General features: G+C 72.6%; 394 protein-coding genes, 4 tRNA genes, 3 rRNA genes and 4 pseudogenes (2 of these 405 only partly in view). 188 read left to right on the forward strand and 217 right to left on the reverse strand.

Annotated features, from left to right (window positions below; genetic code table 11):
- Both ACQP10_RS31720 and ACQP10_RS31725 read left to right on the forward strand, forming a co-directional pair.
- Positions 1-89: the 3' portion of a transglycosylase SLT domain-containing protein gene (locus ACQP10_RS31720; RefSeq protein ID WP_390001318.1), read on the forward strand. Its footprint begins 1,030 nt before the window's first position; only the last 89 of its 1,119 coding nucleotides appear in the window; its start codon lies off the left edge, out of view; the stop codon is at positions 87-89.
- A gap of 125 nt (positions 90-214) precedes the next feature.
- A complete protein-coding gene (locus ACQP10_RS31725) occupies positions 215-856 on the forward strand; it encodes an MBL fold metallo-hydrolase (protein ID WP_346019183.1) in 642 nt (213 codons plus the stop codon).
- 95 nt (positions 857-951) lie between these two features.
- On the opposite strand, the gene mnmA is transcribed toward ACQP10_RS31725, so the two are convergent.
- Positions 952-2,022, reverse strand: coding sequence for a tRNA 2-thiouridine(34) synthase MnmA (gene mnmA, locus ACQP10_RS31730; RefSeq protein ID WP_179824979.1), 1,071 nt, complete (start codon positions 2,020-2,022; stop codon positions 952-954).
- A gap of 172 nt (positions 2,023-2,194) precedes the next feature.
- On the reverse strand, positions 2,195-3,358 hold the full coding sequence (locus tag ACQP10_RS31735) for a cysteine desulfurase family protein (RefSeq protein ID WP_433540243.1): 1,164 nt from the start codon (positions 3,356-3,358) through the stop codon (positions 2,195-2,197).
- Positions 3,359-3,543: 185 nt separating this feature from the next.
- Between ACQP10_RS31735 and ACQP10_RS31740 the strand changes: the two genes are divergently transcribed.
- From ACQP10_RS31740 to ACQP10_RS31755, 4 genes are all read left to right on the forward strand, one after another.
- Entirely contained in the window at positions 3,544-4,050 is a 507-nt protein-coding gene (locus tag ACQP10_RS31740) for a TetR/AcrR family transcriptional regulator (RefSeq protein WP_179824983.1), read from the forward strand.
- A 136-nt stretch (positions 4,051-4,186) separates the two neighbouring features.
- Positions 4,187-5,383 carry an MFS transporter gene (locus ACQP10_RS31745; RefSeq protein WP_390001314.1) on the forward strand — a complete coding sequence of 399 codons (1,197 nt, stop codon included), beginning with the start codon at positions 4,187-4,189 and terminating at the stop codon, positions 5,381-5,383.
- 138 nt (positions 5,384-5,521) lie between these two features.
- The gene (locus tag ACQP10_RS31750; RefSeq protein WP_390001312.1) at positions 5,522-5,893 is read left to right on the forward strand and encodes a type II toxin-antitoxin system RelE/ParE family toxin; all 372 of its coding nucleotides are present in this window, start codon (positions 5,522-5,524) and stop codon (positions 5,891-5,893) included.
- Entirely contained in the window at positions 5,890-6,219 is a 330-nt protein-coding gene (locus tag ACQP10_RS31755) for a helix-turn-helix domain-containing protein (protein WP_346019179.1), read from the forward strand. The genes ACQP10_RS31750 and ACQP10_RS31755 overlap by 4 nt, the downstream gene beginning before the upstream one ends.
- An 84-nt stretch (positions 6,220-6,303) precedes the next feature.
- Here ACQP10_RS31755 and ACQP10_RS31760 read toward each other — a convergent pair whose 3' ends face one another.
- The 11 genes from ACQP10_RS31760 to ACQP10_RS31810 form a co-directional block, all read right to left on the reverse strand.
- A complete protein-coding gene (locus ACQP10_RS31760; RefSeq protein WP_346019178.1) occupies positions 6,304-7,257 on the reverse strand; it encodes an electron transfer flavoprotein subunit alpha/FixB family protein in 954 nt (317 codons plus the stop codon).
- 18 nt (positions 7,258-7,275) lie between these two features.
- Entirely contained in the window at positions 7,276-8,055 is a 780-nt protein-coding gene (locus tag ACQP10_RS31765; RefSeq protein WP_179824991.1) for an electron transfer flavoprotein subunit beta/FixA family protein, read from the reverse strand.
- A 298-nt stretch (positions 8,056-8,353) separates the two neighbouring features.
- The gene (locus tag ACQP10_RS31770) at positions 8,354-9,787 is read right to left on the reverse strand and encodes a protein kinase domain-containing protein (RefSeq protein ID WP_433540244.1); all 1,434 of its coding nucleotides are present in this window, start codon (positions 9,785-9,787) and stop codon (positions 8,354-8,356) included.
- 51 nt (positions 9,788-9,838) lie between these two features.
- Positions 9,839-11,779: a serine/threonine-protein kinase gene (locus ACQP10_RS31775; RefSeq protein ID WP_433540245.1), complete on the reverse strand. Its 1,941-nt coding sequence runs from the start codon at positions 11,777-11,779 to the stop codon at positions 9,839-9,841.
- The gene (locus tag ACQP10_RS31780; protein WP_433540246.1) at positions 11,776-14,217 is read right to left on the reverse strand and encodes a protein kinase domain-containing protein; all 2,442 of its coding nucleotides are present in this window, start codon (positions 14,215-14,217) and stop codon (positions 11,776-11,778) included. Before ACQP10_RS31780 ends, ACQP10_RS31775 begins: the two co-directional genes overlap by 4 nt.
- A gap of 319 nt (positions 14,218-14,536) precedes the next feature.
- Entirely contained in the window at positions 14,537-15,058 is a 522-nt protein-coding gene (locus ACQP10_RS31785) for a YbaK/EbsC family protein (protein WP_390001302.1), read from the reverse strand.
- A 152-nt stretch (positions 15,059-15,210) separates the two neighbouring features.
- On the reverse strand, positions 15,211-16,770 hold the full coding sequence (locus ACQP10_RS31790) for a flavin monoamine oxidase family protein (protein ID WP_433540247.1): 1,560 nt from the start codon (positions 16,768-16,770) through the stop codon (positions 15,211-15,213).
- Positions 16,771-16,935: 165 nt separating this feature from the next.
- Positions 16,936-17,790 carry a M55 family metallopeptidase gene (locus ACQP10_RS31795; protein ID WP_346019172.1) on the reverse strand — a complete coding sequence of 285 codons (855 nt, stop codon included), beginning with the start codon at positions 17,788-17,790 and terminating at the stop codon, positions 16,936-16,938.
- The gene (locus ACQP10_RS31800) at positions 17,775-18,998 is read right to left on the reverse strand and encodes a DUF6395 domain-containing protein (RefSeq protein WP_346019171.1); all 1,224 of its coding nucleotides are present in this window, start codon (positions 18,996-18,998) and stop codon (positions 17,775-17,777) included. The genes ACQP10_RS31795 and ACQP10_RS31800 overlap by 16 nt, the downstream gene beginning before the upstream one ends.
- A complete protein-coding gene (locus tag ACQP10_RS31805; RefSeq protein WP_346019170.1) occupies positions 18,995-19,450 on the reverse strand; it encodes a hypothetical protein in 456 nt (151 codons plus the stop codon). Before ACQP10_RS31805 ends, ACQP10_RS31800 begins: the two co-directional genes overlap by 4 nt.
- Before the next feature lie 181 nt (positions 19,451-19,631).
- A complete protein-coding gene (locus ACQP10_RS31810) occupies positions 19,632-20,228 on the reverse strand; it encodes a TetR/AcrR family transcriptional regulator (RefSeq protein WP_346019169.1) in 597 nt (198 codons plus the stop codon).
- Positions 20,229-20,323: 95 nt separating this feature from the next.
- Here ACQP10_RS31810 and ACQP10_RS31815 point away from each other — a divergent pair, with 95 nt between their 5' ends.
- Positions 20,324-21,700 carry an MFS transporter gene (locus ACQP10_RS31815; protein ID WP_346019168.1) on the forward strand — a complete coding sequence of 459 codons (1,377 nt, stop codon included), beginning with the start codon at positions 20,324-20,326 and terminating at the stop codon, positions 21,698-21,700.
- 109 nt (positions 21,701-21,809) lie between these two features.
- Here ACQP10_RS31815 and ACQP10_RS31820 read toward each other — a convergent pair whose 3' ends face one another.
- Positions 21,810-22,583 (reverse strand): enoyl-CoA hydratase/isomerase family protein, encoded by a 774-nt coding sequence (locus ACQP10_RS31820; protein ID WP_346019167.1) that lies wholly within the window; start codon positions 22,581-22,583, stop codon positions 21,810-21,812.
- 214 nt (positions 22,584-22,797) lie between these two features.
- On the opposite strand from ACQP10_RS31820, the gene ACQP10_RS31825 reads away from it, so the two are divergent.
- Positions 22,798-23,454 (forward strand): HNH endonuclease family protein, encoded by a 657-nt coding sequence (locus tag ACQP10_RS31825; RefSeq protein ID WP_346019166.1) that lies wholly within the window; start codon positions 22,798-22,800, stop codon positions 23,452-23,454.
- A gap of 282 nt (positions 23,455-23,736) precedes the next feature.
- Entirely contained in the window at positions 23,737-24,135 is a 399-nt protein-coding gene (locus ACQP10_RS31830) for a peptidase inhibitor family I36 protein (RefSeq protein WP_346019165.1), read from the forward strand.
- Positions 24,136-24,308: 173 nt separating this feature from the next.
- On the opposite strand, the gene ACQP10_RS31835 is transcribed toward ACQP10_RS31830, so the two are convergent.
- Positions 24,309-25,424, reverse strand: coding sequence for a glycosyltransferase family 4 protein (locus tag ACQP10_RS31835; RefSeq protein ID WP_346019164.1), 1,116 nt, complete (start codon positions 25,422-25,424; stop codon positions 24,309-24,311).
- The gene (locus tag ACQP10_RS31840) at positions 25,414-27,624 is read right to left on the reverse strand and encodes an amylo-alpha-1,6-glucosidase (RefSeq protein ID WP_433540248.1); all 2,211 of its coding nucleotides are present in this window, start codon (positions 27,622-27,624) and stop codon (positions 25,414-25,416) included. The genes ACQP10_RS31835 and ACQP10_RS31840 overlap by 11 nt, the downstream gene beginning before the upstream one ends.
- A 327-nt stretch (positions 27,625-27,951) precedes the next feature.
- On the opposite strand from ACQP10_RS31840, the gene ACQP10_RS31845 reads away from it, so the two are divergent.
- Entirely contained in the window at positions 27,952-29,886 is a 1,935-nt protein-coding gene (locus ACQP10_RS31845; protein ID WP_346019162.1) for an N-acetylmuramoyl-L-alanine amidase, read from the forward strand.
- A 186-nt stretch (positions 29,887-30,072) separates the two neighbouring features.
- On the opposite strand, the gene glgP is transcribed toward ACQP10_RS31845, so the two are convergent.
- The gene (glgP, locus tag ACQP10_RS31850; protein ID WP_346019161.1) at positions 30,073-32,655 is read right to left on the reverse strand and encodes an alpha-glucan family phosphorylase; all 2,583 of its coding nucleotides are present in this window, start codon (positions 32,653-32,655) and stop codon (positions 30,073-30,075) included.
- A 356-nt stretch (positions 32,656-33,011) separates the two neighbouring features.
- Between glgP and ACQP10_RS31855 the strand changes: the two genes are divergently transcribed.
- Genes ACQP10_RS31855 through ACQP10_RS31865 form a run of 3 tightly spaced genes read left to right on the forward strand, consistent with a single transcriptional unit; the run spans position 33,012 to position 38,201 of the window.
- Positions 33,012-35,132 (forward strand): alpha-1,4-glucan--maltose-1-phosphate maltosyltransferase, encoded by a 2,121-nt coding sequence (locus tag ACQP10_RS31855; RefSeq protein WP_433540249.1) that lies wholly within the window; start codon positions 33,012-33,014, stop codon positions 35,130-35,132.
- 47 nt (positions 35,133-35,179) lie between these two features.
- Positions 35,180-36,883 (forward strand): maltose alpha-D-glucosyltransferase, encoded by a 1,704-nt coding sequence (gene treS / locus ACQP10_RS31860; protein WP_179825021.1) that lies wholly within the window; start codon positions 35,180-35,182, stop codon positions 36,881-36,883.
- 4 nt (positions 36,884-36,887) lie between these two features.
- Positions 36,888-38,201, forward strand: coding sequence for a maltokinase N-terminal cap-like domain-containing protein (locus tag ACQP10_RS31865; RefSeq protein ID WP_179825023.1), 1,314 nt, complete (start codon positions 36,888-36,890; stop codon positions 38,199-38,201).
- Between the two features lie 113 nt (positions 38,202-38,314).
- Here the strand turns inward: ACQP10_RS31865 and ACQP10_RS31870 are convergent, their stop codons facing one another.
- Positions 38,315-39,220, reverse strand: coding sequence for a MerR family transcriptional regulator (locus tag ACQP10_RS31870; RefSeq protein WP_346019159.1), 906 nt, complete (start codon positions 39,218-39,220; stop codon positions 38,315-38,317).
- A gap of 368 nt (positions 39,221-39,588) precedes the next feature.
- Between ACQP10_RS31870 and ACQP10_RS31875 the strand changes: the two genes are divergently transcribed.
- Together ACQP10_RS31875 and ACQP10_RS31880 are read left to right on the forward strand one after the other, a co-directional pair.
- Entirely contained in the window at positions 39,589-40,527 is a 939-nt protein-coding gene (locus ACQP10_RS31875) for a hypothetical protein (RefSeq protein ID WP_433540250.1), read from the forward strand.
- 136 nt (positions 40,528-40,663) lie between these two features.
- On the forward strand, positions 40,664-42,202 hold the full coding sequence (locus ACQP10_RS31880) for a hypothetical protein (RefSeq protein WP_346019157.1): 1,539 nt from the start codon (positions 40,664-40,666) through the stop codon (positions 42,200-42,202).
- 195 nt (positions 42,203-42,397) lie between these two features.
- On the opposite strand, the gene ACQP10_RS31885 is transcribed toward ACQP10_RS31880, so the two are convergent.
- The gene (locus ACQP10_RS31885) at positions 42,398-42,637 is read right to left on the reverse strand and encodes a hypothetical protein (RefSeq protein ID WP_386151401.1); all 240 of its coding nucleotides are present in this window, start codon (positions 42,635-42,637) and stop codon (positions 42,398-42,400) included.
- Positions 42,638-42,722: 85 nt separating this feature from the next.
- Here ACQP10_RS31885 and ACQP10_RS31890 point away from each other — a divergent pair, with 85 nt between their 5' ends.
- From ACQP10_RS31890 to ACQP10_RS31910, 5 genes are read left to right on the forward strand one after another with little or no spacing between them, the layout of a single operon-like run.
- On the forward strand, positions 42,723-42,971 hold the full coding sequence (locus ACQP10_RS31890; protein WP_346019156.1) for a hypothetical protein: 249 nt from the start codon (positions 42,723-42,725) through the stop codon (positions 42,969-42,971).
- Between the two features lie 11 nt (positions 42,972-42,982).
- On the forward strand, positions 42,983-43,837 hold the full coding sequence (locus ACQP10_RS31895) for a hypothetical protein (protein WP_399500256.1): 855 nt from the start codon (positions 42,983-42,985) through the stop codon (positions 43,835-43,837).
- On the forward strand, positions 43,834-44,232 hold the full coding sequence (locus ACQP10_RS31900; RefSeq protein WP_399500257.1) for a YbaB/EbfC family nucleoid-associated protein: 399 nt from the start codon (positions 43,834-43,836) through the stop codon (positions 44,230-44,232). The genes ACQP10_RS31895 and ACQP10_RS31900 overlap by 4 nt, the downstream gene beginning before the upstream one ends.
- A gap of 3 nt (positions 44,233-44,235) precedes the next feature.
- On the forward strand, positions 44,236-44,550 hold the full coding sequence (locus tag ACQP10_RS31905) for a YbaB/EbfC family nucleoid-associated protein (protein ID WP_346019153.1): 315 nt from the start codon (positions 44,236-44,238) through the stop codon (positions 44,548-44,550).
- A 55-nt stretch (positions 44,551-44,605) separates the two neighbouring features.
- The gene (locus tag ACQP10_RS31910) at positions 44,606-45,733 is read left to right on the forward strand and encodes a hypothetical protein (RefSeq protein WP_399500258.1); all 1,128 of its coding nucleotides are present in this window, start codon (positions 44,606-44,608) and stop codon (positions 45,731-45,733) included.
- 134 nt (positions 45,734-45,867) lie between these two features.
- Here the strand turns inward: ACQP10_RS31910 and ACQP10_RS31915 are convergent, their stop codons facing one another.
- From ACQP10_RS31915 to ACQP10_RS31930, 4 genes are all read right to left on the reverse strand, one after another.
- Positions 45,868-47,001, reverse strand: coding sequence for a serine hydrolase domain-containing protein (locus ACQP10_RS31915; RefSeq protein ID WP_433540251.1), 1,134 nt, complete (start codon positions 46,999-47,001; stop codon positions 45,868-45,870).
- A 224-nt stretch (positions 47,002-47,225) separates the two neighbouring features.
- Positions 47,226-49,676, reverse strand: coding sequence for a M14 family zinc carboxypeptidase (locus ACQP10_RS31920; RefSeq protein ID WP_433540252.1), 2,451 nt, complete (start codon positions 49,674-49,676; stop codon positions 47,226-47,228).
- A 286-nt stretch (positions 49,677-49,962) separates the two neighbouring features.
- Positions 49,963-50,841, reverse strand: a complete 879-nt coding sequence (locus ACQP10_RS31925; protein WP_433540253.1) for a hypothetical protein — start codon at positions 50,839-50,841, stop codon at positions 49,963-49,965.
- Positions 50,842-51,061: 220 nt separating this feature from the next.
- Positions 51,062-51,793 (reverse strand): methyltransferase domain-containing protein, encoded by a 732-nt coding sequence (locus ACQP10_RS31930; RefSeq protein ID WP_346019149.1) that lies wholly within the window; start codon positions 51,791-51,793, stop codon positions 51,062-51,064.
- 371 nt (positions 51,794-52,164) lie between these two features.
- Here ACQP10_RS31930 and ACQP10_RS31935 point away from each other — a divergent pair, with 371 nt between their 5' ends.
- Positions 52,165-52,845: a hypothetical protein gene (locus ACQP10_RS31935; protein WP_433540254.1), complete on the forward strand. Its 681-nt coding sequence runs from the start codon at positions 52,165-52,167 to the stop codon at positions 52,843-52,845.
- Positions 52,846-52,976: 131 nt separating this feature from the next.
- Complete coding sequence (locus ACQP10_RS31940) at positions 52,977-54,131, forward strand: copper amine oxidase (protein ID WP_346019147.1); 1,155 nt, start codon at positions 52,977-52,979, stop codon at positions 54,129-54,131.
- Between the two features lie 18 nt (positions 54,132-54,149).
- Here ACQP10_RS31940 and ACQP10_RS31945 read toward each other — a convergent pair whose 3' ends face one another.
- From ACQP10_RS31945 to ACQP10_RS31960, 4 genes are all read right to left on the reverse strand, one after another.
- A complete protein-coding gene (locus ACQP10_RS31945; protein WP_433540255.1) occupies positions 54,150-55,139 on the reverse strand; it encodes a pirin family protein in 990 nt (329 codons plus the stop codon).
- A 1-nt stretch (position 55,140) separates the two neighbouring features.
- The gene (locus ACQP10_RS31950; protein WP_346019145.1) at positions 55,141-55,497 is read right to left on the reverse strand and encodes a GNAT family N-acetyltransferase; all 357 of its coding nucleotides are present in this window, start codon (positions 55,495-55,497) and stop codon (positions 55,141-55,143) included.
- A 188-nt stretch (positions 55,498-55,685) separates the two neighbouring features.
- On the reverse strand, positions 55,686-56,453 hold the full coding sequence (locus tag ACQP10_RS31955) for a pirin family protein (protein WP_433540256.1): 768 nt from the start codon (positions 56,451-56,453) through the stop codon (positions 55,686-55,688).
- 76 nt (positions 56,454-56,529) lie between these two features.
- The gene (locus ACQP10_RS31960) at positions 56,530-57,090 is read right to left on the reverse strand and encodes a YceI family protein (RefSeq protein WP_179825056.1); all 561 of its coding nucleotides are present in this window, start codon (positions 57,088-57,090) and stop codon (positions 56,530-56,532) included.
- 126 nt (positions 57,091-57,216) lie between these two features.
- Here ACQP10_RS31960 and ACQP10_RS31965 point away from each other — a divergent pair, with 126 nt between their 5' ends.
- The 3 genes and pseudogenes from ACQP10_RS31965 (at position 57,217) to ACQP10_RS31975 (ending at position 62,451) form a co-directional block, all read left to right on the forward strand.
- On the forward strand, positions 57,217-57,699 hold the full coding sequence (locus ACQP10_RS31965; RefSeq protein ID WP_433540257.1) for a MarR family winged helix-turn-helix transcriptional regulator: 483 nt from the start codon (positions 57,217-57,219) through the stop codon (positions 57,697-57,699).
- Between the two features lie 352 nt (positions 57,700-58,051).
- A pseudogene (gene glgB, locus ACQP10_RS31970) lies at positions 58,052-60,187 on the forward strand (1,4-alpha-glucan branching protein GlgB); the annotation flags it as partial.
- 662 nt (positions 60,188-60,849) lie between these two features.
- Complete coding sequence (locus tag ACQP10_RS31975) at positions 60,850-62,451, forward strand: glycosyl hydrolase family 18 protein (protein ID WP_346019142.1); 1,602 nt, start codon at positions 60,850-60,852, stop codon at positions 62,449-62,451.
- A 94-nt stretch (positions 62,452-62,545) separates the two neighbouring features.
- Here the strand turns inward: ACQP10_RS31975 and ACQP10_RS31980 are convergent, their stop codons facing one another.
- Together ACQP10_RS31980 and ACQP10_RS31985 are read right to left on the reverse strand one after the other, a co-directional pair.
- Entirely contained in the window at positions 62,546-62,956 is a 411-nt protein-coding gene (locus ACQP10_RS31980; RefSeq protein ID WP_433540258.1) for a hypothetical protein, read from the reverse strand.
- Positions 62,946-63,509 (reverse strand): MarR family winged helix-turn-helix transcriptional regulator, encoded by a 564-nt coding sequence (locus ACQP10_RS31985; protein ID WP_433540259.1) that lies wholly within the window; start codon positions 63,507-63,509, stop codon positions 62,946-62,948. The genes ACQP10_RS31980 and ACQP10_RS31985 overlap by 11 nt, the downstream gene beginning before the upstream one ends.
- Positions 63,510-63,804: 295 nt before the next feature.
- Between ACQP10_RS31985 and ACQP10_RS31990 the strand changes: the two genes are divergently transcribed.
- A complete protein-coding gene (locus tag ACQP10_RS31990) occupies positions 63,805-65,916 on the forward strand; it encodes a S8 family peptidase (protein ID WP_433540260.1) in 2,112 nt (703 codons plus the stop codon).
- A 30-nt stretch (positions 65,917-65,946) separates the two neighbouring features.
- A complete protein-coding gene (sppA, locus tag ACQP10_RS31995; protein WP_346019138.1) occupies positions 65,947-67,647 on the forward strand; it encodes a signal peptide peptidase SppA in 1,701 nt (566 codons plus the stop codon).
- 18 nt (positions 67,648-67,665) lie between these two features.
- On the opposite strand, the gene ACQP10_RS32000 is transcribed toward sppA, so the two are convergent.
- Genes ACQP10_RS32000 through ACQP10_RS32020 form a run of 5 tightly spaced genes read right to left on the reverse strand, consistent with a single transcriptional unit; the run spans position 67,666 to position 71,695 of the window.
- Positions 67,666-68,160 (reverse strand): flavin reductase family protein, encoded by a 495-nt coding sequence (locus ACQP10_RS32000; protein WP_179825068.1) that lies wholly within the window; start codon positions 68,158-68,160, stop codon positions 67,666-67,668.
- Positions 68,161-68,220: 60 nt separating this feature from the next.
- Positions 68,221-69,150 (reverse strand): ABC transporter substrate-binding protein, encoded by a 930-nt coding sequence (locus ACQP10_RS32005; protein WP_346019137.1) that lies wholly within the window; start codon positions 69,148-69,150, stop codon positions 68,221-68,223.
- A 37-nt stretch (positions 69,151-69,187) separates the two neighbouring features.
- Positions 69,188-69,859, reverse strand: coding sequence for an ABC transporter permease (locus ACQP10_RS32010; RefSeq protein ID WP_179825072.1), 672 nt, complete (start codon positions 69,857-69,859; stop codon positions 69,188-69,190).
- Positions 69,856-70,530: an ABC transporter permease gene (locus ACQP10_RS32015; protein WP_179825074.1), complete on the reverse strand. Its 675-nt coding sequence runs from the start codon at positions 70,528-70,530 to the stop codon at positions 69,856-69,858. The genes ACQP10_RS32010 and ACQP10_RS32015 overlap by 4 nt, the downstream gene beginning before the upstream one ends.
- Entirely contained in the window at positions 70,520-71,695 is a 1,176-nt protein-coding gene (locus ACQP10_RS32020; protein ID WP_390001236.1) for an ABC transporter ATP-binding protein, read from the reverse strand. Before ACQP10_RS32020 ends, ACQP10_RS32015 begins: the two co-directional genes overlap by 11 nt.
- Before the next feature lie 331 nt (positions 71,696-72,026).
- Between ACQP10_RS32020 and ACQP10_RS32025 the strand changes: the two genes are divergently transcribed.
- Positions 72,027-74,162 carry a hypothetical protein gene (locus tag ACQP10_RS32025; RefSeq protein WP_346019135.1) on the forward strand — a complete coding sequence of 712 codons (2,136 nt, stop codon included), beginning with the start codon at positions 72,027-72,029 and terminating at the stop codon, positions 74,160-74,162.
- Between the two features lie 79 nt (positions 74,163-74,241).
- Here ACQP10_RS32025 and ACQP10_RS32030 read toward each other — a convergent pair whose 3' ends face one another.
- The 5 genes from ACQP10_RS32030 to ACQP10_RS32050 are packed head-to-tail and all read right to left on the reverse strand — an operon-like array spanning position 74,242 to position 79,129.
- Complete coding sequence (locus ACQP10_RS32030) at positions 74,242-75,414, reverse strand: lipid-transfer protein (RefSeq protein ID WP_386151390.1); 1,173 nt, start codon at positions 75,412-75,414, stop codon at positions 74,242-74,244.
- A 22-nt stretch (positions 75,415-75,436) separates the two neighbouring features.
- Positions 75,437-75,847 (reverse strand): MaoC/PaaZ C-terminal domain-containing protein, encoded by a 411-nt coding sequence (locus tag ACQP10_RS32035; protein WP_346019134.1) that lies wholly within the window; start codon positions 75,845-75,847, stop codon positions 75,437-75,439.
- Entirely contained in the window at positions 75,847-76,833 is a 987-nt protein-coding gene (locus ACQP10_RS32040) for an OB-fold domain-containing protein (protein ID WP_399500270.1), read from the reverse strand. Before ACQP10_RS32040 ends, ACQP10_RS32035 begins: the two co-directional genes overlap by 1 nt.
- On the reverse strand, positions 76,830-77,984 hold the full coding sequence (locus tag ACQP10_RS32045) for an acyl-CoA dehydrogenase family protein (protein WP_346019132.1): 1,155 nt from the start codon (positions 77,982-77,984) through the stop codon (positions 76,830-76,832). Before ACQP10_RS32045 ends, ACQP10_RS32040 begins: the two co-directional genes overlap by 4 nt.
- Positions 77,981-79,129 carry an acyl-CoA dehydrogenase family protein gene (locus ACQP10_RS32050; RefSeq protein ID WP_346019131.1) on the reverse strand — a complete coding sequence of 383 codons (1,149 nt, stop codon included), beginning with the start codon at positions 79,127-79,129 and terminating at the stop codon, positions 77,981-77,983. The genes ACQP10_RS32045 and ACQP10_RS32050 overlap by 4 nt, the downstream gene beginning before the upstream one ends.
- A gap of 434 nt (positions 79,130-79,563) precedes the next feature.
- Between ACQP10_RS32050 and ACQP10_RS32055 the strand changes: the two genes are divergently transcribed.
- Both ACQP10_RS32055 and ACQP10_RS32060 read left to right on the forward strand, forming a co-directional pair.
- Positions 79,564-80,103, forward strand: coding sequence for a TetR family transcriptional regulator (locus tag ACQP10_RS32055; protein WP_179826366.1), 540 nt, complete (start codon positions 79,564-79,566; stop codon positions 80,101-80,103).
- Positions 80,104-80,306: 203 nt separating this feature from the next.
- Positions 80,307-81,464, forward strand: a complete 1,158-nt coding sequence (locus ACQP10_RS32060) for a steroid 3-ketoacyl-CoA thiolase (RefSeq protein WP_433540261.1) — start codon at positions 80,307-80,309, stop codon at positions 81,462-81,464.
- Between the two features lie 167 nt (positions 81,465-81,631).
- On the opposite strand, the gene ACQP10_RS32065 is transcribed toward ACQP10_RS32060, so the two are convergent.
- The 3 genes from ACQP10_RS32065 to ACQP10_RS32075 form a co-directional block, all read right to left on the reverse strand.
- Positions 81,632-83,128, reverse strand: coding sequence for a vanadium-dependent haloperoxidase (locus ACQP10_RS32065; RefSeq protein ID WP_433540262.1), 1,497 nt, complete (start codon positions 83,126-83,128; stop codon positions 81,632-81,634).
- Positions 83,129-83,396: 268 nt separating this feature from the next.
- Positions 83,397-84,062 carry a response regulator transcription factor gene (locus ACQP10_RS32070; RefSeq protein WP_346019128.1) on the reverse strand — a complete coding sequence of 222 codons (666 nt, stop codon included), beginning with the start codon at positions 84,060-84,062 and terminating at the stop codon, positions 83,397-83,399.
- 9 nt (positions 84,063-84,071) lie between these two features.
- Entirely contained in the window at positions 84,072-85,337 is a 1,266-nt protein-coding gene (locus tag ACQP10_RS32075) for a sensor histidine kinase (protein WP_346019127.1), read from the reverse strand.
- Positions 85,338-85,512: 175 nt separating this feature from the next.
- On the opposite strand from ACQP10_RS32075, the gene ACQP10_RS32080 reads away from it, so the two are divergent.
- Both ACQP10_RS32080 and ACQP10_RS32085 read left to right on the forward strand, forming a co-directional pair.
- On the forward strand, positions 85,513-86,547 hold the full coding sequence (locus tag ACQP10_RS32080) for an Lrp/AsnC family transcriptional regulator (protein WP_179825098.1): 1,035 nt from the start codon (positions 85,513-85,515) through the stop codon (positions 86,545-86,547).
- Between the two features lie 163 nt (positions 86,548-86,710).
- On the forward strand, positions 86,711-87,913 hold the full coding sequence (locus ACQP10_RS32085) for a cytochrome P450 (protein WP_346019126.1): 1,203 nt from the start codon (positions 86,711-86,713) through the stop codon (positions 87,911-87,913).
- Between the two features lie 57 nt (positions 87,914-87,970).
- Here ACQP10_RS32085 and ACQP10_RS32090 read toward each other — a convergent pair whose 3' ends face one another.
- Both ACQP10_RS32090 and ACQP10_RS32095 read right to left on the reverse strand, forming a co-directional pair.
- Entirely contained in the window at positions 87,971-88,960 is a 990-nt protein-coding gene (locus ACQP10_RS32090; RefSeq protein ID WP_433540263.1) for a polyprenyl synthetase family protein, read from the reverse strand.
- An 86-nt stretch (positions 88,961-89,046) separates the two neighbouring features.
- A complete protein-coding gene (locus tag ACQP10_RS32095) occupies positions 89,047-89,928 on the reverse strand; it encodes an NAD(P)-dependent oxidoreductase (RefSeq protein WP_346019124.1) in 882 nt (293 codons plus the stop codon).
- A gap of 87 nt (positions 89,929-90,015) precedes the next feature.
- On the opposite strand from ACQP10_RS32095, the gene ACQP10_RS32100 reads away from it, so the two are divergent.
- On the forward strand, positions 90,016-90,645 hold the full coding sequence (locus tag ACQP10_RS32100; protein ID WP_346019123.1) for a TetR/AcrR family transcriptional regulator: 630 nt from the start codon (positions 90,016-90,018) through the stop codon (positions 90,643-90,645).
- A gap of 131 nt (positions 90,646-90,776) precedes the next feature.
- Here ACQP10_RS32100 and ACQP10_RS32105 read toward each other — a convergent pair whose 3' ends face one another.
- Positions 90,777-91,805, reverse strand: a complete 1,029-nt coding sequence (locus ACQP10_RS32105; RefSeq protein WP_346019122.1) for a GDP-mannose 4,6-dehydratase — start codon at positions 91,803-91,805, stop codon at positions 90,777-90,779.
- Between the two features lie 289 nt (positions 91,806-92,094).
- On the opposite strand from ACQP10_RS32105, the gene ACQP10_RS32110 reads away from it, so the two are divergent.
- The 6 genes from ACQP10_RS32110 (at position 92,095) to ACQP10_RS32135 (ending at position 98,925) form a co-directional block, all read left to right on the forward strand.
- Complete coding sequence (locus tag ACQP10_RS32110; RefSeq protein WP_399500273.1) at positions 92,095-93,339, forward strand: glycosyltransferase family 4 protein; 1,245 nt, start codon at positions 92,095-92,097, stop codon at positions 93,337-93,339.
- 132 nt (positions 93,340-93,471) lie between these two features.
- Positions 93,472-94,185, forward strand: a complete 714-nt coding sequence (locus ACQP10_RS32115) for a class I SAM-dependent methyltransferase (protein ID WP_179825110.1) — start codon at positions 93,472-93,474, stop codon at positions 94,183-94,185.
- Positions 94,186-94,247: 62 nt separating this feature from the next.
- Positions 94,248-95,288: a prenyltransferase gene (locus ACQP10_RS32120; RefSeq protein WP_346019728.1), complete on the forward strand. Its 1,041-nt coding sequence runs from the start codon at positions 94,248-94,250 to the stop codon at positions 95,286-95,288.
- Positions 95,289-95,381: 93 nt separating this feature from the next.
- Positions 95,382-96,818: a DUF1702 family protein gene (locus ACQP10_RS32125; RefSeq protein ID WP_399500274.1), complete on the forward strand. Its 1,437-nt coding sequence runs from the start codon at positions 95,382-95,384 to the stop codon at positions 96,816-96,818.
- Entirely contained in the window at positions 96,815-97,897 is a 1,083-nt protein-coding gene (locus ACQP10_RS32130; RefSeq protein WP_433540264.1) for an enediyne biosynthesis protein UnbU, read from the forward strand. Before ACQP10_RS32125 ends, ACQP10_RS32130 begins: the two co-directional genes overlap by 4 nt.
- Entirely contained in the window at positions 97,894-98,925 is a 1,032-nt protein-coding gene (locus ACQP10_RS32135) for a polyketide synthase dehydratase domain-containing protein (RefSeq protein WP_346019118.1), read from the forward strand. The genes ACQP10_RS32130 and ACQP10_RS32135 overlap by 4 nt, the downstream gene beginning before the upstream one ends.
- On the opposite strand, the gene ACQP10_RS32140 is transcribed toward ACQP10_RS32135, so the two are convergent.
- Positions 98,832-99,479: a class I SAM-dependent methyltransferase gene (locus ACQP10_RS32140; RefSeq protein ID WP_346019117.1), complete on the reverse strand. Its 648-nt coding sequence runs from the start codon at positions 99,477-99,479 to the stop codon at positions 98,832-98,834. The genes ACQP10_RS32135 and ACQP10_RS32140 overlap by 94 nt on opposite strands.
- A gap of 127 nt (positions 99,480-99,606) precedes the next feature.
- On the opposite strand from ACQP10_RS32140, the gene ACQP10_RS32145 reads away from it, so the two are divergent.
- From ACQP10_RS32145 to ACQP10_RS32155, 3 genes are read left to right on the forward strand one after another with little or no spacing between them, the layout of a single operon-like run.
- Positions 99,607-100,071 carry a pyridoxamine 5'-phosphate oxidase family protein gene (locus ACQP10_RS32145; protein ID WP_179825119.1) on the forward strand — a complete coding sequence of 155 codons (465 nt, stop codon included), beginning with the start codon at positions 99,607-99,609 and terminating at the stop codon, positions 100,069-100,071.
- 10 nt (positions 100,072-100,081) lie between these two features.
- The gene (locus ACQP10_RS32150) at positions 100,082-100,276 is read left to right on the forward strand and encodes a ferredoxin (RefSeq protein ID WP_179825122.1); all 195 of its coding nucleotides are present in this window, start codon (positions 100,082-100,084) and stop codon (positions 100,274-100,276) included.
- A gap of 11 nt (positions 100,277-100,287) precedes the next feature.
- Positions 100,288-101,373, forward strand: coding sequence for a Zn-dependent alcohol dehydrogenase (locus ACQP10_RS32155; RefSeq protein ID WP_346019116.1), 1,086 nt, complete (start codon positions 100,288-100,290; stop codon positions 101,371-101,373).
- Between the two features lie 18 nt (positions 101,374-101,391).
- Here ACQP10_RS32155 and ACQP10_RS32160 read toward each other — a convergent pair whose 3' ends face one another.
- Entirely contained in the window at positions 101,392-102,774 is a 1,383-nt protein-coding gene (locus ACQP10_RS32160) for an MFS transporter (RefSeq protein WP_433540265.1), read from the reverse strand.
- Positions 102,775-102,898: 124 nt separating this feature from the next.
- On the opposite strand from ACQP10_RS32160, the gene ACQP10_RS32165 reads away from it, so the two are divergent.
- The gene (locus ACQP10_RS32165) at positions 102,899-103,786 is read left to right on the forward strand and encodes a helix-turn-helix transcriptional regulator (RefSeq protein WP_346019114.1); all 888 of its coding nucleotides are present in this window, start codon (positions 102,899-102,901) and stop codon (positions 103,784-103,786) included.
- A gap of 195 nt (positions 103,787-103,981) precedes the next feature.
- Here the strand turns inward: ACQP10_RS32165 and ACQP10_RS32170 are convergent, their stop codons facing one another.
- From ACQP10_RS32170 to ACQP10_RS32195, 6 genes are all read right to left on the reverse strand, one after another.
- A complete protein-coding gene (locus ACQP10_RS32170) occupies positions 103,982-104,989 on the reverse strand; it encodes a sugar phosphate isomerase/epimerase family protein (RefSeq protein WP_433540266.1) in 1,008 nt (335 codons plus the stop codon).
- Positions 104,986-106,230, reverse strand: coding sequence for a Gfo/Idh/MocA family protein (locus ACQP10_RS32175; protein WP_433540267.1), 1,245 nt, complete (start codon positions 106,228-106,230; stop codon positions 104,986-104,988). The genes ACQP10_RS32170 and ACQP10_RS32175 overlap by 4 nt, the downstream gene beginning before the upstream one ends.
- On the reverse strand, positions 106,230-107,288 hold the full coding sequence (locus ACQP10_RS32180) for an ABC transporter substrate-binding protein (RefSeq protein ID WP_179825133.1): 1,059 nt from the start codon (positions 107,286-107,288) through the stop codon (positions 106,230-106,232). Before ACQP10_RS32180 ends, ACQP10_RS32175 begins: the two co-directional genes overlap by 1 nt.
- Positions 107,289-107,405: 117 nt before the next feature.
- Entirely contained in the window at positions 107,406-108,476 is a 1,071-nt protein-coding gene (locus ACQP10_RS32185) for an ABC transporter permease (RefSeq protein WP_179825135.1), read from the reverse strand.
- A complete protein-coding gene (locus ACQP10_RS32190; protein WP_433540268.1) occupies positions 108,473-109,987 on the reverse strand; it encodes a sugar ABC transporter ATP-binding protein in 1,515 nt (504 codons plus the stop codon). Before ACQP10_RS32190 ends, ACQP10_RS32185 begins: the two co-directional genes overlap by 4 nt.
- 240 nt (positions 109,988-110,227) lie before the next feature.
- Entirely contained in the window at positions 110,228-111,124 is an 897-nt protein-coding gene (locus ACQP10_RS32195) for an SDR family oxidoreductase (protein WP_433540269.1), read from the reverse strand.
- Positions 111,125-111,462: 338 nt separating this feature from the next.
- On the opposite strand from ACQP10_RS32195, the gene ACQP10_RS32200 reads away from it, so the two are divergent.
- Positions 111,463-112,524, forward strand: a complete 1,062-nt coding sequence (locus tag ACQP10_RS32200; RefSeq protein ID WP_346019109.1) for an NAD(P)H-dependent amine dehydrogenase family protein — start codon at positions 111,463-111,465, stop codon at positions 112,522-112,524.
- A 302-nt stretch (positions 112,525-112,826) separates the two neighbouring features.
- On the opposite strand, the gene ACQP10_RS32205 is transcribed toward ACQP10_RS32200, so the two are convergent.
- The 3 genes from ACQP10_RS32205 to ACQP10_RS32215 all read right to left on the reverse strand — a co-directional run bounded on the left by ACQP10_RS32205 (position 112,827) and on the right by ACQP10_RS32215 (position 115,825).
- A complete protein-coding gene (locus ACQP10_RS32205; protein ID WP_433540270.1) occupies positions 112,827-113,834 on the reverse strand; it encodes a hypothetical protein in 1,008 nt (335 codons plus the stop codon).
- Between the two features lie 190 nt (positions 113,835-114,024).
- Positions 114,025-114,531, reverse strand: a complete 507-nt coding sequence (locus ACQP10_RS32210) for a flavin reductase family protein (RefSeq protein ID WP_346019107.1) — start codon at positions 114,529-114,531, stop codon at positions 114,025-114,027.
- A 250-nt stretch (positions 114,532-114,781) separates the two neighbouring features.
- A complete protein-coding gene (locus ACQP10_RS32215) occupies positions 114,782-115,825 on the reverse strand; it encodes an MBL fold metallo-hydrolase (protein WP_433540271.1) in 1,044 nt (347 codons plus the stop codon).
- Between the two features lie 117 nt (positions 115,826-115,942).
- Between ACQP10_RS32215 and ACQP10_RS32220 the strand changes: the two genes are divergently transcribed.
- From ACQP10_RS32220 to ACQP10_RS32250, 7 genes are all read left to right on the forward strand, one after another.
- Complete coding sequence (locus tag ACQP10_RS32220; protein WP_346019106.1) at positions 115,943-116,836, forward strand: glutathione S-transferase family protein; 894 nt, start codon at positions 115,943-115,945, stop codon at positions 116,834-116,836.
- A 303-nt stretch (positions 116,837-117,139) separates the two neighbouring features.
- Complete coding sequence (locus ACQP10_RS32225; protein ID WP_433540272.1) at positions 117,140-119,677, forward strand: glycoside hydrolase family 9 protein; 2,538 nt, start codon at positions 117,140-117,142, stop codon at positions 119,675-119,677.
- Positions 119,678-119,701: 24 nt separating this feature from the next.
- Positions 119,702-119,881 (forward strand): hypothetical protein, encoded by a 180-nt coding sequence (locus tag ACQP10_RS32230; protein ID WP_433540273.1) that lies wholly within the window; start codon positions 119,702-119,704, stop codon positions 119,879-119,881.
- A gap of 179 nt (positions 119,882-120,060) precedes the next feature.
- Positions 120,061-123,747 carry a multifunctional oxoglutarate decarboxylase/oxoglutarate dehydrogenase thiamine pyrophosphate-binding subunit/dihydrolipoyllysine-residue succinyltransferase subunit gene (locus ACQP10_RS32235; protein ID WP_399500283.1) on the forward strand — a complete coding sequence of 1,229 codons (3,687 nt, stop codon included), beginning with the start codon at positions 120,061-120,063 and terminating at the stop codon, positions 123,745-123,747.
- 158 nt (positions 123,748-123,905) lie between these two features.
- Positions 123,906-124,082, forward strand: coding sequence for a DUF6104 family protein (locus ACQP10_RS32240; RefSeq protein ID WP_179825154.1), 177 nt, complete (start codon positions 123,906-123,908; stop codon positions 124,080-124,082).
- 183 nt (positions 124,083-124,265) lie between these two features.
- Positions 124,266-125,063 carry a DUF4097 family beta strand repeat-containing protein gene (locus tag ACQP10_RS32245; protein WP_179825155.1) on the forward strand — a complete coding sequence of 266 codons (798 nt, stop codon included), beginning with the start codon at positions 124,266-124,268 and terminating at the stop codon, positions 125,061-125,063.
- Positions 125,060-125,848 carry a helix-turn-helix transcriptional regulator gene (locus tag ACQP10_RS32250; protein ID WP_346019102.1) on the forward strand — a complete coding sequence of 263 codons (789 nt, stop codon included), beginning with the start codon at positions 125,060-125,062 and terminating at the stop codon, positions 125,846-125,848. The genes ACQP10_RS32245 and ACQP10_RS32250 overlap by 4 nt, the downstream gene beginning before the upstream one ends.
- 42 nt (positions 125,849-125,890) lie before the next feature.
- On the opposite strand, the gene ACQP10_RS32255 is transcribed toward ACQP10_RS32250, so the two are convergent.
- A complete protein-coding gene (locus tag ACQP10_RS32255) occupies positions 125,891-126,853 on the reverse strand; it encodes a zinc-binding dehydrogenase (RefSeq protein ID WP_179825159.1) in 963 nt (320 codons plus the stop codon).
- Between the two features lie 386 nt (positions 126,854-127,239).
- Here ACQP10_RS32255 and ACQP10_RS32260 point away from each other — a divergent pair, with 386 nt between their 5' ends.
- Positions 127,240-128,361 carry a trypsin-like serine peptidase gene (locus ACQP10_RS32260; RefSeq protein ID WP_346019101.1) on the forward strand — a complete coding sequence of 374 codons (1,122 nt, stop codon included), beginning with the start codon at positions 127,240-127,242 and terminating at the stop codon, positions 128,359-128,361.
- 276 nt (positions 128,362-128,637) lie between these two features.
- On the opposite strand, the gene ACQP10_RS32265 is transcribed toward ACQP10_RS32260, so the two are convergent.
- Entirely contained in the window at positions 128,638-129,393 is a 756-nt protein-coding gene (locus ACQP10_RS32265; protein ID WP_346019100.1) for an SSI family serine proteinase inhibitor, read from the reverse strand.
- Positions 129,394-129,809: 416 nt separating this feature from the next.
- Here ACQP10_RS32265 and ACQP10_RS32270 point away from each other — a divergent pair, with 416 nt between their 5' ends.
- The 4 genes from ACQP10_RS32270 to ACQP10_RS32285 all read left to right on the forward strand — a co-directional run bounded on the left by ACQP10_RS32270 (position 129,810) and on the right by ACQP10_RS32285 (position 136,238).
- Positions 129,810-131,369, forward strand: a complete 1,560-nt coding sequence (locus ACQP10_RS32270) for a hypothetical protein (protein WP_346019099.1) — start codon at positions 129,810-129,812, stop codon at positions 131,367-131,369.
- 220 nt (positions 131,370-131,589) lie between these two features.
- Positions 131,590-132,801 (forward strand): trypsin-like serine peptidase, encoded by a 1,212-nt coding sequence (locus ACQP10_RS32275; protein WP_346019098.1) that lies wholly within the window; start codon positions 131,590-131,592, stop codon positions 132,799-132,801.
- Positions 132,802-132,924: 123 nt separating this feature from the next.
- Entirely contained in the window at positions 132,925-134,085 is a 1,161-nt protein-coding gene (locus ACQP10_RS32280; RefSeq protein WP_433540274.1) for a trypsin-like serine peptidase, read from the forward strand.
- 623 nt (positions 134,086-134,708) lie between these two features.
- On the forward strand, positions 134,709-136,238 hold the full coding sequence (locus ACQP10_RS32285) for a trypsin-like serine peptidase (protein WP_346019096.1): 1,530 nt from the start codon (positions 134,709-134,711) through the stop codon (positions 136,236-136,238).
- 90 nt (positions 136,239-136,328) lie between these two features.
- Here the strand turns inward: ACQP10_RS32285 and ACQP10_RS32290 are convergent, their stop codons facing one another.
- Together ACQP10_RS32290 and ACQP10_RS32295 are read right to left on the reverse strand one after the other, a co-directional pair.
- Entirely contained in the window at positions 136,329-137,501 is a 1,173-nt protein-coding gene (locus ACQP10_RS32290) for a hypothetical protein (protein ID WP_346019095.1), read from the reverse strand.
- 414 nt (positions 137,502-137,915) lie between these two features.
- Positions 137,916-139,115, reverse strand: a complete 1,200-nt coding sequence (locus ACQP10_RS32295) for an NAD(P)-dependent malic enzyme (RefSeq protein WP_433540275.1) — start codon at positions 139,113-139,115, stop codon at positions 137,916-137,918.
- 267 nt (positions 139,116-139,382) lie between these two features.
- Here ACQP10_RS32295 and ACQP10_RS32300 point away from each other — a divergent pair, with 267 nt between their 5' ends.
- Complete coding sequence (locus ACQP10_RS32300; RefSeq protein WP_179825175.1) at positions 139,383-139,916, forward strand: CGNR zinc finger domain-containing protein; 534 nt, start codon at positions 139,383-139,385, stop codon at positions 139,914-139,916.
- On the opposite strand, the gene ACQP10_RS32305 is transcribed toward ACQP10_RS32300, so the two are convergent.
- Positions 139,883-140,191 (reverse strand): S24/S26 family peptidase, encoded by a 309-nt coding sequence (locus ACQP10_RS32305; protein ID WP_346019093.1) that lies wholly within the window; start codon positions 140,189-140,191, stop codon positions 139,883-139,885. The two genes, ACQP10_RS32300 and ACQP10_RS32305, sit on opposite strands and share 34 nt — an antisense overlap.
- Before the next feature lie 91 nt (positions 140,192-140,282).
- On the opposite strand from ACQP10_RS32305, the gene sodN reads away from it, so the two are divergent.
- From sodN to ACQP10_RS32320, 3 genes are all read left to right on the forward strand, one after another.
- On the forward strand, positions 140,283-140,684 hold the full coding sequence (gene sodN / locus ACQP10_RS32310; protein WP_179825179.1) for a superoxide dismutase, Ni: 402 nt from the start codon (positions 140,283-140,285) through the stop codon (positions 140,682-140,684).
- A 190-nt stretch (positions 140,685-140,874) separates the two neighbouring features.
- Positions 140,875-141,300, forward strand: coding sequence for an anti-sigma factor (locus ACQP10_RS32315; protein ID WP_376770520.1), 426 nt, complete (start codon positions 140,875-140,877; stop codon positions 141,298-141,300).
- 17 nt (positions 141,301-141,317) lie between these two features.
- Positions 141,318-142,097 carry an RNA polymerase sigma factor SigF gene (locus tag ACQP10_RS32320; RefSeq protein WP_218912380.1) on the forward strand — a complete coding sequence of 260 codons (780 nt, stop codon included), beginning with the start codon at positions 141,318-141,320 and terminating at the stop codon, positions 142,095-142,097.
- Between the two features lie 20 nt (positions 142,098-142,117).
- Here ACQP10_RS32320 and ACQP10_RS32325 read toward each other — a convergent pair whose 3' ends face one another.
- Positions 142,118-142,507 carry a hypothetical protein gene (locus tag ACQP10_RS32325; protein ID WP_346019092.1) on the reverse strand — a complete coding sequence of 130 codons (390 nt, stop codon included), beginning with the start codon at positions 142,505-142,507 and terminating at the stop codon, positions 142,118-142,120.
- Positions 142,508-142,584: 77 nt separating this feature from the next.
- Here ACQP10_RS32325 and ACQP10_RS32330 point away from each other — a divergent pair, with 77 nt between their 5' ends.
- Positions 142,585-143,550 (forward strand): diacylglycerol/lipid kinase family protein, encoded by a 966-nt coding sequence (locus tag ACQP10_RS32330; RefSeq protein ID WP_346019091.1) that lies wholly within the window; start codon positions 142,585-142,587, stop codon positions 143,548-143,550.
- Between the two features lie 281 nt (positions 143,551-143,831).
- Positions 143,832-144,086 carry a WhiB family transcriptional regulator gene (locus ACQP10_RS32335; protein ID WP_179825187.1) on the forward strand — a complete coding sequence of 85 codons (255 nt, stop codon included), beginning with the start codon at positions 143,832-143,834 and terminating at the stop codon, positions 144,084-144,086.
- A 114-nt stretch (positions 144,087-144,200) separates the two neighbouring features.
- On the opposite strand, the gene ACQP10_RS32340 is transcribed toward ACQP10_RS32335, so the two are convergent.
- Positions 144,201-145,664 (reverse strand): PAS domain-containing sensor histidine kinase, encoded by a 1,464-nt coding sequence (locus tag ACQP10_RS32340; protein ID WP_179825188.1) that lies wholly within the window; start codon positions 145,662-145,664, stop codon positions 144,201-144,203.
- 67 nt (positions 145,665-145,731) lie between these two features.
- Here ACQP10_RS32340 and ACQP10_RS32345 point away from each other — a divergent pair, with 67 nt between their 5' ends.
- The 5 genes from ACQP10_RS32345 (at position 145,732) to ACQP10_RS32365 (ending at position 152,740) form a co-directional block, all read left to right on the forward strand.
- Complete coding sequence (locus ACQP10_RS32345; RefSeq protein WP_179825190.1) at positions 145,732-146,904, forward strand: 8-amino-7-oxononanoate synthase; 1,173 nt, start codon at positions 145,732-145,734, stop codon at positions 146,902-146,904.
- Between the two features lie 76 nt (positions 146,905-146,980).
- Positions 146,981-147,700 (forward strand): GntR family transcriptional regulator, encoded by a 720-nt coding sequence (locus tag ACQP10_RS32350; RefSeq protein WP_179825192.1) that lies wholly within the window; start codon positions 146,981-146,983, stop codon positions 147,698-147,700.
- A gap of 129 nt (positions 147,701-147,829) precedes the next feature.
- On the forward strand, positions 147,830-148,552 hold the full coding sequence (gene bioD / locus ACQP10_RS32355; protein WP_390001167.1) for a dethiobiotin synthase: 723 nt from the start codon (positions 147,830-147,832) through the stop codon (positions 148,550-148,552).
- Positions 148,553-148,689: 137 nt separating this feature from the next.
- Positions 148,690-150,897: a transglycosylase domain-containing protein gene (locus ACQP10_RS32360; protein ID WP_433540276.1), complete on the forward strand. Its 2,208-nt coding sequence runs from the start codon at positions 148,690-148,692 to the stop codon at positions 150,895-150,897.
- A 190-nt stretch (positions 150,898-151,087) separates the two neighbouring features.
- The gene (locus ACQP10_RS32365) at positions 151,088-152,740 is read left to right on the forward strand and encodes an acetolactate synthase (protein ID WP_179825196.1); all 1,653 of its coding nucleotides are present in this window, start codon (positions 151,088-151,090) and stop codon (positions 152,738-152,740) included.
- Between the two features lie 90 nt (positions 152,741-152,830).
- Here ACQP10_RS32365 and ACQP10_RS32370 read toward each other — a convergent pair whose 3' ends face one another.
- Positions 152,831-153,073 (reverse strand): PASTA domain-containing protein, encoded by a 243-nt coding sequence (locus ACQP10_RS32370; RefSeq protein WP_433540277.1) that lies wholly within the window; start codon positions 153,071-153,073, stop codon positions 152,831-152,833.
- Complete coding sequence (locus tag ACQP10_RS32375) at positions 153,010-154,527, reverse strand: serine/threonine-protein kinase (protein ID WP_433540278.1); 1,518 nt, start codon at positions 154,525-154,527, stop codon at positions 153,010-153,012. Before ACQP10_RS32375 ends, ACQP10_RS32370 begins: the two co-directional genes overlap by 64 nt.
- Positions 154,528-154,791: 264 nt before the next feature.
- On the opposite strand from ACQP10_RS32375, the gene ACQP10_RS32380 reads away from it, so the two are divergent.
- Positions 154,792-155,175, forward strand: a complete 384-nt coding sequence (locus tag ACQP10_RS32380) for a thioesterase family protein (protein WP_433540279.1) — start codon at positions 154,792-154,794, stop codon at positions 155,173-155,175.
- A gap of 99 nt (positions 155,176-155,274) precedes the next feature.
- On the opposite strand, the gene ACQP10_RS32385 is transcribed toward ACQP10_RS32380, so the two are convergent.
- The 7 genes from ACQP10_RS32385 to ACQP10_RS32415 all read right to left on the reverse strand — a co-directional run bounded on the left by ACQP10_RS32385 (position 155,275) and on the right by ACQP10_RS32415 (position 161,924).
- The gene (locus ACQP10_RS32385; protein WP_179825202.1) at positions 155,275-155,487 is read right to left on the reverse strand and encodes a biotin/lipoyl-binding carrier protein; all 213 of its coding nucleotides are present in this window, start codon (positions 155,485-155,487) and stop codon (positions 155,275-155,277) included.
- Between the two features lie 48 nt (positions 155,488-155,535).
- A complete protein-coding gene (locus ACQP10_RS32390) occupies positions 155,536-156,867 on the reverse strand; it encodes an acetyl-CoA carboxylase biotin carboxylase subunit (RefSeq protein WP_179825204.1) in 1,332 nt (443 codons plus the stop codon).
- 110 nt (positions 156,868-156,977) lie between these two features.
- On the reverse strand, positions 156,978-158,231 hold the full coding sequence (locus tag ACQP10_RS32395) for an HD-GYP domain-containing protein (RefSeq protein ID WP_218912556.1): 1,254 nt from the start codon (positions 158,229-158,231) through the stop codon (positions 156,978-156,980).
- A 166-nt stretch (positions 158,232-158,397) separates the two neighbouring features.
- Positions 158,398-159,747 carry an HD-GYP domain-containing protein gene (locus ACQP10_RS32400; protein WP_179825205.1) on the reverse strand — a complete coding sequence of 450 codons (1,350 nt, stop codon included), beginning with the start codon at positions 159,745-159,747 and terminating at the stop codon, positions 158,398-158,400.
- 208 nt (positions 159,748-159,955) lie between these two features.
- Positions 159,956-160,900, reverse strand: a complete 945-nt coding sequence (locus tag ACQP10_RS32405) for an NAD-dependent epimerase/dehydratase family protein (RefSeq protein WP_179825207.1) — start codon at positions 160,898-160,900, stop codon at positions 159,956-159,958.
- A gap of 49 nt (positions 160,901-160,949) precedes the next feature.
- Positions 160,950-161,216 carry a mycothiol system anti-sigma-R factor gene (gene rsrA / locus ACQP10_RS32410; protein ID WP_179825209.1) on the reverse strand — a complete coding sequence of 89 codons (267 nt, stop codon included), beginning with the start codon at positions 161,214-161,216 and terminating at the stop codon, positions 160,950-160,952.
- Positions 161,217-161,318: 102 nt separating this feature from the next.
- Positions 161,319-161,924 carry a sigma-70 family RNA polymerase sigma factor gene (locus ACQP10_RS32415; RefSeq protein WP_179825211.1) on the reverse strand — a complete coding sequence of 202 codons (606 nt, stop codon included), beginning with the start codon at positions 161,922-161,924 and terminating at the stop codon, positions 161,319-161,321.
- 279 nt (positions 161,925-162,203) lie between these two features.
- Between ACQP10_RS32415 and ACQP10_RS32420 the strand changes: the two genes are divergently transcribed.
- On the forward strand, positions 162,204-162,944 hold the full coding sequence (locus ACQP10_RS32420) for a methyltransferase domain-containing protein (RefSeq protein ID WP_179825213.1): 741 nt from the start codon (positions 162,204-162,206) through the stop codon (positions 162,942-162,944).
- Positions 162,945-163,023: 79 nt separating this feature from the next.
- On the opposite strand, the gene ACQP10_RS32425 is transcribed toward ACQP10_RS32420, so the two are convergent.
- Both ACQP10_RS32425 and ACQP10_RS32430 read right to left on the reverse strand, forming a co-directional pair.
- Positions 163,024-163,356 carry a TraR/DksA family transcriptional regulator gene (locus ACQP10_RS32425; protein WP_179825214.1) on the reverse strand — a complete coding sequence of 111 codons (333 nt, stop codon included), beginning with the start codon at positions 163,354-163,356 and terminating at the stop codon, positions 163,024-163,026.
- A gap of 211 nt (positions 163,357-163,567) precedes the next feature.
- Positions 163,568-164,329 (reverse strand): SOS response-associated peptidase, encoded by a 762-nt coding sequence (locus ACQP10_RS32430; RefSeq protein ID WP_179825216.1) that lies wholly within the window; start codon positions 164,327-164,329, stop codon positions 163,568-163,570.
- 59 nt (positions 164,330-164,388) lie between these two features.
- Here ACQP10_RS32430 and aroA point away from each other — a divergent pair, with 59 nt between their 5' ends.
- The 4 genes from aroA (at position 164,389) to ACQP10_RS32450 (ending at position 169,085) form a co-directional block, all read left to right on the forward strand.
- A complete protein-coding gene (gene aroA / locus ACQP10_RS32435) occupies positions 164,389-165,669 on the forward strand; it encodes a 3-phosphoshikimate 1-carboxyvinyltransferase (RefSeq protein ID WP_390001150.1) in 1,281 nt (426 codons plus the stop codon).
- Positions 165,670-165,751: 82 nt separating this feature from the next.
- Positions 165,752-166,813: a ribosome small subunit-dependent GTPase A gene (gene rsgA, locus ACQP10_RS32440; protein ID WP_433541958.1), complete on the forward strand. Its 1,062-nt coding sequence runs from the start codon at positions 165,752-165,754 to the stop codon at positions 166,811-166,813.
- A 195-nt stretch (positions 166,814-167,008) separates the two neighbouring features.
- Positions 167,009-168,127 (forward strand): alkaline phosphatase PhoX, encoded by a 1,119-nt coding sequence (locus ACQP10_RS32445; protein ID WP_179825220.1) that lies wholly within the window; start codon positions 167,009-167,011, stop codon positions 168,125-168,127.
- A gap of 100 nt (positions 168,128-168,227) precedes the next feature.
- A complete protein-coding gene (locus tag ACQP10_RS32450) occupies positions 168,228-169,085 on the forward strand; it encodes an SGNH/GDSL hydrolase family protein (protein WP_433540280.1) in 858 nt (285 codons plus the stop codon).
- On the opposite strand, the gene ACQP10_RS32455 is transcribed toward ACQP10_RS32450, so the two are convergent.
- Both ACQP10_RS32455 and ACQP10_RS32460 read right to left on the reverse strand, forming a co-directional pair.
- The gene (locus ACQP10_RS32455; protein WP_218912382.1) at positions 169,072-170,271 is read right to left on the reverse strand and encodes a PucR family transcriptional regulator; all 1,200 of its coding nucleotides are present in this window, start codon (positions 170,269-170,271) and stop codon (positions 169,072-169,074) included. The two genes, ACQP10_RS32450 and ACQP10_RS32455, sit on opposite strands and share 14 nt — an antisense overlap.
- 202 nt (positions 170,272-170,473) lie before the next feature.
- Positions 170,474-170,917, reverse strand: a complete 444-nt coding sequence (locus ACQP10_RS32460; RefSeq protein ID WP_346019085.1) for a DUF4442 domain-containing protein — start codon at positions 170,915-170,917, stop codon at positions 170,474-170,476.
- 142 nt (positions 170,918-171,059) lie between these two features.
- On the opposite strand from ACQP10_RS32460, the gene hisN reads away from it, so the two are divergent.
- The 6 genes from hisN (at position 171,060) to ACQP10_RS32490 (ending at position 176,636) form a co-directional block, all read left to right on the forward strand.
- Complete coding sequence (hisN, locus tag ACQP10_RS32465) at positions 171,060-171,863, forward strand: histidinol-phosphatase (RefSeq protein ID WP_390001453.1); 804 nt, start codon at positions 171,060-171,062, stop codon at positions 171,861-171,863.
- 198 nt (positions 171,864-172,061) lie between these two features.
- Complete coding sequence (pstS, locus tag ACQP10_RS32470) at positions 172,062-173,171, forward strand: phosphate ABC transporter substrate-binding protein PstS (protein WP_346019084.1); 1,110 nt, start codon at positions 172,062-172,064, stop codon at positions 173,169-173,171.
- A 4-nt stretch (positions 173,172-173,175) separates the two neighbouring features.
- Complete coding sequence (gene pstC / locus ACQP10_RS32475) at positions 173,176-174,156, forward strand: phosphate ABC transporter permease subunit PstC (protein WP_346019083.1); 981 nt, start codon at positions 173,176-173,178, stop codon at positions 174,154-174,156.
- Entirely contained in the window at positions 174,153-175,034 is an 882-nt protein-coding gene (pstA, locus tag ACQP10_RS32480) for a phosphate ABC transporter permease PstA (RefSeq protein WP_399500293.1), read from the forward strand. The genes pstC and pstA overlap by 4 nt, the downstream gene beginning before the upstream one ends.
- 14 nt (positions 175,035-175,048) lie before the next feature.
- On the forward strand, positions 175,049-175,825 hold the full coding sequence (pstB, locus tag ACQP10_RS32485; protein ID WP_346019081.1) for a phosphate ABC transporter ATP-binding protein PstB: 777 nt from the start codon (positions 175,049-175,051) through the stop codon (positions 175,823-175,825).
- Positions 175,826-175,892: 67 nt separating this feature from the next.
- Positions 175,893-176,636: a response regulator transcription factor gene (locus tag ACQP10_RS32490; protein ID WP_433540281.1), complete on the forward strand. Its 744-nt coding sequence runs from the start codon at positions 175,893-175,895 to the stop codon at positions 176,634-176,636.
- Between the two features lie 160 nt (positions 176,637-176,796).
- Here ACQP10_RS32490 and ACQP10_RS32495 read toward each other — a convergent pair whose 3' ends face one another.
- Positions 176,797-177,684 carry a phenylalanine 4-monooxygenase gene (locus tag ACQP10_RS32495; protein WP_346019079.1) on the reverse strand — a complete coding sequence of 296 codons (888 nt, stop codon included), beginning with the start codon at positions 177,682-177,684 and terminating at the stop codon, positions 176,797-176,799.
- Positions 177,685-177,803: 119 nt separating this feature from the next.
- Here ACQP10_RS32495 and ACQP10_RS32500 point away from each other — a divergent pair, with 119 nt between their 5' ends.
- The gene (locus ACQP10_RS32500) at positions 177,804-178,292 is read left to right on the forward strand and encodes an Lrp/AsnC family transcriptional regulator (RefSeq protein WP_179825235.1); all 489 of its coding nucleotides are present in this window, start codon (positions 177,804-177,806) and stop codon (positions 178,290-178,292) included.
- A 102-nt stretch (positions 178,293-178,394) separates the two neighbouring features.
- Here ACQP10_RS32500 and rrf read toward each other — a convergent pair.
- From rrf to ACQP10_RS32515, 3 genes are all read right to left on the reverse strand, one after another.
- Positions 178,395-178,511: ribosomal RNA gene (gene rrf, locus ACQP10_RS32505) — 5S ribosomal RNA — on the reverse strand.
- A gap of 108 nt (positions 178,512-178,619) precedes the next feature.
- Positions 178,620-181,745: ribosomal RNA gene (locus ACQP10_RS32510) — 23S ribosomal RNA — on the reverse strand.
- 423 nt (positions 181,746-182,168) lie between these two features.
- A 16S ribosomal RNA gene (locus tag ACQP10_RS32515) occupies positions 182,169-183,686 on the reverse strand.
- The 16S, 23S and 5S rRNA genes sit together here, the layout of an rRNA operon.
- 646 nt (positions 183,687-184,332) lie before the next feature.
- On the opposite strand from ACQP10_RS32515, the gene ACQP10_RS32520 reads away from it, so the two are divergent.
- A complete protein-coding gene (locus ACQP10_RS32520; protein WP_346019078.1) occupies positions 184,333-184,737 on the forward strand; it encodes a hypothetical protein in 405 nt (134 codons plus the stop codon).
- Between the two features lie 38 nt (positions 184,738-184,775).
- Here ACQP10_RS32520 and ACQP10_RS32525 read toward each other — a convergent pair whose 3' ends face one another.
- From ACQP10_RS32525 to ACQP10_RS32560, 8 genes are all read right to left on the reverse strand, one after another.
- Entirely contained in the window at positions 184,776-185,195 is a 420-nt protein-coding gene (locus ACQP10_RS32525; RefSeq protein WP_179826395.1) for a PH domain-containing protein, read from the reverse strand.
- A gap of 26 nt (positions 185,196-185,221) precedes the next feature.
- The gene (locus ACQP10_RS32530; RefSeq protein WP_346019077.1) at positions 185,222-186,004 is read right to left on the reverse strand and encodes a group II truncated hemoglobin; all 783 of its coding nucleotides are present in this window, start codon (positions 186,002-186,004) and stop codon (positions 185,222-185,224) included.
- 102 nt (positions 186,005-186,106) lie between these two features.
- A tRNA-Met gene (locus tag ACQP10_RS32535) sits at positions 186,107-186,183 on the reverse strand.
- Between the two features lie 144 nt (positions 186,184-186,327).
- Positions 186,328-186,404, reverse strand: a tRNA-Met gene (locus ACQP10_RS32540).
- Positions 186,405-186,476: 72 nt separating this feature from the next.
- Positions 186,477-189,398 (reverse strand): UPF0182 family membrane protein, encoded by a 2,922-nt coding sequence (locus tag ACQP10_RS32545; RefSeq protein ID WP_433540282.1) that lies wholly within the window; start codon positions 189,396-189,398, stop codon positions 186,477-186,479.
- A gap of 351 nt (positions 189,399-189,749) precedes the next feature.
- A complete protein-coding gene (locus tag ACQP10_RS32550; RefSeq protein WP_346019075.1) occupies positions 189,750-190,793 on the reverse strand; it encodes a YlbL family protein in 1,044 nt (347 codons plus the stop codon).
- Positions 190,794-190,878: 85 nt separating this feature from the next.
- Positions 190,879-191,304 carry a molybdenum cofactor biosynthesis protein MoaE gene (locus tag ACQP10_RS32555; protein ID WP_179825244.1) on the reverse strand — a complete coding sequence of 142 codons (426 nt, stop codon included), beginning with the start codon at positions 191,302-191,304 and terminating at the stop codon, positions 190,879-190,881.
- 152 nt (positions 191,305-191,456) lie between these two features.
- Positions 191,457-192,530: an NAD-dependent epimerase/dehydratase family protein gene (locus ACQP10_RS32560; protein WP_179825246.1), complete on the reverse strand. Its 1,074-nt coding sequence runs from the start codon at positions 192,528-192,530 to the stop codon at positions 191,457-191,459.
- A 79-nt stretch (positions 192,531-192,609) separates the two neighbouring features.
- Between ACQP10_RS32560 and ACQP10_RS32565 the strand changes: the two genes are divergently transcribed.
- The 3 genes from ACQP10_RS32565 (at position 192,610) to ACQP10_RS32575 (ending at position 195,706) form a co-directional block, all read left to right on the forward strand.
- A complete protein-coding gene (locus ACQP10_RS32565; RefSeq protein WP_390003383.1) occupies positions 192,610-193,977 on the forward strand; it encodes a zinc-dependent metalloprotease in 1,368 nt (455 codons plus the stop codon).
- 77 nt (positions 193,978-194,054) lie between these two features.
- Complete coding sequence (locus ACQP10_RS32570; RefSeq protein ID WP_346019723.1) at positions 194,055-194,624, forward strand: NUDIX hydrolase; 570 nt, start codon at positions 194,055-194,057, stop codon at positions 194,622-194,624.
- Between the two features lie 77 nt (positions 194,625-194,701).
- Positions 194,702-195,706 (forward strand): endonuclease/exonuclease/phosphatase family protein, encoded by a 1,005-nt coding sequence (locus tag ACQP10_RS32575; protein ID WP_390003381.1) that lies wholly within the window; start codon positions 194,702-194,704, stop codon positions 195,704-195,706.
- A gap of 19 nt (positions 195,707-195,725) precedes the next feature.
- Here the strand turns inward: ACQP10_RS32575 and ACQP10_RS32580 are convergent, their stop codons facing one another.
- From ACQP10_RS32580 to ACQP10_RS32590, 3 genes are all read right to left on the reverse strand, one after another.
- Positions 195,726-196,472, reverse strand: a complete 747-nt coding sequence (locus ACQP10_RS32580; protein WP_433540283.1) for a DUF2064 domain-containing protein — start codon at positions 196,470-196,472, stop codon at positions 195,726-195,728.
- Entirely contained in the window at positions 196,469-196,984 is a 516-nt protein-coding gene (locus tag ACQP10_RS32585) for a M48 metallopeptidase family protein (RefSeq protein ID WP_179825250.1), read from the reverse strand. Before ACQP10_RS32585 ends, ACQP10_RS32580 begins: the two co-directional genes overlap by 4 nt.
- Positions 196,985-197,125: 141 nt before the next feature.
- Positions 197,126-197,911, reverse strand: a complete 786-nt coding sequence (locus ACQP10_RS32590) for an enoyl-CoA hydratase/isomerase family protein (RefSeq protein ID WP_179825252.1) — start codon at positions 197,909-197,911, stop codon at positions 197,126-197,128.
- Positions 197,912-198,362: 451 nt separating this feature from the next.
- Between ACQP10_RS32590 and ACQP10_RS32595 the strand changes: the two genes are divergently transcribed.
- Together ACQP10_RS32595 and ACQP10_RS32600 are read left to right on the forward strand one after the other, a co-directional pair.
- Complete coding sequence (locus ACQP10_RS32595; RefSeq protein WP_433540284.1) at positions 198,363-199,463, forward strand: ThiF family adenylyltransferase; 1,101 nt, start codon at positions 198,363-198,365, stop codon at positions 199,461-199,463.
- Between the two features lie 63 nt (positions 199,464-199,526).
- On the forward strand, positions 199,527-200,861 hold the full coding sequence (locus ACQP10_RS32600) for an ABC1 kinase family protein (RefSeq protein WP_346019071.1): 1,335 nt from the start codon (positions 199,527-199,529) through the stop codon (positions 200,859-200,861).
- A gap of 355 nt (positions 200,862-201,216) precedes the next feature.
- Here ACQP10_RS32600 and ACQP10_RS32605 read toward each other — a convergent pair whose 3' ends face one another.
- From ACQP10_RS32605 to ACQP10_RS32625, 5 genes are all read right to left on the reverse strand, one after another.
- A complete protein-coding gene (locus tag ACQP10_RS32605) occupies positions 201,217-201,411 on the reverse strand; it encodes a hypothetical protein (protein WP_189249808.1) in 195 nt (64 codons plus the stop codon).
- A 126-nt stretch (positions 201,412-201,537) separates the two neighbouring features.
- Positions 201,538-201,807 carry a WhiB family transcriptional regulator gene (locus tag ACQP10_RS32610; RefSeq protein ID WP_179826406.1) on the reverse strand — a complete coding sequence of 90 codons (270 nt, stop codon included), beginning with the start codon at positions 201,805-201,807 and terminating at the stop codon, positions 201,538-201,540.
- Between the two features lie 128 nt (positions 201,808-201,935).
- Positions 201,936-202,268 (reverse strand): hypothetical protein, encoded by a 333-nt coding sequence (locus ACQP10_RS32615; RefSeq protein WP_399501715.1) that lies wholly within the window; start codon positions 202,266-202,268, stop codon positions 201,936-201,938.
- A gap of 115 nt (positions 202,269-202,383) precedes the next feature.
- Positions 202,384-203,250, reverse strand: a complete 867-nt coding sequence (locus ACQP10_RS32620) for an acyl-CoA thioesterase (RefSeq protein WP_179825262.1) — start codon at positions 203,248-203,250, stop codon at positions 202,384-202,386.
- Positions 203,247-205,355 carry an ATP-dependent DNA helicase UvrD2 gene (locus ACQP10_RS32625; protein ID WP_399501720.1) on the reverse strand — a complete coding sequence of 703 codons (2,109 nt, stop codon included), beginning with the start codon at positions 205,353-205,355 and terminating at the stop codon, positions 203,247-203,249. The genes ACQP10_RS32620 and ACQP10_RS32625 overlap by 4 nt, the downstream gene beginning before the upstream one ends.
- A gap of 188 nt (positions 205,356-205,543) precedes the next feature.
- On the opposite strand from ACQP10_RS32625, the gene ACQP10_RS32630 reads away from it, so the two are divergent.
- On the forward strand, positions 205,544-206,563 hold the full coding sequence (locus ACQP10_RS32630; RefSeq protein ID WP_346019068.1) for an alpha/beta hydrolase: 1,020 nt from the start codon (positions 205,544-205,546) through the stop codon (positions 206,561-206,563).
- Positions 206,564-206,713: 150 nt separating this feature from the next.
- Positions 206,714-206,968 (forward strand): mycoredoxin, encoded by a 255-nt coding sequence (locus ACQP10_RS32635; RefSeq protein WP_179825264.1) that lies wholly within the window; start codon positions 206,714-206,716, stop codon positions 206,966-206,968.
- Between the two features lie 113 nt (positions 206,969-207,081).
- Here ACQP10_RS32635 and nudC read toward each other — a convergent pair whose 3' ends face one another.
- A complete protein-coding gene (gene nudC, locus ACQP10_RS32640) occupies positions 207,082-208,059 on the reverse strand; it encodes an NAD(+) diphosphatase (RefSeq protein ID WP_346019721.1) in 978 nt (325 codons plus the stop codon).
- 216 nt (positions 208,060-208,275) lie between these two features.
- Here nudC and ACQP10_RS32645 point away from each other — a divergent pair, with 216 nt between their 5' ends.
- From ACQP10_RS32645 to ACQP10_RS32660, 4 genes are all read left to right on the forward strand, one after another.
- A complete protein-coding gene (locus ACQP10_RS32645; protein WP_399501714.1) occupies positions 208,276-209,544 on the forward strand; it encodes a siderophore biosynthesis protein in 1,269 nt (422 codons plus the stop codon).
- Between the two features lie 113 nt (positions 209,545-209,657).
- Positions 209,658-211,463 (forward strand): IucA/IucC family protein, encoded by a 1,806-nt coding sequence (locus ACQP10_RS32650; RefSeq protein WP_433540285.1) that lies wholly within the window; start codon positions 209,658-209,660, stop codon positions 211,461-211,463.
- Positions 211,460-213,034 (forward strand): IucA/IucC family protein, encoded by a 1,575-nt coding sequence (locus ACQP10_RS32655; RefSeq protein ID WP_346019719.1) that lies wholly within the window; start codon positions 211,460-211,462, stop codon positions 213,032-213,034. The genes ACQP10_RS32650 and ACQP10_RS32655 overlap by 4 nt, the downstream gene beginning before the upstream one ends.
- Positions 213,031-214,191, forward strand: coding sequence for an alanine racemase (locus ACQP10_RS32660; protein WP_433540286.1), 1,161 nt, complete (start codon positions 213,031-213,033; stop codon positions 214,189-214,191). Before ACQP10_RS32655 ends, ACQP10_RS32660 begins: the two co-directional genes overlap by 4 nt.
- Here ACQP10_RS32660 and ACQP10_RS32665 read toward each other — a convergent pair.
- Positions 214,167-216,335 (reverse strand): HelD family protein, encoded by a 2,169-nt coding sequence (locus ACQP10_RS32665; protein WP_433540287.1) that lies wholly within the window; start codon positions 216,333-216,335, stop codon positions 214,167-214,169. The two genes, ACQP10_RS32660 and ACQP10_RS32665, sit on opposite strands and share 25 nt — an antisense overlap.
- A 64-nt stretch (positions 216,336-216,399) precedes the next feature.
- Between ACQP10_RS32665 and ACQP10_RS32670 the strand changes: the two genes are divergently transcribed.
- A complete protein-coding gene (locus ACQP10_RS32670; RefSeq protein ID WP_346019064.1) occupies positions 216,400-217,110 on the forward strand; it encodes a TetR family transcriptional regulator in 711 nt (236 codons plus the stop codon).
- Between the two features lie 206 nt (positions 217,111-217,316).
- Positions 217,317-218,519: an erythromycin esterase family protein gene (locus ACQP10_RS32675; protein WP_433540288.1), complete on the forward strand. Its 1,203-nt coding sequence runs from the start codon at positions 217,317-217,319 to the stop codon at positions 218,517-218,519.
- 42 nt (positions 218,520-218,561) lie between these two features.
- Here the strand turns inward: ACQP10_RS32675 and ACQP10_RS32680 are convergent, their stop codons facing one another.
- The 11 genes and pseudogenes from ACQP10_RS32680 to ACQP10_RS32730 all read right to left on the reverse strand — a co-directional run bounded on the left by ACQP10_RS32680 (position 218,562) and on the right by ACQP10_RS32730 (position 236,698).
- A complete protein-coding gene (locus ACQP10_RS32680; RefSeq protein ID WP_433540289.1) occupies positions 218,562-222,185 on the reverse strand; it encodes an ATP-dependent helicase in 3,624 nt (1,207 codons plus the stop codon).
- Positions 222,186-222,288: 103 nt separating this feature from the next.
- A pseudogene (locus ACQP10_RS32685) lies at positions 222,289-225,710 on the reverse strand (ATP-dependent helicase).
- Between the two features lie 260 nt (positions 225,711-225,970).
- Positions 225,971-228,877 carry a CDP-glycerol glycerophosphotransferase family protein gene (locus ACQP10_RS32690; RefSeq protein ID WP_346019060.1) on the reverse strand — a complete coding sequence of 969 codons (2,907 nt, stop codon included), beginning with the start codon at positions 228,875-228,877 and terminating at the stop codon, positions 225,971-225,973.
- A 68-nt stretch (positions 228,878-228,945) separates the two neighbouring features.
- Positions 228,946-229,266, reverse strand: a complete 321-nt coding sequence (locus ACQP10_RS32695) for an MGMT family protein (RefSeq protein WP_179825273.1) — start codon at positions 229,264-229,266, stop codon at positions 228,946-228,948.
- Entirely contained in the window at positions 229,254-229,622 is a 369-nt protein-coding gene (locus ACQP10_RS32700; protein WP_179825274.1) for a hypothetical protein, read from the reverse strand. The genes ACQP10_RS32695 and ACQP10_RS32700 overlap by 13 nt, the downstream gene beginning before the upstream one ends.
- Before the next feature lie 131 nt (positions 229,623-229,753).
- Positions 229,754-231,040: a S8 family peptidase gene (locus tag ACQP10_RS32705; RefSeq protein ID WP_433540290.1), complete on the reverse strand. Its 1,287-nt coding sequence runs from the start codon at positions 231,038-231,040 to the stop codon at positions 229,754-229,756.
- A complete protein-coding gene (locus ACQP10_RS32710) occupies positions 231,034-231,978 on the reverse strand; it encodes a hypothetical protein (protein ID WP_399501707.1) in 945 nt (314 codons plus the stop codon). The genes ACQP10_RS32705 and ACQP10_RS32710 overlap by 7 nt, the downstream gene beginning before the upstream one ends.
- A gap of 32 nt (positions 231,979-232,010) precedes the next feature.
- On the reverse strand, positions 232,011-233,426 hold the full coding sequence (locus ACQP10_RS32715) for a S8 family serine peptidase (protein WP_433540291.1): 1,416 nt from the start codon (positions 233,424-233,426) through the stop codon (positions 232,011-232,013).
- A 64-nt stretch (positions 233,427-233,490) separates the two neighbouring features.
- A complete protein-coding gene (locus ACQP10_RS32720) occupies positions 233,491-234,225 on the reverse strand; it encodes a hypothetical protein (protein WP_433540292.1) in 735 nt (244 codons plus the stop codon).
- Between the two features lie 259 nt (positions 234,226-234,484).
- A complete protein-coding gene (moeZ, locus tag ACQP10_RS32725; protein ID WP_346019056.1) occupies positions 234,485-235,666 on the reverse strand; it encodes an adenylyltransferase/sulfurtransferase MoeZ in 1,182 nt (393 codons plus the stop codon).
- A gap of 90 nt (positions 235,667-235,756) precedes the next feature.
- The gene (locus ACQP10_RS32730) at positions 235,757-236,698 is read right to left on the reverse strand and encodes an alpha/beta fold hydrolase (RefSeq protein ID WP_399501705.1); all 942 of its coding nucleotides are present in this window, start codon (positions 236,696-236,698) and stop codon (positions 235,757-235,759) included.
- Between the two features lie 300 nt (positions 236,699-236,998).
- Here ACQP10_RS32730 and ACQP10_RS32735 point away from each other — a divergent pair, with 300 nt between their 5' ends.
- On the forward strand, positions 236,999-237,361 hold the full coding sequence (locus tag ACQP10_RS32735) for a hypothetical protein (protein WP_179825280.1): 363 nt from the start codon (positions 236,999-237,001) through the stop codon (positions 237,359-237,361).
- Positions 237,362-237,738: 377 nt separating this feature from the next.
- On the forward strand, positions 237,739-238,125 hold the full coding sequence (locus ACQP10_RS32740; RefSeq protein ID WP_179825281.1) for a hypothetical protein: 387 nt from the start codon (positions 237,739-237,741) through the stop codon (positions 238,123-238,125).
- Positions 238,126-238,300: 175 nt separating this feature from the next.
- Here the strand turns inward: ACQP10_RS32740 and ACQP10_RS32745 are convergent, their stop codons facing one another.
- Positions 238,301-239,236 carry a Ku protein gene (locus tag ACQP10_RS32745; protein WP_346019054.1) on the reverse strand — a complete coding sequence of 312 codons (936 nt, stop codon included), beginning with the start codon at positions 239,234-239,236 and terminating at the stop codon, positions 238,301-238,303.
- Between the two features lie 206 nt (positions 239,237-239,442).
- Between ACQP10_RS32745 and ACQP10_RS32750 the strand changes: the two genes are divergently transcribed.
- The 3 genes from ACQP10_RS32750 to ACQP10_RS32760 all read left to right on the forward strand — a co-directional run bounded on the left by ACQP10_RS32750 (position 239,443) and on the right by ACQP10_RS32760 (position 240,806).
- On the forward strand, positions 239,443-239,763 hold the full coding sequence (locus ACQP10_RS32750; RefSeq protein WP_218912387.1) for a hypothetical protein: 321 nt from the start codon (positions 239,443-239,445) through the stop codon (positions 239,761-239,763).
- 59 nt (positions 239,764-239,822) lie between these two features.
- Entirely contained in the window at positions 239,823-240,452 is a 630-nt protein-coding gene (locus ACQP10_RS32755; RefSeq protein ID WP_179825285.1) for a TetR/AcrR family transcriptional regulator, read from the forward strand.
- A 123-nt stretch (positions 240,453-240,575) separates the two neighbouring features.
- On the forward strand, positions 240,576-240,806 hold the full coding sequence (locus ACQP10_RS32760) for a DUF3107 domain-containing protein (RefSeq protein ID WP_346019053.1): 231 nt from the start codon (positions 240,576-240,578) through the stop codon (positions 240,804-240,806).
- Positions 240,807-241,357: 551 nt separating this feature from the next.
- Here the strand turns inward: ACQP10_RS32760 and ACQP10_RS32765 are convergent.
- Positions 241,358-242,008, reverse strand: coding sequence for a ferritin-like fold-containing protein (locus tag ACQP10_RS32765; RefSeq protein ID WP_179825287.1), 651 nt, complete (start codon positions 242,006-242,008; stop codon positions 241,358-241,360).
- A gap of 370 nt (positions 242,009-242,378) precedes the next feature.
- On the opposite strand from ACQP10_RS32765, the gene ACQP10_RS32770 reads away from it, so the two are divergent.
- Positions 242,379-244,358, forward strand: a complete 1,980-nt coding sequence (locus ACQP10_RS32770) for a DEAD/DEAH box helicase (RefSeq protein WP_433540293.1) — start codon at positions 242,379-242,381, stop codon at positions 244,356-244,358.
- Positions 244,359-244,535: 177 nt separating this feature from the next.
- Positions 244,536-245,408, forward strand: coding sequence for an alpha/beta fold hydrolase (locus ACQP10_RS32775; RefSeq protein WP_346019051.1), 873 nt, complete (start codon positions 244,536-244,538; stop codon positions 245,406-245,408).
- 31 nt (positions 245,409-245,439) lie between these two features.
- Here ACQP10_RS32775 and ACQP10_RS32780 read toward each other — a convergent pair whose 3' ends face one another.
- From ACQP10_RS32780 to ACQP10_RS32790, 3 genes are read right to left on the reverse strand one after another with little or no spacing between them, the layout of a single operon-like run.
- Positions 245,440-246,348, reverse strand: a complete 909-nt coding sequence (locus ACQP10_RS32780) for a RecB family exonuclease (RefSeq protein WP_433540294.1) — start codon at positions 246,346-246,348, stop codon at positions 245,440-245,442.
- Between the two features lie 4 nt (positions 246,349-246,352).
- The gene (locus ACQP10_RS32785; protein WP_346019049.1) at positions 246,353-247,075 is read right to left on the reverse strand and encodes an MBL fold metallo-hydrolase; all 723 of its coding nucleotides are present in this window, start codon (positions 247,073-247,075) and stop codon (positions 246,353-246,355) included.
- A gap of 59 nt (positions 247,076-247,134) precedes the next feature.
- A complete protein-coding gene (locus tag ACQP10_RS32790) occupies positions 247,135-247,797 on the reverse strand; it encodes a DUF6758 family protein (protein WP_346019048.1) in 663 nt (220 codons plus the stop codon).
- 74 nt (positions 247,798-247,871) lie between these two features.
- Between ACQP10_RS32790 and ACQP10_RS32795 the strand changes: the two genes are divergently transcribed.
- Complete coding sequence (locus ACQP10_RS32795; RefSeq protein ID WP_346019047.1) at positions 247,872-248,270, forward strand: NUDIX hydrolase; 399 nt, start codon at positions 247,872-247,874, stop codon at positions 248,268-248,270.
- 91 nt (positions 248,271-248,361) lie between these two features.
- Here ACQP10_RS32795 and ACQP10_RS32800 read toward each other — a convergent pair whose 3' ends face one another.
- Together ACQP10_RS32800 and ACQP10_RS32805 are read right to left on the reverse strand one after the other, a co-directional pair.
- Complete coding sequence (locus tag ACQP10_RS32800; RefSeq protein WP_433540295.1) at positions 248,362-250,656, reverse strand: hypothetical protein; 2,295 nt, start codon at positions 250,654-250,656, stop codon at positions 248,362-248,364.
- A 1,120-nt stretch (positions 250,657-251,776) separates the two neighbouring features.
- Positions 251,777-252,718 (reverse strand): HpcH/HpaI aldolase/citrate lyase family protein, encoded by a 942-nt coding sequence (locus ACQP10_RS32805; RefSeq protein ID WP_433540296.1) that lies wholly within the window; start codon positions 252,716-252,718, stop codon positions 251,777-251,779.
- A gap of 161 nt (positions 252,719-252,879) precedes the next feature.
- On the opposite strand from ACQP10_RS32805, the gene ACQP10_RS32810 reads away from it, so the two are divergent.
- Positions 252,880-253,449: a biotin transporter BioY gene (locus tag ACQP10_RS32810; protein WP_346019044.1), complete on the forward strand. Its 570-nt coding sequence runs from the start codon at positions 252,880-252,882 to the stop codon at positions 253,447-253,449.
- A gap of 37 nt (positions 253,450-253,486) precedes the next feature.
- Positions 253,487-253,852, forward strand: a complete 366-nt coding sequence (locus tag ACQP10_RS32815) for a hypothetical protein (RefSeq protein WP_346019043.1) — start codon at positions 253,487-253,489, stop codon at positions 253,850-253,852.
- A 90-nt stretch (positions 253,853-253,942) separates the two neighbouring features.
- Here ACQP10_RS32815 and ACQP10_RS32820 read toward each other — a convergent pair whose 3' ends face one another.
- Entirely contained in the window at positions 253,943-254,887 is a 945-nt protein-coding gene (locus ACQP10_RS32820) for an EamA family transporter (RefSeq protein WP_433540297.1), read from the reverse strand.
- Between the two features lie 131 nt (positions 254,888-255,018).
- Here ACQP10_RS32820 and ACQP10_RS32825 point away from each other — a divergent pair, with 131 nt between their 5' ends.
- Complete coding sequence (locus ACQP10_RS32825; protein WP_346019041.1) at positions 255,019-256,263, forward strand: magnesium transporter MgtE N-terminal domain-containing protein; 1,245 nt, start codon at positions 255,019-255,021, stop codon at positions 256,261-256,263.
- On the forward strand, positions 256,256-256,717 hold the full coding sequence (locus tag ACQP10_RS32830; RefSeq protein ID WP_346019040.1) for a DUF1003 domain-containing protein: 462 nt from the start codon (positions 256,256-256,258) through the stop codon (positions 256,715-256,717). The genes ACQP10_RS32825 and ACQP10_RS32830 overlap by 8 nt, the downstream gene beginning before the upstream one ends.
- A gap of 39 nt (positions 256,718-256,756) precedes the next feature.
- Here ACQP10_RS32830 and ACQP10_RS32835 read toward each other — a convergent pair whose 3' ends face one another.
- A complete protein-coding gene (locus ACQP10_RS32835) occupies positions 256,757-257,170 on the reverse strand; it encodes a MarR family winged helix-turn-helix transcriptional regulator (protein ID WP_179825306.1) in 414 nt (137 codons plus the stop codon).
- Positions 257,171-257,538: 368 nt separating this feature from the next.
- Here ACQP10_RS32835 and ACQP10_RS32840 point away from each other — a divergent pair, with 368 nt between their 5' ends.
- The gene (locus ACQP10_RS32840; protein WP_179825307.1) at positions 257,539-258,681 is read left to right on the forward strand and encodes an Mrp/NBP35 family ATP-binding protein; all 1,143 of its coding nucleotides are present in this window, start codon (positions 257,539-257,541) and stop codon (positions 258,679-258,681) included.
- 135 nt (positions 258,682-258,816) lie between these two features.
- Here ACQP10_RS32840 and ACQP10_RS32845 read toward each other — a convergent pair whose 3' ends face one another.
- From ACQP10_RS32845 to sigE, 4 genes are all read right to left on the reverse strand, one after another.
- Entirely contained in the window at positions 258,817-259,191 is a 375-nt protein-coding gene (locus ACQP10_RS32845) for a sec-independent translocase (RefSeq protein ID WP_179825308.1), read from the reverse strand.
- Positions 259,192-259,296: 105 nt separating this feature from the next.
- Positions 259,297-260,991 carry a S1C family serine protease gene (locus ACQP10_RS32850; protein ID WP_433540298.1) on the reverse strand — a complete coding sequence of 565 codons (1,695 nt, stop codon included), beginning with the start codon at positions 260,989-260,991 and terminating at the stop codon, positions 259,297-259,299.
- A 455-nt stretch (positions 260,992-261,446) separates the two neighbouring features.
- Positions 261,447-261,977 carry an anti-sigma factor family protein gene (locus ACQP10_RS32855; protein ID WP_346019038.1) on the reverse strand — a complete coding sequence of 177 codons (531 nt, stop codon included), beginning with the start codon at positions 261,975-261,977 and terminating at the stop codon, positions 261,447-261,449.
- Between the two features lie 52 nt (positions 261,978-262,029).
- A complete protein-coding gene (sigE, locus tag ACQP10_RS32860; protein ID WP_179825311.1) occupies positions 262,030-262,662 on the reverse strand; it encodes an RNA polymerase sigma factor SigE in 633 nt (210 codons plus the stop codon).
- A gap of 192 nt (positions 262,663-262,854) precedes the next feature.
- Between sigE and ACQP10_RS32865 the strand changes: the two genes are divergently transcribed.
- Positions 262,855-263,505: an O-methyltransferase gene (locus tag ACQP10_RS32865; RefSeq protein WP_346019037.1), complete on the forward strand. Its 651-nt coding sequence runs from the start codon at positions 262,855-262,857 to the stop codon at positions 263,503-263,505.
- 101 nt (positions 263,506-263,606) lie between these two features.
- Here ACQP10_RS32865 and ACQP10_RS32870 read toward each other — a convergent pair whose 3' ends face one another.
- Together ACQP10_RS32870 and ACQP10_RS32875 are read right to left on the reverse strand one after the other, a co-directional pair.
- The gene (locus ACQP10_RS32870) at positions 263,607-265,091 is read right to left on the reverse strand and encodes a leucyl aminopeptidase family protein (RefSeq protein WP_399501696.1); all 1,485 of its coding nucleotides are present in this window, start codon (positions 265,089-265,091) and stop codon (positions 263,607-263,609) included.
- A gap of 189 nt (positions 265,092-265,280) precedes the next feature.
- On the reverse strand, positions 265,281-265,448 hold the full coding sequence (locus ACQP10_RS32875) for a DUF3117 domain-containing protein (RefSeq protein WP_179825316.1): 168 nt from the start codon (positions 265,446-265,448) through the stop codon (positions 265,281-265,283).
- A gap of 190 nt (positions 265,449-265,638) precedes the next feature.
- Between ACQP10_RS32875 and ACQP10_RS32880 the strand changes: the two genes are divergently transcribed.
- From ACQP10_RS32880 to ACQP10_RS32895, 4 genes are all read left to right on the forward strand, one after another.
- Positions 265,639-266,451 carry a PaaX family transcriptional regulator gene (locus ACQP10_RS32880; RefSeq protein WP_346019035.1) on the forward strand — a complete coding sequence of 271 codons (813 nt, stop codon included), beginning with the start codon at positions 265,639-265,641 and terminating at the stop codon, positions 266,449-266,451.
- 5 nt (positions 266,452-266,456) lie between these two features.
- Positions 266,457-267,239 (forward strand): enoyl-CoA hydratase, encoded by a 783-nt coding sequence (locus ACQP10_RS32885; protein WP_346019718.1) that lies wholly within the window; start codon positions 266,457-266,459, stop codon positions 267,237-267,239.
- 90 nt (positions 267,240-267,329) lie between these two features.
- Positions 267,330-268,778, forward strand: a complete 1,449-nt coding sequence (locus ACQP10_RS32890; RefSeq protein ID WP_346019034.1) for an MFS transporter — start codon at positions 267,330-267,332, stop codon at positions 268,776-268,778.
- A 52-nt stretch (positions 268,779-268,830) separates the two neighbouring features.
- Complete coding sequence (locus ACQP10_RS32895; RefSeq protein ID WP_346019033.1) at positions 268,831-269,310, forward strand: PPOX class F420-dependent oxidoreductase; 480 nt, start codon at positions 268,831-268,833, stop codon at positions 269,308-269,310.
- A 70-nt stretch (positions 269,311-269,380) separates the two neighbouring features.
- Here ACQP10_RS32895 and ACQP10_RS32900 read toward each other — a convergent pair whose 3' ends face one another.
- Together ACQP10_RS32900 and ACQP10_RS32905 are read right to left on the reverse strand one after the other, a co-directional pair.
- Positions 269,381-269,929 carry a DNA-3-methyladenine glycosylase I gene (locus ACQP10_RS32900; protein ID WP_433540299.1) on the reverse strand — a complete coding sequence of 183 codons (549 nt, stop codon included), beginning with the start codon at positions 269,927-269,929 and terminating at the stop codon, positions 269,381-269,383.
- Positions 269,926-270,813, reverse strand: coding sequence for a hypothetical protein (locus ACQP10_RS32905; protein WP_433540300.1), 888 nt, complete (start codon positions 270,811-270,813; stop codon positions 269,926-269,928). The genes ACQP10_RS32900 and ACQP10_RS32905 overlap by 4 nt, the downstream gene beginning before the upstream one ends.
- Positions 270,814-270,855: 42 nt before the next feature.
- Between ACQP10_RS32905 and ACQP10_RS32910 the strand changes: the two genes are divergently transcribed.
- On the forward strand, positions 270,856-271,176 hold the full coding sequence (locus ACQP10_RS32910) for a hypothetical protein (protein WP_433540301.1): 321 nt from the start codon (positions 270,856-270,858) through the stop codon (positions 271,174-271,176).
- A gap of 25 nt (positions 271,177-271,201) precedes the next feature.
- Here ACQP10_RS32910 and ACQP10_RS32915 read toward each other — a convergent pair whose 3' ends face one another.
- The 3 genes from ACQP10_RS32915 to dapE all read right to left on the reverse strand — a co-directional run bounded on the left by ACQP10_RS32915 (position 271,202) and on the right by dapE (position 273,885).
- Positions 271,202-271,786 carry a TIGR00730 family Rossman fold protein gene (locus tag ACQP10_RS32915; protein ID WP_346019029.1) on the reverse strand — a complete coding sequence of 195 codons (585 nt, stop codon included), beginning with the start codon at positions 271,784-271,786 and terminating at the stop codon, positions 271,202-271,204.
- 22 nt (positions 271,787-271,808) lie between these two features.
- Positions 271,809-272,603, reverse strand: a complete 795-nt coding sequence (locus ACQP10_RS32920; protein ID WP_346019028.1) for a TIGR00730 family Rossman fold protein — start codon at positions 272,601-272,603, stop codon at positions 271,809-271,811.
- Between the two features lie 220 nt (positions 272,604-272,823).
- Positions 272,824-273,885, reverse strand: coding sequence for a succinyl-diaminopimelate desuccinylase (dapE, locus tag ACQP10_RS32925; RefSeq protein WP_346019027.1), 1,062 nt, complete (start codon positions 273,883-273,885; stop codon positions 272,824-272,826).
- A 180-nt stretch (positions 273,886-274,065) separates the two neighbouring features.
- Here dapE and ACQP10_RS32930 point away from each other — a divergent pair, with 180 nt between their 5' ends.
- Positions 274,066-274,932: a hypothetical protein gene (locus ACQP10_RS32930; protein ID WP_346019026.1), complete on the forward strand. Its 867-nt coding sequence runs from the start codon at positions 274,066-274,068 to the stop codon at positions 274,930-274,932.
- Positions 274,933-275,103: 171 nt separating this feature from the next.
- Here ACQP10_RS32930 and ACQP10_RS32935 read toward each other — a convergent pair whose 3' ends face one another.
- The 3 genes from ACQP10_RS32935 to fdxA form a co-directional block, all read right to left on the reverse strand.
- On the reverse strand, positions 275,104-275,517 hold the full coding sequence (locus ACQP10_RS32935) for a DUF4178 domain-containing protein (protein ID WP_433540302.1): 414 nt from the start codon (positions 275,515-275,517) through the stop codon (positions 275,104-275,106).
- 283 nt (positions 275,518-275,800) lie between these two features.
- Positions 275,801-276,880, reverse strand: a complete 1,080-nt coding sequence (gene dapC / locus ACQP10_RS32940; protein WP_179825353.1) for a succinyldiaminopimelate transaminase — start codon at positions 276,878-276,880, stop codon at positions 275,801-275,803.
- A 172-nt stretch (positions 276,881-277,052) separates the two neighbouring features.
- The gene (gene fdxA, locus ACQP10_RS32945; protein ID WP_179825355.1) at positions 277,053-277,379 is read right to left on the reverse strand and encodes a ferredoxin; all 327 of its coding nucleotides are present in this window, start codon (positions 277,377-277,379) and stop codon (positions 277,053-277,055) included.
- A 161-nt stretch (positions 277,380-277,540) separates the two neighbouring features.
- Here fdxA and ACQP10_RS32950 point away from each other — a divergent pair, with 161 nt between their 5' ends.
- From ACQP10_RS32950 to ACQP10_RS32990, 9 genes are all read left to right on the forward strand, one after another.
- Positions 277,541-277,717, forward strand: a complete 177-nt coding sequence (locus ACQP10_RS32950; protein WP_346019024.1) for a putative acetyltransferase — start codon at positions 277,541-277,543, stop codon at positions 277,715-277,717.
- Positions 277,718-277,829: 112 nt separating this feature from the next.
- On the forward strand, positions 277,830-278,906 hold the full coding sequence (locus ACQP10_RS32955; protein WP_346019023.1) for an ABC transporter substrate-binding protein: 1,077 nt from the start codon (positions 277,830-277,832) through the stop codon (positions 278,904-278,906).
- Between the two features lie 152 nt (positions 278,907-279,058).
- Positions 279,059-279,814, forward strand: coding sequence for a class I SAM-dependent methyltransferase (locus tag ACQP10_RS32960; protein WP_346019022.1), 756 nt, complete (start codon positions 279,059-279,061; stop codon positions 279,812-279,814).
- A 111-nt stretch (positions 279,815-279,925) separates the two neighbouring features.
- On the forward strand, positions 279,926-282,301 hold the full coding sequence (locus tag ACQP10_RS32965) for a hypothetical protein (protein ID WP_433540303.1): 2,376 nt from the start codon (positions 279,926-279,928) through the stop codon (positions 282,299-282,301).
- Between the two features lie 3 nt (positions 282,302-282,304).
- The gene (locus ACQP10_RS32970; protein WP_433540304.1) at positions 282,305-282,988 is read left to right on the forward strand and encodes a hypothetical protein; all 684 of its coding nucleotides are present in this window, start codon (positions 282,305-282,307) and stop codon (positions 282,986-282,988) included.
- Entirely contained in the window at positions 282,880-284,361 is a 1,482-nt protein-coding gene (locus tag ACQP10_RS32975; RefSeq protein ID WP_433541959.1) for a UvrD-helicase domain-containing protein, read from the forward strand. The genes ACQP10_RS32970 and ACQP10_RS32975 overlap by 109 nt, the downstream gene beginning before the upstream one ends.
- 50 nt (positions 284,362-284,411) lie before the next feature.
- On the forward strand, positions 284,412-286,265 hold the full coding sequence (locus ACQP10_RS32980; protein ID WP_346019019.1) for a sigma factor-like helix-turn-helix DNA-binding protein: 1,854 nt from the start codon (positions 284,412-284,414) through the stop codon (positions 286,263-286,265).
- A gap of 92 nt (positions 286,266-286,357) precedes the next feature.
- Positions 286,358-287,737 (forward strand): cysteine--tRNA ligase, encoded by a 1,380-nt coding sequence (gene cysS / locus ACQP10_RS32985; RefSeq protein WP_346019018.1) that lies wholly within the window; start codon positions 286,358-286,360, stop codon positions 287,735-287,737.
- Between the two features lie 271 nt (positions 287,738-288,008).
- Positions 288,009-290,636 (forward strand): penicillin acylase family protein, encoded by a 2,628-nt coding sequence (locus ACQP10_RS32990; RefSeq protein WP_346019717.1) that lies wholly within the window; start codon positions 288,009-288,011, stop codon positions 290,634-290,636.
- 36 nt (positions 290,637-290,672) lie between these two features.
- Here ACQP10_RS32990 and ACQP10_RS32995 read toward each other — a convergent pair whose 3' ends face one another.
- From ACQP10_RS32995 to mshB, 3 genes are read right to left on the reverse strand one after another with little or no spacing between them, the layout of a single operon-like run.
- Positions 290,673-291,146: a hypothetical protein gene (locus tag ACQP10_RS32995; RefSeq protein WP_433540305.1), complete on the reverse strand. Its 474-nt coding sequence runs from the start codon at positions 291,144-291,146 to the stop codon at positions 290,673-290,675.
- A 51-nt stretch (positions 291,147-291,197) separates the two neighbouring features.
- Positions 291,198-291,677, reverse strand: coding sequence for a DUF6113 family protein (locus ACQP10_RS33000; RefSeq protein WP_346019016.1), 480 nt, complete (start codon positions 291,675-291,677; stop codon positions 291,198-291,200).
- 11 nt (positions 291,678-291,688) lie between these two features.
- Entirely contained in the window at positions 291,689-292,591 is a 903-nt protein-coding gene (gene mshB / locus ACQP10_RS33005) for an N-acetyl-1-D-myo-inositol-2-amino-2-deoxy-alpha-D-glucopyranoside deacetylase (protein ID WP_346019015.1), read from the reverse strand.
- 99 nt (positions 292,592-292,690) lie between these two features.
- Here mshB and ACQP10_RS33010 point away from each other — a divergent pair, with 99 nt between their 5' ends.
- Positions 292,691-294,751 carry a prolyl oligopeptidase family serine peptidase gene (locus ACQP10_RS33010; protein WP_433540306.1) on the forward strand — a complete coding sequence of 687 codons (2,061 nt, stop codon included), beginning with the start codon at positions 292,691-292,693 and terminating at the stop codon, positions 294,749-294,751.
- Between the two features lie 57 nt (positions 294,752-294,808).
- On the opposite strand, the gene ACQP10_RS33015 is transcribed toward ACQP10_RS33010, so the two are convergent.
- Complete coding sequence (locus ACQP10_RS33015) at positions 294,809-296,557, reverse strand: ABC transporter ATP-binding protein (RefSeq protein WP_346019013.1); 1,749 nt, start codon at positions 296,555-296,557, stop codon at positions 294,809-294,811.
- Positions 296,554-298,242 (reverse strand): ABC transporter ATP-binding protein, encoded by a 1,689-nt coding sequence (locus ACQP10_RS33020; protein ID WP_433540307.1) that lies wholly within the window; start codon positions 298,240-298,242, stop codon positions 296,554-296,556. Before ACQP10_RS33020 ends, ACQP10_RS33015 begins: the two co-directional genes overlap by 4 nt.
- Before the next feature lie 110 nt (positions 298,243-298,352).
- Between ACQP10_RS33020 and ACQP10_RS33025 the strand changes: the two genes are divergently transcribed.
- Together ACQP10_RS33025 and ACQP10_RS33030 are read left to right on the forward strand one after the other, a co-directional pair.
- Positions 298,353-298,586, forward strand: coding sequence for an RNA polymerase subunit sigma-70 (locus ACQP10_RS33025; protein ID WP_068927066.1), 234 nt, complete (start codon positions 298,353-298,355; stop codon positions 298,584-298,586).
- The gene (locus tag ACQP10_RS33030) at positions 298,587-299,132 is read left to right on the forward strand and encodes a Clp protease N-terminal domain-containing protein (protein ID WP_346019011.1); all 546 of its coding nucleotides are present in this window, start codon (positions 298,587-298,589) and stop codon (positions 299,130-299,132) included.
- Between the two features lie 190 nt (positions 299,133-299,322).
- Here ACQP10_RS33030 and ACQP10_RS33035 read toward each other — a convergent pair whose 3' ends face one another.
- From ACQP10_RS33035 to ACQP10_RS33045, 3 genes are all read right to left on the reverse strand, one after another.
- Complete coding sequence (locus tag ACQP10_RS33035; protein WP_179825386.1) at positions 299,323-300,060, reverse strand: succinate dehydrogenase/fumarate reductase iron-sulfur subunit; 738 nt, start codon at positions 300,058-300,060, stop codon at positions 299,323-299,325.
- Between the two features lie 76 nt (positions 300,061-300,136).
- Positions 300,137-302,065 (reverse strand): fumarate reductase/succinate dehydrogenase flavoprotein subunit, encoded by a 1,929-nt coding sequence (locus ACQP10_RS33040; RefSeq protein ID WP_179825388.1) that lies wholly within the window; start codon positions 302,063-302,065, stop codon positions 300,137-300,139.
- 78 nt (positions 302,066-302,143) lie between these two features.
- Positions 302,144-302,908 (reverse strand): succinate dehydrogenase cytochrome b subunit, encoded by a 765-nt coding sequence (locus tag ACQP10_RS33045; protein ID WP_346019010.1) that lies wholly within the window; start codon positions 302,906-302,908, stop codon positions 302,144-302,146.
- 196 nt (positions 302,909-303,104) lie between these two features.
- Between ACQP10_RS33045 and ACQP10_RS33050 the strand changes: the two genes are divergently transcribed.
- The 7 genes from ACQP10_RS33050 (at position 303,105) to ACQP10_RS33080 (ending at position 311,538) form a co-directional block, all read left to right on the forward strand.
- Entirely contained in the window at positions 303,105-304,037 is a 933-nt protein-coding gene (locus ACQP10_RS33050) for a LysR family transcriptional regulator (RefSeq protein WP_179825392.1), read from the forward strand.
- A 289-nt stretch (positions 304,038-304,326) separates the two neighbouring features.
- On the forward strand, positions 304,327-305,523 hold the full coding sequence (locus ACQP10_RS33055; protein WP_433540308.1) for a PP2C family protein-serine/threonine phosphatase: 1,197 nt from the start codon (positions 304,327-304,329) through the stop codon (positions 305,521-305,523).
- Entirely contained in the window at positions 305,523-307,106 is a 1,584-nt protein-coding gene (locus tag ACQP10_RS33060; protein WP_433540309.1) for a sensor histidine kinase, read from the forward strand. The genes ACQP10_RS33055 and ACQP10_RS33060 overlap by 1 nt, the downstream gene beginning before the upstream one ends.
- The gene (locus ACQP10_RS33065) at positions 307,099-307,548 is read left to right on the forward strand and encodes a response regulator (protein ID WP_179825394.1); all 450 of its coding nucleotides are present in this window, start codon (positions 307,099-307,101) and stop codon (positions 307,546-307,548) included. Before ACQP10_RS33060 ends, ACQP10_RS33065 begins: the two co-directional genes overlap by 8 nt.
- A 538-nt stretch (positions 307,549-308,086) precedes the next feature.
- Complete coding sequence (locus ACQP10_RS33070; protein ID WP_179825395.1) at positions 308,087-308,875, forward strand: hypothetical protein; 789 nt, start codon at positions 308,087-308,089, stop codon at positions 308,873-308,875.
- A 9-nt stretch (positions 308,876-308,884) separates the two neighbouring features.
- The gene (locus ACQP10_RS33075) at positions 308,885-310,774 is read left to right on the forward strand and encodes a fumarate reductase/succinate dehydrogenase flavoprotein subunit (protein ID WP_346019006.1); all 1,890 of its coding nucleotides are present in this window, start codon (positions 308,885-308,887) and stop codon (positions 310,772-310,774) included.
- A gap of 2 nt (positions 310,775-310,776) precedes the next feature.
- Positions 310,777-311,538, forward strand: a complete 762-nt coding sequence (locus ACQP10_RS33080; RefSeq protein ID WP_179825397.1) for a succinate dehydrogenase/fumarate reductase iron-sulfur subunit — start codon at positions 310,777-310,779, stop codon at positions 311,536-311,538.
- A 270-nt stretch (positions 311,539-311,808) separates the two neighbouring features.
- Here the strand turns inward: ACQP10_RS33080 and ACQP10_RS33085 are convergent, their stop codons facing one another.
- The 11 genes from ACQP10_RS33085 to ACQP10_RS33135 form a co-directional block, all read right to left on the reverse strand.
- On the reverse strand, positions 311,809-313,440 hold the full coding sequence (locus tag ACQP10_RS33085) for a hypothetical protein (protein WP_386148703.1): 1,632 nt from the start codon (positions 313,438-313,440) through the stop codon (positions 311,809-311,811).
- A 120-nt stretch (positions 313,441-313,560) separates the two neighbouring features.
- Positions 313,561-315,924, reverse strand: a complete 2,364-nt coding sequence (locus ACQP10_RS33090) for a hypothetical protein (RefSeq protein WP_433540310.1) — start codon at positions 315,922-315,924, stop codon at positions 313,561-313,563.
- A 77-nt stretch (positions 315,925-316,001) separates the two neighbouring features.
- Complete coding sequence (locus ACQP10_RS33095; protein ID WP_179825400.1) at positions 316,002-316,394, reverse strand: (deoxy)nucleoside triphosphate pyrophosphohydrolase; 393 nt, start codon at positions 316,392-316,394, stop codon at positions 316,002-316,004.
- Between the two features lie 11 nt (positions 316,395-316,405).
- Positions 316,406-317,494 carry a bifunctional lytic transglycosylase/C40 family peptidase gene (locus ACQP10_RS33100; protein ID WP_179825401.1) on the reverse strand — a complete coding sequence of 363 codons (1,089 nt, stop codon included), beginning with the start codon at positions 317,492-317,494 and terminating at the stop codon, positions 316,406-316,408.
- A gap of 13 nt (positions 317,495-317,507) precedes the next feature.
- Positions 317,508-318,173 carry a hypothetical protein gene (locus tag ACQP10_RS33105; RefSeq protein WP_390003235.1) on the reverse strand — a complete coding sequence of 222 codons (666 nt, stop codon included), beginning with the start codon at positions 318,171-318,173 and terminating at the stop codon, positions 317,508-317,510.
- 2 nt (positions 318,174-318,175) lie between these two features.
- Complete coding sequence (locus ACQP10_RS33110) at positions 318,176-320,620, reverse strand: type IV secretion system protein (RefSeq protein ID WP_433540311.1); 2,445 nt, start codon at positions 320,618-320,620, stop codon at positions 318,176-318,178.
- The gene (locus ACQP10_RS33115; protein ID WP_346019000.1) at positions 320,617-323,109 is read right to left on the reverse strand and encodes an ATP-binding protein; all 2,493 of its coding nucleotides are present in this window, start codon (positions 323,107-323,109) and stop codon (positions 320,617-320,619) included. Before ACQP10_RS33115 ends, ACQP10_RS33110 begins: the two co-directional genes overlap by 4 nt.
- A gap of 129 nt (positions 323,110-323,238) precedes the next feature.
- Positions 323,239-325,563, reverse strand: a complete 2,325-nt coding sequence (locus ACQP10_RS33120; protein ID WP_433540312.1) for a TcpE family conjugal transfer membrane protein — start codon at positions 325,561-325,563, stop codon at positions 323,239-323,241.
- Between the two features lie 46 nt (positions 325,564-325,609).
- A complete protein-coding gene (locus ACQP10_RS33125) occupies positions 325,610-325,900 on the reverse strand; it encodes a hypothetical protein (RefSeq protein WP_179825409.1) in 291 nt (96 codons plus the stop codon).
- A 129-nt stretch (positions 325,901-326,029) separates the two neighbouring features.
- Positions 326,030-327,067: a conjugal transfer protein gene (locus ACQP10_RS33130; RefSeq protein WP_399501688.1), complete on the reverse strand. Its 1,038-nt coding sequence runs from the start codon at positions 327,065-327,067 to the stop codon at positions 326,030-326,032.
- A gap of 504 nt (positions 327,068-327,571) precedes the next feature.
- On the reverse strand, positions 327,572-328,375 hold the full coding sequence (locus tag ACQP10_RS33135; protein WP_346018997.1) for an SDR family NAD(P)-dependent oxidoreductase: 804 nt from the start codon (positions 328,373-328,375) through the stop codon (positions 327,572-327,574).
- A 100-nt stretch (positions 328,376-328,475) separates the two neighbouring features.
- Between ACQP10_RS33135 and ACQP10_RS33140 the strand changes: the two genes are divergently transcribed.
- The gene (locus tag ACQP10_RS33140; RefSeq protein ID WP_346018996.1) at positions 328,476-329,066 is read left to right on the forward strand and encodes a TetR/AcrR family transcriptional regulator; all 591 of its coding nucleotides are present in this window, start codon (positions 328,476-328,478) and stop codon (positions 329,064-329,066) included.
- Between the two features lie 95 nt (positions 329,067-329,161).
- Here ACQP10_RS33140 and ACQP10_RS33145 read toward each other — a convergent pair whose 3' ends face one another.
- The 3 genes from ACQP10_RS33145 to ACQP10_RS33155 all read right to left on the reverse strand — a co-directional run bounded on the left by ACQP10_RS33145 (position 329,162) and on the right by ACQP10_RS33155 (position 331,065).
- The gene (locus tag ACQP10_RS33145; RefSeq protein WP_346018995.1) at positions 329,162-329,764 is read right to left on the reverse strand and encodes a DUF3159 domain-containing protein; all 603 of its coding nucleotides are present in this window, start codon (positions 329,762-329,764) and stop codon (positions 329,162-329,164) included.
- Entirely contained in the window at positions 329,761-329,964 is a 204-nt protein-coding gene (locus tag ACQP10_RS33150) for a hypothetical protein (protein ID WP_399501687.1), read from the reverse strand. The genes ACQP10_RS33145 and ACQP10_RS33150 overlap by 4 nt, the downstream gene beginning before the upstream one ends.
- A gap of 99 nt (positions 329,965-330,063) precedes the next feature.
- Positions 330,064-331,065: a GlxA family transcriptional regulator gene (locus tag ACQP10_RS33155; protein ID WP_390003217.1), complete on the reverse strand. Its 1,002-nt coding sequence runs from the start codon at positions 331,063-331,065 to the stop codon at positions 330,064-330,066.
- A gap of 207 nt (positions 331,066-331,272) precedes the next feature.
- Between ACQP10_RS33155 and ACQP10_RS33160 the strand changes: the two genes are divergently transcribed.
- From ACQP10_RS33160 to ACQP10_RS33170, 3 genes are read left to right on the forward strand one after another with little or no spacing between them, the layout of a single operon-like run.
- Complete coding sequence (locus ACQP10_RS33160) at positions 331,273-331,962, forward strand: DJ-1/PfpI family protein (RefSeq protein WP_399501686.1); 690 nt, start codon at positions 331,273-331,275, stop codon at positions 331,960-331,962.
- A 43-nt stretch (positions 331,963-332,005) separates the two neighbouring features.
- Positions 332,006-332,485, forward strand: a complete 480-nt coding sequence (locus tag ACQP10_RS33165; RefSeq protein ID WP_346018991.1) for a hypothetical protein — start codon at positions 332,006-332,008, stop codon at positions 332,483-332,485.
- 2 nt (positions 332,486-332,487) lie between these two features.
- Entirely contained in the window at positions 332,488-332,784 is a 297-nt protein-coding gene (locus tag ACQP10_RS33170; RefSeq protein WP_433540313.1) for a hypothetical protein, read from the forward strand.
- 359 nt (positions 332,785-333,143) lie between these two features.
- Here ACQP10_RS33170 and ychF read toward each other — a convergent pair whose 3' ends face one another.
- Entirely contained in the window at positions 333,144-334,232 is a 1,089-nt protein-coding gene (ychF, locus tag ACQP10_RS33175) for a redox-regulated ATPase YchF (protein ID WP_179825421.1), read from the reverse strand.
- Between the two features lie 11 nt (positions 334,233-334,243).
- On the reverse strand, positions 334,244-335,128 hold the full coding sequence (locus tag ACQP10_RS33180; protein WP_433540314.1) for a hypothetical protein: 885 nt from the start codon (positions 335,126-335,128) through the stop codon (positions 334,244-334,246).
- Between the two features lie 129 nt (positions 335,129-335,257).
- On the opposite strand from ACQP10_RS33180, the gene ACQP10_RS33185 reads away from it, so the two are divergent.
- Positions 335,258-336,589 (forward strand): DNA recombination protein RmuC, encoded by a 1,332-nt coding sequence (locus ACQP10_RS33185; protein WP_433540315.1) that lies wholly within the window; start codon positions 335,258-335,260, stop codon positions 336,587-336,589.
- Positions 336,590-336,710: 121 nt separating this feature from the next.
- A complete protein-coding gene (locus ACQP10_RS33190) occupies positions 336,711-337,235 on the forward strand; it encodes a DUF6542 domain-containing protein (protein ID WP_346018987.1) in 525 nt (174 codons plus the stop codon).
- 196 nt (positions 337,236-337,431) lie between these two features.
- Here the strand turns inward: ACQP10_RS33190 and ACQP10_RS33195 are convergent, their stop codons facing one another.
- Positions 337,432-338,400: a 4-hydroxy-3-methylbut-2-enyl diphosphate reductase gene (locus ACQP10_RS33195; protein WP_346018986.1), complete on the reverse strand. Its 969-nt coding sequence runs from the start codon at positions 338,398-338,400 to the stop codon at positions 337,432-337,434.
- A gap of 109 nt (positions 338,401-338,509) precedes the next feature.
- Here ACQP10_RS33195 and ACQP10_RS33200 point away from each other — a divergent pair, with 109 nt between their 5' ends.
- The 3 genes from ACQP10_RS33200 to ACQP10_RS33210 all read left to right on the forward strand — a co-directional run bounded on the left by ACQP10_RS33200 (position 338,510) and on the right by ACQP10_RS33210 (position 341,311).
- Complete coding sequence (locus ACQP10_RS33200; RefSeq protein ID WP_433540316.1) at positions 338,510-339,649, forward strand: hypothetical protein; 1,140 nt, start codon at positions 338,510-338,512, stop codon at positions 339,647-339,649.
- Between the two features lie 26 nt (positions 339,650-339,675).
- Positions 339,676-340,890: an exodeoxyribonuclease VII large subunit gene (gene xseA, locus ACQP10_RS33205; RefSeq protein ID WP_179825430.1), complete on the forward strand. Its 1,215-nt coding sequence runs from the start codon at positions 339,676-339,678 to the stop codon at positions 340,888-340,890.
- A gap of 190 nt (positions 340,891-341,080) precedes the next feature.
- Positions 341,081-341,311: an exodeoxyribonuclease VII small subunit gene (locus ACQP10_RS33210; RefSeq protein WP_179825432.1), complete on the forward strand. Its 231-nt coding sequence runs from the start codon at positions 341,081-341,083 to the stop codon at positions 341,309-341,311.
- A gap of 173 nt (positions 341,312-341,484) precedes the next feature.
- On the opposite strand, the gene ACQP10_RS33215 is transcribed toward ACQP10_RS33210, so the two are convergent.
- Together ACQP10_RS33215 and ACQP10_RS33220 are read right to left on the reverse strand one after the other, a co-directional pair.
- On the reverse strand, positions 341,485-342,018 hold the full coding sequence (locus tag ACQP10_RS33215; protein ID WP_179825434.1) for a DUF4245 domain-containing protein: 534 nt from the start codon (positions 342,016-342,018) through the stop codon (positions 341,485-341,487).
- A 152-nt stretch (positions 342,019-342,170) separates the two neighbouring features.
- Entirely contained in the window at positions 342,171-342,788 is a 618-nt protein-coding gene (locus ACQP10_RS33220; RefSeq protein ID WP_346018983.1) for a TetR/AcrR family transcriptional regulator, read from the reverse strand.
- A 131-nt stretch (positions 342,789-342,919) separates the two neighbouring features.
- Here ACQP10_RS33220 and glpX point away from each other — a divergent pair, with 131 nt between their 5' ends.
- Entirely contained in the window at positions 342,920-343,954 is a 1,035-nt protein-coding gene (gene glpX, locus ACQP10_RS33225) for a class II fructose-bisphosphatase (RefSeq protein WP_179825438.1), read from the forward strand.
- A 260-nt stretch (positions 343,955-344,214) separates the two neighbouring features.
- Here the strand turns inward: glpX and ACQP10_RS33230 are convergent, their stop codons facing one another.
- From ACQP10_RS33230 to ACQP10_RS33250, 5 genes are all read right to left on the reverse strand, one after another.
- The gene (locus tag ACQP10_RS33230) at positions 344,215-344,817 is read right to left on the reverse strand and encodes a DUF1707 SHOCT-like domain-containing protein (RefSeq protein WP_346018982.1); all 603 of its coding nucleotides are present in this window, start codon (positions 344,815-344,817) and stop codon (positions 344,215-344,217) included.
- 184 nt (positions 344,818-345,001) lie between these two features.
- Positions 345,002-345,820 carry a 5-deoxy-glucuronate isomerase gene (gene iolB / locus ACQP10_RS33235; RefSeq protein ID WP_433540317.1) on the reverse strand — a complete coding sequence of 273 codons (819 nt, stop codon included), beginning with the start codon at positions 345,818-345,820 and terminating at the stop codon, positions 345,002-345,004.
- Positions 345,817-346,794, reverse strand: coding sequence for a class I fructose-bisphosphate aldolase (locus tag ACQP10_RS33240; RefSeq protein ID WP_433541960.1), 978 nt, complete (start codon positions 346,792-346,794; stop codon positions 345,817-345,819). Before ACQP10_RS33240 ends, iolB begins: the two co-directional genes overlap by 4 nt.
- 38 nt (positions 346,795-346,832) lie before the next feature.
- On the reverse strand, positions 346,833-347,846 hold the full coding sequence (locus ACQP10_RS33245; protein ID WP_433540318.1) for a TIM barrel protein: 1,014 nt from the start codon (positions 347,844-347,846) through the stop codon (positions 346,833-346,835).
- Positions 347,847-348,178: 332 nt separating this feature from the next.
- Entirely contained in the window at positions 348,179-349,633 is a 1,455-nt protein-coding gene (locus ACQP10_RS33250) for a PLP-dependent aminotransferase family protein (protein WP_433540319.1), read from the reverse strand.
- A 67-nt stretch (positions 349,634-349,700) separates the two neighbouring features.
- On the opposite strand from ACQP10_RS33250, the gene ACQP10_RS33255 reads away from it, so the two are divergent.
- The 14 genes from ACQP10_RS33255 to ACQP10_RS33320 all read left to right on the forward strand — a co-directional run bounded on the left by ACQP10_RS33255 (position 349,701) and on the right by ACQP10_RS33320 (position 365,912).
- Positions 349,701-350,864, forward strand: a complete 1,164-nt coding sequence (locus ACQP10_RS33255) for a DMT family transporter (protein WP_433540320.1) — start codon at positions 349,701-349,703, stop codon at positions 350,862-350,864.
- Between the two features lie 317 nt (positions 350,865-351,181).
- Positions 351,182-352,834, forward strand: a complete 1,653-nt coding sequence (locus tag ACQP10_RS33260) for a fumarate hydratase (RefSeq protein WP_346018977.1) — start codon at positions 351,182-351,184, stop codon at positions 352,832-352,834.
- 28 nt (positions 352,835-352,862) lie between these two features.
- On the forward strand, positions 352,863-353,291 hold the full coding sequence (locus tag ACQP10_RS33265; RefSeq protein WP_433540321.1) for a TIGR03668 family PPOX class F420-dependent oxidoreductase: 429 nt from the start codon (positions 352,863-352,865) through the stop codon (positions 353,289-353,291).
- A 223-nt stretch (positions 353,292-353,514) separates the two neighbouring features.
- A complete protein-coding gene (locus ACQP10_RS33270; RefSeq protein ID WP_346018975.1) occupies positions 353,515-354,675 on the forward strand; it encodes a serine/threonine-protein kinase in 1,161 nt (386 codons plus the stop codon).
- A 35-nt stretch (positions 354,676-354,710) separates the two neighbouring features.
- A complete protein-coding gene (locus ACQP10_RS33275) occupies positions 354,711-356,063 on the forward strand; it encodes a protein kinase domain-containing protein (protein WP_433540322.1) in 1,353 nt (450 codons plus the stop codon).
- The gene (locus ACQP10_RS33280; protein ID WP_433540323.1) at positions 356,060-356,356 is read left to right on the forward strand and encodes a hypothetical protein; all 297 of its coding nucleotides are present in this window, start codon (positions 356,060-356,062) and stop codon (positions 356,354-356,356) included. Before ACQP10_RS33275 ends, ACQP10_RS33280 begins: the two co-directional genes overlap by 4 nt.
- Positions 356,357-356,449: 93 nt before the next feature.
- On the forward strand, positions 356,450-356,866 hold the full coding sequence (locus ACQP10_RS33285) for a VOC family protein (protein WP_179825454.1): 417 nt from the start codon (positions 356,450-356,452) through the stop codon (positions 356,864-356,866).
- Between the two features lie 121 nt (positions 356,867-356,987).
- Positions 356,988-358,379: a class II fumarate hydratase gene (locus ACQP10_RS33290; protein WP_346018973.1), complete on the forward strand. Its 1,392-nt coding sequence runs from the start codon at positions 356,988-356,990 to the stop codon at positions 358,377-358,379.
- A 100-nt stretch (positions 358,380-358,479) separates the two neighbouring features.
- Positions 358,480-358,866 carry a tautomerase family protein gene (locus ACQP10_RS33295; RefSeq protein ID WP_189246511.1) on the forward strand — a complete coding sequence of 129 codons (387 nt, stop codon included), beginning with the start codon at positions 358,480-358,482 and terminating at the stop codon, positions 358,864-358,866.
- 112 nt (positions 358,867-358,978) lie between these two features.
- Positions 358,979-359,722 carry a 3-hydroxybutyrate dehydrogenase gene (locus ACQP10_RS33300; RefSeq protein ID WP_386151265.1) on the forward strand — a complete coding sequence of 248 codons (744 nt, stop codon included), beginning with the start codon at positions 358,979-358,981 and terminating at the stop codon, positions 359,720-359,722.
- A 142-nt stretch (positions 359,723-359,864) separates the two neighbouring features.
- A complete protein-coding gene (locus tag ACQP10_RS33305) occupies positions 359,865-361,802 on the forward strand; it encodes a helix-turn-helix domain-containing protein (RefSeq protein WP_346018971.1) in 1,938 nt (645 codons plus the stop codon).
- A gap of 346 nt (positions 361,803-362,148) precedes the next feature.
- Complete coding sequence (locus tag ACQP10_RS33310; protein ID WP_179825464.1) at positions 362,149-363,483, forward strand: MFS transporter; 1,335 nt, start codon at positions 362,149-362,151, stop codon at positions 363,481-363,483.
- A gap of 21 nt (positions 363,484-363,504) precedes the next feature.
- Complete coding sequence (locus ACQP10_RS33315; protein WP_433540324.1) at positions 363,505-364,524, forward strand: alpha/beta fold hydrolase; 1,020 nt, start codon at positions 363,505-363,507, stop codon at positions 364,522-364,524.
- A gap of 5 nt (positions 364,525-364,529) precedes the next feature.
- Positions 364,530-365,912, forward strand: coding sequence for a tannase/feruloyl esterase family alpha/beta hydrolase (locus ACQP10_RS33320; protein ID WP_433540325.1), 1,383 nt, complete (start codon positions 364,530-364,532; stop codon positions 365,910-365,912).
- On the opposite strand, the gene ACQP10_RS33325 is transcribed toward ACQP10_RS33320, so the two are convergent.
- Both ACQP10_RS33325 and ACQP10_RS33330 read right to left on the reverse strand, forming a co-directional pair.
- The gene (locus ACQP10_RS33325) at positions 365,897-367,873 is read right to left on the reverse strand and encodes a glycosyltransferase family 2 protein (RefSeq protein WP_433540326.1); all 1,977 of its coding nucleotides are present in this window, start codon (positions 367,871-367,873) and stop codon (positions 365,897-365,899) included. The two genes, ACQP10_RS33320 and ACQP10_RS33325, sit on opposite strands and share 16 nt — an antisense overlap.
- A 60-nt stretch (positions 367,874-367,933) precedes the next feature.
- Positions 367,934-368,695, reverse strand: a complete 762-nt coding sequence (locus ACQP10_RS33330; protein ID WP_346018967.1) for a lytic transglycosylase domain-containing protein — start codon at positions 368,693-368,695, stop codon at positions 367,934-367,936.
- A gap of 299 nt (positions 368,696-368,994) precedes the next feature.
- Here ACQP10_RS33330 and ACQP10_RS33335 point away from each other — a divergent pair, with 299 nt between their 5' ends.
- From ACQP10_RS33335 to ACQP10_RS33345, 3 genes are read left to right on the forward strand one after another with little or no spacing between them, the layout of a single operon-like run.
- Positions 368,995-369,669, forward strand: a complete 675-nt coding sequence (locus ACQP10_RS33335) for a response regulator transcription factor (RefSeq protein ID WP_179825471.1) — start codon at positions 368,995-368,997, stop codon at positions 369,667-369,669.
- Between the two features lie 5 nt (positions 369,670-369,674).
- Positions 369,675-371,069 (forward strand): ATP-binding protein, encoded by a 1,395-nt coding sequence (locus tag ACQP10_RS33340; protein WP_399501768.1) that lies wholly within the window; start codon positions 369,675-369,677, stop codon positions 371,067-371,069.
- On the forward strand, positions 371,066-371,692 hold the full coding sequence (locus ACQP10_RS33345) for a hypothetical protein (RefSeq protein WP_433540327.1): 627 nt from the start codon (positions 371,066-371,068) through the stop codon (positions 371,690-371,692). Before ACQP10_RS33340 ends, ACQP10_RS33345 begins: the two co-directional genes overlap by 4 nt.
- A 57-nt stretch (positions 371,693-371,749) precedes the next feature.
- On the opposite strand, the gene ACQP10_RS33350 is transcribed toward ACQP10_RS33345, so the two are convergent.
- The 11 genes from ACQP10_RS33350 to ACQP10_RS33400 form a co-directional block, all read right to left on the reverse strand.
- Positions 371,750-373,099: a PhoH family protein gene (locus ACQP10_RS33350; RefSeq protein ID WP_189246502.1), complete on the reverse strand. Its 1,350-nt coding sequence runs from the start codon at positions 373,097-373,099 to the stop codon at positions 371,750-371,752.
- 221 nt (positions 373,100-373,320) lie between these two features.
- The gene (locus tag ACQP10_RS33355) at positions 373,321-374,088 is read right to left on the reverse strand and encodes an isoprenyl transferase (protein WP_179825482.1); all 768 of its coding nucleotides are present in this window, start codon (positions 374,086-374,088) and stop codon (positions 373,321-373,323) included.
- 79 nt (positions 374,089-374,167) lie between these two features.
- Complete coding sequence (locus tag ACQP10_RS33360; RefSeq protein WP_179825484.1) at positions 374,168-374,701, reverse strand: hypothetical protein; 534 nt, start codon at positions 374,699-374,701, stop codon at positions 374,168-374,170.
- 1 nt (position 374,702) lies between these two features.
- On the reverse strand, positions 374,703-375,116 hold the full coding sequence (locus tag ACQP10_RS33365; RefSeq protein ID WP_346018965.1) for a hypothetical protein: 414 nt from the start codon (positions 375,114-375,116) through the stop codon (positions 374,703-374,705).
- Positions 375,117-375,192: 76 nt separating this feature from the next.
- Positions 375,193-376,047: a DUF692 domain-containing protein gene (locus ACQP10_RS33370; protein WP_346018964.1), complete on the reverse strand. Its 855-nt coding sequence runs from the start codon at positions 376,045-376,047 to the stop codon at positions 375,193-375,195.
- Positions 376,037-377,032, reverse strand: coding sequence for a TIGR04222 domain-containing membrane protein (locus ACQP10_RS33375; protein ID WP_399501731.1), 996 nt, complete (start codon positions 377,030-377,032; stop codon positions 376,037-376,039). Before ACQP10_RS33375 ends, ACQP10_RS33370 begins: the two co-directional genes overlap by 11 nt.
- A 135-nt stretch (positions 377,033-377,167) precedes the next feature.
- On the reverse strand, positions 377,168-378,970 hold the full coding sequence (locus ACQP10_RS33380; protein WP_346018962.1) for a phosphoenolpyruvate carboxykinase (GTP): 1,803 nt from the start codon (positions 378,968-378,970) through the stop codon (positions 377,168-377,170).
- Positions 378,971-379,260: 290 nt separating this feature from the next.
- Positions 379,261-379,788, reverse strand: a complete 528-nt coding sequence (locus tag ACQP10_RS33385; RefSeq protein WP_346018961.1) for a hypothetical protein — start codon at positions 379,786-379,788, stop codon at positions 379,261-379,263.
- A 221-nt stretch (positions 379,789-380,009) separates the two neighbouring features.
- Positions 380,010-381,302 (reverse strand): C40 family peptidase, encoded by a 1,293-nt coding sequence (locus ACQP10_RS33390; RefSeq protein ID WP_433540328.1) that lies wholly within the window; start codon positions 381,300-381,302, stop codon positions 380,010-380,012.
- A 256-nt stretch (positions 381,303-381,558) separates the two neighbouring features.
- The gene (gene greA / locus ACQP10_RS33395; protein WP_179825493.1) at positions 381,559-382,059 is read right to left on the reverse strand and encodes a transcription elongation factor GreA; all 501 of its coding nucleotides are present in this window, start codon (positions 382,057-382,059) and stop codon (positions 381,559-381,561) included.
- Between the two features lie 126 nt (positions 382,060-382,185).
- Entirely contained in the window at positions 382,186-382,614 is a 429-nt protein-coding gene (locus ACQP10_RS33400; protein ID WP_189246492.1) for a DUF4307 domain-containing protein, read from the reverse strand.
- Positions 382,615-382,840: 226 nt separating this feature from the next.
- Between ACQP10_RS33400 and mca the strand changes: the two genes are divergently transcribed.
- A complete protein-coding gene (gene mca / locus ACQP10_RS33405; protein WP_346018958.1) occupies positions 382,841-383,731 on the forward strand; it encodes a mycothiol conjugate amidase Mca in 891 nt (296 codons plus the stop codon).
- Positions 383,732-383,765: 34 nt separating this feature from the next.
- On the forward strand, positions 383,766-383,948 hold the full coding sequence (locus ACQP10_RS33410) for a hypothetical protein (protein WP_346018957.1): 183 nt from the start codon (positions 383,766-383,768) through the stop codon (positions 383,946-383,948).
- A gap of 45 nt (positions 383,949-383,993) precedes the next feature.
- Here ACQP10_RS33410 and ACQP10_RS33415 read toward each other — a convergent pair whose 3' ends face one another.
- Positions 383,994-385,142: a hypothetical protein gene (locus ACQP10_RS33415; RefSeq protein WP_346018956.1), complete on the reverse strand. Its 1,149-nt coding sequence runs from the start codon at positions 385,140-385,142 to the stop codon at positions 383,994-383,996.
- 249 nt (positions 385,143-385,391) lie between these two features.
- Here ACQP10_RS33415 and ACQP10_RS33420 point away from each other — a divergent pair, with 249 nt between their 5' ends.
- Positions 385,392-387,395, forward strand: a complete 2,004-nt coding sequence (locus ACQP10_RS33420; RefSeq protein WP_433540329.1) for a thioredoxin domain-containing protein — start codon at positions 385,392-385,394, stop codon at positions 387,393-387,395.
- A 110-nt stretch (positions 387,396-387,505) separates the two neighbouring features.
- Here ACQP10_RS33420 and ACQP10_RS33425 read toward each other — a convergent pair whose 3' ends face one another.
- Positions 387,506-389,701: a transglycosylase domain-containing protein gene (locus ACQP10_RS33425; protein ID WP_433540330.1), complete on the reverse strand. Its 2,196-nt coding sequence runs from the start codon at positions 389,699-389,701 to the stop codon at positions 387,506-387,508.
- Between the two features lie 104 nt (positions 389,702-389,805).
- Entirely contained in the window at positions 389,806-390,285 is a 480-nt protein-coding gene (locus ACQP10_RS33430; RefSeq protein ID WP_346018953.1) for an Lrp/AsnC family transcriptional regulator, read from the reverse strand.
- A gap of 102 nt (positions 390,286-390,387) precedes the next feature.
- On the opposite strand from ACQP10_RS33430, the gene hppD reads away from it, so the two are divergent.
- Both hppD and ACQP10_RS33440 read left to right on the forward strand, forming a co-directional pair.
- Positions 390,388-391,497 (forward strand): 4-hydroxyphenylpyruvate dioxygenase, encoded by a 1,110-nt coding sequence (hppD, locus tag ACQP10_RS33435; protein WP_346018952.1) that lies wholly within the window; start codon positions 390,388-390,390, stop codon positions 391,495-391,497.
- A 293-nt stretch (positions 391,498-391,790) separates the two neighbouring features.
- Positions 391,791-393,266, forward strand: coding sequence for a M1 family metallopeptidase (locus ACQP10_RS33440; protein ID WP_390001064.1), 1,476 nt, complete (start codon positions 391,791-391,793; stop codon positions 393,264-393,266).
- Between the two features lie 134 nt (positions 393,267-393,400).
- Here ACQP10_RS33440 and ACQP10_RS33445 read toward each other — a convergent pair.
- Together ACQP10_RS33445 and ACQP10_RS33450 are read right to left on the reverse strand one after the other, a co-directional pair.
- Positions 393,401-394,491 (reverse strand): annotated as a pseudogene (locus ACQP10_RS33445) (ROK family protein).
- A 9-nt stretch (positions 394,492-394,500) separates the two neighbouring features.
- Complete coding sequence (locus ACQP10_RS33450; RefSeq protein ID WP_346018949.1) at positions 394,501-395,691, reverse strand: FIST signal transduction protein; 1,191 nt, start codon at positions 395,689-395,691, stop codon at positions 394,501-394,503.
- Positions 395,692-395,843: 152 nt separating this feature from the next.
- On the opposite strand from ACQP10_RS33450, the gene ACQP10_RS33455 reads away from it, so the two are divergent.
- Positions 395,844-397,241 (forward strand): sigma 54-interacting transcriptional regulator, encoded by a 1,398-nt coding sequence (locus tag ACQP10_RS33455; RefSeq protein WP_179825550.1) that lies wholly within the window; start codon positions 395,844-395,846, stop codon positions 397,239-397,241.
- 50 nt (positions 397,242-397,291) lie between these two features.
- Positions 397,292-399,241, forward strand: a complete 1,950-nt coding sequence (locus tag ACQP10_RS33460) for a vWA domain-containing protein (RefSeq protein ID WP_433540331.1) — start codon at positions 397,292-397,294, stop codon at positions 399,239-399,241.
- Positions 399,242-399,312: 71 nt separating this feature from the next.
- Here ACQP10_RS33460 and ACQP10_RS33465 read toward each other — a convergent pair whose 3' ends face one another.
- Positions 399,313-399,735, reverse strand: a complete 423-nt coding sequence (locus ACQP10_RS33465; protein WP_179825554.1) for a DUF6292 family protein — start codon at positions 399,733-399,735, stop codon at positions 399,313-399,315.
- 377 nt (positions 399,736-400,112) lie between these two features.
- On the opposite strand from ACQP10_RS33465, the gene ACQP10_RS33470 reads away from it, so the two are divergent.
- Positions 400,113-400,556, forward strand: coding sequence for a hypothetical protein (locus ACQP10_RS33470; protein ID WP_346018947.1), 444 nt, complete (start codon positions 400,113-400,115; stop codon positions 400,554-400,556).
- A gap of 151 nt (positions 400,557-400,707) precedes the next feature.
- On the opposite strand, the gene ACQP10_RS33475 is transcribed toward ACQP10_RS33470, so the two are convergent.
- Both ACQP10_RS33475 and ACQP10_RS33480 read right to left on the reverse strand, forming a co-directional pair.
- Positions 400,708-401,847, reverse strand: coding sequence for a cystathionine gamma-synthase (locus ACQP10_RS33475; RefSeq protein WP_179825557.1), 1,140 nt, complete (start codon positions 401,845-401,847; stop codon positions 400,708-400,710).
- Between the two features lie 130 nt (positions 401,848-401,977).
- The gene (locus ACQP10_RS33480; RefSeq protein ID WP_433540332.1) at positions 401,978-402,223 is read right to left on the reverse strand and encodes a hypothetical protein; all 246 of its coding nucleotides are present in this window, start codon (positions 402,221-402,223) and stop codon (positions 401,978-401,980) included.
- Positions 402,224-402,359: 136 nt separating this feature from the next.
- Between ACQP10_RS33480 and ACQP10_RS33485 the strand changes: the two genes are divergently transcribed.
- Entirely contained in the window at positions 402,360-403,556 is a 1,197-nt protein-coding gene (locus ACQP10_RS33485; RefSeq protein ID WP_346018945.1) for a sensor histidine kinase, read from the forward strand.
- A gap of 199 nt (positions 403,557-403,755) precedes the next feature.
- Here the strand turns inward: ACQP10_RS33485 and ACQP10_RS33490 are convergent, their stop codons facing one another.
- Positions 403,756-405,126 (reverse strand): cystathionine beta-synthase, encoded by a 1,371-nt coding sequence (locus tag ACQP10_RS33490; protein ID WP_346019714.1) that lies wholly within the window; start codon positions 405,124-405,126, stop codon positions 403,756-403,758.
- Positions 405,127-405,264: 138 nt separating this feature from the next.
- Between ACQP10_RS33490 and ACQP10_RS33495 the strand changes: the two genes are divergently transcribed.
- The 3 genes from ACQP10_RS33495 (at position 405,265) to ACQP10_RS33505 (ending at position 409,012) form a co-directional block, all read left to right on the forward strand.
- Positions 405,265-406,239, forward strand: coding sequence for an SGNH/GDSL hydrolase family protein (locus tag ACQP10_RS33495; protein WP_346018944.1), 975 nt, complete (start codon positions 405,265-405,267; stop codon positions 406,237-406,239).
- A 53-nt stretch (positions 406,240-406,292) separates the two neighbouring features.
- Entirely contained in the window at positions 406,293-407,663 is a 1,371-nt protein-coding gene (locus tag ACQP10_RS33500; protein ID WP_390001053.1) for a PQQ-binding-like beta-propeller repeat protein, read from the forward strand.
- 128 nt (positions 407,664-407,791) lie between these two features.
- Entirely contained in the window at positions 407,792-409,012 is a 1,221-nt protein-coding gene (locus ACQP10_RS33505) for an acetyl-CoA C-acetyltransferase (RefSeq protein ID WP_179825563.1), read from the forward strand.
- Between the two features lie 171 nt (positions 409,013-409,183).
- Here the strand turns inward: ACQP10_RS33505 and ACQP10_RS33510 are convergent, their stop codons facing one another.
- From ACQP10_RS33510 to mfd, 14 genes are all read right to left on the reverse strand, one after another.
- Positions 409,184-409,594, reverse strand: coding sequence for a PPOX class F420-dependent oxidoreductase (locus ACQP10_RS33510; protein ID WP_179825564.1), 411 nt, complete (start codon positions 409,592-409,594; stop codon positions 409,184-409,186).
- A 69-nt stretch (positions 409,595-409,663) separates the two neighbouring features.
- Entirely contained in the window at positions 409,664-409,891 is a 228-nt protein-coding gene (locus ACQP10_RS33515; RefSeq protein ID WP_179826446.1) for a DUF4287 domain-containing protein, read from the reverse strand.
- A 259-nt stretch (positions 409,892-410,150) separates the two neighbouring features.
- Positions 410,151-410,933: a Bax inhibitor-1/YccA family protein gene (locus ACQP10_RS33520; protein ID WP_346018942.1), complete on the reverse strand. Its 783-nt coding sequence runs from the start codon at positions 410,931-410,933 to the stop codon at positions 410,151-410,153.
- 264 nt (positions 410,934-411,197) lie between these two features.
- Positions 411,198-411,270, reverse strand: a tRNA-Leu gene (locus ACQP10_RS33525).
- A 168-nt stretch (positions 411,271-411,438) separates the two neighbouring features.
- On the reverse strand, positions 411,439-412,755 hold the full coding sequence (locus ACQP10_RS33530; RefSeq protein WP_179825568.1) for an FAD-dependent oxidoreductase: 1,317 nt from the start codon (positions 412,753-412,755) through the stop codon (positions 411,439-411,441).
- 169 nt (positions 412,756-412,924) lie between these two features.
- Positions 412,925-413,722 (reverse strand): uracil-DNA glycosylase, encoded by a 798-nt coding sequence (locus ACQP10_RS33535; protein WP_346018941.1) that lies wholly within the window; start codon positions 413,720-413,722, stop codon positions 412,925-412,927.
- Positions 413,723-413,906: 184 nt separating this feature from the next.
- The gene (locus ACQP10_RS33540) at positions 413,907-415,295 is read right to left on the reverse strand and encodes a hypothetical protein (protein ID WP_399501739.1); all 1,389 of its coding nucleotides are present in this window, start codon (positions 415,293-415,295) and stop codon (positions 413,907-413,909) included.
- Positions 415,296-415,464: 169 nt separating this feature from the next.
- On the reverse strand, positions 415,465-416,424 hold the full coding sequence (locus ACQP10_RS33545; protein WP_179825574.1) for a Ppx/GppA phosphatase family protein: 960 nt from the start codon (positions 416,422-416,424) through the stop codon (positions 415,465-415,467).
- On the reverse strand, positions 416,421-416,972 hold the full coding sequence (locus tag ACQP10_RS33550) for a DUF501 domain-containing protein (protein ID WP_179825576.1): 552 nt from the start codon (positions 416,970-416,972) through the stop codon (positions 416,421-416,423). The genes ACQP10_RS33545 and ACQP10_RS33550 overlap by 4 nt, the downstream gene beginning before the upstream one ends.
- Positions 416,973-417,013: 41 nt before the next feature.
- A complete protein-coding gene (locus tag ACQP10_RS33555) occupies positions 417,014-417,436 on the reverse strand; it encodes an FtsB family cell division protein (RefSeq protein WP_312873521.1) in 423 nt (140 codons plus the stop codon).
- A gap of 122 nt (positions 417,437-417,558) precedes the next feature.
- Complete coding sequence (gene eno, locus ACQP10_RS33560; RefSeq protein ID WP_179825578.1) at positions 417,559-418,836, reverse strand: phosphopyruvate hydratase; 1,278 nt, start codon at positions 418,834-418,836, stop codon at positions 417,559-417,561.
- A gap of 77 nt (positions 418,837-418,913) precedes the next feature.
- The gene (locus tag ACQP10_RS33565; protein WP_433540333.1) at positions 418,914-419,891 is read right to left on the reverse strand and encodes a MazG family protein; all 978 of its coding nucleotides are present in this window, start codon (positions 419,889-419,891) and stop codon (positions 418,914-418,916) included.
- 10 nt (positions 419,892-419,901) lie between these two features.
- Positions 419,902-420,516 carry a SurA N-terminal domain-containing protein gene (locus ACQP10_RS33570; RefSeq protein WP_179825581.1) on the reverse strand — a complete coding sequence of 205 codons (615 nt, stop codon included), beginning with the start codon at positions 420,514-420,516 and terminating at the stop codon, positions 419,902-419,904.
- A gap of 126 nt (positions 420,517-420,642) precedes the next feature.
- A complete protein-coding gene (gene mfd / locus ACQP10_RS33575; protein WP_433540334.1) occupies positions 420,643-424,212 on the reverse strand; it encodes a transcription-repair coupling factor in 3,570 nt (1,189 codons plus the stop codon).
- A 152-nt stretch (positions 424,213-424,364) separates the two neighbouring features.
- On the opposite strand from mfd, the gene ACQP10_RS33580 reads away from it, so the two are divergent.
- From ACQP10_RS33580 to ACQP10_RS33590, 3 genes are all read left to right on the forward strand, one after another.
- Complete coding sequence (locus tag ACQP10_RS33580) at positions 424,365-425,093, forward strand: class I SAM-dependent methyltransferase (RefSeq protein ID WP_179825585.1); 729 nt, start codon at positions 424,365-424,367, stop codon at positions 425,091-425,093.
- A 115-nt stretch (positions 425,094-425,208) separates the two neighbouring features.
- Complete coding sequence (gene cysC / locus ACQP10_RS33585) at positions 425,209-426,450, forward strand: adenylyl-sulfate kinase (protein ID WP_179825586.1); 1,242 nt, start codon at positions 425,209-425,211, stop codon at positions 426,448-426,450.
- A 30-nt stretch (positions 426,451-426,480) separates the two neighbouring features.
- Positions 426,481-427,434, forward strand: coding sequence for a sulfite exporter TauE/SafE family protein (locus ACQP10_RS33590; RefSeq protein ID WP_399501741.1), 954 nt, complete (start codon positions 426,481-426,483; stop codon positions 427,432-427,434).
- Here ACQP10_RS33590 and ACQP10_RS33595 read toward each other — a convergent pair.
- Positions 427,318-428,388 carry a hypothetical protein gene (locus ACQP10_RS33595; protein WP_433540335.1) on the reverse strand — a complete coding sequence of 357 codons (1,071 nt, stop codon included), beginning with the start codon at positions 428,386-428,388 and terminating at the stop codon, positions 427,318-427,320. The two genes, ACQP10_RS33590 and ACQP10_RS33595, sit on opposite strands and share 117 nt — an antisense overlap.
- Before the next feature lie 833 nt (positions 428,389-429,221).
- On the opposite strand from ACQP10_RS33595, the gene ACQP10_RS33600 reads away from it, so the two are divergent.
- The 8 genes from ACQP10_RS33600 (at position 429,222) to ACQP10_RS33635 (ending at position 439,648) form a co-directional block, all read left to right on the forward strand.
- Positions 429,222-430,109, forward strand: a complete 888-nt coding sequence (locus ACQP10_RS33600; protein ID WP_179825590.1) for a Wzz/FepE/Etk N-terminal domain-containing protein — start codon at positions 429,222-429,224, stop codon at positions 430,107-430,109.
- Complete coding sequence (locus ACQP10_RS33605; protein ID WP_433540336.1) at positions 430,106-431,440, forward strand: hypothetical protein; 1,335 nt, start codon at positions 430,106-430,108, stop codon at positions 431,438-431,440. Before ACQP10_RS33600 ends, ACQP10_RS33605 begins: the two co-directional genes overlap by 4 nt.
- Entirely contained in the window at positions 431,437-432,438 is a 1,002-nt protein-coding gene (locus ACQP10_RS33610) for a hypothetical protein (RefSeq protein WP_433540337.1), read from the forward strand. Before ACQP10_RS33605 ends, ACQP10_RS33610 begins: the two co-directional genes overlap by 4 nt.
- Before the next feature lie 129 nt (positions 432,439-432,567).
- A complete protein-coding gene (locus ACQP10_RS33615) occupies positions 432,568-433,380 on the forward strand; it encodes a sulfotransferase family protein (RefSeq protein ID WP_312873523.1) in 813 nt (270 codons plus the stop codon).
- Positions 433,381-433,472: 92 nt separating this feature from the next.
- Entirely contained in the window at positions 433,473-435,047 is a 1,575-nt protein-coding gene (locus ACQP10_RS33620) for a lipopolysaccharide biosynthesis protein (RefSeq protein ID WP_433540338.1), read from the forward strand.
- A complete protein-coding gene (locus ACQP10_RS33625) occupies positions 435,044-435,949 on the forward strand; it encodes a sulfotransferase (RefSeq protein WP_179825596.1) in 906 nt (301 codons plus the stop codon). The genes ACQP10_RS33620 and ACQP10_RS33625 overlap by 4 nt, the downstream gene beginning before the upstream one ends.
- A 285-nt stretch (positions 435,950-436,234) precedes the next feature.
- Positions 436,235-437,980: a ricin-type beta-trefoil lectin domain protein gene (locus tag ACQP10_RS33630; RefSeq protein ID WP_433540339.1), complete on the forward strand. Its 1,746-nt coding sequence runs from the start codon at positions 436,235-436,237 to the stop codon at positions 437,978-437,980.
- Entirely contained in the window at positions 437,981-439,648 is a 1,668-nt protein-coding gene (locus ACQP10_RS33635) for a sigma-70 family RNA polymerase sigma factor (RefSeq protein WP_433540340.1), read from the forward strand.
- A 47-nt stretch (positions 439,649-439,695) separates the two neighbouring features.
- Here the strand turns inward: ACQP10_RS33635 and ACQP10_RS33640 are convergent, their stop codons facing one another.
- From ACQP10_RS33640 to ACQP10_RS33700, 13 genes and pseudogenes are all read right to left on the reverse strand, one after another.
- Entirely contained in the window at positions 439,696-440,346 is a 651-nt protein-coding gene (locus ACQP10_RS33640) for a TetR/AcrR family transcriptional regulator (protein WP_433540341.1), read from the reverse strand.
- 117 nt (positions 440,347-440,463) lie between these two features.
- Positions 440,464-441,183: a WecB/TagA/CpsF family glycosyltransferase gene (locus ACQP10_RS33645; RefSeq protein WP_392572233.1), complete on the reverse strand. Its 720-nt coding sequence runs from the start codon at positions 441,181-441,183 to the stop codon at positions 440,464-440,466.
- Between the two features lie 251 nt (positions 441,184-441,434).
- Positions 441,435-442,373, reverse strand: coding sequence for a glycosyltransferase family 2 protein (locus ACQP10_RS33650; protein ID WP_346018929.1), 939 nt, complete (start codon positions 442,371-442,373; stop codon positions 441,435-441,437).
- Complete coding sequence (locus ACQP10_RS33655; protein WP_433540342.1) at positions 442,370-443,437, reverse strand: sulfotransferase; 1,068 nt, start codon at positions 443,435-443,437, stop codon at positions 442,370-442,372. The genes ACQP10_RS33650 and ACQP10_RS33655 overlap by 4 nt, the downstream gene beginning before the upstream one ends.
- A gap of 229 nt (positions 443,438-443,666) precedes the next feature.
- Positions 443,667-444,929: a sulfate adenylyltransferase subunit CysN gene (gene cysN / locus ACQP10_RS33660; RefSeq protein ID WP_179825609.1), complete on the reverse strand. Its 1,263-nt coding sequence runs from the start codon at positions 444,927-444,929 to the stop codon at positions 443,667-443,669.
- Between the two features lie 97 nt (positions 444,930-445,026).
- Positions 445,027-445,941 (reverse strand): sulfate adenylyltransferase subunit CysD, encoded by a 915-nt coding sequence (gene cysD, locus ACQP10_RS33665; RefSeq protein WP_346018927.1) that lies wholly within the window; start codon positions 445,939-445,941, stop codon positions 445,027-445,029.
- A gap of 19 nt (positions 445,942-445,960) precedes the next feature.
- A pseudogene (locus ACQP10_RS33670) lies at positions 445,961-446,727 on the reverse strand (3'(2'),5'-bisphosphate nucleotidase CysQ).
- A gap of 1 nt (position 446,728) precedes the next feature.
- Complete coding sequence (locus ACQP10_RS33675) at positions 446,729-448,174, reverse strand: exopolysaccharide biosynthesis polyprenyl glycosylphosphotransferase (RefSeq protein WP_346018925.1); 1,446 nt, start codon at positions 448,172-448,174, stop codon at positions 446,729-446,731.
- A gap of 176 nt (positions 448,175-448,350) precedes the next feature.
- Positions 448,351-448,947, reverse strand: a complete 597-nt coding sequence (gene pth, locus ACQP10_RS33680) for an aminoacyl-tRNA hydrolase (protein ID WP_218912399.1) — start codon at positions 448,945-448,947, stop codon at positions 448,351-448,353.
- Positions 448,948-449,021: 74 nt separating this feature from the next.
- The gene (locus ACQP10_RS33685) at positions 449,022-449,639 is read right to left on the reverse strand and encodes a 50S ribosomal protein L25/general stress protein Ctc (RefSeq protein ID WP_179825616.1); all 618 of its coding nucleotides are present in this window, start codon (positions 449,637-449,639) and stop codon (positions 449,022-449,024) included.
- 198 nt (positions 449,640-449,837) lie between these two features.
- Positions 449,838-450,815 (reverse strand): ribose-phosphate diphosphokinase, encoded by a 978-nt coding sequence (locus tag ACQP10_RS33690; RefSeq protein WP_346018924.1) that lies wholly within the window; start codon positions 450,813-450,815, stop codon positions 449,838-449,840.
- 76 nt (positions 450,816-450,891) lie between these two features.
- On the reverse strand, positions 450,892-452,343 hold the full coding sequence (gene glmU / locus ACQP10_RS33695; RefSeq protein WP_189246435.1) for a bifunctional UDP-N-acetylglucosamine diphosphorylase/glucosamine-1-phosphate N-acetyltransferase GlmU: 1,452 nt from the start codon (positions 452,341-452,343) through the stop codon (positions 450,892-450,894).
- Positions 452,344-452,512: 169 nt separating this feature from the next.
- Positions 452,513-452,584, reverse strand: a tRNA-Gln gene (locus ACQP10_RS33700).
- A 324-nt stretch (positions 452,585-452,908) separates the two neighbouring features.
- On the opposite strand from ACQP10_RS33700, the gene ACQP10_RS33705 reads away from it, so the two are divergent.
- The 4 genes from ACQP10_RS33705 to ACQP10_RS33720 all read left to right on the forward strand — a co-directional run bounded on the left by ACQP10_RS33705 (position 452,909) and on the right by ACQP10_RS33720 (position 458,127).
- Entirely contained in the window at positions 452,909-453,850 is a 942-nt protein-coding gene (locus tag ACQP10_RS33705; RefSeq protein ID WP_179825622.1) for an acyl-CoA desaturase, read from the forward strand.
- 301 nt (positions 453,851-454,151) lie between these two features.
- Positions 454,152-455,108 (forward strand): TetR family transcriptional regulator, encoded by a 957-nt coding sequence (locus ACQP10_RS33710; protein ID WP_346018923.1) that lies wholly within the window; start codon positions 454,152-454,154, stop codon positions 455,106-455,108.
- A gap of 75 nt (positions 455,109-455,183) precedes the next feature.
- A complete protein-coding gene (locus tag ACQP10_RS33715; protein WP_433540343.1) occupies positions 455,184-457,247 on the forward strand; it encodes an RNA degradosome polyphosphate kinase in 2,064 nt (687 codons plus the stop codon).
- The gene (locus ACQP10_RS33720; RefSeq protein WP_433540344.1) at positions 457,240-458,127 is read left to right on the forward strand and encodes an NUDIX hydrolase; all 888 of its coding nucleotides are present in this window, start codon (positions 457,240-457,242) and stop codon (positions 458,125-458,127) included. The genes ACQP10_RS33715 and ACQP10_RS33720 overlap by 8 nt, the downstream gene beginning before the upstream one ends.
- 91 nt (positions 458,128-458,218) lie before the next feature.
- Here ACQP10_RS33720 and ACQP10_RS33725 read toward each other — a convergent pair whose 3' ends face one another.
- A complete protein-coding gene (locus ACQP10_RS33725; protein ID WP_433541961.1) occupies positions 458,219-459,715 on the reverse strand; it encodes a CHAD domain-containing protein in 1,497 nt (498 codons plus the stop codon).
- Between the two features lie 164 nt (positions 459,716-459,879).
- Positions 459,880-460,647 (reverse strand): trans-aconitate 2-methyltransferase, encoded by a 768-nt coding sequence (locus ACQP10_RS33730; protein ID WP_433540345.1) that lies wholly within the window; start codon positions 460,645-460,647, stop codon positions 459,880-459,882.
- 56 nt (positions 460,648-460,703) lie between these two features.
- Here ACQP10_RS33730 and ACQP10_RS33735 point away from each other — a divergent pair, with 56 nt between their 5' ends.
- Positions 460,704-461,267, forward strand: coding sequence for a MarR family winged helix-turn-helix transcriptional regulator (locus ACQP10_RS33735; protein ID WP_346018919.1), 564 nt, complete (start codon positions 460,704-460,706; stop codon positions 461,265-461,267).
- 49 nt (positions 461,268-461,316) lie between these two features.
- Here ACQP10_RS33735 and ACQP10_RS33740 read toward each other — a convergent pair whose 3' ends face one another.
- Positions 461,317-461,373, reverse strand: the 3' end of a protein-coding gene (locus ACQP10_RS33740; RefSeq protein WP_433540346.1) for an ABC-F family ATP-binding cassette domain-containing protein. Its footprint extends 1,758 nt past the window's final position; only the last 57 of its 1,815 coding nucleotides appear in the window; the start codon falls outside the window, past its right edge; the stop codon is at positions 461,317-461,319.

A 461,373-nucleotide genomic window follows, 5' to 3' on the forward strand; every position in this document is an offset into this window, starting at 1 on the left:
TCCGCTACGCCATCAGCCGGTACGGTTCGGTCTCCAACGTGCCCGGCGTGGTCGGCAGCAAGACCGGCAGCGGCTACGTCGGCTACTGACCCCGCCGCCTCCGGCGCGCCCGGACCGGCGCCCCGCCCGGCCGTCGGCACCCGGCGCGGACCCGGGAGCCGGTGGCCGCCGGGCGGGCCGGTCGTGTCCCGAACCCCGTGGCTAGGCTGTGACGATGAAGCTGACGAAATTCGGGCACGCGTGCGTCCGCCTGGAGAAGGACGGCTCGGTCCTGGTGATCGACCCGGGCGCCTTCAGCGAGGAGTCCGCGCTGGAGGGCGCGCGCACCGTGCTCATCACCCACGAGCACTTCGACCACGTCGACGTCGAACGGCTGCGCCGGGCCGCCGAGGCCGACCCGTCGCTGGAGATCTGGACGAACGAGGCGGTGGCCGCCACGCTGACCGGCCTCCCCGCCGAGATCCGGACCGTACGGCACGGCGACACGTTCGACACGGCCGGTTTCGGGGTGAAGGTGGTCGGTGAGTGGCACGCCCCCAACCACCCCGACATCCCGGCCGTGCGGAACACCGGGTTCCTGGTGGACGAGGAGGTCTTCTACCCGGGTGACGCGTTCACCCCGCCCGGGACGGAGGTCCCCACCCTCCTGGTGCCGACCAACGCGCCCTGGATGAAGATGGCGGAGATGGTGGAGTACCTGCGCCGGGTCCGCCCGGCCCGCGCCTTCTCCACCCACGACGGACTGCTCAACGACGCCGGGCTCGGCCTGATCGACGTCTGGCTCGAGCGGGAGGGCGAGCAGCAGAAGGCCGACATCCGCCGCCTCAAGCCGGGCGAGTCCGTCGACCTGCCGTAGACGCGGGTCCGTCGCGCCGCCGGGCGCGGCCCCGCCTCGGGCGGCAGGGGCCGGCCGGACACGGCTGACCGCCCAGGCGGCTGACCGGCGGACGGCTAGGCGGCGGTGACGATGGTGGCCGAGCCGATCACGGTGTCGTCCAGGTAGAGCACCGCGGCCTGGCCCGCCGCGACCCCGGTGGCCGGGGCGTCGAGCGTGATGTGCACCTCGTCGCCGGAGAGCTGGGCGCGGCAGCCGTACACCTCGCCGTGCGCGCGGAGCTGGACGGTGCAGGCCAGCGGCTCGCGCGGCTCGGCCACCGGGCCGTTCCACACCGGCCGGGCGGCCACGATGGTGGTGACCTCCAGGGCGGAGCGGGGGCCGACCGTGACGGTGTTGGAGACCGGCTCGATGGACAGCACGTAGCGCGGCCGGCCGTCGGGGGCCGGACGGTCGACGCGCAGGCCCTTGCGCTGGCCGACGGTGAAGCCGTACGCCCCCTCGTGGGTGCCGACGACCTCGCCGGAGACGTCGACGATCGGGCCGGGGGCCGCGCCGAGACGGTCGGCGAGGAAGCGCCGGGTGTCGCCGTCGGCGATGAAGCAGATGTCGTGGCTGTCGGGCTTGTCGGCCACGGTGAGCCCGCGCCGGGCGGCCTCCTCGCGGACCTGCGCCTTGGTGGAGTCGCCCAGCGGGAAGATCGCGTGCCCGAGCTGCTCCCTGGTGAGCACCCCGAGGACGTAGGACTGGTCCTTGGCCGCGTCGGGGCTGCGGCTCAGCACGCCGTCGACGAGCCGGGCGTGGTGGCCGGTGGCCACCGCGTCGAAGCCGAGGGCGAGGGCCCGGGTGAGGACCGCCTCGAACTTGATCTTCTCGTTGCACCGCAGGCACGGGTTGGGCGTGCGGCCGGCGGCGTACTCGCTGACGAAGTCCTCCACCACGTCGCGGTGGAAGCGTTCGGCCATGTCCCAGATGTAGAAGGGGATGCCGATGACGTCCGCGGCCCGGCGGGCGTCGCGGGAGTCCTCGATCGTGCAGCAGCCGCGGGCGCCGGTCCGGTAGGACTGCGGGTTGGCCGAGAGCGCCAGATGCACGCCGGTGACGTCATGGCCGGCCTCGGCGATGCGGGCGGCGGCCACGGCGGAGTCGACGCCGCCGGACATGGCGGCAAGCACGCGAAGTGTCATAACCCCTTGAGCGTACCCGCGCGGCGGGGCGCGCCGTCAGCCCGGGCCGCGCCGTTCCCCGGCACACGGGTCCCTGGCACACGGGCGACCGCCGTCCGGCCGCGCGGCACTCCGCCCCCGGTACGGCAGGCGGCGCGGATCGGCTGAGGCCGGCCCCGGCGGGCGGCGCGGATCAGCTGAGGCCGGCCCGGCGGGCGCGTTCGACGACCGTGCCGATGACGGCCGCCACCCGGTCCACGTCGTCCCGGGTCGAGGTGTGACCCAGGGAGAAACGGAGCGAGCCGCGCGCCCGGACCGCGTCGGCGCCCATGGCGAGCAGGACGTGGGAGGGCTGCGCCACCCCGGCCGAGCACGCCGAGCCGGTCGAGCACTCCACGCCCTTGGCGTCCAGGAGCATCAGCAGCGCGTCGCCCTCGCACCCGGGGAAGGAGAAGTGCGCGTTGCCGGGCAGCCGGTTCACCGGGTCGCCGTTGAGGATCACGTCGGGGACGGCCTCGCGGACCCGGCCGATCAGGTCGTCGCGGAGCGCGGTCAGCCGGGCCGCGGTCTCGGCCTGACGGTCCACCGCGGTCCGCACGGCCGCGGCGAACCCGGCGATCGCCGGGGCGTCGAGCGTGCCGGAGCGCACGTCGCGCTCCTGGCCGCCGCCGTGCAGCACCGGCACCAGGTCGACGCCGCGGGCCAGCAGCAGCGCGCCGGCGCCGATCGGGCCGCCCACCTTGTGGCCGGAGACGGTCATGGCGTCCACGCCGGAGGCGGCGAACGCGACCGGGAGCTGGCCGACGGCCTGCACCGCGTCGGTGTGGAAGGGGATGCCGTGGTCGTGGGCGATGGCGGCGAGCACGCGGACCGGCTGGACGGTGCCGACCTCGTTGTTGGCCCACATCACGCTCACCAGGGCCACGCTCTCCGGGTCACGCTCGACGGCGTCGCGGAGGGTCTGCGGGTGCACCCGGCCGAGCTCGTCCACCTCCAGCAGCTCCACCTTCGCGTCCTGGTGGTCGCCCAGCCAGTGCGCGGGGTCGAGGGCGGCGTGGTGCTCGGCCGCGCTCATCAGGATCCGGGTCGCGCCCCTGGCGCGGCGAGCCCAGTAGAGGCCCTTGACGGCCAGGTTGTCGGCCTCGGTGCCACCGGAGGTGAAGACCACCTCGCTCGGCCGGGCGTCCAGCGCGTCCGCGATGTTCTCCCGCGCCTCCTCCACGACCCGGCGGGCCCGGCGGCCCGCGGCGTGCAGTGACGAGGCGTTGCCGACCACACCGAGCTGGGCGGTCATCGCCTCGATCGCCTCGGGCAGCATCGGCGTGGTCGCCGCATGATCGAGATAGGCAGACTCCACGACCGCTCCCTTCCCCGGCCCCTTTTCTCCGGCCCTCCCAAGCGTATCCGCGCCCGGACGGGCGCCGTCGCCGCGGTCCCCGCCGCCCCGGCGGCCACCGTGGTCACCATGGCCGCCACGAATGTCACGCGCGTCACAGCCGTCACGTTTGCCGACTGAACCGTCCGGACGGTACAGTAGGTGTCATGCGACGGGAAGAGCTACTGGACGCGGCGGAGGACCTCCTCGGCGACCAGGGCGCCGGGGCCCTGACCCTGGCCGCCGTCGCGGAGCGGGCCGGATGCAGCAAGGGCGGCCTGCTCTACCACTTCAACTCCAAAGAAGCCCTGATCAAAGGCATGGTCGAGCGCCTCATCGAGGACTTCGACCAGCTCGTCGCCGCCCAGGGCCACGACACCTACACCAAGAACTACCTGGCCGCCACGTTCGAGGCCGTCCGGACCGGCAGGCTGCGGCGCTGGGCCGTGGTCACCGGCGCGTCCGGCAACCTCCTCCTCCTCGCCCCGTTGCGCGAGGCGATGGCCAGATGGCACCGCGAAGGGCTGGACGACGAGCCCGACCCGGTCGCCGCGCAGATCGTACGGCTCGCCTGCGAGGGGCTGTGGGACGTGGTCAGCCACGACCCGGCCCTGTACGACGACGAGCGCTACGACGAGCTGAAACGGCGCCTGCTGGCGCTGCTGCCCGCCTGAGCGACCCGCTCCCGCGGCCCCTGCGCACACCCCCCACACACCGATCGCGCCCGCGGTCGTCTCCGCCCGCGCGGAGGCGGCCCGCCCGCGCGTGCCGATCGACGACGTTCAACGACATTCATGTAAGGAGCCCGTGATGACCCGCGCCCTGAGGACGGCCCGTACCGGTGCCGTTCTCACCTTCGTGCTCGCCGGACTGATGTGCGGATCGATGACCGTGCGCATCCCCGCGCTGTCCGACAAACTCGGCCTGTCCGAGGCGTCGGTCGGCGTGACGCTGCTGGTGTGGGGGCTGGGCGCCCTCGTCACCATGCAGTCCATGCGCCGGGTGATGACCCGCTTCGGCAGCCGGAGCGTGCTGCGGATCGGCGCTCCCCTCTGCGCGGCGACCCTCGCCCTGCTGGCGTTCGCGCCGACGTACCCCCTGCTGCTGGTGACCGCCGGGCTCTTCGGCATGGCGTTCGGCTCCGTGGACGTCGCGATGAACGCGCAGGGCTCGGCCGTCGAGCGCGCCTACGGCCGTCCGCTGATGAACGGCATGCACGCCGGCTGGTGCGTGGGGGCGATCTCCGCGGGCCTGCTCGGCACCGCGGCCATCGCCGCGGGACTGTCGTCCACGGCGCACCTGGCCCTCATCGCCCTGCTCTCGCTGCCCCTGCTGGTCGTCATCAGCCGCACCTACCTGCCCGACCCGGTCACCGCCGAGGACGGCCAGGCCGGGACGCGTCACCGGATGCCGCCGGTGGTCTACCTGCTCGGCGCGATCGCGTTCTGCGCCTTCATGGTGGAGGGCACGGTCGCCGACTGGAACGGCCTGTACCTGCGCGACGTGGTCGGCGCCCCCGAGGCGCTCGCCGCGCTGGGCTACCCCGTGCTGGAGGCCGGCATGCTGCTCGGCCGCCTGGGCGGCGACCGGGTCCGGGCCCGCTTCGGCGCCCGCGGCATGATCATGGCCTCCGGGCTGGTGACCGCCGCGATGTTCGCCGTCGTCCTCACCGCCTCGACGGCCGTGGTCGCCATCGCCACCATGTTCCTCGTGGGCATCGGCGTGGCGACGATCTCCCCGGTGGCCCTGTCCCTGGCGGGCGGCGCCGTCGCCAACCCCGGCCCGGCCATCGCCCAGACCGGCGCGATGGGGTACGCGGGGCTGCTGCTCGGCCCGGTCGTCATCGGCTTCATCTCCGATGTCGCCACGCTGCGGACCGCGCTCGGCATCGCCGTGGTGCTGGGCCTGCTGATCGCCGTGGCCGCGCGGTTCCTGCCGCGCGCCGGCACGCGGATCCCCGCCGCCCCGGTCGAGACCCCCGACCGCGAACTCTCCATGGCCGCCTGACCCGGCCACCGCGCCGACCGCCGTCCCGCACGCCTCGCCGTACGGGACGGCGGCCCCAACCCTCAGGAAAGTCAGACAGGGCCCTTCCATATCGCCGAGGCTTCGGACAAGATATGAGTTAAGAGTTATATTTCTGGCATGACCTGGGAGATCGTCCTACTGGAACCGGTGGAGTCGTGGTTCCTTAAGTTGTGTGAGAGCGATCCGGACTCGGCAGCCCTCGTCGAGAAGGCGATCGACCGGTTGGCAGAGATCGGCCCCACCCTCGGGCGGCCTTTGGTGGACACGTTGGTGGATGACGATCTGAACAACCTCAAGGAGCTTCGCCCAGGCTCACGAGAGCGGTCGGAGATTAGAATCATCTTCATCTTCGATCCCGACAGGAAGGCGATCTTCCTTGTCGCCGGGGACAAGGCGGGCAGGTGGTCGCGGTGGCACGACGAAGCGATCCCCCTGGCCAAGTCCCGGTATGTGGAGTACCGCGCGGAGAAGAGGGAGGAGACGCCATGAGCCCCGCACGCCGCTGGCAGGAGGTCAAGGCCGAGGCTCACCGGCTGCACCCCGAGCTGGCCGATCCGGAACGGCAGGCGACCGCCGAAGCCGCGCTGAACGCGTACGTGGCCGGTCATCACCTGAAGGAGCTGCGCAAGGCGCTGGGCAAGACCCAGGTCGAGGTCGCCGCCGCCCTCGGCATCTCCCAGTCGCGGGTATCCCAGATCGAGAACGGCGACATCGACACCATGGAGCTGGAGACCCTCCGGGCCTACGCGGCCGCGCTGGGCGGGCATGTCGACGTGACGATCAGCGTCGGCCCGCACACCGTCAGAGTCGCCTGAGGACGCGGCCCCGGGGACGCGAGAAGGCGCCGCACATGCGTGCGGCGCCTTCTCGGGTTCCGTGCCCGCCTCGCGGGCCGCGCGTCACTTGCGCTTGGCGATCTCCTCGGTCAGCTGCGGGACGACCTGGTGCAGGTCGCCCACGACACCGAAGTCGGCCAGCTCGAAGATCGGCGCCTCGGGGTCCTTGTTGATCGCGACGATCGTCTTGGCGGTCTGCATGCCGGCCCGGTGCTGGATGGCGCCGGAGATGCCCGCGGCGATGTAGAGCTGCGGCGAGACGGTCTTGCCGGTCTGGCCGACCTGGAACTGGTGGGGGTACCAGCCGGCGTCGGTGGCGGCGCGGGAGGCGCCGACCGCCGCGCCGAGGGAGTCGGCGAGCTTCTCGATGATCGAGAAGTTCTCGGCCGAGCCCACGCCGCGCCCGCCGGAGACCACGATCGCGGCCTCGGTGAGCTCCGGACGGGCCCCCTTCTCCTCCTTGACGCGCTCGACGACCCGGACGGCCTTGGCGGCGTCGGAGACGGCCACCGAGACCCGCTCCTCGGCGCCCGCGCCCGCGGCGGCCTCGACCGGCGTGGAGTTGGGGCGGACGGCGATGATCGGGAGGCCCTTGGTCACCCGGGCCCGGACGTTGACGCCGCCACCGAAGATCGAGTGCTCGGCGACCATGCCGTCCTGGATCCCGACGACATCGGTGAGGATGCCGGCGTCGAGCTTGATCGCCAGGCGGGCCGCGATCTCCTTGGCCTCGGCCGTGGCGGCGACGAGCACCGCGGCGGCGGACCTCTCCGTGGCGAGCTGGGCCAGCAGCTCGGCCTTGGGCGCGACGACGTGGTCGGCGATGTCGGCCGAGTCGGCGACGTAGATCTTCTCGGCGCCGTGCTCGGCCAGCCGGGCCTGGGCCTCGGCGGTGTATCCGGGGCCGGCCCAGACGGCCGACGGCGCGCCCAGCTTGCGGGCGAGCGTCAGCAGTTCGAGCGTGACCTTCTTGACCTGGCCCTCGACGTGCTCGACGAGAACGAGAATCTCAGACATTTCGGTTGACCCCCGTCCTCAGACGAACTTCTTCGACGCGAGGAAGTCGGCGGTCTTCACGCCGCCGTCGCCCTCGTCCTTGACGATGGTGCCGGCCGCGCGGGGCGGGGCGGCGGCGAAGTCGACGACCTCGCTCCAGGAGTTGGCCAGGCCCACCTGGGAGGCGTCGATCTCCGCGTCGGCGATGCCGAACGTGGTGACCGGCTTCTTCTTGGCGGCCATGATGCCCTTGAAAGAGGGGTAGCGCGGCTCGTTGATCTTCTCGACCACGGAGACGACGGCGGGCAGCGAGGCCTCGACCCGGTCGTAGCCGTAGTCGGTGACGCGCTGGGCGGTGATGGTCTCGCCGCTCACCTCGACCTTGTTGGAGAAGGTGAGCTGCGGCACGCCGAGGCGCTCGGCCAGCATGGCGGCGAGGACGCCGGTGCGGGCGTCGGTCGACTCCGAGCCGAGCACGACCAGGTCGAAGCCGATCTTCTTGAGGGTCTGCGCCAGGGCGTAGGAGGTGCCCAGCGCGTCGGAGCCGTGCAGCGCGTCGTCCACCAGGTGGACCGCCTTGTCGGCGCCCATGGCCAGGGCCTTGCGGATGGTGTCGGTGGCCTTGCCGGGACCCATGGTGAGGACCGTCACCTCACCGCCGTGGGCCTCCTTCAGGCGCAGCGCCTCCTCGACCGCGTATTCACACAGCTCGTTGATGACGCCGTCGGCGGCGTCGCGGTCGAGCGTCTTGTCATCGGACCTCAGCTTGCGCTCGGTCGCCGTGTCGGGGACCTGCTTCACGCAGACGACGATGTTCATGGCCGGTGGCCGACCTCCCGTGTTCGCGTACGCCACCGCGTCCTTGCGGTTGGCGCCGGATGTGCGGTACGCACACGCGGGGCACGTGCACGTGATGCCAAGACTGCCAGGTGCCCGAGGGCGGTGTGACAGTGGGATGTCCGGTCCGGCGCGCGCCCGCCGGCTCCCGACATCATGTTACCCATCGGTAGCTTAGATGCAAACCGCCAGGCAGTGTGCTGTTCACCCGACGATCGACCTTCCTTCCGACCGGTTTCCCACCACCCTAACCGAACTATGTTCCGCCGACGCGGGAGCCTCACCCGGGATTCGCCCGCGGCGAAAAGCTCCCCGGGCTCCGGGGTGTCAGGAGCCCAGGAGGATCGCCCCCACGACGAGGACGACGGTGCCCAGGGCCAGCGCGAGGGTCAGGGTGCTGAAGAACGCGCCGAGCACGGCCCACAGCGCGAGGGTCCCGGCGATGCCGCCCAGGTCGAGGATCGCGCGCCCGCGGTTCTTCCGGGCGAACATCGCGACCCCCGCGTCGACGGTCACCGCCAGCGTGTACGCCGACAGCAGCAGCAGCGACACCTCGGGCAGCGGGTTCCGCGCCGTCGCCGCGGCCAGCGCGACCAGCAGCCCGGTGCCGATCACCCAGCGGCGGTGCAGTACGGCGCGGCGGCGCTCGCGCAGCTCCTCCGGCGAGGGCCGGCCGGGCGGCCGTCTCCGCCCGGGACGCCACTCGCGGGTGACCAGGCCGTGCAGCCCGCCCCCGGCCGCGCCGCCCCCGGCTCGCGGAAGGCGGCGTCGGCGACGCCGGTCTCCGCCCCCGCGCCCCGGTGGCCTGCGCCTCCGCCGCCTCCGCCGCCTGTGCCTCGGCGGCCCCGGCGGCGGCGAGCACGGGGCGGACCCGCCGGGCGGGCGGTGCGGGCGGTGCGGGCGGTACGGACAGTGCGGCCACCCGCGGCTCGGCCTCCAGGGCGGCCAGCAGCTCGGGCGCCGAAGGCCGGGCGGACGGGTCGCGCCGCAGGCACCCGGCGAGCAGCGGTGCGAGCCAGCCGGGCACGCCCTCCAGGTCGGGATCGTGGTGGACGACGCGGTAGCCGACCGCCGAGGGCGGGCCGACGCCGTACGGCGGGCGGCCGGTGGCGGCGTGGGCCAGCGTCGCGCCGAGCGAGAAAAGGTCGGCCGCGGGACCGGCGTCGGTGCCCTCCAGCACCTCGGGCGCGAGGTAGCCGGGCGTGCCCAGGACCGCGCCGGACGCCGTGACCGAGACGGAGTCGAGCGCGCAGGCGATACCGAAGTCGATCACCACCGGCTCGCCGTCGGTCAGGATCACGTTGGCGGGCTTGAGGTCGCGGTGGACGACGTCGGCGGCGTGGATCGCCACCAGCGCCTCGGCCAGGCCGTACGCCAGGCGCGCCAGGCCGTCCCCCTCGACGGCTCCGGCCGCGATGACCGCGCTGAGCGGGCGGCCCTGCACGTAACGGGTGACGAGGTAGGGGCGGGGGCCCGTCATGGAGGCGTCGAGCACCTCGGCGATGTGCGGCCCCTGGACGCGCCGCATGGTCTCGACCTCGCGGGCCAGCCGGGCCAGGGCCGTCGTGTCGGCCGCGACGTGCGGGTGCAGGATCTTGACGGCGACCGTGCGCCCCTCGGGGTCCAGCGCGAGGTGGACCTCCCCGAAGCCGCCCGCGCCGAGCGTGGACAGCAGGCGGTAGGGGCCCAGGCCCTCGCCGTCCGGTGTTCCCATGCGAACTCCCTCCGGCCCTCGCGTCCCCCCCATCGTGCCGCAGGGGGACGATCACTTCCAGAAGGTGATGAAACCCAGCCCCAGACTGCTCAGCAGGTCGTCGACGAGACCGCCGACCAGGTCGAGCACGCCCATCTTCCCGCGGTTCACCTGGTTCTGCCATTCCAGGGTGAGCTGGTCGATGACCTGGGTCGGCGGCTGCCAGGGCGCGAAGGACGGGTGCACGGTGAACGCGGCCATCACCGCGAAGAACGCCAGCGTGCCCAGGATGATCGTGGTCACCATCGCCGCCCCGGGGCTGCGGATGGAGGCGGTGAGCGTGCGGGCGACGGCCCGGCGCGGCTTGCCCCCGCCGGGCAGCACGAACAGCCCGGCCACGAACCCGCCGGCCGCGTAGGCGGCGGCCGTGTTGGGTCCCAGGTGCGCGCCGAACCGCAGCGCGCCCCACACGCACATGCCGAACATCGCGGCCAGCGGGGCGGTGATCACGGTGGCGAGTACCGCCTTGACCAGCGCCCACGGCGTGCCCAGCACCGCCAGCAGCGGGTCGGCCGCGCTGCCGCCGCGCACCGAGCGGCGCTCGGCGAGGTCCCCGAAGAGGTACTCGCCCACCCGCAGGCACAGCACCGCGACCAGCGCGACGGCGCTCACCATGACCGGGCGCACGCAGGCCAGCCCGACGAGGATCGTCAGCAGCAGTGCCGCGGCCAGCGGATGCCCGGTGCGGTACGGAGCGCGCTCCTGCGGCCGGGGCCGGGCGTCCGGTGGGGTGTGCGGCCGGGCCTGGGTCGGCGGGGCGTACGGCCGGGGCTGCCCGGTCGGCGGGGGCGGCGGGTAGCCGGCGACCCGCTGGTCGGGGTAGGGAGGCGGCGGGTGCCCGCCCCGCCGCGTCGGAGCCGTGGCGTAAGGAGGCGGCGTGGCCGGAACGTACGGGGCGATCCCCTCCGGGGTCAGGCTCGGCTCGGGGCGGGGCGGCCGGCTCCGCCGTTCGGGCCTGGAGTACTCCACCGGCGGCAGCAGGTCGGCGTAGTCGTCGCCGCGCGGCAGCGTGCGGGTGCCGTTCGGCGGGGACCCCGGCCCGCCGCCGGGCAGGGTCGAGGCGCCGTCGGCGTCCAGGGCCCGGGTGCCGTCGGCGTCGAGGACGCGGGTGCCGCCGTCGGGCGGCGGCGTCTCGTGCAGGACCGTGGCCGTGGGGTCGAGCTCGCGGGCCATCCGGAGCAGCTCCTGGGCGCTCGGCCTGGCGTCGGGGTCGACGGCCAGCGCCCGGCGGAGCCAGCCGCGCAACCAGACGGGGGCCTGGTCGATGTTGGCCCGGCCCTCCATGATGTTGAAGCAGACGACCTCGAAGCTGCCGGTGCCGAACGGCGGCTTGCCGGTCGCGGCGAAGAACACCGTCGAGGCCAGCGCGTGCACGTCGGCCGCCTGGGTGATCTCGGAGTCACGGATGATCTCCGGGGCGAGATAGCCGGGCGTGCCGACGAACATGCCGGTCTGGGTCAGCCGGGTGGCGTTGACCAGGTGCGCGATGCCGAAGTCGATGACCAGCGGCTCGCCGTCGACGATCATCACGTTGGCGGGCTTGAGGTCGCGGTGGACCACGTCGGCGGCGTGGATCGCCACCAGCGCCGCGCACAGGCCCCGGGCGAGCCTGATCACCCCGTCCGCGTCGAGCGACCCGTCGGTGAGGACGATGTCCTCCAGCGTGCGGCCCGGCGCGAAGCGGGTGACGATGTAGGGCTGCCTGCCGGTCAGCTCGGCGTCGACGACCTCGGCGACCTGCGGGCTGCGCACCCGCCGCATGGTCTCGACCTCGCGGGTGAGGCGGTCGCGGGCCTTGAGGTCGGCGGCCACGTGTGGGTGGAGCACCTTGACCGCCACCTCGCGGCCGTCCTCGTCCAGCCCCAGGTGGACGACCCCCATCCCGCCCTCGCCGATCTGCCTGAGCAGCCGGTAAGGACCCAGCCGCTCGGGCGCCTGCGTCTCCCCCGTCATCGCCTCGCCCTCTCCCGTAGCTCGTCCAGTCTGCTCACCACCGTCTTGACACCGACCGGCGTCCACCTCGCCTCCCGTGCCCCGTCGCGCACGGTGCCGGCCGCCATGATGACCGCCAGCACCGCCGCCGCCCCCACCGCCGCGGCCGTGATCATGGCCGCGCCGCGCGAAGGCAGCAATGATGCCAGCGTACGTCGCATCTGGCGGCTGGGGCCCTCAACCCCCGGTCCCGCGCAGATCGCCCACAGCGCCACCGCCGCCCCCCAGCTCAGCGCGTTCACGGTCGGCATCCCGGTGACCAGCACGGTCAGCAGGAGCGTCACCGGCAGGCCGAGGATCAACGCGTACGGCAGGAGCGCGATCGTGACGCCCACCGCCTTCAGCAGCGCGGCGGGGTTGCCGAGCACCCGCAGGACGTCGGCCGCCGCCGCGCCGGCCGGGCGGCGGGCGGCGAGACCGGGCTGGGCGATGTCGGCCGCGCGCAGCAGGATCACGACGGGCACGGCCACGACGGCGGCGAGGACCGGCACCAGGACGGCCACCGCCGCGACGGCGACCAGCGCCATCGTCCCGGCGACGCCGTGCGCCCGGGAACGCTGCAGCAGGTGGCCCGCCTGCGCCCCGGGCGGCCGGGGATGCGGGTAGGGGTAGGGCGGCGGCGCCGACGACCGGTCGGGCCGCAGGTGCGGCGTGTGCTCGAACGGGTCCGCGGGCGCGGGCCACCGGTCGCGTGGCCCCTCGGAGGGCACCGGCGGCGGGTACGGCGCAGCCGGGCGGACGGCCCCGGGGCCGGAGCCGGGCCTGGCGGAGTGGTCGCGGGCGTACTCCTGCAGCTCCTGGGGACGCACCCGCTGCGTCGGGATGTCGCCGTCCGGCACCCGCGGCGTGGGCCGCGACCGGTCGGAGACGCCGGGCCGGGCGCCGTCGCCGGACGGGCCGGACGTCTCCGGGCCGGTCCACGCGCCCGGGCCGGTCCACGGAGCCGGACCGGACCTGCCTGGACCGGAGGCACCCGGCCCCGATGCGCCCGGTCCGGACATTCCCGGTCGGGACCTTCCCGGCCCGGACGCTCCCGGGACGCTGGACGGGCCGGTGGGCACGCGCCCGGTGGGGAGGTCCTCCGGCCCGAGCGCGCCGGTGGGCAGGTCGTGGGCGTCCTCGGCGGCGGCGCGGCGCAGCTCCTCGGGCGTCACCCTGCGGGTGGGCCAGGGGTCGGACCGGTCGGCCGAACGCTCGGCCGGCCGCCCGGCGGGCCACTGCCCGCCGGCCCGCTCCGCGGACCACTGTTCACCGGACCGCTCACCGGGCCGCCGCTCACCGGACCGCTGCTCGCCGAGCAGCGAGACGTACTCCTGCGCCGGGGAAGCGGAAGAGACCGGGGACGGCTGAGTCGGCTGGGCCGGCGGCCACGGCCCCACTCCCGGGCGGGGTGTCGCCGGGGTCGGCACGTCGCCGAGGTCGCCCGGCCGGCCCGGAAACCCGTGACCGCCGGGGACTCCCCGGTCGCCGGAGCCGTCCGGCCTGCCGGGAAGGCTCCCGCCCGCCGGGCCCGTGACGCCGGAGCCGCCCGCGCCGGGACCGCCGGGTCCCGCGTCGCCGAAGCGCGGGACCGTGACGATCTCCTCGTACGCCTGGGGCCGGCCGCTCCCGGCCATCAGACGCCCCACCTGCCCGGCCAGCTCGGCCGCCGCGGGACGCCTGGCCGGGTCGCGCTGGAGCGCGGCCCGCAGCAGCGGCCGCAGCGGCTCGGGGACGGAGTCGACGTCGGCCTTGCCCGCGGTGATGTTGTAGAAGATCATCTCCAGCGTGCCCTTGCCGAAGGGCGGGCGGCCGGTGGCCGCGAAGACCAGCGTGCCGCCCCAGGCGTGCACGTCCACCTCGGGCCCGGCCTCGTGCCCCTCGATGATCTCGGGGGCGAGGTAGCCGGGCGTGCCGATGAACATGCCGGTCTGGGTGAGCCTGGTGGCGTCCACGGCCTGCGCGATGCCGAAGTCGATGAGGACGGGGCGGCCGTCCAGGATGAGGACGTTGCCCGGCTTGAGGTCGCGGTGGATCACCCCGACGGAGTGCACGGCGGCCAGCGCCACCGCCACCCCGTGGGCGACCTGGAGGAGGGCGGGCAGCTCCAGCGGGCCGTCCTGCTTGACCAGCTCCTCCAGCGACCGGCCGGGGACGTATCGCGTCACGATGTAGGGGCGGTGGCCGGTCACGTCGGCGTCGACGACCTCGGCGATGTACTCGCTGCGCACCCGGCGCATGGTCTCGACCTCGCGGGAGAGCCTGCGGCGCGCCACGTCGTCTCCGGCGACCTCGCCGCGCAGGACCTTCACCGCCACCTGCTGACCGCGGGGATCGGTGGCGAGATGGACCACGCCCATGCCGCCCTCGCCGAGCCGCCTGAGCAGCCGGTAAGGACCCAATCGGTCGTCCTGATTCATGGCATGTAGCACCATATCCGGTTAAACACCGCCCATGAGCTGAACCATCAGGCCATACTCCCCGAACAAGTAACGTCCGCGAGACTTCAACGGTTTCCCAAAGGCAGACAACACTCAATCTCTTTTCGGCGACGGTTCGCCCATTTTCCCCGGGTCCTCACCGGGCGTTCGGTTCACCGGCCGGAGCACCCCGGCATCCCGGTCCGGCTTCGACTCCCCGGCCGAGCGCCTCGGCGTTCCCGGCCCGGCCCCGGTCCCGGTTCCACGGCCCGGTCCCGGGTTCCACTGCCCGGCCTCCCCCGGCGCCTCCGGTCCGGCCTCAGCTCGCCAGCCGGAGCACCTCCGCGTTCTCCAACCCGGCCAGCAGCGAGCCGGCCACCGCCAGCTTGGAGCGGCGGACGCCGCTGCCGATCACGACCTCCGGGTGCGCCGCCACGGCCTCGTCCACCAGCACCGGCCACCCCGCGGGCAGCCCCAGCGGGGTGATCCCGCCGTACTCCATCCCGGTCAGCCCGACCGCGTCGTCCTGCGGAGCGAACGAGATCTTCCGGGCCTCCAGGTGCCGCCGGACCACGCCGTTGACGTCCGCCCGCGTGGTGGCGAGCACCAGGCAGGCCGCGTAGCGGACCTCCCCGGCGCGCTTGGCCGCCACGATCACGCAGTTGGCCGACTCCGACAGGGTGACGCCGTACCGCTCGCAGAACGCCGCCGTGTCGGCCAGCTCCGGGTCGATCGGGGCCACGAGCACCCCGTCGAGCCCCGCCGCCGCCCGCGCCACGGGCTCCGCGAGCAGGTCGGGCCGCTCGCCGGCCTTGACCCATTCCAGCGTTCCGATCGCCATCGCCGTTCTTCCCCTCCGTCACGCGCCCCGTCGTCCCCGGGACCGCTCACCGTTTTCCGGGACCGCTCGCGGTCCCCGGGACTCCTCGTGCCGCCGCCCCCTGAGACTGTACGGCCGTGCCCGGCACGCCGGGACGGCGCCGCTCGACGTGCTCAGGACGTGCTCAGCACCCGCTCATGGATCGCGGTGACCGCCTTCCTGGCCGACTCCATGGCCCCGGCCTGCCAGGCGATCAGGTGGGTGAGCCAGTCGCCGGCGAAGTAGACCCGCCCGGCCGGGCGCTGCAGGAGGGTGAAGGCCCCCTGGTAGGAGGGCCAGCGGACCCAGCCTCCCTCGATGTGCGGCTGGCGGTGCCAGGCGATCGAGACGCTGGAGCGCAGCTCGGCGCGGTACTTCTCGCCGTGGATCTTCTTGCCCTGGGTGAGCGCCCGGCTGCGGCGCTCGGCCGGGGAGAGCCGGCCGTACAGCTCGGCCTCCTTCTCGGTGTTGTAGTAGCCGACGAGCAGGCCGCTTTGGGCGTGGTAGCCGTAGGAGGGGTACCAGATGTGGGTGATGTCCAGGTCGGTCTCGGTGACGCCGCCGTAGATGCGGTCCTCGGTCTCCCACCAGCGCCTGCCGTACTCCAGGCCGATCTTGCCGGCGGCGACCGGCACGGGGGTGCGGAGCGCGGCGGTGACCTGGGCGCCGAGGTTGTGCGGCAGCCGGGCGAGCAGGTGCGGCGGCAGCGCGGCCACGCAGTAGTCGGCGCGGACCGCGCCGCCCGGGTGGGTCACCTCGACGCCGTCGGGCAGGTTCCTGATCCCGGTCACGGGCGTCCCCGTCCTGATCCGGTCGTGGCCGACCGCCCTGACCAGCGCGGTCACGATCGCGTCCATCCCGCCCACCGGCTGGAACATCGGCGCCGCCTGCTCGAAGCCGAAGTCCATGGTGATCGCCCGGCCGGTGCCCGCGGAGAGCACCTCGGCCAGCGAGGCGGGCGGGTCGAGCGGCACGCCGTCGCCGATCGCCGGGTAGGTCGCGAACCCGCGCCGGCCGGAGCCGCGGTAGGACAGGTCGGGCCCGAGGTCGCCGAACCGGCGCAGGAACTCCGAGAGCCGCTCGCGGTCCTCCGCGGTGAGGCGGCGGTTCAGCGCGCCCGCGTGGGAGGCCTTGGCCAGCAGTTCCGCGACGTAGCCGTACAGGTCGGCGCGGGCCGTGCGGGCCCGGACCGGGGCCTTCATGCCGCGCGTGTAGACGTACGCCGAGGCGTTGTTGTTGACGAACACCTCAAGGGGAACGCCCAGCTCGCGGCAGTAGTCCATGGCGATCATCCACTGCGCGATCCGCCCGGGACCGGCGTTGAAGTAGACGCCCTCGCCGAACCCGGCCGTCTGGTCCGGCCCGTCCTTCTCGGGCAGCCGGTCGCCGCCGCGCAGCGTGAGGTTGCGCCCGCCGACCCGGTCGGCCGCCTCCAGGACGGTGCAGTCGTAGCCCGCCTTGCCCAGCTCATAGGCGCAGGTCAGCCCGGCGACACCGGCCCCGATGATCACGACCTTGGCCGCGCCCTTCCCCTTGAGGGAGAAGTCGGAGGGCTGCGGCGGGACGTAGTCGGAGGGCTGGGAGTCGGGGGCCAGGCCCAATGCCCCCATGGCCGCGAACATGGCTCCGGCGCCGCCGGCCGCGCCCACGCCCACCAGCAGCGCCCTGCGCGTCATCGTCCTGCGTTCGGTCACTGTCTTCTCGGGTCTTCCGGGCTCGCGGGGGCGAGCCGCCTGCGGGCCGGCCGCCGGGAGCGGGGCCGGGCCGGAGCGGTTCGCGGGGGTCGTCGGTGGTTCGGGGGTCGTCGGGGTGGCGAGGGTCGCCGGTGGTTCGGGGGCCGGCGGCGGTCGTCGGCGGGGTCAGCCGTACACGCCGCTGTCGCAGGCGATCTGGCCGCCGATGGTGGCCAGCAGGCCCATCATCCCCATGATCTGGGCGAAGTCGTCGGTGGTGAACTCGGTGTGCCGGGGCCCGACCGAGCGCACCCCGGGAATGATGGCGCACCCGGCGGCGATGGCGGTGGAGTTCCACTCGATGCCGAGGGTGAACGGCGGCTCCGCGGCGTAGGGGCGGAAGTCCGCGAGCCGGCCAAGCGCGCGGACGGTGGCCTCGCGGATACGGGCCTGGGTCACCGAGGGCGGCAGCAGCTCGGCGGAGAACTTGTTGATGCCCTTCTTGACCGCGACGGTCTCGACGTCGCCGAGCAGCTCCCTGGCCTCCTCGCAGACCGCCTCGTCCCCGGTGACCAGGGCCACCGGGACGCCGAGCGACCCGGCGAACGACGCCACCAGGCGGGTCTCGCCGCAGACCTCGCCGTTGAGGTAGAGGTTCTGGATCTCCTTGCCCATCCAGGTGTGGTTGAGCACGCCGTGCTCGACCCCGGCCCGCGCGTGGTAGCCGACGAAGCAGGCGGCCCGGTGGCCCGGGTCGAGGCCCTGGCCCATCCGCAGCGGCTTGCCCGGCCCCCTGATCAGGGTGGCGCGCGGGTCGAGCAGGTCGATCCTGAGGTTCTTCGTCGAGCTGTGGGCGTCGTTGACGCACACCGCCTCGGCCCCGGCGTCGAAGGCGCCCTGGACGGCGGCGTTGGCGTCGGCGGTCATCAGCTCGCAGCCGCGCTCGTAGCCGCGGCCCCCCGCCCGCATCTCCTCGGGGTCGGTCAGGCCGGTGACGCCCTCCATGTCCACCGAGACGTACACCCTCACGACAGCCCCCATGTCTCGACGCGGCGCGCCTCGTCGTCGTTCATGAACCCGATCTCGGCCGCGACGAAGTCGCGGACCGCCGCCCGCCACGGCTCGGGGATCTCCTCGATCGCGGGAGGGTAGCAGCGGTCCAGCCAGGCGGTCGAGGACTCGGTCGCGCCGAGGAACGCCGCGGCCTTGGCGAAGACCGTGTCCTCGATGCCGGGGATCCGGGCGCAGCCGTACTCGATCATCTCCTGCCCGCCGTACGGCGGGGGCTCCTGCCACTTGCGGGCTACCGGCCGGTCCGGGCCGATGGCGGTGCGCAGCGGGCGGCGCTCGACGGCGGCCTGGATGAGCTCCTTGTACAGGCACTTGCCGCAGGTGCCGCAGGGGCCGTCCTCGCCGCGCAGGCACCAGCGGACGTACTCCTTCAGCGGGGAGGAAAGGGCCAGCCGCATGGTGACGGCCTCGCTCACCCCGCCGACGGGCAGCACGATGTGCACGCCCGCCGCGGCGAAGGCGCGGCCCCAGGCGCCGTGCGGGGCCCACATCGGGTTGTCGGGGGTGTAGCGCAGCAGGTAGCGGTCGCCGCCCAGCCAGCGCGAGCCCAGCTCGTAGCCGAACGCCAGGCCGCCGAGGTCCAGTTCGTCGGCCATCAGCAGCGCCCCGGCGGCCACCGCGTGGTGCTCGGGGTAGCCGGGCCGGGGCTCGGCGAGCGTGAACTCCAGGTCGGAGCGGACGACGGTCAGCTCGCGGCCGGTGCGCGCGGCCAGCTTCGCCAGCACGTCGGCGCGGTAGTGGGTCCAGCGGTTGGGCACGCGCGGGTGGGACACCCGCTGGAAGTGGACGAACGGCGCGTCGGGCAGCATGGCCGCCGCGGCCACCGAGTCGGCGCCGCCGCTGTAGGAGATCGCCAGCCGGCGGCCGGAGCGCGGCGACGCGCCCACCGGGCCCGCCTCGATCCCCCAGCCGTCGTGGATCGCCCCGGCCAGCTCGGCGGAGATCGGCCGGTCGAAGGTGACCGCGCGGCGGGTCCACGGGGCGACGACGGTCCAGGCCGCCAGGGCCGCGAGGTCGGGGTGGATCTCGCGCGGCTCGCGCGGCAACTCGACCCGGCAGGAGTTCGTGGCCATCTTCAGTGGCTCGCCGTCGGCGCAGTGCCCGGTGATGCCGTCCTCGGGGTCCAGCCGGAAGGTCAGGTGCCGGACGGCGTCGTCGGAGGTCCAGGAGACCCTCATCCGGCGCTCCCGGCGGCGCGGTCCAGGGCCGTCCCGGCGGTCCCAGCGCTGTGGCCCTCCCCCGCGGGGCGGTCCGTCTCGGCGGTCTCAGGGGTACGGCCGGCGGCGGCGCGGTCCACGGCCTGCCAGAGCAGCACCTCGTTCTGCAGCACCCGCTCCATCGCGGCGGCCGTCTCGGTGGCCAGCCGGTGGGCGTCGTCCCAGCGCCGCGCCCGCGTCTCGTCCACGGTCCGCCCGGCGGGGGCGGCGGGGGCCTTGGCCGTGCGCGCCTGGAGCCTCTCGACCTCGGCGCGCAGCGTGGTGACCTCCCGGCGCAGCACCTGGACCTCCCACAGCGCGTCCTTGATGTCCTGGCGGTGCTCGGCCAGGGAGATGTACCGGGAGTCGAACCAGCCGCGCACCGCACTCCGCAGCCGGGCGGGCACCAGAGCCCGCTTCGCCAATCGCGCCATAGCCCGGCACGATACCGGCAAAGACCGAGATGTCCGGACGGTCTCAGGAATCGGCACAGCCCGGTGCGACCCTCGCATTCCGGCGCGGCCGATCACCCGGCTCGGCCCGCCGCCGATCCCGCCCCTCCCGGTTCCGGCCCCTCCTGGTTCCGGCCTCCCGGCCGGGGGTCCCGGCGTCCGGTCATCCCCGCTCCGGCGTCCCGCCCGGTTTCGCCGTTCCGCCCGGCCCGAGAATCGTCTCGGCCATCGCCCGAGCCGCCAGCGCGGGGTGCGCGCCGGGGCGGGTGACGGCGTGGGCCAGCACCCCGTCGACGAGCACCAGGATCTGGTCGGCGCCGAACTCCGGGTCCGGGTGGCCGTGCCGGGTCAGCTCGGCGGCGAAGATCCGGTGCAGCTCCCCCTTGTGGGCGCGGACCTCCGCGTGCGCCGGGTGATCCGGGTCGGAGAGGGCGAGCTCGGCGGCGGTGTAGCGGCAGCCGCGGAACGCGGGCCGCGTGGTGACCCGCTCCAGCTCGTCGAAGACGGCCAGGACGCGCTCGCGGGGGTCGTCGCCGGCCGCGTCCATGGTCTCCCGGTAGCGGTCGGTGGTGGCCTGGGTGCGCAGCATCTCGGCGATGAGCCCGTCCTTGCCGCCGAAGTGCTGGTAGAGCGAACGGCGGGCGACGTCGGCCCGGCCGAGGATGGCGTCCACGCCGACGTGAACGCCATGGGTGTAGGTGAGCTCGCGGGCGGCTTCCAGCAGCCGCTCGCGCGGTCCCGGTCTCGTGGTCGTGGTCACGGCTCCGAATCCTCGCACGCGGTTGACAGTAGACCAACCATTCTATCTAATGAGGCGCCGTATACCGATCGTTCTATCTATCCTTTGGAGCGGCCATGCCACGCCGGGGCACCCTGCCCACCGTCCTGACCGGTGTCTTCATCACGATGCTCGACTTCTTCATCGTCAACGTGGCCATCCCCACCACCCAGCGCGACCTGCACGCCGGGGCCGCGGCCGTCGAGTGGGTGGTCGCCGGATACGGCCTGGCCTACGGCTCCGGACTGGTCCTCGGCGGCCGGCTCGGTGACCTCTTCGGCCGCCGCCGCATGTTCGCCGTCGGGCTGACCCTCTTCACGCTGGCCTCGGTCGTCTGCGGCCTGGCCCCGGACGTCGGCACGCTGATCGCCGCCCGCGTCGCGCAGGGCGCGTCGGCCGCGCTGCTCTCCCCTCAGGTGCTGGCCGTCCTGCGCACCGCCTACCACGGGACGGCCCAGGCCAGGGCGCTCAGTGCCTACGCGTTGACCATGGGCCTGGCGGCGGTTTTCGGCCAGATCATCGGGGGCGTGCTCATCCAGGCCGACCTGTTCGGCCTCGGCTGGCGGGCCTGCTTCCTGATCAATCTGCCGATCGGCGTCGCCGCCCTGGTGATGACCGGCCGCGTGGTGCCCGAGAGCCGATCCGCCGACACCGTACGGCTCGACGTCGGCGGGGCCGCACTCGTCACGCTCGGTCTGGTCGCCACACTGCTGCCGCTGATCGAAGGCCGTGAGCAGGGCTGGCCGCTGTGGACCTGGCTGTCCTTCGCCGTCGCCGCCGCCCTCCTCATCGCGTACGGCCGGCGGCGGCACGAGTCACCGCTGATCGACCTCACCCTGTTCCGCGAGCGGGCCTTCACCGCGGGGCTGCTCACCCAGCTCGCCTTCACCATGGGCATGGCCGCCTACTTCCTGATCTTCGCCCTGTACGTCCAGGAGGGCCGGGGCCTGGACGCGCTCCAGGCCGGCCTGATCTTCACCCCGATCGGCGCGGGCTACCTCGCGGCCTCGCTGCTCGCGCCCCGGCTGACGGCCCGCCTCGGCCGCCAGACGATCGCCCTGGGCGGGCTGACAAGGGCGGCCGGCCTGACCGCCCTGCTCGTCGCGGTCGCCTGGGACGCGCCGATCGGCTGGCTGGTGCCGATGCTGGTCGCCGACGGGGTCGGCATGGGCCTGGCGCTCGCCCCCATCATGGGCACCGTCCTGGCCAGGGTCGCCCCGCGGCACGCCGGCGCCGCCGCCGGGATCCTCACCACGGCCCAGCAGGTCGGCTCGGCCATCGGCGTCGGCATCGTCGGCATCGTGTTCTACGGCGATCCGTCGGCCGGGGTCGCGGGGGCGTTCCGGCACGGGCTGGTCTACCTGATCGTGGTCACCCTGGCCGTCGCGGCGCTGGTCCAGATCCTGCCGCGCACCGCCGCCCCGGCCCGGACCCCGGCCCCGGCCGCCGCCTGACCGGCCCGGCACGGGCCGCATCCGGGACGCGGCCCTCCCGGGCGGCGCCGTACGGCGCGAGCAGGCCGCCGCCCCGGCCGCGCGGCCGGGCCGGCGGCCGGTGGGCCGGTCAGCGGCCGGTGAAGGTGGCCTTGGTCTTCTCGGCGAAGGCCCGCATGCCGTCGCGGGCGTCCTCGGTGGCGAACAGGCCGGAGAACTGCAGGCGCTCGATCTCCAGGCCGGTGGCCAGGTCGGTCTCCAGGCCGCGGTCCACGGCCTGCTTGGCCGCCCGCACGGCCAGCGCGGGACCGCCCTTGAACTGCGCGGCGTAGGCCAGCGCCTCGGTGTGGACGTCGGCGTCCGGGACGACCCGGTCGACCAGCCCGATCTGCAGGGCCTCGGCGGCGGAGACGTGGCGGCCGGTGAAGATGAGGTCCTTGGCCCGCGCCGGGCCGACCAGCCGCGGCAGGCGCTGGGTGCCCCCGGCGCCGGGGATGATGCCGAGCAGGATCTCCGGCTGGCCCAGCTTGGCCGACTCGCCCGCGATCCGGATGTCCGCGCACAGCGCCAGCTCGCAGCCGCCGCCCAGGGCGTAGCCGGTCACCGCCGCGATGACCGGCTTGCCGATCTCGGCGACCGCGGTGAAGCAGTCCTGCAGGGTCGCGGAGTGGACGGCCATGTCGGCGTACGACATGTCGGCCATCTCCTTGACGTCGGCGCCCGCCGCGAAGACCTTCTCCCCGCCGTAGAGCACCACCGCGTACACCTCGGGGTCGGCGTCCACCTGGCGGGCGCAGTCGCGGATCTCCTCCTGGACCTGCCGGTTGAGCGCGTTCATCTTCGGCCGGTCGAGCCGGATCGTCGCGATCCCGTCGGCCGTCTCCACCCGCACGAACTCACCCATGGCCGTCCTCTCCTTCGAGCAACCCGTCACCCGCACCCTAGAGGAGCGTCACGCGAAAGGACGATCGACGTTCCATGACACCCCCGTACGGCAGCGAGGCGGCGGGGTCTGGAGGAGCCGGCCCATGCGGGCGGGGAGCACCGCGGAGGATCGACCGTCGAGATGAGTCCCCGCCGGCCGTCGCAGCGGGATCTCGTTGGGTATGGGGGAGACCATGATTTTCCTGAGGCGGGCATCCCTCGTCGCCGTACTGACTCTCGCGGTCGTCCCCATCACCCCCTTCGCCACCCCGCAGGCGGCGGCGGAACCACGCAAGCAATCACAGGCCGCGAGCGCGGCCCTCGCCCGGCACATGCTGGCCCGGCTCAAGGTCGCCAGGCCCTTGTCCATCCGCGGCTACAGCCGCGAGCGGTTCCAGCCCCGATGGGGGCACCGCAAGGGCAGGTGCGACACGCGGGAGATGGTGCTGGCCCGCGACGGGCGGGGCGTACGCCGTAACGCGGCCTGCCACCCGGTCAAGGGGCTCTGGTACAGCCCGTACGACGGCAAACGGCTCAGGAGCGAGAAGCAGGTGGACGTCGATCACGTGGTGCCGCTCGCCTACGCCTGGCGCTCGGGCGCCAAACGATGGACCCAGGCCAAGCGGCGCGCGTTCGCCAACGACCTCACCCGTCCCGAACTGCTCACCGTCAGCCACTCCGCCAACATCGCCAAAGGCGGGCAGGGCCCACAGAACTGGCGTCCGCAACGCCGCGCTTACTGGTGCCGGTACGCGACCTCGTGGATCACCGTGAAGCACCACTACCGGCTCTTCGTGACCCGCGCGGAGAAGGTGGCCTTGCTCAACATGCTCCGCACCTGCGGACGCTAGCCTTCCCGGCCGGCCGCGACGGACACGCCTCCGGCCGTGACCGGCCCAGGACCCTTTGACCGGCCCCACGCGCCCCGATTCCCGCTCCGTCCCGACCGGCCTCACCCCCGGGCCACGGCAGGTCATCGGGGCCGTGGCGCCCGCCGTACGGCGGGAGGCGCCGGCCGGGTTTCGGATGGCCGGAAAATGACCCCTTCCTCTACAAGATCGCAACAGGTATGGTCGAGCCGGTCATCGAAAGAAAGTTTCACCAATGGAGGAACATTGGGCAAGAAGCTTCAGATGCTGGCACTCCCCGTCGCGGCCGTCGCGCTGACCGCACTGGCGGGCGCCCCCGCCCAGGCCGCCACCGGCTACGACCGCTGCCATGCCGGGTCCTACTGCATGTTCTCCGGCCTCGACGGCACGGGCGACATGATCGAGATCAAGAGCGACACCCCGGACCTCGCCGCGCTCGGCATGGCGGGCCGGGCCAAGTCCGACTGGAACCGTACGGCCTCCTACGTCCACCTGTACTCCGAGTCCGGCTACGGCGGCTGCTCCGCCGTGACCTCCCCCTGGGGGAAGGGCAACTTCTACACCCCGTTCCGCGACTTCTTCCACTCGGTCCGCTTCAACGGCGCCAACGGCCCGTCCTGCCTCACCACCTTCACCGGCTCCCCGGCCGACTCGCACGGCTGATCCGACTCCGGCGGGCCCGTTCCCGCCCGGCCGGGCGTCGCGCGGAAAGCCGCAGGCGGCGCCCGGCCGTCCCGCCCCGTGACGCCACGGCGGGCCGGCCCCACCGAACAGGCCGGCACGGCGGCGCGAACCCGGCGGCGCGACGCCAGCTCAACGGTGCCGGTTCAGGGGCGTCAGTTCAGCGGCATCAGGCCCCGGGTCCCGCCGGCGGGCTCGGCCCGCGCGGCGGCCTCGGCGATCACCTTTCGGTAGACGCGCTCGTAGCCCGCGGCCATCGCCTCGACGCCGAAGTGGTCCGCCACGTGGGACCGGCAGGCGTGCGGGTCGAGCTTCCCGGCCGCCTCGATCGCCTCCGGCAGCTCCTCGGGCCGGTCCAGGACGAAACCGGTCACCCCGTCGGCGACGACCTCGGGCACCGCTCCCCTGCCGAACGCCACCACCGGCGTGCCGCAGGCCATCGCCTCGATCATCACCATGCCGAACGGCTCCTCCCACAGGATCGGGAAGAGCAGGCAGTGGGCCGCCGCGAGCAGCTCGCGCTTGCCGACGGCGTCGGCCTCGCCGACGTACTCGGCGTCGGCGCCGAGCCTGGGCGCGACGTGCTCGGCGAAGTAGTCGCGCTCCACCGGCTCGGTGAGCTTGCCGGCCAGCATGATCCGCCGCCCGGCCGCGCGGGCGGCGTCGATGGCCAGGTGCGCGCCCTTGTCCTCGTTGAACCGGCCGAGCCACAGCACCCAGTCCTCCTTGTCCTCGCGGAAGGGGAAGGAGGCGATGTCCACGGCGTTGTGGACGACCCCGGCCCAGGGCAGCTCCGGGGCACTGCGCCGCTGCGCCCGGGAGATGCCGACCATCACCACGCCGGTGCCGAGCGAGCGGTAGTAGTCGCCGAACTCACCGTCCATCGTGAGGTGGCAGGTGATCACCGTCGGGACGGCCCGGCACCCGGCGTGCAGCGGCCCGGCCAGCGAGTGGTCGTGGACGATGTCCGTCTCCAGGCCGGAGAGCATGCCGTGCGCCCTGGCCGCGTGCAGCACCTCCGGCATCGCCTCGCCGATCCGCTCCGACGGCGGCACGGCGTAGGTCGCCAGGAAGCGGGCCGACGTGCCGGGCTTGCCCGCGCCGATCAGGGTGACCTCGTGCCCGCGCCGCGACAGCCCCGCGACGAGGTCGGCCACCATCGACTCGATGCCGCCGTACGCCGCGGGCGGTACGTCGTACCAGGGGGGAGCGATCATCACGACGCGCAGCCCCCCGCCGCGCCACCCGGCCGGCTCCTCTTCAGCGATCATCCCCGCCCCCGCTCCCGGCCCCGCGGCCTGTCGATGTCCTTTCCCGGGCCCCCGAGTCCCGGACCTGCCCGTCACCGCGCCTTCTCCGGCCCCGGACGCTGAAGGCGCCACCCGGGGCCGACATCGGCGGGCGCGGCTCGTCGTGCAGGATCATCCCCTCGGGCAGCCCGGCGACGGAGACCTTCCCGTCGCTGACCTCGATCGTCAGCCGGGACCCGGCGAGCGGCATCCCTTCGACCCGGATGTCCTCCATCGGCACGGGGTCCAGCCACACCTGCCCGTAGGGCACCCAGGGGTCGAGGCGGAGCATGTTGCGCAGCAGGTGGATGGGCGACGCGGCGGCCCACGCCTGCGGGGTGCAGGAGGTGGGGTAGGGCACCGGCGGGGAGAACTCGCCCCGGTCGAAGCCGCAGAACAGCTCGGGCAGCCGCCAGCCGAACGCCTCCGCCGCCTCCATCAGGCCGGAGGCGATCCGCCGTGCCTCCTCGGCGAAGCCGTACCGGATCAGCCCGGCCACGATGATGGAGTTGTCGTGCGGCCAGACCGAGCCGTTGTGGTAGCTCATCGGGTTGTAGGCGCCCATGTCGGAGGCCAGGGTGCGCACGCCGTACCCGGTGAACATGCGCGGCGAGAGCAGGTGCCCGGCGACGGACGCGGCGCGGTCCTCGTCGACGATGCCGGTCCACAGGCAGTGACCGGGGTTGGAGGCGACGGAGTCGATGCGGCGTCCCTCGCCGTCGAGACCGATCGCGTAGTAGCCGCGCTCGGGCATCCAGAACCGGTCGTTGAACGCCTCCCGCAGGCGCGCCGCCCGCCCCTTCCACTCCTCCTCCACGGCGATGTCGCCGGCCTCGTGGGCGAAGTGGGCGCGCGCGTTGTAGGCGGCGTAGACGTAGCCCTGCACCTCGGCCAGCGCGATGGGCGGCCGCGCCAGGGTGCCGTCGGCGAAGGTGATGCCGTCGAAGGAGTCCTTCCAGCCCTGGTGGACCAGGCCGTGGTCGGTCTTGCGGCGGTAGGACAGGAACGGGTCGGCCGACCTGGTGATCCAGCCGAGCGCCTCGTCGGCGTACGGCAGGAGCCCCTCCACCTCCGTGCGGAGCAGGCCCCACCGGCGCAGCTCTCCCAGCAGCATCACGAACAGCGGGGTGGCGTCCACCGAGCCGTAGTAGGCGAGACCGCCGGACTGGGCTCCGAAGCGCAGCTCGTGCAGGATCTTGCCCGGCTCCTCCTCGGTGAGCGGATCGCAGGTCTTGCCCTGCAACCTGGCCAGGCGGCGCAGCGTGCCGAGCGCCAGCGACTGGTCCATCGGCAGCGCCATCCAGGAGGTCAGCAGCGAGTCGCGGCCGAACAGCGTCATGAACCACGGCGCGCCCGCGGCGATCGTCGGCGGCTCCTCGGGCCGGTCGGGGTCGAACAGCCGCAGCGCCCCCAGGTCCTCCCGGGAGCGGCGCAGCACCTGGGTGAGGGTGCGGTCGGAGGTGACGACGGCCGGGCTGAGCCGGTCCCAGTCGGCCCGCCGCCGGGCGGGCTCGGCGTGCTCCAGCGGGTGGTGGGTGGAGAACCGGGTGGGCAGCTCCTCGCCGTCGAGGATCGGGTTGACCTGGACGGTGGCGGTCCACTCCCCCCGGGCGGGCACGACGATCCGGAAGGCGAGGATCCCGGGCATGGAGATCGGCTGCGGCTCGGCCACCACCCGGGTCCCCCGGCACCGGCTGGTGGAGAAGATCATCAGACCCGTCCGGTCGGGCGTCGTCTCCACGTCCAGCACGTGCCGGACCCGCCCCGCCTTGACCTCGAACAGGTCGGCCAGGTCACCGGCCAGGTGGATGTCGACCAGGCATCCGGCCGGCTCGTCGGACAGGTTGCGCAGCGTCAGGTCCTCGCGCAGACCGCCGCCGACGTAGCGGTCCCTGACCACCAGCAGGGTGCTCTCCGCGCGCCCCGGCCGCGGTGCCGCCCGGCCGACGAACGTCGCGTGGTACGGCTCGGTCACGAACACGTTGAGCGGTTCCACCCCGACGTCGTCGATCCGCAACTCCCAGCGCGACAGCAGCCGGGTGTCGGCGGTGTAGACCCCCTGCGCCCCGCCCGGCACGATGTCGCCGCCGCGCCCGGACACGCAGAAGGAACCGCTCTCCACCAGGGTCACCGCGCTGTCGCCCAGTGCGCCGGGCTGGCCCTCGAAAGTCCACCCGTTCACGTCTTCTCTCCAGTGCGTACGGCTCGCGGGCCTTCGCCTCCAACCCGTTGCCCTTCCCGCCCCGCACGGGAGGGGAACCGCCCGCAGGATCCCCATGCGCAGGTTTTACCTGATCAGCGCCGTATCCTCCGCCCGCTCGACCCGACCGCCGCATCGTGAGCGGATCGATCCGTTCGGGTCACGGAAGCGGCCGAGGCCGGGAGCCGCCGGGCTGACAGGGTGAAGAAATTCTTCGCTACGTGTCGGCAAAGTGAAGAATGTTATTGACATCGCGGGCCCGGCTTCGCAGGCTGTCTCGCATCGGATCCCCCCAGCCGAGGAGCGTTCGTGCGACGATCGTCCCCCCTCCGCCTGGCGGCCGCGGCCATCGTGGTCGCAGGCGGCCTCTCCCTAGCACAACCGGCCTCCGCCACGCAGACGGCCGTTCCCGACAGCCGGCAGGCGGCCTTCACCGAGGCCGCCAAGGCGTACGGCGTGCCCGAGAGCGTCCTGCTCGGCGTGTCCTACCTGGAGTCCCGCTGGGACGCCAACGCGGGCAAGCCGAGCAGTTCCGCCGGGTACGGCCCGATGCACCTCACCGACGCGGCCGAGCTGAGCGGCGGGAACCACCACGCCGAGGGCACCGAGGACGCCCGGGGTGACGAGAGCCGCCCGCTGCCGGCCCCCCAGGCGGCGCCGGCGCCCGCCGAGGTCCCCGCCTCGCTCAGGACGCTGGAGAAGGCGGCCGAGCTCACCGGCGCGAGCCGCGAGGAACTGCGCGGTGACCCGGCCGCCAACATCCGCGGCGGCGCGGCCCTGCTGGCCGACTACCAGAAGACGCTCGGCGCGCCGCTCAGCGACGACCCCGGCCAGTGGTACGGCGCGGTGGCCCGCTACTCCGGCGCCGAGGAGGCCGAGGCGGCGAAGTTCTTCGCCGACGAGGTCTACGCCACGATCGAGTCCGGCGCCGGGCGCGTCACCGACGACGGCCAGAAGGTCGAACTGCGGGCCGCCCCCGGCGTGCGGAAGATGGACGGCTGGCTGGACAAGCTGGGCCTGCGCCGGCCCGTCCGCGGCGAGGCCGAGTGCCCGCCCACCGTCTCGTGCGAGTGGATCCCCGCGCCCTACCAGGCGCTGCCCGATGACGACTACGGCAACCACGACAAGTCGAACCGGCCGGCCAACCAGCAGATCGAGTACATCGTCATCCACGACATGGAGGGCTACTTCGACCCCTCCGTGCGGCTGGTGCAGGACCCCGCGCGCCCGGCGAGCTGGCACTACTCGGTGCGTTCCGTGGACGGGCACATCGCCCAGCACGTGAAGACCAAGGACGTCGCCTGGCAGGCGGGCAACTGGTACGTCAACGCCAAGTCGATCGGCATCGAGCACGAGGGATTCCTCGCCGAGGGCGCCTACTGGTACACCGAGGCGATGTACCGCAGCTCGGCCCGGCTGGTGCGCTACCTCGCCCAGCGCTACCAGGTCCCGCTCGACCGGGCGCACATCATCGGCCACGACAACGTGCCCGGGACGATCGCCTCCACGGTGCGGGGCATGCACGAGGACCCGGGCCCCTTCTGGGACTGGGCGCGCTACTTCCAGCTCCTCGGCCGCCCGCTGCACGGCACCGGCGGCCCGCAGACCGGGTCGGTGATGATCCTCCCCGACTACGACAAGAACCAGCCGTACTACTACGGCTGCGACCGCAAGAACCCCGACGCCGACTGCGCCCCGCACGGCTCGGCGTCGGTCTGGCTGCGCACCGAGCCGCGTGAGGACGCCCCGCTGGTCAAGGACATCGGCAAGCACCCGACCGGTGACTCGCTCTACAGCGTCTACGACCACAGCGCCCGCGCCACCACCGGCCAGCGCTACGCCGTCGCCGACCGCCAGGGCGACTGGACCGCGATCTGGTACCTCGGCCAGAAGGCGTGGTTCCACAACCCCGCGTCCCAGCCCACCGCGGTTCCGTCCAAGGGCCTGGTGGTGACGCCCAAGCCGGGCCTGGCGAGCGTGCCGGTGTACGGCAGGGCGTACCCGGAGGCGGAGGCGTACCCGGCGGGCGTGCCGTACCAGGCGATCAGCCCGCTGCAGTACACCCTCGCCGCGGGCCAGCGCTACACCGTCGGCCTGACCGCGGTCGGCGAGTACTACCGGGCGGTGACCTTCGACCCGTCGAACCACCAGGTGGTCCGCGGGAAGCAGAAGTACTACCAGATCCAGTTCGGCCACCGCGTGATGTTCGTCAAGGCCGAGGACGTGGTGGTGTCCGCCACCTGACCCCCGGGACACCGGAGGACGCCTGACCCTCGGTGCGCCGGAGGACGTCCGGTCACCGATGCGCCGGAGGGCACGGAGAGGACATGAAAGGAGGAGGGGAGCCGGGCGTGTGCCCCGGCTCCCCTCCTCCTTCTCTCCGTCCCGGCCGCCGGGGTCGGCTTCTCCGTCCCCGCCCGGCCGCCGGGGTCAGCGCAGGGTGCCGTTGGTCATCCCCGCCGGCTCCTCCGGCACGGTGACCAGCCCCAGCTCGGCGGGCGTGTCCATGAGCGGGTGGTCGGGGACGACCCGGACGCTGTAGCCGAACGAGCCGGTGCGGTCCAGCGGGACGGTCCCGGCGAAGACGGCCCTGCCGTCGTCGCCGTCGAACTCCAGGGCCAGGGTCGTGTACGCGGGCCGTACCAGCTCGTCGTGGAGCCCGACCGGGCCGTAGGCGGCCTGGACGCGGACGTCCTCCGGGCGCAGCTCGCCCAGCGCGATGGTGGCGCGCACCTCCAGCGCCGCGCCCACCTCGGGGGTGTCGCCGAGGTTGGAGGTCTCCACGTGCTCCACCCGCACCCCGGGCCACGCCTGGGCGAGGCGGAGCTTCCAGGCGGCGAAGCCCCTGGCCGGCTCGTAGCCGTCCTTGAGCAGCGCGCGGCCCGACTTGGCGGCCGGAGTGTAGAGGTCCACGACGTAGTCGCGGAGCATCCGCCCGGCCAGGACCTTGGGCCCGAGGGAGGTCAGCGTGTGGCGGACCATCTCCAGCCAGCGCAGCGGCAGGCCGTCGGCCGCCCGGTCGTAGAAGCGGTCGGCCACCTCGTGCTCGACCAGGTCGTACAGCGCCCCGGCCTCCAGCTCGTCGCGGCGGTCGGGGTCACCCACGCCGTCGGCGGTGGGGATGGCCCAGCCGTTGGTGCCGTCGTACCACTCGTCCCACCAGCCGTCGCGGATGGACAGGTTGAGCCCGCCGTTCAGGGCGGCCTTCATCCCGGAGGTGCCGCACGCCTCCAGCGGGCGCAGCGGGTTGTTCATCCACACGTCGGCGCCCTGGACCATGAGCTGGCCGAGCGCCATGTCGTAGTCGGGCAGGAAGACGATGCGGTGCCGCACGTCCTCGGCGTCGGCGAACTTCACGATCTGCTGGATGAGCTTCTTGCCGCCCTCGTCGGCCGGGTGCGCCTTGCCGGCGATCACGATCTGGACCGGCTTGTCCGGGTCGAGGAGGAGCTGGCGGAGCCGGTCGGGGTCCTTCAGCATCAGGGTGAGCCGCTTGTAGGAGGGCACCCGGCGGGCGAAGCCGATGGTCAGCACGTCCGGGTCGAGGGCGTCGTCGATCCAGCCCAGCTCGGCGCGGGAGGCGCCCCGGGCGAGCCAGGAACGGCGCAGCCGCTCGCGGGCCCCCTCGACCAGCCGGGCGCGCAGCCGCCCGCGGATGGCCCAGACGTCGGCGTCGGAGATCTTGTTGACGCCCTCCCAGCCCTGGGCCCGCTCGACGAGCGCGGGCAGCTCCCGGCCGGCCAGCTCCATGATCTCCCGGCCGACCCAGGTGGGCGCGTGCACGCCGTTGGTGATCGACCCGATCGGTACGTCGGAGGCGTCGAAGCCCGGCCACAGGTCCTGGAACATCTCCCGGCTGACCTCGCCGTGCAGCTCGGACACGCCGTTGACCCGCTGGGCCAGCCGCATGCCCATCGCGGCCATGTTGAACTTGCCGGGCTCCTTCTCCGCGCCGAGCGCGAGGATGCGGTCCACCGGGACGGTGGGCCAGGCGTTGTCGCCGCCGAACTGGCGGGCGATCATCTCGGCCGGGAAGCGGTCGATGCCGGCGGGGACGGGCGTGTGGGTGGTGAAGACCGTGCCGGCGCGGACCGCCTCCAGCGCCTCGTCGAAGGAGAGCCTGCTCTCGGTCAGCTCGCGGATGCGCTCCAGGCCGAGGAAGCCCGCGTGGCCCTCGTTGGTGTGGAACACCTCCGGCTCGGGGTGGCCGGTGACCCGGCAGTAGGCGCGGATGGCGCGGACGCCGCCGACGCCGAGCAGCAGCTCCTGCATCAGGCGGTGGTCGGTGCCGCCGCCGTAGAGACGGTCGGTGACGTCGCGGGCGGCGACGTCGTTCTCGGCCACGTCGGAGTCGAGCAGCAGCAGCGGGACCCGGCCCACCTGGGCGATCCAGATCTGGGCGTGCAGGGTGCGGCCCTCGGGCAGGCCGATCGCGGTCCGCACCGGCGTGCCGTCCTCCTCCCGCAGCAGGGTCAGCGGCAGGCCGCCCGGGTCGAGGGAGGGGTAGTGCTCCAACTGCCAGCCCTCCGGCGACAGCGACTGGGTGAAGTAGCCGTGCCGGTACAGCAGGCCGACCGCCAGGATCGGCACGCCCAGGTCGCTGGCGGCCTTGAGGTGGTCGCCGGCCAGGATGCCCAGGCCGCCGGAGTACTGCGGCAGCGCGGCGGCGATGCCGTACTCGGGGGAGAAGTAGGCGATGGCCCGGGGGGCGTCGGGGACCGTCTGGTACCAGCCGGGCGCGGTCTTGTACTCGTGGAGGTCGTCCGCGGCGTCGGCGACCCGCCGCAGGAAGCGGCGGTCGGCGGCGAGCTCGCGCAGCCGCGCCGGATCGACGGCGCCGAGCAGGGCGACCGGGTCGTGGCCGACCCTCTCCCACACCTCCGGATCGACCTCGGCGAAGAGGTCGAGCGTCTCGGGGTGCCATGACCAGCGCAGATTGCGCACAAGCTCGCCCAGCGAGGCCAGCTCCGGAGGAAGAACGGTGCGGACGGTGAACCTGCGGATTGCTCTCACGCTGCCAGACCCTAGTTACTCAGCGCCACGGATGGCGACCTCGACACTCACGCGTCTCCCCCTCACCGCTATCAATCGCCCCCAAACACATCAAAGAAGGGTCGATCGCGGGGCGGCCGTTCACCGGCCCAACTCGCCCGGGAAAGCGAGGGTTCCCCGGTCTTTCCCTCACAGGTATGAAGATGGACTATTGGGGCAGGCATCTAGGGGCCGACCGCTCCACCCCTCGGGAACCGGTCCCCCGTGAGCGTGGTCACGCCCCCGGGTGCCGGTCACGGGGTTGTTTGAAAAAACGAAGATCTTTCCTTGCCGACTTCTCCGGCGGTACCGGTGTGCCGTCGCTACCTTGAGACGCGATGATCGGACGAATTCCCATCCTTGACGTGCACCCGACGGTCGAGTGCGGGCGTTACCCCGCCAAGGCCGCCGCGGGCGAGACCTTCGAGATCTCCGCCACCGTGTTCCGCGAGGGACACGACGCGGTGGCGGCCGGCGTGGTGCTCACCGCTCCCGACGGCACCCGCGGCCGGTTGCTGCCCATGGCCGAGCCGGCCCCGGGCACCGACCGGTGGGGGGTGGAGGTGACCCTGCCCGACGAGGGCGAGTGGCACTTCCGCGTCGAGGCGTGGAGCGACCCGATCGCGACCTGGTTGCACGACGCGGGCATCAAGATCCCGCGCGACATGGACACCGAGCTGATGTGCGAGGAGGGCGCCCGGCTCTTCGAGCGCGCCGCCCGTGCCGTACGGTCCGCCGACTGCCCCTCCGTCCCCGCCCCCTCCGCGGCGAAGGGCGCGAAGGGCGCCCGGAACGCGAAGACCGCCGGCCGTACGGCGGGACGGCCCTCCTCCGGTGCGGCGGCCTGCGGGCACCGCGCCGCGCTGCTGGAGGTCGCCGCCCGGCTGCGCGACCAGGCGGTGGACCCGCGGGCCCGGTTCGCGGCGGCCCAGTCGGCGGAGACGGCCGCGCTGCTGCGCGCGCACCCGCTGCGCGACCTGGTGACCCGGACCGGCAAGCGGGTGGTCAGGGTCGAGCGGCGCCGGGCGCTGTTCGGGTCGTGGTACGAGTTCTTCCCGCGGTCGGAGGGCGCGATCGTCCAGGAGGGCGTCGCGCCCAAGTCCGGGACGTTCAAGACGGCGGCCCTGCGGCTGCCGGCCGTCGCCAAGATGGGCTTCGACGTCGTCTACCTGCCGCCGATCCATCCGATCGGGCACAGCTTCCGCAAGGGCCGCAACAACACGCTGACGCCGGAGCCGTACGACCCGGGCTCGCCGTGGGCGATCGGCTCGGAGGAGGGCGGCCACGACGCGATCCACCCCGACCTCGGCACGTTCGAGGACTTCGACGAGTTCGTGGCCAAGGCCCGCGAGCTGGGCATGGAGGTCGCGCTCGACCTGGCCCTGCAGTGCTCGCCGGACCACCCGTGGGTCAGGGAGCACCCGGAGTGGTTCAACGTCCGCGCCGACGGCACCATCGCCTACGCCGAGAACCCGCCGAAGAAGTACCAGGACATCTACCCGCTGAACTTCGACAACGACCCCGAGGGGATCTACGCCGAGGTGAAGCGGGTGGTGCGGCTGTGGATGGACCACGGGGTACGGATCTTCCGGGTGGACAACCCGCACACCAAGCCGGTGTCGTTCTGGGAGCGGCTGATCGCCGACGTCAACTCCACCGACCCGGACGTGCTGTTCCTGGCCGAGGCGTTCACCCGGCCGGCGATGATGCGCGCACTGGGCAAGGTGGGCTTCCAGCAGTCCTACACCTACTTCACGTGGCGCAACTCGCGGGAGGAGGTCGAGAGCTACCTCACCGAGCTGTCCCACGAGACGTCGCACTACATGCGGCCCAACATCTTCGTCAACACTCCGGACATCCTTCACGAATACCTTCAGCACGGGGGTGTCCCGGCATTCCGCATCAGAGCGATCCTCGCGGCGATGTCGATGCCGACCTGGGGCGTCTACTCCGGTTACGAGCTTGCGGAGAACGTCCCGGTTCGTCCAGGCAGTGAGGAATACCTCGATAGCGAGAAATATCAGTACAGACCTCGCGACTGGGCCGAGGCTGAGCGCGAGGGCCGTAGCCTCGCCCCACTGATCACGCAACTCAATTTGTTGCGAAGAGCTCACCCGGCGCTCCAGGAACTGCGTAACCTACGGTTCCACAGCGTCGACCATCCGGACCTGGTCTGCTTCTCCAAGCGACTGCCCGGTGCCTACGACACGGCCACACGACGGCACGGCCTGGGCGACGTGGTGCTGACGGTTGTGAATCTCGACCCGTACCACACCCATGAGGCCACGGTGTCGCTGGACATGCCGGCCCTCGGTCTCGGCTGGAACGACGAACTCGTCGTCGACGACGAACTGTCGGGCGAGTCGTACCACTGGCGGCAGAACAACTACGTGCGTCTCGACCCTCATGTCCGACCAGCACACATCTTCACTCTGCGCGCCCCGGCGAACCAGCGGTGAGCAGGCCGGAGCACGCGGTACCGGTTGAAGAAGCGGGGAGTCCACTGGTGAGTCAGCCATCCGAGCCGATCCCGAACACCTTCGACGAGGAGAAGCCTCGAGACCCGTACTGGTTCAAACGCGCGGTCTTCTACGAGGTGCTCATCCGGGGCTTCGCCGACTCCAACGGCGACGGCACCGGAGACATCCGCGGCCTGATCGAGAAACTGGACTACCTCCAGTGGCTCGGCGTCGACTGCCTGTGGCTGCTGCCGCTGTACGAGTCGCCGCTGCGCGACGGCGGATACGACATCGCGGACTTCATGAAGATCCTGCCGGAGTTCGGCGACCTCGGTGACTTCGTGAAGCTGGTGGACGAGGCCCACAAGCGCGGCATGCGGGTCATCGCCGACCTGGTGATGAACCACACCAGCGACCAGCACCCGTGGTTCCAGGCGTCCCGCCACGACCCCAACGGCCCGTTCGGCGACTTCTACGTCTGGAGCGACACCGACGAGCGCTACCAGGACGCCCGGATCATCTTCATCGACACCGAGGCGTCCAACTGGACCTACGACCCGGTGCGCGGCCAGTACTACTGGCACCGCTTCTTCTCCCACCAGCCCGACCTGAACTACGAGAACCCCGACGTCCAGGAGGCCATGCTGGAGGTGCTGCGGTTCTGGCTGGACCTCGGCATCGACGGGTTCCGGATGGACGCGATCCCCTACCTGTTCGAGCAGGAGGGCACCAACTGCGAGAACCTGCCGAGGACGCACGCCTACCTCAAGCGGATCCGCGCCGAGGTGGACCGCCTCTACCCCGACCGGGTGCTGCTGGCCGAGGCCAACCAGTGGCCGGCCGACGTGGTGGAGTACTTCGGCGACCCGGCCACCGGCGGCGACGAGTGCCACATGGCGTTCCATTTCCCGCTGATGCCGCGCATCTTCATGGCCGTGCGGCGGGAGTCGCGCTACCCCATCTCGGAGATCATGGCCCAGACGCCGAAGATCCCCGAGCACTGCCAGTGGGGCATCTTCCTGCGCAACCACGACGAGCTGACGCTGGAGATGGTCGCCGACGACGAGCGCGACTACATGTACTCCGAGTACGCCAAGGACCCCCGGATGCGGGCCAACGTCGGCATCCGGCGGCGCCTGGCGCCGCTGCTGGAGAACGACCGCAACCAGATCGAGCTGTTCACCGCGCTGCTGCTGTCGCTGCCCGGCTCTCCCGTCCTGTACTACGGCGACGAGATCGGCATGGGCGACAACATCTGGCTCGGCGACCGCGACGGCGTCCGCACCCCGATGCAGTGGAGCCCCGACCGCAACGCCGGGTTCTCCAACTGCGACCCGGGCCGGCTGTACCTCCCGGTCATCATGGACCCGATCTACGGCTTCCAGGCGATCAACGTCGAGGCGCAGCAGAAGAGCGCCGGTTCGCTGCTGCACTGGACCAAACGCATGATCGACATCCGCAAGCGGCACCCGGTGTTCGGTCTCGGCGACTACACCGAGCTGAACTCCTCCAACCCCAGCGTCCTGGCCTACGTGCGGGAGCTGGGCGACGACCGGATGCTGTGCGTCAACAACCTCTCGCGGTTCCCGCAGCCGGTGGAGCTCGACCTGCGCCGGTTCGAGGGGTCGGTGCCCGTGGAGACGATGGGCGGAGTTCCTTTCCCTCCGATCGGCGAACTTCCGTATCTTTTGACGCTTCCTGGGCATGGGTTCTACTGGTTCACCCTGCCGCCCGCACCCCAGGAGGCGTAAGGCCGTGTTGACGGAGCTCCTTGCCGGATGGATAGCGCATCAGCGATGGTTCGCCGGTAAGGGGCGGCCGATAGACGAGCTCGACATCGAGTCCGACGTCGAGCTCGTCCCCCGCCTCCGTCACCTCATCCTCCGCGTCCGCCAGGGCGACGACCTCGACCGCTACCAGCTCCTGCTCGGCACCGGCGGCGACACCTCCGGCCGGTTCAGCCACGTCCGGATCGGCGAGGGTTACTACGACGCCGCCCACGACGCCGACCTCACCTGCGTCCTGCTGGACGGGATGGCCGAGGACCGCGACACCGGCCCGCTGCGCATGCGCCACATGCCGGGCGCCGACATCGACACCTCGCTGCGCAGCCTGGTGCTGGGCGCCGAGCAGTCCAACACCTCCCTGGTGTACGGCGAGACCTACATCTGCAAGCTGTTCCGCCGGCTGATCCCCGGCGTCAACCCCGAGCTGGAGATCGTCCGCGCCCTGGCCGCCCGCGACGCCCAGCACATCGCGCGGCCGTACGGCTGGATCGAGACCGACCTGGACGGCGTGCCGACCACGCTGGCGATCACGCAGGAGTTCCTGTCGACCGCCAACGACGGCTGGGCCCTGGCGCTGGCCAGCGTCCGCGACCTCTACGCCAGCCTCACCCCCTCGGCCTCGGAGGCGGGCGGCGACTTCAGCTCCGAGTCCTACCGCCTCGGCGTGGCCACCGCCGAGATCCACAGCGAATTGGCCGCGACCTTCCCGACCTCGGTGATGGAGGCCCACGAGGTCAAGCAGCTCATCGAGGACCAGCGCCGCCGCCTGATCCAGATGGTCGAGGAGGTGCCCGAGCTGGGCCGCCACGCCCACGTGGTCCAGGAGGCCTACCAGCGGGTCGCCGACACCGCCTACGAGATCCCGGTCCAGCGGGTCCACGGCGACTACCACCTGGGCCAGGTGATGCGCACCCCGACCGACTGGATCGTCCTCGACTTCGAGGGCGAGCCCGGCCAGCCCCTGGAGGAGCGCCGGGCCCTGTCCTCGCCGCTGCGGGACGTGGCGGGCATGCTGCGCTCGTTCGACTACGCCGCCCGCCACCTGCTGGCCGGGCACCCGCGGGCGGAGGAGCTCTACCCGCGGGCCGTGGAGTGGGCCGAGCTGAACCGCTCGTCGTTCCTCGCCGGGTACTCCGCGGGCGGCGGGCGCCTCCAGGCCCAGGACGCGGTCCTGCTGCGGGCGCTGGAGATGATGAAGGCGGTCTACGAGGTCGGCTACGAGGCGCGCAACCGCCCCACCTGGCTGCCCATCCCCATGGCCGCCTTCCAGGCCGAACGGTAGCGGAACCGCCTCGGCCCGGTACGGCGGTCCGCTCCGGCCGGCCGTGCGCGCGACGGGCATGGGCGCCCGCTCCGGCCGGCCGTACGCGCGACGGGCGTGAACGCCCGCTCCGGTCAGGCGTGGGCGCGGAGCGCCGCGGCGAACCACTCGAACGCCGCGACCTTGGGCGGGAACGGCGGACGATCGTTGAGGACGCCCATCAGCTCCCAGTACCGCTCCACCCGCCGGTCGCTGAACAGCTCCACCGTCTCGGCCATCCGGACCCGCTCCGCCGCGGGCACGTCCGCGCCGACGATCCGCTCCAGCACGGCCCGGCCCTCGGCCGAGGCGGGGTCCACCCCCACCTCCACCGCGGCGCCCGCGTGCTCCGTCACCAGCGCGAAGTCGTAGGGCGGGGGCTGGTCGGCCGCCGCACCCGCCGTGGCCATCTCGCGGACGCGGCGCTGGAACGACTCGTCACCGACGAGTTCGGCGAGCTCCACCCAGGCGTCCACCTGCTCGTCGGTCGGATCGTCCGGCAGCTCCGCCGGCAACCGCCGCATCCCCTGCGCGATGCCCGCCCCCGGCGCGTCGGCGGGGATGCCGTCGAAGGCGCGGTCGACGAATTCGTCGATGACCCGCTGCCGTTCCCCGGCTGACAGGCGTGCCATGTCATGCATGAGTCTCATCTCCTCGATCGTGCTTCCTCTGCGTGCGACCGACCGCAGCACAGCGCGCCGCACGCGCAGGATGCGGATCTCCGCGTCCAGCGCCTCCGCGTGCTCCCTGGCGACGTCGGCCACGCCGCCCTGCCGGGCCAGCACCGACCGGACCCTCTCCAGGTCCAGCCCCAGCTCGCGGAGCGTCCGCACCAGGTCCAGCCGGGCCATCGCCTCGACGTCGTAGAGCCGGTATCCCCCGGCCGAGCGGCCGGTCGGCGGCACGACGTCGATGTCGGACCAGAACCGGATGGTGCGCACCGGCAGGCCGGTACGGCGGGCGAGCTGCCCGATGGTGAACAGCTCCTCGTGGTCGTCCACGGAATCAGCCTGAACCTTCCACCCACTGGAGACTCAAAGGGTTTTCATCGGATATTCCTCCATCGGGGGCCCGCCTGATCGCCGCCCCCGGCGGACGATTGTCGTCCACGGCGCCGGCCGTACGGCGCCGGAGCGCACAGGCGCCGCCCGCGGACCGACAAAGTACATAAGCGAAAAATCATCGCTATCTCGACTGATATCCAAAAACGGCTTCCTCTTTCACGAACATTCGTCACACTCTGGATGTCATCGCATACGGAGCGCTTCCGCTCTCCTGCCCGGCTTCCGCCGTACCCGGGAGCAGCGGGCCGCCCGCGCGGTGGCCACCGAGTCGTTCTTCGCCGCGCAGGCGGCACGAAGGAGGAGACATGTCCCCCCAGACAGGCACCGCGCCGGGCCGTACCCGCCGAACACCCCTGGTGGCAGGCGTCCTGCTGGCCCTGCTGGCCGCCGGCGTCCTGACCGGCCCGCGGACCGCGGCGGCCGCCGTCTCCGCCACGACCACCATCGGGGAGCCGGGACACATCACGCTCACCGCCCCGAAGACGGTCGACGCCGGTGCCGAGGCCCTGCTGGACGTCAACTACGCCAACACCTCCGGCCGCCCGGTCGCCTCGGCCACGGTGACCGTCACCTTCGCCCCCGAGGCCGACGGCAGCCTCAGCGCGGACAGGTTCTCCTGGTGGTCGCCCGACCCCGAACACCACACGGACACGGTCGTCGGCGATGCCGCGAACCGCACGATCACCGTCACCCTGCGCGACCTCGCGCCCGGCGCCGCGAACCGCACCGTGGTCTACGTCCCGTTCAAGGGCACGGCGTCCGGCCGGGCGCCCCTGAGCGCCGCTCTCGTCGAGACCTTCGCGGACGGGCCCGTCGCCACCGACCTCGGCGACCTGACGATCGACGCCGTCTCCGCCACGAACCTCGCCGTCTCGCTGGACGCCTCCCCCAAGGGTCTGGGCGTCTCCCACGCCACCTTCACCGCGACCGTCACCAACCGGGGACCCGCCGCCACGACCTCGGCGCGGCTGCGCCTCACCTATCCCTCGGCGTTCACCGGGCCGAGCGCCCCGGGCTGCGCCGTGGACGGCGCGGCGCGCACCGTCACCTGCGACCTCGGCGTCATCCCCGCGGGCGGCTCGGTGACCAGGTCCCTGGGCCTCTACACCCGGCTCCTCGTCATCAGCGGCCGCCTCACCGTCACCGCCTCCCGCCTCGACAGCGCCCCCGCCGACCCCCAGCCGTCCGACGACACGGCGTCGGCCACCTGCACCGCCATCACCGGCCTCCTCGTCCGCTGCTGATCCCGTCCCGGCCCGTCACTCCTTCGGCGCGCCCGCGGCATCCGGCGGGCGCGCCGTACCGACCCCCCGCTCACATGGGGAAACATGGCCGTCACATTACGCAACCGATCGCGAAGATCATGATTGGCTGGCCGCCATGATATTGACCAAGGGTCTTGCCGCGATCGGAGTGGCGGTCGCGGTCGCCGGAGCACCGGCGTGGACGGGCGTGCAGGCCGCCGACGACGGACAGGACACGATCGCGCGGGTCGAGGCGTACCTCGACAGCGTCCGCCACGAGCCCGGCCGGCTCGGGGAGTTCGTCGCCGACCTGCCCAAGGGCGCCGACCTGCACACCCACCTGTCCGGCGCCGTGCCCACCGGGTATCTGCTCAGCTCCGCCATGCGCGACGGCCTGTGCTTCGACACCGCCTCCCTCGCCGCGTCGGCGCCGCCGTGCGGCGACGGGCGGCGACCGGTGCGCGACGCGGCCACCGACCCGCGCCTCGCCGACGACATCGTGCGGGCCTGGTCCATGCGGGGCTTCACCCCCGGCAAGGAGTCGGGCCACGACCACTTCTTCTCGGCGTTCGGCAGGTTCGGGGCGGCGACCTCCCACAAGGGGGAGATGCTGGCGATCCTCGCCTCCCGGGCCGCCGCCCAGCGGGAGTTCACGCTGGAGGTCATGCTGTCCCGCCAGTCGGGGGCCGTCCAGGAGCTCGTCAAGAAGGTCGGCGGCGACGCCTCCGACCTGGCGGGACTGCGCGACCGGCTGCTCGCCGACGGCGCGATGGCGGGCATCGTCAAGGCCGCCCGCGCCGACGCCGACACCGACATCGCCCAGATGCGCAAGGAGTTGCGCTGCGACGGCGAAGACGCCGACCCCGGCTGCACGCTGCCGCTGCGCTTCCTCCTCCAGGTCACCCGCACCGCCCCGCCCGAGGTGGTCTTCGCCCAGATGCTGCTGGGCTTCGAGCTGGCCAAGGCCGACGAGCGCTACGTCGGCGTCAACCTCGTCGCCCCCGAGGACGACCCGGTCGCGCTGCGCGACTACCGGCTGCACATGCGCATGCTCGACCACCTGCGCGGCCTCTACCCGGAGGCGCACATCAGCCTGCACGCCGGCGAGCTGACCCCCGGCCTGGCACCGGACGCGGACCTGAAGTTCCACGTCCGCGAGGCCGTGAAGACCGGCCACGCCGAACGCGTCGGGCACGGCGCCGGCATCCGCGGCGAGGACGACCCGGCCGGGCTCATGGCCGACATGGCCCGCGAGCACGTCCTCGTCGAGATCGCCCTCACCAGCAACTGCCAGATCCTCCAGGTCTGCGGGGACGGCCATCCGTTCATGGAGTACCGCCGGGCGGGCGTGCCCGTCGCCCTCGTCACCGACGACGCCGGCATCGAGCACACCGACCTGGCCGGCGAGTACCTCCGGGCGATCACCCAGTACGGCCTGCGCTACGCCGACCTGAAGACCCTGGCCCGCACCGCCCTCGACCACAGCTTCCTGCAGGGCGGCAGCCTCTGGCGGGCGCCGGACGACCACACCCCGGTGCCGGAGTGCGCGGGCTCCCCGCTCGGCGGGGACCCGGCTCCGTCCTGCATGGCCGTACTGGAGAAGAGCCCCAAGGCCGCGGCCGAGTGGCGGCAGGAGGCCGCCTTCACCGCCTTCGAGGACCGCTACGACGGCTGACATCCGGCCGCCGTAGCGGTTCACCACCCGTCGTTCACCGTTCACCGGCGGCTCCCGGACGCCCTCGCGGCGCCGGGAGCCGCCCTTCTCGCGGCCCCGCGTATGACGCGGGCGTGAAGTCCGGCTGAACATTCGTGGCTCACCTGCGGCGACGGGCCCGAACGGCGGCCGCGTGGCGCGGCGATGGTAAAAAGATCACATGCCGACCGATGAACCGTTCTCCACGGTCAGTCCGCCGCCCGCGAGCGCTTCGCCGACCGTCTCTCCGGACCCGACCGTGACGGCGCGGCCACCGGCGACACGACCGTCGGCATCCCCGGCAACGCCCAAGGTGTCCGGTTCCTCGCCGTCGCTGGTGAGCCCGTGCCCGCACGTTCCCGCGTGTCCGCCGCCCTCCTGCCTCCCGGAGGGGCTGAGGCAGGGCTCATCGGCCAAGCCCGTGCCACCGTCGAAGGACTCTGACGGCCCCCGGGAGGGTTATGAGGCCTCCGCGGGACACATACGGAGGTTCGCCGGCGTCATGAGTGACTCGGCCACCGGCGTGGACGCCGTCAGGCAGTGGACTCCCCGCTTCGAGGGCTGGCATCTGGCCCCCGTCGCCGGTGTGCCCGTGGTCGGGCTGCTGTTCGTCGACCGCTTGAACGCCGTGGCCGACACCTGGCGGGACAGCGCGGGCATCCTCTCCGACGTACTGCACAAAGACAACGGCAGGCTCTTCAGAACCGCCGACAACTACGTGGTCGCCGAGCAGGCCAGCACCGTCACGTAAGGAAACCCGCGATGTCGACCCCATCCGGCGAGCCGCCGAAGTTGGTCATGCCGGGCGCGAACGCCCCCACGACCGACCGGCAGCTGCACATCACCAACGCCAACGGCACCGTGCAGCGAACCGTCACGGTCTCTCCCAGCCCCACGGCGGTTCCCCAGCCGCGCACCGACCCCGGCTTCTACCGGCGGTTGATCGCGGAGCTGAATCCGCTGCGCCAGACCACCAGGAGCGCGATGGCGATTTCGGGGCTCGGCCTCGCCGCGCTCGCCATAGACGTGGTGGCCACCCTCAACCTGGGCAACCCGTTCCTGTTCTACGATCGGCGCGAGCAGTGGAAGGACATGTCCGGGCTGCTGGAGGGCCACCGGACCAATCTGTGGCGTTCCTTCTTCGACGACATCGCCCCCAACTGGTCGGGCCGGGCGGTGGAAACGCTCCAGCAGTACATCCGCTTCAACGTCAACGGCCTGTACGGCCAGCTCGGCAAGATCTCCGATGAGATGAGCGGTGTCATGCACGGCCAATACAAGGAGGTGCTGGAGTACGACCTGTCGGTGTTCGGCCTCTACGCCACCTCCGCCCCCATGCTCCGCACCGTCGCCACCATGAGCGCCCACCCGGTCGGGAGGGTCGCCCTGATGACGCAGGTCGGCCTGTTCATGAGCGCGGCCGGAAACCTGGTCAAGCAGTTCGCCGACGTGTACAACTCCTACGAGAGCGACCTCAACAAGCTGGAGCTCAAGCTCAACGACCTGAAGGGCGCCTTCTACAAGTCCGGCGACCCGGCACTGGGGGCCCGTGACCTCCACCTCACCTCCAAGATCGAGGATCCCGCCCGGCTGGGCGACTACTGGGTCGCCAAATGAGCAACATCAGGGCGTTCGCCGAAGGCCGGCGGAACGATGCCGGCGGGTTGCTGCGGGAGGCGGACGGCTGGGCCCGTGCCATGGCCGGGGCGCTGGGCGAACTGGAGGAGGAGCGGCTGGCGGGCACCGACCCGTCCGAGGTCGTCCGCGCCGAGGTGTCCGGCACCGGGCGCCTGCGCGGATTGTCCATCGATCCGCGCCGTCTGCGCGACCTGGACGGTGACCAGCTCGCCCGGGCCGTCCTGGAGGCGATCGACGCGGCCCACCTGGCGATGGAGGAGCGACTGGCGCAGACCGTCCAGGACGTGACGGGCCAGGCGCCGGGCGTCGCGGACGCGGAAGGCGCCGCCGACCCGCTCGACGGCCACATTCGCGACGTGCTGCGGGGAGGGTGAGCGATGGATGACCTGGAGGAGGCGCGGGCTCGGCTGGAGGCGTTGATCGCCGCCGCCGAGCGGGCGGAGGCGGAGGCGGAGGAGTGGAGCGCCGCCGAGTTCGTCGGCCGGGCCGACGAGGGCGGGATCGTGGCCGTCACCGACGCGCTCGGTGTCATCACGCGGTTGGAGATCTCCCCGCGGAGCAGGAGGCGACTGGACGCGACGGGCCTGGCCGACGCCATCCTCGCGGCGGTCACGACGGCCGAGGAGGCCGCGGCGTCCTCCAGGGACGCACTGTTCGCGGACCTGGGGACCGCTTGGAGAACGGGCGCGTAGCCGCCCCCGAAGACACCGGCCGGGCCTCGCCCGGAGACCCTGAGGAGATCCCCCCATGGAAGCGATCCTGCGCGCGGCGAGCGAGGCGGCGGGTGTCGAGCTGTCCGAGCCGGTCGATCTGGGCGGCAATCCCCGCAGCACCGTGCTGCGCTGCCGTACCGCCGACGGAGACAGCGTGGTCGTCAAGGCGTACGCCGCCGAGCCCGACGCGCTGCGCGGCTTCACCGCGGAGGCCGCCGCGCTCTCGCTGGGCCTGGCCGGCCCCGGGCTGCTGGGTGTGGACCCCGCCGTCCCGCTGCTGGTGATGACCGACCTCGGGACCGCGCCGACCCTGGCCGACGTGCTCCTCGGGGACGACCCGGAGGCCGCCGTGGACGGGCTGCTGGCCTGGGCGGGCGGGCTCGGCCGGCTGGCCGCCGCGTCGATGCCCCGGCGGGCCGACTTCGCGGAGCTGCGGGCCCGGTACGGCCGGCACCCGGCGGACCCGATCCGGGATGGCGAGCTCCCGGCGGGCCAGGCCCGGCACGGCACGCTCCCGGCGGAGGACGAGTCGTGGATCTCGGGACTCGCCCCCGGGCTGTCGGGGCTGCTCGACGAGATCGGCGTCGCCGCGCCGCCGGGGCTGGCGGAGGACATGGCACTGGTCTCGACGGTGGACCACGACGAGTACCCCGCCTTCACCCCGGGCGACACCTGCCCCGACAACAACCTGCTCACCCCGGACGGCCTGCGGCTGATCGACTTCGAGTCGGCGGCCTACGAGTCGGTCTTCCTGACCGCCGCGTACTGCCGGATGCCCTTCTCCTCCTGCTGGTGCGTCTTCACCCTGCCGGACGGCATGGCCGAGAAGATCGAGGAGGTGTACCGGGCGGAGGTCGTCACGATCTACCCGGCGCTGGCCGACGACGCGGTGTGGCACGCCGGGGTCCGCCGGGCCGTCGCCGCCTGGACGACGCACATGACGGTGCTCCTGCTGTCCCGGGTGATGGAGGAGGACAGGTTCATGCACCGGACGCGGCGGCCGGTGTCGACGATGCGGCAGGTGCTCCGGCACCGCTGGGAGATGGCGAGCGCGCTGACGGAGTTCCCGGCGTTCGCCGAGACGATGCGCCTGCTGCTGCGCGAGGTGGCCGGCCCGTGGAAGGTGACCCCGCTGCCGGGCTACCCGGCGTTCGGCGGCTGAACGAGCCCTCCGGGGGGCGACGGCTTCCCGCCCCCGGCACGGTCGGGCACGGTCGCCGCGGCCGATGCCGTCCCGGTCGCACCGGACGCGACCCGGCCGGTGCGACCGGGACGGGGCGGGTCGCCGCCGCGGCGTCAGCGGGTCCTCGCCACCTCGGCGGCGACCGCGCGGAACGCCGTCAGGGTCTCGCCCTGGTCCGCCGGGCCGGACAGCCCGCCGTCCCCGTCGCCCCGGGAGCCGGAGACGGACGACTTGACGATGACGACCCGCTTCCCGGGCGAGACGTAGATGTACTGCCCGCCGAGGCCCGCAGCCATGAAGTCGCCCTCGCCGCCCTCTCCGAGCCACCAGTGCAGGCCGTAGGCGGGGTTGAAGGGGGCGGAGGGCCTGGTCGACTCCCTGACCCAGGAGGCCGGCACCACCTGGCGTCCGTGCGCCCTGCCGTTGTTCATGTAGAGCAGGCCGAACCGGGCGAAGTCGCGGTCGGTCGCGTGGTAGCAGCAGTAACCGAGGCCCTCCCCGTCGCCGTCATGGGTGATACGGGCCGTGGACGCCATACCCGCGGGCTTCCAGATCCTCTTCTCGACATAGCGGTGGTACGGCACGCCCGTCGCCCGGCTCACCAGCCAGGCGAGCACGAAGGAGTTCATGCTGGTGTACTCGAACCTGGTGCCGGGTTTCCAGCCGTTCACCCGGCGCGCCGCCATTTCCCCGACCGACCGGCCGCGCAGGGCCGCCAGGTGCGTCCTCAGCACGTCGGTCCTCTCGTCCCACTCGATCCCCGACGACATCCGCAGGAGATCGCGGATGGACACGCCGTCGTAGCCCGAGCCCCTCAGCTCGGGCAGATACCTGGTCACCGGGTCGCCGATCGAGTGGATGCGTCCCTCCCCCAGTGCGATGCCGACCGCGGTCGAGGTGAAGGACTTCCCGACCGACCACGACTGGAAGCGCGTGTCGCGGCCGGCGCCGTCGTAACGCTCGTACACGATCTTCTGGTCGTCGAGCACGACGAAGCCGTTGGTCCTCGTGCGGGCGAGGAAGTCGTCGAGGGTGTGCGTCTTCCCGCCGAAGGTGTAGCGCACGGAGAGCGGCCGGGGCGCGCTCCGCAGCGTGACCGGGTTCCCCGACGGCCGCACGAGGTCGGACGAGGCCGGCTCGGCGGGGGCGTACCGGACGGACGCCGGAGGAGCCGCCGCGGTGGTCGCCGGGAAGGCGAACGTCACGGCGGTCGCGGCGATGCAGGCGGCGAGGAGTCCTTTGGGCATCGAACGGCTCCGCGGAAACGATCGAGTCGGGGTACGGGGACGGGCGGGATCGGGCTCGGAACACTCGGCTCCGGCAGAGATGACGGCCGGTTTTCATGGTAGATCTCCGGTGAGCCCCGCGGGCGGGGATCTCCCCCGGATCCGGCCGGGTCCTCCCCGCGGACGGGAACAGCCGCCGGTCGGTGGACCGGCGGCTGTTCGAGGCTCTCGGAAGCCGGCGGGGGTCAGCGGGTCCCGCGGACCTCCACCTTCTCCTTGCGGTAATTGTTGCCGTTGCCCTCCGGCTTGTAGTTCTTCTCGACGTTGCCGGCGATGTCCACGGCGAACCAGCGCACCTCGGTGGTCTTCTCGACCGTGATCCGCTGGGCTCCCTCACGCATCCCCGCGGCGGCGAGCTTGGGCGAGTTCAGGGTCGGCCGGCTGCCGTCCAGCGTGTAGTACACGTTGGCGGGCTCGTCGACCTCGAATGTGAACGTGGTCGAGGTGCCGGTCCGGTCGGTCACCTTGAGGTCCGACCCGGGGCGCTCCCTGTCGTCGGCGAAGGCCTTGGCGACCTCCAGGATGGCGATCTGGCCGCTGGCGAACTCCATCGCCTCCTGGTGCCCCTCGGCGAACTCCGGCTGGAAGCCGACCGCCTGGAACCGCTTGGTCGCCGGGTCGTAGACGTCCGCGCCGACCTCGAAGTCCCAGCCGATGATGCCCCGGTTGAACCAGTGCTCGTCGGCGCTGTTGCCGGCCGCGGAGTACAGCACGTCCGGCACCGGACCGGTACGGCCCGGCCAGATCCCCGTGCCGCGCCAGGACTGGACCGCGGAGAGGATGTGGTCGGAGGCGCTCCAGAAGAAGTTCTCCGTACCGAAGTCGACCCGCGGCAGCAGTTCGCGTCCGGCGGTCTTGTACGCGCCCGGAGGCCACATGAAGTACCCGCCGTAGGAGTGCGTGTTCATCGCGAACTTGATGTTCGGGTACCGCTGGGTGAGCCAGACCTCGTTCTTCGCCTCGGGCTCGGACAGTTCGGCCGGGCCCGCGAAGGTGTCGCTGGTGCAGGTCGTCGAGGCGCCGCTGTACCCGTCGAACACCGAACCGACCGAGAAGTTGCGGTTCAGGTCCACGCCCCAGGAGTTGCGCCGCGCCGGGTCGGCCGCGTTGGCCGCGCAGTGGTTGGTCATGTTCCGGCGCTGGAAGTTGTAGTCGTACATCGAGTAGTGCGCGCCGTCGGGGTTGACCGTCGGCACGATGAAGATGTCGAGGCCGTCGACCAGCTTCCTCGTCCGCTCGTCGCGGGCGTAGTTGCGCAGGAGCCGCTCGGCGGTCTCCACGCAGACCAGCGGGGTCACCCATTCGCGGGCGTGCTCCTGGCAGTAGAGGAACACCCCGGTCTTCGACCCGTCCCGGGTCTTGCCGATGCGCAGCGCCTTCATCTGGAACGGGTCGCGCGAGACGCTCGGCGGAGCCTTCAGGTCGTCGGTCAGCCTGGTCGCCGGCGCCGCGGCGACCACGCCGCCGCCGGCGTCGCCCCGGTAGGTCGCGGCGGTCAGCAGCGCCGACGCCGCGGCGTCGCCGTTGAGCGCGTCCACGACCTGGCGGGCGGTGCTGCTGACGGCGGCGGACCCGTCCGTGGCCAGGTTGACCACGACGTTCTTGCCGGTGACCGACACGCTGACGGGGCTGGACGCCGTGTCGGGCTTCACCAGCGCCACGCTGACGTCGTTGCCGCCCTCGTGCCCGTACGCCCTGGACGACACGTAGAACGTGTTCGCCGCGGCGGTGCCGAACTGCGCCTGCGCCGCCCGGCGGTAGCCGTTCGTCTTGTACGGCAGGTCGACGATCTCCGCGACCTTCGGGAACTCCCTGGCCAGCGTGGTGATCCGGTCGGCCGTCTCGGTCGGGTCCATGTAGTGGTCGACGAAGTCCGCGACGTAGTGCTTGCCGGGGGCCTTGCGCTTCTCGCCCAGCCACTTGGTCACCGGGACCGTGACCGAGCCGCCCCGGCTGCTCGTGACCGTGACCCTGGTGGGGATCTCTGTGACGGTCAGCGGGGTGTTGAACCGGTGGTACATGTACTGGCCGGCGTCGGTGAAACGCGACATCGTCGCGGTGCCGCCGGAGTCGGGAGCCGTGCCCTTGCCGCCGTCCCAGGTGACGGTGAGCACCGTCTGCGCGTCGGTGGCGCTCGACTTCACCTCCACCGAGAGGAAGCGCTGGTCGTCGAGGCTGGTGAACCACTCGGCGCGTAGCGGGGTCAGCGTGTCGGCCTCCGCCGCCGCCGCCTTCTCCGCGGACGTGATCGCCGCCCGTCGTTCGGCCGCGTTCTCGGCGAAGTCCGCCTGGTCCGAGATGGCGCCACGCACGTCGAACCCGAGGCCGCGCAGCTCCTCGGCCTCCTGCGGGCTCAGTACGGCGTGCACCTCGATGCCGTCGTCGAGGGGCTTCTTGTACTCCGCGAGGTCGACGCCCATGGAGTTGAGCCGGTCCACACCGGCCTGGTCGGGGACGATGACGCGCAGCAGCGCCACGCCGTTCTGCTCGGTGCCGGACCGCCGGTCGGGTGCGACCTCGCCGGCCGTGGGAGACGGTTCGGCGAGAACGGGGACCGCGGTGAAGCCGAGGACGAGGGGCAGGGCGAATGCGACCGCGACGCGACCGGCTCTCCTGCCGCCGAGAGAGCTCCTCATCAGAGATTCCTCCAATTGGCACGCTTCCCCGGGTGGGGGGTCACCCCGGCATGAAGCGTGCAATTGGCAAGAATCTTCACCAGAAGGTGGATTCTCGTCAAGAACAAAAATCTGCCCACGCGGCGGTCGCGCCGCCGCGCGTGAGCCTTCGCGGCAGAGCCCGGAGGTCACCGCCCACGGCCGCGCGTGAGCCTTGACGGGAGAGCGCGGAGGTCACCGTCCACGGCCGCGGGTGACGGTGCGGCCGGGCCGTGCGACGGTGCGGCGCCGTACGGGGCTGGTGAGGTCAGTCGCCGGTGGAGCCGTTGATCGCGTAGTTGAGAGCGACGTCGCCGGGCGTCGTCACCTTCTCCTCCGGAGGGGACACGATGCGGGCCTGGGTGCCCCAGTCGGTCAGGCGGGTGTCGCTGATGTGAACGACGTCACCGGTGACGCCCTTGTACCGGGGCTCGGTCCAGGAGCTCCACGCGCGGCGCACGAGCTGGTCCTGCCCGAGCCAGAGCCGCCACGAGAGCTTGGCCTTCAGGCGCGCGGCGTCGAGGGGCGCGCCGGACGCGAGGCGCAGGCCGGGGAACGCCTTGCGCAGCCCGGCGAAGGTGATCTTCCCCTGGTAGAGGGTGGTGCGGATGCCGTCGTGGGTCCCGCCGGAGCGCTTGGACGCGGCGGTGGCGAGCAGAGCCTTGATCACGGCCGGGTCGTCGAGCGCGAGGCTGCCGGACGTGAGGTCGGGACGGGCCGCGTCCTCGGAGACGACCCAGTCCTTGCCCGCGGGCAGGGTCGGGAAGAGCGCCCCGGTGCCGTAGGCGCGGTCGGCGAAGGAGATCCACCGCGTGGTGCCGTCCGTCGAGTCGGTGGCGACGACCCTCCCGTCGCCGAACTGGGCGACGCCCTCGGTCCGCGAGACGGTCCTGCGGCCGCGCTGCGACCCGGAGACGACCGTGTCGGTGATGGTCTCGGCGAACTCCACGCCGCGGCTGCCGCCGAGCTGACGCTTGAGCGCGTCGGCCGCACCGGAGGCGGTGGAAGCGGCGGAAACGGTGGGAGCGGTTGCGGCGGATCCGGTGGCGGCCTGGGCGTTCGCGACGCCACCGAGTCCGATGGCAACCGGGGCCGTCAGCGCGGCGGCCAGCACGGCGAGCCGCCGTCCCCTCGAAGTGGCCTTCATCGAAAGCGCCCTTTCCTGTCGTCACATGCCGCCGTCCGGCGGAAACCGGCGTTTGATCTTCGCAATTGAAGATCACAATACGGTCACGACAGGTTTAACCTTTCCATCACGTGACATCCCGCCCAAGCCCCTTCACGCCCCTCGGCTTCGAACGGACCCGCGCCATCACTCCGGAACGCTTGAGTCGCTCCCGGGCCGACCGTGTGACCGCATGGCGGATTCAGGTCCGGCGGGCGATGGTGACGATCACTTGGCTGGTGTCGGTGACGGGACCGCGGAACCAGTCGCCGTACTGCCCCTCGACGGCGAAGCCGGCCTCGGCCAGGAAGGCGTTCAGGGCGGGCACGTCCAGGAAGCGCAGGGTGGTCCGGTCGACGTACAGGACGGCACCGCCCGGCTCGGCGGTCGTCTCGGTGAACGTCACGACGTCGCCCACGACCGACTCGACCTCGTGCCACACGCGCAGGGCCCGGCCGGAGGCGTCCACGACGTCGTCGGGGTCGCCGGGGTTCCAGCCCTCCCACGCCCGCGCCTGCGGATGACGCGTCTCGAACGAGAACCGGCCGCCGTCGCGCAGCGCCGTACGGATCGCGGCCAGTGACGCGCGCAGCTCGTCGTCGCCCACGAGGCACTGGAACGCGTTGCTCGCCATCGTCGCGAGGTCGAACTCCCGGTCCCAGGAGACGTCGGCGGCGGTGCCCTCGTACCACTCGATGTCGGTCCGGCGGCGGGCCCGCTCCAGCGCGGCCCGGTTCGGGTCGATCCCGGCGAGCCGCCCGGAGTGCCCGCGCTCCCGGGCGTGGTGCAGCATCGAGCCCGTGCCGCAGCCGACGTCCAGTACGGCGTCGGCGGCCATCACGAGGTCGTGGTGGAAGGCGTCGGAGGGATACCGGGCGACGTCCCAGGGATACATCAGGTCGTACAGGGCGGCGGCGTCAGCGTCGGAGAACACCCGGGCAGTATTCACCGGCCACGGTCCGCCGCCAACCGGTTATCCGCCCACGGGGCCCGCCACCGATCCCCCGTGACCCGTTCCTTCGTGGCCCGTTTTCCTTCGCGGCCCGTTCCTCCGGTGTTCGGCAGGGCGGGAGACGGGAGACGTAACGCGTCCGGTCATGGTCGCCGGGCGGGAAGCGGCGGACCATACGGAAGAGACCGGTGGGCGAAAGAGACCGGGGGCGAAAGAGCACCGGGACAAAAGCCGCCGAACGTGCGAAACCAGCAATAGCGATCAACAGGACAATGCGCCGTCCGGCCCGACCGGAAGCGCCGAATCGGTTACCCTCCGCAGTTACAGGTCAACAATCTGCAAAGAAGGCACTCATGGGACGACGACGGACCACCGTGGCGGTCGCCGCCGCGGGGGTGGTGTCCGCCGCGGTGGCGGCGGTGCTGTTCCTGCCCGGCGAGCAGGGGTCGCAGGCCGCGCGGACGGCGGTGCGGACACCCGCCCCCGGAGACCCGCTGACCAGCCAGGAGGTCACGCTGGCGAGCGCGGTGGCGTCAGCCGGCTCGCGGGCGCACATGGCCGCCGGCCGGGTCGATCTGCTCTACGTCGAACGCGACGACGACAAGGACGCCGAGGAGCGACGCCAGGCCGACGCCTACCTGTACGACTACGGCTCCGACCGGCTCATCGTGCGGAAGGTGGACCTCGGCCTGCAGAAGGTCGTGGAGGAGACGGTGAAGCAGGGCGTGCAGCCGCCTCCCTCCAAGGTCGAGGAGTCACGGGCCGTCGGGCTGCTGCTGGCCGACCCCCGGTACGGCCCGGCCGTACGGCGGTCCTTCACCCGGGCGGGCGGCCGTGAGCTGCGGTCGCCGTCCGACCTGGGGGTGCGGGGGCTGATCTTCACCCCGGCTCAGGAGGAGGCCGGCGGGGCCGCGCAGTGCGGAACGCATCGGTGCGTGCGGCTGTTCGTCCGGCTTCCCGACGGCACCTGGCTGGACACCAGCCGGATCGTCGTCGACCTGTCCGCCAAGAAGATCTACACCCTGGAATGGTGATCGTGCCCCTCCCCCCGGCCCTCCCCCGTGTCCTCACCCGTTCGGCACCCCGGCTTCTCACCCGCGCGGCGACCCGGTCACCACTCCGGTGGAAGCCGCGGGTCCCGTCCCGGCGGGCGTTCCGGTCCGGCGTGCTCGGGGCGCTCCTGCTCCCCCTCGCGCTGCTTCCCGGCACCGGATGGCGGACCGGCGCACAGGCGGCGGCCGCCCCGCAGGCGCCGGCCGCGCCGTGCGGCACGCCGTACCGGATCGACCAGGCCATGCCGAACGGCGCGCGCTGGCAGATGTGCTGGGAGATGCGCAACGTCGAGGGGCTGACGCTGACCAAGGTCGCCTACACCCCCAGGGGCAGCCGGGCGGTCAGCGTGCTGCGCACCGCCGCGCTGGCCCAGATCCACGTGCCCTACGACAGCGGCACCCCGCGCTACCACGACATCGGCGCCCTCGGCGCCACCGCCATCCCGTTGCAGGCCGTCGACTGCCCCGGCGGTGCGCGGCGCGGGCAGTTCGTCTGCGTGACGACCCGGCCGCGTGGCCACGCCTACCTGAAGGGCGGCGACGGAGAGCCGGCCAGGACGGCCCAGGGGCGCGAGCTGGTGGTGTTCTCCGCCTTCCAGGTCGGCTGGTACACCTACCTCGTCGAGTGGGGCTTCTCCGACGACGGCGCGATCACCCCCCGGGTGGGCGCGACCGGCTCGCTGTCGGGGTTCACCACCACCCCCGAGCACGGCTGGCCCATCGGGGTGGGCCGCGCGACGTTCGAGGAGAGCCACAGCCACAACATCTTCTGGCGCCTCGACTTCGACATCCAGGGCAAGCAGGACGACGTCGTCGAGCAGTACGACTTCTCCGGGTCCGGCACGGCCAAGCGGAAGATCTCCCACACCACGTTCACCCGGGAGGGCAAGGCCGTCAACAGCCCGATGCGCTGGTGGCGCGTGGTCGATCCCCGGGTCCGCAACGCCGACGGGCACCCCGTCTCCTGGGAGATCAACAACTCCGAGAGCTCCCAGTACCGCGGCCCGGCGAACGAGAAGTTCACCCAGGCCGACATCTACGTGACCCAGTACCGCGCCTGCGAACGACTGGCGACCACCAACCCCTCGCCCGGCTGCGCCACGTCCGTGGACCGCTACGTCAACGGAGAGCGGATCACCGACCCGGTGGTCTGGGTCAACGTCGACTTCCACCACGTCGCCCGTGACGAGGACGGCGACACCATGCCGACCCACTGGCAGGGGTTCCGCATCACACCCCGTGACGTGACGGCCAAGAACCCCTACTGAACCCCATGGCCCGGGACGTCAGCCGACGGTGCGGCCGTGGCGGTCTCGGGCCTTGAGCCGGACGGTGGGCATCACGGGCGCCGGGAGCGGGGCTTCGTCGCAGCCGTCCACCGTGCCGAAGCGGCGGTCGCCCCGCATCCACTCGTCGCGGGCCCGGACGATCTCCTCGTGGGTGCGTCCCACGAAGTTCCACCACATCACCAGCGGCTCCTCGAACGGCTCGCCGCCGAGCAGGAACAGCCTGGTCTCCCCCGCGGCCTCGGCCGCCTCGATGGAGACCTCGGAGCGGCCCCGCCCGAGATAGAGCAGCGAGCCGGGCTCCAGGGCCGTGCCGGCGACGGTCGCGGCGCCGGACATGACCAGGACGGCGTTCTCAAACGCCGGGTCTAGCGGGAGCCGGTGCCGTCCGCCGGTGGGCAGCAGCACCTCCGCGCCGACCAGCGGGCTGTGCACCCGCGCGGGTGACCGTACACCGCCCAGTTCGCCCGCCACGACGGTGACGGTCGCGTCTCCGTCGCGCAGCGTCGGCAGGGCGGGGTGGTGCTCGAAGCGGGCCTCGCCGTGGCGGGCGTCCTCCGGCAGCGCGATCCACAGCTGAAGCCCGTGCATGACCGGCGGGTGGTCCGGCGGCGACTGCTCGGAGTGGGCGATGCCGTGACCCGCCGTCATCAGGTTGAGCTGTCCCGGTGTGATCGGCTGGGCGCTGCCGAGGCTGTCGCGGTGCATGATCTCGCCCTCGACCAGCCAGGTGACGGTCTGCAGGCCGGTGTGCGGGTGCGGCGCGATCTGCATGCCGGGCCGGCCGGCGACGTCGTCCGGGCCGAAGTGGTCGACGAAGCACCAGGCGCCCACCATGCGGCGCGGACGCTGCGGCAGCAGCCGCCGCACCGTGGTGTAGCGGCCCAGCGGCACATCGTGCCCGGGGAGGAGAACGCTCTCCGGCTCGGGCACCTCGGCGACCGAGCAGCCGTACACCGCCTGGTCCGCGTCTCGACCGGGATCGCTCATCTCAGGCTCCGGTTCTTCCGGCTGTGGGGTCGGATTCGCCGGTGGGGAGGCCGAAGCGGGCCCGCTGGTTTCCGGGCACGAGATCCAGGTAGTCCGGGTGGCGCTCGATGTAGCGGCGGACGAAGGGGCAGAACGGCAGCACCGACAGCCCGGCGGCGCGGGTGGCGTCGAGGGCGCCGCGCACCAGGATCGAGCCCAGACCGCGCCCTTCGAAGCGCGGGTCCACCTCCGTGTGGGTGAAGGACCGCCTGTCCCCGGCCCGCCGGTACTCGGCGAACCCGGCGACCTCCCCGTCCACGACGACCTCGAAGCGGCTCGCCTCGGGGTTGTCGACGACGCGTGGCTCTGTCTGCTCCATGTTCACGATGTTCACGGCTCTCCTGCTCGGTGTTCGCTCATCATCTCGCTCCGTCCCGCGCGCCGCGATCCGGGGCCGGCCGGATCGGGGCCGGCGGCCCCGGGTCCGGTCGTTCCGGCGGCTCAGGCACCCGGCGACTCAGGGCACCAGGCGGCTCAGGTGCCCGGCGGCTCGGGCACCCAGGCGGCTCAGGCGGCGAGGGCCGCGTGCATCTCCCACACCAGGATCTCCGCGGGCTCCACGGCCGTGACCCGCTGCCCGCCGGTCGCGGTGAAGCGGACGGCGTCGCCCTCGCCGAGGGTGCCGGCGCCCTCAAGGGTGACCGTGCCCCTGGGCACGAACAGGTGCAGGAACGGCGCCTCGGGGAGCTCCACGCTCCGGCCGGGCTCCAGGCGGGCGGCGTGCAGGGCGGCGTAGCGGTTCTTGATGCGGATGGCCGAGGCGCCGTCGTGCTCGGGCATGCCCGAGGCGACCGGCACCAGGCCGCCGGCCAGCAGCTCGCTCTCGATCTCCAGCTGCTCGTAGCCGGGGACGATGCCGGGCTCGTCGGGCACCACCCACATCTGCACGAAGTGCACCGGCTCGTCGTGGACGTCACCGGAGATCCGCCAGGAGTCGTTCTTCTCCGAGTGCAGGATGCCGGTGCCCGCGCTCATCCGCTGGGCCAGCCCCGGGTAGATGACGCCGTTGTGCCCCTCGGAGTCCTGGTGGACGAGGGAGCCGCGCAGCACCCAGGTGACGATCTCCATGTCGCGGTGCGGGTGGGTGTCGAACCCGGTGCCCGGGCGCACGATGTCGTCGTTGTTGACCAGCAGCACCCCGTGGTGGGTGTTGGCGTCGTCGTAGTGGCCGCCGAAGGAGAACGAGTGCTTGGAGTCCAGCCAGCTGATCTTGGTGGCGAACCGCTCATCGGCGCGGCGGACGTCCACGGCCGGGGTGGGCAGGGTGGTGGTCATGGTTTCCCCTTTCCGGGACGGAGTGTGCTGCTGATCTCGGACGATTCGATGGGATACGGCGGGCGCCGTACGGTTGTCAGGCGTTCTTGATCGCGGAGACCTCGAACTCCAGGACGATCTTCTCGCCGACCAGCACGCCGCCGGTCTCCAGGGCGGCGTTCCAGGTGACGCCGTAGTCCTTGCGGTTGATCGTCACGGAGCCCTCGAAGCCGACGCGCAGGTTGCCGAACGGGTCGGCCGCCGTGCCCTCGTAGGTGAAGGGGATCGTCACCTGGTTGGTGACGCCCTTGATGGTGAGGTCGCCGGTCAGGTCGAACTCGGTCTCGCCGGTCTGGCGGACGGCGGTGGAGACGAAGGTGATCTCCGGGTGGTCGTCCATGGCCAGGAAGTCGTTGCCGCGCAGGTGCTCGTCGCGCTGGGCGTTGCGGGTGTCGATGCTGGCGGCCTTGATGACGACCCTGGCGGACGAGGCGGCCGGGTCGTCGCCGTTGATGACGGCGGTGCCCTCGAACTCGTTGAACGCGCCGCGGACCTTCGTCACCATCGCGTGCCGGGCGACGAACCCGATGCGGGTGTGGGCCGGGTCGATGGTGTAGGTGCCGGTGAGCTTGGCGAACTCGGTGGCGGTGACGGTCATGACGCTCTCCTTCGTGATCTGCCATCCGGTTGGATGACGTGTCATTCACACGCCCACAACGTACATGACACGTCATCCATTCCGCAATTCCGATGACGTGTCATCCACTTGGGTAGGGTGGGAGGCATGGAAAGCCCCAGATGGCTCCGCGAGGAGGAGCAGCGCGCCTGGCGGGCGTACATACGGATGCACGGGCAGCTGACCGCCCTGCTCAACCGGCAGCTGCAGGCCGACTCCGGCCTCTCCCTGGCCGACTATGGAGTGCTCGTCGAGCTCACCGACACCCCGGACGGACGGCTGCGCCCCTTCGAGCTCCAGCGCGAGCTGCAGTGGGAGCAGAGCCGCCTGTCGCACCACCTGACCCGGATGCAGCGCCGCGGCCTGATCAGCCGCGAGGAGTGCCCCGAGGACGGCCGGGGGGCGTTCGTCGTGCTCACCGACGCCGGCCGCGAGGCCATCACCGCCGCGGCCCCCGGGCACGTCGAGGCGGTCCGGAGCCTGTTCTTCGAGGGGCTCACCCCCGAGCAGGTCGCCGCGCTCGAACGGCTGTCGACCCAGGTGACGGCCCGGATCGAGACCGCGGCCGGCGACTGCGCCGACTCCGCCTGAGGGTGCCGGCCGTACCTCCCGGCGGCGCCGGCCGCACCTCGGCGGCGTTGCCGGCCGTACCTCGGCGGCGGTCGTACCTCGACGTCGCCGAGGTACGGCCGACATGGCGAAGTGCGCGGCGGAAAACCGGGAAGTACGCGGTGGACGTCGGGAAGGGCGCGGCGGGTTTTGCAGGTGGTGTCCGCCGGGTGGGACGCTACGACCAGGCAGTGGGCAGCCGGCAACGGACGAACGGATTTCCCCGCCTGCGTCTCCTACGTTTTCATGGCACGCATGGTGATAGCGGACACGGGCATGGGTTGAGGTGCCCGGGGAGGGCAGGGTAGGGGACACCGAGTTACGGGAGTGATCCATGAACGCGCACCTGGACCTGAACCGCCTGGCGGGAGGGGCACACCACGACCCGCATTCGATCCTCGGGGCGCATCCCGGGCCGAAAGGCGTGACGGTCCGGGCACTGCGTCCCCTGGCGCAGAAGGTCCAGCTCGTGCTGGACGACCAGGTCCACGACATGGAGCACGTGGCGTACGGGGTCTTCGAGGTGATGGTCCCCGGGCTGGACAAGGTCCCGGACTACCGGTTCCGGGTCTCCTACGCCGGGGCCGAGCCGTACGAGATGTCCGATCCCTACCGGCACTGGCCCACGCTGGGCGAGGTGGATCTGCACCTGATCGGCGAGGGGCGCCACGAACGGCTGTGGGAGGTGCTCGGCGCCCGGGTGATGCGGCACGAGGACACCGACGGCGTGGCCTTCGCCGTGTGGGCGCCGAACGCGCGGGGCGTCCGGGTGATCGGCGACTTCAACCACTGGGACGGCTCGGGCCACCCGATGCGGTCGCTGGGCTCCTCGGGGGTGTGGGAGCTGTTCGTCCCGGGGCTGGAGGAGGGCGAGCGGTACAAGTTCTCCGTCCTGGGCGCCGACAGCGTCTGGCGGGCCAAGGCCGACCCGATGGCCCGGCGCACGGAGGTGCCGCCCGCGACGGCCTCGGTGGTCGACGCCTCGTACCACGAGTGGCAGGACGCCGAGTGGATGCGCCGCCGGGCCGAGCGCGTCGCGGTGAAGGAGCCGATGAGCGTCTACGAGGTGCACCTCGGGTCGTGGCGGCCGGGCCTGTCCTACCGGGAGCTGGCCACCGAGCTGGTCGAGTACGTGGTGGACATGGGGTTCACGCACGTGGAGTTCATGCCGGTGGCCGAGCACCCGTTCGGCGGCTCGTGGGGCTACCAGGTGACGTCCTACTACGCGCCGACCTCCCGGTTCGGCACGCCCGACGAGTTCCGCCACCTGGTCGACAGCCTGCACCGGGCGGGCATCGGGGTCCTGGTCGACTGGGTGCCCGCGCACTTCCCGAAGGACGAGTGGGCGCTGGCGCGGTTCGACGGGACGCCGCTGTACGAGCACGGCGATCCGCGCAGGGGCGAGCACCCCGACTGGGGCACCTACGTCTTCGACTTCGGCCGCCGGGAGGTGCGCAACTTCCTGGTCGCCAACGCGCTGTACTGGCTGCGCGAGTTCCACATCGACGGGCTGCGGGTGGACGCGGTCGCCTCCATGCTCTACCTCGACTACTCGCGGCGCGAGGGCGAGTGGACGCCCAACCAGTACGGCGGGCGGGAGAACCTCGACGCGGTCGAGTTCCTCAAGGAGATGAACGCGGTCGTCTACCGTGACCAGCCGGGGATCGTCACCGTCGCCGAGGAGTCGACGGCGTGGCCCGGCGTCTCGCGGCCGGTGCACCTGGGCGGCCTCGGGTTCGGGTTCAAGTGGAACATGGGCTGGATGCACGACAGCCTCGCCTACCTGGCGCACGAGCCGGTCTTCCGGCAGTACCACCACCACCAGATGACGTTCTCCCTGATGTACGCCTACTCGGAGAACTTCGTGCTGCCGCTGTCGCACGACGAGGTGGTCCACGGCAAGGGGTCGCTGCTCGGCAAGATGCCCGGCGACGAGTGGCAGCGGTTCGCCAACCTGCGCGCGCTGTTCGCCTACATGTGGGCCCACCCCGGCAAGCAGCTGCTGTTCATGGGCGGGGAGTTCGGCCAGGGCTCGGAGTGGTCGGAGACGCGCGGGCTCGACTGGTGGGTGCTCGACTTCGACCTGCACCGGGGCGTGCAGCGGCTGGTGCGCGACCTGAACCGCGTCTACCGGGAGACCCCGGCGCTGTGGACGCAGGACATCTCCCCGGACGGCTTCCGCTGGATCGACGCCGACGACGCGCAGGGCAACGTGCTGTCGTTCCTGCGCCTGGCGCCCGACGGATCGGCCGTCGCCTGCGTGGTCAACTTCTCCGGCGCGCCGCACGAGGACTACCGCCTCGGCCTGCCGTGGGGAGGCGCGTGGGAGGAGGTGCTCAACACCGACGCCTACGACTACGCGGGCAGCGGCGTGGGGAACTTCGGCGCGGTGGAGGCGGTCGAGGAGTCCTGGCACGGCCAGCCGTACTCCGCCCGGCTGCGCGTCCCGCCGCTGGGCGCCGTCTGGCTCCGGCACGCCGGGGAGCGCGTCGAGGACCCGGCCACCGAGGCCGCGGCCGCGCTGACCGCGGCGGCGGCCGTGGTGGAGGAGGCGGCCGAGGAGGTCCTGGCCGAGGAGGGCGCCGGCGACGTCCCGCCCCCGGACGCGGAGCCGATGGTGACGGAGACCGTCGTGGAACCGGCGGCGCCGGAGACCGTGGCGGTCACCGGGGGCGGCGAGGGCATGGCCACCGAGCCCGTGGCCGACGTCCCGGGTGTGATCGCGGAGCCCGCGCCGGGAACCCCGGACACGGCCGCGGAACCCGCCGCCGGAGCCCCGGGCGTGGCCGTGAAGCCGGTTGTCGGGGCCTCGGGTGAGACCGCCGAGCCGTCGGAAGGGGTCCCGGGCTCGGGCGGCTCCGCCCGTTCCGACAGCGGCCGGTAAGTTTTTCCGACTGTCTTTTCACCGCCCTCTGGCGGCCCCGGCCGCCGCGCCGCGCCGCGAACGGGCCGGTCACACGCGTTGTGGCCGGCCCGTTCGCCGTTTCCGGGCCATCCTCGGCGGGCCGCAGTCGGCCACACGGCCGCGAACAAGGCATTGACCCCGGGACAACGGGAACCTACGCTCGGTTAATCAATAGGAAACTTTCCTATATGTACGGGGGCTAGGAACTCTCTGACCTGGAGTGACCCTTGCGAAGAATCACCATCGGCTCCTTCATCGCTGCGGCAGCGCTGTTAGTCCCCGTCGGGATCGGCACCGCGACGGCCGCCACGCCGGCCACCGCCACCTACGTGACCGCCTCGGACTGGGGCACCGGTTTCGAGGGCAAGGTCACCGTCAAGGCGGGTACGAGCCCCCTGACGAGCTGGAAGGTCGAGTTCGACCTGCCGGCCGCCAACTCGGTCTCCTCGGCGTGGGACGCCGACATGACCAAGAGCGGCAACCACTACACCTTCGCCAACAAGCCGTGGAACGGCGCCCTGGCCGCGGGCGCCTCGGTGAGCTTCGGCTTCAACGGCGCGCCGGGCGGGCTGTCCGGCGTGCTGAACTGCAAGCTCAACGGCGCCCCCTGCGGCGGCGGCCCCACGGACCCCTCCCCCACGCCGACCGTGACCCCCACGATCACTCCCACCCCGACCCCCACGGTCACCCCGACCGACGACCCCGGCACCCCGGGCGGCAAGAAGCTCGTCGGCTACTTCACCGAATGGGGCGTCTACGGCCGCAACTACCACGTGAAGAACCTCGCCACCAGCGGCACCGCGGCGAAGCTGACCCACATCCTGTACGCCTTTGGCAACACCACGGGCGGCCGGTGCTCGATCGGCGACTCCTACGCCGACTACGACAAGGCCTACACCGCCGACCAGAGCGTGGACGGCGTCGCCGACACCTGGGACCAGCCGCTGCGCGGCAACTTCAACCAACTCCGTAAGCTCAAGAAGGCCTACCCGAACCTCAAGGTGCTGTGGTCGTTCGGCGGCTGGACCTGGTCCGGCGGGTTCACCCAGGCCGCGGCCAACCCCGCGGCGTTCGCCGAGTCCTGCTACAACCTGGTGAAGGACCCGCGCTGGGCCGACGTCTTCGACGGCATCGACATCGACTGGGAGTACCCCAACGCCTGCGGCCTGACCTGTGACACCAGCGGCCCGAACGCCTTCAAGAACGTGGTCTCCGCGGTGCGCGCCAAGTTCGGCTCCAGCGCGCTGGTCACCGCGGCGATCACCGCCGACGGTTCCTCCGGCGGCAAGCTCGACGTCACCGACTACGCGGGCGCGGCGGCGAGCCTGAACTGGCTGATGCCGATGACCTACGACTTCTTCGGCGCCTGGGACGCCAAGGGCCCGACCGCCCCGCACTCGCCCCTCACCTCCTACACCGGCATCCCGAAGGAGGGCTTCAACTCCGACGCCGCGATCCAGAAGCTGAAGGCCAAGGGCGTCCCGGCGTCCAAGCTCCTGCTCGGCGTCGGCTTCTACGGCCGCGGCTGGACCGGTGTGACGCAGGCCGCGCCCGGCGGCACCGCCACCGGGGCCGCCCCCGGCACCTACGAGGCGGGCATCGAGGACTACAAGGTCATCAAGACCAAGTGCCCGGTCACCGGCACCGTCGCCGGCACCGCCTACGGCTTCTGCGGCGGCCAGTGGTGGAGCTACGACACCCCGGCCACCATCGCCGGCAAGATGACCTACGCCAAGAACCAGGGTCTGGGCGGCGCTTTCTTCTGGGAGACCAGCGGCGACACCGCCAACGGTGAGCTCGTCAGCGCCATGGCAGGCGGACTCCGGTAAAGTTTCGCTCGCTCGGCCCTCCGTGCGCTCAAGGCCGCGGGGGGTCGAGCCATGTCCGGGCCCGTTCCGTCGTACGCGGCGCGGCGGTGTCCCGTCAGGGCTCTATCCACTCCCTCATCGACTGCCAGGGCGCGGTGTCGAACACCAGCGTGATCGAGGTGATCACACCGCCATCGAGGTGGAAGTGCTCTGCCGTGCGCTGGGTGCCGGCCGGCGTCGCGGTGTGCACGTCGTACACGAGCGTCGCCTCCGCCTCGCCGTACAGCTCGCTGATCAGGTCGACCCCCGTCACGATCGACACGAACCCCGGCAGCGTGGCCAGGTGTCCCGTGCGGTCGTCGGAGGTGATGAACGGGCTCTGGAAACGGAACGGCTCGCCGAGGTACGCCGCGGTCGCGTCGCCGCGGAAGCGCGCCTCGTGGTAGCCCCGCACGGCGTGACGGGTCCGCTCCGGGGTGTCGGTGGTCATTGCGCCGTCCGTTCCGGCCGGAGTGTCAGTGGTCATCGCGCTGTCCGTTCTGGCGGAGGTGGGCGGAGAGCCGGATCTGGTTGTCGGCCAGCCGCAGGCAGAGGTCGCGGAAGACGACCAGCTCCTCGGGCGTGAATCCGCGGAACATCGCCCGCATGGCCGCCTGCGTGGGCTTACGGAAGGCGTCCAGCCAGGCCCGTCCGGCGGGCGTGATCTCGGCGAGGACCGAACGCCGGTCCGCCTCGTCGGGGACCCGGCGGACCAGGCCGTCGCGTTCCAGCGTGTCCACCAGCCCGGTGACGTTGCGCGAGCTGACCCCGGCGGCTCGGGCGAGCTCGCCGATGCTGAGTCCTCGCTCCTCGCCGTCCAGGCGGATCAGCACGTCGAGCGCGCCCGCGCTGAGCCCCCGGCCCTCGGAGCCGTGGGAGCGCATGCGCTCGACGGCGCGGTGGGCGGTGCGGACGGCCGCGGCCGCCTCGAAGGCGAGCGGATCACCGCCGTCGGTGACGAACCGGGCCATGGTGGCCCTGACCCGGGGGTCGTAGTGGAAACCGGCTGTATCGACCTCGAAATTATGTACGTCGTTCATAATGAGAAAGAAGATTAGTACATGCTTCCATAAATGATCAACCGGACGTCCCGGCTCCCGCGCCGTCCCTCGCCCCGGCCCGCGCGCCGTCCCACACTCAGGGCTCCCACGCCGTCTCACACTCGGGAATCCCGAGCCGTTCCCAACACGGGCCTCCTCCCACGCCGCCCCACGCCCGGGACCGCCCGGCCCTGAACGCGACCTGGGAAGATCCGGAAATCCGTCGCGAAGGTATTCACCGGAGGCGAGACGCTCCCTAGACTCCGAATCGCCCGTTTCATCCCCCGGAGGACGTGTGCGACTTCGCGCTCTCGTGGCCATGGCGATCATGCTCACCATCACCCCGGCCGCGCCCGCGCTCGCCGCCGACTCCCCGCCCGCCCCGCCTCCGGCCGCCGTCACGGCCCCGGTCACGGACACCGCCGGTACGGTCCCGGCTCCGGCCGCCACCGGTACGGCCCCGCCCGAGGGGACGCCTGCCGCACAGGATCCGCCGGTCGCGCAGAACCCGCCCGCCGTACAGGAGACGCCACCGGCGGAGCGGCCGAAGCTGGAGGCCGGGCTCGGCGGCGAGGACGGCGAAAACGGCGGCGGGGACGGTGGCCGGGTCATCGTCGAGGTGACCGCGCCCGCCGAGGCCGCGCCGGTGGCCGGCGAGGCGCGGACGCTGCCCGGCACCGAGGTCCTGCTGCAGCCGCCGGACACCTCCTTCCTGGTGGTCGAGGGCACGGGCGAGTCCCTGGAGGCGCTGGCCGCCGACCCCCGGGTGGTGTCGGTCCGGCGTGACCGCGCCTATTCCGCCGCCTCGTTGTCCTCCGGGCTGGCGCTGATCGGGGCCGACCGGGCCGTCGCCGAGGGCGCGACCGGCGAGGGCCGGACGATCGCGGTGGTGGACACCGGGATCGACGCCGGCCACCCAGCGCTGAACGGGAAGGTCGTGGACGAGGCGTGCTTCTCGGCGGCCGACGGCGGCGCGAAGTCCCTGTGCCCCAACGGGCAGGGCACACAGACCGGCCCGGGCTCGGCCGACGCGAAGACGGCGGCGTGCGTGAGCGGCGCGGTCAACCTGTGCGACCACGGCACCCATGTCGCGGGCATCGCGCACGCCGTCGCGCCGGGCGCCGACGTCGTGGCGGTCCAGGTCTTCAGCCGGTTCGACGGCGTCGAGGAGTGCGTGACCGAGGACGCGTGCGTGGGCGCCTACGAGTCCACGATCCTGCTCGCCCTCGACCACCTCATCAGGCTGAAGGACACCTCCCGGCCGGGCCTGATCGCGGTGAACCTCAGCCTCGGCGGCGGCTTCTACTCGGGGTCGTGTGACGGTGAGCCGGAGATCGGCCCGCTGAAGCAGCGGATCGACGCGCTGCGCGCCCGGGGCGTCGTCACCGTCGCCGCCGCCGGGAACGAGGGCGTGGCGGGCGGCGGCGCACCCGCGTGCGTCTCCAGCGCGGTGACCGTGGGCGCGGTGGGCGACGACGACCGGGTGCCCTCCTGGTCCAACCACGGCCCGACACTGGACCTCTTCGCGCCGGGCCTTGAGATCGACTCCGCGGTGCCCGGCGGCGGCACCGCGGTCTACAGCGGAACCTCGATGGCGACCCCGCACGTCACCGGCGCGCTGGCGGCGCTGGCGCAGAAGTCCGCCGACGCCTCCCCCGACGCGCTCGTCGGCAGGCTGACCGCGGCGGGCCGCCCGATCGTCTACGACGGGGTCACCACCCCGCGCCTCGACGTGTACGGCGCGCTGACCGGCCGGGCGCCCGGCCCGCCGGCCACCCAGGAGCCCGGCGACGGCTCCGGGGACGGTGCGGGGGACGGCCCGGACGACGCCCCCGTCCCGGACCCCAGCTCCGGCCCGGCCCCGAACCCGGAGGACACCCCGGCGCCCGCCGAGCCGGAGCCCGTCCCGCTGCCGACGGTGACGGTCACCGTCACGGTAACCGCCGCGCCTCCCGGTCCCCCGGCGCCCGCGCCCGTCGTCTGCACCCGGGGCAGGGGAGGAAAGCGCCTGACCGCGGCGCAGTGGGCCGTCGAGATGACCCGGGGCAAGGGCGTGCTGAGCGACGGGACGCTCGGCTGCTACCTGCGGCTCGTCTCCAAGGCGAGCGCGGTCTTCCCCGAGGTCACCCGCGCCTCCACGCTCGGCACTGCCTACCGGGTGCTGCGCCCGGCCAAGCGGACGGCGCGGGCCGCGCTGGACGGCGAGCTGCTGGCCGCCTGGCTGAACTGGGCGCACGGCGCGGCCGGCCTCACCGCGAAGGCCGGCCGTACGGGATCCGCGGGGAGCGCGAAGGCCACGGTCGGGAGCGTCATCGCCACGGCGGAGAAGCGGCGGCTCACCGGCGCCTCGCTCACCTCGTCCACCTCGATGCTACGGAAAGGGGTGAATGTCCTCCGTATCGCATAAGTAGCTTTTTGGTCGCCTAGGGTGTTAGCCATGGACGCGACCAAGGTGATCATCGATTCCGTCGACCGGTTCCGGCAGCGGCGCACCGCCCCGCTGGTCCTTGAGCTCGACCTCACCGAGGGCCTGCTCGACGGCCCCCCGGCCGACCCGCTGAACGCGGTGCTGTCCATGCGCAGGCCGCGGCTGAGCGACGTGCTGTCCGGCCTCAAGCGCGCCCGGACGGACACGCGGGTCAAGGCCCTGGTCGTCAAGATCGGCACCCGCCCGCTGGGACTGGCGATGGTGCAGGAGCTGCGCCAAGCCGTGGCCCGGCTGCGCGAGGCGGGCAAGCTGACGGTCGCGTTCGCCGAGTCGTTCGGCGAGTTCGGCGCGGGCACCGTCCCCTACTACCTGGCCACCGCCTTCGAGCGGGTCTACCTGCAGCCGTCGGGCGACGTGGGACTCACCGGCGTCGCGATCGAGCAGCGCTTCCTGAAGGGCGCGCTCGGCAAGCTCGGCGTGGACTACCAGATCGGCCAGCGGCACGAGTACAAGACCGCGGCCAACACCTACACCCAGGACCACATGACCGAGGCGCATCGCGAGTCGATGGGCCGGATCACCGAGTCGATCACCGAGCAGGTCGTCGCGGGCATCGCCGAGGGCCGCGGGATGGAGCCCGCCAAGGTCCGCGAGCTGGTGGATCAGGGGCCGTTCATCGGCGCCGAGGCCGTCGAGGCGGGCCTGGTGGACCGGATGGCCTACCGCGACGAGGTCTACGACGAGGTCAAGAAGGCCGCCGGTGAGGACTCCCGGCTCCTCTACGTCGCCCGCTACGCCCGCGGCCCGATCGCGAAGAAACTGCCCCGCCCCGGCGAGGACGTCGTCGCGCTGGTCCACGGCAACGGCGCGGTACGGCTCGGCCGCAGCGGCCGCAGCCCGCTGGGCGGCGGCGGGGCGATGGGCTCCGACACCGTCTGCGCGGCCCTGCGCGCGGCCCGCGAAGACGACCACGTCAAGGCCGTCGTGTTCCGGGTGGACAGCCCCGGCGGCTCCTACGTCGCCTCCGACGCCATCTGGCGCGAGGTGGTGCTGACCCGTAAGGCGGGCAAGCCGGTCGTGGTCTCGATGGGCGACCTCGCGGCCTCCGGCGGCTACATGGTCTCGATGGCCGCCGACGCGATCGTGGCCCAGCCGGGCACGCTCACCGGCTCCATCGGCGTGTTCGGCGGCAAGGCCGTCATCGGCGGGCTGCTGGAGAAGATCGGCATCTCCTCCGAGACGGTCGGCGAGGGCGCCAACGCCGGGATGTTCTCCCCGACGAACGCCTTCTCCGAGGCCCAGTGGGCTCGGGTCAACGCCTGGCTGGACCGGGTCTACGACGACTTCGTGGCCAAGGCCGCCGAGGGCCGTGACCTGCCGCGCGAGCGCGTCCACGAGCTGGCCAGGGGCCGGGTCTGGACCGGCGCGGACGCCCACGCGCACGGGCTCGTCGACGAGCTCGGCGGCCTGGAGGACGCCCTCGCCCTGGCGCGGAAGAAGGCGGGCGTCGCCGCCGACGCCCCGGTGCGGGTCTACCCCAGGCTGAGCCCGCTGGAGCGGCTGCGCCCGGCGGAGTCGAGCGAGGACAAGGCCGCCGCGCTGTCCCGGGTCCGGCTGGAGTCGTGGGGTTCGATCTCCCACCTCGCCGCCGAGCTGGGCCTGCCGTCGTACGGCCCGCTCATGCTCCCCGGCTCCTGGACGATCCGCTAGCCGTCGGGTCCCGGCGCGTCAGCGGGTGTCCGGGCCGCCGGCGGGGCGGTAGCGGCCGCGGAGCCGTACGAGCGGGGCGAGCGACGGCTCGACGTAGCTCACGCCCAGCACCCGGGCGATGTAGAGCGTGTGGTCGCCGGCCGGGACGACGTGCGTCGTCTCGGCCTCCAGCGCGGCCACGCCGCCCTCCACGACGAGCGCCCCGCTCAGCTCACCCCGGTGGTGCGGCGTCCCGGCGAGCAGCAGCCGCGCGCCGGGACGGCCCGGGGTGGCGAAGCGGCTGGCGATCGCCTTCTGCCCGGCCGACAGCACACTGGCCGCCCAGCGGTCGCGGCGCAGCAGCAGCTCGTTGAGGTATCCGGTGTTCGCGAGGCTCACCATCACCAGCTCGGGGTCGAGCGAGACGGACGTGAAGGTGCCGACCGTGCCGCCCACGTCGTCGCGTTCGTCGTTGACGGTGACCACCGTCACCGCGGTCGCCACCCCCGCCATGGCCTCGGTGAACTCGCTCATACCGCAATCATCCCGGACCTCCGGGCCCGGTGCCGCCACGCGACCGGGCCCGGATGGAGGTCAGGAGGCCAGGCCGTTCTTGGTCAGCCAGTCCTTGGCGACCACGGCGGCGTCGTCCTTGTCCACCGCGACGCGCTTCATCATGTCGACGAGGGTCTGGGTGTCGAGCTTGGCGGAGATCGCGTTCAGCGTGGTCCGCACCGTGTCGTTCGCGGCCGCCTTGTTGACCAGCGGGGTGACGTTCTGGGCGCTGAAGACGTTCTTGGGGTCCTCCAGCGGGACCAGGTCGTTGAGCACGATCTTCGGGTCGGTCGTGAAGACGTTGCCGGTCAGGACCGTGCCGCTCTTGACGGCGTCGGCGGTGGTCGCGCCGGTCGGCTTCCACTCCTTGAACTCCAGGCCGTAGACGTCCTTGAACTGGGCCTCGCGCCGCTTCTTGAACTCGGGCGGGCCGCCGACGGCGTTCTGCTTGGAGACCTTGGCGAGGTCCTCGATCGTGGTGAGCTTGTACTTGGTCGCGCTCTCCTTGGTGACCGTGAGGGAGTCCTTGTCCTCGGCGGCGGCCGAGTCGAGGATCTCCACCTCGGCCGGGAGCTTGGCCTTCAGCTCGTCGTTGACCTCTTCCTTGGACGCGGCCGTGGTCTTCGGGTCGATGAACGCCAGCAGCGCCCCGTTGTACTCGGGGAGCACGGTCAGGCCGCCGCTCTTGACCTGGTCGTAGACGATCTCACGGCTGCCGATGTTGGGCTTCTCCTCGACCGTGACGCCCTTGGCCTCCAGCGCCTGGGCGTAGATGGAGGCGAGCAGGACGCTCTCGGGGAAGTCGAAGGAGCCGACGACGGCCTTGCCGCCCCCGGAACCCGATCCCGAGCCGGAACCGGTGGTGGCCGGGCTCGCGGAGGCGCTGGTCAGGGGGTCTCCCCCGCCGCACGCGGTAAGTGTGAGCGCCGCGGACAGGATTACCGCCGCGGTGCCGAACAGACGCTTCATCGTGCATTTCCCTTTCAAACGGGGGGTTATTAGTAGATTAGCGGACGCGCTGTCTCCGGCTCACCCCCGGTGACACCGCCGTCCGCTGTGCCAACGTGAACAGCAGCTGTACGGCGAGCGCGAACAGCACCACCAGCACGGCGCCGCCCGCGACGCTCGCGTAGTCCTTCGTCGCCAGGCCGTCGATGATGAAACGGCCCAGCCCGCCGAGCCCGGCGTAGGCCGCCACGGTCGTGGTCGCCACCACCTGGACGGCCGAGAGCCGCAGCCCGAGCAGGATCAGCGGCAGCGCCACCGGCACCAGCACCCTGCCCAGGACCTGGCCGCCGCGCAGGCCCATGCCGTACGCGGCGTCCCGCAGGTCGGGGTCCACGCCCCGGACGCCCTCGTAGGTGTTGACCAGGATGGGCGGCGCCGCCAGCGCCACCAGCGGGATGAGCACCGGCCAGACCGTGGTGGTGCCGAGCAGCAGCACGAACAGCACGAGCAGGCCGAGGGTGGGTATCGCGCGGGCGACGTTGACCGTCGCCACGATGAAGTAGGCGCCCCGGCCGGTGTGGCCGATCCACAGCCCCAGCGGCAGCGCGATCAGCGCGGCCAGCAGCAGCGCCGCCGCGGAGAACGCCAGGTGCTCCAGCAGCCGGGCCGGGATGCCGTCGGGCCCCGACCAGTGGGCCGGGTCGCCGAAGAAGTCGGTCAGCCAGTTCACGCGCTCCCCCTCGCCCGCTGCCAGGGGGTGAGCAGCCGCTGCGCGGCGAGCAGGAGGCCGTCCACCAGCAGGGCCAGCGCCACGATGAGCACGATGCCCACGACCGCCGGGGTGGGGAAGTCCCGCTTGAACGCGTCGGTGAACAGGTTGCCCAGCCCGCCCTGGCCGATGAGCGCGCCCACGCTGACCAGGCTGATGCTGGAGACCGCGACCACGCGCAGGCCCGCCAGCACCACCGGGACGGCGATCGGCAGCTCGACCCGGAGCAGCCGGCGCAGCGGGGTGAAGCCCATCGCGACCGCCGACTGCCGCACGTGGTCGGGGACAGAGGCGATGCCGTCCACCACGGCGGGGATCAGCACGGCCACGCCGTAGAAGCTCAGCGGGATGATCACGGTCGCCGGTCCGAGGCCGGTCGCCGGGAGCAGGAGCATGAAGACCGGCAGGGACGGCAGCGCGTAGACGACGTTCATCAGCCCGGCCGTCGGCTGGTACAGCCAGCGCCAGCGCACGCAGGCCAGCCCGATCGGCAGCGCGACGACCAGCCCGAGCACGACCGGCAGCAGCGCCATCACCACGTGCTGCTGGAGCAGGGAGTCGATGCTGCCGGCCCGGCCGGTGCTCCAGTTGCGCCAGATCCAGTCCCAGCGGACCAGGGGCTCACCGTCCATCCGCGGCCTCCCGGGCTCCGCCGGCCTCCCCGGGTCCTTCGCCGGCCCGGGTCTCCCCCGCCACGCGGGACGCCTCCCGGGCGGCCAGGACCAGCGCCTCGTCCAGGACCTCGCGGGTGACCACGCCCTCGGCCCGCCCGGAGTCGTCCACCGCGATCGCGTTCCCCGAGGGGGACAGCAGCGCCGCGTCCAGCGCCGCGCGGAGCGAGTCCCGGCCCCTGACGAACGTCCCGTACGGCGCGAGCGGCACCGCCTCGAACGTCCCGCTCTTCGGAAGACCGGAGGTGGCGGCCCAGCCCAGGGGTCCGCCGTCCGGGCCGACCACGGCCAGCCAGGGCTCCGCCGTACCGCGGGCCGAGGCGACGTCGGCGGAGACCGGCACGGTCAGATCGTCGCGCAGCCGCAGGCCCTCGCCGGGGACGAACGACAACCGCCGGATTCCCCGGTCGCGGCCGAGGAACTCCCGGACGAACCCGTCTGCGGGCCTGGCCAGCAGCGTCGCGGGGTCGTCGAGCTGCGCCAGGTGCCCGCCCACCTGCAGCACGGCGACCCGATCGCCGAGCTTGACGGCCTCGTCGATGTCGTGGGTGACGAACACGATCGTCTTGTGCAGCTCGGCCTGGAGCCGCAGCAGCTCGTCCTGCAGGCTCGCGCGCACGATCGGGTCCACCGCGCTGAACGGCTCGTCCATCAGCAGCACCGGCGGGTCGGCCGCGAGCGCGCGGGCCACGCCGACGCGCTGCTGCTGGCCGCCGGAGAGCTGGAAGGGATAGCGGTTCGCGAGGCCGGTGTCCAGGCCCACCCGCTCCAGCAGCTCCATAGCGCGGTCCCGGGCCTTCCGCCGGTCCCACCCGAGGAGCTGGGGCACGGTCGCGACGTTGTCCACGATCTTCCGGTGCGGGAAGAGACCGGCCTGCTGGATCACGTAGCCGATGCCCCGCCGCAGCGTGGGCGGATCGACGGTGGTGACGTCCACGCCGTCGAGGAGGACGCGGCCCTCGCTCGGGTCGATCATCCTGTTGATCATCCGGAGGGACGTCGTCTTGCCGCATCCGGAGGGGCCGACGAACACGGTTATCCCGCCCGTGGGGACTTCGAGGCTGAGGTCGTCCACGGCGACGGTTCCGTCTGGATATCGCTTGGTGACACGGTCGAATGTGATCATGCGTAACCTTTTGCTCGCCGGCGGGGCGTGGGACCCCCTGCCCACAACCGCCCCATGGTCTAACGCGGGACCGACAAAGGTGAGGTATCCAACTCAACCCTCCCATGGCCCCCACCAGGGGGCCGCTCAGGCTAGCAAGCCCTCCGGGGAAAGGGCAGTCAATAGTGCGATTGGGCCCGCCGACCCGGCATGATTACCCATATCGTGGGGAGTGACTCATCTGACACACATGCATCAACAGCCACTTAGGCACCGTACGTATTCCGCTCGCCCGGGTTCATCGTCAGATGCCCCCGCCTGAACCATCCGAACCACCAGAGGAACCGGTCCCGTGACCCAACCGCTCCTCGGTCGGCGCTCGCGTGGTGACCTCGTCGCCGAGCTCTACGACCGTCACGCCGCCGGACTGTTCGCGTACTGTCACGACCAGCTCGGTGATCCCGGCGCCGCAGCCGCCGCGTTGACGGCCGTCTTCGCCGCCGTGGAGACCGCCGGGCCGCCGCGCGCCGCCCTCTACGCGCTGGCCCGCCGCGAGATCCAGCACCGCGACGTCGTCTACGCGCCGCCGGTCGCCGGAGCCGACCTGGTGGCCGCCTTCGTCGGGCGGGTGCTGCGCGACCTGCGACCCCACCAGCGCGAGGTGCTGTACCTGTCCGGCGTGTGCGAGATGGACGCCTTCGAGCTCTCCTGGGTGCTCGACGTGGCCGCCGACACCGCCGACGAGCTGACCGTGAGCGCCTGCCGGCGCTTCGCCCAGGCGCTGCGCCCGGCCCTGGCCTCGATGAGGGTTCCGGACCGCATGGCCGAGGTGTTCGGCGCCCTGGACGCCGCGCCCATCCGCGACGTCCTCGCCCGCGCCCCCTGGGCCGTCCCACCGCCGGGCCTGCGCGCCACCGTGCTGGGAGTCCGGCCGGGTACGGCTTCCGCTCCGCCGGGGGTCCGGCCGGGTGCGGCTCCCGCCACGCCGGGCATCCGGCCCGGTACGGCTTCCGCATCGCGCCCCTCCGGTCCCCCGCTGAGGAGGCTGTGGCCCGCGCCCCCGGTGTGGCCGCTCCCGCCCTCCGAGACCGACGCGCTGACCAGCACCACCGTGTTCCCGCTGCCGATCGGACCGGCGGGCGGACCGCGCGACGGCTCGCCCGGTTCTCCTGGCCTCTCGGGCTCCCCGGCCTTCCCCGGCTCCCCCGGATCGTCCGAACCCTCGGGTCCCACCGGCTCCCGCGGATCTTCGGGCCACCCCGGCTCCTCCGCGCGGGACCGTGCGTCCGACCTCCTCTCGCCGCCGAACCCGGATGTGGTCTCCGCGCACGAGGCCACCACCGAGCCGATACCCCGGCTCAAGGACGCGGTCCTGACCTCGCTCGACGACATGTCGCCCCGCGCCCGGCGGGCGAGGCTGCGCCGGCCCTCGCCGCGCGGCTCGGCGCCCCTGTCCGCCCCGGTCCCCGGGGACGTGCTCGAACCCGAGGCGTCGCCGTCGCCGCCGTCACCGTCGTCGTCATCGCCGTCACCGTCATCACCGCCGTCGCCGGACGGGTTCCCCTCCGTGGGGAACCTGTTCCAGCCCCTCACCCGCGAGGCGCGGGCGGCCCTGATCCGGACCGACAGGCTGGTGGCCGCCGCGCCGCGCGAGGAGCGCGACCGCGACAGGCGGCGCACCGACCGCGGGCGGCACGAGCGGCGCGAAGAGCCCGATCAGCGGGGGGATCGCGGGCGGCGCGAGGAAGCCGGCCGGCGGGGGGAGCACGAGCGGCCACTGCCCGGCTGGCCGCTGCGGGCCGACGAGCTGGAGGATCTGACCGTCCCTGGCTCCACGACGTCCCCGGTCCAGGGTCAGACGTCCCCGACGTCCCCGGTCCAGGACCGGACGGCGCGTACGGACGCCGTGGCGAACCCGTACGGGGACGCCGGGAGGACCCCTCTCGCGGACACAGGGGGCGTGCCGCACGCGGACGCCGGCCCGGCGACGGGCGACGGGCGGGCGGAGGCCGTACGGGCTCCGCACGACGAGTGGCCGATCGTCGACTGGACCGCGCCGGAACGACCCGTCCGCGTACACGGGATGGAACGGCCCGCCGACACCGGGTGGTCCCTGAACGGGCAGGAGCCCGAGGCCACCGCGGAGACGCGGGACCCCCGGACGGCCACCGCGGCGACGACCGACTTCCAGGAGGTCGCCGCCTGGCGGGCCGGGATGCTGGCGAACGCCGGGAACCTCGGGGACGCCGAGGCCGGGGCCACGGCCGTGACCGGGGCCGTGACCGGGGTCCGGGCCGATGTCCCGGAGACGAGCGTCCGGGCGTCCCGTACGGCACGGTCCGGCGGGCGGTCGCACCGCAGGCCCAGGCGCCGGCCGGGCAGGCACGCCGAGCGTCACCACGACTGGGTCTGGGAGTTCGTGGGCTTCCTCATCTGCGTGGCGATCGCGGTGATCGTCTTCCTCGCCGTGCCCGCCCTGGCGCCGTGACGCCGTGAGCGGTCCGGCGTCTGCCGTGGCGCCGTGAGCGGTCCGGCGTCTGCTGTGACGCCGTGAGCGGTCCGGCGGCTCAGCCCGCCGACAGGACCAGCCCGCTGGTCGGCACGCCGGTGCCGGCGGTGACCAGGACGTTGCGGACGTCAGCCACCTGGTTGGCCGCGGTGCCCCGGACCTGCCGGACGGCCTCGGCGATGCCGTTCATGCCGTGGATGTACGCCTCGCCGAGCTGCCCGCCGTGCGGGTTGACCGGCAGCCGGCCGTCGATCTCGATGCCGCCGTCCGCCACTAGGTGGCGCGCCTCGCCCCGCCCGCAGAACCCCAGCTCCTCCAGCTGGACGAGTACGAACGGCGTGAAGTGGTCGTACAGGACGGCCGTCTGCACGTCCTCGGGGCCGAACCCCGCCTGCTCCCACAGCCGGCGGCCGACCACCCCCATCTCCGGCAGGCCGGTCATGTCGTCGCGGTAGTAGCTGGTCATCATCATCTGGCCGGCCCCCGACCCCTGGGCCGCGGCGGTGATCAGGGCCGGGGTCCGCCGCAGGTCGCGGGCGCGCTCGGCCGAGGTGACCACCAGCGCCACCGCGCCGTCGCTCTCCTGGCAGCAGTCGAGCAGGTGCAGCGGCTCGACGATCCACCGCGACGCCTGGTGCTCGGCGAGGGTGATCGGCCGGTCGTGGAACCACGCGGCGGGGTTGGTGGCCGCGTGCCGCCGCATGGCGACCGCCACCCTGCCGAAGTCCTCGGACGTCGCGCCGTGGACGTGCATGTACCGGCGGGCGAACATGGCGACCCACGCCGCCGGGGTCATCAGCCCGTGCGGCACGTGCCAGCTCATCTCCAGGCCCAGGGACGACGGCGCGCCGCCGAGCCCGGGGTCGGGCCGACCGTACCTGCGGCCGGAGCGCTCGTTGAACGCCCGGTAGCAGACGACGGTCTCGGCGACGCCGGTCGCGACGGCCATCGCCGCGTGCATCACCGTGCCGCACGCCGCGCCGCCGCCGTAGTGGACCCGGGAGAAGAAGGTCAGGTCGCCGATGCCCACCTCGCGGGCCACGGCGATCTCGTCGTTGGCGTCCTGGGTGTAGGTCACCAGGCCGTCCACGTCCGACGGGTCGAGGCCGGCGTCGTCCAGCGCCGCGAACACCGCCTCGGCGGCGAGCCGGAGCTCCGATCTGCCCGACTGCTTGGAGAACTCGGTCGCGCCGATGCCGGCGACGGCCGTACTCCCCGAAAAGGAGACCACGATGGGGGGCCTTTCTGGTGGGTCAGCGGTCGGGGAGGGCGACGCGGACGGTGCCCGAGGCGTGGTCACCCAGGCTGACCCTGCCCCGCACCTCGACGGTGAACTCGCCGTTCTCCCGCCCGACGACGGTGCCGGTGAAGGTCAGCCGGTCGCCGGCGTAGGCCGGGACGCCCAGCTTGACGTTGATGCCGCGGATCAGCGCCTCGGGGCCCGCCCAGTCGGTGACGTAACGCTCGACGAGGCCCATCGTGGTCAGGATGTTGAGGAAGACGTCCTTCGATCCCTGTGCCCTGGCGCTCGCCGGGTCGTGGTGGACGGGGGTGAAGTCCATCGTGGCCAGTGCCGTCGAGACGACCGTAGTGGGGGTCAGGTCGATCGCGAGCTCGGGGAGCGCCACTCCGACCTGGACCTCGTCTTCGGTAAGCGTCCGCATCACGTCTCCCGGGGGACCCAGAGGGGCAGTATGAGGTTGTCGTCCTTCTGGCGATACGTCACACGCAACGGCATACCGATACCCACTTCCGCGGGAGCGCAGTCCACGACGGCGCCCACGATCCGCACGCCCTCGGGCAGCTGGACCACCGCCACCGCGAACGGCGTCTCCCATCCCGGGATCGGCGGGTTGTGGTGCACCACGTAGCTGTAGACCTCGCCCTCGCCGCTCGCCACGACGTACGTCCGGCCGACCGAGCGGCACGAGGGGCAGACCGGACCGGGGGGATGCCGGAGCTCGCCGCAGTCGGCGCATCTCTGGATCCGCAACTCGCCTCGGGCCACACCCTCCCAGAAGAAGGCGGTGTCGTCGTTGATCGCCGGTCCCAACGGGTACGGCTGCCGGGTATCGGGAGTGGTTTTGCGCTCCCCGGGATGAAATTTCAGCACCCGGAACAGCATCTCGGCCACCCGCTCGCCCTCCGAGTACCAGGTGACGTTCCAGGTGACGAAGTAGCCCTCGCCGAGGGCCGTCCGCTTCGGCCCGGACAGCCCGGTGAGCCGGGTGGCCGGGACCGGCCGCTCGCCGAGCCTCAGGTAGCGGTCGTAGGTCTGCTCGCAGTTCGTCGCGACCACCCCGGTGTAGCCGGCGGCGTCGAGGGCCGAGAGCACGTCGTCGATCGGGCTTCCCGCGCTCTCGGGCCGCCCGGCCGGTCCGGCGAGGCCCGGCATGGTCCAGACCTGGATCATCGCCGGAGGAGCCACGATCTCCCCGTGGACGCCCGCGGCGGCGGCCTCCGCGTCGGTGTGGAGGGGGTTGGCGTCGCCCATGGCGGCGGCCCAGTGCCGGATCATCGGGAGGTTGACCGGGTCGGCCGCGGCCTCCCCGTACACCTCGCCCGCCGCCATCCGCTTCTCGGCCAGCGCGGTGAGCCGTTCGTGGAAGTCCGGGTCCGGGACTCCGGCGGGAGGGTTCGCGGCGGTCATCGGGGCGGCCTCGGCAGGTTCAGGCCCAGCATGGCGATGAGCTCGCGCTGGATCTCGTTGACGCCGCCGCCGAAGGTCAGCACGATCGCACCCTTGACGCCGCGGTCGAGGCGCTCGGTGAAGTCGGCCGTCTCCTCGTCGTCCGGGTCGCCGAACCGTGCCAGGACGTCCCCGACGATCCGGCCGACCTCCTGCATGCGCTCCGAGCCGTAGATCTTGGTGGCCGAGGCGTCGGGGGCTCCCAGCCAGCCCAGGTCCATACCCGCCGCGACCTGCCAGTTCAGCAGCTCGTTGGTCCGCAGGCAGGCGTACACCCTGGCCAGCGCGCGCCGTACGGCGGGCTCGGCGATCAGGCCGGTGGCGCGCGCCCACCTCAGGAAGCGGTCGTGGACGTGCGCGATGTTGCCCGCCGGGCCGAGCGTGACCCGCTCGTGGTTGAGCTGCTCGACGATCAGGTCCCAGCCCCGGTTCTCCTCCCCCACCACCATGTCCACCGGCACCCGCACATCGGTGTAGTAGGTGGAGTTGGTGTGGTGGCGGCCGTCCATGGTCGTGATCGGGGTCCACGAGAAGCCCGGGTCGGCGCAGTCGACGATCAGCATCGTGATGCCCCGGTGCTTCGCCGCGGCCGGGTCGGTGCGGGCGGCCAGCCAGATGTGGTCGGCGCGGTGGGCTCCCGAGGTGAAGATCTTCTGCCCGTTGACGACGTAGTGGTCGCCGTCGCGGACCGCGGTGGTGCGCAGGGCCGCGAGGTCGGTGCCCGCCTCGGGCTCGCTGTAGCCGATGGCGAAGTGGCACTCCCCGGCCAGGATGCGCGGCAGGAAGAACTCCTTCTGCGCGGCCGTGCCGTACCGCATGATGGTCGGGCCGACGGTCTGCACGGTGATGATCGGGTAGGGCACCTCGGCGCGGGCGATCTCGTTGGCGAAGATCTGCTGCTCCATCGGGCCGTACCCGCCGCCGCCGTACTTCTCCGGCCAGCCCAGGCCGAGCTTGCCGTCGCGGCCGAGCCTGCGGCAGTGCCGCATGTAGGCCGGGCCGAACGGGTCGGCGGCGATCTCCCGGCGTTCCTCGGCGGACAGGCAGACGGTGAAGTACTCGTGCAGCTCGTGGCGGAGCCGCCGCTGCTCGGGGGTCAGGTCGATCATCATCGAAGGAGGGCTCCGATCGCGTCGAGCCGGGCTTCCACGCCGCCCAGCAGGTGGGCGTGGTGCTTGCCCCAGGCGAAGTGGCGGTGCAGCGGGTAGGCCACGTCCAGGCCGATCCCGCCGTGCAGGTGCTGGCAGGTGTGCAGCGCGGCGAGCGCCGCGTCCGTGACGGTGAGGGCCGCGACGGACAGGTCGGTGTCGGCCTCGGCGTCCATGCCCTCGGCCAGCCGCCACACCCCGGACCACATGGCGACGTCCAGGGTGCGGGCGGCGATGTAGACGTCGGCGATCTGCACGGTGACCGCCTGGAACTCGGCCAGCGCCCGGCCGAACTGCCTGCGGTTCCTGACGTGCTCGGTGGTCAGCGCGAGCGCCCCGGCCAGCACGCCGGAGGCGACGGCGACGATCCCGGCGAGCGCCAGCAGGCGCAGGCCCTCCGCTGCCCGGCCGTCCGGCGCGCCCACCGGCTCGCCCGGGGAGTCGCGGAGGGTGAGCGTGGCGGTGGGCTCGCCGGTGGAGACGCGCACCGGCCGCAGGTCCGCCGTCTCGGGGGCTGTCAGGAACAGGCCGACGCCGTCGCCGACGGTCGCGGGGACGAGGACCGCCGACGCCTGGGCGGCGTAGGGGACGGCGCCGGCCCGCCCGGTCAGCACCCACCCGTCGCCGCCGGGGCGGGCGGTCACGGCGGGGGCGGCGCCGGGGTCCCCTGCGGGATCGGGCTCGCCCGCGAGGCGGGCCGTCACGGTGGGGGCGGCGCCGAGGTCGCGGCCGGGGCCGCGCAGTGCGGCGGTCAGCACCACCCGCCCCTCGGCCAGCGGGGTCAGCGCCGCGCGCTGCTCCGGGGAGCCGTGCCGGGCGACGGTCAGTGCGGCGACCAGGCTCGTCAGGAGCGGCGCCGGGGCCACGTGCGCCCCGGCCTCCCGCAGCAGGACGGCCATCTCCACCGGTCCGAGCCCCGCGCCGCCCGCCTCCTCGGGAAGGCAGGCGCCCAGCAGCCCGGCCTGGGCGAGGGAGCGCCACAGCCCCACGTCGTACGGCGCGCCGCCCGCCTCGTGGGCCTCGATCCGTTCGGTGGCCGCCTCGCGGCCGAGGAGGTCTGCGGCGAGGGCGCGCAGCTCGCTCTGCGTCTCGTCAAGGGTGAAGTCCACGGGCGCTCCAGGGGGCTAAAACGCTCAAGCCAACCGATCCGGAAACTAGAACAGATTTCAATCCCCGTCCAGGGGGCACCGGCGCGGACAGGCGGCGCCGTACGGCGGGCGGGCGTCTTCCGTGGAAGGGCCGATGCCCCTCGCAACCGGCGGGTAACTCACCGGGACGACCGGAGATCAGATAACGTGTTCTCATGCGTGTCCCGCGTACGACCATCGGAGCATCCGCGGCCACCCGCGCCCCGCACGCTTCGGCCCCCGGGTCCTCCCGGCCGGGCGCGGCCAAGGGGTCCTCGGGTGCGGCCAAGAGGTCCTCAGGCGTGGCCAAGGGCGCCTCGGGCGCACAGAGTTCGCAGGGCTCACAGGGTTCACAGGGCGAGCCGGCGGCGTCCGGCGGCGCCCGCTCCAGGAGCCAGCTCCAGCGCCGCAAGCGCATCGTCCAGGCCGCCGCCGCGCTCGCCTCCCGTGGCGGTGTCGAGGCCATGCAGATGCGCACGGTCGCCGAGCGCGCCGGGGTCGCCCTCGGCACCCTCTACCGCTACTTCCCGTCGAAGATGGACCTGGTCGTCGCGGTCGTCAGCGAGGAGCTCGACCTGCTCGAAGGCAGCATCGAGCGGCGTCCGCCGAGCGCCGCCACCGCCGCCGGCCGCGCCGTGGACGTGCTGATGCGCGCCACCCGCGGTCTGATGCGCGAGCCCGAGCTGGCCGACGCGCTCATCCGCTCGCTGATCATGGCCGAGGTCGACACCCCGTTCGGCGACCGGATGACCGGCCTGCTGCTGCGTGCCGCCGGAGACCGGCCGGGGGAACGGCTGACGCCGGAGACCGCCACCGAGGAGCAGGCCATCCTGGCCGGTTCGCTGGGCAGCGTCTGGGTGCAGGAGCTGCTGGAGATGCTCCGCGGTCGTCGCACGCACGAGCAGGTGCAGCGCCGCGTCGAGATCGCGGCAGACCGGCTGCTCGCCGGCTTCTGACCGCCCATCCCGCTTCCCGCCCCGCCCTCGACCTTCCTCCGGGCACCTTCCACCCCCGCCCTCCATCCCCTTCCGAAGACCTTCTTCCGGAGACCACCCGTCCCGCCCTCCGCCCCCCCTCCGGAGACCTCCCTCCTTCGCCTTCCGCCGGAAACTAGAACGGGTTACAGTCACAGGCGGATGCGGTCGGGCTGGGAGGTCGGATGGGCGCGGTGATCGTCGAGGCTGTCAGGACCCCGATCGGCAGGCGCGGCGGTGTACTCGCGGGCCTGAAGCCGCAGGCGCTGCTCGCCGCGGCGCTGAACGGCCTGGTCGGCAGGTCCGGGATCGACCCGGCGGCCGTGGACCAGGTCTTCGCCGGGTGCGTCACCCAGGCGGGTGAGCAGGGCGGGCATGTGGGCCGGTACGCCTGGCTCTACGCCGGCCTGCCGTACGGGACGGGGGTGACCACGGTCGACGCGCAGTGCGGCTCCTCCCAGCAGGCCGTGCACCTGGTCGCCGCCCTCATCGAGGCGGGCGTCATCGAGGTCGGGGTGGCCTGCGGCGTCGAGGTGATGAGCCGGGCCCCGCTGGGCAGCAACGTGCTCCCGGCCGACCCCCGGCCCGACGACTGGGCCATCGACCTGCCCGACCAGTTCACCGCCGCCGAGCGGATCGCGCGGCGCCGCGGGCTGACCCGCGAGCGGCTCGACGCCTTCGGCGTACGGTCCCAGCGCCTGGCCGCCCAGGCGTGGGCCGGGGACCGCTTCGGCCGGGAGGTCGTCCCGGTGACGGCCCCGGTCCTGGGCGAGGACGGACGGCCGACCGGGGAGAGCCGCGTCGTGACCATCGACCAGGGGCTCCGCGAGACCACGGCCGAGGGGCTGGCGCGGCTGCGGCCGGTGATGGGAGAGGACGGCCTGCACACCGCCGGGACCTCGTCGCAGATCTCCGACGGCGCGGCGGCGGTGCTGCTGACGAGCGAGGAGGCCGCCGCCCGGTACGGCCTGCGTCCCCGCGCCCGGATCCGCGCCCAGGCGCTCGTCGGCGCCGAGCCGTACTACCACCTGGACGGGCCGGTGGAGGCGACCGCCAGGGTGCTGTCCGCGGCGGGCATGCGGGTGGCGGACATCGACCTGTTCGAGGTGAACGAGGCGTTCGCCTCGGTCGTGCTGTCCTGGGCGTCGGTTCACCGGCCGGACATGGACCGGGTCAACGTCTGCGGTGGGGCCATCGCGCTCGGTCACCCGGTCGGCGCGACCGGCGCCCGGCTGGTCACCACCGCCCTGCACGAGCTGGAGCGGTCGGATTCCTCGACCGCGCTGGTGACGATGTGCGCGGGCGGCGCGCTGGCCACCGCGACCGTCCTCGAACGGCTGTGACCCGCCCGCGGACGGCAGACGGGGGCGGCGCGCGGCCGACGCGTCCGCGGACGACCGGACGCGGGGCCGGCGGGAGGTCGCGATCACGTCGTCCGTGACCGCGGCCTCCCGCGCCCCCGTCCCCGCGCCCCGTCCCGCGTGCCGGTCCGGATCCCGGGAGCGCCGGTTCAGTCCCGGCGGGCGGCGCCCTTGACCGCCGGGATGGACGTCAGTTTGTGGGCGTAGACGTCGGCGGCGACCTTCTTGCCGACCGCCATGCCGTCCACCGCGTCCCAGGGGTAGTGCACGCCCAGGTAGACGCGGCTGTCGGCGTTCTCCTGGGCCGCCTGGCCGAAGCTGGTGAAGGTCTTGGACCGCACCGGGGCGCTCGGGTCGCCGGTGGTGACGGTGAAGGTGAAGTCGCCCCCGAAGTAGCTCCGCATCGTCTCGGCCCAGGCCGCGGCGAAGGTGGCGTGGCCCGAGAACCAGGAGGGGAAGCACGGTGAGAAGTGGACCCCGTTGAGGTCGGCCGACAGCGGTCGCCAGTCCGGGTCCAGCCCTCCATCGCGGATCGCCGACTCCGGCCGCCACAGGTCGATCGGCGTCCGGTACTTGGCGTCCCACGACGCGATGGAGGCGTCGGCCAGCGACAGCGACACCAGGGTGAACAGGCGGGCGTTCTCGTACTTGCCGGTGACCCCGCGCTGCTGGGCGATCAGGCGGGTGTGGTCGAGCAGCTGCCCCACGGGCTTGTAGGTGCCGTCCACGTCGTTGGCCCAGAACAGGGCGATCGCGGTCTGCTCGGCGGTGCGCTGGTTGGGCGTCGCCGCGGTGGAGGCGGCGCCGCCCAGCCGGCGCACCGCCGCGACCTGGTTCTTGTACTCCTGGGTGGCCAGCAGTTCCTGGTAGGTGGAGCGCGACTGCGGTGTCGGGGGCCGGTAGGCGTCGCCGGAGGCGATCGCGAACGGCTTGACCGCCCCCCACTCGGGCCCCACCGCCTTGGCCGCCTCGTTGCAGGCGCCTCCGGTGGGCCGCCAGGCGCCGGGGACGTTCTGCAGGGTGTAGACCGAGGTGTCGTCGGAGCCGTCGTCGGCCCGGAACGCCCGCATCCGGGAGACGACCGGCTGGACGACCGTCGTGTCCAGGATGTCGAACCCCGTGGGCTCGGATCCGAACCGGCTCCGGAAACGCTGGTCGAGATAGCTGGTCTGGTCGGGGCTGTTCGGGTTGGTGTTCGGGCCGAAGAGATCGCGGAGCACGTTGTACGCGGTGCGGCCGATCACCCGCTCCTCCTCGTTCGGACCTTCGAGGATCGCGGGGTAGCTTCCCGCCCCCAGGTAGGGCTGGTAGCGCCGGACGCCCCACCTGTCCTGGTACATGGTCTCCGCGTCGAAGATCGACGCGTTCATCATGGCGGCGGCCCTGGCCAGCTTGCCCGGCGCCGCGTCCGGCCCCCTGAGCTGCTTGAAGATCTCGATCAGCGTGGTGTTCCAGTACTGCGTCGGGTCTCCCGTGAAGTTCGGCGCCGCGGCCGCCGCGGGCTGCGGCACCACGGTCACCGAACCGGCGGCCGTCAGCAGTGCGGCGGTCGCCGCCACCGCCCGCCGGCGGATCCTCCCGCGCGTCCGGCCCGGACCGGCGGGGTCGTCCGCGGAAGCCCGCCGGGGGTCGTTCATGGTCGTCATCTGCTCTCCTCAACATGTGACCGTCACCGTGACCGCCCGTACACGGCACCTCACATATCGATGAAACCGGGGCAAGAAGGGCGAATGCCGCCAGAAAAACACGCGGAGATCATGCCGGTCGTCCCGCGCGGAGTTGAATCCGGCGTGACTTCCGCGGTAGCCCGGCGCGCCGTCCTGCAACCACCGCGGTACGGCGGGCACGGCGGCCCGGCCGTACGCCCGGTGGAGCACGGTGACCCGGCCGTACGCCGCGGTGGAGGGCGGCGGCTCAGCCGTACGCCGCGGTGGAGCGCGGCTTGACCAGGCCGCAGTCGTAGGCGAGGACGACCGCCTGCGCGCGGCTGGAGAGGCCGAGCTTCGCCATCAGGCGGTTGAGGTGCGTCTTGACCGTGGCCTCGCTGACCGACAGGTGGTCGGCGATCTGCCGGTTGGACAGCGCGCGCCCGACCATCTGGAGGACCTCGGTCTCGCGCGCGGTGAGCGCGGGCAGCTGCGGGGGCGTGGCGGGCGGCGTGGCGAACGCCTCGACCAGCCGCCTGGTGGTCGCCGGGGCCAGCAGGACGGCGCCGGTGGCGACGGTGTGGATCGCGGCGAGCAGGCGCTCGGGAGGGGTGTCCTTGAGCAGGAACCCGCAGGCGCCGAGGCGCAGCGCGTTGTAGACGTACTCGTCGAGGTCGAAGGTGGTCAGGATCAGCACCTTGGGCGCCTGCTCGCCCCCGGCGGCCAGGATCCGCTCGGTGGCGGTGATCCCGCTGATCCCGGGCAGCCTGATGTCCATCAGGACCACGTCGGGGCGGGTGTCCGCGGCCAGCCGTACGGCCTCCTCGCCGGTGGCCGCCTCACCCACCACCTCCAGGCCGGGGGCCGCGCGGATCAGCGCCGCCAGCCCGGCGCGGATCAGGATCTGGTCGTCGACCACGAGCACCTTGAGCATTCGCCTGCCTCACCGATCGGCGCCCGGGAGCCGGTCTCCCTCCGCGGCGAGCCCGCCCTCCTCCGGGGAGGAGGGCAGCGGGAAGGTGACCACCACTTCGAATCCCCCGGACGGCCTGGGACCCGCGATGATCGTTCCTTGGTAGAGCCTGACACGTTCGGTCATGCCCATCAACCCGTGTCCGCCGGAGTCCGGCGGCTCCCCCGTGGGCCCCCCGTCGTCGGTGACGCGGATGGTCAGCTCGGCACGGCCGTAGGTCAGGGTGACCTCGGTCCGCGCCGCGCCCGCGTGCTTGAGCACGTTGGTGAAGCACTCCTGGACGACCCGGTAGGCGCACAGGTCCACCCCGGGCGGCAGCGGCCGGGCCTCCCCCTCGATCCGCACCTCCACCGGCATCCCGGCCGCCCGCATCCGGTCGGCCAGCGGCCGCAGACGGCCGAGTCCGGGCGTGGTGGTGTAGAGCTCCTCGTCCTCGTCGTGCCCGCCGCCGTCCTCGTCGGCCTCGGCGGCCTCGGCGCGCAGGATCGACAGCAGCCGCCGCATCTCCGCCAGCGCCTCACGGCTGGTGTCGGCGACGACCCCCAGCGTCTCGTGGGCGGTGGCCGGATCGGAGAACACAACGTAGCGGCCCAGCCCGGCCTGCACGGAGATCACCGACATGTGGTGCGCCACGACGTCGTGCAGCTCGCGGGCGATGCGCACCCGCTCCTGGGTGACGGCGCGACGCGCGGCGGCGCCCTGCTCGCGGCGCAGCTGCGCGGCCACGTCGGCCAGCTCCCTCGTGCGTTCGGCCAGCAGCCGCATGGACAGGCCCATGAACACGACGCAGGCCGACACCATCAGGGACTGCCCGAGCGCCGACCACACCGCGACACCGGGGTGCAGCGCCCCGGCGTGGGTCCACTCCGCCACGGTCAGCGCCGTGCCCGCAGCGCACAGGGCCGCGGACCGCCTGGCGGCGACGGTGTAGAGCGCCAGCAGCGGAGCCATGCTGTTCAGCCCGTAGTTGTACCCCAGCGCGTGGTAGACCACCGCGGCCGCGCAGGTGCCCACCAGGACCGTGAACGGTGCGCGCCTGCGCAGCGCCATCGGCAGGTTCGCCGCCGCGGTCAGCGCGAGGGGCAGCACGCCGTCGACCGGCCGGTAGGCCCGCCCCGGCTCGTAGACGGCCCAGAACCAGCTCCCGACGGTCATCAGCAGGCCGGTCGCGCCGTCGAGGAGGAGCGGGTTGAGGGAGAACAGCCGCCGGATGAGAGCCGCGGCTCTGAGGTGCATCAGCGCATGGTAGCCACGCCGTGTCACCGGCCGCATTCAACCGTGGGTGGAGGCGCCTACCGCGGAAGTCGCACCCGGTCCCCCTATCGCGGACGTTCTCCCCGTGTTCCCCCGCCGGGGATGATCACGAAGCCGTACGCTTGCGGCGACCGGTTCCCGTCATGAGGATGACGCCATGCAGCCACTCGGTGAAGCCGACCTGCGGGTGGTCGCCGCCCTGCAGGTGAACGGGCGGGCCACCTGGGACCGCATCGGGCGCGTGCTGGGCGAGCCCACGCGCAACGTCGCCAGGAGGGCGGCCCGGCTGATCGAGTCGGGCGTGCTCTCGGTGGTCGGGCTGGTCGACGACCGGCGGCTGGGGTCGGCAGTGCTGCGGCTGCGCTGCCGTCCGGGGACGGTGATCGACGCGGGCGAGGCGCTCGCCGAGCTGCCCGAGACCCGGTTCGCCGCGCTGGTCTCCGGCTCGATCGACTGCACGGCCGAGCTGTCCGTGGCCGACGACGCCATGATCGACCTGCTGTTCCGGGGCATCCCGTCGATCGACGGGGTCGTGGAGAGCGTCGCCTATCCGGCGCTGCGCTACTTCAAGACCCCCCAGGAGTGGCATCTCGACGTGCTGACCCCGCAGGAGGTGGAGGGGTTGCGCGAGCAGTGGGCCCCGCTGCCGGGCCGCCTCCAGCGCCCTCGCGAGGCGCCGCCGGCCGAGGACGCGCGGATCATCGCGGCGGTCGTCACCGACGGCCGCGCCACCCACGCGGAGGTCGCGTCCGCCGCCGGGATCAGCGAGTCCACGGCCCGCCGCCGCCTGGACTCCCTGCTGCGCCGGGGGATCCTGCGCATCCGCGCCGAGATCGAGCCCGCCTACCTCGGGCTGCCGGTCGAGGCGGTGCTCTGGCTGCGGGTGGCCGAGTGCGAGGTGGAGGCCGCCGGGCACGCGCTGGCCGCGCTTCCGGAGGTGCGGTACCTGGTGGCGGTGGCCGGTGACCACCAGCTCGTGGCGCACGTGGTCGTGCCGGGGCGGCCCGAGCTGTACGAGTTCCTGCGGGGCATCGGCGGCCTGCCCGGCATGCGGGCGATCGAGACCACGGTGGTGCTCCGGCCGCTCAAGCGCGGTTTCATGATCAAGCGTGACGGCCGGGTGGAGCGCTGGGTCGGCCCGATCGAGGCGTACCACGGAACACCGGGAAGAGACGCGGAAGCCGTACCTTGACGCGTCCGGAGGTACATAATAGAACGCGTTACAGCAGTTGCCCCACCAAGCGCTTGATCGGTTAGGCGGCGGACCGGGCGGGCACGCCCGTCACCCGCGGCGCGGCGTACGCCGGCAGCACGACGCCCGCGAGGACGCGCGGGCGGTTCCCCCGGGGAGGGCCATGGACATCAACCTCGTCGACCAGGATCTCTACGCGCGCGAAGGCGCGCCCCACGACCAGTTCGCCTGGCTGCGGGCCAACGATCCGGTCCACCGGCACCACGGCGGTGACCTCGGCTGGCCGGACTTCTGGGCGGTCACCAGGCACGCCGACGTCGTGCAGGTCTCCCGCCGCCCCGACCTGTTCTCCTCCAGCAGGAAGCTCGCGCTCTTCGAGGAGATGCCGGAGGAGCAGCGCGAGTTCCAGCGGATGATGATGCTCAACCAGGACCCGCCGGAGCACACCCGGCGCCGCTCGCTGGTCAACCGGGGCTTCACCCCGCGCGTCATCGGCGCCCTGGAGCAGCACATCCGCGACATCTGCCACGACCTCGTGGACGAGGCCAGGGGCCGCTCCTCCGTCGACTTCGTCCGGGACATCGCCGCCCCGCTGCCGCTGTACGTGATCTGCGAGCTGCTCGGCGCCCCCGTCGAGGACCGCGACAAGCTCTTCACCTGGTCCAACCAGATGATCGGCGCTGAGGACCCCGACTACGCGGCCGACCCCACCGAGGGGCGCGACGCCGCCGCGGAGGTCTACGCCTACGCCAACCGGCTCGCCGCCGAGCGCCGCGAGGAGCCCCGCGACGACATCATCACCAGGCTCCTGCGTCCCGACGACAACGGCGAGGTCCTCGACGAGAACGAGTTCGACCTGTTCGTGCTGCTGCTGGTGGTGGCGGGCAACGAGACGACCCGCAACGCGGCCTCCGGCGGCATGCTCGGGCTCTTCGAGCATCCCGAGCAGTGGCGGCGCCTGGTCGCCGACCGCGCGCTGGCCGGCACCGCCGCCGACGAGATCGTCCGCTGGGTCTCCCCGGTCAACCTCTTCCGCCGTACGGCGACCGCCGACACGGTGATCGGCGAGCAGGAGGTCAGGGAGGGCGACAAGGTCGTGGTGTTCTACACCTCCGCCAACCGCGACGAGGACGTCTTCGCCGACCCCGGGGTGTTCGACATCGGCCGCACCCCCAACCCCCACATCGGCTTCGGCGGCGGCGGCGCCCACTTCTGCCTCGGCAACCACCTGGCCAAGCTGGAGCTGCGGGTGCTCTTCGAGGTGCTGGCCGAGCGGCTGCCGAACCTCGCCCAGGCGGGCCCGGCCCGGCGGCTCCGCTCCAACTTCATCAACGGCATCAAGGAGCTCCCGGTCACGGTCTCCTGAACCCCGGCTCCGCCGTTCCCGCCCGCCGGCCCCCGGATCGGCGGGCGGGTCCCGCCCTCACCGCGCCAGCAGGGACTCCGCCCGGTCGATGTAGGCACCGGGCAGCGCGTACAGGGCGGCGGCGACCTCCGGGTCGGCGACGGCGGGCAGCGCGGGCAGCGCGGCCAGGGCGTCGGCGGCCAGGCCCCGGCAGTACTCCAGCGTGTCGCCGACCATGCGTCCCTCGCGCAGGCGGGTGAGCAGGAACGCGATCTCCTCCTCCGTCAACCGCCTGCCGAGGAGGGATCGCAGCTCCCCGCGGTCGTGGCGGAGCGCCAGCAGCAACGGCAGGGTGTAGACGCCCTGCCGCAGGTCGTTGCCGACCGGCTTGCCCAGCCGGTCGGCGGTGGAGGCCAGGTCGAGCAGGTCGTCCAGGATCTGGAAGATGACGCCGAACCGCTCGCCGTACGCCGCCATGGTCCGCCCGGCCGGGTGGGCCACCACGCAGCTCGCCCGGAACAGGGAGGCGGTCTTGCCGGTGATGGACCGCAGGGCCGCCTCGGGGGTGCGGGCGGGGTCGAACAGCTCGGCCGTCTCCTGGAACTGCCCCTCGGCGAGCTCGACGACCACGGCGGCGAGCGTCCCGGCCACGTGCTTGGAGGTCGAGGTCAGCGCGGCGAGCCCGGCCCGGGCGAGCATGAAGTCGCCGACGACCAACGCCCTGGCGTCGCCCAGCTCGGCGTTGAGGGTTCGTACTCCCCGGCGCTGCGCGGCGCCGTCCATGAGGTCGTCGTGGACCAGTGACCCGGCGTGGATCAGCTCGACGCAGGCCGCCGCGGTGACCGTCCGGCCGTCGATCCGCCCGCCCAGGGCGAGCGCGGTCGCCAGCGTCAGCGCGGCGCGCAGCCGCTTGCCGCCCGCGCCGGTGATGTGACCGGCCGCCCGGTTGACGAGCGGCAGCCGGGAGGAGGCGCTCAGCCGCCGGATGCGCCTCTCCACCCGCGCCAGCCCCGCGGAGACGGCGGGAACGGCGAGGATCTCCTCCGGCCGCACGGCGTGGACGGGCATGGCGCCTCCTCGTGGCTCATCTCATCGACCGCCTCCACGGTGCCGGACGATCGCTGAGGCGACGCTGAGCGCCGCTGAGACCGCTCTCAGCCCACGTGCTCCGGGACCTTCCGCATCACCTCGAACAGGCTGGTGAAGCTGGAGCCGGCGTGCCCGGCCGCCGCGCCCCGCCGGAAGATCTCCAGGACCGCGCCCGGCAGCGCGACGTCGACGCCGGCCGCGTGGACGGTGTGCGTGACGTGCTCGACGCTGGCCACCCCCATGGCCAGCCGGTCCACGTCACCGGGGTGCTGCCCGGCGTCGATCCGCGGCGTGTAGAACTCCATGAACCCCGGGACCGACGCCGCGGTCCGCGCGGCGTACGGCAGGAACTCCGCGGCCGTGATGCCGTTGGCGTCGGCCGTCGCGAGCGCGTGCAGCCAGCTGAGCATCGAGGTCCAGAAGATGTCCATCTGGAGCTGGTAGTACAGCGCCGCCAGCCCCGGGTCCTCTCCCCGGTAGTCGGCGCCGGTCAGCACCTCCAGGGTCGGCCGGTGCCGCTCGAACACCTCCCGGGGGCCGCTGTAGAAGGTGGAGGAGGCCGGGTCCCCGATGCCGGACGGCGGCACCTGCACGCCGCCGGTCAGCTGCCGGGCGCCGTGCCCGGCCAGCCACTCCGCTCCCTCCCTGGCCCGGTCCGGGGTGTCGGAGCTCAGGTTGACGATCACCTTTCCGGACAGGCGCGCCGCGGCCGGCCCGAGGATCGCGTACATCGCGTCGTAGTCGGTCAGGCTGAGGACGGCCACCTCGCCGGCGGCCAGCGCGTCACCGGCCGTGGCGGCCCGGATCGCGCCCCTGGCCACCAGTTCGTCCGCCTTCTCCGGGGTCCTGTTCCACACGGTGACCTCGTAGCCCCGGTCGAGGAACGCCTCCGCCATCGCCCGGCCCATCGGCCCGAGTCCGATGACCGTCACTGCCCGCACGCTCATCGCGCATCCCTTCTAGAACGAACGCTCTATCCAGTGGGGACCGTAGCACACCTCTGTAACGAACGTTCTATTCGGTAGACTCGCCGGATGAAGACCAGCGCACGACAGCGTGGGGCGGCCGGCCCGCACGGTGCCCTCGGCACCCGCGACCGGATCGTCCGTACCGCCTCACGGCTGATGCAGCGGCAGGGCTACGACGGCACCGGGATCAAGCAGATCTCCCAGGAGGCCGAGGCCACGCTCGGCTCGGTCTACCACTTCTTCCCGGGCGGGAAGCAGGAGCTGGCCGTCGCCGCGATCCGGCACGGCGAGAAGGAGTTCGCCGACGAGCTGCGGGAGATCCTCGACGGCGAGGGCGACCCGGCCGAGGCCGTCGTCGCCTGCACCCGCAGGCTCGCCGAGGGCCTGCGCGCCTCCGACTGGGTGGACGGCTGCCCGGTCACGGCCACCGCGCTGGGTACGGCGGGCCGGGTGCCCGACGTGCAGCGGGCCGCCGCCGAGGCCTTCGCCCACTGGCGGCGGCTGGTCTTCGAGCGGCTCCGCCGGGCGGGCCTCGCCGAGGACGACGCCCACGACCTGGCCCACACGGTGATCAGCACGCTGGAGGGCGCCGAGCTGGCCGCCCAGGTGTCGCAGGACGACCGGCCGCTGCACGCCGCCGGCCGGCACCTGGCCCGGCTGATCGACCTCCATCGGCCCGGCGCCGCGCGCTCCTGACCGTCCGGCGACCGCGCCGGGCCGCCGGACGGCATGACGGCCCACCGGGCGGGCCGGTCCCGGACCCGCGCTGGAGCCCCGGGCCGATCCCGGGCCCGCGCCGGGCCCCGGGCGTCCCGGTCTCCGCCGGGTCAGGGCCAGGAGGAGTCCTGGCCGGGGTCGCCGCCCTCGGACAGGAGCCTGATGTCGGACTCGACCATCATCGCGACGAGCTCCTCGAAGGAGACCGTGGGCTCCCAGCCGAGCTGGACGCGGGCCTTCTTCGGGTCGGCGCAGAGCAGGTCCACCTCGGCGGGGCGGTGCAGGGCCGCGTCGCACACCACGTACCGCTCCCAGTCGAGGCCGGCGGCGGCGAAGGCGGCGACCACCAGGTCGCGCACGGTCTGGGTGCGGCCGGTGCCGATGACGTAGTCCTCGGGCGTGTCCGCCCGGAGCATCAGGTGCATGGCGCGGACGTAGTCGCCGGCGTAGCCCCAGTCGCGGCGGGCCTCCATGTTGCCCAGGCGCAGCTCGTCGGCCAGGCCGAGCTTGATCCTGGCCACGCCCAGGCTCACCTTGCGGGTGACGAACTCCGCGCCCCGGCGCGGGGACTCGTGGTTGAACAGGATCCCCGACACCGCGTACATGCCGTAGGACTCGCGGTAGTTCTGGGTGAGGAAGTGGCCGTACGCCTTGGCGACGCCGTACGGCGAGCGGGGGTGGAACGGGGTGGTCTCCGTCTGCGGGGTCTCGCGGACCTGGCCGAACATCTCCGAGGACGACGCCTGGTAGAAGCGGATCTGGCCGGAGCCGGCCGCCGAGCGGGAGGAGGAGACGCCGGAGCAGACCCGGATGGCCTCCAGCATGCGCAGCACGCCCATGCCGGTGACCTCGGCGGTCAGCTCGGCCTGCTCCCATGACATGGGGACGAACGAGATGGCGCCCAGGTTGTAGACCTCGTCGGGCTGGACCTTCTCCACGGCGGAGATCAGCGACCCCTGGTCGAGGAGGTCGCCCCGGACGAGGTGGACGTCCCGCAGCAGGCTGCGGACCCGCGAGACGCGCGGGTTGGCCTGGCCCCGTACCAGGCCCCAGACCTCGTAACCCTCGCCCAGCAGGTGCTCGGCCAGGTATGAACCGTCCTGCCCGGTGATGCCGGTGATCAGTGCGCGCCTGGCCAACGCGTCCTCCTTGCTGATGGATGAGACTTTCGCCCCTCATATGGCGTGTGACGGCGAATGTACCGTCCTGTCGTTGGCATGGACATCATGCCGCCGCCGCCACAGCTAGAACGCGTTGCATAGAATAATGCTCTGTCGCCCTGATGTCGCAGTTGGGGCCGGGTACGGCGGGCTGTGGGAACGATTACACCTCGGGTCGGCGATACCTACTGAATGGTAGGGTCCGGAGGGAAAGGTCATCTTTCACGGTACCTGTCCCCTTCTGGACAGGGATGAGGAAGGGGTCGCCGTGCCAGGGGCGGATTCGCTGCGCGTCGCGCTGCTGTCCTACCGCAGCAAGCCGACATGCGGTGGCCAGGGCGTCTACCTGCGCCATCTCAGCAGGGAGCTGGTCGCCCTCGGGCACCACGTCGAGGTCTTCTCGGGCCAGCCCTACCCCGAGCTCGACGAGGGCGTCATCCTCAACAAGGTCCCCAGCCTGGACCTGTACCGCGACGAGGACCCCTTCCGCACCCCCGAGTTGCACGAGTACCGCGACTGGATCGACCTCCTGGAGGTCGGCACCATGTGGACCGCGGGCTTCCCCGAGCCGCTGACCTTCACCCTGCGGGCCCACCGCGAGCTGAAGAAGCGCGTCGGCGACTTCGACGTGGTGCAGGACAACCAGACGCTCGGCTACGGCCTGCTCGGCATCCAGAAGCTCTTCCCGGTGGTCGGCACCATCCACCACCCGATCAGCGTGGACCGGCGGATCGAGCTGAAGGCCGCTTCGGGGCGCAAGCGGCTGTCGCTGCGACGGTGGTACGGCTTCGTCCGGATGCAGGCCAAGGTCGCCCCCCGGCTGAAGCCCATCCTGACCGTCAGCGAGTCGTCCCTGGCCGACATCCACCGCGACTTCAACGTGCCCCAGGCCAACATGCGGCTCATCCCGCTCGGCGTGGACACCCGCTACTTCCACCCCCGCCCGGACATGCCGAAGCGGCCCGGCTCGATCGTCGCGGTGGCCAGCGCCGACTCCCCCATGAAGGGCGTCGCGACGCTGCTGCGCGCGGTGGCGAAGCTGGCGACCGAGCGCGACGTGAACCTCACCGTGGTCAGCAGGCCGACCCCGGGCGGGCCGACCGAGAAACTGGTCGCCGAGCTGTCCCTGCGGGACCGGGTGCGGTTCGTGCACGGCATCTCCGACACCGAGCTGGGCGAGCTGATCGCCACCTCGGAGATCTCGGTCGTCCCCTCCCTCTACGAGGGCTTCTCGCTGCCCGCCGTCGAGCACATGGCCTGTGGCACCCCGCTGATCGCCAGCCGTACCGGCGCGCTGCCCGAGGTGGTGGGCGACGCGGCCGTCCAGGTGACGCCCGGCGACCCCGAGGAGCTGGCCGCCGCGCTGCGCCGCCTGCACGACTCCCCCGAGGAGCGGGCGGCGATCGGCAGGAAGGGCTACGACCGGGTCATGGAGCGCTACACCTGGAACGTCGTCGCCCAGCGGACCGTGGACGCCTACCGCGAGGCCATCCGGGCACGCCGCGGCCGGTGACGGCCACCCGGCCTCTTCCCGGACCCCCGGGCCCCGGCCATCCCCACCCTCGGAACCCCCGAACCCACCCGAACCGGAGCCTTCGGGCCCTGATCACCCCTCCACCCCCGACCATCTGAAGAGGAGCGGCGAGTGCTGACTGTCGACTTCGGCCGGCTGCCCGTCGGGCCCGGAACCCGGGTCCTGGACCTGGGCTGCGGCGCCGGGCGGCACGCCTTCGAGGTGCTGCGCCGGGGCGCCGACGTGGTGGCCTTCGACATGGACGCCAAGGAGCTCGAAGGCGTCGCCACCATGTTCACCGCCATGGACAAGGCCGGAGAGGTGCCCCCCGGCGCGACGGCCCGGACCGTGACCGGCGACGCGCTCGACATGCCGTTCGAGGACGCGAGCTTCGACCGGGTGATCGCCGCCGAGGTGCTGGAGCACATCCCCGACGACATGGCCGCGATGCGGGAGATCCTCCGCGTGCTCAAGCCGGGCGGCCGGGCGGCCGTCACGGTGCCGAGCTTCCTGCCGGAGCGGATCTGCTGGGCCCTCGACGAGGCGTACCACACGGCCCCCGGCGGGCACGTCCGCATCTACACGCTGGCCGAGCTGAGCGCCAAGCTCAAGTCCGTCGGCTTCGAGGTCGGCCCCCACCACCACGCCCACGGCCTGCACGCGCCGTACTGGTGGATCAAGTGCGCGGTCGGCGTGAACAACGACGACCACCCGCTGGCCAAGGCGTACCACGAGATCCTCGTCTGGGACATCATGAAGCGCCCGGCCGTCACCCGGATCGCGGAGGCCGTGCTCAACCCCCTCATCGGCAAGAGCGTGGTGCTCTACGTCCGCAAGCCCGCATGAGCGACCCGACGGAACAGGAGTCGCCGCCGGAGTGGGAGCGGACCCGGCGCGGTGAGCGATCGATGAGATGGGAGCAGGTCGTCCAGACCGCCCGGAGCATCGCGGCCCTGCAGGAGCCCGACGGCGGCGTGCCGTGGCCCGAGGGGCACGTGGACGCCTGGAACCACGTCGAGTGCCTGATGGCGATGAGCGTGGCGGGCCTCACCGAGCCGGTGCGCCGCGGCTACGACTGGCTGGCCCGCACCCAGCGGGCCGACGGTTCCTGGCCGATGAAGCTGGTCGGGGGCCGCGCCGCCGAGCACGGCGGCGAGTCCAACCACGCCGCCTACGTCGCGGTCGGCGTCTGGCACGAGCTGCTGGTCACCGGTGACGAGGACTTCGCCCGCGGGATGTGGCCGGTCGTCCGCGCCGCGCTGGACTTCGTCGTCGGCCTGCAGACCACCCGGGGCGAGATCGTCTGGGAGCGTACGGCGAGCGGCGAGCCCGCCGGGTACGCCCTGCTGACCGGATGCGCCTCCATCCACCAGGGCCTGCGCTGCGGCGTGCTGCTGGGCGAGCGCCTGGGCGACCCGCAGCCCGACTGGGAGCTCGCGGCCGACCGGCTCGGCCACGTCCTCTCCGCCCACCCCGAGGCGTTCGCCGACAAGAGCCGCTTCTCGATGGACTGGTACTACCCGATCCTCGGCGGCGCCGTACGCGGCGAGGCCGCCCGGGCGCGGCTGGCCGAGGAGTGGGACACGTTCGTCGAGCCCGGCCTCGGCATCCGCTGCGTCTCCGACCAGCCGTGGGTGACCGGCGCCGAGTCGTGCGAGCTGGTGCTCACCCTGGACGCCGTGGGCGAGCGGGAGCGGGCGCTGCGGCTGTTCGCCGACATGCAGCACCTGCGGCACGAGGACGGCTCCTACTGGACCGGCTGGCAGTTCGTGAACGGCAGGCACTTCCCGCACGAGCGCTCCGCCTACACCGCCGCGGCCGTCGTGCTCGCCGCCGACGCGCTGGACGGTCACACACCCGCCGGGGGCGTCTTCCGGGACGCGGGCGGGTACGCGACGGACCGCCCCACGGCGGGCTGCGGGTGCAGCCACGCGGGCTCCCGGGCCTGACCCGTTTCCGACCCCCCGGCCTGGCGTTTTCTTTGCCAGGCACCCGAAACGCGGTACTTGAAGGCCCGGATGCGTGTTACTACGTTCGGGCCTGTGAGCGATGCGGAGGGTACCCGGATAGCGACTCAGAGCGACAGGGTCGGCATGTCCCGGGCGGAGACGTTCCCTGACGCGAAGAAGATCCCCGCGGACCCCGCCCCCGGGACGGGACGCGTCCCGGTCCCGCGCACGACCCCCGGCCGGCACCGGGGGCCTCTTTCGAGGAAGGAGCGGGAGGCGGCGGCGGAGGCGGACACCGGCGCCATCCCGATCCTCGACCTCTTCGATGACGCCGACGACGACCCGCCCTCCGACGGCCGCCCGCCCTCCGGCTCCCGTCCGGACCGCGACCCCGCCCCGCTCCCCGGCTTCCGTCCGGACCGCGACCCCGGACCCCAGGCCGGACCCCCGGCCGACGTCCGTACGGCGCAGGCGTCCGTCGCCGAGCGGGTCCACGCCTTCCTGCCGGAGTCGCTCGGCCCGGACACGTGGGATTCCACCGCACCGCCGACCGGCCTCGCCGCTTCGGCCGATCCCGCCGCGCCGGCACCGGCCAGGCCGCGGAGCCCGGCCGGGCTGCTGCTGTGGCAGGACCCCGCCCAGGCGGACTTCGGGCCGCGCAGGTTCCGGCTGGGACCGGCCCGCGAGCGTCTGGAGACCGTCGTGCGGGCGGTCCTGACCGGGTTCGACGCGGTGGTCGCGGGCGAGCCGGAGCGGATCGACGACCTTCCCGAGGAGCTGCGCGGCTTCGGCCACGAGGGCGCGGGCATGGCCTGCACCACCCTCGACCTGCTCACGCTCAGCGGCGGGCGGCGGCTGCGCGGCCTGCTCCGCGGGCCGGGGGCACGCCACCCGCACCTGGTCCACCTGGGCGCCGGATGGGCCTACGCCCGGCTGCGCCTGCGGCCCATGTGGGGCGTCCGCTCGGCGCACCCGCTGCTGCGCTGGCTGGCGTTCGACGGTTTCGGTTTCCACGAGGGTTTCTTCGCCGCCGACCGGACGATCGGGCGGCAGCGTACGGCGGGGCTGCTGGACCGCACCCGCCGGGCGATCTTCGACCAGGGCGTGGGCCGGATGATCTGGTTCCACGAGTGCGCGGACGCCGACGGCGTCGTCTCGCGCGTCGCCGAGTTCCCGCCGGGCCGCCGTGCCGACCTGTGGAGCGGCGTGGGCATGGCCGCCGCCCACGTCGGCGGCGCGGACGCCTCGGGGCTGGCGCGGCTGGACGCCGCCTCGGCCGGCGACGGCTTCCGCGCCCACCTCGCCCAGGGCGGCGCCCTGGCCTGCGCGATCCGCCTGCTCTCGGGAAGCGTCCCCGACCACACCGCCGCCGCCGCGCCCGTGCTGTGCGGGGTGGACGTGGACGAGGCGGCGAGCTGGACCGACGCGGCGCTCCTCGCCCTCGGCGACGGCGCGCACGGCGGTGACCACTACCAGGCGTGGCGGGCGGGCGTCCGGAAGTCCTGGACGCGGCGGAACCGGGACTCATGACCGCCTCCGGTAACGAGCGCGACGCCATCCGCGTCCACGGCGCCGGAGCCACCGGAACCACCGAAGTCGCCGGAGCCGCCGGACTCACGCCCGCCCGGGCGCGGCGGACGGCGCTGCGCTGCCTCGCCGGCTCGCTCACCCTGGTGACCGTGCTCGGGCACCTCGTCCCCGGCTTCGAGCAGCCCTGTCTCGCGCCGGTCGCGGGCGCGGCCACCGGGGTCGCCGCCGAAGTCGTGCTGGAGAGCCTGGACGCGTGGGCGTACCTGCGCCGGCCCCGCTACCTGAGCCCCCGGAGCGGGCGGACCGGCGGGACGCTCGACTTCTTCCTGCCGTCGTACGTCACCGGCCTGGTCTGCGCGATGTTCCTGTACGGCGGCGGCCGCCTGTCCCCCGTGGTGCTGGCCACGCTGGTCGGTGTCAGCGGCAGGTACGTCTTCCGGTTCCGCGGGACGGGCGGGCCCGTCCTGAACCCCGCGGCCCTCGGCACGGCCACGGTGCTGCTGCTGTCGTGGACCGGTGGGGCGTCGCCGTACCGGTTCACCGCGGGGGTGCCGGAGCCGTTCGACGTGGTGGCGCCGCCGGTCGTGCTGGGCCTGGGGGTGGCGCTGCACGCGGGGCTGACCGGCAGGCTGCCGGTGCTGGCGGGCTGGGCCGGCGGGTTCGCCGCGCAGGCCGTCGTGCGGGGCCTGCTGTCCGGCGTCTCGGTGATGGACGCCCTGCTGCCGGTGACCGGCGCGGCCTTCGCGCTCTACACCGTCTACGTGGTCGCCGACCCCGAAACGACCCCCGCCGGCCGGCGCGCCCAGGTCGTGTTCGGCGCGGCCACCGCCGCGGTCCACGGCCTGCTGGTCGTGCTGGGCGTCGCCCACGGGCTGTTCCTCGCCCTCGTGGCCGTCTGCGCCTGCCGCGGCGCGGCCCTGGCCGTGCGGGCGCGGGGGAGGCGCCGCGCGGCCAGGGCCCTCACCGCCTCCTCCGCGGCCCGCTCGGCGGTCTCCCCCGGGACCGCTCCCGCGGCTCCCACGGCTACGGCGGCTACGGCGGCTACGGCGGCTACGGCGGCTACGGCGGACCCACGATGAGCCACGGGACCACCGGGACGGACGGGGACGGCCGGGGGCGGTTCCTGGCCGGGGCGCGCACCCACGTGCCCGGGGTGGAGCTCGTCGCCGACAGCCGCCTGTCCCTCGCCGACGATCCCTACCTGGACGACTACCGCGTCGACGGCCGCGCGACGCTCCCCGCCGTGGTGGCTCTGGAGGCCATGGCGCAGGCCGCGGGCGCGCTGGCCGGGCGGCCGCCGGACGAGATCACGCGGATGGCGTTCGACCGGCCGGTGGTCGTGCCCGACGACGGCGGCACCCTGATCCGGGTGCGCGCCCTGCGGTGCGGGCCGCTGATCGAGACGGTGCTCTGCTGCGGGGAGACGGCCTTCCACGTCGACCACTTCCGCGCCGCCTTCCCGGCGGAGCCGACCGATGGGACGCTGGAGGTCCCCCGGCTCGGCCCGGACGGCCCCCCGCTGGAGGCCGCCGACCTGTACGGCGCGGCCGGTTCCCCCGACGGCCCGGCGCGCTTCCCCACCGGCCGGTTCCGCCGGGTCGTCCGGCTCACCCTCGCCGGGCCGCGGGGCTGCCGGGGCGAGCTGCGGGGCGACGACTCCCTGGGCTGGTTCGGCCCCGGGTACGGCAGGCCGGTGCTGGGCAGTCCCGGGCTGAACGACGCGGTGATCCACGCGTTGCAGGCGTGCGTGCCGCACCGCCGGCTGATGCCCTCGGGCGGCGAGCGGCTGCTGGTGCGGCCCTCGCAGGGGGACGTGCGGCTGCACGCCGTCGGGCGCGACCGCCGAGGGGACGAGCACGTCTGGGACGTCACCGCGACCGACGTGCGGGGCCGGCTGGTGGTGGCGTGGACCGGCCTGCGGCTGCGGGAGGCGGACCCGGCGGGGTGGACGCCACCGGAGACGGCCGCGGAACCGGCGGAGCGGGATGACGCCGCCGAGGCGGAGGGGGACCGTCAGCCGATGCCGGGGCCGACCCTCTCCAGCACCCGCAGCGAACCGGTGTGCCGGACCTCCTTGAACGCCCCGGAGGCGAGTACCCGTTGGTAGACCCGGTACGGCGCCTGCCCGCCGTCGGCGGGGTCGGGGTAGATGTCGTGGAAGACGAGCGCGCCGCCCGGCGTGACGTGCGGGGCCCATCCCTCGTAGTCCTTGGTCACCGGCTCCTCGGAGTGCCCGCCGTCGATGAAGAGCATCCCCAGCGGGGTGTTCCACAGCGCCGCGACCCGGTCGGAGGCGCCGACGACCGCGATGACCTCCTCCTCCAGGCCGGCCGCGGCGATCGTCTGACGGAAGGCCGGCAGCGAGTCCATCTTGCCGAAGCGGTGGTCCATCAGCGAGGGGTCGTGGTACGGCCAGCCGGGCTGGATCTCCTCCGAGCCGCGGTGGTGGTCGACGGTGACGACGACGGAGCCCGCCTGCCGCGCCCCCGCGCCGAGGTAGATCGCGGACTTGCCGCAGTAGGTGCCGATCTCGCAGATCGGACCGCGCACGCCGTACTCGGCGGCGGTCTCGAAGAGGGCGAGGCCCTCGTCGTCGGGCATGAAACCCTTGGCGCGCCGGGCCGCGTTCCGCAGCTCGGCCGGCATGGTCGGGATGCTCATCGGGGCAGCCTACCCAGAAGCGGCATCACCCCGGCGAAAACCCCGTCACACCGCGACGACCCCGGAAACCGAACAAGATTCCAAACAACCCTTGCCCGCCCCTGTGCCCCATGTTCTACTTTCCAGCGTGAACCAGCGCGCCCGCATCGCGATGGCGGAGGACGAGGTCACGGCCTTCGTCGCCGCGTCGCGGAAACTCCAGCTCGGCACGATCAACCCGGACGGGACGCCGCACCTGGTGACCATGTTCTACGGGCTGACCGGCGGCAGGATCTCCTTCTGGACGTACGGCAAGGCCCAGAAGGCGCGCAACATCGAGCGGGACGCGCGGGTGACCTGCCTCATCGAGGCCGGCGAGGACTACTTCGACCTGCGCGGCGTCCTGCTGTACGGCACCGCCCGGCGGATCGGCGATCCCGAGGGCGTCCTCGGCGTCGGCATGGACGTGACCCGGCGGATGGCCGGGATGCCCTCCGACGAGGAGGCCCTGCGGGGGTACGTCGCGGAGACCGGCCGCAAGAGGGTCGCCTTCGTCGTCGAGCCCGTCCGGGTGGTTTCCTGGGATCACCGTAAGCTCGCCTCACCGGCATAGGAGGCCCCCCGTGAGAATCACCGTCGACTACCTGGTCTGCGAGGCCAACGCCGTCTGCACCGGCCTCGCCCCCGAGGTCTTCGAGCTCGACGACGACGACCAGTTGCACGTGCTGCTGCCCGAGCCGCCCGCGGAGCTGTCGGACCGGGTCCGGCACGCCGCGCGGTCCTGTCCCAAAGCCGCCATCTCCTTGAAGGAGAGCTAGGAGGATCCCCCATGCGTGGTGCGCTTCTGCACGCCGTCGGCGACGACAAGCTGGACATCCGCGACGACTTCACCCTCACCCCGGTGGGCCCGACGGACGTCCGGATCAAGATCAGGGCGACCGGCGTGTGTCACTCCGACCTCTCGGTGATCAGCGGCGTGCTGCCCATGCCACTCCCGATCATCCCGGGGCACGAGGGCGCCGGAGAGGTGGTGGAGATCGGCGACCACGTGACCTCGGTCCAGCCGGGTGACCGCGTCATCGTCAACTGGACCCCGGCCTGCGGCCACTGCGCCAACTGCCTGGTCGGCCAGCCGTACCTGTGCATGACCTACATGATGGAGAGCTTCGTCAACGCCCGGTTCCGCTACGGCGGCGACACCCCGGCGTTCGGGATGGCCGGGTGCGGCACCTGGTGCGAGGAGATCGTCGTGCCCTGGCAGGGGGCGGTCAAGGTCGATCCGGAGATCCCCTACGAGATCGCGGCACTGATCGGCTGCGGCGTCACGACCGGCGTCGGCGCGGCGCTCAACACCGCCAAGGTACGGCCCGGCTCGACGGTCGCGGTGGTCGGCGCCGGCGGCATCGGCCTGTCGATCATCCAGGGGGCGCGGATCTCCGGCGCGGCCACCATCCTGGCGATCGACCCGCTCGAGTCCAAGCACGAGCTGGCGAAGAAGGTCGGCGCCACGCACGCCATCACCCCCGACCAGCTCCAGGACGCGGTCGCCACGCTGACCGGCGGCCACGGGTTCGACCACGGCTTCGAGGCGGTCGGCAAGTCCGCCGCCATCATGACCGCCTGGCAGGCGACCCGGCGCGGCGGCGACATGATCGTGGTGGGCGCGGGCGCCGTCGACGACATGGTGCCGCTGAGCGCCTTCAACCTCCTGTTCGAGGGCAAGAACATCCTCAGCTCGATGTACGGCGAGTCCGACGTCCGGCACGACTTCCCCTTCTTCGCCAAGCTGTACAAGGCAGGCAAGCTCGACCTGGAGAGCATGATCAGCTCCCGGATCAGGCTCGCCGACCTCAACGACGCCGTGGCCGCCCTGCGCGGCGGCGAGGTCCTGCGCCAAGTGGTCGTCCTGGACTGACGCCCTGGACTGACCGCCTCACCGGGACACCGGCAGCATGAGGGCCGCGGCCGTGGTGGCCACCAGCATCACGGCCGCGACGCACAGGGCGACCCGCAGATCCACGACGAACCCGCCCCGGTCCGCGACCGAGGTTCCGAGGACGGCCACGGCGAGCGCGCCGCCCGTCTGCCGGAAGGAGTTCAGGATCCCGGCGGCCGTTCCGGCCCGGTCCGCGGCGATGTCGTTCAGCAGGACGGCCGTCAGGGAAGGCACGACGAGACCCATGCCGAGGCCGATCGGGACGAGCATCACCGCGACCACCGCCCCGCCGGTCCCCTCGTCCATCCAGAGCAGTCCGAAGATCGCCAGCACGACGACCGCCTGTCCCAGGGCGATCGGCGTCCGCGGCCCGAAGCGTGCCGCGGCCCTGGCCGAGGCCAGGTTGGCTCCGGCGATCACGGCCGTCATCGGCAGGAACATCAGCCCCGCGCTCATGGCGGACAGGTTCAGGACGTCCTGGAAGAACAGGCTCAGCACGAACACCAGCCCGTAGAACACGGCGTTGACGACGAAGCCGATCACGACCGAGACCGTCACCGTGCGCGAACGGAAGAGGCCGAGCGGGACCATCGGCGCGGCGGTGCGCGCCTCGATCACGACGAACGCGGCCGCCGCCACCGCGGCGAGTCCCAGGCAGCCCAGCGCCACGGGCTCGCCGAACCCGTTCTCCCCTCCGTCGATCACCCCGAAGGTGAGCGCCGCGAGCGCGATGACCGCCGTGAGTTGACCGTACGGATCGAGCGGTGCCGACCCGCGCGGCGAGCGCTCCACGCGGGTCAGCACCGCGAGGGTGGCGACGCCGACGGGCAGATTGACGGCGAAGATCGCCCGCCAGCCCAGGGTGCCGGACAGCACCCCGCCGATCACCGGGCCGGCGGCGACCGCGACGGCTCCGCCGACGGTCCACAGCGCGATGGCCCGCACCCGCTCGGCCGCGTCCGGGAACGCCTGCCGGACGAGGGCCAGCGAGGAGGGAAGCATGATCGCCGCGGCGCTCCCCTGGAGCAGGCGGGCGGCGATCAGCTCTCCCAGCCCCGGCGCCAGTCCGCAGGCCGCCGAGGCGACCGTGAAGACCGCGACGCCGACGCCGAACGCGCGGCTCGCCCCGACGCGGTCGGAGAGCGTGCCCGCGGAGAGCAGCAGCGCGGCGAACATCAGCGTGTAGGCGTCCACGATCCACTGCAGTCCCGCCGTGCCGCCGCCGAGGGCCCGGCCGATCCCGGGCAGCGCCACGTTCATCGCCATGGCGTCGAGGTTGAGCAGAAAGATGCCCATGAACGTGGTCGCCAGGATCAGCTTCGGAGCGGCCGTGCGTCGCCGGGCGCCCTGTGACGCGCGGGCCGGTGCGAGAGGGGTCATCCGTCCAGGCTGGTGCGGCTCGCGGAGGTGAGGCAGACCGCGGCCTTCCGGGGTGCGCCAGAGGGGGTGTGACAGGGCCTGGCTCCGGGCCGGTCCCGTGACCGTCCGCTGCCAAAATGATGACATGACCGAGTTCGGGAGGTTCCTGCTGGCTCGCCGTGGCGGCATACGCCCGGAAGACGTCGGACTGCCCGCCGGAACCGGCACACGCCGTACGCCGGGTCTGCGCCGGGAGGAGCTGGCGGCGCTGGCCGGTGTGAGCATCGACTACTATGTACGCCTGGAACGCGGCAAGGAGACCCGTCCGAGCCCCTCCGTGGTCGAGGCGCTGGCCGACGCGCTCCGCCTCAACGAGGAGGAGCGCGGCTTCCTGCGCGAGCTGGCGGCGCGGGCGGCGCGGCGCGCACCCGAGCCCCGCGCCCTGCCGTCGCGGCGGGTCCGCCCGACCGTCATGCGGCTTCTGGAGACGCTCCGGCCCAACCCGGCGTTCGTCGTGAGCCGCACCAACGATCTGCTGGCGGCCACCCCCGGGGGCCTCCGGCTGCTCCACGGCATCGCCGACTGGCCGGAGCGGCAGCGGAACACCATCCGGTACACCTTCCTGCACCCGGCCGCCCGGGACCTGTGGGTGGACTGGGAGCAGAAGGCCAAGGGGTGCGTCGCCCAGTTGCGGGCGCTCGCCGGCACCGACCCGGACGCCCCGGATCTTGCCTCACTCGTGGGTGAGCTGATCGTCAAGAGCCCCGACTTCAACCGGCTCTGGGAGCGGTACGAGGTGCGCACGATCGGCGACGGCACCAAGACGCTCCGGCACCCGGAGGTCGGCACGATGACGCTCTCGCACGAGGGGCTGTCCCTGAACCGCGCGCAGGGTCAGCGCCTCATCGTCTACATGGCGCCGCCCGGCAGCCCGGACCACGACGCGATGACGCTTCTCGACCTCGCCGCCTCCGGTTCGTCCGGCGGTCCCGGCGGGACGGCGTCCGTCTCACCCTCCCGGGGACGGGGCTAGCCGCCGTTTCCGGGTCGTCACTCCGGCCGCGCCCGTCTCACCCTCCCGGGGACGGGGCTGACCGGAACCGCCGAACCGGCGCCCGCAGCTCGCCGAAACCCGCGATCGTCGTCTTCGGCGCGGAGACGGGTGGCGCGGGCCGTACCGGGTGGCCGCCGCCGTACGGTGTGGCGGCGGCCGTCTCCCGCGCGGTCGCTACTCCGTCGCGAAGGCGGCGTCGAAGGCCGCGGCCGGCGGGGTGATCGCGTTGAGCGCCCGGATGAAGGCCAGCGCGTCGGGCGCGCCGGCCAGCCGGTCCATGCCCGCGTCCTCCCACTCGATGGAGATCGGCCCGTCGTAGCCGATCGTGTTCAGCGCGCGGAAGCAGTCCTCCCAGGGCACGTCGCCGCGGCCGGTGGAGACGAAGTCCCAGCCGCGGCGCAGGTCGGCCCAGGCCAGGTGCGAGGCCAGCCGGCCGCGCCGGCCGTCCCCGGTGCGGACCTTGGCGTCCTTGCAGTCGACGTGGTAGATCCGGTCGGCGAAGTCCAGGATGAACCCGACCGGGTCGATCTCCTGCCAGACCATGTGGGAGGGGTCCCAGTTCAGCCCGAAGGCCGGGCGGCGGCCGATCGCCTCCAGCGTCCGCACGGTGGTGTGGTAGTCGTAGGCGATCTCGCTGGGGTGCACCTCGTGGGCGAAGCGCACCCCTGCCTCGTCGAAGACGTCCAGGATCGGGTTCCACCGGGCGGCGAAGTCGGCGTAGCCGTCCTCGATCATCGACGGCGGCACCGGCGGGAACATCGCCACGGTGTGCCAGATGGACGAGCCGGTGAACCCGACCACCGTGTCCACGCCCAGCTTCGCGGCGGCGCGGGCGGTGTCCTTCATCTCCTCGGCGGCGCGCCGCCGCACGCCCTCGGGTTCGCCGTCGCCCCAGATCCGCGCGGGCAGGATGCCCCGGTGCCGCTCGTCGATGGGACTGTCGCAGACGGCCTGGCCGACCAGGTGGTTGGAGATCGTCCACACCTTCAGGTCGTACTTGGCCAGCGTCTCCTTCTTACGCTCGACGTAGGAGTCGTCGGCCAGGGCCTTGTCCACCTCGAAGTGGTCACCCCAGCAGGCGATCTCCAGACCGTCGTAGCCCCACTGGGCGGCCAGCCGGCACACCTCCTCGAAGGGCAGGTCGGCCCACTGCCCGGTGAACAGCGTGACGGGTCGGGTCATGATTCCTCCTCGGGGGTCTGGGGGACGGCGTCCGGTACGGCGGCGCCCGCGCGCGGGACGTCCTCCACCGCGGTGAACCGGCTGCCGTCCGCCGCGCTCGCCTCGACCGCGGCCAGCACCCGCTGCACCCGCAGGCCGTCGGCGAACGACGGCGACGGCGCCCGGCCGGCGGCGACCGCCTCGACGAAGTCCTTCACCTCGTGGGTGAAGGTGTGCTCGTAGCCGAGGCCGTGGCCGGGCGGCCACCACGCCCCCGCGTAGGGGTGGTCGGCCTCGGTCACGATGACCCGGCGGAAGCCCGCCTCGGCCGCGGGCAGCGTGTGGTCGTGGAACCACAGCTCGTTCATGGCCTCGAAGTCGAAGGCCAGGCTGCCGGCCGAGCCGTTGATCTCCAGGCGCAGCGCGTTCTTGCGGCCGGCGGCGAACCGGGTCGCCTCGAACGACCCCAGCGCCCCGCCCTCGAAACGGCCGATGAACAGCGCGGCGTCGTCCACGGTGACCTCGCCGGTCTCCCGCGCGGCGCCGCCCGCGGACAGCCCGGCGGAGCCCTCGGCCAGCGGGCGGTGCTTGACGAACGTCTCGGTCAGCGCCGACACGCCGGTCAGGCGGCGGCCGGTGACGAACTGGGCCGTGTCGATGATGTGCGCGCCGATGTCACCCAGCGCGCCGGACCCGGCCCTGTCCCGCTGGAGCCGCCACACCAGCGGGAAGTCCGGGTCGACGATCCAGTCCTGGAGGTACTGGGCCCGCACGTGGCGCAGCTCCCCCAGGCGGCCCTCGGCCACCCACCGGCGGGCCAGCGCGACGGCCGGGACCCTGCGGTAGTTGAAGGCGACCATGGCGTGCACGCCGCGGGCCGCGGCGCGCTTCGCCGCCTCGGCCATCGCCTCGGCCTCCGCCACCGTGTTGGCCAGCGGTTTCTCACAGATGACGTGCTTGCCGGCCTCCAGGGCGGCGATCGCGATCTCGGCGTGCGAGTCGCCCGGGGTGCAGATGTCCACCACCTGCACGTCGTCGCGGGCGACGAGGTCCCGCCAGTCGGTCTCGGCCGCCGCCCAGCCCAGGTCGTGGGCGGCGGCGGCCACGGACTCCTTCGACCTGCCGGCCAGCGCCGCCATCACGGGCCTGGCCGGCAGGTCGAAGAACGCGCCCGCGCTGCGCCACGCCTGGGAGTGGGCCCGTCCCATGAACGCGTACCCGACCATGCCGATCCCCAGCGTCGGCCTGTTGTCGGCGGCCATCAGGACTCGAACCCCAGCGGCAGGTACTTGTCGACGTTGTCCTTGGTGACGGTCTCCGACGCCAGCGTGATCGACTGCGGCACCCCGTTCTCCACCAGGTCGCTCATCCCCTTGCCCTGCGCGATCAGGCGGGCCAGCTTGATCGCGGAGGACGCCATCGTGGGGCTGTAGGTCACCGTCGCCTGCAGCACGCCGGAGCCGGACTGGATCTCGCGCATCGCGTTGGCCGATCCGGCGCCGCCCACCATGAAGAACTCGTTCCGCCCGGCCTCCTTGATCGCGGCCAGCACCCCCACCCCCTGGTCGTCGTCGTGGTTCCAGATCGCGTCGACCTTCTTGTGGGCCTGCAGCAGGTTGCTCGCGACCTTCGTGCCGGACTCCACCGTGAACTGCGCGTCCTGCTTGGCCGTCACGGAGAAGCCGTACGTCTTCAGCGCGTCCTCGAAGCCCTTGCTGCGGTCCTGGGTCAGCGGCAGCGTCGCGATGCCCTGGATCTCCAGGATCACCGGGTTCGACACGCCCTTGTCCTTGAGCGTCTTGCCGATGTAGTGGCCGGCCGCGACGCCCATGCCGTAGTTGTCGCCGCCGATCCAGGTCCGGTACGACAGCTTGTCGGGGAACACCCGGTCCAGGTTGATCACCGGGATGCCGGCGTCGGCGGCCTGCCGGGCGACCTGGTTGAGCTGCTGGCCGTCGTTGGGCAGGATCACCAGCGCGTTCACCTTCGCCGCGATCAGCGACTCCACCGCCGAGATCTGCGCGTTGATGTCGTTGGTCGGCTCGACCGGCTTGAACTCCACGTCGGAGTACTGCTTGGCGGCGCTCTCGGCGTTCTTGGCGATCGCGGCGATCCAGCCGTGGTCGGCGGCCGGCGCGGAGAAGCCGATCACGACCTTCTCGCCGGGCTTGTCGTTGTCACCGGCGGGCGCGGGCGCCGCCGGCGGCGAGGTGGCCGCCGTGCCGGCCGGGGTGTTGCCGGTGCAGGCCGTGACCAGCGCCCCGGCGCCGATCGCCGCGCCGCCGAAGAGGATCCCCCGGCGGCCGACTGGTGTGGACATGGTTGTTCTCCTTGCTCCCCTGAGGGGTGGGGGGTGTCGCGGACGGGGGACGGCACGGCGGGCCGTGCGGCGTCGCGGGCCGGATGGTGCCGCGGGCCGTACGGCCGGCGGCGCCGGTCAGGTCGGTGAGCGCAGGCTGCGCCGCTGCAGCAGCACGGCCACCACGATGATCAGTCCCTTGGCGATGAGCTGGTCGCTCGTGTTGAGGCCGTTGAGGATGAACAGGTTGGTGATCACCGTGAAGATCAGCAGGCCGAGGATCGAGCCGACGATCGAGCCCCGGCCGCCGGTCAGCAGCGTGCCGCCGATGATCACCGCGGCGATCGCGTCCAGCTCGTACAGGTCGCCGTGGGTGGAGGAGCCGGTGGTGGTCCGCGCCATGATCAGCACGGCGGCGATGCCGCAGCACAGCCCGGACAGCGCGTACAGCCACATCGTGTGGCGGCGCACGTCGATGCCGGCCAGCCGGGCGGCCTCGGGGTTGCCGCCGACCGCGTAGGTGCGGCGGCCGAACGTGGTGCGGTTCAGCAGGACCCAGCCCGCCGCCACCACGACCGCGAAGATGTAGACCAGCACCGGGACGCCGAGCACCCGTGTGGTCGACAGGTCCACGATGGCCTGGTTGCCCTGCTGGACGAGCTGGGTCCTGCGGTCCGACATCCGCTGGGCCAGGCCGCGGGCGGCCACCAGCATGGCGAGCGTCGCGATGAACGGCACCAGCCGCCCGTAGGCGATCAGCAGGCCGTTGACCAGCCCGGCGCCGGCGCCGACCAGCACCGCGCACACGATCATGATCAGTGGGCCGTAGGACTGGGTGGCCAGCGTGGTCGCCCACACCGACGCCAGCGCCATGACGGCCCCCACCGACAGGTCGATCCCGCCGCCGATGATGACGAACGTCGCGCCGACCGTGATCACGCCGATCGTCGCCGCCAGCGACAGGATGCCGACCAGGTTGGAGGCGCTGGCGAAGGTGTCGGGGACGGTGACCAGGCCCACCACGGCGAGCAGCGCCAGGGCGGCGACCAGTCCCAGGTGCGGCACCTCCCCCAGCCGGGACAGCCGGGTCGCCGGTGGGGGCGCGGGCCGGGGGGCGGCGGCGCCGGGGGCGTCCGGTCCGGCCGGTGACCCGGCGACGTCCACGGGACTCGCGGGGCTCGCGGGGGCCCGGCCCTGCGGCTCGGTCAAAGCGCACCGCCTTCCATGATCATGTCCAGCACTCGATGTTCGTCCAGGTCGCGGGCGTCACCCTGGTGGATGACCGTTCCCTCTCGGATGACCAGCACCCGGTCGGCCAGGCCCAGCACCTCGGGCACCTCGCTGGAGACCAGCAGCACCCCGATGCCGGAGTCGGCCAGCTCCCGGATGACGGCGTACAGCTCGGCCCGCGCGCCCACGTCCACGCCCCGGGTGGGCTCGTCCAGCAGGAGCAGCCTGCGTTCGTTGAGCAGCCAGCGGGCCAGCACGACCTTCTGCTGGTTGCCGCCGGACAGCGTCTTGACCGGCCGGTCCGGGTCGCCCGGCCGGACGTCCAGCCGTTCGACGAGGGAACGGGCGTCGGCGGCCTCGCGGCGCCGGTCGAGCCAGCCGAGCCGGGAGTAGCGGCCCAGGCCGGCCAGCGAGATGTTGCGGGTCACGCTCTGGTCCAGCAGCAGCGCCTGGGACTTGCGCTCCTCGGGGGCGAGGCCCATGCCGAGCCGTACGGTGCGCCCGGTGCCGCCCCGGCCCACCGGCCGCCCCTCCAGCAGGACGTTCCCGGTGAAGCGGCGCGCGCCGTAGACGGCCTCGATGATCTCCGAGCGGCCGGAGCCGACCAGTCCGGCCAAGCCGACGATCTCCCCGGCCCGCACCGAGAAGGAGACGCCGGAGAGGACGCCGGGGACGGCGAGGTCCTCGACGCGCAGCACCTCCGGACGGCCCTCGTGGCTCCCGGGGGCCGGCCGGGGCGGGAAGACGTGCTCCACGGACCGGCCGGTCATCAGCGAGACGATCTCGCCGGTCGGGGTGGTCTTGGCGGGCAGGCCGACGGCCACCGTGCGGCCGTCCTTGAGCACCGTCACCCGGTCGCCGATCTCGCGGATCTCCTCCAGCCGGTGGGAGATGTAGATCACCGCGACCCCCTGGGCGGTCAGCTCCCGGATGATCCGGAACAGGTTCGCCACCTCGTCGTGGGCCAGCGCCGCCGACGGCTCGTCCATGACGATCAGGCGGGTGTCGCGGGACAGCGCCCGCGCCATGCTCACCACCTGTTTGGCCGCCGGGGACAGCCGGCCGGCCTCGGTGCCGGGGCGGATCTCGCCGTGTCCCAGCCGGGTCAGCAGCCCGCGCGTGGCGCGGCCCGCCTCGGACCGCCCGACGAATCCCAGGCGGGACGGCTCGTGGCCGAGGAAGACGTTCTGCGCCACGGTCAGCCCGTCGACCAGGTCGAGCTCCTGGTAGATCGTGGAGATGCCCAGCCGGATCGCGTCGATCGGGCTCGCCGGGCGCACCTCCTCGCCGCCGAGGGTGACGACGCCCTCGTCGGGCCGGTGCGCGCCGGCCAGGACCTTGATCAGGGTGGACTTCCCGGCGCCGTTCTGGCCGAGCAGGCAGTGCACCTCGCCGGGCAGGACCTCCAGGTCGACGCCGTCGAGCGCGCGCACGCCGGGGAACCGCTTGACGATGCCCTTCATCTGCAGCAGGGGGGTGACGGCGGACATGGAACCTCGCTGGGGGTCGGGGGTCTGACCGCATCCGGAGCCGGTGCAGCAGAAGGTAACTCCCTTCTTCCCGGCTTGTGAAGACCTTTCGCCGAAAGTCACCGAACTTTTGCAGAAATCCGCAAAAGTCCGCCGGGCCGTACGGCAGGCACCGCGGGCGGGGTCACACGAGCCCCCGGAAACCACCCCAGAACAGCGAAAAGGGCGCCCCGATGGGGGCGCCCTCCCGGCGGACGGACGTCAGAGCATGGCCCGCAGCGACGCTCCGGCCTGCTCGCCGAGGGTGGTCGGGGTGAGGTACGGCTGCTCGGCCATGATCGACTGCCAGTTGTCCCGGATGTCCTCGACGGTGTGGTCCTCCTGCCGCCAGCCGGGCCCCTCGGCCACGAACACCCGGGCGATCCGGCCCGCGCCGACGCTGAAGACCTCGCCGCTGGTCTCGCAGGACTCGTGCGCCAGGTAGGCGACCAGGGCGCTGACCCGGCCCGGCGTGAACCTCTCCTCGAACTCGGCCGGCAGCAGCGACTCGGTCATCCGGGTCCAGGCGATGGGCGCGATCGCGTTGGCCCTGATCCCCGCCCTGGCGCCCTCGATGCCGAGTGTCTTGGTGAGGCCGACCAGCCCCATCTTGGCGGTGGAGTAGTTGGCCTGGCCGAAGTTGCCGAACAGCCCGGCCGGCGAGGAGGTGTTGACGATCCGCCCGTAGCCCTGCTCCTTGAGGTGAGGGAAGGCGGCCCGGGTGACCAGGAACGAGCCGCGCACGTGGACGGCGAGGACCTGGTCGAACTCCTCGACGCTCATCTTGCCGAAGGACTTGTCACGCAGGATGCCCGCGTTGTTGACGACGATGTCCACCCTCCCGAAGGCGTCGATCGCGGTCTGCACGATCGCGGCGGCGCCCTCCGGGGTCGCGACGTCGTGGGTGCTGACGACGGCCTCCCCGCCGTTCTTGGCGATCAGCTCGGCCACCTCGGCAGCCGGACCGGCGGATGAGCCGGTGCCGTCCAGCGTGCCGCCGAGGTCGTTGACGACCACCTTCGCGCCGCGCTCGGCCAGCGTCAGCGCGTGCGAGCGGCCGAGACCGTGCCCGGCACCGGTGATGATCGCCACCCTGTCGTCGAACCGCAGCTCCGTCATCCGGACTCCCTGGAGAATATAGTTCTGTTTTTCGCACAATATCTGTCAAAGCCGTCGAATGCCATCTTTCACTCGCCGGATCACATCTCCGGAAGCCCGTCCGGCGCCTCTCCCGCACGATCCTCCGGCCCTCTCCCGCACGATCCTCCGGCCCTCTCCCGGCACCCGGAGAAGACCCCGCCGGGTGCCCGGAAAACGCGCCCGAAGTTAAACCATCGTGGATAGTGAGCGGACATGTGAATTTCTGCTAAAGTTTCTGCCCCCGCACAGGGCGAGGGTCATTGATGGCGCTCCTCCGAACCGCACCCCCGCCCAGAGAACCGGGCTGGAGGCATGGCATGGCCACACAGCCGCCCCTCCGCGTGGTCCAGTGGGCCACCGGCGCCGTCGGCCGCTACTCACTGCGCAGTCTGATCACCCGCCCCGAGTTCGAGCTGGCCGGGGTGCTCGTCTACGACCCCGACAAGGCCGGCCAGGACGCCGGGACGCTCGTCGGCCTCTCCGAGACCGGCGTCATCTGCACCGACGACGTCGACCGCGTCCTCGCCCTGGACGCCGACTGCGTGCTGCACATGCCGCTGCCCGCCGCCTTCTTCGGCGAGGGGAGCGCCATCGACGACGTCGAGACGATCTGCGCCCTCCTCGCCTCGGGCAAGAACGTCATCACCACCACCGGCTTCGTCTACCCCGCCTGCCACGGCCGCGGCCTGGTCGACCGCCTGGAGGCCGCCTGCCGCCGGGGCGGCGCCTCGCTGCACGGCACCGGCATCAACCCGGGCTTCATGAGCGACATGCTGCCCCTGGCGCTGAGCGGCCTGTCCAGCCGGATCGACCACATCTACGTCCGCGAGTCGTCCGACTTCCGGGGCCACCCGTCCCGTCAGATCGTGGTGGACCTGTACGGCTTCACCCGCTCGGCCAAGGACTACGCCGTGGCGGTGCGCCCGTTCCGCGTCCTGCAGCGCTCGCTGTTCGCCGAGAGCGTCCAGCTCGTCGCGGGCCACCTCGGCGTGACCCTCGACGAGGTGGAGGAGAGCGACGAGTTCGAACTCGCCACCGAGGAGTTCGAGATCGCCGCGGGCCCGGTACGGGCCGGCACGGTGTGCGCGTCCCGCTGGACCTTCAGCGGGCTGGTCCGCGGCCGTCCCTTCATGACCGTGGAGTGCGTCTACAAGGCCGACTCCACCAGGGTGAGCCGCTGGTCCGACCCGGGGTTCACCGTGCACATCGAGGGCGTCCCGCAGATGACGCTCGCCGTGCAGGAGATGTCCCACGGCCTGGCCGGGGCCGCGGCGCACGCCGTCAACGCGGTGGCCGCGGTCTGCGCGGCCCCGCCGGGCATCCGCACCATCCTGGACCTGCCCCTCACCACCGGCCGGGGCACCGTACGGCTCGCCTGACGGCACCGTACGGTCCGCCCGACGGGTTTGCGCGGCCCGCTCGCGGAACACGCGGCGGAAGCCGTTCCCACACCGTCCATAAATGAAATGAAATAGGCGATATTTGGGGATAATCACCTTTTATCGACAGACCGATGGCGAAACGGTCGCACCCGCGGCGTGCCGGCCCGGTACGGCGGTCGTCCAATTCCGGAACCGGCGCGCTTATCCCCGGGGAGCCGCTCCCGCCGCGTTCGGTTCCCGCCGCCGATGTCATTTCCGGCGTCCGTTCTCCGCCCCGGGGACGCGACCCGGGGCGGGGCTCAGAACAGCCAGTCGAGCAGGCCGCCGTGCCGTCCCCTCTCGGGCGGCGGGTTCTGGGCCGGCACGGTGGTCTCGGCCGGTCCGGAGGGCTGCGCGGGCTGGGAGGTCTGCTCGGGCGCGGTGCTCTGCCGGGAGTCGGGCGTCTCGGCCGACGGGGCGGAGGTGACACGCGGCCGGTGGTCGATGTCGCGCTGTTCCTCGCGTTCCCGGGTGGGCTTCGGGGTGTGCCGCGCCGTCGGCGTGGCGCGCGCCGGTTCCGGGCGGGGAGCCCTGGTCCGGGGCGCGACGGGGCGGGAGGTCTCCGGCGCGGCGGTGGCCCGCTCCTCGGCGGGGGACGGCGTGGTCTCCGCGGGCCGCGCCCGCTCCTTCGCCGCCTTCGTCGGCGCGTCGGCGGGTGCCCCGGGCAGCTCGGCCTTCACGCACCGGCCGTTCGCGGAGCACCCGGCCTCGGGCATCGAGTCGCCCACGGACGACAGGAACCAGCCCCCGGCGAGACCCACCGCCACGACACCCGTGACGGCCGCCAGCAGGAGCCTGCCCCGGCGCCGGGGTCCGCCGTCGCCGTCGGGGCCCCACATCGCGACGGCCACGTCACGGTCGGAGTCCCGGTCCGCCGTGGCCGCCGCGTCGCGGCCGGGCGTCCACCCGGCCGTGGACGATCTGTCCGTTCCGGCCGCTCCGGCCACCCCGACGGCATCGGGCTCCGCGAGCCCGTCACGCCGGTCGTCGTCATCGGGCATCGGATCCGGGGAACCGGTGCGACGGGCCGCCTCGGGCCCCGTGGGCGCCATGGGCTCCGTGGGCTTCGTGGGCGCCATGGGCTCCGTGGATCCGCCCCGGCCGCCGTCCACGCCGTCCGCTCCCTGCTCCTCCACCAGGACCCATCCGTCCGACAGCACGTCCCCCGCCGGGGGCGCCGCCTCCTGCGGCCGCGCGACCGGTTCGATGGGACCGGTCCGCTCGCTGGCGTCCTCGCCGTACGGCTCCTGATCGGGGTGGTGCCGCATGACATACGGTCTGGATAGGTTCTCCGGTGCCACAACGTCCCTCTCCGGGATGAATTTCGGTCCTGGGATTTCCTAGCAGACTTCACAGGGATCTGTCCGAAAAATCCACCCGTATAGGTGATCGCTGCCGATGGCGCCGCGTCATCGCCGGGAGACGTCGCGTCCCGGTCCGGGGACGCCCGCCCGCGGCTCAGGAATGCGGGACGAAGTGGCCGAAGCGGCCGCGATGGTAGAGGAGGGGCAGTCCCCCGGGATCGATGTGGGCCTCGGCGACCAGGCCCACGACCAGCACGTGGTCACCGATGTCCACGGTCGAGTGGAGCGCGCACACCAGGTGGGCCGACACCCCGGCCAGCAGCGGCACCCCCGGCGGGGCGAGTTCCCAGACGGTGGGGGCGGCGAAGCGGTCGACGCCCCGGCTCGCGAAGCGGGCGGCCAGCTCCGCCTGGTCGCCGGCCAGGACGTTCACCGCGAAGCAGCCCGCCTCGCGGAGCCTGGGCCAGGTCTTCGACTCCCGGCCGACGTAGAAGGAGACCAGCGGCGGCTCAAGGCTGACCGAGGAGAACGAGGTGGCCGTCAGCCCGACGGGGCCCTCCTCGCACTGCGCGGTGATCACGACGACCCCCGCCGCGTGCAGGGCCAGCGCCCGCCGGAACCGCTGGGCGTCGATCGCCCGGCCTGAGATGGCCTCGGTCACCGTTCCTCCTCGTCTTCTCCGACGTCACGCCCGCCCGCCCATAACCCGGTACCAGCGCCATATCTTCCCGAAGTGCCGTAAATCTCCCCCGAATCGGATGTCCGAGAGTGGACCCGGAACCGGCCACTCCGGGCATCGGCGGTGCGGGCGGGCGGCCGTCACCCGGGCGGGGACCGCACCGGGAAGGCCGTCACCACACCGCGCCCCGGACTCGGGCGCCGCCCGGCCGGGGACGGCGTCCGGCGGGGACTCAGGCGGGGAACCAGAGATCGGGCTCGCCGGCGACCCGGCGCAGCCGCCCGGCGACCTCCAGCCACACCAGGTGCGCCAGCGTCTCGTTGTTGGCCCCCCGCCGCATGTACGACGGGATGCTCTCCCACGGCCGCGACCACGTCAGCCGGGTCGCCGTCTCCCAGCAGGAGATCCCGTCCGCCGCGCCGACCACCGTCTCGATCTCGGCCAGCCGCTCGTGGTGGTGGGCGATCACGTCGCCGACCCGGCCGGCCAGCTCCAGGAAGCGGTACTCGTGCGCGGGCAGCACCTCCTCCACGTCGAGCCGGCCCACCGCCGCCAGCGCCTCCAGGTAGTCGGCGAGCGGGTTGGGCCCGGACTGCGGGTGGACGGCGACGATCGGCGTGATCCGGGGCAGCACGTGGTCGCCGGAGAACAGCAGCCGCCGCTCCGGCTCGGCGAAGCACAGGTGGCCCGGCGAGTGGCCGGGCGTCCACACCGCCCGCAGGTCCCAGCCGGGCAGGTCGAGGCGTTCGCCGTCCTCGATCAGCCGGTCGGGCTTGGCCATGCTCACGAAGCGCCGGATCATCATGGAGGCCCCGGCCAGCTCGTCCAGGGACGGCTCCGGCACCCCGGACCGCGCCAGCAGGCCGCGCTCGCGCCGTACGAGGTCGCCGACCATGCTCTCGTCGTAGCGGCCGGCCAGCAGCCGGGCGTCCGCCGGGTGCAGGCCGATCCACGCGCCCGACGCCTCGCGGACCCGCCCCGCCAGCCCGTAGTGGTCGGGGTGCATGTGGGTCACCAGGACCGCCCGGACGTCGGTGATCTCGTATCCGGCGACCCCCAGCCCGGCGACCAGCGCGCCGTACGCCTCGTCGGTGTCCCACCCGGCGTCCACGATCGCCACCCCGCCGGGGAGTTCGAGGGCGTAGACCAGCACGTAGCGCAGGGGGTTGATCGGGATCGGCACCGGGATCGACCACACCCCCGGCCGCACCCGCTCCACCTCGGGGAAACCCCCGCTCCGCCACGCCTCGCGCTGGGCCTCGCTCGCCGGAGTCACCGTCTCTCTCCTCATGTCCCGCCGCATCTCCCGCCTCTCCCTTCGTCACCCCGCCTCTCCCGTGATTCTGCCGGGTTACCGAACGATGTTCTACTGCGGTGCCGTACGGTCGGAAGCATGGACCTGGCACGCGAGACCTCCGACACCGGGCGCTTCGTCCGGCAGCCGAACCGGTTCACCACGCGGATCGAGGAGGGCGGGGAGCACCCGCCCGAGCCCGGCCGCTACCGGATCTACGCCTCCTACGCCTGCCCGTGGGCGCACCGCTCGCTCATCGTGCGCGAGCTGCTCGGCCTCCAGGACGTCGTCGGCGTGACGATCGTCGACCCGATCCGCGACGAGCGGGGCTGGCGGATCCCCGGCGGCGACCCCGTCACCGGCGCGGAGTTCCTCTCCGAGCTCTACCTCGCGACCGACCCCGGCTTCGAGGGCCGCTACACCGTGCCCTGCGTCTGGGACACCAAGGCCGGGGTCCTGGTCACCAACGACTACCCGCAGATCACGCTGACCCTGGAGACCGCCTTCGCGCCCTGGCACGCCGAGGGCGCCCCCGACCTGTACCCGGTCGCGCTGCGCGCGGAGATCGACGAGCTGAACGACCGGATCTTCCACGGCCTCAACAACGGCGTCTACCGCGCCGGGTTCGCCACCTCACAGGAGGCGTACGAGGAGGCGGTCACCGACGTGTTCGACACGCTCGGCGCGCTGGAGCGGCGGCTCGCCGACCGCCCCTATCTGCACGGCGACGCCCTCACCGAGAGCGACGTACGGCTCTACCCGACGCTCGCCCGGTTCGACGCGGTCTACCACTCGCACTTCAAGTGCTCGGTGCGGCGGCTGACCGACCATCCGGCGCTGTGGGCCTACGCCCGCCGCCTGTACGCGATCCCGGCCTTCCGCGACACGACGGACTTCGACCACATCAAGCGGCACTACTTCGTGACGCAGCGGAACATCAACCCCACCGGCATCGTCCCCCGGGGCCCCGAGATCGACTGGACGGCGCCCTGACCGCCGGACCGGCCCGCACCCGCCGCCGCGCGGGCGGACCCTGATCGCCCGGCCGGTCCACTGACCGCCGGGCCGGGCGGTCCCCCTCGGCCGGTCGCCGCCCGGCCGGGCTCCGCGTGAAAGTTTCACCGGGCGGGCCGCCGTCGGGCCGGTCAGCGGGCGCGCCGGGGCCGGGCCGTTGACGCCCCGGGAAACACGCTGGAACCATCGGCGCGTCCCATCCGTGGGAACGCTCCCACCACCCTCTCGGATCGTCCCCGGTTCCCGAGCACCCGCTGACCGCGCGCCCCCGAAGGACACCACGTGATCAGACCCCCCGCCTGGCTCGCCCTCGCCGTGGCCGCCGCCGCGGTGACCCTCTCCGCGGTGCCCGCCACCGCCGCCGCCGAGGAGGGTCCGGAGCAGATCCCCAACGGCACCTTCGACACCGGCTCGGCCCCCTGGTGGAGCACCGCCAACACCGCGCTGAAGGTCGAGGGCGGCCGGCTCTGCGCGGACGTCCCCGGCGGCACCGTCAACCCCTGGGACGTCATCGTCGGGATCAACGACATCCCGCTGGTCAAGGACGAGACCTACGCGTTCTCGTTCTTCGCCGCCGCCGACCCCGGGCACGTCGCCAAGGCCATCGTCCAGATGCCCTCCGACCCCTACACCGCCTACCTGTCGGCCAACCCCGAGCTGAGCGTGTCGGGCAACGGCTACGCCTACACCTTCACCTCCCCCGTCGACCAGCCGAAGGCCCAGGTGGTCTTCCAGCTCGGCGGCGGCGCCACGCCCTGGCGCTTCTGCCTGGACGACGTCTCCCTCAAGGGCGGCGCCGAGCCCGACGTCTACAAGCCCGACACCGGCCCGCGGGTCCGGGTGAACCTGGTCGGCTACCTCCCCTCCGGGCCGAAGAACGCCACCCTGGTCACCGAGCGGACCGAGCCGGTGACCTGGCGCCTGAGGAAGGGCGACGAGGTCGTCGCGACCGGCGAGACCACCCCGCGCGGGACGGACGCCACTTCCGGCCAGAACGTCCACTCCGTCGACTTCGGCTCCTTCACCGCCGCCGGGACCGGCTACACGCTGGAGGCCGACGGCGAGACCAGCCGCCCCTTCGACATCGGCCGCGACCTCTACGACCGGCTGCGCGACGACGCGCTGAAGTTCTACTACCCCCAGCGCAGCGGCGTCGAGATCCGCGACGACCTCCGCCCCGGGTACGGCAGGCCCGCCGGCCACCTGGGCGTCGCGCCGAACCAGGGCGACGTGAAGGTGCCCTGCCAGCCGGGCGTCTGCGACTACTCCCTCGACGTCAGCGGCGGCTGGTACGACGCCGGCGACCACGGCAAGTACGTCGTCAACGGCGGCATCTCGGTCCACCAGCTCATGTCGGCCTTCGAGCGGGCCGCGGCGACGGGCGTCTTCGCCGACGGGCAGCTGGACATCCCCGAGAGCGGCAACGGGGTGCCCGACATCCTCGACGAGGCCCGCTGGGAGCAGGAGTTCCTGCTCAGCATGCAGGTCCCGGACGGAAAGCCGCACGCCGGGATGGCCCACCACAAGATCCACGACGCCAACTGGACCGGTCTGCCGCTGCTCCCGCACCGCGACCCGCAGAAGCGCGAGCTGCACCCGCCGTCCACCGCCGCCACCCTCAACCTGGCCGCCACCGCCGCCCAGGCCGCCCGGCTGTTCGCGCCGTACGACGCCGCGTTCGCCGAGCGCAACCTCAGGGCCGCCCGCAGGGCGTGGGCCGCGGCCAAGGCCGAGCCCGACCGCTACGCCAGCCCCTCCGACGGCGTGGGCGGCGGCGCCTACGAGGACGCCGACGTGACCGACGAGTTCTACTGGGCGGCGGCCGAGCTGTACATCACCACCGGCGAGAAGGAGTTCGCCGACCACGTCCTCGCCTCCCCGCTGCACAAGGCCGACATATTCCATCCCGAGGGCTTCAACTGGGGTAGCGTCGCCCAGCTCGGCCGCCTGGACCTGGCCACCGTGCCGAACGGCCTGCCGGGCCGCGACGCCGTCCGGGCGTCGGTCCTGGCGGGCGCGGACAAGTACCTCGCCATCCAGAAGGCGCAGCCGTACGGCATGCCGTACGGCCCGGCGCGCTTCGAGTGGGGCTCCAACAGCCAGGTGCTGAACAACGCGGTCGTGCTGGCCGTCGCCCACGACCTGAGCGGCGAGGCGAAGTACCGCGACGGGGCGGTGGAGACGATGGACTACATCCTCGGCCGCAACGCGCTCAACCAGTCGTACGTCACCGGCTACGGCGAGGTCTCCTCGCACAACCAGCACAGCCGCTGGTACTCCCACCAGCTCGACCCGTCCCTGCCCGAGCCGCCGCGCGGCACCCTGGCCGGCGGCCCGAACTCCGGCCTCCAGGACCCGGTGGCCCAGGCCAAACTGCGCGGCTGCGCCCCGCAGTTCTGCTACATCGACGACATCGAGTCCTGGTCGACCAACGAGCTGACCATCAACTGGAACGCCCCGCTGGCCTGGGTGGCGTCCTTCGTCGCCGACGACGCCCCCGCGGCCTCGTGCGAGGTCGCCTACACCCGGCACGGCGCCTGGCCCGACGGCTTCACCGCCCAGGTCACCCTCCGCAACACCGGCGCGAAGGCGATCGAGGGCTGGACGCTGAAGTGGTCCTTCCTCGGCGGCCGGAAGATCACCGGCGCCTGGAGCGCGGCGGTCGACCAGAAGGGCTCGGCGGTCACCGCGCGGAACCTCGACTGGAACAGGAAGATCGCTCCTGGCGCGTCGGTCACCTTCGGGTTCAACGGCAGGTCCGCCCCGGGCGCCGACCCGGCCCCCGAGCGGTTCCTCCTCAACGGCGCGCCCTGCCGCTGAGCGTCCCCTCCCGGCCCCTCCCCGGTGCGCCCGCCGGGGAGGGACGAGGAGACGACCGACGCGCTGTTCCTGCTGGAGCGGCTCGAACCCATGACGATCGGGGAGCCGACCGCCGCCGGCGAGGAGCCGGCCGGGCTCCTGCGGGCCGTCAGCCCCGGCGCGCGCGTCGAGACGAGGATCATCGGACCCGCCGACGGCGAGTGACGAGGATCGCATCTCCCTGACAACGCCCTCCAGCGTGACCGTTTTCGACTACCCTGGGAAGATCGGACGGCGACCTGCCGTCGGAATGGCGCAGGTCCGGGTCCAGGCGAGTAGCCTTGGACCGGTTCTCCATCCTCAACATCATCAACGCCGATCTGCGGAAGAGGGCGATTTCCGCCGTGTCGTCTGAGTCGTCGCGGACAAACCCGCTGGCAGCCTTTGGTCAGAACGAATGGCTGGTCGACGAGCTGTACCAGAAGTACCTCCAGGATCCCGAGTCCGTCGACCGGGCCTGGTGGAACTTCTTCGCCGACTACACCCCAGACTCCGGGGCCGGCCGTGCCGCGCCCCAGGGCACGGCACCCGCCGCGCCCACCACCCCCACCCCGGCTGCGGCCCCGGCGACCCCGGCCCCCGCACCGGCAGCCCCCGCGCCGAAGGCGGCGGCCCCCGCGGCCGCCACGACCACCCCGGCGGCCAAGACCAAGCAGGAGACGAGCGTGCCCGCCGCCGGCGCCGAGGAAGTCCGACTCCGAGGGGCCGCCGCCCGTACGGCGGCCAACATGGAGGCCAGCCTCCATGTGCCCACGGCGACCAGCGTCCGCGCGGTCCCGGCGAAGCTGCTCATCGACAACCGCATCGTGATCAACAACCATCTGTCGCGCGGTCGCGGCGGCAAGGTGTCGTTCACGCACCTGATCGGCTTCGCGGTCGTCAAGGCCCTCGCGGCCCTGCCGGAGATGAACCAGTCCTACTCCGAGGTCGACGGCAAGCCGGTGCTGGTCAAGCCCGAGCACGTCAACCTCGGCCTGGCGATCGACATCCAGAAGGGTGACACCCGCCAGCTCCTCGTGCCGTCCATCAAGGGCGCCGAGACCATGGACTTCCGCCAGTTCTGGGTCGCCTACGAGGAGATCGTCCGCAAGGCCCGCGGCGGCAAGCTCGCCGTCGAGGACTTCGCGGGCACCACGATCTCCCTGACCAACCCGGGCACGATCGGCACCGTCCACTCGGTGCCGCGCCTGATGCCGGGCCAGGGCACCATCATCGGCGTCGGCGCGATGGAGTACCCCGCCGAGTACCAGGGCGCCTCCCCCGAGACGCTCTCCCGGCTCGCGGTGAGCAAGGTCATGACGCTCACCAGCACCTACGACCACCGGATCATCCAGGGCGCCCAGTCGGGTGACTTCCTGCGCCAGATCCACCGCCTGCTCCTGGGTGAGGAGGGCTTCTACGACGAGATCTTCGAGGCCCTGCGCATCCCCTATGAGCCGGTCCGCTGGGTCCAGGACATCTCGACCACCCACGACGACGACGTGGCCAAGTCCGCCCGGGTCCTGGAGCTGATCCACGCCTTCCGGGTCCGCGGCCACCTCATGGCCGACACCGACCCGCTGGAGTACAAGCAGCGCAAGCACCCCGACCTCGACATCAAGTCGCACGGGCTGACCCTGTGGGACCTTGAGCGCGAGTTCGCCACCGGCGGTTTCGGCGGCCGCCCGCTGATGCGGCTGCGCGAGATCCTCGGCGTGCTGCGCGACTCCTACTGCCGCACCATCGGCGTGGAGTACATGCACATCCAGAACCCCGAGGAGCGGGCCTGGATCCAGGCCCAGGTGGAGCGCCCGCACGCCAAGCCCGACCGGGCCGAGCAGCTGCGCGTCCTGGAGCGCCTGAACACCGCCGAGGCGTTCGAGACGTTCCTGCAGACCAAGTACGTCGGCCAGAAGCGGTTCTCGCTGGAGGGCGGCGAGTCGCTGATCCCGCTGCTCGACTCGGTGCTGAGCGCCGCCGCCGACGACAGGCTCGACGAGGCCGTCATCGGCATGGCCCACCGCGGCCGCCTGAACGTCCTGGCCAACATCGTGGGCAAGTCCTACGGCCAGATCTTCGGCGAGTTCGAGGGCAACATCGACCCGCGCACCGCCCACGGCTCCGGCGACGTGAAGTACCACCTGGGCGCCACCGGCGACTTCGTCTCGGCCGACGGCTCCAAGCTGAAGACCTCGGTCGTGGCCAACCCCTCCCACCTGGAGACGGTCGACCCGGTCCTGGAGGGCGTGGTCCGCGCCAAGCAGGACCTGCTGGAGCGCGGCGAGGAGGGCTTCACCGTCCTGCCGGTGCTGGTCCACGGCGACGCGGCCTTCGCCGGCCAGGGCGTGGTGGCCGAGACGCTGAACCTGTCGCAGCTGCGCGGCTACCGCACCGGCGGCACCGTGCACATCGTGGTCAACAACCAGGTCGGCTTCACCACCTCCCCGGCCTCGTCCCGGTCGTCGGTCTACGCCACCGACGTCGCCCGGATGGTCCAGGCGCCGATCTTCCACGTCAACGGCGACGACCCCGAGGCCGTGGTCCGGGTCGGGCGGCTGGCGTTCGAGTACCGCCAGGCGTTCCGCAAGGACGTCGTCATCGACCTGATCTGCTACCGCCGCCGCGGCCACAACGAGAGCGACAACCCGAGCTTCACCCAGCCGCTGATGTACGACCTGATCGACGCCAAGCGGTCGGTGCGCAAGCTCTACACCGAGGCGCTGATCGGCCGGGGCGACATCACGGTGGAGGAGGCCGAGGGCGCGCTGCGCGACTACCAGGCCAAGCTGGAGAACGCCTTCGCCGAGACCCGCTCCGCCGGCGAGACCACGGGCGAGTTCACCCGCCCGGTCGACGTCGACGGCGCCATCGAGTGGTCCCACGACGACGTCCCGACGGCCGTCACCGAGGAGACCGTCAAGCGGATCGTCGACACCCAGCTCAACCTCCCCGAGGGCTTCACCATCCATCCGCGCCTGCTGCCGGTCATCCAGCGCCGCGGCCAGATGGTCGCCGAGGACCGCATCGACTGGGGCATGGGCGAGACCCTGGCCTTCGGCTCGCTGCTGATCGACGGCCACCCGGTCCGCCTGGTCGGCCAGGACTCCCGGCGCGGCACCTTCGTCCAGCGGCACGCCGTGCTGGTCGACCGCCTCACCGGCGAGGAGCACACCCCGCTCAAGACGTTCAACAACGGCACGACGAAGTTCTACGTCTACGACTCGCTGCTCAGCGAGTACGCCGCCCTCGGCTTCGAGTACGGCTACAGCGTGGAGCGCCCCGACGCGCTGGTGTGCTGGGAGGCCCAGTTCGGTGACTTCGTCAACGGCGCGCAGTCCGTCATCGACGAGTACATCACCGCGGGTGAGCAGAAGTGGGGCCAGCGTTCCGGCGTGACCCTGCTGCTGCCGCACGGCTACGAGGGCCAGGGTCCCGACCACTCGTCGGCCCGCATCGAGCGCTTCCTGCAGATGTGCGCCTACGACAACATGACCGTGGCCCAGCCGACCCTGCCGGCCAACTACTTCCACCTGCTGCGCTGGCAGGCGAAGTCGAACCGGCACCGCCCGCTGGTGGTGTTCACGCCCAAGTCGCTGCTGCGGCACAAGGCCGCGACCTCGGCGGTCTCCGACTTCACCTCCGGGTCGTTCCGGCCGGTGGTGGGCGACGCCACGGTGCAGCCGGGCGACGTCCGCAAGGTCGTGCTCTGCTCCGGCAAGATCTACTACGACCTGGCGGCGGAGCGCGACTCGAAGGGCCGTACCGACGTGGCGATCGTCCGTCTGGAGCGGCTCTACCCGTTCCCGTCGAATCCGCTCGCGGCGGAGCTGGCGCGCTACGGCGACGGTGTCGAGCTGATCTGGGCGCAGGACGAGCCGCTCAACATGGGGCCGTGGCCGTTCCTGACGCTGAAGATGGCGGAGAAGCCCGACGTGTTCGGCGGGCGCCCGGTCAAGCGGGTCTCCCGCAGGGCCAACTCCTCCCCGGCGACCGGCTCGCACTCGGCGCACGAGCGGGAGCTGCGGCAGATCCTGGCGCAGGTCTTCGACTGATCGCCGTCCCGGCACAGGCCACAGGTCGGCCGTCTCCCGCTCCCGCCGGATGTTCGGGGGACGGGGCCGGACCTGGGCACAGCTTCCCGGAAGTCCCCCGCATGTTCCGTGCGGGGGACTTCCCCGTTACCGCGCCCCTTTCACATCCGAGGAGAACGATGTACTTCACCGATCGCGGCATCGAGGAGCTCGCCGACCGCCGTGGCGAGGAGGAGGTCAGCCTCGCCTGGCTGGCCGACCGGCTGCGCGAGTTCGTCGACCTGAACCCGGAGTTCGAGACCCCGGTGGAGCGGCTGGCCACCTGGCTCGCCCGCCTGGACGACGAGGACGACTGACCCGGCCGGCCGACCGGCCGTGACCCGGGCGGACGCCGAGCACGACTGCGGCGGACGGCGGGCCCGCCCCGGCGGATGATGGACGTGCCGGGCGCGGACGGCGGGAATGACCGGTTTCAACGCGACATATCTTGACCTTCACCAAGAACGCGACATATCGTGTTCCTCAAGGAGGTCACCGACATGCGGCAGTGGACCATCGAGAAACCCGGACAGCTCACCTTCGACGCGGTCAGCGGGCTCAACGTCCGGATCGTCGCGGGCAGGCTGGCGGTACTGGCCAGTGACGGCCCCGCCACCCTGGATGTCACCGACATCGACAGCCCGCCGTTGGTCGTCACCCACGACGACGACGGCACGCTCACCGTCACCTACCGCGACCTTACCTGGGAGAGCCTGCTGAGCCGGCTGTGGTCCAGGCGCCCGGAGGCCACGCTGACGCTGACCGTGCCCAGGGAGTGCCCGGTCGCCGTGGGAGTCGTCTCCGCCTCCGCGGTCGTCACCGGCTTCGAGAAGCGCACCTCGGTCAGGAGCGTCTCCGGGGAGATCGTGCTCGACGGCGTGAGCGGCGAGACCCACGCCGACACCGTCTCCGGCTCCGTCGAGAGCCGCGGCCTGGTCGGCGACCTGTCGGTCAAGAGCGTCTCCGGCGAACTGACCGTGGCCAAGGGCACGCCCCGCCGGCTACGCGCCAACACCGTCTCCGGCCGGATCACCGCCGACCTGGAGCTCCCGCCGACCGGCCACGTGACGCTGCACAGCGTCTCCGGCGACATCGTGCTCCGCCTGCCGCACGACGTCGCGGCCGACGTCACGATCCGTTCCACCTCCGGCAGGCTGGCCAGCGCCTTCACCGAGCTCGCCCAGTCCGGCCAGCCCGGGATCAGGACGCTCGGCGGCAGGCTCGGCGGCGGCATGGCGTCCCTGTCGGCGGCCACCGTCACCGCGGACGTCACGCTTCTGAAGGGAGAACAGGCATGAGCCCGGTCTTCGGCCACGGACGGCTCCGGCTGTACCTGCTGAAACTGCTCCAGGAGAGCCCCCGCCACGGTTACGAGGTGATCCGGCTGCTGCAGGACCGCTTCCTCGGCGTGTACTCCCCCTCCCCCGGCACGATCTACCCGCGCCTGGCCCGGCTGGAGGAGGAGGGCCTGGTCACCCACGAGGTGGTGAACGGCAAGAAGATCTTCACGATCACCGACCGGGGCCGCGAGGAACTGGACGCCCGGATGGACGAGCTCGCCGACCTGGAGCAGGAGATCTCCGACTCCGTCCGCGACATCGCCCGCGAGGTCAAGGAGGACGTGCGCGACACGGTCCGGTCGCTGCGCGAGGAGCTCACCCAGATGGCGCGCGACATGCGGCAGGGCACCGGGCAGCAGGGCGGCGCCCGCCGGGAGGACCGCGACGACCGCGACGACCGGCGCAACCAGCGCGAGGCCTGGCGGGAGCAGAAGGCCGAGTGGCAGCGCCAGAAGCAGGAATGGCAGCGTCAGAAGCAGGAGTGGCAACGGCAGAAGCAGGAGTGGCAGCAGCACGTCGGTGAGCTGAAGCAGGAATGGAAGCAGGAGTGGAAGCGCCTGTGGGCCGAGGGCTTCGCCGGTCATGAGCCGTCCGGTGACCCCCGGCTCGGGCAGATGCTGGCCGAGTTCGTCGAGGAGGTCCGCGCCGACGCGGCCGGCCGCCGGGTGACCGAGGAGACCCTGGCCACCGCGCAGGACGCGCTCTACGACGCCGCCCGCCGCATCCGCGACGCCCTGCGCTGACCTGCCGGTACGGCCGGCCGTCGCCGGCCGTACCGGAGCGGCTCAGCCCCCGGCGGTGAAGACGACCTTCCCGAAGAGGTCGCCCTTCTCCATGGCCGCGAACCCCTCGCGGGCCTCGGCCAGCGGGAGCGTCCGGTCGATCATCGGGCGTGCGCCGGTCTGCTCCAGGAACCGGGCGAGCCTGGCGAGCTGGTCGCGGGTGCCCATGGTCGAGCCGACCACGGACAGCTGGAGGAAGAACACCCGGTTCAGGTCGGCCGGCGGCACCGCGCCGCTGGTCGCTCCGGAGACCACGATCCGCCCGCCGGGCCGCAGCGACTTCAGCGAGTGGGCCCAGGTGGCCTGGCCGACGGTCTCCATCACCGCGTCCACCCGCTCGGGCAGCCGGGCTCCGCTCTCGAAGACCTGGTCGGCGCCCAGGTCGAGGGCGCGCGCCCGCTTCTCCTCCGAGCGGCTGGTGGCCCAGACCCGGTAGCCGCCCGCGCGGCCCAGCGCGATCAGCGCGGTCGCCACGCCGCCGCCCGCGCCCTGGACGAGCACGGTGGAGCCGGGCTCCAGACCGGCCTTGTCGAACAGCATCCGGTAGGCGGTCAGCCACGCGGTCGGCAGGCAGGCCGCCTCCTCGAACCCGAGGGCGGCGGGTTTGGGAACCAGGTTGCGCCGCGGTACGGCCACCCGCTCGGCGAAGGTGCCGTCGTACGTCTCCGACAGCAGCGACCGCCTCGGGTCGAGCGTCTCGTCGGGGCCGTCTCCGATCACCGCGTGGACGATGACCTCGTTGCCGTCCTCGTCGACTCCGGCGGCGTCGCAGCCCAGGACGATCGGCAGCCGATCCTGGCGGATGCCCACGCCCCGCAACGTCCACAGGTCGTGGTGGTTGAGCGCGGCGGCCCGGACCGTGACGGTGGTCCAGCCGTCGGGAACCTCGGGTTCGGGTCGCTCGCCGAGCGTCAGCCCGGCGAGGGGGTTGTCGGGGTCGGTCTGTGTGGCGGTTACGGCGAACATGGCCGCACCCTACGCCCCCGGACCGCGTCTCCCGCCGCACCCCGCCCGGCGGGTCCGGCGAGTTCGGTGGACCGGCCATGCCCGGAACCGCGTCACCCGAACGGTCTCACGTGTTCCCGGTTACCCGGGAAACGAATTCGGGCCAATGGTGAAGGTGGTGCGGCGGATATTTCAATCCAGCCCGGACAGGTGCCCCCACCAGGGGAAATACCTTTTCGCTAAACCATAACCAGTCGCTATTCAAATAACGTCTTCGCATCGGATGGAACCGTTCCAAACTTTTTCGCGTCATTTCATCGCCGAAGCCTTGATCAATTCAGTAGCGTTCCGAGCGTTTTCCTGGCGAGCGGAAGTCCCGACCCTCGCCGAGAACGAAAGGAGCTCCATTGAATTCCCGAGCACGGCGCCTCACGATCCCCCTCACCGGTGCACTCCTGGTCACCGGCGTGATCGGCGCCACCTCCGGCGCGCAGGCAAGCGCGTCATCCCCCGGCGACGTGGTGAGTTCCTCCGCCTCGGAGACCCCCGTCGAGGCCACCTCGTTCTGGTCACCGGAGCGGATGCGCCGGGCCACCGACGCCTCCCGCGACCTCGACCTGAGCGTCAAGGGCGGCACGGCCTCCAAGGCCGCCGGCCGGCCCGACGGCAAGGCCGGATCGGTCCCGCCGATCGGGCAGGAGGGCGGCAAGACCGCCAAGAGCAAGAGCGTCAACCTGCCCAACACCGTCGGCCGGGTCTTCTTCACCCTGCCCGGCGCCAACCCGGCGGACCCCAAGAGCTGGAAGTACTGCTCCGGCAGCTCGATCCAGGGCAAGTACCACAACCTGGTCGCCACCTCGGCGCACTGCGTCTACGACGTGAAGACCGACAAGTTCTACGACAACTGGGTCTTCATCCCCTCCTACTGGGACGGGGACCAGGCGTGGAACGGCAAGAACCCGTACGGCATCTACGCCGCCAAGTGGTTCAACGCGCACGACGACTTCGTGGTCAAGGAGGACTACGACTTCGACTACGCGTTCGTCAACGTCAGCTCCGGCTACAAGGTCGACTGGGAGAAGGGCTCCGACGGCAAGTGGAAGCCGACCATCAAGAACGTCGGCCGGCTCGGTGACAACGTCGGCGGCCAGGGCTTCGCCTGGAACCAGAAGGTGAAGAACGACATCTTCTCCTTCGGCTACCCGGCCGGCCTGCACCCCGACGGCGACAAGCCCTTCAGCGGGCGCACCATGAAGTGGTGCTACGGCACCGCGGCCGCCATGCCCGCCGCCCCGCAGTACAACATCCAGGAGCACGTCGGCTTCAAGTGCGCCTTCACCGCGGGCGCCAGCGGCGGTCCCTGGCTGCTGAAGTACAAGAACTCCACGCGAACCGGCTACATCAACGGCGTCAACAGCGTCGCGTGGGACACCGACAAGAACGACCGCTACGACAGGATCTCCTCGCCGTACTTCAACACCGACACCTACAAGGTCTACAAGGCCGCGGCCAACCGCTGGACCAAGTGACGCGAAACCCCGCCGGGCGGCCGCAAGGCCATTCGGCCGCCCGCCGTGACGAGGGGCCCGGTCTCCGTGGAGACCGGGCCCCTTCGCGGTCCGGGGGCCCGCGGCTTCGGGATTCCGCGGCCCTCACCCGGGGCTTGCGGTGCGCTGCGGCACCGGGGGTTCACGACGCCCTCGGGCATCGGCGCCTCGCGGCGCGGGGCGCCGCGAGGACACTCACGGGAACGGGACCCCCTTCTCCGGGGCCCGTACTCCCTCAGGTTCCGGTCGGGACGACTCCTAGAAGGCGAAGACCGAACCGGTGGTGGACCGCATCACGCAGGAGTTGCCGAAGGTGTGCTGGTACCTGATGGTGCGGCCGTCCCAGATGCCGCTCGCGGTCACGGTGACGGGGTCGTACTGCATCGTGCACGCCACCCCCGGTAGCGGCCGGAGCGCGGTGAACTCACCGTTGACCACGCTGAGCTGCCCGCACGCCTGAGCCCCCTGCGGGTGCGAGCCACGCGTCGGGTCGCAGACGAGCAGGGCGGACCGCGACGCGGCGGCCGAGAACCGCTCCCCCGGCGTGGCGGTCAGCACGAGCACCCGCATGTTCTCCGGTGACAGCAGGGGTGCCGGTCGGCGCGGGTCGGCCATGGACTGCGGGGCGACGGCGGGCCGCTGCTGCGCCACGGGAGCGGCGGGCGGCCGCTGGTCGGTGGCCGTTGGCCGGTGGTCGGTGGCCGGCGGTCGCTGCCGGCTCGCGGGTGGCCGCTGGTCGGTGGCGGGCGGCCGCTGGTCGGCGGCGCTGGGCGCGGCCGGTTCGATGCGGATGGTCTTCCAGGGGCGCCTGCGCCGGGGCGGTGCGGCGTTGCGCTGCCGCGTCCGCTGGACCCGCGGCGGAACGGGTTTCAGCGAGGCGGCTTCGGGTGTCCTGGAGACCCCGGTCTCCCGGGGCCCGGCGGTGGCGGTGGCGGCGGTCGCCGTCGCGGTGGTGAGCGCGGCGCTGGAGAGCAGGACGAGACCGGCGGCGGCCAGGCAGCGAACACGTGACATGGAACCCCCCGATGGACGGCGTTGCGTGGGCGGGCCGGAACGAGGTGACCGGCCTGACCGGGGGGATGGATCAAGGCTCTGAACTGCGGGAATGCTATAACGCCCGGCCGCTTCCTGTCTCGCGGCGACGCACCTTCCGGGAAAAGATCGTGGATCGTTCCCGCCTCGCGGCGGCGGCGTGACACCCCAGCTCAGCACGGTGTACGGCGGCCGCCGAGACAGTCGATCAAGACGAAGCAGATCAGACGCCGGTTCGCGACTTTCGGTTCCCCAGTTTTGGTAACGACCCTGTAACGGTCCCCCTTGACTGTCCGGTTTCTGTCTCTTTAAACCAACTTTGCCGAGTACGGTCTCCTCTTGTCTCTTTACGCATGCGTGAGTCAACCCGAGCGACTCATGACAAAGAAGGAGCTACTTTGAACTCCCGAGCCAAGCGCCTCGCCCTCCCCGCCGGTGGCGCCCTCGTCGCCGCCGCCGTGATCGCCGTGCCCCTCGCGGGCACCGCCCAGGCCGCGCCGAAGCCGGACGTCAAGTCGGCCGCGCTCACCCCGTCCGGTAACGCGAAGGCCATCGCGGCGTACTGGACCTCCTCCAAGCTGAAGTCGGCGAAGACCTTCACCGCCGACTCCACCATCTCCGCCAAGCTGACGAAGACCGGCGCCGCCAAGGCCGCCGCCGACGGCAAGGCCGGCCTGGTGGCCCCGACCGGCCCGGGCGGTAGCAAGTCCGCCGGCAGCTCGAAGAACGTGAACCTGCCCATCACCGTCGGCAAGGTCTTCTTCGTCGACGACAAGGGCCAGGAGCGCTGGTGCTCCGGCACCTCGATCCAGTCGAAGTTCCGCAACCTGGTGGCCACCGCCGGCCACTGCGTGTACGACACCGACACCAACAAGCCGTACGACAACTTCGTCTTCATCCCCGGCTACTACCAGGGCAAGGCCCCCTGGGGCATCTACGTCGGCGCCAAGGTCAACACCCACGACGACTTCACGATCTTCGAGGACTACGACTACGACTACGCCTTCGTCAACGTCTACAACGGCATCAAGCAGCAGCCCGAAAAGGAGGTCGACTACAAGACCTACAAGGCGCACGTCGACAAGGGCGGCGCGGGCCGCGAGGACGCCAGGACCGTCGACCGCCAGACCTACGAGGAGTGGACCAAGAAGGGCGGCCTCGGCAAGGTCGACGGAGTCGACAAGGAAGACCAGGTCGGCCCGCAGTACAAGGGCGCCATCGGCGTCGCGGTCGAGACCGACAAGGCCACCTGGGGCAAGGCCGCCAGCCGGGTCTTCGGCCTGCACGACGGCAAGGTGACCCTGCACGGCCAGGAGCTGGACCAGGACAAGTGGCCCAAGACCGGCGCCCGCCTGGAGCCTCGCGTCGAGCAGCTCACCAAGAACGAGTACGAGGCGTACAAGGGCCCGGGCGTCAAGCAGATCGACCGGCGGGGCAACTACACGGTCACCCACTACTACGTGATCAAGTACATCGCGAAGACCTCGTCCGCGAAGTACACCATCTTCCGGTACTACACCACGTACGTGACCGACGCCGGCCGCCTGGGTGACAACGTCGGCGGCCAGGGCGTGGCCTGGAACCAGAAGCTGGGCAAGAAGGTCTTCACCTTCGGCTACCCGACCCAGGGCCACCCCGACGGCAGCCGCCCCTACAGCGGCCAGACCATGAAGTGGTGCTACGGCACGACCGTCGCCGCCCCCGTGGTGTCGAAGTACAAGGCCCAGGAGCAGCAGGCCATCAAGTGCGCCTTCACCCCCGGCGCCAGCGGCGGCCCCTTCCTGCTGCAGTACAAGAACAGCAAGCGGACCGGCTACCTCAACGGCGTCGTGAGCCTGACGGTCGACAGCGACAACAACGACCGCTACGACCGGACGACCACGCCGTACTTCAACGGTGAGACCGCCGCCATCTACAAGCACGCCGCCAACCTCTGGACCGGGAAGCTCCCGTCCTAGTCCTCGCGGTGTGGAGCAGCGGAAGGGCCGGGTGCGCACACCCCGGCCCTTCCGGGTCTTGACGGGGCGCTTATGCGCCCGGCGGCAGGCTGGCAGGACGGCGGGCCAGAGCGAATCGGTCGGCCGACCTGCCCAAAACTGAATTGATCTGGAAAAATAGTTTTTTACAGCCTCCCCCGCCCCTCCGTCCCCAGCTCCGTCCCCCGAAAGGAAGCCCCTCATGTCCTCCCGCGTCCGGCGGCTCACGGCCACGCTCGGCGCGCTGTTCGCCGCCTGCGTGACGCTGGTGTCCGCGTTCGCCGGGAGCGCCGGGGCGGACGCGGTGGCCGCCCCCTGGTCGGGCACTCCCAGCGGCATCACCTCCGTCACGCTGACCAAGACCGACGCGGACATGAAGCGGATCGTGGAGTACTGGAGCCCGGCCCGGCTCAAGGCGGCCCAGAACAACACGCCCGCCGCCCCCGAGGTCAAGCCCAGCGGCGGCGCCACCTCCAGCGCGTCGGCGTCCCCCACGTCCAGCGCGAAGCCGAGCGCCACCGCGACGGCCGCGGGCGGGAGGCCCATCCCCGCCGGGGGTGCCGTCATCCCGGCGGCCGGCACGAGCTCCGGGAGCGCGAAGACGGCCAGGGCCGCCTCGTCCCCGGTCGTCAGCCCCACCTTCCCGAAGAAGAAGGCGCAGACCGGCGGCAACCCGGTCACCGTCGGCAAGGTCTTCTTCCGGATCGGCGACAAGGACTACTGGTGCTCCGCCTCGTCGGTGGCCGCCGCCAACCACCGGCTGGTCGCGACGGCCGCGCACTGCACCTATGACGCCAAGCAGGACAGGTTCGCCGAGTACTGGATCTTCATCCCCGGTTACGCCGACGGCGGCACGCCGTACGGCATCTACGTCGGTCACACGCTCAACCTGCACTCCAGCTTCATCGCCCAGGGTGACTACGACTACGACTACGCGTTCATCACCGTGCACGACGGGTTCCGCTGGAAGCCCGGCAGGACCGCCGGCAGCTACGTGATGGAGGACGTCGGCGCGCTGGAGGACAACGTCGGCGGCCAGGGCCTGATGGTCAACCGCGGCATCAATCTGTCCACCTTCGCCTTCGGCTACCCCGCGGCCCCGCAGATCGACGGCAGCAGGCCGTACGACGGCCGGACGATGAAGCGGTGCGACGGCCGCACCTACCGGGCCAACGCCCCGGCCCGCCTCGTGGACCGCGGCATCGCGCTCCGGTGCGGGTTCACCGCCGGAGCCAGCGGCGGCCCCTGGCTGATCTACTACGACCCCGCCAACGGCGTCGGCTACCTCAACGGCGTCAACAGTTTCGCCTGGGACACCGACACCGACAAGAAGTACGACCGCATCTCCTCGCCGTACTTCATGGCCTCGACATACGTCGTCTACCGCTGGGCCGCGCAGCAGACCGCGAGCTGAGATCCGGAGACGGACGAAGGGGACCGAACCCCCCTCGGTCCGCCAGATCTTGGTAGGTTGCCTCCTTGTCTTCCCGCAGTTTCCGGGTCATCCGGAAAACGGTGCAGAACAAGGAGCATGTCTGTGAAGCGTTCCCTCCTCCCCCTCGGCGGCGCCGCGCTCGTCCTCGGCCTGCTGGCCGGTGGTACGGCCGGCACCGCCCAGGCAGCCCCCGACTGGGCCACCGACTCCATGGCGACCAACAGCGCCTCGGCCGTCTCGGTCATCAACTTCTGGGCCGCCTCGAACTTCGCCGCCCTCAAGAGGGCCACGGCCTACAACCCCGATCCCGGCGGCGTGAGGATGAAGGCCGGCGGCGGCTTCTCCTCCGACGGGCGGCCCGGCAGCGTCGGTCCGACCGGCTCGGAGAGGCCGGCCCAGACCACCGTCAAGAACGTCAACCTGCCCCGCACGGTCGGCAAGGTGTTCTTCGTCGTCAACGGCCAGTACCGCTGGTGCACGGCCACCTCGATCCAGTCGAAGTACCGCAACCTCGTCGCCACCGCCGGTCACTGCGTCTACGACCCGGAGACCAACAGCGACACGATGGACAAGTGGGTCTTCGTCCCGGGTTACTACCAGGGCAAGGTGCCGTGGGGCATCTACGTCGGCAAGACCGCCTACACCCACTACGACTTCGCCAACTACGAGGACTACGACAAGGACTACGCCTTCGTCACCGTCTTCAACGGCGTGGCCTTCGACGGCGTCAAGCAGGTCAGCCGGAGCGACTTCCAGAAGTTCACCGGCCCCAAGTGGGGCGGTGGCGGTCGCTACTACATCCTGCGGTCCAAGGACGTCGGCGCGCTGGGCGACAACGTCGGCGGTCAGGGCGTCACCTGGAACCAGCCGACCGGCAAGCCCGTTTACGCCTTCGGCTACCCCGCGGCCCCGCACCCCGACGGCGACAAGCCCTTCAGCGGCGTGACGCCGAAGTACGTCTACGGCAAGCCGTCCGGCAAGGTCTACGTCTCCTCCGAGCACAAGGTCGAGGAGCACATGGGCCTCAAGGGCTCCTTCACCCCGGGCGCCGACGGTGGCCCGTGGCTGACGCAGTACAGCAGCGGCCGGCGGCTCGGTTACGTCAACGGCGTCACCAGCCTCTTCGGCGACCAGGACAAGAACGACCGCTACGACCTGATCACCTCGCCGTACTTCGACGGTGAGACGGCCGACATCTACCGCCAGGCCGCCTCCGTGTGGTCCGGCAAGATCGTCGGCCCGAACGGCGAGCTGTACCGGTAGGCCGTCCGTCCCTCGGGGCCCCTGGCGGGCACTGAGGGCCCTTCTCCACCCCATCCGACGGGGCCCGGCAGAGATCTCTGCCGGGCCCCGTCGGCGTTTCCGGGGATCGCGTGACGGGTTTACCGGGTTCCGGGCGGACTTCCGGGGCTTGCACGGCGGCATCCGGGAGGCGCGGAACCGAGCCGCCGAGAGCAGAAAACGGACTCTGAGCGAGGCTAAGGACGAACCGGACGGGGTCGGAAGGCGCACTCCGGGAGGTTGGAGACCCCACGGGGACGGGGATCGGGCGCGTTAGACGTGGTTCGGCCGGATTCGGTGCCATCGGTTCCATGTGATCTGCGTCACATTGACGCGATCACTAACCGCGATCGGACACTCACCCCACTTAGGGCGCGCCCGCTACGAGATCATGACTATCTGCGGAAACGGCTCCGGCAAACCCCAACCGTCACAACGGTTTCATCACACGCCGAAGGTAACGGAACGGTCTCGGCCCCGCCTATGCCCTTCTTACCCACCAAAGCGGCTTCCGATTCACAAGATCCGCCCTGTATGTTTCTGGCTATCCCTTTACTGACGCATGGGACGCAAGAAGCGTTCCACATCAGACCAAGGAGTTTCCCTTGAAGCGCATCCTCCTCCCCGCCGGTGGCGTCGTCCTCGCCTCCGGCCTGCTGGCCGCCGGCCTGGCCGGCACCGCCAACGCCGCTCCCGACTGGGCCTCCGACACGATGGCCAAGGACGCTCCCTCCGCGCAGGAGGTGGCGAACTTCTGGCTCGCGAAGAACGGCGAGTCCAACAACCTCGCCAAGGCGACCGCCTACAACGTCGAGACCAAGGCCACCACCCAGCTGAAGGCCGGCGGCGGCTACACCGCCGACGGCAAGCCGGGCCTCGCCGCCCCCATCGGCGAGGAGAAGAAGACCGCGGCCAAGGTCAAGAACATCAACCTGCCGAAGACCATCGGCAAGGTGTTCTTCGAGGCCCCCGACGGCAGCCTGAAGTGGTGCTCCGCCACCTCGGTCCAGTCGAAGTACCACAACCTCGTCGCCACCGCCGGCCACTGCGTCTACGACGACAAGGCCAACGGCAGCGTCATGGGCAAGTGGGTCTTCGTCCCGGCTTACTACCAGGGCAAGGCTCCCTACGGCGTCTACGTCGGTAAGACCGCCTTCACCCACTACGACTACTCCGTGTTCAACGACCGCGACCGCGACTACGCGTTCGTGACCGTGTACAACGGTGTCCAGATCGGTGGCGGCACGGCCAAGGAAGTCTCCAAGGCCGACTACGCCAAGTTCGAGGGCAAGAAGGAAGTCAAGCCGGTCGAGATCTCGAAGGCCGACTTCGAGAAGTGCCAGCTCAACCTCGGTGACTGCTTCTCCGAGGGCAAGGACGGCGCCCCGCAGGTCGCCGGTCCGGACTACCCCGGTGCGGTGCTCGAGCGTGTCGAGGTCACCGAGGGTCAGTACAAGGCCGCCAAGGTCGGCCCCGGCAACGGCAACAAGCTGGGCGAGCCCGAGGTCGAGCCGCTGACCTACGAAGAGGCCATCAAGTACTACAACGGCCACCGTGCGAACCCGGCCAAGTTCCCCGGCACGGTCAACGTCGACGACAAGACCAACGCCTTCGTCACCCACTACTACGTCCAGAAGTGGGTGAAGCCGGGCACCACCCAGAAGTACTTCAAGAACACCTACTGGGTGTTCGACGGCTTCATCAAGGACGCCGGCAAGCTGGGTGACAACGTCGGTGGCCAGGGTGTGGCCTGGAACCAGAAGACCGGCCAGGCTGTGTGGGTCTTCGGCTACCCGGCGCTCCCGCACCCCGACGGCAACAAGGCCTACACCGGCGTTACGCCGAAGTGGTGCTACGGCAAGACCTCCGGCAAGGTGTACGTCTCCGCCGCCGAGAAGGTCGAGGAGCACATTGGCCTGAAGTGCGCGATGACCGAGGGCGCCGACGGTGCTCCGTGGCTCATCAAGTACAGCAACGCCAAGCGTCTCGGCTACGTCAACGGCGTGACCAGCCTGTTCGGCGACCAGGACAAGAACGGCCGCTTCGACCTGAGCACCTCGCCGTACTTCGACGGTGAGACCGCGACGGTCTACAACCAGGCCGCCGCTGTGTGGTCCGGCTCGATCGTCAAGTAGTTCTGACGGTCACCTGAGCTAGGGGGTCCAAACCTCAAGCTCACCTGCTCCACCTGAGGGGCCCGGCTCTTGCCGGGCCCCTCAGTCTTTTCAGACGGCCGCGCTCCCGGCCCGCTCCCCCAGTTCCTTCACCGCGGCCTCCCCCGCGAACGGCGCGAACCTCCGCCGCAGGTCGTCCGCGTACGACCGGCTGCGGGCCGACTGGAGGTCGCGTGACAGCTCCAGCGCCTCCCCCGCCGCCGAGCATGCCTGCTCCAGGTCGCCGCTGCGCAGCCACCCCGCCGCGAGCAGGGACAGGTTGAACATCCGCCCCCGCACGTAGCGCCCGTCCATGTCGAGCGACCGCGTGGCGTGCCGTACGGTGGCCGGGCCGTCGCCCAGGTCGCGGAAGCAGTGGGCGAACTTGGCCGCGAGGTACGCCTCGTCGAAGTAGGAGATCCAGCCGGGCTCGTCGCCGCCCCGGCGCCGGTCGAAGGCCAGCTCGGCCTCGTGCAGCGACGCGGCGCACGCCGTACGGTCGCCCTTGACGGCGTGCGCGTGCGCCTCCATCACGTGCGCCTCGGCGAGCAGGGTGAAGATCCCGGCGCGGCGGGCCGAGAGCTGGGCGGCCCGCGCGAGGTCGAGAGCGTGCGCCGGCTGCCCGACGTACACCGCCTGGTGGCTCATCCCGGCGAGGATCTCCCCGCCGAGGCCGTGGTCGCCGGCCTCCCTGGCCAGCCGGAGCGCCTGGATGAGGTAGCGCTGGGCCAGGCCGTGCCGCTCCAGGTCGTAGGCCATCCACCCGGCCAGCCGGGTCAGCTCGGCCGCGGCGGACGCCAGGGCCCGGCCGGTGGCCTCGCCGTAGGAGCCGTCCGACAGCAGCGGGGCGACCGCGGTGTCGAGGTACTTCACGACGGCGGGGCGGATCCGGCCGCCGCCGAACCTGTTGTCCAGCTCGCCGAAGGAGCGGGTCACCTCCCGGATGGCCGCGATGTCGGCCGTGCCCACCCGTCGGTGGCCGCCCGCGACGGGGGCGGACTCCTGCGGGAGGGTCAGCCAGCGCAGCGCGCCGGTCGAGCCCGCCCCGACCGCGAAGGCCGAGTCGAGCAGGAATCTGCGTCTCTCCACGTCTCCGTGCCACAGTGCCGTCACGGTCGTGATCGCCTCCTGCCAGGTATGGGGGAACTCCTGCCCGGGGGCGTCGGCCCCGCGGGACGGCCTCGGGCGGATGAGTCCCGCCTCGGCCATGAGCCGCCGAAGTGAGTGGTCGGGCCGGTGTGTCATCGCTTCTCTCCTCACCGTGGGCACCGCGTGCGCGCCGCGGGGGCGTCACGGCGGCACGACGCGGGTGCCGGACGAGCACGGCGTGGGCACCGCGCGGGTGCCGGGAGGGATTCGCACCCCGTGCCGGACTCCGCCCCTCCCTGACGCACTTGCCGGAACGATGACGGAACGCTCCGTTTATAGCACGTTCAGTTACCGAATTTTGAAGATTCCCTGGAACACCAGGTGTGACGGCACAACGCGAGACGCCCCCCGCCGGTCGGGCGGAGGGCGTCGTGGAAGGCGTCGTGGAAGGCGTCGTGGGCGCGGAGGATCCCAGGTGAGGATTCCCGGGTGAGGGTCCCCGGCGAGAACGGCCCGCCGACGGGTCACCGGCGGGTCACCGGCAGGCCGCCGGGACCCGCCCCGGGCGGTCTACCGGCGGGCGACCCCGTCGAGCCGGGCCTGCGCGGCGACCGCGGCGGTGACCGCGGGGGCGACGCGCTCGTCGAACGGGCTGGGGATGACGTAGTCGGCCGCGAGGTCGTCGCCGACCACCCCGGCCAGCGCCTCGGCCGCGGCGACCTTCATGTTCTCGGTGATGGCGGTGGCGCGGACGTCGATCGCCCCGCGGAAGACGCCGGGGAAGGCCAGCACGTTGTTGATCTGGTTGGGGAAGTCGGAGCGGCCGGTCGCCACCACCCGGGCGTACCTGGCGGCGATCTCCGGGTAGATCTCGGGCGTCGGGTTGGACAGCGCGAAGACGATCGAGCCTGGCGCCATGGAGGCGACGGCCTCCTCGGAGACGGTCGAGCCGGACAGGCCCACGAACACGTCGGCGCCGGCCAGGGCGTCCTCGGTGGAGCCGCGCAGGCCCGCGCGGTTGGTGTCGCGGGCCAGGGCCTCCTTGGCCGGGTTCAGCCGGTCGCGCCCGTCGTGGATCAGGCCGGCGGAGTCGGCCACCGCGAGGTCGCCGATGCCGGCGTCGAGCAGCATGCGGCTGACCGCGACGCCGGAGGCGCCGGCGCCGGCGACGACGGCCCGCAGCTCGCCCAGGGAGCGGCCGGTGAGCCGGGCGGCGTTGCGCAGCGCGGCGAGCACGACGATGGCGGTGCCGTGCTGGTCGTCGTGGAAGACGGGGATGTCGAGCAGCTCGCGCAGCCGGGCCTCGACCTCGAAGCAGCGGGGCGCGCTGATGTCCTCCAGGTTGACGCCGCCGAAGGAGGGCGCCAGCCGAGCGACGGTCTGGACCAGCGTGTCGACGTCGGTGCAGTCGAGACAGATCGGCACCGCGTCGACCCCGGCGAACTGTTTGAACAGCAGGGCCTTGCCCTCCATGACCGGCATCGCGGCGGCCGGGCCGATGTCGCCGAGGCCGAGCACGGCGGTGCCGTCGGAGATGACGGCGACGACGTTGGGCACCCAGGTGTAGTCGTCGGCGAGCTCGGGCCGCTCGGCGATCGCGCTGCAGACCCGGGCCACCCCGGGGGTGTAGGCGAGCGCCAGGTCGGCGGCGTCGCGGACCGGGACGGTGGAGCGGACCTCCAGCTTGCCGCCGCGGTGCAGGGCGAACGCCGGGTCGAGATCGAGGCGGTCGGAGGGTTCGACGGAGACTGAGGACGGCGTGACGGCCAAAGCGACCCCTGTGGTTCAGTCGGACGGAAGGACTTGTTCCTGCGTGGACGGCGCGGGAAGCCCGGCCCGGCTTCGGTTGCAGCCCGGGGCCTGCTTGCCGGAAACGGTCGTCCGGAGGGTTCGGGGGTCACCCGTCGCTCGATTCTGCCACATGACCGGGCCGCGAATGGTGACAGATAGCGCTTAGTTTGTTTCGGATGGTGGCGGCCGTGACAGCGTGTAATACTCGAACCCCTGCACATCGCTTACAGCAAAGACGGACCACCGGTGGATCTGACCTCCTACGCCGAGCTGGCTGTGCTGCTCATCAACAGCCCCGACCGACTGACCGGGATGGACGGGCTGCGGTCCATCCTCGAAGAGGGCAACCGCTACCGCCCCGGTTGCCGCATCATGCGAAGTGACCTCGACGCCCTGCGCGACCTGCGTGAGGAGCTCGTGGCCGTGTTCGAGACCGCCGCGCTCGGCGACGAGCAGGCGGTGGTCGACCGGCTCAACTCGCTGCTCATCCAGCATCCCGTCCAGCCGCAGATCTCCGGCCACGACGGCGAGCGCTGGCACCTGCACCTCACCGAGGGCGGGCGGATGGCCGACCAGTACGCCGTGGGCGCGGTGATGGGCCTGGCCACCATCGTCACCGATCTCGGGGTGGACCGGCTGGGCCTGTGCCAGGCCGCGCCGTGCCGCCGCGCCTACCTCGACACCTCCTCCAACCGCTCGCGCCGCTACTGCTCGGAACGGTGCGCCAGCCGGGCCAACGTGGCGGCCTACCGGGCGCGCAAGAAGGTCAGCGGCCAGTAGCGCAGCACCACCCTGCCGACCAGCAGCGCGGGCGGCAGGGCGCCGAAGTCCCAGCTGTCGCGGCGGCCGGTGGCGCGCTGGTTGTCGCTCTCCAGCCACCACCGCCCGTCGGCCTCCCGCCAGGCGGCCCGTTTGACGATCAGTCGCTCCGGGTCGGACGGCAGCCGGGCGACGACGAGGTCGCCCTCCCGTACGGCGGCGCCCCGCCGTACCCAGAGCCAGTCTCCCGGGCGCAGGGCGGGCAGCATCGAGTCGCCCTCGACACGCACTCTCATCCGTCTCCTCCCCCTGCCACGGCGGGAATTCCAAGGCGAGTAAGGTCTGTTGTGGACCATGCTGAACCCAGCATCAAGGAAGGATTTTCCGATGCTTGCACGACTTCTGCGACCCAAGCACGTGGCGTCGGCGCACTGCGACCTGCCGTGCGGCGTCTACGACCCGGCCCAGGCTCGCATCGAGGCCGAGTCGGTCAAGGCGATCATGGAGAAGTACGCCGCGAACGACGACCCGGTCTTCCGTACCCGCGCGCTCATCATCAAGGAGCAGCGGGCCGAGCTCGTCAAGCACCACCTGTGGGTCCTGTGGACCGACTACTTCAAGCCGCCGCACCTGGAGACCTACCCGCAGCTTCACCAGCTGTTCTGGGAGGCCACCAAGCTGGCCGGCGCGGCCGGCGGCAAGGGCACGGTCGACCCGGCGCAGGCCGACGAGCTGCTCGGCAAGATCGACGAGATCTCCAAGATCTTCTGGGCGACCAAGGCCGCCTGAGCGGGTCTCCGCTGATCGGACCCCAGGCCCCGTGCGACGCGTGTTCGCACGGGGCCTGACCTGTTGGGATGTCCCATTCAGGTGTCTTAGGGTGTTCTTGAGGTGCTAATTCGCCCCGATCGCGAGTCCAAACGGACCGCTCACCCCGGCGGGGCTGTAGGTTGCAGTCAGCGACTCTGCGAGGAGGAACGTGACCGAACACACCGAGACACCTGCGGTCGGCATGGGCGGGATTCGTGACGTGGTGAGCGTCCGGTTGCCGGCGGCGAGTGCCTATCTGTCCGTGCTGCGTACGGCCACCGCCGGGCTGGCCGCACGGCTGGACTTCACGCTGGACGAGATCGAGGATCTGCGGATCGCGGTCGACGAGGCGTGCGCGATGCTGCTGGGCGAGGCCGTGCCGGGCACGGACCTGACCGCCGAGTTCGAGCTCACCGGTCAGGTGATGCAGGTCCGGGTCGAGGTCAGCACGGTCGGCGGTTCCACGCCGAAACGCGATGACTTCGCCTGGATGGTGCTCACCGCCCTGACCGACGACGTCGATGCCGTAACCGACTCCCCCGACCGCATGGCGATCGTGCTACGCAAGCGCCGAGGCGCGGCGAGGCCGGCGTGACGGAAAGGACTCGTGCCATGGCCGCCAGCGATCACGCGGTACCCGACCGGGTACGCGCGCGCCTGCTCTTCGCGGAACTGGCGGAGTTGACCCCCGACGACTCGCGGCGCCAGCGTATCCGCGACGAGCTCGTGGAGCTCCACCTTCCCCTGGTGGAGTACCTCGCCCGCCGGTTCCGCAACCGGGGCGAATGGCTCGACGACCTGACCCAGGTCGCCACCATCGGCCTGATCAAGTCGATCGACCGTTTCGACCTCGACCGGGGGGTGGAGTTCTCCACCTACGCCACCCCGACGATCGTGGGCGAGATCAAGCGGCACTTCCGCGACAAGGGCTGGGCGGTGCGCGTGCCGCGGCGGCTGCAGGAGCTGAAGCTGTCGCTGACCAAGGCGATAAGCGAGCTGTCGCAGCGGGAGGGCCGCGCGCCCACGGTGAGCGAGCTCGCGGCCTACCTGAAGATGTCGGAGGAGGAGGTGCTCGAGGGGCTGGAGTCGGCCAACGCCTACTCCACGGTCTCGCTCGACGCCCCCGACTCCGGTGACGACGACGCGCCCGCGGTGGCCGACTCGCTCGGCATCGTCGACGACTCCCTGGAGGGCGTCGAGTACCGCGAGTCGCTCAAGCCGCTGCTCGAACGGCTGCCGCCGCGCGAGAAGCGGATCCTGCTGCTGCGGTTCTTCGGCAACATGACCCAGTCGCAGATCGCCACCGAGCTCGGCATCTCCCAGATGCACGTCTCGCGGCTGCTGGCCAGGACCCTGGCGCAGCTCCGCGAGGGCCTGACCGCCGAGGACTAGGACCGGACCGGCAGGGGGGATCAGTCCGGTCGCTCGTCCCCGTAGAGGGCGTGGGTCGTCGGCGGGGACAGCAGCGTGACCAGTCCGGCCAGGGTCGCGGCGATGAGCGGGATGCCCATCGCGCCCTGGCCGGACTGGATCAGCGTGATCGCGACGATCGCGATGAAGATCTGCGCCACCACCCCGGGGCCGCGTGCCCACCGCTGCGCCTGCAGCAGGCCCCACGCCACCCACAGCAGGGCCGCGCCGACGGCGATCCCGAATCCGGCGACGAAGAGGGAGCTGATCGGGTCGGACGGCTTGCCGATCACCGTCTCGACGCCGACGTAGCCGCCGAGGAGCAGGGCGAGGATTCCTTCGAGCGCCAGGACGACGGCGGCGACGGTGAGGGTGACGGGGCGGTTGGACACGCCCCAACCCTATCGCCGGGCCGTTCCGGTCCCCCTTCCCCCGGCATAACCCCCGTATCGACCGATACGCTGGCGTTATGCGCGCCCTCCTCCTGGTGAATCCAAAAGCGACGACGACCAACCAGCGGACGCGCGATGTGATCATCAGGGCTCTCGGCGCGAGCGTGGACCTGACCGTCGAGGAGACCGGTTACCGCGGCCACGCCGCCCTGCTCTCCCGCAAGGCCCGCGAGTCGGGGTACGACGCGGTGGCCGTTCTGGGCGGCGACGGAACGATCAACGAGGCGGTGAACGGCCTGCTGGACGACGCCGGTGATCCCCCGGAGCCGCGGGACCCCCGTACCTCGGCGGACCGGCCGGCGCTGCTGGTGATCCCCGGCGGGAGCGCCAACGTCTTCGCGCGGGCGCTCGGCCTGCCCAACAGCCCGGTCGAGGCGGCCGGCGCGGTGCTGGAGGCGCTGCGCGAGGGGCGGCGGCGGACCGTCGGCCTCGGGCGGGCCTCCTGGAACGGTGAGAGCCGCCACTTCACCTTCTGCGGCGGCATGGGGTACGACGCCGAGGTGATCCGGGCGGTCGAGGGGCTGCGCGGCACGGGATACCGGGCCACCCCGGCGCGCTACGTGAACACCGCGCTGCGGCACTACCTGTCGACCGACCGGCGGCGGCCCGCCATGTCGCTGGAGGGCCCCGAGGTGCCGTCCGCCGAGGGCATCTTCCTGGCGATCGTCTCCAACACCTCGCCCTGGAGCTACGTCGGGTCCCGGCCGGTCTGCCCGACCCCGTGGGCGAGCTTCGAAACCGGCCTCGACATGCTGGGGCTGCGCCGGCTGGGCCTGCCGACGATGCTCGACCTGGTGCCGCAGATCCTCGGCCGCCGCGAGACCCTGCCCATCGGCCGCCACCTGGTGCAGCTCCACGACGAGGGCGAGTTCACGCTCACCGCGGAGCGGCCGGTGGCCTTCCAGCTCGACGGCGACTACCTGGGTGAGACGGAGCGGGTGACCTTCCGTTCCATCCCGGACGCGTTACAAGTTCTGGTCTAGTTAGTTACATAGCGTCATTGTGTGATGCATCCGACATGCACGGACGGCAAAACATTCGGGCAAACCTCTTGCGTGCACTGAGCGTGGCTGACAATCTCAACAGTGACGTCGGAACGTAGGACCTTTGAGCGGACACCTCGCTCCCAGGCCACCGGCGATCAAGCGGACACGCCTCGAACCGAACAGGGTTCGGGTCATCGTTCGCCATGGTTAGTGAAACTCTTCACAAAGTGAGCCGACGGAGCCTGCGGCAAGGGCTCCTCTTACGAAGGAGTGGACGCATGGACTGGCGCCACCGCGCTGCCTGCCGTGACGTGGACCCCGAGCTGTTCTTCCCCATCGGCAACACGGGCCCCGCTCTCATGCAGATCGAAGAGGCCAAGCAGGTGTGCAACACCTGCTCGGTGAGCGAGGCCTGCCTGAAGTGGGCCCTTTCGTCCGGCCAGGACGCCGGCGTCTGGGGTGGCCTGAGCGAGGACGAGCGCCGCGCCCTCAAGCGCCGCACCGCCCGCGCCCGCGTCCGCAGCGGCGCCTGACCGCCACCCGCCGACCGGCGCCCCACCCCGCCCGGGAACCCCGGGATCCGGGCGCCTGACCTCCCGCGAACCGGGCCCGCCCGGCCCCGCGGCAGGAACGCCCGAACGACCCGCTCAGGCCGCGGGCAGGGGGATGTCGAGGGTCACCTCCGTCCCCCCGCCCGGCCTGGGACCGATCGCCAGCCGACCGGCCAGCTCCCCGACCACCAGCGTGCGGACGATCTGCAGACCCAGGCTGGTGGTCGACTCCGGGTCGAACCCCTCGGGCAGCCCGCGGCCGTCGTCCGAGACGACCACCCGCAGCCGTTCGTCCCCCCGCGACACGATCACCTGCAGCCGGCCCGGCCGGTTCGCGAACCCGTGCTGGACGGCGTTCTGCAGCAGCTCGGTGAGGACCATCGCCAGCGGCGTGGCCACCTCCGAGGGCAGCACCCCGAACGTCCCGACCCGGCGCGGCGTCACCTTCGCCTCCGGGGCGGCCACCTCCCCCGTCATCGCGATCACGCGGTCGGCGATGTCGTCGAAGTCGACCTGCTCCTCGGGCGTGTGGGACAGCGTCTCGTGCACGATCGCGATCGACCCGACCCGGCGCACCGCCTCCTCCAGCGCCTCCCGGCCCTCCGGCACCCGCAGCCGCCTGGCCTGGAGCCGCAGCAGCGCGGCGACCGTCTGCAGGTTGTTCTTCACCCGGTGGTGGATCTCCCGGATCGTGGCGTCCTTGGTCATCAGCTCCCGCTCGCGCCGCCGCAGCTCGGTGACGTCGCGGATGAGCACCAGCGCGCCGATCCTGCCGCCGCCGACGACCAGCGGGATCGCCCGGAGCTGCACGACCGTGCCGCCCGACTCGACCTCGGTCTCGCGGGGCTCGCGGCCGCTGGCCACGATCATCAGGTTCTCGTTGATCGGCTCGTCGGAGTAGCACAGCGCGGCGGTCGTCCGGCCCAGCTCGGCCCCGACCAGGTCGGCGTTGAGGCCCAGCCGCCGGTAGGCCGACAGCGCGTTCGGCGAGGCGTAGGTGACCCGGCCGGCGCGGTCGAGCCGGAGCAGCCCGTCGCCCACCCGGGGCGAGCGCACCAGGATGGGCTCGGCCCCGGAGAACGGGAACCGCCCCTCGGCCACCATCTGGGCCAGGTCGGAGGCACTCTGCAGGTAGGTCAGCTCCAGCCGGGACGGGGTGCGCGCCGACGACAGGTTCGTCGAGCGCTGGATCACGCCCAGGAAGTGGTCGGCCCGCCGTACCGGGATGGTCTCCTCCCGGACCGGGACGCCGCTCGACCAGTCGGGGTCGCCCTCCCGGCAGATCCGCCGCTCGTCCCACGCCGTGTCGATGAGCGGGCGCTCGCCCTTGCTCACCGTCACCCCGACGATGTCGTCGTGGTAGACGGTGGGCCCCGTGGTGGGGCGCATCTGGGCGATCGCGATCCACCCGGAGGCGTCCCGCAGCGGGATCCACAGGATGAGGTCCGCGAACGACAGGTCGGCCAGGAGCTGCCAGTCGGAGACCAGCGAGTGCATCCACTCGATGTCCGCTTCGTTGAGCGCGGTGTGGCGAACCGCCAGGTCGCTTAGAGTCGGCACTCGTGCATCATGCGTTCTTTGCCGGTCCGAATGCGAATCGGGCGGGTCCGGCTGGAAGGATTTCCCCATGGAGCAGAGTCCCCGGCACGTCCCGGACCCGCTCGCACGGTTTCGCTCGGCGGCGGCGGACCGCGAGGCGGCCGGGCTGAGGCGGGCCCTGCGCCCCCGCACCCCGGACGACGACGGCATGATCGACCTGGCCTCCAACGACTATCTCGGCCTGGCCAGGGACGCCCGCCTCGCCGAGGCCGCCGCGGCGGCCGTCCGCGCCTGGGGCACCGGCTCCACCGGCTCCCGTCTGGTCACCGGCTCCACCGCGCTGCACGCCGAACTGGAGGCCGATCTGTGCGCCTTCACCGGCTCCCCCGCCGCGCTGGTGTTCTCCTCCGGCTATCTCGCCAACCTCGCCGCGGTCGCGGCCCTGGGCCGGGACGCGCTGGTGGTCTCCGACGCCGGCAACCACGCCTCCATCGTCGACGCCTGCCGGCTGTCGCGCTCGCGCGTGGTCGTCACCCCGCACGGCGACGTCGGGGCGGTGGAGAAGGCCCTCGCGGGGCGGGCGGAGGAGCACGCGGTCGTGGTCACCGACGCGCTCTTCTCCGTCGACGGCGATCTCGCCCCCCTCGCGGAGCTCCACGAGGTCACCGTACGGCACGGCGCGCTGCTCGTCGTCGACGAGGCCCACTCGCTCGGCGTGCTGGGCCCCGGCGGCCGGGGCGCGGTGTACGAGGCGGGTCTGGCCGGTGAACGCGGTGTTGTGAAAACGATCACACTCTCCAAGTCCCTGGGCTCCCAGGGAGGGGCCGTGCTCGGGGCTCCCGAGGTGATCCAGACCCTGCTCGACACGGGTCGCCCGTTCATCTTCGACACCGGCCTGGCGCCCGCCTGCGTTGCGGCTGCACTCGCCGCTCTGGATATCCTTCGGAACCAGCCCGAACTGCCCGGACGCGTGCGAGCCAGGGCGAGGGAGCTGGCCTCGACGGCCCGCGAACTCGGCCTGGAGACGAACGACCCGGCGGGTGCGGTCGTCCCGATCGTGCTCGGCCATCCCGAGACGGCGCTTCGGGCCGCCCTCATCTTCGCGGAGCACGGAGTGCGCGCCGGATGCTTCCGGCCGCCCTCGGTGCCGGTCGGCCGCTCTTGCCTGCGGCTTACCGCGCGGGCCAATCTGACTTCCGATGAACTTGCGGTGACCGGGGACGCACTCACCGCCGTGGCCGAGATGAAGGTGACCATGTGAGTGAGCGAAGCGGACGGGTCCGGCGGGCCCGGTACTTCGGGCACGCCCGTTCCAAGCCGTCCGGCGAGGTGCTGCCGTGACGGACGAGTCCCCCCGAATCCCGAAATACTACGACGTCAAGCGCAACCTGCTCACGCTCACCAAGAGCCTGCCCGCGGGCAGCGCGCTTCCCCCCGAGCGGACGCTCGCCGTGCGCTTCGAGACCTCCCGCACCACCGTGCGCCAGGCCCTGTCGGAGCTGGTGGTCGAAGGCCGCCTGGTGCGCATCCAGGGCAAGGGGACGTTCGTCGCGCAGCCCAAGGTCGCCCAGGTCCTCCAGCTCACCTCCTACACCGGTGACCTGCGGACCGTCGGACTGGAGCCGGACACCAAGATCCTCGACATCAGCTACGTCACCGCCGACGAGCCGCTGGCCCGCCGCCTGGCGATCAACCCCGGCGGGCGGGTGCTGCGCATCCACCGGCTGCGCCTGGCCAACGGCGAGCCGATGTCGATCGACACCACCCACCTGTCGGCCCGGCGCTTCCCCAGGCTCCGGCGCGAGCTGGAGGTGCACTCCTCGCTGTACGAGACGCTGCACAACGCCTACAACGTGCGGCTGACCGACGCCGAGGAGATCATCGAGACCGTGCTGGCCACGCCGTACGACGCTCAGGTGCTGGGGGTGGACGTCGGCCTGCCGATGCTCCTGCTCACCCGGCACGCCTTCGACGCCGAGGGCGACCCGGTGGAGTGGGCGCAGTCCCTCTACCGGGGCGACCGCTACAAGTTCGTCACCCGGCTGCGCCGCCCCTGACCGCCGCCTGCGCGGGCGCCGCCCCGCCCGGTCACACCGTACGGCGGGGCGGCGGGGCCGCGCCCTGGCACTCCCGGAAACGTTCCGTGGCCGGGGCGGGGGAGGCCGGGGCCTCCTAAGGTGAGGGGGGTGAGCATTCTCGTGGTCACCGGTACCGACACCGGAGTGGGCAAGACGGTCGTCACCGCGGCCGTGGCGTCGCTCGCCAGGGAGCGGGGCTCCTCGATCGCCGTGGTGAAGCCCGCGCAGACCGGGGTGGGCGAGAACGAGCCCGGGGACCTCGACGACGTCATCCGGCTGTCCGGGGTGACGACCACGTTCGAGTTCGCCCGGTTCCCCGACCCGCTGTCCCCGGCGGCGGCCGCCCGCGTGTCGGGCCTGCCGCAGGTCTCCCTGGCCCGCGCGGCGCTGCGGGTCAGGGAGCTGGCCGAGTCGCACCGGCTGGTGGTCGTCGAGGGGGCGGGCGGGCTGCTCGTCCGCTTCGACGAGGAGGGCGCCACCCTGGCCGACCTGGCCCGGGCCCTGTCCGCGCCGGTGCTCCTGGTGTGCCGGGCCTCCCTGGGCACGCTCAACCACACCGCGCTGACGCTGGAGGCGATGGCCCACCGGGGGCTCGACCTGGCCGGGGTGGTGATCGGGTCCTGGCCCGCCGAACCCGGCCTGGCCGAGCGGTGCAACGTGGCCGACCTGGAGATGCTGGCCGCCCGGCCGCTCGCGGGCGCGCTCCCGGAGGGCTCCGGCGCGCTCGACCGCGACTCCTTCGCCCGTACGGCCCGCGCGGGCCTGAGCCCGGCGCTGGGCGGCGCGTTCGACCCGGCGGTCTTCCGGAGCGGCCTGGGACGCCTGTCGTAGCGCCGGGACCGCTGCCTGTGGTGATATCCGTACCGGTATGGATCCGGCCTTAACCGGAATATTGGACAAGGTCAGCCGGATCTGGTGTCCTCATCCTCTCAGTGATCTCCGTGACGATCCAGATGAGGAGCCTCGCCGTGCGGCACCCCCTTGTCCCCTTCCGACCGGCGCCGGACGCCGCTCCCCGCGGCGGGGGCGTCTCGCGCGCCGCGCGCCTCCTGGCCGCGGCGGCCGTCGCGGGCGCGCTGGTGGCGGGCCTCGCGCTGCCGGCGGTCGGCGGCGCGGGGCTGGCCGTCATCTCGGCGTCCGACGAGCTGAACCTCGCCCCGGCGGACCTCGTCGAGCCGCCTCTCGCGGAGAAGTCGACGGTGCTGGACGCCCGGGGCAACGTGATCGCCCAGTTCTACGAGGAGTACCGCGAGGTCGTCCCGCTCGACCAGGTGGCCGACGTGATGAGGACGGCGATCGTCTCGATCGAGGACGACCGCTTCTACGAGCACGGCGCGATCGACCTCGAAGGAACGGTCCGGGCGCTGGCCAGGAACCTGTCCTCCGGCGGGGTGAGCCAGGGCGGGTCCAGCATCACCCAGCAGTACGTCAAGCAGGTGCTGCTCAACTCCGCCAAGACCGAGCAGGGCAAGGCCAAGGCCCTGGAGGCCAGCTACGCGCGCAAGCTCAACGAGCTTCGCCACGCGATGGCGGTGGAGAAGAAGTACACCAAGGACCAGATCCTGGAGAAGTACCTCAACATCGCCTACTTCGGCGCGGGAGCCAACGGCGTGCAGGCCGCGGCCAAGCGCTTCTTCGGCCGGTCCGCGGCCAGGCTGACCCTGTGGCAGGCCGCCACGCTGGCGGCGGCCGTGCAGTCGCCCAACGACACCGACCCGAGCCGGGGCGCGGCGTACCAGAAGCGGCTGCTGGAGCGGCGCGACGTGGTGCTGGACCGGATGGCGGAGCTGGGGAAGATCACCCCGGCCGAGGCCGCCGCGGCGAAGAAGCGGAAGCTCGGCTACCGCGGTACCTCGCTGCCGGGCGGCTGCGAGGCGAGCCCGTACCCCTACTTCTGCCTCTACGTGCGCAACGAGATCCTCACCGACCCCGCCTTCGGCAAGACCCCGCAGGCCCGCAGCCGGTTCCTCAACCGCGGCGGCCTGACCATCCACACGACGCTGGACCCGAAGATGCAGGCCGCCGCCGATCGGGCGATCCGGCGGCGGGTGCACGCCTCCGACAACCCGATGGCCGCCGAGGCCCTGGTGCAGCCGGGCACCGGCGCGATCAAGGCGATGGCGGCCAGCCGCCGCTACGCCTCTCCCGCGCGCCGCAACGAGATCTCCTACAACGCGGTCGCCGACATGGCGCACGGCGGCCTGACCGGATTCCAGGCCGGCTCGACGTTCAAGACCTTCACGCTGATCACCGCGCTGAAGAAGGGCATGAAGCCCGACCAGGGCCTGACGGCGGGCGCGGGCTACCGCGCGCCGGGCTACTCGGCGTTCAAGGACTGCGCGGGCGGCAACGTCGGCGACCCGACCTGGACCGTCACCAACGACGAGGGCTCGCCCGGGTTCAAGACGCTGCGCACCGGCACCTGGGCGTCGGTCAACACCTTCTTCCTGGAGCTGGAGCAGCGCGTGGGGCTGTGCGACACCGTGCGGACCGCCCAGTCGCTGGGCATCAAGCGGGCCGACGGCAAGCCGCTGCGGGAGGTCGAGACCTTCACGCTCGGGGTCAACGAGATGGACCCGGTGACGGTGGCGAGCGCCTACGCGGCGATCGGGGCGCGCGGGAAGTACTGCCGGCCGATGGCCATCACCCGGATCACCGACCGCGACGGCAAGGACAGCGTCTGGCGGCCTCAGTGCCGGCAGGCGCTGGAACCCGAGATCGCCGACGCCACCGCCGACATCCTGTCGGGGGTGTTCACCAGGGGCACCATGCGCAACGTGGGCGGCATCGGCCGCGACGCCGCGGGCAAGACCGGCACCACCGACGCCTACGCCACCGCCTGGTTCGCCGGGTTCACCCCGGACCTCGCGGGCGCGGTGAGCATCGGCGACCCGCGCGGCTCGCAGCGGTACAAGCTCACCGGCGTCACCATCGGCGGCCGGTACTACGGCTCCGTCGTCGGCGCCGACCTCCCCGGCCCGATCTGGAAGGACACCATGCTGGCCGCGCTGAAGGGCGTCCCCGCCACGTCCTTCCACCCGATCGACCGGGCCCGGTTCAGCGGCTGCGGCGACGGCTGCGCCCCGCGCAGGCCCACCGGGGAGCGGGACGGCGACCGCGGCGGTGACCGGGGCGGAAACGGGGACGGGAACGGTCAGGTGGAGGTGCTGGGGTGAGCGAGGGCGCGCACCGCCTCCCGCGTGAGCGCCGGCGTGCCCGCCATGGAGTACCGCACGCGCGGAGCCGGCGGGGTGAACCCGCCGCCGGACCTGCGGACGACGGCCCCCGGCGGCGTTAGGCGGGACGAATCTGGGCAGGGTGAACAAGCCCTGTCCGGCTAAGTGACTGACTGGTAGGTTGCGCGTTATGGAGTCTCCAAAGCACGCGGGTGACATCGCCGTCGCCGTCTCCAAGGCATACGGCATCGAGACCATGTTCACCCTTTCCGGCGGACACGTCTTCCCGCTCTACGACGGAGCGGTCCACGAGGGACTGCCCATCGTCGACGTGAGGCACGAGCAGAGCGCGGTCTTCGCCGCCGAGGCGACCGCCCGGCTGACCCGCAGACCGGGCCTGGCCGTGCTCACCGCCGGTCCCGGTGTCACCAACGGCGTCAGCGGAGTCGCCACCGCGCACTTCAACGGCTCCCCCGTGGTCGTCATGGGCGGCCGGGCGCCGCAGTCGCGCTGGGGGGCCGGCGCGCTGCAGGAGATCGACCATCCGCCGCTGTTCGCGCCGATCACCAAGCTGGCCTTCACCGGCTCGGGCCCCGACTCCGTGGCCGAGGACGTGGAGATGGCCTTCCGCACCGCCCTCGCCCCGCACCGCGGCCCCGTCTTCCTCGACTTCCACATGGACCACCTGTTCGCCGCGGCGCCCCCGCCGGACCACGCCATCGAGACGCTGACCCCCTCGCCGCTGGAGCCCGACTCCGACGCGCTCGCCGAGGTCGCCCGGCTGCTCGCCGAGGCCGAGCGCCCGGTGCTGGTCCTGGGCTCCGACGTGTGGATGGACCGCGCCGAGGAGGTCGCCCTGGCCTTCGCCGAGGAGCTCCGCCTGCCGGTCATCCTGAACGGCCAGGGCCGCGGCATCCTGCCCGCCGGGCACGAGCTGCTGGTCACCCGGGCCCGCGGCATGGCGTTCTCCCAGGCCGACCTGGTGATCGTGGCCGGCGCCCCGCTCGACTTCCGTCTCGGCTACGGCTGGTTCGGCGGCAAGGACGGCGCCCCGCTCGCCCGGGTCGTCCACCTGGCCGACGCGCCGTCGCAGCTCGCGACGCACATGCAGCCCGCCGCGACCGCCGCGGGCGACATGTCGCTGCTCTTCTGGGGTCTCGGTACGGCCTGCGCCGACGCCGGCGTGTCCCCCAAGACCTACCAGCCGTGGCTGGCGCGGCTGGCCGAGGCCGCCGCCGCGGCCGTCGCCGGGGACGCCGAGCTGCTGGCGTCCGCCTCCGACCCGATCCACCCGATGCGGATCTACGGCGAGCTGAACAAGGTCCTCGCCGACGACGCCGTGGTCATCGGCGACGGGGGCGACTTCGTCTCCTACGCCGGCAAGTACGTCGAGCCCAGGCGGCCGGGCAACTGGCTCGACCCGGGCCCGTACGGCTGCCTGGGCACCGGCCTGGGATACTCCATCGCCGCCCGGCTGGCCCGCCCCTCCTCACAGGTGGTGCTGCTGCTCGGCGACGGCGCGGCGGGCTTCTCGCTGATGGACGTCGACACGCTCGTGCGCCACGGCCTGCCGGTGGTGATGATCTGCGGCAACAACGGCATCTGGGGCCTGGAGAAGCACCCCATGCAGATGCTGTACGGCTACGACGTGGCCGCCGAGCTGCAGCCGCAGTGCCGCTACGACCAGGTGGTCACCGCGCTCGGCGGCGGCGGCGAGCTCGTCACCGACCCGTCGGAGATCGGCCCGGCGCTGCGCCGCGCGTTCGACTCCGGCGTGCCGTACATGGTGAACATCGCCACCGACCCGTCCATCGCCTACCCGCGCAACACCACGGGCGTCTGACCCGCCGGTTCCGGGCGCCATCGGCGCCCGGAACGCCGGGGCATGGGCGTCGCGGGACCCCGGAACGTCAGAGCCCGGACGCCCGGCCCGTCAGGGCTTGGGCGTCGCGGCCGGGGAGGCCGGCGGCGAGCTCTCCGGGCACTTGGGGTTGGCCAGCACGATCTCCACCGGCTTGCGGGGATCCCACTCGGTCCCGGGGGCGGGATCCTGCTCGACCACCCGCACGCACATCTCGTAGTTGATGTCGCCGCTCGCGGTCACCTTCACCTTCAGGCCGACCTGCCCGAGCCGGCCCTTGGCGGGCTCCGGCTCCAGGCCCCGGACGTCCGGCACCTGCACCTTCTGCACGGTCGGCGTCGGCTTGGGCGACTTCCTGGGCGTCGGCGTGGTGGACGGCTCCCCGGTCGGCTCCGGTGTGGGCTCCGGCTCCGTTTCCTCGGTCTCCTCCGGCTCCACGGTCGGCCTCGCCTGCTGGCGTTCGACGGTCGGGGTGGGGGACGGCGACTTCGTGCGCCTGGTCCTGGGGGGCTTCGAGGGTTGCTCGGAGGGAGCCGCCGTGGCCTTCGCGATCGGGTCGGTGTGCGACACCTCGTCGCTGGACGCCATCGCGTTGATGCCCACCGCGCCCAGGCCGCCACAGAGCACGACCGCCGCGGCGACCGCGGCGAGCATCCCGCCCCGGCGGCGCGGTCTGCGCCCGGCGCGGCGGCCCCGCCCCCGGAGGCCGCCTCGACGGCCGCGCCGGACGCCGCCGTCGTCGCCGCGGCCCCCTGGTGGGCCGTCTGCTGGCCGCCCTGCCAGCCCGCCTGCGGCGCGGACCCCTGCCAACCGGCCTGCTGCCCGCCCTGGCCCTGCCAGCCCGTCTGCTGGCCGCTCTGGCCCTGCCAGCCGCCCTGTGTGGCGTTCCACCCGGTCTCCGACGGGCCGGGCTGACCGAACATCATCGGGCCGGTCTCCGGCCCGAGCTGCCCGGCCTGCCGCGCGGCGGCGCTCATCGCCGCGGCGCTGGGGAAACGCCGGGCCGGGTCCTTCGACAGCGCCTGCTCCACCAGGGCGCGGACCGCGGGCGGGATGTGCGGGGGCAGCGGCGGCGGGGCCTCCCGGATGTGCTTGAGCGCGATCGTGACGGGCGTGTCGCCGTCGAACGGCCGCTGCCCGGCGAGGCACTCGTAGGCCACCACGCCCAGCGCGTAGATGTCCACCGCCGGGGTGACCGGCGCGCCCTCGGCCTGCTCGGGCGCGCAGTAGGCGGCGGTGCCGAGCACCATGCCGGCGTCGGTCAGCCTGCTGGCGGCGTCCGACCTGGCGATGCCGAAGTCGGTGAGCACGAGCATGCCGTCGGGCCGCACCAGCAGGTTGCCGGGCTTGATGTCGCGGTGGACGATCCCCTGGTCGTGTACGGCCTGCAACGCCGAGGCCGCCTGGGAGATGAGCTCCATCGCCGGACCCGGGGCGATGCTCCCCAGCCGGCTCAGCAGCCGGTCCAGCGGCTCGCCGTCCACGAACTTCATCACGAGGTAGGCCGTCGCCCCCGCGCCGGGCACCTCGTGAACACCGTAGTCGTAGACGTCGACGACCCCCGGGTGGTTGATCGTCGCCATGGCCCGGGCCTCGCCCTGGAAGCGCACGAGGAAGCCGGGGTCGTCGGTACGGCCCGGGAGCAGCACCTTGACGGCGACGGTCCGGGCCAGAACCGTGTCCTCGCCGCGCCAGACCTCGCCCATGCCACCGGCGCCGATGCGGGTATCCAGGCGATACCGCCCCGCCAGCGTCGTGCCTTGGGCCACCATTACTCCCCCGTAACCCTTCCCGCTCCCACCCCAGGATTCTCCAAGAAAGCGGATCCGTATCGCGTCACCGTAACGCCACGGTAACGAAACCCTGCATGCCGGATACCTCACAAACAAGACGCGTGCCGTAGCATCGCACAAAACTCACAGCTTTTGCGGAGACTTGTACACCTTGCCCGACTCGTGAGGATAAGGGGAAATCTTCGGTGGTCCCCCAACCGGACGTGATGATCACGGGGGACGGACCCTAAGCTGGCGCGCATGACGCTCGCTCCCGGCCTGCGCGCCCGGATTCTCACCATGGTCGAAACATCGGACACCGCGGCGAAGGTCGGCAGCGGGGACGTCCCGGTGCTGGCCACCCCCCGGCTGCTGGCCCTCGCCGAGCGGGCCACCGTCCAGGCGGTCGCCGGCGCCCTCGGCCCCGGACAGACCTCCGTGGGCACCAAGGTCGCCCTGGAGCACCTGGCGGCCAGCCCGGTCGGCGCCCACGTCGAGATCGCCGCGGAGCTCACCGAGGTGGACGGCCGCCGCCTGGTCTTCGCCTTCACCGCCCGCGACCGGCACGACACCGTCGTCGCCACCGGCACGATCGAACGGGCGGTCGTCGACCGCGAGCGCTTCCTCTCCCGGGCCGCCTGCTGACCGGTCGCGGACCGCTCCGCCGGACCCGGCCCAGACCCCGCCGAACCCGGCCGAACCCGCCCGCCGGACGGCGAGCGGGTGAGGACGGGGCGCGACCCGCTACTCGATCACCGCGATGAGGTCGCCCTCCTGGATGACGTCCCCCTCGGCCACCTTGAGCTGGACGACGACGCCGTCGTCCTCCGCGATGACCGGGATCTCCATCTTCATCGACTCCAGGATGACCAGGGTGTCGCCGTCCTCGACGGTGTCACCCTCGGCCACGAGGACCTTCCAAACGTTCGCCACCATCTCCGCGCGCACTTCAGCCACCGGAAACTCCCATCACTCACATAGTCCAACCGTGTCAGAGCGGCCCGTTCAGGCCCTCATGCGGGCCACCAGCCCGGTGTCGTAACCGCCGCCGACGAACTCGGGACGCGCCAGCAGCTCGGCGCAGAACGGCAGGTTGTTCTTGGGGCCCTCGACGAGGAAGGCCGCCACCGCCTTGCCCGCGCGCTCCAGCGCCTCGTCGCGGGTCTCGCCGTACACGCACAGCTTGGCCATGAGCGGATCGTAGAACGGCGTCACCGTGTTGCCGCCGGTGTAGCCGGAGTCCACCCGGACGCCCTCGCCGGACGGCTCCTCCCACACGTCGATCTTCCCGGGGCCGGGGAAGAACCGCTTGGGGTCCTCGGCGTACACCCGGAACTCGATCGCGTGGCCGCGCGGCGCCGGCGGCGGCTCGACCGCCTCGCCCGCGGCGATCCGCAGCTGCAGCTCCACCAGGTCCACCCCGGTGACGAGCTCGGTCACCGGGTGCTCGACCTGCAGGCGGGTGTTCATCTCCAGGAACACGAAGTCCTGCCGGTCCGCGTCGACCAGGCACTCCACGGTGCCGGCGCCCAGATATCCGACCGCCTCGCCCGCCCGGACCGCCGCCGCCAGCATCCGCTCGCGCAGCTCCGGGGTGACACCGGGAGACGGCGTCTCCTCCACGACCTTCTGGTGCCGGCGCTGCACCGAGCAGTCGCGCTCGCCCAGCGCGAGGACGGTGCCGTCGGCGAGACCGAGGATCTGCACCTCGACGTGACGGGCGCGCTCGATGTAGCGCTCCAGCAGGATCGCCGGCGGCCCACCGAACCGGGCGGCGGCCCGGGACGCCTGCTCGAACGCCTTGGCCAGGCCCGCCTCGTCGTGGGCGACGCCCATGCCGATGCCGCCGCCCCCGCCCGCGGCCTTCACCATGACCGGGTAGCCGATCCCGGCGGCGGCCGCCACGGCCTGCTCAAGCTCGGTGACCGGCTCGCGGGTCCCGGCGGCGACCGGCACACCCGCGGCCTCCATGAGGTTCCGCGCGTTGATCTTGTCGCCCATCCGCTCGATCGCCTCGGGCGAGGGGCCGATCCAGGTCAGGCCCGCGTCGACGACGGCCCGGGCGAAACCGGCGTTCTCCGAGAAGAACCCGTAGCCGGGGTGGACGGCCTGGGCACCCGACGCGCGGGCCGCCTCGAGCACCTTGCCGGCGTCGAGGTAGCTCTGCGCGGGGTTGGCCGGGCCGAGCAGGATCGCCTCGTCGGCCTCCCGTACGAACGGCAGGTCGGCATCGGCCTCGGAATACACCGCGATGGCCCGCAGGCCCATGCGCCGCACCGTACGGATGATCCGCCGCGCGATTTCGCCGCGGTTTGCGACCAGAACGGACTCGAACACGTTGGTGGACCCCTTTCGACCGCTCCACCCTATGACCGTGGGCTCCGCACAACCCTTCGCCCGAAACCACCGATCACGGCGAGGCGATCTGTAGGAATTCCACAAATCCCTCAGCCGCGCCGCGCCGGGACGAGCCTGCCGATGACCCGGGTCATCGCCTCGACGATCTCCGGGTCGTACTCGTCGCCCGCGCCCAGACGGATCCGGTCGAGGGCCGCCGCGGCCCGGACCCGGTCGGTGGAACCCCCCACCAGGTCGTCGTAGGCGTTGGCCGCCTTGATGATCCGGCTGGCCTGCGGCGGGTCCTCCGCGCAGGAGTCGCACTGGCGGCGGACGGCCTCGGCCACCCGGTCCAGCACCCCGGTCTGCCGGATCACCTCCGCCCCCAGCTCGGCGATGCGCCGCGCCTGCCCGCGGTCGGTGAGCACGGTGGCCCCGCCGGGAATCGGGTCGCGCAGCGAGAGCTGGCCGATGTCGTGCATGAGCGCGGCGTACTCCAGCTCCAGCAGCTCGGGCTCGGCCATGCCCAGCTCCCGGCCGATCGCCACCGCCATCCGGCTCACCCGGTGGGAGTGACCCGGCTCGACGTACCCGCCGACCTCGGTCACCCGCGCCAGCGCCCGGACCGTCTGCAGGTACGTCGCGCGGATCCCGGCGTACTTGCGGAAGGCGACCTGGGTGACCAGCAGCGGCGCGGCGAAGACCAGCAGCGCGGCCATGCCCATGCTGTGCGAGGCCAGCGCGAGCAGGATGCCGGAGGCGGACACCGCCGACCACAGCGGGGCGGCCGACCGCAGCTCGTCACGGAGGACCACCCGGAAGGCCGCCCGGACCCGCTCGGCCCGCAGCACGGCGGCCAGCACCACGTCCGCCAGCACCATCAGCGCGATGAGCAGGGCCATCACCCCCAGCGGCGGCCACCAGCCCTCTCCCCGCCCCCTCGTCAGGCCGAACAGCCCGTCGGCCAGCGGCCGGTAGGCCAGCGCCAGCAACCCGCCGGTGAACAGCCTGCGCGCCATGGCGTCCAGCTTCGGCGGGCGGCCCACCGCCAGGTGCGGCAGCGCCCCGGCCGTCATCCCGACCGTCAGCACCGCGACGACCTGCAACGCCGAGTGCCGCGCCGGGACGTCGCCCATGTCCAGCAACAGCGTGTAGCCGAGCGCCGCCGCCGCGCCGATCGGCGCCACCTCCCGATTGCCCGGCATGGTGAGCCGCGCCAGCTCCCCCACCGCGATCAGCGCGCCGAACCCGATGGCGATCTCCGGATCGACCAGCCCCGCGGCGGCTGTGTGCGCCACACCCACCGCGGCCAGCACCCCGGCCGCGCAGACCAACAGGAACCGGACCGAGTCGAACCTGCCCAGGGCCCGGGCCGCCGCACCGGCGGCGGGGTGGCCCGCCGCCCGGCGGCCCACCGTCCCGTGCTCGATGGTCGCGTTCGCCTTCTCGTTCGCTGCGCTCACTCGGCGGCTCACCGCACGACCCCCATGGTCGCGTTCGCCTTCTCGTTCGCTGCGCTCACTCGGCGGCTCACCGCTCCGACACCACCTGGATCGGGGCCGTGGGGTCGTCGTGGTCCTTGGTGGTGGTCTGGGACGCGTCCGCCGGGAGCGGGACGACCTTGCGCGGCGGCTCCCAGCCGTCGCGGTCCACCGCCCTGACGAACGCCGCGACCATCACCGGGTCGAACTGGGTGCCCGCGCCCTTGCGCAGCTCGGCCACGGCCTCCTCCACCGGGCGGGCGCCGCGGTAGGAGCGGTCGGAGGTCATCGAGTCGAAGGCGTCGGCCACCGCGATGATCCGGGCGAACTCCGGGATCTCGTCCCCGGCCAGCCCCATGGGATAACCCTTGCCGTCCTGCCGTTCGTGGTGGTGCATGATCCCGGCGAACGCCTCGTCCAGGAAGTCGATGCCCCGCACGATCTCCAGCCCGCGCATGGGGTGGAGCTGGATGGCGGCGTACTCCTCCTCGGTGAGCGGCCCATCCTTCTGCAGCACCTTGGTCGGCACGCCGAGCTTGCCGACGTCGTGCAGCATCCCCGCGTAGCGGATCGCCCGGAGCCGCTCGGGACCCATGCCGATCTCCTCGGCGATCATCCCCGAGGCGAGCGAGACGCGGGTGCAGTGGCCGCGGGTGTAGTAGTCCTTGGTCTCCACCGCCTGGCAGAGCGCGGCGATGGTGGCGTCGTAGGCGCGCTGCTGGGCGAGGTACTGGCCGAAGGCCCACCGGGCGACGAACAGCGGCAGCAGCACCAGCACCGCGGAGATCGAGTTCACCGTCGTCCACAGACCGGCGATCAGCAGCCCGAAGGTCGCGTAGCCGAGATAGGAGACCAGGAACTGCGCCAGGCCGCGCAGCGGCACCTGGTGGGCCTGGCCGGTCGTCACGAGCACGACCGCGATCAGGACGAAGTTGAGCGGCACGAACACCGCGGCGGCGCCCGCGAACGGCACGATCAGGTCGTCGAACCCGGCGATGGACGGGATGACGGGGTGACCGCCCAGCAGCCGCTTGTAGACCCAGCCGGCGACGAACCCGCAGATCGCGAACTGGGCGCCGTTGAACAGCCGCTTGACCAGCGGCAGCCCCGGCCGGACGCTGAAGACCGCCGTCATGCCGACGAGCGCGGCGCCCTCGGGGCCGACCAGCACCACCGCGGCGAGCGCGGCCGAGAAGCTGACCGAGACCGCGGCCTGCCGGACGTTCAGGAGCGTGGGGACCGACTCGCACACCAGGAACAGCAGGGCCAGCACCAGCAGGGTGGACCAGTCGAGAGGTGCGAGCCGGGCGCTCACCAGCACGCTGTGACCGATCAGTGCCCACGCGGTTCCGATGACCGCGCCAAGGTAGACCTTGGCAAACCACGGCAGTCCACGCAAAGCAGCCACCCTCGGTTCTACGGGCGCGTGCTCAGGTCCAGGAGATCCCCGGATACACCGGGCCGACCGTTTCCTTCAACATGCGCTGCCTCCACGTTGGTATCCGCGACTCAGGCTACAGAAGCGCGTCAGGCGCCGAGGGGAGGAGCGGGAATCGCAAGCAAAGCGTAACCAATTCATCACCACGAGCCACGGACATGAGTCGCGCTCAGAGCGTCGCCTGACGAGCCCTTGCCCAGGCCACGGTGGCCTTCAGGCCGGTCGCGAGGTCGGTGTGGGGCCGCCAGCCCAGCCCCTCGAAGGCGGGCGCCGGGTCGACGGCCATCGCCGGGAGGTCTCCCTGCCGCGCCTCGGCGAGCCCCGGCTCGTCGGGGGCCCCCGCGGCCGCGGCCACCAGGGCGTGCAGCTCGCGGTCGGTGGTCTGCAGGCCGGTGCCGAGGTTGAACCGGCGGCCGCCCCCGGCCTCGCCGCAGGCGCGGACGAAGCCGTCCACCACGTCGTCGACGAAGACGTAGTCGCGGGTCTGCCCGCCGTCGCCGTACAGCACCGTGGGGCGGCCGGACAGCAGCGCGTCGGTGAAGATGGCGACCACCCCGGCCTCGCCGTCGGGCGACTGGCGGGGGCCGTAGACGTTGGAGAGCACCAGCGTGGTGTAGTCGATGCCGTGCAGCGCCCGGAACGCCGCGAGGTACACCTCGGCGCTGAGCTTGGAGGCCGCGTACGGCGAACGCGGATCGGTCCGCGCGTCACCCGGGACCGGGATGGCCTCCGGGACGCCGTAGACGGCGACCGAGGAGGCGAAGACGACCTTGCGGGTGCCGCCGTGGTGCGCGGCGGTCAGGACCGAGGCGGTGCCCTCGACGTTGAGGCGGGCGTCGTGCACCGGGTCGGCCACGCTCTTGCGCACGCTGATCTGCGCGGCGAGGTGGCAGACGACCTCCGGCCGCCACTCGGCGGCCAGCCCGGTCAGCGCGGGGTCGCGGATGTCCATCTCATGGAGGGCGAACCGCGGGCTGCGCGCCGCCTCGGCGAGGTTGGCGCGGTCTCCCCCGGACAGGTCGTCGACGGCCGCGACCTCATGACCGTCGGCCAGCAGCCGGTCTACCAGGTTGGACCCGATGAAACCCGCTCCACCGGTGACGAGAATCCGCATGCCGCCCCCACGATCGTATGGCCATGGCCGTAGGAGAGATCTTAGGAGGTCATCCGGCCAACTCGGAGCGGACCTGGTCGATCCGCCGCAGAACCTTGGCCCTCAGGTCCTCGGGCGCCCGGTCGCAGCCGCAGTGCTTGGCGACCAGCTGCTTGACGACCTGCTCCAGGCCGTACTCCTCCAGGCAGGGGCCGCACTCGTCGAGGTGCTCGCGGATGTCGACGCACTTGCCGTCGTCGAGCTCGCCGTCGAGGTAGCTGTAGACCTTGTCCAGGACCTCGCGACAGTCCGTGCTGTGGGGCTTCCCGCAGCTCATGCGATCACCTCGCCCTGCTCGTCAGGGCCCGCGGGCGCACCCCGCGAAACCCGCTCGTCACGGCTCGCGGACATGCCCCGCGGAATCCGCCGGCCGACCCGCTCACTTCGCGCCCTCCGCCGAGATCAGCCCGCGGTCGCGGGCGTAGTCCTCAAGCTGCGTCCGCAACTGGCGGCGGCCACGATGGAGCCTCGACATGACGGTCCCGATCGGGGTGCCCATGATGTCGGCGATCTCCTTGTACGGGAACCCCTCGACGTCGGCGAGGTAGACCGCGATGCGGAACTCCTCGGGCAGCGCGGCGAGCGCCTGCTTGACGTCGCTGTCGGGCAGGTGCTCGAGCGCCTCGATCTCCGCCGACTTCAGCCCGGCGGAGGTGTGCGACTCGGCCCTGGCGAGCTGCCAGTCCTCGATCTCCTCGGCGCCCGACTGCTTGGGCTCCCGCTGCTTCTTGCGGTAGCTGTTGATGAAGGTGTTGGTGAGGATGCGGTAGAGCCACGCCTTGAGGTTCGTGCCCTCCTGGAACTGGTGGAAGGACGCGAACGCCTTGGCGAACGTCTCCTGAAGAAGGTCCTCGGCGTCCGCCGGGTTCCTCGTCATCCTGAGCGCGGCGGAGTAGAGCTGGTCGAGATACGGCATGACATCCCGCTCGAACCGCGTGCTCCTCTGCTCCAGCGTCTCCTGGCCTGTCGCAGGGACCGGACCCACCCCCTTAAGATCGCCGGAGCCCTGCTGACGCGGGACTCCGTACTGAGCGGAGAATACCCGCTCGCCGGGAAAGGACCGGTAACCGGGGCGGGCCATGGGGTCGCTCAACGCGAGCATCGGTTTGCCAACCTCCGAAAGGATCGTGTGCTGTCCGCTGCAACACCCCCGATCGGTCACTTGTTCCCACAAGATGGAAGGTGACGATCAACCCGGTACGGGGAAAAAAATACGTACCGGCAGGTAGCCAAACCACCGGAACCCCGACGCCAGGAGCCGCTCGTGCTGCCCATCCCGGCCGAAGAGCTGAACGGCACAGGAACGCTTGGACCGTACTGGACCTTCTACCGTGCGGTCGCCTCCGAACAGCTGTCCCGCTGGCTGCCGGAGAGCCCCTCGACGGTCCTCGACCTGTCCGGCGGCCGGGGCCGCTGGTCCGCGCAGGCGGCCAAGGCCGGGCACCGGGTGCTGGAGGTGGTCGACTTCCGCCGCACGGTGGAGGGCCCGGCGCCGCTGCACGACGCCTCCCGGGTCGGCCAGGTCCGCGCCGACGACCTGCGTTTCCTGCCCGACGGCAGCGTGGACGCCGTGCTGGCCGAGGAGCGCGCGCTGTCGATCGAGCTCATGGCCGAGTCGGCGATCGCCGACGTCGCGCGGGTGCTGCGGCCGGGCGGGCGGGCACTGGTCAGCGTCGACTCCCTCGTGCTGGGCATGGCGATCCTCGCCGAGCAGAACTTCTGGGCCCACCTGCGCCAGACCGGCGAGGTCATGCTCGTGCCCTGGCCCGACGGCAGCATCACCCGCTGCTTCAGCAGCGGCCAGCTCCGCGAGCTGCTGACCGGCGCGGGCCTGGAGGTGGAGTGGATACGGCCGCGCACGGTGCTGTCCCCCTCGACGGTGGACCACGTGCTCGCCTCCGACCCGCGTGCCCTGACCTGGCTGGTCAACACCGAGCTGGAGGCGCACGCCGGCGACGACGACACCGTGGGCATCCACCTGGTCGCCAGCGCCCGCCGCCCCTGAGTCGCCCTTCCCCGGACCGCCCCGAGCCGCCGTGCGGCGATGTCCCGCCCGGCCCCGTACCGCCCGCGCCGCGTCCGGGTCAGCGCCTGCGCTCGCGCCTGGACTGGCACGGCACGCAGCGCTCGGCCTCTGGCCGCGCCTGAAGCCGGCCCTCGGGGACGGCCGCGCCGCAGTCCACGCACAGGCCGTAGCGCCCGCCGTCCAGCCGCGCGATCGCCTCGACGACCGCGCGGCGGTGCTGGACGGCCGCCTCCAGCAGGGCGCGGTCTCGGTCGGTGTCGGTCATGACCGATCCGGCGTCGGAGCCGGGCAGGTCGCCCCGGGCCGAGGGGTCCCCGCGCAGGACCACGATGGACCGGTCGATCTCGGTGAGTGTGCTCTCCAGGCGCATACGCGCGGTCGAGGCGTCCACGGATCCGCACCTCCGCAAAGGGCAGGCGGCCTGTGAGGGGGACCCCGACTTCTCCCGGCAGGCACGAAAGGGGGACGAGTCACCGCGGCGGAGTCCGGGGGCCGGAAGGCCCGGCGGAGCCGGGGAACCGGAGGACCCCGCCGCGAAGCTCGCTTTCCTCAGCGGATGCCCGCTTGACGTGGTTTTTACACGTGTTCGCTACGGAGGGTTCTCAGAAGAGCACCCGAGAGTCACCCTCTCCCTCGCCGAGCGGTTCGATCAGCTCGGGGCCGTTGTTGCGCACCGAGTTGACCGCGGTGGAGACCGGATACGCCGAAAGGCCGGCCGATCGGGCGGGCACCAGGAACTCCCGCGCGTCGGCCGTCCCGGGGTCGAGCCAGTCGGCCCAGCGGTCCCGCTGGATCAGCATCGGCATCCGGTCGTGGATGGCGCCCAGCTCGTCCTCGGCGGTGGTGGTGATGACCGCGCAGGTCACCATCCACGCGAGCGGGTCGTCCTCGGGCCGGCCGCGGTCCCGCCAGAACTCGTACAGGCCCGCCATCGCCATGACCCCGCCGTCGGCCGGCCGGATGAAGTAGGGCTGCTTCTTCGGCTTCTTCGCGGTCCCGGCGCCCTCGACCACGCCCCACTCGTAGTAGCCGTCCGCCGGCAGCAGGCACCGCCGCTCGGCGAACGCCTTGCGGAACGACGGCTTCTCGGCGACCGTCTCCACCCGCGCGTTGATCATCCGCGCGCCGATCGACGGGTCCTTGGCCCAGGAGGGGACGAGTCCCCACCGCATCACCCTGAGCTGCCGGACCGGATGCCCCTCGGGGTCGTCCTTGGGCACCCGGCTCAGCACCGTGTAGACCGGTTTCGTGGGCGCTATGTTGTAGTCGGGCCGGAGCTCCTCGTCGGCCGCCCCGTCGACCTCGACCTGGAACTCCTCAAGAAGCTGCTGCTTGGCCCGCGCAGACGCGTATCTCCCGCACATATCCTCACCTTGCCACGCGTTCCGGTACGGGGTGGCGACGCCCCGGTAGGCTTTGCACCATGTCCGCTCCGCTGTGGCCCGCGCCGACCGCGGCCGACCCCGTCCGCGCGACCGTTCCGCTGCCCGGCTCGAAGTCGGTGACCAACCGCGCGCTGCCCCTCGCCGCGCTGGCCGACGGCCCCGGCACCGTACGGCTGGCGCTGCGCAGCCGCGACGCCGACCTGATGGCCGCCGCGCTGCGCGCCCTCGGCGCCACGCTGACCCCTTCGGGGGAGACCGCGTCGAGCGTCGACTGGGAGGTCGTCCCCGGGCCGGTCACCGGCGGGGCGCGGATCGACGTGGGGCTCGCCGGCACGGTCATGCGGTTCGTGCCGCCGATCGCCGCGCTGGCCGCCGAGGAGGTCTTCTTCGACGGCGACCCGCACGCGCGCAGGCGCCCGATGGGCGCGATCCTGGACGCGCTGCGCGCCCTCGGCGCCGACGTGCGGGGCGACGCGCTGCCGTTCACCGTCCGGGGGCCGCTGGCCGGCGGGGAGGTCACGCTCGACGCCTCCGGCTCCTCCCAGTTCCTGTCGGGTCTGCTGCTGGCCGCGGCCCGGTTCGACAAGGGCGTGACCGTACGGCACGCCGGCCCGCCCATCCCGTCGCAGCCGCACATCCGGATGACCGTCCGGATGCTGCGCGAGTTCGGCGTCCGGGTCGACGACTCCGAGCCGGACGTCTGGCGCGTCGAGCCCGGCCCGATCCGCGCCCGGGAGTTCACCGTCGAGCCCGACCTGTCCAACGCCGCGCCGTTCCTGGCCGCCGCGATGGTCACCGGCGGGTCGGTCACCGTCCCGGGCTGGCCCGCGGAGACGACCCAGCCCGGCGACCAGCTCCGCGAGCTGCTCACCGGCATGGGCGCCTCGGTCGAGCGCACGCCCGCCGGCCTGACGGTCACCGGCACCGGCCGCGTCACCGGCGTCGAGGCCGACCTGCGCGACGTGGCCGAGCTGACCCCGACGATCGCCGCGCTGGCGGCCCTGGCCGACTCCCCCAGCCGGATCAGCGGCGTCGCGCACATCCGCGGGCACGAGACCGACCGGCTGGCCGCGCTGGTCACCGAGATCAACCGGCTCGGCGGCGACGCGGCCGAGACCGAGGACGGCCTGGTGATCCGGCCGCGCCCGCTCACCGGCGGGGTGTTCCACTCCTACGCCGACCACCGGATGGCCACCGCCGGAGCGGTGATCGGCCTGGTCGTGCCGGGTGTGGAGGTGGAGGACATCGCCACCACGGGTAAGACCCTCCCCGAGTTCGTCTCCATGTGGGAGGCGATGCTGGGCGGCGGCGCCCCGTGACGGGTGGGAAGACCAAGGCAGCCGAGGGTAGATCGAGGCGGGAAAGCTGAGAAAGCGGCAGTACGACGAGGACGACGTCAGGATCAGGCCGGGAAAGGGGTCCCGGCCCCGCACCCGTATCCGTCCGGCCCACGAGGACGCGGTCGAGGGGATGGTGGTGGCGGTCGACCGCGGCCGCTACACCTGCCTGGTCGAGGCCGGCGACGGCAAGGGCCGCCGCCGCGGCAAAGGCGGGAAGGGCGGAAAGGGCGGCGGGGACGCCGCGGCGACCGGCCGGATCGTGGTCGCCATGAAGGCGCGCGAGCTGGGCCGCAAGGGGATCGTGGTGGGCGACCGGGTGGCCCTGGTCGGCGACGTCTCCGGCGCCCCCGACACCCTGGCCCGGGTCGTCCGCGTCGAGTCCCGCAGCTCTATCCTGCGCCGCTCGGCCGACGACACCGACGACACCGACGGCGTCGAGCGCCCCGTGGTGGCCAACGCCGACCAGCTCGTGATCGTGACGGCCCTGGCCGACCCGCCGCCGCGCCCCCGCATGATCGACCGGATGCTGGTGGCCGCGTTCGACGCCGACATCGAGCCGCTGCTCTGCCTCACCAAGTCCGACCTGGCGCCGCCCGAGGAGCTGGTCTCCCTCTACGCCCCGCTGGGCGTCCCGTACGTGGTGCTGCGCAAGGGCGGCTCGCTGGAGGAGATCCGCGAGCACCTGCGCGACCGGGTCAGCGTCCTGGTCGGCCACTCGGGGGTGGGCAAGTCCACCCTGGTGAACGCCCTGGTGCCGGACGCCAACCGGGCCGTCTCCCACGTCAACGCGGTGACCGGCCGGGGCCGGCACACCTCGACCTCGGCCGTGGCGCTGGAGCTGCCCGACGGCGGCTGGATCATCGACACCCCGGGCGTGCGGAGCTTCGGGCTGGCCCACGTGTCGGTGGAGACCGTCCTCGCCGGCTTCCCCGACCTCGTCGAGGGCACGGTCCACTGTCCCAAGGGCTGCACGCACCTCGGCGACGACTGCGCGCTGGACGCCTGGGTGTCCGCCGGGCACGCCGACCCGGCCCGGTTGCTGTCCCTGCGCCGCCTGCTCGCCAGCCGCGAGGGCACGGCCGACGACGACCAGCCGGGCGGCCCCGACGACCGCCGCCGCTGAGCGTCCCGGACGATCCCGTGGCCGCGGCGGCTCCGGTGATCCTCCGTGTTCTCCGCGCCGCGGCCGGGGCGCCCTGAGGGGTTTGTGATCCGTCACAGGTTTGACCGCTGAGATTTACCCCCCTCCACAGTTCCCATAAGACCGCCGTCAGCTCATGGTTTGAGAGAGATGTAGGCGATCACTGGAGTCCCCCTTATGCAGCGCCGCACCTTCATCACATCCCTCTCCGCCGTCGCCCTTTCCGGCACCCTGTGGCAGAACGCCGCGCGCGCCTCGTCCACGCTCGCCGGTGAGAGCCCGTACGGCCCGCTCGGCGCACCGGACGCCAACGGCGTCGCGTTGCCCGCCGGGTTCAGCAGCAGGGTGGTCGCCCGGACGGGCCACCTCGTCGGCGGCATCCTCTGGCACCCCGCCCCGGACGGCGGCGCCTGCTTCGCCGACGGCACCGGCTGGATCTACGTGTCCAACTCCGAGGTGCCGCTGATCGGCGGCGTCTCGGCGATCAGGTTCAGGGCCGACGGCTCGATCGACCGGGCCTACCGGATCCTGTCGGAGACCAACCTCAACTGCGCGGGCGGGCGCACCCCGTGGAACACCTGGCTGTCGTGCGAGGAGATCTTCCGCGGCAGGGTCTACGAGACCGACCCGTACGGCGTCCGCGGCGCGCAGCAGCGTCCCGCGATGGGCCGGTTCAAGCACGAGGCCGCCGCCTGCGACCCCGACAACCGGGTCGTCTACCTGACCGAGGACGAGGACGACGGCTGCTTCTACCGCTTCGTCCCGGACGTCTGGGGCGACCTGTCCAGCGGTCGCCTGGAGGTCTTCTGCGTCGACGACGTCTGGCGGCCGGTGCCCGATCCCACGCCCGCCGTCCTCGAGCGGCAGACCAGGCACCAGGTGAGCACGGCCAGGCACTTCAGCGGCGGCGAGGGCTGCCACTACGCGGACGGCGTCTGCTACTTCACCGCCAAGGGCGACCGCAGGGTGTGGGCCTACGACGCCACCCGCCGGACGGTGAGCGCGATCTACGACGGCACCGGCACGCTCAACGGCGTCGACAACATCACCGGCACCCGGGGCGGTGATCTCTACGTCGCCGAGGACGGCGGCAACATGGAGATCAACATCATCACTCCGGACCGGGTGGTCGCGCCGATCATGCGGCTCGACGGCCAGGGCGAGTCCGAGATCACCGGCCCCGCCTTCTCCCCCGACGGCACCCGCCTGTACTTCTCCTCCCAGCGCGGCACCAGCGGCGAGCGGGCGGGGACGGGCGGCATCACCTACGAGATCAGCGGCCCCTTCCGCCGCTGATCCACCCCCTCCCCCGGGACACCCCTCCTCGCGCCCCGGGACATCGCATTCCCTCCTCCCACCTCGGCAGAGAGCCGACACCCCCCGAAGGGAGTCCAGCGTGATCCGATCAGTGATCACCGCGATCGTCATGGTGGCCGCCACGGCGGTCGCCCTCGTCTCGCCCGCCCGTGCCGCGGCCGGTGAGGTCTATGTGGCCTTGGGCGACTCGGCCGCCTCCGGGCCGCTGGTGCCCAACCAGGTGCTGCCCGACCTCGGATGCTGGCGCTCCGACCGCAACTACGCCCACCTCACCGCGCGGGCCATCGGGGCCTCGGTGTTCCGCGACGTCACGTGCTCGGGCGCCGACACCCGGGACATGTACGCCCCGCAGGGCACCGACCTCGGCTCCGTGCCGCCGCAGCTCGACGCGCTCAGCGCGGACACCACCCTGGTCACCGTGCAGATCGGCGCCAACGACGTCGGCCTGACCGGGTTCATCGAGGACTGCCTGAACCTGCTGCCGCCGCCCGTCGGCGACGCCTGCAACGACGACTACGTGGTGAACGGGCAGGACAGCTGGCGGGTCAAGACCGACGCGCTGCGCCCGAAGCTGACCACCCTGGCCGCCGCCATCCGGGCCCGCGCGCCGCGCGCCAGGATCTTCATGGTCGGCTACGGGACCTACGCCCCGCCGAACGGCTGCTATCCGCGGGTCCCGATCATCCCCTCCGACGCCAACTACGTCCGCGCCACCCTGCAGTACTTCAACCGGATGCTGGCCGAGCAGGCCGCGGCGGCGGGCATCGGGTTCATCGACCTGCAGACGCCGAGCGTGGGCCACGACCCGTGCGCCGCGGCGAACACCCGGTGGATCGAGCCCTACGTCCCCGCCTCGCCGGCGGCGCCCTTCCACCCCAACGAGCGCGGCATGCGCGGCTTCGCGGACGTGGTGATCCCCGCGGTCAGCGGGGCGTGAGCCGCCTGGCCGCCAGCGCGGCTCCGATCCGCTGGAGCTGCGCCGGATCGGCCGGGTCGAGCCCGGTCAGGCTCACCGCCCGCCGCAGGCGGTAGTCGACCGTATTCGGGTGCACATGCAGCAGCTCGGCCGCGCGGCGGCGGTCGAGCCCGGTCTCCAGATAGACCTTGAGCGTCCGGAGCAGGTCCGGGTTGTCCAGCAGCGGGTCGAGCAGGCCCGCCAACTCGGCGGTGGCCGGGCTGGGCCGGGTGAGCTGGTACTCCAGCAGCACGTCGGCCAGCCGGTAGGCGCCCGGCGGATGCCCGAAGACCCGCGCCACCTCCAGGACCTCCTCGGCCACCTTCGCGGCGGCCGGGACCTCGGCGGGCACGGCCCGCTCGGCCGCCGCCCAGACGGGCACCCCGGCCGCCCGGGACACCTCCTCGACGACCCCGGTCGCCTCCGGCGCCTCACCGGAGGCGACCGGGAGCAACACGAGCCCGCCCGCCGCGTCGAGCACGAAGAGGACCTGCTCGGTGGCGTGCCGCTGAACGGCCGCCCTGATCCTGGCCAGCTTGCGCCGCGCGGCGATGGCCCCGCCGGGCTCGTCCTGCTTCTCGTCGGGGTGCTCGGCCACGAAGATCGCCATGACGAGGTAGGCGGGTGCCGGCCGTACCGCCGCCAGGGCCGCGGGGTCGCCGCCGAGCAGCGCGGAGACGGCGGCGTGCATGGCGTGCTGCTCCTGGCTGAGCATGCCCTCGCGTTCCTTGAGGTAGGCGGTGCACACGGCGGAGGTCACCGCCTCGGTGTAGGCGAAGATGAGGCGGTTCATGTCGAGCACCGCGGCGAAGTCGGCCGGTGTGGCGAGGGTGATCAGGTGGTCCCAGACCCAGCGGGCCCCCAGGTTGTAGGCGGCCAGCAGGGCTTCGAGCGGTACCCGCTCCTGGGCCCGGCGCGCGGCCGAGGCGCGGATCGGGGTCAGCTCGGCGGGGAGGGGCGGGCGCCCGTGGCGGAACACCCCGCAGATCATCCGCAGGTTGTGCTCGGTGATCCAGGTGATGTCGCCGTCGAGCTCCTCCCTGGGCAGCCGCCGGTAGATGGGGATCTCTTCGACGAAGACGCGCACGAGCTGCCTGGCCAGGCCGGTCGCCTGGCGTTCCAGCAGCTCGTGCACGGGACATCCGGCCAGGACGAGCACATCTGTCACTGTCTCACACCGGGTTGTGATATCCACCCTTTCGGAGCATTCCGTACTGAACGGCCCGAGCCGGTGATCGGCCGCCGGGGGCCGGGAGTCACCGTGTCCCGTGCCGAACGGCCTGAGCCGGTGATCGGCCGCCGGGGGCCGGGAGTCACCGTGTCCCGTGCCGGACGACCGGTCCGTCCCCCGCCGGGTGGCGCCCCTGCCGTCAGCGGTTGGGGCGCAGGGTCCAGGTGACGGTCATCTCCGCCACCGGGGTGCCGTCGGCGGTGCCGATCCCGACGGTGACCTCGAACTCCGGGCGCCGCCCGGCGTCCAGCTCGGCCAGCACCTCCTCGCGGGAGGCGCCGAGGCGGGCCTCGGCGACGACCTCGCCCATCGCGAGCTTCACGTAGCGGATCGTCGCGCCGGCGGCCAGCGGGGTGGCCCGTGACAGCTGGTCGCCGAACGCCGAGAGCATCGCGGCGCCGGAGGCGGACTCGGCGAGCGTGAACAGGGCTCCGGCGTGCGGGCCGCCCACGTGGTTGTGCAGGTCGGCGCGGTCGGGCATGCGGGCCGTCGCCCGGCCCGGCTCCACCGTGTCGAAGGAGATGCCCAGCGTCCGCGCGAACGGCACGCTCTCCAGCATGAAGGCGCCCACGTCAAAGGTCATGCCCGGAATGCTACTTGCTGGTAACCCCGGCTTCGACGGGGGATTTACGCGGTATCCGGCCGACTGACGACCCGCGACACAATTCCCCGCCTTGTTCCCCGGTCTCCTGTACCCGGCCGCCGACGCGATAGCGTTGCTCTCCGTGACGGGTTACAACGACGACCTGCGCCTCGCGCACGTGATGGCCGACGCCGCCGACGACCTGACCCTCCGCCGCTTCAGGGCCGTGGACCTGCGGGTGGAGACCAAACCGGACCTCACCCCGGTCAGCGACGCCGACCAGGCGGCCGAGGAGTCCATCCGGAGCACGCTGCGCCGCGCCCGGCCGCGCGACGCGGTGATCGGCGAGGAGTTCGGCAAGACGGGGTACGGCGCGCGGTCGTGGGTGATCGACCCGATCGACGGCACCAAGAACTACGTGCGGGGCGTCCCCGTGTGGGCCACGCTCATCGCCCTCATGGACGAGGGCAGGGTCGTCGTGGGCCTGGTGTCCGCCCCTGCGCTCGGCCGCCGCTGGTGGGCCGCCAGGGACAGCGGCGCGTGGACCGGCCGGAGCCTCAGCAGGGCCACCCGCTGCCAGGTCTCCTCCGTCTCCCGCCTGGAGGACGCCTCGTTCTCCTACTCTAGCCTCGGCGGCTGGGAGGAGGCCGGCCGGCTCCAGGAGTTCCTCGACCTCAACCGCTCCGTCTGGCGCAGCCGCGCCTACGGCGACTTCTGGTCGCACATGATGGTCGCCGAGGGGTCGGTGGACGTGTCCGCCGAGCCGGAGCTGTCCCCCTGGGACATCGCGGCGCTGACCGTGATCGTCGAGGAGGCCGGCGGCACCTGGACCGACCTGTCGGGAGTCCCCGACCTGGACGGCGGCAGCCTGGTGTGCAGCAACGGCCCGCTGCACGGGGAGGTCCTCAAGCGCCTCGGCGGAGGACCGCTCACCCTGCCCGTCTGATCCGCCAGCCCGAAGACGCCACGACGCCGGACATGACCTGACGAATCAGGTCATGTCCGTTTTTGTGAACCAGGCCACGCCTCCACCACGACGGTGACCGTAGAGGTTCATTCTCCGTTCACCTTCACACGGGTTTCGAGTCATCTTGCCTCCCTACCTTCCTTGAGTGTTGAAGGACTTAGTGGGAGGAACCCAACCGTGAAGTATGCAGGCCGGCTCGCCGCGGTCACCCTCGTCGGCGCGCTCTCGCTCGCTGCGTGCGGCACCGATGACAACAGCACCGGCAGCGGCACCTCCAGCGCCGCGGCTCCCTCCGCCGGGTCGGACGCCGGTCTCAGCGGCACGATCAACGCCGCGGGCTCGTCGGCGCAGGCCAACGCCATCGACGAGTGGAAGAAGAACTTCCAGCAGGCCAACTCCGGCGTCAGCCTCAACTACCAGCCGAGCGGCTCCGGCGCCGGCGTGCAGGCGTTCATCCAGGGCACGGTCGCCTTCGCCGGCTCCGACTCCGCCCTCAAGGACGACAAGGGCGAGCCCGCCCAGGCCGACGCCCGCTGCAAGACCGGCAAGGCCATCAACCTGCCGATGGTGACCGGCCCGGTGGCCGTCGTCTACAACCTTCCGGGCGTCGAGGGCCTCCAGCTCTCCCCCAAGACCCTCGCGGGGATCTTCAACAGCAAGATCACCAAGTGGGACGACGCCGCGATCAAGGCCGACAACCCGGACGCCAAGCTCCCCTCGACCCCGATCCAGGCGTTCCACCGCTCGGACGAGTCGGGCACCAGCGACAACTTCACCAAGTTCCTCGCCAAGACGGCCGGCTGGCCGTACGAGCCCGCCAAGGCGTGGCCGGCCGAGGCCAAGGGGCAGGGCGCCAACGGCTCCGACGGCATCGCGCAGGCCGTCAAGGGCGCCGAGGGCGCGATCAGCTACGTCGAGCTCTCCTACGCGGAGAACTCCAGCCTGACCAAGGCCAAGGTCGCCAACGGCTCCGGCGAGTTCGTCGAGCTGACCCCCGAGAGCGCCGCCAAGACGGTCGAGGCCGCCGAGGTCGTCGGCCAGGGCAACGACCTCAAGCTGGACATCGACTACGCCACCAAGGCCGCCGGCGCCTACCCGATCGTCCTGGTGACCTACGAGATCACCTGCGAGAAGGGCCTGCCCGCCGAGGACGCCAAGCTCGTCAAGTCCTTCCTGACCTACACCGCCAGCGACGAGGGCCAGCAGGCCCTGACCGGCCTGGGCTACGCCCCGCTGCCCGCGTCGCTGCTCACCAAGGTCCGGACCGCCGTCGAGGCGATCTCCTAGGCTCATGGCGGCTACAGTCCACACCCGCGACGGCGGATCGGCCCTGGGCCGGTCCGCCTCGCGGCGCAGCCGGGGTGAGACCCCCTTCCGCTATGCCTCCACAGGCGCCGGAATCCTCCTGCTGGCGATCATGGCGGCCATCGCCGTCTTCCTCGTCGTCGAGGCGATTCCCGCCCTGCGGGCCAACACCGGCGGCTTCTTCACCACCCAGACGTGGGAGCCGAACGCGACCCGGCCCAGCTTCGGCATCGCCGCCCTGGCCTTCGGCACCGTCTTCAGCGCGCTCCTCGCGCTGATCATGGCGGTGCCGGTGGCCGTGGGCGTGGCGCTCTTCATCTCCCACTACGCCCCCCGCCGCCTGGCCGGCGTCCTGGGATACGTCGTCGACCTGCTCGCCGCCGTCCCCAGCGTCGTCTACGGCCTGTGGGGCATCACGTTCCTCGCCCCCTTCATGGTCGGCCCCTCGAACTTCCTCCACGACCACCTGGGCTTCATCCCGCTGTTCGGCGGCGACATCGTCGCGGGCCGCTCGGTGCTGACCGCGTCGCTCGTGCTCGCCGTCATGATCCTGCCGATCATCGCGGCGATCTCCCGCGAGGTGTTCCTCCAGGTCCCCCGGGCGCACGAGGAGGCGGCCCTGGCCCTCGGCGCGACCCGCTGGGAAGTGATCAGGATGGCGGTCCTGCCGTACGGACGTCCCGGCGTCATCAGCGCGGCCATGCTCGGCCTCGGCCGGGCCATGGGCGAGACGATCGCGGTCGCGCTCATCTTCCAGGCGACGTTCGACATCAGCTTCCGGATCCTCACCCCCCAGGGCAACAGCATCGCCGCCAACATCGCCAACAGGTTCGGCGAGGCCACCCAGACCGGCCGCGGCGCGCTGATCGCCTCGGGCCTGGTGCTGTTCGTCATCACCCTGCTGGTGAACATGGGCGCCCGCCTCATCGTCGCCCGCCGCAAGGAGTTCTCCGGAGCCGCCGCGTGACCACGCACACCATCCGGCGCGTCTCGGCCGCCCGGCGCCTCAAGGACCGGCTGGTGCAGACCCTGGTCTACCTGGCGTTCGCCATCGCCGTCATCCCGCTGATCTCCGTCCTCTGGCTGGTGATCAAGAACGGCCTCGCCCGGTTCGACCTCGACTTCCTGACCCACTCGATGCGCGGCATCGGCGCCCGGGACGTCGGGGGCGGCGCCTACCACGCCGTCCTCGGCACCCTGGAGCAGGTCCTCCTCGCCTCGCTGATCTCCGTCCCCATCGGCCTGCTCACCGCGATCTACCTGGTGGAGTACGGCCGCGGCGGCCGGCTGAGCCGGGCGATCAGCTTCTTCGTGGACGTCATGACCGGCATCCCCTCGGTGGTCGCCGGCCTGTTCGTCCTGGCCTTCTGGGTCCTGGCCCTGGGCATGCCGTTCTCCGGCTTCGCCGGCGCGCTCGCCCTGTCGATCCTGATGATGCCGACCGTGGTCCGCTCCACCGAGGAGATGCTCCTGCTGGTCCCCAATGACCTGCGCGAGGCCTCCTACGCACTGGGCGTGCCCAAGTGGCGGACCATCGTCAAGGTCGTCCTGCCGACCGCCTTCACCGGCATCGTGACCGGCGTCATGCTCGCCATCGCCCGCGTGGCGGGAGAGACGGCCCCGCTCATGCTGACGGTCTTCTTCACCGACTCCATCAACTCCGACCCGTTCAGCGGGCCGCAGATGGGCCTGCCGCTCTATGTCTTCGACCAGGCGAGACGTCCGACGGACATCGCCGTCGACCGCGCGTGGACCGGAGCTCTCACGCTCATCCTGATCGTCATGCTGCTCAACCTGGTGGCGCGCCTCATCGCCTGGTGGCGTTCGCCGGCCAGGGGCCGATAGGAGGTAACCCGTAAATGAGCCAGCAGATCCAGGTCTCCGGCCTCGACGCCTACTACGGCAGGCACAAGGCCATCGAGGACATCTCGATGACCATCGAGCCCAACACGATCACCGCGTTCATCGGCCCCTCGGGCTGCGGGAAGTCGACCTTCCTGCGCACGCTGAACCGCATGCACGAGGTCATCCCCGGCGCGCGCGTGGAGGGCAAGGTCCTGCTCGACGGCGAGGACCTCTACGGCCCCGGCGTCGAGCCGGTCTCGGTGCGCCGGATGATCGGCATGGTCTTCCAGCGCCCCAACCCGTTCCCCACGATGTCCATCTACGAGAACGTGGCGGCCGGCCTCCGGCTCAACGGGAGGCGCTCCAAGTCCGAGGTCGACGGCATCGTCGAGACCTCCCTCAAGGGCGCCAACCTCTGGAACGAGGTCAAGGACCGCCTCGGCAAGCCCGGCGCCGGCCTGTCCGGCGGTCAGCAGCAGCGCCTGTGCATCGCCAGGGCCATCGCCGTACGACCCGAGGTCCTGCTGATGGACGAGCCCTGCTCCGCCCTGGACCCGATCTCCACCCTGGCGATCGAGGACCTGATGGCCGAGCTGAAGAGCAAGTTCACGATCATCATCGTGACGCACAACATGCAGCAGGCCGCCCGGGTGAGCGACCGCACCGCCTTCTTCAACCTCGCCGGGCAGGGGCAGCCGGGCCGCGTCATCGAGATGGACGAGACCTCCCGCATCTTCACCAACCCCTCCCAGAAGGCGACCGAGGACTACATCACCGGCCGCTTCGGGTGAACCGACCGCACCACCCGGGCGAGCCGGCCACGCCGTCCGGGTGAACCGACCGCATTGGAGGGACCGGGTGACCCAGCCGCAGACGGCACCCGAGGTGAACGGGGACTCCCGGACCGCGCCACTGCTGCTGGTGGCCGACCCGGAGACGTCTCTGGTCCAGGGGCTGGCCGACGCCCTCGAACGCGAGGGCGTCGAGGTCGCGGGAGTGACCGACGGCGCCCAGGCCCTGCTGCAGGCCGGCGCCCTCCAACCCGACGTCGTGCTCGTCAGCGCCTCGCTGCCGGTCATCGGGGCGGTGGAGTTCGTCCGTGCCGTACGGCTGGCACGGGCCGTCCCGGTACTGCTCGGCGTAGGCGAGGGGCACGCCGAGCAGGCCGTACAGGCGCTCGCCGCCGGAGCCACCGCGTGCGTGGCCCGGCCGTACCGGGTGCCGGAGCTCCTGCCCCTGGTGCAGGGCGCGTTCTCCGGCGAACCGGGAGGCCGCCGGACGCTCGTGGTCGGCCGGGTGGAGCTCGACGTGCACGCCTACCTGGTCAGGGTGGACGGCCGCGCCGTCCACCTGCCGCTGCGCGAGTTCGAGCTGCTGCACTACCTGATGCGCAACGCCCACCGTACGGTGACCCGCGAGCAGATCATGCGCCACGTCTGGAACTCCACCGAGACCACCTCGACCAACACGATCGCGGTCCACGTCAAGCGCCTGCGGGCCCGGCTCGGCGACACCGACGACCGGCTGATCCAGACGGTACGCGGGGTGGGCTACCGGCTCGTCGACAGAGCGGCCCAGGACCGGTCCGTCGGAACACCGTAGCGGCGGGCCGCGAACGGCCCCGGCCCGGCGCAGGACCGTCGAGGACGGCTCCCAGGCGGTCCCGAGCCTGGCCGGAGCGAGCAGAGGCGCGAATGCGAACGGCCGGACCGATCGGCGGGACCGGCCGCCGGCCGATCCGGCCGAATCGTGAGGTGACCGCTCAGCGGGCGCCGGCGATCAGCTTCGCGATGGAATCGTCGTCGCAGTCCGCCCAGAATCCGCCGACCACGTCCTCCAGGTGCTCCAGCGAGTCGGCCCGGAACAGCACATCCTGATATTTCGTGATGTCGTACTTGGTCGTTCCCATGGCGGCCAGGTCCAGCGGCCGGACGTCCATACCGCGGAACTCCTCGATCTCCCCGTAGGAGGACAGGATGCCCGCGCCGTACGCCCGCAGCTCGCCCTGGTCGGTCATGACACCGAACTCCAGCGTGAACCAGAAGACCTTGGAGACGAACTCCAGGGCCTCCTCGCTCTCGACCCGCCGCGCCGCGCCACCGGCCAGCCGGTAGAGCCGCGCGTACCGGTCGGAGGCCAGCGCGTTGGCGTGCCCGATCACCTCGTGGATCACGTCCGGTTCCGGTGTGTAGAGCGGCGTGGAGTGGTGCCGGATGTACTGCGTCGAATGGAAGAACCCGTCCGCCAGCACACCGTAGAAGTCCCGGAGCGGCACCAGCCCGGCCGCCGGGAGGTACCGGAACCCGGTCAGCGGCTCCAGCAGCTCACCGACCTCCTGCAACTGCGGAATGCGGTCGGCGGGCAGCCGGAGCCGCTCGACCGCGTCCAGATACTCCGCGGTCGCGTATTTGCGGTGCTTGACCGCCAGCTCCCTGCTCACCAGCGCCCACACCTCGTGCTCCTGCTCGGTGTAGCCGGCCGTCGGGATCGGCGCGCCGGGCACGTGGTTCACGGCGAGCGCGGCGATGGCGTTACGGCGGGCCCGGTAGACCGGGTCGGAGAAGCCGGGGTGGCTCTTGGCGAGCTCGACCTCGACCGTGCCGTCGTCACGGGTCGCCACCGGTGCGAAGTACTGTGCTTCCTCGAACATGCTGGAATGACAGCAATTACGCGAATCGTTGGCAAGAGCGAGCAGTTCCGATGGGCGTTTCGCGCACGAATGCGGGTTCAGGCCTGGTTTCGACTGTTCATATCGCCTAGCCTGAGGCGGTGCCGATCGACAGGCTGGACAGCCGCCTTCTGGTGACCATGCGCGCCCACCCCCGCGTCGGCCTCACCGAGCTCGCCCGTCTGCTCGGCGTGGCCCGCGGCACCGTCCAGGCCCGCCTCGACAAGCTCATCGCGCGGGGCGTCATCGCCGACTTCGGGCCCACTGTCACCCCCGAGGGCGCCGGCTACCCGATCCTCGCCTTCGTCTCCCTTCAGATCGCCCAGGGCCGTCTGGCGGAAGCCGTGCGGGCGCTCGAAGCGGTCCCCGAGATCCTGGAGGTGTACGGCACCAGCGGCCAGGCGGATCTGCTCTGCCGGGTGGTCGCTCGCAGTACGCCGGACCTACAGGAGATCATCGCCCGCATCCTGACCTCGCCGACGATCCAGCGCTCGGACACCACGATCGCCCTGTCCGTCCAGGTCCCGTACCGGATCGAGCCGCTGCTCGACGCGGCACCCGAGACGCCGAGCAGGCCGGGGCCCGAATAGGGACAGCGCGGGAAGCCGACACGGAACACGGGCATGGAAAGCGGGCACGCAAAAAAGCGGGGCCCCGGACGACGAACGTCCAGAGCCCCGCTTCGAAAGATTGTCCGGCGGCGACCTACTCTCCCACACCGTCCCCGGTGCAGTACCATCGGCGCTGAAGAGCTTAACTTCCGGGTTCGGAATGTAACCGGGTGTTTCCCCTTCGCCATAACCGCCGTAACACTATGAAACACACAAACACGCGCACCCAACCCGAAAACCAGTTCCGGGGGTGCAGACGGTGCCTGCTGCCTCAGAATCACACAGTGGACGCGAGCAAAACGCTTTATGGTCAAGTCCTCGGCCTATTAGTACCGGTCAGCTCCACACATTACTGCGCTTCCACCTCCGGCCTATCAACCCAATCGTCTATTGGGAGCCTTACCCCCTCACGGGGTGGGAGACCTCATCTCAAGGCAAGCTTCCCGCTTAGATGCTTTCAGCGGTTATCCCTCCCGAACGTAGCCAACCAGCCGTGCTCCTGGCGGAACAACTGGCACACCAGAGGTTCGTCCGTCCCGGTCCTCTCGTACTAGGGACAGCCCCTTTCAAGTCTCCTGCGCGCGCAGCGGATAGGGACCGAACTGTCTCGCGACGTTCTAAACCCAGCTCGCGTACCGCTTTAATGGGCGAACAGCCCAACCCTTGGGACCTACTCCAGCCCCAGGATGCGACGAGCCGACATCGAGGTGCCAAACCATCCCGTCGATATGGACTCTTGGGGAAGATCAGCCTGTTATCCCCGGGGTACCTTTTAGCCGTTGAGCGACGGCGCTTCCACATGCCACCGCCGGATCACTAGTCCCAGCTTTCGCTCCTGCTCGACCCGCCGGTCTCACAGTCAAGCTCCCTTGTGCACTTACACTCGACACCTGATTGCCAACCAGGCTGAGGGAACCTTTGGGCGCCTCCGTTACCCTTTAGGAGGCAACCGCCCCAGTTAAACTACCCACCAGACACTGTCCCTGATCCGGATCACGGACCCAAGTTAGACGTCCAAAACGACCAGAGTGGTATTTCACCAATGACTCCACCGGAACTAGCGTCCCAGCTTCACCGTCTCCCACCTATCCTACACAAACCGTTCCAAACGCCAATGTCAAGCTGTAGTGAAGGTCCCGGGGTCTTTCCGTCCTGCTGCGCGTAACGAGCATCTTTACTCGTAGTGCAATTTCGCCGGGTCTGCGGTTGAGACAGCGGGGAAGTCGTTACGCCATTCGTGCAGGTCGGAACTTACCCGACAAGGAATTTCGCTACCTTAGGATGGTTATAGTTACCACCGCCGTTTACTGGCGCTTAAGTTCTCACCTTCGCACACCCGAAGGCATGCTAAGCGGTCCCCTTAACGTTCCAGCACCGGGCAGGCGTCAGTCCGTATACATCGTCTTACGACTTCGCACGGACCTGTGTTTTTAGTAAACAGTCGCTTCCCCCTGGCCTCTGCGGCCCCCACCAGCTCCGAGTGCAAGACTCATCACCAGCGAAGGCCCCCCTTCTCCCGAAGTTACGGGGGCAATTTGCCGAGTTCCTTAACCGCAGTTCACCCGATCGCCTTGGTATTCTCTACCTGACCACCTGAGTCGGTTTCGGGTACGGGCCGCCATGACACTCACTAGAGGCTTTTCTCGGCAGCATAGGATCACCCACTTCGCCACAATCGGCTCGGCATCACGTCTCAGACCCATGAGAGGCGGATTTGCCTACCCCTCGTCCTACACGCTTACCCCAGGAACAACCATCGCCTGGGATGGGCTACCTTCCTGCGTCACCCCATCGCTTACCTACTACCAGATCAGGTCAGGCGTTCAGCCTCACCCCAGACCCGAAGGCCCGGAGGGCTTAAGGACCCTTAGTATCACTGGGTTCAGTATGGGCGCATCACAGCGGGTACGGGAATATCAACCCGTTGTCCATCGACTACGCCTGTCGGCCTCGCCTTAGGTCCCGACTTACCCTGGGCGGATTAGCCTGGCCCAGGAACCCTTGGTCATCCGGCGCAGAAGTTTCTCACTTCTGATTCGCTACTCATGCCTGCATTCTCACTCGCACGGCCTCCACAACTGGATCACTCCGCTGCTTCGCCGGCCGCACGACGCTCCCCTACCCATCCACACCCCTCGACAAAAGCCAGGGTTAATGTGTGAATGCCACGACTTCGGCGGTGTACTTGAGCCCCGCTACATTGTCGGCGCAGAATCACTTGACCAGTGAGCTATTACGCACTCTTTCAAGGGTGGCTGCTTCTAAGCCAACCTCCTGGTTGTCACTGCGACTCCACATCCTTTCCCACTTAGCACACGCTTAGGGGCCTTAGTCGGTGGTCTGGGCTGTTTCCCTCTCGACTACGGAGCTTATCCCCCGCAGTCTCACTGCCACGCTCTCACTTACCGGCATTCGGAGTTTGGCTGACGTCAGTAACCTTGTCGGGCCCATCGGCCATCCAGTGCTCTACCTCCGGCAAGAAACACGCGACGCTGCACCTAAATGCATTTCGGGGAGAACCAGCTATCACGGAGTTTGATTGGCCTTTCACCCCTAAACACAGGTCATCCCCCAGGTTTTCAACCCTGGTGGGTTCGGTCCTCCACGCGGTCTTACCCGCGCTTCAACCTGCCCATGCCTAGATCACTCCGCTTCGGGTCTGCAGCATGCGACTCAAACGCCCTATTCAGACTCGCTTTCGCTACGGCTACCCCACACGGGTTAACCTCGCCACACACCGCAACTCGCAGGCTCATTCTTCAAAAGGCACGCAGTCACATCACGAGCAGGGCGAACCCCACTCACGCTCCTACGGCTTGTAGGCACACGGTTTCAGGTACTATTTCACGACCCCTCACCGGGGCACTTTTCACCTTTCCCTCACGGTACTAGTGCACTATCGGTCATCAGGGAGTATTTAGGCTTACCAGGTGGTCCTGGCAGATTCACACAGGATTTCTCGGGCCCCGTGCTACTTGGGATCCCCTCCAGCAGTCGACAGGATTTCGCCTACCCGGCTCTCACGGTCTCCGGCGCCCCTTCCCAGAAGCTTCGGCTACCCCATCGATTTCTCACTGCTTACAGTCCCGGCAGAGACTGTCAGAAGGTCCCACAACCCCGAACACGCAACGCCCGCCGGCTTTAACACGCGCCCGGTTTAGCCTCTTCCGCTTTCGCTCACCACTACTCACGGAATCACTATTTGTTTTCTCTTCCTACGGGTACTGAGATGTTTCACTTCCCCGCGTTACCACCAACCGCCCTATACATTCAGGCGGAGGCAACACCACATGACTGGTGCTAGGTTTCCCCATTCGGACATCCCCGGATCAACGTCTGGTTGGCGACTCCCCGGGGCTTAACGCAGCCTCCCACGTCCTTCATCGGCTCCTGATGCCAAGGCATCCACCGTGTGCCCTAAAAAACTTGGCCACAAAGATGCTCGCGTCCACTATGCAAATCTCAAACAACACGCAGCGACCATCACGACCCCACCACCAGACACCCACACGAGCCGGAAGCCAACAGCTTCCACCTCATCCGAGCCGGTATGACAGGCGGACGGTCCCGCACGAAGAAAACCAAACCTCACCAGCTGCGCGGTCTCCCGCGCAGCGGCTGGTCCGTTTCCTCAGGACCCAACAGTGTGTTCACCCGGACCTCACCCCGACGACCCCGTTCCCACTCCCGTCCCCCCGAAGGGGGCAGGCGGTACTAGCGGCCCGGCGACCCGGTCCGACTGACTAGCCAGTGCTCCACTAATGAGCGCACCGTGCGCGAGACGTTCGCTCGCGGCCACGGCATGGACCGACCAGGCCACCCAGCGGGTGAACCGGATCAGCCGGTGCTCCTTAGAAAGGAGGTGATCCAGCCGCACCTTCCGGTACGGCTACCTTGTTACGACTTCGTCCCAATCGCCAGCCCCACCTTCGACCGCTCCCCCCCAAAGGGTTGGGCCACGGGCTTCGGGTGTTGCCGACTTTCGTGACGTGACGGGCGGTGTGTACAAGGCCCGGGAACGTATTCACCGCAGCGTTGCTGATCTGCGATTACTAGCGACTCCGACTTCATGGGGTCGAGTTGCAGACCCCAATCCGAACTGAGACCGGCTTTTAGGGATTCGCTCCACCTTGCGGTATCGCAACCCTCTGTACCGGCCATTGTAGCATGTTTGCAGCCCAAGACATAAGGGGCATGATGACTTGACGTCATCCCCACCTTCCTCCGAGTTGACCCCGGCAGTCCCCCATGAGTCCCCACCACCCCGAAGGGCGTGCTGGCAACATGGAGCAAGGGTTGCGCTCGTTGCGGGACTTAACCCAACATCTCACGACACGAGCTGACGACAGCCATGCACCACCTGTCACCCAGTCCGAAGAGGGCTCTGTCTCCAGAGCTTTCCGGGCGATGTCAAGCCTTGGTAAGGTTCTTCGCGTTGCGTCGAATTAAGCAACATGCTCCGCCGCTTGTGCGGGCCCCCGTCAATTCCTTTGAGTTTTAGCCTTGCGGCCGTACTCCCCAGGCGGGGCGCTTAATGCGTTAGCTACGGCGCGGAAACCGTGGAAGGCCCCCACACCTAGCGCCCAACGTTTACGGCGTGGACTACCAGGGTATCTAATCCTGTTCGCTCCCCACGCTTTCGCTCCTCAGCGTCAGGTAAGGCCCAGAGAACCGCCTTCGCCACCGGTGTTCCTCCTGATATCTGCGCATTTCACCGCTACACCAGGAATTCCGTTCTCCCCTGCCTACCTCTAGCCAGCCCGTATCGAATGCAGACCTGGAGTTAAGCCCCAAGCTTTCACATCCGACGCGACAAGCCACCTACGAGCTCTTTACGCCCAATAATTCCGGACAACGCTTGCGCCCTACGTATTACCGCGGCTGCTGGCACGTAGTTAGCCGGCGCTTCTTCTGCAGGTACACGTCAACTTCGTCCCTGCTGAAAGAGGTTTACAACCCGAAGGCCGTCATCCCCCACGCGGCGTCGCTGCGTCAGGCTTCCGCCCATTGCGCAATATTCCCCACTGCTGCCTCCCGTAGGAGTCTGGGCCGTGTCTCAGTCCCAGTGTGGCCGGTCGCCCTCTCAGGCCGGCTACCCGTCGTCGCCTTGGTAGGCCGTTACCCCACCAACAAGCTGATAGGCCGCGAGTCCATCCCCAACCGAAAAACTTTCCACACGCATCCCATGCGGAAGCGTGTCGTATCCGGTATTAGACCCAGTTTCCCGGGCTTATCCCAGAGTCAGGGGCAGGTTACTCACGTGTTACTCACCCGTTCGCCGCTCGAGTACCCCGAAGGGCCTTTCCGCTCGACTTGCATGTGTTAAGCACGCCGCCAGCGTTCGTCCTGAGCCAGGATCAAACTCTCCAAACAATGTCTACAGAGTTTCTCCCGGCTGAAAGCATCCCCGTCCCGGCAAAGGAGACGAGGTGCATCAACCAAAGGAATCCGTCCTCCCACCGAGGCGGGTGGGACGGGGTTGTGCATCATGCACTGGCTTTTAACACACTGTTGAGTTCTCAAGAAACGGACGCGTTCACCGTCGGTCCGGATCGTCGATCCGCCCTCCGGGGCATTCGTTTCGCGTCTCAATCTTAGCAGTTCCGCCTGGTTTGTGTCAAACTGTCGCTTTCGCGTCAGCCGACCGCACCTGCCGGATCCACAGCGGATCTCGACCGCCCCGTCTCCAGGGCAACCCCTCTAACTTACTCCAACATCCGGTTTGTGTCTAATCGTGCGGACACAACCGAAAGTCGGTTTCAGTGTGAGGGAGGTGCCGGGCATCTCGCTCACCCGGGACCTTGCGGCTCCTGGGGGCTCGTTGCCCTGCAGGAAGAACATTAGCAGGCCCCAGAGGCAACAAGGACAACTTGCCAACCATCCCCGAGGGTCGTGCGTCCCAAACGTGAGCGGCAGGACGCGGGCAGACGCAAGCGGGCGTCAAGCCGTCCGCAATCGCCGCTCGATATGACATAGGGACGAGGGTCAGGATCCTGACTCCACCATGGAGGTGAGCAGCATGGCCCGTTCGGAGTTCGACGACATCCGCGCGCACATCGACGCGGAGGCCGATCACCCCGAGGACCTCCTCATGGTCGCCAGATCCCTGTTGAGCGACCTTGAGGAGGTGCGAATGCGTGAGGCGTTGCTCCGGTCCCACTACCTGCGTCTGCTGACCGCGGCCCGGGCGACGGTGGCCGCCGAGGCGGCCGGCCATCCGCAGCCGCTCACGTTTCTCCGCGACGAGCTCGCCAAGAGGGGTCAGCTTCCCGCCACCGACGAGGAGGTGAATCAGATCCTGGCCGACGCGCACGCGGCGGCCGTGCTGCTGGCGGAGCTGGAGAAGTCCGCACCGGAGAGGGCCGGGAGCGGCGGGCCCCGTCTCCGCACGTGCATGGGCGTGAGCCGTACCCTCCGCCGCTGAGGCGCTCTCCGGCCGAGAGGGCCGGCGCCGCGCGGACCTCAGTGGCCGCTTCGCAGGGTGCACAGCCGGTCGGCGACCTCCTGGCAGGGCGCCCCCAGGTCGAACCGGCTCAGCAGGAAGATCCCGTCGCCGGTGTCGATCTCAAGGAACTCCGTACGTGAGGTGAGGCGGGTCCGTGTGTCCACCCGGATCCGCTCGACCGCGCTCCACGGCACCCGTTCGGAACCGGCGAACCCCCTCACCACGACGAGTCCGTGGCCGTCGGCGCTGAGCCGTACCGGGGCCAGGACGTCGCGCAGGGCGAGACCCGCGGCCACCAGGGTCGCGACGCCCGCCAGGATCATGCCGCGCGGATCCCCGAGGCTCAGCACGGTGAGCAGCGCGAAGCCGAGGGCCGCGACGGTTTTCAGGACCGCGAGCTCCCTGCGTACCCGCCAGCGCAGGATCGGTCCGGACATGTCATCCACACCGGCACGCTAGCCGCTCATCCCCGAGGTGTGTACGGCGGCGCCACGCCCCACCCCCAGTGGGGCACCGGAGCCTTGGCGACCGGAGTGGCGCCCGGCTGGGAGTTGGCGAACGCCAGACGGGTCCCCCACTCGATGTAGCCGAGGAACGCCGCCCGGAACTCCGGATCTCCGGGAAGGCCGACCTCGTCGGCGGCGTCCAGGAGGAGGTTCACCCAGCGGCGGCGCTGCCGCTCGGTGATGCCCTTGCCGATGTGCTGGGAGAGCATGTGGACATATCCCCCGCGTTCCCGCGTGTAGCGGTCAGGGCCGCCGAAGACCTCGCCCAGCCAGATGGCGACGTACGTGGGGTGCCGCGGGTCCATGCCGGCGAACAGCGGGCCGATGAGCTCGTCCTTCAGCACGTGCCCGTAGAACACCTCGGTGAGCCGCTCGAACGCCTCGGCCCCGCCGGCCCAGTCGTACAGGGTCGGCACCGAGGCCCCCTGCCCGTGGACGCCGGTCGGCTCGTAGTGGCGCATCTCCTCGATGTCGGAGACGTACGGCCGGATCTCGGTGAAGAAGGCCCCGAAGTTCGGGCCGTTCCGGAAGCCTTCGAGGTGGTCCTCGGCGGAGGTCCAGGTGATCCGGAGGATGTAGCGGCCGGCTTCCTCCGCGCAGCGGGTGAGTTCGTAGTCGACGCACTCGGGAGCGCTGCCGAGGGATGCTGCGGCACGCCGGTAGGCGGCCTCGAAGTCTGCCGACCGCTCCTCGGGGACGCGGTAACGGATGTATTCGACGATCAATGGCCCGCCCTTCATCGAAAACCCTTGATCGCATGTAATCATGTAAGCAACGAGCGCACAACAGAAGTGCGGAAACGCGAAAGGCCCGGATCTCAGTGAGATCCGGGCCCTTGCTCGTGGTAGCGGGGACAGGATTTGAACCTGCGACCTCTGGGTTATGAGCCCAGCGAGCTACCGAACTGCTCCACCCCGCGTCGGTGTGTTGCATCTGAAGATTACCCGGCATCCCGGGGACAAGGCAAATCGGCGGCACGACACCCATGGGGACGCGGCTTCGGTGAGTGGACCCCGGGCAATGCGAAGGGCCCGGATCTCAGTGAGATCCGGGCCCTTGCTCGTGGTAGCGGGGACAGGATTTGAACCTGCGACCTCTGGGTTATGAGCCCAGCGAGCTACCGAACTGCTCCACCCCGCGTCGGTGTGTGTCTAAAGACTACCCGGCTTCGGCGGTGGAAGCGAATCGTTTGGCCCGCGGGGCTCCTCCCGGCTAGGGACTCGGTGACGACGTGGGGGTCGGCGACGGTGTGGCCGACCCCGACGGCGCCGGCGTCGCCGTCGGTGCGGAGGTCGAGGTCGGTGCGGGGGTCGCCGTCGGCGCCGCGGCCGACTCCAGCTTCTTCAGCGCCTCCGAGAGCGCCTTCTGGGCCGCGCCGTACTCCGTCCAGTTGGGCGGGTTGGCGTTCAGGGCCTTCTGCGCCCTGTCGTACGCCTGCTGGGCCTCGCCGATCGCCTGGTTCAGCGCGGTGTTCGGCTGAGCCGGCGTGTTCGGCTTGTTCACCTCCTGCTGGGGCAGCTGGGCGCCGTCCCCGAAGACCTGCTTCAGCGCGGCGTCCAGCGTGTCGGCGAAGCCGACCCTGTCGCCGTAGGAGACGAGCACCCGGCGGAGGATCGGGTACGGCTCCTGCCCGGAGGAGGCGGCGGTCTCCACGTAGACCGGCTCGATGTAGACCAGGCCGCCGGCGAACGGCAGGGTCAGGAGGTTGCCGTAGCGGACCTTCGCCCCTCCGATGCCGAGGAGGTTGAGCTCCCCGGAGAACTTGTTCTGGAAGTTGTTCTGCACCTGCCCCGGGCCGGGGATGGTGGTGTTGGAGGGCATCCGCAGGATGCGGAGCTTGCCGTAGTCGGGCCCGGGGTTGGCGTCCACGGCCATGAACGCCGCGAGGTTCGGGCCCTGGCGCGGGACGAACGTGGTGGTCAGGGAGAACGTCGGCTCGTCCGTGTTCGGCATCTTGACCGACAGGTAGTACGGCGGCTGCTTGACGTCACGCTCGCCCGACGACGGGTCGTTGGGGACGTTCCAGAAGTCCTGGCCGCTGTAGAAGGCGTTCGGGTCCTTGATGTGGTAGCGGGACAGCACGTCGCGCTGGACCTTGAACAGCGCCTCGGGGTAGCGCAGGTGCTGCTGGAGACCGGTGGAGATCTCGCTCTTCGGCTTGACGATGCCGGGGAACGCCTTGCGCCAGGTCTGCAGGATCGGGTCCTTCTCGTCCCAGGCGTACAGCGTGACGGTGCCGTCGTAGGCGTCCACCGTGGCCTTGACCGAGTTGCGCATGTAGTTGATCTGGTCGCGCGGCTGCTGCACCACCAGGCGGGGATCGGTGACGGTGTCCCGCGTCATCGACTCCAGGCTCCGGCTGTCGGAGTAGGGGTAGGCGTTCGACGTGGTGTAGGCGTCGACGATCCAGACCACCCTGCCGTCGACGATGGCGGGGTAGGAGTTGTCGTCCAGGCTCAGGAACGGCGCGACCTTGGCGATGCGCTCCTGCGGGTTGCGCACGTAGAGGATCTTGGACTTGTCGTTGACGTCACTCGACAGCAGCAGGTTCATCTCGCCGTACTTGGCGGCGTAGAGGACCCTGTTGATGAACGAGCCGACCGGGACGCCGCCCTTGCCGTCGTAGGTGGTGTCCTTCTGGCCGGTGCCGCTGCTCAGCGGGTAGTCCAGCTCCTGGTTGCGGTCGCCGCCCACGACGACGTACTCGGGCGCGCTCGGGGACTCGCCGAAGTAGACCCGCGCCTCCTTCAGGCCGGTCCGCTCGGCCAGGGGGCCGGTCACCGGCATGTCCTTGGCGTCGAAGGCCGGCAGGCCCTCGGCGTCGACCTTGTTGCCCGGCGCGGCCACGAAGCCGTAGCCGTGGGTGTAGACGAGGTGCCGGTTGATCCAGTTGTCCTGCTCGGCGGGCGGGCCGGTGAGCTCGCGCACCGCCACCACGGTGTCGCGCGGCTTGCCCGACTCGTCCGGGTAGCGGTCGACATCGAGCGGGTCGTGGAAGTCGTAGAAGCCGCGGATGCGCTGCTTCTGCTGGTAGGTCTTGGACACCAGGTTGGGGTCGAGCAGGCGCACGCCGGAGATCGAACTGTCGGCGGTGACGTTGACCTTCGAGGCGTCGCCCTGCGCGGCGTAGTCGATGACCTCCGTCTGATCGACGCCGTACGCCTTTCTGGTGGCCTCGATGTTGCGTCTGATGAACTCCTGCTCCTTGCCCTGCTGGTTGGGCTTGACCTGGAACTGCTCGACCAGGGCCGGGTAGACCATGCCGATCAGGATGGCCGACAGCACCAGCAGGCCGAAGGCGACGCCGGGCAGCATGGCCCCGGGACGGACCACCCCGGCGAAGAACAGCGCCGCGCAGATCAGAGCGATGATCGCCAGGATCGTCTTGGCGGGGTACACCGCGTTGACGTCTGTGTAGGAGGCGCCGTACACGAAGCCCCGGTCGGAGAAGACGAGTTCGTACCGGTCGACCCAGTAGGCGACCGCCTTGAGCAGCACGAAGACGCCGAGCAGCACCGACAGGTGGACGCGGGCGGCGCGGGTGGCGTGCACGCCGGGCGACTGGAGCCGGAAGCCTCCGTAGAGGTAGTGCACGACGGCCGCCATGACGGCCGACAGCACCACGGCGGTGAACAGGAAGTTCAGCACCATCCGCAGGAACGGGAAGGTGAACATGAAGAACGACACGTCGTAGTGGAACAGCGCGTCGGTCTCACCGAACGGGGTGGCGTTGACGAACTCCAGCCAGGTCTTCCACTGCCCGGCGAACGAGGACCCCGTGAAGAGGGCCAGGACCGCGGCGCCGATGATGAAGATCATCTTTCGGTGCGGGTCGAGGGCCATCCGGTAGCGGTCCGCGCCGCTGGCACCGCCGAACATTCCGGGGCCGAACATCGGCCGCGCCCGGTAGGCGAGGAGCATGTTGCCCCCCACCAGACCGACCATCAGGACGGCGCCCACGACGAACAGCACGATCTGGGTGACGATCACACCGGAGAAGATCGAGGTGTAGCCGACCGAGTCGTACCAGAGGTAGTCGGTGAAGACGCCGACGAACAGGAAGAACAACGCGACGAGCGCGACGATGGCGATCGCCGTGGGAATCAAGAGTCGCGGCCGGCGGGGCAAGCGCATCGCCCTACCGGCTCCGGGGGTCCGGAAGCTCAAGGCCAACCCCTTGTCGTGAGAGCACGGTCCGTGTTTGGAAACCTACACCGGCGGGGGTTCGGCCGTGCTCAGCCCTTGGGCACGGTCCGGCCACAACGCCCGCGGATCCCGGGTTCACCGATGCCAACGTGCGGGGCAGCGGAACAGTGCCCGGAAAATCGGATGGAACCCGGAGAATTCGGACGGTCACCACGCGTCACCGCCGGCCGGTCCGCCTCGCGCGGGTGCCGGGCGGCCCCTCGTCACCACCCGGCCGGTCCGTCCCACGCGTACGTCCGGCACGGCCGTCACCGTCCCATGCGCGCGCCGGTACGGCCGTCAGCCCGCCGGGCAGCTCTCCGTCGGACCGCCGGTGCGGATCGCGTCGACCGCCTGCACCGCGCCGTGGAGCGTGTCCACCTTGACCAGCTTCAGCCCGTCGGGGACCGCCTTGACGGCCTCGGCGCAGTTGCCGGCCGGGGTGAGGAAGAACACCGCCCCGTCCTCGCGGGCGCCGACCATCTTCTGCTGGATGCCGCCGATGGGGCCGACCTGGCCGTCCGGGGTGATGGTGCCGGTGCCGGCGATGGCCTTGCCCCCGGTCATCTCGCCGGGGGTGAGCTTGTCCACGATGCCGAGGGAGAACATCATCCCGGCGCTCGGCCCGCCGACGTCACCGACGTTGATCTCCACCTTGAACGGGAACTTGTAGCCGATCCGCATGGTGACGCCCACGACGGGCGTGCCGTCCTGGGCGGCGACGGTGGGGGCGGCCACGGTGGTGCTCTGGCCGGCGCGGTTGACGGTGAAGTCGACCCGCTGGCCCGGCTTGTGCTTGCGGACGGCTGCGGCGACGCTCTCGCGGTCGGTCACCGTGACGCCGTCCACCGCGGTGATCTCGTCTCCGCGCTTGAACTTCCCGTCGGCCGGCAGGCCCTTCTGGACGGAGGCCACGGTCACGACCGAGGTGAAGGGGATCTTCAGCTCGGTCAGCGCCGCCGCGGTGGCGTCGTCCTGGGAGCTGGTCATCTCCTCGGTGTTCTGCTGATCGACCTGCTCGGCGGTGCTCGTCGGCGGGAAGATCGTCTCCTCCGGCACGACGGCGATGGTCGGGTCGAGCCAGCCCCGCAGCGCGCTGAGCAGGTCGATCCTGCTGCCGGGACCGCCCTGGTAGGCCACGGTGACGAGCCTGAGGGCGCCGGAGGTCGGGTAGGTCTGGCGGCCCTCGATGCTGATCACGGGCTTGCCCTTGACGTCTCCGATGGTGTTCTCGGTCGGTCCGGGGCTCAGCACCACGTACGGCACGGGCAGCAGGGCGCCGACGATGCCCAGCAGGAGTGTGAGGATGCCGGCCACCGTCAGTGTCAGCGCTCGTCGTGACATGACAGGAAGCCTATGCCGTATCACCGGTGGGACGACCGCGCCCCCACCCCCCGGCCCGCCGCGGCGGCGCGGCCGGCGACGGACGTCAGTCGCAGGCCCCGACCCACTCGGTCGTGCCGTCGGTGAAGAGCTGGTGCTTCCAGATCGGCACGGTGCTCTTGAGGTCGTCGATCAGCCTGCGGGCGGCGGTGAACGCCTCGCCGCGGTGGGGGCAGGCGACCGCCACGATGACCGCGATGTCCCCCAGCGCGAGGTCGCCGGTCCGGTGCACCGCGGCCAGCGCGGTCACCGGGAAGTCCGCGGCGATCTTCTCGGCCACCCTGCGCAGCTCGGCCTCGGCGCTCGGATGGGCCGAGTAGGACAGCCGGGTGACCGGTCTGTCGTGGTCATGGTCACGGACCGTGCCGACGAAGAGCGCCGTGCCGCCGGCCGTGTGGTCGCCGACGGCGGAGAACACCTCGTCGAGGGACAGGGGGGTGTCGCGAATGCCCAGCAACCGGATGACGTCCACGCCGAAAGCCTACATCGCCGGAGCCCGGCGGCCCCGGCCCCGGCTCCGGCTCCGGAGCGATCGATCGGGTGCGGCGGGTCTCCGGGATCCCGGGACTCCGGGTGATCCGGCGCCCCGGCGCGGCGATCCCTCGTGCGGCGCGGGCCCCGGTCTCACGGACGGCGCTTCTTGCGGGCCACGCGGACGATGGCGGCGGTGCCCAGGACCGCGACGGTGGCCCCGGCGGCGGTGAGGGTGGCCTCCTTGCCGGACAGGCGGCGGCCGACGACGGTGTGCCTGCCCTCGCGCAGCTCCAGCAGCTCGGTGAACGCGGCCTCGTTCGTCCACGCCGGCTTCCACCCGGCCTCGCGCAGCGACGCGCAGTCGACGACCCAGGGGTAGACCACGTAGTGGAGGTCGGTGGCGGGCGCCGGGGTGACTCCCAGCCGGTGCAGGCGCTGGGCGGTGCCGAAGGTCAGCCCGGCGGGCAACTCGAACCTGCGCAGCCCGGAGAGCTCCTCGACCTGCTCGTGCTCCAGCCAGCCGTCGCAGCCCACGGCCACCGTCCCGGAGACCGTGCCGAGCGCGGCCAGCTCAAGGGCCGAGACCAGGTCGTCGACGTGGCAGAACTGCCAGCGGGGTTCGCAGCCCTTGACGCTGAGCAGCCGGGGCGACTCGAAGTGGCGGGTGACGACGCTGTCCACGCCGGGGCCCACCACGGCGGCGGGCCGTACCACGGTGACCTCCAGGCCGGGGTGGCTGCGCAGGGAGCGCCGGACCAGCGCCTCGATCTCCAGGTGGTCGCCGACCATGCCGGTGTCGGGTTCGGCGGCCACGGGGGCGTCCTCCGGCAGCGGGACGGGGTTGTCGGGTGTCGCGCCGTACACCATGGCGCTGGTGACGAGCACGACGCGGCGCACTCGGGCGGCCGCGCTGGCGGTGAGGACCGTCTGCGCGGCGCGCAGGTTGTAGGCCCGGCGCTCGGTGGCGTCGGCGTCGAGGGCGAAGTCTCCCGCCAGGTGGACGAGCACGTCGATGTCGGAGATCCGGTTCGCCAGAAGCGGATCCCTGACGTCGATGACCCGCCAGGTGACGCCGGGGACGTCACCGCGCTGCTCGTCGATGGCCACGACCCTGCGGAAATCCGCAGAAGAGGCGACCTTCGCGAGGAACGCGCGGCCGACTCCGGAGGCGGCGCCGGTGACGGCGACGACCGGGGACCGCGGGCGTTTCGAGGTAGGCACCATGTACTCGCTTTGCACTGACCCGCCGTGCGACGGATAACGTGGCGGATGTGGACTCCTCCATCCTGCACGAGGTAGAGCGGTGACTGACTTGCCAGGTCGGGAAAACGACCCCAACGAGAACCCGTTCGCCATGTTCGGCGACCCTGAGCAGATCGCGGCGGCCATGCGCCAGTTCGCGGACATGCTCTCCGCGCCATCGGGTTCCGGCCCGGTCAACTGGGACATGGCGAAGAACATCGCGCGTCACGTGGTCGTCGCCGAGGGCGATCCGAGCGTCATGGAGGGCGAGCGGCGCCAGATCGTCGACGCCCTCAACCTCGCCGACCTGTGGCTCAACGAGGTCACGGCGCTGCCGGGCGGTACGGGCAGCCCGCAGGCGTGGAGCCGGTCGGAGTGGATCGAGAAGACCGTCCCGGTCTGGCGGCAGCTCTGCGACCCGATCGCCGCGCGCATGGTGGAGACCATGAGCGGCACGCTCGGCGCCGCCGGTCTGCCTCCCGAGGCGCAGGCGATGGCCGGTCCGCTGATGGGCATGATGAAGCAGATGGGCGGCATGATGGTCGGCCAGCAGATCGGCCAGGCCATCGGCTCACTCGCCCGCGAGGTGGTCGGTTCCACCGACATCGGCCTGCCCCTGTCGGGTGACCCGGCGCTGCTGCCCGGCGGCGTCGCCGCGTTCAGCCAGGGTCTGGAGACGCCCGCCGAGGAGATCCGCCTGTACCTCGCGCTCCGCGAGGCGGCGCACCATCGGCTGTTCCAGCACGTCCCGTGGCTGCGCGCCCACCTGCTCGGTGCCGTGGAGGAGTACGCCCGGGGCATCACCGTCGACGTCTCCGCCCTGGAGGAGCAGCTCCGCGGCCTCGACATCAACAACCCCGAGCAGATCCAGCAGGCCCTGTCCGGCGGCAACCTCCTCAAGCCGGAGGAGACCGAGCGGCAGAAGGCCGCCCTGGCCCGGCTGGAGACCGTCCTGGCCCTGGTGGAGGGCTGGGTCGGCGCCGTCGTCGACCGCGCCGCCGAGGGCAAGCTGCCCTCTGCCGCCGCCCTGGCCGAGACCGTACGGCGCCGCCGGGCGACCGGCGGTCCGGCCGAGCAGACCTTCGCCACGCTCGTCGGGCTGGAGCTGCGGCCGCGCCGGCTGCGCGAGGCCGCGGCGCTGTGGCAGGCGCTGGAGGCCGCCCGCGGCGTCGACGGGCGCGACGCGGTCTGGGGCCACCCCGACCTGATGCCCACCGCCGACGACCTCGACAACCCCGGCGGTTTCGTCCACGGCGAGCCGGAGTTCGACCTGTCCGGCCTGGAGGCGTCCCTCAGGGAGGCCTCCGCCGGGGACGAGGGCCGCGCGAAGGGCCAGGAAGGCCGCGAGGGCCGCGAGGGCGGCGGGAGCGACGAGGACGGCACGAACGGCGACGACCGGAAGGACGGCGGCGAGGGCGATCGCGCGTGAGCCGGCCGGGTGAGCGGGCCGGCGGGCTCGGCGAACCGGCCGGCGCGGTCGGCGCTGCCGGCCCGGCGGTTTCGGCGGTGCCGGTCGGCGCGGGAGATCCCGGGAGCCTGCGGGCGGACGCGGCGGCCGTGCTGCGGGGCTGGACCGCCCCGACCGCGGAGGAGGAGCTCCTGCGCGAGGAGTTCCTGGAGCACCTGCGCGCCCACGAGGACGCGATGTGGCGCGAGTGCGTGCCGGGTCATCTGACGGCCACGACCGCGGTGCTGTCGCACGACGGCCTCCGGGTGCTGCTCACGCTGCACCCGAAGGCGGGGATGTGGCTGCCCATGGGGGGCCACTGCGAGCGCGGCGACGCGACGCTCGCGGCGGTGGCGCTGCGGGAGGCGACCGAGGAGTCCGGCATCCCGGGCCTGCGGCTGCTTCCCGGCCCGCTCGCCCTCGACCGGCACCGGGTCTGGTGCCACCCGCCCCACAGCCACCACCTGGACGTGGAGTACGGCGCGGTCGCCCCGGCGGACGTCGAGGCGGTGATCAGCGAGGAGTCGCTCGACCTTCGCTGGTTCCCGATCGAGGAGATCCCCGAGTTGTCAGACGAGGCGACCCGGCGGCTGGCGCGCCGGGCCCGCGAGGTTCTCCGCGCCGGATAGCCGGGTGTTTTATGCTCGGCTCACACCCCCCTGACTACCGTCTTGGTCCATTGGCGTGACGAGCGAATCGGGGCAGTGTGAGCGCGAGAACGACGGCCGGCGGAGACGTGGGCGGCGCGATCGTGACGCCCACCCGCCGGCGCCGGCGCGTCCCCGAGGCCCTCGCCTGGGCGGCGGTCGTGCCGTTCACCGCCTGGGCCGTGGCCAGGGTGGCCGGGCTGGAGCGCGGGTCGCTGGCCACGCAGCTCATGACCGGTACGCCGTACGTCGCGGCCGGGTCGCTGGTGCCCCTTCTGCTGACGGCGCTGTCCCGCAGGCGCGCGGCCACGGCGGTGGCGCTGGCCGCCACCGCGGCGCTGGGTCTCAGCGTGCTGCCGCGGGCGGTCGGCTCGGCGCAGGCGGCCTCCGGGCCGGCGCTGCGGGTGCTGACCCTCAACATGCTCTTCGGCAAGGCCGACGCGGGGGCCGTGGTCGACCTGGTCCGGCGGCTGAGACCCGACGTGCTGAGCACCCAGGAGCTGACCCCCGGGCTGGCCGTGAAGCTGGACGCCGCCGGGTTGAAGGAGCTCATGCCGTACCGGGTCCTGGAGACGGAGTGGAGCGCCCGGGGCAGCGGCCTGTACGCCCGGAACCCGATGACCCAGCTGGACGACCTGTTCCGCCCGGTCGGGCACAACATGCCGGCCGCGCTGATCACCGTGCCGGGCGCCAAGCCCGTCGAGTTCGTCGACGTCCACCCCTACCCGCCGCTGGGCGCCCAGGTCCACGAGTGGTCGCAGGCCCTCGCGGGCCTTCCCCCGGCCGTCCCCGACAGGATCCGCGTCCTGGCCGGCGACTTCAACGCCAGCCTTGACCATGCGGCCCTGCGCGGGCTGCTGGGCCGGGGCTACGCGGACGCGGCCGACCGGGCCGGCGCGGGGCTCATCCCCACCTGGCCGGCCAACAAGCGCGTCCCGCCGATCATCACCATCGACCACGTCATGGTGGACGAGCGGGTGGGCGTGAACGCGGTGAGCGTCCACACCGTCCCCGGTACCGACCACCGGGCCGTCTTCGCCGACCTGCGCCTGCCGCCGTCCTGACGGCGCTCCCGTCCGACGCTCAGGCCGACAGCAGCGCCCGCGTGTTGTCCCAGCCCTCCAGGCCGGGATCCAGCCGCGCGACGTCGCCCGGGGTGCGCAGACGGTGCCAGCCGGGGCCGGTGGCGACCGTCCGGGGGCCGGGAGCCGAGGCGCGCAACGCCCGGACCGGGTCGGGATCGTCGAAGCCCACGCCGGCCCAGGCGGGATAGGGCAGGTGGGCGGCTATCGCCACGGCGCCGCCGCCCACGGCCGGGCAGACCGCGATCCGGGCACGGCCGAGCCGGCGGAAGAGCTTGCCGACCAGCAGGCCGGGCAGGTCCGGTGCGTCACCGCTCAGCAGCACCGCCTGCTCGCCGTACGGCAGGGCACGCTCGCCGTACGGCGGGGCGCCAGGGGCGGACGACGGAGCCCGCTCTCCGCGCGGCGAAGCCGCGGGGGCGGACGGCGGGGTCTCGGAAACGGACGACAGGGCCTCGAAGGCGGCGCGGACCAGGGCGGGGCCCGACAGGTCGGGGATCTCCACGACGGGCGTCCCCGGCCAGACGATCTCCTCCATGCCCGGAACACTGGTGACCAGGACGGGCGAGACGAAGTCGAGCGCGGCGGCGAGCTCGTAGGTGTCCTCGGCCGCGGCCCGCAGGAACTCCCCGGCGTCCACCCCGGGCGGCGCCGCGTCCGCGATCGAGGGCGTGATGAGGACCGCCACCGTGCGCCGCGGTGTCTCCGGCTCCCGGGACGTCTCCTCCCGGGTCTCCTGTGACGTCACCACTCCTCCGTGGGACTGTTGGCCGCCATGGAGAAACCCTCCAGGAACCCTCTGGCTCGTTCGGCCCTCGGGTAGTGCTCCACCAGCGCCCAGAACCGGGGGCCGTGGCTGGGCACGAGCAGGTGCACGAGCTCATGGATGATCACGTAGTCGACCACCCAGGACGGCATGCCGCGCAGTCGCGTGGAGATCCTGATGGTGCCGTTGTCGGGGGTGCACGAGCCCCAGCGGTGCTGCTGGTTGTCCACCCAGCGCACGCTCGACGGGGTGGCCCGGCCGTCGAGGTAACGGACCGACAGGTCACAGGCCCGTTCCATCAGGTCGTCGTCGGAGGGCCGCCGCCGCTGCTCCTTGGCCGCCAGCCGGTCGAGCATCCGCCGTACCCATTGCTCCTCGTCGTTGCTGCTCAATCCGGCGGGCAGCAGCACGATCGTTTTCTCGCCGTCACGGTACGCGGAAACCGTCCGCCGACGACGAGAACTTCGACGGACCTCGACTGTCTCGGGGGGCACATATGAACGGTAGCCGAGAAAGATGAATTAACACCAGAGGGCGAGTGACGTTCCTGCTGGTCAATCCGTGTTCGTTGATTGTTCGGCGATGCCGGGAGGTTATGGCGGCGCCTTATCGAATTAACCTGGATAACACCCGTCTCAGGAGTCGCCGAATCGCGCGGGCCGGCGTTCTCGCTGCGCCGCCAAGCCTTCGCGCATGTCATCGGAGACCATGGTGACCGGCTGGGCGAGGGATTCCCAGCGCAGCGCCGCGTCGAGGTCGGCGTGCCCGCCGCCCGCGAGCGCGACCTTGGTGAGCCTGGTGGCGGCGGGCGCGTTGGCGGCGGTCCTGCGGGCGATCTCGAACACCTCCCCCAGCAGGGACGTGCCGGGGAAGGCCCTGGTGACCAGCCCGGCCGCGGCCGCCTCGGCGCCCGTCATGGTCCGCCCGGTCAGCAGCAGCTCCCGGGCCACGCCCACGCCGGCGACCCGGGGGAGCAGGTAGGTCGCGGCCATCCCGGGGTGCAGGCCGAGCGAGGTGAAGGGGGCGAGCAGCTTGGCCTCCTCGGAGGCGTAGACCAGGTCGCAGGCCAGGGCGAGGCACAGCCCCGCCCCGACGGCGGCGCCGTTGACCGCGGCGATGGTCGGCACCTCCAGGTCGGCGATCGACAGCCAGGTCCGGTAGAAGTCCAGCATCCGGTCGCGCAGGCCGGTCACCCCCTCGGCCGCGCGTTCGGCGAGCCAGGACAGGTCTCCCCCCGAGCAGAAGGCGCTCCCCGCGCCGGTGACCACCACGCACCGCACCTCGCGGTCCCGCCGCAGGGCCGCGACGGCCCGGCGCCACTCCTCGGTCATCCCGTCGGTCATCGGGTTGCGCCGTTCGGGGCGGTTGAGGGTGAGGACCGCGACTCCGCCGTCGCGCCGGTCGATCAGGAGCTCGTTCATGCGGGGAGCGTAGTGCACGCCGTCCGGGCGCCGGGGGCGCCGGAAACCCCGTGGGTGACCGGCGGTGACCGGCGGTGACCAGCGGAGATCGACGGGTCGGTGGGAGAGCGGGAAGGGGTGGAGGGCCGCAGGGACGACGGGTTTTCCACAGGTCGCCGATCACGGGACCGGTTGTCCACAGGCCGGGGGAAACGCGGACCGGATCTTCCGCTCGCGTGGCACGCTTCCGGCACGTCGCCGTGCGGCCGTGAGGACACGGTGACGTCCCTGCCGGTGCGGCGTCCGCGGGCGCGACGCCTTCGGGACGCACACCGCGTCTTCGAAGGCACACCGCCGATACGGCGCCGTTCCACCGGGCGGCCCGGGGAGGCGTCGCGGCAGGGTGACCGTCCCCTCATGCCGGAAGGAGACCCCGTTGTCCCCGTCGAGATCGCCGGAAGCGCCCATTCCGATGCGACCGCGGTTGAAGCCCGCGTTGCGCCGGGTCGCCCGCGACGAACGCACGCTGCAGTTCGGCCTGCATCCCCGGCATGCCGTGGTGCTGACCGACCTGGAGCCGGAGGTCCGCCGCTGGCTGGAGGGCCTGGACGGTGTGCGCGACCTCCCCGGGGTGCTGGCGGACGCGGCCGACGCCGGGATCGGCGAGGAGGGCGGCCGGGCACTGCTCGGCATGCTGGCCGGCCGGGGCCTGGTGGACGACGCGGCGGCCGGCCCCGGCCCGCTGCGCGCGCTTCCACTCGCCGAGCGGGACCGGCTCCAGCCGGACCTGGAGATGCTGTCCCTGTCCCCCGGCGTCACGGACGGCGGCGTGGGCGCGCTGACGCGCAGGCGCGAGGCCCTGGTGCGCGTCCACGGCGCCGGCCGGGTGGGCGCGCAGGTGGCCGCGCTGCTCGCCGCCTCGGGCGTCGGCAACGTCTGCGTCGTCGATCCCGGGCCGGTACGGCCATGCGACGTCGTGCCCGGCGGGCTGACCTGGGCACAGGTGGGGATGAGCAGGCAGGACGGCGCGGTCGCCGTGGTCACGGCCCTGGCGCCGGGGGTGAACGCCTGGACCGGCGAGCGCGCGGCCCGGCTCGCCGACGGCGCCAGGCCGCCCGATCTGGTGGTGCTCGCCCCGGTGGGGCCGCTCGATGTCCTGCTGGTGCGGGACCTCCTCGACCGGCGGGTCCCCCACCTGCTGGTGACCGCCTTCGAGGGGTTCGGTTCGGTCGGCCCCATGGTGCTGCCTGGACGAAGCACCTGTCTGCAGTGCCTAGATTTGACGAGACGCGACCGTGATCCCGGCTGGCCGGTCGTCAGTGCCCGCCTGGGTGGCTTCCCCGCGGGCGAGATCGCCTGCGGCACCGTGCTGTCGGCACTGGTGGCGGCCACCGCGGCAGGTCAGGCGCTTGCCCAGCTCGACGACCGTGAGCCTATTGTGACCAACAGCACATTAGATGTATTGCCTGATTGGAGATGGAAGCAGCGATCCTGGAGTGTTCATCCTCAATGTCGTTGCTTCCGAAACGACTTTGGTTCACCAACAATGGTCGCGTCGGCTACCTGCCGCTGATAGACACGACACCGAAGGGAGGGAGCGGCGTCTCGCTGTACGGGGACCGGCCGCGAAGCCAAGGTGAGTGACCTTCCGCGCCGCGCCGTCGCGCGCTCCGCCAAACTGGCGTCCCTTCCGATCGGTTTCGCCGGGCGCACCGCTCTCGGCCTGGGAAAACGGATCGGGGGCAAGCCCGCGGAGATCGTCTCCCAGGAGATCCAGCAGCGCACCGCCGAGCAGATCTTCAAGGTCCTGGGAGAGCTCAAGGGCGGGGCGATGAAGCTGGGCCAGGCCCTGTCCATCTTCGAGGCCGCACTGCCCCAGGAGATCGCCGGGCCCTATCGCGCGACCCTGACCAGGCTCCAGGACGCCGCTCCGCCGCTTCCGGCGGCGACCGTGCACAAGGTCCTCGTCGAGCAGCTCGGGGACGACTGGCGGGACAACTTCCTGTCGTTCGAGGACAGGCCGGCCGCGGCCGCCTCGATCGGGCAGGTGCACAAGGCGGTCTGGCACGACGGCCGGACGGTCGCGGTCAAGATCCAGTATCCGGGCGCCGGCAAGGCGCTGCTCTCCGACTTCGCCCAGCTCGCCAGGCTGGGAAAGCTCTTCGGCGCGCTGCTGCCCGGGCTCGACGTCAAGAGCGTGCTCACCGAGCTGCGCGAGCGGGTCGCCGAGGAGCTGGACTACCTCAACGAGGCCCAGGCCCAGCACGCCTTCGCCCTGGAGTTCAGGGACGACCCCGACTTCGTGATCCCCGACGTCATCGCCGCCAACGAACAGGTGTTGGTCTCGGAGTGGGTGGACGGCACACCCCTGTCGCGGATCATCACCGACGGCACCAAGGAGGAGCGTGACCGCGCCGGGCTCCTGCTGGTCCGGTTCCTGTTCTGCTCCCCCGCGCGGGTGGGCATGCTCCACGCCGACCCGCACCCGGGAAACTTCCGGATCACCGGCGACGGACGGCTGTGCGCCCTCGACTTCGGCGCGGTCAACCGGCTGCCGCAGGGTTACCCGCCCGCCTTCGGGCAGCTCACCCGCATCTTCAACAGCGGCGACATGGACAGCGTGGTGCAGGGACTGCGGGACGAGGGTTTCATCCTCCCCCACATCGAGGTCGAGCCCGAGGCCCTGCGGGCGTTCCTCGCCCCCTACGTCGAGCCGACCACGGTCGAGGAGTTCACCTTCAGCCGCGAATGGCTTCAAGAGCAGGCCGCGACGGTCACCGACCTGCGGCCCGGCAACGTCACGCGCCAGCTGAACCTGCCGCCCTCCTACGTGCTCATCCATCGTGTCCACGCGGCCGGGATCGGCGTGCTCTGCCAGCTCGGCACCACCGCCCGTTTCCGTGACGAGGTGGTCCGCTGGGTTCCCGGTTTCGACGAGGACGACCCCTGGGAGCAGGCCGCCGCGGGCTGAGACACCGCGAACGGGAGCAGGCCGCACCGGGTTCTGGGACACCGCGGATCGGAGCACCGGGGGCGGGAACACGAGGGCTGAGGCGGCACGGGGAGACACCGCCTGCCGCGATGCCGCGGTGAGCCGCCGCAGGAGGGGGCGGGAGACGAAGAAGGGGCCCGCCGTGGCGGGCCCCTGTGGCTCATCTCGTGTGCGGCCGCGTGACCGTCCGGCCCCCGTGCGGACGGCCGCGTGACCGTCCGGCCCCTGTGTGCCCGACCGGATGGCCGTCCGGTTCTCACGGGCCGGTCGTCTTTCACGAAGCCGGGTGGCCGGTCGCCCGTCCGGTGGACGGCCGGCCATCCCGTCTCTTCGATCAGCCCAGGCGTAGCAGCGCCCGATGGAGACGCGAGGTGGCGCGCTCGGCGTCACGGCGCGCGCGCTGGAGGCGCAGGACGCCGGTGGCCAGGCGCTGCTCCTCGGCCTCGCGGTGAAGGGTTCGTATTCGGTCCCTGACCAGTTCTTCTTGCATAGAGGAGACGGCCTGGCCCTGGGTGGTGAAGTAGGTCATCGGAAGTGGTCCTTTCGGAAGGTTCTGGGTTCTCGGTCGATCAGTTCTCGGTCGATCAGTTCTCGGTCGATCAGTTCTCGGTCTACCGGGTCTCGGTCTACCGGGGTTCGGTCTGCCGGGTCTCGGTCAGGCGGCGAGGGGGGTCTTGCGAGGACGCCCGCGCGGACGCTTCCTCGGAACGATGACCCCCCGCAGGATGAGCTCGCCGCCCCACACGCCCCACGGCTCCTCGCGCTCGAGCGCGCGGGCCAGGCAGGCCTGCCGGATGGGGCAGCCTCCGCAGAGCGCCTTGGCGAACTCCACATCCTCGGGAGACTCGGCGAACCAGAGGTCCGGGTCGGTACGACAGGGGATTTCGGCTTCGTCGATCAGGTCCATGATCGTCTGGGCCCCCATCTTGTTCACCTCTCTGTATGGGTGTTGATCTTTGGTTACCTCTGGGTGGGGGTCAGGAATGACGCGGACAAACAAGAAGGCCGCGGATCCTGATTGCGGATCCGCGGCCTGGAGGCTCTTTACCTCGGTCAGGTGATGACCGGAGGTTTCCTCCAGGGATGCGGACCACGCAGTCCACCGATTCGGACGTGCTTGGTCGGGGCGTAGCTGCCGCCCGCGAGAGCCGGAGCGCCCACAAAAGCCGGAGCGCCCGCGAGAGCCGGAGCGCCTGCGACGCCGGCCGCCACCTCGGTGGCGGCAGCGGCGAACAGACGACCGGCCTGGGTCTGGGCAGACTTCTCCTGCCGACGCCGGGAGACCAGATCAGCCGCGAGGATGGCCCGGCCGCCACGAGGCAGGACGGTGTCACCGCATGCGAAAGCGAGCCCGGCCTGGGGCAGCATCATCATGTTGATCTTCACAGCGGACTCACCTCCGTTAACGGATCGTCGGGCTATGACACCCGACTTGCTTGACCATGACCCTAAACCCGCCCCCCGGGGGCGGGCAACATATTTTCTACCTGCAGTTTCGTAACTAACTGACTCGGATCATGGCCTCCTGGACCACCGACACGGCCAGTTCCCCGGAACGGGTGAACATCTCGCCCCGGGCCAGTCCCCGCGCGCCCCCGGACCACGGGGACTCCTGGGCGTACAGCATCCAGTCGTCGACGCGGAAGGGCCGGTGGAACCACATCGCGTGGTCGAGCGACGCGCCGGAGATGTTGGAGGCCCCCCAGGCCAGCCCGTGGGTCAGCAGGACCGTGTCCACGAGGGTGAAGTCGGAGGTGTAGGCGGCGAGCACGACGTGCAGCAGCGGGTCGTCGGGAAGCTCGGCGTCGTAGCGGAACCACACGTTCGTGTTCGAGCCGCGCAGCTCGGGGTCGCGGTGGGCCTCCCAGGTCAGGGGGGTGACGTAGCGCAGGTCCACCGGGCGCGGCCTGGCCAGCCAGTCCCGGTAGGGGGAGTCCTCCGCGACGAGCTGGCGCATCCGGTCCTGGAACGAGGGCAGCTCCTCCGGCGCCGTCACCGCCGGCATGACGGCGGCCTGGTGCTCGACGCCGGACTCCATGATCTGGAAGGAGGCGGACAGGGTGAAGATCGCCTTGCCGTGCTGGATGGCCACGACCCGGCGGGTGGTGAAGGACCGGCCGTCGCGGACCCGCTCGACGTTGTAGACGATCGGGACCGCCGGGTCGCCCGGCCGGATGAAGTAGGCATGCAGCGAATGGACGTAGCGGTCCGCCGGGAGCGTCCGTCCCGCGGCCACCAGGGCCTGCGCGGCCACCTGGCCGCCGAACACCCGCTGGATGCGCTCCTCAGGGCTGCGGCCCCGGAAGATGTCGAGCTCGATCTGCTCCAGGTCGAGCAGGTCCAGCAGCTCCTTGAGCGCCTCGTTCACAGGTCCTCCGTCTGGTTTCCGGCAGCGCGGCACAGGCGGAGCACCGCCTCGCCGTACCGGTCAAGTTTGACGCGTCCGATTCCCGGTATCGCCATCAGGTCCCGTTCGGACAGGGGTGCCCGTTCCGCGATGGCCTGCAGGGTGACGTCGGTGAAGACCACGTACGTCGGGACCTTGGCCTCCTTGGCGGCGCCCGCGCGCCAGGACCGCAGGGCCTCCAGGAGCCCCTCGTCGTAGTCGGCGGGACAGGTGGCGCACCGGCCGAGCTTCTGCTCGGCCGCGGCCATCAGGGTCTTGGCGCAGACCCGGCAGCTCACCGGCGCGGCGACCGTACGGCGTTCACGGCGTTCGCGGTGCTCCCCGCGTCCGCCGTCCCCGCCGCGCCCGCCGCGTTCCGGTGACGGGACGCGGGCGGCGGCCCGGCCCATGAGACCGTCGAGGAACCGGGACGGCCTGCGCGAGCGGCGTCCCCCGGGCGAGCGCGCCAGCGCCCACGACACGCCCAGGTGGACGCGGGCCCGGGTGATGCCGACGTACAGCAGGCGGCGCTCCTCCTCGATCTGCTCGGGCGTCTCCGCGTAGACGATCGGCAGCATCCCGTCGGTGACGCCGGCCAGGAAGACCGCGTCCCACTCCAGGCCCTTGGCGGCGTGCAGTGAGGCGAGCGTCACCCCCTCGACCGCGGGCGCGTGCTGCTCGGCGGCCCGCCGCTCCAGCTCCGCCACGAAGCCCGGCAGGTCGGCGCCGCCCGTGGCGAGCTCCTCGGCGAGGTCGGCCAGCGCCTTCAGCGACTCCCACTTCTCCCGCGCCCTGCCCCCGCCCGGGGGCTGGGCGGTGAGACCGATCCCGGACAGGACGCCGTGGGCGGTGGAGACCAGGTCGTCACCGGCCGAGGCGGAGCGGGCCGCGCCGCGCAGCAGCACGACCGCCTGCCGTACCTCGGGGCGCTCGAAGAACCGGTCGGCGCCGCGCAGCAGGTAGGGGATGCCGGCCTCGGTGAACGCCTGCTCGTAGACCTCCGACTGGGCGTTGACGCGGAACAGCACGGCGATCTCGCGGCTCGGCACGCCGCTCCGGATGAGCCCGGCGGCGGCCCTGGCGACCCCCTGGGCCTCGGCGACCTCGTCGTCGTACTCGGTGAAGACGGGTTCGGGGCCGTCGGGGCGCTGGGCGACCAGGGTCATCTTGTGGGGGGTCCGGGCCCGGTCGAGCACCCGGTTGGCCAGCGAGACGACCTGGGGGGTGGAGCGGTAGTCGCGGACCAGCCTGATCAGGGCGGTGTCGGGGTGCTCCACCGGGAAGTTGGTGAGGTAGCGGGGGGTCGCGCCGGTGAACGAGTAGATCGTCTGGTTGGGGTCGCCCACCACGCACAGGTCGTCGCGCCCGCCGAGCCAGGTGTCGAGCAGCAGCTTCTGCAGGGGGTTGACGTCCTGGTACTCGTCGACGACGAAGTAGCGGTACTGCCGGCGGATCTCGGCGGCCACCTCGCGGTGCTCGGTCATCACCGCGGCCGTGAGCTCCAGAATGGTCTCGAAGTCGACCAGGTGCCGCTCCCGGCGGAGCCGCTCGTAGGCGTCGTAGAGCCGGAAGACCTCCTCGGCCGGGATCGGCGGGGTGCGGCCCGCCTTGGCCACGGCCTGGGCGTAGTCCTCGGGGCCGATCTGGGTGGCCTTGGCCCACTCGATCTCGGAGGCGACGTCGCGCAGCTCCGAGCGGTCGAGGTTCCTGCGGAGGGAGCGGCCGGCGTCGGCCAGCAGCGGCAGCTTCGACTCGATCACGCTGGGCGGGTCACCGCCGATGACGCGCGGCCAGAAGTAGGTGAGCTGGCGCAGCGCGGCGGCGTGGAAGGTCCGGGCCTGCACGCCCGGCGTGCCCAGCCGCCGCAGGCGCTGCCGGAGCTCCCCGGCCGCGCGTGTGGTGAACGTCACCGCCAGCACGCTCTGCGCCTCGACCATCCCGCTGCGCACGGCGTACGCGATGCGATGGGTGATGGCCCTCGTCTTGCCGGTCCCGGCCCCCGCCAGCACGCAGACCGGCCCGCGCACGGCCTCGGCCACCGCGCGCTGTTCGGGGTCCAGGCCCGCCAGGACGTCATCGAGGTCCACGTCGAGCTCCACGAACGCCCCCACAGACTGTCGAACGGGTCGGACGAAAACATCTTCCCAGCCGATGCCCACGACCCGGTAAGCCCGAGTCCGTGCCGCGGCCAACCTATGTCGCCTCCCAAGATGCATAAACCACTGCCTTTCCTCCACAATGTGAGCGAAGTGGACTTCGGGGAAGGACGAGACTCGTGCGAGCAGCGGTGACGGTGAGTGCGCTGGCCCTGGCGGCGTTGGCGTCCGGGCCCGCGATGGCGCACGCCTCCTCCATGTCCCTGGCCGTCCACGTGTCCGCGGCGTCGCCGGTCGCGCCCGTCGCGGCGGGGTCCGCGTCCGCCGCGACGGCGAAGGGCGATCCGACCCCGACCCCCACCCCGACCCCGACGCCGTCCTCCACCTCCTCGGCGCCCGCCACCGGCGACTCCGATCCGCTGACCGGAGGCACCGTCGTCGACACGGTCGCGTACGGCCGGCACACCCTGCAGCGGATGGACGTCTGGTACCAGCCCGACGAGCTCAAGCGGCCGGGCGTCTTCCTGATCCACGGCGGCTGGTGGTCGAGCGGCGACAAGAAGCAGATGTCGGAGATCGCCCGGAGCTACGCCGAACTGGGCTACACGGTCTTCAACCTCAACTACCGCCTCTCCGGCAACGCGGCCTGGCCCGCGCCCCGCGCCGACACCTTCGACGCCATCGCCACCGCGCGCAAGCACGCGGCCCTGTGGTCCTTCGACCCGAACAACTACGTGGTGGTCGGGTTCTCCGCCGGGGGCCACCTGGCCACCGCCGTCGGCACCTACGGCGAGCGGAGGCTGCCGGGGCTGCGCGGCGTGGTCGGCGTCTCCCCCGTGATCTCGCCGATCACGGCCTACAACGACGGCGCCGACACCACCGACGGCTACCGGCTCAAGCTGCGCGAGTCCACCATCCGCCTCGCCGGGGGCTGCGAGCCCGTCGAGTGCCCGAAGGTCTGGAACAGCATGGAGGTGCCGCTGCACGCGAGCCGCGGCGACGCCCCCACGCTGACGCTGCACTCGGAGGAGGAGTTCGTGCCGGTCCAGCACAGCCTCCGGCTCCAGGAGCGCCTGAAGCGGTTCGGGGTGCCGATGACGGTGCTGACCCAGCCGGGCGCCGACCACAGTTCGCCGATGTACCGGCAGCCCGGGGTGGCCGAGACGGTGCAGGAGTGGATCGCGACCCGGCTCCGCTGACGGCCCCGGCCGCCCCCGGAAAAGAGCCGGGGACCAGGCGGGCAGGCTCCGCGAAACCGGGTCGGCGGACTCCGGAAACCGGGCGGGAAGATGAACGGCCTTCGCTTTGTTGCCATGAGCGCGAACATCACATGAGGGGATGATCAAGACATGGCGCTCACCGTTTACACGACCACCTGGTGCGGTCCCTGCCGGCGGCTGAAGACCCAGCTCACCCGCGAGGGCATCGCCTACCGGGAGGTCGACATCGAGCGGAACCCCGAGGCCGCGGAGTTCGTCATGAGCGTCAACAACGGCAACCAGACCGTGCCGACCGTCGTCTTCGAGGACGGCACCGCGGTGACCAACCCCTCGGTGATCGAGGTCAAGGCCCGGCTGCAGGCCGCGGCCGTCGTCGGCGAGTAGCCGCCGCACCGGCGGGGACACGGCGGTCCCGGCGGGGGGCGGGTCCTCCCCCCGCCGCGATCACCGCTCCCCGAACGGCGGAACCCGGCGGGGCGGTTGCGCGGATCAGCGGGTCACCAGTCTCCGGACAGCGGCTCGCCGTACCAGGTCTCGATCAGCCTCCGGGCGATCGACAGCCCGGACGGCAGCCGCACCTCGCCGCTCTCCAGCGCGGCCAGCAGCTCCGCGCGGCCGAACCAGCGCGCCTCGACGATCTCCTCCTGGTCGAGGACGAGTTCGGTGGAGGTCGCCCGCGCGAAGAAGCCCATCATCAGGCTGCGCGGGAACGGCCACGGCTGGCTGCCGAGATAGCGGGCGCCGGTGACGCTCACGCCGACCTCCTCGGCCACCTCGCGGGCCACCGCGTGCTCCAGCGACTCGCCCGGCTCCACGAACCCGGCCAGCACCGACATCCGGCCCTCGGGCCACTGCGGACCCCTGGCCAGCAGGCAGCGGTCCTGTTCGTCGTGGACCAGCATGATCACCGCGGGATCGACCCGGGGGAAGTGCTGGCCGCCGTCGCGAGGGCAGACGCGGACGTGCCCGCCCGACCGCACCTCCGTACGGCTGCCGCAGCGCGGGCAGAACTCGTGGGTGGAGTGCCAGGCCTCCAGCGCGACCGCGTAGACCAGCAGCCCGGCGTCCAGGTCCCCGAGCAGCGAGCCGACCTGGCGGAGCCCCGCGGCGACGACCTGCCCGTCCGGGACGGCGGAGGCGGCTACCGGGGAGACGATCCGTCCGTGCGAGGCGTCCAGAGCCGGTTCCGGGAGCGGCGCGGAGACCGCGAAGTAGGCGACGCCCCCGGCGTCCACGCCGAGGAGGTAACGCTCGCCCGCGGGCGCGTCCGCCGGAGCCGAGAAGACCAGCGAGAACTCCTCACCCGACCGCCTGGCCAGGGCGTTGCCGTCGTCGACGACCACGACCCGGGTGGCGGGATCGGCCCACGCCTTCTCCAGCCACGCGGCGTCGCCCCGGAGCGCCGCCGAGCGGTCGACGGCGCTGCGAGCGAGGAGCAGCGGCCCCAGTAGTCCGTCCTGTGCTGTGATATCCACGATCTCCACGCCGTTCGCCTCCCAAGCCGACTGGTCATCCTACGCCGCGCCCCCGGGTTTCCCCCGCCGCGGCTTCGGGACCGGCCCAGGGGACTGGCATCCTCATCTCAGGCCGGACATGTACCGTGTTTACGCCGAGACGCCAGCGCGATGATCTCCAGCCGGTTAGGATGCACCTAGTTAGGTTAGCCTTACCTGCTATTCGGGGGCCCTGCATTGCGCCTGTACCTCACCGCGCTCAAGCCGACCGACTCGGTCACGGACGGGTTCCTCCCCGCGGCACGCGCGCTGGCCTGCGACGTCACGATCCTGACCGACCGCCCCGAGCAGTACGCGGCCTCCGGGGCCGAGGTGCTGCGGTGCGACGTCCGCGACGCCCGCGCGGTGATCGACCTCATCGCCCACCACCGCGCACCCGACGCGATCTTCTCCAACTCCGACCACATCCAGGCGGAGACCGCCCTCGCCGCCGCGTACTTCGGCCTGCCCGGCAAGGACTGGCGGGCCTGCCTCGCCGCCAAGAACAAGGCGCTCACCCGGCGGCGGCTGGCCGAGGCCGGGATCGAGACCGTCCGCTCGGTACGGCTGGCACCGGACGACCCGGTCCCTCCCGACCCGCCGTTCCCCGCGGTCGTCAAGCCGCGCGAGGGCGTGGCCAGCGAGGACGTCGTGCTGGTGGCCGACGCGGGCGAGCTCGCCGCGGCCGTGCGGGCGATCCGCGACCGGCGGCCGGGCGAGGCGCTGGTGGTGGAGGAGTATCTCGACGGGCCGCTGCACACGCTGGAGACCCTCGGCGACGGCACGAACCAGCGGGTGCTCGGCGGCTTCCGCACCACGCTGGGCCCGCCGCCGCACTTCGTGGAGGAGCGGCTCGACTGGGCGGACCCGCCCGGAAGGGAACACGTGCTGCGGGCCCTCGCCGCACTGGGCGTGGGCTTCGGGGCCTGCCACACCGAGTACGCGATGACCCCGGCCGGCCCGCGGATCATCGAGGTCAACTACCGGGTCATCGGCGACCACTGCGACTTCCTCCTCGCGGACCTGCTGGGCGTCCCGCTGTTCGAGCGTGTCCTCGCCGTCCACCTGGGCGAACGGGCCGACGCCGGACCGGGGGTTCCCACGGGAGCGACCCCGGACGGTCACGCGGGGACGGAGGGGACCGGACGGGGTCCGGGACCGGGAACCCCCGCGGACGGCGACGGCCTCGCGGGCCTTCCCGGCCGGCCCGCCGGGCACGGGACCGTACTGAGCCTGGTGGCCGGCCGCCCGGGGACCGTGACGGCGGCCCCCGGCGTGGTGGACCCCGCCCCCGGTGACCGGGTGCGGCTCTGGCACCGGCCGCTGCGCGCCGTCGGCGACCGGATCGAGCCGTCCAACACCAACCGCGACTACCTGGGCATCGTCCGCGCCATCGGCCCCGACCGGGCGAGCGTGGACGACGCCCTCGCGGCCTTCACCGCCACCGAACGATGGGAGGTCGCATGAGCCACGTGAACGGCGGGCGCGGCACGGACGGCAGGCGCCCCGCGAACGGCGGGCGTCGTGTGAGCGGCGGGCGCCCCGTGAGCGGTGCGCGCCCGGTGAAAGGGGGGCACGGCATGGACGGCGAGCACCGGACGGGCGGGGCCGGCGGGCGGGAACCGTACCTGGCGGCCCGGGTCCTGAACGCGTTGCTGCGCGAGGACTACGGCGGCCTGGCCGGGCGGGTCACGCGGAGCAGGGACGGCGTCGTGCTGCTGCTGCCCACCGGCCGGCAGGTACGGCTGATGGCGGGGTCGCCGTTCCAGGACTTCGTGGTCGCCCCGCAGGAGGCGCTGCGCCTGGCGGAGGTCCTGCACGCGCTGCGGGAGGTCTCCGCGCCCGCGGACGCCGCCGGGGTGGAGGCGTTCGCCCAGGAGTGCCGGGAGGCGCTGCGCGCCCTCGAACTCCACGACGCCCACCGCGAGGAGGTGTTGACCCGCCTCGCGCGCCGTACCCCGGCGGACCGGCGGACCGGCGGCGGTTCCGGCGGGCGGCTTCCGGACGCTCCCGGCACCGGTCCCGGTCCCGAGGCCGGGGGCGGGGGCGGGCCCCGCGGTGGAACAGGAGCCGGAGCCCGAGCCGGGAACGGTCCCGAGGCCGACGCCGGGCGGCTCGACGCGGTGCGCTACGAGGCGCTGGCCGCCTTCGTGGACCACCCGGTGTACCCGACGGCGCGCTGCCGGACCGGGCTGACCGACGAGGAGCTGGTGGCGTACGCGCCGGAGTTCGCGCCCGTCTTCGAGCTGCGCTGGGCGGCCGTGCCCCGGGAACGGGTCACCGGGGCGGCCCTGCCGTGCGCGCCGGAGTTCCCCGCGGTCGGGCTGCCCGGCGAGCTCGCCGGGACGCACGTGCTGTTCCCGGTCCACCCGCTGACCGCCCACGCGGTCGAGGAGATCCCGTGGGCGGTCCTGGCGCCGGAGCCGTACCTCGAGGTCCGGCCGACGCTCTCGACGCGCACGGTCGCGCTCGACCGGCGCACGCACCTGAAGCTGCCGCTGACCATCAGCACGCTGGGGCTGCGCAACCGGCGGTCGATCAAGCCGGAGACGCTGGCCGACGGGGCGCGGGGCGAGCTGCTGCTGCGCGGCATGCCCGACCCGCGGGTGCTGCTGGCCGACGAGCAGACCTACGCCCACGCCGGGCACGAGTACCTCGGCTGGATGTTCCGCCGCCACCCGGCCGGGGAGATCGTCCCGGTGGCCGCGCTGCCCGCTCCCCTGCCGGGCGGCGGGCTGGTCGCCGAGGAGCTCGCCGGACGGTGGTACCGGGGGGACATGGCGGAGATGCTCCAGGACTACCTGCGGCTGCTGTTCTCCTACAACGTGCGGCTCTTCGTCCGGTACGGCACCGCGCTGGAGGCCCACCAGCAGAACCTGTCGCTGGTGTTCGGCGACGGTCCGGCCAGGCTGCTGGTCAAGGACTACGACGGCCTGCTGACCTCCCCGGGGCGGCTGCGGGCGGCCGGGATCGAGGTGCCGGACTTCGCCGACGAGCGGATGCTGACCGACGACCCGCACGCCCTCGCCGACGTGTTCGTGACCATCACCCTGCACCTGGCCGCGACCGCGGTGACGTCCGTGGTGCTGCCGCCGCCGCAGGCGTTCCGGCTGGTCCGCGACGCCCTGGCCGAGGCGCTGGACGGGCACGGTTACGACCCCATGGCGCGGCTGCTGCGGGCCAGGACCCTCGACGCCGCCCGGCTGGTCGGCAAGTCGATGGTCACCGCCGGGACCCTGGTGGACAAGGCCCGCACCGGGGCACGCGACGTGAACAAGTTCTACGGCACCAGCGGCCCCAACTACCTGCGCCAGCTTCCCCCCGGGCCCCCGGCCCCCCGCGACGGCTCCGTCCGCGGCGCGGCCGGGAGAAGGGCGTCCTGTTGACCGGCCTCGCGCTCGACTCCCCGGCCGCCGCCGCCGAGGAGGCGTCGCTGGCCGCGCTGCTGCGCTGCTGCGTCCGGGAGGTGGCCGGGCCCCGCGGGCTGGTGTGGCACGCCGAGCCGTACGTGCTGCTGCGGGTGGCGGGCATCCTGCTGCGGGCCCGGGTGTACGGCGGGCTGGCGCTGCGGTTCGACGGACCGCCGGAGTGGCTGGAGGACGGCCGCTGGCGGCCTCTGTCGGTGGACCTGCTCGTCCGGCTCGTCGAACGGGAGCTGGGCGAGGCCGCGGACGCGGCGAACGAGGAGTTCGCGACCCAGGTGGGGGCGAGCCGGGAGGCCATGGCGGCGCTGGTCGCCGCCCGCCGGGACGTCCCGCCCCCGGCCGACCCGTGGCTCGCCTCGGAGCAGGGGCTGGTCTTCGGCCACCCGTTCCACCCCAGCCCGAAGGCGCGCGGCGACGCCGGCTGGCTGCGGCACGCCCCGGAGGCGCACGCGAGCTTCCCGCTGCGGCTGCTCGGGGTGCGCGACGACGTGCTGGCCGAGGCGGGCGACACCGGCCCGCTCGACGGGCTGGGCGCCGCGCCGCCGGGCTACACCCTCCTGCCGGCGCATCCGTGGCAGCTCGACCTGCTCGCCGCGGAGCTGGCCGCCCCGCTGGCCGACGGGAGGCTGGCGGACCTGGGAAGCGCCTCCCGGGCGTCGGTCCCCACCTCGTCGGTCCGCACGGTCTACGAGCCGGGGATCGACCGCTGCCTGAAGTTCAGCCTGGACGTGCGGATCACCAACTGCGTCCGGAAGAACTCCTGGTACGAGCTGGCGGGCGCGGTCGAGCTGACCCGGCGCCTCGCACCGGTGTTCGCCGGGCTGGCCGAGCGGTTCCCCGGCACCCGGTGGCTGCCCGAGCCCGGCTACCGCTCCGCCGCCCTGGGCACCCGGCTCCTGGAGGGGCTGAGCGTGATCGTCCGGGCGAGCCCGTGGTCGGTCTGCCCGCCGGGGGTGACCCCGCTGCTGAGCGGCGCGCTGGCCGCCACCGGTGACCGGCCCGCCGACCCCGCGCGGTGGTGGCGGGCCTACGTGGAACGCGTCGCGCCGCCGGTGCTCGACGCCTACCTGACCCACGGCGTGGTGCTGGAGGCCCACCTGCAGAACGTGCTCGTCGGCGTGGACGCGGCCGGGCTGCCGGTGGAGGCCGTCTTCCGCGACCTGGAGGGCGCCAAGCTCGTCGCCGGCCGGCACGACCTCGCCGGGCTGCCGGACGAGGTCGCCGCGGCGCTCACCTACGACGAGGAGGGGGGCTGGAACCGGGTGGTCTACTGCCTGATGGTCAACCACCTGCCGGAGATCGCCGCCCGGCTGGCCGGTCCCGATCCCGGCGCGGCACGGGAGCTGTGGGCGGTGGCCGGGGAGGTGCTGGCCGGGTACGCCGGGTCGCGCGGACGGCCGCGCCGGCTGTCGGACCTGCTGGCGGGCGCCCCGCTGCCCGCCAAGGCCAACCTCTCGGTCCGGTGGGCCCGCGCCGCCGACCGCCGCGCAGGGTACGTGCCGGTCGCCAACCCGCTGGCGATGATCTCGTGACGGCCGTCGTCCCGCCGTACGGCCCGGCGCCCGCCGCTCCGGGTCCGGGCGGCGCGGGAGCGACCCCGGAGCCGAGTCGCGGCGCCCCGCCGTACGGCCTGGCGCCCGCGGACCTGCCCGCCTACGTCTACGACCTCGCCGCGCTCGACGGGCACGCCGCCGCGGTGCGGGCCGCGCTGCCGGGCATCGAGCTGTACTACGCGGTCAAGGCCAACCCCGACCCCGAGCTGCTGCGGGTGCTGGCCCGGCACGTGGACGGCTTCGAGGTCTCCTCGGCGGGTGAGCTGGCGCACGTGCGGGGGCTGCTGCCCGATGTCCCGACGGCCCTCGGCGGGCCGGGCAAGACCGAGGCGGAGCTGACCGCGGACGTCACCCGGCTGCACGTGGAGAGCCCCGGCGAGCTGCGGCGACTCCTGGCCTCGGGCCGCCGCGCCGACGTGCTGCTGCGGGTCAACCTCGACGTGCCGGTGGGCGAGGCGTCGCTCGCCATGGGAGGCGGCGCGACGCCGTTCGGCATGGACCCCGCCGACGTCGCCCGATGCGCGGCGGCGCTGGAGGGACAGGACAGGGTACGGCTGCGCGGCGTCCACGCCCACCTGGCCAGCGGGCTCGCCGCCGCCGAACTGCTGCGGCTGGCCGGGGCCGTGCTGGAGTACGCCCGCGCGCTCGGGGTGACGGAGGTCAACCTCGGCGGCGGCATGGCGGTGTCCTACGCCGACCCGGACGACCGGTTCGACTGGCGCTCCTACGGCGAGGGCCTGGCGCGGCTGCGCCGTCCGGGCGAGGTGCTGCGGATCGAGCCGGGGCGGTCCCTGACCGCCTACTGCGGGCGGTACGTGACGCGGGTGCTCGACGTCAAGCGGGTCCACGGCGAGCTGTTCGCCGTGGTCGCCGGGGGCACCCACCATCTGCGCACGCCCGCCGCCAAGGGGCACTCCCAGCCGATGGCCCCGCTGCCGCCGGGCGGGCCGGTCACGATCGCCGGGCAGCTGTGCACGCCCAAGGACGTCCTCGCCCGCCGGGCGCCGGTCGCGCTGGCCCCCGGTGACGTCGTGGAGTTCATCATGGCCGGCGCCTACGCCTGGAACATCTCCCACCATGACTTCCTGATGCACCCGCCGCCGTCGTTCCGCTACCTGGGGCGGCCGTCGGCCTGAGACGGCAGCGGACGGGAATCCGGCACGGCGGTCCGAGACGGCAGCGGGCGGGAATCCGGCACGTCGATCTGGGGCGGCAGCGGGCGGGAGTGCAGCACGTCGAGCCGGGAGACCGCGCGGGTGAGCGCCACGTAGAGCCGGTTGAGCCCGCGCTCCTCGGCCTCGGCGATGGCCGCGGGCTCGGCCACAACCACGTGGTCGTACTCCAGCCCCTTGGCCATCGTCACGGGCACGACGGTCACCCGGGCCGGGCCGCCGCCGGCGTCGGGCGCGGCGTCCCCATCGGCGTCGGCGGACGCGGTGCCGCCGACGTCGGGCGCGGCGTTCCCTTCGGCGTCGGCGGTGACGGCCGCGGCCGGGACGCCGCCGTCCCGCAACGCCGCGGCCAGCGTCCCGGCGTCGGCGTCGGCGGCGATCACGCCGACGGAGCCCTCGTGCCGCAGGGCGTCGCGCACCGCCTCGACGACGGCGCTCCGCAGGTCCGGCGCCTGCCGTACGCGGAGACGCCCGTCGGACCGGAAGGACCGCGTCGGCGGGACGTCGGCCTCCAGCGCGCCGAGCAGGCGGTTGGCGAGCTCGACGACGGCCGCCGGGACGCGGAAGCCGGTCGTCAGCGCGACCACCCGGGCCTCGGGCTTGCCCAGGTGGGCCAGGTGCTCCGGCCAGACGCGGGCGGCCCACGGCGTCGTGCCCTGGGCGAGGTCGCCCAGCACGGTGACCGAGCCGTACTCGCTCCTGCGGGCGACGGCCCGGCACTGCATCGCCGACAGGTCCTGCGCCTCGTCGACGATGACGTGGCCGTAGCCATCGGGCCGCTCCAGCAGGCCGGCGACCTCGTCGAGGAGGACGGCGTCGGCCGCGGACCAGCGGGCGCTCCGGAACGTGCGGGGCGGTCGCGTCCACAGGATCGCCGCCTGCTCCTCGGCGGTCAGGATCCCGTCGGCCGCCGCGGCCAGGGCCGCGGGGTCGCCGAGCAGCCCGGCCACCACCTCCTCCGGCCGGACGGCGGGCCACACCTCGTCGACGAAGGGCCGCACGGCCCGGGTCACCGTACGGGTCCAGGCGGTGCCGGTGGTCCGCCCGCGGGCCTCCGCCTGCCGCCGCACCGCGTCGACAACGCGTGACGTCACCCGCTCGCGCCCGACCCCGTACGGCGGCGCCTCACGCCGGGTGTCGTCCACGATCCGGCGGAACTCCTCCTCGGGGATCCGCCGGCGGTAGGACCCGTCGGGCACGGCGATCGGCCCGGTGGGCCTGCGCACCCGCCCGTACAGCGCCCGGCGCAGCACCTCGGCCATGCGGGCGTCATGCTTGACGCGCGCCGCGGCCTCACCGTCGCGGCCGGACACCGGGACCCGGGCCAGCAGCCGCTCCACCGTGGTCTGCTCGACGTCGACCTCGCCCAGCGCGGGCAGCACCGCGGAGATGTAGCCGAGGAACGCGCGGTTGGGGCCGAGCACCAGCACGCCCCCGCGCTCCAGCCGCCGCCGGTGGGCGTACAGCAGGTAGGCGGCGCGGTGCAGCCCGACGGCGGTCTTGCCGGTGCCGGGAGCGCCCTGGACGCAGATCGACTCGGCGAGGTCGGCGCGGACCAGGTCGTCCTGCTCCGGCTGGATGGTGGCGACGATGTCGCGCATCGGGCCGACGCGGGGACGCTCGATCTCGGCCGCCATGATGCGGCTCGCGGCCCCGAGTTCCTCGCCCCGGTCGAGCCGTTCGTCCTCGAAGCCGGTCAGCGTGCCCTCCGCCCAGCCGAAGCGTCTCCGTACGGCGACGCCCCGCGGATCGCGGGCGCCGGCGCGGTAGAACGCCCGGGAGACGGGGGCCCGCCAGTCGATCACCAGCGGCGGACCTCCGCCCTCGCCGGAGATGTGGCGCCGGCCGATGTGGTAGCGCCGGCCGCGGTGCTCACCGGCGTCGGCGCCGGAGCCGAAGTCGAGGCGGCCGAAGAAGGGCGGCCCGCCGGTGTCCTCCTGGAGCTCCTTGGCGAGGCTCTTCAGGTGACGCCCGAGCCGTTCGGCGCTGTAGCGGTCACCCGCGACGTGCTCGCCGACGACGACGTTGAACCGCGCGCCGTCGATCATCGCGCGCAACGCGGCCTCGCACCGCGCGACGTGGACCCGCTCCTCGTCCAGTTCCGTCATCGGCACTCCAATAAGTTAACTCGGTTAATATATTGACCAAGTTACACCTTGCTAGGCTGAGCGGGTGACAGGACTGCGGCACCTCAAGAAGCAGCGGACCCACGAGGCCGTCTCCGCGGCTGCGATCTCCCTGTTCCTGGAGCGGGGGTTCGACGCCGTCTCGGTCGCCGAGGTCGCGGCGGCGGCCGAGGTCTCCAAGCCGACCCTGTTCAAGTACTTCCCGACCAAGGAGGACCTCGTCCTCCACCGCATCACCGACCACCGGGGAGAGGCCGCGCGCGTGGTGCGGGGGCGCGGGCCGGGCACGGACCCGCTGACCGCGCTGCACCGGCACTTCCTGGACGGGCTGGCCCGCCGCGACCCCGTCACCGGCCTGAACGACGACCCTGAGGTGCTCGCCTACCACCGCATGATCTTCTCCACCCCCAGCCTGGCGGCCAGGCTGATGCACCACATGACGGCCGACGAGGAGGCGCTCGCCGGCGCGCTCACCGAGACCCCCGCGGGTCCCGGGGGCATTGGCGGCCCGGAGGGCGCGGAGGGACCCGACGGCTCCGGCGGTTCCGATGGTTCCGGCGGCTCCGGCTCCGGGGCCATGGACGACCTCGTCGCGCGTCTCGTCGCCGGCCAGGTGCTGGCCGTCCAGCGGGTGCTGGCCCGCCGCAACTGGGCCGAACTGGTCGGCGGGCGGACGGCCTCGGAGGTCCACCCGGAGGCGGTGACCGCCGCCGACCGCGCGTTCGCCCTGCTGCGCGACGGACTCGGCTCCTCCTGACGCGCCCGTCACCGGGTTCGGTCTCCCGACGTGCCCTCACCGAGCCGGCTTCCCCGGCGGGCCCGTCACCGGACTCGGCGGATCTCCCACCACGTGGCCCCGCAACCTGCCCGAGCGCCGATCCGCCGTTTTGAAGGTTTCGCCTCGTAAGGTCGTCGCCACCGTGGAAAAGTCTCAACTGTTCGTTCAAAGATAGCGTCGAAGGCATGGTCACCGACATGAAAGACGCCGTCCATGCCGCCGACGCGGCCACCGTCATGAGCCTGCTCCCCGCCCGGCCGCGGGTGGTCGCCCTGGGCGAGCCCACCCACGGCGAGGACATCCTCCTCGACGTGCGGAACGAGCTCTTCCGGCAGCTCGTCGAGCGGGAGGGCTACCGGACGATCGGGATCGAGAGCGACTGCCTGATGGGCCTGGTCGTGGACGACTACGTCACCTCGGGCACGGGCACCCTCGACGAGGTCATGGAACGCGGCTTCAGCCACGGGTGGGGAGCCTTCGCGGGAAACCGCGATCTCGTGCGCTGGATGCGCGAGCACAACGACGGCAGGCCGCCGTCCGAGCGGGTGCGCTTCGCCGGTCTCGACGGCCCGCTGGAGATCAGCCACGGCGCGAGCCCCCGCCAGGCCCTCACCGCGCTGCACGACCACCTCGCGGCCCGGCTGGACGCGGACCTGCTCCCCTGCGACGCGGAGACGCTCGACCGCCTGCTCGGCGCCGACGAGCGGTGGGCGAATCCCGCCACGATGATGGACCCGTCCCAGTCCGTGGGGCGATCGGCCGAGGCCGGGGAGCTGCGGCTGCTCGCCGACGACATGGTGGCGCTGCTCGACGCGGAGACGCCGCGCCTCGTCACGACGTCCTCGCGGGAGGAGCGGGACCGGGCCCGCCTGTACGGACGCGCCGCCGTCGGCCTGCTGCGCTACCACCACTGGATGGCCGACACGTCGCCCGGCCGCATGCCGAGACTGCTGGGCCTGCGGAGTTCGATGATCGCCGCCAACCTCCTCGCCGTCGCCGAGCGGGGCCCGGTGCTGGCCCACGCCCACAACGTCCACCTCCAAAGGGGCAAGAGCACGATGCGGATGGGCGACACGCCGTTCGAGTGGTGGAGCTCCGGCGCGATCGTGAGCGCCCACCTGGGCGAAGAGTACGCCTTCCTGGCCACGGCCCTCGGCACGATCCGGCACCGGGGAGTGGACGCACCGCCCCCGGACACCGTCGAGGGGCTCCTGTACGCGCTCCCCGAGGACCGCTTCCTCCTCGACCCCCGCCGGCTGGCCGCCGCCCTCGGCGACACGCCGCCCGCCCCGCGCGTCTCCCCCTGGTTCGGCTACATCCCGATGGACCCGGCCTACCTGACCGGGGCCGACGGGATCGTGTTCGTCAAGGATCTCCCGCCGGACTAGCCTCCCCGGACCCGGCGCGGCGGTCACCGCCGGAACGGCGTGTCAGCCGATGACGGGGACCGACTCGATGAGCGCGACCAGGCCGCGCTCGTCGAGGAGGTCGGCCGGACGGACGGTCTCGTTGGACCGGACGTAGTGGAACGCGGCGCTCACCGCCGGCAGGGGAACACCGGCCAGGTGGGACCAGGCCAGGCGGTAGGCGGCGAGCTGCACCGACGCGGCCGACTCCGCCTTGCGGCCCTCGGGGCGGCGGCCGGTCTTCCAGTCGACGACCTCGTAACGGCCGTCCGGGGTCTGGAACACCGCGTCCATCCGGCCCCTGACCAGCCGGTCGGCGATCATCGTCTCGAACGGCACCTCGACCTCGATCGGCTCCCGGGAGGCCCACTCGCTCTCCTCGAACCGGGCGCGCAGCTCCTCCAGCCGGGCGTCGGCCTCCTCGAAGCCGTCGTCGAAGGCACCGGGCAGGTCGAGCTCGTCGATCAGCCGCTGCTGGCCCCAGCGCGACTCCAGCCAGCTGTGGAAGGAGGTGCCCCGGCGGGCCAGGGGCGCGGGCTTCCGCGGGACGGGGCGGCGGATCCGCCGGGCCAGGGCCTTGGGGTCGGAGGCCAGCGTGACGAGCGAGGAGACGGTCAGGTGGGTGGGCAGCTCCACCCGGCCGGTGCCGCGCCGCCGGTTGGTCTCCCGCTCCCTGAGCAGCAGTTCGGTGTCGCGCGCCCACGCCCTGGCCCGCTCACGGTCCCAGCCGCGCAGCTCGGCGAGGGTCCTGGCGTGCCGGTTGCCCGGATCGTCCCCGAACCCGGCGAGGTGGGCGGCCTGGTCGGCGATGGTCACCGCCACGTCCTCCCGCCCGTCCGGAGAGGGTGCCGGAAGCCCGCCGGCGGAGCCCTCGGGACGCTCCGGAGCGTCCGCTGAGGGATCCCAGGCGTCCTCCGGAACGTCCCAGGGGTCGTCCGGGAAGGGGACCTCCTCGTCCTCCGGCGGGAGCTGCGGGAGAGGTATGTCGCCGAGCGGCTCGTGCGGGCCCGCCGTACCGGCTACGGGTCCGCCCGCCGTACGGCCGGCGCCGGCCGGGTCCGCGGGGGCGTCGCCGCCGGTGAGGGCGGCGAGGGCGGCCTCGACCAGGGTGGCGCCGTCGAGGACGGCCGCGTAGCGCGCGTCGTCGGGGCTGACCGGCCAGGCCGACTCGGCGGGTTCGGCGAGCAGCGGGTTGGCGGCGTCCTCGGCCGCCTCGGGCGCCCAGGCCGCCACCCGGCCGCAGGTGTCGCGGATCTCCAGCAGGAACTCGGACGGCAGGAGCGGCTTGGACCCGGTGCCCCAGCGGTAGCCGGAGGCGATCAGCAGGTAGTGGGCGCGGGTGACCGCGACGTAGGCCAGGCGGCGCTCCTCCAGCAGGTCGCGGTCGCGGCAGCGCTCGTCGAAGCCGGCCAGCTCCTCCTTCGACAGCCCGGTCAGCCGGGGCAGGTCGGAGGCGTCGCCGCGCAGCTGGTAGGGCAGCTTGCGGGGGTTCTCCGTCCACCTGGGGCTGGTCGTCGGGCGGGCCGGGAAGATCGTGCCCACGGTGAGCGTCCCGGCCTTGGACAGCGCCTGCGACATGCCGGGCACCACGACGACCGGCCACTCCAGGCCCTTGGAGGCGTGGACGGTCATCAGCTTCACGCTGTTGCTCTCGCCCACCCGGCCGGCGTCCAGGCCGTTCTCCTCCTCGTCGGCCGCCTTCAGGAACGCCAGGAACGCCCCCAGCGTCGGGTCCTCGGAGTCCCCGGCGAACCGGGCGGCGGCGTCGAGGAACGCGTCGAGGTCGGCGCGGGCGGCGAACGGGCCGACGGCCGTCCCCCGGGCCGCCACCTCGATGTCCAGGCCGAGCCTGCGCTCGATCTCGGCGATCAGGTCGGGCAGCGGCTGTCCGGTGTGGGCGCGCAGGGTCCGTAGCTCCTGCGACATGGCCAGCAGCCGCACCCGGGCCAGCGGCGAGAACGCCTCCTGCCACTCGGGGCGGTCGGGCAGCTCGTCGAGGGCGTCGACCAGGCTGCCGCGTTCCTCGGCGAGGTCGGCCACGACCTGGTCCAGCGGGTCGGACCCGGGGGACGGGGCCTCGGACTCCTCCCGGTGCTCGCGGTTCAGCTCGCGCGCCCGGTCGCCCAGCTCCTTGAGGTCGGCCGGGCCGATGCGCCAGCGCGGGCCCGACAGCAGGCGCACCAGGGCGTCACCCGCCGACGGGTCGTAGACCACCCGCAGCGTGGCCACCACGTCGGCGACCTCCGGTACGGCGAGCAGCCCGCCCAGGCCGACCACCTCGACCGGGATGCCGCGGGCCTCCAGCGCCCGGCGCAACGCGGGGAACTGGGACCGTTTGCGGGCCAGGATCGCCACGTCGTGGGGTTGCAGGCACTGCGGGCCGCCCCAGGCGCTCTGCTTGGCCTTCTTGCGCTCGCCGTCACCCCACGGCAGGCCGTCGGGCGCGCTCTCGCTGCCCAGCAGCCGCGAGATCTCGGCGGCGACCCACTCGGCCTCGTCGTCGGCGGTCTCGTGGAAGGCGCACACCACCCGGCCGCGCTGGACGCGGTTGCCGCCCGGCACCAGCACCGGCACGTCCCGCGACTCCATCCGGAGCGGGAGCTGCACCCGGGCCGCGACGTCCAGCACGGCGTCGCCGTTGCGGAAGCTGACCGACAGGAACCGGACCGGGGCCGGCTCCCCGGAGGGGGTGCGGAAGTCACGGGGGAAGCGGCTGAGGTTGCCCGACGACGCGCCGCGCCAGCCGTAGATCGACTGGCAGGGGTCGCCCACGGCGGTCACCGGGTGACCGCCGCCGAACAGCGAGCGCAGCAGGACGAGCTGGGCGTGGCTGGTGTCCTGGTACTCGTCCAGCAGGACGACGGCGAACCGGCCCCGCTCGATCTCGCCGACCTCGGGATGCCCGGCGGCGATCCGGGCGGCCAGCGCCATCTGGTCGCCGTGGTCGACGACCTCGCGCCGCCGCTTGAGCCTGCCGTACGCCTCCACCAGCGGCAGGAGCTGCTCGCGGGCCCGCTGGGTGACCAGCGGGCGGCGCTGGGCCAGGGTGGGCGAGCCGGGCAGCTCGCCGTAGCGGTCGGCGAGCCAGGCGCCGACCTCCCGCACGTCCGCCGGGGTGCGCAGGTGCTCGGCCAGCTCGCCGGCCAGCTCCAGCACCGCCCGGGTGACGGTGGCCGGGCCCCACTCGATCTGCTCCATCGGCCCGTCGTAGCCGCTGACCACCCGCTGGGCGAGCTGCCAGGAGACGGCCGGGCTGATCAGGCGCATGGTCGGCTCCAGCGCCTCGCGCAGGGCGTGGTCGGTGACCAGCCGGGCCGCGTAGGCGTGGTACGTCGAGATGGTCGGCTCGCCCTCCAGCAGCTCGGCCGGGACCTGCGCGGCGGCGACCAGGCCGTTGAGGCGCTCGCGGACCCGGTGGGCCAGCTCGCCCGCGGCCTTGCGGGTGAAGGTCAGCCCGAGGATCTGGTCGGGGCGGACCAGGCCGTTGGCCACCAGCCAGACGACCCGCCCCGCCATGGTCTCGCTCTTGCCGGACCCGGCGCCCGCGACGACGACCATCGGCTCCAGACCGGCCTCGATCACCTCGGCCTGCTCCGGGGTCGGGGGGAGGATGCCCAGCTTCTCGGCGAGCTGGATCGGGCTCAGCACGCGGCGCCCCCGCACGGTACGGCACGGCCCGCCGGAGGGCGGCGCGGGGTGACGCGGGACGCCGGGGAACGGCGCGGCACGTCCCCGCGCCGGATGGTACGGCTCAGCACACCTGGTCTCCGTTCTTGCTGACCGGGCAGCTCGACCGCACGGCGCACGTGCGGCAGCCGTCGTTGACCTTGGCCTGGAAGAACGGCCCCGACATGCCGGTCGCGACGGTCTCGACCATGTCGCGGGCCCAGCCGGGGTCGGCGTCCTCCGACAGGGGCCGCTGGATCTGCTCCTTGGCGTCCTTCTTGCCCGCCGCGTCGCCCACCTGGACCAGGGCCGCCCCGCCGGGCTCGGTCATCCCGTGCCGCTGGAAGGCGCCCAGCAGCGCGGCGAGCTGGTACACCCCGAGCTGGGGATGGCGGTCGAGGTCGGCGTCCTTGGGGCCGTTCTTGCCCGTCTTGATGTCGATGATCACGGCCCGGCCGTCGGCGTCGCGCTCGACGCGGTCGACCCGGCCCTTGATCTGCACGCCGTCGGCGAGCGTGGCGACGAACGCCTCCTCCAGGCCGACCAGCTCGCGGGGGTTCTCCCGGTGCCAGCGCAGGAACTTGGCGACCATCTCCTCGGCCACCCGGCGCTGCTTGCGGTTGTACCAGACGCCGCCGAAGTCGAGCTCGCCCCAGACGTCGTCCAGGCGCTTGCCGAGCGTCTCCTCGCTCGGCATGCCGGTCGCGGCCAGCACGGCCAGGGCGTGCACGACCGTGCCCAGGCCCCGGGCCGCGTCGGTGCCGCCCGCGCCGACGGAGGTCTCCAGCAGCCAGCGCAGGCCGCACTTGGTGAAGTTCTCCACCGCCGAGGGCGAGATGCGCACGATGCCGTCGGGCCAGTTCAGCGGGCGGTCGTCGGAGACCGGGGTCAGGGCGTACCACTCGTCGGGGTGCGCGCCGGGCACCCCGGCCACGGCGAGCCGGGCCAGGTGCTCGGCGGCGGCCCGGCGCAGCGGGGCCGGCCGGGTCGTGTCGGTCACCGCCGAGCGGAGGTCGGCGACCAGCGCCGACATGCTCAGCCAGCGGGAGCGCTCGTCGACGCCGGCCTCCTCGTCCGAGCCGGGCACCAGCTCGGTGAGGAACCGGGAGGGGCGCTCCTCGCTGTCCTCCCCGCCGACGGCGGTGACGACGAGCCGCTTCCCGGCCCGGGTCGCCGCGACGTAGAACAGGCGGCGCTCCTCGGCCAGCACCTGGGAGGTCAGGGCGGCGGCGACGGCCGACGGGCTCTCGTGCTCGGAGCCGCGGGCCCGGGCGACCATGTCGTCGGTGCGCAGGATCGGGCCGTGCGGCCGCAGGTCGGGCCAGACGCCCTCCTGGACGCCGGCGACGACCACCACGTCCCACTCCAGGCCCTTGGAGCGGTGCGCGGTCAGGATGCGCACCGAGTCGGCGTCGGGGGCGCGCTCGGCGAGGGAGTCTCCGGGGATCTCCTGGGAGACGAGGTCCTCCACGAACACCTCGACGCCGGCGTGCGGCAGCCGGTCGACGAACTTGGCCGCGTGGTCGAACAGCGCCACCACCGCGTCGAGGTCGCGGTCGGCCATGGCGCCCCGGAACCCGCCCGCGAGGCTCGTCTCGGTCCACTTCTCGGCCAGGCCGGTGGCCTTCCAGACGGTCCACAACACGTCCTCGGCGGTGCCGCCGCGCCGTACGGCCTCGGTGGCGCCGGCGATGAGCCGGGCGACCCGCTCGGCGGGCAGCGCCACGTGCGGCTCGACCCGGACCAGCTCCCGGGCGTCTTTGAGCGCGGCGACGAGGAGTTCGCCGGACGAACGGGGCACCGGCGCCGCGCGCTCCTCCAGCGGGACCGGGAGGTCGTCCTCCCCGGCGCGCCGGCGTCGTCCCGCGGACCGGCCGCGCCGCCGCCGGGCACGCCGTCATCGGGCACGCCGCCATCGGACGCCGGGTCGTCCCGGAGCACGCCGCCGCGCGCGTCGTCATCGCCGGGAGCGTCGTCACCGAGCGGGTCGCCGCCGGGCACGTCGTCATCGCGGAGCGGGTCACCGCCGGGAACGTCGTCATCGCCAAGCGGGTCACCACCGGGAGCGTCGTCGCCGGGCAGGTCGCCGCCGGGAACGTCGCGTTCGTCGGGGTGGAGCAGCGCCTCGTGCTCGGCGATCCGCAGCGCCCGGCGCAGGCGGCGCACGCCGATCATGTCGGTGCCGCCGAGCGCGCCGGTCAGCAACTCCTCGGCCATGCCCTCGTCGAGGTCCTCCGGGTGGAGCGCGACCTGGATCAGCCGGATCAGCGGCCGCACGCCGGGCTCCTGGAACAGCGGCACCTCACCGCCGCCGACCACCGCCGGCACCCCGGCGCTCACCAGCGCGCGGCGCAGCAGCGGGACCTGGCGGGTGACCGAGCGGACCAGCACCGCCATCCGCGACCAGGGGACGCCGTCCAGCAGGTGCGCCCGGCGCAGCGTGTCGGCGACGACGGCGGCCTCCTGGGTCGCGCCGTCGGTCACCACGACCCGGACGTCGCCGGGGACGGCGTCCGGCAGGGCGCGCAGGTCACGGTGGTGGGCCGCGCCGCCGAGCGGGGCGGGCAGGCGGGCGGTGACGCGGCGGGTGGCCCGGAGCAGCTCCGGGCCGCTGCGGCGGCAGACGCGCAGCGCCAGGACGGGCGCCCTGGCGCCGTCGGCGCGGCGGAACCGGTCGGGGAAGTCCATGATCCCGCGCACGTCGGCGCCGCGGAAGCTATAGATCGACTGGTCGGGGTCGCCGACCGCGACGAGGTCGCGGCCCTCCCCGGCGAGCTGCTGGAGCAGCAGCTCCTGGGCCGGGTCGACGTCCTGGTACTCGTCGACGAAGACGACGTCGTAGGCGGACCGCTCACGCAGCCGCGCCTCGGGCTCGGTGAGCAGGGCGGCGGCGGCGCGGACCAGGTCGGCGTAGTCGAGCACCGGCTCGGCGTCGAGGTCGAACCGGGCGTGGTAGCGGTCGGCGAACCGCCCGGCGGCCACCCAGGAGGGGCGGCCGTGCAGGCGGCCCAGCTCGACGAGGTCGCGTCCGCCGAGGCCGATCTCGGTGGCGCGGGCCAGGAAGTCGCGCAGCTCCTGGGCGAAGCCGCGGGTGGCGAGGGCCTCGCGCATGTCCTCGGGCCAGTGGAGGGCGCCGTCCTCCAGCTCGCCGTGGAGCAGGCGGCGGATCTCCAGCAGCTGCTCGGGGGCGGTCAGCACGCGCGGCGGCACCCGTCCGGCGAGTACGGCCTCGCGGCGCAGCAGGGCGTAGGCGTAGGAGTGGAAGGTCATCGCCAGCGGGGTGCGGGTGGTGCGGCGGACCCGGGCGGTGATGCGCTCGCGCAGCTCCTCGGCGGCCCTGCGGCTGTAGGTGAGGACCAGCACCCGTTCGGGGTCGGCGCCCCGCCGCTCGATCCGGTCGACCACGCTCTCCACGATCGTGGTGGTCTTGCCGGTGCCGGGCCCGGCGAGCACGAGCAGCGGGCCGCTCTCATGGGCCACCACCGCACGCTGGTGCTCGTCGAGCACGGGGGCAACAGCCCTCCCCGCGCCCTCACGACGTACCAGACGCCAACCCTGACCACTCACAACTCGTCATTCCACCAGATCCCGGACGATGATCGTGCCGAGTCCGTGCGAGTCGCACGGTGAAAGACGCGGCCGGTGCGGGCGGACCGCCCGGGGGAACCGGCCGGACCTCGGCGGGAACGCGCCCCTGGAGAATCCGGGACCGTCGGAAATCTCACAGGATGTCCGGAGTTCTCACCGCGGCCCGGCCCCCGTACGCGTCAGGAGCCGCCGAAGACGTGGTCCACCAGCCGGCCGGTCGCCTTGCCGTCGTCGCGGGGCGCGTAGGTGCGGCGGAACCGCTCGTAGCGGTCGGCGTGCGCGGCGGCCACCTCGTCGATCGTCCGCAGCGCCTCGATCACCTCGGCGGCGGTCGTCAACATCGGCCCGGGGACCTCGGCCGCGAGGTCGAGGTACAGGCCCCGCTTGGCCGAGTAGCGCTGCGCGTCGTAGGTGAAGAAGAGCATGGGCCGGCCGGTCGCGGCGAAGTCGAACATGATGGCCGAGTAGTCGGTGATCAGCACGTCGGCGATCAACAACAGATCCGTCACTTCCGGATACGTCGTGACGTCCAGCGCGAGATCACGCGGCACGTTCGGGGCCGCCTGCATCGGGTGTCCCCTGACCAGGAACGTGTGGCCCGCCCCGAGGACCCGCCGCGCCTCGGCGAGGTTCAGCTTCACCGAGGCGTTCCTGCGGTCGTAGTCGCGGAAGGTCGGCGCGTAGAGCACCACGGTGGAGCCCTCGGCGACGCCCAGCTCGCGCCGCACCCGCGCGGCGATCTCGTCCCGGTCGGGGGACGACAGCACGTCGTTGCGCGGGTAACCGCTCTCCAGGACCTCCCCGCGGTAGCCGAACGCCTTGCGCAGGATCGGGGTGGCCCACGGGCTCTGGGAGACCAGCAGGTCCCAGCCGCGCACCTCGGCCGCCTGGCGGTGCCAGGCCGGCGGCTTCGGGTCGCGCGACATGTGCGGCAGGTCGTTGCCCAGGCGCTTGAGCGGGCTGCCGTGCCAGGTCTGCACGACCGTCTGGTCCTCGCGGGCCCGGAACCACGGCGGCAGGAAGCCGTTGGCCACGATGTACCGCGAGCGGGCGAGCGCCGCGTAGTGCTCGCGGCTGCCGGAGCGGACCACCGTCGGGCGGATGTCCGGGCCGAAGCCCAGCTCGGCCGACCCCGGCGGGACGAACGCGCCGTCCTTGACCACCCAGATGTGCTCGCGGTCGTCGCCGCGCCGTACGCGCTCCTCGTAGACCGCGCGGACGTTGCCCTCGTACTGGCGGCCGTCGTAGGAGACGTAGACGGTCGCGTCGGTCGTCTCCATGGCCCGCTGGGCGGGGTAGAACGTGCGCTGCAGCGCGTACAGGCCGCCGGCGCCCTTCTCGTCGTCGGGCACGTGCTCGGCGACGGTCAGCACGGGCACGTCGAACCGGGTGGAGACCAGGCGGTACTCCCGCCCGTCGCGGACCTTCGTCTCCTCGTCCAGCGAGTCGAGGAGGGCGTGGTCGACGCGGACCGGCACGATCTTCCCGCCGGGGTCGCGGACCGCCATGCTCCAGGTGCCGCTCGCCAGCGGGACGGTCCCGGCGAAGCGCGGCATCGCGGCGGGCGCGAACCGCGCCGTGAAGCGTTCGCCGTCGCGCTCCAGCGGCACGGTGTGGATGAGGCCGGTGCGGTGCTTGAGGCTCAACTCGACCTCGCCGGGGGCGGCGGGATAGGAGCCGGCGAGGGTGAGCGTGCCGTCCGCGGCCCAGGCCGCCTCGGAGATGACGGGGCGGACGCGCTGGGCGGAGACCGACACGCGGTCGCGCCGGTCGCCCAGCACGGTGATCTCCCGCTCGCCGATCACCGAGCGGCTCTCCGCGGCGCCGCCCAGCATGACGGGGGCCGCGGGCTCGCCCTTGGGCTCGACCCAGAGCCTGCCGCCGTCGCGCTCCTGCAGCAGGGAAGGTACGGCGAGCGGCACGACGACGTCGGTGCCGCCCTCGACGGGGGTGAAGTCGGCGGCGATGCGGTGGCCGTCCAGCCGCGCGTTGCCCCTGGCGTGCTGCTTGCCGGGCAGGAAGACCCGCAGCTCCAGCCGGTCGCCGTCCAGCGTCACCCCGGTCAGCTCGGCCCGGGTGGGCTGCAGCGCGATCTGCAGGGCGCGGTCGGAGGTCCAGACCGGGCGGATCCACCGGCGATGGCCGATGTCCAGGCCCGCGGGCCGCTCGGTGCGGCCGGTGGAGGGACCGCGCAACAGGCCGACGGCGCGGGCGCCGCGGCTCCAGATCACGATCTCCGCGCGCCACGTCGTGGTGTCGCGCACGGCGGAGCGGCGGCGCAGCAGCCGCCTGCCGCCGCGCAGCACCGCCCGCGCCCCGGTGCGCCAGCGCAGCGACCAGGGACGCAGCTCGGCGACGAAGCCGGACCAGTCGTAGTTGCAGCCCGCCTCGGCGGCGCCGTGGGTCGCCGAGGGGTCGAGGACGCGGCGGGTGCGCAGCCGTACGGGCGGCAGCCAGCGGGGGCCGCGCAGCACGACGGTGGCGCGGTTGAGGCGGGGGCCGCGGACCGACAGGCCCGCGAGGTAGGCGTGGCCGGTGATCCGCAGCCGCCCGTCGGACCAGGAGATGTCCTCGATCCGGGTGATCGGGACGAGGTCGGCGGCGCGCAGCCGGAACATGCTCTCCGGGAGCTCGTCCTGGAACGGCAGGTCGGCGTACCAGCGCATCTTCCTGCGGACCCGGCGGGACGGCTCGGCGGCGGCCGTGACGATCTTCTGCAGCGCGTCGCCCTCGACGAGGTCGTCCGCCTCGCGGGTGTCGACCAGGTGGAAGGCGATCCTGCGCGCCACCGGCAGGTCGCGCTTGACCTTGGCGTCCACCCCGGCGAGGTACGGCTTGACGAGGGTGACGAACTCGCGCCTGCGGGCGGCGCCGCGCTTGACCGCGAGGTCCAGCCGGGTGCCGAGCGGGCCCGCCAGGACCTCGGCGTCGAACCGGCGGCGCTGGGCGGGCGTGAGCCCTTCGGCGAGCACCGCCGCCATCATCGATTCCAGGGGCTCCCCGCGGTCGCAGAGGTCCTGGACGACTTTCAGGCGGTCGGCGACGGAATCGCCGCCTGCCCGCACGGGTGTGACGCCGGTGGCCATGGGGGGGAGGCACCGCCTTTCGGACAGATCGCTGTCCTACGCCATCGTAGTGGGCCCGCGGACGTCGATTACGCCCGGTTTCTGGGTGTGCCGTCCCATCTGGCCGCGCGGATGTCGGCGCGGGAACCCCGCAGCGGGGTGTCCTCCCGGTGCCAGTGCTCCAGGCACCGCCGCTCGTGGCCCGGCGGCGGGGTGCCGTCGGCGTGCACGACGCGCCACCAGGGCACGCCGCCGCCCCACAGGGACATCACCCGGCCGACCTGCCGGGGACCGCCCTCGCCGAGGTACTCGGCGATGTCGCCGTAGGACATGACCATCCCCGGCGGGATGCGCTCGACCAGGTCGAGCACCCGCTCGGCGTACGGTGTCGGGTGGCCTACCGGCTCCATGCGGCCGGTCCGGCGGCCAGGATCTCGTCGACCTTGCCGAACTCGTACGACGCCGAGCCGTTCAGCTGTTCCAGACGACCCTCGCGGATCGCGTAGGTCTCGCCGTCCTCGCCGACCAGGCTGGCGTTCAGCAGCGTCGATACCCGGGCGAGCTGGGCCACGTGCCAGTCGGACCCGGGCGCGCCGGACAGGCCGCCGTTCCAGACCGCGACGGCGTGCAGACCGTCGGCGTGGCGGGCCATGACCTCGCCTGTCTCCTGTGAACCGCGGAACTCGAACCCCGCCTGCCCCAGCACAGTCGCGAGTTCCGCGAAGGCGAGAGGCGCCGGGCGCTCCACGCGCAACTCGTACCCCATGAGGGGCGACCCTAGCGAACCTTTGATCGCCTTCGTGCCGGAGATCCGAAGATCGGACCGCGCCACACCCGAAGAGTGTCCGAACGGTGTCCAAACCGCGTTCGAATCGAGTTCGAACCGTCCCCGCGGACTCATCCCTCCGGCCCGCGCCGCGGTCCCGGCCACAGCGGCCTGCGCCGCCACCGGAGGCCGCCCGGTTCCCCACCGCCGCGCGGGCCGGACGGCGCGGGACGCCGGTTGAGCGCCACCGCGGCCCCGGTGAAGGCCAGCACCCCGGTCAGCAGGCCGGTGCCGTACAGCCACAGGCGCAGCGGGTCCGGGCCGGGCCGTTCCGGCGGCGGGGCCGACGCGCCTGCCCCGAAGTGCCCGCCCGGGGGCTCCCCGGGCCCGGACCGGGCGCCCGCCAGCTCCCCGGCCTTGGCCAGCGCCGCCGCGGCGTCGACCACGCCGAACCCGATGTGGTCGTCGTATCCGGCGGCGGGCGGGGAGGTGGCGGTGGAGGTCAGGGCCCGCGACACGAGATAGGGCGGCAGATCCGGATATTTCGCTTTTATCAGCGCGGCGACCCCGGCCACCAGCGCGGTCGCCGCACTGGTCCCCTCCGACATGCCGTACCCGCCGCCCGGGAGCGTCACCGGCACGCCCACCCCCGGCGCGGCGACCATGACCGACAGGTTGTCGCTGCTGAACGGCGCCGGCTCGCCGCGGGCGTCTACCGCGCCCACCCCGATGACCCCGGAGTATCCGGCCGGGAAGCTCCAGAAGGAGGTGCCGTGGCTCGCGGTGTAGGCCGAGCCGCCGTCGTTCCCGGCCGCCGCGACCAGCACCACGCCCCGCGACAGCGCGTAGGAGACCGCCTCGCGCTCGGCCCGGTGCGGCCCGTAGGCGCCCAGCGACATGCTGACGACCTTGGCCCCGTGGTCGGCGGCGTAGCGGATCGCGCGGGCCAGCGGGCTGTCGGCGCCCTGCCGCCGCTCCACCCTGGGCGGCGCGGCGCCGATCCCGCCTTCGCCGTCCTCGTCCTCGCGCGGCACCAGCGGCAGGGAGAGGATCCCGGCCTCCGGCGCGACGCCGAGCAGGCCGCCGTCGCCCTTGCCCGCCCCGGCGATGAGCGAGGCCATCGCGGTGCCGTGCATGCCCGGCGCGGAACCGCCCGGGAGCGCGCTCTCGGCGAATCCCATGTCGGGCCCGGAGACGACCCTGCCGCGCAGCTCGGCGACCCCGGCGTCCACCGCGCTGTCCACCACGGCGACGGTGACCCCCACGCCCCGGGTGACCTTCCACGCCTGCTCGACGTCGAGCGCCTGCAGCACCCAGCGCTGGTCCTGGCGCACGTCCGCGGCGGCCGGCGGCGCGGGGACCAGCAGGAAGAGCGCGGCCAGGGCGCCCGCCGCCCGCGGCAGGCCCCGCCTCAGCACACGTTCCCCTGGGTGCACCGGGGCACGGCGCTGGGCTCGTCGCCCAGCGCCCGGGCGATGCGCCCGGCGACCGACTGCGCCACCGGCCACAGCTCGCTGTGCAGGATCTCCTCCGGCGCGACCGCCTCGCGGGTGCGCCCGTCGGCGTACCCCGCGGTGAAGAACACGATGTAGGGGCCGACCCCGATCCAGGCGTTGCGCTGACGCTGGGCCGCGCCGAACAGGGCGCTCGCCGTACCGGGGAACGCCACGGGCCGCACCCCCACCCGATCGTCGACGGCCAGCCGGGAGGTGGCCGCCATCCGCCGCTCCTCGTCGCCGAGGACGGCGATGCCGACGGTGACGACGAAGGACGAGGTCTGGTCGGCGTAGGTGGCCCGCAGCAGCGTGCGGCAGCCCTGCTCGGCGAGGGTCGTGCCGACCGGGGTGTCGGTGCCGACCCGGCAGGGGACCTCGGGCGCCATGCCGATCCGGCGGGCGTACTGCTGCGCCCCGCCCAGGCCGACGTACTGCAGCTCGGTGGGGAAGACCAGGGTCGCGGGCCAGGTGCGCCAGCGCCCGGCGATCTCGTCCTTGACGTAGCGGTCCTGCTCGGCGGGGGTGAGGCGGCGAGACCCGCTCTCGTGGACCAGTCCGGCCGCGCCGACCAGCACGTTGGTCATGGCGATGACCAGGATCACGCCCGCCAGGAGCAGGAAGACCGCGCGGAACCGCACCCCCTGCTCCAGGGTCGCCCGTACGGCGCGCTCGGCGGCGGCGCGGTCGCGGGACGCGGCCGGCCAGGGGCGGACCCGCCGGGGGACGGCGGGGGCGGGGACCCGCCGCGCCCGCGCGGCGCCGGACGCCCGGGAACCGGGCGGCGGCCACCCGCCGCGGGCACCGGACGCCGGGGCCTTCAGGCGCCGTCGCGGCTCCTGCGAACGCCCGGGCATCGACATACTTCGATGCTACGTCGCCGGGCTCCGCCGCCCTATGCCTCCCCGCCGCCCGGGGCGGACCGCGTGTCCCCGCTGTCCGGAATCGGCCACGTGCCGCCGCTCTCCGACGCGGTACGGATGACCGCGCCGCCGTTCTCCGGCGCGGTACGGATGACCGCGCCGCCGTTCTCCGGCGCGGTACGGGTGACCGGGCCGTCCGGGATCGGCCCGGCCGCCCGGCGGCGGCGTGCGGCGCGGGCGGAGACGGCGAGCACCGCCAGGGACGCGACGGCCCCCAGTCCCGCGGCCCCGGCGATCCCCCCGTACAGGTTGATCATGTCCCGATCCCGCCGTACGACCTGCACCGGTCCGGCCGCCCGGCCGACCGGGCTCGCGGGGTCCTGGAGCGCGCCCGCCCGGGCGGTCAGGGTGTGGCGGTGGATCCTGGCGGCCTCGGCCAGCGCCCGGGAGGCGTTGACCACCCCGAACCCCAGGCCGGTGTCGTAGCCGCCGCTCGGCCGCCGGGTGGCTCCGGCGGTGAGCGCCTGCGCCACCAGCGCGGGCGACATACGCGGATATTTCGCTTTTATGAGGGCGGCTACCCCCGACACCAGCGCCGCCGCCTGCGAGGTGCCCCTGCCCACCCAGTATTCGTCGCCGGGTCCCGCGCCGAGGACGTCCACCCCGGGCGCGGCCAGCAGCACCGAGGGGTTGCGGTTGGAGAAGGACGCCCGGCGCAGCTTCCGGTCCGCCGCGGCGACCGAGACGACCCCGGGGAAGGCGGCCGGATAGGAGTAGGGGGCGTAGCCCGTACCGGCGGACTTCCGGGCCCCGTCGTTGCCCGCGGCGGCGACCAGCACGACCCCCTTGGAGATCGCGTAACGGATCGCCGCCCGCTCCTCCTTCGTCGCCAGTTCCTTGGAGATCGACATGTTGATCACGTCGGCGCCGTGGTCCACGGCGTACCGGACGCCCCTGGCGACCACGTTCTCGAACCGCGTGGCGGTGTTGAACCGCCGGAAGCCCGGCTCCTCGTCCTCCAGGATCACCCGCACCGACAGCACCTCGGCCTTCGGCGCGACGCCGACGACCCCGTCGGCGCCGCCCGGGCCGTGCCCGTGCCCGGCGATGAGCGAGGCCATGTAGGTGCCGTGCAGCCGCGCGGGGACGACGCCCGGCGGGTTGGCGCCCCGGGCGAAGTCCCTGCCCTCCACCACCGAGCCGGCGAGGTCGCGGTGGGTCGCGTCCACCCCCGAGTCGAGCACCGCGACCGTCACGTTCTCACCCTTGGAGATCCGCCAGGCGTTCGGCAGGTCCAGCGTCCGCAGCACCGGCTCCTGGGCGGTCCGCACGTCGTCGGCGCGGGCGGCGGTGACGGGGCCCGCCGTACCGGCCACGGCCAGGAGGAACGCCGCGACCGCCGGGGCCGCCCGTCCCAGCGCCGCCGTGCTCGTCCGTCTCGGCGCCACCGGAACCGCCGGGGCCGCCGGGACAGCCCGTCCCGGCGCCACCGCGCCCCCGGCGCCCCGCGCCTCAGCACCTCCACTCCGCCGAGGCGCAGTCGGGCCGCGCGGGCGTGGCGAGGTCGGCGAGGATCCGGTCGGCGATGTCGCCGGCGAAGGCGAACACGGTCGGCCGCTGGGTCCCGGCCGCGCGGGCGGGCCGGCCGTCCACCTGCCCGAACGTGGCCAGCACCAGGTACGGCCCGGCCCGCCGCACCAGGCCGCCCTGTCGCTCGTCCTGGCCGAACCGGTCGGTGACGGTGCCGGGGTAGGCCAGCGCCCGCAGGCCCGGCGCCGGACGGCCGCCCCTGGGCAGCGCCGCCTCCGCCGTGGCGGCGCCCCGCTCCGTCCCGAAGGCCGCGACGCCGACGGTGACGACGATCCCCTGAAGCCCGTCGATGTAGGTGGCGCGCAGGATCCCCCGGCACCCCGCCCGGCGCAGCGCCCCGTGGAGCCCGGCGTCCACCGCCCGGTCGCACCGGGTCTCCGGTGAGATGCCCACGCGCAGGGCGTTCTCCCGCCCGCCCTGCTCGGCGGCGTAGCCGACGGACTCGGGGAAGATCCGCCCGGCGGGCCAGGTCTGCCAGCGCCGGGCCAGCTCGCCGAGGGAGGCCCGCTCCAGCTCGGCGGGGGTCGGCCCGCGGGTGAGCTCGGCCGCCGCGGTACGCACCGCCGCTCCGGCCACGATCACGCAGGTCAGCGTGAGCAGCGAGGCGATGACCAGCGTCGGCCAGGCCCGCCCTCGCCGATCATGAATCCCGCCCACGCCTTGACCTTAGTGCGGCCAGAAGAGTGCGAACCGCTACAAAAAAGTGTGAACCGCCGCGGAGGTCGGCGCGAGCCACGGTGAAAACCGGTGTGAGACTCCGCGGGCGCCGGCCGGGACCGCCGCGGAACGACGGCCGCCCGGCCGCGCGGGGTGCGCGGCCGGGCGGGCTGTACGGGGGTGGCCGCCCGTTCGGCGGCCGGTGGGCCGGGGTCGCCCGCGGCCACCGGGCCGCCGGGCGACGCCGCCCCTCGCTCGATCAGTAGGTCGGCAGGCTCGGGTCGATCGTCTTGATCCAGCTCAGCACACCGCCGCCCACGTGGACGGCGTCGGAGAAGCCGGCGTTCTTGACGATCGCCAGGCACTCGGCGGACCGGGCGCCGGACTTGCAGTGCAGGACGATCTTCTTGTCCTGCGGGAGCCGCTCCAGCGCGGAGCCGTTGAGGAACTCGCCCTTGGGGATGAGCACGGCGCCGGGGATGGAGACGATCTCGTACTCGTTCGGCTCGCGGACGTCGACGACGAAGACGTCCTCGCCGGCGTCCTGCATGGCCTTGAGGTCGGCCGCGCTGATCGTGGAGCCGGAGGCGGCCTCCTGGGCCTCGGCCGAGACCGCGCCGCAGAACGCCTCGTAGTCGTCGAGCAGCTCGGTGACCGTCGGGTTCTTGCCGCAGAGCACGCACTCGGGGTCCTTGCGGACCTTGACCGAGCGGTAGTTCATCTCCAGGGCGTCATAGATCATCAGGCGGCCGACCAGCGGCTCGCCGATGCCGGCGATGAGCTTGATGGCCTCGTTGACCTGGATGGAGCCGACCGAGGCGCACAGCACACCGAGCACGCCGCCCTCGGCGCAGGAGGGCACCATGCCGGGGGGCGGGGGCTCGGGGTAGAGGCAGCGGTAGCAGGGGCCGTGCTCGGCCCAGAACACGCTGGCCTGGCCGTCGAAGCGGTAGATCGAGCCCCAGACGTACGGCTTGCCGAGCAGGACCGCGGCGTCGTTCACCATGTAGCGGGTGGCGAAGTTGTCGGTGCCGTCGACGATCAGGTCGTACCCGGAGAAGATCTCCATGACGTTGTCGGTGCTCAGCGCGACGTTGTGCACGACCACGTCGATCAGCGGGTTGATCTCCCGGACGCTGGCGGCGGCGCTCTCGGCCTTGAGGCGGCCGACGTCGGACTGGCCGTGGATGACCTGGCGCTGCAGGTTGGACTCGTCGACGACGTCGAAGTCGATCACGCCCAGCGTGCCCACACCCGCGGCCGCGAGGTACAGCAGCGCGGGTGAGCCGAGGCCGCCGGCGCCCACACAGAGCACCTTGGCGTTCTTCAGGCGCTTCTGACCGGCCATCCCGACGTCGGGGATGATCAGATGGCGCGAGTAACGACGCACCTCGTCGACGGACAGCTCGGCTGCCGGCTCTACCAGCGGTGGCAACGACACAGTTCTGCTCCCGTTTCAGGGGTCTTCAAGAGGCGGCCGGGCACAGGGCGAGCACGGCGCGCACCACTGACAACCCGGGGGACGCCCCGGTCATTCCCCGATCCGCGACCGGGCACTCCCGGCGCTTCCGGCGCTCCGGGCGTTCCCGGTGCTCTCGGTGATGAGCTGCCTGGCCTCCCTGGCCACCCGCTCCGGGACCTCCATCTGGGCCACGTGCCCGGCGTCGGGCAGCAGCACCAGCCGGACGCGCGGGAACGTCCGCCAGGCACGGGCCGCCATCCGGGGGTTGACCAGCCGGTCGTAGCGGCCGTGGACGACCAGCGTGGGCGCGGTCACCCTGGCCGCCTGCCGCCACAGGTTGTCCTCGCCGCGCCGGAAGTACTCGGCGACGAGCCCGCGCGCCGAGCCGATCATCGACGCCCCGGCGTACGGCAGGCCGTCCCGGCGGCGCAGCTCCTCGGCGGCCTCGCGCAGCCGGTCGGGGTGGACGCGGCCGAGGTCGGCGTAGCACATGGCCATCGTGGCGTTGATCCTGCGCTCCGGCGGCAGCATGCTGAGCCGGTTCGCGGCCCAGTCGCCCAGCCTCGGCACCGTCGACAGGGCCACCCGCGCCGGGCCGTACCGGGGGGTCAGGTCGGGCAGCGCCGGGGAGACGAGCGTGAGGGAGCGGACCAGGTCCGGGCGGGTCGCGGCGATCCGCACCGAGACCGCGCCGCCCAGGGAGTTGCCGAACAGGTGGACTGGCCCGGCCGAGATCCGCTCGACCAGCGCGGCCACCGAGCGGGCGTGGGCGTCGACCGAGTAGTCGCCACCGGGCGGCTCCGGGGAGTGCCCGGCTCCCGGGAGATCGACGGCGTGCCCGGTGACCAGGTCCGACAGGTGGCCCATCAGGTCGGTCCAGTTCGTCGCGGAACCGGCCAGCCCGTGCACGTAGACGGCGGTCTCCGCCGGTCCCGGCGGGGTGGCCCGCACGTGGAGGCGCTGCCCTCCGATGTCGACCATCTCGCCCGGCCAGACCGGAATCGGCTCCATGACCCCTCGTCCTCTCGTGTCGCACCCGTGACGGCCTCTGGCTCGACGATAGCCGGTCACCTCCCACCTCGGCACAAAAGCGACATTAAAGACATTTCACAGCAAAACAATTAATAAGAGTCTAACCGCGTCGATAAATAGATAAGGCAGAAGTAAAAGCGGCCAATCTCTGTTTGTTGCCCAAGGCGGACGGAAATCAAGTCTGCGAGAGATCGGCCCTTAAGGGCCATCTCGGACATTTTCCGAGGAATCGCGGAAATGTCAGAGCGGGGCAACCGATCCTTTCAAGGGGGAAACGCAATGCCCAAGTTCAAGAGCGTCTTCGCCGGGCTCGCGGTCAGCACGGCGCTGGCCGGCGGCATCGTCAGCCTGGGCGCGGCCACCACCGCGACCGCGGCCAACGCCGCCGTGGCCCAGACCACCGTCGCCGGCTTCCAGACCTGTGGCGGCGGCGGCTGCGGCTGGCGCCGCTGCGGTTGTGGCGGCGGCTGTGGTCGCCGTTGCAGCCACCACCGCTTCCGGCTGAGGGTCATCACCGTCAACAACAACCACAACAACGTCCGGGGCGACAACCTGCAGGCTCAGCGTCAGCGCCAGTTCCAGGAGGACCGGGACTTCGAGTTCAACCGGTTCGACCCGTTCGTGGAGGGCGACCGCGACTGACCGGTCGCCCGGCCGGGACGCGGCACGCGGCCCTAGCAGGTGACCGCGCGCGATCCGGCTCGTGACCGTGACGAGTTCCAACCCGCCCGGGGGGTGAGGCCCGGGCCCGCACGGGGCGCCGTTCTCCGCGAAAGACGGTGACCGCCCGGCGGGCCCGGGTGCCCGGGGAGACGAATACGACCCCGCACGGCACCCGCCGGCCGGCACGGGGAATTCCCGTACGGCATTGCCCGAATGGGGCCGGGCGGCCGGCGCCGCCGGAAATCCCATTCCACGGCCGCCGCCCGCAACGGCGCGCCATCCGGCGGACGGCACGTGATTTTTCGAGAAGCGCAGAGAAACGAGCGGGGAACCGCTCACACAAAGGGGAAATACAAATGTTCAAGACTGTTCTCGCGGGTCTCGCGGTCAGCACCGCGCTGACCGGCGGCATCATCAGCCTGGGCGCGGCCACCACGGCCGCCGGCGCCACCGTGGCTCCGACCACCATCACCGGCTTCCAGACCGGCTGCGGCTGCGGCGGCTGCGGCGGCGGCTGCGGCCGCCGCAACTTCAGCCACCGGCGCTTCAGGCTGAGGGTCATCACCGCCAACAACAACCGCAACGACGTGCGCGGCGACAACGCCCAGGCCCAGCGCGAGCGCCAGGCCCAGACCCGCCGTGACTTCGAGTTCGAGCGCTTCAACCCGGTGATCGGCGAGCCGGAGCGCCGCCGGGGCGAGGGTGGCGGCGGCGGCGACGCGGCCGCCGCGCCGACCAGCTGACGCTCCACCGATCGCGGGCGGATCTCACTCCGCGCGCATCACGACGGGGGCCTCACCGGCGTCGAGCCGGCGGGGCCCCCGTCCCCGCGTTTCCGGGAACGGAACGACCGCCGCCGTACGGTGGCCTCCGCCGTACCGGGGACGGCCCCGCCCCGGACGGCGGCGTCACGACGCGTCAGGCGGGGCGGCGCGCCTTCCCCTTGCGCGGCGCCTTCTCCGCCCCCTGCTCCCCGGTCTTCTCTCCCTGCTCTCCCTGTTCCCCGGTCCGTCCCCGGGCCCCGCCCTCTCCGGCGGCGCGGGCGGACCCGCGCGCGGCGGCCGGCGCCCCGCCGGACGGCTGCCGGCGCTTGGCCGCCTCGACGCTGGCGCGGAGCGCGGCCATCAGGTCGGGTGCGGGACCGGGTTCGGGCACCGTGGCCGGCACGACGACCTCGCGTCCCGCGACCTTGGCCTCGATGACCTCCTGGAGCGCCTCCCGGTAGGCGTCCTTGTACAGCGCGGGGTCGAAGTCGGCGACCATGCTGTCGATCAGCGACTCGGCCATCCTCAGCTCCTGGGGCCGGACCTCGGCCTCCTCCTCCAGGAACCCGAAGTCGGCCTGACGCACCTCGTCGGGCCAGAGCATCGTCTCCAGCACGAACACCCCCTCCCTGACCCGGAGCACCGCCAGCGACTCGCGCTGCCGCAGCGCGACCTTGACGATCGCCACCCGCCCGGAGCGTTCGAGCGCGTCGCGCAGCAGCACGTAGGGACGCACGCCCTCGGAGTCGGGCTCCAGGTAGTAGGACTTGTTCAGCAGGATGGGGTCGATCTGGGCGGCCGGGGAGAACTGGAGCACCTCGATCCGCCGCGAGGTCGAGAGCGGCAGGTCCTCGAAGTCCTCGCTCTCCAGGACGACCATCTCGCCGGTCGGCAGCTCGTAGCCCTTGGCGACGTCGGCGTAGGGCACCTCCTCCTCGCAGACCTCGCAGATCCTCCGGAACCTGACCCGGCCCGCGTCCTCCTTGTGCACGAGGTGGAAGGTGACGTTGCGTTGCTCGGTCGCGGTGTGCACCCCGACCGGGATCGTGACCAGCCCGAACGCGATCGCGCCTTTCCAGATGCTCCGCATGGTCTCTCCCTGTCTCGGGACCGCCCCGCCGATCTTCGCACGTACGTTCGGAATGTGAACAAGGTGGATGTAAACACTCACCAACAGGGCAGTTACCCGCCATGGGGGTTCCGATGCCCCGCCTTTCACGGCGGGCGGGACCCGAAGTCGTACGCTGGGCGATGTCCGATGTTCGCCCGGTCACACGGAAGAACGGAAGAGAGCGGATGGCTGAGATGAACGTGCAGGGTCATGGTCCGGCGGACCTGGACGACGAGACGCTCACGGACCTTCCCGAGGAGGAGGAGATCGGGATCGAGACGACCGACGCCGACGCCGCCGAGCAGGCCCGTCCGGAGCGTGACGACACCCCCGGCCGGGTCTCCGGGGCCTCGCCCGAGACCCCCGAGGCCGACGCCGTCGAGCAGACCCGTCCGGTGCTGGAGGACGGCCCCGACTGGCCGGATCACATCCCGTTCGACGCCGACCCCGCCGACGCCACCGAGCAGACGCGCGTCGTGGAGCTCGACGAGGACGACTATCGCTGACCTGGTTACCCACGCGTAGGATGTCGCAGGACAGCAGGAGCACCCGCAAGGAGAACGCCGTGACCGCTACCCCGGACGCCAAGCCCCGGGGCACCCGGCTGCCCCGGATGGCCCGCCGTCGCCAGTTGCTCAGCGCCGCCCAGGAAGTCTTCGTGGAGAACGGCTACCACGCGGCGGCGATGGACGAGATCGCCGAACGGGCCGGCGTCAGCAAGCCGGTTCTCTACCAGCACTTCCCCGGCAAGCAGGAGCTCTATCTCGCCCTGCTGGACGTGCACGTGGACGACATGATCGCCCGCTGCCGCGACGCCCTGGCCTCCACCACCGACAACAAGCAGCGCGTCCAGGCGGCGATCGGGGCGTTCTTCGACTTCGTCTCCACCCAGGGCGAGGCGTTCCGGCTGGTCTTCGAATCCGACCTGCGCAACGTCGCCCCGGTCCGCCAGCGCATCGAGCGCAACCTCCGCGAGAGCGCCGAGATGATCAGCCAGGTCATCCAGGAGGACACCGGCTGCTCCAGCGACGAGGCCCGGCTGCTCGGCGTCGGCCTGGTCGGCATGGCCGAGGTCAGCGCCCGCTACTGGATCAGCAGCGGCGGCTCCATTCCCAAGGACGCCGCCACCCAGCTCATCGCCCGCCTGTCGTGGCGCGGCATATCCGGCTTCCCCCGCACCACCGCCGAGCACTGACGGAGCGGCACGGCCGAGCGCCGGCGAGGCGGACGCGCCTGTTCGCTTGACGCGATCAACCGGCGCGTCGCGTCCCCGATGGGGCGACCATGGGACGAGCAACCCTCGTCGAAAGGGAGCAGGATGGAAATCAAGATCGGCGTGCGCTCCGTGCACCGTGAGCTCATAGTCGAAACCGACCTGACGGCCGAGCAGATCGAGGAGGAGCTGCACAGGGCCCTCGCTCCCGAGCGCGGCGTCTTCAGCATCACCGACACCGGCGGCCGCAAGGTGCTGGTCCCCATCTCCTCGCTCGGCTTCATCGAGATCGGCGAGGAGGAGAGCCGGCCGGTCGGTTTCGGCGGCACCCTCTGACGGACGCCACCCCGGCCGTGCTCCTGACGCCTCGGCGGTCCCCGGGAAACGACCTCTCACCGAGGAAGAACCCGCCCTGAGACGGCCACGCGGCCCGCGTCCGGCCCGCACGGGCCGAGCCGGCGCGGGTCGTCGGCGCGTCCGCGGGCGGGTCGTCCCGGCCGTCTCCACGCGATGGGCGGCCGGCCTCCCGGTCAGTCTCCCGGGCAGTGCCCCGGCCGGTCCCCCCGCCCCGCGAGGCGGCAGCCCGGCGGGCGCCTGCCCCGGTGGACCGGGTGGCGTCCCAGGCTGACGGCGGGGCAGTCCGCGTCTCCCCGGCGCAGCACGGCGCGGAGCGCCCAGCGATTCGGTCCACATCTGGTCGAAGGAGTGCCGTAGCGGCGCGGGACCCTCATGTCTCGCACCGTACAACCGTCCGGCGGCTTCACGCTCCCCGATCAGCCGACGGATCCCGGGCGGTTCCGTGCTCCCGGCCGCTCCCGGACGTTCCCGGGAGTGGTCCGCGGCCCCGGACGGGCTCCTGGGAGCGGTCCCGGGGCCCGGACGGCCTCTCAGGGCCCCGGGGTCAGCCCCAGGGCGGACATCCGCTCGCCGTGGGCCTCGGTCAGCCGGCCGAACATCCGGGTGATGTCCTCCCCCGCCGCCTCCACCAGCAGCGCCGCCAGCTCCGGCCGGGCCTCGACCACCCGCCGGCCCTGGCTGAGAGACTCCCCGACGAGCCGCCGGGCCCACAGCGCCAGCCGCCCGCACACCACGTGGTCGTTCTCGATGGCCGCGCGCACCCGCTCCACCGCGAACTGCGAGCGCCCCCCGTCGACGAGCACCTCGTCGACCAGCCGGCGGGTGTCCTCGTCGACCCGGGTGGCCGCCTCGCGGTAGAAGTCGAGCGCGATCCCCGTACCCACGTACGCCTTGACCAGGGCCTCCAGCCAGTCGTGCGGCGCGGTCCTGGCGTGCCAGTCGTCCAGCGGCCCGACGAACGGCGCCATCGCCTCCTCCGGGTCCGTCCCCAGAGCCGTGAGCCGGTCGCTCAGCAGCCGGAAGTGGGCGTACTCGGTCACGGCCAGGTCGCCGAGCGCGGCCCGGTCGGTCAGCGTGGGGGCGAGCCGGGCGGCGTCCTCGGCGAGCCGGAGGAAGGCGGTGAGCTCGGCGTAGGCGAGGACGCCGAGCAGGTCGGCGACGCCGGGAGGGGAATCACTCATGCAGGGAAGCCTACGAGCTGCCGGACCCCGCCATTCCGTAGGAATACCAAGAAATCGGTTCCGCGTTGTGGTATCGAGTACACTGCTCTGTGAAAGTGCGACCGCACCCGTGTTAACCCAGGAGATTTCACCTCCTGGACGCCCCCGAAGTCGGCATGACGCCGCAGCGGTCGCTGATGACATCAGAGGGCCGGCCCTTCCGCGAGGACCCGGGCACGGGGAAACTTTCAGCCCGTGGTCCCGGCAGGACTGCCTTCAACGGAGACTTAGGCAGGCCAAGCTGACGACGTTCCGAGACCTCGGAGTCACCCCGGAGATCGCCGATGCCCTGGAGACCGAGGGCATCACCACGCCGTTCCCCATTCAGGAGATGGCGCTTCCCCTGGCACTCAACGGCCAGGACATCATCGGACAGGCGCGCACCGGCACCGGCAAGACGTACGCCTTCGGCGTCGCCATGCTGCAGCGGGTCGGCAAGCCCCGCAAGAACCGCAAGAAGCCCCGCGGGCTGGTCGTCGTGCCGACCCGCGAGCTGGCCGTCCAGGTCACCGAAGACCTGGTCACGGCGGCGGGCAAGCTGGGCTCGCGGATCCTCACCGTGTACGGCGGGCGCGCCTACGAGCCCCAGATCGAGGCGCTCAAGCAGGGCGTCGACGTCATCGTCGGCACCCCGGGCCGCCTGCTCGACCTGGTCAAGCAGAAGCACCTCGACCTCAGCCAGATCAACGCCCTCGTCCTGGACGAGGCCGACCGCATGCTCGACCTGGGCTTCCTGCCCGACATCGAGCGGATCATCAAGCTCATCCCGGCGGAGCGGCAGACGATGCTGTTCTCCGCGACGCTGCCGGGTGAGATCGTCGCCCTGTCCCGGCGCTATCTCAGCCGCCCCACCCACGTGCGGGCCGAGAACAACGACGCCGAGGCCGAGGCGACCCCGCAGACGACGCAGTTCGTCTGGCGCGTGCACCGGATGGACAAGGTCGAGATCGTGGGCCGCCTCCTCCAGTGCGAGGGCCGGGGGCTCACGATGATCTTCTGTGAGACCAAACGGGCCTGCGACAGGGTCGTGGAGGATCTGAAGGAGCGCGGCTTCGCCGCCGCGGCCGTCCACGGCGACCTCGGTCAGGGCCAGCGCGAGCAGGCGCTGCGCGCCTTCCGCAACGGCAAGATCGACGTTCTCGTGGCGACCGACGTCGCGGCGCGCGGCATCGACGTCGACGACGTCACCCACGTGGTCAACTACGACTGCCCGCAGGACGAGAAGGCCTACGTGCACCGGATCGGCCGCACCGGTCGGGCGGGTAAGACCGGCGTCGCGGTGACCTTCGTGGAGTGGGAGGATCTCACCCGCTGGAAGGTCATCAACAACGCGCTGTCACTCGACTTCGCCGAGCCGGTCGAGACCTACTCGACCTCCGCGCACATCTACACCGACCTGGGCATCCCCGAGGGCACCAAGGGCGTGCTGCCGCGCGCCAACCGCTCCCGGGCGGGCCTGGCGGCCGAGGAGATCGAGGACCTCGGCGAGACCGGCCGCAGCCGTTCGCGCGGCCCGCGCCGGGGCCGCGAGGAGGAGTCCAGGGAGCGCCGTGAGCGTCCGGCCCGCACTCCCCGGGAGCGTCGCCGCACCCGGGGCGGCCGGAGCGCCCAGGAGGCCGTCCAGGCCGCCGGGGCGGCGGAGGAGCCCACCCGGCCCGACGCCGGCGGCGTCCGTGACACCGGCGTCGCCGAGACCGCCGGAGCCGCCGGGACCGTCGATGAGCGGAACGCGCCGCTCGCGACCGAGGAGGCGCGGCGCCCGGTCGCCGAGCCCGCCGTGCCGGAGACGGACGCGGCGCCCCGCGAGGAGGTCCGGGAGGAGCGCCCCGCGAGGTCCCGCCGCCGCAGGTCCGGTCTGAACCCCGAGGTGAGCCTCGGCGGCGAGGAGCGGAGCGGCGCGGCCCGGGACGACGAGGCCCAGGACGACGAGCCCCGGGACGACACCTCCCGGAGCGACGCGGTCCGGGACGACACCTCCCGGAGCCGTGCGGCCCGGAAGGACACCGACCGGGGTGACGCGGTCCGGAAGGACACCGGCCGGAGCCGTGCGGCCCGGAAGGACACCGACCGGGACGACGCGGTCCGGGAGGAGGAGCCCGTGGCCGACCGGTGGGACGACGAGCCCGACGCCCCGGACTCCCGCCCGCGACCGGAGAAGATCATCCCGGCGAGCCCGTTCACGGTGATCTTCCAGTCGCCGGATCTCGCGACGGACGACGACGAGATCGCCCCGTCGGCGGCGTCGGAGCGGGCGCAGAGCCGCCGCCGTCCCCCCGCGCGGGGGCAGCGGGGCCAGCGCCGCCCGCAGTAGCCGGCGGAGCGCGGCAGAAAGCGCGGAGATCGCGAGAGGGCCCGGACCGTGCCCGCCCGGGAGGCGGGAGGCGGTCCGGGCCCTCGGCGAAAGGGGTGCGACCCGACGGGTCGCACCCCTTTTTCCGCATCTCAGACGCACAAAGGCACTCCGCGGGGAGAGGTATCGTGGGGCCACGTGAGTACGCCACGATTTCTGACCCTGCCTCCTGGCGTCCGTTCCCGCCGGATCGAGACGACCGTGGGGACCTTCGCCGCGTTGGAGGCCATGCCGGTCAGTGGCATAGCCGAGCGCTGGCCCGCGCTGCTGGTCCCCGGCCTCACCGGCAGCAAGGAAGACTTCATCGCGGTCCTGCAGACCCTCGCCCAGGCCGGCCGCCAGGTCGTCGCGATCGACATGCGGGGCCAGTACGAGACGGAGGGTCCCGACGACCCCGCCGCCTACACCTGCCCGGCGCTCGGCAACGACATCGACGTCCTGGCCCAGCACGTCGGCGGGGGCGGCCCCGTCCACCTGGTCGGCCACTCCTTCGGCGGCCTGGTCACCCGTGAGGCGGTCATCGACGGCCGCACCAAGTTCGCGTCCTACACGCTGATGAGCTCGGGCCCCTCCGCCATCCCCGGGGTGCGCGCCCAGGTGAGCCGCGCCATGCTCGCCGAGCTGCCCGAGGTGGGCATCGAGCAGCTGTGGCAGACCCGGATGGAGCCGGAGGCGCTGGCGGCCGGCGTTCCCGACGAGATCGTCGAGTTCCTGCGCGGGCGGCTGCTCGCCAACTCCGTGACCGGGATGGTCGCGATGACCCACGCGGTGCTGTCGGCGCCGGACCGCTGCGACGACCTCGCCCAGGTCGGGGTGCCCACGTTCGTGCTGTGCGGCGAGCACGACGACGGCTGGCCGCCGGAGACGCAGGCGGAGATGGCCCACCGGCTGGGCACCGAGTGCGTGGTCGTGCCCGGCGCGGCCCACTCCCCCGCGGTCGAGGCCCCGGAGACGACGGCCGCCGCGCTCACCCGGTTCTGGAACGAGTCCGAGGCCCGCCTGCTGAACTGACCGGACCCGCCGGCCCGGCGGGTCCGGGGGTTCAGTCGTCGGCCAGGCCGTCCCAGGGGTCGCGGTCACCGGCGGCGGCGCGGCCCTCGGGGCAGTGCTTCCGGAAGTCGCACCAGGAGCACAGGGGTCCCGTGCGGGGCGGGAAGACCGCGTCGATCTCCGCCGGGACCTCCGGCGGCGTACGGCCGGCCTCCGGCGACGCGCGGCCGGTCCGCCCGGCGGGACGCGCCGGGCCCGCCCAGGCGCGGTAGCGGTCGTCGGCCTCCGACGCCTCCGTCGCGATCTCCTCGGCCCGCCTCAGGTGCCCGGCCAGCGACTCCTCGGTGTGCTCCCACTCCACGATCGAGCCGGTCGGCAGGTGGTGCAGCTCCACCCGGTGGCAGGGGGTGCGCAGCATCCGCTCCGAGGCCACGGCGTAGACGGCCAGGGCGAGGGAGAACCGGGCGTCGTCGGCGGTGGGAGGCCGACGGCCGGTCTTGTAGTCGACCACGACCAGCTCCGCGCCGCGCCGGTCGAGCCGGTCGACGCGGCCGGAGAGGGCGATGACCTGGGTCCGCGCGGCGACCGTCCGCTCGACGCCGACGGGCTCGTCGGCGGGGTCGAGGGTCGCGGCGTAGGCGCCGGTCATCTCCGCGGCCCGCTTCCGCCAGGCCGCCGACTGCTCGGCGTCGCGGAAACCCTCGCCGATCCATCCCCTGCCGACCAGGGCCGCCGCCGTCTCCGGCGTCCGCCGCTCGTACGGCTCGCGCCACCACCCCGCGAGGGCGTTGTGCACGCTGATCCCCACGCTGTTGTGCGCCCAGGGCGGCCCCTTGGACGGCGCGGGCCGGTCCATGTAGGTGAACCGGTAGCGCCGGGGGCAGTCGAGCCAGGTGTTCAGCCGCGACGGCGTACAGGAGTAGAGCCGCCGCGGCATGCCCTCCAGGGGAAGCTGGTCCATGGGTTCACTGGTCGCGGAGGTCGAGGCGGATGCCGGCCGCCTTCGTGCCGTCGGTCAGCGACCCCTCGGCCCCGTTCTCGCCGCTCTCCTGGCGGCGGATCAGCGAACCCGACAGCCAGTCGTCGAACTGCGGCTCCAGGGCGCCGACCGTGGTCTCCTCGCCGTGCGCGGGCATCACGCGCGTGGCGTGGGGCAGGGTGAACAGCCGGCCGCCGATCGCGGTGAGCTGGTCGGCCAGCGCGGGGTACTCGTCGCCGATCCTCCCCGGTCCGTCGGCCTGCAGGGTCTTGCCGGTGAACACCGCGGACAGGGCCTCGCAGTAGAGCGAGACGCCGCCCTGCGAGACGCCCGGGGTGGACATCACCTCTAGCTCGACGTCGGCGACGCCGAACACGCCCTCGTCCTCCATGTCGATGTCCGGCCAGGTCTCCGGCCAGGTCCGCCGCCACAGCGGCCGGTCCTTGGGATGCAGGGCGACCACCGCCTCGTCCCGGGCCGCGACCTCGATGGCCGCGCCCACGTGGTCGGGCAGGCCGTGGGTGCAGACGACGGCCAGCACCTCCCGCTCGCCGACCTTCGCCAGGATCGCCTCCGCGTCACGCGCGGGGTCGATGACGATGACCTCCTCGTCGTCGCCAACGATCCAGGTGTTGTTCTCGACCTCGTGCTCGACGCCGTCGACGTCGACGGTCCCCTCGGTCACCACTCGTTCGATACGCGCTGTCACGCTTCCGAACTTTACCCGTAAGCCGCCGGGGGCCCTGTCTCCTCAGCCCTCTTCGTTCCTCAGCCTTCTTCGCCGCTCTCCGCCGGCCCCTCGCCGCCCAGGCGCGGGGAGAACGCGCCGAACGGCAGATCCAGTGCCTGGTCGTGGTCGCGCAGGTCGCGCAGGGACAGCTCGTACAGGGTGACGAGGTAGCCCGCCTCGGGCGGCCAGACGACCAGCCACAGCCAGTTGCCCAGCGCCTCCCCGACGTACACCGCGCGGTCGGGCGCGCCCGCCACGCACCACAGCGGGGTCGGCCGCCCGTTGATGTCGATCTTGGCGTGCGCCGGGCCCTCGTCGAGCCCCGTGCCGGGGTCGGGTCCGTCCAGCCCGGCGAGCCCCGCGCCCAGCCCGACGCCGGGCTCCTCGGCGATCACCAGCATGTCGGCCGGGCCCTGGGTCAGGGACGGCCCGGACAGCGCGACCACGGTGGCCCTGGCCCCGGTGCGGTCGTCTCCGGCCTCGGCCAGCCCGGTGACCAGGAACCCCTGCGGCAGCGGCCAGGGCAGCCAGACGGGCACCTGCGCGTCACGGGTGACGGCCTCGACGGCGGCGGCGGAGGGGTGCATCGGCGCCTGCATCGGCAGGACGTCGCCGTGCAGGACGCATCTCCAGGCGCTCGACCAGACGCTGGGCGCGCGGAGCGGGCCGAAACACCGTGGGCAGGTAGGCGCGGCTCTCACGATTACCCACGGTGCGTCCTCGGCGCCCCCTCCGTCAAGGGCACGGCTCGTTATCCGGCCGTAATCTTGTCAACGTGCGGGTAAATTGTGTCGGCGCGATCATCCTTGACGCTTCGGGGCGGCTGCTCCTCGTGCGCCGGGGGCGTCCACCCGGCGAGGGCCTGTGGTCGGTGCCCGGCGGCCGGGTCGAGCCCGGTGAGTCCGACGCCGAGGCGGTGGCGCGCGAGGTGCTGGAGGAGACCGGCCTGACGGTCGCCGTGGGCCGCCTGGCCGGCTCGGTGGACCGTCCGGGACCCGGCGGCGTCGTCTACGGGATCCGCGACTACCTCGCGGAGGTGCGCGGCGGCACCCTCGCGGCCGGCGACGACGCCGCCGACGCGGGCTGGTTCTCCCCCGGCGAGCTGGCCCGGCTCCCGCTGACCACCGGCCTGCTCGCGGCCCTCACCGAGTGGTCGGTCATCGCTCCGCGATGAGCGCCGGAACCGAGTGACCGGACACCGTACGGCGAGGCGACCGGTCATCGCCCCGCGGTGGGCGTCGGACACCGTACGGCGGGGCGACAGGTCATCGCTCCGCGGTGAGCGTCGAGCGCCACACGGTGAGATGGTCGGCGTCGTAGGTGGTGGAGCGGCCCAGCGCCACCACCCGGCCCCCGGCGACCGCGACCGCGCCGAGCCACTGGGCCCCCTCGCCGCTCTGGTTGCCCTGGTCGGGGTCGTGCCGCCGCCAGGTCGTCCCGTCCTCGGAGGTCCAGACCGCGCTGTCGCCCTCGCCGGGGACACCGTCCCAGCCGACCGCCACCACGCCATCGTCCGTGGCCGCCAGGTCCTGTACGGCGGCGGCCCGGCCGGCCGGGAGCCAGGAGACGCGCCAGGTCGTCCCGTTGTCGGCCGACACCGCGCCGAAGGGCCGGTCGCCCTGGTCGGTCCGGGCGATGCCGGTCGCGACGACGCTCCCGCCGTGCAGGACGACGTGGCGCAGGCCGGCCGACGTCACCCCCGGCGGCAGGAGCGGCTTGCGCGCGGTCCAGTCGGTGCCGTCGGCGGACACCCAGACCACGCCGGTCTCGTGCCCGGCGGTGCCGGCGCCGCCGACGGCCACGTAGCCGGTGGAGGTCGCCGAGACGTCGTGCAGCCGCACCCCACTGCCGCCCGCGGGCAGCTTCTCCGCCCTGGTGTAGCGCTTGAGGTCGGGGGTGAACCACAGAACGGGGACGCTCCCGGCCGGGCCGCGGTCCTCCCCGGCCAGGACGTAGCCGGAGGGCCCGGCGGCCACCGCGTGCGGAGCGAGGAAGTCGTGGTCGGCCGCGGGGGCGAGGGGGCCCGCGATCGGGACCCGCCGCCAGTCGGCGCCGCCCGCCGAGGTGAGGAGCAGCGGCTCGGTGGAGGAGGCGTCGGTCATGGTGCCGCCCACGGCCAGCCAGCCGTGCCTGCCCTGCGCGACGTCGGCGAGCGACTGGCGCCGCGGGCCGCCGAGGGCCTGTGCCGGGCCGGCTGCCGTCCAGCCCTGGCCGTCGGCGCTGGTCCAGATGCCCGCGTCGCCGGAGGCGGTGCCGACGGCGACGAACCCGCCCGCGCCGGCGGCCACCCGGGCGGTCTCCCGTTCGGCCCTGGCCAGTCCCTCGATCCCGCCCAGCGGGACCGGCGCGGCCCGGCCTCCCCTGGGAGCGGTGATGAGGATCAGCCGGTTGTCCACGTCGGCGGCGCGCTCGTCGCCGCCGACGACGAGCGTGCCGGTGCCGGATACGGCGATCGCCCGCAGCGAGCCGGGGACCTCGCCGAGGTCGGTGGACCTGGCCCAGTCGTGGCCGTCCTTGCTGGTGTAGACGGCGTAGCGCTCGAAGCCCGTCTCGGCGATCGCCGCGACCCCCTGCGACGAGGAGGTCAGCCGCCGGACGCCGGCGCCGTCGGAGTCCATTCCGGTGATCTTTCCGCAACGGTTCCAGTCGTCGCCCTGCGAGGAGCAGTAGACCTGGACGTCGCCCTTCTCGCCGTGCTGCTGGGCCGGGACGAGCACGAACCCGCCGTCGGAGGCGGCGAGCGTGCCGGGCTCGGGGATGACGCCGTCCAGTTCCGTCCCCGTCCGCAGCCAGGTCCGCCCGCCGTCGGCCGAGCGCAGGATCACCGAGGACGACCGCCCCTGCCCCGGGTCGCCGAGCGCGACCACGGCGTCGCCCTTGGCCACGACCGCCTTGAGGCCCCGCACCTTGTCCGGGGCACCGATCTTCGAGGTGTCCACCCTGCTCCAGCCGCGCCCGTCGGGCGAGACCCAGGCGACGGCCCCGGCGGTGCCGTCCGGCAGCACGGTCGTGCCGACCGCGACGAAGCCGGAGGACGTCCTGACCAGTTCCATGACCTTGTCGCCGGCGGTGAACGCGCCCGTGCCCGCGGGGTCCACCGCGGTCCATTCGTAGCCGTCGGCGCTGGTCCACAGGCCCTGGCCGGTGCCGAGGAGGTCATTGCCCGCGGCCAGCCAGCGGCCGTCGCCGCCCGCCACCGCGCCGACGGCGGTCGGCCCGCCCTGGAAGCCCGCGGGCCCGTTCACCCTGCCGAGCCGCCAGGTCGAGCCGCCGTCGGTGGAGACGAGGAAGAGCGGCCTGGGCACCGGGCTGGTGGTGTCGCTGCCGACGGCCACCACTGTCGAGCCGTCGGCCACCACGGCGTTGAGCACCTGGCTGGAGCCGGTGCCCCCGGCTTCGGGCCGCGCGACGAAGGCGGAGTCACCGGAGCCGCTCTCGTCGCCGACCAGCCGCAGCCCGGCGCCGAAGGGATCGCCCACCCATCCCCACAGCGCCAGGCCGCCGGCGACCGCGACGGCGAGGACCATGACGACCGCGACCGGGACGACCAGGCCGCGCACGCTCCTGCGCCGCGTCGGGCCGGAGCGGCGTACGGCCGAGGGCGGCGGGGAGGAGCGGTGGTGCCTGCCGCCGCCCGGCCCGCGCCTGCCGGGCGGGCCCTGCGCGACCAGCAGGTCGGGCCGGGCCGGGCGGCCGCCCGGGGGCGCCCCACGCGGCGCACCGGCTCGAAGTCGTCGTCGGACACGGCGTGCGCTCCGCCCTCCCCGGCCGCCTCGGCCACGGGTTCCACGGGTTCCACGGCCACGGGGGCCTCGGCCACGGGTTCAACGGGGCGCACCCGCTCCACGGAACGCGGCGCCCGCGACGGGCCGGATGCCACGAGCACGTCGGGCCGTACGGCGCGGCGGGGGGCGGGCCGCGGCGCGGCGTCCTCGTCCCGGTCCCGGTCCTCGGAGACGGCGCCGGTGTCGGGGGCTCCGTGGGCGCCGTCACGGGAAGCGGAGTAGGGACGCGTGTGCGGACGGCGGCGCTCGCCGCCCAGCCCCTCGGGGCGCGCCCGCAGGGGCTCCTCCTCCGGGACGGGAGCGGCGAACGGCGGGAGCATCCAGGGGGAGGCCAGCGGCATTCCCCTGGGGCCGTCGTCGGAGGGGCCGGGTGGGAAGTGCTGGAGTGTGGGCGGAAAGTTCTCGGGGACCGCCTCGTCACCGGAGCCGTCGTCCGGCGGCCGTTCCGGTGAGCGCGGGTCGTGGGGGCCCGGGACCACGCTCAGCACCTCCTCGCAGGAAGCCCGTCTCGGCCCGGGATCGCCCTCCCGGACCGTTCCAGCCGTCCCCGTGACACCCCGCCGCGATTGCCAGCCGGGCGGCGAAACCCACGGGACCCTACTCCTACCCCGTTCCGCCGAAACGATCACCTCCGCCGGGCGGGCGGCCGGGGCCGGAACCGTACACAGTCCAGAGCAGCACGCCGGAGCCGCGCTGGCGAGACCTCTCTAGTCAGATTTACGAGCGACCCGCCTGAAACATCATCTTTTAGGGCCATATTTCCGGATTCCCGGCGGACCGGAACACCGTCCGCCCACCCGCCACGACCCACACGCCCCTCCGGTCCGGCCGTCCGACCGCCTGGCCGTCCGGCCGTCCGGCCGCCCGGCCCCGCGCTCCGGCCGGCCCGCCCGGATCAGGCGGACGGCGGGGTGAAGGACTCGGTGCGGGCCAGCCCGGCGGCCCGCCCCTTGGCCGCGACCACCAGCGCCATCTTCCGGGACGCCTCGTCGATCATCTCGTCCCCGAGCATGACCGCGCCGCGCCGCTCGACCGTCGTGTAGTACTCGTAGGCGTCGAGGATCAGCTCGGCCCGGTCGTAGTCCTCCTGGGACGGCGAGAACACCTCGTTGGCCGCCTCGACCTGCGTCGGGTGCAGCACCCACTTGCCGTCGAAGCCGAGCGCCGCCGACCGGGCCGCCACCCGGCGGTAGCCGTCCAGGTCCCTGATCGCGAGGTACGGGCCGTCGATGGCCTGCAGGCCGTGCGTGCGGGCCGCCATGAGGATGCGCATCAGGATGTAGTGGTAGGCGTCGCCCTCGGTGTAGCCGGCGGGCTGCTCCCCGACGACCATGGTCCGCATGTTGATCGAGGCCATGAAGTCGGCCGGGCCGAAGACCAGCGTCTCCAGGCGCGGGGAGGCGCCGCCGATGGCGTCCACGTTGACCAGGCCCCGGGCGCTCTCGATCTGCGCCTCGATGCCGATCCGGCCGACCGGCAGGCCGCTCGCCTTCTCGATCTGGGTGAGCAGGACGTCCAGCCAGGCCACCTGGGAGGCGTCCTCCACCTTCGGCAGCATCAGGCAGTCGAGGAACCCACCCGCCCCCTCCACGACCTCGATGACGTCCCGGTAGGTCCACCGGGTGCCCAGGTCGTTGACCCGCACGACCCGCGTCCTGCCCGACCAGTCGCCCTCGCGCAGGGCGGCAACGACGTTCCGGCGCGCCTCCTCCTTGGCCAGCGGCGCGACGGAGTCCTCCAGGTCGAGGAAGACCTCGTCGGCGGGGAGGCCCTGTGCCTTCTCCAGGAAGCGCGGGTTGCTGCCGGGGACCGCGAGACACGAACGTCGGGAGCGCATGGCGACACCGTAACGGGCCGCCGCCGCACCGGAGCGCCGGACCCCGGGCTATGGCGGTCATACAAAGTCTCACCCTCGTTCTTGGTGGTGCCCCTGTACACCCCGCGCCGGTGATGTCCGAATAATGAGGAACCAAGCTTCAGCAAAGGGAGACGAGAACGATGGCAAACGCTTCTCCGGCGGTCCGGCCCGCCGTACTGTCCGACCTCATCCCCGGGTCCCGGGTGCGGGACGTCGCGCTCGTCGCCGGCGGAGCGGTCCTGACCGGGCTCGCCGCGCAGCTCACCGTCCCCATGTGGCCCGTCCCGGTCACCGGCCAGACCTTCGCGGTCATGCTCGTCGGCGCGGCGCTCGGCATGAACCGCGCGGCGCTCAGCATGATCCTCTACACCGTGGTCGGCGTCGCGGGCGTGCCGTGGTTCCAGGGTGGCACCTCGGGCTTCGGCGGGGCCACGTTCGGCTACGTCGTCGGCTTCATCGCCGCCGCCGCCCTCGTCGGCAAGCTCGCCGAGCGCGGCGGCGACCGCACCGCCGCCCGCACGGTCGGCACGATGGTCCTCGGCAACCTGGTGGTCTACGCCTTCGGCCTGCCGGTCCTGATGGCCGTCACCGGGCTGGGCCTGGGCGCCGCGCTCGCCGCCGGCGTGATCCCCTTCCTGGTCGGCGACGCCGCCAAGATCGCGATCGCGGCCGGTCTGCTCCCGGCCGCCTGGCGGCTCTCCCGCCGCTGATCCGGCCACGGGACACGCGGGGCCGTACATTCGCCGCATGGGTGTTATCGAAGAGGGCGCCAAGAAGTCGGGGATCCTGTGGCTCTCGCTGGATCGGCCCCGGCTCGCCTGGCACGTCTGGCACGACGGCGCGATCTACGTGGTGACCGGCGGCGGTGAGCAGGACCTGCCCGGCCTGACCGAGGCCGGGCAGGTCCGGGTGACCCTGCGCAGCAAGGACAACGGCGCCAGGCTGGTCTCCTTCGACGCGGACGTCGAGGTGGTGGACCAGGAGCGGTCCCCGGAGGCGGTGGCCGCGCTGGCGAAGGAGCGGCTCAACGCCGCCGACGGCGCGGGGCTGACGGCCCGCTGGGCCGCGGGTTCCCGGGTGGTACGGCTGACGCCCCGCGAACCCGCCCCCTGAGCGGAGACCGGCGCCGGCTCGAGGTGCGGCCGACGCCCCGTGAGGCGGCCTTGCGGCCCTCCGCCGGTCCCGCCGGGCCGGTCCGCCCGGTCACCCCGTGCGGGCCGGCTCCGGGGTCTCCACCGCCACCTGGGGCAGGTCATCGGTGGCCCGCTGGGCCAGGTAGGCGCCGGCCAGGACGACGAGGCCGCCGGCGATCTGGAAGAACCCGAGGGCCTCGCCCGCCAGCACCCAGGCGACCACCGCGCCGATGATGACCTCCAGCGTGGCGACCGTGGAGCCGACCGCGGCCGACAGCCGCCGGATCGCGATGACGCCCAGGACGTAGGCGGCGACCGTCGCGACCACGATCAGCCAGAGCGTCGCGGCCCACACCGGCAGCGCGAGGCCGCCGCCGGCGTCGGCGGTCCGGGTGAACGCCCGCCACGGGATGTCCCACGGCCGGGAGAGCGGGACGAGCGCCACGGCCGCGCCGAACAGCCCCCAGCCGATCAGGCCGAGGGGGTCGATGTCGTCGCCGAAGCCGTCGCTGAGCAGGAAGTACCCTGCGCAGCAGGCCGCCGCCGCGAAGGCGAGCAGCAGGCCCAGCGGGTCGAGGGCCAGGCCCGCCCACACCTCGACCACGACGGCGAGCCCGACGGCCGCGACCACGGCACCCAGATAGGCGGCGCGCGGCAGCCGTACCCGCCGGACGAACCGCACCCAGAGCACCACCAGCACCGGCGAGGTGTACTCGATCAGCAGGGTGACGCCCACCGGCAGGCGGGTGATCGCCGCGAAGTACAGCGCCTGCACCCCCGCCACCGCGACCACCGCGTACACCACGAAGAACGGCAGCCGCGAGCGCGGGATGCGCAGCGCACCCGGCCGGACCAGGGCGAGGACGCCGAGGAGCAGCAGGGCGGACCCCGCCATCCGCACCCAGACCGACTCCATCGGGGACAGGCCGCCGTCCGCGAGATACTTGGCCATGGTGCCGGAGAAGGCGAAGGAGCAGGACGACGCGACCGCGATCGACAAGGCGGCACGCCTCATAGTCAGCCTCCATGTAACTACCGTTTCAAGGTTTTGATGCTGTCACGGCGTTCCGGGCCGCGGCAAGGGGCCGTCCGAAATGTGAGCGTCGTTTGAACCGGCCCATCCGAAGCGCGACCTACGCTTCAAATGTGAAGATCTTCATCGCGCGCCTGGCCGGGGTCGCGGTCTTCGACCCGGCCGGGGACCGCGTCGGGCGGATGCGGGACGTGGTCGTGTCCATCTCCGGCACGGCCCCGCCGCGCGTGCACGGACTGGTCGTCGAGGTCCAGGCGCACAGGAGGGTCTTCCTGCCCATCACCAGGGTGCGGGGGTTCCAGGCCGGCGCGGTCGTCTTCAGCGGCAAGATCAACGTGCGGCGGTTCGAGCAGCGGGCCTCGGAGTCCCTGGCCATCGGCGAGATGCTCGACCTTGAGGTGGAGGTCGGCGGGGAGCGCATGACGGTCCTGGACCTCGCCATGGAGGAGACCGGCCGCGCCGAGTGGTCGATCACGAAGGTGGCGGTGGTCCGCGGCGGCCCGCCCCGGGGGCTGCGGCGACGGCGCGGCCCGACCAGGATCGTGGACTGGTCCGAGGTCAAGGGGCTCGGCGCGGTGCAGCGCGACCAAGGCGCGGCCAACCTGCTGGTCGCCTTCGAGACGATGCGCGCCGCGGACCTGGCCGGCGCCCTGCACGACCTCCCCGACAAGCGCCGGATCGAGGTGGCCTCGGCCCTCGACGACGTACGGCTCGCCGACGTCCTGGAGGAGCTGCCGGAGCGCGACCGGATCGGCATCATGAGCCGCCTCAAGCCCGCCCGGGCCGCCGACGTGCTGGAGGAGATGGACCCCGACGACGCCGCAGACCTGCTGCAGGAGCTGCCGCCCGAGGACGCCGACGCGCTCATGGCGCTGATGGAGCCGGACGAGGCGGCCTCCGTACGGCGGCTGCTGGTCTATCCCGAGGACACCGCGGGCGGCATGATGACGAGCGAGCCGGTGGTGCTCCCGCCGACCGCGACGGTCGCCGAGGCCCTCGCGCACATCCGGCAGCGGGAGATCACCCCGACCGTGGCCGCGCAGGTGTACGTCGCCCGGCCGCCCATCGAGACGCCCACCGGGCGCTACCTCGGCCTGGCCCACTTCCAGCGGCTGCTGCGCGAACCCCCGTCGGCCCTGCTCGGCGCGGTCATGGACACCTCCATCGACCCGATCAAGCCCGGCTACACGCTGCGCCAGGTGACCTTCTACCTCGCCACCTACAACCTGATGGCGGTGCCGGTGGTGGACGAGGCGGGCCGCCTCGTCGGCGCCGTCACCGTGGACGACGTCCTGGACCACATGCTCCCCGACGACTGGCGCGAACAGTACCGCGAGCCCGGCGGCGAGCATGACTGACCGGCTCGACCTGCCCCGGGAGACGGGGCCGCGGCTGCGCCCGCAGTACGATCCCGAGACGTTCGGGCGGATGGCCGAACGGTTCGCCCGGTTCCTCGGCACCGCCCGGTTCCTCGTGTACATGACCGTCTTCGTGACGTTGTGGCTCGGATGGAACGTCCTGGGGCCGCGCGGCTGGCGCTTCGACCCCTACCCGTTCATCTTCCTGACCCTGATGCTGTCGCTCCAGGCCTCCTACGCCGCGCCGCTGATCCTGCTCGCGCAGAACAGGCAGGACGATCGGGACCGCATCCAGAACGAGCTCGACCGCGCCGCCGCCGAGCGCAACCAGGCGGAGGTGGAGTATCTCACCCGGGAGATCGCGGGCCTGCGCCTGGCGCTGGGCGAGGTGGCCACCCGCGACTACATCCGCTCGGAGTTCCAGCGGCTGCAGGACGACCTGCAGGAGTCCTGACGCGGGACGCCCGGCGCGGGCCGGTCCGGCGCGGCCGTGTCACCCCTCGCCGGGCGGCGGTCCGGCGAGTCCGGCGAGCACGGCCGCGCACCGGCGCAGCTCGTCGGCGCCGAGCGCGCCCAGCAGGTGGGCGCGGATCCCGCGCAGGTAGGTGGGGGTGGCCTCGGCCAGCCGTACGGCGCCGTCGTCGGTGAGGACCGCGAACAGGCCCCGGGCGTCGTCGGGGCACGCCTCCCGCTCGACCAGGCCGTCCCGCTGGAGGCGGTCGACGAGCCGGGTCAGGCCGCTGCGCGACAGCAGCACCCGGTCGGCCAGGTCGTTCATCCGCAGCCGCCGGTCCGGCGACTCCGCCAGCCGGGTCAGCACGTCGTAGGAGGCCAGGGCGAGGTCGTGCCCGAGCAGCAGCTCGGCCTCCAGTGCCCGGGTGATGCGCGCCTGCGCCCTCTGGAGCATGCGCCAGAGCTCCGGTCCCCCGGGGTCCCCGGAATCCCCGGGGCCATCGGCTCCCTCGGGACCGGTGGCCTCTCTTGGCTCGCCCGCCGTCACGGTCACGGGGTAACCTTAGAACGTTGCACATGCATCTACATAGGGGATCTCCTGAATTCGGCGTTCACCGCCGGATCCCGGAATTCCCCGTGACGACCCCGGGTTCATACCATGGGCCGTGACCTCTTCTCCGCTCCCTCCGGGGAGCGGCTCCTCGCCCAGCCGCTGGGCGTCGCGACGCACGGGCACCCGCCCGCACGACCCGCCCGGACGATCATAGACAAGGAGGGACGGCACCCCGTCGCCCCAGGGTGACGGTCGTTGCCGACACTTCGATGGCACCTACCCCGGAACTGGTGACGGCCGCCCTCGCGACCGTCAACGATCCTGAGATCCGTCGGCCGATCACCGAACTCGACATGGTCAAAAGCGTCGACATCTCCCCCGCCGGGGTGGTGCGTGTCGGGATCTTCCTCACGGTGTCGGGCTGTCCCCTGAAGGACACCATCACCCGCGACATCACCACCGCGGTCTCCCGGATCGACGGCGTGACCGGCGTCCAGGTGGAGATGGACGTCATGAGCCCCGAGCAGCGCAAGGCCCTGCAGACCAAGCTGCGCGGCGCCCGGGGCCCGGAGAAGGAGATCCCCTTCGCCAAGCCCGGCTCTCTGACCCGCGTGTTCGCGGTCGCCTCGGGCAAGGGCGGCGTCGGCAAGTCCTCCGTCACCGTCAACCTCGCCGCCGCCATGGCCGCGAGCGGCCTCAAGGTGGGCGTCGTGGACGCCGACATCTACGGCCACAGCGTGCCGCGCATGCTCGGCGTCTCCGAGCGGCCCACCAAGGTCGAAGACATGATCATGCCGCCGGTGGCGCACGACATGAAGGTCATCTCGGTCGGCATGTTCAAGCCCGAGGGCAACACCCCGGTCGTGTGGCGCGGCCCGATGCTCGACCGGGCGCTGCACCAGTTCCTGGCCGACGTCTACTGGGGCGACCTCGACGTGCTGCTGATGGACCTGCCCCCGGGCACCGGTGACATCGCCATCTCGGTGGCGCAGCGGATGCCGTCGGCGGAGATCCTCGTGGTCACCACCCCGCAGCAGGCCGCCGCCGAGGTGGCCGAGCGCGCCGGGTCCATCGCCGTGCAGACGCACCAGCAGATCGCCGGCGTCATCGAGAACATGTCGTGGCTGCCCTGCCCGCACTGCGACGAGCGGATCTCGGTGTTCGGCGAGGGCGGCGGCCAGACCGTCGCCGACGCGCTCACCCGCACCCTCGGCGCGCGCGTGCCGCTGCTCGGCCAGGTGCCGATCGACATGCGGCTGCGCGAGGGCGGCGACGCGGGCAAGCCGCTGGTGCTCAGCGACCCCGACGCCCCGGCCGCGGCCGAGCTGATCCGCATCGCGAACGGCCTGGGCAAGCGGGCCGGCAGCCTCAGGGGCATGCAGCTCGGCATCTCCCCGACCCGGGGCCGCTGACGCGGCAGCCGGACCCCGGGACGGCGGAAAGCCCGGGAAGACGAGAAAGAGGAGGCGCCCCCCTTCGGCGGGGGCGCCTCCTCTTTCTCGTCTTCCCTTGCCCGTCTTCCCGGGGGCCGGACGGCCCTTCCCGGGTCAGGTCGCCTCGGAGTCGTACGGCGGGATCTCGCCGTAGCCCAGCTCGCCGCCCGCCTGGGCGGCGTAGGAGCCGGCGGGCGCCGGCGTGGCCGTGGCGGTGGCCGCCGCGGAGGCGCCGTTCCAGTCGTCCTCCAGCTCGCCGGTGAGGTGCTTGCGGACGAAGTTCTTCGGGTTCAGGTCGGCCGGGTCGAAGTCGGCGAACTCCGGCCCCAGCCCGGTCCGGAGGTCCTGCTTGGCGGTGTTGGCCATCTGCCGCAGGTTGCGCAGCGTACGGCCCGCCTGGGCGGCCGCCTGCGGCAGCTTCTCCGGGCCGAAGACGAGCAGGCCGATGACCACGAGCGCCACGATCTCAGGCCAGCCGAGTCCGAACACTGTGATCTCCTAACGGGGCAACGCCGGGCGGCTCCCGGGGCACACACCCCGGGAGCTTCCAGACTAATGTCCCCGCACCTGAGCCTGCACCCGTCCGTCGCCTCCTCAGGAGGGGGTGGGCGAGGGCTGGGCGGTCGCGGTGCCGATGGTCACGACGGCCGTCTTCTCCCGGCCACCGCGCTGATACTTGACCGTCACCTTCTCGCCGGGCGCCTTGTTGCGGATCACCGCGATCAGCTCGCTGCCGTCCTGGAGCACCGTGCCGTCGACCTCCATGATGATGTCGCCGGGCTTGAGACCCGCCTTGTCGGCGGGGCCGTTCGGCTCGACCGGCTGGGCGCCGCGCTCGGCCTCGCTCGCGATCCGGACCCCCGCGCCCTGGTAGGTCTGGTCGATGGTGACGCCGATCCGCGACTTCTTGGCGACGCCGGTGCTGATCAGCTCCTCGGCGACCCGGCGCGCGTGGTTCACCGGGATGGCGAAGCCGAGGCCGATGCTGCCGCTCTGGCCGCCGAGCGACCTGCCGAGCGTGGCGATCGCCGAGTTGACCCCGATGACCTCGCCGTTGGCGTTGACCAGCGGGCCGCCGGAGTTGCCGGGGTTGATGGCGGCGTCGGTCTGGATCGCGCTGAACCAGGTGGTGTCGGAGCTGTTCTCCTCGCCCGCCTGCACCGTGCGGTTGAGCGAGCTGATGATGCCGGAGGTGACGGTGCCGGTCAGGCCGAGCGGGGAGCCGATGGCCACGACCGGGTCTCCGACGACCACGTTCTCGGAGTTGCCGAGCGTGGCCTGGGGGGCGCCGAAGGTGTCGTCGGGCTTGACCACGGCGAGGTCGGACTCGGGGTCGCGGCCGACGATCCGGGCCGGGCTGGACTTGCGGTTGCTGAACTGGATCTGGATCTCACCGCCGTTCGCGGCCCCGGCGACCACGTGGTTGTTGGTCACCACGTAACCCCCCTTGATCAGGAAGCCCGAGCCGGTGTTCGCGCCGGAGCCGCCGCTGACCGCCAGCGAGACCACGCTGGGCAGGACCCGGGCGGCCACGCCCGCGATCGAGTCCGGCGGCCGGGCCGAGGAGCCGTTCGGCGGCTTGCCCAGGCTGAAGGACGGGTCGGTGCCGGAGGCCGAGGACCGGGTGAGGAGGTAGGTGCCGAGGCTGCCCAGCGTCGAGGCGAGCAGCGCGATCACCACGGCCAGGATGACGAGGGTGCCGGTGCGCGGCCCGCGCCTGCCGCCGGGGACCGCGCCACCCATCGGGGGGCCGGGGGGCGGGGCCCAGCCGGGGCCCATGCCGAACGCGTGCTCCGGCGGAGGAGGCGGGCCGGCCGGGGTGGTGAAGATCGCCGTGTCGTGGTGGGCCCTGCCCGACGGGTCGCCCCAGCCGCCGGCGGGGCCGGGCCCCTGGCCGGGGTTCCGGTTCGGGTCCTGACCGGGGTTGTGAGCCGGGTCATGGCCGCTCTCCCCGGACCGGGCGGCCCATTCGCCGGTCTCCGGCCACCCGGGCCGCTCGGCGGGGCCGGGGTGGTCGGCGGGCCCGGGGTGCTCGCCGGGGTTCCGCTGCCCGTGCGGGTCCGGCCGGCCGTACTGACCCGGCTGTCCGGGCTGACCCTGCTGGCCGGGGTCTCCCAGCCGGTTCCAGCCGTCGCCGCGCGACGGCTGGCCGCCGGACGGCGGCGCCTCTCCGGCGGGCAGGAAATCCGGACGAGAGGGTTCGGGGGCGTTCCCCCTGTCGTCGGCGAAGCCCGACGGCGTGCGCCCCTCGGCGTCGTTCGCCTCGTGGGGGCGGGTCTCGTCGGTCATCGAATATTCACCACTCCTTGCCTCGCACGAGGCCGCTCACCGGAACGATCCGGCAATCCTCCCCTGAGCGGCATACGAGAGATGTAAAGCGTGCCTTCCCGAAGGGATCGGAACAGAAGGGTGAACGGCTCGCGCCTTCCCCCGAGTGGTGCGGCGGCCCGCTCCGGGCCAGTGCGGCGGCGCCACCGCTGCGGTGTCGGCCATGCCGGCCGGAACGCCCGCGCAGACGGTGTAGACATGACCTCCACTCGCCCAGATCGTCTCCTGCTCGGCTGAGTCCCGGATCCAGATCGTATGCCCGTTGCGTCGCCCGGCATGCCAGCCATGGAACTTTTCCCATCAAATCCGGCAAAGGGGATTGAGTTCGGCGCGGCCCCGGAACACGACGACGCGCCGCCGGGTGGACCGGGCGGCGCGTCGTCACGGGCGCGGACCGGAGCCGGTCCGCGCGGAGGTCAGGGAACGACGGTGGGCGACGGGGTCGGCGTCGCCGTACCCGAGGGCGTGACCTGCCGGTGGTGGTTGGCGAACATGTCGGCCGGCGGCACGTGCGTGGCCGGGGTGGAGCCGTTCACGGCGAACATCGTGCCGATCGCCACCGCGGCGGAGGCCACACCCACCGCGACGTAGCCGAACCTCCTCGACCGGCGGGCGCCCGGGGCCCGGCCTCGCGGCCGGTTGTCCGGCGGGGCCACGCTGTGCATGCTCGGGATCGGCGCGCCGCCGAAGGTCCGTCCGGACGGAAAGGGCCGCTCGCGCGGCGGCAGCGGGCCGCCGGGCTCGGCCATCCTCAGCAGCGACATCGACAGGTCGGCGGGCACGGCCGGACCGTCCAGGGACCGCAGCCGGGTCTTGAGCGCCCGCACGGCGTCGACCTCGGCCCGGCAGGCGGCGCAGAAGGCGAGGTGCGACAGGGCGCGGTCGCGCTCGTGGTGGTTCAGCTCACCGTCGACCAGCGCCGAAACGCGTTCTCCAAGATGACTCATGCGCACTCCTTGCCAAGCGGCCCGCGGTGGTGTCCGTCATGACTGAGACCGGTCATGCGAACTCCTCCCCACGGGTGATGGTCGGGGGGAGCTGGTCGCCCCTGGGCGCGCGGTGTTCCAGCGCGTCACGCAGTTGCGCCCGCCCGCGATGGATGCGGCTGCGGACGGTGCCGAGCTTCACCCCCAGCGTCGCGGCGATCTCCTCGTAGGACAGCCCCTCGATGTCACAGAGGACGACGGCCGCGCGGAACTCCGGCGCGAGCGCGTCGAGTGCCGCCTGGATGTCGGGCTCCAGGTGGGTGTCGTCGTACGCCTGCGCCGGCGACGGCTCACGCCCGCGCAGCCGCTCGGCGGCGTCGTCGGCGAGACCCTCGAACCTGATGCGCTGCCTGCGGCGCGCCATGTCGAGGAACAGGTTGGTGGTGATGCGGTGCAGCCAGCCCTCGAAGGTGCCGGGCGTGTAGTTCGACAGGGACCGGAAGACCCGGACGAAGACCTCCTGGGTGAGGTCCTCCGCGTCGTGGACGTTGCCGGTCAGCCGGTACGCCAGCCGGTAGACGCGGGCGGAATGAGTGCGGACCACCTCCTCCCAGGTGGGAGGTGTCCATTCGGACACGGGAGCGTCTGCCTGGTGGTTGGGATCCTCCACCGGCACTCCTCTCTCCGGGACCACCGCTATCGCCATAGTGCCTGGTTTCGCCCCCTCATGTGCACTGCCAGTCCTGAGGACCGGCAAAGGCCGCTTAAACCGTGCAACGCACCGCGGGCGACATGAGTTCCCGATCCGGCCCGGCTCCCTTAGGCTGCGACCCAGTGCCTATATGGACTATGGGCCCCACTGCCTGACTGTGTACGGAGAAAGCGGGAGGAGAGGCCGATGGCAGAGTCGCCGACAAGTCCGTTGGAGGCCACTCTGGCCTATGCCGACGGGTTCCACACGGAGGACGAGATTCTGCGCACCGCGCGGCAGCGCGGCGCGGAGGTGGGAGCACCTCCGATCCCGCCCGGAGGCGGCGCGGCCCTCTGCTTCCTGGCCACGGCCATCAACGCCCGAGCCGTCGTGGAGATCGGCACCGGCTGCGGGGTGTCCGGCCTGTGGCTGCTGCGCGGCATGCGCCAGGACGGCACGCTGACCAGCGTGGACGTGGAGCCGGAGCACCAGCGGCTGGCACGGGAGGTCTTCGCCCAGGCGGGCTTCTCCGGCGGCCGGGTCCGGCTGATCACCGGCCGGGCGCTGGACGTGCTGCCCCGCCTGTCGGACGGCGGCTACGACCTGGTCTTCTGCGACGGCTCCCGGCAGGAGTGCGCCGACTACCTGGACGAGGCGGTGCGCCTGCTGCGCCGCGGGGGCATCGTGGTGTTCGGCGACGCCCTCCTGCGCCACCGGATCGCCGACCCGGCGCACCGCGACCCGGACGCCGTCGCCATGCGGGAGCTGGGCAAGCTCGTGCGGTCCGACGAACGGCTGCGCCCGCTGATGATCCCCCTCGGCGAGGGCGTCCTGGCCGCCGTCAAGCTCGACGACTAGGTCCTGTTCCCACGGGTCACCGTCACGGCGGGGACCCGTAGGACGGGTCCCGGGTCCCGCGGGTCACCGTCACGACGGGGACCCGCGGAACCCGGCCCGGCTCACCGGCCGGTCAGCCACGCGAGGAGCAGGCGCACGCCGTACCCGGTGGCGCCCTTGGCGAAGACGCCCTCGTCGGCGGTGCTGCGCCCGACGCCGGCGATGTCCAGGTGCGCCCAGGGGCGCTTGCCGGTGAACTCGCGCAGGAACAGCGCCGCGGTGATGGAGCCCGCGCCGTAGGTGGACCCGGCCTCGATGTTGGCCAGGTCGGCCACGGACGACTTCAGGGCCGGCGCGTAGTCGTCGATCAGCGGCATCCGCCACAGCCGCTCGCCGGAGGTCTCGCCCGCCGCGGACAGGCCGGCGGCCAGGGTGTCGTCGGAGGCGAAGAGCGCCCCCAGCCCCTTGCCGAGGGCGATGCCGATGGCTCCGGTCAGCGTGGCGATGTCCACCATGACGTCGGGGTCGAGCTCGGCGTCGGCGTAGGCCAGCGCGTCGGCCATCACCAGGCGCCCCTCGGCGTCGGTGTTGAGGACCTCGACGGTCCGCCCGCCGTACTGGGTGATCACGTCGGAGGGGCGCTGGGCCGAGCCGGAGAAGGAGTTCTCGGCCGCGGCGATCAGCCCGGTGACGCGGACCCGCGCGCCGAGGGCGGCCAGCGCGCCCAGCACCGCGATGACGACGGCGCCGCCGGCCATGTCGGTCTTCATGAACTTCATGCCCTCGGTGGGCTTGAGCGACAGGCCGCCGCTGTCGTAGGTGATGCCCTTGCCGACCAGCACCACGTGCTCGGTGGCGCCCTCCGGCTCGTACGACAGCTGGATCAGGCGCGGCGGGTTGGGCGAGCCCTGGCCGACCGCGAGGATGCCGCCGAACCCCTCGGCGCGCAGTGCCTCGGCGTCCCACACCTTCGCGGCGACCCCCTGCTCCAGGGCGCGCTCGGCGAGCCAGGCGGGGGACTTCACCGACGCCGGGGTGTTGGCGAGGTCCCTGGCGAGCGCCACCGCCCGGGCGACCGTCTCGCCCCGCTCCACGGCGGCCTCGGCCCCCTCGCCGACGAACTCGATCCGCTCCACCGGCCCGGGCTTCTGCGGCTCGCCCATGCGGAAGGTGTAGGTCGCCAGCAGCGCGCCCTCCACGAACGCCTCGACCGGGCCCTCGGGCAGCGCGGCCCGCAGCCCGTCGCGACCCCTGCCGCGCCGGGCCACGGCCGCGCCCGCCTTGCGCAGCGCGTCGGCCGAGCCGTCGCCGACGCCGTACAGCAGCACCCGGCCGACGGAGTCGCCGTCGGCGACGGGCACCTCGATGATCTCCCCGGCCTCGCCCTTGGCCCGGTGGTGGGCCAGCAGCGCGGCCACCGGCACCGGCAGCGCGACCCCGGCCGCGGCCTCCTGGAGGACGAGGTCCGGGCCGAACGGCACGGCCAGCAGCCCGGCGTCCCCGGCGACCCGCTCACCCCCCTCGGCGGACGCGCCGGCCGGTCCGGCGGCGGGCAGGCCGAGGCCCGCCGGCGGCCGGGAGACGAGTGAACACGGGGAGATGGGCATGGAAAGCACTCCAGTCAGTCAGCCGGGGACAACACCACGGCCCCGGCGCGAGCCGCCTCTTCGGGCGGTCCGGCGGCCAGGGCCGTGGTCATGCGTTCATCGGTCGCGGTCGCGCGGGTCATGGCGGGTGTCATGCTCCCCTGGGGAGCGCTCAGGAGGACCCGTTGGCACCGCCGTCTCGGATCTGGATCAGCCGACGACCTTCTTCAGTTCCTCACCGAGGGAAACAGCCTCGTCCGCCGAGAGTTCGACGACGAGCCGGCCGCCGCCTTCGAGGGGAACACGCATGACGATCCCCCTGCCTTCCTTGACGACCTCCAGCGGACCATCGCCGGTCCTCGGCTTCATAGCCGCCATGCGTGTATCCCTTCCTGCTTCGGGCTCCGGATCTCCGTCAGACCCGAGGGTGGCCGACGCATTCACGTCTTCTGTGATGTCCTATTATCCCGTCTCCGCGCTCGGAATGGTAACGATCAGCCTCCCCTTCGACTCATCCGGCAATCGGCACCGTTGTCCGTGACCCCGTCCGGCGACCAGACTTGTCCCCGTGAACGCCCGCGCCGCACTGTTCGATCTGTACGGGGACCACCTGCGCTCCCGGGGCGGCCGCGCGTCCGTGGCGGCCCTCGTCCGGCTGCTCGCACCCTTGGACATCGCCGGTCCCGCCGTCCGCACCGCCGTCTCCCGGATGGTCCGGCAGGGCTGGCTCGCCCCCGCCAGGCTGCCCCAGGGGCCCGGCTACGAGGCCACCGCCAAGTGCGTGCGCCGCCTCGACGAGACGGCCATGAGAATTTACCGAGTTGAGACGATCACGTGGAACGGCCGGTGGCACATCCTCGTGGTGGAACCGGTGCGCGAGCGGCCCCGGCGGGAGCGGCTCCGGGCCGACCTCGCCTTCATCGGGTACGCCCCCCTGACGGAGAGCACCTGGATCGGGCCCCGCCCCTCCCCCGAGCTGGACGGGGTCCTCGCCGCCGAGGGCGCGCGGGCCGACCGGTTCGAGGCCGCGCTGGACGGCGACCCCGCGGCGCTGGCCGCCCGCGCCTGGGACCTGGACGGCGTCGGGGCGGCCTACGAGGAGTGGCTGTCCCGGGCCGTCGACCTCGTCGGCGGGCTGCCCGCGGACGCCTCCGACGACCGGGCGTTCGCCACCCGCAGCAGGCTCGTGCACGGCTGGCGCAACTTCCTGTTCCGCGACCCCGGACTGCCCGCCGACCTGCTGCCGCCCGGCTGGCCCGGGGAGAAGGCGCGGGCCTACTTCGAGCGGGAGGCCGCCCGGCTCCTGCCGGCCGCCGCCGCGTTCGTCGACCGCCATCTCACCCTCACCGAACCGCAGGAAGCCAAGGAGCCAGCTTCGTGAACGACGTGAACGACGTCCTCTACTCCGTCGGCGACGGCGTCGCCACCATCACCTTCAACCGGCCGGAGGCGATGAACTCGCTGACCCTGCGGGCCAAGGCCGCCCTGCTGGACGCGCTGACCCGGGCCGCGGAGGACCCCGCCGTGCGGGCGGTGCTGCTGACGGGCTCGGGCCGGGCGTTCTGCGCGGGCCAGGACCTGGCCGAGCACGCGGCCTCCCTGGACGCGGGCCAGGGGCTGAACGACACCGTGCGGGCCCACTACAACCCGATCGTCCGGACGCTCACCGAGATGAACAAGCCGGTCGTCGCCGCGGTGAACGGTGTCGCCGCCGGAGCGGGCGCCTCCCTGGCCTTCGCCTGCGACCTGCGGATCGCCTCCGAGAAGGCGAGGTTCGCCATGGCCTTCACCGGCATCGGCCTGGCCCCCGACTCCGGCGCCTCGTGGACGCTGCAGCGCCTGGTCGGCCCGGCCCGCGCGGCCGAGCTCCTGCTGCTCGGCGAGCCGCTCGACGCGGCCCGCGCGCTGGAGCTGGGGGTCGTCTCCAGGGTCGTCCCGGCCGCCGAGCTGGACACCGCCGCCCGGGAGCTGGCCGTACGGCTGGCACAGGGCCCCACGAGCGCCTACGGGGCCACGAAGCGGGCCCTGGCGTTCGCCGCGGGCGCCTCCCTGCCGGACGCCCTGGACCAGGAGGCCACCCTCCAGGACGAGTGCGCGAGGACCGACGACCACGTCAACGCCACCCGCGCCTTCCTCAGGAAGGAGCGGCCCGTGTTCGAGGGCCACTAGGCGACAACAAAACAGGTTCGATAGGGATGGTCCACAACAAAACAATCTGTTAGCGTCTCTCCTGTTGCCTTACGGAACAGGAGACGACCCGTGTCGTTCGCATCCCCTCGCAGACCCCTGGCCCTCGGCGTGCTGTCCGCCGCGGGACTGATGACGATCCTGGACGGCAGCATCGTGACGGTCGCGATGCCCGCCATCCAGCGGGACCTGGGCTTCTCGCCCGCCGGCCTCAGCTGGATCGTCAACGCCTACCTCGTCGCGTTCGGCGGGCTGCTCCTGCTGGCGGGGCGGCTGGGCGACCTGATCGGCCGCAAGAAGATGTTCCTGGCCGGGAACGCGGTGTTCACCGCGGCCTCCGTGCTGGCGGGGGTCGCGGACGGCCAGGGCCTGCTCATCGCGGCGCGGTTCGGCCAGGGCGTCGGCAGCGCGATGGCCTCGTCCGTCGTGCTCGGCATCCTGGTGACGCTGTTCACCGAGGAGCGGGAACGCGGGAAGGCGATCGCGGTCTTCGCGTTCACCGGCGCGGCGGGCGCCTCGCTCGGGCAGGTGCTGGGCGGAGTGCTCACCGACCTGCTCGACTGGCACTGGATCTTCCTGATCAACCTGCCGATCGGGCTGCTCACCATCGCCCTGGCGATCCCGGCGCTGCCGCGTGACCGCGGGCTCGGCCTCGCCGCCGGGGCGGACGTCGCGGGCGCCGCGCTGGTCACCTCGGGACTGATGCTCGGGATCTACACGGTGGTCAGGGTCGAGGAACACGGCTGGCTCTCGGCCCACACGCTCGGCCTCGGCGCCGTCTCGCTCGCCCTGCTCGCCGGGTTCGTCGTCCGCCAGGCCACCGCGGGAACCCCGCTCATGCCGCTGCGCGTCCTGCGCTCACGCAACGTCGCGGGGGGCAACCTCGTCCAGATGCTCGCGCTGTCGGCGATGTTCGCCTTCCAGATCCTCGTCGCGCTCTACATGCAGCGTGTCCTCGGGTACGGCGCCCTCGAAACCGGCCTGGCGATGCTCCCCGCCGCGGTGGCCATCGGCGCCATCTCCCTCTTCGTCTCCGCGCGGCTCAGCGCCCGGTACGGCGCACGCGCCGTCCTGCTGGGCGGCCTGCTCATGCTGCTGGCCGCCATGCTGTGGCTGGCCCGCGTCCCGGTGAACGCGGGCTACGTGATCGACCTGCTGCCGGTGATGGTGCTGGTCGCGGGCGGCGGGCTGGTCCTCCCGGCGCTGACCACGCTCGGCATGTCCGGTGCGCGCGAGGACGACGCGGGCCTGGCCTCCGGCCTCTTCAACACCACCCAGCAGATCGGCATGGCCCTCGGCGTCGCGGTCCTGTCCACGCTGGCGGCGTCCCGCACGGAGGAGCTGCTCGGAGAGGGCGAGAGCCGGGCCGCCGCGCTCACCGGCGGCTACCACCTGGCCTTCTCCACCTCCGCCGGCCTGCTCGCGGCGGCCGTCCTGGTGGCGCTCACCGTACTGCGCCGGCCCGGGGACACCCGGGCCGTGACGGCGGAGCACGACGGCGAGGTCTCCCTCACCTCCTGACCGCCACGCCCGGCCACCGGAACCACCCGACCACCGACAAGGAAGAACCCAGATGAGCGAGAACGACTACGGCCCCGGCCAGGGCCCCGGCGCCCGGCCCCTCACCGAGGACGAAGTGGCCCGCATCCTCGGCGAGCAGCGGTTCGGCGTGCTGGCGACCGTCAAACGCGACGGCCGCCCGCACCTGGCCTCGATGGTCTTCGGCTGGGACCCCGAGGAGCGGGTCATCCGGATCTCGTCGGCCGAGGGACGCATCAAGGTGACGCACCTGCGGCATGATCCGCGCGCGACCCTGCACGCCCAGGGTGAGAACGTCTTCTCCTACGCCGTCGCGGAGGGCGAGGCGGAGGTGTCGGAGGCGAGCGCGGAGCCCGGTGACGCGACCGGGCGGGAACTGCTGGCGATGGCCGGCGGCTTCGACGACCCGGCGGACGAGACCGCGTTCCTCGAACAGATGGTGAAGGACCGGCGCGTGGTGATCAGGCTCCGGGTGTCACGCCTGTACGGAACGGCCCTGGACGCGCGGAACTGATCCGTGCCGAACCGGGCCCGGGAAGGCTCACCGGGGCGGCACGGCCCGCCGCGCCGGACGGGACCGGAGGTCAGCGGCAGGCGTCGCGGACCCAGCAGTCGGCCAGGTGGTCGTTGACCAGGCCGATGGCCTGCATGAGCGCGTAGGCGGTGGTGGGGCCGACGAAGCGGAACCCGCGCGCCCTGAGCTCCTTGGCGAGCGCCTTGGAACCGGGCGTCTGGGCGGGCACGTCGGCCAGGGTCTTCGGGACCGGGGATCCGGGGTCGGCGTACCGCCAGACCAGCTCGGACAGGCCCCCGTCGAGCGCGACCCGGGCGTTGGCGACGGCGGCCTCGATCTTGGCGCGGTTGCGGACGATGCCGGCGTCGCCCATCAGACGCTCGACGTCGGCCGGGCCGAACGCCGCCACGGCGGGGATGGAGAACCCGGCGAAGGCGGCCCGGAAGTTATCCCGCTTGCGCAGGATCGTGATCCACGACAGCCCGGACTGGAACGCCTCCAGGGTCAGCCGCTCGAACACCAGATCGTCGCCCTCGACCCTGCGGCCCCACTCGTCGTCGTGGTAGGCGATGTACTCGGGGGCCGAACCGGCCCAGCCGCAGCGCACCGGCTCGGTCATCGCGCCTCCCTCACTTCCCGGTCGCCGCGGTCGCTCCGATCACCGCGGTCGCCGCGGTCGCCGCGGTCGCCGCGGTCGTTCCGGTCATCCTGGCCAGGCCGGTCGTCCTCGACCGCCCCGTCGGCCCCGCCGGCCCCGCCGGCCCGATCGTGCTCGCCGGTCCGGCCGTCCCGGTCGTCGCCACCCGCCTGACCGTCCCGATCGTCCCGATCGTCCCGATCGTCCCGGTCGCTCCGGTCACCGTGGGCGGGGCGGCCGCCGGGCTCCGGGGCCGTGCCGGTCTCACCGGTCTCGCCGCCCTCACCGTCCGTGCCTTCCACGGCGGTCTCCTTCGGGTCGTCCTCCGCCTTCGAGCCGCCCTCGGCCTCCGGGTCGTCCTCGGCCGGTAGGGCGGGCAGGGCGTCGCCCCCGGTCGCCCGGTCGCCGTACGGCACGGCGGGGGCGCCCGGGGAACCGCCGGGGGCCGCCGGCTCCCCAGGATGGGTCTCCAGCAGCTCCGTGGGGCCCCACGGCGCCTCGGGCTCGTGCTCGGTGCGCGGACCGCTCAGCGGCGCGGCGTAGGCCTCCTGGCGGGCTTTGAGGCGGCCGGCCAGCAGCTCCGACACCCGCTGCTCCAGCACCGCGATCCGGGTGTCGCGCTCGCTCAGCGCGGCGGCGACCCGGTTCAGCGCCTCGTCCACACTCTCGGTGTGGTAGCCGACGAGGCTCACCGGCAGGTGCAGCGCCATGAGATCGACCGCGCCGAGCTGCCCTGCCTCGGGCAGGCCGAGCGGCGGGACGTCCGGGGTGAACTCCCCCAGTTCGTCACCCCGTCCCGTGGCGACCGCCCAGACACCGGCGAGTATGGCGATGGCGGCGAGCGCGAGCGCGAGTACGACCAGCACATACGAATCGTGCCACAACTCCCCTGATCTAAGGTTGGGGTCATGGCAGCTCTTGTGGTGATCGGCCCCGGAGATCCGGGTGATCCCGGCTGGGTGGAGGCCCGTTCCGTCGCCGGGATCGCCGAGCTGGCCCGCGCCGGGCACACCGTCGTCGTGACCCCCGCGGCCCTGGTCGGGAGCGCCGCCGGGCACGCCGGGCACGCCGAGGAGGCCGCGGAGCTGGCCGTGGCCGCGGTCTGCGTCTGGGCCGGGGCGCGGGTCCTGCGCACGACCCGCCCCGGCCCGGTACGGCAGGCCGCCGAGATGGCCGACGCCCTCGCCGGGCGGCGCCCGCCCGCGCTGACCCGCCGCGGCCTGGCCTGAGACCAGGCCAGGCCGGAGCGCGTGCCTACGGCGTGGACTCGCCGATCTCCTCGGGGCTCGGCACCAGGTGCCGCGTCCGCTTCTCCAGGTGCTGGAACGCCTCCTCGACCGTGGTGGCCCAGGAGAGCGCGTCGAAGACGTTCGGCCGGGTGAAGCCCGCCTCGTGCAGGTTGTCCACGAGCTGCCGCAGCGGCGCGTAGAGCCCCCAGGGGTCGAGGACCACGAGCGGCTTGTCGTGCAGGCCGAGCGTGCGCGCCGTCCAGATCTCGAACAGCTCCTCCAGCGTCCCGATGCCGCCGGGCAGCACCAGGAACGCGTCGGACCGGGCGTCCATGACGCCCTTGCGCTCCCGCATGTCGGTCGTGACGACGATCTCGTCGGAGTCCTCGTCGGCGACCTCGATGTCGACCAGGGCCTGGGGGATGACCCCGATGGTGCGGCCGCCGCCCGCGCGGGCGGCGCGGGCCACCGCGCCCATGCAGGAGACCTTGGCGCCGCCGCTGACGAGCGTGTGGCCCCGTCGGGCGATCTCGGCCCCCACCTCCTCCGCCAGCGTCAGATACTTCGCGTCGATCTTCTGGCTCGACGCCAGGAATACGCATACGAACACGTTGAGACCTTACGACCGTCTTTTACTGGGCGTCGCCGACCGTGCCCGCGGCCGCCCGCTCCTCGTCCTGGCGGTGCCGCGACCGGTTCCGGTCGGCGTCGGTGATGATCCGTACGGCCTCGTCCACGTCGTCGGTGACGTAGATCAGGTCGATGTCGGCCGGGGAGATCTTGCCGGAGCCCACCAGGGTGGTCTTCATCCAGTCGAGCAGGCCGCCCCAGTACTCGGTGCCCATGAGCACCACGGGGAAGGAGGTGACCTTGCGGGTCTGCACCAGGGTCAGCGCCTCGAACAGCTCGTCCATCGTGCCGAAGCCGCCGGGGAGCGTCACGAACCCGCACGCGTACTTCACGAACATGGTCTTGCGGACGAAGAAGTAGCGGAACTCGATGCCGAGGTCGACGTACTCGTTCATCTGCTGCTCGAAGGGGAGCTCGATGCCCAGGCCCACGGAGACGCCGCCCGCCTCCCTGGCGCCCCGGTTGGCCGCCTCCATGCAGCCGGGCCCGCCCCCGGTGATCACGGCGTAGCCCGCCTCGGAGAACTTGCGGCCGAGCTCGATGCCCATCTCGTACTCGGGCGTGCCCTCCTTGGTCCGCGCGGACCCGAAGACGGTGACCGCCTGGGGCAGTTCGGCGAGTTGTCCGAAGCCCTCCACGAACTCCGCCTGGATGCGCATGACCCGCCAGGGGTCCATGTGCAGCCAGTCCGCCGGCCCCCTGCGGTCGAGGAGCCTCTGGTCGTGGGTGGAGTCGGAAACGAGGGCGCCGCGCACCAGGGATGCCCCCTGCCGGCGTTCCGGGCGTGTCTTCTTCATGCCGAACACGCTAGCCCGTTCAACAAAAATCTTGAAAAATCTACTGGCGAACACGGAACCGGATTTCGCCGAACGCGCGTCTAACCGCCGAGGGTGCTGCTCGGGACTGAAAGTGGCTTTCCCCGTCAAATGGCCGACGAGGAAAGCCACTTTCATTTGGGCCCGGCCCGTCCGGGTCGCCGGGCGGGCCGTCAGCCCAGCCAGCCGGGCATGCCGGCGGTCAGCTCAGCCAGTCGAGCATTCTGCGCTCGCACTCGACGATCTTCTCCAGCGCGACGTACTCCCCCCGCTGGTGCGCGAGATTGGGATCTCCGGGCCCGTAGTTCACCGCGGGAACGCCGAGACCGGAAAAGAGCGAGACGTCGGTCCAGCCGAGTTTGGCCCGCGGTTCACCGCCGACGGCCGACAGGAAGGCCGCGGCCACCGGGTGGGACAGGCCGGGCCGCGCACCGGGCGCCCCGTCGGTGAAGTGGACCTCGAACCCGTCGAACACCCCGCGCACGTGCTCCTGGGCCGCCTCCAGTGACAGGTCCGGGGCGAAACGGTAGTTGACGGTGACCACGCACTCGTCGGGGATCACGTTGCCGGCGACTCCGCCGTTGATCGCGACCGCGTTCAGGCCCTCGTGGTACTGCAGCCCGTCCACGACGGGCCGTCTGGCGCGGTGGCCGTCGAGGATCGCGAGGACCGGACCGGCCGCGTGGACGGCGTTGACCCCGAGCCAGGACCGGGCGCTGTGCGCGCGTTTGCCGCGGGTGACGACCTGCGCCCGCAGCGTGCCCTGGCAGCCGCCCTCGATCACGCCGTCGGTGGGCTCCATGAGCACCGCGAAGTCCCCGGCGAGCCAGTCGGGGTGCCGGCGGCTGAGCCGGAGCAGGCCGTTGCGCTCGACCTCGATCTCCTCGCAGTCGTAGAAGACGTACGTGACGTCCCGGCTCGGCTCCGGCAGCGCGGCGGCCAGTCGCAGCGCGACCGCGATGCCGGACTTCATGTCGGAGGTGCCGCAGCCGTACAGCAGGCCGTCCTCGACCCGGCTCGGCAGGTTGCCGGCGACCGGCACGGTGTCGATGTGCCCGGCGATCACCACCCGCTCGCCGCGGCCCAGCGCGGTGCGGGCGACGACCGCGTCGCCGTCGCGGTGCACGGTCAGGTGCGGCAGCGCCCGCAGCGCCTCCTCGACCGCGTCGGCCAGCGCCTTCTCGTGACCGCTGACCGACTCGACGTCCACGATCCGCGCGGTGAGCGCGCCGACGTCCTGTGTGAGATCCAGACGCGTACCCATGCTCGCGACCTTACCGGCCCGGCCGCGGATCTCCCCGGGGCACGCGACCGCCGGGCGGGCCCGCCTCGGTCGACTCCGGTACGGCGGGCGGGCGCGTGGCCGGTCGGAGAGCCCGCCACGGCCGGATGGACGGCCCGGAGGCGGATCCCCGCACCTCGCCGTACCGGTAGGTTCTTCAGGGTGCGACGGCGCTTCTCCAAAGGGGTCATCGCGATCATCGTGATCGTGGTCCTGCTCGCGGTGGCCATCACCGTGGGCGTCTTCAAGCTTCTCCATCGGGTCCCCACTCTCGCCGGGCCCGGTGAGGGCTGCCGGGTCACCACCCCGAAGGGCACCCGCGACCTGGACATCGAGCAGGCCCAGGTGGCCGCCGTCATCGCCGCGGTGGCGGCCCGCAGGAAGCTGCCCGAGCGGGCCGTGGTCATCGCCTACGCCACCGGCATCCAGGAGTCCAAGCTCTACAACCTCACCTACGGCGACCGCGACTCGGTGGGGGTGTTCCAGCAGCGGCCGTCCCAGGGCTGGGGCAAGCCCGAGCAGCTCGTGGATCCCGTCTACGCCACGGGGAAGTTCTTCTCGGCGCTGGTGAAGGTGAAGAACTACCGCAAGCTGCCGCTCCACGAGGCGGCCCAGCGGGTGCAGCGCTCGGCCGACGGGTCGGCCTACGCCCAGCACGAGGACGACGGGGAGATCCTGGCCGCGGCGTTCACCGGGCGGGTTCCCGGGGCCGTGCACTGCTGGTTCCCCCCGAAGCCGAGCAAGAGTCCCACGGCCGTGCGCGCCACGGCGAAGCCGGCGAGCGCGACGCCGCCGCCCGCCACCGAGCGGGCCAGGCGGCGGCTGGCCCGCGCCCTGGGGCCCGGCGCCACGCTCGACACCGACTCGCGCAGGCGCGGCTGGCTGGTGGCCTCCTGGTCGGTGGCGCACGCCCAGGAGTTCGGGCTGCGCCGGATCCGTTACGACGGCCGGGCCTGGACGTCGGCGAAGGGCGAGGACGGCTGGCGTCCGGACGCCGCGGCGACGGCGGCGCGGGTCGAGATCTCCTGAGGGATCCGCTCCACCGCCGGCGGAGGTCCCGGCCGCCCCGGACCCGCGCCGCCCGGCTCGGCACCGGGAGCCGGTTCCGTGCCGGGCCGGGCCGGGAGCCGGTTCCGCGCCTGGTCGGGAGCTGATTCCGTGCGGGCCGGGAGTTGATTCCGTGCCGCGCCGGGATTCCCGTCAGGCGAGGTCGGCGCGCCGGTGGAAGGTGATCGAACCGGGCGGCAGCGGCTGGGCGTGGAAGGACCTCCAGCGGTGGCCCTGGAGCCGTTCGAAGCTGAGCAGCCGGCCGTCGGCGGCGCGGTAGTCGGCGAAGTCGAGCAGCCCCCGCTCGGGCATGCTGACGCCCTCCCCGCGGAAGGCGGCCGTGCCGCGATCCACCGGGAAGAACTCGACCCCCTCGACGGTCAGCGTGGTCTTCGCGGGGATCATGCCCTGGGTGGGCACCCGCGTCCACAGCAGCACCTCCAGGTGGAGGGCGTCGTCGGAGCCGGGGCGCGTCTCGATCGACAGCCACCGGTCGCGGCGGGAGCCGTCGTCGAGGAGGTACTCGGTCCACTGGTTGCCCTGCCATGACAGGTACAGGGCACCCATGACGCGGCTCCGCACGCCCTGGCACTCGATGGTGTCGCCCACCTTGATGGCGCGGGGGTCGGGATGGTCGACGCCGGCGTGGCCCGCCTCCGGTCCGGACGGCGACGCGGACGGCGGCGCGGCCCCGGTGGGCGGCGGCGCGGGGGCGTCCCAGCCGGTGAGCGGCGCGCGGAGCGCCGCCCGCTCCGCCGGGCGGCCGCCACGAACGCGCCGGCCAGCAGGACGAGGGCGACCACGCCCAGTCCGACTGCCACGGCGGCCCCAGAGATCATGGCGCCGGATCCTACTGGAGGCGCCGCACCGCCGCACTTATCCGCTCATCCGTCGCCGTCACCGCGATCCGGACATGCGACGCGCCGGCCGGGCCGTAGAAGTCGCCGGGGGCCGCCAGGATGCCCTTCTCGGCCAGCTCGCGGACCTGCGACCAGCAGTCGGCGCCGTTGGAGGCCCAGAGGTACAGCCCGGCGACGGAGTGGTCGATCTTCCAGCCGGCCGCCTCCAGGGCGGGGCGCAGCGCCGCGCGCCGGGCGGCGTAGCGGGCACGCTGCTCGTCGGCATGCCCGTCGTCGTCCAGGGCGGCGGCCGCCGCCGCCTGCACCGGCCCGGGCACGATCATGCCGGCGTGCTTGCGGACCTCCAGCAGCCGCCTGACCAGCGCGGGGTCGCCCGTGACGAACCCGGCGCGGTATCCCGCCAGGTTGGAACGCTTGGACAGCGAGTGGACGGCGAGCAGGCCCTCGTGCGAGCCGCCGCACACGTCCGGGTGCAGGATCGAGACCGGCCGTTCCTCCCAGCCCAGCTCGATGTAGCACTCGTCGGAGGCGATGACGGCCCCGCGCTCGCGCGCCCAGGCGACGACCTTGCGCAGGTGCTCGGCGGGCAGGACCTTGCCGGTCGGGTTGGACGGGGAGTTGACCCAGACCAGCGGCACCCGCTCCGGGCCGAGCGAGAGCAGCCCGTCGGTGGCGTACGGCTCGGCGCCCGCGAGGCGGGCCCCGACGTCGTAGGTCGGGTAGGCCAGCTCGGGGAAGACGACCCGCTGCCCGGGGCCGACGCCGAGCAGCGTGGGCAGCCAGGCCACCAGCTCCTTGGAGCCGATCAGCGGCAGCACGTCCGCCTGGTCGACGGTCACCCCGTGCCTGCGCCGCAGCCAGCCGGCCGCGGCGGCGCGGAGCCGCTCGGTGCCGTGGGTGAGCGGGTATCCGGGGCTGTCGGAGGCGTCCGCCAGGGCCTGCCGTACCAGGGCGGGGACCGGGTCGACGGGGGTGCCGACCGACAGGTCGACGATCCCCTCGGGATGCGACCCCGCGAGCTCCTTCAGCGGCGTGAGCCGGTCCCATGGGAAGTCAGGCAGATCGATCACGGCTCTCCCCCGCTGGACGTCTCCCCCGCCGGCGCGGGAGATGGCTTGTCATCGGTGTGGCCCCGCACGGCGGGGCCGGGCGGCTCCGCCGGGGAGGGCGGAGCCTCGCCGGGCGGGGCGGCTCCGTGCCGCCACCGCCCGCCGGCGTGCGCTCAGTGACGCTCGGTGTCGCTCAGTGGCCCTCGGCCTGCGGGGGCAGGACCGAGACGACCGGGTGGTCCTTTTCGATCTTTCCGACCTTGGAGGCGCCGCCGGGGGAGCCCAGCTCCTCGAAGAACTCCACGTTGGCCTTGTAGAAGTCCTTCCACTGCTCGGGAAGGTCGTCCTCGTAGAAGATCGCCTCAACGGGGCAGACGGGTTCGCACGCACCGCAGTCCACGCACTCGTCGGGGTGGATGTAGAGCATGCGCTCGCCCTCGTAGATGCAATCGACGGGGCACTCCTCGATGCACGCCTTGTCCAGGACGTCCACGCAAGGCTGCGCGATGACGTAGGTCACCTCGGGCTCCTTCTTCCTTTACGCACCTAGGCGCGACTTCGACCGCGGGGTTGCTACGCCCTAGTATTGCCGTGCCCGTCACATGTCCGAAACGGGAGGGGGCAAAAACGATGGCCCCAGGCCTCGGCGCTCGCCTCGTCATCACCATAACCCCATCCGACGTGGGGAAAAGGGTAACCACGCGACGACGGGTCCCCGAGGGCTTCCGGGACGCGGTGGGCGTGCTGGAGTTCTGGCACGACGGCACGCTGGGCGTGCGCAGGCGCGACGGCTCCCTGGTGGAGATCGCCGAGGACACGCTCGCGGCGGCCAGGATCGTCCCGGAACGCCGGGGTTAGGCCCGCTCCCCGAGGACCCGCGCCCGTTCTCCGATGATCCCGGCGTAACCCCTTTCCCAAGAACGGCCGCGCCTCCTCGACCGCCCCGCGTATCGCGGCGAGTATCCGATGGGTGACCGTACGCATCAGCGCCGCCGCCGTGCTCCTCGTCGCCACGATCGCCGGGTGTGGCGCCCCGGCTACCGAGACCAGGCAGCTTCCACCGGTCAAGGTGAACGCCGCCTCCATGCGGGAGGGGTTCTCGACCATGGACCGCCTGGTCGAGGCGGCCCGCAAGGAGGGCACGCTCACCGTGATCGGGCTGCCGCGCGACTGGATCAACTACGGCGAGATCATCGACACCTTCTCCCGGGAGTACGGGGTCAAGGTCGATCAGCTCGAACCCGGTGCGAGCAGCGAGCGGGAGATCCAGGCCGCGAGCCGGCTCAGGCCCGACGTGTTCGACCTGAGCCTGGAGGTCGCGGTCGCCCACGCCGGTTCCTTCGCCCCCTACCGGGTGCAGGGCTGGCAGGACATCCCCGACCGCGTCAAGGACCCCGCGGGGCGCTGGTACGCCGGGTACGGCGGCTACATGTCCATCGCCTACGACTCCTCGAAGGTCGCGGCCCCTTCGTCCTACGCCGACCTGCTCAAGCCCGGTTACCGGGTCGCGCTGCCCGGTGACCCCCGGCAGTCCGCGGCGGCCTTCGGCGGGGTGATGGCGGTGTCCCTCGGCGACGGCGGCGCCAGGGTGGAGCGGGGCGTGGAGTTCTTCGACCGCCTGCGCCGGGCGGGCAACCTCGCGCCCGCGGAGCGGACGGCCAACGTCGTCATCGACTGGGACTACCAGAACGCCGTACGGGCCGCCGCGGCGGCCGGGGCGGGCCGGCCCGGCTGGAAGGTCGTCGTCCCGGGCGGCACCGCGCTCGGCGGCTACTACGTGCAGGCGATCAGCAGGAACGCCCCGCACCCGGCCGCCGCGCGCCTGTGGGAGGAGTTCCTGTTCTCCGACCGGGGCCAGAACCTCATGATGAAGGGCTACGCCCGCCCGGTGCGGACGGAGGCCCTGCGGATGCGCGGCGCCCTCGACCAGGCGCTGGCGGCCAAGCTGCCCGCGACCAGGGCCGAGCCGGTCTACCTGACCGTGTCGGAGATCGACGCGGCCAAGGGCTACCTCCGTCACCGCTGGGACGCGAAGAAGGCCGGCTGACATAAGGAACCCGTGGGACGGTCGCTCACCAAAGGGGCTTCTCGGACTGATATGTCGGGGCATCTCCGAGGCTCTAAAGTGTCTCGGGAGCACCGGCAAGAGGCCGTGGTGTTCGGAAGAGAGCTGACGTCTTGCTAAACGACACCCCCGGCATGACGAAGTGGAGCGTTCGCGCCCATGACACCGGCTTCGGATACGTCTCCGCGTACGGCGCGCCCCTGGTCGACCTGCTGGACCCGCGGCCGGGTGAGCGGGTCGTCGACCTCGGCTGCGGCATCGGGGTGCTGAGCGCCGAGATCACCGCCCGGGGCGCCCACGTCCTCGGGATCGACGGCTCGGCGGCGATGATCGAGAAGGCCCTGGCGCAGTACCCCGGGATCGACTTCATCGTCGGCGACGGCAGCGACTTCACGGTCGCCCAGCCGTACGACGCGGTCTTCTCCAACGCCGCGCTGCACTGGATGGGCCGCGAGCCGGACGCGGTGATAGCCAGCGTGCGGGAGGCACTGGCCCCGGGCGGGCGGTTCGTCGCCGAGATGGGCGGCGCGGGCAACTGCGCCGCGCTGACGGCGGCGATGTCCACCGCCTGGCGGGAGCACGGGCTGCCCGAACCCGACCTGCCGTGGTACTTCCCGACCCCGGCCGAGTACGCCGCGCGGCTGGAGCGGGGCGGGTTCGTCGTCCGGCTGCTCGAGTACTTCGACCGGCCGACCCCCATGGACGAGTGCCCGGACGGGGCGGCTGGCTGGGTGCGGATGTTCGCCGGGTCACTGCTCCGCACGGTCCCCACCGGGATGGTCGAGCCGCTGCTGCGCCGGGTCAACGAGCTGGCCGCGCCCGCGCTGCGCCGGGAGACCGGTTGGATGGCGGACTACGTGCGGCTCAGGTTCGCGGCCGTACGCCGCTGAACCGGCCCGATGCGCCGGGGTGATTTGCCAGACTATGGTCTGTTCCATAAGTCTCGTTCCCCGGCGACGTGAAGCGAATCGGGCGGCTGGAGGGGCTGGGAAGGGGAGCGGATGAACTTCTGTCTGAGTGACCTCGTGCCGCCGCTGCGCTGGAGCGACGCGGCCACGATCCCGGAGCTGGCCGACCAGCCCGACCTGCCGGACGCCTGGTGGCGCAGCCTGCCGCTGCACCGGGTGCTGGCCGTGCTGGGCACGGAACGGCTGGCGGAGCTGCTGGCCCGGATCGCCCTGGATCACTGGCCGGCCGCCGCCGTGGGCGACGTGCTGCCCGCGCTGTACGTCCTGGATCCCGACGAGGCGGACGAGCCGTGCACCGCCATCGCGCTCGACCGCACCGGCTCCTGGGCGGGCCTGCTCGCCCTCACCGGCCGCGAGCTGCGCGACCAGCCCTTCATCCAGGCGTTCCCCGTGGTGCACGTGCTGTTCTGCGCGGCGTTCGACCACTTCGCCCATCCCGAGCGGGCCGAGGCCGACCGCTCCCCGGCGTCCGTGCCCGCCGCCTCCCTCGCCTCCGCCGCCCCCGAGGCCCACGAGCCGGATCACGAGGCCCACGAGGCCCACGAGGCCCCCCGGATCCTTGAGGCCCCCCGGGCCCCCGAGGCTCTCCAGGCCGAGGCCGGGCCGGTCCCCGTCTCCGGGCCCGGACCGCTCCCGGACCGGGCCCCGGACTCGAACTCGGAACCGGCCCCGGACCCGGAACCCGCCGCGGACCCCGAACCGGAGCACGAGCCGGTCCGCGCGGCCGAGCAGACCGCCGAACCCGAACCGGACCCCGTGGCCGAACCCGAGCCGGACCCCGCGCCGGTCCCGTCCCCCGCGCCCGTCCCCTTCTCCGCGTTCGCCCCGGCGTCCGGATCCGCCGCGGCGTCCGAGCCGGCCCCCGTACCGGCCCCGGACCCGGAACCCGCCGCGGACCCCGAACCGGAGCACGAGCCGGTCCGCGCGGCCGAGCAGGCCGCCGAACCCGAACCGGACCCCGTGGCCGAACCCGAGCCGGACCCCGCGCCCGCACCCGGCCCGCACCCCGCGGCGTCACCGGCCGTGGCGGACGCCGGAGCCGCGGTGGACGACGCGGGCCCGGCCGGGCCCGCTGCCGAGCACGCGCCCTCCGACCTCCCCGACCTGCTGGACGCGGCCTTCGCCGGCCTGGACGACCGGAGCTGGGCCGTCGCGCAGAACAGGGTGTTCAGCGACGACCCCGCCGCGGTGGAGGCGCTGGCCAAGCTCTTCGCGGTGCCGCCCGCCGCCATCGCCGAGGTGGAGGCGGACCTGCGGCGGCGGCTCGCCGAGTGGCTCGCCTCACCGGAGGCGGCGCCGTACCGGGAGCATCTGGCGGAGGTCAGGCGGACCCTCGGCAAGGCGGCCCCCAAGTCGCGCCTGGTCTCGGCCGCCGGCTGGCACCGGCGGGAGCTGTCCTCCCTCGACGTTCCGGCCTGGCAGTTCGTGCTGGCCACCCTGGACGGCTACCACCTGGTCGACGAGTGGCTGGTGGAGGGCGACATCGTGGCGCTGCGCCACCACACCCGCGACGTGATCAGCCGCGCGAAGCCGCCGCTGACCATGACCAAGGCGCTGTCGCTGGTCGCCTCGCTGGGCATCCATCCCGACGTGTCCAAGGAGTGGCTGGAGAACGTCCCCCAGCTCCGCATCCTCAGTGCCGGGCAGAAGGTCCCCCAGCGCCAGGGCGGCGGGTCCCAGGCCGGGCGTCCCAAGGAGGCCAGGGGTCCGAAGGACTCCAAGGGGCCCAAAGAGCCGAAGAGGGCCGGAGAGAAGGCCGAGGCCCCCCCGCCGCGGGCCTCGGCGGAGAACACGGGCCGGGAGCCGGACACCCCCGTCCGGGAGGCGGACCGGCCGCCCGGTGAGGCCGGCGGGCGGCCCGGCGCGGCGGGACAGGCTGGCCGGTCGCCGTTCCGCCCGCTGAAGGACGTATCGGTGACCCGGCGCTGCTTCCGGCAGCCGGACGGCCGCTGGTGGCTGCGGGTCGACATCACCGCCGAGCACCTGCGTGGCGACGAGTGCCCGCTGCCCAGCGGCTTCGCCGCCTACCTGGGAGTGTCGCCCGGCGCCGCCCGTACGGTCGACAGCGCGGTGGGCGAGGTCACGCTGAGCTGGCGCGAGGGGCCCGTCCTCTCGTCGCTGGGGCCGCTCCTCGCCGACGTGGGCGCCAAGGAGGGAAGCCACCTGTTCCTGACGCTGTCGGACGAGGGGGTGCTGCGCGCCAGGCACCTGCCCGCGGCGGACCCGGACGACGAGCCGCTCGCCCGGGCGCTGCGACTGGTCGGCTACACCGCCCCGGGCGGCACCTCCGAGCAGGCCGTCCGGGTCATCGCCACCCGGGTCGGCCTGACGGGGCCGGTCAGCTCGCCCGACCTGCTCAGCCGGCTGCGAGAGCGCGGGGACCGCGACCTGCTGTCCCTGCTGGCGTAGCCGATGCCCCGGCTCGCCATCTCCCCGGAGTTCCCCGCGGAACTCGGCGCCCTGACCCAGCCGGCGCGCCGGGACGTCGTGGTCGCGGTGCGCCGGTTCATGCAGGGCGTGGCGGGCGCGCCGCACCCGGAGCGGATCAGGGGGGCCGGCGACCCCCGGGTCGCCACCCTCCGGCTGGCCGAGGGGCACCGCGGCGTCGTGGTCAGGCAGCGCGACGTCCACTGGCTGCTGACCGTGCTGCCCGACGCCGAGGCGTGGGCCTACGGCCGGCGTCACCGGTTCGGGGTCAACACCGCGCTGGGCGTGGTCGAGATGTGGGACGCCGAGGCGCTCGGCCGGGCCGAGCCCGCGCTGCGCCGGGCCGCGGCCGCCACCTCCGCACGGCTCTTCGCCGACAACTGCGACACCGACCTGGCCGAGCTGGGCGTCGACCGGCGGCTGCTGCCGCTGGTCCGGCTGATCACCGACGACCTCGCCCTGGAGGCGCTGGAGCCGCTGCTGCCCCCGACGCAGTACCAGCCGCTCGCCGCGCTGGCCCGGGGCGAGTCGCTGGCCGGGGCGTGGCGGGAGCTGGACGCCTGCCGCGCGGTCCCCCGGACGGGCGCCCGGTCGATCCGGACGACTTCGCCGCGGCGCTCCTGCGCAGCCCGGACCGGGCCGTCTTCGTCGGCAGCCCGCGCGAGCTGAACCACGTGCTCGACGCCCCGGACTGGTGCGTCTTCCTGCACCCGCCGCAGCACCGGCTGGCCTACCACGGGCCGTACGAGCGGCCGGTGCTGGTCACCGGCGGCGCGGGCACCGGCAAGACCCTCGTGGCCCTGCACCGGGCCGTCTGCCTGGCGCGGCGCGGCGCGGGTCCGGTGCTGCTGGTCACGTTCTCGCAGAAGCTGAGCGCCGACCTGTCCGCCCGGCTGGACCTGCTGGCGGAGGACGAGGAGGTCCGGGAACGGATCGAGGTCGGCAACGTCGACCGCCTGGCGCACCGGGTCGTCTCCGAGGCCGAGGGGCGCGCGCCCGCGCTGGCCGACTCCGCCGACCTGGTCGCGCTCTGGGAGGAGAGCGGCGGCGGCCACAGCCCGGCGTTCCTGCTGCGCGAGTGGGAGCAGGTGGTGCTGGCGCAGAACCTGCGGACGCTGGAGGAGTATCTCGCCGCTCCCCGTCCGGGGCGCGGCGTGGACCTCGGGCCCGCCGAGCGGGAGGCCGTGTGGCGGGCCGTCGAGCACGTCACCGGGCGGCTTCGGGAGCGGGGCAAGCGCACCCTGCTCCAGCTCGCGGCGGAGGCGTCGCTGCTGCTCGGCCGGACGACCGGCGACCTGCTGGGAGACGAGGAGCCGTCCCGCGAGCCGTACCGGCACATCGTGGTGGACGAGGCGCAGGACCTGCATCCGGCGCAGTGGCGGCTGTTGCGCGCGGCGGTGCCGTACGCCCCCGACGACCTGTTCATCACCGGCGACCCCCACCAGCGCGTCCTCGACACGCGGGTGCCGCTGGGCTCGGTCGGCATCGACGCGGTGACGACGCGGCTGCGGGTGTCGCACCGGCTGCCGCAGGAGATCCTCGCCTGGGCGGTGCGGCTGCGCGGCGGCGGGCCCGCCGACGGCCTGGTGAACGGCGCCCAGGAGATGTACGGCTTCCGCTCGCCCGGACACGGGCCCCGCCCGATGGTGCGGGCCTACGATTCGCCGGAGGAAGAACTGACCGGTCTGGCGGTCCAGGTGAGAGAGTGGGTCCGGGACGGCGTGCCGCCGCGGGAGATCGGGGTGGCCGCCAGGACCGCCGGTCTGGTGCGCGACGCCCGGGCCGCGCTGCGCGATCTGGGGGTGGGAGTGACGACACTGCACGGAATGAAGGGTCTGGAGTTCCGGCGGGTCGCCGTGATCGGCGTGACCGACGGGATCGTGCCCGCCCCAGGAGCGCTCACCCCCGCCGCGGAGGACCCCGCCGCGCGGGCGCACGACCTGCAACGTGAGCGCGGCCTGCTCTACGTGGCCTGCACCCGGGCCAGAGAGCTGCTCTACGTGTCTCACACAGGACGCGCCAGTCCCTTCCTTCCCACCTGAGTACATATTCTGAACTGCGGATATATTCCCCTTTTGCCGGTTGGACCTCAATGAACCTCAGCCTGAGCGACATCGTGCCACCCCTGCGCTGGACCTCCCCCGGCCAGGTCGCGCCGATCGCAACCGATCCCCGTCTCCCCGAGGCGTGGTGGCAGGCGCTACCGCTCGACCGGGCATGCGCCGCCATCGGGACCTCCGAGGTCGCCGGACGTCTGGCCGACCTCGCCCTGACGTGCTGGGGACATCTGACGCTCGGTGACGTCCTGCCGCTGCTCAGGTTCACCGACCCGGCCGCCAGCGTCCGCATGTCCGAGGGCCTCGGCCGCGAGGCGGTGCACAGGCTGTTCACCGAGGTGCTGGAGCGGCTGCTCGAACCGGTCACCCCGGAGAGCGTCGCCGCCCGGACGCGCCCCGCCCGGCCGGACCGGCCGCTGCCGGAGCTGATCGACGAGGTCTTCGCCGACCTGGACGAGCGGCAGCGCGCCATCGCCAGAGACCGCCTCTACGCCTCCCAGCGCGCCACGCTCGACGACCTGGCCCAGCGGTTCTCGGTGACCAGGGAGCGCATCCGGCAGATCGAGCGCGACCTGCGCGACCACGTCGAGGCGTGGCTGGCCGGCGAGGGCGCCGCGCCGCTGGTCGCCCACGTGTCGTGGCTGCGGGGCCGGCTGGGCTCCGCCGTGCCCGCCGACGACCTCGCCGCGGCGGTGCCGTGGCACCGCACCGACCTCGCCACGCTGGGCATCCCGGCCTGGCGGTTCGTGCGGACCCTGCTGACCGGCTACGATCAGGTGGACGGCTGGCTGGTCGCCGGCGGGGCCGACGAGCTGCGCGAGAAGACCCGGCAGCTGTTCGCCGACGGCCCCCGCCCGCTGGAGGAGGCCGTCACGCTGGTCAGCCAGCTCGGCATCCGCGAGGACGTGGCCGAGCGCTGGCTCGTCTCGGTCCCGCAGCTGCGGGTCTTCGAGAACCACGTGGTGCCGTGGCCGCGCAGCGTCAACGACAAGGCCGAGGCCGTGCTCGCGGTGTCGGGCAGCGCGCTGACGCCCGAGGAGATCCAGGAGCGCATCGGCGAGGACTACAGCCTCGTCGGCATCCGCAACCAGCTCACCGCCGACGACCGGTTCCTGCGGCTCGACCGCAACAAGTACGGCCTGACCCGCTGGGGCGGCGACCAGTACCTCGGCATCCGGGAGATGATCGTCCGGGAGATCGAGCGGGCGGGCGGCGAGGAGTCGGTCAACACGATCGTGGCGAACCTCACCTCCCGCTACGACGTGAGCGAGAGCTCGGTCCGCGCCTACGCGGGCGGCCCCGGCTTCGAGCGCACCCAGCGCGGGTGGATCCGGGTGGCCGGCACCGAGCAGGCCGACTACCAGCCGCGCCGCGACGTCTCGGCGACCCGGCGCTGCTTCCGCAGCCGCGACGGGCGCTGGTGGCACCGGGTGGACATCAACGCCGAGCACCTGCGCGGCTCGGGCTCCCCGCTGCCCACCGGGTTCGCCGCCCACCTGGGCATGGCCCCCGGCGGCCAGCTCACCGCGGCCACCCCCTCGGGCGACGTGGTGATCAGCTGGCACAACCAGCCGACGATGGGGTCGATCCGCCCGATCCTGGTGGCGGCCAACGCCTCCGAGGGCGACCACATCTTCCTGACCGTCTCCGACGGCGGCGAGCTGCTGACCCGCTTCCTGCCGGCCGCCCAGCCGAACCTGCCGTCGCTGAACCGGGCGCTCCACCTGATCGGCTACACCGCCCCGGTCGCCTCCGAGGCCGAGGGGCTCCGGCTGATCGGCGCCCGCATCGGCCTGCCGGAGGGCGTGGGCCGCGAGGAGGTCCTGGCGCGGCTGCGCGAGCGCGGCGACCGGGAGATCCTGGCGCTGCTGGAGGGCACGGCCGCCTGACCCCGCCCGGCTCGCCTTCCCGGTCGCACCCCGCCCGGGGCCGTACGGTCCCGGGCCGGCCGCCGCGCGCGGCCGGCGGTTAGGCTCGGGACATGTTGCGGCTGTACGACACGCGGAACCGCCGGGTCGAGCCGGTCCTCGCCGAGGGGGCCCGCTCGATGCGCATGTACACCTGCGGGCCGACCGTCTACCGTCACGCGCACCTGGGCAACCTGCGGTCCTACCTGCTGTCGGACCTCATCCGCCGGGTCTGCGAGCGGCGCGGGGTCCGGGTGGCCGTCTGCCGGAACGTCACCGACGTCGGGCACCTGGTGGACGACGCCGAGATCGACCCCACCGGCGAGGACAAGGTCCTGGCCCGGGCGCGGGCCGAGGGCCGTTCCGCCCTCGAACTGGCGCGGTCCTACGAGGAGGCGTTCCTCGCCGACACCCTCGCCCTGAACATCCGGCCGCCGGAGCACTCCCCCCGCGCCTCCGAGACGATCGAGCCGATGATCGAGCTGATCGCGAAGCTGGTCGAGAAGGGGCACGCCTACGCCACGCCGGACGGGTCGGTCTTCTTCGACGCCGCCTCCTTCCCCTCCTACGGCGAGGTCTCCGGCAACCGGCTGGACCGGCTGCGGCCCGGCCACCGGGTGGCGGGCGTCGACGAGCGCAAGCGCTTCCACGCCGACTGGGCCCTGTGGAAGCCCGCCGACCGGGAGCTGACCTGGGAGTCGCCCTGGGGACGCGGCTTCCCCGGCTGGCACGTCGAGTGCTCGGCCATGTCGCTGCGCTTCCTCGGCGAGCGCGTCGACGTGCACACCGGCGGGATCGACCTGCGCTTCCCCCACCACGAGGACGAGCGCGCCCAGTCCGACGCGGCCGTCGGCCGCGAGGTGGTCGCCCACTGGATCCACGGCGAGCACCTGCTCTTCGAGGGCCGCAAGATGGCCAAGTCCACCGGGAACGTCGTCCTGCTGTCGGACGTCGCCGAGGCGGGCCTCGACCCGCTGGCCGTACGGCTGGCGATGCTGGAGCACCCCTACCGCCGGCAGATGAACCTCACCTGGGACACCCTGCGGGCCGCGGACCGCACCCTGCGGCGCTGGCGTTCCCGGGTGGCCGGGTGGTCGGAGTCGCCTAGCCGGCCGATGCCCGCCGAGCGGGTCGCGGCGGTCGAGGCCGCCTTCGACGACGACCTGGACACCCCGCTGGCCCTGCGGCTGCTGCGCGAGCTGGAGCGCGACGAGTCGATCGCGCCGGGCTCGCGGCTGGAGGCGTTCCTCCACCTCGACCGGATCCTCGCCCTGGACCTGGCGTCCGAGATCGGCCGGACCCCGAGCCTGCCCCCGGGCGCCGCCGAGCTGCTGGACCGGCGGGAGCGGGCGCGGGAGGCCGGGGACTGGGCCGCCTCCGACCGCCTCCGCGACGAGCTGGCCGCCCTGGGCGTCCGGGTGGCCGACGCCCCGGAGGGCCAGATCTGGTCCTGACCGGACGTTCCTGAGGGGCTCGGAAACCGGGCTCCCGGCTCCGTCCGGCTCCGTCCCTCCGTCCCGTTCCGTCCGGCCCCGGAGGGCCCCGGAGCCCTCCGGAACGCCGGGTGCCAGGGCGTTCGGTGCGACGATGTCCCCAGATGTCCCCAGATGTCCCCGACCGCCCTCCCGACGGGCTCGGAAGCGGCGCTCCCGCTCCAGGGTGCTGCCAGACTTATTCGAGCACGTCGCATAGGAGGTCTTTGTGAGGTTCCGGCCGTATGCCTGGATGCCCCGGCCGCTCAGGTGGCTGGCTCGGGCGTTCACCGTCGTGGTGGTACTCGCGGTCGTCATCGCCGGGGTGGGCGTATGGGCCGTTCGCTCGTCCTTCCCCCAGCTCTCCGGCGATCTGAAGGTGGACGGCCTGTCGGGGAAGGTCACCGTCTACCGCGACAAGTCCGGCATCCCGCAGATCTACGCCGACTCCGCAGAGGACCTCCTCCTCGCCCAGGGCTACGTGCACGCGCAGGACCGCTTCTTCGAGATGGACTTCCGGCGGCACGTGACCGCCGGGCGGCTGTCGGAGATGTTCGGCTCGGCGACCCTGCCCGAGGACAAGGCCATCCGCACCATGGGCTGGCGCAGGGTGGCCGAGAAGGAGCTGCCGCTGCTCGACGAGCGGACCCGGCGCTACCTCGACGCCTACGCCAAGGGCGTGAACTCCTGGATGAAGCGCAACCCGGGATTCGCCGACCGGAGCCTGGAGTACGCGGTCCTCAAGCTCACCAACTTCGGCTACCAGCCCGAGCCCTGGACCCCGGTGGACTCCCTCGCCTGGCTCAAGGCCATGGCCTGGGACCTGCGCTCCAACATGGACGCCGAGATCGGCCGGGCGCTCGCGGCGAGCAAACTGCCGGCCGACCGGGTCGGGCAGCTCTGGCCCGGCTACCCCTTCGACACCCACCAGCCGATCGTCACCCGCGGCGCGCTCACCGACCGCGGGTTCGACCAGAACCGGGAACCCGGCGACAAGGACGCCGCCGACGCGCGGGCCGACGCCGGGACGGGCGCCGGCACGCCGACCGGCACCGGAACGGGCGCGGGCACACCACCCGGCACCGGAACGGGCGCCGGCACGCCGGCCGACGCCGGGACGGACGCGCTGGCCCGCGCCTCGCGGGCGCTGCGCGCGGTGCCGAGCCTGATGGGCGACAGCGCCGACTCCAGCGGCATCGGCTCCAACTCCTGGGTGGTCGGCGGCTCGCACACCGGATCGGGCAAGCCGCTGCTGGCCAACGACCCCCACCTGTCGCCCAACATGCCCTCGGTGTGGTACCAGGCCGGACTGCACTGCCGTACGGTGAACGCCGAGTGCGCGTTCGACCTCACCGGATTCACCTTCTCCGGCGTGCCCGGCGTGATCATCGGCCACAACGACCGGATCGCCTGGGGCTTCACCAACCTCGGGCCCGACGTCGCCGACCTGTACCTGGAGCGGGTCAAGGACGACTCCTACCTCTACATGGGCTCCTGGAAGCCGCTGTCCACCAGGACCGAGACGATCCGGGTGGCGGGCGGCGAACCGGTCCGCCTCAAGGTCCGCGAGACCATGCACGGGCCGATCATGTCCGACGTCATGGACGACGTGAAGGACACCATGACCGGCGCCGACGCCGCCTTCGGGGAGAAGGCCGACGCCGTGGCGCTGAAATGGACGGCGCTCGAACCCGGCCGGACCGCCGACGCGATCTTCGAGCTGAACACCGCCCGCAACTGGCAGCAGTTCCGTGCCGCGGCGAGCAAGTTCGAGGTGCCCGCGCAGAACCTCGTCTACGCCGACGTCGACGGCAACATCGGCTACCAGTCGCCCGGCCGCATCCCGGTGCGCAGCCGGGGCGACGGCACCTGGCCGGTGCCGGGCTGGACCGGGGAGTACTCCTGGAAGGGCGTCATCCCGTTCGACGAGCTGCCCAGCGTCTACAACCCGCCCGAGGGCTACATCGTGACGGCCAACAACGCCGTCATCGACCCCGAGCGCTACCCGAACCTGCTCACCAAGGACTGGTCGTACGGCTACCGCTCCCAGCGGATCGCCGACCGGCTGAAGGACGAGCTGAAGAAGGGCAAGGTGGACGCCTCGACGATGGGCGAGATCCAGAAGGACAGCCGCAACGGCTTCGCCCCCGTCCTGGTGCCCCGGCTGCTGGACCTGGAGGTGGCCGGCGGCGCCGCGGACGCCCGCGAGCTGCTGTCCGGCTGGGACTACTCCCAGGACGCCGACTCCGGGCCCGCGATGTACTTCAACGCCGTCTGGCGGCACCTGCTCATCGAGACGTTCAACGACGACCTGCCCGAGGGCGCCCGGCCGACCGGCGGCGACCGCTGGTTCGAGGTGGTCCGCCTCCTGCTGGGGACGCCGGACGACCCGTTCTGGGACGACTCCCGGACCAAGGGCGTCGAGACCCGTGACGACATGCTGCGGCGCGCCATGGCCCTGGCCTACGACGAGCTGCGCGACCGCCTCGGCCCGGACGTCAAGAGCTGGCGCTGGGGCGACCTGCACACGCTGACGATCACCAACCAGACCTTCGGCACCTCGGGGATCGCCCCGATCGAGTGGCTGTTCAACCGGGGGCCGTTCTCGGTGGGCGGCAGCAAGGACGCCGTCGACGCGGCCGGCTGGGATGTCCAGAAGGACTACTCCGTGCAGTGGCTGCCCTCCATGCGCATGGTCGTCGACCTGTCGGACCTGGACAGGTCGCAGTGGATCAACCTCACCGGGGCGTCGGGACACGCCTTCCACGACAACTACGCCGACCAGGCGCCGCTGTGGGCCGACGGGCGGACCGTCCCGATGCCCTTCCACGAGGACGCGGTGAAGCAGGCGGCCACCCACACCCTGACGCTCAGTCCCTGACGGCCTCCGGCCGGTCCCGGCGGCGCCCGGGACCGGTCAGGGGCCGGCCGTCCCCCGCGGTCCGGGGCCGGGCGCCGGGCCCCGTCCGCGCGGGCGGGAGCGGCGCCACAGCGGCGGGCGGCGGGGGTAGCCGCCGTCCTCCAGGCCGGCCAGCCGCTCGAAGACGTTCCAGGCGGCCTGGTGGCCGCTGAGCAGCAGGGACACCACGGCCGCGGCGCCGTACGCCGGGAGCATGGGCAGCCCCAGGCAGGCCGCGTACTGCGAGGCGTGCCGGGCCTCGTGCCGGAGCAGCGCGCCGGTGAGGTAGCCCTCGCCGTGCCTGGTCAGCACCACGTTGCCGACGGTGAACGCGCCCGCGATCGGCAGCGGCAGGCGGTAGCCGTGGGCGAGGACCAGCCCGCCGGGGCCCGGCGCCGTCCTGGCCCGGCCCGCCCGCGCCACCAGCAGCCCCAGCGGCGTGGACAGGTTCGCGTAGTTGAGTGCCCGCCGTACCCGATACAACCGCCGCATACCGCACATTGTGCTCCACCTCCCGGGTCGTGCCCCCGGGACACGCGGCGGTCAGGAACCGGTGCCGCGCTCCCCCGGGGCCCGTCCGGCCGGGCCGGGACCGAAGGAGTGCTGCGTGAGCAGCCACGAGCCGCCGCGGGCCGACGGGGTGAGCATGACGGCGGCCAGCACCGCGACCAGGCCGCCGTAGAGGTAGACGTAGCCCGACAGGTCATTGGCGATGACGAGGTCGCCCTCGGGCCGCTGGCCCAGCCAGATCATCGTGACCACCAGCCAGGCCACCGCGGGCGCCAGGGCCCCCAGCTTCCCGCCCATCATCCGCCCGGCGCCGTAGCAGACGCCGAACAGCACGGCGACGCAGCCGACGGCCGAGACCGGGACGGGCCAGAGGTACCACGAGTGCTGGAACGCGCCCACGACCCCGAAGCCGAGCCCGAACAGGGCGAGCACGCAGTACGCCGCCGCGGTGACCGCCGCCTCCGACGGCCCCCGCCGGGCCGGGTTCCGCTCCTCCGCGGGCATGGGATCCATGGGCATCGAGGCTAGTCGATACCGGCGAACAGGTCGTCCTCCAGCTTGTACGGCTCCCCCAGGCCGCCGAACTCGACCGGCAGCGAGGGCGCCGCCGGGCCCGTCACCCCGGCCCGCAGGACGAAGTGCTCCACCCTGGCCACCTCCTGGCAGATGTCGTTGGACAGGGCGAACCAGGGGGCGTCCACGGTGATCTGGGTGGCGTGCGCCCGCATCGCGGCGAGCTTGTGCCCGAAGTACGCGCGGACGTCGATCTCGGTGGTGATCTCCTCGTCCGCGCGGCCGGGCGACGCCTCGGCGTCCTCGACGCTGAACCGCGTCCCGGTCACCCGCATCGCCTCGACCGCCCGGCGCGTCGTGGAGCGGGCCGCCGCCGTGAGGTAGAACTTGGCGACCTGCCACGGCTCTCCCTCGCCGAACGCCGGGTCGGCGGCCAGCTCGAAGGCCCGCCAGGAGACGCGGTGGGCCTGGATGTGGTCGGGATGGCCGTAGAAGCCGTCCTCGTCGTAGGTGACGAGCACCTGGGGCCGCACCTCGCGGATGATCTTCACCAGCTCCCCGGCGGCCTCGTCGAGGCCGGCCCGCCAGAAGGCCCCGGGACGGTCGTTGGAGGGGGCGCCCATCATCCCCGAGTCGCGCCAGCGGCCCCGGCCGCCCAGGAAGCGGTGGTCGGCGACCCCCAGCTCCCGGCAGGCGGCGGCCAGCTCCCCGACGCGGTGCGCGCCGAGGGCGTCGTCGCGGTCCGCCGCCAGGTGCGCGAGCTCCGGCGGGATGACCTCGCCCTCCTCGCCGAGCGTGCAGGTCACCAGCGTGACGTGGGCGCCCTCGGCGGCGTACCTCGCCATGGTGCCCCCGGTGCCGATCGTCTCGTCGTCGGGGTGGGCGTGTACGAGCAGCAGGCGCCGGTCAGTCATGGCTCAGAGGTTATCCGGCACCCGGTCCCCCGCCGACACCGACACGGCCCCGCCCGACGGCCCTCCGCCCCGGAAACCCGGAGCTGGCAAGATGGCCTCATGAGTGAGAGCTTTCCTCGTCTTCACGCCAGGACCCGCCGGTTCACCCTCGGGGCGCCGCGTGGTTTCACCATCGCCCCCGGCGGGGATCGCGTCGTCTTCCTGCGGTCCAAAGGAGGGTCCGACCCGGTCACCTGCCTGTGGGAGTACGACGTCGCCGGCGGCCGGGAGCGGCTGATCGCCGACCCGCGCGCCCTGGCGGGCGGCGAGGAGGACCTGCCGCCCGAGGAGCGGGCCCGCCGGGAGCGCAGCCGGGAGCAGGCGGGCGGCGTCGTCGGCTACAGCACCGACGCCGCGGTGACCACGGCGGCCTTCGCGCTCTCCGGGAGCCTGTACGTCGCCGACCTGAGGACCGGCGGGGTGCGCCGGCTGAAGACCGCCGGGCCGGTGATCGACCCGCGGGTGTCGCCCGACGGCGGCTACGTCGGCTACGTGACCGGCGGCGCGCTGCACATCCAGGACCTGGAGGACGAGGTCGACCACGTGCTGGCCCGCCCGGAGTCTCCCGAGATGACGTACGGCCTGGCGGAGTTCATCGCCGCCGAGGAGATGAGCCGGATGCGGGGCTACTGGTGGTCCCCCTCCGGTGACGCGCTGCTGGTCGAACGGGCCGACGTCTCTCCGATCGAGCGGTGGCACATCGCCGACCCGGCCAACCCGTCCCGCCCGGCCGCCGAGCAGCGCTACCCCTCCGCGGGCACTCCGAACGCGAAGGTCGAGCTGTTCGTGCTGTCCCTGGACGGCTCCCGGGTCGCCGTCCCGTTCACCGACGAGTACCTCGTCAACGCCGTCTGGGACGCCCACGGCCCCATGATCGTCACCATGTCGCGCGACCAGCGGTCCAAGCGGCTCTTCGCGGTCGATCCGGCCACCGGCGCCACCACCCTGCTGCGCGAGGACACCGACCCGGCCTGGGTGGAGGTCTACACCGGCGTGCCCGGCCGCCTCACCGACGGGTCCGTGGTCTGGGTCGCCGCCGCCGAGGGCGGCCACCGCCTGTTCATCGGCGACCGGCCGGTCACCCCGGCCACGCTCCAGGTCCGCGAGGTCCTCGACATCGAGGGCGACACCGTGCTGTTCCGGGCGAGCGGCGAGCCCACCGAGATCGCCCTGTGGGCCTACAAGGACGGCCGGATCACCCTGGTCAGCCCGGCGGAGAGCGGCGTCTACAGCGGCCACACCGCGGGCGGCACCCTCGTGCTCACCACCCAGACGATGACCCACGAGGGCGCGATGACGATCGTCCTGCACCACGGCAGGCAGTGCGGTCACATCGCCTCGTACGCCGAACGGCCCGGCCTGGACCTGCGGGTCTCCCTGATCCGGGCGGGCGAACGCGACCTGTCCACCGCCGTGATCTTCCCGTCCGGGCACGAGCCCGGCTCGGCGAGGCTGCCGGTCCTGATGGACCCGTACGGCGGGCCGCACGCCCAGCGCGTGCTGGCCGCCTCCGGCGCCTACCTGACCAGCCAGTGGTTCGCCGACCAGGGTTTCGCCGTGGTCGTGGCCGACGGCCGGGGCACCCCGGGTCGCGGGCCGGACTTCGAGCGGGCCGTGCTGAACGACCTGGCCACCCCGCCTCTTGAGGACCAGGTGGACGCCCTGCACGGCGCCGCGGCCCGGTTCCCCGACGACCTCGACCTGTCACGGGTCGGCATCCGCGGCTGGTCCTTCGGCGGCTTCCTGGCGGCGCTGGCGGTGCTGCGCCGTCCCGACGTGTTCCACGCGGCGGTGGCCGGCGCTCCGGTGACCGACTGGCGACTGTACGACACCTGCTACACCGAGCGCTACCTCGGCCGGCCGGACGAGGGCCACTACGAGGCGTCGTCGCTGTTCGCCGACGCCGAGAAGCTGGAGCGCCCGCTGCTGCTGATCCACGGCCTGGCCGACGACAACGTGGTGGCCGCGCACACGCTGCGGCTGTCGTCCGCCCTGCTGGCGGCCGGCCGCCCGCACACCGTGCTGCCGCTGTCGGGCGTCACCCACATGACGCCCCAGGAGGTCGTGGCGGAGAACCTCCTGCTCCTCCAGGTCGACTTCCTCAAGAAGGCCCTGGGCTGACGGGCCGGGAAGAACCCGCCGGTCCCGCCGCAACGGGCGGAACCGGCGGGGACGCGTCTACTGCCGCGGGGTGCCGTGCCAGCTGCTCCACAGGGCGGCGTAGGAGCCGCCGGTCGCGACCAGCTCGTCGTGGGAGCCCAGCTCGCTGATCCGGCCGTCCTCGACCACCGCGACCCGGTCGGCGTCGTGCGCCGTGTAGAGGCGGTGGGCGATGGCGATCACCGTGCGGCCGTCGAGGACGGCGGCCAGCGACCGCTCCAGGTGGCGGGCGGCCCTGGGGTCGATCAGCGAGGTCGCCTCGTCCAGGACCAGGGTGTGCGGGTCGGCCAGGACCAGCCGGGCGAGGGCGATCTGCTGGGCGTGGGCGGGCGGGACCGCGTGGCCGCCGGAGCCGACGACCGTGTCCAGGCCGTCCGGCAGGGCCGTGACCCAGTCGGCGGCGTCCACCGCGGCGAGCGCCGCGTGGACGGCGTCGTCGCCGGCGTCGGGGCGGGCGATCAGCAGGTTGTCGCGCAGGGTGCCCCGGAAGACGTGGTGCTCCTGGGTCACCAGGGCGACGTGGCCGCGCAGGTCGTCCAGCGGCAGCTCGACCAGCGGGACGCCGCCGACGGTGACCTCGCCGTCGCGCGGGCCGTGGACGCCCGCGAGCAGCCGGCCCAGCGTGGACTTGCCCGCGCCGGAGGGGCCGACCATGGCCAGCCGCTCCCCCGGCCGGACCACCAGGTCGATGCCGTGCAGGACGTCGTGGCCCTCTCGGTAGGCATAGCGGACGTCGTCGGCCCGCAGTTCGTCGCCGTCCGGGACGCCCGCGCCGGGCGCCCGGTCGTCGGGCACCTCGGCGACGCCCAGCAGGCGGGCCATGGAGGCGCCGCCGACCTGGAGCTCGTCGATCCACATGAGCAGCCGGTCCAGCGGGTCGATGAGCTGCTGGACGTAGAGCGTGGCCGTGGTGACCTGGGCCAGCGTGACCCAGCCGTTGACGTGGAACAGGCCGCCGATGACCAGGGTCGCCGCGATCGGGATGACGTAGCCCGCCTCCACCGCGGGGAACCAGACCGTGCGCAGGCCCAGGGTGTAGCGCTCGGCCGCCCACGAGCGGGCGATGTCGCCGTCGGTACGGCGGTGCCTGCGCTCCTGCAGTCCGAGGGCCTCCACGGCGCGGGCGCCGTTGACCGTCTCGGCCAGGCCGTCGGTCATGTCCGCGTAGGCGGCGCTCTCGCGCAGGTAGCCGTCGCGCGCCCGCCTGAGGTACCACCGGGTGGAGAACCACAGGATCGGTACGGCCAGCAGCGAGGGCAGGACCAGCAGCGGCCCGGCGATCAACAGCGCGCCGATGGTGATCACGCAGGTGACCAGGGCGATCAGCGTCTCGGGCACGGCGCGCCGTACGGTGCGCGACAGCGAGTCGACGTCGCGGGAGGTACGGGTGATCAGGTCTCCCGAGCCGGCCCGCTCGACGGTGGAAAGCGGCAGGTCGAGCACCCGGCCGACGAACTCCTCGCGCAGCTCGGCGAGGACCTTCTCGCCCAGCGAGGAGGAGGCGTAGACGGCGTACCTGACCAGCACCGCCTGGGCGGCCAGGAAGGCCGCGATGCCGAGCGCGACCGCCGTGACGTTCACCCCGGTGCCGTCCTGCACGTCCTGGACCAGCCGGCCCAGCAGCCACGGCACGGCCAGGCCCGCGACGGCGGCCAGCGCGTGCAGGCCGAGCGCCAGCGACAGGGCGCGCGGGTACTTCAGGGTGAGCCTGCGGGCGTAGGCGCGGACCTGCGCCTCCCCGGCGACCGGGAGGATCTTTTTGGTCATGATTCTCCTCGGGTGACGACGGCGGCGTAGGCGGGGGCGGTGGCGAGCAGTTCCCGGTGCGTCCCCTGGGCGCGTACCACGCCGCCCTCGACGTAGATCACGTGGTCGGTGCGGTCGAGCACCAGCGGGCTGGTCGTGCAGACCAGCGTGGTGCGGCCGGCCCGCGCCTTGGCCAGTCGGTCGGCGATGCGGGCCTCGGTGTGGGCGTCCACCGCGCTGGTGGGCTCGACGAGGATCAGCACCTCCGGGTCGGTGAGCAGCGCCCGGGTCAGGCGGAGGCGCTGCCGCTGGCCGCCGGAGAACTCCCGGCCCGACTCGGCGACGTGTCCGTCGAGGCCGTCGGGCAGCGCGTCGACGATGTCGGTGGCGCACGCGGCGTACAGCGCGTCGGCGAGGTCGTCGTCGGAGGCCGTACCGGCGACGTCCAGCTCCTCGCGCAGGGTACCGGCGAAGAGCGCGGCGTCGTTGTCGGCGACCAGGATGCGGCGGCGCACCTCGGCGATCGGCAGGGTGTTCAGCGGCACGTCGCCGAAGTCCACGTCGCCGTCGCGGTAGCGGCCGAGCCGGTCGGCGATCACGATGGCGTCCTCGGGCGTGGCCGCGGCGAGGGCGGTGAACGTGCCGGGCCGTACGGCCACGCCGGAGGCCACGTCGCGCAGCAGCCCGCCGGGGGAGGTCGCGGCGCCGCCGTCCACCTCGGGTTCGAGGGAGAGGATGCGCACCACCCGGCGGGCGGCGACGTGTCCCTTGGTGAGCTTGTCGGCCGCCTCGATGAGCGTCCGCAGGGGAGTGATCAGGAACGCGGCGTAGCCGTAGAAGGCGACGAGCTGGCCGATGGTGATCTCGCCCCGCGTCGCGAAGGTCGCGCCCAGCCAGGTGACCGCGGCGATCAGCAGGCCGGGCAGCAGGATCTGCGCGCCCTCAAGCAGCGACTCGACCGAGGCGACCTTCACGCCGGCCCGCCGTACCCGCTGGGACTCGGTGACGTAGCGGTCGGCGAAGACCTGCTCGCCGCCGATGCCGCGCAACACCCGCAGGCCGGCGACGATGTCGGCGGCGCGGGTGGACAGCTCGCCCGACAGGTCGCGGTGGGCGTGCTGGCGCCGGTTCAGCGGCCGCAGCAGCGGCGTGACGGCGAGGGCCATGGCCGGGACGCCGACGAGCACCGTCAGGCCGAGCGGCAGCGAGGTGCCGATCAGGATGACCGTCACCGCGACGACGGCGACGACCGAGCCGCTGCCGCGCAGCAGGATGTCCATCGCGTTGCCGATGTGGGCGATGTCGGAGTTGCCGACGCTGACCACCTCGCCGGTGGACATGCGCTTGGGCAGGGTGGCGCCCAGCCGGGTGGCCTGCCGTACGGTGACCTGGACGGTGCGGTAGGCGCCGGCCAGCCAGTTGTAGACGGCCATCCGGTGGCGCAGGATCCCCGCGGCCGCCTGCACGGCGCCGAGGGCCAGCAGCACGAGGCCCCAGGTGAGCAGGGCGGAGGTGTCCTTCGTCCGGACGGCGTCGATGCCCCTGCCCATCACCATGGGCACGAGTGCCATCGCGAGCCACCACAGGGTGGCGTATCCGGCGCCGATGAGCAGGGGGCCTGCCTGGTTGCGGGCGACCCAGTACAGGTACCGGAACGGGCTACGGGCGTCGGGAGCGCCGGGATCGGCGACGGGTAAGGAGCGCATGGCCGTTATAGCCTGACAAGATCCCCTCTCACCAGGCAAACCATTTTCCGACAAAACGATCACGTCAACTCTGGTTGACACGATCGCCGTGTCAACTTAAATTGACGGATATGAGCGACACGGCGCAGCTGGCCTCCGACGCCGGCAGCCGCGACCCCGCCGTCGGCCTGCGGGCCGTGCGGGCACTGCGGATGCTCGTCGAACGACTTGAGGCCCTACAGGTGGAGAACGCCCGCGAGCAGGGCTGGTCCTGGCAGGAGATCGCGCACTGCCTGGAGGTCAGCCGGCAGGCGGTGCACAAGAAGTACGCGGGCGGCCGCGGGCTGCTGAGGAGGGAGAAGTAGATGTTCGAACGCTTCCAGGAGGACGCCCGGCAGGCGGTGATCGGCGCCCAGGAGAACGCCCGCCGGCTGAACCACCGTTCCATCGGCCCCGAGCACATCCTGCTCGGCCTGCTCGACCGGCCCGGGAGCCTCGCCGCGCGGGTCCTCGCCCGCCACGGGCTCGACCACGACCGGGCCTACCGGGCGGTCGCCCGCCTGGCCCCGCCGCCGGGTGACGGTCTCGACGCCGAGGCGCTGGAGACCATCGGCATCGACCTGTCGGCCGTCCGGGAGCGGGTCGAGGCCACCTTCGGGCCCGGGGCACTGGACCGCGGGTCCGCGCGGGACCGTCGGCCCGGCGGGCGCATCCCGTTCACTCCCCGGGCGAAGAAGACGCTGGAGCTGTCGCTGCGCGAGGCCCTGCGCCTCAAGCACGGATACATCTCCGACGGCCACGTCCTGCTCGGAATCCTGCGCGAGGGTCAGGGCGTGGGCACGCGCGTCATCACCGGCGCGGGCATCGACGCCGGGACCCTCCGCCGGGAGATCGACGCCGAGCTGGGCTGACGGACCGCGGCGCGGACGAACGCGCCCGGGGGGCGGACCCGGCGAACCCGGCGGACCTCGCGGCCGGGAGCCCGCTCTGGGCGCCGTACGGCTCCCCGGGCACGGAACCGGCCGGAAAGCGGGACGGCTCCCCGGCCATGGCCGGGGAGCCGTCCGCTCCGTGCGCGGACCCGCGGGTCCGTGCCGGGACCTACTTGGAGGCCCGCAGGTAGTCGCGGTTCATCCGGGCGATGGTGTCCAGCGGGATGCCCTTGGGGCAGACCGCGGTGCACTCGCCGGTGTTGGTGCAGCCACCGAAGCCCTCGGCGTCCATCTGCTCGACCATGGCCTTGGCGCGGGACTCGCGCTCGGGCTGGCCCTGCGGCAGGAGGCTGAGGTGGGTGATCTTGGCGGCGGTGAAGAGGGAGGCCGAGCCGTTCGGGCAGGCCGCCACGCAGGCGCCGCAGGCGATGCAGGTGGCCGCGTCGAAGGCGTTGTCGGCGTCCTCCTTCTTCACCGGGACGCTGTGCGCGTCGGGCGCGGACCCGGCCGGGACGGAGATGAAGCCGCCGGCCTGGATGATCCGGTCGAACGACGAGCGGTCCACGACCAGGTCCTTGACCACCGGGAACGGCGCGGCCCGCCACGGCTCGATGGTGATGACCGCGTTGTCCTCGAAGTGCCGCATGTGGAGCTGGCAGGTGGTGGTGGCCACCTGCTCGCCGTGCGCGACACCGTTGATGACCATGCCGCACATGCCGCAGATGCCCTCGCGGCAGTCGTGGTCGAAGGCGACCGGCTCGTCGCCCTCCAGGATGAGACGCTCGTTGAGCACGTCGAGCATCTCCAGGAAGGACATGTCAGGAGAGACGTCCTCCACCCGGTAGGTGACCATGCGACCCTTGTCCTGCGGGTCCTTCTGGCGCCAGATCTTGAGGGTGAGGTTCATGCCCGCGGCTCCTTCGCTGCGCTCACTCGCCCGACGCGGGCGTGGACGACGTCGCCGTGCTCGCCGGCTCGCCGAATCACTTGTAGCTCCGCTGGGTCATCTTGACGTATTCGTACTCGAGGGTCTCCTTGTGCAGGACGGGGCCCTCCGGGCCGTGCTCCCAGGCCGCGACGTAGGCGAAGTTCTCGTCGTCGCGCAGGGCCTCGCCGTCGGCGTCCTGCGACTCGGCGCGGAAGTGACCGCCGCACGACTCGGTGCGGTGCAGGGCGTCGATGCACATCAGCTCGGCCAGATCGAAGAAGTCGGCCACCCGGCCGGCCCGCTCCAGCGCCTGGTTGAGCTCGTCGGCGGTGCCGGAGACCTTGACGTTCTTCCAGAACTCCTCGCGCAGCTCGGGGATCCGCTCCAGCGCCTTGCGCAGCGACTCCTCGGTGCGCTCCATGCCGCAGTAGTCCCACATGAGCTTGCCCAGCTCGCGGTGGTAGGAGTCGGCGGTACGGGTGCCGTCGTTGGTCAGCAGCCGCTCGATCTTCTGGCGCACCGCGGTCTCGGCCTCGGCCACCGCGTCCTCGTCGACCTCCCCGTAGGGGCCGTTCGCGAGGTAGTCGCCGATGGTCGTCGGCAGCACGAAGTAGCCGTCGGCCAGGCCCTGCATCAGCGCCGAGGCGCCCAGGCGGTTGGCGCCGTGGTCGGAGAAGTTGGCCTCGCCGATCACGAACAGGCCGGGGATGGTGGACTGCAGGTCGTAGTCCACCCACAGGCCGCCCATGGTGTAGTGCACGGCCGGGTAGATGCGCATCGGCTGGGTGTAGGGGTCCTCACCGGTGATGCGCTCGTACATCTCGAAGAGGTTGCCGTACTTCTTCTCCACCGCGTCGCGGCCGAGCCGCCTGATCGCGTCGGCGAAGTCGAGGTAGACGCCCAGACCGCCGGGGCCGACGCCGCGGCCCTCGTCGCAGACGTTCTTGGCCGCGCGGGAGGCGATGTCCCGCGGGACCAGGTTGCCGAACGCCGGGTAGATGCGCTCCAGATAGTAGTCGCGCTCGTCCTCGGGGATCTGCGCGGCCGGGCGGGTGTCGCCCTTCTTGACCGGCACCCACACGCGGCCGTCGTTGCGCAGCGACTCCGACATCAGCGTCAGCTTGGACTGGTAGTCGCCGCTGACCGGGATGCAGGTCGGGTGGATCTGGGTGTAGCACGGGTTGGCGAAGTAGGCTCCGCGCCGGTGCGCCCGCCAGATCGCCGTGGTGTTGCAGCCCTTGGCGTTGGTGGACAGGAAGAACACGTTGCCGTAGCCGCCGGTGGCCAGCACGACCGCGTCGGCGGTGTGCCGCTCGATCTCGCCGGTCACCATGTCGCGGACGATCACGCCGCGCGCCCGGCCGTCCGCGACGATCAGGTCGAGCATCTCGTGACGGGTGTGCATCTTCACGGTGCCGGCCGCGATCTGCCGCTCCAGCGCCTGGTAGGCGCCGAGCAGGAGCTGCTGGCCCGTCTGTCCGCGGGCGTAGAAGGTGCGCGACACCTGGGCGCCGCCGAAGGAGCGGGTGTCCAGCAGGCCGCCGTACTCGCGGGCGAACGGCACGCCCTGGGCCACGGCCTGGTCGATGATGTTCACGCTGACCTGGGCCAGGCGGTAGACGTTCGACTCGCGGGCGCGGAAGTCGCCGCCCTTGACCGTGTCGTAGAACAGCCGGTAGATCGAGTCTCCGTCGCCGCGGTAGTTCTTGGCCGCGTTGATGCCGCCCTGCGCCGCGATGGAGTGCGCCCGCCGGGGCGAGTCCTGGTAGCAGAACGACGTGACGTTGTAGCCGAGCTCGCCGAGCGTCGCGGCGGCCGAGCCGCCCGCGAGGCCGGTGCCGACCACGATGACGTGCAGCTTGCGCTTGTTGGCCGGGTTGACCAGCTTGGCGCTGAACTTCCGCTTCTCCCAGCGGTCCTCGATGGGACCCTCGGGAGCCTTGGTGTCGCGGATCGGCGCGCCCTCGGTGTAGTTCATGGTCATCTCTCGCTCACCGTTCCTCGTTCACCGCGCTGAAGACCTGCCGCGCGGCCTTCGCCGCGCCCGTCGTACGGGTCCCGCTCACTTGATGACTCCGGCCATGACACCGGCGGGGACCGCGAGGAAGCCGACGACCATCAGCACCGAGACCGTGACGGCGAAGGCGTTCAGCCCCCGGTAGCTGCGGCGGCCGGCCCGGCCGAGGGACTGGAAGGCGCTCCACAGGCCGTGGCGCAGGTGCTGGCCGACCGCGAGGACGGCGAGCACGTAGAACAGCGTCACCCACCAGCGCGAGGGGGCGAAGCCCTCCACCAGGCGCTCGTACGGCGTGCCCGTGCCGCCGGCCGGGTTGACCGTGCCGAAGGTGAGGTCCAGCAGGTGCCAGATCAGGAAGAGGAAGATCGCGGTGCCGCCGTAGCGCATGGCGTGGATGGCGTAGCCGCCCGCCTGGGACTTCCGCCGGACCGCGTACCTGACCGGGCGGGCCCGGCCCGCGCGCCGCGCCAGGGTGATCGCCGCCCACATGTGCAGCACGAGGGCCGCGACCAGCACGATCTCCAGCACGGTCAGCAGGGTGCGGTGCGGGAGGATCGGCTCGCCGAGGGTGCGCAGGGAGGCCGCGTAGGCGTTGAACTCCTCGGCGCCGAGGAAGCTCTTGAGGTTTCCGGCCATGTGGGCGACCAGGAAGAGCACCATGATGGCGCCCGTGACGGCCATCACGGCTTTCTTGCCGGGAGAGGAGCTCAGGAACCCGCCACGCCTCCTGGGCGTCTTCTTGTCAGCGGTGGCGTCGCCGGGGGGATTGATCGACGCGGTGGCGGAGCCGCGCTCAATTGTGGCAGTCACGAACGTGACGCTAGGCAGCGAAAGTTCCCGCCGTCCAAGTCATCGTGAGCCTCGTTTCCATAGCCGCGGGCTATCGACTCTGCGTTCACGCAGGTTGAGAGATCGCGCCAGGCGGCCTGATGCGAGCAATCTCACATACTCCCCCTCCCCGGGGGCCACCCCGGATCCGCCCCCGGGGTATCCGTACGCTAAAGGCGTGCAGCTCCAGCAACTCGCCTACTTCGTGGCGGTCGCCGAGGCACGGCACTTCACCCACGCCGCCGAGCGGATGCGCGTCGCCCAGCCCTCGCTGAGCAAGCAGATCAAGGCGCTGGAGGCCGACCTCGGGGCGCCGCTGTTCAGCCGTGCCCGGGGGAACGTCACGCTCACCGCCGCCGGCGAGGCCCTGCTGCCGCTGGCCCGGCGGATGCTGGCCGACGCCGACACCGCCCGGCGGGAGGTCGCCGAGCTGGTCGGGCTGCGCCGTGGAAGGGTACGGCTCGGCGCCACGCCCTCGCTGTGCGCCGGGCTGATGGCCGACGCCCTGGCGCGGTTCCACCGCGACTACCCCGGAATCGAGCTGCTGGTGGAGGAGGGCGGCTCCCGCGATCTGGTCCGCGCCCTGGCCCGCGGCCAGCTCGACCTGGCGCTGATCATCATGCCGCTGCAGAGCGACGACCCGGCGCTGGCCACCGAGGAGGTGCTGCGGGAGAACCTGGTCGTCGTCTCCCCCACCGACTCGCCGGTGCGCCGGCCGTACCTGCGGATGGAGGAGCTGCGCGGGCGGCCGATGGTGATGTTCCGCCGCGGCTACGACCTGCGGGAGGCCACGCTCAGCGCGTGCCGCCAGGCCGGGTTCGAGCCGAGGCTGTCGGTGGAGGGCGGCGAGATGGACGCCGTGCTGCGGTTCGTGGAGGCAGGGCTGGGCATCGCGCTGGTCCCGTCGATGGTCCTGGACGGCCGCCCCGGGCTGACCGGCACGCCGCTGGCGCCGCCCGGACTACAGCGCACCATCGCCATCGCCCGCCGCAAGGACGTCGAGCCCACCCGGGCGGCCCGGGCCTTCCACGACACGCTGCTGTTCTTCCTCGCCGAAGCCGCGCACGACGGCAGCCTGCCCGAGGGACTGGAGCTGATCACCACCGGGTGAGCGGCCCGGCGTTCTCCCGAGGATCGGGGCCTGCCGGGGATCGGCGTGGCGCCTCCCCCGACGGCGCAACGGAAGTCTCACAACGGCGCAACGGTTTCCCGATCGGCGCGCGGAGGCGGGGCGGGCCGTACAGGATGGAAGGCAGGGCGATGGCAGGCGCACCCGGACCGCCGCCGCCCGGACGGACCATCGAGGGGCCACCAGGCGGTTACGAGAGGGCTGCGGGGCCGCGGACCTGATCACCACACGGTAAGTCCTGGTGTCACACTATTCTTCATACGTTGACAAGGTGCCCCCGATCCATGAAGAGGCGTCCGTGACCGCCCCCTCCAACGACACGCTCACGATCCTCCTCATCGAGGACGACGCGGGCGACGCCTTCCTCGTGGAGGAGCTGCTCGGTGAGTCGGAGAACCCTCCTAAGATCATTTGGGCGCGCTCCCTGGCCGAGACCAGGGAGCGGCTCACCCCCGATGTGCAGTGCGTGCTCGTAGACCTCTCCCTGCCCGACGCCAGCGACCTGGAGGCGCTGGAGCAGGTGCTGTCGATGGCTCCCGACACCGCGGTGCTCGTGCTGACCGGCCTCAACGACACCCACGTCGGCGTCGAGGCCGTCGCCGCGGGCGCCCAGGACTTCCTGGTCAAGCAGGACGTGGAGGCCAGGCTGCTGGCCCGGTCGATCAGCTACGCGATGGAGCGCAAGCGCGCCGACCTGGCGCAGCGCAGCCTCGTCGAGGCCCAGCTGACGGCCAAGGAGAACGCCCGTCTCGAACGCAGGCTGCTGCCGGTCCCGCTGCTGGAGACCGCCGACCTGGAGCACCAGGCCCGCTATCTTCCCGGCCGTCGCCGCGCCCTGCTCGCCGGTGACTTCTGGGACACCGTCCAGGGTCCCGACGGTGCCGTGCACGTCGTCGTCGGCGACGTGTGCGGGCACGGCCCGGACGAGGCGGCCCTGGGCGTGGCGCTGCGGATCGCCTGGCGGACCCTGGTCCTGGCCGGGCACACCGGCAACGAGTTGCTGAGCACCCTCGACTCGGTGCTGCGCCTCGAACGGAAGTCCCCTGAGATCTTCACGACGCTCTGCATCGCCACGATCGACGCCTCCCTGGACCGCGCCCGGATGCACGTGGTCGGCCACCCCCCGCCCCTGCTGATCCGCGACGGCGCGATCGGCGTGCTGCAGGGCACCCCCTCCGGTCCCCCGCTCGGGATCTTCCAGGGTATCGACTGGTCGGAGATCGAGGTGCCGCTGGGCGACGAGTGGTCGATGCTCCTCTACACCGACGGCCTGATCGAGGCCACCGTGGGCGGCGGCCCCGACCTGCTCGGCACCGAGGGACTGCTCAGGCTGGTCCACGAGCAGGGCGGCATCCACCTCGACCGGCTCATCGAGCGGGTGATCGAGCTGAACCGCGACGCGCTCAGCGACGACCTCGCCACCGTCCTCATCTCCCGGTCCGGCACGCGGGAGCGGGAGAAGGGGTGATGAGCGACCGCGGCCGCCTGCGCCCGCTGCCCGCCCCCGAGCCCGCGACGGGCTTCGGCAAGCTGCGGGTCGGGCAGTGGTTCCTGCTCACCGGGGTGCTGATCGCGGCGGCCCTGGCGATCACCGGCCTCTTCGCGGTCGCCTCGATGAAAGAGGTCAACCGGCTGCGGGGCGCCGTGGTCGACGTCGTCGACCCCGCGGCGCTGCGCACCCTGGAGATCTCCAACGCGCTGACCGCGCAGGAGAGCTCCGCGCGGACGTACGGCAGGACGAACGAGGAACGCTCCCTGCTGGCCTACCGCGCCGCCGTCACCGACGAGGCCAAGGCGATGGCCGAGCTCGAACGGCTGATGCCCCGCATGCCGGAGGGCGACGCGGTCCGCGCCGAGGTCCAGCGGATCAGGGCCGTCGGGGACGCCTGGCGGCGCGACTACGCCGAACCGCTCATCGCCTCGGTGCCGACCTACAAGACCGAGACCGCCCAGCGGATGGCGTCGGTCAACGCCGAGCGGTTCACCGAGGTCCGCCAGTCGCTGGACGCCCTCCGGGCGCACCTGAACCGGCTGCACGACGAGGGGAGCGCACGGCTGAACCGGGGCTGGACCGCGCTCTACGTGGCGCTCGGCGTGATCGTCGCCGTCCTGGTGCTGGCCGGGATCGGCGCGTTGCTGATCGTGCGCTTCGCCGTACTGCGTCCGCTGGCCGAGCTGACCGAGCAGGTCCGCGCGGTCGGCCAGGGGGACTTCGACCACCGCCTGAAGGTCGAGCGGCCGTCGGAGCTGTCGGAGCTGTCCGGGCACGTCGACGCCATGCGCCGCCGCATGCTGGCGGAGTGGCGGCGCGCCTCCGAGGCGCAGGCCAAGCTGGAGGAGCAGGCCGCCGAGCTGCGGCGCTCCAACAGCGAGCTGGAGCAGTTCGCCTACGTCGCCAGCCACGACCTGCAGGAGCCGCTGCGCAAGGTGGCCAGTTTCACCCAGATGCTCGACCAGCGCTACGGCGACCAGCTCGACACCCGCGCCAAGCAGTACATCGCCTTCGCCGTGGACGGCGCCAAGCGCATGCAGCTCCTCATCAACGACCTGCTCGACTTCTCCAGGGTCGGCAGGATCGGCGGGGAGATGACCACGCTCGACGCCGACGCGCCCCTGCAGGCCGCGCTGAAGAACCTCGCCGCGCCCATCGAGGAGGCCGGCGCGACCGTGACCTCCGACGAGCTGCCCGTGGTGCGCGGCAACCGGTCCCAGCTCACCCAGCTCTTCCAGAACCTCATCGGCAACGCGGTGAAGTTCCGCTCGGAGGAGCCGCCGAAGATCCACATCGGCGTGCGGCGCGACGGTGACGTGTGGGAGTTCTCCTGCACCGACAACGGCATAGGCATCGACGACAAATACACTGAACGCATCTTCCTGATCTTCCAGCGTCTGCACGGCCGGGACGCCTACGCCGGCACCGGGATCGGGCTGGCCCTTTGCAAGAAGATCGTCGAGTACCACGGCGGCCGGATCTGGGTGGAACAGCCGGAGCCCGGCACGACGGGGACGACCTTCAAGTGGACCCTTCCTGATGGAGAGACTCATGAATGACCTGCGCTGGATCGACGTGCTCCTGGTCGAGGACGACCCGGGTGACGTCCTCCTGACCAAGGAGGCGTTCGAGCTCAACAAGGTCCGCAACAAGCTGCACGTCGTCAACGACGGCGAGCAGGCCATGGCCTTCCTGCGCCAGGAGGGCGAGTACGCCGACGCCCCCCGGCCCGACCTGATCCTGCTCGACCTCAACCTCCCCCGCAAGGACGGCCGGGAGGTGCTGCAGGACATAAAGTCCGACGAGAAGCTGCGGGGCATCCCCGTGGTCGTGCTGACGACGTCGGAGTCCGAGGAGGACATCCTGCGCAGCTACAACCTGCACGCCAACGCCTATGTCTCCAAGCCCGTCGACTTCGACCAGTTCATCAGCGTGGTCCGGCGCATCGACGACTTCTTCGTGACCGTGGTCAAGCTGCCCAACAGCGGCCAGCGGTACTGACCTCTCCTCCCTCCCTGTCCCGCGCGGCCGGCGCGGGGCCGCCACCCGTCGCGGCCCCGCGGCCCGCCCGCCGTTCCTTCGCGCTCCGCCACGCGCGCCCCTCCGGCCCCGCCTCGTGCCCGCTCGCGGCTCTCCGATCTCGCCTCGCGCCTCTCACGTCCGCCCTCGGCCCTTCGGTCCCGCCTCGCGCGCCCGCCTCGTGTGTCCGCCCGCGCCCGTCCTCACCGGCCCGCTCCGCCGGTCTGCCGGCCTTCGGCGCCGCCGGCCGCCGTGACCGACGATCTCCCCACGTCCCGCCCTCGCGGGCGGCCTTGACCGGCCGGTGACTTCTTCCTGACCAACGTGACGGGAATCACACCGAGAGCGGGAAAATGTGAGTGACCTTTCTCACACAACCCCCGGGTCGCGCCGTAACGTATCCCCCACCAATACACGCGCGCACGCTGAGCCGGCGCGACGAAGGCCTCCGGCGCGACGCACAAATTAAATGACCCGGACCCCACGGCAGCAGGGTTCGCGGGAGGTGGAGAGGTCAAAAATGACCCAGACAACGGCCGAGAGCACGGCCAGAAGGCAACGTGCGCAGATCAAGGAACGCACCCTGCGGACGGACCAGTGGTGGCGCTACCCCCTGGTCACCTTCATCATCTTCATGGCGTTCCTGATCTACGCCACGTGGGCGATCTTCGATAAGAGCTTCTTCGTCTCCCCGTATCACGCGCCGTTCGCCTCCCCGTGTCTGGCGCAGGCGACCTGCCCGGAGGAGGCCCGGCTGTTCGGCTTCGCGCCGTTCGGCGACTGGTACACCCTGCCGCCCGGCCTGCTGATCCTCGGCCTGCCCGCCGGGTTCCGCTTCACCTGCTACTACTACCGCAAGGCCTACTACCGCGGCTTCTGGCTCTCGCCCCCGGCGTGCGCGGTGGGCGAGCCGCACCGCCGCTACACCGGCGAGTCCCGCTTCCCGCTGATCCTGCAGAACATCCACCGCTACTTCTTCTACGCGGCGATCGTGATCGGCCTGATCCTCGCCATCGACGCGGTGAAGGCCCTCATCGGCAAGCCGGACGGCCTCGGCACGTGGATCCTGATCATCAACGCCGTCTTCATCAACCTGTACACGCTGTCGTGCCACTCCTGCCGGCACATCACGGCCGGGCGCCTGAACCACTTCTCCCGGCACCCCGTCAGGTACCGGGCGTGGGGCTTCGTCTCCAAGCTCAACGCCAAGCACCAGGAGCTGGCGCTGATCTCGATGTTCACGGTCATGGGGGCCGACCTCTACGTCCGGCTGGTCGCCAAGGGCATCATCAACTTCCCGTTCGCATAAGGATCTGCTGTGGAAATCGAGCGTCACGAATACGACGTCGTCGTCATCGGGGCCGGCGGCGCGGGGCTGCGGGCGGCCATCGAGGCCCGCCAGCAGGGCAAGCGGACCGCGATCATCTGCAAGTCGCTGTTCGGCAAGGCGCACACCGTCATGGCCGAGGGCGGCGCCGCCGCCGCCATGGGCAACGTCAACAGCGACGACAACTGGATGGTGCACTTCCGCGACACCATGCGCGGCGGCAAGTTCCTCAACAACTGGCGGATGGCCGAACTGCACGCCAAGGAGGCGCCGGACCGGGTCTGGGAGCTGGAGGCGTGGGGCGCGCTGTTCGACCGCACCAAGGACGGCAAGATCAGCCAGCGCAACTTCGGCGGGCACGAGTACCCCCGGCTGGCCCACGTCGGCGACCGTACCGGCCTGGAGATGATCCGCACCCTGCAGCAGCGGGTCGTCGCGCTCCAGCAGGAGGACGAGCGGCGGCACGGCGACGCCGAGGCCTACATCAAGGTCTTCGCCGAGTGCACGGTGACCCGCCTGCTCAAGGACGGCGACGCGATCTCCGGCGCCTTCGGCTACTGGCGGGAGAACGGCAGGTTCGTCCTCTTCGACGCCCCGGCGGTCGTGCTGGCCACCGGCGGCATCGGCAAGTCCTACGTGGTGACCTCCAACTCCTGGGAGTACACCGGGGACGGCCACGCGCTGGCGCTGCTGGCCGGGGCCAAGCTGATCAACATGGAGTTCATCCAGTTCCACCCCACCGGGATGGTCTGGCCGCCGTCGGTCCGCGGCATCCTCGTCACCGAGTCCGTACGCGGTGACGGCGGGGTGCTGAAGAACTCCGAGGGCAGGCGCTTCATGTTCGACTACATCCCCGAGGTGTTCAAGGACAAGTACGCCACCACCGAGGAGGAGGCCGACCGCTGGTACACCGACCAGGCGGGCAACCGCCGTCCCCCGGAGCTGCTGCCCCGTGACGAGGTGGCCCGCGCCATCAACTCCGAGGTCAAGGCCGGTCGCGGATCACCCCAGGGCGGCGTCTTCCTGGACGTCTCCAGCCGGCTGCCCGCCGCCGAGATCACCCGGCGGCTGCCGTCGATGCACCACCAGTTCAAGGAGCTGGCCGACGTCGACATCACGAAGGAGCCCATGCAGGTCGGCCCGACCTGCCACTACATCATGGGTGGCGTCGAGGTGGACGCCGACACCGGCGCGGCGTCCGTCCCCGGCCTCTTCGCGGCCGGTGAGGTCTCCGGCGGCATGCACGGCTCCAACCGACTCGGCGGCAACTCGCTGTCCGACCTGCTGGTCTTCGGCCGCCGCGCGGGCGCCGGAGCCGCCGCCTACGTCGACGGCCTCCGGGCGCGGCCCAAGGTCGCCGAGGACGCGGTGGAGGCGGCCAAGGCCGAGGCGCTGGCGCCGCTGGAGCGGTCGGGGGAGAACCCCTACGTGGTCCACCAGGAGCTGCAGCGGACGATGAACGAGCTGGTCGGCATCATCCGCAGGTCCGAGGAGATCACCGAGGCGCTGGAGGCGGTGGGCAAGCTCAAGGAGCGGGCCGAGCACGTCGGGGCGACCGGGAGCCGGATCTACAACCCCGGCTGGCACCTCTCCCTCGACCTGCGCAACATGCTGCTGGTCTCCGAGTGCGTGGCCAAGGCGGCCCTGCTCCGCGAGGAGAGCCGCGGCGGCCACACCCGCGACGACTTCCCGGGCATGTCGCCGGAGTGGCGCCGCAGACTCCTGTCCTGCGCCCTGGGCCCGGACGGTTCGGTCACGGTGGAGGAGGAGGTCCAGCCGTCCATGCGCGGTGACCTGATCAGGCTCTTCGAGCGCGACGAGCTGAAGAAGTACATGACGGACGAAGAGCTGGCCGACTTCGACGCGTTGGTCAAGGAGTGACCATGAGTTACAAGGCGAAGTTCCGTGTGTGGCGGGGCGAGGGCGGCGAGGGACGGCTGGAGGACTTCACCGTCGAGGTGAACGACGGCGAGGTCGTCCTCGACATCATCCACCGGCTCCAGGCCACCCAGGCGCCCGACCTCGCGGTCCGGTGGAACTGCAAGGCCGGCAAGTGCGGCTCCTGCTCCATGGAGATCAACGGCAAGCCCCGGCTCGGCTGCATGACCCGGATGTCCACCTTCGCGGAGGACGAGACGATCACCGTGACGCCCATGCGGGCGTTCCCGGTGATCAAGGACCTGGTCACCGACGTCTCGTTCAACTACCAGAAGGCCAGGGAGATCCCGTCCTTCACCCCGCCGTCGGACGTGAAGCCGGGCGAGTACCGCATGCAGCAGATCGACGTCGAGCGGTCCCAGGAGTTCCGCAAGTGCATCGAGTGCTTCATGTGCAACAACGTCTGCCACGTGATCCGTGACCACGAGGAGAACAAGCCGGCCTTCGCCGGTCCGCGCTTCCTCATGCGGATCGCCGAGCTGGACATGCACCCCTACGACGTGGCGGACCGCAAGGACGCCGCGCAGGAGGAGCACGGCCTCGGCTACTGCAACATCACCAAGTGCTGCACCGAGGTCTGCCCGGAACACATCAAGATCACCGACAACGCGCTGATCCCGATGAAGGAGCGCGTCGTCGACCGGAGGTACGACCCGCTGGTCTGGCTCGGCAACAAGATCTTCCGGCGTTCCGACGCGAAGCGGTGATCCCCTCCCTCGGCGGGTGATCACCGTCCACGGCGCCCGCTGACGGCGCCGGTGTCCACTGACGGCGCCGGCCACGCACCCGCGTGGCCGGCGCCGCCGCTTTTCACCCGGCGGGAGATCGTACGGATCCGGCGGGACGCGTCGGGCCAGGCGGCCGTCCGGGCCCGTGGAACGGCCGTGCTCAGCGGCCGTTCTGGCGGAACCGCCGTGACGAGCGGCCGTTCTGGCGGAACCGCCGTGACGAGCGGCCGGCCTGGCCTGCGGTAGGCGTCAGGACGAGCGGCGGAAGAGCCCGCGCTTCTTCCTGCCCTCGGCCCGCTCCGGCAGGGGATGGGTCACCGTGCCCGTCGGCCCGGCACCGGAGGGTGCTCCGGGAACCGGCTCCTGACCGGGGAACGCCCCGGGAACCGGCTCCTGACCGGGGGGCGCCTCGGCGAAGCCGGGCTCCCGGCCGGAAGGCGGCGGCCCCCCGGGGCCGGGTTCGGGGGCGGCTTCCGAGCCGGGCCGCGCCCCACCCGCCGGACCTGCCGGACCCTCCGTGCCGGATCGCGCCTCATCCGTCAGGCCCTCGCCGGGCCGTGCCCCACCGGCGGGCGGCCGGGCCGGCTCGAAGAAGCCCCGGGCGTGGTCGCCGGGCTCTCCCCGCTCCGGGGAGGACGGCGAGCCGCCGTGGTCGGCGCCCGCCTCACCGGAGGGGCCGGGGTGGCCGGCCGCCCCACGGGGCAGGTCGTCATCTCCCTCGCCGGGAGGGAGATCGCCGGGACCGGCGGGCCGGGCGGCCGGGCCGGGGAAGGCGTCCTCGTCCAGGGGGTGGAAGGTGCCCGGGACGTCGGGCGCCATCGCCTCGTCGTGCACCGCGCCGTACATCCCGTCATGCTCCGCCGGGCCGTACGGCTCCGCGTACGGCGGGTATCCGGCGGGCGCGTGCTCGTGGCCAGGCGGCAGGTAGGCCGTCCCGTACGGCTGCCCGCCGTACGGGTGCTCGTACGGCCGGTCGTACGCCTCGGGGGCGTAGCCCTCGGGGTACCCCTGCGGATACATGTGCATGGGCACCAGGCTGACGATCGGGGCGTAGGCCGTGCCGCCCTGGTAGGTCCCCGGCGGGAAGCCCGGCGCGGTCGTGTAACCCGGGCCGGCGGGGTAGGCCGCGGGACCCGCGGGATAGGCCACGGGGCCGGCGGGGTAGGCCATCGGGTCGGCCGGGCCGCGGTAGGCCGGGGAACGGGGGCCCGCCCGGCGGACGGCCGCCGCGTGGGCGAGGCGGCGCAGTCTGCCCTCGAAGATCAGTACGGCGAACAGCACCAGCAGCACCAGGATCAGCGCCGGGATGGCGAGCTGACTGCTCAGCGTGGCGCTGTCGAACTCCGAGCCCGCGTTGCGGATCTCGTGGCGGACCGGCGCGGGAGCGGTCTCCTCGAACGGGGTGTCGCTCGGCTGCGGCGTGGCGGTGGGGACCGTGGTCGGCTGCGGCTGCGTCTCGGTGCTGGGGAACGACGGATCCGGGTCGCTGGTCGTCGGCGGCGTCACCGGCTCGTTGGCGGGGGTGGTGGGAGGCGGTTCGACGGGGGGCGCGGAGGTCCGCTGCGGCGCCGGCACCGTCACGGTCTCGCGCACGGTCTTCGTCGGCTTCGGAGTCTTCGTCGGCTTCGGGGGGACGATGACCGTGGTGTGCACCGTCCGGGGAGCCGGCTTCGGCGGAGCGGGGGGCGCCTCCTCAGGGGAGGCGGTGACCGTGACCGTGACGACCGGCGTGGGCTCCTCCTCGCACGGAGCGGCGGGGTCGGTGCCGCATCCCGGGACCTCATCGGGGGTGTCGGCCACCAGCACGGTCGCCGGATCGGAGATCGGAGCGGTGAGCGGCGCGGCAGCCAGAAGCACCGCACCGCTCAGTCCGAGAGACATGGCGACGGCGGATAAAGCCGCCGTCCGTCGCGATCGCGCCAACCGTGCCCTCCGCGAATTTCCCAGCCTTAAAACCGCCAAGGAAATACTAGTTGGGCAAAAGTAACAGTAAACCGCTTTCTACGATACGGGTCGCCAGTTGCGCCGGCGCTGGATCCTCATCCGGAGCCAGAGCAGGAGCAGCAGGCCGCCGACCGCCGCCCCGACCGCGGGCAGTCCCCGCACGTCGGACAGCACCGAGCTCGACCGGTTCGCCGACTCGATCTTCGTGTTCGACCCGTCGAGCTCCTGGGGAAGCGGCGCCCCCGGCGGCATCGCCAGCGGCGACGGAGCCCCGGGCACGCCCGGTGCGACGGGGGCACCCGGGACGCCGGGGGTCATCGGCGCGCCGAGACCACCCTGCTGGGGGTATCCCGGCTGCGGGTATCCCTGCTGGGCGGGCGGCTGCCCGAGCTGTCCCGGCTGTCCCATCTGGCCGGGCTGCCGGGGCGGCACCGGCATCTGGCCCGGCGGAATCTGCCCCTGCGGGAACATGGGCGGTTGCCCCATCTGCGGCGGCACCTGGGGAAGGGCCGGCATCTGCTGCGGCATCACCGGCATCTGGCGAGGCATCGGCGGCATCTGCTGGGGCATCGGCGGCATCACCGGGAGCTGCCCCATCTGCGGCGGCATCTGCTGGATCGGGGACAGCCGCATGCCGACGGCCCCCTGCCTCCGGGCCCCCCGCTGGGCCGCGCCGTTCCTGAGCGTCGCCCTCGGACCCTGGAGCCCCGGGGCGGCCTGCGGCTGGGTCGCCATCGCCGTCCGCGGCACCCGCGGGCCCCGGGCGGAGCCGCGGGACGCGCTCCCCTGCCCTGGCGCGGCACCCGGCTCCTGGACGGTGGACGCCTGGGAGGCGGGGTCCTCGTAGACCGGGAGGTTGCGCCGGGACGCCGGGATGTCCTCCAGGACCATCGGCATGCCCCGGCCCTCCGAGCCCGCCGGCCAGGAGCTCGAACCCGGGTCCGCGGCGAGGGCCCTGGTCTCCGGCAGCGCCGCGCCGCTCTGTGCGGCCGGCCTGCCGGGTGGGAGGGCCGTGCCGGGCCGGGAGAGCAGGTTCGTCCGCTCGTCCGGGAGCATCCCGGCGGCCTGGCCGGTGTCCCGCGCGCGCTCACCGAACATGCCGGGCATCGCCTCGGGGGCCGCCCCGGTGAGGGCGGAACCTCCGGTCTGCGGCGCCCGCGCGGTCCCGGCGGTGCTCGCCGCCACATCTTCGGCGCCTCCCGTTCCGGTGCGCACCGCGTCCCCGGCGTCTCTGGTCGCCGCGATGCCCGCCGAGTCCCCGGCGGACCCGGCCGCGCCGGCACCCGTCCCGGCTCCGGAGCCCGTGGCGTCGGAGGCCGTGACGTCGCCGGAGTCTCCCGAGCCCGGGACTGCTCCGGCCGCGTCGGTGCTCCGCGCGCTGCCCGGAACCGGGGTCCGCCCATCGGGAGCCGCGGCCCCCGAGGTGGTCCCCTCCGCGGCACCGTCCACGGCGCCGTCCACGGCGCCGTCCACTGCGTCGGAGCGCTGCGCGGTCCGCGCCGGGAGTCGCATCGTGGTCCGCGCGGTCCGGGTCACCCACTCGCCCCGGGCATCGCAGATGCGCGCCACCGCGGTCAGCTGGACCTCCTGGGCCTCCTCCGGCGCGCGCAGCACCACGTCGACGGGCACGTGCTCACCGGCCTTCGCCATCGAGCAGCTCAGCGCGCCCCCCGCCGCCCGGTCGCTCTCCGCCGGGGCGCCCGCCGGAGCCCCCGCGGTGTCCGCCGCCGAACCGGCCGTCGGATCCGCCGCCGAGTCGGCCGTCGAACCGGTCACCTGACCGGCTCCGGCGTCCCGGATTCCGGAGGCGCCCGCCGGGACGGCCTCACCCTTCTCCGCCGAACCGAGCGCCGAACCGACCGTCGAACCGGTCGCCGGACCCGTCCCGGTGCCCCGGAACCCGGCGGCGCCCGCCGTGTCGTCCGTCAGCGGGGCGTCCGCCGCCGGAGCGGCCGCGAGCGGGCCGTCGCCGGCCCCGGCCGCCTCGGGAAGGCCGCCCGCCGGGCGGAAGGCCGCCGCGCGGGCGCCACCCTCCGCGGGAGCCCCCTGCGCGTCCGGCGCGGCGGCCGGGACGTCCCGGCCGGGCCCCTCGGCCACCGGGGCCCCCTCCACGACCGGCGCGGCCCCGCGCGGGCAGTCGACGTCCTTGAGCGCCTCGGCGGGTTTCGAGGAGACGGCCAGCCACGCCTCGTCACCGGCCCCCCGCAGCCACAGCCGGAACCGGAGCTCGTCGGCGGCGGCCCCGGACGCCGCGGCTGGGTCGCCCGCCGCCACCGCCGGGGCGTCCGCCGCGACCTCCCCCGGCATCGACCCGGCCGACCCCGGTGTCACGTCCGCGTACGCGGCCGGGACGCCGCCCAGGATGAGGGCCCCCGCCCCCACCGCGGACGCGACCCGGGCACGTTGCAACCACTCGGTCACCGCATCTCTCCGATCCCCCGTTACGAACGCGCATGATCAGCACGTTGAGCAACGACAAGCCTACCGTGAGTAGCGGGTCAGATGCCGCCAAGATGACCTTGTACGGCGCGCACGATCGGCAGGTCCGCGGGCAGCCACGCCACGTCGAACAGCTCGCCGGGGGCCAGCCAGCGCAGCTCCAGGTGCTCCTTGGCCTCCGGCTCCCCCTCGATGATCCGCGCCAGCCAGACCCGGAGCACGTAGTCGCCGGTCAGCGGCCAGTCGCCGCCGACCTGGGCCCCGGCGGCGACCACGACCCCCAGTTCCTCCACGCACTCGCGGACCAGGGCCGTGTGGTCGTCCTCCCCCGGATCGACCTTCCCCCCGGGCAGCTCCCAGCCGCCGGCCAGCTCGGGCGGCTCGGCGCGCTGGGCGGCGAGCAGCCTGCCGTCGCCGTCGAGGATCGCGGCCCCGACGACGACCTTCTTCACGAAGAACTCCTTCAGCCTTGCTCCTTCAGTCTGAGCTGTTCGAGGACCTGCGGGTTCTGCAGCGGGCGGGTGTAACCGATGATGCCGGTGCGGTCGCGATAGGTGGTGACCTTGATCGGCCCGCACAGCGTGCACCGTGCCTCCACCATCTTGCCCGGCGAGACGACCATGCCCACGTGTCCCGGGTTGTTCGCGCTCGTTCCTGGCCCGGCGTTGAAGAAGACCAGGTCACCGGGTTGCTCCTCGCCCGCGTCGATCCGCACCCCGAAGGGCCACTGACCGAAGGTGGTGCGCGGGATCGTCAGGCCGGCGTTGCGGTAGGCCATGTAGATGATCCCCGAGCAGTCGAAGGCGTCCGGACCGGTGCCGCCCCACACGTACGGCTTGCCGCGCTGGGCGAGCGCGTACTGCAGGATCTGGGCCACCGTCCCGCTGGGCGCCGCCTGCACCAGCGGCTCGTCGCAGGCGGGTTCGGCCTGCGGCGGCACGGCGACCGCGCCGTCCTCGGCGTATTTCCGGGCGATCTCCATGACCTGGTCCACGTACCACCAGGCCCGGTTGTAGACGAACAGCGACCGCCGCACGTCCTCCGGCGCGCCGTTGCGCTTGAGCATCTTCGCCGCGCCCAGGATGGCGTCGGCGGGGTTGTAGACGTCGGCCCAGCCGTCGCCGTCGCCGTCGGAGGCGTAGCCGTTGAACTTCGACGGAATCTTGATCTTCGCCTTGCCGCCCCATGTGCCGATCAGGAACTGCATCGGCCCGGCGGCGCCGGCGTAGTTGGTGCCGCTGCGCACTCCGGGCAGGGTGGAGCGGCCGTGGTCGGTCTCACGCTTGCCCACTCCGGCGAGCACGTTCCACTGCACGCCGACCTGCTTGCCGTACTTGCGGTACAGCTTCAGGTAGTCCGAGGGGATGTCCGCCGTGGCGGCCTTGGACTCGGCGCTGACGTTCTTCACGGCCGCCTCGCAGTCGGGCAGCTCGCCGCCGACGATCGACGGGAACGTGCTGACCATCATCATCGGCGCCATGATCAGGGTGAGCAGGCAGACCCCGGCGACGCCGAGGACCAGCGGGATCCGCGTCCTGCGCCCGGCCCTCACCGCGGACCGCCGTTCATCCGTCCTCCCCGGGTGGCGAGATGCGGTCGTCCCCCTCCTGGCCCGCGTCGGCCGGCTCCAGGTTGTGGACCCGCCACTCGGTGCCGACCTCGATGAGCGTGACGGCGTAGTCGTCGGTCAGGTCGCGGGGCCCGGCCTTGGTGGTGATCTTCTGGGTCCCGGTGATCACGAAGGTCACCGAGGTGTCCTGGACCTGCCGGATCTCCTTGACCTGGGCGCTGCCGACCGAGACGACCTGGTCGGCCTTGTTGGCCTCGATCGTGCCGGGCGAGGAGAACGTGCGCAGCAGGACGTCGGCGAACTCGGTCGTGGTGTAGCCGCCGACCCGGTCGCCGTAGGCCGCCGGGTCCTCGTCGTAGCGGTAGGTGCCGTACGCGGCGGTGAACCGCCGGGCGTAGTCGGCCGCGGCGGCGAGCTCCTGCTTGGTCATCGGCAGGTAGGAGTAGACGTCGAAGGGCGCGTCGCTGGCCGTGGCCGCCGGCCGGGGCGGCTCGGCGCTCACCCGCGCCTGCGCCGTCGCCCGGCCCGCCCGCGCCGGGCCCTCCGCGGACGGTTCCCCACCCGGCTGTCCCGACATCATCGTCAGGTAGATCCCGACGCCGGCGAGCATCGCGACCAGCACCGCGAAGACGAGTCCCCGGCGGTTGCCGCCTTCTGCCATCGTCAGTCCGCCTCCGGCTTCGAGGCGCGCAGCCAGAACGGCGCGGGCGCCTCATCGGCCTCCCTGCCCCGCTCGGAACGGCTGGGCAGCCAAAGCGGGGGCGCCTCGGACCGCCGCTCGGACCGTTCGGGCCGGCCGGAGTCCCGCCTGGACCCGGAGGCTCCGCCGGAGCCGAACAGGCCGCCGCCGGACCCCGAGGAACCGCCCGAGCCGCCCGACGAACGGCCGGAGCCGGAGCCGCGCGAGGACCCGCCGGAACCGGAGCCGCGTGAGGACGACTCGGAGCGCCGCGAACCACCGCCCCCGCCGCCGAAGAGGCTCGCGCCGCTCCGGCCGCCTCCCGGAGAGGACGGCGCCGCGGACCGGCCCGCCGAGGAGCCGGACCCGCCCGAGGAGGAGCCGCCCTGCGGGGCCCAGCCGCCGCCGGACCGCCCGCCGAACCAGCCGCTCCCGCCACGGCCCCCGGATCTGGCCGTGGATCCGCCGGACCCGCCCGCCGTACGGCCGGACCCGCCGCCCGCCGCGCCGCCGGCCGTACCGGAGAGGTTGAGCGGCGGCGCCGCGCCGGGGCGCGCCGCGGTGACCGGGCGGCCCCCGGCCTTGCGCCGTCCGCCCGCCTGGGCGTCGGTGTCCAGCGGCGCGGGCTGCGCGCCGGCCGGGACCCGGGTGCCGGAGGGCGTGCCCGCCGCCGCGCCGCCGTCCTCGCCGCGGACCCTGCCCTGGGCGACCGCCGCGGCGGCCGTCGCCGCGGACGCGCCGGTGGCGAGCGCCGCGGCCTGCAGCGCGGGCTCGGCCTTGCGCATGCCCCAGCGGCCCACCCGTGCCGCCGCGACGGGCGGCAGCGCGCCCGCCGCCCGCTGCAGGGTCGGCGCGGTGGCGGCGTCGCCGAGAACGCGGGTGGCGAGCGTGTGGCCGTCCATGGAGGCGAACAGGTGCTGGAACGGCCGCCGGTAGAAGAACACCGCGATCGTCAGCAGGGCCATGAACATCACCTGCATGCCCCACGGCATGGCGGTGGAGATGATCAGGGCGTAGCCGTACACCAGGACGCCGAGGACCAGGGCCAGCACCGCCTGCCGCAACAGCGTGCCGACCAGCATCTCCACCCAGCGCATCGCGATGATGCGGCCGGAGCCGGGATGCACGCCGAGCAGCAGGAAGATCGGCCCGAGGATCAGCAGCAGCAGGAACCCGACCTTGAGCACCAGCAGCGAGACCGCCACCAGGAAGATCAGCACGCCCGCGACCATCGCGGCCAGCAGGGCGCCGATCGCGATGCCGAGCCGGCTCGTCCAATCCTTTCCCTGGAAGAGGAAGAAGATCGGCGTGTTCTCCAGCGGCTTGGCGATCTCCTCCTCGTACCGTAGCTGGTGGGAGTTGCTCGCGGGCAGCTGCGCGGCCCGCATCTCGGTGGCGTCGATGGCCTGGATGTCCAGCAGCTTGGGAGCGAGCTTCTGCACGACCGGAGCGGTCGCCTCGGCGGTGCCGAACTCGCCCATCAGCCACGGCTTGCAGACCAGCACCGACCAGAGCGCGTCGGCGTTCTGCTCGACCCCGGGAACTCCGGGCTGGCCGTAACCGCCGGCCCTGGCCTGGGGGGCGGGGTCGCCCTTGGTGGGCATGCAGGAGGTGCCGCCCGCGCCGGGCAGGCCGGAGAAGGCCGAGTTGACGACCTCGCCGGTCTTGTCGGTGACGACCTTCCCCAGCGAGGTGAAGTCGCCGGGGCGGCTGAAGAACCAGACCGCGACGGTGACCGCGAGGACCATCCAGATGACGCCCTCGGCGGTCGTGGTCGCGCGCTTGCGGATCAGGCCGTACCAGGCGAGCCAGATGGCGCCGAGGATCACGATCGGCCGCAGGTACGGCCAGTACATGGCGTTCGCCAGGTTGGCCACGATGTCGTCGACGACATCCTTGATCGACTCCAGCGGGCCCTCGGTGGCGGCCGCCTGGTAGGTGGTGATGGTCAGCCGGTCGAGTGACTTGGCCCAGGAGAAGACCGTGTTGGCCCAGGCGTTGCCCAGCACCGCCGCGACGTCGTCGCAGCCCAGGTTGTAGGTGTGCCAGAACTGGCCGCTCATGCCGTAGGTGGTGTAGTTGCCCTGCGCCGCGGCGGCCGCCCCGGGGGCGCCGGACGCGGCCGGGGCGGGCGCCGGCGTGATCGCCGCGCCCGACGTCGCGGGCGTGGCCGGGTCCGGGGGCTTGACCAGGCCGTCCACACCCGAGCCGACGACCTCGGGGGTGAGGTCCGGCGACAGGTCGCAGGGGGCGGCGATGGCGACGGACCCCCCCTCGGGGAACACCAGGGGCAGCGCGAGGAAGGCGGTCAGCGCCACCAGCGCGATGGCGACCCGCCTGCGTAGCCGGCTGCGGGAGCCTCTCTTTCCCTTCCGGGAGCCCCCGTGCCCGCCGCGGGACTTCCCGTGCCCCTTGCCGGAGCCCTTCATGACCGCACCTCCACCGCCACGGCGCCCTGCCTGCTGACTCGGTCTCCCCCGGGCTGACCCTGGGGGTCGGCCGGGGGCCTCTCGTGGGTCGGGTTCGTGTCGAGCCAGCGCAGCAGCTCGTCGGAGATGAGGTCCACTCCGATGCGGCCCGCGCGGCCGTCCAGGTCGCGGAACACGCACTCGCCGTTGCCGAGCGAGCGCAGGACCGCCTTGTGCTCCTCGGAGGGCTCGACCCCGAGCAGCGCCATCACGTGGTCGACCTCGACCCGCTCGGTGGACCGGAACGCGAACACCGACGACAGGCAGTTGGTCACCTGCTCGCTCAGCAGGTCGCCGGCGTTCTGCGACACCAGCACCAGCGCGGTGTTGCGGGAGCGGCCCATCCGGCTCACCTCGGGCACCAGCTTGGCGCCCTCGGGGGTGGAGGTGATCGCCCACGCCTCGTCCAGGAAGATCGCCTTGGGGGTCCGCCGGTCGAGGCCGTTCATCAGGCCCCGGGCGAACTGCGCGACGAGGTAGAGCAGCGCCACCGACAGCCGCTGCTCGTAGGAGTAGTCGTCGCGGCCGGTGGCGGCGTCCGGGAGGGTCAGGCCGCCGAGGGTGAAGACCGTGGTCCAGCCCTCGGTGTCGATCTGGTCGCCGCCGGAGGGGTCGAAGCAGAGCCGGGCCAGGTGCATCTCCGACATGGAACGCAGCACCGCGCCCAGGTTCTTGGAGGCGGCGTCCTCGGTCTGTTCCAGGAACTCGACGACCTTCGCCAGCGAGGGGTCCTCGCCGTTGGCGACCGCCGCGACCGCCTGGATCATCGCCGACTCCCGCTCCTCCGACATGCGCGGCAGCAGCAGGCGCAGGGTCTCGCTCGCCATCGTCTTCTTGGCGGCGATGTCGTCGCCGAAGGAGAACGGGTCCAGCAGGCCGGGGGCCGCCGAGCCCAGCGGGATGATCCGCGCCTTGCGGCCCCGGTTGCGCAGCAGTTGGACCAGCGACTCGGCGTCGCCCTTGGGGTCGATGACCGCGACCGTCACGCCGCGCAGCGCCATCTGGTAGATCATCAGCAGCGCCAGCGTGGTCTTGCCGCCGCCGGGCTCACCGGTGATCGCGATGGCCGTCGGGCGGTTGCGGGTGGCCGCCACCAGCGGGTCGAAGTGCACGATGCTGCGCGCCCGGCCGAGGGTCTCCCCGATGTACGGTCCCATCCACCCGGCGCCCGACTCGTCCACCCGGTCGCCCAGGTCCACGGTCGCGGTCGCCATGCCGCCCGCGATGGTGCGCAGCGGCTGCCGCTGGGCGTAGGCGTTGACCCGGACCCGCTCGCCCGGCAGTGCCTCGCAGAACAGCGAGAACTGGTCGCCGGTGGAGTTGACGATGTCGATGCCCATGTCGCGGTAGTGCTCCACGACCGCCTCGACCCGCTGCACGCAGATCTCCTCGGTCGGGGCCGACACCATCAGCCGGTGCCAGCCGTACACGAACGGCAGGCGCTCCTTGGTGATGCCGTGCTCCAGCATCCGGGCCGCGTCGATCTGCTCGGCCAGCGCCAGCGGGGCCTCGGCGCCCGCCTCGCGGATGTGGATGTCCATGTCGCGGGCGTGGGCGAGCTTGCGCGCGACGTCCTTGCTGGCCTTGACCGGGGAGATCAGCCGCATCCGCGACGAGACCTCCACCGGGAACGGCAGCTGGTCGGCGAAGTGCATCCACGGCTCGCCGTCGGGGAACGGCATCAGGTCGGGGAAGCGGGCGAACGACAGGTGCGCCACGTAGGAGTCGCCGTACGGCTGCTCGATCCGCAGCAGCGACCTGCCGTTGTGGATCTGCCCCTCGACCAGCGACTCGATCTCGCCCTGCCCCCACCTGCGCTTGGGGCTGGCCGAGGCGGGCGGGTCGCCGAGAGAGCCGGTCGCGGCGTGCTGGAACAGCCAGGCGATCTCGGTGGAGGTGGCGTGCCGGGCGTACAGGGCGCTGGCCGACAGCGCCCGGCCCAGTCGCTCGGCCTGCTCGGTCCACCGGGTGACCTCGGCCCTGGGGATGTGGTCGTCCTCGATGCCGAGGGCCTTCTCGCCGCGCTGGTAGAAGCCGAAGAGCTGGGCGAGCGCGCCGCCGCCGAGCTGCCTGCCGCGCGGCCCGAGGCGCACGCCGAGGTAGACCTCCTTTGTCCAGAAGTCCTTGGCCCAGACGTGGCGGTACATCTCCTCCAGGTAGTCGCGCCAGCCCGGCCCCTCGTCGGAGGTGGCGTTCAGCGCCATCGCCCACTCGGCCGCCGGGTAGGTGCGGTGCGCCACCCGCAGGTGCACCTCGGCGTCCGGCATCCGGATCGCCGCCAGCGCGATGGTGACGTTGGTGGCCAGCGCCTCCCGCTCCTCGGGGGTGACGAACTCGTAGCTCACCGTCGGCAGCCTGAAGTAGGCCCAGACCGCCGAGTCGGTCAGCAGGATCCGGTCGTCGAAGTACCGGACCGCGAGACGGCTGTGTGCCCGTGACGTGCGGCTCACCCGGCCTCCCCCGCCCGGGACGCGGCACGGCCCGCCCCGCGGACCGCCTGATCGCCCGCCCGTCCCATACGGCCGTTCACCCCGTCACCTCGTCACGCCCGTCCACCACGTCTCGTCCCGCCCGGGGGATCACTTGGCCAGCTCCTCCTCGCTCGATCGGACCGCCTGTGCCGTTCCGAGTCCCGCGACCACGACCCCGGCCAGCGCGAGGTACGCCCGGCGGCCGGCCGTCCGCAGGTGGGACGGCTCGACCCGCTCGGACCTGCCCGGGGCCAGCTCGTCCTCCCACGGCACCCGCACGATCGCCCGGCACCTGCCGCGCGCGACCGCCTCGGCCTGCTCGACGTCGCCCATGCTGCGGCGGCTGACGCCGTTGACCACCAGGACCGCGCGGCGCCGCAGCTCGGCGCAGCCGTGCCCGTCGAGCCACTCGTAGGTCATGGCCACCGCGTCCGGGCCGTCCTCGCTGGCCGGGACGACCAGGACGAGCTGGTCGGCGTAGGGCAGCACCCGGGCGGCCAGCGCCGCCGCGGGGTCGACGACCACGAGCTTGTAGTGCTGCTCCAGCGTGTCCATGGCCTGGCCGAGCCGCCGGTCGGAGAAGAGCGTGCGGTCCGCCAGGCGCTGCTCGGCGCCGGCGTCGCTGTCACCCGCCAGCACCTCCAGGCCGGAGGCGCAGCGGCTGGTGTAGGCGCGCATGCCGAGGTAGCCGTGGACGGTGTCGAGGCCGGCCAGCAGCGAGCTCAGCGTCTCGGGCGACTCGCCCGGGATCCGGCTGGAGAGGTTGTGGCGGCCCGTTCCGGCGTCGACCGCGAGCACCCGGTCCTCGCGGTATCGGGCGAGGGTGTGCCCCAGCATGAGCGCGGTCGTGGTCTGCCCCGCGCCGCCGGTGCAGCCCAGCACGATCACCCGGCGGCTGCCGGGGAACGGCGCGGTGGCCCGCGCCTCGTCGATCTCGGATCCGTCCGTACGGCCTCCGCCGCCGGGCCCGACGACCACCTGGGCCAGCCGCCGCCACCCGCCGGAGGAGTCGCGGCCGACGACCGACTCCACCCGGCGGATCCGGGCCGCGCCGGGGGCGGGCTCGTCGCCGCGGGTGGTGCGGGGCACCGGCACCGCGGGCGCCACCGGATCGGCCCCGGGGCCGGACGCCGAGGGGACCGCGCGGATCGGGACTCCGCCGGACCGCGCCGGGGGGTGTTCCGCAGGCCGCGCCGGGGGGTGCTCCACGGGATGCGCCGGAGGGTGTGCCGGGGGGTGTTCCGCGGGATGCCCGGAGGAGTGTTCCACGGGTCGCTCCGGGGATCGCGCCCGCCGCCGCTCGGCGAACCGCTCCAGCGACGCGGGCCCCTGCTCCTCCACCGGGGCGGCGCGCCCGGCCTCCGCGGAGGCGGCGAGCCTGCGCAGCCGCCGCAGCGCCTCGGTGCCGATCGGCGGTGTCGCCGCGGACGGCGCACCGGAGGCGGCGGGCCGCGTCCCGGAGGCGGGCTCCGTCTTCGAGGGGACCGTCCGCTTCCCGGAAGCCGTCTCGGCGGCCGTGCGCGCCTCGGAGGCCGTCTCGGAAGCCGTACGGACCTCGGCCGCACGGACCTCGGAGGGCGTCGCGGAAGCCGCACGGACCTCGGAGGGCGTCTCGGAAGCCGTACGTGACCCGGTCGAGGCCGTCCGCGCCTCGGAGGCGGCGAGAGCCTCCCGAGCCGCCGGTACGGCGCGCGCCGGGTCCATCGCCGGACCCGCCGGGCCCGTCACCGGGCTCGCCGTCCCCGTCGGCGCGGCTCCGGCCGCGGCGGGCGGGCGCTCGGCCGGCGGCTCGGTGCGCGGGGTCTCGGCGGGTCCCCCGAGGGCCGGGGCGGTGCCCCTGCGCGCGGCCCGGATCGTGCCCCACGCGGCGCGGCCCCGGGCCGTCCGCTCCTGAGCGGCCGTCTCCGCGGCGTGTCCGCGGGCGGTCGCGTCCTGGGTGGACTCCAGGGCCGCCGCGGCGGCGGCCGCCACCGCGGGACGGACCTCGCGGGGGGAGGCGGCACGCCCGGCCTGGGTGTGCCGGGCCTTGCGCGCGGACTTGACGCGGACGTCGGCGGCCCGCCGGGGGGCGGCCCGCCAGACCTTCCCGGTCAGGGTGATCTCGGTGGGCTCGGCGACCGGCGCCATCCGGCACCAGGTGCGCGGCTCCCCGATGTAGCGGGCCTGCGACTGCAGCAGCTCGGTGAGCCGCTTGCTCTCGATCACCGGGCGGGTGGAAAGCCAGGTCACCACCCCGGGCGGCACGATGTAGACCACGTGCCAGGGGGCGTCGAAGGGCAGGCCGAGAAGCGCGAGCAGCAGCGACCAGGGGACCGCCACACCCACGAACACACCGATCCAGACAATGGGAAGCGGCATCGGCAGCCGTAGGTCGTACAGCTTGTAGAGCCGCTTCTCGATCCGCCAGATATTGGTATACGTGGGCAGATCCACGCGCTCCTCCTTTCCGCCTCTCGTTCTCTGACCGCTCCGCGCGGTCTCAACCCCCCGTGATGCCCAGTGCGCCCGCGATCGCCTTGGCCGTCACCTCGATGATGTTCGGCACGTAGAAGATCACTCCGATGGCGATGGCGAGGATGATGAACTGCACGAACCTGGTGATCTCCCTGGTGAAGAGGAAGAAGAGGGCGACGACGGAGACGACGACGAGGAAGAGCGGGGCGAAGAACTTGCGCAGGAAGTCGGCCAGGCCCTGGGTGTTGACGCCGGTCGGAGGAGCGGTCGGCTGAGCGAGGTCGATCGCGCTCAGCAGAATGGTGTTCAGGGTCACTTCTCGTCCTCCGTGCTTATGATCGCGCTCGCCGGGCGGCCACGAGGTCGTGACACGCGCGCCGGAACCCACCTGCCGCCGGCTCTCCGATCAGGGGGGGTCTGTTCACTGTGCTCCGGCACCGTCCGATCATGGGTTCCCCACAGACCGTTTCGCGCCTCGGATGTCCTTGACGAACCACTTGTCGCCCTGTTTGACCATGGTGAGCCGGTAGGACTGCTCCAGCTTGCCGTTCATCGCCCCGGGGTCGGACGAGGCGGAGTCGGTGGAGGCGCCGGAGCCCGAGGGCACGCCCCACACGACCGTGGCCGTCACCTCGCGGGTGGCGCCGCCGACGAGCGGGACGTCGAGGTCCTTGAGCTCCACGAAGGTGAAGGCGCCGCCGAACCCGTCCAGGGTGACCCCGGCGGCGGCGTACCGCTGCAGGGAGACGGTGTCGCCCGCGGCGTACGCCTTGAAGAAGTCGGCCAGCGGGGTGCGCAACTCCTGCTCGGCGGCCTCGTCGTCCTCCGGCGCGGCGACCGCGGGCAGGTTGGCCGGGGACGGGGCGGGGAGGATGCCGGGGCGGCCGGAGACGACGAACCTGCCCTTCCCGGCGTCGTAGTACACCGGCACCGACAGGAGCTGGCGGCGGTCGCCCGCCTGGAACGCCATGGTGACGACGGCGTTCTGGTCGTCGACGATCTCGGTGTCGTACGGCTGGACCGCTCCGGCGGCCATTCGTCCCAGCCCGTCCCAGCCGAGCTGCGGCTCGGCGGCGTCGGGAAGATAGGGGGCCAGCCTGGCGGCCCTCTCCGACGCCCGTACGGCGTCGAAATTCAGATAGACCGCCGCGAACTGGCTGGCGAAAGAGGTGGCGCGGCCGACCGGGAATCCGGAGCCGGTCGAGACGGCGGACGGGCCGCCCGCGACGGTCTGCCCGGTGGCACGCTCGAAAATGGCGCGCACGCCGTTCACCACGATGACGACTATCAGCGCCCACAGGACGACCCGGCCGATCCAGACCAGCCACCGGCCGCCTCCGCCGGACCAGCGGCCCCGCGAGGCGCCGCGCCCGCGCGCCGGGGGCGGGTCGAACTCCGGATCGTCGAGGGACCCCGGGTACGCCGACAGCCCGGGGTCGCCGGTGATCCGAGGATCACGCTGGAGCGCTGCCCTTCGAGCCATCATTCCTCCGCTCGCGCCGATCCCCCGGCCGGCACGGTTTCGTATTACCCGTGACCCCGTTAACCATGGTCAAGGACTTACTCTAACCGCCTCGCCGATTGTTCCAGGAAAGCCACGCCTATGCTGCAGGCATCGTCCTTACCGAGCAAACCGGGTCTGGGATGTGGACGGCGTGGTGACCTGCGCCGTTCGCGGGGAGAAAACATATTTCTCCAGGTCGGCGCATGCCCCGATTACCGAAACGCCACGCATTGCTCACCAAACAGCACCGAGACTGTCTCGACCTGCGCATTTATCCCGGAAAGCATTACTCAGCGTCACCGAATGACGAAACGGGCCTGATCAGCCGATCAGGCCCGTCCGGGGGATCGCGGCGCGGCAGGACGCCCGCGAAGGCGGGTCGCGTGCCCGCGGGAACAGGCCGCGCGCGGGAGCCGAACCCGCACGGGGGCCGGTCGCACGCCCCCGGGCGTCCTCTCCACGGAAGCGCGGGCCGTACGGGGGTCAGTCGCCGGGCGGGAGCATGGCCCGGCGTCCCGGGGCGGCGGGGGACTGGACGGTCATGCCGCCGTCGACGACGATGAGCTGCCCGGTGAGGTAGCGCGACTCGTCGGAGGCGAGGAAGACCATGGTGTGGCCGATGTCCTCCGGGCTGCCGAGGTAGGGCAGGGCGTTCGTGCGCTTGAGGTCGTCGACGACGTCCCGGGGCAGGTTGTCCAGCAGGGCGGGGGTGACCACCGCGCCCGGCGCCACGGCGTTGCAGCGCACGCGGTGCGGGCCGTACTGCACGGCGATCGACTTCGTGAGGTTGATGACGGCGGCCTTCACCGCGCCGTAGGAGATCTGCACGACGTCCCCGACCAGGCCGGCCACCGAGGCGGTGTTGATGATCGACCCGCCGCCGGCCCGGATCATGTGGGGGATCGCGTGCCGGGAGCCCAGGAGCGTGCTGCGCACGTTGAGGGCGACGGCGCGGTCGAACTCGGCCATGTCCAGCCGCAGCAGGTCCAGGTCCGCGCGCGGGTCCGTGCCGCCGACGTGGTTGCAGAGCACGTCCAGGCGGCCGAACTCGCCGACGGTGGCGCCCACCATGCCGGCCACGGAGTCCTCGTCCATGACGTCGACCGTCAGCGGGAGCGCGCGGCCGCCGGCGGCCTCGACCAGCCGGGCCGTCTCCCGCGCGGCGTCCCCGTCGCGGTCGGCCACGGCGACCAGGGCGCCCTGCGCGCTCATCAGCAGCGCGGCGGCGCGGCCGATGCCGCTGCCGGCTCCGGTGATCAGCGCGACCTTCTCCTTCAGGCGGTCCATCGAACGGTCCCCCGCTCCCCCATCAGTTTGTCAACAGTGATGACATCGTATGTCATCTATGATGACCAATCTCTCGACGGGAGCGGAAAGGGGACCGTCCGTGGCGGTGCGACCACAGGGCCCGGCACGCCGCCGGTCGGCGACGGCGACCCGGCAGGCGATCTCCGAGGCGGCGCGCGAGCTCTTCGCGGACGGCGGCTTCGACGCGGTGGGCATCCGGGCCATCGCCGCCCGCGCCGGCGTGGACGCGGCTCTGGTCATCCGCTACTTCGGCTCCAAGGAGCGGCTCTTCCTGGAGGTCATGACCGTCGACCTGCCGGTGGCCGCGGTCATGGACGGGCCGTTGGAGAGCCTCGGACGGGCCCTCGTCGAGCACGTGCTCGATCTCTCCTCCTCCCACGCGGGAACCCTGGCGGTGACCTCGCTGTCCGCGCTCTTCCGCGCCTCGGAGCGGGCGCCGGTCCAGCAGACCCTGCGCGAGACCATCGAGAGGGCCTTCGCCGTCCCGCTGGTCGGCCGGCTCCGCGGCGGCGACGCCGAACTGCGGGCCCATCTGATCGCGGCCCAGATCGGGGGCCTGCTCACCTCCCTGCACGTGGTGCGGGACCCGGTGCTCGGCCGCGCCGACCGGGCGAGCCTGGCCGCCCGGTACGGAGCCGCCATCCAGCGCCTCATCGACGGAGAGGACTGAGCCGCCGGCCGTACGGACGGCCGCGCCCCGGCGGTACGGACGTCCCCGTCTCGCCCTCCACGGCCTTCGGCTCACCGCGGCCGACGAGCCGGCCGTCAGGAACCGGCGCTCTCGGCGGCGTCGCGCTCCCTGGTCACCGCCCTGCGGGACAGCACGATGGACAGTGCCGTCACGGCGCCCCATACCGGGCCCATGAGGACGTGCAGGATCCCCAGCCAGGCGACCTCTCCCCATTGGTACAGCAGTACCTGCGCGGCCAGGCTCACCAGGCTCACCAGCGCGATCAGCACCGTGGTCACCGCGTAGAAGCGGCGCAGTCCGCGATGCGAACGCCACCGCGGCGGACCGCCCACGATCCGGTTCGCCACCAGGCCGGCCAGCGGCCGGTCGGCCACGAGCGACAACAGGCACGCCGCCGCGGCAAGGGCCGGGACCAGCATCGGGGGCAGGAAGAAGCCACGCGCCTGTCCCGTCCCGGCGGCGACCGCCGCGCAGGCCGCCGCCAGCAGGGCACCGACGACCGCGTGCCGGACCTGCCGCCGGGTCCACAGCCGCCAGGCGAGGATCAGCGCCGCGGTCACGGCCGTGGCGACGACCGCCGGACGCAGGCCGCCGATCTGGTTCGCGACGAGGAACACGAGGGTGGGTGCCGCCGCGGCCACGACACCGGCCGGGGACATCCCGTCCGGCGTCCTCATCGAAGACCTTCGTCCGCGCCGGCGGACCGGCGCCGGCCGGTGAGCTCCGGAGAGCCGGTGAGCTCCGAACAGGGGAGGAGACCGGCTTCGGAGACGCCGGCGAGCGTGCCGCCGTCGCCGGTGACGTGGAGCACCCGATCGAAGGGCGCGATGACGCCGACCGGGCCGAGCCCGTCGGACGACGCGATGTGAACGTGCATGTGGAAGAGCCTTCGTCGAACGGGGAGCCGGCGGTCACCGGCTCCGGCTCGACGCTACGAGCCGGCGGGCACGGCGTTCGTAGGGGTGAGCGCCACGTTTCAACGGGATGTCGCCATGCCGCGGCCCTGGCGGTGACGTGGGTCACGGGTCGCGGACGGGTGCCGGCCGAAGGTGCGGCGGTAGGTGTGGGGGCTGACACCTGTGGTGCGCTTGAAACGGTCGCGGAAGGCCGTGGGCGAGCCGAAGCCGACCTGGGCGGCGATGCGCTCGACGGAGTGGTGCGTGGTCTCCAGGAGGTGCTGGGCCTGCCGGACGCGGGCCCGGTGGAGCCACTGGAGCGGGGTGGTGCCGGTCTGCTCGCTGAAGCGGCGTATCAGGGTCCGGGTGCTGACCCGGGCGTGGGCGGCGATGTCGGCGAGGGTGAGCTCGCGGCCGAGGTTGTCCTGCAGCCAGGCGAGCAGGGGGTCGAGGGTGGAGCCCTGCGGGGTGGGCGGGTGGTCGCGGACGATGAACTGGGCCTGCCCGCCTTCGCGTTCGAGGGGCATGACGGACAGGCGGGCGGCGTCGGCGGCCACGGCCGAGCCGTAGTCGCGGCGGATCATGTGCAGGCACAGGTCCAGGCCCGCGGCGGCGCCGGCCGAGGTGAGGATCTGCCCGTTGTCGACGTACAGGACACCCGGATCGACGTCGACCTCCGGGTGGGCGGCGGCCAGGAGGTCGGCTGCGGCCCAGTGGGTGGTGGCCCGCAGACCGTCCAGCAGGCCGGTGGCGGCCAGGGGGAAGGTGCCCGAGCAGATAGAGGCGATGCGCGTGCCGTCCGCGGCGGCGGCTCGCAGCGCGTCGCGGACCTCCGTGGTGAGCGGGGTCTCCGGTGCGGCGGTGCCGGGCACGATGATCGTGTCCGCACCCCTGAGCCCGTCGAGGCCCCAGGGCGCGCGCAGGGTGAAGGCGCCGGCGTCGGTCTCCGGCCGCTCGGCGCACACGCGGACCTGGTAGCCGGGGCGCCCGTCCGGAAGCCGGGTACGGGTGAAGACCTCGATCGGGGTGGAGAGATCGAACGGGATCACCTGGTCGAGCGCGAGAACGGCGACGGTGTGCATGGCCGGAATCTATCGCCCCGCCGGGCGTCACGCCCGGTCCCGGCTCCCTGGGATCGCCGTCCCGGTGCAGCGTGGCGGCCTTCTCCCGATGTTGGCACTATCCCGTTGGAGGCTGTCATGAATGCCACTGGGAGAGGAAGGTGGCGGCCCGTTACGTTCGGGGCGTATCCGGCGGCCGGCCGGACGTCCCGCATCCGAAGGATCCCCATGCACGCCCAGATCGTCCTGTTCGACGGCTTCGATCCGCTCGATGTCGTCTCTCCCTACGAGGTGCTCCACGCCGGCGGCACCGCCTCCGCGGGCGCGGTGACCGTGGAACTGGTCTCCGCCGAAGGGCCGCGCGAGGTGGTCAGCGGTACCGGCGGGCTGGTGCTGCGCGCCACCGCCGCCCTCGATCCCGGACGCGCGGGTCTGGTCCTGGTCCCCGGCGCCTCGGGCCGCGTCGGAGGGCCAGGGGAGGCGCCCGGCCCGGACGCGGGCACCGGGGATCGGCAGCGGGACGAGTCCGTCCCCGTACGGCTGGGCCGCGCCCTGACCACCGAGCTGCCCGTGCTGCTGAAGGCGGCCATGGAGAACCCGGAGGTGACGGTCTGCACGGTGTGCGGCGGCTCGCTCCTGCTGGCCATGGCCGGTCTGCTGGGAGGACGCCATGCCACGACCCACCACCTGGGCATGGACGCGCTCGGCGCGACCGGCGCCCACGCGGTGCGCGCCCGCGTCGTCGACGACGGCGACCTCGTCAGCGGCGCCGGCGTCACCTCCGGGCTCGACCTGGGCCTGTACCTGCTGGAGCGCGAGATCGGCCCCCGGATCGCCCACGCCGTCGAGGAACTGTTCGCCCACGAACGCCGCGGCACCGTCTGGCGCGCCCGGGGACCCGTCCCCGCCGCCCTGTGACCGCCGAGACCACCCGCGCCCTCCAGGCAACCGAGCACTGAACATGACGAAACTCTTTCTCTCCCTGCACGTCCTGGTCGCCGTCGTGGCCGTCGGCCCGGTCACCGTCGCCGCCGGCATGTTCCCCCCGGCCCTTCGCCGCGCCCACCGTGTCTCCGGCGACGTCCCCGGTGACCGGGACGCGCTCGCCACCCTGCGGACGCTGCACCGCATCTGCCGGGTGTACGCGACCGTCGGCATCGGCGTGCCCGTCTTCGGGTTCGCCACGGCGAGCAGCCTCGGCGTCCTGGGCGACGGATGGCTGATCGCCTCGATCTCGCTGACCGCCGCGGCCGCCGCCGTCCTGGCCCTGCTGATCCTGCCCGCCCAGAGCCGTGAGCTCGCGGCCCTGGGGGACGCGACCGCCGGTCCCGACCTCCGTGTGCCCGGCCGCCTGTCCATGCTCACCGGTGTCTTCAACCTGCTGTGGGCCACGGTCACCGTACTGATGATCATCCGCCCCGGCTCCACCACCGGGGTGTGACCGTGGACGTTCGCCACCTGCGCGTCGCCGCGCACCTCGAACTCGCCTCGCTGATCATCATGCTGAGCAACATCGCCACCGTGCACCTGAAGCCCGTCTCCTCCCTGATGGGCCCGGCCCACGGCTGCGCCTACCTCTTCGTCGTCGTGGCGGCCTGGCGTGTCGGACAGGCCACGACCGCCGTCAGGGCGGCCTCCCTCCTCCCCGGCGTCGGCGGCCTCCTCGCGCTGCGCCTGCTCGACCGCGCCCGGACCACCGGGCTGCACGGCCGGGACGGCGAGGAAACGGTCCCGTCCTGAACGCCTCCCCCATTCCGGAAAGCCGCCGGCCGCGTCCTGCCGCGGCGGGCGGCTGCGGCGGCGCGGGCGCGACGAGCACGGCGTTGCCGTGCTCGGAGACGATCTCGACGGCCTCGTGACCCTCGTTGACCTGCTTGATCAATGGAAAGAGAGCCTTGCGGGCTTCGCACGCGGTTACGGCCATGACCCGACCCTTTCCGACAGTGGTACCGAATACTCATGAGCAGGGCGAATGCCCGAAGGGCCAGAAATCCCAGTACCCCCGGCGCCGGAAACGGCGAAGGGGCCGGCCCCCGGAGAGGCCGACCCCTTACCGCCTGCGAACTCGGCGAAGCGCCCGGTCCGCGGCATCGAACCGATCACACGTTGAAGCGGAACTCCACCACGTCGCCGTCGCGCATCACGTAGTCCTTGCCCTCGATGCGGGCCTTGCCCGCCTGGCGGGCGGCGGCGATGGAGCCCGTCTCGACCAGGTCGTCGAAGGAGACGATCTCGGCCTTGATGAAGCCCCGCTGGAAGTCGGTGTGGATGACCCCGGCCGCCTCGGGGGCGGTGGCGCCCTTGCGGATCGTCCAGGCCCGGGTCTCCTTGGGGCCGGCGGTCAGGTAGGTCTGCAGGCCGAGGGTCTCGAACCCGACCCTGGCGAGCTGTGACAGGCCCGACTCCTCCTGACCGACCGACTGCAGGAGCTCCAGCGCCTCGTCGTCGGGGAGCTCGACGAGCTCGGACTCGATCTTGGCGTCCAGGAACACGGCCTCGGCCGGCGCGACGAGCGCCGACAGGCGGGCCCGCAGCTCGGCGTCGGTCAGCTCGTCGGCGTCCAGGTTGAAGACGTACAGGAACGGCTTGGCCGTCAGCAGGTGCAGGTCGCGCAGGTCGGCCTGGTCGATGCCGGCGCCCTTGGCCCCGGCGTACAGGGTGGTGCCGCCGTCGAGGAGCTTGGCCGCCGCCTCGGCCGCCTCCAGCGCGGCCCGGCGGTCCTTGTTGGTCCGGGCCTCCTTCTGGAGGCGCGGGATCGCCTTCTCCAGGGTCTGCAGGTCGGCGAGGATCAGCTCGGTGTTGATCGTCTCGATGTCGCGCTCGGGCGAGACGGCGCCGTCCACGTGGGTCACGTCGGGGTCGCCGAAGACCCGGATGACCTGGCAGATGGCGTCGGTCTCACGGATGTTGGCGAGGAACTGGTTGCCGCGCCCCTGCCCCTCGGAGGCGCCCCGGACCAGGCCGGCGATGTCGACGAACTCCACCTTCGCCGGGAGGATCTTCGCGGAGCCGAAGATCTCGGCCAGCTTCTCCAGGCGCGGGTCGGGAACGCCGACGATACCCACGTTGGGCTCGATGGTGGCGAACGGGTAGTTCGCCGCCAGGGCGTTGGCGGTCTTGGTCAGCGCGTTGAAAAGCGTCGACTTGCCCACGTTGGGAAGTCCGACGATGCCGATGCTCAGGCTCACGTCAGCCGAGTTTACGGGGAATCACGCACTGCTATCCGCCGCAGACAGGTCACAGGGCGGTAGACGGCCTGCCCGCTCGTCTGCAGATAACGGTCGGATCCGGGCGGGCAGAGGGCGGCGGCGGTGGTCCTGGCCGTCACCTTGGCCCACGCCCGGGCCGAGCCGCAGGAGATCCTGCCGAGCGCGCCCCGGGTCTCTGCCCGGTCGCGCGGCTCCGCCACGCAGTCGCCCACCGCGGGGATCCTGCCCTCCCGGCCCAGGCAGACGATCGTGCGGGGGCCGGCGGCCAGGGAGTCGAGCGTGGCCGCGGGGCACTGCCCGGCCCGGTCCACCACGGCCAGCGCCCTGCCGTACCAGCCTCCCGCGGAGCACGGGCGCTCCCCGCCGCGCGCGGTCACGCAGTCGCCGGCGCGCAGCACCCCGCCTCCCGCGCCGGCGTCGCCCGGGTGCGGGGCGGCCAGGTTGCGGACGCACGCCGTACGGCTGTACGGGGCCGGTGATGCCGGCGACGCGGAGGAACCGGGTGTCGGGGAGACCGTGGAGGCCGGCGACGCGGAGGAACCGGTGACCGGGGACGGCGGGGCGGGGGTGGTCCCGGCGGGGACCTCCATGAGCCCGACGATCTCGTCGGTGTCGGCCGGGCAGTCCTCGGGCCGGTCGCCGACCACGGACAGCACCCGCCCGTCGGCCGACCCGCACGGCACCAGGCCGAACCGGACGCCGTCCCGGCTCACGCAGGCCCCCCTCTCCCAGAGCAGCGAGAGGGCACCCGGGGCGGGACGCGGGCTGGTGCGCCCGGAGACGTACACGCTCGCGGCGACGACCGCCACCAGCACGACGAGGATCGCTCCGACGAGGGCCAGCGCCGTCTTCGGCTGCGAGCCTTTCACCCCCACCGAGCCACCACCCTTCGCACGGGAACGGATACCAAGAGTGACGATACGTGCTCTCGCAGGTGAAATGCGTGACCGGCCGGAAAGGCGTGTCGGAAGGCCGGGAACCGCCGGGCCTGCGATCATTCCGGGGTGGATGTCACGGCACTCGTCTTCCAGCTCGCCATGGGTCTCGCCGCGGGGCTCGCGATCGGGTTCCTGCTCGGCAGGGCGCGCGCCGCCTCCGGGGCGGCGGAGGCGAGTGCCCGCGTGGCCGAGGCCGAGGCGCGCGCCAAGGCCGCCGAGGACAAGGCCGCCTACGTCGAGGAGCAGCTCGCCGAACGGTTCCAGGCCCTGTCGGCCCGCGCCCTCGACGCCAGCAACCTGCGGTTCTTGGAGATGGCCGAGTCCCGGATGGCCGCGGGCCGCGCCGAGGCCGCCGGGGAGCTGGAACGGCGCAAGCAGGCCGTCGAGCACCTGGTCGAGCCGCTGAAGGACACCCTGGCCCGGGTCGAGGCGCAGTTGCGCGACGCCGAGTCGGGCCGCCGCGCCGCGCACGCCGAGCTGGCCAGGCACATCGACATCGTCCGCAAGAGCAACGACCGGCTCCGCCTCCAGACCGACACGCTGGTCCGCGCCCTGCAGCGGCCGGAGGCCCGGGGCCGTTGGGGTGAGCTGCAGCTTCGCCGGGTCGCCGAGATCGCGGGCATGCAGCGGTTCTGCGACTTCGACGAGCAGGCGAGCGTCACCACCGCCGACGGCGCGCTCCGCCCCGACATGGTCGTACGACTGGCCGGCGGCAAGAACATCGTGGTCGACTCCAAGGTCTCCCTGGCCGCCTATCTGGAGGCCGCCGAGTCCGGCGAGCCCGGCCACCGCGCCACCCGGCTCGACGCCCACGCCCGGCACGTGCGCGAGCACGTGGACCGGCTCGCCGCCAAGAGCTACTGGCAGGCGTTCAGCCCGGCGCCGGAGTTCGTGGTGCTGTTCATCCCGGGCGAGGCGTTCCTGGCCCCGGCGCTGGAGCGCGACCCGGGACTGCTGGAGCACGCCATGCGGCGGCGGGTCCACATCGCCACCCCCACCACGCTGATCACCATGCTCCGCACCGCGCAGTACGCCTGGCAGCAGGCCGCGCTCAGCGAGAACGCGCGGGCGGTCTTCGAGCTCGGCAAGGAGCTGTACGAGCGGCTGGGCAGCATGGGGCGGAACGTGGAGACGCTGGGCCGGTCCCTGAGCCGGGCCGTGGAGTCCTACAACCGGGCCGTCGGCTCGCTGGAGACCCGGGTGCTGGTGAGCGCGCGCAAACTGAACGACCTGGGACTGGTGGAGGGCGACCTCGACACGCCCCGGCCGGTCGAGGACCTCGCCCGCGCCCTCACCGCCCCGGAACTGCTGGGAGAACCGGAACCGCCGGGAGAAGAGAAGCCAAGCTCGCCTCTTGTGTCCCGGTTGAACGGTAAGTTGGCGAACGATCTGTCCTAACCGTTCCCCGTGGACCGCGAGACCCGGCGCCGCGGCACGGGACCGGTGACGAGGGACGGGGTCCGAGGGAGCGAGTGGTGAACGGTCTAGGCGACGGACGGCCGCTTGGCGGGGTGATCGCGTGAGTGAGCGGGGGCGGGGTGGCGGCGTCCGGCTGACCGCCCGGGGCGCCGTGGTCTCCGTGCTGGCGTTCACGCTGCTGGGCTGCGTCCTGCAGGCGCTGTTCGGGTCGCCCGCCCTGACCGGGGTGGCGTTCGTCGCCGGGTGCGCCGTGGCGGTGGCCCTGGTGAACCGGCGTGACCTGCTCACCCTGGTGGTCTCGCCGCCGCTGGTCTTCTTCGTGGCGACGCTGCTCGCCGAGGCCCTCAGGTCCCTGGGGGCGGCCTCGCCGCTCCAGACGCTCGGCCTGGGGCTGTTCACCACGCTGTCGGCGGGCGCCCCCTGGCTGTTCGGCGGCTCGCTGCTGGTGCTGGTCGTCGCCTGGCGACGCGGCCTGGCCGGGTGCGTGCGGGAGTTGCGCGAGGAGTTGCGGGCAGGCGGCCCCGCCGTCCCGCGCCCGCGCCGGAGCGAGAGCGGCGCCTTCGCGCCCGAGCCGGAGGGCTACTTCGAGCCGAAGGTGTACGGCACGCCGCGCGAGGACGCCTGAGCGGCCTTTCCTCACGGCCGGACGTCCTTTCGCGCGACCGTCCTTCCGCACGCCCGGTCGGCCACGGGTCCTCCCCCGTACGGCGGGCCGGGCGGTTCTGCTCAGGAGCGGTCTCCGCTCTCCAGCGGGTCCTCCCCCGTACGGCGAGCCGGGCGGCCCCGCGCCCGCCGTACGGCGAACGCGGGGGAAAGCGGGGTCAGACGCCGGCGCGCAGGTCCTTGCGCAGCTCGTGCGGGAGCGCGAAGCGGACGCTCTCCTGCACCGACTCGACCTCCTCGACGTCGGCGAAGCCGCGCTCGGCGAGGTGGGCCAGGACCCCGTCGACAAGGTCTTCGGGCACCGAGGCGCCGCTCGTCACGCCCACCGTGGTGACGCCGTCGAGCCACTCGTCCCTGATGAACGAGGCGTCGTCGACCAGGTGGGAGGCGTCGGCCCCGTGGTCGAGGGCGACCTCCACCAGCCGCTTGGAGTTGGAGGAGTTCTGGGAGCCGACGACGATGACGAGCTGGGCCTCGGCCGCGATCTCCTTCACCGCGACCTGGCGGTTCTGGGTGGCGTAGCAGATGTCGTCGCTCGGCGGGTCGATCAGGTTGGGGAAGCGCTCCTTCAGCCGCGTGACCGTCTCGGTGGTCTCGTCGACCGACAGCGTGGTCTGCGACAGCCACACGAGCCGGTCGGGGTCCTTGACCTCGACGGTGTCGACGGCGCCGAGGCCGTCGACCAGCCGGATGTGGTCGGGCGCCTCACCGGCGGTGCCCTCGACCTCCTCGTGCCCCTCGTGGCCGATGAGCAGGATGTCGTAGTCCTGGGAGGCGAAGCGCCTGGCCTCGTTGTGCACCTTGGTCACCAGCGGGCAGGTGGCGTCGATGGTCCGCAGACCGCGCGCGGCGGCCTCCCGGTGAACCGCCGGGGAGACCCCGTGGGCGGAGAAGACGACGATGGCGCCCTCGGGCACCTCTTCGGTCTCCTCGACGAAGATCGCCCCACGCTTCTCCAGCGTCCGGACCACGTGGGTGTTGTGGACGATCTGCTTGCGCACGTAGACCGGCGCGCCGTACAGCTCCAGCGCCTTCTCCACGGCCTGGACCGCGCGATCGACGCCGGCGCAGTAACCGCGCGGCCTGGCCACCAGAACGCGTCGAGTCGCGGGGGTCTCGAAAGTCATGTTCTCATGCTACGTGGAGCCACCGCCGGGCCCGCCCACCCATCGACGAACTCAGCCGACACGGTCTTGCCAGACTATGTAGTCGGGAACAGACCTCCAGGGAGACGACATGACGGTCCCCAACATCATCCGAGATGTCACCAGAAACGTCCGCGAAGCACTCTCCAGCCGCGAGCAGTTCAAGGAGAAGGCCAAGGACCTGCCTCTTTACGTACTCCAGTCGGCGCTGAGCGGGGTCGGCCAGGCCCTGCTGCTCGGCGACCGCGTGCGGGGCACGATCAAGCGGCTGACGAACCAGGAGGAGCAGGAGGAGGCCGCGGAGCGGCGCGGGCCGGCCGGACAGACGGGACCGGCCGGGCAGGACACGGCACGGGAGGCCGAGGAGGAGCCGCGCGAGAAGCCGCGCCGCGCTCCGGTCATCTTCGCCCCGCGCCCGGAGAGCGCCGCGTCCCGGGACGAGGAGGCCGCCCCCGCCGGGGAGGCCGGGACGGGGTCCAACGGCGCCAAGGCCCGCCCCGAGCCGGTCATCTTCGCCCCGGCCAAGCCCAGGGCCGCCGAGCCCGAGGTCACGGAGCCCGAGACCGCGAAGCAGGAGCCCGCGAAGCCCGAGGCCGCGAAGCCCGAGGCCGCGAAGCCCGAGGCCGCGGAAGCCAAGGTGGCCGAGCCCGAGACCGCGGAAGCCAAGGTGGCCGAGCCCGAGACCGCGAAGCAGGAGCCCGCCGGGGCCCGGGCCGCCGAGCCGAAGGCCGCCAAGCCCAAGGCCGCTGAGCCCAAGGCCACGAAGCCCAGGACCGCCAAGCCGAAGGCCGCCGGGACCGCCGCGCCGGAGGCCGGGGAGAAGCCCGCCGGGACCGCGGAGCCCAGGCTCGTCGAGTCCCCGGCCGCCGAGTCCACCGGGGCCGTTGGGGCCGTTGGGGCCGCCGTCGTCGCGCCGCCGGCCGCCGAGGTCGAGGTCACCGAGGTCCACGTCGCCACGCCCGGCGAGGCCGACACCCCCGTGGTCGAGGTCACCGGCACGAAGGCCGCCAGGCCCGAGGGCGTCGAGCCGCCCGCCGCGACCGTCGAGGTGCCCGAGGAGCCGATGCCCGGGTACGGCCAGCTGACGGTCGCCTCGCTGCGCGCCCGGATGCGCGGCAAGTCCGCCGAGCAGGTCCGGCTGCTGCTGGCCTACGAGCGGGCCACCGCGGCCCGGCCGGAGGTCGTGCGGATGTACGAGAACCGCCTGGCCAAGCTGGAGGCCGCCGAGTAGGCGCCGGCGACGCGTAGGCTCCGGCCATGAGCTCGAAGACGACACCGGAGCAGCCGCTGCCGGTCCGCACGGTCCTGCAGATGGTCGGCGGCTGGATCGGCAAGCTCGGCACCGTCTGGGTCGAGGGGCAGATCACCGAGCTGACCGCGCGCGGCGGCACGGTGTTCCTGACGCTGCGCGACCCGGTGGCCAACATGTCGGCCCGGGTCACCTGCCCGCGCGGCGTCTACGAGGCGACGGTCCCCCGGCCGGTGGACGGCGCCCGGGTCGTCATGCACCTGAAGCCCGACTTCTGGGTCAACCGGGGCTCCTTCGCGTTCACCGCGCTGGAGATGCGCCCGGTGGGCGTGGGCGAGCTGCTGGCCCGGCTGGAGCGGCTGCGCCAGGTGCTCGCCGCCGAGGGGCTGTTCGGGGTGGACCGCAAGCGGAGGCTGCCGTTCCTGCCCGGCACGATCGGGCTGATCTGCGGCCGCGACTCGGCCGCCGAGCGCGACGTGCTGGAGAACTCCCGGCGCCGCTGGCCGGCCGTGCGGTTCAAGGTCGAGCCGGTGGCGGTGCAGGGACCGTACGCGGTCACCGAGGTCACCGAGGCGCTGCGCAAGTTCGACGCGGACGGCGAGGTCGACGTCATCGTGGTCGCCCGGGGCGGCGGGTCCATGGAGGACCTGCTGCCCTTCTCCGACGAGTCGCTGGTCCGGGCGGTGGCCGCGTGCCGGACCCCGGTGGTCAGCGCGATCGGCCACGAGCAGGACAACCCGCTGCTCGACCTGGTGGCCGACGTGCGGGCCTCCACGCCCACGGACGCCGCCAAGAAGATCGTCCCGGATGTGGGCGAGCAGCTCACCCTCATCCGCCAGCTCCGCGACCGGGGGCGCCGGGTGACCGCCGGCTGGCTGGACCGCGAGACGGCCTGGCTGTCCGCGGTCCGCTCCCGCCCCTCGCTCGCCGACCCGGTCCGCGAGCTGGAGCGCCGTGCCGAGCAGGCCGATCAGCTCAGGGATCGCGCCAGGCGCTGCCTGACCGCCTCCCTGGACCGGGCGGGAGACTCGCTGACGCACCTGCGGGCCCGCCTGGTCGCGCTGTCGCCCGCCGCGACCCTGGAGCGCGGCTACGCGATCGTGCAGCGCCCGTCGGGCGACGTCGTACGGCTGGCCCGCGACACCGCCCCCGGCGAGGAGCTGACGGTCCGGTTCTCCGACGACCGGGTGACGGTCCGGAGGGACCCGGAGCCGACGGGCTGACCGCCGGGCGGAATACCGCCCGGCGCCTGGGGCCGAACGGACGGCGAGCGGGAAGGTCCCGGGGCGGCCCCGGGGCAGGCTGGTGGCGCCGGGGCGGGCGTTCCGTCGCGAACACGGCCGTGACGGCTGTGACGGCCGTGGCGGTTGTGGGAAGGCCGGGGAGCCGGGCCGTACGGCCTATGGTGGGTACGTGGCCGATGAGAAGACACCGTCGTACGAGCAGGCGCGCGAGGAGCTGACCGAGGTGGTCCGCCGCCTTGAGGCGGGCGGGCTGACGCTGGAGCAGTCGATCGAGCTGTGGGAGCGCGGCGAGAGGCTCGCGACCGTGTGCGAGGAGTGGCTCCAGGGCGCGCGGGTGAAGCTCGCCGCCGCCATGGCGCAGCGCCGCCAGCCCGACCTGTCGGGTGACTCGCCCTTCTGACCCCGGACCGCCCGCCTTCCGGGACCTCCGCCCCTGACCCGCCCGGCTCACGGCCGACCCGGCCGGTTCACGGCGGCTCCGGCCGCGCGGCTTCGGGGCGGCTCCCTTCCGGCCGTCCGGTCCGGGCGGCTCAGGCTTCGACGGGTGGGTCCCCGTGTCCGGGCCGCGCGGCGTTACGGGGTCGGCTTCGGCTGCTGCTTGAGGGAGGCGGCCAGGGTGGTCAGCTCGTCCCACTGGGCGGTGCCGGTGACGACGACGGTGGCGTCGGGCAGGAGCCGGACGAGGGAGCGCTGGTTCTTGTCCTTGCGGAAGCGCTGCTCCCAGGTCGCGCCGCCGATCTGGACGTTCCCGGTGACCTCGGTGGTGTTGGCCATCCGGGAGGCGAAGTCGGCGGCGGGCTTCCCGTTGCTCTGGGCGAGCATCGCGTGGGAGCGCCGGGCGGTGGCGAACCCGAGCCGCCACGTCGTCGTGTCCTTCTCCTGGGCCGCCCGCGAGCTGGTCGGAATCCAGCCGGCCGGCACCTGGGACGGCGCCCACACCTCGTACGGCGCGGTGCGGCGCAGGTTGGCGACGTCCATCGAGTAGTCGATCCTGGGAATGTGCTCGGTCCTGCTCTGCGGCGTGACCAGCAGGAAGAGGCCCACGGCCGCGAGGCAGACGAGCATCGCGAACGCGTAGCCGTAGAAACCCTGAGTGAAACGTCGCACGATTGTCGAGACTATCCGTCCGGCGGGGCGGTCCGCCCTCCGGGGCACACCCGCCGCGGCATCCCGGGGACTGCGGGGACTGCGGGGCTCCGGGGACTCCCGGGAAACCCCCGGAGGACCGTACCTTCCCGGAGGGGGCGGTCCGTGGGGGTTCAGGGGCGGCGGATCTGCCCGATGATGGCCAGCGCGTCCTCGACCAGACCGCGGGAGGCGGCCTCGTCCTCCGACAGGGCGACCTCCGACACGGCGGCGGCCAGCGCCCCGGTGAGGACCACCACCAGCGCGCCCTCGTCCCCCTCGAAGAGGGTGGCGTTGCGCTTGGCCCACTGACGCAGCCGGTCGCGCATGACGACCTCGAAGCCGGGCGGCCCGTCTCCGCGCAGGAACAGCGCGGCCAGTTCGCGTTCGGCCAGGCACCCCTCCAGGTAGGCGCGGGCGCCGGCGATGAACAGCCGCATCGGGTCGCCCTCCCCCGCGGCGCGGGCCTCCTGGACGGCCTGCCTGGTCCGCTGGGTCTGGCGGGTCTGGAACTCCTCGAACAGGGTCAGGTAGAGGTCGGCCTTGCCGGAGAAGTGGTGGTAGAGACTGCCGACGCTGGCCCTGGCCCGCGCGACGACGTCGGTGACCCCCGCCTCGGCGAAGCCGCTCTCGACGAAGGTCTCCCGCGCGGCCGTCAGGAGCGCGACGCGCGTGGCGGCGCCCCGCTCGGAGCTCCGCGGGGACGCGCCGGTCACCGGCCGCGCCGCGGGCCGTATCGTGTCGCCGCTCATCCGTCACCTCCGCGAAGGCCCCCGCCCTCGGGCGGGAGATGGAGTCGAGACGGCACATTATCCTCCCCGGCCGGGCAGAAAAGGGGGACAACTACGATCGTTGTCGTAATCGACGAGAGGGGCCCTTCTCCATGTCCGACCAGACGTCCGTCCCCGCCGCACTCGCCACGGGTGAGCACGCGCCCGACCGCAACCTCGCCCTGGAGCTGGTCCGGGTCACCGAGGCCGCCGCGATGGCCGCCGCCCGCTGGGTCGGGCGCGGCGACAAGAACGGCGCCGACGGCGCCGCGGTGAACGCGATGCGCCAGCTGATCAACACCGTGTCGATGAAGGGCGTGGTGGTGATCGGCGAGGGCGAGAAGGACAACGCGCCGATGCTCTACAACGGCGAGGAGGTGGGGGACGGCAGCGGCGCCGAGTGCGACGTCGCCGTGGACCCGATCGACGGCACCCGCCTGACCGCCCTCGGCATGCCGAACGGGATCTCGGTCATCGCGGTCAGCGAGCGCGGCTCGATGTACGACCCCTCGGCCGTCTTCTACATGGACAAGCTCGTCACCGGCCCGGATGCCGCCGACGCGGTGGACATCGACGCTCCCGTGGCCGACAACGTCGCCGCCGTGGCACGTGCCAAGGGCGGCGAGCCGTCGGACGTGACCGTGGTCATCCTCGACCGGCCCCGCCACGAGAAGATCATCAGGGAGGTCCGGGAGGCCGGCGCGCGGATCAAGCTGATCACCGACGGCGACGTGGCCGGCGCGATCATGGCCGTCCGCCGCGGCACCGGCGTGGACCTGATGCTCGGCATCGGCGGCACCCCCGAGGGCATCATCGCGGCCTGCGCGATCAAGTGCCTGGGCGGTGTCATCCAGGGCAGGCTGTGGCCGCAGGACGACGCCGAGCGGCGCCGGGCGCTGGACGCCGGCCTCGACCTGGACGCCAAGCTGACCACCGACGACCTGGTCAGGTCCGACGACGTGTTCTTCGCGGCCACCGGGATCACCGACGGCGAGCTCATGCAGGGCGTCCGCTACCACGGCCGGTACGCCGTGACCAACTCCCTGGTCATGCGGGGCCGGTCCGGAACGATCCGCAGGATCGAGAGCGAGCACCAGCTCTGGAAGCTGCGCGCCTACAGCGCGATCAACTTCGACAGCGCGAGCTGAGCCCGGCGCGAGCCGAACCCGGCACGGAGCGGGCCCGGCGCGGACCGGGCCCGGCGCGGAGCGGGCCCGGCGCGGAGCGGGCCCGGCGCGGAGCGGGCCCGGCGCGGAGCGGGCCCGGCGCGGAGCGGGCCCGGCGCGGAGCGGGCCCGGACCCGGTGCGGGACGCGCGTGTCCCGCCGTCGAACCGCCGCCCACGGGTCCCGGGCGGCGGTCCGGCGGCGGTTCGGCGGCGGTCCGGCGGCGGTCCGGCGGCAGAGCCGTCAGCGGCGGAACCAGGAGCGGCGCGGGCGCTTGGGCGGCTTGGCCACGACGCTCCCCAGGCCGACCAGCCCGGTGATCTCGATGACCGGGCCGCCGGGCGCGGGCGGCACCTGGTTGTGCGTGCCGCCCATGACGGTCGAGGCGGCCATCTCGATCCGGACGCCCTCCGGGACGATCAGCGTGAGGGTTCCGCACAGCACCGTGGCCTGGACGGTGACGCGGCTCGACTGCAGCATGGCCTCGCGCAGGTCGAGCGTGACGTTGGCGCAGATCGCGGTCGCGGGGAAGCGGGTGGGCACCACCCAGCGCCCCGAGTGCTCCTGCGAGCCGAAGAACGCCGTCACCGCGCGGATGTCGGTCCGCAGCGGCTGGGCCTCGGGAGGAAGCAGGTCGGTCGTGAGCACGGTGAGCTCGCCGAGCGTGCGGGCCCGGTAGAGCGCCTCGATCCGCTCCTCGTGCTCGACGGGGTCGAGTCGCCCGTCGGCGAGCGCGTCGCCGAGCACGGCGGCCACCCGCTCCCGGTCGGCGCTGCCCGCCCGCAGGTCGCCGGGGCGGGGCTCTCCCCCGCGCCCGGGGACCACCGGAGGCTGAGAACTTTCCACGCATCCGACCCTAGCCGCCGCGACGGCGGGGAGCGGACCCTCGGTACGGTCTCGGAGGCGGGGGCGCCGGTCGCGTCCGGCGCCTTCGTAGCGCTCCCGCGCCGCCCCGGTCAGCGGGTCCCACGCCCATCACGGCGCCCTCGTGGCGCTCCCGCGCCGCCCCGGTCAGCGGGTCCCACGCCCATCACGGCGCCTTGGCCATGGGGACGCGCGGGTCGATCGTCTGCTCGGCCCAGGAGGAGCGGACCCAGGCGTGCCGGGGATCGTCGGCGCAGGCCATGGTCCGCTTCTCGGCGGGTCCGGCCAGGACGTTGAGGTAGTACAGGTCGTAGCCGGGGGCGGCCATCGACGGGCCGTGGTAGCCGCGCGGGACGAGCACCACGTCGCCGCCCGCCACCTCCGTCAGCGTCTCGTGGCCGCCGTAGACCCGCTGGTAGCCAGGACCGCCCTCGAAGTAGTAGATCTCCTCCAGCACCGCCTCGCACGCGGAGGCGGTGTCGTGCTTGTGCGGCGGGTAGGACGACCAGTTGCCGCCCGGGGTCAGCACCTCCACCGCGACCAGCCGGTCGCAGTCGAAGGCGTCCGGCGCGCAGAAGTTGTTGACCTGCCGGGTGGCCTGCCCGGCCCCGCGGATCTCGACGGGGACGTCGCGCGCCGCGCCGTACCGGACGGGGAAGCTGCGCCGCGCGCGGGCGGCGGGGAACGCGAAGCGGCCCGAGCCGGTGATCCGTACGGTCGCGCCGACGGGGAGGTAGACGAAGTCGCTGACCTCGGAGAAGACGGAGGTACGGCCGTGCAGGACGAGCCGTACCCCGTCGCAGCGGACCTCGCACGAGCCCGACAGCGGCAGGACCAGCATCTCCTCGTCGCCGGTGGTGAAGTCGACGCTCTCGCCGGACAGGCAGAGCACGCGGAGGCCGGTGTAGGCCCAGCCCGCCGTCTCAGGGGTGATCCACAGGGCCCAGGGGGACCGTGCCGTGCTGCCCGCCGGGACGAACGTCATGGCGCCTCCTCGGCCGGAACCTGGGCGGCAGGCCCGGCGTGCGGCGTCCGGGCGGGCCCGGATCGGGTGTCGCGGTCGGGTCGCTCGCTCATCGGTGCAACCTCCAGCATCCCCACGGCCGTGTCCACGGCCGCGGCCACGTCGTCATCGGAGGGGTACAGCAACGCGCGGCCGATCACAAGCCCCCGCACGCCGGGAAGCCGGAGCGCCGCGCGCCACGCGGCATAGGCACGCTCGGGCGTTTCCCCCGGATCACCGCCCAAAAGCAGCGTCGGCAGCGTGGTGGCCCGCACGACCCGCTCCATCCCCTCCACCACCGGGATCTTCAGCCAGGTGCGCGCGGAGGTCGCGCCGAGCCCCTGGCCGACGTGGATGGCGTGGATGACGCCCTCGGCGGACAGGTCGTGGACGACGCCCCGCTTCCCCCGCCGCGACCAGAAGGGCTCGACCATCGCGATCAGGCCGTGCGCGGCCAGCTCGGTGATCGCCCGGCCGCAGGATTCGAGGGTGGCGGCGGTGGCGGGGTCGTCCAGGCCGATCCGGCAGAGCATCTTGCCGCCGTCGAGGCCCATCCGGACGATCGAGGCGGTGTCGTAGGCGGTGAAACGGTCGTCGAACTCGAACGCCGCCCCCTGCACGCCGCCCCGGTTCATGGAGCCGATGACGAGCTTGCCCTCCAGCGCGCCGAGCAGCAACAGGTCCTCGACGACGTCGGGGGTGGCCAGCAGGCCGTCCACGCCCGGCCGGGACAGCGCCGTGCACAGGCGTTCCAGCAGGTCCACCCGGCTGCCCATGGCGAGGGGCCGCCCGCCCACGCCGAGCACGCCGCGGGCCGGGTGGTCGGCGGCGATGACGAGGATCTGGCCGCGCCCCTCCAGGGGGCTTCTGCGCCGCCGCGCGGCCGCGGCCTGCGCGATGCGCTCGGGGAAGCGGGCGCGGGTGTCGAGCAGGTTCCGGTGGTCCTCCTCGCGCAGGCGCGCGGCGACCCGGCCGGGCGCGGGCACGGCCTCGCTCACCCGCGTCCCCCGGCGGCCGGCCCGTCGTCGCGGGGGCCGTCAACGTGGGGTGCGTCGCCGCCGGGAGCGGCGGCCGATCCACCGTCGCGGGGCGCGCCGCCACCGGAAGCGGCAGCCGATCCGCCGTCGAGTTCCCGCAGGTAGGCCAGGCTCTCCGCCATGTTCCGCCGGGGGACGTCGTCGTCCTCCCGGTCGAGCATGACGTCCTGTTCCAGGACGTACCACCCGTCGTATCCGGCGGCGGCCAGGCCGGTGACGACACCCGCGACGTCCACGTCGCCCCGGCCCAGCGGCCGGTACAGTCCCTCCCGCACCGCCCGGGCGTAGGGCGTCTCCCCCGCCCTGACCCGCGCGGCGAGACCGGCGTCGACGTCCTTGAGGTGGACGTGCGCGATCCGCCCGGCGGCCCGGACGACCATCCCGGCGGGGTCGGCGCCGCCGACGAGCAGGTGGCCGGTGTCCAGGCAGAGCGGCATGGCACTGCCGTCGAGGACGCGCTCCACCTCCTCGGCGTTCTCCACCACGGTCCCGACGTGCGGGTGCAGGGCCACCGTACGGCCGAACTCCTCGGCGGCCTTCGTGATCCGCTTCAGGTTGGCCAGCAGGGTCTTCCAGCCCTGGGCGTCCGGGACGTGCCTGGCATCGCGGCCCTGGGCGCCCGGGGCGTGCCTTTTGTCGTAGCCCTCCTCGTCCGCGACCGCGGCGAGCACGAGCACCTCCACGTCGCCGTCCCGGAACGACCGCAGAGTGGCGCGCACCTCGGGGAGGGGGTCGTAGCGCGGTTCGTGCAGGATCACGGGGACGAACCCGCCGACGGCGCGCAGGCCGTATCCCTCCAGCATGGCGCGGCAGCGCGTCGGCGAGAGGGGCAGGAAGCCGTAGGGGCCGAGTTCGGTGGCCGTCAGGCCGAGGTCGCGCATCTCGGCGAGCACCTGGGAGCGGTCGAGCTGGCGGCCCCAGCCGGGGACCTCGCACACCCCCCACGAGATGGGCGCTCCGGCCGTCCTCACGAGGCCACCGCCGTTCCACGCCGGGGACGCGCGACCGGGGGCGCGGGGGGAAACGGTCCGGTCGGGCTGACGTACGGCAGAGCACCGCGCATGACGCCTCCGTGGGAGAAGCCTCTGGAACCCCTGTTCTAGGCAAGGAATCCGGGCCAGTCAAGGTTTGTCAGGACATACCAAGGATCTACCGGTACCCGGACCGGCGGTCCGCCGATCCGCCGACGCCCGGACCGCCGGCCCGCGGCGGGTCCGCGGCGGCCCGTCAGCGGAGCCCACGAAGCTCACGGAGCTTCAGCGGAACTCACAGAACTCACAGGACTCACAGAGCTCGCGGAGCTTCAGCGCAGCTCACGGAGCTCACGGAGCTCGCGGGCGAAGGCCAGGACGGCGTCGGCCGCGCGGTGGACGGGCAGCCGGGCGAACCCCATGACCAGCGCGGGCGGCCCCGGCGCGCGCCGCATCGGGCCGACCGGCTCGGCGACGAGGCCGCACCGCCAGGCCGCCTCGGCGGCCGACGGCTCGTCCCAGCCGCCGGGCAGCTCGGCGAGCAGGTGCAGCCCCGCGGAGACGCCGCGCACCGTGACCTCGGGGAGGTGCTCGGCCAGCGCCCGAACCAGGGCGTCGCGCCGGGCGCGGTACTCCCGGCGCAACCTCCTCAGGTGCCGGTCGTAGCCGCCGCCGCGGATGAGATCGGCCAGCGCGTACTGCTCCAGGACCGGGGAGCCGAGGTCCAGCTCGCCGCGGGCCCGCTGTATCCACTCGGCGATCGGCGGCGGCGCCACCACCCAGCCGAGCCGCAGCCCCGGCGCCAGCGACTTGCTCACGCTCCCGGCCAGGACCACGCGGCCGGGGTCGAGCCCCTGCAGGCAGCCCACCGGGTCGCGGTCGAACCGGAGCTCCGCGTCGTAGTCGTCCTCCAGGATCGTCGCGTCCGTCGCGACGGCCCACTCGATCAGCTCGGCGCGGCGGCGGGGGGACAGCACCACTCCGGTGGGGTACTGGTGGGCCGGGGTGAGCAGCACCGCCCGCGCGCCGGTGGCGGCCAGGGCGCGGACGTCGACGCCCTCCTCGTCCACCGGCACCGTGACCAGGTCGGCCCCCGCCGTACGGAGCAGCGGGAGCTGGCGCAGGCTGACCGGGTCCTCGACGGCCAGCCGGATCCGGGCGGGGGGCGGCTCGGGGCGCGTGACGCGGTCGGCGAACCAGTCCAGGTCCTTCCTGGCCCCGCCCTGGAGGGGCTGCCCGGCCAGGGCCCGGACCGTGAGGCTCAGCCCCTGGGCCACCCCGCCCACTATCACCAGGTTCTCCGGGCGGACGTCCGCCGCGCGGACCCTGCCCAGGTAGGCGGCCAGTTCCTCGCGCAGCTCCGGGACGCCGCCGGGATCGCCGTAGTCCAGCGCGTCGGCGGGCAGCGCGGTCAGCACCCGTCTGATCGAGGCGAGCCACTTCTCGCGCGGGAAGAGGCCCAGTTCGGGGGTGGTGGAGCGGCGGCCGTAGTACGGCTCGCAGGTCGGCGGCGACGTGCCGAACTCCCGCTGTGCCCGGCCCGCGGCCGGCGCCACGCTGGTGCCCGCGCCGACCCGGGAGAGCAGGAACCCCTCCGCGACGAGCTGCTCGTACGCCTCCACGACCACGCCGCGCGACAGCCCCAGGTCCCTGGCCAGCTCGCGGCTGGCCGGCAGCCGCTCTCCGGCGGCGAGCCGGCCTTGCCGTACGGCCTCGCGCAGCTCGCAGGCGATCTGAGCGGCGATCCCGCCCGCCGCGCGGTCGATGGTGAGGTGCAGGTCGGCCAATTGGTCCTCATTTTCGCGGCTTCATTGGACCCGTACAGGGGACCATTGGCTTCATAGCATTCACCGCGTGAACGCGAATGTCACTTCGACCGGCTCCCCCGCCCGCCCGGGGCCGAAACGCACGGAACTCCCCGGAGGCCGGGGACGCCGGGAGATACGCGGTCCGGCGCAGGCGGCCGGGGGGATGTTCCTGGTCGGCACGCTGGCGGGGGTGTCCGGCGTGGTCGGCGACTATCCGGTCTACGGAGGCCAGGCTCTGCGCTACCTGGTGGCCGCCGTGCTGCTGCTCGCCGTCGCCCGCGCGTCGGGCCTGCGGTTCCTCCGGCCCCGCCCACGGGAGGCGGCCCTGCTGGTCACGCTGGCGCTGTTCGGGCTGGCCCTCTTCAACGTGTGCGTGATCGAGGCCACCCGGTACGGCGGACCGGTGCTGCCCGGGACCGTCCTCGGCGCCGTCCCGCTGGTCCTGGCCCTGGTCGGCGGGCGTCCCTCGCCGCGGACGGTCGGGGCGGCCGCGGTGGTGGTGACGGGGACCACCCTGGCCACCGGACTGGGCAGCGGCGATCTTCCCGGCCTGCTGTGGTCGCTGGGCGCGCTGGGCTGCGAGCTGGCCTTCACGTTGCTGGCCGTGCCGCTGCTGCCCCGGTTCGGGGCGGTGCGGGTGTCGGCCTACTCGTCGGTGCTGGCCGTACCGCTGCTGGCGGGCACCGGGTGGCTCGCGGACGGCACGGCGATGCTGCGCGCGCCGTCCGCGGCGGAGGCGGCGGGTCTCGCGTACCAGGCGGTGGTCGTGACCACCGTGGCGTTCCTCCTCTGGTACGACGCGCTGCCCCGTATCGGACACGGGACCGCCGGGCTGTTCGCCGGGTTGATCCCGGTGGGCGCCATCGTCACGGGCGCCGTCCTGGGCCTGGGTGCTCCCACGCTCCCCGATCTGCTCGGGGTGGCGCTGGTGGTCTCCGGGATCGCGATCGGGCTCGGTGGAACGCACCGCTCCCCCGCGGCATCCCCGCGCGACGCCCTCGCCGACCCGTCGCGGGACCCCGCGGGCGAGCCGCCCGGCGGGCCGGGCGACGACCCGTACGGCGGACCGCTCAGTGGGACTGGCGGCTCTTCGCGCGCGGCAGGCTCGCCCGCCGCTGGTGGGGCACCTTCACCCGCTGCTGTGGCAGTTCCGCGGGAGGCTCCGGCCAGCTCACCGGCCACTGGGGCGTCTGTCCGCCGTCTTCCCTGATGTTCCGGAGCGTGATGGCGATCAGCGACACGGCGAGGCTGACGACGATGATGAACGCAACAATCGCGAGCATGATGATGTGTTCGGTAGTCATGGTCACAGCCCTCGGCTTCCACCGGGATCCCAACCCGGCCTCATCTCCTAGTTTCCCTCGGTTTTTCGGACATTCAGTGACAATAGACGTCATACATCGCTAATGACTCATTAAAGGGCTTATTTCCTTTCGCGTCGCCCGGCCACCCGGCGGAGCGCCCGACGCGAGGGCTTACCCTCTAGGGGCACCGGAAGCAGCCACGCGGCACGGAGGATCAAAGACGATGCCCGAGTTCGACTACACCGACCTGCTCCCCCTGGGACCGGACGAGACCCCGTACCGGTTGATCAGCACCGAGGGGGTGCGCGTGGTCGAGGCCGCGGGCCGCAGGTTCCTGGAGGTCGATCCCGAGGCGCTGCGGCTGCTGACCGAGACGGCGATCCACGACATCTCCCACTACCTGCGGCCGTCCCACCTCGCCCAGCTCCGCAAGATCATCGATGACCCCGAGTCCAGCGGCAACGACCGCTTCGTCGCCCTCGACCTGCTGAAGAACGCCTCGATCGCGGCCGGCGGGGTGTTGCCGATGTGCCAGGACACCGGCACCGCGATCGTGATGGGCAAGCGCGGCCGCCACGTGCTCACCGACGGTGCCGACGCCGAGCACGTCTCGCGCGGCGTGTACGACGCCTACACCCGGCTCAACCTGCGCTACTCCCAGATGGCCCCGCTGACCATGTGGGAGGAGAAGAACACCGGCTCCAACCTCCCGGCCCAGATCGAGCTGTACGCCGAGGACCCGCACGGCCACCCCGACGAGTACAAGCTGCTGTTCATGGCCAAGGGCGGCGGCAGCGCCAACAAGTCGTTCCTGTACCAGGAGACCAAGGCCGTCCTCAACGAGAAGCGGATGCTCGCCTTCCTGGAGGAGAAGATCCGCTCCCTCGGCACGGCCGCGTGCCCGCCGTACCACCTGGCGATCGTCGTCGGCGGCACCTCCGCGGAGTTCGCGCTGAAGACCGCCAAGTACGCCAGCGCCCGCTACCTCGACACCATCCCCACCGAGGGCTCCCCCAACGGCCACGGCTTCCGCGACCTCGAACTGGAGGCCAAGGTCTTCGAGCTGACCCAGAAGCTGGGCATCGGCGCGCAGTTCGGCGGCAAGTACTTCTGCCACGACGTCCGCGTCATCCGCCTCCCCCGACACGGCGCCTCCTGCCCGGTCGCCATCGCGGTCTCCTGCAGCGCCGACCGCCAGGCCCTGGCCAAGATCACCCCCGAGGGGATCTTCCTGGAGCAGCTGGAGACCGACCCCGCCCGGTTCCTGCCGGACACCACCGACGAGCAGCTCTCCGACGACGTGGTGAGCGTCGACCTCAACCGCCCGATGCCGGAGATCCTCGCCGAGCTGACCAGGTACCCGGTCAAGACCCGCCTGTCGCTGACCGGCCCCCTGGTCGTGGCCCGCGACATCGCGCACGCCAAGATCGCCGAGCTGCTCGACGCCGGCGGCGAGATGCCGCAGTACATGAAGGACCACGCGGTCTACTACGCCGGCCCCGCCAAGACCCCCGAGGGCTACGCCTCCGGCTCCTTCGGCCCCACCACGGCCGGCCGGATGGACTCCTACGTCGAGCGCTTCCAGGCCGCCGGCGGCTCCATGATCATGCTCGCCAAGGGCAACCGCTCCAAGCAGGTCACCGACGCCTGCAAGGCCCACGGCGGCTTCTACCTCGGCTCCATCGGCGGCCCGGCCGCCCGCCTCGCCCAGGACTGCATCAGGAAGGTCGAGGTGCTGGAGTACCCCGAGCTCGGGATGGAGGCGGTCTGGCGGATCGAGGTCGAGGACTTCCCCGCGTTCATCGTGGTGGACGACAAGGGAGAGGACTTCTTCGCCGACACGACCGGCCCCGTCCTGTCCATCGGCCGCCGCTGACCGTCACCCACGGGGCGCGGGAGAGGCGATGGACGCGGACGAGGCACGGGAGAGGTTCCGGGCGGCCCGGGTCGCCCGGCTGGCCACCGCCGACGCCGGCGGCACGCCCCATCTCGTGCCGGTCACCTTCGAGGTCGACGGCGACGTGATCGCCTTCGCCGTCGACCACAAGCCCAAGCGCACCGTGGATCTGCGCCGGCTGCGCAACATCGCGGCCAACGACCGGGTGTGCCTGCTGGCGGACCACTACGACGACGACTGGTCGCGGCTGTGGTGGGCGCGCGCCGACGGGCGGGCCCGGATCGCCGCCGAGGGCGCCGAGCGGGAGCGGGCCCTCGCCCGGCTCGCCGCGCGCTACCCGCAGTACCGCGACCGCCCGCCGGAGGGGCCGGTGGTGGTCATCGAGGTGGACCGCTGGTCGGGATGGTCCTACGCGGCGGGCGGAGGGCCGTCCTGAGCACCTCGCCTTCAAGGCCGCTCGTCATGCGCGCCGGGTATGGCCGTCACCCCGAAAGCGGGAACGCGCGTCCGAATACACGGGAAACGAGGAAGCCGGACGGGCGGCAGGGGTCACCGAGTGTTTATCGACCATGACGAGTACGAAAATCTGACAGAAGATCGCAAGAAGTTTCGGCCCGGTGTCTACAGGTCTCAATACGCAAATCGGTAAGCTGCCAATCATGCGTGCGCCCTCCGGATACCTTCTCGCAGCGCGCTACCGGCTGGCGGAGCCGGTCGGGCGCGGCGGCATGGGCACCGTCTGGCGCGCACACGACGAATGGCTCGACCGTGAGGTGGCGGTCAAGGAGGTGCGGCTGCCCCTGGTCCTCGACGAGGATCTCCGGGCCGAGCTGTGCACCAGGACCGAGCGTGAGGGGCGGGCCACCGCGATGGTCGCCCACCCGTCCGTGATCACGGTCTACGACGTGGTGACCGAGGACGAGCGTCCCTGGATCGTGATGGAGCTGCTGCGCGCCAGGTCGCTGGAGCAGCTCCTGCAGGAGCACGGCCCGCTGCCCCCGCGTCAGGTCGCCGAGATCGGGCGGCAGGTCCTCGGCGCGCTGCGCGCCGTGCACGCCAAGGGCATCCTGCACCGCGACGTCAAGCCCAGCAACGTCCTGGTGACGCCCGAGCGGGCGGTGCTCACCGACTTCGGCCTGGCCGCGCTGGAGGGTGACGTGCCGATCACCCAGGCGGGCATGGTGCTCGGCTCGGCCGGATACATCTCCCCCGAGCGCGTCCTGGGCGCCAAGGCCAGTCCGGCCGCCGACCTGTGGTCGCTCGGCGCGACCCTCTACACCGCCGTCGAGGGGCGCGGCCTGCACGGACGCCGTACGGCGGCCGCCGCGCTGGCCGCGCTCACCAGCGGCGAGCCGATCCCGATGGAGAAGGCCGGGCCGCTGACCCCGGTGCTGCGCGGCCTGCTCGCCATCGACCCGGCGACCCGGCTCGACGCGGTCCGCGCCTCGCTGATGCTCGCCCGGGTGGCGGCCGGAGGGGTGGTGGAGGAGCCGGTCCCCCGGCCGCAGCGGAACGGCACGACGATCGTGGTGCCGTCGTTCAACCGCCGCCCGCAGCACCGTGGGCTGCACCGGGTCGGCACCCCGCAGAACACGCCCCCGTCGTTCGTGCCGCCGCCTGGCCCGTTCCAGGCCCCCGCCGCGCCGACCCCGACGCCGGTGGGGTCGATGCGGGGCCACCGCCGCCCGGCCGAGGGCGTGCACCGCAAGCCGGTGGAACGGCCGCCCACCCCGCAGCCGTTCGGGCGGATCCTGACGCCGATGATCAGGCTGATGCTGCCGCGCCTTCTCTGGCCGAAAAGGCTCCGCAAGCGCGGGTAAAGCGATCTACAACCAACAATCGCTATCTTCTTCTCATGCCGGAACAGCAAAGGCGCCTGCTCGCGAACCGCTACGAGCTGATCGCTCCGATCGGCCGGGGCACGATGGGCACGGTGTGGCGGGCCTACGACCGCTCCCTCGGGCGCGAGGTGGCGATCAAGGAGATCCGGCAGGAGCGCGGTCTCAGCGACGCGCAGCGCGCGGAGCTCCGGGAGCGCATGATCCGTGAGGGCCGTACGGCCGCCCGCATCAGCCATCCCTCGGTGGCCACCGTCCACGACGCGATCAACGAGGACGGCAGCCCGTGGATCATCATGGAGCTGGTGCAGGCCCGCTCCCTGGAGCAGGTGATCGAGGAGGAGGGGCCGCTGCCGCCCCGGCTGGTCGCCGAGATCGGCGTCGACCTCCTCGGGGCGCTGCGCGCCGCCCACGCCCAGGGGGTGCTGCACCGCGACGTCAAGCCCGGCAACGTGCTGCTCACCGAGAGCGGCCGGGTCGTGCTCACCGACTTCGGCATCGCCAAGGCCGAGGGCGACGACAGCCTCACCAGCACCGGCATGGTCATCGGCTCGCCGGGATACACCCCGCCCGAGCGGGCGCGCGGCGAGCACACCGGCCCGGAGTCCGACCTGTGGTCCCTGGGCGCCACGCTGTACTTCGCGGTGGAGGGCAGGCCCGCCTACGAGCGGTCCTCGGTGTCGGAGACCCTGGCCGCCCTGATGAGCGACCAGGTCGATCCGCCGGTCCTGGCCGGTCCGCTCCGGCCGGTGCTGGAGCGGCTCCTGGAGCGCGACTTCCGGGCGCGGCCCGAACCGGGCAGGGCGATGGCGATGCTCCGCGCCGTGGCCGACGCCCCCGCGGGCCCGGCGGTGACGACTCCGGGCGCCGGACATCCCGCCGCGTCGGACGAGATCCCCTCCACCGGCACGTTCGCGGCACGGCCCACCCCCTCCGCGCCGGACCCACGGCCGGTGTCCCGGCCTTCCACGCCCCCGGCGCCGCAGCCGCCGGGGTCCGCCGCGCCGAAGGCCGGTCGCCCCTCAGCGCCGCCGTACGGCCTGCCGGCCTCCCGGCCCGCCTCGTCGTCCGCTCCCTCCGCGCCCGGTGGCGCTTCGTCCGCCCCTTCCGCGCCCGGTGGCGCGTCCCCGGCGCCGCGGGGCCCGGCGGGCACGCCTCCCGGTGAGGCCGAGGAGTTCGACGCCGACCGGACCGTGGTGGTCGCCCGCCCGCCGGGGGTTTCCGCCCGCCCGCCGGGATCCAGACGCCCGGCGCCCGGAACCAGGCACCCGGCGGGTCCGGGGCCGCGGCTCCGGCCCGGGGGTCGTCCCCGACGCCGCCGGGGACCGGGGAACCGGAAGCGGGCGGCCAGGCCGCGGAAACCCGCATGATGCCCCCCGTCGAGGCGCACGGCGAGCCCGGCAGGCCCGGAGCGCCCTGGGAGCAGGCGCCGCGGCCCGCGTGGGAGCCCGGAACGCCCCCGGGGACCCGGCTCACCGGCGACCAGCTCCGCTCCCACGGGCTGGGCACCGACCTGTTCGCGATCGCCGGGCAGGGCGGCAAGGGCGTGCAGAACACCACGCCGCCCCGGACCCGCGTCGGCCTGATCGCCCTCCTCGGAGTGGCGGCCGTCGCGCTGATCGTGATCATCATCATGGCGGTGGCCGCCTTCGCGGGCACCTGACGCGCCGGCCCCGCCGGTTTCCGGCGGGGGCCGCGCCGAACCGGTCAGGAATCGAGAAGCCCGGGAGGGGCCGCCGGTCATAGCGTGATCGGCATGGAACTCACCCTGCACTACTGCTACATCACCGTTGACGACGGCGACAAGGCGCTCGCCTTCTACCGGGACGCGCTCGGCCTCGAACTGCGCAACGACGTCGCGTACGGCGGCGCGCGCTGGCTGACCATGGGCCCGCCGTCGCAGCCGGACGTCAACATCGTCCTGGAGACCGTCAACGCCGACCCGAACGCCGCCCCGGAGGACCTCGCCGCGCTGGGCGACCTGCTCGCCAAGGGCATGCTGCGCGCCGTCGTCTTCGCCACCCCGGACTGCGACGCCACCTTCGAGGAGGTCCGCGCGTCCGGCGCCGAGGTGCTCCAGGAGCCGATCGACCAGCCGTACGGCGTCCGCGACTGCGCCTTCCGCGACCCGGCGGGCAACATGATCCGCTTCCAGCAGTTGAAGAAGGACTGACCCGGCGGCGCCGTCGGACGGCGCCGCGTGGACCGCGCGGCGCCGACCGGCCCGGGGCCGGGGCGACGCGTCCGGCCGGTGTCGAATTCCGGCTTTATCCGGCAAGACGCAGACTGTACCCATGACCGAATACCGGATCGAGCACGACTCGATGGGCGAGGTACAGGTTCCGGCGAACGCGAAGTGGCGGGCGCAGACACAGCGGGCGGTGGAGAACTTCCCGATATCCGGGCGGGGGCTGGAGAGCCCGCACATCGCCGCCCTCGGCCTGATCAAGGCGGTCGCCGCCGAGGTCAACGCCGAACTGGGGGTCCTGGAGAAGGACCTGGCGCAGGCGATCGCCGAGGCCGCCACCGACGTCGCCGAGAACGAGTGGGACTCCGAGTTCCCGATCGACGTCTTCCAGACGGGCTCCGGCACCTCCTCCAACATGAACGCCAACGAGGTGATCGCCACCCTGGCCGAGGAGCGGCTGGGCCGTCCGGTCCATCCTAACGACCACGTCAACGCCTCGCAGTCGTCCAACGACGTCTTCCCCACCTCCATCCACGTCGCCGCCGCGACCGAGGTGACCTACCACCTGATCCCCTCACTCCGGCACCTGGCCACCGCGCTGCGGAGCAAGTCGCTGGAGTTCGAGGACGTGGTCAAGTCCGGCCGCACCCACCTGATGGACGCCACGCCGGTCACCCTCGGCCAGGAGTTCGGCGGGTACGCCACCCAGATCGACAACGCCGTCGCCCGGGTGCGCTCCGCCATCCCGCACCTGGCGCAGCTCCCGCTGGGCGGCACGGCCGTCGGCACCGGGATCAACACCCCGCCCGGCTTCGCGCCCAAGGTCATCGAGAAGCTCCGGGAGGCCACCGGGCTGCCGTTCTCCGAGGCTCCCGACCACTTCGAGGCCCAGGGCGCGCGGGACGCGATCGTGGAGCTCTCCGGGCAGCTCCGCACGGTCGCCGTCTCGCTCAACAAGATCGCCAACGACCTGCGGTGGATGGGCTCCGGCCCCAGGGCGGGTCTCGGCGAGATCAACCTGCCCGACCTCCAGCCGGGGTCGTCGATCATGCCGGGCAAGGTCAACCCGGTGCTCCCCGAGGCGACGCACATGGTCGCCGCGCAGGTCATCGGGAACGACGCGGCGATCGCGTTCGCCGGGGCCTCGGGCAACTTCGAGCTCAACGTGATGCTGCCGGTCATCGCCCGCAACATCATGGAGTCCATCCGGCTGCTGGCCAACGTCTCCCGGCTGCTGGCCGACCGGTGCGTCCAGGGCGTCACGGCCAACGCCGACCGGTTGCGCGAGTACGCCGAGTCGTCCCCGTCGATCGTCACGCCCCTCAACCGGTACGTCGGCTACGAGGAGGCGGCGAAGATCGCCAAGCAGGCCCTCGCCGAGCGCAGGACGATCCGCGAGATCGTCGTCGAGCGCGGCCACGTCGCCTCCGGCGCCGTCACCGAGGAGCAGCTCGACGACCTGCTGGACGTGCTGTCCATGACCCGGCGGCCGTCCTGACGCGCTTCCCCGACCGGCGGCCGGGGGACGCCGTGGAAGACTCGGTGTCCCCGATTCCGCCCCGGATCGTGTCCGGGGCCTCCCCGCAGGAGGATCGACCATGGCACAGGTCAAGTTCTACGGCCGCCGCGACGTCTGGGCCGGCAGGCGCCGGGAGCTCTCCGACACCGTCCACGGCTGCCTGACGGAGGCGTGGAAGCTTCCCGCCGACAAGCGGTTCCACCGGTTCCTGCTGCTGGACGCCGAGGACATGGTCTGCCCGCAGCGCAGCGAGCGGTACCTCATCGTGGAGATCGTCTGCTTCGAGGGCCGCTCCCCGCAGGCCAAGCGCGACCTGATCCGCACCCTGTTCGCCAGGGCGCAGGAGGACCTCGGCCTGCCACCCGCGGACCTGGAGATCGTGATCCTGGAGGCGCCGCAGGTCAACTGGGGCATCCGGGGCCTGCCGGGTGACGAGCTGGCGCTGACCTACCCGGTCACCGTCTGAGGGCCGCCCGGCGCCCCGGGGGGACCCGCGCCGCACACATAGCCGACCATGGGACTATGGCGACCGCGTACATGGGCCGGTGTTCGGCTGATTGCCTAGATTCGGCAGCATGATGGACCTGACAGGACGCCAGGCCGTGGTGACCGGAGCGGGCAGCGGGATCGGGCGTGCCTGCGCGCACCGTCTGGCCGCCGCCGGGGCGCACGTGGTGGTGGTCGACATGGACGCGGAGGCCACCGCGAAGGTGGCCGCGGAGGTCTCCGGCACGCCGGTGGTCGCGGACCTGTCGACGCCGGACTTCACCGACGCCCTCCCACCGGGTACGGACATCGTGGTCAACAACGCCGGCTTCCAGCACGTCGCGCCGATCGAGGACTTCCCGCCGGAGGTCTTCGCGAAGATCCTCAAGGTCATGGTCGAGGCCCCCTTCCTGCTGGTGAGGTCGGTCCTGCCGGGGATGTACGAGCGCGGCTGGGGCCGCGTCGTCAACATCTCCTCCATCCACGGGCTGCGCGCCTCGCCGTACAAGGCGGCGTACGTCACGGCCAAGCACGCGCTGGAGGGGCTGTCGAAGGTCATCGCCCTGGAGGGCGCCCCGCACGGGGTCACCTCCACCTGTGTGTGTCCCGGCTACGTCCGCACGCCGCTGGTCGAGAAGCAGATCGACGCCCAGGCCGAGACGCACGGGATCGGCAGGGACGAGGTGATCGAGAGGATCATGCTGGCCCCGGCCGCGATCAAGCGGCTGATCGAGCCGGAGGAGGTGGCCGAGCTGGTCGCCTACCTCTGCGGCCCGCACGGCTCGTTCCTCACCGGGGTGTCCCTGCCCGTCGACGGCGGCTGGACCGCCCACTGACCCCCGGCCCGCGCGGGGCGCGGGCCGGGCACCACCTCGCGCCCGCGGCGCGGGGACGGCCGGCGGGCCGCTCCCCGCGCCCGGCGGCGGGAACCTCCGGGACAGACCGGGATGGACAGGAAGTACGGCGACAATGGAGGGCATGAACGCAGGGATCTTCCTCGAACTGCTGGCCAGGGAAGCGTCGTCGGTCGAGTTCGAGGGGCCCATCCTGGCCGCCCGCGCCGCCGGGGCGGACGCGGCCACGCTCGCCGAGCTGGAGGAGGCCAAGCTCACCGCGCTGAAGGTGCGGGCGCAGCTGTCCCGCCGGGCCCGGCGGGAGGCGGAGCTGGCCGCCCTGTTCGACACGGCGAGCGACCTGGCGGGGCTGCGCGACCTCGACGCCGTGCTGGAGGCGATCGTGCGCCGGGCCCGGCAGCTCCTGGGCACCGACGTCGCCTACATGACGCTGATCGACTCCGAGCGGGGCGACACCCGGATGCGGGTGACCGACGGCTCGGTGTCGGCGAAGTTCCGCAACGTGCGGCTGGCCATGGGCACCGGGCTGGGCGGGCTGGTCGCCCAGACCGCCACGCCGTACGCGACGGCCGACTACTTCGCCGACGAGCGGTTCGACCACAGGGCGCACATCGACGAGGCCGTCCACGACGAGGGCCTGGTCGCCATCCTCGGCGTGCCGCTGAAGCTCGGCGCGCGGGTCATCGGCGTGCTGTTCGCCTCCAACCGGAGCGTGCGGCCGTTCACCCAGGACGAGGTGGTGCTGCTCGGCTCGCTGGCCGCGCACGCCGCGGTGGCCATCGACAACGCCCGGCTGCTACAGGAGACCAGGAACGCCCTGGAGGAGCTCAGCGAGGCCAGCCGGCAGGCCAAGGCGCACGGCGAGGCGGTGGAACGGGCCGCGCTGGCACACGACCGGATGGCCGGGCTGGTGCTGCGCGGCGGCGGGGTCAGGGACGTCGCCGCCGTGGTCACCGAGGTGCTCGGCGGCTCGCTGGTCGTCCTGGACGAGACCGGGCAGGCGATCACCGGGGACCTCGGCGCGCTGGACCCGGGCGAGGACGCGCACGGATCGGGCCGGCCGAGCCGATCGGGGAAGGGCCCGGCGCGCGGCGGCCGGGCGGCCGGGAACACCGCGGAGGCCATCGCCGAGGCCGCGCGGTCATCGCGGGCGCTGGGCCGTACGGTCCGCAAGGGCAACCTGCTGGTCGCCTCGATGGACGTGGGCGGCGAGCCGCTGTGCACGCTGGTGCTGCGGCACGAGGGCCCGGTGGCCGACACCGACCAGCGCATCCTGGAACGGGCCGCGCTGGTCACCGCGCTGCTGCTGCTGTCGCGGCGCACCGCGGCCGAGGCCGAGGGCCGGGTCAGGGGCGAGCTGCTGGACGACCTGATCTCCCGACCCGGCCTGGACGGCCTGGCGCAGCGGGCCCGGCGGGTCGGGGTCGACCTGAACGCCGACCACGTGGTGATCGTGGTCCGCCACGGCGGGGGACGCGAGCGCGCCGCGTTCTGGGCCTCCTCCCAGGCCACGCTGAAGGGCGGCCTGGCGGCCCTGCGGGGCGACGAGGTGGTGTTGCTGCTCCCCGGCGACCGGCCCGGCCCCCTGGCCAAGCGGGTGGCGTCCGAGCTGAGCGCGTCCCTCGGGCACCCGGCCACCGCGGGCGCCGCCGGCCCGGTGCGCGACGCGGAGCCGATCGCCGCCGCCCACCGCGAGGCGCAGCGCTGCGCCGACGCGCTGCTCGCCCTGGGCCGCACGGGGGACGGCGCGAGCGCCGCCGAGCTGGGCTTCGTCGGGCTGCTCGTCGGCGACGGGCACGACATCGAGGCGTTCCTGGCCTCGACCCTCGGCCCGGTGCTCGCCTACGACGCGCGCCGGGGGACCGCCCTGGAGCGCACGCTCACCGCCTACTACTCCGCCGGGGGCTCGCTGTCGCGCACCGCCGAGGCCCTGCACATCCACGTCAACACCGTCACCCAGCGGCTGGACCGGATCGGCCGGCTCCTCGGCGCGGGCTGGCAGGACCCCGACCGGGCCCTGGAGATCCAGCTCGCCCTGCGCCTCCACCGCCTCAGCCGCTGACCCGCCGGCCCTTTCCCGCGTCCCGGCGACCGGCCCGGAGCCGCGACCGCCCACCGGCCTGACCCGCGACCGTTCACCGGCCCACGGCCGCCCACCGGCCCGCGACCGCCCATCCGCCTGACCCGTGGCCGTTCGCCGGCCCGTCCGCGCCGCTCGGCTCCGCCGCCCCTCGCGTCCGGGTCACGATCCGGTAAGCCCTCTTACCGCCCACCCCGCCAGGTGTCGCGATCCCGGGTGTCCACATACACCCGCCTCCCGCTGTGGTGACCGCACCCATAGGAGTGACGCCGGTCACTACGTACCGTGAGCCGACATCCCCCCAACAGCGCAACCTTTGGTGAGTGAGATGACAGAAAAAACCCGAACCCCTATCGGCAAGATCGTCGCCGCCAGCCTGATCGGCACGACGATCGAGTGGTACGACTACTTTCTGTACGGATCCGCCGCCGCGCTGGTCTTCCCCGCCCTCTTCTTCCCCAAGTCCGACCCGCTGACCGGCACCCTGCTGGCGTTCCTGACCTACGCGGTCGGCTTCGTGGCCCGCCCGCTCGGCGCGCTCGTCTTCGGCCACTACGGCGACCTCCTCGGCCGCAAGAAGCTCCTGGTCATCAGCCTGCTGATGATGGGCGTCGCGACCTTCCTGATCGGCTGTCTGCCGACCTACGCGACGGTCGGCGCCGCGGCCCCGCTGCTGCTGACCGCCCTGCGGCTGGTCCAGGGCTTCGCCCTCGGCGGCGAGTGGGGCGGCGCGGTGCTCATCGTCTCCGAGCACGGCGACCCGAACCGGCGCGGGTTCTGGGCCTCCTGGCCGCAGTCCGGCGCCCCCGGCGGCAACCTGCTGGCCACCGCGGTGCTCGCGGTGCTGGCCGCGTTCCAGAGCGACGAGGCGTTCAACAGCTGGGGCTGGCGCATCCCGTTCCTGCTGTCCGGCGTCCTGGTGCTGATCGGCCTGTGGATCCGCCTGTCCATCAGCGAGTCGCCGATCTTCCAGCAGGCGGTCGCCAACGCCGAGCACAAGCCCGTCAAGCGCATGCCCATGGCCGATGTGTTCCGCTACCACTGGCGCGACGTCCTCATCGCGATCGGCGCCCGCTTCGCGGAGAACGTCTCCTACTATGTGATCACCGCGTTCGTGCTGGTGTACGCCACCGAGGCGGCGAAGCTGGACAAGCCCATGGTGCTCAACGCGGTGCTCATCGGCTCGGCCATCCACTTCTTCTCGATCCCGATGTGGGGCGCGCTGTCCGACAGGCTGGGCCGGCGCCCGGTCTACCTGCTCGGCGCGGCCGGGGTGGGCGTGTGGGCCTTCGCCTTCTTCCCGCTGATCGACACCAAGAACTTCTTCGCGGTCACCCTGGCGGTCACGGTCGGCCTGATCCTGCACGGCGCGATGTACGGCCCGCAGGCCGCGTTCTTCTCCGAGCTGTTCGCCACCCGGATGCGCTACTCGGGCGTGTCGGTCGGCGCGCAGCTCGCCTCGATCATCGCCGGCGGCGTCGCCCCGCTGATCGCGGTGGCCCTGCTGCAGCAGTACGGCTCCGCCCTGCCGATCATGCTGTACGTGCTCTTCGCCGCCGTGGTCACCCTGATCACCGTCTTCGTCGCCCGGGAGACCAAGGACCGCGACCTGGCCACCGTGCGCGCCGAGGGCGACACCGCCTCCGCCCCGACCGTCCGCTGAACCCATATCGGAGATCACCAGATGCACATCGAGAGCCGGCGGGTGCCCACCGCCCGGATCACCCAGAACGTCCTGACGACCGGGGTGGCCGAAGGCGAACCGGTGCTGTTCGTCCACGGCAACGTGTCGAGCTCCGTCTTCTGGCGGGAGACGATGCTCGCCCTGCCCGGTGGCTACCGGCCGCTCGCGGTGGACCTGCGCGGCTTCGGCGAGAGCGACCCGGCGCCGATCGACGCCACCCGCGGCCTGCGGGACTTCTCCGACGACGTCCTCGCGCTCGTCGACGCCCTCGACCTGTCCGGCGTGCACCTGGTGGGGTGGAGCATGGGCGGCGGGGTCGTGCTGCAGGCGCTGCGCGACCGGCCCTCGGCCGTGCGGAGCGTGACGCTGGTCAACCCGGTCTCGCCGTACGGCTTCGGCGGCACGCACGGGCCGGACGGCACGCTGAACCACCCCGACGGGGCGGGCGGCGGCGGGGGGACGGCCAACCCCGAGTTCGTGCGGCTGCTGGCCGCCGGCGACCGGACGGCCGACTCGCCCCTGTCGCCGCGGAGCGTGCTGCGCGCCACGTACGTCAAGCCCGGCACGGTGCTCGACCCCGCGGACGAGGACGTCTTCGTCGAGTCGATGCTCACCACGAGGATCGGCGAGGACAACTACCCGGGCGACGCGGTCCCCTCGGACGCCTGGCCCGGGACGGCCCCCGGCCACCGCGGGGTGCTCAACACCATGGCCCCCACGTACCTGCGGCTGGACGACCTGGACACCGTCGACCCCAAGCCGCCGGTCCTGTGGGTCAGGGGCGACTCCGACGTGATCGTCTCCGACACCTCGATGCTCGACCTCGCCCACCTGGGCGCCCTCGGAATCGTCCCCGGGTCCCCCGGCACCCCGGCCCAGCCGATGGTGACCCAGACGAGGACCGTGCTGCGGCGGTACGGGAACTTCACCGAGGTCGTCCTCGACTGCGGGCACAGCCCGCACGTCGAGCGGCCCGAGGAGTTCCGCGCCGCCCTCGCCGACCACCTGAAGCGGAGCTGAGAGGCATGACGATGACATCGACGGCGACTTCCCGGCGCCGCCGGCCCGCCGCGCTCGTGGCGGGCCTGGCCCTCCTCACCGCCGCCCTGGCCACAGGCGCCCCGGCCTCCGCCGAGACGGCCGGCGCCTCCGGCATCGGCCGGCACTGCGCGCTGATGGGCCTGCTGACGGTCGTGGGCGCCGAGCACCAGGAGAAATCCTGCCTGGACGACCTCACCACCGCCGGCACGGTCGCCTCCGGGCACACCGACCCCGCCGACTGGGCGGGTCTGCACCCGGCCGGGGCGACCAGCCCGTCCGGCGTGCCCGGCGTCCAGATCGACGGCTACTTCCCCGACACCTCCACCACCAACACCAACCACGGCTGGAACCACGACTCGCAGTTCGTGATCCGGCTTCCCGACGACTGGAACGGCGGGCTGGTCGTCGCGGGCACCCCCGGCAACCGCGAGCAGTACGCCAACGACTTCGTCATCTCCGACTGGGCGCTGGCGAAGGGCTACGCCTACGCGGCGACGGACAAGGGCAACACCGGCCTCGACTTCTACAAGGACGGCAAGAAGCCGGGGGACGCGCTCGCCGAGTGGAACACCCGGGTCACGCAGGTGGCGCTGGCCGCCAAGGCCGTCGCCGCGCAGCGGTACGGCAGGCTCCCCCGCCGCACCTACGCCGCGGGCATCTCCAACGGCGGCTACCTCGTCCGCTGGCAGCTGGAGAACCGGCCGTGGCTCTACGACGGCGGGGTGGACTGGGAGGGCACCCTGTGGACGCAGAACGACAACCTCCTGACCTTCCTGCCGCCCGCGCTGCGCGCCTATCCCAAGGGTGACGCCCAGGCGATGTACGACGCCGGCTACGCCAAGGGGTCGGAGTTCCTGTGGCCGTTCCACCATCAGGTGTACTGGGACCTCACCCAGCGGCTCTACCGCGAGGAGCTCGACCCGGGCTACGACGGCGACACCGACGCCGGCACGCCGTTCTGCGCCTCGGGCACGCCGGACTGCGACGCCGACTACGACTACGCGGCCCGCGGGAAGTACGTCGCGCCCGCGGTGAGGAAGATCGAGCTGACCGGGCGGATCGGCAAGCCCCTGATCACCCTGCAGGGCACGCTGGACACGCTGCTGCCGATCTCCCGCACCGGGGACGTCTACGCGAAGATGGTCGGCGACCGGCCGTTCCGCTACTACCGGATCGCCGACGGCACCCACACCGACGGCCTGTACGCGAGCTTCCCGGACAGGCTGCGGCCGATGCTGCCGTGCTTCCGCACCGCCTTCGACGCCCTCGCGGGCTGGGTGGAGAAGGGCCAGGCTCCCCCGCCGAGCGCGACGCTGCCGCGCCCGGAGAGCGGTGACCTCGTCAACGCCTGTCAGCTCGGCAGGTAGTGCCGCCGCACCGTCCGGGCGAGCCGGACGGTGCCCCGGACCCCGGGAACCCGCAGGACCGCGCGCCGGGCCAGCGGGTACCGGGGTCCGGCCGCGTCCTGGCCGCTCGCGCCGCCGACCTCCACCCTGCCGGTGCGGCCCATCCGCAGCCGGAAGCGCAGGGCCTCCTCCCCGCCGTCCAGCCGCAGGAACGGCAGCCACTCCCCGGGGCACAGGAACCCCTCCTGGGCGGCGAGCCGGATCGGGACCCTGGCCACCAGCCGCCCCGCGTGGCGTCCAGGAACGCCCGGCTCGATGAGGGCGGGCACGCAGACCTCCTGGTCCGGGCGGGCCGCCCGGCGCAGCGCCAGCTCGGCGGGCGGCCCCCCGCTCGGCGGCACGTACGGCACCGGCACGACGACGAAGACCTGCCCCCGGTCGCGGATGACCGTCGTCCCCGTCGAGACCAGGACGATCGACTCGGGGAACGACCGGGGCTCCACGCAGACGCCCAGTTCCCCCTCCTCCGACCACCAGGGGACGACCAGCCTCCGGGAGCCGCCGGCCAGGTCGCCGACGCAGTCGCCGGGGACGCCGGTCACCCGGGCGCGGGCCCGGTGCGCCCCGCCGTGCATGCGCGCGTGGACCTCCCACGGGCCGGCCGGCAGCGGGCGGCCCAGGGCCGCGGTGTCCACCTCCAGCCGGGCGGTCGTGCCGGCCTGCAGCCTGATCCCGTTGCGGTGCCGGCAGCGGGTCAGCGACGACGTCACCGGCAGGGCGTGGACGAGCCCGCTGTCGGGGTGCCTGATGTAGACCTCGACCCGGGCCTGTGAGACGGCCCGGGTGACGTCCACCAGCTCCGGGGGGAGGTCGACGTCCAGCGGCGCCGGGGGATCCCACAGCAGGCCGGTCTCGCCGTACGGGACGAACCGCATCGGCTCGCCGCCGGCCCGCATGATCTCCACGGTGAGCGCCATCTCGAACGCGCCGTCCCGCCAGCCGGCCTCCCGCAGGTCGGCCCGCAGGTGGGTGCCGCGCATGGCCTCGGCCAGCGCGAGGAGCCGGTCGAGGCGGCCGGCGCGCAGCAGGGCCGCGCGGACCCGCAGGTGGACGGGCAGGTACCGGTCCAGGTGCGGGGGGAAGCGCTGGATGACGAGCTCGCGCAGCGTGGTGAAGGTGGCCGCCCGCTCCCGGGCGGAGGCGGTGACGAACCGGCCGCCGCCGAGCCGGCGCAGCACCGAGGCCCGCAGCCAGTGCGCGTACATCCGGTCGCGCCGCCGTCCCGGGGGCAGCTCGGCGTCGATGACGTCGAGCAGCTCGCGCAGCTCCGCCCCCTGCACGTACGGGTCGCCCGGCGGTTCTGGGCGCTCGGCCACGTGGCAGCAGACCTCGTCGGCCAGGACCGCGACGACCTTGGCCCGCAGGTAGGCGCGGAGCACGAAGGTCTCCTCGGCCAGGCGCCCGCCGGGGTCGGGGAAGGCGAGCGCCTCGGCGTCCAGGAACGCCCGGCGGTAGAGCTTGTGCGGGGTCAGCGCGGACAGCAGCCGGTCCTTGAGGATGTCGGCGCGGTCGCGGTCGGCCTCGAACACCGGGGAGGGCGGCATCCGGCCGGCCACCAGCCGTCCGAGGAGGACGTCGGCGTCGGTCTGCACGGCCCGCCGGTACATCCGCTCCAGCGCGGTCCGCTCCAGCCGGTCGGTCTGCTCCATCAGGTAGACGTACTCGCCCTGGGCGACGGCCATCCCGATGTTGCGGCCGCGCATCGGCGAGCCGGTCTCCCCCAGGTGCAGCACCCGGACGTTCGGCCGCGCCGCCGACAGCGCCTCAAGGCGCCGCTGGATCCCGTCGCCCGGCCCGGTGTCGGCGAAGACGACCTCGTACTCCTCCGGGGCCATCGACTGCGCGAGGAGCGAGCGGACACAGGCGTCGGCCGCGGTGCCGGGGTCGCGCACCGGCACCACCACGCTGACCTTCACATCCATGAGCCCCAGGGTGCGTCGCCCATGGCATGGAGGCGGTCAGACTTGCCGAGTCCTGGTGTCTCAATACCAGCCCGTGGCCTGGGAATGGGCCCAGGCACCACATGGCGTCCCGTAGCGGCCCTTGATGTAGCCGAGGCCCCACGCGATCTGGGTGGCGGGGTTGGTCTGCCAGTCGCCGCCGGCGCTGGCCATCTTGCTGCCGGGCAGGGACTGCGGGATGCCGTAGGCGCCGCTGTAGCGGTTCATCGCCCGCTCGTTCCAGCCGCTCTCCTTGGTCCAGAGCCTCTCCAGACAGCCCCACTGGTCGCCCCAGCCGCGCGCGTCCAGCATCTGCTTGCCCAGCGCGCGGTTGCCGGACGGGTTGGCCGGGCCGGGCGGGAGCTGCTTGGGGTCGAAGCCGCCGCCGCCGGGCGCCTCCTTGACGATCTTGATGGGGCTGAGCTTGCGGCGCTTGTCGCGCTCGGCGGCCAGCCGGTCGGCCTTGAGCGCCTGGGCGGCCTGGGCCTTGAGGATGTCGCCCTCGGGGTCGGGCGCGAACGGGTCGCCGCCGCCGAAGATCTTCGACATCTCGTTCAGGGAGAGCGGCGCCGGCTTCGGGGCGGAGGCGTTCTGCATCGCGGTGTAGACGGTGAACCCTCCGCCGCCCACGACGACGGCGGCCGTCGTCGCGAGGATGACGGCGCGCTTGGGGGTCAGCCACCCCTTCTTCTTCCCGGCCCGCGGCTCCTGTGGGGCCGCCTTGTCCCGCCTGGCGGGTTTCCGGGCGTTACGGCGGGGGCGCGGAGCCGGATGCTCCCTCAGCTGCGGCGGTCCTGAGCTCACAACCTATGAGCTTGCCGCGCGCGGGGGGGTGCTCCGCAACCTGAACGACGGAGTTGGTCTGCCTCTCCCGTGAGATCAGCAAGCTTTCTCCCTGCTTACCACCCGATTACGTGGCCTTTCCCGTCATTTGGCAATCTAGTGTGATTTCAGTCACATTTACCGGTACGGCGGTCCACCCGGCCCGCGCACCGGAGTGGGAGGTCCCGGCGGGGTCCCGCCGTACCGCCCGGCCCGCCCCTCCCCTGTCACAGTTCAATGACGGGTGCCGATCGGATGGCATTTGGGCGAATAATTACGGCGTGGCGGGCATCCTTCTCGTGGAAGACGATCCCTCGGTCCGGACGGGGCTGGAGCTGGCGCTGAGTCGCCAGGGGCACACCGTGACCTCCTACGACAACGGCGAGGACGCCCTCGCCCACATCAGGTCGCGCCGTCCCGAGATCGCCGTGCTCGACGTCATGCTCCCCGGCATCGACGGGGTCGAGGTGTGTCGCCGCATCCGCCGGATGGACCAGCTGCCCGTCATCCTCCTCACCGCCCGCGGGGACGACCTCGACGTGGTCGTCGGCCTGGAGGCCGGCGCCGACGACTACGTGGTCAAGCCCGTCGAGCCGCGCGTGCTGGACGCGCGGATCCGCGCCGTGCTGCGCCGGGTGGAGTCGGCCGCCTCCGACCGCGTCACCTTCGGCGACCTGGTCGTGGACCGGGGCGCGCTCAAGGTGTCGCTGGCCGGCCGTGAGATCCACCTGACCCCCACCGAGCTGCGGCTCCTGCTCGAACTGGTCCGCCACCCCGGCCAGGTGCTCAACCGCAGATACCTGCTGCGGGCCGTCTGGGACCACACCCACGTCGCCGACTCCCGCCTGGTGGACGCCTGCGTCCAGCGGATCCGCGCCAAGATCGAGAAAGTGCCCGCCGAGCCGGAGTTCATCCACACCGTCCGCGGGTTCGGCTACCGGTTCAGCCCGCCGTGAGGCTGATGCACACCGGCCTGCGGGGCCGCCTGGTCATCGCCTTCACCCTCATCGCCGTGTCCGCCTCCGCGCTCGTCGCGGTGATCGGCTACGAGCTCGTCAAGCGCCGGGTCATCGACCGGACCGAGCAGGTGGCCGTCGGCGACGTGCGCGACATCATCGAGGGGATCAAGGTGCCGGTCGGCGCCCGCTGGCCGGGGGACGGCCCGCCGGCCGACACGCAGATCGCCGCCCTGCAGCGGAGCCTGCGCGCCCGCAACGGCCGGGTGGTGGTCCGCTACGAGAACTACGTCTACCCCGACGGCGACTTCGGCATGGGCGACGTCCCGGCCGACCTCGTCACCGCGTCCGCCCGTAAGACGATGACCGCCCGCCGGGCGGTCCGGGGACGGATGTGGCTGGTCATCGCCACCCCCGTGTGGCGGATCGAGCCCATCGGCATCGCCAGGCCCACCGGGATGAGCGTCTTCGCGTTCGTCCCCCTCACCGAGGAGGAGCGGCTCCTGGACGACCTGCGCCGGCCGCTGGCCGCGGCCGGCGCCGTCATGCTGGTCATCGCGCTCGCCGTCGCCCTGGTGTCGGCCAGGCGGGTGCTGCTGCCCGTCCGGCGGCTGGGCTCGGCGGCCCGGGCTCTGGGCGCCGGCCGGCTCAACACCCGCCTGCCGGTGCACGGCCAGGACGAGCTGGCGCAGCTCACCGCCACTTTCAACGACACCGCCGCCGCCCTGGAGCACAGCGTGTCCGAGCTGCGCTCGCTGGAGGCGATGTCCCGGCGGTTCGTCGCCGACGTCTCGCACGAGCTGCGCACCCCGCTGACCGCGATGACGGCGGTGGCCGACATGCTCTCGGAGGAGGCCGACCGGCTGCCCGCCGAGCCTGCGGCGGCCGTACGGCTCGTCCTGCGGGAGATCAAGCGGTTGCGGACCCTGGTGGAGCAGCTCATCGAGACCAGCCGGTTCGACTCGGGCACGGCGACGCTGAACACCGAGAGCGTGGACGTCGCCGACGTGATCGACGACTGCCTGGAGATACGGGGCTGGTCGGACCGGGTGGAGGTGGACGTGCCCCGCGCGCTGGCCTTCTCCGCCGACCCGCGGCGCCTCGACGTCATCCTGGCGAACCTGGTGGGCAACGCCCTGCGGCACGGCGCGCCCCCCGTCATGGTGACCGCCCGCCGCGTCCCCGGCGGACTGGAGGTGAAGGTGCGCGACCACGGCCCGGGCATCCCGCCCGCCGACCTGCCGCACGTGTTCAACCGCTTCTACAAGGCGAGCGGCGGCGACGGCAGCGGGCTCGGCCTGTCCATCGCCCGCGCCAACGTCGAGTTGCACGGCGGCACCGTCTCGGCGCGGGCGCAGGACCCCGGTGTCCTCTTCACGGTCTGGCTGCCCGGAAGATGAGGGCGCACCGCGACCCCGCCCGGAAGGCGGGACGGCCCGGCACGGCCGTACGGCGCACGGAACGGCCCGTCCGCCCGGCCCGGTGGCTCGCCGCCGCCCTGACGGCCGTCCTCACGCTCGGCGGGTGCGGGATCGCCCCCACCGGCGTCCAGGACCGCGGGCGGCCCCCTGTGATCAGCTACAGCCCCACGTGGGTGACCGTCTACCTGCTGCGCGACGGCCGCCTGGAGCCCGTCAGGATCCCGGTGGGCTCCGACACGGCCTCCGACATCATCGACACCCTGTTCCGGGCCGGCAAGCAGCCACCCGAACCTGAGCTGACCACCGCCCTCGACGCCTTCCGGCACTACGACACCGAGACCACCCGGTACGCCGAGTCGGGCCGGCGCAAGGACCTCGGCGACACCACGGGATACCGGCTGAACGTGATCATCTCGGGGGAGGGCACGCTCTCCCGGGCCGGGATCGCCCAGCTCACCTGCACCATCCGGCAGAACAAGCAGGAGAGCATCTGGAGCGTCGAGATCACCCGGCTGTTCCCCGGCGAGCCCAGGTCGTGGGGGGAGCACACCTGCTTCGAGTTCCGCGACCTCGCGGCCGACGGCGTGCGGCTGCCCCCGTGACCGGGAACCGCCTCCGGCGGGCGGCGGCGGGACGGCCGCCCGCCGGAGGCGGGCCCGCTACATCGTGATGTCCTCCAGCATCTCGGTGACCAGCGCGGCGATCGGCGAGCGCTCCGAGCGGGTCAGCGTGACGTGGGCGAACAGCGGGTGTCCCTTGAGCTTCTCCACGACCGCGACCACGCCGTCGTGGCGGCCCACCCGGAGGTTGTCGCGCTGGGCGATGTCGTGGGTGAGCACGACGCGGGAGTTGGCGCCGATCCGGCTCAGCACCGTCAGCAGCACCCCGCGCTCCAGAGACTGGGCCTCGTCGACGATGACGAAGGCGTCGTGCAGGGAACGGCCGCGGATGTGGGTGAGCGGCAGCACCTCCAGCATGCCGCGGTCCATGACCTCCTCGATCACCTCGGGGGTGGTGATCGCGCCGAGGGTGTCGAAGACGGCCTGCGCCCAGGGGTTCATCTTGTCGTTCTCGGTGCCGGGGAGGTATCCGAGCTCCTGGCCGCCGACGGCGTACAGCGGGCGGAAGACGATCACCTTGCGGTGCTGGCGGCGCTCCAGGACGGCCTCCAGGCCCGCGCAGAGGGCCAGGGCCGACTTTCCGGTGCCCGCCCGGCCGCCCATCGAGACGATCCCGATCTCGGGGTCCATCAGGATGTCGAGCGCGATGCGCTGCTCGGCCGAACGGCCGTGCAGGCCGAACACCTCGCGGTCGCCGCGCACCAGCCGCACCGACTTGTCGGGCATCATCCGGCCCAGCGCCGAGCCCCGGTTGGACAGCAGCCGCAGGCCGGTGTGGGTGGGCAGGTCGCGCGCCTCGGGCACGTCCGCGGTGCCGTGCTCGAAGAGCGACTGGACGTCCTCGTCGGCCACCTGGAGCTCGGCCATGCCGGTCCAGCCGGAGGACTCCACGAAGGCCAGTTCGGCGCGGTACTCCTCGGCCGCCAGCCCGATCGAGGCGGCCTTGACCCGCATGGGCAGGTCCTTGGAGACGAGGACCACGTCGTGTCCCTCGGCCGCGAGGGTGCGCGCCACGGTCAGGATGCGGGTGTCGTTGTCGCCGAGCCGGAAGCCGACGGGAAGGATCGAGGGGTCGCTGTGGTTGAGTTCGACCCGGATGGTGCCGTCTCCGATGGGCATGGGCTCGTCCAGCCGCCCGTGGGTCACCCGCAGGTCGTCGAGGTACCTCAGCGCCTTGCGCGCGAAGTAGCCGAGTTCCGGATGGTGCCGCTTGGCCTCCAGCTCGGTGATGACGACGATCGGGAGGACCACCTCGTGTTCGGCGAAGCGGCTCATCGCCGCCGGGTCAGCCAGGAGGACCGAGGTGTCCAGGACGTACGTACGCCGGTTGGTGGCCGGCGACGTGGCTGAGGACGAAGGGTTTGCCACGCGATCTCCCCCGGGCGCCATGGGGGGCGCCCTGCCATGTGCTGGGATGCGGACCGGACCCGGATCCCGCCGCGCGACACGCCGGGGGTGCCGGTGCCCGGCCCTCCCTGGCGGAACGTTGTCGCAAAGGCGGGCCCTCTCCGGTGTGGGCGGCCGGTGGCCACCCACTTTTTACGGTACGTCCTGAATACCCGCCTTCCAATGCCGCATGCCTGTCCAAAAGGGGGCATTCGTCACAGGGATCAGGAACCGTACCGCCGGTGTCGCGCGGCGTAGGAGCGGAGCGCCCGCAGGAAGTCGATTCTGCGGAAGTCGGGCCAGTAGGCCTCGCAGAAGTAGAACTCGGAGTGGGCGCTCTGCCAGAGCAGGAATCCGGAGAGCCGCTGCTCTCCCGAGGTCCGGATGACGAGGTCCGGGTCGGGCTGGCCGCGCGTGTAGAGATGCTCCGCGATGTGCTCGACATCGAGGACCTCGACCAGGTCCTCGATGCTCGCGCCCTTGCTGGCGTGCTCCTGGAGGAGGGAGCGCACCGCATCAGCGATCTCACGCCTTCCTCCATACCCAACAGCAACGTTCACAATCAGCCCGGGACGGTGGGATGTCGCTTCTTTTGCCTCTTTCAGGACGCGGGCCGTACGGTCCGGCAGGAGGTCGAGCGCCCCCATGGGGTTGACGCGCCAGCCGTCCGCCGCGAGCTCCTGGACCACGTCCTCGATGATCCTCACCAGGAGGTCGAGCTCGTCCTTGGGCCGGCTGAGGTTGTCGCTGGAGAGCAGCCACACGGTGACGACCTCGACGCCGGCCTCCCGGCACCAGCCCAGGAGCTCGGAGATCTTGTCGGCGCCCTTGCGGTGACCGCGGCTGACGTCGTCGAGACCCATGGCCCGCGCCCAGCGCCGGTTGCCGTCGACGATGACGCCGACGTGCCGGGGGACCGATCCCGGCTGCCGCGACAGCTTCGTCTCCAGCCGCCGCTCGTACAGCCGGTAGACGAGATCGCGCACATCCATGGAATCCCCTCCTTCCAACGCCCGCGGTGGAAGGGCGCTGACAGGCAATTATCACCGTCCCGGGGACCTGTTGCCCCCTCTATGGGGATCCCGGATGGGTTGCCGGGCTTGCTCGTCCCAGGCACTCCTCGGCCTCGGCGACCAGCGCGTCGATGAAGATCCCCAGTTCAGCGGAGGTGAGGACCGCGCGCAGGCCGACCCCGCCGCCGCACCAGGCTTCGACGAACGCCCTCCGCGTCAGTCGCCACTCCCCCGACCCGCCCCGCCGTCCCGGGGTCCAGACCGGGATGGTACGCAGCTGACATCGGAGTTCGCCCCCGCTGACGACCCCGTTCCTGGTCCGGTAACGAAACGCGAACAGTTCGTCCTCTCCCGGGAGGCCGGGGAAACGGTCGTCGGGATCGGGCCACTGGTCCTGGTGACCGGCGCGGGCCTCGGCGACCCCCCTGGCCAGCCGGGCGAGCAGCCAGCCGCAGCGCTCCCCCACGGTGCCGTACAGCACTCCGTCGCGGTGGAGTTCGAGCGTGATCTCGTACGGCGAGCCGACGCTGTCCCGGCACGCCACCGGCGTGACGGTCAGGTACGACCCGTCAAGACAGCGCAGTCCCCCCACGTCAGAGTAGGTATCCCCGGCCCGTCCCGCCAAAACGCGACGCCCGCGCGAACCGGGTCCACCAGCGGCGTCCGGCGGGCGGCTCCGGCTCGGGTTCCGGCAGCGGGTGCCCGGCCGCCCTCAGCCGCTCGGCGAAGTCCCGGGCGTCGGCCCGGGAGCCACCGGGCGGCTTGGGGCGGCCCCGGGCGTAGGCGTCGAACTCGGCGGCGAACCCGGCGGCGCCGAGCAGCGCCACGAGGTCCGGCCGGATGCGGGCCACGACCCCGCGTCTCTTGGAGACCAGGCTCGCGGCCTGGATCCGCAACCGCCCCTCGTCGAACCCCCGGGGCGGCTCGCCCCCGGCCACCAGGGCGGCCAGCAGCTCCGCCTGGGCCCGCGCCAGCTCGGCCCGGGGATCGGGTGCGGAGCCGGACACGGGACCGTTCGCCGTTCCGGGCCCGGGTGAGGGGGCGGAGCCGGGCCCGGGTGAGGGGGCGGGGTGGTTCATCGGGTCAGGCACGGGCCATCGCCTCGCGGATCCGGCCGAGCTCCGCCTCCAGCACGTCGTCGCCGGGATAGTCGCCGTCCCATTCGAGCAGCACGCCCGGCGGGTCCACCCGGGCGCGCAGCTCCGCCAGGATCTCCAGCACCTCGCCGGGGACCCGGGCGGTGTGGGTGTCGTGCCAGACGCCGTGGTGGAGGTGCCCCCCGGCGACGTGCACGTAGGCCAGCTCCGACAGCGGCAGGACGTCCAGCGCGCCGACGGCCGGCAGGCCCAGGTTGATCTGGTTGGTGTAGAGGTTGGCCACGTCGACCAGCAGCCCGACCCCGGTCGTCTCCACCAGCTCGCCCAGGAACTCGGCCTCGGTCATCTCGTCGTCGGGCCAGCCGAACAGGGCGGCCACGTTCTCCAGGGCCAGCGGGACGGGCAGGGCCGCCTGCGCCCGCCGTACGTTGTCGGCGACCACCGCCAGCGCCGCCCGGGTACGCGGGACCGGCAGCAGGTGACCCGCCTCCATGCCGCCCGCGCGGACGAAGGCCAGGTGCTCGCTGACCAGCGGGGCGTCCAGGGCCCGCGCGCAGTCCGCCAGATGCGCCAGGCGGTCAGGGTCCGGCGGCTCGGCCCCGCCCAGCCCCAGCCCGACGCCGTGCGGGATCACCGGCAGGCCCCGGCCGCGCAGCACCCGCAGCGACTCCGGAAGGTCGCCGGGACGGATGTTCTCCGCGACGACCTCCACGAAGTCCACGCCCGGCAGGCGCTCCACGGTCAGGTCGATCTCCGGCCGCCACCCGATGCCGACCCCGAGCCGCCCGGCCCCCGTCATGTCGTCTCCCCGCGCCGTCCCGGCGGGCCGCTCAGCCGCCACCGCAGCCCCCTCCGCCGCAGCCTCCGCCGCCGCAGCTCGATCCGCCTCCGCAGCTCGACCCGCCGCCCGAGTCGCCCCAGCCGCCCGAGCCGAAGTCGCCGCCCCCGCCGAAGGAGCCGCCGTCGCCCGACGACCCGGAGGAGCCCCCGCAGGAACCCGAGGCGCAGCTCACGGCGCTGTTCGCGTGCTGCCGCTGCAGTTCCTCGGTGAGGGCGGGGTCGCCGGCCTCGGCGAGACCGTACAGGGCGACCGGGATGCCGACCGCGGCGTACAGGGGCAGGCCCGCGGCGCGGGGGACGCCCCGCACGTGGGTCCTGCCGACGTCGGCGAGGACCTCACGCCCGGCGTCGGTCAGCATGCCGCGCAGCGCGCGCTTCCGGATCTGGTAGGTCGTCATGCCGACGACCGCGGCGAGGCTGCCGGCCAGCAGCGTCACCACGCCGACCGCTCCTCCGCCCCCGACGAGGAACCCGAAGAGGGTGGGGATGAAGGCGATGAACTCGAGGACGAAGGCGAGCACGGTGAGGACCAGCAGGAGGCTCAGCAGCCTCCTGGCCCGGGCGAGCACGCCGTCGGGGATCAACAGGCCCGCCCGCGTCAGGCCGTCGCGCAGGTCGCTCATGGCCTGGTCGTCGGCCACGGCGCGGCGCAGCTGCCCCACCTGGCAGGACCCGCCCCGGGCGCGGAGGGCCGCGAGGACGGCCCGCTCGACCGGATCGGGGGAGAGCGGGGCCCCGGTGACCAGGCTGACCTGACCGCCTCGTGACACGCGGACGCCCCCTCCCCTGGCGAGCACGGCGAGGGCCGTGTTGACCGTCCGCAGGGGCCCACCGGCCAGGTAGGCGATCTCGTAGTGGCCGGGCGAGCCGGTGAGGTGAACGGACGGGACCGAGCGGGCCCGGCGATGCTCCCTGGACAGGGCCGACGCGGTGAAGCCCACGGCGGCGAGGAGGATCAGGGCGACGACGAACAGTGCTTCTTCCATGTCCGGCCTCCCGGGGGGTGGAGGAAAGGCGGATGCCCCGCCGTCATGTAGACGATCGGGGCATCACGGAAGTTCGCCGCGGAGGCCGTTTTCCGGTGCGCAGCGGATCGCTCCGGAGCGCACCGGGGCGCGGCGCTACTTGTCCAGGCGCGCGACCAGGGCGTGGTACTCGTCCCAGAGCTCCTTGGGGAGGTGGTCGCCGAAGGTCTCGAAGAAGGCCGGGATCAGCGCGGCCTCCTCCTTCCAGACCTCCGCGTCCACGCTCAGCAGGGTCCGCAGGTCCTCGGCGGAGAGGTCGAGGCCGTCGGTGTCGAGCTCGGCGGGCAGCAGGCCGATCGGGGTCTCCACCGCCTCGGCCCTGCCGTTGATCCGGTCGACGATCCACTTCAGGACGCGGATGTTCTCCCCGAAGCCGGGCCAGACGAACTTGCCCTCGTCGTTCTTGCGGAACCAGTTGACGTAGTAGATCTTCGGCAGCCGGACGCCCTCCCGTCGGCCGATGTTGATCCAGTGGCCGAAGTAGTCGCCCATGTTGTAACCGCAGAACGGCAGCATCGCGAACGGGTCGCGGCGCAGCTCGCCGACCTTGCCCTCGGCCGCGGCGGTCTTCTCGGAGGCGATGTTGGCCCCGGTGAAGACGCCGTGCTGCCAGCTCAGCGACTCGGTGACCAGCGGCACCGCGGTGGCGCGGCGCCCGCCGAACAGGATCGCCGAGATCGGCACGCCCTTGGGGTCCTGCCACTCGGGGGCGATGGTCGGGCACTGGCCGGCGGGCACGGTGAACCGGGCGTTCGGGTGCGCGGCCGGCTCGCCGCCGTCCGGGGTCCAGTCGCGGCCCTTCCAGTCGGTCAGGTGCGCCGGAGGCTCGTCGGTGAGCCCCTCCCACCACACGTCGCCGTCGTCGGTGAGGGCTACGTTCGTGAAGATGCTGTTGCCCCAGAGGGTCCTGATCGCGTTGGCGTTGGTGGACTCGCCGGTGCCGGGCGCGACACCGAAGAAACCCGCCTCGGGGTTGATGGCGTACAGGCGGCCGTCGTCGCCGAACCGCATCCAGGCGATGTCGTCGCCGATCGTCTCCACCTTCCAGCCGGGGATGGTCGGCTGGAGCATGGCCAGGTTGGTCTTGCCGCACGCGCTCGGGAACGCGGCCGCGACGTAGCGGGTCTCGCCCTCCGGCGGGGTCAGCTTGAGGATGAGCATGTGCTCGGCCAGCCAGCCCTCGTCGCGGGCCATCGTGCTGGCGATGCGCAGCGCGTAGCACTTCTTGCCGAGCAGCGCGTTGCCGCCGTAGCCCGAGCCGTAGGACCAGATCTCGCGGGTCTCGGGGAAGTGGCTGATGTACTTGGTGGAGTTGCACGGCCACGGCACGTCCGCCTGGCCGGGCTTGAGCGGGGCGCCGACCGAGTGGACGGCCTTGACGAAGTCGCCGCGCTCCTCGATGAGCCGCAGCGCGGGCTCGCCCATCCGGGTCATGATCCGCATCGACACGGCGACGTACGGCGAGTCGGTGATCTCGACGCCGAGCTGCGAGATCTCGCCGCCGAGCGGACCCATGCAGAACGGCACGACGTACATGGTGCGGCCGCGCATGCAGCCCTTGAAGAGCTCCCCGAAGGTCTTGCGCATCTCGTCCGGGGCGATCCAGTTGTTGGTCGGCCCGGCGTCCTCCTCGCGCTCGGAGCAGATGTAGGTCCGGTCCTCCACGCGGGCCACGTCGCTGGGGTCGGAGGCGGCGTAGAAGCTGTTCTGCCGCTTGGCCAGGCGCTTGAACGTGCCCTGCTCGACCAGGAGGTTCGTGAGGCGCGTCCACTCGGCTTCCGAGCCGTCGCACCACTCGATCCGGTCGGGCTGCGTCAGCTGGGCGATCTCGGCGACCCAGGCGGCCAGTCCGGCGTGGCTGGTCGGGCTGGGGGCGGTTACGTCCTCGATAACGGACACTGCTACGGCTCCTTACGCTTCTCAGGGCCAAAACATCATTGACCAGGAAACCGCGTCCGATCCAATTGGCGTAGACCAGTGAATTAACGCGGTCGGCGGTCGCCCCGACCCCTCACCCGCCTGGTTCACGGGCGTATGGGCTGGCAGGGGGCATGGTGTTTGAGAGGACCTACCCAAAAGAAGCGAGCCTAAAAAAGCCGCTTACCGCAGTGGTATAGGCCACTGAGAAAGGTCTAAACCAATTAGTGAACAGGTTCAGACCAGTCGGCGGCCGTTTTCCCTGCCCAGGCTCACGAATCCAGGTCGGGCCCGGCCGCCCGGACCTGGTCCACGTGACGCAGCGCGTCCCGCAGATCCGCCAGCCAGGAGTCGGTGTGCCTGCCGACAAGTCGGACACACCAGGCCAGCGCGTCGCTGCGGCTGCGGGCCACCCCGGCGGCCACGAGGGTGTCCAGCACCCGGCGCTCCGACTGCCTCAGCCGGGTCATGACGGGGACCGACAGTGTGGTGAACATCACCGTCTCGTCGCCCACCTCGACGCCCCAGGAGACCTTGCGGCGGAAGCGGCGCTCCGCCTCCAGCGCGATCTCGACGCGTCGCTCCCGGGTCTCCTCGCGGAACCGCTGCACGCCGCCCTCCAGGGTGGCGGCCCGTTCCACCTCCGAGACGTCGTCGGCGAAGGAGGGCGCCGGGAGCCGGCCGATCACCGCGATCTCCTCGCGATCCAGGACGATCTCGGGCTGCCCCTCGAACCAGTCCTCGGGCAGCCGCCCGGAGAACCAGCCGCGCAGTTTCTGCGTTGCTTCTTCGATATCCATGTAATCGACATTACAACGCTACGAGCGACGAGACCATAGGCGGATTCGCCGTACGCGCGGGGTGAGGACCGCCGTGCACGGAGAGGCAGCCGTACGTGGGGAGGCAGTCGTACACGGGGAGGCATCACGCGGAGAGGCATCACGCGGAGAGGCATCACGCGGAGAGGCAGCCGTACACGGGGGCGCGCCTACGCGGGTGAAGGGAGGGAGGGGGCGGCGGGTCAGCGGACGCGGGCCGCGGCGACCGGGCTGACCCGGACGACCCCGGCGAGGTTGCGGGTGCTGACCGGGCTGAACTTGACCACGTCACCGGTCCGCGGGGCCTGGAGCATCTTGCCGTCGCCCCAGTAGATCGCCACGTGCGAGACGTATCCGGGGTTGGTGGGGTCGGAACGCCAGAACAGCAGGTCTCCGGGCTGGGCCTGGGCGAGCGAGACCTGCGGGCCGGAGACGAACTGCTGGTGCGTCACCCGGGGCATCTTCACGCCCGCCTGGGCGAAGGCCCACTGCACCAGGCCCGAGCAGTCGAAGGTGTCGGGCCCCTCGGCCCCCCACACGTACGGCCGGCCGAGCTTGCCGGCGGCCGCGGTGAGGGCCACCCTGACCTGTTCCGCGGTCATGAAGGAGCCCGCCGGCCAGATCGTGCGCCCGGTCTGCTTCCCGGTCTGCTTCCCAGGCTGTTGCACGGGCGCCCGCAGCACCGGGTTGATCGCGGCGACCTGGCTGCCCCTGGGCAGCACGCGCAGCAGGGCGGCGCGCAGCCTGGCGGTGTCGGCCCTGGGCGCGCTCACCACCAGCGCGTTGTTCTCCGGGACGCCCAGCGCCCGCGCGGTCTCCCGGGAGACGACCGCGTCGATGGCGCCCATGCCCATCGTCGCGTAGGCGCCCACCCGCAGGTTGCGCCCGGCCGCGTTCACGATCTTGCCCAGCGGCATGCCGCCGTCGTTGCCCAGGACGAAGGAGACGGCCATCTCCCCGGCGGAGACGTTGTGCCAGAGCCGGTCGGAGCGGGCGGTCGGCTTGGGAGTGTAGGCGCGGAACGTCGAGGGATCGACCCCCAGGGTCTGCACGCGCTTGCCGTCCATGCCCACCTCGGCGGCGTCGGCGCGCTCCACCGCCCGGACCCCGGAGATCTGGGCGACCTTCGCGACCACGGCCGAGCTCAGCGCCCGGTTCGCGACGACGAACATGCTGGGCTTGTGGATCGAGGTGAGCGGGGCCACCGGCCGGGGCGCGGCCCGCGTGGGCGCGGGGGCCGGCGTGGCGGCGGCCCGGACGGTCTCCGTGGTGACCGGCCTGCGCAGGGCCACCGTCGTCTCGGGGACCCGCTCGGGCAGGGTGACGACGACCACCGTCCCGGCCGCCAGCGCGGAGAGGAGGACGACCAGGGCGACGGGGAGGAGGCGCCGGCGCCGCGGGAGGCCGGGTGCGGCGCGCCGGATGCGCGGGGCGTAGGCGAGGTCCTGCCGGGCCTCGTGGATCAGATGGGAGACACGCGTCCGCCCCTCGAACACGTCGTCTCCTTCCCTTCGCCCGGCGCCAGACCAAGAGTGCCGGAAATCAGACGATGACGCATGGAAAGCCGCTAAAAGTTCTCTAACGACTTATCGTCGCGCGCTCGGGAACGGGCCTCCCCCGCGCGCGGAGTCGCTTCCCGGGTGAAGGCCCCCGCGCGGGGACCCCTCCACACACGGAGATCCGCCGGGACGGGACGTCCCGGCGGATCCACCGGATCAGGTCTCGCGGCCCGGAAGGTCACGGGCCGACGGGTCAGCCGCCGACGTACGGCACGGCCTCGAGGATCTCCACCGAGTTGGAGCGGCCGTTCGGCATCGTGTAGGTGGCCTTCTCGCCCACCTTCTTGCCGTTGATCGCCGCGCCGAGGGGCGACTTCGGCGAGTAGACGTCGATCGGGGCGCCGCTCTCCTCGCGGGAGGCCAGCAGGAACGTGACCTCCTCGTCGTCGCCCTCGAAGCGGACGGTGACGGTCATGCCGGGGCCCACGACGCCCTCGGTGCGGGGCGCCTCGCCCACCTTGGCGTTGTCGACGATCTGACGGAGGTGGAAGATCCGGGCCTCCATCTTGCCCTGCTCGTCCTTGGCGGCGTGGTAGCCGCCGTTCTCCTTCAGGTCACCCTCTTCGCGGGCCGCCTCGATCTTCTTGGCGATGTCGACGCGCCCGGGCCCCGAGAGGTATTCCAGCTCCGCCTTCAGGCGGTCGTACGCCTCCTGCGTGAGCCAGGTGACGCTCTCGTTGTGGGAGTCGGCCACGGGTTCTCCTTGCTTCCTCTTGAAGGGGGCTTCGTACTCGGACAGGCACTCGTCCGCTGGTTGGCGTACGATCGAATCTCGACAGGCTAACAAGTTAACGGCTCGAACGCTTCCCCAAATATCTCACTATACGAGATGGCAGTATTGAACCGAGCCGGAAGTCGCCTGGGCACTGGTCTGCAGCCGCTCGGTAAGGCGGATATATCCCTTACCTGCCGGAATATCGATCTCGCGGCTGCCCACTTCCACGTGGTTGACGTCCACGGCCCGCAGCCGGCAGACGGCGGCGCGGTCGGACGGCTTGACCACCTCGAAGGTGATCTGCAGGGAATCGCTACGGTTGGCGTCGAACGCGATGACCTCGTCGATGACGTCGGTGTTGCCCTTCGAGGCCCACATGACGTAACCCCACCCGGCGGCGCACACCGCGCACAGGATGGCGATCACCACGTGGACGACGAAGTTGCCCCGACGGGGCTCCCGCTCCGGGAAGTCGCCGGGACTGCCGAGCACGGGTCGGGGCTCCTGGCCCTGCTCGGCCTCACTGATGGCCATGACGGAATCTCCAAGCACTACCGCGGCGTTGTCCGAAACAATTGTCCCCTGCGGGGGCGTTGCCCCCGCGACCGCCCACGAGAAACTAACCTCTCTCTAGAGTGCCTCAGGCCGCGCCGTGGAATGGCACGGCGCCCCAGGGCGCGGGCGGGCGGCCGGTTCCCCGGGCCGCGGCGGGACAGGCGAAGATCCGAATGTGACAGACAAAGAGGAGACAGCGAGCCCCGTGAGTGCACCGCTGAGGCTTATGGCCGTTCACGCGCACCCCGACGACGAGTCGAGCAAGGGCGCCGCCACGATGGCACGTTACGTCGCCGAAGGCGTGGAGGTGCTGGTCTGCACCCTCACGGGCGGAGAGCGCGGTTCCATCCTCAACCCCAAGATGGACCGCCCCGACATCCTCGAGAACATCGGCGAGGTCCGCCGCCTGGAGATGGAGCGGGCCCGCGAGATCCTGGGCGTCCAGCAGCGCTTCCTCGGCTTCGTCGACTCGGGCCTGCCCGAGGACGAGAACGAGCCGCTGCCCGAGGGCTGCTTCGCCCTCCAGCCGCTGGAGGCCGCCGCGGCGCCGCTGGTCGCGGCCGTGCGCGACTTCCGGCCGCACGTGATCCTCACCTACGACGACGACGGCGGCTACCCCCACCCCGACCACATCATGACCAACAAGGTCTCGGTGGAAGCGTTCGAGGCGGCCGGCGACCCCGACCGCTACCCCGGTACCGGCGAGCCCTGGCAGCCCCTGAAGCTCTACTACCACATGGGCTTCACCCGGGAGCGGTTCGAGGCCCTGCACGAGGCGATGGTCTCCCGCGGCCTGGGCTCCCCCTACAGCGACTGGATCGCCCGCTGGGAGGACCGCCCGCAGAAGGACAGGTGGCCGGTCACCACCCGGGTCCCCTGCGGGGACTACTTCGAGGTGCGCGACCAGGCGCTGATCGCGCACGCCACCCAGGTCGACCCCGACGGGTTCTGGTTCGTCTGCCCGCGCGAGGTGCAGATGGAGATCTGGCCGACCGAGGACTACCACCTGGCGCGTTCCCTGGTGGACACCGAGCTTCCCGAGGACGACCTGTTCACCGGTGTTCTGGCCGAGGAGGTCTCCCCCGCCTGCCACTGACGAGACCGCCGGGTGGCGGTGGCAGACTTGAGGTGTGACTGCCATCGTGTTCGCCGCCGCCGCCGAAGGCGACGTCAGCCCGGGTGTACTGGGCTTCCTCGTCGTCGCCGCCATCGGCTTCGCGCTCTTCCTGCTCGTCAAGTCGATGCGGAAGCAGATCTCCAAGATCGATCTGCCGGCCGATCGAGAGCCCCGCAAACCCGGCAAGAACGCCTGACCGCGCCCGCCGCGGGGTCCCGCCGTACGGCTCAGGCCGTACGGCTCAGCCCGTCTCCGTCCAGGCCCGTTCCAGGGCCCTGGGCAGACCCCAGTGGCCCAGCGGGGTGAGCACCTCGCTCCGGTCGACGATCCCGAGGCAGGCCCACAGCGGCGTGACCGACCCGAACAGAGCCTCGGCCGACTCCAGATCCTCCGGCTCGTCCATCCGGACGTCGATGTCCTCCGACTCCGCGATGAGCCGGGCGATCCGCTCCGGCGAGGCCAGCACCCCCGGGCCGCGCCTGGCCAGCGCGGCCACCACCGCCAGCCAGTCCGCGTGGTCGATCGCGCACAGCGCCGCCAGCACGGAGTCCTCGGAGCTCAGCTCCTCCTCCAGGTCGGCGAACGCCTCGGCGATGTCGTCCTCCTCCGGCAGGTCCGAGATCGGCCCGGCGATCCCCGCCGCGACCGTCAGCCACAGCTCCTCGTCGTCGGCCGGCAGCGGGCCGCCCTCGTAGCCGGCGCAGGCCCGCAGCACGTTGCCCGGGTAGCCGGGGGCGGTCATCAGCTCGCGCAGCCGGGTGCTCGCCGCCCGCAGCGCCTCTTCGGGACGCTCGGCCTCGGGCAGCTCCGCCATGATGCGCCGCAGCTCGCCGAGGGCGAACGCCTCCTCCTCGTGCCAGGCGGCCGACAGCTCCTCGTCCTGCTCGTCGCTCACCGCGTCCCTGGGCACCCGCCCGTCGGGCAGCGGGGTGCCGAGCCAGCGCTCCTGGATCTCCTCGTAGGAGGCCCTGGCCGTCTCGTCGCCCAGCGCGAGGGCGTCCGGATCGACCTCGCCCGCGGCGACCCGCCGCTCCAGGTGGGCGACCAGCCGGTGGAACATCTCCTCGGCGACCGGCCCGCGCTCGTCCTCCTCGGGCCAGACGAACATGGTCCGGGTCAGCAGCAGCGGCTCGGTGCCGGTGGACTCCAGCCAGCGCTGCACGTCGCCCACGGTCGCGTTGCCCGACTCGATCGCCCCCAGCGCCGTCCGGGCCGACTCCCAGAAGGGCGGGGTCAGCGGGTTCCCGGCCCGCTCCATCGCCCGGCGCAGGTCGGGAAGGGCCACCAGCGCCACGCCTGAGGGCACGGCGAGCAACGCGCGCACCACGTCACGCCGGGTCAGCTCCGCGACCGGCCTTCCGGCGTGCACGCGGACGAAGTCGAGATCCACGCTCAACGAGCCTACGCCCCGAACCCACCCGAACACACCTTTCCCCCGCTCCCGGCGGCGCGCCGTCGCCCGGGCCGCCGGTGTCACCGATGGCGCACGAAGCCGTACGGCGACACCGTGACCCGGCAGGGAAGCGACGGAAGGTGGGGCCGGCCACCACGTGATCCTGACCCGGATCGTCCTGCTCTGACCGCATGGCCCACCGGCACGCCCGCGAGGCCGCGCCGGGGCCTGTGAGAGTGTGGGTTCATGAACAGGCTCGCCGGTGAGACCTCTCCGTACCTGCTGCAGCACGCGGACAACCCCGTCGAATGGCGGCCCTGGGGGCAGGAGGCGTTCGACGAGGCCCGGCGCAGGGGCGTGCCCCTGCTGATCAGCGTCGGCTACTCCGCCTGCCACTGGTGCCACGTCATGGCGCACGAGTCCTTCGAGGACGAGGGCACCGCCGCGCTGATGAACGAGCACTTCGTCAACGTCAAGGTCGACCGGGAGGAACGCCCGGACGTGGACGCGGTCTACATGACCGCGACCCAGGCCATGACCGGTCAGGGCGGGTGGCCGATGACGGTCTTCGCCACGCCGGACGGGCACCCCTTCTACGCGGGCACGTACTTCCCGCGGCCCCACTTCCAGCGGCTGCTGACCGGGGTGGCGAACGCCTGGGCCCGCGACCGCGAGGCGGTGCTGGACCAGGGCTCGAAGATCGTCCAGGCGCTGAACGAGCAGGCGGCGCTGCCGTCGGGCCCGGTGCCGGACCGCGACACGCTGGACCGGGCCGTACGGAGCCTGCGGCGGTCCTTCGACCCCGACCGCGGCGGGTTCGGCGGGGCGCCGAAGTTCCCGCCGTCGATGGTCCTGGAGTTCCTGCTGCGCTACGCCGCCGCCTCCCCGTCCGCGGCTCCGGAGGGCGACCGGAGCGCCGTGGGCGAGGCGACGGCCATGGCTGAGCGGACCCTGGAGGCGATGGCGCGGGGCGGCATCTACGACCAGCTCCGCGGCGGTTTCGCCCGCTACAGCGTGGACGCCGGCTGGGTGGTGCCGCACTTCGAGAAGATGCTCTACGACAACGCCCTGCTGCTGCGGGTCTACACGCACTGGTGGCGCTCCACCGGGTCGGTGCTCGCCCGGCGGGTGGCGCTGGAGACCGCCGACTGGCTGCTGGCCGAGATGCGCACCCCCGAGGGCGGCTTCGCCTCGGCACTGGACGCCGACAGCGAGGGCGTGGAGGGGAAGTTCTACGTCTGGACGCCCGAGGAGATCGTCGAGGTCCTGGGCGAGGACGACGGCGCCTGGGCCGTCTCGCTGTTCGAGGTGACCGGCACGTTCGAACACGGCACCTCGGTATTGCAGCTTCCGGAGGACCCCGACGACCCCGAGCGGTTCGCCCGGGTCCGCGCCGCCCTGCTGGCCGCCCGGTCCGGGCGGGTACGGCCCGGCCGCGACGACAAGGTGGTGGCCGCCTGGAACGGCCTGGCGATCGCCGCCCTCGCCGAGACCGGGGCGCTGTTCGACCGGCCCGACCTGGTGGAGGCGGCGCGGGCGGCGGCCACGCTGCTCGACGAGGTGCACGTCGACGGCGGCCGGCTGCTGCGCACGTCGCTCGGCGGCCGGGCCGGCACCGGCGCCGGCGTCCTTGAGGACTACGCCGACCTGGCCGAGGGCCTGCTCGCGCTGTACGGCGTGACCGGCGAGACCCGCTGGTTCCGGCTGGCCGGGACGCTGCTGGACAGCGCGCTCGACCGGTTCGCAGACGGCGCCGGCGGGTTCTTCGACACCGCCGACGACGCCGAGCGGCTGTTCCAGCGCCCGCAGGACCCGACCGACAACGCGACCCCGTCGGGATGGTTCGCCGCGGCGGGCGCGCTGCTGTCGTACGCGGCCCTGACCGGCTCGGCCCGGCACCGGGAGGCCGCGGAGGCGGCCCTGGGCACGGTGAGCGTCCTGGCCGACCGGCACGCCCGGTTCGCCGGGTGGGGCCTGGCGGTGGCCCAGGCGGCCGTCTCCGGGCCCGTCGAGGTCGCGGTCGTGGGCCCGGCCGGCGACGCGGCGACCGCCGCGCTGCACCGCGCGGCCCTGATGTCGCCCGCCCCGGGCATGGTCGTGGCCCTCGGCGAGCCCGGCGCGGCCGATGTCCCCCTCCTGGAAGGGCGGGGTCCGGTGGACGGCGTCCCGGCGGCCTACGTGTGCCGCGGGTTCACCTGCCGGATGCCCGTCACCACCCCGGAGGCGCTCCGGGCCGAGCTGACCGCCTGACCCGCGGCGGCGCGACCCGGGAGCCGGCCGACCCGGCCGGCCGGCCGGGTCGGCGCGCGGCCGTGAACCGTTTCGCGCCGAGGCCGCCGGCCGGGCGCGCGGCGGCCCGGTCAGCCGACGGGGAGCCGCTGGGCGGGTCCCTCCCGCTGGGCGGGGTCCTGGGTGCGGGGGTCGCCGCCGCCCGTCCCGTCGCCGGAGTCCTGGCCGGGGCCGCCGCCGTCGTCCACGCGGCCCTGGGGGCCGTTCTGCGGGCCCGTGCCGTCGCCCTGGCCGTCACCGGTGCCGTCGTTCCCGGGGCCGGTCCCCTGGTCCCCTGGCTCGGGGGACGAGGTGCCGTCGTCGAACGGCGGGGTGGCCGGGGCGTCGCGGAAGCCGCCGTCGCCGTAGCCGTCGTCGGGCGGGCCGGAGGGGTAGTCGCCGTCGTAGCCGTAGGGGTCGTAGCCGTAGTCGGACGGCTCGGGGAACTCCTTGACCGGCTTGCCCTTCATCGCCTCGGCCATGAAGGCCCGCCAGACCTGCGCGGGGTAGCTTCCGCCGTACTGGACGGCGCCGTTGATGACCACCGGCTTGTGGTCGTCGCGGAACATGTCCACCGCGGTCGCGAGCTGCGGGGTGAAGCCGGCGAACCACACCGACACCGAGCCGTCGGTGGTGCCGGTCTTGCCGGCCACCGGCCGGTCGTAGAGGCGGGCGGCCGAGCCGGTGCCGCCCTCGACGACCTGGGTGAGCGCGTAGGTGGCGTCGGCGGCGGTCTGCTCGCCGAAGGCCCGCCTGCCCTTGGCGTCGAACTTCGTGACCTTGCCCGTGGCGTCGGTCACCGACCGGATCACGTGGGCGTCGCGGTGGACGCCGCCCGCGGCGAACGTCGCGAAGCCCGAGGCGTTCTGCACCGCGCTCACCGACGCCACGCCCAGCGGGAGCGTGGCCGCGCCGCGGTGCGGGGCGAGCTGCTCGGCGGGGATGCCCGCGGCCCTGGCGGCCTTGACGACCTTGTCCAGGCCGACCTTCTGCCCGAGGTCGACGAAGGCGGTGTTCACCGAGTTCCTGGTGGCGGTGACGAGGTCGATCTGGCCGTAGGAGGTGCCGCCGGAGTTGGGAATGGGGTGGTCGGGGGCGGAGGCGACCGTCATCGGCGAGTTGCCGTTCACCCGCGTGCCGAGGTCCAGGCCGTTCTCCAGCGCGGCGGCCAGCGTGTACGCCTTGAACGTCGAGCCGGCCTGCACCTTGGCGGAGAAGGAGTTGTCGAACTTGTTGGTGTCGTAGTCGCGCCCGCCGTAGAAGGCGACGACCTCGCCGGTGCCGGGGTCGACGGCGGCCAGGCCGGTGTTGACCTTCTTGGCGGAGCCTTCGGGCATGACGGAGGTGACGGCCCGCTCGGCCGCCGCCATGAGGTTCTTGTCGAAGGTCGAGACGATCTTCAGGCCGCCCTGGTTGACGGCCTCGTCGGTGTATCCCCGGCGTTTGAGCTCGGCGGCCACCTGGTCGAGCATGTAGCCCTGCTGGCCCTTGAGGGAGAAGACCGGGCGGGGCTTCTTGAGGGCCGGGAAGGTGGTGGTGGCGGCCTGCTGGGGCGTCAGCGCTCCGATCTGCACCATGCCGTCGACCACCGACCGCCAGCGCGTCCGGGCGGCGTCGAGATCGGCGCCGTGCGGGTCGGCGAACCGGGACGGCTGCTGGATCACCGCGGCGAGGTAGGCGCCCTCGGCGACGTCGAGCTTGCCGACGTCCTTGCCGAAGTACGCCTGGGCCGCGGCCTGGACGCCGTCGGCGCCCCGGCCGAAGTAGATCGTGTTGAGGTACTGCTCCAGCACCCAGTCCTTGGGCTTGGACTGGTCGACCTTCAAGGAGATCATGACCTCCTTGAGCTTGCGGATTATGGAACGTTCCTGGCTGAGGCCGCTGTAGTAGTTGCGGACCATCTGCTGGGTGATCGTCGAGCCGCCCTGGAGCTGCCGGCCGGTGACCGTGGACCACATGGCGCGGAAGGTGCCCTTGAGCGAGACGCCCTTGTCGTCGTAGAAGGAGCGGTTCTCGGCGGCGATGACGGCGTTCCTGACGCTCTCCGGCACCTCGGACAGGGGCACGCTGCGGCGGTTCACCCCCTGCTTGGCCAGCACGGTCTTACCGTCGCGGTAGTAGATCACCGAGCCTTGCGCGGTGGCCTTCGGCTGCGTGCTGTCCGGGATGGGGGTCATCGCCCACACCACCCCGAGAACACCCACCGACAAGACGACCACGACGCCGAAGGCGATCAGCGCCAGCCGCAGGAACCGCCGTCCCGGCCCTCTCTTCCCGCCCTCTCGCACGCGGCAACCCCCATCCCCTGGCGCGGCCGACCCCCCGTCAGCTGCGCGAACCGTAAGGGTAAACGATGCATAACGGTGACTGAACCCTGCTTGGGATGGTACGGCTAGCTCTTGACCTGGCGCGGCACATCGGCCACCAAAGGAAGGACCCGGTATGGCACGGGAGTGGCCAAGGCGATCACCGAGGAGGTCCTGACCACCCCCCGGACGTCAACGATCACGTCAATGACCCGCTGGAGATCCGCATTGCTGCGCGCCACGACCCGGCAGAGCATGTCGTCCCCGCCGGTGATCGTGTGCACCTCCAACACCTCGGGGATGGCGGCGAGCTGGTCGACCACCGGGTCGTGCCCGCCGAACTGGCGGATCTGCAGGGTGACGAACGCGGTGACGTCGTAGCCGAGCGCCGCGGGCGACACGTCGGGCCCGAACCCGGTGATCACTCCCCGGGCGGACAGCCGGTCGAGACGGGCCTGCACGGTGCCCCGGGCCACGCCCAGCCGCCGGGAGCACTCCAGCACCCCGAGCCTCGGCTCCCTGGTGAGCAGGGTGATGAGCCGGGCGTCGAGCTGATCGATCGTCATGATGTCCAGATACTCCCCGGAGCCGTGAGCACGAATAGACATATTGTCCAGTAATTCACGCAACTCTTGCGCACACAGCCCATGAAATCCGAAAGTGGCCGCATGAGGGACAACTTTCCTGTGAACGGCATGGACGCCGTGGTCTTCGCCGTGGGCAACGCCAAGCAGGCCGCCCACTACTACTCCAGCGCTTTCGGCATGAAGTTGGTGGCGTACCGGGGGCCCGAAACCGGCAGCCGTGACGAGGTCTCCTACGTCCTGACCTCCGGCGGCGCCCGGTTCGAGCTGCGCGGCGCGGTGCGCGCGGGCACCGGGGTGTCCCGGCACGTCGCCGAGCACGGCGACGGCATCATCGACCTGGCCATCGACGTCCCCGACGTGGAGGCCGCCTACAGCTACGCGATCTCCCAGGGCGCCAAGGGCCTGGCCGAGCCGTACACGGTGGAGGACGAGCACGGGAAGGTCGTGATGGCGGCGATCGCCACCTACGGCGAGACCCGGCACACCCTGGTCGACCGGTCCAACTACAGCGGGCCGTACCTGCCGGGCTTCGTCGCCGCCGAGCCGATCGTCGCGGCGCCCGCGGTGAAGAACGGCCGCTTCTTCCAGGCCGTCGACCACTGCGTGGGCAACGTCGAGCTCGGCAAGATGGACGAGTGGGTGGAGTTCTACAAGCGGGTCATGGGCTTCACCAACATGGCCGAGTTCGTCGGCGACGACATCGCCACCGAGTACTCGGCGCTGATGTCCAAGGTCGTCGCGGACGGCACCCGCAAGGTGAAGTTCCCGCTCAACGAGCCGGCGGTCTCCCGGAAGAAGTCGCAGATCGACGAGTACCTGGAGTTCTACGGCGGCCCGGGCGTCCAGCACGTCGCGCTGGCCACCAACGACATCCTCAGCGCCGTGGACCACATGCGGGCCGCCGGCGTCGAGTTCCTCGACACGCCCGACTCCTACTACGACGACCCGGAGCTGCGCGCCCGCATCGGCGAGGTCCGCGCCCCGATCGAGGAGCTGAAGAAGCGCAAGATCCTGGTCGACCGCGACGAGGACGGCTACCTGCTGCAGATCTTCACCAAGCCGGTGCAGGACCGCCCGACGGTGTTCTTCGAGCTGATCGAGCGGCACGGCTCGCTCGGCTTCGGCAAGGGCAACTTCAAGGCGCTCTTCGAGGCGATCGAGCGCGAGCAGGACCGCCGCGGCAACCTCTGACGCCGCCCGCGGCCCTTCCGGGCGCTCCGCGGCCCGGAAGGGCCGCGTTCCCCTCCCCCCGGAAGGGCCGCTCCCCCCTCCTCCCGGAAGGGCCGCGTTCCCCCGTAGCCCGAAGATCCCCTTCCGGTCCACGCCCCGGGCTGTCCGGAGGCCGCGGCACGAACAGGCCATCCGCGACACAACCCCACGGACACCCCGGGCCCGCACCCCATTACCGTGGGTAGCACCCGCCCGTCACGTAGTCTGCGTGCGGTGCCCGGCGCGGTCCGGGCCCGGAAGGGGGACTCACGGGCATGACGTCCGGTCGACTGGCCATCGGGGCAACCGCCACGTTTCTCAGCACGCTCGCCGCCTTCGGCGGGGTCGGCGCGACCGCGTGCACGGCGTCGAAGGGGGCGACGGCCCCCGCGGCCTCCGTCGCCGCCGACGGCGTCCCGGCCCCCCGGCACGACGCCCCGCGTCAGGGGCGGATCGGGGCCCCCGGGATCGGCGACCCCGACTTCCCCACCGACGGCAACGGCGGCTACGACGTCGAGCACTACGGCCTGCGGATCGGCTACGACCCGTCCTCCCGGCGCCTGGCGGGCGTGGCCACGATCACGGCGAAGGCCACCCAGGGACTGGAGGCGTTCAACCTCGACCTGTCGGGCTTCCGCGTCGCCAGGGTCACCGTGGACGGGCGGCCCGCGGCGTTCACCCGGGCCGGCACCGAGCTGACCGTGACCCCCGCGACGCCCGTCTCCGACGCGGACCGCTTCACCGTCGTGGTCTCCTACGACGGCGAGCCCAAGCCGATCACCGGCTCCTCCAACCTCGGCACCTACGGGTTCATCCCGACCCGCGACGGCGCCTTCGTCACCAGTGAGCCCAACGGCGCCAAGACCTGGTTCCCCGGCAACGACCACCCGGCCGACAAGGCCCGCTACGACTTCGAGATCACCGTCCCGGCCGGGCTGACCGCGCTGGCCAACGGCGAGATGGTCGGCGCCCCGGTGACGGCCGGCGGCAGGACGACCTTCCGCTGGCGCGAGAGCCACCCCATGGCGAGCTACCTCGCCACCATGACGCTGGGCCGGTTCGAGCTGCGCCAGGGCAGGACGGCCTCCGGGATCGCGAACCTCGCGGCGGTCGACCCCCGCTACCGCGACTCCCTGGGCAGGCTGTACACCCGGTCGGGGCAGATCACCGACTACTGGAGCACGGTGTTCGGCCCCTACCCGTTCTCCTCCACCGGCGGCGTGATCGACGACTTCTCCGCGGGCTACGCCCTGGAGAACCAGACCAAGCCCATGTACGGCGGGTTCGTCCCCGACGACGACACCGTCGCCCACGAGCTGGCCCACCAGTGGTTCGGCGACAGCCTGAGCATCCGGCGGTGGAAGGACCTGTGGCTCAACGAGGGCTTCGCGACGTACGCCGAGTGGCTGTGGAAGGAGCACAACGGCGTCCCCGCCGAGCAGTCCTTCCGCGCCACCTACGACGCGCACCCCGCGGGCGACGCGATCTGGAAGTATCCCCCCGGCCGCGCGCAGCCGCAGGACCTGTTCAACGACTCCGTCTACCGGCGCGGCGGGATGGCGCTGCACGCGCTGCGGCGGCGCATCGGCGACGCGGCGTTCTTCAAGGTGCTGCGGACCTGGACGGCCGAGCACCGCTACGGCTACGTGACGACCGAGGAGTTCGTCGCCCTGGCGGAACGGATCTCCGGCAGGCGGCTCGACGCGCTCTTCGACGCCTGGCTGTTCAAGCCGGCCAAACCCGCCGCCTGACGCCCGGCTTTCATCGGCGCCATGGCCTCGGGCGCCGGAGATCTCGCGGAACGGCATGAAGAGATCCTCGGCGAGGAGCTCCCACGCTGATCGCCGACTTCGGTGACGAGCGGCGCAAGGCCGGTTGACCCGGGTCAGCGGGACCAGTAGCGGTCGGCGGCGAGGACGAGGGCGGCGGCGCCGACCAGGCCCGCGTCCTGGCCCAGGGCGGCCGGGACGACCTTGACCCGCCGGGCGAAGCCCATCCGCGCGTGCTCCCGCAACGCCGCCCGCAGCGGCTCGAACAGCAGCGGCCCGGCCTGGGAGAGACCGCCGCCGACGGTGACCACGTCGAGGTCGCAGAGGTTCACCGCGGAGGCGATGGCCACGCCCAGCGCCCGGCCCGCGCGGTCCAGCGCGGCGAGGGCGATCTCGTCGCCCGCGGCGGCGTCCAGGGCGAGCCGCCGCCCGCTGGCCGCCGTCTCCTCCACGTAATCGGGGCCGGTGCCCGGTTTCTCCGCCTGGCCGGGGCCGGTGCCGTGGCCGGTATCCGGTTCCGCGACCGCCTCGCCGTACGGCGGGACGTCCGGCCCGGCGTCCGTCTGCCCGGATCGCTCGACGGCGCCCGGGACCCAGCCCTGTTCGACCGCCCAGGCCGCCAGGCCGGGCCTCGGGCGACGGCCTCCAGGCAGCCCCGGCCGCCGCACCGGCACTCGGGCCCGTCCGGATCGACCACGACGTGCCCGATGTGCCCGGCGTTGCCGCTGCCGCCGTCGATCAGCCGGCCGCCGAGGATCAGCCCGCCGCCCACACCCGTGGAGACGACCATGCCGAGCATGTCGGCGCTGCCCCGGCCCGCGCCGCGCCAGTGCTCGGCGACGGCCAGGCAGACCGCGTCGTTGTGGACGCGCACCGGGACCCCGGGGAACCGCGAGGCGAGCCGGGCCCGCAGCGGGAAGCCGCGCCACCCGGGCATGTTCAGCGGCGAGACCTCGCCCTCGGGCCAGGTCATCGGGCCGCCGCAGCCCACCCCGACCCCGGCGACCATGCCACTCCCGAGGTCGTCGCGGCCCGCCGTACGCAGCACGGAGCCGATGAGATCGACGAGCGTCTCCCACAGGGCCGCCGCGTCACCGCCGGGCGGCGTCGCGACCCGGCGGGCCTCCTGGACGTTTCCGGTGGGGTCCACGAGGGCGACGGCGAACTTCGTCCCCCCGACGTCCACGGCGAGCACCGACTGGGGCATCCGCCGATCCTACGGCCCCTCCACGGGCGGCCGGGAGGAGAAGACCAGGACGGAGGCGGTGAACCCGTGCACGTGGTTGTGCCCGGCGACCGGGCCGACCTCCCCCGCCGCGAAGAACCCGGCCACGCTGACCGGGCCGAGGGTGTCGCGGACCGCGGCGGCGTCGTGGTCGGAGCTGCCGAACATGGCCGAGCCCCGGCCGTTGCAGGAGAACAGCAGCGCGCCGTCCACGTCGCCGAACTCCTCCCGATGGGCGTCGAGCAGCTCGTAGAGGTCCTCGTCGGCGGTGGCTGCGTCGCGCACCTGGAAGCGCACGGTACGGCCGATCTCGACGACGTCGCCGATGGCCACCGCCTCCCGCTCGGGGTCGATGCCGAGCACGCCCCGGATCAGGAAGTCGCCGCGCTCGTGCCGTTCGGCGTACTCGTCCATGGCGACGCCGATCTGCAGACCGGAGGCGACCAGCTCCCGGTCGTCCTCGTCCAGCGCGCTGACGATCTCCTCCAGCCGGGCGAGGGCGGGCTGGCCGGCGAGCTCCAGGAGGAGGTTGTCCTCGGCGGCGGTGACGGCCATCGTGGGGCCGATCGGGCGGCACCCCTGGCTGACCAGGGTGCTGACGTTGAGTGAGCCTCCGAGCAGCACGCCGACGGCGCCCTCGGTGTGGACCTGCCCGTCGGCGAACAGCCGCACCGCCCCGCGCCCCCCGGTCGCGTTGGCCATGCCGCCGACCAGCGGGAGGCTGCCCAGCACCTCGTGGGAGCGCTCGACGAAGCCGTCGGTGGGGAAGCTGTAGGGGTCGGCGAGCAGGATGGCCGCGTGGTCGTCCGGGGTGTTCTCCGGCAGGCCGACCACGACGAACCGGTCCTCGGTGCGCAGGGTGTCCAGGGCGAAGGTCGTCAGCCGCGCCCCGTCGAGCGTCGCGGCCCAGGCGCTCACCGAGGGTGTGGTCTCCACGCCCTGGCCGTCGCCGATCACCCCCGTGGCGCTGCATCCGATCACCGCGGCGCCCTCGGCCATCCGCATCGCCCGCAGCCCCGCGCGGGCGACCTCGTCGGGGTCGTCACCGCAGATGAAGAAGCAGAGCAGGTCAGGTGATCCGCTGAGGCCGCCCAAGGCCTGGCGGACCGCGTTCTCGGCCGCCCCGACCAGATCGGTTCCGACGGCGAGACCATCGGCGAAACGGCTCGTCAACAGCGCCACACGCCTCGCCTCTCCTTCTTGCCCGAAATCTTGTCCTGGAGCGATTCTCCCCACTGATGGACCAAGCACGCCCACCGCCGACCAACAATGGCGAAGATCCGAAACCGGGATAAGAGTGCCGGTTTCGGAGCGGGCGACGTAGGCTCGGTTCCGTGCCTCACATTCCAGAGCCACGGACTCTGCGCGAGCTGCGCGCGAGCGGCCATATCCACCGAACCGTCAAGGCCGAGATCCGCGAGAACCTCCTGGCCCGGCTCAGGTCGGGGGAGCCGCGGTTCCAGGGCATCGTGGGATTCGACGACACCGTCCTGCCCCAGCTGGAGCGGGCCCTGCTCGCCGGGCACGACCTGGTCCTGCTGGGCGAGCGCGGCCAGGGCAAGACCCGGCTGATCCGCACCGTCGCCGGTCTGCTCGACGAGTGGACTCCCGTGGTGGACGGCTGCGAGATCAACGACCACCCGTACGCGCCCTCCTGCGTCCGCTGCCGCCGCCTGGCCGGTGAGCTGGGCGAGGAGCTGCCGGTCTCCTGGCGGCACCGGGACGAGCGCTACGGCGAGAAGCTCGCCACGCCCGACACCTCCGTCGGCGACCTGATCGGCGACGTCGACCCCATCAAGATCGCTGAGGGGCGCACGCTCGGCGACCCGGAGACCGTCCACTACGGCCTGGTGCCGCGGAGCAACCGGGGCGTCTTCTCCGTCAACGAGCTGCCCGACCTCGCCGAGCGCATCCAGGTGGCGCTGCTCAACGTGCTGGAGGAGCGCGACATCCAGGTGCGCGGCTACAACCTGCGGCTGCCGCTGGACCTCCTGCTGATCGCCAGCGCCAACCCCGAGGACTACACCAACCGCGGGCGGATCATCACCCCGCTGAAGGACCGCTTCGGCGCGGAGATCCGCACCCACTACCCGCTGTCGATCGAGACCGAGCTCTCCCTCATCCGGCAGGAGGCCGACCTCGACCACGTCGGCGCCGACCTGCCCGACCACCTGATCGAGACGATCGCCCGCTTCACCCGGCTGGTCCGCGAGTCCACCGCGGTGGACTCGCGGTCGGGCGTGTCGGCCCGCTTCTCCATCGCCGCCGCCGAGACCGCCGCGGCCTCGGCCGTACGGCGGGCCGCGCTGACCGGCGAGGAGCGCGCGGTGGCCCGGGTGGCCGACCTGCCGGGCATCGTGCACACGCTGCGCGGCAAGGTGGAGTTCGAGGTCAGCGAGGAGGGCCGGGAGACCGAGGTGCTGGCCCACCTGCTGCGCCGGGCGGTGGCCGAGACGTTCCGCGGCACGCTGGGCGGCATGGACCTCAGCGCGCTGCTGGAGAAGTTCTCCCAGGGCGCCCAGGTCGAGTCCGGGCCGCTGGTCCCGGCCTCGGAGCTGCTGCGCAGGATCGGCCCGGTGTCCGGCCTGGCGAAGATCATGGAACGGCTCGGCATCGGCGACGAGTCGCCGGGGCACGCCGCGGCGGCCCTGGAGTTCGCCATGGAGGGGCTTTACCTCCTGCGCCGGCTGTCCAAGGACGAGGTGGGCGGCGGGGCGGTCTACCGCACCTGATCCGCCCGCCGGCGGAACGCCGCCGGCCCATCGCATCGGGAAGGGTCACCATGTCCTACCGCTATGGCGAGTACCGGGACGGCCCGGACCCGCTGGCCCCGCCGTACGACGTGCGTTCGGCGCTGGACCAGATGGGCGACTCCGTGCTGTCCGGCTCCAACCCCGAGCACGCGCTGCGCGACCTGCTCCGGCAGGGCCTGCCCGGCGCGCGGGACCGGCGGGGGCTGGACGACCTGCTCCGCGAGGTACGGCGCCGCCGTCGCGAGCTGCGCGAGCGCGGCCGCCTCGACGGGACGCTGGAGCGGGCCCGCGCCCTGCTGGACCGGGCCCTCGAACAGGAGCGGGCCGCGCTGTTCCCCGACCCCTCCGACGAGGCCCGGCTGCGCGAGGCCGAGCTGGACGGGCTGCCGGAGGACACCGCGAGCGCGATCCGGGAGCTGACGGACTACCGGTGGCGGTCGCAGGAGGCGCGGCGGACCTTCGAGGAGCTGCGCGACCTGCTGCGCCGGGAGGTGCTCGACAGCCAGTTCCGCGGCATGCGGCAGGCGCTGGCCGACCCCGACCCCGAGGCGATGGAGCGGGTCCGGCGGATGATGTCGGACCTGAACGACATGCTCGACCGGGACTCCCGGGGCGAACACACCCAGGCCGACTTCGACGACTTCATGTCGAAATATGGGGACATGTTCCCGGAGGCGCCGCGCAACCTGGAGGAGCTGGTCGACATCCTCGCCCGGCGGGCCGCCGCCACCCAGCGCCTGCTGGCCTCCCTCACTCCGGGCCAGCGCGAGGAACTGGCCGACCTGATGAGCCAGACGCTGGAGCAGGCCGGCCTGGACGGGGAGATGCGCCGCCTGGGCGAGGCCCTCCACAACCGCCGCCCCGACCTCGCCTGGAACACCCCCGAGCGGCTGACCGGCGAGGACCCGATGGGGATGGGCGACGCGGTCACCGCCCTGGACGAGCTCGCCGACCTCACCCAGCTGGAGGCGGCGCTGCGCCAGGACTACCCCGGCGCCCGCCTCGACGACATCGACGAGGCCGCGATCCGCCGCGCCCTGGGCCGCTCCGCGGTCGACGACCTGGAGGCGCTCAGGCAGGTCGAGCGCGAACTGGAGCAGCAGGGCTACCTCCGCCGCAAGCGCGGCAAGCTGGAGCTGACCCCCAAGGCCGTCCGCCGCCTGGGCGAGACCGCCCTGCGCCGCGTCTTCGCCTCCCTCGACGCCGGGCGCCACGGTGACCACGACCAGACCGACGCCGGTTCCGCCGGGGAGCTGACCGGCTCCTCCCGGCCGTGGCGGTTCGGCGACGAGCAGCCCATCGACGTGGTCCGCACGGTCGTCAACGCCGTACGGCGCGGCGGCCGGGGCGGCGGAGCGGTGACCCTGTCGGTCGACGACTTCGAGGTGGCCGAGACCGAAAGGCGCACGGCCGCGGCCGTCTGCCTGCTGGTGGACCTCTCCTACTCGATGGCCCTGCGCGGCACGTGGGCGGCGGCCAAACAGACCGCGCTGGCCCTGCAGGCGCTGGTCGGCTCGAAGTTCCCGCAGGACTCGGTGCAGATCATCGGCTTCTCCAACTACGCCAGGGTCCTCGCGCCCGACGAGCTGGCCGGGCTGGAGTGGGACATGGTCCAGGGCACCAACCTGCACCACGCGCTGCTGATCGCGGGGCGGCACCTGGACCGCCACCCCGACTTCGAGCCGGTCGTGCTCGTGGTCACCGACGGCGAGCCCACCGCCCACCTGCGGCGCAACGGCTCGGCGGCCTTCGAGTGGCCGCCCACGAGCGAGACGCTGGAGCTGACGCTCGCCGAGGTGGACAAGATGACGCGCCGCCGGGCGACGCTCAACGTCTTCATGCTCGCCGACGACGAGCGGCTGCGGGACTTCGTCAACGAGGTGGCCCGCCGCAACGGCGGCCGGGTGTTCTCCTCCAGCGCCGACCGCCTCGGAGAGTACGTCGTCAGCGACTTCCTGCGGACCCGCCGCGCCCGCTGACCCGCCGCGCCCGGCCCGCCGTCCGCCCCCGTTTCGGAAGGCCGGGTACGGCGCGGCCGGTCCGGCCGGGCTCAGGCGCCGGCGTAGGCCAGATAGGAGTTGAGCGCCAGGTCGAAGCCGTCGCGGTAGTGGCGGTAGGAGCGGTAGCAGGGCCGCCAGGCCGTGCTGTTGCCCACCCCGGCCCGCGCGTCCACCACGGCCGCCGGCACCCGTTCCGGGCGCGGCAGCAGGCCGCCGCCGAGATAGCGGGCGTCGGCCAGGGCCGTGCAGGTCTCACGGTCGCCGGAGACGTAGCGGCCCCGCCGCCAGCCGCTCTCCTCGTCCCACACCAGCGCGTCCCCGCCGGTCAGGAGGATCGTGGCGGCGCGCGGATCGCACGGCCCCTCCCACCAGTCGGCGACCTCGGCGCCCAGCGCCTCGACGACGCGGCTCACGTAGAGGGCCGGCTGACGCCGCCACTCCTCGGTGTACGGCTCGACATGTCTTACACCCACTGGGGGCACTCCCTTGTGCCGTCGTCCACGATCGGTTTCACCACCCGCCCGGAACGGCCACGACCAGAGCCGCCTGAGGCCTCACACACGGGAACGAGTTCGCCAGTGATCCTACTCACCCCGGCGGGGTGCTCAGGGGCGAAATGCGAAGATCTACCCTCGCGTGACACCGGAACCGGCCTCCCGCCGCCCGTCCGCTCCCCGCTCACCGCCCGGACACCCGGATCGCCCACCGGCCGGGCCCCGCCCGGACACCGGCCCCCGCGGCGCCGCTCGCGGCGGGCCACGTTCCGAGAACGATCATCAGCCAGGGAAGTGTCGGTAAGGCCCGAGCGAGCCGTAGGCGGGCGGGATCACCGCGGGTTAGTGTCTGGCGCATGACAGACCTGCTGCTCTGGCTCCACATCGGCTTCGCGATCTTCACGCTGGGGCCGCTCACCGCCGCCACCATGTCCACTCCGAGGTTCATCCGCACCGGAGACGTCAACGTCCTGCGGTACCTGCACCAGACCACCCGCATGTACGCCGTCGCGGCCCTGGGGGTGTTCCTGTTCGGCGCGCTGCTGGGCCGCGAGTATCTCGGCAGGCCCTACCTGTCGATCTCGATGACGCTGTTCATCGTCGCCCTGGCGCTCCTCGCCCTGGTGGTCCGCGACCAGGGCATCGCCCTGCGGATCCTCGGCCGCGAGGGCGGCGGGACCGCCGAGAGCCCGAAGGGCGACGCGAAGGTCCAGGTCGGGCGGGTCGCCGCGCTCTCCGGCGTGATCACCGTGATCTGGCTGGTCATCCTGGTGATGATGGTCTGGGGCAACCCCTCCTGACCGGCCCGGCCGACCGCCCGCGGCGCGGCGAGGCTCCGCGGGGGCGGCCCGGCACGACCGTCCGGAGGGGTGACCGCCCGTACGGCCGGCCGTGCCTCCGGCCCGGCGACGCCTCCACGCCGGGCCGTACGGCCGTGCCCCTCTCAGTCCGTCAGCCCAGCGCCCGGGTCAGGTCGGCGAGCAGGTCGTCGATCGACTCGATGCCGACCGACAGCCGGACGAGGTCGGAGGGGACCTCCAGCGGCGAGCCCACCGCCGAGGCGTGGGTCATCCGGCCCGGATGCTCGACCAGCGACTCCACCCCGCCGAGCGACTCGCCGAGGGTGAACAGCTTCGTCCGGTTGCAGATCTCGACCGCCTCGGCCTCGCCGCCGGCGACCCGGAAGGAGACCATGCCGCCGAAGCGCCTCATCTGCTTGGCGGCCACCTCGTGGCCGGGGTGCTCGGGCAGGCCCGGGTAGAGCACCGACGACACCTTGGGGTGGGCCAGCAGCAGGTCCACGACCCGCTCGGCGTTGTCGCAGTGGCGCTCCATCCGCACCGCGAGCGTCTTGAGGCCCCGCAGGGTCAGCCACGCGTCGAACGGGCCGGCCACCGCGCCCATGGCGTTCTGGTGGTAGGCGAGCTTCTCGCCCACCTCGGCGTCGCGCGCGACGAGCGCCCCGCCGACCACGTCGGAGTGGCCGCCCACGTACTTGGTGGTGGAGTGCACCACGATGTCCGCGCCCAGCGACAGCGGCTGCTGGAGGTACGGCGAGGCGAACGTGTTGTCCACCACCAGCAGCGCGCCGTTCTCGTGCGCGAGGTGGGCCAGCGCCTCGATGTCGAAGACGCTCAGCAGCGGGTTGGTCGGCGTCTCGACCCAGACGATCTTCGTCTTCGGGGTCATCGCGGACGCCACCGCGTCCAGGTCGCCGAGCGGCACCGCGTCGTAGTGCAGCGACCAGGGCTCGTGCACCTTGGCGAAGAGCCGGTAGGTGCCGCCGTAGGCGTCGTTCGGGATGATGACGTGGTCACCCGGCCGGCAGACGGCGCGCAGCACGGTGTCCTCGGCCGCCAGGCCGGACGCGAACGCCAGGCCCCGGGCGCCGCCCTCGACGGCCGCGACGGCCTCCTCCAGGGCGGCCCTGGTCGGGTTGGCCGACCGGCTGTACTCATATCCGGAGCGCAGGCCCCCGACGCCGTCCTGCTTGTAGGTGGAGACGGCGTAGATCGGCGGGACGACCGCCCCGGTGACCGGGTCGGGCTCCTGGCCTGCGTGGATCGCCAGTGTTTCGAATCCTTCACTCATGAGGCCAACGCTACTCGGAAGCGGCGGGCGGACCACCCGGCACGGTCCCCTTCCGCCACCTCCGGTCCGTGCCGTCCTGAACCGCCGTGTTCTCCGGCTCCCGCCGTCCGGGGCCGCCGGGCCCTCCGGCTCAGGCCGCCCTGGGCCGGTACTCCCCGGCGTCCGTCCGCGGCAGCCGGATGATCTCACCGGCCGCCTCCCCCGCGTCCGCCGTGTCCCCCGTGGCGCCCTCCGGCGGCGTCCCGGCGCCCTTCCTGCTCATGGCGGCCTCCCTGCCCTTGGCGGCGGCGCGCGACAGCAGGACCGGGTCCGCCATGGCCAGGCAGAGCCCGATCGCGAATCCGATGGTCAGCAGCACGGTCCCGATGACGGTCATGGTTCCTCCCCTTCGACGCATCGAGCATCTCCCGCGGCCCCCGTCCCGCGCCTCCGCTGAAGGACCGGTCCTGCCGGGCGCCGATCGGCCGAACGGCCGATTCACCACACCGACCGGGGACCTAGGCTCGGTGAGCGTGGGTGAGTCACATCGCGTCGTTCACTGGATCAGACGGCTCAGCGAGATCGCGCTGATCGGCTGGCTGGCACTGCTGCTCCTGATCGACGTCGTGGTGGCGATGGGCCTCCACACCTGGCCGGTGTGGCCCAACCTGCTGTGCGGCGCGGTCGGCGTCCTCGCCGTGCTGTGGCGGCGCACCCGCCTGGTGATCGGCTTCCGCGCCTTCCTGGCGCTGTCGTTCTGCGTCACCCTGGTCATCCAGGTCACCGGCGGCGACGGCAGGCCGGGGTTCGCCGAGATCGGGGCGCTGCTGGTCCTCACCGTCAGCGGGCTGCGCTCGATCGAGCCGGTCCGGCGCGCGGCGCTGTTCTCCCTGGCGGCGATGGTCGTGCTGGAGTTCTCGGCCTGGCGCCTGCGGCTGGCCCCCCAGATCGTGGCCACCGCGTTCGCCCTCTTCGTGCCCTGGGCGTTCGCGGCCGGGGCGGGCGCCTACCTCCGCTTCCAGCTGGAGCGCCGCCGGGAGGCGGTGGCCGCGGTACGGCGGTCCGAGCGCCTGGAGCTGGCCAGGGAGCTGCACGACCTGGTCGCCCACCACATCACCGGGATCGTCGTGCAGGCACAGGCCGCCCGGGTCGTCGCCGAGCAGAAACCCGACGCCGTGGCCCCCGCGCTGGACGCGATCGCCGGCGCCGGGGTCGACGCGCTGACCTCGATGCGCCGCCTGGTCAGCGTGCTGCGCGCCGAGGACGAGGCGGCCCGCTCCCCGGGCAGCACGCTGCGGGACATGCGGCTGCTGGTCGAGCGGTTCTCCGCCGGCGGCCCCACGGTCGCCTTCGACATCGGCGCGGGCATCGACGACGGCACCCTTCCCCCGGAGGTGCTGACGACCCTCCACCGGGTGCTGCAGGAGTCGCTGACCAACGTCCGCCGCCACGCCCCGGACGCGGGCTGGGTGGAGGCGGACCTGAGGCCGATCGGCGTCCCGCCCGGGACCGTGGTGCTGCGTGTCCGCAACTACGGCTCGGCGTCCGACGGCCGGTTCTCCCGGCTGGGCGGCGGGTTCGGCCTCGTGGGCATGGCCGAGCGCGTCGAGGCGCTGGGCGGCCGGCTGACCGCGGGCCCCACCCCCGAGGGCGCCTGGGAGGTGGTGGCGGAGTGCCCGCTGGAACGGCCGGCCTCCGCCGGTGGCCGGCGGGACCCGTTCCCCGGCTGACCGGTCCGGCCTCCGCGCACGGCGACCGGGCCGTTCCCGCCCGGCCGCCGCAGATCACCGACCCCGAGGGCAAGCGCTGGGCGTGACCGGGCCGTTCCCGCCCGGCCGCCGCCCTTCCCGGCGGCCGGGACCGCCGGGAACCATCCGCGAGGGCCGAAGAGACCGGAACCGCCCGCGGAGACCGCGGGAGACGCCGGGATCAGTGGTTGGCGAGGAAGGCCAGCAGGTCGTGGCGGGTGAGCAGGCCGACCGGCTTGCCGTCGTCGAGCACGACCGCCGCGTCGGCCTTCTCCAGCGCCTCGACCGCGATGGAGACGGGCTCGCCCGCCCCGATCATCGGCAGCGGCTGCGACATGTGGTCGGCCAGCGGGTCGTGCGGCGAGACCTTGCCGCGGTAGAGGGCGTCGAGCAGGTCGCGCTCCAGGATCGAGCCGACCACCTCGGCGGCCATGACCGGCGGCTCCTCCTTCATCACCGGGAGCTGCGACACGCCGTACTCGCGCATGATCGAGATGGCGGTGTCCACCGACTCGTGCGGGTGGGTGTGCACGAACTCCGGCATGCCGGAGCCCTTGCGGGTCAGCACATCCCTGACCAGGCCCTCCTCGCTGGAGGTGGTCAGGAAGCCGTAGTCGGCCATCCACTCGTCGTTGAAGATCTTCGATAGGTAGCCCCGGCCGCCGTCGGGCAGCAGCACGACGACCACGTCGTCCGGGCCGGCCTGCTGGGCGACGCGCAGCGCGGCGACCGTCGCCATCCCGCAGGAGCCGCCGACCAGCAGCGCCTCCTCGCGGGCCAGGCGGCGGGTCATGCCGAAGGAGTCCTTGTCGGAGACCGCGATGATCTCGTCGCAGATCGTGGTGTCGTAGGTGGCCGGCCAGATGTCCTCGCCGACGCCCTCCACCAGGTACGGCCGGCCGGTGCCGCCGGAGTAGACGGAGCCCTCCGGGTCGGCGCCGATGATCTTCACGCGGCCGCCGGAGACCTCCTTGAGGTAGCGGCCGGTGCCGCTGATCGTGCCACCGGTGCCGACACCCGCCACGAAGTGGGTGATCCGTCCCTCGGTCTGCTCCCAGATCTCCGGGCCGGTGGAGTGGTAGTGGCTCTCGGGGTTGTGGGGGTTGGAGTACTGGTCGGGCTTCCAGGCGCCCGGGATCTCCCTGGCCAGGCGGTCGGAGACCGAGTAGTAGGAGTTCGGATTGTCGGGCGAGACCGCCGTCGGGCAGACCACGACCTCGGCGCCGTAGGCGCGGAGCACCGAGATCTTGTCCTGGGCCACCTTGTCCGGTACGACGAACAGGCACTTGTAGCCACGCTGCTGCGCCACGATGGCCAGGCCGACACCGGTGTTGCCCGAGGTGGGCTCCACGATGGTGCCGCCGGGGCGCAGCTCACCGGACTTCTCCGCGGCGTCGATCATCCGCACCGCGATCCGGTCCTTCACCGAACCACCCGGGTTGAAATACTCGACCTTGGCGAGCACCTGGGCCGGGACCCCCGCCGTCACCTTGTTGAGCCGGACGAGCGGCGTGTTGCCCATCAGATCGACGAGCGAGTCGTATACGCGCACGGCGAAGATCACCTCGAAATACCATAGCTTTGTCAGCTGTTGTGTGGAACGCCGCGGTCCCTGTGGGTGGCCGGGACTCGGCTGGCTGTCTTTCAAGGCCAACGCTACCGTCGTGTCGTATCGAGGGGGCAACGCCACGTGATATGGACACCAGGGGCCGCACGGGCCGCGCGGCGCATCGCGGCCGCCGCCGCGCTGGGCGGAGGGGGGCTGACCGCGCTCGGCGCGCTCACCTACGGGCTGCTCTTCACCGAGGCGGTGGTGGCCCGGCGCATCGTCGGCCGCCCGCACGGCATGGAGGGCCCGCCGGCCGACGGGATCTACGGCGACTTCGACGGCGAGCCGATCCGCATGGTGATGCTCGGCGACTCCACCTCGGTGGGACTCGGCACCACCGACCCCGCCGACACCCCCGCGGTGCTGATGGCCTCCAGCCTGGCCGGCATCGCCGGGCGGCCGGTCCGGCTGACCGTGGTCGGCAGGTCGGGGGCGGCCTCCGTCGATCTGGGCGACCAGGTAGACCGGGCGCTGGGGGCGCTGCCCGACATCGCGGTCATCTTCATCGGCGCCAACGACGTCACCACGCAGACGCCGCCCGCGCGGGCCGTACGGCACCTGCAGAAGGCGGTGCGGCGGCTGCGGGAGGCCGGGGCCGAGGTGGTCGTGGGAACCTGCCCGGACCTCGGCACGGTCCGGCCGATCGCCCAGCCGCTGCGCTGGGTGACCCGGCGCTGGAGCCGCCAGCTCGCCGCCGCGCAGACGGTCGCGGTGGTGGAGGCCGGCGGGCGGACGGTCGCCTTCGCCGACATGCTCGGCCCGGAGTTCGACACGAATCCGGACGAGATGTTCGGGCCCGATCGATTCCACCCATCTGTCGAAGGCTACCTACAGGTTGCTTACGCGGTGCTACCGTCTGTAGGCAATGCGCTGGGACTGTGGCCCGAGCCGCGGCCGCGGCGCAGCGAGTCGATCTACCTCGCGGCGGCCATGGCCGCGGAGGAGCCCGGCGCCGAGGTCTCCGCGACCCGCGTCGCCGGCCGGGCCACCGGACCCCACGGACGATGGGTGACGATGCTCCGCCGGCGCCCCTGGGTCCAGCCTCGCGACGCCTGACCCCGGTCACCCTCCGCGTCGAAGCCGTCACGCCTCGCCCGCATTGGAGTGGAATGCCCGCCATCCGGCCCCCCGCGAAACCGATCCTGGCGCTCGCCGGAGCCCTGGCCCTGTCCGGTCCCGCCCTGTCCGGCTGCTCCGGCAGCGAAGCGGCCACCCCCGCCTATCCCACCTGGCACAACCCGGACGTGAACGCGGTCAGCCGCACCGTCTCGGCCGGTGGCGTCGCCGCGACGACCTCCCTGCTGCCCGGCGGCACGCTGGAGACGGTGGCACTCGACCTCGCCTCGGGCCGGAGACTGTGGGCCCAGCCGGCGACCATGGCGGGCCGGCTGCCGGGGATGGGCGTCCCGGCCCCGGCCCTCGTCGAGACCGGCGGCGGTCAGGCCGTCGCGGTGACCGTCGATCCGTTCCGGCGCGGCCGGTGGAACGCCCTGCTGGTCGCCCGCGACGCCCGGACCGGCGCGCGGCGGTGGACCCGCCCGCTGCACTCCACGTTCGGGCCGCAGCGGTGCGGGGCGCTGGTGTGCGTGCCGGAGAACACCGCCCTGGAGACGGCCCGGATGGTCGTGCTCGACCCGGCCACCGGCAAGGTGCTGTGGAGGCTCCCCGGGATCGCCGAGGTGGAGTGGTCCGATGCCTCCCGCGCCGTGCTGCTGCGCCTGGCCCGGCACCCCGTCCTGGAGTCGCGCGATCTGAGGACCGGAAAGCTCGGCTGGAAGCTTCCGGTGGAGCAGCCGCTCGGCGCGGGGGTCGACCTCTCGGGCGGCTGGTCGTTCGGGGCGACCTCCGGCAACCTCGTCGGCTACGTCGCGCCGTACACCGACCCCTCGACGAAGAAGCCTTCCACCTTCGGGTTCTTCTCCGTCAGGACCGCCGACGGCACGGTCAACTGGATCCGCCCCTCGGTGGTGCGGGTCTACCCCAGCGGCAGCCCCGGTTTCGCACCGGTGGTCCGCCCGGTCGACGCGCAGGGCCGGTACGGCGGGTTCGCCCGGCTCGACGCCGAGAGCGGCCGGGTCCTCGGCCAGATCCCCCCGGAACGGATCCCCGGCTCCGGCTGGTGGCTGGCCTTCCCCGAGCGGATGGACACGCTCGGCTTCCTCAAGCACGGCAAGGCCGGCACGGTCTTCGACCTCGCCACCGGCCGCCCCGGCGAGATCACCGGGCGGCGCGGCTGGTCCTTCTGCGTCACCGATCCCAAGCCGCTCGCGTTGAAGAACCAGGTCCCCGGCTTCTACTCGGTGGCCTCCCTGTGCGAGTTCGACCTCGCCAAGGGGGTGAAGGTCACGCCGCGGGGGCCCGGCGCGCCGCCGGCGTGGTTCACCGGCAGCCAGAGCGGCTGGCGGATCTGGCGCGACGAGAAGGGCGGCCTGCACGGCGTCGAGGACGGCACCGGCACCGCCCCCGGCATGTACGGCTGACCAGTTCCGCCCCCCGGCGGATCGCCTGCCGTACAAAGTTCTGTTTTCTGCGGCCCCGGGTCGTGGCATTCGGGCTACCGCGCGGTAACCTCCGCAGGAGGAGAGGCACACGAACCCAGGAGAGCCACATGCCCGAGGCAGTCATCGTCGCGACCGCACGCTCGCCGATCGGCCGCGCCTTCAAGGGGTCCCTCAAGGACATCCGTCCCGACGACCTGACCGCGCAGATCATCAAGGCCGCGCTGGCGAAGGTGCCGCAGCTCGACCCGGCCGCCATCGACGACCTGATGCTCGGCTGCGGCCTGCCCGGCGGCGAGCAGGGGTACAACATGGGCCGGGTGGTCGCCACCCTCCTCGGGCTGGACGGCGTGCCCGGCACCACGATCACCCGTTACTGCTCGTCCTCGCTGCAGACCACCCGGATGGCCCTGCACGCCATCAAGGCGGGCGAGGGCGACGTGTTCGTCTCCGCGGGCGTGGAGTGCGTCTCCCGCTTCGCCAAGGGCAACTCCGACTCGCTGCCCGAGACGATGAACCCCCTGTTCGACGAGGCCAGGGCCCGTACGGCGCGGTCCGCCGAGGGCGGGGGCGACGTCTGGCGCGACCCGCGCGAGGACGGCGCGCTGCCCGACATCTACATCGCGATGGGCCAGACCGCCGAGAACGTCGCCGCGCTGCGAGGTGTGTCCCGCCAGGAGCAGGACGAGTTCGGCGTCCGCTCGCAGAACCTCGCCGAGAAGGCGATCGCCAACGGCTTCTGGGAGACCGACATCACCCCGGTGACGTTGCCCGACGGGACCGTGGTGAGCAAGGACGACGGTCCCCGGGCGGGCACCACCTACGAGGCGGTCTCGCAGCTCAAGCCGGTCTTCCGCCCCGACGGGACGGTCACCGCGGGCAACTGCTGCCCGCTGAACGACGGCGCCGCCGCGGTGATCGTGATGAGCGACACCAAGGCCGCCGAGCTGGGCATCACCCCGCTGGCCCGGGTCGTCTCCACCGGCGTGACCGGCCTGTCCCCGGAGATCATGGGCCTCGGGCCGGTCGAGGCCTCCCGGCAGGCCCTGGCGCGGGCGGGCATGTCCATCGGCGACGTCGACCTCGTCGAGATCAACGAGGCGTTCGCGGCCCAGGTCATCCCGTCCTACCAGGAGCTCGGCATCGACCTCGACCGGCTCAACGTCAACGGCGGCGCCATCGCGGTGGGCCACCCGTTCGGCATGACCGGCGCCCGGATCACCTCCACGCTGATCAACAGCCTGCGGTTCCACGACCGCTCGATCGGCCTGGAGACCATGTGCGTGGGCGGCGGCCAGGGCATGGCCATGGTCCTGGAGCGCCTCAGCTAGGTCCTGTTCCCCGGATCGTCCCGCCCGCCGCGGTCGCTCAGGCGGAGATCCACTGAACGGGACCCGGGTTCCGCGTGCCGGGGCCGTCCGCGGGGTCGCACCCCGCGGGCGGCCCTCGCCGTTCCGGGCCGGCCCCGCGGGACCGGCCCGGCGCGGGGCCGGCGGGGCCGCTCAGCCGTGCACGTCCGGTCCGGCGCGGGTGAGGTCGATCCGCATGACGACCCGCCGCTCGCGTTCCATGGCCGCCCGGTAGTCGTCCCAGTCGGGGTGCTCGCCGGAGATGTCGCGGTAATAGGAGACGAGGTGCTCCATCGCCTCGGGCAGTGAGACGATCTCCGCGGTCCCCTCGATCTGGATCCACGGGCCGAAGAAGGCATCGGTCGTCACGCAGAGCGCCACGTTCGGGTCCCTGCGGGCGTTGCGGACCTTCGCCGCGGTCTCGCGGCTGCTGACGACGGCTCGTCCTTCGGCGTCCAGGCCCACGGTGACCGGGGACATCTGCGGGCGGCCGTCGGCGTGCCGGGTGAGCATGACGGCCCGGTGGTTGTCGCGGATGAAGTCGCGTGCTCTGTCAAGATCCATGCCCCCATCATGCGGGTGGCACGGGCAAGCCCGCACCCCCGGGCGGGGCACGGGCTTGGGATAGACGACTTACAGATAACGGCTGCGGCGGTGACGCTCGTGCTCGTGGACGATGGCCGCGGCGTAGCCGTGGGTCAGCCCGTGCTCTGTTGCGAGCCAGTTGGCCCGCTCGTCGCAACGGAGGAAGGACGGGCCGTTGTCGATGGCCTGGAACCACTCTGGGAGTGCGCGTCCCGTGATGTCGGGAACCCTTGCGATCAGTTTGCTCTGCGTCTCCGGTGAGTGGTTCAACGACATGGACACCTCCAGGAATAGGGCTTCCTTTGCTCGACAGTGCATCACGATCCTCCGGATGGCAAGCCCCCGTCCGCAAGGGCGCCGCCGTGTTCCGTCATCCACTGCTCGCTCCTCATCAACCGTCATGCCCATCTTCCGTAAGGGGAACCCCTCTTCCCGGTAAGAAAGAACCTTCATGCGGGAGAGCCCTCCGGGAAGCGCGAACCCCCGCCGGAGCGACTCCGGCGGGGGTTCGGGCGGGACGGCGGCTCGGCGGTCGCTAGTCCCGTGTGAAGTAGCTGATCAGTCGCAGGATCTCCAGGTAGAGCCAGACCAGGGTGACCGTCAGGCCGAAGGCCATCAGCCAGGAGTACCGCTCGGGGACGCCGGCCCGCACGCCCTCCTCCACCGAGTTGAAGTCGAGCAGCAGGAAGAAGCAGCCGATCAGGATGGCGGCGACGCTGAAGGCGTAGGACAGCAGGCCGTCACCGGTGCGCAGGCCGAGGCCGCCGTCCATGAAGTAACCGGCGATCCAGTTGACGAGCATGAGACCCATCAGCGCCAGGCCCGCGGCCACGACGAACTTGGTGAACTTCGGCGTCACCCGGACGATCCGCAGCGCGTACACCGCGAGGGTGCCGCCGAAGGCCAGCGCCGTGCCGAGCACCGCCTGCAGGACGATGCCGTTGGTCTGCTCGTTGTAGATGTGGCTCACCACGCCGACGGCCACGCCGTAGCCGACGGCGTAGCCGAGGATCAGCACGGGGTTGGTGCTCTGCTTGAAAGAGACGATCAGGGCGAGCACCAGGCCGACGATCACGCCGAGCATCATGGCGACGGGGCCGAGGTTCAGCGCCCAGGCCGCCGCGGCGGAGACGACCAGCGTGCCGAGCGTGATGAACCCGCGCACGACCACGTCGTCGATCGTCATGGCCCGCTGGGCGGGCGGTGCGTACGACGGCCTGTCGTACATCCCCTGAAGCTGCTCGGGGGTCGGCGTCGGCGTGCCCCAGCCTCGCTGGTGCGCGTTCGCCTGCCGGAATACCGGGTTTCTGCTCTCCATCACTGCCTCCACGCTGCGACCTGCACGATGAATGATCGGATCGGTCGTCACACGGCCGTATCGCATTGATCTTCGTTGGACCGGCCCCGCGGACACGGGGCCGGCGTTCGCCGCCGGGCAGGCCGTACGGCTACCGCCGTAGATCTCAACGCATGGGCCATCCGTGCGGTTCCCGTCTTTCCCGCCGGATCTCCGGATCTCAGGCCGGCGGCCTTCCGGCCGGGCGGGAACCCCCGGGGGACGGCGCCGGGCAAGATCGGCAAGTGCCCCCGGAGGGACTCGAACCCTCACTCGAACCCTTTTAAGGGGTTTGCCTCTGCCGTTGGGCTACGGGGACGCCGCAATCATACGTAACGGACCACTCATCCGAGGAGCACAGCTTTGTATCAGGCGTCACACAAACCATGATCGATGTATGCGATAGAGCCCCCGGAAGGACAGGGCCTTCCGGGGGCTCGGGTCGCGGGGTCCGGCACGCCGCGCGGGGGCGGTCCGGGCCGTGGGATCAGGTCGTCGCGGCCTCACGGAACTCGGTGCGGGGCTCGTGGATCTCCCGGAGCGAGACGGTCTCCCGCTTGAAGAACAGCGCCAGGGTCCAGTCGGCCACCACACGGACCTTGCGGTTGAAGGTGGGGATCCGCGACATGTGGTACGTCCGGTGCATGAACCAGGCGGGCATCCCGCGGAGCTTGAGGCCGTAGACGTTGGCCACGCCCTTGTACAGGCCCAGGCCGGCGACCGCGCCGACGTACTTGTGCCGGTAGTCGACCAGCTGCTGCCCGTGGAGCTGACGGGTGAGGTTGTCGGCGAGGACCTTGGCCTGCCGTACGGCGTGCTGGGCGTTGGGCGCGCAGTACTGGCCGGGGTTGGTCACGTCGGGCACGCCCGCCACGTCGCCGGCGGCGTAGGCGTCCTGGACGCCGGCCACCGTCAGGCGGGTGGTGGTCTTGATCCGGCCGCGCTCGTCCAGCGGCAGGTCGCCGGCGTTGACGACCGGGCTGGGCTTGACGCCCGCGGTCCACACGATGGTGGCCGACTCGAACTCCTCGCCGTCGGAGAGCTTGACGTGGCCGCCGACGCAGGACTCCAGGCGGGTGCCGAGCTTGATCTCGATGCCGCGCTCGCGCAGCTGCTCGGCGGTCCACTTGCCCATCTCGGGGCCGACCTCGGGGAGGATGCGGTCGGTCGCCTCGACCAGGACCCAGCGGATGTCGTCGCGGGTGACGCTGCGGTAGTAGCGCACCGCGTCCAGCGACATGTCCTCCAGCTCGGCCAGGGCCTCGACGCCCGCGAAGCCGCCGCCGACCACGACGAACGTCAGCGCCCGGCGGCGCAGCGCCTCGTCGTCGTCGGACTCGGCCCGGTCGAGCAGGGCGAGGACCCGGTTGCGCAGCGCGGTCGCCTCGCCGATCGTCTTGAAGCCGATGGCGGCGTCGGCGAGACCGGGGACGGGGAGCGTGCGGGAGATCGAGCCGGCGGCCATGACGATGATGTCGTAGCCGATCTCGTGCTCGGTGCCGACGTTCGGCGCGAAAGTGACCTTCTTGGACGCGTGGTCGACCTTGGTGACCTTGCCGTTGAGGATCGTCGCCTTCTTCAGCACCCGGCGGAGCGGGACCACGACGTGGCGGGGCGAGATGTTCCCGGCGGCGGCCTCGGGGAGGAACGGCTGGTAGGTCATGTACGACTCGGGGGTGAGGACGGTGATCCGCACGCTGCCGTCGCGCAGTTCGTTGCGGAGCGTGTGCTGCAGGCGCAGCACGGTGTAGAGGCCGACGTAGCCCCCACCGACGACCACGACGTGCTTGGAGTTGCGGTTCACTTCAGCGCCATCCTTATCCTTTGCTTTGTGAAAGCTTTCACAAGCCTATGTCGATTCGTCGGATGATGCCACTGCGGGGGGTGAAAAACTTGAAGATCTTCTCAGTTTGATCCGGAAAAACCGCGCATTTCGCCCAGAAGATCTCGAAATTATTCACTTGTGATTGACTTCACAACTTTCTCAGCGTGTTCGCCCGGGTGAAGACGGCGTCGAGCATGCCGGTGGTGACCCTGCCGGTGAAGGTGTTCTGCTGGCTCGGGTGGTAGCACCCCAGCAGGTGGGCGGGGACGCCGTCGCGGGAGATCTCCACCTCGGCGCCGTGCCCGAAGGCCGGCCGCGGGCGCGGCAGGTCGTATCCGGCCTCCCGCAGCGCCGGCCAGACCGCCTGCCAGGCGAACCCGCCCAGCGCGACCACCACCCGCACGCTGCCGGCGACCATCGCGATCTCCTCGGTCAGCCACGGGGAGCACGCCGCCCGCTCCGCCGGATCGGGCTTGTTGGCGGGCGGGGCGCACCGCACGGCCGCCACCATGCGCGTCCCGATGAGCCGCTGCCCGTCGCCGGCGTGGACGCTGGTCTCCTTGGCGGCCAGGCCGGTCCGGTACAGCGAGGCGAACAGCCAGTCGCCGCTGCGGTCGCCGGTGAAGATCCGGCCGGTGCGGTTGCCCCCGTGCGCCGCCGGGGCCAGCCCGACGATGAGGATCCCCGGCTTCTCCTCGCCCCAGCCCGCGATGGGCCTGCCCCAGTAGGTCTCCCCGGCGAACGCCCGCCGCTTGACCGCCGCGACCTCCTCCCGCCAGTCCACCAGGCGCGGGCAGGCCCGGCAGACCGACTGCCGGGCCGTCAGCTCGGCGAGCGTGCCGCTCGTCCTGGCCAGCTCCGCCACCTCGGCGGCATCGTGGGCGACGGGGGTGTCGGGCCGGGCCGGGTCGCCCGGCCAGCCGGATCCGGGAGGAACACAGGTCATGCCTTCGATGGTGCCCGACGTGAGGGGATGCCCCGGACCGGAAACGGCGGGCAGGACGCAGAAGGCGGACACGAAAAGGCGGCGCCCGCCGGACGCGGACGCCGCCTTCCTCTTCTCGCTCGGACCCGTCCGGGCGGGCGTCAGGCTCGCACACCGCCCGTCCGGGTCCGCCCGGTCATCGGTACTACGCCTTGCAGACCGCCTCGTAGGACGCCGACGCGTTGCCGCCGCCGACGATCTCCAGCGTGGCGGTGCCGGACTTGGTGCCGATCGAGTCGGCGCCGTAGGCCACTTCCTGGCTACCGGCCGAGGCGAAGTCGAGCTCGCCGGACTTCACCGTCGCGCCGTTGACCTTCAGGACGTACTTGACCTTCATCGCGCCCTCGGCGTAGATGGTGCCGCTGACGGCCAGGGAGGCCCTGGAGCACGCGACCTCGGTCTGCGAGGCCGTGAACTTGGAGATGTAGGCCTTCGGCGCGGGGGCCGCCTCGCAGGCGACCTTGGCCGAGGCGGTGCCGGAGGTCGGACCGCCCGCGATCTCGATCGCCCGCCTGGCGGTGCCGGACTCCGACGCCTTCCAGGAGTCGGTCAGGGTACGGCTCTGCGGGCCGTGGCCGTAGAAGGAGACAGTCTCCCAGGAGCCGGCGACGCCGTCACGGATCCAGCGGTACCGCACCGGGCCGTCCGCGTCGGAGACGCGGATGGTGCCGTAGAAGGTGCGGGTGACCGGGCAGGTGCCGGAGTAGTCGGCCGGGGCGGCGACGGAGGCGGTGACCTTCGGCGAGTGGTCCTCGCAGTGGATCCTGAAGTAGGAGCCGTCCGAGGAGCCGCCGCGGCCGACGACCTCCAGCCGCACCTGACCGCGCAGGTCACGGCCCGGCTCGATCACGTACTGGACCCGGCGCGAGCCGTTCACGTAGACCGAGTCACGGTCGACGACGCGGCCGTTGACGACCCACTGGTAGCGCACCCAGCGCTTGCCGGAGGTGCTGATCCGGCCGGTCGCGACGGCCTTGCAGTCACGCTCGTCCACCCAGACGCGGGTGGCGGTCCAGTGACGGTGGGGACGGGGCTTGACGACCTCTTCCTTGCCGCCGTCGCCCTTGTCCTCGCCGCAGGCGACGGTGAAGTAGCCCTTGGCCGAGGTGACCTTGCGCGGCGCCAGGACCTGGACCGAGTTCCAGCTCTTGAGGTCGCCGCCCTTGAAGGTGGCGGACTCCTTCACCGCGACGTACTTGACGCCCTTGCCCTTGAGAGTGACCTTCTTGATGCCGCTCTTGGAGCCGTCACCGCGCAGCCAGCGGTAGGCGACGGTGGTCCTGCCGCCGTAGGCCTTCACCTTGATCTTCGAGGAGAAGGTCACCTTGACGGGACAGTCGGTGGACTTCGACGGGGACGCCTTGGGCGCGCCGACCGACACCGCGGCCTTCGGGACGCCGTGGGCCGCCGAGGCCCGCGCCTGAGTGGAACCACTGGCCGCCGCTGCGGGCGAGGCCAGCAGTCCCGCCGTCATGGTCGCCAGCATGGCCGTACCGGCGCTCAGGACGGCTAGCTTACGTGCTAGTCCGGACATGAGGGGTTGCTCCGTTCGTTAGGAACACGTAGATCGCTCCGGAGACGGTTGCCGCCCCGACACCAGCTGTGCCGGGCCCCACGGCAAAGCCTCGCTAAAGCTTCTTTACCTAACCATAAACGGAAAGACCCCTCAATACCTCATCAATAGGAGAATTGTCTAGAGTCTGTCATGGTTTAGCGATAGACCAGGCGATTCCGTCCAGAATGTCGTGTTCGCTGACCACGACCTCCTCGAAGCCGTACCGCTCCATGACGCGGTCGAGGATGAGCGCCCCCGCGACGATGACGTCGACCCGGCCGGGGTGCATGACGGGGACCGCCGCCCGCTCGTCGTGCGTCATCTCCAGCAGGCGCGCGGAGATCTGGTGCACCCGCGTCGCCGGAATTCGCGAATGATGAATTTTCCGCGGGTCGTATTCCGAAAGGTCGAGCGCCATTCCCGCGACCGTCGTCACCGACCCGGCGAGCCCCACCAGCGTGAGCGCCCGCTCCACCGGGACCTCGCCGGAGACCCGGTCGAGCGCGTCGTCGACGTCGGCCACCAGCGCCTCGACCACCTCGGCGGGCGGCGGGCTCGCCGCGCCGCGCAGGTGCCGCTCGGTCAGCCGCACGCAGCCGATGTCCACCGACAGCGCGGCCTCCACGTGCGTCGAGCCGACCACGAACTCGGTGGAGCCGCCGCCGATGTCCACCACCAGGTACGGCGGGCGGGTGCCCTCCGGGCACGGCAGGCCGGTCTCGGGCGAGAGCCGTACGAGGTCGTGGGTGGCGCCGGTGAAGGACAGCTGCGCCTCCTCGGCCCCCGTGACCACCTCGGGCTCCACCCCGAAGACGCCGCGCACGCCGTCCACGAAGTCCTGCCGGTTGGCGGCGTCCCTCGTCGCGCTGGTGGCCACCACGCGGACCGCCGAGGCCCCGTGCCGCTCGATGAGCCCGGCGTAGCCGCGCATCGCGGCGAACGTGCGCTCCAGGGCCTCGGGGGCGAGCCTGCCGGTCTCGTCCACGCCCTGCCCGAGCCGGACGATCTCCATCCGCCGGTCCACGTCGGTCAGGGTGTCGTGGGCGACGTCCGCGATCAGCAGTCGGACGGAGTTGGTGCCACAGTCGATCGCGGCGACGCGGGTCACGGGGTCTCCTGTTCGGTGGTCGAGGCGGGGGCCGCTCCGGGCTCGGGATCGGGGGCGGGGCAGCACGGCCCGTCGGCCCACCACTCGCCGAGCGCGTCGAGCGCCTCGCGGCCGAAGGGGTTGCTCCCCGGCGCCGCCAGCTCGTGCGCGACCAGGGCGTGCAGGCACTTGACCCGGGCGGGCATGCCCCCGCTGCTCTGCATGTCACGGGGCAGCGGCGCGAGGCCCTCCTCGGCGGCGGCCTTGTCGCGGCGGGCGACGTAGTCGTCGTGGGCCGCCCGGTAGGCGCGGGCGAGCTCGGGGTCGTCGGCGAGCCTGGCCTGCATCTCGCGCATCACGCCGGAGGTCTCCAGCCGGCCGATGGCCGAGGCCGCCTTCGGGCAGGTGAGGTAGAACAGCGTCGGGAACGGCGTGCCGTCGGGCAGCCGGGGGGCCGTCTCCACCACGTCGGGCAGCCCGCACGGGCAGCGGTGCGCCACCGCCCGCAGGCCGCGCGGCGTCCGGCCGAGCTGCCGCTCCACCGCCGCCACATCGCGATCGTCCACCATCGTGACACCCCCTGAGAAAGACGACACCAAGGGTATCGGGGTCATCCCCCGGCCCCGGCCGCCTTCCGGCCCCGGCCGGTGTCGGCGGCCTCGACCGACTGCCACAAGGTCTCGTACCAGGGCGCCTTCACGGCCTTCTTCGGCCCCGCCGCGCTCTTGCGCCGCTCCGCCGCGCGGTCGTCACCCATCACGACGTAGCACTTCTGCCCGGGGTCGCAGTAGAAGAGCCGCTCCCTGGCCGTCTTCTTGATGTAGCCGGGGTCCATGAGCTGCCTGCGGCGGTCGTCCAGGGCCTTGATCGCGGCCAGCTCCCTGGCCTGCGCCTGCTCCAGCTGGGCGATCTGGCGGCGCTGCGCGACGTACTCCCGGATCGGGTAGGCGAGGCTCATCGCGATCGCGCACACCACGACCGCCAGCACCGCGGCCCGCCCCGTCAGCTGCGGCCGTCTCGCCAACGCACCCACCCGCCTCTCTTCACCCCGGGTCCAGGGGTCCGTACGGCCGGCCCGCGCGGACCCGCGGGGGCCGGCCTCCCTCGCGTACGGCCCGTGCCCCGGCAAACCGGGCGCAAGCCGCACAGGCGAACCTACCCCTGGAACCTCGGGAAAGCGGCGCGACCCGCGTAGCGGGCGGCGTCGTCGAGGAGTTCCTCGATGCGCAGGAGCTGGTTGTACTTGGCCACCCGGTCGGAGCGGGCCGGGGCGCCGGTCTTGATCTGGCCGCAGTTGACGGCCACGGCGAGGTCGGCGATCGTCGTGTCCTCGGTCTCGCCGGAGCGGTGGCTCATCATGCAGCGGTAGCCGCTGCGGTGGGCCAGGTCCACCGCGTCGAGGGTCTCGGTCAGGGTGCCGATCTGGTTGACCTTGACCAGCAGCGCGTTGGCCGCGCCCTCGGCGATGCCGCGGGCCAGGCGCTCGGGGTTGGTGACGAACAGGTCGTCGCCGACGAGCTGCACCCGGCCGCCGAGCCGCTCGGTGATGGCCTTCCAGCCCTCCCAGTCGCTCTCGTCCAGCGGGTCCTCGATGGAGACCAGCGGGTAGGAGCCGACCAGGTCCTCGTAGAAGTCGATCAGCTCGGCGGCCGAGCAGCCCTTGCCGTCGATGGTGTAGACGCCGTTGTCGTGGAACTCCGAGGCGGCCACGTCGAGGGCCAGCGCGACGTCCTCGCCGGGCGTGTAGCCGGCCTTCCCGATGGCGACCATGATCAGGTCCAGCGCGTCGCGGTTGGACGGCAGGCTCGGCGCGAAGCCACCCTCGTCGCCCAGGCCGGTGGCGTAGCCCTTCTCCTTCAGCACCGCCTTGAGCGCGTGGTAGACCTCGGTGCCCATCCGCACGGCCTCGCGGAACGTCTCCGCCCCGATCGGCGCGATCATGAACTCCTGGATGTCCACGTTCGTGTCGGCGTGCGCGCCGCCGTTGAGGATGTTCATCATCGGCACGGGCAGCAGGTGCGCGTTGGGGCCGCCGAGGTAGCGGAACAGCGGCAGCTCGGCGCTGTCGGCGGCGGCCTTGGCCACGGCCAGGGAGACGCCCAGGATCGCGTTGGCGCCCAGGCGGGACTTGTTCGGCGTGCCGTCCAGGTCGATCATGACCTGGTCGATGGTGCGCTGCTCGGCGGCGTCGAACCCGACGATCTCGTCGGCGATCTCGTCGGTCACGCCGAGGACGGCCTTCTCGACACCCTTGCCGCCGAAGCGCTCGTCGCCGTCGCGCAGCTCCACGGCCTCGAACTGGCCGGTGGACGCGCCGCTCGGCACCGCGGCCCGGCCCTGGCTGCCGTCGTCCAGCAGGATGTCGACCTCGACCGTCGGGTTGCCCCGGGAGTCAAGGATCTCACGAGCGGTGACGCCCTCGATGGAAGCCACGAAGCACTCCTAAAGTCGCAGGACAGTTTGCCGCAGAAGCCTATCGAGGCCCGCCCCGCGACACGGTGACCGCCGTCCTACCCGTCGGTACGGCGGCCCTCGTCCCGCGTCTCCCAGGCGCGGACCCGATCACGGTAGGCGCGGGCCGCGGCGCGCAGCTCGGCCTCCGGGTCGAGCCCGGCCGCCTGCGCCTGCCGTACCAGCGCGAAGAGCCGGGCCCCGAGGTCGTCCCCGGCCGAGTCGTCGAGATCGGCGGGGGCGCCGGCGCGCTCGGCGCGCCGCAGGAGCTGGGCGGCGAGGGAGAGCGCGGGCTGCCCCATCGGGACGCCGTCCAGGACCGACCCGGCGTCACCGGCGTTCTTGGCCGCGCGCTCGGCGGCCTTGATGACCTCCCAGTTGTCGCTGACCTCCTCGGCGCCCTCGACCCTGACGTCGGCGAAGACGTGCGGGTGACGCCGGACCAGCTTGGCGACGATCGCGTCGGCCACGTCGTCGATGTCGAAGCCGCCCTCGACGTCCGGCCGGTCGCGGGCGACGCGGGCGTGGAAGACCACCTGGAGCAGCAGGTCGCCCAGCTCCTCGCGCAGGGCGGCGCGGTCGCCCTCTTCGATGGTCTCCAGCACCTCGTAGGCCTCTTCGAGGAGGTACGGCACCAGCGACTCGTGGGTCTGCTTCGCGTCCCACGGGCAGCCGGTCCGCAGCCGGTCCATCACCGACACCAGGTCCAGCAGCCGGGCCCCTGGCAGGTCGTAGGAGCCCGGGACGACCTCGATCAGCGGCGGCTCGTCGAGCGCCAGCGCGGCGTGGCCGACCGAGCGCATCAGCGCCTCGTCGGCCTCCAGCCACACGACGGTCTCCGCCTGCGCCCGCCGGACCAGGGCGGCGGGGTCGGCGGTCACGACCTCGACGGTGATCCCGGCCTCGGCGAGGTAGGGCAGGAGCGGGTGGCCGGCCGCCTGAGTGAGCACCGGGCCCTCCTCCAGGACCTGCCAGGCGCGCCTGCTGAGCAGCCCCGGTGCGACCCGGGGCGAGGTGGTGACGACGATCAGGGGCATGCCCCCGAGGTTACCCAGCCGGCTCCGACGCCTTGCCGAAGCGGTCCTCGGCGGTGAAGATCTGCGGCTGCTCCTGGCTCGGCTGCGGGTTGATCCTGCCGAACCGCGGGTTCCACTCGATCGGCACGGACCTCAGGTCGTCGATCACCTGCTGCTGGCCGCGCTGCAGGGCCTCCTGGTCGGCGCCGCCGCCGTACTTGGCCATGAGCTTGGTGATCATCAGGCTCGCCCGGGTGTAGGCGCGCACCTGCGAGGGCGCCACGGCCTTCTGCAGGAGCTGCTGCTCGTACTGGGCGGCGCCGCCCTGGGAGTTGATCACCTGGTCGACCTCGCCCTCGGTGACCGTGACGCCCTTGCTCCCGGCGACCTTGGCGTACTGCCTGGCGGTGGCGAGCTGGTAGAGCACCACCTGCGGGACGCTGCCGGGGAACTGCTGCTTCACCGCGGACATGTCCGCCCTGTCCAGCGCGGCCTCGTACTCCTGGACGTTGCGGTCCAGCTCGCCGGAGCTGATCCGGTCGCCGCCGACGACGGCGGCGGCACCGACCTGCGAGGGGGAGCAGGCCGTCAGAGCGACACCGGTGGCGGCGACCGCCAGGATGACGCGAACTCGAGTCGACTTCACACGCGATCCCTTCACGACAAACGCCGCTTACCTTACCGTCACGCCCGGCGGGAAGCCCTCCGGGAGCGGGGCTCCCGCCTCGCGGGAGGCTCCCCGGGGACTCCCCCGGGGACCCTCTTCGGGGGCCTACGCCTTCGGAGCGCCCTCCAGGAACATCGCCTGGACCAGGTCGCCGCACCACTTCAGCAGGTCCAGGTCGCGCAGCGGCTGCCCGCCGAGCGGCCGGGTCTTGGGTACGGGCACCAGCAGCATGCCGGCCGCCTGCTTCAGCAGCGCCTTGGGGTAGAGACGCTGCAGCCGCACCTGCTGGGAGTCCTTCAGGTGCACCGGGGCGAACCTGATGTTCTGGCCCTGCAGGGTGACGTCGGTGAGGCCGGCCGTACGGGCGCGGATCCGGAAGCGGGCGACTTCCAGCAGGTTCTCCACCGGCTGGGGCGGCCTGCCGTACCGGTCGACGAGCTCGTCGCGCACTGCGGCGACCTGGGCGTCGGAGGCGACGGCGGCGATCCGCTTGTACGCCTCCAGGCGCAGCCGCTCGGAGGTGACGTAGTCGTGCGGGATGTGGGCGTCGATGGGCAGCTCGACCTTGACCTCCGGCCGCTCGGCCTCCTCGGCCGGCACGCCGGGCACCTTGGCCTTCTGCTCCTGGACGGCCTCGGCCATCATCCGGACGTAGAGGTCGAAGCCGACGCCGGCGATGAAGCCGGACTGCTCGGCGCCGAGGATGTTGCCCGCGCCGCGCAGCTCCAGGTCCTTCATCGCCACGTACATGCCCGCGCCCATCTCGGTGTGCTGGGAGATGGTGGCCAGCCGCTCGTGGGCGGTCTCGGTGAGCGGCTTCTCCGGCGGGTACAGGAAGTAGGCGTAGCCGCGCTCGCGGCCCCGGCCGACCCGGCCGCGCAGCTGGTGCAGCTGGGACAGGCCGTAGTTGTCGGCCCGGTCCACGATCAGCGTGTTGGCGTTGGGCACGTCCAGCCCGGACTCGACGATCGTGGTGGAGACGAGCACGTCGAACTCGCGCTCCCAGAAGCCCACCATGATCTTCTCAAGCTGGTGCTCCTGCATCTGGCCGTGCGCGACGGCGACCCTGGCCTCGGGCACCAGCTCGCGCAGCCTCGCGGCGACCTTGCCGATGCTGGAGACGCGGTTGTGCACGAAGAAGACCTGGCCGTCGCGCATCAGCTCGCGCCGGATCGCCGCGCCGATCTGCCGCTCGTCGTAGGGGCCGACGAAGGTCAGGATGGGGTGGCGCTCCTCCGGAGGGGTGAGGATCGTCGACATCTCGCGGATGCCGGTCAGGCCCATCTCCAGGGTGCGCGGGATCGGCGTGGCGGACATGGCGAGCACGTCGACCTGGGTCCGCAGGTGCTTCATGGCCTCCTTGTGCTCGACGCCGAACCGCTGCTCCTCGTCGATGATGATCAGTCCGAGGTCCTTGAACCTGACCTCGGGGGAGAACAGCCGGTGGGTGCCGATCACCACGTCCACCGCGCCGTCGCGCAGGCCCTCGACGGTCGCGGAGATCTCGGCGTCGGTCTGGAAGCGCGACATCGGCCGCACGTTCAGCGGGAAGCCGGAGAAGCGCTCGGCGAAGGTGGACAGGTGCTGCTGGACCAGCAGCGTGGTGGGCACCAGCACCGCCACCTGCTTGCCGTCCTGCACGGCCTTGAACGCCGCGCGCACCGCGATCTCGGTCTTGCCGTAGCCGACGTCGCCGCAGATCAGCCGGTCCATCGGGACGCCGCGCTCCATGTCGCGCTTGACCTCCTCGATGGCTTCGAGCTGGTCGCCGGTCTCGGCGTAGGGGAAGGCGTCCTCCATCTCGCGCTGCCAGGGCGTGTCGGGGCCGAACGCGTGGCCGGGCGAGGCCATCCGGGCCGAGTAGAGGCGGATCAGCTCCCCGGCGATCTCCCGGACCGCCTTCTTCGCCTTGGTCTTGGCCTTGGCCCAGTCGGCGCCGCCCATCCGGTTCAGGGTGGGCGACTCGCCGCCGACGTAGCGGGTGACCTCGTCGAGCTGGTCGGTGGGGACGTAAAGACGGTCGCCCTTGGCGTACTCGATGACGAGGTACTCGCGGGTGGCGCCCTGCACGGTCCGCTGCACCATCTCCACGTAGCGGCCCACGCCGTGCTGCTCGTGCACGACGTGGTCGCCGACCTTGAGCTGCAGCGGGTCGACCATGTTGCGGCGCTTGGACGGCAGGCGCCGCATGTCCTTGGTGGACGCCTTCTGACCGACCAGGTCCAGGTGGGTCAGCACGGCCAGGAAGGAGTTGACGAAGCCGTGCTCGACCAGGCCGGTGCTGACGTGCACGACCCCCGGCTCCGGCCGGCGGCCGAGGTCGCGCTCCAGGCGGGCGGGCATGTCCGCGCCGCGCAGCAGCTCGGCCATCCGCTCGGCGGGGCCGTACCCCTCGCTGAGCAGCACGACGACCTTGTCCTGGTCCAGCCAGCCCTTGATGTCGCTCAGCGCCCGCTGGGTGTCGCCGCGGTAGGACTCGGCCTCGTGCGCCGGCAGGACCACCGCCCCGCCGTCCGGGACCGTCTCGGAGGGCTCCCCGGGCCCGCCGTCCGCTCCGGCGCCGAACGGCGCGATCGACCACCACGGCTGGCCGAGCTCCCCGGCCCGCTCGCGGACGTCCTCCAGGCTGCGGAACGCCGCCGCCCCCAGGTCGATCGGCGCCTCGCCGCCGGACGCGGCGTTGATCCAGGACGCCTCCAGGAACTCCTGGCTGGTGCGCACCAGGTCGTCGGCGCGGCCGCGGATGCGCTCGGGGTCGCAGACGAACACCGCCGACCGGGCCGGCAGGTGGTCCAGCAGCAGGTCCATCTCCCCGGCCAGGACCGGCGCGAACGCCTCCATGCCCTCCATGGCGACGCCGTCGGCGAGCTGGTCGAGGATCTCCGCGAGCGCGGGGTGGCGCTCGGCCAGCTCGCGGGCGCGGGCGCGGACGTCGTCGGTCAGCAGCAGCTCGCGGCAGGGCGCGGCGAACAGCCCCTCCTCGGCCGCCTCCAGCGACCGCTGGTCGGCGACCTTGAACCAGCGGATCTCCTCCACCGAGTCGCCCCAGAACTCCAGCCGCAGCGGGTGCTCCTCGGTCGGCGGGAAGACGTCCAGCAGGCCGCCCCGGACGGCCACCTCGCCGCGCTTCTCGACCATGTCGACGCGGTTGTAGCCGTTCTCCACGAGCCGCGCGACGACCTGGTCGAGGTCGGCGTCGTCGCCGGCGCGCAGCCGTACCGGCGAGAGGTCGCCCAGGCCGCGCACGATCGGCTGGAGCACCGCGCGCACCGGCGCGACGATCACCCGCAGCGGGCCCGCGGCGGCGTCGCCCTCGATCGGGTGCGCCAGCCTGCGCAGTACGGCCAGCCGCTGGCCCACCGTGTCGCTGCGCGGCGACAGCCGCTCGTGCGGCAGCGTCTCCCAGGCCGGGAAGACCGCGACCGTGGCGGGGTCGAGGAGACTTCCGACGGCGGCGGCGAGGTCCTCGGCCTCACGGCCGGTGGCGGTCACCGCGAGCACCGTGCGCCCGCCCCCCTCGGCGCCGTCGCGGGCCAGCGCGGCCACGGCGAACGGCCGCAGCGCCGGTGGAGCGACCAGCGGCACGTCGGAGAGGTCTCCCGCGCGCACGCTCTCCAGCGGAGAGGCCAGCTTCGGCTCGGAGACGACAAGGTCCAGCAGTCCGGAAAGGCTCATCAGTTTTCGCCCACAGCCCCACGACGGAAAACACGACTGCCCCCGGCCGGCGGGCGCGGGGGTGACCTCCCAAGGCTACTTGCACACGCCGGTCCTCCGTCGAGAGTGGTAAATGCACGGCGAATCGTCATGTGTTGACTACTCTCGGTGACATGTCTGAGGTACGGTCGGTCGTCGGTCACGACGACATGTTCGGTCGGCGCATCCGCGAGCAGTGGGCGGGGCTGTCGGGGCGGCGGCTCGACGTCCTGATGGCCGGGTGCGGCCGGGCGGATCCGCTGGATCTGGGGCGGGTGGAGGCGCGCGTCACCGGGATCGACGAGGATCTGCCGGTGCTGCGCGAGAGCACCTCCGCCCGCAAGGATCTCGATTCCTGGACGCTCGGAGACCTGCGGACGGTGCCGGTGCCGCCGCGGGCGTTCGACGTCGTGTACGTGTCCTTCCTGCTGGAACGGCTGGACCATCCCGAGCTGGTGCTCGACCGGCTGCTGACCGGTCTGCGGCCGGGCGGGCTGATGCTGGTGCGGATGCGTGACCGGGCCTCGGCCTACGGCACGTGCGACCGGCTGCTGCCCGCGCCGCTGCGGCGGCTGCTGTGGCGCAGGTTCGCCCCGAAGGACGCCGTGGGGCCGCTGCCGGCCCGCTACCGGCCGGTCACCTCCCGTCAGGGGATGCACTCCTTCTGCCTGACGCGCGGGCTGATGGTCACCGACGACGCCTCGTGCCGGAGCGGCCCGGCGCTGAAGGGGCGGCTGGCGGGCCTGGTGGCCTTCGCCTGCTCGGCGGTGGAGAAGCTCTCAAGGGGCGGACTGCCGGCCTCGCACGATGAGATCATCATGGTCATCCGCAACCCGCACAGCCACTTCGCCCGGGTGATCTGACCGGCCGCGGGCTGGTGCGAGCGCTTCGGTTGCGAGTAAGCTGGCGAAATCCGACTAAGTCGATCGGAATTGTTGGTCGACATCAGGGAGCAATGGGCGTGGGGACGGCGGGGAGATGACGGCGGAGACGACGGCGGCGCACGAGCACACCCCCGACGCCCGCGAGCTGGCCGACCTGGAGCTGCTGCTCTCGGGCGCGTTCCACCCGCTCACCGGCTTCATGGGACCGGCCGACGCGCACGCGGTGACAGGGCACGGCACGCTGGCCGACGGCACGCCGTGGCCGGCGCCCGTCACCCTCGCCCTTCCCGAGGACCACCCGGCCGCCCCCGGTGACCGCGTCACGCTCCGCGACCCCGAGGGCGCCGCGCTGGCCGCGCTGACCGTCACCGAACGGCGCGACGGCCTGGCCGCCGGGCCGGTGGAGGCGCTGGGCGCGGCCGAGCACGGGCCGTTCGCCCGGCTGCGCCGTACGCCGGAGGAGGTCCGCAAGGAGCTGGCCGGACGGCCGGCGCTGGCGGTCACCATGCGCGGCCCGCTCGACGACCTGGAGGAGATCCGGGCCGTCGCCCGGGAGCTGGACGCGGTCGTCCTGCTGCTGCCCCTGGTGTTCGGCGAGGACGGGCCCGCGGTGGTCCGCGCCGCGCTGCGCGCCCGCGACCTGCTGCCGGAGGGCACGCTCGTGGCCGCGGTGCCGCTCGCGCCCCGCGAGGAGACGGCCGTCGACCTGGAGCTGCGCGAGCGGGTGGCCGAGGCGTACGGCGCCGCCGAGCACCTGGCCGGCCCCGAGCCGGTGACCATCCCCGGCCCGCCGCACCGCCGCGGGCTGGTGGTCTTCTTCACCGGCCTGTCCGGATCGGGCAAGTCCACCGTCGCCCGGGGGCTGCGCGACGCGCTGCTGGAGCGCGGCAGCCGTACGGTGACCTACCTCGACGGCGACGTGGTGCGCCGCCTGCTGTCGGCGGGGCTGAGCTTCTCCCGTCAGGACCGCGACCTCAACATCCGCCGGATCGGGTTCGTCGCCGCCGAGGTCGCCCGGCACGGCGGGCTGGCGATCTGCGCCCCCATCGCGCCGTACGCCGCGACCCGCGCCGAGGTCCGCGCCATGGTCGAGGCCGTCGGCGGCGACTTCCTGCTCGTCCACGTGGCCACGCCCCTGGAGGAGTGCGAGCGGCGCGACCGCAAGGGGCTGTACGCCAGGGCGCGCGCCGGGCTGATCCCCGAGTTCACCGGCGTCTCCGACCCCTACGAGGAGCCCGACGACGCCGACCTGGTCATCGACACCACCGGCGTCTCCGTCGAGGACGCCGTCGGCCGGGTGCTCGATCCGCTGGTCCGTGGAGGGTGGGTCCGCTGAGACCCCCGAGCGAGGAGTGGTGAGCGGCTCATGGACATCGACCTCCCTTTGGCCCTCGGGTCCTTCCTCGTCGCGATCATCGTCGGGCTGACCGGCATGGGCGGCGGCGCGCTCATGACGCCGATGATGATGCTGTTCTTCAACGTGCCGCCGCTGGCCGCCGTCTCCAGCGACCTCGTCGCCTCGGCCGTGATGAAGCCGGTGGGCGGGCTCGTCCACCTGCGGCGCGGCACGGTCAGCCTGCGGCTCGTCGGCTGGCTGTGCGCGGGGTCGGTGCCCGGCGCCTTCTGCGGGGTGCTGGTGGCCCGCGCGTTCGGGGACGGCGAGGCGATCCAGCAGACGATCAAGTACGCCCTGGGCGTCGCGCTGCTGCTGGCCGTCGCGGGCCTGGTCGCCAAGGCATGGCTGGCGCGGCGCGAAGGGCCCGTCTCGGCGGACCTGGGGTCCATCGTCGTGCGCCCAATCCCGACCTTACTGGTCGGTACGATCGGTGGAATCGTGGTCGGCATCTCCTCCGTGGGGTCCGGCTCACTGATCATCGTGGCGCTGCTCGCCCTCTACCCGGCGCTGAAGTCCAACCAGCTCGTCGGCACCGACCTCGTCCAGGCCGTGCCGCTGGTCGCCTCGGCCGCCCTGGGCCACCTGCTGTTCGGCGACTTCCAGCTCGACCTCACCACCTCGCTGCTGGCCGGCTCGATCCCCGGCGTCTACCTCGGCGCGCGGATCTCCTCCCGGGCCCCCGGCGGGGTGATCCGAGCGATCCTCGCGGTGGTGCTGCTGGCCTCGGCGCTGAAGCTCCTCGGCGTGGGCAACGCCGCCCTGCTGTGGATCCTCGCCGCGGCGGTGGCCGCCGGAGCCGCGGGCTGGTCACTCCTGCGGCACCGGGGTGGCTCCGAGATAGGGGTCGCGGACGAGGCCGGCGAAGGCCCGGGCCGCGTCGGCGGTGGCGTCGAAACGGGTGTCGCCGCGCGGCGCGCGCGGTGAGTCGAAGTACACCAGCGCCTTGATCTGCGGATAGAGCCGCATCTCCCGGCGGACCGCGGCGAAGAACTCCGCCTTGGCGCCGGGCCTGCCGGGACGCTCGAACACGCCCCACTCGGCGAGCATGATCGGCTTGTCCGGGAAGCGCCACCGCATCCAGCGATGGAACCCGGGCCAGCCGGCGGCGTCCGGGCGCGTCCGGTCCACCAGCCCGGCGAAGCCGCCCGTCCCGGCGGAGGGGTCCGTCCGTATGGAGGGGTCCGTCCGCGTGGAGGGGTCCGTTCGGCTCTCGGCGGGGTGGTCCGTCATGGCGGATGAGCCCGTCCCGGCAGAGGGACCGGTCCCGGCGGATGAGCCCGTCCGGCCCTCGGCGGAGGGGTCCAGGTAGGGGTCCAGGGCGACCCAGTCGACCACGTCGTCGCCGGGGTAGAGCCGCGCGAACCACGGCGCGACGGCCCAGTTGGGCGCGCCCATGTAGGTCATGACGGTGACCGCGTTGCGCACCCCCCGCTCGCGCAGGCGCGTCACCACGTGCCGGAACATCGCCGCGTAGTCGGCGGCGGTCATCCCCGAGCCGGGCTCCTCACGCACGTCGTTCTCCGGTTCGTGGTGGACGGTCAGGAAGAACCTCCCGGGGAAGGTCCGCCGGATGTGCCCGGCCAGCCGGTCGATCCGCCGGTCCAGCGCACCCCGGGCGATCTCGGCCCAGGTGCGGTCGAAGGACGGCTTCCAGTTGACCAGCAGCAGCCGGGGGCCACCGGGACCGGCGGCGATCGAGCGTTCCTCGGCGGTGGGGAACAGCTCCGCGCCCCGGTGGTAGACGTGCACGATGCCGGCCCGGCGGCCCATGCGGGTCTCGGCCCGCTCCAGCGCCCGCGCCGGGGACCTCCCGGTGAAGACCTCCGGCGCGATGCCCCACCACGCCCCGCAGGTGGGGACGAGGACGGCGGTGGCCACGCAGGGCGCTCCCGGCGAGGGCGACCCCGGTGGGCCGTCGGGCCGGGCGGCCTCCGGCTCCGGCGCGCCGGTCCCCGATGGCCACGTTTCCGGCGGCCACGCGTCCGGCGGCGTTACTCCGGGGGCTCCTGGCATTTCCGGAGTTCCGGGCGTTCCCGGGGTTCCGGGCGTTCCGGATGCTCCCGGGACCTTCGCCGGGGGGCGCGGCGGGAGCCCCGGCCCGGTCGGCGCGGGGCCGCAGGCGCCGAGGGCCGCAAGTGCCACGAGGACCAGGGCCCTCGAAACGACCAATCCCGCCTTTCTCCGCAAAACACCCGGACAACCCGTTATTCCCACCAAAACAGCCCCCATATTCTTTTCCCGCGACCTTCGCGGGCCTTTCAACCGGATTCCACACCGGCCGCACCACCGCATTGACGACCCTTTCTCCCGGATTCCGCTCCAGGTCGCGCCGCCACCGGCGGTGAACCGCGTCGTCATCGGCCACCGACCGGACCGCCGCCGGGCACAGGCCGTACGGCCTGCGGAAACGACGATCCGGCGCGGGTGGCGACGCGCCGGAGCCGCGCGAGAGCGGCGAATAGGAAATATCCGATAAACGCTGGCCATCGCGCCGCTACAGGCGAGAACAATCTAAAGAAAATCTTGTGTATCGGTCCGGGAAACCGAAAAGCCGACCTATAGTTCCTAGGGTTCTCCAAGCGCCGACCCGCCCGAGCGGGGCGCACGCCAACGGCCCCCCTCCCGAGGGAAAGGGCTTCCAGGCGCGGCGACCCTCATGAAGCCCCGCGCCGACCGGGCCGTGTCGATCCCCGTGAAGGAGGTGCGTTCGATTGACGGCGTTTCACCCGAGCCCGTTCCCGGGCGCACCCGCCCGCCGCCCCGGCGGAGACCTGGCGGACTACACGTCCCTGCTCCGCCGCAGGTGGCCGATCCTGCTGATCTTCATCACCGCCGGCCTCGGCTGCGGCGGCCTCCTGCTCCGGGTGGTCCCGCCCTCCTACACCGCCTCCGCGCAGGTGCTCGTCTCCCCCACCGGCCTCCCCGAGCAGGTCAACCAGGTCACCAACCGCCAGCGCGAGCCGCTCAACCTCGACACCGAGGCCCAGATCGCCAAGTCCGCGGTCGTGGCGGCCCGGGTCCGCGCCCTGCTCGGCCGTTCCCCCGGACCCGTCGAGGTCTCCGTCCCGCCCAACACCTCGGTCCTCGGCCTCTCCTACACCGCCGCCGATCCTCGCGCCGCCGCCGCCGGGGCGTCCGCCTACGCCAGGGCCTATCTCACCAACCGCGGCGAGTCGGCCGAGCAGGCGCGCGACGCACAGCTGCGGGCGCTCCTGGCCAAGCTGCGTCAGGTCAACACGAGCCTGGCGGCGGGCGCGGAGGCGCTGCCCCGCCTGGCCAGGGGCACCGCCGAACGCACCCTGGCCGCCCACCGGCAGAACGTCCTGGGCCGCCAGTCCGCGAGCCTGACCCTCCGGTACGACGCGCTGCGGACCGTCGCCGTCACCCCCGGGTCGGTGATCAGCGACGCCGTGCCGCCGGCCGGGCCCAGCGCGCCCAGCCCCCCGCTGTATCTCGGCAGCGGACTGATGACCGGCCTGCTCGCCGGGGCGGGCCTCGCCCGATGGCTGCCCGAGCGCCCGGCCACCCGTCCCCGTCCCCGCCCCCGACCCGGCGCCCGGCGCCTGGCCGCGCCCGGCGAGGCGGCCGCCCGGTGGTGAGCCTGCCGCACCGCGCCGCCTGGCCGATCGCCGCGCTGCTGGTCGGATACCCGCTGTGGTGGGCGCTGGGCCTCGGCGGGTTGTCGGTGATCGCGCTCGCCCCGGCGATGGCGCTGGTCCTGTGGCGGCGACGGCCGATCAGGATGCCGCGCGGCTTCGGGCTCTGGCTGCTGCTGCTGGCCGGATACCTCGTCAGCGCGCTCATGCTCGGCGAGATGCCCCCGGGCACCTACGGCGAGTTCGGCCCCGGGCGGATCGCGGGATACCTCATGCGCCTGGCCCTCTACGCCTCATTGACGATCATGGTCCTCTACCTCGGCAACCTGACCGAGCGGGAGCTCCCCCAGCTCACCCTGGTCCGCATGCTGGGCGCGCTGTTCGTCACGACCGTCGCGGGCGGTCTGCTGGGGGTGGTCGCCCCGCACGCCGACTTCACCTCGCCCGTCGAACGGCTGCTGCCCGGTGCGGTCAGCGGCAACCCCTTCGTCCACAACCTGATCCACCCCACCGCGGCGCAGGTGCAGAAGGTGCTCGGCCACGCCTCCCCGCGCCCGGAGGCGCCCTTCGAGTGGGCCAACGCCTGGGGCAGCAACATCTCGGTGCTGCTCGTCTGGTTCGTGGTCGGCTGGTGGGTGTACGGCGGGCCGCGCCGGCGCCTGGCCGTGCCGCCGCTGCTCGCGCTGGCCGCCGTGCCGATCGTCTACTCCCTCAACCGGGGCCTGTGGATCGGCCTGGGCGTCGGCGTGGCCTACCTGCTTCTGCGCCTGGGAGGCCGGACCCGCGCCGTGCTCTGCGCAGCCGTCGCCGCGGCGGCGCTGGCGTTCCTGCTCTCCCCGCTGCGGACGATGGTCGCCCAGCGCCTGGACAACCCGCACAGCAACGACATCCGCGCCTTCACCGTCTCGGCCACCGTCACCGCCGCACGCACCTCCCCGGTGATCGGCTACGGCAACACCCGCAACGCCACCGGCAACCACCGCACGATCACCACCGGGAAGACCGACTGGTGCGACACCTGCGGACACCCCCCGCTGGGCAGCGACGGCCAGCTCTGGCACCTGATGATCACGCAGGGGTTCACCGGGGCCGCGCTGTACGTGGCCTTCTTCGCCGGAGCCGTCCGCCGCCACTGGCGCGACCGGAGCCCGATCGGGATGGCCGGGGTCCTGGTGATGATCCTCACCCTGCTCTACATGTTCGTCTACGACGGGCTGGTCACACCGCTCGGCCTGTACCTGGTCTCTTTCGCGCTCCTGTGGCGGAACCAGACCGGCGCACCGTCCCCCGGCCGTCCCGGGCCGGTCGTCCGCGGAGGAGGCGTGTTCGATTGACCAGCCCCCGGACCGAGCCCCGGGCGGGCCGCGCCGGCGACGCCCGCGCCCGGCTGCGCTACCTCGACCGGACCGTCCGACTGCTGTTCCCCGGCGCCGGCGAGATCCGCCCCTACAGCCTGCTCCCGCACCCCCTGCTCCCCCGCAGGCTCGCGCCGCGGCGGTGGTGGCACCCCGGCCGGAGGGTCATGGTGCCCTCCGGGGAGGACACCATCGAGACCTACCTCGGTGAGGCACTGAGCGCGCCGGTCCAGGTCGTGCTGCACGTCCGCCCGGCCCGGCGGGCCAACCGCAAGCCGATCCTGGAGGCCCGCACCCCGGACGGCCCGGCCGCCTTCGTGAAGATCGGCGACACCGACCGCGCCCGCGCCCTCGTCGCGCACGAGGCCCGGACGCTCGGCCTGCTGGCGGACGTGCCGCTGAAGACCGTCGTCCCCCCGGTCGTGCTGCACCACGGGACGTGGCGCGGCCTGTCCGTGCTCGCGCTGTCCCCGCTGCCCGTACGGCGCGGCCCCGTGCCCGAGGACCTGCTCGTCGGGGCGGTCGCCGAGATCAGCCGCCTCGGCCGGATCCACCGGGACGGCCGGGACGGCGGACCGGACGGGTTCACCCGGCACGGCGAGGCCGGCGGAGCGGACGGGTTCGCCTGGCACGGCGACTTCTCACCGTGGAACATCGCGCGCGGTCCGGACGGGCGGCTGCTGGTGTGGGACTGGGAGCGGTTCGCCACCGGGGTGCCGCTCGGCTTCGACGCCGTCCACCACTTCTTCCAGCACGCGCTGCGCCGTACCGACCCCGCAACCGCGGCCCGCGCCTGCGTGGCCCGTGCGCTGCGCGTCCTGGCGCCGTTCGGGCTGACCGCGGCCGAGGCCAGGCTGACCGCCGCCCGCTACCTCATCGCCCTGGCCGACCGGCACGCCGCCGACGGGCACTCCCCCCTCGGCCCGCCCGGCCGGTGGCTCGGCCCCGCCGTCGACTTCGAGGAGACCCTCATCTGAGGCGAGGAGGCCCTCGCCTGAGGCCACCCCCTTCCGGCAGGAGGGGGATTTCCGACCTGATCCCCACACGCAGAGGAGTTCGCAGTGATCCCCGGGGTGAAGCGCCCGGCCCATGCCGTGTCCCGTGCCGTGGGACGACTGACCGCCGGGCAGCGGCTCCTGCCGTCCTTCCTGATCATCGGGGCGCAGCGCTGTGGCACCACCTCGCTGTACCGGGCGCTGGCGCGGCATCCGCTGATCCTCAAACCGGTGCTCCACAAGGGCGTCCACTACTTCGACGTGGCCTACGACCGGGGGCTTCCGTGGTACCGCGCCCACTTCCCGCTCCGGGCCCGGACCGCGCGCCTGGCCCACCGGTACGGCTGCCGCCCCCAGGCGTTCGAGTCGTCCCCCTACTACCTGTTCCACCCGCTCGCCGGACCCCGGATCGCCCGCGACCTGCCCGGGGTGAAGCTGATCGTGCTGGTCCGCGACCCCGTCGAGCGCGCCTTCTCCGCGCACGCCCACGAGCTGGCCCGGGGCTTCGAGACCGAGCCCGACTTCGCCCGCGCGGTGGAGCTGGAGGAGGAGCGGCTGGCCGGGGCCGAGGACGCCCTGCGCGCCTGCCCGCACTCGGTGAGCCACGCCCACCGCCACCACGCCTACCTCGCCCGGGGCCGCTACGCCGAGCAGCTCGCCCGCCTGGAGCCCCTGTTCGGCCGGGACCGGCTGCTCGTCCTGGACAGCGGGCGGTTCTTCGCCGATCCGGAGGTCGTCTACGACCGGGTGCTGGAGTTCCTCGGCCTGCCGCACCTCGGCGACCCGCGGTTCGAACGGCACAACGCCCGGCCGCGGCCCGCCCCGATGCCCGGGCCGCTCCGCCGCGAGCTGGCCGGCCGCTTCGAGGAGCCCGACGCCCGGCTCTCACCGTGGCTCGGCGCGGAGCCGTCATGGCGGCGCTGACCCGACCCGGGCCGCACGATGACGCTGGCCCGTCCCGCGCCGTCCCGCGCATCCGCGTCCCACGCTCCCGGACCGGCCGCCGGAAGTCCGTCGTGGCCGCGCTGACCTCCCCGCGCCCGCCGGACCGCACCGCACCGGGTGGACCGGGCTCGATGCGCGGGACGGCGCGGGCCGGGCTGGCGGGCCTGGCCGGGGCCGGTGTGGGCGCCGCCGCGCAGTTCGCGACGGTCGTGCTGGTCACCCGGGGGACGGACCGGCAGACGGCGGGAGCGTTCTTCACCTCGACGGCGCTGTGCCTGACCGCCGCCGGGATCCTGCGCCTGGACGCCGGAAACGGACTGGTCCGTCTCATCGCCCGGTCACGCCCCCTGGGGTACGGCCCCGCCCGCGGCTACGTCCGCGCGGCGTTCGTCCCGGTCGCGGCGCTCTCGCTGGCCGTCGCCGCCGTCGCCGTCCTCCGCCCGGCCGACCCCGCGTCGCGTGTGCTGGCCGCCGCGCTGCCGGCGGTGGTGTGCGCGGACGTCGCGGTGGCCGCGACCCGCGGGTTCGGCGCGATGCGGCCCACCGTCCTGCTCACCGGCCTGTTCCTGCCGTCGGCCCAGCTCGCCGGGGTGACACTGGTCCTCTGGGCCGCGCACACCGGCGCGGGCGGCCCCGCGCCGGCCGCCGTGAACACCGGGGCCTTCGTGAACACCGTGGAGCCAGTGGACGCCGTCACGCTCACGGCGCTCGCGGCGGCCTGGGCCTGGCCGTACGCGGTGGTCCTGGCGACGGCCGCGCTCTGGCTGCGCCGGCGGCTGCCGCGCGGACCGCGCCCGCCGGGCGCCGCGCTCGACCTGTGGCGCGACACCTGGCCCCGGTCGGCCGCCGCCGCGCTCCAGTCGGTCTTCCAACGGCTGGACGTCCTGGTCGTCGCGGCGCTCGCCGGCCCGGCGGAGGCGGCCGTCTACACCGCGGCGACCCGGTTCAAGGTCGTGGGACAGCTCGCCGGGCAGGGGCTGGCCCAGGCGGTGCAGCCCGGACTGGTGCGCGCGCTGGCCGGAGGAGACCTGCCGCGCGCCCGCGCGCTGTACCAGTCGGCCACGATGTGGCTGGTCGTGCCGACCTGGCCGATCTGGCTGGGCTACGCCGCGTTCGCGCCGTGGCTGCTCGGCGTGTTCGGCGACGGCTACGCCTCCGGCGTGCCGGTGGCGCTCGTGCTGGCCGGGACGATGATGGCCGCCACCGCCTGCGGCATGGCCGACATGGCGCTGTCCGCGGCCGGGCACACCCGTTCCAGCCTGGCCAACCTGGTGGCGGCCGTCGCGACGACCGTGGCGCTGGACGTGCTGCTGGTGCCCTCCGCGGGCGTGCTCGGCGCCGCCCTCGGCTGGTCCGGGGGCACGCTGGTCAAGAACCTGCTCCCGCTGTGGCGGATCCACCGGCGCTACGGCCTGCGCCCCTTCGGCGCGCACAGCGTCGCCGCGCTGACACCGTGGCGTCCGCCGCGCCGTACGGCCTCCCCGCCCGCGTCCGCGGACATGAACGACGCGGACCGCGGGGCGGACGGGGACCTGTGCCACGCCACAGACCACGATGCGGACAGGGATCCGGGTCATGGTCCGGGCAGTGCCGCGGAGCGTGGTGCCGGCGGGGAGCCGGGCCGCCGAGCCGGAGGCCGCCGATGACGCCCGTGCTGGTGACCGGGTTGCCGAGGAGCGGCACGAGCTGGACGGGCAAGATGCTCGCCGCCGGGGGCGAGCTGGTCTACGTCAACGAGCCGCTGAACCCCGGGCATCCGCCCGGCGGCTGCCCGGGGGTGCTCGACGCCCGCGTGACCCACCGGTTCCAGTACATCTGCCCGGACAACGAGGCGGTCTGGCTGCGTGCCTTCGCCGACACCGTCGCGCTGCGCTACCGATTCCTGGCCGAGCTGCGCCGTAACCGCTCGCCGTACGACCTGGCACGGCTGGTCCGGTACGGCACGGCGTTCACGCTGGGCAGGCTGGCCGGGCGGCGGGCGTTGCTGGACGATCCCTTCGCACTGTTCTCGGCCGGCTGGTTCGCCGAGCGGCTGGGCTGCCGGGTGATCCTGCTGCTCCGCGACCCGGTGGGGCTGGTGGGGAGCTGGCGGCGGCTCGGCTGGGCGGTCAGCCCCCGGGAGCTGCTCGGGCAGCCGCTGCTGGTCCGCGACCACCCGTGCCTGGCGGAGCTGCGCACGCTGGCGGACTGCCGGGACCCGGTGACGACGACCGTCGCCCTGTGGCGGGCCGCCCGGGACGTCGCCGTCGCCCTCGCCGCGCGGCACCCCGGCATCCTGCTGGTGAGCTACGAGGAGCTGGCCGCCGACCCGGTGCGGGGTTTCCGCGGCCTGTACGACTGGGCGGGCCTGACCTGGTCCTCCCGCGCCGAACGCCGCGTCTCCCACGCCTGCACCGCGTCCGCCGGGCGGCCGGGCGGCGGTTTCGCCTGGAGCGGCCTGTCCCGCACCGCGTACCGCCCGATGGACTCCCGGCGGGCGGCGGCCGCGGCCGCGGCGCGGCTGAGCCGCGAGGAGGCCCACCGGGTCAGGCGGCTGGCCGCTCCCTGATCCGCACGGCCGGCCACTGCACGGCCGGCCACCGCACGAGCGGCCACCGTACGGACGATCACCGCACGGGCGGCCACCGCATGGCCGGTCACCGCACGAGCGGCCGTGGCCGCCCGGAAGGAGGGCGGTCACCGGCATGGCCGGCGACGAGCCCCCTCGGCTCCCACGCCACACGTGCGACCGTCTCGAACGCCACGGAACCACGACGGGACCGAAAAATTTCTGAAGCCGCGTAATCCAGGCGAACGGCCGGACTCCTTCCTCTGTGAACGAAAGGAGCTCGGATTGAGCAAGTTGAGATCCATCCTCATGGCGGCGCTGCTGTTGTCGATGGGCGGGGCGGGCCTGGCGGCGCCGTCGCCCGCCGTGGCGGCGGCTCCGGCGGCCCAGTCGCGGTTCGCCTGTGACGGGGTGGATGCCGAGGACAAGGGCTGGGTGCTGCCGATCTACGTCCACCAACCCGGGCAGGACGCCTGGGAGGCCGACAGCGCCGCCCTGCTGAACACCATCTGGGAGACCGACCAGACGGTCGACTCCAGCGCCGAGCGGTTCGGGGTCTCCCGGCGGATCCGGTTCGTGCAGGACGGTGACTGCCGTCCGGTGGTGGCGAAGCTGCCGTTCACCAAGGGTCGCAACCGAGCCGAGATGGGCAAGGCGATGGCCGAGAACCTCGCCTCCCAGCCGGCCCTGGTGCGTACGCTCTGGCAGACCAACCGGGTCAAGCCGTTGTACCTCGTCAGGGACAACGAGATCACGGACTCCTGCACGGGCGGCGGTGCCAACGCCGGCCTGAGCACCGGCAACGTCATCCTCCCGCGCTGGTGCTGGAGCGAGGCCGGGCTCACCCACGAGCTGATCCACAGCTTCGGGCTCTCGCACTGCGACGGGGGCGGCGTGAACGGCAACGACCCGGTCTGCCGGAACATGGGCACCCGGAAGGAGTGCACGAGCGACCCCGCGTCCAACTACCACCTCGACTCGTGCCGGATCGACGACTTCCGTTACTTCGAGCCGACGCCGGTACGGCAGCCGGAGCTGGAGAGGATCAGGAACGTCGCGTTCAGCCCGTACCTGATCCAGGACCAGCCGAGCCCGGTGTGGCGGTTCCGCATCAGGGTGGTGGACGGCGGCAGATGCCTCGACGGGAGCGCGGCACAGGTCGTGCAGCGCGCGTGCACGGACGGCTCCGCGCAGACGTGGCAGCGCGGCATCGACGACGACGGGTACCTCACGATCCGCAACGCGGCGACCGGCCACTGCCTCACCATGGCGGACACCGTCGTCACCGGCCCGTGCGCGAAGAAGGACAAGGCGCAGCAGTGGCTGCCGGACGCCGGTCAGGACAGGACCAATTTCACCAGCCGCGCCGGCGGGAAGCCGGCCGTCAAGGACAACCGTGACGGCGGAGCGGTGGTACGCGACGGCAAGGGTGAGTTCGTGGCCGAGCTGCTGGGCGGCCTGGCCTCCTCACCCACCCGGCCGAGCACCCCGGCCCCGACGGCCACGTCACAGTCGACCACCCGGCCGACCGCCTCGCCGACCACCCGCCCGACCGCCGGACCGACCGCTCGGCCGACCGCGACGCCGACCTCCGTTCCGGAGCCGGCCGTCACGTCGGGCCCGGTCGAGTCGCTCGACCCCGCCCCCGCCGAGGCTCCCGTGCGGGGCCGCAACGTCCGGTTCAGGACCACGTACGGCACCTGCCTGACCTCGTCAGGCACCAGGGTGCGCCTCGGCGCCTGCGGCGCCAGGTGGAACGTCGTGACGGTCGGCGAGCACGTGCAGGTGCGCCGCCAGAACCGCTGCATGGCGCTCGGCAAGGTCAGCGGCGGCAAGCGCCCGGTCGTCCTGGTCAGGTGCAGCGGGGCCGCCAGGGGACAGCGCTGGCTGCTGGAGAAGGCCGGCGGCTCGATCACGCTGAAGAGCGCGACCACGAAGGCCACCCGGCTCATCGCCTCCTCCGCCAAGCCCGCCGGCGTCTACGCCAAAGCCGCGTACCAGAAGGATTCCGTCAAATTTACAATCAGGTAAATGATCAACCCGGAAAGTGATGATCTGGCCCTGACCCGAATGGTCAGGGCCGGGGACGATCGTGCCGTCTCCGAGTTGTACGAGCGGCACCATCCGGCCGTCATCGCTTTCGCCCGCCGCCTGTGCCAGGATCCGCACACCGCCGAGGACCTGGCCAGCGAGGCGTTCGCGCGGACCCTGCGGACCGTCCGGAACGGCCCGGCCGGTCCGACCGGCGACTGGCGTCCCTATCTGTACGCGGTGGTCCGCAACACGGCGGCGGAGTGGGCGCGCTCCGATCAGCGGTTCGTCCTGACCGACGAGTTCCGCGAGGACGACCTCACGACGGCCGCTCCAGAGCCGCCGGACGATCTCGTGACCCACGCCTACCGCTCGCTGCCCGCACGCTGGCGGACCGTGCTCTGGCACACCCTGATCGAGGACGAGGAGCCCGAGCGGGTCGCGAAGATCCTCGGCATCACTCCCGGCAACGTCGGCGTGCTGGCCTTCCGCGCCCGCGAGGGGCTGCGCAGGGCGTACCTGGCCGCGTACGCGTCCGGCGCGTCGCCTCGCTGCCGGGAGTACGCCGAGCCGCTGGCGGCGGTCGTGCGCAAGAGAACCGGCCGTCTTCCGCGGGCGCTGCGCGGGCACCTGGAGTCCTGCGCGAGCTGCGCCCGGGCGCACGCGGAGCTGCTCGACCTCAACGCCACACTCCGCGCGGCGCTGCCGATCGCCCTGTTCCCGCTCGCCCTGGGAGCGGAGAAGTGGATCGCGGCGGGAGCGGGGACACCGGGCACGGCGGGAGCCGGGACACCGACCGGAGCAGGGATCGGGACGCCGGGCACGACAGGGACCGGGACGCCGGGCACGACAGGGACCGGGACGCCGGGCACGACAGGGACCGGGACGCCGGGCACGACAGGGGCCGGGACGCCGACCGGGGCGGGGGCCGGGACGCCGGTCGCCACGCCGAAGGGGGCCGCGATGCCGGGCTGGGTGATCCCGGTGTCGGGGGCGACGGCGATCATCGCCGCCGTGGCCGTGACCGTGGCCGTGTTCAACCCGCCACCGGACCAGGCTCCCTCCCCGTCCGCGCAGGTCGCCGCTCCCGCGCCGGGCGCGTCACCCACCCCGAGGCCCACCCGCGTGAGGACCCGGGCACCCGAGCCCACCCGCGTGAGGACCAAGGCTCCCTCCCGCGGGAGAACCCCGGCCGTCCGCGTGACGACCCCGGGACCCGCGTCGCGGTCCCCCCGCGAGCCCACTCCCCGGCCGGGCACCCGGATCGCCCACGCGGGCCGATGCGTCGGTGCGGCGGGTGGGCTGGTGGCGGCGCTGCCGTGCGCCGACCCGCGTACGGCCTGGCGCACGCGGGGCGGCGCCCAGCGGTTCCAGCTCGTCAACGTCGTCAGCGGACGCTGCCTGGCCGCCGGTGAGCGGTACGACACCGTCGCCTTCAACGGCGGCGGCATGCTCGCGGTCCGGATCAGGCCATGCGCCTCCGTCCCGGCCCAGCGCTGGCACCGCCCGGCCTTCAGCGACGGCGTGCGCCGGCTGGTGAGCGTCCCTTCCGGCAAGGCGCTGTCCATCGGCAAGGAGTTCGCCGGCAAGCGTCCGCCGACGGCGTTCATCCTCTACGGCCCCTACACGGGCTCAGCCGATCAGCGCGTCACCCTCGTGGACGACTGATCCGCGGAGGCGTGCGGGGCGACGCCCACGAGCCGGACCGCGTCCGTTCACCGGGCGTCCTCTCCTTCGGAGAGGGGGTGCCGGTTCCGGGTGGCGAGGTCGAAGATGGTCGCCAGCTCGTCCGCGTAGTGGGAGAGGTCGAGGTCAGGCTCGGTTCGCAGCAGGAACGGCAGGCCGTCCACGGACCGCTGGACGGTCGCGGCCATCACGAAGGTGTCGAAGTCGCGGAACTCGCCGGTGGCCTGCCCCCAGCGCAGGATCTCCTCAAGGGAGCCGAGGACCTGCCGTTCGGTCGCAGCGTCGTAGGAGCCGCCGTCGCCGTCCTGCCCGCGGAAGTCGAGGAAGATCTCCATCAGGGCCTGCATCTGCGCCCGGTGTTCGGCGACGAACTCCACCACGCCGGTGATATAGGCCCGTAGCGCGCTTCGGGCGTCGGGCCGGCCGGCCAGCCGTTCGGTCATGAACCGCCCGATCGCCTGGTGGACCTCGGTGACGACCGCGCCGATCAGCTCGTCCTTGCCCGCGAAGTGGTAGGAGATGAGCCGGGTGCTGCTCAGCCCGGCCCGCTCGGCGATACGGGCGAAGGAGGTCTGCGGGTAGCCCAGCTCGGCGATCGTCTCGATGGTCGCCGCCACGATCTGCGCGCGGCGGGCGGTCGCGGCGAGCGAGCGCCCCTCACCTGCCTGGCTTACTCGCATGAGTAAAAGCTAGTTCGGCCGGGTGAACCAGGTCAACCGGGACACGGAGCCCGGTTGACCTGGTTCACCCGGGGCGCGGAGCCCGGGAACGTGGCCGGACCGGCCGGGAGGCGGTGCTCAGGAGAAGAGCCGGCGCAGGAGGCAGGAGCCCAGGAGCCGGAGCGTGAAGGGCAGGTCGTGGCGGAGGTAGCGGCGGGCAAGCCGGCCGGGCTCGTGAACCAGGCGGAACAGCCACTCCAGCCCCGCCCCCCGCATCCACACCGGTGCCCGGGGCGTCGCCCCGGCCGCGAACGCGATGGCCGAGCCGCACCCCACGAACCAGGTGCCGGGAAGGTCGTCCCGGAGCCGCGCGATGAGCCGCTCCTGCTTGGGGAAGCCGAGCCCGACGAAGACCAGCCGGGGCGCGGCGGCCACCAGCGCCTCCCTGATCTCGTCGTGGCCGCCGGGGTCCGTCTCGAACCCGTACGGCGGAGCCTGCGTGCCCGCGACGACGAGCGCGGGATGGCGCCGGACCAGCCGGTCGGCCGCCTGCCGGGCCACCCCCGGCGGGCCGCCGAGGAGGTAGACCGGGTGGCGGTAGAAGGCGGCCGCCTCCGACAGCGACCAGATCAGGTCGGCCCCGGCGACCCTCGCCGGCAGGGGTGTGCCGAGCAGCCTGGCCGCCCACACCAGCGGCATGCCGTCGGCGATCGACAGGTCGGCCCGCTCGACGAGCTCGCGCGCCCCGGGGTCGTGGGCGGCGGTCCAGGCGATGTCCATGTTGGGGGTGACGAGGTGGCCGCCCTCGCCGCGTTTCAGCGCGCCGACCACGTGGTCGACGACCTCCCCCTCGGTCATCGGGTCGATCGTGAGGCCCGCCACGCGCACCCGGTGGCGCGGCCGTCCGTGGTCGTCGCCGGGCCACGGCCGCCGCTGGGCGCGCACCGCCTCCCGGGCGGGTCGGTGTGCGTCCCGGGCGGCCGTCTCCGGAACGGCTCCGCGCGTTCGGCCGGCCCGACGTGCCACCTGACCGGTCCAGCCGGCCTCCTGGCCGGCCTGACGCGTCTTCTTCGGGGCCTGATGCGTCTCCTGGACGGCCCGGAGCGCCATCAGATGCCGCGCCCGAGGTTGTGGAGCGTCCCGAGGACGGTCCCGGCCGGCACCAGGCCCGCGGCCACGGCGAGCGCGAGAGGCACCCGGGGCTCACCGCGGCGCGCGGTGAACGCCCGCCAGGCCCAGCGGCCCGCCTCCCTCCGCCGGCCGAGGGCGGCGTGGTGGAAGGCGAGCTGGCCGTAGACCCGCGCCGCGCCGCGCGGGTCCACGACCAGATCGGGGTGCCGGGCGAGCATCCACTCCAGCCCGGCGATTCGGTCGGCCCAGCGGGTCGCGTACGCCGAACCGCCCCAGCGCACCCGCACCAGGGGACGGTCCACGTGCGCGATCGGGTGGCGCGCGGCCGCGCGCAGCGCGAGGTCCCAGTCTTCGTTCTGGCCCCCCGGCGCGCTCTCGTCGGCCCAGAGGGCGCCCCGCCGGAACAGGAACGTCGAGGAGTGGACCATCACCATGCGCGAGCGCAGCAGGTGCGCCCGGGTGACGGTGCCGGTCCCGGCCAGCCGGGGGACGCGGCGCGAGCCGTACTCGACCTCGATGGCGCAGCTGGAGAACTCCGCGCCGGGCCGCGACTCCAGGGCGGCGACCTGGGCGGCGACCTTGCCGGGCGCCCATTCGTCGTCGTCGTCGCAGAAGGCCACCAGGTCGGTGCCGAGCACCGCGATGCCGGTGTTGCGGGCCCCCGGCAGGCCGGGGCTGAGGCGGTTGGCCACCACCCGGACCCGGCGCGGCGTCTCCTCGCCGGAGGCGGCCGGGCACTGGGCGGCCAGGAGGTCGGCCGTCCGGTCGGCGACCGCCGCCGGGTCGCCGCCGTCGACGACGACGACCACCTCCAGGGGGCCGGGGTGGTCCTGGCCGAGCGCGGCGCGGATCGCGGCGCGCAGCCGGTCGGGCCGATGCCCCCGCGTGGGGATGACCACGCCCACCGATGGGCTCACGCCGGCCTCCTGTCGTAGCCGTACTTGATCATGAGTGGCCAGGTCAGTGTGGCGACCAGGCGCCGGTGCCGCGCCGGGGCGGCGGTGCGCCAGCCGTCGTCGGGATCCAGGCCGATCGGGCCGACCGTGAAACGCACAGGGTTGCCGGAGACCGTGTGGGCCGGGGAGAGGTCGGCCCGGCCCACGGAGAGGAAGTCGAGGCGGGGCGCGAGACCGGCCTCGACGGCCAGGCGGCCGAGGACGGCGGCCGGGGCGTCGAGCAGATCCTCGTAGCGGACCCGGGTGACGTGGGCGCCGCCGCGCGCCAGCAGTTCCAGGCTGAGGTTCTGGGCGAGCCAGTGCAGCGAGGTGCGGGCCGGTGACCAGCGTGTCATCGGCCGGCCGTCCTCCGGGCGGGGCACCCGCCTGCGCCAGGAGTGGGCGACCGCGCGGGGGTCGCGCACGACGTGCACCACGCGCACGTCGAGCCCGGCCGCAGCCAGGCAGAAGGCGGTGGAGGCGTGCTTGCTGGAGTCGACCACGACCGGCCTGCCGGAGACCTCGGCCGCCGCGTCGTACAGGCGGCGGTGCGCCGCGGCGTACTCGGCGAGCTCGGGAGACTCCGCGAGCTCGGTAAGCTCCGCTGACCGTACGGTCTCCGAGGGCGTCACGGGCCTCGCGAGCCCCGGGCGCTCCGCGTGCCCGGAGGACCCGGCGGACGCCGCAGACGTCGCGGGCCCGGTGGACCCTGCGCGCGCCGGAGACCCGGCGAGGCGGCGGGCCAGCTCGGGAACGCACCGGGTGCGGTCCACCCGGCGCCTGAGCCGGAGCATCCGGTGAGCGAGGTCGTCCGGCCAGCCGCCGAACGCGCGCTCGCCGACCTCCCGCCAGAACGGGCACGCGCTGAACGGCCGCCGGCAGCCGCAGGGCTCGTCCGCCAGCACGCCCCTGGCCCAGAGGTGGACGACCTCGCCGAGCGGCGCGACGCCGGGGACCTCGCCGAGCAGGCGCTCCAGCAGGGTGGTCCCGCTGCGGCCGAGACCGCCGAGGAAGACGACCCGGGCGGGAGGCGGCTTGTCAGGCACGGCACGAATCCTTACCCGTCGGATACGGAACGTGCACATCTTAGTGCGGAGAGTTACCGACCCATCGCGGAAAGGACAAAGGATCTACCTGGGGCACGCCGGGCCGGACCGGTCGTCCGGCCCGGCGGCCCGCTCGGGCCGGACGACCGGTCCGGCGGCCCGCGGATCGTCACACCCGCCGCGGTCGTCCGGGCGGGCCCGCGCCACGGCGAGGATCCGCGGAACAGGTCTAACGGGCGTCGGTGATCATCCCGGCGCCGACGGTGTTGTTGGTGGCCTCGTCCACGAGGATGAAGCCGCCGGTGAGGCGGTTCCTCGCGTAGTCGTCCACGAACAGGGGCTGGGTGACGCGGAGCGAGACGCGCCCGATCTCGTTCAGCCCGAGGGAGCCGGCCTCCTCGTCGCGGTGCAGGGTGTTGACGTCGAGCCGGTAGTGCAGGTCCTTGACCAGCACCCGGGCCGTGCGGGTGGTGTGCTTGATGGTCAGCTTGGTGCGCGGCGCCAGCTTGGTGGCGTCGGACATCCAGCAGACCATCGCCTCCAGCTCCTGGGTGACCTGCGGCTGGTTGTTGGGCCGGCAGATCATGTCACCGCGTGAGATGTCGATGTCGTCCTCAAGGCGGAGCGTCACCGACATCGGCGCGAACGCCTCCTGCACCGGGCCGTCGAAGGTGTCGATCGAGGCGATGCGGGTGCTCAGCCCCGACGGCAGGTGCACGACCTCGTCGCCGGGCTTCAGCACGCCGCCCGCGACCTGCCCGGCGTATCCCCGGTAGTCGTGCAGGGCCGGGTCGGTGGCGCGCTGCGGCCGGATGACGTACTGGACCGGGAAGCGCACGTCGACCAGGTTGCGGTCGGAGGCGATGTGCACGTTCTCCAGGTGGTGCAGCAGGGAGGAGCCGTTGTACCACGGCATGTTCTCCGAGCGGGACACCACGTTGTCGCCGTGCAGCGCCGAGATCGGGATGAACGTCAGGTCCGGGGCGTTCAGCTTGGCGGCGAACGCCGTGAACTCCTCGCGGATCTCCTCGAACCGCTCCTGGGAGTAGTCGACCAGGTCCATCTTGTTCACCGCGAGCACCAGGTGCGGCACCCGCAGCAGCGTGGTGAGGAACGCGTGCCGCCGCGACTGCTCCAGCACGCCCTTGCGGGCGTCGATCAGGACGATCGCCAGGTCGGCGGTGGAGGCGCCGGTCACCATGTTGCGGGTGTACTGGATGTGCCCGGGGGTGTCGGCGATGATGAACTTCCGCCGGGGCGTGGCGAAGTAGCGGTAGGCCACGTCGATCGTGATGCCCTGCTCCCGCTCGGCGCGCAGGCCGTCGGTGAGCAGCGACAGGTCGGTGTACTCGGTGCCGCGGTCGCGGGAGGTGCGCTCGACCGCCTCCAGCTGGTCTTCGAAGATCGCCTTGGAGTCGAAGAGCAGCCGCCCGATGAGGGTCGACTTGCCGTCGTCGACGCTGCCCGCCGTGGCGAAGCGAAGGATGTCCATCAGAACCGCTCTCCAGAGGTCGTACGGCGTGCGCGGGAGGGCCGCGCGGGAAGGGGCTGCCGGGCCGGGCGGACCGGCCGGGAAGGAACCGCGCTCACTAGAAGTAGCCCTCCCGCTTGCGGTCCTCCATCGACGCCTCGGAGGCCCGGTCGTCGGCGCGGGTGGCGCCGCGCTCGGTGATCCGGGTGGCGGCGATCTCTGCGATGATCTCCTCGACCGTGGCGGCGGCGGACTGGACGGCGCCGGTGCAGGTCACGTCGCCGACCGTGCGGTAGCGGACCACGGCCTCGAAGACCTGCTCGTCCTCGTCGCGGGTGACGAACTCGCTCTCGGACAGCAGCATGCCGTCGCGCTCGAACACCTTGCGCGTGTGGGCGTAGTAGATCGAGGGGATCTCGATGCCCTCACGCCGGATGTAGTCCCAGATGTCCAGCTCGGTCCAGTTGGACAGCGGGAACACCCGGATGTGCTCGCCCTTGCGGATCTTCGCGTTGTAGAGGTTCCACAGCTCGGGGCGCTGGTTCTTCGGGTCCCACTGGCCGAACTCGTCGCGGAAGGAGAACACCCGCTCCTTGGCTCGGGCCTTCTCCTCGTCGCGGCGGGCACCGCCGAACACCGCGTCGAACTCGCCGTCCTCGATGGCGTCCAGCAGCGTGGTGGTCTGCAGCCGGTTGCGGGAGGCCCGGCGGCCGGTCTCCTCGGTCACCCGGCCGGCGTCGATGGAGTCCTGGACGCTGGCCACGACCAGACGCGCGCCGAGCTCGCCGGCGCGGCGGTCGCGGAACTCGATGACCTCGGGGAAGTTGTGGCCGGTGTCGACGTGCAGCAGGGGGAAGGGGATCGGGGCCGGCCAGAACGCCTTCTCCGCGATGCGGAGCATGACGATGGAGTCCTTACCGCCTGAGAAGAGGAGACAGGGACGCTCGAACTCGGCCGCCACCTCACGCATGATGTGAATGGACTCTGCCTCGAGGACGTCGAGCTGCGACGTGGTGTAGTCGCACTGGAGCATCAGACTCTCCTAGCGGTGCTTATCGGTGCAGGTCCCGGATGCCGTCAAGCAATGCTGGCGCCAGTTCCGGTAGGGAAACAAGGATATCCGGCAGTGAGGGGTCTCCCTGGTTGTAACGGAGCGGCGAGCCGTCGATCCGGCTGGCGTGCGCTCCGGCGGCCAGGGCCACGGCGACCGGCGCGGCGGAGTCCCATTCGTACTGGCCGCCGGCGTGCACGTACGCCTCGACCTCGCCGGTGAGCACCGCGGAGATCTTCGCGCCGGCCGAGCCGATCGGCACCAGGTCGGCCCCGACGCGCTCGGCGAGGGCCCGGACGAACTCCGGCGGGCGGGTGCGGCTGACCGCGATCCGCGGCCTGCCTCCGGCGGCGGACGCCGGCCGTACGGGGGTTCGAGGGTGGACAGGGTGCGGCCCTGCGCGGGCAGGGCGACCGCGCCGGCCGTCAGGGCGCCGCGCTCCCACAGCGCCACGTGGACCGCCCAGTCGGCGCGGCCCTCCTCGGCGAACTCGCGGGTGCCGTCGAGGGGATCGACGATCCACACCCGCTCCGCCGCGAGGCGGCGGGGGTCGAGGCGCTCCTCCCGGGTCGCCTCCTCCGACAGCACGGCGTCGCCGGGGCACGAGCGGGCCAGGGCGTCCATGAGGAACAGATGGGAGGCGGTGTCGCCCTCCTTGCGCAGGACCGCGGGGTCGCCGAACCCCAGCTCGGCGCGCAGCGCCAGCAGCCTCTCACCGGCCTCGGCCGCGAGATCCGCCGCGAGAACGTGGTCGTCCCGGATCGTCAATTCAGTGCGCTCCCGTTCCTCGTGCGGCGGCCACCCATGTCTTCCAGAGAATCTGCAGGTCCAGCGTGAGGGACCAGTTCTCTGCGTAACGCAGCTCCCACCGTACTGATTCCTCCCATGGAATGTCAGGGTGCCCGGTGAGCTGCCACAGGCCGGTCATCCCCGGCTTGACCGGCAGCCTGCGGCGGACGTCGTCGTCGTACCGGGCGACCTCCTCCGGCAGCGGCGGCCGCGGCCCCACGAGTGACATGTGGCCCAGCAGGACGTTGAGCAGCTGCGGCAGCTCGTCCAGGGAACGGCGGCGCAGCCGCGCGCCCAGCGGGGTCAGGCGCGGGTCGTGCCGGATCGCGTACGGCACGGCCCGGCCGTCCCCGCGCAGGCCGACCCGCCCGCGTTCGGCGCCGGCGGCCATGGTGCGGAAGGTGTAGAGGACGAACTCCGCTCCGTCACGGCCCACCCGCCGCCGCCGCAGGAGGACGGGCCCGGGGCCCGACGCCCGCACCGCCAGCGCCAGCCCGGCGAGCAGCGGCAGCAGCGCGGCCAGCAGCGCCGCGGCCGCGGCCCGGTCGAAGACGGCCTTGAGCGCGCGGCGGGAGCCGGTGATCCGCGGGTGCTCGGCGTACAGCAGCGGCAGCCCGGCCGCCAGGCGGACCGCGGTGCGCGGTCCGGCGGCCTCCAGCAGCGCCGGGGCGGCGACGAGGTCGGCGCCGGTCCGCTCCAGCCGCCAGGCGAGCCTGCGTAGCGCCGTGCCGTCCAGCTCCGGGCAGGCGAGCACGGCCACGGTGTCGGCCGCGGCCTGCCCCACCGCGAGCGGCACGTCGGAAAGGTCGCCGAGGACGGGGACGCCCTCGACGTCGGCCCCGCCGTCGTACGGCACGCATGCCGCCACGACCTCCATGCCGTGGCGGCGCTCCCTGCGGAGCAGGCCGATCAGCTCGGCGACGGCGGCCCGCCGCCCGGCCGCCACGACCCGGTGCGCGCACCGGCCCCGCTCGCGCATCCGGCGCAGGCGGCGGCGCAGGCCGTACCGGCCGAGGAGGGCGAGCGCCGTGGCCAGCGGAACAGCCAGGACGACGTACCCGCGGGCGGTCTCGGTGCGGGCGAGGTAGGCGCCGGAGGCCAGGGCGGCGGCGAGGGCGAGCCCGCACCGCGCGATCCGCCGGTACTCCTCGGGGCCGAGGCCGGCCACGCGGGGCTCGTAGGCGCGGTTCAGCGCGGCCGCGCACACCCAGACCGGCGGCAGCGCGGCGCTCAGCGCGACGTACGGGGTGACGTCCGGGGTGTTGTCCCCGGAGCGCGCGAACAGCGCGAGGAGGCCGGCCACGGAGGAGCAGAGGAGGTCGGCGGCGATGGTGTACGCCCGGTGACGGCGGGCCCAGGCGGGCAAGCGCGGGCGGGACGCCGACGTCGATCCCGGCCCGGTCGGGACGGCGTTCACGTCGCGCACGCGCTCTCCCAGCGTAGTCGATCGGCAACCGATGGTCACCGGATGCTACCGGGAGGAACGGCGGCCCAAGGCCCGAACGCACGTCCCCGGGGATGGTGTTGCCTGGGCGGGCCCGGCGGGCCCGGCCGACTTCGGTGCGACCGGCGCGGCGGATCCGCGGACGGGCCGTCCGGGTACTACCTGGGCGGGCCCGAGAGCTTCAGGTCGGCCGAGTGGAAGGCGTTCTGGGTGGCCTCCAGGCCGGAGGTGATCAGCGACTCGACCATGTCGGCGGCCCGGTCGACGAGGAACGGCAGGTCCTTGCGCTCGGCGGTGGCGAAGTCGCGCAGGACGAAGGCGGCGGGGTCCATCCGGCCGGGCGGGCGGCCGATGCCGAACCGCAGCCGCAGGTACTCCCGTGTGCCCAGGGACTTGGTGATCGACTTCAGCCCGTTGTGGCCGTTGTCGCCGCCGCCGAGCTTGGCGCGCAGCGCGCCGTACGGGATGTCGAGCTCGTCGTGGACGGCGATCACCCTGGCCGGGTCGACCTTGTAGAAGTCGGCGAGGGCCTTGACCGGGCCGCCGGAGAGGTTCATGTAGGACAGCGGCTTGGCCAGCACGGCGGGGGCGCCCGCCACGCGCCCCTCCAGCACCTCGGCGCGCGACCGGTGCGCCTTGAATCGCCCCCCGATGCGGGCGGCGAGCTCGTCGGCCACCATGAAGCCCGCGTTGTGCCGGTTACCGGCGTACTCCGGCCCGGGATTCCCCAGACCCACGACCAGCCAGCGGTCCATGGTCGGCGCCCCTTCCACATGCGCGTCAGGGCAGCCCGGTCGCGGGCTGCCCTGACAAGGTCTAGCAGATGAAACTACTCGGCGGCCTCGGCCGGCGCGGCCTCGGCGGTCTCGCCCTCGGCGGCGGCCTCGCCCTCACCCTCGGCGGCCTCCTCGACGGGGGCGGCGGCGGTGGTGACGTGCAGGACCAGGGTCTCGGGGTCGGCGACCAGGGTGGCGCCCTTGGGCAGCTTCAGGTCGCCCGCGGTGATCTGGGTGCCGACCTCCAGGCCCTCGACGTCGACCTCGACGCCGGTCGGGATGTGGGTCGCCTCGGCCTCGATGGCGATGGAGACGAGCTGCTGGTCGAGAACGCCGTCGGCGATCTCGCCCACCGTGGTGACCGGGATCTCGACGGTGACCTTCTCGCCGCGCTTGACGAGGAGGAGGTCGACGTGCTCCAGGAAGCCCTTGATCGGGTCGCGCTGGACGCCCTTGGGCAGGGCCAGCTCGTCGGCCGCGCCCTTGAGGCGGATCAGCACGTTCGGCGTGCGCAGGGCGAGCAGGAGCTCGTGGCCCGGGAGCATGAGGTGCTGCGGCTCGGTGCCGTGCCCGTACAGGACGACGGGGACCTTGTCCTCGCGGCGGATCTTGCGGGCGGCACCCTTGCCGAACTGGGTGCGCGTCTCGGCGTTGATGACTACTTCGGACACGGCGGATCTCCTAGGGATCTTCGATGGAATCTGAAGGGCGCGCTCCCCCTCACCCGCCCTAGCGGAAGGCGTTACGAGCGCGCGCGACCCGAACAGCCTACCGGCACGCGGGCCGGGTTCGGCCCGCCGAGGCTCGGGTCGCCGCCTCGGCGGGGTCTCGCGGGGGTGTCGCGGAGGGTGCGGCGGGTGCCGGGAGGATCAGGTGTCGCCCTCGAAGAGGCTGGTCACCGAGCCGTCGTTGAACACCTCGCTGATCGCGCGGGCGATCAGCGGGGCGATCGACAGGACGGTGAGCTTGTCGAACCTCTTCTCCTCCTCCAGCGGGAGGGTGTTGGTGACGATCACCTCGGAGATGCCGGAGTTCTTCAGCCGGTCCACCGCGGGGTCGGAGAACACCGCGTGCGTGGCGGCCACGATCACGTCGGTGGCGCCCTGCTCGTACAGCGCGTCGGCGGCCTTGCAGATCGTGCCGGCGGTGTCGATCATGTCGTCGATCAGCACGCAGGTACGGCCCCGCACCTTGCCGACGACCTCGTTCACCTTCACCTGGTTGGCCACGTCGAGATCGCGGCGCTTGTGGATGAAGGCCAGCGGGGTGCCGAGGGTGTCGGCCCAGCGCTCCGACAGCCGGACGCGGCCGGTGTCGGGCGAGACGACGGTGGTGCTCTCCAGGTCGAGCTTGTCCTTGAGGTAGTGGACCAGCACCGGCATGGCGAACAGGTGGTCGACCGGACCGTCGAAGAAGCCCTGGATCTGCGAGGTGTGCAGGTCGATGGACATCAGCCGGTCGGCGCCCGCGGTCTTGAACATGTCGGCCATGAGGCGGGCGGTGATGGGCTCGCGGCCGCGGCCCTTCTTGTCCTGGCGGGCGTAGCCGAAGAACGGCATGATCACGGTGATCCGCTTGGCGGAGGCGCGCTTGAGCGCGTCCACCATGATCAGCTGCTCCATGATCCACTTGTTGATCGGACCGGTGTGGCTCTGGATGACGAAGGCGTCGCAGCCCCGGACGGACTCCAGGTAGCGGGCGTAGATCTCGCCGTTGGCGAAGTCACGCAGGGTGGTGGGGGTCGGGTCGATCCCGAGGTGGCTCGCCACCTCCTCGGCCAGCTCCGGGTAGGCGCGCCCGGAGAAGAACATCAGCTGCTTCTCACCGGTCTGCTTCATGCCGCTCATGCCGTCCTCCTCGCCTGACGGCCCTCGGTCGTCGTCGCGACGCTGCCGTGCCCGCCGGCCGGCTCGCTGCGCTTGCTCACGTCTTGCTCCCCTGCTGGTTTCCGGTCTCGATGGCCTTTTGGGCCGCCTCGGCCGATTTGGTGCCCGCGCGCCTGCGCGCGACCCACCCTTCAATGTTGCGCTGCCGGCCCCGGGCCACCGCCATCGCCCCCGGAGGGACGTCGTTGGTGAGCACCGAGCCCGCCGCCGTGTAGGCGCCGTCCCCGATGGTGATCGGCGCGACGAGCATGTTGTCGCTGCCGACCCGGACGTGGTCGCCCACCGTCGTGTGGTGTTTCTCGGCTCCGTCGTAGTTGACGAAGACGCAGGCGGCTCCGATGTTGGAGCCCGTCCCGATCGTGGCGTCGCCCACGTAGGTCAGGTGGGGCACCTTCGTGCCCTCGCCGATCCGGGCGTTCTTCATCTCCACGTACGTCCCGGCCTTGGCCCCGCGCGCGAGGACGGTGCCGGGGCGCAGGTAGGCGTACGGTCCGACCTGGGCGCCGGGGCCGATCTCGGCCTCGACGCAGACGGCGTTGCGCACCACCGCGTCCTCGCCGACGACCGTGTCGGTCAGGGTGACGCCGGGGCCGATCTCGGCGCCCTCGGCGACGGCCGTACGGCCGTGCAGCTGGGTGCCGGGGTGGAGGACCACGTCGGGTTCGAGGGTGACGTCCACGTCCACCCACGTGGTGGCGGGGTCGACGACCGTGACCCCGGCCCGCATGTGACGCTCCAGCAGGCGGGTGTTGAGGACGCGGCGGGCGAAGGCGAGCTGCACCCGGTCGTTGACGCCCTCCACCTCGACGTGGTCGGCCGCGACGTGCGCGCCGACCCGGTGGCCGTCCTCCCGGAGGATGGACAGCACGTCGGTGAGGTACTCCTCGCCCTGGGCGTTGGCGGTGGAGACCCGCTTGACCGCGTCGGCCAGCAGGCGGCCGTCGAAGGCGTAGACGCCGGAGTTCATCTCCCGGATCAGCCGCTGCTCGGGGGTGGCGTCCTTCTCCTCGACGATGGCGAGGACCGCTCCCGTCCCGTCGCGGACGATCCGGCCGTAACCGCGGGGGTCGGGGACCTCGGCGGTGAGCACGGTGACGGCGTTGCCGTCGCGGTCGTGCCGTTCCAGCAGCGCGGCGAGGGTCTCGGTGCGCAGCAGCGGCGTGTCGCCGTAGGTCACCAGGACCGTGCCGTCGATGGCCCCGGCGGTCTCCAGCACCACCCGGACCGCGTTGCCGGTGCCGCGCTGTTCGGGCTGGACGACGGCCTGGGTGTCGGGGCCGGTCCGCGCGAGGTGCTCGCGCACCCGTTCGCGCTCGTGGCCTATGACAACAATGAGCCGCTCGGGTTCGAGACCTCGAGCGGCGGCGAGCATGTGGTCCACGAGTGCGCGACCGCACAGCTCGTGCAGGATCTTGGGTGTTTTCGACTTCATCCGGGTGCCCTCGCCGGCGGCGAGGACGATGACGGCGGCCGGGCGCGGCACACTCACGGACGAGGCTCCCTCGGCGTCGCGGCTGAGACATTGACGGAGCGGATGACCGAAGGTCGCCCTCCTCAGGGCATCGGACGGTCACCCACTCGACAACGTGAGGATACCTGCCCGCCCGGGAACCCACCCAGCCGACTAGCCGGAACAATAAAACCGTCAAAAGCCGTAGCTCCGGCACCAGGACTCGAACCTGGACAACAAGGACCAAAACCTTGCGGGCTGCCAATTACCCAATACCGGATCGACAGGGCCGCCCGAACCGGTCCGGGCACCCGGCCACCCCCCACGATACCGAGCCATCGATATCGAACGCGCCTCGTTTCGGCTCCGCCTGCGCCACGGGAACCGGAAGGAGTAGGGGGACCCCGCTGCGGGCATGGACCGGAAGACGTCGTTTAGCAGATCCGCTCGGTGGTAGCAAGTCGTGAACCGACCACGGGATCCACCGAGGAGCGTCACCTTCTCCACATCCGGCCACAGGTATTCCTAACTTACGATGGCGTAGGTTACGGTTGCGTAGCCGGACGAAATCGCCCTTCTCCTATGAGTCGTATCGAGGTAGCCCATGACCGTCCTTGAAGAGCGTTCCGCCCCCTCCCCGAAACCGGACGTCGACCCAGAGCCCAAGACCCGGCCCGAGATCATCACGTTCGGGGTGGTCGTCGCCCTGCCGCTGATCGCGCTCGTCGCCGCCGTGCCGCTCGCCTGGGGGTGGGGGCTCGGCTGGACGGACGTCGTCATCGCCCTCGTCCTCTACGTGATCACCGGCCTCGGCGTCACCGTCGGCCTGCACCGTTACTTCACCCACGGATCGTTCAAGGCCAAGCGCCCGCTGAAGATCGCGCTGGGCATCGCCGGCAGCCTCTCACTGGAGATGTCGGTGCTCGACTGGGTGGCCACCCACCGCAAGCACCACAAGTTCTCCGACAAGGAGGGCGACCCGCACTCGCCGTGGCGGTTCGGCACCGGCTTCTGGGCGGTGAGCAAGGGACTGCTCTGGGCCCACATGGGCTGGCTGTTCGAGGCCGACCGGGCCAACCGGGAGAAGTACGCCCCCGACCTGGTCAAGGACCCCGACATCATCAAGCTGCACAGGTACTTCCCGGTGCTGGCGATCACCTCGATGGTGATGCCCGCCGTCCTCGGTGGCCTGCTGAGCTGGTCCTGGTGGGGCATGGCGACCGGATTCTTCTGGGGCACGCTGGTCCGCATCGGCCTGCTGCACCACGTCACCTGGTCGATCAACTCCATCTGCCACGTCTTCGGCGAGGAGGTCTTCGAGTCGCGCGACAAGTCACGCAACGTGTGGTGGCTGGCCATCCCCTCCTTCGGCGAGTCCTGGCACAACCTGCACCACTCCGACCCGACCTGCGCCCGGCACGGCGTGCTCAAGGGCCAGATCGACCTCAGCGCCGGCGTGATCCGGCTGTTCGAGAAGCTCGGCTGGGCCCACTCCGTCCGCTGGCCGAACCCGGAGCGACTGGCGGCGAAGCGCATTGCCGCCTGACGGCCCATCACGGAGTACCGGGGCGGCCCGCGTCACCGCAGCGCCGCCCGGCATCCCGTCCCAGAGTCCCGGAACCGCGCGTCCCCCCGCGGCGGCCCGCCTCGCCGTGTCACCGCCCGGCGCCCCGCCCGGACCCTCCGCAACGGTCTCCGGCGGCACGGCGCCGCCCGCCGGCCCGCCCAGGACCGCGCGGCGGACGGCCACCGTGGCCTCGGACGAGACGATCGACCGGAGTGCCGGAATCGACGCCGTCCGGGACGTGGTTCCCGCTTCGCGACCCGGGAACGCCATTATTAGAACCGTGAACGAACCCCGACGACGCATGTCAGGCAAGGAACGCCGGGAACAGCTGATCCAGATCAGCCGGTCCCTGTTCGCCGAGAAGGGGTTCGACGGCACCTCGGTGGAGGAGATAGCCGCCACCGCCGGCGTCTCCAAACCGGTGGTCTACGAGCACTTCGGCGGCAAGGAGGGCGTCTACGCGGTCGTCGTCGACCGGGAGATGGACAAGCTCCTCGGCATGGTGACCGAGGCGCTGGCGGCCTCGCACGCGCTGGTCAAGCTGGAGCGGGCCGCCCTCGCGCTGCTCGCCTACGTGGAGGAGAACAGCGAGGGCTTCCGGATCCTGATCCGCGACTCCCACGCCGCCTCCGGGACCGGCACGTTCGCCAGCCTGATCAACGACATCGCCAGCCAGGTCGAGGACGTCATGGTGGACGAGTTCGTCCGCCGGGGCTACGACCCCAAGCTCGCCCCCATGTACGCGCAGATGCTGGTCGGCATGGTGGCGCTGACCGGCCAGTGGTGGCTCGACGTGCGCCGGCCGCCGCGCGAGGAGGTGGCCGCCCACCTGGTCAACCTCGCCTGGAACGGTCTGAAGGGCCTGGACCCGAACCCCCGCCTGACCGCCTCCCGCGGCCCGGACCAGTTGCGGTCCCGGCCGTCGGAGAAGGAGCTCCGGGAGCGGGAGAAGGCCCGCGAACGCGACCTCAAGGAGCTGGAGAAGGCCCGCGAACGCGAACGGCGCGAGGCCGAGAAGCTCGCCCGCGAGCAGGAGAAGATCCGCCAGCGCGAGCTGAAGGAGGCCGAGAAGGCGCGGGAGCGGGAGCTGAAGGAGCAGGAACGGCTGCTCAGGGAGCGGGAGAAGGCCCGCGAGCGCGACCTCAAGGAGCTGGAGAAGGTCCGTCAGCGCGAGCAGCGGGAGGCCGCCAGGCAGACCAGGGCCGCCGAGCACCCCGGTGAGCAGCCGGGGTCCTGAACCGATCCGGCGGGTGACGGCGGCCGTTGATCCGGCGTTCACGTTGAGTTTCTAAAAACCGGGCATTGTCGTCATATGTCCGTAGAAGTCGTGCAGACCGACCCCGGAGAACCACCTCTTCCCCAGGAACGGTTCCTCAACCGCGAGGAGAGCTGGCTCCAGTTCAACCAGCGGGTGCTGGAGCTGGCCGAGGACCCCTCCCTGCCCCTCCTGGAACGGGTCAGGTTCCTCGCGATCTTCGCCGACAACCTCGACGAGTTCTTCCGGGTACGGGTGGCCGGCCTCAAACGGCGGATGGCCACCGGCCTGCTGCTGCGGACCAAGAGCGGGCTGAAGCCCAGCGAGGAGCTCACCCGGATCTCCTCGATCGCCCACGACCTCGCGCTGCGGCACGCGGCCTGCTTCCGCGAGCTGCTGTGCCCGCGGCTCGCCGCCGAGGGCATCGAGATCGTGCGCTGGGACGACCTGGGCCGCGACGAGCGCACCGCGATGCGCAGGCTGTTCCGGGAGCGGATCCGGCCGGTGCTCACCCCGCTGGCCGTCGATCCCGCCCACCCGTTCCCCTACATCTCCGGGCTGTCGCTGAACCTCGCGGTCACCGTCCGCAACCCGGTGACCGGCCACACCGTCTTCGCCCGGGTGAAGGTGCCGAGCCGGCTCCCCCGCTTCGTCGCCGCGTCCAGGGACCGGTTCGTGCCGCTGGAGGACGTGATCGCCGCCCACCTCGGCCAGCTCTTCAAGGGCATGGAGATCGTCGAGCACCACGCCTTCCGGGTGACCCGCAACGAGGACCTGGACGTGGACGAGGACGTCACCGAGAACCTCATGCAGGCGCTGGAGCGCGAGCTGCTCAAACGCCGCTTCGGCCCGCCGGTCCGGCTGGAGGTCGAGGAGAGCATCACCCCCGAGGTCCTCGACCTGCTGGTGGACGAGCTGGGCGTGGCCGAGCACGAGATCTACCGGCTGCCCGGCCCGCTGGACCTGACCGGCATGCACGCCATCGCCGACCTGGACCGGGGCGAGCTGGCCTTCCGCCCGTTCGTGCCCGCCGAGGTCGTGCACGTCTCCGACGACATCTTCGCGGTGCTGCGCGAGCGGGACGTGCTGCTGCACCACCCGTACGACTCCTTCGCCACGAGCGTGCAGCGCTTCATCGAGCAGGCGGCGGCGGACCCGGACGTGCTGGCCATCAAGCAGACGCTCTACCGGACCAGCGGCGAGTCGCCGATCGTGGACGCGCTGATCGACGCGGCCGAGGCCGGCAAGCAGGTCGTCGTGGTGGTGGAGATCAAGGCGCGCTTCGACGAGCACGCCAACATCACCTGGGCCCGCAAACTGGAGCGGGCCGGCTGCCACGTGGTCTACGGCGTGGTCGGCCTGAAGACCCACTGCAAGCTGGCGCTGGTGGTACGGCAGGAGCCCTCGGGGGAGCTCCGCGCCTACTGCCACATCGGCACCGGCAACTACAACCCCAAGACCGCCCGCGTCTACGAGGACCTGGGCCTGCTCACCGCCGACCCGCTGGTCGGCGAGGACGTCACCGACCTGTTCATCCACCTGACCGGCTACTCCGACCACTCGGCCTACCGGCGGCTGCTGGTGGCGCCGCACTCGCTGCGCGGCGGGCTGGTGGCCAGGATCGAGCGGGAGGCCGCCCACCAGGAGGCGGGCCGCCCGGCGGGCATCAGGATCAAGACGAACTCCCTGGTGGACGAGCCGGTCATCGACGCGCTCTACCGCGCCTCGCGGGTGGGCGTCCCGGTGGACCTGTGGGTGCGGGGGGTCTGCACGCTGCGGCCGGGCGTCCCCGGGCTGTCGGAGAACATCCGGGTCAGGAGCGTGCTGGGCCGGTTCCTGGAGCACTCGCGGATCTACGAGTTCGGCCGGGGCCGCCGGCCGGAGATCTGGATCGGCAGCGCCGACCTGATGCGCCGCAACCTGGACCGCCGGGTCGAGGCGCTGGTGAAGGTGACAAGCCAGCGGCAGCGGGCATATCTGTCGGGCCTGCTGGACCTCGCGATGTCGGAGGACACCGCCACCTGGTGGCTCGACGCCGACGGCACGTGGACCCGGCACGGCGGCGAGGACCTGCAGGACCACCTGATCGGCACCCGGCGCTGGAGGACGATGGATGACTGACCCGGACACCCGCCCGCCGGATCCGATCCGCGCGGCCGGAGCGGTGGTGTGGCGGGGGCGGGAGTCCGCGCCGGAGGTCGCGCTCGTGCACCGGCCGAAGCTCGACGACTGGACGTTCCCCAAGGGCAAGCTGCGGCCGGGCGAGCACGTCGTCGCCGGAGCCCTGCGCGAGGTGGCCGAGGAGACGGGCCTGGCGGTGCTGCTCGGCCGGCCGCTGCCGCCGGTCCACTACCTGGTCGGCGGCCGGCCCAAGCGCGTCGACTACTGGACGGCCCGGGTGGCCGAGGACGCCCGCCCCGTCGCCGAACGGGAGGACGACGAGGTGGACGAGGTCGCCTGGGTGCCGGTGGCCGAGGCCGCCCGGCTGCTGACCTACGAGTGGGACACGGGCCTGCTGGACGCGCTCGTCTCCGCGCCGCTGGCCACCACCACGCTCGTCCTCGTACGGCACGCCCTGGCCGGGTCGCGCGGGAAGTGGGAGGGCGACGACGACGAGCGGCCGATCGATCGGGACGGCGCGGCGCAGGCCGCGGCGCTGGCCGGCGTCCTGCCCGGCTACCTGCCCGCCGAGCTGGTCAGCTCCCCCAGCAGGCGGTGCGTGCAGACCCTGGAACCGTACGCCGGGCGGGCCGGTCTCGCGATCCGCCCCGAGCCGGCGCTGTCGGAGAGCCGCCACGACCCCGGTACGGCCCTGCGCCTGGTCACCGGTCTCCTGGCCGCCGGCCGGCCCGCCGCGGTCTGCAGCCACGGCAAGGTCCTGCCCGGCCTGATGACCGGCGTCGGCGTCGGCCAGGAGGAGGCCCGCCTGTCCAAGGGCGGCTTCATGGTGCTCCACCACGTCACGGGCCGCCTCGTCGCCGCCGAGAACCACGCCGTCTGACCCCGCGGCCCCCGGGTTCCGGCGTCACGGTGCCGGCGCCCGGGAACCACGGCCCGAGCCCGCGCCCCTCCGGGTCCGGCGCGGTGGGGCCTCACAGGAGTTTCGCCACCGCCTTCGACGTCTTCTTCCACAGGCGCGGGAACTCCTCGCGGGCCCGCTCGGTGCGGGCCCGCTCCAGGCCGGTCAGCACGCCGTAGGTGAAGGTGTCCTCCCCGGCCCGCCGCGCGGCGTCGGCGACCACGGCCAGCCGTCCCTGGGCGACGACGCCGTCCAGGCGGGCGCCCAGCGCGTCCTGTACGGCCTCGGCCCGCTCGGCGAGCTCGTCCATGCCGAGCGCCTCGGCGGTGTAGCGGGCCCGCTTGGCGGCCTTGCGCACGTCGTGCATGGCGTGCTCGCGCCCGGCGGGGTCGGTGGCGGCCAGGGCGGCCCGGTGCGCCTTGACCACCCGCCGCCAGCTCCCGGCGGCCTGGGCGCGGAGGGTCCCGGCCGGCCGGTCCGCCGCGCCGGTCAGCGCCGGGGCGCCGGTCAGCGCGTCGAGGGCGTCCAGCAGGGCGAAGTAGCGCTCCCCGCGCAGCGCCTCCCGGACCCGGTCCAGGGCCTCACTCTCGGCGGCTCCCAGCTCGGCGTCGAGGCGGAGCCGGACCGGGCCCGACAGCGCCCCCTCCCCGAGGGCGTCGAACCCGGCGATCAGGCGTTCCCTGACCACCTCGGCGTCCCGCGCCTCGCCGAGCACCCGCCCCAGCCACTTCAGCTCCTCCCGGAGCCCGGCGGTGTCCTCCACGACGGCGCCGAACGATTTCAACGCGCTGCGGAGCCGGCGGGCGGCGACGCGCATCCGGTGCACGGCGTCCTCGTCGGCCCGCCGTACGCGGGGGTCCTGGGCGAGCAGGGCGTCCGCCTGGGCGGTGAGGTAGCCGACGACGACCTCCCCGGCGGAGCCGGGCCGCGCGCGCGGGCGGGGCCGTCCGGGGATGGGGCGGGCGGCGCCGAGCGCGCGGGCGAGCTTGCTCGGCGACGCGGCGGGTACGGCCCCGGCGGCGGCCAGCCGCTTGCCGACCTTGCGGAGCAGCCGCTCGTCGCCCCCGATGAGTTCGGCCTCCACCTCGCGCCACCGTTCCACGTGCGGCCCGGCTCCCGGTTCGCCGTCCGCGGCGGCCTCGGGGACGGTGCCGGTGACCCGGTCGTCGGCGATCTCCACCAGCCGCACGCCCGCGCCGTTGACCAGGGTGGTCACCGTACGGTGCGTCTCCAGCTCGGCGACGGGGGCCAGGGGCGCGCCCCGGGTGAAGGCGGACACGAGGTCGGCGAGGTCGGCGGGGACGGTCTTCGTGCCCCGGCCGAGCGGGCGGGTGATCTCCTGCCGGGCGCCCTCGGACCTGGGCAGCTTCAGGTGCCAGCCCGCGTCGGTCCCGCCCCTGCGCCGGCGCAGCGTGATGCCGCGGGCGGCCAGCCGCAGGTCAGGGGTGTCGAAGTAGACCGCGACGAGCCGGTGGGTCACCGGCCCGGCCGCCTCCGTGACCCCCGGGAGCCCGGTCAGGTCCGGGACCTCGAACCCGGCGGGCACGTCGAACTTGTCCTCGATCTCCATCGCCACAGGCCGCTCCCCGGTCGACTCACACCGCGCAGTGGGTATTGATGCCCCGTCCCACGTCCGGAAACGTCAGGAGGCCCCGCCCGTTTTTCGGCATCCGGCCGGGCAGGCGGGCCGATGGGCCAGGCAGGCCGGGCAGGCGGACCGTCCGGCCCGGAACGTCACCTTCGGGCGACCACGAAGATCCTGCGGAACGGGAAGACGGTGCCGTACGGCCCGCGCGGGTACGCCTCGCCCAGCCGCGCGCCGCAGTCGGCGAGGAACTCCTCCGTCTCCCGCGGGTCCAGCCGGTCGAGCGCGGGGCGCAGGGCGGTGCCGCTGACCCAGCGCAGCACGGCGTCCTGCCCCTCCAGGACGTGCAGGTAGGTGGTCTCCCAGGCGTCCACCCGGCAGCCGAGCCCGGTCAGCAGCTCCAGGTACTCGGCCGGGTCGCCGACCGGGACCCCCCGCGCCAGGTCCCCGAGCCGGTCGCGCCACCTGTCCGTGGCGTACAGCTCGCGCAGGATCGTGTGGCTGGGGGAGCCGAAGTTGCCGGGCACCTGGAAGGCGAGCCAGCCGCCCGGGGCGAGCGCGTCCACCCAGGCTGGCAGCAGTTCGCGGTGGCCGGGCACCCACTGCAGGACGGCGTTGGAGACCAGCACGTCCACCGGCCGTCCGGGCCGCCATCGGGTGACGTCCCCGACGGAGAAGGTCAGCCGCTCGCCCGGCGCCGCCTTGGCGATCATCGCGGGCGAGGAGTCGAAGCCGTGGACGTCGGCCCCGGGCCACCGCGCGGCGAGCTGCGCGGTGAGCTCGCCGTCGCCGCATCCGGCGTCCACCACGTACGCGGGCCGCTCGGCCGCTACTCTGGCGACGAGCTCGAAGAACGGGCGCGCACGCTCACCGGCGTAGCGGCCGTAGACCACGGGGTCCCACATATCTCTTGACATCAAGATAATTGATATCCGCCGAGATATCTCGATGTCAAGAGAGATAGAATCGTGTCATGACCCTGCAGCACGCGGACGACGGCGACGGCCGGGCGGACCGGCACGAGGACGAGGTCGACCGGCTGGTGGCCGCCTGGCGCACGGAGCGCCCGGAGCTCGACGTGGCGCCCCTCCAGGTGCTCAGCCGGGTCTCCCGGCTCGCCCGCCACCTGGACCGCGCGCGCCGGACCTCCTTCGCCGAGCACGGCCTGGAGATCTGGGAGTTCGACGTGCTGACGGCGCTGCGCCGGGCCGGCGAGCCGTACGAGCTGAGCCCCGGAGCCCTGCTCCGCGCGACCCTGGTGACCTCCGGGACGATGACCAACCGGATCGACCGCCTCGCCGCGGCCGGGCTGGTCCGGCGGCGGCCCGACCCCGAGGACCGGCGGGGCGTGCTGGTGTCGCTGACCGACGCGGGGCGGGAACGGGTGGACGCCGCCTTCGACGACCTTCTCCGGCGCGAACGCGACCTGCTGGCGGCGCTGGGAGAGCATGAACAGCAGGCCCTCGCGGACCTGCTGCGCACGCTACTCGTCCCTTTTGACGCCGATGAAACCGGAGCTTCCGGAGCGCACGGATGATCTACTGCCCGCCTGCCGGAGGCTAAACCGGCCGGAGACGATCATTCGGTCACTCGCCCAGGCGGTCGGCCGTCTCCAGCCACTCGGCCTCGATCCCGTCCTTCTC

Source organism: Streptosporangium sandarakinum (genome assembly GCF_050942225.1).
GTDB lineage: Bacteria > Actinomycetota > Actinomycetes > Streptosporangiales > Streptosporangiaceae > Streptosporangium > Streptosporangium nondiastaticum.

Coding starts and splice junctions, on each gene's coding strand:
- ACQP10_RS33130 (WP_399501688.1), bottom strand. CDS start 327,067: ATGGCTCGAAGGGCAGCGCTCCAGCGTGATCCTCGGATCACCGGCGAC.
- ACQP10_RS32070 (WP_346019128.1), bottom strand. CDS start 84,062: ATGCTCAAGGTGCTCGTGGTCGACGACCAGATCCTGATCCGCGCCGGG.
- ACQP10_RS32990 (WP_346019717.1), top strand. CDS start 288,009: ATGCCCCGGCCGCTCAGGTGGCTGGCTCGGGCGTTCACCGTCGTGGTG.
- ACQP10_RS31765 (WP_179824991.1), bottom strand. CDS start 8,055: ATGAACATCGTCGTCTGCGTGAAGCAGGTCCCCGACACGGCGACCGAG.
- ACQP10_RS33355 (WP_179825482.1), bottom strand. CDS start 374,088: ATGGATGTGCGCGATCTCGTCTACCGGCTGTACGAGCGGCGGCTGGAG.
- ACQP10_RS33320 (WP_433540325.1), top strand. CDS start 364,530: ATGACGATGACATCGACGGCGACTTCCCGGCGCCGCCGGCCCGCCGCG.
- ACQP10_RS32240 (WP_179825154.1), top strand. CDS start 123,906: ATGTACTTCACCGATCGCGGCATCGAGGAGCTCGCCGACCGCCGTGGC.
- ACQP10_RS32675 (WP_433540288.1), top strand. CDS start 217,317: ATGGTCACCGACATGAAAGACGCCGTCCATGCCGCCGACGCGGCCACC.
- mfd (WP_433540334.1), bottom strand. CDS start 424,212: ATGAGCCTTTCCGGACTGCTGGACCTTGTCGTCTCCGAGCCGAAGCTG.
- sppA (WP_346019138.1), top strand. CDS start 65,947: ATGGACGCGACCAAGGTGATCATCGATTCCGTCGACCGGTTCCGGCAG.
- ACQP10_RS32195 (WP_433540269.1), bottom strand. CDS start 111,124: ATGACGGAGCTGCGGTTCGACGACAGGGTGGCGATCATCACCGGTGCC.
- ACQP10_RS33040 (WP_179825388.1), bottom strand. CDS start 302,065: ATGACCATGAACTACACCGAGGGCGCGCCGATCCGCGACACCAAGGCT.
- ACQP10_RS32045 (WP_346019132.1), bottom strand. CDS start 77,984: ATGATGATCGACCTGACCCCCGAGCAGCGGCGGCTCCGCCACGAGCTG.
- ACQP10_RS33305 (WP_346018971.1), top strand. CDS start 359,865: ATGAACGCAGGGATCTTCCTCGAACTGCTGGCCAGGGAAGCGTCGTCG.
- ACQP10_RS31835 (WP_346019164.1), bottom strand. CDS start 25,424: ATGATCGCTGAAGAGGAGCCGGCCGGGTGGCGCGGCGGGGGGCTGCGC.
- ACQP10_RS31760 (WP_346019178.1), bottom strand. CDS start 7,257: ATGTCTGAGATTCTCGTTCTCGTCGAGCACGTCGAGGGCCAGGTCAAG.
- ACQP10_RS32965 (WP_433540303.1), top strand. CDS start 279,926: ATGAACTTCTGTCTGAGTGACCTCGTGCCGCCGCTGCGCTGGAGCGAC.
- ACQP10_RS32335 (WP_179825187.1), top strand. CDS start 143,832: ATGGACTGGCGCCACCGCGCTGCCTGCCGTGACGTGGACCCCGAGCTG.
- ACQP10_RS32020 (WP_390001236.1), bottom strand. CDS start 71,695: ATGATCACATTCGACCGTGTCACCAAGCGATATCCAGACGGAACCGTC.
- ACQP10_RS32665 (WP_433540287.1), bottom strand. CDS start 216,335: ATGACGGAACTGGACGAGGAGCGGGTCCACGTCGCGCGGTGCGAGGCC.
- ACQP10_RS32760 (WP_346019053.1), top strand. CDS start 240,576: ATGGAAATCAAGATCGGCGTGCGCTCCGTGCACCGTGAGCTCATAGTC.
- ACQP10_RS31945 (WP_433540255.1), bottom strand. CDS start 55,139: ATGAGCGATCCCGGTCGAGACGCGGACCAGGCGGTGTACGGCTGCTCG.
- ACQP10_RS32635 (WP_179825264.1), top strand. CDS start 206,714: ATGGCGCTCACCGTTTACACGACCACCTGGTGCGGTCCCTGCCGGCGG.
- ACQP10_RS33375 (WP_399501731.1), bottom strand. CDS start 377,032: ATGGAAGAAGCACTGTTCGTCGTCGCCCTGATCCTCCTCGCCGCCGTG.
- ACQP10_RS31795 (WP_346019172.1), bottom strand. CDS start 17,790: ATGGGGGCTGTCGTGAGGGTGTACGTCTCGGTGGACATGGAGGGCGTC.
- ACQP10_RS31775 (WP_433540245.1), bottom strand. CDS start 11,779: ATGACGGGGGAGACGCAGGCGCCCGAGCGGCTGGGTCCTTACCGGCTG.
- ACQP10_RS33460 (WP_433540331.1), top strand. CDS start 397,292: ATGTCCTACCGCTATGGCGAGTACCGGGACGGCCCGGACCCGCTGGCC.
- ACQP10_RS32960 (WP_346019022.1), top strand. CDS start 279,059: ATGACGAAGTGGAGCGTTCGCGCCCATGACACCGGCTTCGGATACGTC.
- ACQP10_RS32075 (WP_346019127.1), bottom strand. CDS start 85,337: ATGCACCTCAGAGCCGCGGCTCTCATCCGGCGGCTGTTCTCCCTCAAC.
- ACQP10_RS32200 (WP_346019109.1), top strand. CDS start 111,463: ATGGCCACACAGCCGCCCCTCCGCGTGGTCCAGTGGGCCACCGGCGCC.
- ACQP10_RS33540 (WP_399501739.1), bottom strand. CDS start 415,295: ATGTCCGGACTAGCACGTAAGCTAGCCGTCCTGAGCGCCGGTACGGCC.
- ACQP10_RS33510 (WP_179825564.1), bottom strand. CDS start 409,594: ATGGATCTTGACAGAGCACGCGACTTCATCCGCGACAACCACCGGGCC.
- ACQP10_RS32605 (WP_189249808.1), bottom strand. CDS start 201,411: ATGACCTACTTCACCACCCAGGGCCAGGCCGTCTCCTCTATGCAAGAA.
- hppD (WP_346018952.1), top strand. CDS start 390,388: ATGAGGGACAACTTTCCTGTGAACGGCATGGACGCCGTGGTCTTCGCC.
- ACQP10_RS33420 (WP_433540329.1), top strand. CDS start 385,392: ATGAACAGGCTCGCCGGTGAGACCTCTCCGTACCTGCTGCAGCACGCG.
- ACQP10_RS31900 (WP_399500257.1), top strand. CDS start 43,834: ATGAGCAACATCAGGGCGTTCGCCGAAGGCCGGCGGAACGATGCCGGC.
- ACQP10_RS32015 (WP_179825074.1), bottom strand. CDS start 70,530: ATGGACGGTGAGCCCCTGGTCCGCTGGGACTGGATCTGGCGCAACTGG.
- ACQP10_RS32970 (WP_433540304.1), top strand. CDS start 282,305: ATGCCCCGGCTCGCCATCTCCCCGGAGTTCCCCGCGGAACTCGGCGCC.
- ACQP10_RS33030 (WP_346019011.1), top strand. CDS start 298,587: ATGTTCGAACGCTTCCAGGAGGACGCCCGGCAGGCGGTGATCGGCGCC.
- ACQP10_RS32870 (WP_399501696.1), bottom strand. CDS start 265,091: ATGCCCATCTCCCCGTGTTCACTCGTCTCCCGGCCGCCGGCGGGCCTC.
- ACQP10_RS32815 (WP_346019043.1), top strand. CDS start 253,487: ATGGGTGTTATCGAAGAGGGCGCCAAGAAGTCGGGGATCCTGTGGCTC.
- ACQP10_RS31915 (WP_433540251.1), bottom strand. CDS start 47,001: ATGCCCAAAGGACTCCTCGCCGCCTGCATCGCCGCGACCGCCGTGACG.
- ACQP10_RS33640 (WP_433540341.1), bottom strand. CDS start 440,346: ATGCGAGTAAGCCAGGCAGGTGAGGGGCGCTCGCTCGCCGCGACCGCC.
- ACQP10_RS33715 (WP_433540343.1), top strand. CDS start 455,184: ATGTCCGTAGAAGTCGTGCAGACCGACCCCGGAGAACCACCTCTTCCC.
- ACQP10_RS32100 (WP_346019123.1), top strand. CDS start 90,016: ATGAAGACCAGCGCACGACAGCGTGGGGCGGCCGGCCCGCACGGTGCC.
- ACQP10_RS32090 (WP_433540263.1), bottom strand. CDS start 88,960: ATGCCCGTCCACGCCGTGCGGCCGGAGGAGATCCTCGCCGTTCCCGCC.
- ACQP10_RS31725 (WP_346019183.1), top strand. CDS start 215: ATGAAGCTGACGAAATTCGGGCACGCGTGCGTCCGCCTGGAGAAGGAC.
- ACQP10_RS32345 (WP_179825190.1), top strand. CDS start 145,732: ATGGAGCAGAGTCCCCGGCACGTCCCGGACCCGCTCGCACGGTTTCGC.
- ACQP10_RS33470 (WP_346018947.1), top strand. CDS start 400,113: ATGACAGACCTGCTGCTCTGGCTCCACATCGGCTTCGCGATCTTCACG.
- ACQP10_RS32405 (WP_179825207.1), bottom strand. CDS start 160,900: ATGCGGATTCTCGTCACCGGTGGAGCGGGTTTCATCGGGTCCAACCTG.
- ACQP10_RS32780 (WP_433540294.1), bottom strand. CDS start 246,348: ATGGACCAGCTTCCCCTGGAGGGCATGCCGCGGCGGCTCTACTCCTGT.
- ACQP10_RS33060 (WP_433540309.1), top strand. CDS start 305,523: ATGAGCGACCGCGGCCGCCTGCGCCCGCTGCCCGCCCCCGAGCCCGCG.
- cysD (WP_346018927.1), bottom strand. CDS start 445,941: ATGCTCCAGTGCGACTACACCACGTCGCAGCTCGACGTCCTCGAGGCA.
- ACQP10_RS31770 (WP_433540244.1), bottom strand. CDS start 9,787: ATGGGAACACCGGACGGCGAGGGCCTGGGCCCCTACCGCCTGCTGTCC.
- ACQP10_RS33535 (WP_346018941.1), bottom strand. CDS start 413,722: ATGACCTGTGTTCCTCCCGGATCCGGCTGGCCGGGCGACCCGGCCCGG.
- ACQP10_RS32920 (WP_346019028.1), bottom strand. CDS start 272,603: ATGAAGAAGACACGCCCGGAACGCCGGCAGGGGGCATCCCTGGTGCGC.
- ACQP10_RS33000 (WP_346019016.1), bottom strand. CDS start 291,677: ATGGATCCCATGCCCGCGGAGGAGCGGAACCCGGCCCGGCGGGGGCCG.
- ACQP10_RS32525 (WP_179826395.1), bottom strand. CDS start 185,195: ATGTCCGGACCGATCCTGCGCTGGCGGGTACGCAGGGAGCTCGCGGTC.
- ACQP10_RS33475 (WP_179825557.1), bottom strand. CDS start 401,847: ATGAGTGAAGGATTCGAAACACTGGCGATCCACGCAGGCCAGGAGCCC.
- ACQP10_RS33735 (WP_346018919.1), top strand. CDS start 460,704: ATGACCCTGCAGCACGCGGACGACGGCGACGGCCGGGCGGACCGGCAC.
- ACQP10_RS31895 (WP_399500256.1), top strand. CDS start 42,983: ATGTCGACCCCATCCGGCGAGCCGCCGAAGTTGGTCATGCCGGGCGCG.
- ACQP10_RS31785 (WP_390001302.1), bottom strand. CDS start 15,058: ATGGCGATCGGAACGCTGGAATGGGTCAAGGCCGGCGAGCGGCCCGAC.
- ACQP10_RS33010 (WP_433540306.1), top strand. CDS start 292,691: ATGAGTGAGAGCTTTCCTCGTCTTCACGCCAGGACCCGCCGGTTCACC.
- ACQP10_RS33325 (WP_433540326.1), bottom strand. CDS start 367,873: ATGGATGTGAAGGTCAGCGTGGTGGTGCCGGTGCGCGACCCCGGCACC.
- ACQP10_RS32320 (WP_218912380.1), top strand. CDS start 141,318: ATGGCCGCCAGCGATCACGCGGTACCCGACCGGGTACGCGCGCGCCTG.
- ACQP10_RS31745 (WP_390001314.1), top strand. CDS start 4,187: ATGACCCGCGCCCTGAGGACGGCCCGTACCGGTGCCGTTCTCACCTTC.
- ACQP10_RS33520 (WP_346018942.1), bottom strand. CDS start 410,933: ATGGAGAGCAGAAACCCGGTATTCCGGCAGGCGAACGCGCACCAGCGA.
- cysS (WP_346019018.1), top strand. CDS start 286,358: ATGTTGCGGCTGTACGACACGCGGAACCGCCGGGTCGAGCCGGTCCTC.
- ACQP10_RS31875 (WP_433540250.1), top strand. CDS start 39,589: ATGTCCCCCCAGACAGGCACCGCGCCGGGCCGTACCCGCCGAACACCC.
- ACQP10_RS32750 (WP_218912387.1), top strand. CDS start 239,443: ATGGCTGAGATGAACGTGCAGGGTCATGGTCCGGCGGACCTGGACGAC.
- ACQP10_RS32805 (WP_433540296.1), bottom strand. CDS start 252,718: ATGCGCTCCCGACGTTCGTGTCTCGCGGTCCCCGGCAGCAACCCGCGC.
- ACQP10_RS33500 (WP_390001053.1), top strand. CDS start 406,293: ATGCCCGCCATCCGGCCCCCCGCGAAACCGATCCTGGCGCTCGCCGGA.
- ACQP10_RS32530 (WP_346019077.1), bottom strand. CDS start 186,004: ATGAAGGGCGGGCCATTGATCGTCGAATACATCCGTTACCGCGTCCCC.
- ACQP10_RS33275 (WP_433540322.1), top strand. CDS start 354,711: ATGCCGGAACAGCAAAGGCGCCTGCTCGCGAACCGCTACGAGCTGATC.
- ACQP10_RS32170 (WP_433540266.1), bottom strand. CDS start 104,989: ATGACCCGACCCGTCACGCTGTTCACCGGGCAGTGGGCCGACCTGCCC.
- ACQP10_RS32590 (WP_179825252.1), bottom strand. CDS start 197,911: ATGAACGAGCTCCTGATCGACCGGCGCGACGGCGGAGTCGCGGTCCTC.
- ACQP10_RS33270 (WP_346018975.1), top strand. CDS start 353,515: ATGCGTGCGCCCTCCGGATACCTTCTCGCAGCGCGCTACCGGCTGGCG.
- ACQP10_RS33430 (WP_346018953.1), bottom strand. CDS start 390,285: ATGACGATCGATCAGCTCGACGCCCGGCTCATCACCCTGCTCACCAGG.
- ACQP10_RS32765 (WP_179825287.1), bottom strand. CDS start 242,008: ATGAGTGATTCCCCTCCCGGCGTCGCCGACCTGCTCGGCGTCCTCGCC.
- ACQP10_RS31855 (WP_433540249.1), top strand. CDS start 33,012: ATGATCGGACGAATTCCCATCCTTGACGTGCACCCGACGGTCGAGTGC.
- ACQP10_RS31950 (WP_346019145.1), bottom strand. CDS start 55,497: ATGGAGCAGACAGAGCCACGCGTCGTCGACAACCCCGAGGCGAGCCGC.
- xseA (WP_179825430.1), top strand. CDS start 339,676: ATGAGCTCGAAGACGACACCGGAGCAGCCGCTGCCGGTCCGCACGGTC.
- ACQP10_RS32560 (WP_179825246.1), bottom strand. CDS start 192,530: ATGGTGCCTACCTCGAAACGCCCGCGGTCCCCGGTCGTCGCCGTCACC.
- ACQP10_RS32130 (WP_433540264.1), top strand. CDS start 96,815: ATGACCGCCTCCGGTAACGAGCGCGACGCCATCCGCGTCCACGGCGCC.
- ACQP10_RS33515 (WP_179826446.1), bottom strand. CDS start 409,891: ATGTCGTTGAACCACTCACCGGAGACGCAGAGCAAACTGATCGCAAGG.
- sigE (WP_179825311.1), bottom strand. CDS start 262,662: ATGGCGATAGCGGTGGTCCCGGAGAGAGGAGTGCCGGTGGAGGATCCC.
- ACQP10_RS32120 (WP_346019728.1), top strand. CDS start 94,248: ATGAGATGGGAGCAGGTCGTCCAGACCGCCCGGAGCATCGCGGCCCTG.
- ACQP10_RS32840 (WP_179825307.1), top strand. CDS start 257,539: ATGGCACCTACCCCGGAACTGGTGACGGCCGCCCTCGCGACCGTCAAC.
- ACQP10_RS32835 (WP_179825306.1), bottom strand. CDS start 257,170: ATGCTCCAGAGGGCGCAGGCGCGCATCACCCGGGCACTGGAGGCCGAG.
- ACQP10_RS31910 (WP_399500258.1), top strand. CDS start 44,606: ATGGAAGCGATCCTGCGCGCGGCGAGCGAGGCGGCGGGTGTCGAGCTG.
- ACQP10_RS32095 (WP_346019124.1), bottom strand. CDS start 89,928: ATGAGCGTGCGGGCAGTGACGGTCATCGGACTCGGGCCGATGGGCCGG.
- ACQP10_RS32745 (WP_346019054.1), bottom strand. CDS start 239,236: ATGCGGAGCATCTGGAAAGGCGCGATCGCGTTCGGGCTGGTCACGATC.
- pstC (WP_346019083.1), top strand. CDS start 173,176: ATGGCGGCTACAGTCCACACCCGCGACGGCGGATCGGCCCTGGGCCGG.
- ACQP10_RS33165 (WP_346018991.1), top strand. CDS start 332,006: ATGACGAAACTCTTTCTCTCCCTGCACGTCCTGGTCGCCGTCGTGGCC.
- ACQP10_RS31805 (WP_346019170.1), bottom strand. CDS start 19,450: ATGGCGCGATTGGCGAAGCGGGCTCTGGTGCCCGCCCGGCTGCGGAGT.
- ACQP10_RS32700 (WP_179825274.1), bottom strand. CDS start 229,622: ATGGGGTACGAGTTGCGCGTGGAGCGCCCGGCGCCTCTCGCCTTCGCG.
- ACQP10_RS32520 (WP_346019078.1), top strand. CDS start 184,333: ATGGCCCGTTCGGAGTTCGACGACATCCGCGCGCACATCGACGCGGAG.
- ACQP10_RS33480 (WP_433540332.1), bottom strand. CDS start 402,223: ATGACCGTCATCGGGACCGTGCTGCTGACCATCGGATTCGCGATCGGG.
- ACQP10_RS33590 (WP_399501741.1), top strand. CDS start 426,481: ATGGACATCGACCTCCCTTTGGCCCTCGGGTCCTTCCTCGTCGCGATC.
- ACQP10_RS32250 (WP_346019102.1), top strand. CDS start 125,060: ATGAGCCCGGTCTTCGGCCACGGACGGCTCCGGCTGTACCTGCTGAAA.
- ACQP10_RS33705 (WP_179825622.1), top strand. CDS start 452,909: ATGACCGTCCTTGAAGAGCGTTCCGCCCCCTCCCCGAAACCGGACGTC.
- ACQP10_RS33580 (WP_179825585.1), top strand. CDS start 424,365: ATGTCTGAGGTACGGTCGGTCGTCGGTCACGACGACATGTTCGGTCGG.
- ACQP10_RS33350 (WP_189246502.1), bottom strand. CDS start 373,099: ATGGCGCCCGGGGGAGATCGCGTGGCAAACCCTTCGTCCTCAGCCACG.
- ACQP10_RS33645 (WP_392572233.1), bottom strand. CDS start 441,183: ATGACCGAGGGGGAGGTCGTCGACCACGTGGTCGGCGCGCTGAAACGC.
- ACQP10_RS32245 (WP_179825155.1), top strand. CDS start 124,266: ATGCGGCAGTGGACCATCGAGAAACCCGGACAGCTCACCTTCGACGCG.
- ACQP10_RS33070 (WP_179825395.1), top strand. CDS start 308,087: ATGACCCAGACAACGGCCGAGAGCACGGCCAGAAGGCAACGTGCGCAG.
- ACQP10_RS33300 (WP_386151265.1), top strand. CDS start 358,979: ATGGACCTGACAGGACGCCAGGCCGTGGTGACCGGAGCGGGCAGCGGG.
- rsrA (WP_179825209.1), bottom strand. CDS start 161,216: ATGAGCTGCGGGAAGCCCCACAGCACGGACTGTCGCGAGGTCCTGGAC.
- ACQP10_RS32255 (WP_179825159.1), bottom strand. CDS start 126,853: ATGTTCGCCGTAACCGCCACACAGACCGACCCCGACAACCCCCTCGCC.
- ACQP10_RS32180 (WP_179825133.1), bottom strand. CDS start 107,288: ATGTCCACACCAGTCGGCCGCCGGGGGATCCTCTTCGGCGGCGCGGCG.
- ACQP10_RS31925 (WP_433540253.1), bottom strand. CDS start 50,841: ATGAAGGCCACTTCGAGGGGACGGCGGCTCGCCGTGCTGGCCGCCGCG.
- ACQP10_RS31815 (WP_346019168.1), top strand. CDS start 20,324: ATGCCACGCCGGGGCACCCTGCCCACCGTCCTGACCGGTGTCTTCATC.
- ACQP10_RS32165 (WP_346019114.1), top strand. CDS start 102,899: ATGACCGAGTTCGGGAGGTTCCTGCTGGCTCGCCGTGGCGGCATACGC.
- ACQP10_RS31740 (WP_179824983.1), top strand. CDS start 3,544: ATGCGACGGGAAGAGCTACTGGACGCGGCGGAGGACCTCCTCGGCGAC.
- ACQP10_RS32550 (WP_346019075.1), bottom strand. CDS start 190,793: ATGTCACGACGAGCGCTGACACTGACGGTGGCCGGCATCCTCACACTC.
- ACQP10_RS33220 (WP_346018983.1), bottom strand. CDS start 342,788: ATGAGCGGCGACACGATACGGCCCGCGGCGCGGCCGGTGACCGGCGCG.
- ACQP10_RS33160 (WP_399501686.1), top strand. CDS start 331,273: ATGCACGCCCAGATCGTCCTGTTCGACGGCTTCGATCCGCTCGATGTC.
- iolB (WP_433540317.1), bottom strand. CDS start 345,820: ATGACGTTCGTCCCGGCGGGCAGCACGGCACGGTCCCCCTGGGCCCTG.
- ACQP10_RS32545 (WP_433540282.1), bottom strand. CDS start 189,398: ATGCGCTTGCCCCGCCGGCCGCGACTCTTGATTCCCACGGCGATCGCC.
- ACQP10_RS33400 (WP_189246492.1), bottom strand. CDS start 382,614: ATGGCCATCAGTGAGGCCGAGCAGGGCCAGGAGCCCCGACCCGTGCTC.
- ACQP10_RS33295 (WP_189246511.1), top strand. CDS start 358,480: ATGGCACAGGTCAAGTTCTACGGCCGCCGCGACGTCTGGGCCGGCAGG.
- ACQP10_RS32875 (WP_179825316.1), bottom strand. CDS start 265,448: ATGGCGGCTATGAAGCCGAGGACCGGCGATGGTCCGCTGGAGGTCGTC.
- ACQP10_RS33730 (WP_433540345.1), bottom strand. CDS start 460,647: ATGTCAAGAGATATGTGGGACCCCGTGGTCTACGGCCGCTACGCCGGT.
- ACQP10_RS33150 (WP_399501687.1), bottom strand. CDS start 329,964: ATGCACGTTCACATCGCGTCGTCCGACGGGCTCGGCCCGGTCGGCGTC.
- ACQP10_RS31830 (WP_346019165.1), top strand. CDS start 23,737: ATGCTGGCACTCCCCGTCGCGGCCGTCGCGCTGACCGCACTGGCGGGC.
- ACQP10_RS33725 (WP_433541961.1), bottom strand. CDS start 459,715: ATGGAGATCGAGGACAAGTTCGACGTGCCCGCCGGGTTCGAGGTCCCG.
- pstB (WP_346019081.1), top strand. CDS start 175,049: ATGAGCCAGCAGATCCAGGTCTCCGGCCTCGACGCCTACTACGGCAGG.
- dapE (WP_346019027.1), bottom strand. CDS start 273,885: ATGGGTACGCGTCTGGATCTCACACAGGACGTCGGCGCGCTCACCGCG.
- ACQP10_RS32980 (WP_346019019.1), top strand. CDS start 284,412: ATGAACCTCAGCCTGAGCGACATCGTGCCACCCCTGCGCTGGACCTCC.
- ACQP10_RS32595 (WP_433540284.1), top strand. CDS start 198,363: ATGCGACCGCGGTTGAAGCCCGCGTTGCGCCGGGTCGCCCGCGACGAA.
- ACQP10_RS32135 (WP_346019118.1), top strand. CDS start 97,894: ATGAGCCACGGGACCACCGGGACGGACGGGGACGGCCGGGGGCGGTTC.
- ACQP10_RS33280 (WP_433540323.1), top strand. CDS start 356,060: ATGATGCCCCCCGTCGAGGCGCACGGCGAGCCCGGCAGGCCCGGAGCG.
- ACQP10_RS32080 (WP_179825098.1), top strand. CDS start 85,513: ATGCAGCCACTCGGTGAAGCCGACCTGCGGGTGGTCGCCGCCCTGCAG.
- ACQP10_RS32495 (WP_346019079.1), bottom strand. CDS start 177,684: ATGTTCGAGGAAGCACAGTACTTCGCACCGGTGGCGACCCGTGACGAC.
- ACQP10_RS31935 (WP_433540254.1), top strand. CDS start 52,165: ATGGGACGACGACGGACCACCGTGGCGGTCGCCGCCGCGGGGGTGGTG.
- ACQP10_RS32380 (WP_433540279.1), top strand. CDS start 154,792: ATGACGCTCGCTCCCGGCCTGCGCGCCCGGATTCTCACCATGGTCGAA.
- ACQP10_RS32330 (WP_346019091.1), top strand. CDS start 142,585: ATGCGCGCCCTCCTCCTGGTGAATCCAAAAGCGACGACGACCAACCAG.
- ACQP10_RS33025 (WP_068927066.1), top strand. CDS start 298,353: ATGAGCGACACGGCGCAGCTGGCCTCCGACGCCGGCAGCCGCGACCCC.
- ACQP10_RS32695 (WP_179825273.1), bottom strand. CDS start 229,266: ATGGAGCCGGTAGGCCACCCGACACCGTACGCCGAGCGGGTGCTCGAC.
- ACQP10_RS32650 (WP_433540285.1), top strand. CDS start 209,658: ATGGACGGCGAGCACCGGACGGGCGGGGCCGGCGGGCGGGAACCGTAC.
- ACQP10_RS33625 (WP_179825596.1), top strand. CDS start 435,044: ATGACGCCCGTGCTGGTGACCGGGTTGCCGAGGAGCGGCACGAGCTGG.
- ACQP10_RS32895 (WP_346019033.1), top strand. CDS start 268,831: ATGAGCGAGAACGACTACGGCCCCGGCCAGGGCCCCGGCGCCCGGCCC.
- ACQP10_RS32910 (WP_433540301.1), top strand. CDS start 270,856: ATGGCAGCTCTTGTGGTGATCGGCCCCGGAGATCCGGGTGATCCCGGC.
- ACQP10_RS33385 (WP_346018961.1), bottom strand. CDS start 379,788: ATGGATATCGAAGAAGCAACGCAGAAACTGCGCGGCTGGTTCTCCGGG.
- ACQP10_RS31825 (WP_346019166.1), top strand. CDS start 22,798: ATGATTTTCCTGAGGCGGGCATCCCTCGTCGCCGTACTGACTCTCGCG.
- ACQP10_RS33310 (WP_179825464.1), top strand. CDS start 362,149: ATGACAGAAAAAACCCGAACCCCTATCGGCAAGATCGTCGCCGCCAGC.
- ACQP10_RS32460 (WP_346019085.1), bottom strand. CDS start 170,917: ATGACCTTTGACGTGGGCGCCTTCATGCTGGAGAGCGTGCCGTTCGCG.
- ACQP10_RS33135 (WP_346018997.1), bottom strand. CDS start 328,375: ATGGACCGCCTGAAGGAGAAGGTCGCGCTGATCACCGGAGCCGGCAGC.
- ACQP10_RS32290 (WP_346019095.1), bottom strand. CDS start 137,501: ATGACACACCGGCCCGACCACTCACTTCGGCGGCTCATGGCCGAGGCG.
- ACQP10_RS31960 (WP_179825056.1), bottom strand. CDS start 57,090: ATGACCGTCACCGCCACCGAGTTCGCCAAGCTCACCGGCACCTACACC.
- ACQP10_RS31965 (WP_433540257.1), top strand. CDS start 57,217: ATGGAAAGCCCCAGATGGCTCCGCGAGGAGGAGCAGCGCGCCTGGCGG.
- ACQP10_RS32060 (WP_433540261.1), top strand. CDS start 80,307: ATGGGCGCGGTGATCGTCGAGGCTGTCAGGACCCCGATCGGCAGGCGC.
- ACQP10_RS33285 (WP_179825454.1), top strand. CDS start 356,450: ATGGAACTCACCCTGCACTACTGCTACATCACCGTTGACGACGGCGAC.
- ACQP10_RS31820 (WP_346019167.1), bottom strand. CDS start 22,583: ATGGGTGAGTTCGTGCGGGTGGAGACGGCCGACGGGATCGCGACGATC.
- aroA (WP_390001150.1), top strand. CDS start 164,389: ATGTCCGCTCCGCTGTGGCCCGCGCCGACCGCGGCCGACCCCGTCCGC.
- ACQP10_RS31755 (WP_346019179.1), top strand. CDS start 5,890: ATGAGCCCCGCACGCCGCTGGCAGGAGGTCAAGGCCGAGGCTCACCGG.
- ACQP10_RS31905 (WP_346019153.1), top strand. CDS start 44,236: ATGGATGACCTGGAGGAGGCGCGGGCTCGGCTGGAGGCGTTGATCGCC.
- ACQP10_RS32155 (WP_346019116.1), top strand. CDS start 100,288: ATGCGTGGTGCGCTTCTGCACGCCGTCGGCGACGACAAGCTGGACATC.
- ACQP10_RS32205 (WP_433540270.1), bottom strand. CDS start 113,834: ATGCGGCACCACCCCGATCAGGAGCCGTACGGCGAGGACGCCAGCGAG.
- ACQP10_RS32000 (WP_179825068.1), bottom strand. CDS start 68,160: ATGAGCGAGTTCACCGAGGCCATGGCGGGGGTGGCGACCGCGGTGACG.
- ACQP10_RS33015 (WP_346019013.1), bottom strand. CDS start 296,557: ATGACCAAAAAGATCCTCCCGGTCGCCGGGGAGGCGCAGGTCCGCGCC.
- ACQP10_RS33690 (WP_346018924.1), bottom strand. CDS start 450,815: ATGAGCGGCATGAAGCAGACCGGTGAGAAGCAGCTGATGTTCTTCTCC.
- ACQP10_RS32865 (WP_346019037.1), top strand. CDS start 262,855: ATGGCAGAGTCGCCGACAAGTCCGTTGGAGGCCACTCTGGCCTATGCC.
- ACQP10_RS31920 (WP_433540252.1), bottom strand. CDS start 49,676: ATGAGGAGCTCTCTCGGCGGCAGGAGAGCCGGTCGCGTCGCGGTCGCA.
- ACQP10_RS32995 (WP_433540305.1), bottom strand. CDS start 291,146: ATGCGGCGGTTGTATCGGGTACGGCGGGCACTCAACTACGCGAACCTG.
- ACQP10_RS33340 (WP_399501768.1), top strand. CDS start 369,675: ATGCACACCGGCCTGCGGGGCCGCCTGGTCATCGCCTTCACCCTCATC.
- ACQP10_RS33085 (WP_386148703.1), bottom strand. CDS start 313,440: ATGTCTCTCGGACTGAGCGGTGCGGTGCTTCTGGCTGCCGCGCCGCTC.
- ACQP10_RS32040 (WP_399500270.1), bottom strand. CDS start 76,833: ATGACCGCCGCGAACCCTCCCGCCGGAGTCCCGGACCCGGACTTCCAC.
- ACQP10_RS32610 (WP_179826406.1), bottom strand. CDS start 201,807: ATGGGGGCCCAGACGATCATGGACCTGATCGACGAAGCCGAAATCCCC.
- ACQP10_RS32305 (WP_346019093.1), bottom strand. CDS start 140,191: ATGAGAGTGCGTGTCGAGGGCGACTCGATGCTGCCCGCCCTGCGCCCG.
- ACQP10_RS33110 (WP_433540311.1), bottom strand. CDS start 320,620: ATGAAGGGCTCCGGCAAGGGGCACGGGAAGTCCCGCGGCGGGCACGGG.
- ACQP10_RS32935 (WP_433540302.1), bottom strand. CDS start 275,517: ATGGGTGCCCTGTACCTGTCATGGCAGGGCAACCAGTGGACCGAGTAC.
- ACQP10_RS32445 (WP_179825220.1), top strand. CDS start 167,009: ATGCAGCGCCGCACCTTCATCACATCCCTCTCCGCCGTCGCCCTTTCC.
- ACQP10_RS31780 (WP_433540246.1), bottom strand. CDS start 14,217: ATGAATCAGGACGACCGATTGGGTCCTTACCGGCTGCTCAGGCGGCTC.
- cysN (WP_179825609.1), bottom strand. CDS start 444,929: ATGGACATCCTTCGCTTCGCCACGGCGGGCAGCGTCGACGACGGCAAG.
- ACQP10_RS32730 (WP_399501705.1), bottom strand. CDS start 236,698: ATGGAGCCGATTCCGGTCTGGCCGGGCGAGATGGTCGACATCGGAGGG.
- ACQP10_RS33265 (WP_433540321.1), top strand. CDS start 352,863: ATGGACGCGGACGAGGCACGGGAGAGGTTCCGGGCGGCCCGGGTCGCC.
- ACQP10_RS32710 (WP_399501707.1), bottom strand. CDS start 231,978: ATGTCGATGCCCGGGCGTTCGCAGGAGCCGCGACGGCGCCTGAAGGCC.
- ACQP10_RS32770 (WP_433540293.1), top strand. CDS start 242,379: ATGGCGCTTCCCCTGGCACTCAACGGCCAGGACATCATCGGACAGGCG.
- ACQP10_RS32690 (WP_346019060.1), bottom strand. CDS start 228,877: ATGGCCACCGGCGTCACACCCGTGCGGGCAGGCGGCGATTCCGTCGCC.
- ACQP10_RS33550 (WP_179825576.1), bottom strand. CDS start 416,972: ATGGTGGACGATCGCGATGTGGCGGCGGTGGAGCGGCAGCTCGGCCGG.
- ACQP10_RS33440 (WP_390001064.1), top strand. CDS start 391,791: ATGACGTCCGGTCGACTGGCCATCGGGGCAACCGCCACGTTTCTCAGC.
- ACQP10_RS32005 (WP_346019137.1), bottom strand. CDS start 69,150: ATGAAGCGTCTGTTCGGCACCGCGGCGGTAATCCTGTCCGCGGCGCTC.
- ACQP10_RS31985 (WP_433540259.1), bottom strand. CDS start 63,509: ATGAACGACGTACATAATTTCGAGGTCGATACAGCCGGTTTCCACTAC.
- ACQP10_RS33080 (WP_179825397.1), top strand. CDS start 310,777: ATGAGTTACAAGGCGAAGTTCCGTGTGTGGCGGGGCGAGGGCGGCGAG.
- cysC (WP_179825586.1), top strand. CDS start 425,209: ATGACGGCGGAGACGACGGCGGCGCACGAGCACACCCCCGACGCCCGC.
- ACQP10_RS32065 (WP_433540262.1), bottom strand. CDS start 83,128: ATGACGACCATGAACGACCCCCGGCGGGCTTCCGCGGACGACCCCGCC.
- ACQP10_RS33020 (WP_433540307.1), bottom strand. CDS start 298,242: ATGCGCTCCTTACCCGTCGCCGATCCCGGCGCTCCCGACGCCCGTAGC.
- ACQP10_RS32735 (WP_179825280.1), top strand. CDS start 236,999: ATGCCCAAGTTCAAGAGCGTCTTCGCCGGGCTCGCGGTCAGCACGGCG.
- ACQP10_RS32855 (WP_346019038.1), bottom strand. CDS start 261,977: ATGAGTCATCTTGGAGAACGCGTTTCGGCGCTGGTCGACGGTGAGCTG.
- ACQP10_RS32265 (WP_346019100.1), bottom strand. CDS start 129,393: ATGTCACGTGTTCGCTGCCTGGCCGCCGCCGGTCTCGTCCTGCTCTCC.
- ACQP10_RS31955 (WP_433540256.1), bottom strand. CDS start 56,453: ATGACCACCACCCTGCCCACCCCGGCCGTGGACGTCCGCCGCGCCGAT.
- ACQP10_RS33035 (WP_179825386.1), bottom strand. CDS start 300,060: ATGAACCTCACCCTCAAGATCTGGCGCCAGAAGGACCCGCAGGACAAG.
- mshB (WP_346019015.1), bottom strand. CDS start 292,591: ATGACTGACCGGCGCCTGCTGCTCGTACACGCCCACCCCGACGACGAG.
- mnmA (WP_179824979.1), bottom strand. CDS start 2,022: ATGACACTTCGCGTGCTTGCCGCCATGTCCGGCGGCGTCGACTCCGCC.
- pth (WP_218912399.1), bottom strand. CDS start 448,947: ATGGACCGCTGGCTGGTCGTGGGTCTGGGGAATCCCGGGCCGGAGTAC.
- ACQP10_RS32190 (WP_433540268.1), bottom strand. CDS start 109,987: ATGTCCGCCGTCACCCCCCTGCTGCAGATGAAGGGCATCGTCAAGCGG.
- ACQP10_RS32850 (WP_433540298.1), bottom strand. CDS start 260,991: ATGACCGACGAGACCCGCCCCCACGAGGCGAACGACGCCGAGGGGCGC.
- ACQP10_RS31800 (WP_346019171.1), bottom strand. CDS start 18,998: ATGAGGGTCTCCTGGACCTCCGACGACGCCGTCCGGCACCTGACCTTC.
- ACQP10_RS32820 (WP_433540297.1), bottom strand. CDS start 254,887: ATGAGGCGTGCCGCCTTGTCGATCGCGGTCGCGTCGTCCTGCTCCTTC.
- ACQP10_RS33195 (WP_346018986.1), bottom strand. CDS start 338,400: ATGACTTTCGAGACCCCCGCGACTCGACGCGTTCTGGTGGCCAGGCCG.
- ACQP10_RS32740 (WP_179825281.1), top strand. CDS start 237,739: ATGTTCAAGACTGTTCTCGCGGGTCTCGCGGTCAGCACCGCGCTGACC.
- ACQP10_RS32430 (WP_179825216.1), bottom strand. CDS start 164,329: ATGTGCGGGAGATACGCGTCTGCGCGGGCCAAGCAGCAGCTTCTTGAG.
- ACQP10_RS33635 (WP_433540340.1), top strand. CDS start 437,981: ATGATCAACCCGGAAAGTGATGATCTGGCCCTGACCCGAATGGTCAGG.
- ACQP10_RS32140 (WP_346019117.1), bottom strand. CDS start 99,479: ATGAGCATCCCGACCATGCCGGCCGAGCTGCGGAACGCGGCCCGGCGC.
- ACQP10_RS31750 (WP_390001312.1), top strand. CDS start 5,522: ATGACCTGGGAGATCGTCCTACTGGAACCGGTGGAGTCGTGGTTCCTT.
- ACQP10_RS33105 (WP_390003235.1), bottom strand. CDS start 318,173: ATGGCAGAAGGCGGCAACCGCCGGGGACTCGTCTTCGCGGTGCTGGTC.
- glpX (WP_179825438.1), top strand. CDS start 342,920: ATGTCCGACCAGACGTCCGTCCCCGCCGCACTCGCCACGGGTGAGCAC.
- ACQP10_RS33565 (WP_433540333.1), bottom strand. CDS start 419,891: ATGCCCCTGATCGTCGTCACCACCTCGCCCCGGGTCGCACCGGGGCTG.
- ACQP10_RS32900 (WP_433540299.1), bottom strand. CDS start 269,929: ATGACCGAGCCGGTGCGCTGCGGCTGGGCCGGTTCGGCCCCCGAGTAC.
- ACQP10_RS33720 (WP_433540344.1), top strand. CDS start 457,240: ATGACTGACCCGGACACCCGCCCGCCGGATCCGATCCGCGCGGCCGGA.
- ACQP10_RS32085 (WP_346019126.1), top strand. CDS start 86,711: ATGGACATCAACCTCGTCGACCAGGATCTCTACGCGCGCGAAGGCGCG.
- ACQP10_RS32160 (WP_433540265.1), bottom strand. CDS start 102,774: ATGACCCCTCTCGCACCGGCCCGCGCGTCACAGGGCGCCCGGCGACGC.
- ACQP10_RS31880 (WP_346019157.1), top strand. CDS start 40,664: ATGATATTGACCAAGGGTCTTGCCGCGATCGGAGTGGCGGTCGCGGTC.
- ACQP10_RS33145 (WP_346018995.1), bottom strand. CDS start 329,764: ATGAGGACGCCGGACGGGATGTCCCCGGCCGGTGTCGTGGCCGCGGCG.
- ACQP10_RS32220 (WP_346019106.1), top strand. CDS start 115,943: ATGGACCTGGCACGCGAGACCTCCGACACCGGGCGCTTCGTCCGGCAG.
- ACQP10_RS33200 (WP_433540316.1), top strand. CDS start 338,510: ATGACGGTCCCCAACATCATCCGAGATGTCACCAGAAACGTCCGCGAA.
- ACQP10_RS33315 (WP_433540324.1), top strand. CDS start 363,505: ATGCACATCGAGAGCCGGCGGGTGCCCACCGCCCGGATCACCCAGAAC.
- ACQP10_RS32035 (WP_346019134.1), bottom strand. CDS start 75,847: ATGCGGACGCTTACCGAAGACGAGGTCCAGGTCGGAGTGGCGCTCCCC.
- ACQP10_RS33065 (WP_179825394.1), top strand. CDS start 307,099: ATGAATGACCTGCGCTGGATCGACGTGCTCCTGGTCGAGGACGACCCG.
- ACQP10_RS32810 (WP_346019044.1), top strand. CDS start 252,880: ATGGCAAACGCTTCTCCGGCGGTCCGGCCCGCCGTACTGTCCGACCTC.
- ACQP10_RS33260 (WP_346018977.1), top strand. CDS start 351,182: ATGCCCGAGTTCGACTACACCGACCTGCTCCCCCTGGGACCGGACGAG.
- ACQP10_RS33290 (WP_346018973.1), top strand. CDS start 356,988: ATGACCGAATACCGGATCGAGCACGACTCGATGGGCGAGGTACAGGTT.
- ACQP10_RS33345 (WP_433540327.1), top strand. CDS start 371,066: ATGAGGGCGCACCGCGACCCCGCCCGGAAGGCGGGACGGCCCGGCACG.
- ACQP10_RS32830 (WP_346019040.1), top strand. CDS start 256,256: ATGACTGACCGGCTCGACCTGCCCCGGGAGACGGGGCCGCGGCTGCGC.
- ACQP10_RS32365 (WP_179825196.1), top strand. CDS start 151,088: ATGGAGTCTCCAAAGCACGCGGGTGACATCGCCGTCGCCGTCTCCAAG.
- ACQP10_RS31890 (WP_346019156.1), top strand. CDS start 42,723: ATGAGTGACTCGGCCACCGGCGTGGACGCCGTCAGGCAGTGGACTCCC.
- ACQP10_RS33155 (WP_390003217.1), bottom strand. CDS start 331,065: ATGCACACCGTCGCCGTTCTCGCGCTCGACCAGGTGATCCCGTTCGAT.
- ACQP10_RS31980 (WP_433540258.1), bottom strand. CDS start 62,956: ATGACCACTGACACTCCGGCCGGAACGGACGGCGCAATGACCACCGAC.
- sodN (WP_179825179.1), top strand. CDS start 140,283: ATGCTTGCACGACTTCTGCGACCCAAGCACGTGGCGTCGGCGCACTGC.
- ACQP10_RS32275 (WP_346019098.1), top strand. CDS start 131,590: ATGTCCTCCCGCGTCCGGCGGCTCACGGCCACGCTCGGCGCGCTGTTC.
- ACQP10_RS33505 (WP_179825563.1), top strand. CDS start 407,792: ATGCCCGAGGCAGTCATCGTCGCGACCGCACGCTCGCCGATCGGCCGC.
- ACQP10_RS32175 (WP_433540267.1), bottom strand. CDS start 106,230: ATGGCCGCCGACAACAGGCCGACGCTGGGGATCGGCATGGTCGGGTAC.